Raw genomic sequence first — 454497 nt, 5'->3', positions numbered from 1 at the left:
CTGAATCCAATCGGTACCGATGTGGGTCTGGAAATCAAAAAGCTGACCGGCAAGCAGGGCGCAGACGTGATCATCGAAACCAGCGGGTTTGCGGATGCACTGCAGTCTGCGCTGCGCGGACTCGCCTATGGCGGAACCATCTCCTACGTGGCGTTCGCCAAGCCGTTTGCCGCGGGTTTCAACCTCGGCCGCGAAGCGCATTTCAACAACGCGAAGATTGTCTTCTCCCGCGCCTGCAGTGAACCCAACCCGGACTATCCGCGCTGGAGCCGCAAGCGTATCGAAGAGACCTGCTGGGAATTGCTGATGAACGGTTATCTGAATTGTGAAGATCTGATCGACCCGGTCGTGACCTTCGCCACCAGCCCGGAAAGCTATATGAAGTATGTCGATCAGCACCCGGAACTCAGTATCAAAATGGGCGTCACTTTTTAAGCTAAGGACAGCAAATCATGAAGATCGCAACACAAAACCAGGCCTTTTTCCCGTCCAGCATTATGGAAAAATTCGAGTACATCAAAGCAATGGGTTTTGATGGCTACGAAATTGACGGCCGCCTGCTGGTTGAAAACCTCGACGAAGTGAAAGCCGCTATCAAAGCCACTGGCCTGCCGGTGACGACAGCATGTGGCGGATACGATGGCTGGATCGGTGATTTCATCGAAGAACGCCGTCTGAACGGGTTACAGCAGATCGAACGCATTCTGGAAGCGCTGGCGGAAGTCGGCGGAAAGGGCATTATCGTGCCTGCTGCCTGGGGGATGTTTACCTTCCGTCTGCCGCCAATGACCTCCCCACGCAGCCTCGACGGTGACCGCAAAGCGGTTAGCGCCTCGCTGCGCTGGCTGGATGAGGTGGCGGCGCGCACCGGTACTACAGTCTATCTGGAACCGCTGAACCGCTATCAGGATCATATGATCAACACCCTGGCAGACGCGCGTCGTTACATCGAAGAGAACGGCCTGAAGCACGTGCAGATCATCGGCGACTTCTATCATATGAATATTGAAGAAGACTCGCTGACGGACGCGCTGCATCAGAACCGCGATCTGCTGGGTCATGTGCACATTGCAGATAATCATCGCTATCAGCCGGGCAGCGGCAGCCTTGATTTTGCCAGCCTGTTCGACCAGCTGCGTGCCGATAACTATCAGGGATACGTGGTATATGAATGCCGTGTTCGCGCCGAGGATCCGGCTAAGGCTTATCAGGACTCTCTCACTTATTTGCGTGAATGCTAAGGATGACGAGCGTGATGAGTGCTTCTACACCTTCGCCTCTGCGCGTCGCCATTATTGGCGCCGGGCAGGTCGCGGACAAAGTGCATGCCTCGTATTACGCCACGCGCAGTGATGTTCAAATGGTGGCTGTCATGGACAGCCGCCTTGAGCAGGCACAGGCGTTCGCGGAACGTTATGCTATTCCATCGGCATGGCAGGACGCTCACGAGATGTTGCAGGCAGTAAAACCGGATGTGGTGAGCGTCTGTTCCCCCAACCGGTTCCATTTTGAACACGTGATGGCGGCCCTTGCAGCGGGTTGCCACGTTATGTGTGAAAAGCCCCCGGCGATGACGCCGGAACAGGCCGACCAGATGCGCATCGCGGCGCGCAAGGCAGGAAAAGTCCTGGCGTACGATTTTCACCATCGCTTTGCCCTGGATACCCAACTGCTGCGTGATGCGGTAATGAACGGGACGCTCGGTGAAGTTTACTTCACCTCGGCGCAGGCACTGCGCCGCTGCGGCGTACCGGGATGGGGCGTTTTTACCAACAAATCGTTACAGGGTGGCGGACCGCTGATTGATATCGGCATTCATATGCTTGACGCCGCAATGTATGTTCTGGGTTTCCCGGCGGTAAAACGGGTGACCGCGCACAGCTTCCAGAGGCTGGGAAACCGTAAAAGCGCCGGTCAGTTTGGCGAGTGGGATCCTGCGCAATTTACCGTGGAAGATGCCCTGTTTGGCACGATTGAATTCTGCAACGGCGGCATTCTGCGTCTGGACACTTCCTTTGCGCTTAACATTCGCGATCAGTCCATCATGAACGTCTCTTTCTGCGGAGAAAAGGCGGGTGCAACGCTGTTCCCGGCGCACATCTACAACGACGAAGCCGGTGTTTTAGAAACCGTTACCCAGCGCGAAGAGGCGGACGATCAGCGCCATCTGCGCAGCATGGATGCCTTTGTGCGCCATGTGCAGGGAGAGCCCGTCATGATTGCCGATGCAGAACAGGGACTGGTTATTCAGCAGCTTGTCGCCGCGCTGTATGAATCAGCAGAAACAGGGGAAAGCGTGACATTATGCTGAACGTGTCTGTATTAACCGATCCGGGCTTTTGTCCTCACAGCCTGAATAAATATGCCTCTGTCATGGCCACCGGCAATGGCTACATGGGCATTCGCGCTGTGCACGAAGAAGATTACACCCAGCAGACCAGAGGCATGTATCTCGCGGGGCTGTATCACCGTGCGGGGCGCAATGAGACCACTGAGCTGGTCAATCTGCCGGATATCACCGGGATTGATGTTGAGCTGGATGGCATCAATTTCACCCTCCTTTCAGGGGAAATCTTTGAGTGGCAGCGCGAGCTGACCTTTGCGAACGGCGAGCTGCATCGTAACGTGGTCTGGCGTTCACCCAACGGGAAGCGCTATAGGCTGGAGAGCCGTCGTTTTGTGTCGCTGGACCAGTTGCCTTTAGTGGCTATGCAGCTCTCGATCACGCCTCTTGATGACGCCACGCAGGCGGTGCTGAAAACCGGCATCGACGCAACGCAAACGAACAGCGGCAGACAGCATCTGGATGAAGTCTCGGTCAGGGTTTTTGACCAGCACTACATGCAGGGCGTGTATGAAACGCAGGATCGGGCGTCAGAGGTTGTTGTTTCGGCGTTTTGTCAGCTATCAGCGAAGAGCGACAGCTGCTTCACCGCCAAAAATCGACGTCTCAGCGTTCACCATTCGCTGACGATTGCTCAGGGTGACACTGTCACGCTTGAGAAAATCGTCTGGCTGACGCATCGCAGTGATAAAGCGCTGTCGCAGGAGTCTTTCGCGCGCAACGCACTGGCCGATCTCAAAGTCTCTGCGGCAAGAGGTTACGACGCGTTGCTTGAAAGCTCAGCGTATGCCTGGAAAGACGTCTGGCGTGACGCTCGGGTGGAGGTGGCTTCTGCTGAACATCAGGATCAGATGGCGCTGGATTATGCTGTCTGGCATCTGACCACGATGACGCCTGCCCATGACGAGCGAAGCAGTATTGCTGCAAAAGGGCTGACGGGAGAGGGTTATAAAGGCCACGTTTTCTGGGATACCGAAATTTTCCTGCTGCCTTTCCATCTGTTTACCCGCCCGCAGATTGCCCGTAGCCTCCTGCGCTATCGTTGGCTTAATCTCTCAGGCGCCCGGGAAAAAGCCCGTCGTAACGGCTGGCCTGGCGCGCTGTTCCCATGGGAAAGCGCCGCAAGCGGAGAGGAAGAGACGCCAGAGTTCGCGGCGATTAACATCCGCACCGGGGTACGCCAGAAGGTGGCTTCCGCACTCGCTGAACATCACATCGTGGCAGATATCGCCTGGGCAGTAGTCGCTTACTGGCAGGCGACGCACGATGATGCCTTTATGCGTAACGAAGGCCTGACGCTGCTGATGGAAACGGCCTTGTTCTGGATGGGACGCGCCACTGAAATCAATGGTCGTCTGGAAATCCATGACGTGATCGGACCGGACGAATACACCGAGCACGTGAACAACAACGCCTACACCAACTATCTGGCCTGGCACAACGTGGCCTGCGCGCGCCAGTTTATGGCGATGTTTGAGCGTGAGGATGTGCGTTTCACGGAGAATGCCACGCAGTTCCTGGCGCGCTTATGGCTGCCAGAGGCCGATGCAGACGGTGTGATCCCGCAGGATGATACCTTCATGTCTAAACCTGCCATCGATCTGAGCCGCTACAAAGCCAAAGCGGGTAAACAGACGATTCTGCTCGATTATTCCCGCGCGGAAGTGAACGAGATGCAGATCCTTAAGCAGGCCGATGTGGTGATGCTTAACTACCTGTTGCCGGAGCGGTTTACGCCACAGCAATGCGCCACCAATCTGGCGTTTTATGAGCCACGCACGATCCATGACTCATCCCTGAGCAAGGCCATTCACGGGATTGTCCTCGCGCGCTGCGGTGACACTCAGGGGGCCTATGCCTTCTGGCGCGACGGCATCGCCATTGATTTGGGCGACGATCCGCACAGCAGCGATGAGGGCATTCATGCCGCGGCCACCGGTGCGATCTGGTCTGGCGCAATTCAGGGGTTTGCTGGCCTGCAAATCATTGAAGGGGAACTGCATCTCGCGCCGAAACTGCCTGCTCACTGGCAGAAACTTGCCTTCCCTCTGCGGTGGCGGAACGCAACCATGCACTTCACCTATGAAAACGAGGTGTTAACCATTGAAACCACGGCACCTGCCACGCTGACGCTGTGGGGCAAAACGCTGCACGTATCGGAGCGAAAAGTTTGCGTCTGTAAGGACTTTTCTGCATCCGCTGTTGGGACCGCTACCACGGAGGGGCACCATGACGCTTAAGGCTGTCGTATTCGATCTGGACGGTGTGATCACCGATACCGCACATCTCCACTTTCTGGCGTGGCGCGCCGTGGCGGAAGACATTGGCATCACCTTTGATGAAGTCTTTAACGAACAGCTGAAGGGGATAAGCCGCATGGATTCCCTCCAGCGCATTCTCAAGCATGGCGATAAAACGGGGATGTTTAGCGAGGAGCAGTGCCTGGCGCTTGCGACGAAAAAAAACGCGCTTTACGTCCAGTCGCTGGCATCACTAACGCAGGATTCTCTGCTGCCGGGGATCCGCGACGTGCTGGCGGAGATCCGTGCCGCGAAGGTCAAAATTGGGCTGGCATCCGTATCGCTCAATGCCCCAGGGATTTTGCACGCGCTGGGCATCGATGGGGCCTTCGATTTTTGCGCTGATGCTTCCCGCATTCCCCGCTCAAAGCCGGACCCGGAGATCTTTCTTGCAGCCTGTGCGGGGCTGAATGTGCGCCCTGAAGAGGCCATCGGCATTGAAGATGCCGCTGCGGGTATTGAAGCAATCAACGCCGCAGGAATGCTGTCGGTCGGGATTGGGCCTGGCCTTAACCATGCGGGATTACAACTTCATTCAACGCGGGAACTGACCTGGAAATGCCTGACAGATTTCTGGGCGTCCCGGGCGTATTGATAAGGAATAAATTATGGCTCAACTGTCTCTGAAACATATTCAGAAAATCTATGATAACCAGGTCCACGTGGTTAAGGATTTCAACCTCGAAATTGAAGACAAAGAGTTTATTGTTTTCGTCGGTCCGTCGGGATGCGGTAAATCTACCACACTGCGAATGATTGCCGGTCTTGAGGAGATCAGCGCGGGTGAACTGATTATCGACGGCGTTTGCATGAATGACGTGCCCGCCAAGTCTCGCGATATTGCGATGGTATTCCAGAACTACGCGCTTTATCCGCATATGACGGTCTACGACAACATGGCGTTTGGCCTGAAAATGCAAAAAATAGCGCCCGCGGTGATTGAAGAGCGCGTTAACTGGGCGGCGCAGATTTTGGGGTTACGTGAATATCTGAAGCGTAAACCCGGTGCTTTATCGGGTGGTCAGCGCCAGCGCGTGGCGCTGGGCAGGGCGATCGTGCGTGAAGCGGGCGTCTTCCTGATGGATGAGCCGTTATCCAACCTCGATGCCAAGCTTCGTGTGCAGATGCGTGCCGAAATCAGCAAGCTGCACCAGAAGCTTAACACCACCATGATCTATGTAACGCACGACCAGACGGAAGCCATGACGATGGCGACCCGCATCGTGATCCTAAAAGACGGCATCATTCAGCAGGTGGGTGCGCCGAAGCAGGTATACAACGAGCCGGCAAATATGTTTGTCGCAGGGTTCATTGGCTCTCCGGCGATGAACTTCATTCGTGGCGCTATCGACGATCGCTATTTCGTAACGGAAACGCTGCGTCTGGAGATCCCTCAGGACAAGCTGGCCGAGCTGAATGCGCAAGGTTACCAGCGTAAAGCGGTCGTCTTCGGGATCCGTCCGGAAGATATTCTCACCCTGCAGAGCAGCGGAGAAGATATCACGGCGAAAGTCAGCGTCGCCGAGCTTACCGGAGCCGAATTTATGCTTTATGCCACCGTGGGCGGCCATGAACTGGTTGTCCGTGCGGGCGCGGCCAATGACTACGTAGCCGGAGATACTATCGGCATTCAGTTCGATATGAATAAGTGCCATTTCTTCGACGCCGATACCGAAGCGGCTATTAGATAAGAAAGGTGTTTGCCGGAAATGCAAATTTCCGGTTTTTTTGTTTGTTAATTATAAAGGGAATATTTAATGAGTACTCTACTAAGAAGTGCTGCGCTCATTCTGTGCGCAGGGGTTAGCTGCGCGCAAGCAACAGAATCCGCAAAGCAGTGGGCGTTTAATATCGGTGCCATGTATGAAATTGAAAACGTCGAAGGTCAGGGCGACGATAAAGATGGATTATATGAACCTTCCGTGTGGTTTAATGCAACATGGGATGCCTGGACGATCTCTCTGGCAATGTATCAGGAAGGACCGGTTGATTATAGCAGCATGACGCGTGGTACCTATTTCGATCGCCCGGAATTTGAATTACGCTATCGCTTTATCGGCACCGATGATTTTACTTTCGGTCTGACCGGTGGCTTCCGCAATTATGGTTATCACTTTAAAGATGAGCACGGTGCCAAAGACGGCAGCGCTAATATGCAGCGCTACAAAGTTCAGCCTGACTGGGATATTAAATTAACCGAAGACTGGCGCTTTGGCGGCTGGTTTGCCATGTACCAGTTTGCCAACGATCTGGAAAAAACCGGTTATTCTGACAGCCGCGTCGAGACCGAAACGGGCTTTACCTGGACTATTAATGAAACCGTCTCCGCCAAGGTGAATTACTATTTAGAGCGCGGCTTCAATATGGACAGCTCGCGCAATAACGGCGAGTTTTCTACCCAGGAAATTCGTGCCTATCTGCCGCTCTCGTTAGGCCAGACGACGTTAACGCCTTATACCCGACTGGGTCTCGATCGCTGGTCAAACTGGGACTGGCAGGACGATCCAACGCGTGAAGGACATGATTTCAACCGTCTGGGTATGCTGTACGCCTATGATTTTAACAACGGCTTATCCATGACGCTGGAATATGCCTACGAATGGGAAAACCACGATGAAGGTGAGAGCGATCGCTTCCACTATGCGGGTGTCGGCGTGAACTACGCGTTCTGATAACCTATTACCAGGGGCGATTGCCCCTGGTTTTTAGCGCAAGGACGCTGCATCCGAAAAATGCGTTTCAACCAATACCTTATGCGGCGCAGGTTTACCCGCAATACGCTTAAATAACACGTTGCAGCTCTCTTCGCCGAGCTTTCTCGTCGGGATATCAAACCCACCGGGAGCAGGAGTTAATACGAGAGACAGCATCGGATCGCTGTATCCTGCCATGGCAACCTGCTCGGGAACCATCAGATTTAACTCATCCGCTGCCCGATAAAGACCCAGCAATTTCATGCTGTCTGTGGCAAAAACGGCATTGGGCGGGTTATCGGACGAGAGTAATTTGCAGGCTGCCTGAAGCGCGCTTTCATGGGTATATCCGCCATCAATGACCCAATCCGGGTTAATGGCGATACCCTGCTTCTCAAGGCTGGATTTATAGCCAGCAAGGCGATCGATAGAAACGTGATAATCGAGCGGGGCATGCAGACAGGCAATTTTTGTTCGTCCATGTTCAATAAACGAATCGACCAAAATAGCGCTGTCGTGGAAATTGTCCGTATCAACAGAATAAATATTCTGGAACTTACCTTCTACTTTCCCAATAACCACTACGGGCACACCGTATTCGTCCAGCGTGGTGAAAAAAGATTCGTTTGCCGGTGAACTCAGCATGATGATCCCTTTGATCATCTTCTGCTTTATTTTCCCTACGCACTTCTGCAGATCGTCCTCACTGCTTTTCGAGGTTTGTAAAATAACGTCAAACCCTTCTTCTTCCGCTTTTGCCGTAATGGCATGAAGAACGTCGGAGAAAAAAGGGTTACCGGCTGTGGTTTTGGTCGAGCGGGTCGAAATAACCATAATGGCATCGAAGCCAGAAGAGGTCAGGGCGCGGGCCAGTTTGTTGGGCTGATAATTTAATTCGTCTATCGCCTTCAGCACTTTGTCTCGCGCTTCAGGGGAAATATTCGTTTGTTTATTCAGAACTCGGGAAACGGTTGATTTCGATACGCCCGCAACCCGTGCGATATCATAGATGGTGGGTGACATACACCTTACTCACTCCGGACTGACAGCAATGTGGTTCATCTTACTGGAGAGAAAACGGCAATAGCAATAAATAAGAATTGATAATCAACGATCTGCCCCCATTTATTGTATTCTGAAGCCATACATTCCAGGCTTCCGGGCAATGAAGGATGGCGATGAAGCGATTTAAGAACGAATTCAACTCACTGGTGAACCGCGGCGTTGATCGACATCTGCGTCTGGCTGTCACCGGCCTGAGCCGCAGCGGTAAGACGGCGTTCATCACCGCGATGGTAAACCAGTTGCTGAACCTGCACGCCGGCGCGCGCCTGCCGTTGCTCAGCGCCGTGCGGGAAGAGCGTCTGCTGGGCGTTAAGCGCGTCCCTCAGCGTGATTTTGGCATACCGCGTTTTACCTACGACGAAGGGCTGGCGCAGCTTTACGGCGATCCGCCCGCGTGGCCGACGCCGACGCGAGGCGTCAGTGAAATTCGCCTTGCGCTGCGCTTTCGCTCTAATGAATCGCTGCTACGTCACTTTAAGGATACCTCCACCCTGTATCTGGAAATCGTCGATTATCCTGGCGAATGGCTGCTCGACCTGCCGATGCTGGGGCAGGACTACCTCAGCTGGTCTCGTCAGATGACAGGCTTGTTGCAGGGGCAACGCGCAGAGTGGTCGACGAAGTGGCGACAGCTGTGCGAAGGCCTGGATCCGCTGGCGCCTGCGGATGAAAACCGTCTGGCGACCATTGCTGAAGCCTGGACGGCCTATCTGCACCAGTGCAAACAGGAAGGGCTGCACTTTATCCAGCCGGGCCGTTTTGTCTTGCCGGGTGATTTAGCAGGCGCGCCCGCGCTGCAGTTCTTCCCGTGGCCGGACGTGGACGGCGCAGGCGAGTCGAAGCTGGCGCAGGCAGACAAACACACGAACGCCGGAATGCTGCGCGAGCGTTACAATTACTACTGTGAAAAGGTGGTCAAAGGTTTTTATAAAAACCACTTTTTACGTTTCGACCGCCAGATTGTGCTGGTGGATTGCCTGCAGCCGCTCAACAGCGGGCCGCAGGCATTTAACGATATGCGCCTCGCGCTGACGCAGCTGATGCAGAGTTTCCACTACGGGCAGCGGACGCTGTTCCGTCGTCTGTTCTCACCGGTGATCGACAAGCTGCTGTTTGCAGCCACAAAAGCCGATCACGTTACGGTCGATCAGCACGCCAACATGGTTTCTCTGCTGCAGCAGCTGGTGCAGGACGCCTGGCAAAACGCCGCGTTTGAAGGCATCAGTATGGATTGCCTCGGGCTCGCATCGGTGCAGGCGACGCAAAGCGGCCTGATTGACCTTAACGGCGAGAAAATACCGGCATTACGCGGGAATCGGCTCAGTGACGGCGAGCCGCTCACCGTCTATCCCGGCGAAGTCCCCGCGCGGCTGCCGGGCCAGGCCTTCTGGCAGAGCCAGGGCTTCCAGTTTGAAGCCTTCCGCCCTCAGACCATGAGCGTCGATCGGCCGTTACCGCACATCCGTCTGGATGCGGCGCTGGAGTTTTTGATTGGAGATAAATTGCGATGACGGAACCGTTAAAACCGCGCATAGACTTTACCGGAACGCTTGAACCTGAGCGTCAGGACGCCTTTAAAACGGCGCAGACGTTCAGCGGCGTGCAGGCGGAGAACTTTGCCCCGGCGCTGCCGGACGATCCCGCCGTTGAGGAAGGTCCGGCGGAGGCGGTCGTGGAAGCCGCTCTGCGTCCAAAACGCAGCCTGTGGCGCAAGATGGTCACCGCCGGTCTGGCGCTGTTTGGCGTCAGCGTGGTCGGGCAGGGCATGCAGTGGGCGATGAACGCCTGGCAAACCCAGGATTGGGTCGCGCTGGGCGGTTGTGCCGCGGGCGCGCTCATCGTGGGGGCAGGTATCGGGTCGGTTGCCACCGAGTGGCGCCGCCTCTGGCGTTTGCGACAGCGCGCGCACGAGCGTGATGAAGCGCGGGATCTTCTCCACAGCCACGGCACCGGCAAAGGCCGCGCCTTCTGCGAAAAACTGGCCAGCCAGGCCGGTATCGATCAGTCACATCCGGCGCTTCAGCGCTGGTATGCCGCCATCCATGAAACCCAGAATGACCGGGAGGTGGTCACGCTCTATTCCCATATGGTTCAGCCGGTACTGGATGCGCAGGCGCGACGCGAGATTAGCCGCTCGGCGGCGGAGTCTACGCTGATGATTGCCGTCAGCCCGCTGGCGCTGGTGGATATGGCCTTTATCGCCTGGCGTAACCTGCGCCTCATCAACCGTATAGCGAACCTTTACGGCATAGAGTTGGGTTACTACAGCCGGCTCAGGCTGTTCAAACTGGTCCTGCTCAATATCGCCTTTGCGGGCGCGAGCGAGCTGGTGCGCGAAGTGGGAATGGACTGGATGTCGCAGGATCTGGCGGCGCGTCTCTCCGCCCGTGCCGCTCAGGGCATTGGCGCGGGCTTACTGACGGCGCGTTTGGGTATCAAAGCGATGGAGGTGTGCCGACCGCTGCCGTGGATTGATGGCGATAAGCCGCGGCTGGGGGATTTCAGGCGAGAGCTGATCGGTCAGCTGAAAGATACGCTCAATAAAAAGCCGACTCCGTAAGGCGTTGTTCATTAATCGTGCTGGCTGTCAATATTTGTTGACAGCCATCTTCCGGTTCACCGTGTTCTGACATATCATTTTAAGGTTATTGGCTTAAAACGGTGAATTTCCCATGCGTCTTGAAGTCTTCTGTGAAGACCGTCTCGGTCTGACCCGCGAGTTACTCGATCTTCTTGTTTTACGTAGCATTGATTTACGTGGCATTGAGATCGATCCTGTCGGGCGAATTTACCTCAATTTTGCCGAAATTGAATTTAACACCTTCAGCAGCCTGATGGCGGAAATCCGCCGTATCGCTGGCGTTACGGATGTACGCACCATCCCCTGGATGCCCTCCGAACGTGAGCACCTCGCCCTGAGCGCGCTGCTTGAAGCGATGCCTGAGCCGTTCCTCTCTTTGGATCTGAAAAGTAAAGTCGAGCGCGTTAACCACGCGAGCTGCCAGCTTTTCGCGCAGAGCCAGGAGAAGCTCAGCAACCACCACGCCGCGCAGCTGATCCCCGGTTTTAACTTCCAGCGCTGGCTGGACAGCAATCCGCAGAATACGCATAGCGAGCACGTGGTGATAAACGGGCAGAATTTCCTGATGGAGATCACCCCGGTCTATCTGAAAGGGGAAGGAGACACCCGCGTATTGACCGGTTCGGTGATCATGCTGCGCTCGACGCTGCGCATGGGTCGCCAGCTGCAAAACCTCTCCAGCCAGGATGTCGGCGCGTTCAGCCAGATTATTGCCGTCAGCCCGAAAATGCGCCATGTGGTTGACCAGGCGCGCAAGCTTGCCAGCCTGACCGCGCCGCTGCTGATTACCGGCGATACCGGTACCGGGAAAGATCTGCTGGCGCACGCCGTGCACCTGGCAAGCCCGCGTGCGGCAAAACCGTATCTGGCACTTAACTGTGCCTCGATTCCGGAAGATGCTGTTGAAAGCGAGCTGTTTGGTCACGCGCCGGAAGGCAAGAAAGGGTTCTTCGAGCAGGCCAACGGCGGCTCCGTGCTGCTGGATGAAATCGGCGAAATGTCGCCGCGTATGCAGGCCAAACTGCTGCGCTTCCTGAACGACGGGACCTTCCGCCGCGTCGGAGAGGATCACGAAGTGCATGTGGACGTGCGCGTTATCTGCGCCACCCAGAAAAACCTGGTGGAGCTGGTGCAAAAGGGGATCTTCCGTGAGGATCTCTATTACCGCCTTAACGTCCTGACGCTGAACATTCCGCCGCTGCGCGACTGTCCGCAGGACATCATGCCGCTAACGGAGCTGTTTGTGGCCCGCTTTGCCGACGAGCAGGGGGTTCCGCGTCCGAAGCTGTCTGCCGATCTCGGCACGGTGCTCATGCGCTACGGCTGGCCGGGCAACATCCGTCAGCTTAAAAACGCCGTTTATCGCGCGCTCACTCAGCTGGAAGGCTATGAACTGCGCCCTCAGGATATCCTGTTGCCGGATTACGACGCCGGGACGGTGTCGGTAGGCGAAGAGGCGATGGAAGGCTCGCTGGATGATATCACCAGCCGCTTTGAGCGCTCCGTGCTTACGCAGCTGTACCGCAGCTATCCCAGCACCCGAAAGCTGGCAAAACGTCTTGGCGTCTCGCATACCGCGATTGCGAATAAGCTACGTGAGTATGGGTTAAATCACAAGAAAGGTGACGAATAACAAAAAGCCTCTGTAAAGAGGCTTTTTTGATGGTTATTCCTTTGCCAGCGGCGTGGTCACGATTTCTGTTTTTGTCTCTCCCTGAATCGACGCAATCCTGCTTTCGACATCTTTCACCTGCTGCGCGCTGTGTAGCAGGGTATAGGTCAGATCAAATTGAGCGCTGGCACCTGGCAGCAGCTGCTTAACCCGCTTCTGCTCGCGTTCAATGGTGACGGGGTAGGCGTAGCTGGTGCCCGGCTCAATCCCCGTGACATAGCCCTGTTTTGGCGTATCGGTATTTTTCCACAGGGTCAGCACCGGCAGCTGGCGGGTATCAAACTGAATCGACGCGCCTTTGTCACCGGCTTTATTCACCACCGCTGCGAGGGTTTCGTGGTTGCTGTCGGCGAGCGGTTTGATATTAAAGACCATCTCATCAAAGCCTTTTGTCGGCCCGGCGTAGGTTTGCCAGTCGTTAACGCCCGCTTTCGCGTAATCATTGAACGGGCTTACGCTTGCCGCGGGGGCAAGGAAGCGCGCGCCTTCTTCGAGGACTGGCGCCCCGAAGTTGCTGTGATAGATGATTTGGTAATCATGAGGGTAATCGGCATGGTTTGTCAGAACGTCATGCAGGCTGAACTGGTTGGTTCCTGGAACGTAACGCAGTTCGGTCATAGTTTGCAGATCCGCTTTTTTAAACGTGCTTTCTTTGATGAGACCGCGAATACGAATTTCATGCGGGGCAGCATCCGCAATTTCTACCTCCACCTGAGAGGCCGGGGTGTTGCCTGCCTTACCGTGCAGAGTGTAAATCTGGCCGTCAGCGGAGACCGGGTGCCCAGTCCATTCGTAGCCACAGCGGACCATCATCTCGTTGAAACCTTCCAGCCAGCCAAGCCCGTTTCGGCTTTCCAGATTAATATACGCCGGGTTAACGACCTCTTTAACGGGCGAGTTCCAGCCCAGTCTGGTGCCAAATCCTTCCACATGCAGAAGGTTCATCCCGCGCGTCGGGCTTAAGGTGATGGTCAGGCCATTTTTACTGCTGATGACGATAACTTTACTGCCTTCCTGCCTGCCGCCGTGCAACACTTTTTGCTCAATGCTGAACGTTCGATCGTTAATTTTCAGCTCATCGCTGGAAATCTTCCAGTTTCCTTTTTCCACGCTGCTTTCAGCGCTTGTCAGCACCCAGGTTTTAGCTGCGGAATGGCCCGAAACCAGTACCGAAAGGAGCGTTAAAGCCAGTTTTATTTTCATATTTATCCCTTTTTGCTGAAACGATTATTTAACATCGTAAGCAAATCTAATGTTTTGGCGATGAGGGAAATGTGATGTGCCTCACTGAGGGTAAATACAGGGATATTTAACGATTGATTTGCGGGTATGATCGCTTTATCGATGAATTCTTAATGCTATTTTGCATAAATATTGTGATCCAAATTGATTTATGCTTTAACGATTCAGCTGGCGATTAATAAAAAACCCCGCCATAGCGAGGTTTTGAAAAAGCGGTATAAAATGCTAAGTAATGATTATGCTTTCAGCTTGTCCAGCGCGGCGGTGTAATCCGGCTCGGTAGTGATTTCATTAACCAGTTCGCTGAAGACGACAGTGTCGTTTTCATCAAGAACCAGTACCGCGCGTGCTGCCAGACCTTTCAGAGGGCCTTCGGCGATGCTGACGCCGTAATTTTCGAGGAAATCCGGGCTGCGCAGGGTGGAGAGAGTGATAACGTTGCTCAGGCCTTCAGCGCCGCAGAAGCGAGACTGAGCGAACGGCAGGTCAGCAGAAATGCACAGCACAACGGTGTTGTCCATTTCAGTTGCCAGCTGGTTGAATTTACGCACGGAGGCGGCGCAAACCCCGGTATCAATGCTCGGGAAAATGTTCAGCACTTTGCGTTTACCCGCAAACTGAGCCAGTGTGACGTCAGACAGATCTTTAGCCACCAGAGTAAAAGCCTGCGCTTTGCTGCCAGCCTGCGGAATGGAACCTGCAACAGCAACCGGGTTGCCCTGGAAATGAACGAGTTGTGACATAGATATCTTCCTGTTTACATATAGTTAACGTCGGGGCTAGTGTATGCCATCCGCGGATAACACGGCAAACCAAATTTTTCGCCTTTTCGGGCCGCAAGGAGTCAGTGATGAGAAGCGTTAAGGTCTATGAAGAAGCCTGGCCATTGCATACCCCGTTTGTGATCTCTCGCGGCAGCCGTAGCGAAGCCAGCGTGGTGGTCGTTGAAATCGAAGAGGACGGTTTTAAAGGTGTAGGGGAGTGCACGCCTTACCCACGCTATGGAGAAAGCCTCGCGTCGGTGATGGCGCAGATCATGACGCTGGTGCCGGACCTGCAAACCGGGCTTACGCGCGAGGCATTACAGCAGCGTTTGCCCGCCGGTGCCGCACGCAACGCTATTGATAGCGCGCTCTGGAGCCTGGAGGCGGCGAAGCAGCAGCAACCGCTGACAGCATTGCTGGGCGTGGCGCTGCCGGAATCGGTGGCTACCGCGCAAACGGTGGTGATTGGCGATCCGGAACAGATGGCCGCCAGCGCAAAAGCGCTTTATGACGCCGGGGCCCGGCTGCTGAAGGTGAAGCTCGACGATCGTCTGATTAGCGAGCGAATGGTCGCCATTCGCGCGGCGGTACCCGCAGCCACGCTAATTGTTGATGCCAATGAATCATGGCATCCGGAAGGGCTGGCTGCCCGCTGTCAGCTGCTGGCCGACCTGGGGGTGGCCATGCTGGAGCAGCCTCTGCCAGCAAAAGAGGATGCGGCGCTGAAGAATTTTATCCATCCGTTACCCGTTTGTGCGGATGAAAGCTGCCACACCCGCGCGAGTTTGAGCGAGCTGCAGGGCCGCTACGAGATGGTCAATATTAAGCTCGACAAGACCGGCGGGCTGACGGAGGCACTGGCCCTGGCGGAAGACGCCCGGGCGCAGGGTTTTTCGCTGATGCTGGGCTGTATGCTCTGTACGTCCCGGGCGATCGGCGCGGCGCTACCGCTGGTCAATCAGGTCCGTTTCGCCGATCTGGACGGCCCGACGTGGCTGGCGGTTGACGTATCACCCGCGCTCCATTTTACCAGCGGCGTGCTTCATCTCTGAGGCTGCCAGCGCAAAAGCTCCACCATGGCTTTTAAGTATTTTTCGCTGGCTTCGTCGGACGAGATTGCCGGGAATTCAGCGGTAATACAGGGCAGGCTCAAATCGGCGCACCAGCTACCGAACGAGCCTGGCGTTTCATAGCCCACGCTGGTCACGAGCGGCAGGGCGAACGCGTCTGCCAGCCACGCGCCGAGCTCAGAGTGGCGCGGATCTTCAATGCAGGCCAGCGGATCGTGGAACGAGACCACCCACGCGGGGTGGATCTTATGGATAAGCTGGCACAGCGCCTGGGTTTCCGGCTCTGAGCCTGGCTTATCTCCCGTCAGCAGAACCACATCACGCTCCTCGGCGGAGCTGTTCCAGCGATACACCGTTTCCCCGGCGCGCCAGTTTGCTGCCGGAAAATTACGGTTTAAGTCAACGCCTCGCGCATTGGCGCGAAGCCCCAGCTGACAGCCGTCCGGATTTACCGCCAGAATCACATGATGACGTCGCAATGAAGGCGTCAGCGTCCGCAGCGCGCAGGAAAGCGTCACGATGGAGGAGTTCTCGTCCCCGTGTGTGCCGGCAAGAATCAAGCCGCTGTCGCGGTCTGCGTCAGGGGCGGGGAACCAGATCAGCGATGCGCCTAAAAACGAGCGGCCATATTGCTCAGCGCCCGGTGGAAAGGCGCCGCGTTCCGCTCTCGGTCGGGTGGTTGCCATACGAAATCCTGATAAAGAAAGCACTACTGGCAGTGTTGTGCAAAACACGCTGTTAATCAAATAGTTTCCGTAACGGCTGAGAATTGCCTTAAATCACTATTCAGGAGTAAGTTATTTGCATTTCTCTTTGTCGAAACAAATAATTACGCATCTGCTTATTACCTGAATTTATTAAAGGGGATCTTATGAAGCATCCTGTTTCGCGTCTTTTTGCCGCACTGTGCCTGTGCGGACTCTCTTCACTTACTTTTGCTGCTGATGTGCCGCAGGGCACTGCGCTGGCGCAAAAGCAGGAGCTGGTCAGGCATATTAAAGACGAACCGGCTTCGCTGGACCCGGCGAAAGCCGTGGGATTGCCAGAGATTCAGGTGATTCGCGATCTCTTCGAAGGTCTGGTTAACCAGAATGAGAAAGGGGAGCTGGTGCCGGGCGTGGCGACGCGCTGGCAGAGTAATGATAACCGCATCTGGACGTTTACCTTACGCGATGACGCGAAATGGTCCGACGGTTCCCCTGTCACCGCCCAGGATTTTGTCTACAGCTGGCAGCGTCTGGTTGATCCGAAAACCACCTCTCCGTTTGCCTGGTTTGCCGCGCTGGCGGGAATCAATAACGCGCAGGCCATTATTGACGGTAAAGCCGCGCCCGATACGCTGGGGGTGACGGCGGTGGATGCCAGGACGTTACGCGTCCAGCTGGACAAACCGCTGCCGTGGTTCAGCAACCTGACGGCGAACTTTGCCTTCTATCCAGTACAAAAAGCTAATGTCGAAAGCGGTAAAGAGTGGACGCGGCCGGGCGCGCTGGTAGGGAACGGTGCTTACGTTCTGAAGGACCGCGTGGTGAATGAAAAGCTGGTTGTGGTGCCCAATACGCACTACTGGGACAATGCCAAAACGGTACTGCAAAAGGTCACCTTCGTGCCGATTAATCAGGAATCGTCGGCCACCAAACGCTACCTGGCAGGGGATATTGATATTACCGAATCGTTCCCGAAAAACATGTATCAGAAGCTGCTGAAGGATATTCCGGGGCAGGTGTATACGCCGCCTCAGTTGGGCACGTATTACTATGCGTTTAACACGCAAAAGGGCCCAACGGCCGATGCCCGCGTCCGTCTTGCGCTGAGCATGACTATCGACCGTCGCATTATGGCGGAAAAGGTGTTAGGCACGGGAGAGAAACCCGCCTGGCACTTTACGCCTGACGTGACGGCAGGGTTTACCCCGGACGCCTCGCCGTTTGAGCAGATGTCGCAACAGGAGCTGAACGCCCAGGCCAAAACCTTGCTGCAGGCCGCAGGCTACGGTCCTCAGCGCCCCCTGAAGCTGAACCTGCTGTACAACACCTCGGAAAACCACCAGAAAATCGCCATTGCGGTGGCCTCCATGTGGAAGAAAAATCTCGGTGTGGATGTCAAGCTGCAAAACCAGGAGTGGAAAACGTACATCGACAGCCGTAATACCGGCAACTTTGACGTGATCCGCGCCTCATGGGTAGGCGATTACAACGAGCCATCAACCTTTTTGTCGCTGCTGACCTCAACCCACAGCGGCAATATCTCCCGTTTCAGTGACCCGGCCTACGATAAGATTATCCACCAGGCGACGCTGGAAACCACGGCGAAAGCGCGTAATGCCGACTACAACATGGCGGAGAAAATTCTTATGGAGAAGGCGCCCATCGCGCCAATTTACCAGTATACCAACGGCCGCCTGATTAAGCCCTGGGTGAAGGGTTACCCCATCAACAACCCGGAAGACGTGGCGTATAGCCGGACGATGTATATTGAAAAGCACTAATCAAGTACTGGCGCGGCTTGCGGCGCCAGTTCCTCCTTCTGACCATCACCCGTCACAGCTGAAAGCATCACTTTTCGGACGGTATTTTTGGCCTGTTCAGATGGTTTGCCCGCCCGACACTTCAATGCGCTGTGCGGTTACCCAACGGTTATCATCACGCAGCAGGCTGGCGACCATCGGCCCGATATCGTCGGAAACGCCGACCCGCCCGAGCGCGGTCATGGCGGCAAACTGCGCGTTGACATCTGCGTTGTCGCGAACCAGGCCGCCGCCAAAATCGGTTTCAATGGCGCCTGGCGCGATGGTATTGACGGTGATGCCGCGCGTGCCCAGCTCGCGTGCCAGATAAACGCTGAGCATTTCCACCGCCGCTTTTGCCGCCGCGTAAGCGGAGAACCCAGGGTACGATACCCGGGTCAGGCCGGACGAGAAGTTGATGATGCGCCCGCTGTCCGCCAGCAGGGGTAAAAGGGTCTGGATCAGGAAAAATACCCCTTTGACATGGACACTGAACAGCCCGTCGAACTGCGCTTCGGTGGTCTCGCCCACCCCGGCAAACTCGCCATGACCTGCGTTATTTATCAGGTGGTCGAAGGTGTCGCGCTGCCAGACCTCGGCGAGTTGTTGACGCAGAGTTTCGGCAAATGCCGGGAAAGTCGTCGTCTGCGCCACATCCAGTTGAATCGCAATCGCCTTACGACCAAGGGTGCGGATTTCCGTGACAACCGCTTCAGCCTGAGGGGTATTTCCTCTGTAAGCGACGATAATATCGCCCCCCTGACGCGCGACAGAGAGGGCGGTGTTACGGCCAAGACCACGATTGGCGCCGGTGATAAGTGCAATTTTACTCATGGTGTATCCTCTGTTTGGTGGAGCTTTTACAGTAGGAGAAGGCCACTCATCCACTTTGCCTGATTCTGGTTATCTTTTGCCTGTTTCTCTTTTCATGGTTTGTTCTGTTGAGAATGACCGCATACTATGGCTTAAAAACTTGCCTGAAAGAGTGTCTATGCGCGATCTCCTGTTCGATCTCTGCCGCCGGTATGCCGATGCTCACGTCGACCGTAGCGGGGTTGCCGTAACGCCGGTTCCAGGGTTGACGATTATCCGGGCTTTGCATCCGGGCGACCTGCAGGCGGCGATCAACAGACCGCTGATGGCGATGCTGTTGCAGGGTCGCAAACGCGTCGCTACGGGGACGGAAAGTTTTGAATATGGCCCCGGCGAGGCGATGGTGATTGCCGCCGATGTGCCGACCCTCAGTCAGATTACCCAGGCCAGCCTTCGCCATCCCTACTATTCCTTGGTGCTGGAACTGGATATCGCCATACTGCGCGAGTTGCAGGATGCTGTGCAAGCAGAGCAGAGGGACGCGCCTTGCGTTGGGGTTGAGCCAATGAATGCTGACGTGACGGATGCGGCTTACCGGCTGGCCAGGTTATTTGAACAACCGGAGGCGATGGCGGTTCTTGGGGATGGGCTACGGCGAGAGCTGCATTACTGGTTGCTTCGCAGTGTCCATGGTCCTGCTATTCGCGCCCTGGGCGCGGCGGATAGCCATTCCGGACGAATTAGCCGTGTGGTCGCAATGTTGCGTAAGGAGTTTACACGTACGATAAGCGTTGAGGAGCTTGCTGACGTGGCGGGCATGAGCGTGTCCGTATTCCATCAGCATTTTCGCGCGATAACCACGATTTCGCCCCTGCAATTTCAGAAACAGCTACGCCTTATCCATGCCCGCCGCCTGATGCTTGTCGATGGCGCAGGGATCGCACAGGCGGCGTATACGGTCGGTTATGCCAGTGTTTCGCAGTTTACCCGTGAATATGCCCGTATGTTTGGCGCGCCACCGGGGCGGGATAAACGCATGGCTACATAACGGTTTTAAGCCATGATTCAATATCTTGAGTCGGTATATTATTCTGTACATTCCAGGTGTTACTCATCGGCCACCACATGCCGTCTCCTCGGGCGAAGGCCGCGCGATAGCGGAGCATCTGGTCATCCGGATTTAAATGCAGTGCATCCAGCAGATCCGGGAGCGTTAATACGTTTTTGGCAAAGGCTTGTCTTGTCGTGCGTTCAACCGTTTCGGCCAGTTTTCCATAAGAAGTGGTTTCACCTGCGACAAATATCACTTCATTTACGATCCGCGGATGATGCAAATAAATTTCGGTGGTCAGCCGACCAATATCCGCGGGAGACGTGACCGTGACCTGCGTGTCCCATCCTCCGAGCGCATTAATGGTTTTTTCGGATAAATTCACCACATTAAATGCCGGTTCGAAGAGAAAGCTGGTAAACATACCGGTTGAAACAATCACCCATTCCGTCGCGTTCTGTTCCCGCAAGAGCGTCCTGACATCATACTGCTCGTCCCAGACGGGCTGGCCGCTCCCTTTGCCGACCACATCGTAATTCACGCCGAACTGCCAGGGGAAATAGCGGTTTACGCCGGCTTCCAGTACCGCGCGGGTAATTTTGAGCTGTGTACCCGCTCCGGCGACAAACCCCATGCAGTTGATCACGGTGTCAAAATCCACAAAACGGGTTTTTAACGTTTCAGTGGAGCTGACGGCGACATCGACCGCGATGAATTCTGCCCCTGCATCAGCCAGTTTTTGATGAATTTCGGACTGAAGTTTACCCCGGCTGTCCCAGGATCCGGGCGAAACGATAACGGTAACAGCGCCATCGCGCTGCGTGACTGCCGGAACCAGATGCTCCAGTACGGCAGCACCCAATTGTCCTGCACCAAGCACTAATACTTTTTCACCTGTCTTGATATCACGTTCTTTCATGTTGAGCCTCTCTTTGTTAAATCGCGTTTCTACTGCAACTTGAGCAAGGTTATGTCAGATAGCTGCATTCGATAAGACCACAGGCATAAGTTAGACTGTTCGTAATAATGGGATAATCGATCTTTTCAGGCGCGGTGGGAACATGGATAAACTGGAATCAATGCGGGTATATGTTTGCGTGGTCGACACCCATAGCTTCGCCAGGGCGGCAGAAGCGCTGGGGCTACCGCGTTCAACCGTATCGCGGGTCGTTAAGGAACTGGAGACATACCTGGGTATTCAACTTTTACAACGCACCACCCGGAAGCTCAGCGTGACCGCAGAGGGCCGGCGTTACTATGACGAGAGCAAACGGCTGCTGGCGGATATTGCGACAGTGGAGTCTTCCTTTCCCGCCAGATCCGCACAGCCCAGAGGCCGTTTAAAAGTCGGTATGCCGCAGTCTCTTGCCCGACACTGCATTCTTCCCTGTCTCCCGGAATTTCTGCGCCAGTATCCCGGGCTGGAGTTGGTACTCTGTTCGAGCGATAGCGTGGAGGACATCATTCAGGAAGGGTATGACTGCGTGATCCGCACCGGGAGGATCGAAGATTCAACGACGCTGGTCGCGCGCCCTCTGGCGAACTTCAGATGGGTTGTTCTGGCTTCTCCGGGCTATATAGACGCCTGTGGTAAGCCGGAAAATCTCGACCAACTGGAAAAGCATTGCGCCGTCGGCTACCTGAACCACCGTACCGGGCGCACCATCGACTGGTTTTTTACGCGTGATGACGGCGATTGTGCAATCCACATGAAAGAGTCGCTGATCGTCGATGATACCGACGCCTATATCCAGGCCGGAATTCAAGGGCTCGGATTAATTCGCGTGGCCAGCTATCTGGCTGAGCCGTATCTGAAGAGCGGGGCGTTGGTTCGCTGTATAGAGAACCTCACTTACGATTTACCACTTTCACTTGTCTATCCACAAAACCGCTATCTTCCGCCTTCGGTGCGCGCCTTTTATGACTGGAGCAGAGCGGTGCTGCAACAACATGGCGACTGACGGACAAGAATCGATGTTTTGCTTAATAGCCGGAAATAAAAAAAGCCCGTCAGAGAACGGGCGAAATAAGCAAATGATTTAGTGATTCGTTATCAACATTGTTGGAGGATAACGCCGCGTATCTTACGTGGCTAAGGGCAATGCAGATACCTGACAAATTCGGTAGGTGAAACAATAAATTAAACGTGCACTACAGTGCGTCAAAAGTGGGGTAGAGACTGTTTTCCAGATATTCAACGAAATACCAAATCTCGCCGCTGAAAATAAACCATAAGCCAAATATAATAAGCAAGAAAATAATTAAGGTGAGTATTAATTCTGTCTTTCCCATTGTCGCCACAACCCACCCGCCGTTAATTTACTTAAGCTGGGCATTGTAGCGGGGCTTTTCCCGATACTCCAGTTTCATGCCGCAAGGACTTTATTACGCCCATCGTTTTTGGCGCGATAGAGCGCATCGTCGACACGTTTAAACAGTGCGTCGATACTCTCTTCCGGGTCATGCCGCGCCACGCCAATGCTGACGGTAAACCGTGGTAAGCCTGGAAGGGTGATATGGGCGACCGTCGCACGGACGGATTCGGCAATCTTCAGAGCCGTTTCAAGAGACGTGCGCGGCAACAGGATGACAAACTCTTCACCGCCCCAGCGGAACACCAGGTCATCTTGTCTGCAGCAGGCTTCCAGCGTTCGGGATAGGGCGATAAGCACTTCATCACCTTTCAGGTGACCGAAAAGATCATTGATGTTTTTAAAATGATCGGTATCCACCAGCAGCAGGCTAAACTGCTGCTGTGCAGAAAGGTGGCTCAGGCTGGTTTGGTCGATAACATTGTAAAACTGTCGTCGGTTGAGTAACCCCGTCATCGAGTCACGTAATGCAGCATTTTCCAGCTCCTGCTCAAGCCTCTTTTGCTCCGTAATATCATGGATTATGCACAGCATCAGTTTGTCACCGTAGATCTCGATGGGTCCCGCATAGGTCTGGACATGGCGGGTGGTGCCATCGGCAAGGCGGTGAATAAAATTGAGCGGCTTATGTCCGCCGGGCAGTGCGGCGATCTCCGTCATGATGGGCATGACGCCTCTGCCAAGCGTGTTAATTTCCCAGGTATGCTTGCAGCACATCTCATCATGCGAATAACCGTAAAAGCTGAGCGCGGCCAGGTTTGCATCGACAATTTGCCCGTCACGGGCAGGATCGATGAGCAGCATCGGCGCGCTGTTGGTCAGGAAAAAGCGTGCGTAAAATCCCTGTTTCTTGCGCTGATAGGTTGCGGAACGGCTGGCTTTCAGGCCAGAGGGGGCGTGGGAAGAGATCCCTTCGAAAACGATAACATCACCATACGGCGTGGCGTGGGTGAGTGAGAGGCGACAGCTTAAGGGGGCGTCCTGCCCGCCCCGGCTAATTGTCCAGATCTCGACAATATCGTGATGATTTTTCAGTTCGGGAACGTACAACGACAGTACGGTTTGCGCACTGGCAGAACAGGAACCTTTGCGCAGGTCGTTCAGCGTTTTATTACCCGTCAGCTGTATTGCGGCCACATTTGCAAAAATAATCTGTTCCGAAACAGGAGAAATGAGCCACACGGGCGTTTTAATTGCATTAAGCGCATCAAAACTATTTTGCGACATAGTATTTTCCTGTTCATCGGCACGATATACCTGACAATCATGGCGGAATTGACTCGCATGTACTCCCTTGAAACATACTCTACTCAATCCCGTCAGGCATGATTTTTTTGTGAAATAAATGCGTTGTCCGTTTGAATTTTATTCATCGGTATAATTTGTTTATCTGAGTTTTTCTGTAGCAGTAGCCATGGAACCTGTTCAGCGGGCAGAGGGCGGGAGAAAAGGTAGCCCTGGAGATAATCACAGCCGAGGCTGGTCAGTATTGCCTGCTGTTCGTCCGTTTCAATTCCCTCGGCAACGACACGCATCTCCATGGTGCGGGCAATATTAATAATGGTTTCCACCAGCTTGCGGCTTTTTTCATTTTCCAGCATAGAGGCCACAAAGCTCTTGTCGATTTTTAGCTCTTTTGCCGGAAGAACGCTCAGCATCAGCAGGTTGGAATAGCCCGTACCAAAATCGTCAATAGAGACGGTGATCCCCGCATGGTTAAAGGCATTGAGCAACTCGATGCTGCGATCGAGATTTTTTAGCGCGGTACTCTCCGTTACCTCCAGGATCAGCCTTGAAGGCGACAGATTATATTTTTCCAGCATTGAGGACACGATGTGAAAGATATCCGGCTGTTCGAACTGAACGGGGGATAAGTTGAGCGACAAAGTCCACTGGCTGAAGCCTTGTTCAGTCCAGAAATGAAGCTGCCGACACGCGGCCTCAATGGCCCAGTTGCCAACCGGAATAATCAAACCCGTTTGTTCCAGCGTGGGCAAAAAAAGACCTGGCAGCAAAACGCCTTGCTCCGGATGCCGCCAGCGCAGAAGGGCCTCAAAACCGTGGATCGTCTTATCTTCAGCATGCCAGGTTGGCTGATACCAGAGTTCAAACCGATCGCGTTCCAGCGCCTGAGAAAGTTCCTGCAGAAAACCCGGCTGCGCCGGAACTGCCGTTGACATCTCAGGGCAGTAAATCGCCCAGCCGTTACGACCGCCTTGCTTAACGTGTTGTAAGGCGGCATCCGCCTTAAACTTCAGTTCATGCAGCGTTTCTCCGTCCTGAGGATAGAGGCTAACACCCGCGCTCAGTGTCGTACTCAGCGTATGTCCGCAAAGCGAAAACGGACGGCGCATATCCGCGAGCAGCGTCGTGAGCAGGGCAGTGAGCTTTTCTTCGTCACATTCGGGAACCAGCAGGATAAAGGCATCCCCACCCAGCCTGGCAAGCGTCATCTCGCGGGTAAGCCGGGACGTGATGCGTTGGGCAATGGTGATTAATAACTCATCGCCGACGCTGTGGCCCCAGGTATCATTCACGCGTCTGAAGCGATCGACATTCAGGAAGATCACGGCAAATTGTTTGTTACTCAACAAGGCGCTGTGCAGACAATCCTGCATTCGGATATCCATCTGGTGGCGGTTTGCGAGGCCGGTGAGAGCGTCAAAGCGGACCTGTAGCTCAAGCTGACGGTTGAGCTGGCGCAAGTTGTCCGTCAGCCGGCTGGTCCGCCAGTGCGAATCAATAAGCGAAATAATTAACATCATGCCGAGCAGGGAGAGCGTGGTGACGGAAACCCAGATGGATAATCCCAGCTCGCTGACCCCGCCGGGGAGCGTACGCGCCATCTCATGGAAATGTGCGGCACTCATGCCTGTATAGTGCATTGCACAAATGGCGGCACCCATGACTAACGCGGCGAGAATGCGAGTAACAAAGACCCCTTTGTGCTTATCCCTAAGGCGGAAAGCCAGCCATAACGCTACGCCGGAGGCGACAACGGCAATCACCACGGACAAACTCACAATGCGCCGATCCCAGAGGATGCTTCCTTCCAGCATCAGGGCGGCCATACCGATATAGTGCATGGAGACCACGCCAGCGCTGAGGATGACCGTGGCGAAGAACAGCCGAAAGAGCGAGAGGTGTTTGCCCGTAACGGCAATGTTAATTGCTATTGTGGAAGCAACAACCGCCACGCCGAGAGACGCCAGGGTTAGCCATAGGTCATAGCTCATCATCATCGGCATTTGCATGGACAGCATGCCGATGAAGTGCATTGACCAAATCCCGATACCCAGCATGACCCCGCCGGCAATCCGCCAGAACAAAGCCGTTTTTCGGCTGGAAAGGGGAATTTTCCCGGCGCTATCCAGGGCCACAAAGGAGGCGATAAACGCCACCAGACAGGAGACAGCGATCAACACAGGGTCCCACGATATATTGAGCATTATGCAATCCCACGCCTGAGAGGGTTACCGATTTCGCCTGCCGGCACGTCTTTATCTGGCAACGAACATGCGCATTCAAACCATATTAGTTATTTATCGTGAAAAATGACCAGTCATATAAATGCCAAACTTACTCGTAATATAAAATATATTCTTTTTTATTGAACATTAAGCACTGCTAAACATAGTCGAACAATTGTAGCAAAGCGTCTTAAATATGTGTGCAAATGGCCGATTTTACCGCAGGTGATGGTATCGCTTCAGGGGGCTCTGGACCAGCAACGCAGCATGCTGAACAGAACATTTCTGCTAAAACGCCTTTTTTGTCTGACTTAAGTTAAATACTGGGTGGGTAACGGCGAAACGAGAAGCCAGCGTATTTTGTGAGGACAAACGCAAAAGTGAATGCTATAAGTCTTAATGCCGACCAAAATATAAGTTGTGGGTAAAATCATGCTAAGAAATATTAGTGTCAGGACCTTCATTGCCTGGTTCCTGCTGTGCCTTTTTTTTGTGAATACAGGTATCGTTGTTCTATTTTCCAGCAATCTTTCTCTTTTCGTTTCGATTAATGTGGTCAATTTCGTTGCGTTATTTTTGCTCTGGAGTTATATGACGAAGTTTCTTGTGACGCCGATCAATACTGTGAAAAAAAGTATTGAAGAAGTGACCGCAGGCAACTTAGGCGTCTCTATCCCCGAGTTTGGCAATAACTGCGCGGGGCGGTTAATTCCCGGGATTAATAGTCTTTCCAGCAACATTGCTACGCTGGTGCGTGAGATCAGGGCTTCATCACAAAACGCCATGACCTTGTCGGATCAGCTCTCTTCACGCAGTGCTCAGCTCTCGGTGAAAACAGAGCAGCAGTCTGCATCTCTGGTGCAAACTGCGGCAAGTATGGAGCAGATGGCAGCAAGTACCCGAAACAATGCCGATAACACCAGGCTGGCGAGCGAGCAGGCGAATGCCGCGACGGTGCAGGCGCGCAAGGGAGGAGAGCTGATGGAACAGGTTGCCAGCAATATGCAATCCATTACCGAATGCGCGCAGCAGATGACGGAAATTATCTCGCTGATCGACGGCATTGCATTCCAGACGAATATTCTGGCGCTTAACGCGGCCGTCGAGGCTGCGCGGGCAGGCGATCATGGTAAAGGGTTCTCCGTTGTTGCAGAGGAAGTACGAAATTTGGCGCACCGCAGTGCGGAGGCGGCGAAAAATATCAAAACGCTGATTGACGTTACCAGCAGTAATGTCACCCAGGGCGCCAGCGTTGTGTCGGAAGCGGAGAAGAATATGCATGACATCGTGACCGGATCCGGCAACGTCAGCCGGTTAATGGACGAGATTTCTACCTCGACCGCAGAGCAGGAGAAGGGCATTTCCCAGATCACGCTGGCGCTGTCCGAACTGGAGCGGGTCACGCAGAGCAACGTTGCGATGGCGGAGGAGCTCAACGGTTCCTCTGATGTGCTGCGTAATCAGGTGATCGAACTGCAGACGCGGACACGAAATTTCAGGCTGGACCAGGGACACTCCCCGTCACCCGTGACCGATACTGTCTCGTTCCTTCAGCGCCCCGGGCACTCACTCTGACATCTTTCCGAAGCCTGGCATGCCGGGCTTTTCTATTCTCGAAATACAGTGTGTACAATTCCTGAGCGATTTCAGCGCGATGCGAGACATAGTTGTTGCTTAACCCCTGATGGAAGCTAGACTGACATCGAAAGAGCCAAACAGGGGAGGCACTGTGGAGAGCATTAAAGGATCTGAACTTAACGTTCCTGACGCAGTTTTTGCGTGGGTGCTGGACGGTCGCGGCGGTGCGCGACCGCTGGAAGATGATGATGTCATTGATAAAGAGCATCCCTGCTGGCTACATCTGAACTATACCCACCCGGACAGCGCTGACTGGCTGGCCTCGACTCCGCTGCTGCCTAACAACGTACGTGATGCGCTGGCGGGTGAAAGCCTGCGGCCCCGCGTAAGCAGGATGGGGGACGGAACGCTTATCACCCTGCGCTGTATAAACGGCAGCACGGATGAACGTCCCGATCAGCTGGTTGCGATGCGCGTCTATATGGACGACGGGCTGATTGTTTCCACCCGCCAGCGTAAAGTTCTGGCGCTGGACGACATTGTGAACGACCTCAAAGAGGGGACCGGACCGGTCGACTGCGGCAGCTGGCTGGTGGACGTCTGCGACGCTCTGACCGATCATGCGAGCGAATTTATTGAAGAGCTGCACGATAAAATCATCGACCTGGAAGATAATCTGCTCGATCAGCAGATCCCCCCGCGCGGCTTTCTGGCGCTATTGCGCAAGCAGCTGATCGTGATGCGTCGATATATGACGCCACAACGGGATGTGTATGCTCGTCTGGCCAGTGAAAGACTTGGCTGGATGAATGACGATCAGCGCCGCCGAATGCAGGACATTGCTGACAGGCTGGGACGCGGGCTGGATGAGATCGATTCCTGCATCGCCCGAACGGCGGTGATGGCGGATGAAATCGCCCAGGTGATGCAGGAGTCGCTGGCGAGAAGGACCTATACGATGTCCCTGATGGCGATGGTCTTTTTACCGAGCACATTTCTGACAGGGCTTTTTGGCGTCAATTTGGGCGGTATACCCGGCGGGGAATATCGGTACGGCTTCACCGCGTTTTGCGTCATGTTAGTTGTTTTGATTGGAGGTGTTGCATGGTGGTTGCATCGTAGTAAATGGCTGTAAATTTACGTTTTTTTCACCTTTTACGGGGATTAAAACGCTCTTTTAATTGAGCGAAGTCAATAAACATTTACCCCGTAAGGTGCAATATTACTCCCGCAGGTGAATGCAACGTCAAGCGATGGGCGTTGCGCTCCATATTGTCTTACTTCCTTTTTTGAATTACTGCATAGCACAATTGATTCGTACGACGCCGACTTTATAGTCGGCTTTTTTTTGCCTCCTGTTTCTCAGCGTCTACCCTAAAAGGGACGACAGCAAATCCTGGAGGGAAAGATGAGCATTTTACTCGCTCTGCTACTGCAACACTCGCGTCAGTCCGATCCTGTCCCCACCGATCCCGTGCCGATGCCCGATCCCATTCCGCGTCCGCAGCCGATGCCAGATCCGCCGCCGGACGAAGAACCGATTAAATTGTCGCATCGAACCCCGAGATCTGCGAGGATACGCGCCATCTGACCGTAAAGATGACCACGAGAGACTATTGTGACCGCTTTTTCTACCCTGAATGTTCTGCCTGCCGCCCAGCTCGACAACCTCAACGAGTTGGGATACCTCACGATGACGCCTGTTCAGGCGGCCGCGCTGCCTGCTATCCTCGAAGGCCGTGACGTGCGCGTACAGGCGAAAACGGGCAGTGGGAAAACGGCCGCTTTCGGTCTTGGCCTGCTGCAGCATATTGACGCGTCGCTGTTTCAGACCCAGTCACTGATCCTGTGCCCGACGCGAGAGCTGGCAGACCAGGTCGCGGGTGAACTGCGCCGCCTGGCACGCTTTATGCCCAATACCAAGATATTAACCCTCTGCGGTGGGCAGCCGTTCGGCGCGCAGCGCGATTCGCTCCAGCACGCGCCGCACATTATTGTCGCGACGCCAGGCCGCCTGCTGGATCACCTGCAAAAAGGCACCGTCTCGCTGGATGCCTTAAGCACACTGGTGATGGACGAGGCGGATAGAATGCTGGATATGGGCTTCAGCGATGCCATTGATGAGGTGATCCGCTTCGCACCAGCCGATCGTCAGACGCTGCTGTTCTCTGCGACCTGGCCGGATGCCATCGCCGCGATTAGCGGTCGCGTGCAGAAAAACCCGCTCACCATCGAGATTGACAGCGTCGATGCCCTGCCAGCCATCGAACAGCAGTTCTTTGAAACGTCGCAGCAGGGGAAAATCCCGCTCCTGCAAAAACTGCTGAGCCAGCACCAGCCTGCGTCATGCGTGGTGTTCTGTAATACCAAAAAAGACTGTCAGGCCGTCTGTGACGCCCTCAATGCGGCGGGGCAGAGCGCGCTGTCGCTGCATGGCGATCTGGAACAGCGCGATCGCGATCAGACGCTGGTGCGTTTCGCCAACGGTAGCGCCCGTGTTCTGGTGGCGACCGACGTGGCTGCGCGCGGCCTGGATATCAAATCCCTTGAGCTGGTAGTTAACTATGAGCTGGCATGGGATCCCGAAGTGCACGTCCACCGTATTGGCCGTACGGCACGCGCCGGGAACAGCGGCCTGGCCATTAGCTTCTGTGCCCCGGAAGAGGCGCAGCGTGCCAATATTCTTGCTGAAATGCTCCAGATCACGCTGAACTGGGTGAACGCGCCGGGCAGCGTCAGGCTCGTGCCGCTGGAGGCCGAAATGGCGACGCTGTGCATTGATGGCGGCAAAAAGGCCAAGATGCGTCCGGGAGATGTGTTAGGTGCGCTGACCGGCGATGTGGGTCTGGACGGGGCGGACATCGGGAAGATTGCGGTGCATCCGGCACATGTTTATGTGGCTGTTCGCCAGGCGGTGGCCCATAAGGCGTGGAAGCAGCTGCAAAACGGCAAGATTAAAGGTAAAACCTGCCGCGTGCGTCTGCTGAAATAAGGCATAAAGCGTCTCAGAAGACCTTTCTGAGACGCTAGTCGCTTATTTCACTTCAAGCACGTTCAGACGTAACTCTTCGAACTGATTGTCATCGTCTTCCGGCTGCCAGCCCGCAGGCTGCATGGGGATCTCTTCCCGGTCAAACGCCAGATCGCCGCCATTCACCACCTCCGATCCGTGGTTGATACCTTTGAAGTCGAACAGCTCTACATCCGCGAGGTGGGAAGGAACCACGTTCTGCATCGCGCTGAACATGGTTTCGATGCGCCCCGGATAACGCTTATCCCAGTCGCGCAGCATGTCGCCAATCACCTGACGCTGCAGGTTCGGCTGAGAGCCGCACAGGTTGCATGGAATGATCGGGAACCCTTTCGCCTGAGAAAAACGCTCAATGTCTTTTTCACGGCAGTAGGCAAGTGGGCGGATCACAATGTGCTTGCCGTCATCGCTCATCAACTTAGGCGGCATGCCTTTCATCTTGCCGCCGTAGAACATGTTCAGGAACAGCGTTTGCAGGATATCGTCGCGGTGATGGCCCAACGCGATTTTGGTCGCGCCCAGCTCCGTCGCGGTACGATAGAGAATGCCGCGGCGCAGACGGGAACAAAGCGAGCAGGTGGTTTTCCCTTCCGGGATCTTCTCTTTCACGATGCCGTAGGTATTTTCTTCGACGATTTTGTACTCAACGCCCAGCTGTTCCAGATATTCCGGCAGAATGTGCTCCGGGAAGCCCGGCTGTTTCTGGTCAAGGTTGACCGCCACCAGAGAAAAATTCACCGGCGCGCTTTGCTGAAGATTACGCAGGATCTCCAGCATGGTGTAGCTGTCTTTACCCCCTGACAGGCAAACCATGATGCGGTCGCCTTCTTCAATCATGTTGAAGTCTGCAATGGCTTCGCCCACGTTACGGCGCAGGCGCTTTTGCAGTTTGTTCAGGTTGTATTGCTCTTTCTTTGTATTTGATTGATTTTCTTGCATTTATTACTACCTTCGGAGCCAATAGGGGCATAATAGGGGCAAAAGTTTTTCAGCGTGCGAGCTTATCGTTAAGCATCAGCACCTGTTCGCCATTCATTTCTTCAATCCACGCACCGTAGACTTCATAGACCATTTGCGCGTTTTCATGCCCCATCTGGCTGGCTATGAAAGACGGGTTAGCGCCGGCAGATAAAAGCCAGCAGGCAAAAGTATGCCGCGTATGGTACGGATTCCGGCGGCGAATACCAGCACGTTTTACAGCTGCGTTGAATCTCGCACCTATGCTCGATAAAGAGTAGTAGGCTTTCTGTTCTCCCTTGCGCATCCGGGGTATGAAAACGAATCGCAGGTTTTGATATTCCATCGAACCATACTCACGGTGATGAAAAACAATCTCGGTTTTGGGCTGTAACGAAGACAGCGTACGCTGTGCCTTCAAGGCCTCTAGTGCTGGCTCTAATAGCGTGATAACTCGATCACCTGCATCGGTTTTTGGTGGGACGAACATTCCTAGCGCATTAAGGTTGCGCTGTATATGAGCCGTACCTTTTTCCCAGTCGATATCTTCCCAGGCAAGAGCTGCAAGCTCCCCATGACGGACACCAGTATAAACTGCGAACGTCCACATATTGAGGCTTTGGCCACGCTCGGATTCCGCAAGCAAACTAAACTCCTGCTTCGTTAAAGGATCCGGTTTTACCTTCCCTTTGTGTAGTTTCTTGATCCCTTCAAAGGGCTTGCCACTGATAAAGCCAGATTTGTGTGCAAACCGAAGCAGGGAGCACAGAAGCGATATATAGTTGTTCACGGTACGCACAGTGCGTCCCTGTTTGTTGCTTCTGGGATTTGTCAGGTAAAGTGTCTCACCGTTCAACAACTCCTTCCTGTATTTAAGAATGTCGCTGTGGCGTATAGTTGAAACAGGCGTATCTCCGTTAATGATGTGCATTAACGTACCGAGTTGTGAGCGCGTCTTACGCATCGTATTCGCGCTAATTTCGGTTTCTTTAATGCTCGTCCACAGTTCACACAGCTCTGAAAAGGTTTGAACTGAAACAGTGGTTACGGTTTTTTTTGCTCTTGATGATGAAGGAAAGCGCTGGTTGTAATCAAACTCTCCAAGGTTGATCTCGCTAACGATCACAGCCCGAAGATTTCCGGCTTTTTTGATGTTCGCCGGGGTGTTGATCCAACCTTTTAGAATTTCTCGGCAACGCTTTCCCCGGTACATAAACCAGATACCGTTATCAGGTTCTAGCGCCTGATTGGTTGTAACGTCGGCGTCGCTGGTGCTTTCTGATTTGAGAAGAGTTAGTTTTCCTCCTCTCCAGTCCTCGACTACCTGATTGCGGTCGCCGGCATCTGCTCTCGCCCAGTCAGCCATGAATGCAGCGATCACTTCAGCTTCGTGCGTTTCATCTGGCGCGCAGACCTGCTTAATAGCCTGAACCAGTTTCCACTCAGCGTTCAGGCTTAGTTCGGCAACTTCAGGGATGTCGTTCTTCGCCAGCAGCAGGTTTTGGAGATAGGTGTTGCCTTCATCCAGTGACATTTCGCTTGCAGCCAGCTGCTGCTCTTTAGTGATATGTGATTGGTATTTGTCGCTGGTCAGGTGGACGGCAAAACGGACCGCTGGAGTGCGGTTTTCAAGCGGGACATTGTCAACGGTAGTTTCGACTTTAACGGTCGTTCCCGGCAAGCCTGGTTAATCGCAGCCAGGAAGAGGTGAATGAGATCCGCCGCCAGTGGGTGCTGGCCTTCAAAGAAAACGGGATCACCACCTTGGAGCAGGTTGAAGCCGGCATGCGCATGGTGCGTCGCCAGGATCGCCCGTTCCTGCCTTCGCCAGGCCAGTTCATCAAGTGGTGCAGGGAAGGGCGCAGCGTACTGGGGATCACCACCGCTAACGTGATGGCTGAATACTGGAAGTGGCGCAAACTGGTGTTCCGGTATCCGAGTAGTGAGCAGTATCCGTGGCCAAAACCGGTTTTTTACCACATCTGCATTGAGCTGCGCCGCCGCGGAACTGATGGCCAACTGAGCCATAAAGAGCTTGAGCGTGAGGCCAGTGACATTCTCGATATGTGGGAGAAGCGGGTCCTGGCCGGGAAGCCGATTCCGCCCGTTCGACGGGCGTTGGGGGCGCCTGTATCGCCAAAGGGGCCGACACCAGTGGAGCTTTTGAAAGCAAAATATGAGCGCATGAAGGCTGGTGGAAGGGCAGAGGGATGAAATGGTCCGCTTTGAGCGAGAAGCAGACATTAAAATAATAAGTGAAAGCGCCCACTAAATAACTGTAATGGAGTCATTTCACAGGATGCAGGGCGCTTTACAGCGATTTATAGTCAAATGAAACGGGCTTTCTCAGCCCATTTCTCAGGGAATCCCTGCGCACATAGCACTGGTTCAATGCCCATTATTTCTGCATCGGCAATGTTATGTATGATGAAGGGGTCATCCTGAAGACAGTGTTGAATTTCACTTGTATTGTCTCCTTTAAAAAGTATGTAGCCGCCGGCATGATTGCTGAGGGGGCCTGCAAAAAGGATTTTGCCTTCTTCAAAACCCCTGACCAGCCATTGCTTATGTGCGTCAAGATGAGCAGAAATTGCATCGGGTTGTGTCAGGTAAGTCAGCGTTACGGCGTAAAGCATGGTTCATTCCTTAGCGGCAGAAATCGCATTAATGACTTGTGGAATTAAGGACAAAGCACGGGAAATTTCTCTCAGCTTTACGTCCTCACCTTTCGACACGCCTTCAGCACGGACAAATTCAACACACGAGATGCCCAGGAAGCCCAGAAACTTGCGCAAGAACTTCTCCTGAAAGTCCATATCTTCCAGCCCCGTACCGGCATAAAAACCGCCCCGCGCTGAGGCGATGATGACTTTTTTGCCCCCCGCAAGGCCCACGGGCCCCGTTGGGGTATAGCTGAAGGTTTTCCCTGGCTGAGCAATTCTGTCCATCCAGGCCTTCAACTGGCTGGACACAGAAAAGTTGTACATTGGCGCGCCGAGAACAATCATCTCGCTTTCCAGAAACTCCGAGACCAGAGCGTCTGATACTTGCTGCTCAGACGCCAGAAGGGCTGTAGCAATCGGCCGTCCCGAAACAGACCTGAATCCTGAAGCAATCTCCCCGGTCAGATGACTGATTTCGTCTTTCACAAGATCCCGATAAGTCAGTTGATGCTCCTGACCGGTTGCTACCAGTTGCCTCACTATTTCAGCCGACAACTGGCGGGTTACTGAAAACTCATGGTTGATGCTGGAATCAAGATGGAGAATTTTCATTGCCTATTTTCCTGGTATGTACGGATCAGTGGATGCTCTGCGCCGCCTTTACAATCAATGCGGCAACCTCTTCGGGATGAGAAATCATGGACATATGGTCTGAGTGAATCCGCGTGATGTGCGCCCCGGCCTCATGGGCAAAACCGGCCTGTACTGACGGATTCAGCGCGTTGTCGTTTCCTGTGAGGAGATACCAGGAAGGTTTCTTTCGCCAGGCGGCTTCCTTCACTTTTTCCTGAAAGGCGGTAGCGGCGATAGGCTGCTGCACAGCAGCGAGTCGCAGGCTCTTTTTGATGCTTATCTCATTGGCCATAACCTGGTGAAACAACTCTGGCTCATCAAGCCAGATAAGGCCGTTCTTATCGGCTTCCATCCCTGTCATGGGGGCATGAAATCGCGCCAGTGCGTCAGATACGGATTGATTGCTGTCAGGAACCAGAGCGGATAAATAGACCAGCCCCCTGACGTTGCTCGCATTGCCAGCCTGAGTGATCACGGCTCCTGCCCATGAATGCCCCACGAGCAGAACGTTACCCTTCTGACGCTCAAGCACACGCTCAGTTGCAGTTACATCGTCTCGTAATGACGTCAGAGGATTCTGAACAGCCGTAACGTGGAATCCCCTCTCCTGCAACAGGGAGATGACGGCTGACCAGCACGAGCCGTCAGCAAAGGCACCGTGAACCAGCACGATATTTTTTATCCCCCCTTCCTGTGCCATAAGCAACGGGCTATTCATGAATAAAAGACACAAGGCAAATGCTCCTTTTATCAGCGCGCGTGACATAACATTTCTCATCCACATGCCTGTATTGTTCCTGCGGTGTTCAATTTCAGGCAGTGTAATCACCCAGACAAAGGGTATGAAGTGTCATTAATGACAGGTAACATGCGAAATCAGACATTCTTCATGACGGGGTTAAACATGCGCGTTGCGTTACTTGCTCTTCCGGGCAGCATGCGTTCGGCGCTTGCGGGGCTGGCTGATATGTTCTGGCTGGCGAATCAGGTGGTCAGGATGAACCCTATGGTAAATCCTGAGATATCCAGAGATGTTCCTTTATTCGACGTCAGGACGATTACCGCTGATGGTCAGCCGGTCAGGGATGTTCAGGGACGCAGTATTGAAAGTGATGGCGCATTTAGTGAACCTGATACCTTTGAGGTGATTATTGCCAGCGGTATGCAGCTGGATGAGCATAGATTTCCCGCTGAAAGAGCCGCTGTATCAAATGCGGCCGAGTGGCTGAAAGTGAAGTATTCAGAGGGAAGCTGTATTGCCTCAGCCTGTGCAGGCGGTTTTGTACTGGGAGAAGCGGGTTTACTCAACGGACGGGTCTGTACCACAACGTGGTGGTTATATCCCACTTTCGCTGAACGCTATCCACTGGCAAAACCTGTATGGGGAAAAAACCTGGCCGAACAGGACAATGTGGTCACTGCAGGCGGACCACTCTCATGGGTCGATCTGGTCATATACCTCGTTCGCAAACATGCAGGTAATGAGCTGGCAAAGTTAACAGCTGACATGGCCGTTGCTGACAGCCAGCCTCTGTCACAGCAAATTTATGCGCCCGCAGGTTTTCTCAATTCAAGACATCCTCTTTTGACTAAAGCAGAAAACCTGCTTCGTTATCAGAATCCTGCCATGACGGTTGAGCAACTTGCTGCAGCTCTGAATATGACGACCCGGACACTGAACCGTAAAATGAAAATGCTCGTCCAGGAAAGCCCGAAAGACTTCATTACCCGGGTTCGTATTGAAACGGCATCCGTGCTACTGGAAAGCCCGGGGAAAACTATTTCTCAGATCGCAAGTGCATGCGGGTACGGCGATGAAACAGCGTTCAGGCGCGCCTTTAGCACCATAATGGGGATGTCCCCTGGAAGTTTCAGAAAGCGTCTTTCGATAAAACGCCCTTCACATTCGAGTTGCGAATGAACGCGCTGAACTTTCACCTCTGTTAACTTCAGGATGGTCGTCTGCTCATTTGCCAATCTTAACGGGTTTCATTTCTGGCTAGTATTCAGAGCAACATACCTTTACTTTGCGACTGTCCGCCACTGGCACTGAGCGTTCAAACACGCTTGCTTGTCGGGCGCTGGGGGGCGCCAGTATCGCCAAAGGGGCCGACACTAGTGGAGCTTTTGAAAGCAAGATATGAGCGCATGAAGGCTGGTGGAAGGGCACAGGGATGAAATGGTCCGCTTTGAGCGATAAGCGGATCACACTATCTAAAGGAAGGCATCACTGAAAATGTCGATACAGTCATGCTAAAAAAATGTATAAATTTTGTTTTTCATCGACGATAAAGAAGGGATTTCAATGGTTGAGGTTGAGGAATTAAAAATGAAGTATCCAGTTGCAGATGCCTGGCAAATGGGTGACAGCCCGGAACTCGCTAGCGAGCTTGCGGACCTGGTCAAAAAAGGGATCAAAACGGCCTCTTCCGGATCTTTTGCCTCTTTCCAGGAAGAGGATTCTCCCCTGAGGATTGGGAGTTATAACATTATTCTTGATGGCCAGAATGTTCCGGTCTGCGTGATCAGACTGGTTTCATTGCGACTGGTGCGTTTTTGTGATGTGACTGAGGCGTTCGCCCGCAAAGAAGGTGAAGGGGATTTAAGCCTTGAATACTGGCAGAAAGAGCATCAGAGATTTTTCACCCGCGAAGGTCATTTTTCTCAAGAGATGGAGTTGATCGCAGAAGAGTTTGAAGTGGTTGAGATCCTATAGGTCAAAGTAAACGGGCTGAAGTTAGCGTAAATGTTGAGGCTGATTAAATGAGAGATTATGTTGCTAGCTTGATCGACACCAGTACCATAGCTTTGGTAGGCACTACCTCGAGCAATCATAACACTACCCACTCTAGGGTTTTTATAGAGCAAGAAATTGCAGCGTGCTTTGTCAATGCATAAGATTTTAACTATTCAGAGGAGGATGAGTGGTACTCATAAAATTGGTACATATCCTAATGCGAAACTTTATTAATCATGTTTTGCATCATAAAACATAACGTCAAAATCAATTATATTTTAAAACGTATTCTTAAGTGTTTAATTTCAATGAGGCAAACATAAAGTGAAAATCTTAATGATGGTGGTAGCTGTCACTTTTCTGGCTGGTTGTACTAGTGATACCCGCTCGATGTGGCATAGTCGTTATGCTTTCAAAACAGTCGGTCAAGTAGCTGCAATGTGTGATGATGGGGACTATGACGCATGTTATGCAGCTCGCGATATGGGGGCTATGCAGGTTGGATTGAATCAAGCAAACCAAACAATACAACAACAACAAGCTCAGCAAGCTGCCATAGACGCAGCAAATCGCCCGGTTACCACTAACTGTACACCTACAATAAATGGTGGAATGAGCTGTACTACTTTTTAAATCTTAGAAGAAGTGTTGTTTTAAAATAGTGTGCTTTTAAGTTATATTCTTTTTTTTTACTCAGTACATTTTAATGAGTTTTTTCATTCAATCATTGAAGACCCATATGGCCTTAGCGCCAGCCAGTAAGTTATATACAAACTGACTGGCGCTAAATCTTGCAATGATTGTAAAGTAATACTGGTGAATGTTGATTTAAAGAGTTTAAGAGTGTTAATGTTATTTTTGATAGAATTACGCCATTTTAATTTTATTATATTTTTTCCATCCTCAATAGCGTTAATTTTCCCACTCTTTTTATATACAATCACAGTGTAAAGACCAGAGCTATAGGCAGTAGCGTCAGAGTTATCTTCATCCTTAGCCATTAAAACACCATCGAGATATGCAAAACCATCAGCTGAACGTTTGAAGTCAATTCCATTTTTATTTACATGTATTGGTTTTAATTTGCCAGGCTTATACGCCTCAACATTCTGAGGTGCAGCAATATCACTCAGTTGTGTTTTATGTTCTTTTTGCAACTGTCGTCGGTAGGCTTCAGATATAGCATGTGCTTGCGTGATGGTTGTCGTTAAGAGAAAAGTAACAATTAAAATCTTCTTCATTTATTAATAACCTCTTTGATGATGTTTATGTGTTGTATCGGTGTTTACAGCGGCACTTGCATTTTCGTAAGCCTGTTTCTGTGCCGCAGCATTCAAGGTAGCTTGACGATTTTGTTCTGCGGTGTAGCAAGCGTCACGGCTTATGCCCTGAGCTTCACATTCGTAAATTCTTTCTGTGGTGGATTTACATCCAACGACTGTAAGAGCAAATGTTGCTAGTGCAATTTTGGTTGCCGATTTCACTTATAATTCCTTAAATTTAATAAACTAAGTAGGCATTTCAATTTTAAGAGCTTAAATCACTATGTAATAGCTAAAGAATTTTTTAATGCGTCGCTGAATGCTAGTTGTGACTTCTATAGATATTAGGACTGTGATTTTTAAAATTGTGTTTATGGGGTCGCATATACACACGCCAGTGATGCTAAAAGAGCCATAAACATTAATGTAGTTACTACACATACTGCCACCTTGAGATAATTTTCAAGTTTATGATTCATTTTCGGGTCAATCGCAACATAAAGTTAAGACCGCAGCGGGAACGACTCTGAAGCATTTCGGTTCCTACAAAGTAGGTCATGATTCGGTGCGTTTTAATTTGACAGCTATGCAGATCCTCCAGAAGAGGTGATTTGCGGTGAACTGACGTGTTCCCTATTAATATATATTCATCGACTTCTGAGATTATATGATGTTCGTCTACACCCACAGTATTACCTCCTAAATCATGACGCTTAGGGTCATATAGATGGTCTACCCACGCACCAATTACAACCTTAGGTTTATATTTTGCCACGGCTAATGAAGCCTCACATTTTTCAACATGCGAGCCAAAAGCGAAACTTGAGCAATTTTCATTGGTATCGTTTAGGTTTTTACTATCAGTTCCAGGTATTCCAAGTGCTCCTGAAATTCCTCCGTTACCAGCGCAAATCTCTATAGCTGATCGTCCATCGATGATTTGTTCAAGTTCCGTTATCAACTCATTAGTAGGAAATAAGTATATGTTGTGGGTTTGTCCGAAGAGCATCTTTTCGGCATTTGAATATTCAAGCCAAAATGAAGCTGGGCGAGGTATCAACACATTATTGTTGTCGAACATTGCATCTGTATGCAGCATATTTTGCATGCCATAGGTAATACATGGGACACCAGGAAAAGGCTGAGCATCATTCATAATATACCCTTTAACTGTAAGTCAATGATAATTCTGAACAAGAAGAACCTGACTGATGTACATAAGTACCCCCCTTTAGAAAGGGGGGAGATATTCACGACTTATGGATACCATTAGATAATATAAGTTTGTCTCGGTTACCAACCATAAGCTACACCAGCACCTATTACAAAGTTATGCTGAGTATCGTTTGAAACGGCTGCCTTAATAACGGTTGATCGCGAAACTCGAGCAGAAAAACCAACTGCCAGTGCACTTTCATTGTCTGTGTTACCAACACCAGCGCCAAGGTTGAAACTCTGTGACTCTAAGACCTGCGGGATAGTTGCTATTGCTGCAACGCCAGCAATGCCTGCGGAGGCGCGTTTACGGTTGCTCTCGACTTGGTTTTTCAACTTACCGAAGTTAGTTTGATTCTTCGACTCGAGATCGCTAATTCGCGCTTCGTGGTCAGAGAGTTCAGCGGTATGGCTGGCAACTACTTTATCGGTTTTTTCCTGTGCTGCTTTCCGTTCCGCGATGCGTTGATCTACATCTGCAGCCCGTTGCTGGTATGTACCTGTATCGACTTTCTGGCTGATAGCTGTTTGCAGTGTCTTGAAGTGCGTATCTTCTAACAGAGCGTTACGATTTACGTCGTTTGAAACATTATCAATTTTTGCGGTGTTATTACTTATAGCTCCAGCGTTTAAAGATATGTTTGCTTCGTTAGCCGTTTCAGCCTTTGTTGCACGCTGAGATTCGGTAGAGAGGTCCTTGGCGTTAGTAGCTACTTTTGTCTCTATGGCAGATACGGTGGAAGTATCTGCTTTCTGAGCTATCGCTGCTCTGTTCACTGCAATGTCTTTTGTGTTTGCATCTGCTTTGCCTTCAACTGCCAAGTCGTAAGCATGAGATGTGATTGCAAGTTGATTAACTTGTGCTGCGTCAGCCTTAACATCAATTTCTTTCTGAAGTTGGACATCTGCATCAGCGCGAGTTTTTCCTTCATCTTGCAAATCAGAAGTGATTTGAGATTCAGCGTCGGTGCGATCTTGTTTTTCTTGAGTAAGTTGGTTACTCAACGTCAAAGTGTTTGTATAAGCATGTTCTGACTGCACTTTGAGTCCGTCGAGATCGTAAGTTACCCCATTTTGTCCTTCAACAATGAAGGTGCCGTTATTGCCTGTCACGCTAGCATCAACGATTACCGGGACTGCATATTTAGCGTGGCCTGAAGTGTTAGCCATGCGGTTAGTTGCAGCAACTTCATTCTGATATTTTGCCGCTACTTCATTATGAAACTTTGCTGGCGTTTCATTGTTATATTTCCAGTTATCCGTATGCGCATTAACTGAATCTACCGGCACCGCCTGTTCTGCAGGTTTAGAAGGTACCGCTGCAGGAGTCGCGATCGGCGCGCGGTTTGGTGTGACAGTAGCGGTCACAACTGGCGCGTTTGGAACTGCAGCCGGGATGGCCTGTGGTGCGGCAACCGGCACCGCCTGTTCTGCAGGTTTAGAAGGTACCGCTGCAGGAGTCACGATCGGCGCGCGGTTTGGTGTGACAGTAGCGGTCACAACTGGCGCGTTTGGAACTGCAGCCGGGATGGCCTGTGGTGCGGCAACCGGCACCGCCTGTTCTACAGGTTTAGAAGGTACCGCTGCAGGAGTCGCGATCGGCGCGCGGTTTGGTGTGACAGTAGCGGTCACAACTGGCGCGTTTGGAACTGCAGCCGGGATGGCCTGTGGTGCGGCAACCGGCACCGCCTGTTCTGCAGGTTTAGAAGGTACCGCTGCAGGAGTCGCGATCGGCGCGCGGTTTGGTGTGACAGTAGCGGTCACAACTGGCGCGTTTGGAACTGCAGCCGGGATGGCCTGAGGTGCGGCAACCGGCACCGCCTGTTCTGCAGGTTTAGAAGGTACCGCTGCAGGAGTCGCTAATGGCTTAATCTGAGATGGAATCTGTTCTTCTTCGACTTTCGACGGTATAGCTGCAGGTTTAGCTACAGCGGTGATTTCAGTCGGAGAAACCTGGTAAGCTCCTGCTGTGGGGATGGCTTGTGGAATTGCGTAAGGTGCGTAATTTGAGGGTGCGCCTGTATCAATTTTTACAACAGGTGCTGGCACTGCAACGGGCTTAGCATGTGGTGCACGTTGTGTTGGTACTGCGCTGGGCATCGGGGAAGGGGAAGCCGATGGAGAAATCTCTGGAGTAATTGAAGTAGGTGATTTCTGCTCAGGCGTCTGGCTAGTTATATTAATTTGTACTTTAGGAACAGAGGCTACAACGGTATTTGAAGGTGCTTTATGTTCAGGATTTTCATTCTGAAATTTAGCTGGAATTTCCCCTGCGTATTTCCAAGAATCATCATGAATAGATGCGGATTCCGATCCTGCCTGAGGATGCAGCCAATCTTTAATTGCAATCTTCTCAGCCATCACTGCCGTTTGTGCTGCTCTGGTGGCAGCATCAAGCTTAGATGCCGCATATGAACGTTCGCTTTCCGGCGCAGAATTATAGACATTCCGCCAGTGATTCATTTCTGCGATGGCTTTGTGTGAATTGCTCTGGGCATTGCTTACATTAACGGGTGTAGTGATGTAAGAGCCCGTGTCCGCATTAGTACTAGTTGCAATCGGTGCGATCACGCTTGCAATTACGAATGAAAGAATTGATTTTTTCATGATGATTGGTAGAATTCCAAACGCTGTAAACAGTTAGTTAAATGAGTTTGATCAAGCCTTTAGAAGGTTGCAGCCTTACTAAAAGCATGCTTTACATAGTCTTTATCGGGGTTGCAGCCTCGATAAAGACACTTAAAGTTGATAGACTTGGCTGAGACTTCCGCTTTACTTCTCTCCTTGCAGGGAGATCTAAAAGACTCAAGCAAGTATTCCATTACAATGTCGGCTTGGATATTAAATCCAATTGCCGAGTATTTCTATTTATTTTTTTTCATTGCAAATTAACTTCCGTTCTCTCTCTCATCCTCAGGATTTGATTAACATAAATATATTCTTGATATAAGGGAGTTTATTGCGATTTTATGTTAATTTTTGATATAAAATGTGAATTTTATGAGTTGATAGTTTAATTTAATTTGTTTGAATATTTAATGATTAAACATACTTATTACTGATGAGCTATAAATAGATAAAATAATGGGTGTTATTATTAGGAGTTAAATTAATTAATTTCATGACTCTTGTTGTCTATTGCAAGGCAATTCTTTCACTCGTAAGTGACATAAAAGTCAGTAATATTTGACAAGTGCCAGTATGCTTAATACGTAAGGCATGTCTTCGCCTTAAGTCTTTTTACAGATTTAAATAGTTACTCTTCGAAACTGTCACCCAGATCCTCCTTCCAAACTTAAGCTCCTTATTGATGACTCACTACCATCAGATGAATAAAAAACCAACTAGTTTGAATGATGTAATCTCTTAACCAAGCCCTTCCATCTTGCAAGGCGCTGTTTATATATACAGTATTTTGTTGTATGTTTAGACTCTACAACATAGACGAAGCTTCTTTTCGGCATTCTCATTTGCATTTTTTGGCATCAATATCTTGACGCTATATGAGGGTTTAACACTGCCGGAAGGTTGGTTTCACAGTGAACAAAGAAGGGAGGAGGTTGTGAACAAACTTCAAGAACAGGGCGACTGGTACGATATAGTAAGAAGATCGGATGGCATGCTTATTGGCTCAGTTCCACTCCAAAGTCGTTGTCTTCTTTATACTCGAAATGGAATTGTTTCTTGCCGACCGTTGTTGGAGGATGAAGGGATTTTCAATATATCCTCCGGAACCCGCTTTCTTCGCCGCCTTGGCTACCGAATCACGGAGCCCTCTGATATCATAAATCCGACGGACTGAACACCCGTTGACCTGATGCGCCACGGAGAGAACCATGGCGCTAGAATTACAACTTATCAAACACCACTCAGGAATACTGATCCCGGCTACGCCCGAGACCAGCGATATCCTGCAATCAAAAAACCGGCTCGGCGATGTTCTTGTTGCAGAGTTCAGGCGGGTACGAAACCCGGCATTTCACCGGCGCTTTTTCGCGCTTCTCAATCTCGGTTTTGAATACTGGGAACTAACCGGCGGGGCTATATCTAGCAACGAGCGGAAGCTGATCACCGGCTACGCCAAGTTCCTTGCTTCATATGGCGGGAATGAGGGTGCGCTGATCGATGCTGCTGAGCAGTATCTTGAGCAGGTTGCTTACCGGCGCGTCACGAATGGCATTAGCCTGTGCAAATCCTTCGATGCTTACCGCGCCTGGGTGATTATTCAGGCCGGGCATTACGACGCTATCAAACTTCCGGATGGCACACTTCAGAAGCACCCACGCAGTATTTCATTCGCCAACATGGACGAAATTGAGTTCCAGCAGCTGTACAAGGCCGCGCTTGATGTCCTCTGGCGCTGGATATTATCCAAAGCATTCAGGGACCAGCGCGAGGCGGAGAATGCCGCTGCGCAACTCATGAGCTTTGCGGGGTGACGGGAATGAAGAAGACCTGGTTCCACCACACCGATTGCAGCACCGAACAGGCCGACGATCTGGTTAAGCGTTACAAAGCGCGCGGCGTCCGTGTTGAGCGTAGCCTTAACCCGGATTACGTGACATGGACTGTCAGTGCATTCCTTCCGACCTCAAATACACCAGCGCGCCCTGACAGCCGCTGGCGAAACCGGATGTGGGGGTGAACGTGAAGACATATCAAATCACTTTGCCCTGGCCGCCGAGCAATAACCGGTATTACCGGCACAACCGCGGGCGCACTCACATTAGCGCTGATGGCGTAGCGTATCGCTATGCGGTCGCCAGTGTCATTCGAAGCGCCCGGCTTAATATTCGCACGGCCGCACCACTCAAAATCCGAATTGAATGTCACATGCCCGACCGCCGTCGCCGCGATCTGGATAATCTGCAGAAAGCTGCATTTGACGCTTTAACAAAGGCGGGATTCTGGCTGGATGACTGCCAGGTTGTCGACTATCGCGTTATGAAAATGCCTGTCATTAAGGGCGGGAAATTAGAACTCACCATCACCGAGCTGGAGACCGCATGAAACTTGAAAACACCCTCAAATATCACTTCGCCAAATCGACAATGATTAGCGACTCTCCGCGTGCTACTGCGTCAGACTCATTAACCGGAACGGATATCATGGCCGCTATGGGCATGACGCAGGAACGGGCAGCAATGGGATACAGCGCATTTCTCGGGAAGATGGGCATCAGTTACAACGATCGGGCGAGGGCGATCGAGCTGCTGGCACAGTATGCGCTGACTAAGTGCGATCGGGTGGCTGCACTGCGCAAACTGGATGCCGGGGTTAAGCCACTGGTGATGCATCAACTGGCCACCTTCGCGTTCGAGGACTATTCCCGCAGCGCCGCCAGCGTGAAGCAGTGCGATGGCTGCAATGGGGAAGGGTTTATTGACGCTGAGGTTTTCAGCATGAAGTCTCACACTCCGGCAAAAGAGAAGAAGTTCGTGAAGATGTCTTTGCACATGGGCGCGGAGGATATTCGACCTTCTGAGTATGAGGTGCGCAGGCAGGTCATGGAGGTAGCGCGCGTTCTATGCCCTCAGTGTAAGGGTAAGAAGGTTGTAAGTTGCGCCTGTAAAGATTGCCATGGACGTGGGAAATCCGTTAATCAGGTTCTTACTGAACAGCAGGGTGTGCCGGTTCTGGCTGATTGCAAGCGCTGCAGTGGGCGGGGGTTTGAGCGAATTCCATCAACTGAGGCTTACGCCGCGATGTGCCAGATAACGGATGCAATCACCCTCGATACCTGGAAGAAATCTGTTAAGCCATTCTACGACCAGCTCATCACCATGTTTGATATCGAAGAGGCGTGGGCTGATGCGCAGCTGAAGCAGATAACAAAATAGGGTGTGAATTTATCGTGAGCTATTTACTTTTCCCGAATGTGTGGTAATTTTGCTCTAACGATGGGTTATTGCCTTCGTTTAAAGCCCTGCGGTTAACCCCGTGGGGCTTTTTTTATACCTTCAAAACAACTCTGTACACCAGCTAGGAACTCATGAAACTATTTTTTAACTAAAATAGCTTTACCATCTTCAAGAGATTCAACCTTATATTTCCTTAAGTTTTTAATCGCCGTTAAGGATCCTGCGCCAGTTACAATTGCAATTGCTGCGGTAGTTGCTGGTAATCCAATGCTGGCAACAGCTGCCGGTGCAAACATTAATGATAAAGTTGAGCTAGTTCCCCCCGTCGCAGGCGTCATAACAAATGCAGCGTATGCGATGCTGATTGCGCCGATAGCAATTGCCCAGGAAACCGCGCCACTGGCCACGATTTTTACCGTTCCCTTGGTGATATCACCAGTGACTTCAATTTTGTTTGAATCACAGGCTATTGCTTTTGCAAGATCTTTGTAAGTAGATACTGTCTGCATAAAATTTCCCAGATTAAATGTTCATATCATTATCGGTAGAACACACTCTCAGCTTTAGTCATTACGGCTAATCATCTTCAAACATTCAACACCCGCAGCATCGCGAGGTGAGAGCATGTATCGCATGGACAAAATAACCACAGGTGCTGCATATGGCGCTTCAGCCGGTAGCATCCTAAACGGTATGCTGAATGCCTATAGCCCCGAGCAGTGGAACGCTATCGGCGTGCTGGTGGGTATCATCATTGCAGTGATGACGTACCTGACAAACCTCTATTTCAAAATCCGCGAAGACAACCGCCGCAGCAGGAGCCGAGATGAACCCGACACTCAGAAATAAGCTGGTGGGCGTCATTGTTGGTGGATCCAGCGCAATAACTATTGCAGCAGTCATGCTGGGTAATGCAGATGGTCTTGAAGGGCGTCGTTATTACGCTTATCAGGATGTCGTCGGTGTCTGGACTGTTTGCGATGGGCACACCGGCGCTGACATTCGCCGCGGTCACAGATACACCGATAAAGAATGTGACGCTTTGCTTCAATCCGACCTGCGCAAGGTAGCTGCAGCTATCGACCCGCTGATTAAAGTCCATATTCCCGAAACCACTCGGGCCGCGCTTTACTCCTTCACCTATAACGTGGGAACGGGAGCATTTAGCAGATCGACGCTGCTGAAAAAATTAAATTCCGGCGACGTTCCGGGTGCATGCAAAGAACTGCAGCGCTGGACGTATGCCGGTGGAAAGCAGTGGAAGGGACTGGTAACCCGCCGAGAGATTGAGCGTGAAGTTTGCGAGTGGGGCCAGAAATGAGCCGATTAACCCCAATCATTTGCGCTGTCGTAATTTGTCTGCTGGGTTCCATGGCTTGGTCAATTAACCACTACCGTGGCAACGCCATCATCTACAAAGACCAGCGCGATAAGGCGACGGTCCGTGCAGAAACATCGGAGGCGATCACCAGCAACGTGATCACCACGATGAACCTCATTCGTGACATCTCACAGGCTACCCAGAATGCAAAGAACGAACTGGCTCAAAAGGGCGAGACTCGCATTGTCTACATCAGGCAGGCGCTTGAAGGCGATCCGTGCGCTAACCAACTTGTTCCTTCTGCCGCTGCTGACAGCCTGCGGGAATACGCAGACAGTCTACGTCCCGGCTCCGGTAGTGCCGATAAGCGCTGACCTGACTGCAGATACTCCGATCCCAGGAATGGCCGTGCCATTCACTTGGCAGGCAAGTCTGGAGTTAAACGCTCAGCTCTATACGGCGCTGGGGCAGTGCAATCTGGATAAGGCGGCGATAAGACGTTTTGAGTTGCTACGCACTGAAAGAGTAACTAAATAATTTGTTTCAATAGACTGTGTAACCTAAATTTTTCTAATTTTGATCCGATACAAGTAGGATGACCGCAAAAGAGGGCTAGACATGTCATCCTTAGTAATCGTTTTGGATAAAGTCGTAAAAGAAGAGGTTGCTAGTAAGTCACTATCTCTTTACGAATCAATAAAAGTGATTTATGGCGCACTCACAAATGGGTGCACTGGTATGCAAAAGAGTGAATATTTCCTTGAGATATCGTACTCAGATACCGAAAAGGAAAGGGTTGTATATAAAACAACCAAAAAATATATGCCCTCAGGAGAAGAAAACTTACTTGAAGGAACAGAAGATTTGAGGGATGAGAAAATAATCATGCTTGCACATAAATTATCATCCAAGGGATATAAACTCGACGAGTCTCAGCTTGCCCTATTCATGAACGACAAAATTCATCGTTTCATTGCAAAGAAGTAAACTATTACCGCCTACGGGCGGTTTTTTATTGCCATCACAATGAATAGCCATGCTAGGCATGGCGATATTACTATTAGTAAATGACTACGTAAACTTCCAAAAAAATCATAAAAAAGGTAATGATACACAGTTTCTACTAAATTACCCTAACCATTCAAAAGGAATGAGCCTTCTACCACGAGCAGTTAGGATGTTTTAGTTTGTTATAATAAAATCCACGCAATTAAGTGGTTTTAATTGGAGGGTAAGGATGATGGGTTTTAATCCCATTTCTTAATAAATCTTCTAACAAAGGTAATGGCCATACAATACCAATTTGAGGGTCTTTTGAAGCAAAAGTTATTCTACCGGAGTATATCCCCATCAATCTGAAATATTTAAATTTTCTTATCTGTTTAATATAATCAGGTTCAATGCCTGAAATTTTTGTTATCGCTTCCTTGTCACCAGTTAGACTTTTTTTATATAAAGACTCATATTTTGGATTGTAAATATAACCATCACGATCTTCGCTTGCGAATACAGGAGAGCCAGACATGCCTGGGTTGGTGAATGTATCGATGTAAATTTTTTGAATTCCTTCAGAAATAAGCTGAGGCTCGCTTGCAATAGTACCCTTTTTCCATATTGGCAGATTTGGTGAGACACTTTGCCCCCACGGGTATCCGACAATGAATAAGTTTGATGTGACATCTACTGCAATGTCATCCACTAATTCAATATCTTTTTGAGTTGTGATGGCACACCGCTGACTCTCGCGAATATCTATTTTTAGGGCAACTAAGTCAATGCCTTTATTTCTATCCTTGTGTTCAATGAAAACAGAATCTTCATCGATGTTTATATGAATGTTGGCTGCAACCCCATGCTCTTGCCCATCAAAGTAAGGGATGTCAAAAGAAATGCGATCAGGTGAGTCTGGATAACCCTCTAGCAAGCACTCTGGATTTTTGGGCTCTCTACCTGTAAATACATGATAATTTGTAATAAGGAAGTAATCCTTCTCATGCTCATAGAAAAAACCTGTGCCTGATCCAATGACTATTCCATTTTTAGATAAGCATAAATTCAAAGAGAAAAGGGAGATTTTCGAAATTCCCATAACATCCTCATAATCTGTTAGCTGAGATATTTTTCGGCTCAGCAGTATACATTGTTGCAAGACTAACACTAAGCGGAACATGTTCATCAATAGGTTCTTACCATGGCAAAACCAGACTGGGGCGAGCTTCAGCAACGGTTCCTGTCCGAACATGCCGCAACCGGCGTATCACCAAAGGAATGGTGTGAAGCGCAGGGACTGAATTACGCTACCGCCCGTCGATATATCAAAAAACCGTCTGCGCAAACTGCGCAAAAACCTGCGCAGAAAAAAATGCGCACTGCGCAGAAAGATAAAAGCGCAAATGAGCTGGTGGATGATGATGGACTTACAGCTCAGCAGCGCTTATTTGTCGCGGAGTACCTGAAGGACAACAACGCCACCGCTGCCGCTGCACGTGCTGGTTATAGTGACCCAAACTACGGTCGTCAGCTTATAACGAATCCTAACGTTGCCCAGGCCATTGCGCGGCAGCAGAAAGCCTCCATTGCGCGCACGCTTGGCAGTGCCGATGAGGTCCTCGCGCAGATGTGGCAACTCGCCACCTTCGATGCAAATCAGCTTTCGCAGTATCGCCGCGGTGCGTGTCGTTACTGCTGGGGTTTCGGTCACCACTACCAGTGGCGTGATGCCGTGGAGTTCGAAGAGAAAAGACTCGAGGCTATTGAACGTGACAGACGTGAACCAGAGGATTCTGGTGGTTACGGTTACGACCACAACAAAGAGCCAAATCCTGAATGCCCGCGCTGCAACCGCGATGGCATTGGCCAGCCTTACTTCGCTGACACAAGGAAACTCCCGGCTGCTTCCAGACTCGCCTATTCAGGCGTAAAGGTCGGCAAGAACGGCGTCGAAATTACAGCCATCATTTCGCGCCGACGTACCCGCAGATCCGTGACATCTTCTACCCGACGATTGAAGAGGTGGCCTTCGACTGGGGGCTGAGCGTCAAAATCAACGAGGGTAATCGCTATGGAAGCCAAAAGAGTAAACGTGAGCGTGAGGGGAGACGCTGAGGAATCAAGGTAACCCCCTTGCGCAATCTTCGAATTGTCATAGCCGATTTACAGCTAAGAGTAGTGCCTTTCATTACAAATACAACGCGTTAATTTTCGGCAAGTAACTTGCTGATTGTGTATCACCACTTATATTTATTCATGCTTCCTTTCATTAAGCGCTTAATAACAAAAACCTCTATGTGATGTAGCAGAACGTTGAGAGGTTTTTAAGAAATTCAACATGATAGCCAAGAGCTTTGCCCTGCGAACGGTATTTCTCGCAGGGACGTTTTCCACGGCTGTCGGTCGGCATGATGTTAATACAATGCCTGGTGAAAACGCATAATTCATGAAATACAGGTAGATATGAACAGGTTAGTGCTCGCTCTATTATTATGTTTACTCTATTTTCCTGCTCATCCCGTTTTGGCTGCCGAACCCCGACAGGAACCGACTGAAAGTGAGCGGGCACGCACGCTATATATCTTCCATCAACCGATCGTCATGCTGCAGGCAAAGTTCGGTTTCACCACGCCAGAAGAGCGTGTATTACGGATTCGAAATACGTTACGTAATTTCTCGCAGGAAGATGTTAGCAAACCTCTGACAATTATCCCTGTCACCCGGTATAACCAGCAGGGAAGAATGTTCGTGATGAATGGTAAGCCGGTCATGCTGCTGACAGAATCAGATCTGGATGAAGGGGACGATCTTACCCTGGATCAGGCCGCTCAGCGCGTGCTGGCACGTCTGGAAGCGCAGCGTAACTCACTTCGCGATCAATATGATACCCGATGGCTGCTGCTTTCCACAGCAAAGACTGCGGCCGGTATTTTGATTTGGTTCCTGCTTGGCTATGGTGCGTTGCGCTCCTGGAAATGGGTAAGAGGGCACTATCGTCGAAAGGTCGCAGAGAAGCGGAGCTGGGTACCCCAACGCTGGCGCCGTTTCATCGGCCTCATCGAAGCGCGTCTGTACGGCCTGTTGATGTTGGTTGTGATGATTTTGGCTTTTTACGGCTGGCTTAGCTGGTCGTTCAGCCTGTTTCCCTGGACGCGAGTCTGGGCAACATCGTTGGGTGACTGGACGTTACATGTCATACGGCAGATTGCCTTAGCCGTTGCCTCAGCGCTGCCAGGACTGGCAATTGTTTTCATCATCTTCACGATCACTGCGGTAATCCTCAAAGTGTTAAAGGTGGTACTCAACCAGGTAGAAGTGGGGCGTTTACAGTTTCCAGGGCTGCACCCTGAAACCGTCGGGGCGACCAGAAAACTTCTCTCAGTTGTGGTGTGGTTGTTCGCGCTCTCCGCCGCATACCCGTTTCTTCCCGGGGCTAATTCGCTGGCCTTTAAGGGCATAAGCGTCTTCTTTGGTCTGATGCTGACGCTGGGTTCTGCTGGGGTGATGAATCATGCGATGAGCGGTCTCGTACTGATTTATTCGCGCGCGTTGCGCAAGGGCGACGTCATTCGGGTCGCTGATAACGAAGGGAAGGTGAGCGAAATTGGTATGCTCGCCACCAAAATTATCACCCGCGAAAACTATGTGGTCACCGTGCCCAACGCCGTCGTGGTGAGCGGCAAGATAACGAACCTCAGCGCCCAAAACAATGACGGCAGCGTCAACTTAACCGTAAGCGTCACCATTGGGTATGACACCCCCTGGCGGCAGGTGCATGCCATGCTTGAGCTGGCCGCCAGGCGGACAGCGTGCGTGGATCCTTCAACGCCGCCGCTGGTGCGTCAGCTGTCGCTAATGGACTGGTATATCGCCTATGAGCTTCAGGTCAGGCTGCTACCCGGGGAGCCTCTGGCCGTCGCGCGCAATGCGCTGTTCAGCAACATTCAGGATGTCTTTAACGAATATAACGTGCAAATCATGTCGCCCAACTTTGTCATGCAGCCTGAAGGAAGCGTCATGGTCGCCAAAGAAAACTGGTATTCCGCTCCTGCCGTCGCACCGAGCGGGACGCATAACGCTGACAGGTGAGGGTGTGAAGACGGCGCAGGATAATAGAGTTGCTGAATGGGTCTGTTTGACGAAAGATGGCCTCAGGCTGATACATGCGTAAGAAAGCGTATAATGCCTTTCGAAATCCGCATACCTGTCCAGTGGCTGTCACTATGACTTTGAATCGTTTTTGCTTTTTGCTCCTGCTCATCGCTGCAGCTGGCAGCGTTTTTACCGCGTATCCCTGCGCCATGTGGTTCTTGCTGATTAACGTTCTGACGATAGCGATTTACGGCGCCGATAAAACCGCTGCGCGGAAAGGGATGCGCAGGGTACCGGAGAGGACGTTACTGGTATTTGGCATTGTTGGCGGGTGGCCTGGCGCTATTGTGGGCCAACAGCTCTTTCGCCATAAAACGCAGAAGCAGCCATTCAAAACCTGGTTTTTACTGAGCGTCGTCGTAAGCGTCTCGGCTACGGCGGGGCTGTATTATTTTTATCCCTTCATCCCCAATTGAGCATCAGCAGGACCGCACAAATTCACCGTTGACCTCAAGTTAACTTGAGCTTTTAAGATGGCTTCGACACGTTAATAGAGGAGTAACATCTTAAAATGAAAGACATTGACGTAGGATTCACTCATGTTGCGTTTATGGTCCGGGATCTGGAGAAGAGCGTTGCTTTCTACCGCCGATATGCCGGGATGGAGGTCATCCACTCGCGTGAGCCCGATCTTCCCGATGTCCGCAAAGTGGCGTGGCTAACTGACCATACGCGTCCTTTTGCGCTGGTTCTGGTGCAGTCTGACAACGTGACCGATACGCCGCTGGGGCATTTTGGCCACCTTGGGATTGCCTGCGCCACGCGTGAAGAAATTGACAGAAAAACCGCGATGGCCATCGAAGAAGGAGCGTTACGGAAAGCACCGGAAGATCTGGGCGATCCCGTTGGGTATTATGTATTCTTTGCCGATCCCGATGGAAATACCTTAGAGCTCTCGTACGGCCAGCGCGTCGGGCTGACAGCGATTCAGTGAATACTGCCTGACGCTGCGTTTTTAAAAATCCTGCTACGCTTGTTTGTTGTATCAGGAGCATGAGTATGAAGAACAAAGACGAACAAACAGGATTAGTGGGGCTGGCGATTGGTGCCGCCGTTATTGGGCTGGTTTCCGCCCAGAGACCGATCGATCGCGACAGCATTGTTGAAGAGCTGGTCAGGCTCGGCAGGCAGAAAGGCGATGGTGTAGAAGATGAGGTTTTCGTTAAGGCCGCCGAGTTGGTGAGAAAAGGGGTCTAACCGATGACAGATATTCGTCATGCACAGTGCCATTGTGGCGCGGTGGCATTTACCGTCGAACTCACGGACGGTTTTAATACTGCGCGGCGCTGCAGTTGCTCTTTTTGCCGCATGCGGGGCGCAGTTGTGGTCTCTGCACCGTTGTCGGGTATTACCGTAACCAGAGGTGAGGATAAGCTGACGGAGTACCGTTTCAACACGGGGACTGCGCGGCATTTCTTCTGCTCGGTCTGCGGGATATACACGTTCCATCAGCGTCGCTCTAACCCAAATGAATACGGCGTCAATGTGGCCTGTTTTGAAAATGTGTCGCCGTTTGATTTCCCCGTAGTGACGGTGATGGACGGCGTGAACCATCCGAGCGATGGTGAAAGCGGCGTTTTTGGATACCTCTCGTTTCGCAAAAAAGAGAGCAATATAGGTTGATTACCGCCTGGCCAGGATCTGTTCACACTGGCTATAGTGGGAAGTGGGTAACTGAAACAGGAGACATTATGCTCTGTGTTGAAAAAGACGATCCGCGCGAGGCCCCCGAATCAGGGGATAAAAAACCTCAACCCGTGAAAAAGTAACGCTCGAAATGCGTATGACCGCCACCGGCAAAGCTGGTGGCTTTTTTCTGGGAATAACTGTTAATGGCGATCCAGATGGTTTAACAGCGTGCCGAGATGCCCGACAATATCGCGAAAATCAAAGATCAACGCCATCCATAAACACGCCAGAAGAGTCAGTATGGTAACGGATATGCGGCCAAACAACGCTATCATCCTTAGTGAAGAAGGGGATATGCGCGCAGTCTAACCCGTTTTCTTTCAACTTATCCTCAACAATACCGAAATAAAGCGCTCTTTTGAGACGAAAATCAAAAAAGAATGAGCCCGCATAACGCTGCGGGCTCTGACTATCAGAACTGGTAAACCAGGCCTAATGCAACGACATCGTCGGTGCTGATGCCGTTGTTTTTGTAGAAGCTGTCATCTTCATCCAGCAGGTTGATTTTATAATCAACATAGGTGGACATGTTTTTGTTGAAATAGTAGGTTGCGCCTACATCTGCATATTTCACCAGGTCCTGGTCGCCCTGACCTTTACCCAGGTCTTTACCTTTTGACTGCAGATAAGAAATTGCCGGACGCAGACCGAAATCGAACTGGTATTGCGCGGTCACTTCGACGTTCTGAGTTTTATTCGCCACGGCGTCGGTGTTATCACCATAAGGCGTCATGTTACGGGTTTCAGAATACATGGCGGCCAGATAGATATTATTGGCGTCATATTTCAGGCCAGCTGTCCAGGCATCTGCTTTGTCACCGCCCGCAGTGGTATGCGTAACCTGGTCGTTGGTACGGTCAGATGAGGCGTAGGCGGCACCGGCGCTGATCCCCATACCGAAATCATAGGTTGTAGAAATACCGAAGCCGTCGCCATTCTCATGACGCGTGTCGCGGCCGTTGTTGGTGCCTTCCTGATTGTTGCTGGCATCTTCATTGTTACCCTGATACTGCAGCGCGAAGTTCAGGCCCTGCACCAGACCATAGAAATCAGTGTTACGGTAGGTTGCCACGCCGTTAGCGCGGCCGGTCATAAAGTTATCGGCATAGGTGTAAGAGTCGCCGCCGAATTCAGGCAGCATATCGGTCCAGCCTTCCACGTCGTACAGTACGCCGTAGTTACGGCCATAATCGAAGGAACCGTAGTCACCCACTTTGACCCCCGCGAAGGCCAGACGCGTCCAGGACTGGTTATCAGACCCTTCGGTATTATTTGCCTGAATGTTATATTCCCACTGCGCGTAGCCGGTCATCATGTCGTTAATCTGCGTTTCACCTTTGAAACCCAGACGCATGTAGGTTTGATCGCCGTCTTTAGAGGCATCATCGGAGAAATAGTGCAGACCATCCACTTTTCCGTACAGATCCAGTTTGTTGCCGTCTTTATTATAAATTTCTGCCGCATGCGCGGCGCCAGCCATTAACAGAGCCGGAATCATCAGAGCCAGTACTTTTCTTTGCATAGTGATATTCCTTTGCAGTTGTTTTTATTTGATTACCTGTTGAACTTCCCGAATAAGAAAGTTGTCTCATGCTAGATCACTCCTGTGGAATAGTAATAAAATAGAATTGTTACGAATTAAGTAAAATCTAAACCAGATAAAACTGCGGAAATGGTCATTTGCTTGATGAATGAGTTAAAATAAACCATATTAAATAAAAATTATTAATTAGCGGTTAAATCAGGTAATCTCTGCCCCGTTATATGCCTTTAAGATTATTTATCCATAATTATCGTGAATGTCTTTTGGGAAACTAAAGAGAGATTCATTAATTATCTGGATTAGCCCGATGTGAAAACATCGGGCTTTTTTTATGGAAAAAAATGCCCGGACGAGCCGGGCATAGGGTTTAGTCGCTGGTGGATTTTTCAGCTTTTCCTGCCAGCTGCGCCAGGAAGTCATACCGTTTTTGCAGATCCGCGGCGGCGTCTTGCCAGAGCTGCTCTGCCACCTCAGGCTGCTGCGCATTCAGGCGGCGGAAGCGCTGCTCCTGCATTAGCGTCTCTGCCAGGGCATCGGACGGCGGACGTGAATCCAGCGCCAGCGGTAATTTACCCTCATCTGCACGACGCGGATCGAACCGGTAGAGCGGCCAGAAGCCGGTGGCCGTCAGTTGACGCATCTGATCGTGGCTGAGAGCCAGGTCGTAGCCATGCTCTTCGCACGGGCTGTAGGCAATGATCAGCGACGGACCCGGATACGCTTCCGCTTCCTGGATCGCTTTCACCGTCTGGTTAAGCTGCGCGCCCAGCGAGATTTGCGCGACGTAAACGTGGCCGTACATCATCATGCTCACGCCCAGATCCTTACGCGCCTTGCGTTTACCGTGCTCACCGAATTTCGTGACGGCGCCCAGCGGCGTGGCTTTCGACGCCTGACCACCGGTATTGGAATAACACTGCGTATCCAGGACCAGAATGTTGACGTTTTCGGTCAGGCTCAATACGTGATCCAGCCCGCCAAAGCCGATGTCGTAAGCCCAGCCGTCGCCGCCAATCAGCCAGATCGATTTTTCGACCAGGGCATCAGCGTCGGTCAGAAGCTGTTCAGCCCCGGCCACCCCCTGAAGGGCGTGACGCAGCTCGGCCACCTGCTCGCGGCGCACCTCGGGCGTGGCGTCAGCGTGTAGTGCGGCATTGAGCTCGGCAGGGATCAGCCCGGCAAACTGCTCCAGCAGGCGCATCACGCGCGCGCGGTGCTGGTCAACCGTCAGGCGGAAGCCCAGGCCAAACTCGGCGTTATCTTCGAACAGAGAGTTTGCCCATGCCGGACCGCGCCCATTCGCATCGGTGGTGTAAGGCGTGGACGGTAAATTACCGCCGTAGATCGATGAGCAGCCGGTGGCATTGGCAATCAACATCCGGTCGCCGTACAGCTGGGTAAGCAGCTTAATATACGGCGTTTCGCCGCAGCCGGAGCAGGCACCGGAGTACTCGAACAGCGGCGTAATCAGCTGCGACGTACGAATATCAATGCGCTCCAGCTTGCTGCGGTCGATTTCCGGCAGGTTCAGGAAGAAGTCATAGTTCACTTTTTCTTCTTCAACGTGCTCAAGACGCGACATCATATTGATGGCCTTGATGTCCGGGTTCTGCCTGTCTTTCGCCGGGCAGACCTCAACGCACAGGTTACACCCGGTGCAGTCCTCCGGTGCGACCTGCAGAACGTATTTCTGGCCGCGCATGTCGCGGGATTTTACATCCAGCGAGTGCAGGCTGGACGGGGCATCTTCCATCGCTTCCGGCGACACCACTTTGGCCCGAATGGCCGAGTGCGGGCAGGCCGCTACGCAGTGATTGCACTGGGTACAGAGCTCTTCTTTCCAGATGGGGATCGCTTCGGCGATGTTGCGTTTTTCCCAGCGCGTGGTGCCCATCGGCCAGGTTCCGTCCGGCGGCAGCGCAGAGACGGGCAGGGCGTCACCCAGCCCGGCCAGCATCGCGGCCGTCACGGTTTTCACGAAATCAGGTGCCGCATCCGAGACCACCGGAGGGCGATTCGGGCTGGCGTCATTTACCGGCTGCAGCGGCACCTCGAACAGTGACTCGCGCGCCAGCGCCAGAGCCTGCCAGTTACGCTCTACCAGCTCCTGGCCCTTGCTGCTGTAGCTTTTGGCGATGGCCCCCTGCAGTTCCACCAGCGCGCTGTCGCCCGGCAGGATATTGGTCAGATGGAAGAAGGCCATCTGCATCACGGTATTGATACGCGCGGCCAGGCCACATTCACGGGCAATTTTCGCCGCGTTGACGACATAGAAACGGGCTTTTTTCTGGTTCAGCACCGTCTGTACTTCCTGCGGCAGGCGCGCCCAGACCTCATCGGCGCTGTAAGGCGTGTTGAGCAGGAAGATACCGCCGGGCTTCAGGCGCTCAGCCATCTGGTACTTGTCGATAAACTGCAGCTGATGGCAGCCAACAAAGTCGGCCTGAGAAATAAGGTAGGCAGAGCGGATAGGCTGCTCGCTGACGCGCAGGTGAGAAACGGTCAGACCGCCGGCTTTCTTGGAGTCGTAGACGAAGTAACCCTGCGCGTACCACGGCGTTGAATTGCCGATGATCTTGATGTTGTTTTTGGTCGCCGAGACGCTGCCATCGCTGCCCAGACCGTAGAACAGCGCCTCAAGTTTAGCGGTCGAGGGCAGGGTATTTTCCGGTAAGGGCAGGGAAAGATTCGTCACGTCATCATAAATACCCACCGTAAAGCGCGGCTTGGGTTTTGCTTCCCTTAGCTCGTTAAACACGGCCAGCACGCAGTCCGGCCCGAACTCTTTGGAAGACAGGCCATAACGACCGCCGATAACGCGCGGTAGCGTTTCACGTTCGCCGTTATTAAAGGCTTCAGCGAGGGCGGTCATCACGTCCAGATAGAGCGGTTCCGCGTGTGCGCCCGGCTCTTTGGTTCGATCGAGCACCGCCACGGTACGCGCGCTTTCTGGCAGCGCAGCGAGCAGATGTTTAGCCGAGAACGGACGGTAGAGACGCACTTTAAGCACGCCGACCTTTTCGCCGCGGGCCAGCAGCTCGTCAACGACCTCTTCACAGGTGCCGATAGCAGAACCCATCAGCACAATCACGCGCTCGGCCTGCGGGTGGCCGTAGTATTCGAACGGTTTGTACTCGCGTCCGGTTGCGGCGGCAAAGTCGTTCATTGCCTGCTCGACATGGTCATAAACCGCGTTGTACCACGGGTTTGTGGCCTCACGGGACTGAAAATAAGTATCCGGATTTGCCGAAGTCCCGCGGATAACCGGGTGCTCCGGATTCAGGGCGCGGGCGCGATGCGCGTCGATTTCCGCCTGCGGCAGCAGATCCAGGATAGTCTCGTCCGCCAGCGGGACGATTTTGTTGATCTCGTGAGACGTACGGAAACCATCAAAGAAGTGAATAAACGGAACGCGGCTTTTAAGCGTGGCGATATGCGAAATTAAAGCAAAGTCCTGGGCTTCCTGAACGCTGCTGGCGCACAGCATCGCGCAGCCGGTCTGACGCACGGCCATCACGTCGGAGTGATCGCCAAAAATAGAGAGTGCGTGGGTGGCCACAGTACGCGCCGCGACGTGCAGGACGAAGGGGGTCAGTTGACCGGCGAGTTTGTACAGCGTTGGGATCATTAACAACAATCCCTGAGAGGAGGTAAACGACGTGGAGAGCGCGCCGGTTTGCAGTGCACCGTGGACCGTGGCAATTGCTCCCGCTTCGGACTGCATTTCAACCACTCTCGGGACATCGCCCCAGACGTTTTTTAACCCGTTCCCCGCCCAGGCATCCGCCTGCTCGGCCATGGTAGAGCTTGGCGTGATCGGATAGATGGCGATAACTTCACTGGTGCGAAACGCGACTGAGGCAACTGCACCATTACCGTCAATAGTTTGCATAGGACGACACCCTTACATTGCGCAAAAACAGAGAGGCTGTCATAAGGCGACCAGCCCTGAATATTATCTCTGTAGTCTAGCAAACAGGGGGTTTTACGATTTTCGCTTTTGTGTCCTCGGTATTCTCACCATCAATGGTTAGATCAAACTTAGGGCGAAAAAATTGCGAGAAATTGTTTCAGTAGCGCATAAATACGCACTTCCGCTCTCGACGACACGGGATGTGATGCCTATTATGCTTAGGTTTCGCACTATTTACGGGGAAAAGAGCATGCGTTCAGCATTTTGGGTAGGGTGTGCCGCGTTATTGTTGTCGGCATGCAGCAGTGAACCTGTTCAGCAGGCCACGGCGGCCCACGTGGCGCCGGGAATGAAAGCGGCAATGTCCAGTTCAGGCCAGGCCAACTGTGCCATGATTGGCGGCTCGCTGTCCGTTGCCCGCCAGCTTGACGGTTCGGCTATCGGGATGTGCGCCTTGCCAAACGGCAAACGCTGCAGTGAACAGTCGCTTGCCGTTGGAAGCTGCGGTAGCTACTGATTATTCCGCGCGCTTAAACATCAGCGTCTTATCGGCCGTCGCCAGCGTCAGCTGGTCTTCAGTCAGGTCGACCTGCGCCCCTTTGCGCAGCATGTCGCCGATGGCCTGATCCAGCTCGTTAAGCTGCGGTTCGGTACAAAGTTTGCGAGTCATCGCCAGCGTTTTAACTTTTAGCTCACCTTCGGACAGCTTTCCCTGCCCGTTGAAGCGGTTACACATCTGGCCGGAAACGCTAATGTTATCAACGAGGCTAATATCGGGAAGCGCGTTAAAAGCGATCTCAGGCTGCGCGGTCATCCCCTTCACGGCTTTGCCGTCCACGTTTTCCAGTACAAAACGGTGGCTCTTCAGCTGATCCGGCTGAACGGATGCTTTGCCAGGATTAACGCAGCCGCTAAGGACAAGGCTGATAACACTTAACGCGATGAGCTTTTTCATTTTTCTTCTCAAATTATAAATTCTGTGAATCTTTTACCAGTGTAACGATACTCTGCGGTGCGTTAATGGGGTTTATCTGAAAGTGCGGGGTGGTGCCGGGCAACGCAGGGCTGCCCGGAATGAAGTTTAATGAGATTTAAACCCGGCAGCCGTCATCAGCATACGGAAGAGCATACTGACCGCTGCCAGCGCCAGTACGCTGCCGCCCCAGATAATGGCCAGCCACAGCAATCTTTTCCAGACAGGTTGTTGCATCAGTGATAACCCTCCCCAGGCTGAACTTTGCCGCGAAAGACGTAGTAGCTCCAGAAGGTGTAGACCAGAATGACGGGAATGATCAACAGCGCGCCCACCAGCATAAAGCCCTGGCTTTGCGTCGGGGCGGCGGCCTGCCACAGGGTGATTGACGGCGGTATGATATGCGGCCAGATGCTGATCCCAAGCCCGCTAAAGCCGAGGAAAATCAGCCCCAGCGTCAGAATAAACGGACGAGTATGGCTATCAGGATTACTCAGGCAGCGCCACTGGTAGAGGCTAAACATGACGACCAGGGCAGGGACCGGCAGCAGATAAAACAGATTCGGCAGCGTAAACCAGCGCGCCGCGATGGCCGGGTGCGCCAGAGGCGTCCAGAGGCTGATCGCCGCGATAAACGCCAGCAGCACGATTAACAGCGTTTTCGACACCTCACGCATCCGCTGCTGCAGCGCGTTTTCGCTTTTCATCACCAGCCAGGTCGAGCCTAACAGCGCGTAGGCCACCACCAGACCCGCGCCGCAAAACAGGCTGAACGCGGTAAACCAGTCGAAGGGGCCGCCGGTATAGGCCCTGCCAGTCACGGTAAAGCCGTTAATGACGGCACCCACCGTCACGCCCTGGGTAAAGGTCGCCAGAACGGAACCGCCAATAAACGCCTTATCCCAGAAAGGACGGTGGGCCGGCGTGGCTTTAAAGCGAAACTCAAATGCCACACCGCGAAAAATAAGTCCGATCAGCATTAACGTCAGCGGAATAGTGAGGGCATCAACGATCACCGCATAGGCCAGCGGAAACGCGCCGAACAGGGCAGCACCGCCTAGCACCAGCCAGGTCTCATTGCCGTCCCAGACCGGCGCGACGCTGTTGACCATCACGTCGCGATCGTCGGCGTTTTGCGTTGCCGGGAACAGAATACCGATCCCCAGATCAAACCCGTCCATGACGATATACATCAGCGTGGCAAAGACGATGATGACAAACCAGATAATGGAAAGATCGATACCCATTATGGCTGCTCCTTCTGTTCAGTTGTGACGGCAGAAAGCGGGCGCGTCGGGCGTCCGTCGGCCTCGGTGGCGAATGATTCATACGGCTGTGGCCCTTTTCGGATGAGGCGCACCATATAGCTGTAGCCCACGCCGAATACCGAGGTGTAGACGACGAAGAAGGCCAGCAGGCTCACGCTCATATGCAGATCGCCATGGGCAGAAACCGCATCCTTCGTTCGCTGAAGCCCATAAACCACCCACGGCTGGCGGCCCACTTCGGTGGTGACCCATCCGGCCAGAATGGCAATCAGCCCGGATGGTCCCATCAGCAGCGCAAACCACAGGAACGGACGTGAAGAATAAACCCGCTTTTTATAACGCAGCCAGAGCGCCGCTACCCCAAGCAGCAGCATCAGCATCCCTAAGCCCGCCATAATGCGGAACGACCAGAAAACGATGGTGGAATTAGGACGATCCTCCTTTGGAAACTCTTTGAGCGCAGGGACCTGTTTATCCAGGCTGTGCGTCAGGATAAGACTACCCAGCGCCGGGATCGCCAGTCCAAAGCGAGTGCGCTCCTGCTCCATATCCGGCCAGCCAAACAGCAGCAGGGGGGTAGGCTCGCCCGGCGGGTTTTCCCAATGGCCTTCAATGGCGGCAATCTTGGCGGGCTGGTGCTTTAAGGTGTTCAACCCGTGCATATCGCCAACCAGGGCCTGGAGGGGGGCGACAACCAGCGTCATCCATAGCGCCATCGAAAACATCGCCCGGATGGCGGGGGTATTATTTCCGCGCAGCAGGTGCCATGCCGCAGATGCACCGACAAACAGGGCGCTACTCAGGAATGCCGCAATCGACATATGCAGCAGGCGGTAGGGGAAGGAGGGGTTAAATACCACAGCGAACCAGTCCACCGGCACGACCTGACCATTGACGATCTCGTAGCCCTGCGGGGTCTGCATCCAGCTGTTCGAGGAGAGGATCCAGAAGGTGGAGATAATGGTGCCCAGCGCCACCATGCAGGTGGAGAAGAAGTGCAGACCTGGCCCCACTTTATTCCAGCCGAACAGCATCACGCCGAGGAACCCGGCTTCGAGGAAGAAGGCAGTAAGCACTTCATAGGTCAGCAGCGGGCCGGTAATGCTGCCCGCAAACTGTGAAAAGCCGCTCCAGTTGGTGCCAAACTGGTAGGCCATCACCAGCCCGGAGACCACGCCCATGCCAAAGTTGACGGCGAAAATCTTCGACCAGAAATGGTACAGCGAGCGCCAGACCGGATTTTTTGTTTTCAGCCACAGCCCTTCGAGCACGGCAAGATAGCTTGCCAGGCCGATGGTGATGGCCGGGAAAATAATGTGAAAGGATACGGTGAAGGCAAACTGTATCCGTGCAAGGTGAAAAGCATCTAAACCAAACATGCAAAACTCCGCGATGTAATTATGTCGATGCCATTCTAAGCCGCGCCAGCGCTGGGTTGCAGAGACAGACCTGGGTTATTTATCTATAACAGTTTTCTTGCCTGCCTTTGCTTTATATTGCCGGGCGGCAATATTTCCGCCCAAGGGAGGTTCATTTTCGTAATGCCCAGAGGTAAATCAACATGGTATTGAGCAAAAATGAGAGGATGAAAAGCAACAGTGTATAGCTTTCACTCCATTCAAGTTCAGTCATAAAGCCAAAATGGCTGGTGAAGAGATGATAAAGTAATACATCAGGCATGAAGTAACATACAAGTGAGTAAATAACAAACAGCATCAATGTTTCAACAACCCAGGTCAGGGTATGCTTTTTTGCATTCATCAATATACCTGTATTGTTCCAAGTGCATCTAACCCAGCAGTAACTTTAAACGTGCCGGATGCCAGTAGACCATGCATCAGAATTCTGTAATGGGAGTGATTTGGCAACGTAATACATCCATTGCTAATCCCAGACTGTCCCGCCGGGTGTAACCGGAAAGAACCACGCTCAACATTATTGATAAAAGTTCTGTCGTCAATGTGAGTATCGTGGCGGTAAAGAGCAAACCAAAAGTCACGGTTTGATCCGCTTTCTAACCCTTTAATTGCGTCATGCCAGTGAGTACCAAAACCGCCTCGTGGACGTTTCACGATATAATAGAGTCCTGGGGGTAAGGGGCCCACCTCAGGAGTCGCAACGGCATTAGGATTATTTCTGTTATGCCCCGAATTTCCAGAATACGCGGGGAAAAAGCCTAAGCCGGGGCAACTCAAAGTGGAAAGCTGATAGCCATTCAAATGAAAAGTGCACCGAATCATCTGTCTTTCCACTCGTCAGAAAAAATAATATTACCGTCGCAGTGTTTCCATGTTATTTTTTCGTAACGCAGGGCGATACTTTCCAGATGGTTATGCTTCTCCGTTGCCGGGTTTTTAATGTCATGCATGAGTGGACATATAGAGACGACTTTGACATTTTCTAGCTGCATATTGAAGTATTCAACTTCCTGCCCGGAATCGTTGATCTTATACCATTTAAATTCAGCCCCTTTCAGCGTCTGACCTTTTGCAACGGCTTTGTAGAGATAGGGACTTGAACTGTCGAATTCCTTCTCAAAAACGAGAGCTGTATGAATACGGGTACCAGTAATTTTCCCCGTCATGTTATCTGTCGGTAGATGCAGTCCATGACCGAATCCCAACACCTCAATACTTCCTTCCCGATCTTGTACATCAACAGCGCCTTTGATATCTGCGCCGCCATCATCTTTCAGCCAAAGGTATGCTGGAATGGCCATATCAAACTCCTTTTTTCATTAACAATTCGTGTTTAACGAATGTTAATACTCCCTGTGAGTGAAGGTTATTAGGCAAAAAGTGTCATGTAAAATATTTATATTTCATTGATTTATAAGTGTTTTACTTGCGATTGACTGAACCTATAGTTAGTGCCAGCCTTAGTGTTTCTGAATAAAAACTGTATTTTTATGATTTTTACGCATAAAACCGCTTGCCTTGTCGTCTGCGCCGTGCGTTAATGGTCATCTGGTTTTGAGTCCAAATAAATATCTGACGTAGTTTTATAAAGCAGTTCTCATCACGTTGTGCCTCTCCGCAGCCTCTCTTGGGTCTTTATCTACATTCCGATTAGTTTTGTTTAAAACCATTATGCCCAATCGGCCCATTAGTAATTTACGTTTTTACGTTTCAGGAGAATCCTATGACTTCTTATATCCATTTTCGCTGCCCATGCTGCCATGGTTCGCAGTACCGTACCTCAGCCTTTGACGTGTCTGAGAAAAACCCGTTTGGCGCGAAATGCATTTTTTGCAAATCGCCGATGATTACGCTCGACCACCTGGCCGCCGCACGCTCTGCTCAGAGCCACGTGACCGAATACCGTAAGTAATTCATCTTCCAGACTATAACAGTTAGCAAAATCTTCTCTTTTTCTCCTGCTGATATACACTGTCGGCAATAAGGAGAATCTGATGAAAAAATACCAGCGTCTGGCGCAACAAATTATCTCGCAGATTGAGCTTGGCGTATGGCTGCCGGGCGATAAGCTGCCTTCCCTGCGAGAGCAGGTGGCAAGCAGCGGCATGAGCTTTATGACCGTTGGCCACGCGTATCAGATGCTGGAAAGCCAGGGGCGCATTGTCGCCAGGCCGCAGTCGGGCTATTACGTTGCCTCGCGCCCGACCGCACAACAGCCTGCGCCGCCTGCCCAGGTGATGCGTGATGAAGCGGTAGATATCAACACCTATATCTTCGAGGTCTTACAGGCCAGCCGCGATCCGTCCGTTGTTCCTTTCGCTTCCGCCTTTCCCGACCCCCGACTTTTCCCGCTTCAGCAGCTCAACCGCTCGCTGGCAAACGTCAGTAAAACCGCTACCGCAATGAGCGTGATTGAGAACCTGCCGCCCGGTAACGCTGAACTCCGTCACGCCATTGCGCGCCGCTACGCGCAACAGGGGATGAACATCTCGCCGGACGAAATTGTCATTACCGCAGGCGCCCTTGAAGCCCTGAACCTGAGTTTGCAGGCGGTGACAGAGCCAGGAGACTGGGTGATTGTCGAAAACCCCTGTTTCTACGGCGCGCTGCAGGCGCTGGAGCGCCTTAAGCTAAAAGCGTTGTCGGTCGCCACAGACGTGCGGGAGGGTATCGACCTGAATGCGCTGGAACAGGCGCTGAACGATTACCCGGTAAAAGCCTGCTGGCTCATGACTAACGGCCAAAACCCGCTTGGCTTTACGCTGAGCGCAGAGAAAAAAGCGCGTCTGGTCGCGCTCCTGACGAAGAACAACGTCACCCTGATCGAGGACGATGTCTACAGCGAGCTCTATTTTGGCCGGGAAAAACCCCTTCCGGCGAAAGCCTGGGACCGGGAGGAGATGACGCTGCACTGCTCGTCCTTTTCAAAATGCCTGGTGGCCGGTTTTCGCATCGGCTGGGTGGCGGCAGGAAAACACGCGCGACGCATTCAGCAGCTGCAGCTGATGAGCACCTTATCAACCAGTTCTCCCATGCAGCTGGCGCTGGTGGACTACCTGGCGACCAAGCGCTACGACGCCCATCTGCGCCGCCTGCGACGCACGCTCGCCGAGCGGAAACAGCAGGCCTGGCAGTCACTTCTGCGCCATATGCCTGCCGGCGTCAAAATTCACCACAACGACAGCGGCTACTTTTTATGGCTGGAACTTCCGGCGCAGCTGGACGCGGGCCTGCTCAGCGAAAAGGCCTTAACGCACCACATCAGCATTGCGCCTGGAAAGATGTTTTCCACCTCTGACGCGTGGACGCCGTTCTTCCGCTTTAATACGTCCTGGGCATGGGGCGAGCGGGAAGAGCAGGCGGTCATTCAGTTAGGTAAATTAATTAGCACGATGCTGGAATAATCCTTCCCTCGTTATTTAAATAATCATTTCTTATCCTGATGACGGCACGGCGAATATTTTTCGGTGCCATATCATATGAAATCTGCATACCGGCCTTCGCGTCTAACTCCTTGTCTATAATCCAGTTAACGGGGAATGCGTCCTCGGTCACACCTTGATGAAATTTCCTTAAGCCGAACGGTGCGGCGCATACGTGCGGTCTACGTTTAATAAGGGAGATATTTTTACGGCACGGCTGCCGCTAAATTTCATTGCGACAGGAGTAACCCTTATGAGCAAAAAATTTGCCCGCAGCAGCCTGTGCGCGCTCGGCATGACTATCATGACCGCGCAAGCCGCAGAACCACCAAAGGCCATCGGAGACGGGGAAGGTCGACTGGATATTATCGCCTGGCCGGGATACATCGAACGCGGACAGACGGATAAAAATTATGACTGGGTCACCCAGTTTGAAAAAGAGACCGGCTGCGCGGTCAACGTCAAAACGGCGGCCACGTCCGATGAAATGGTCAGCCTGATGGCAAAAGGCGGATATGACCTGGTCACCGCCTCAGGTGACGCCTCCCTGCGCCTGATCATGGGCAAACGCGTTCAGCCGATTAACCCCGAGCTTATCCCTAACTGGAAAACCCTCGACCCGCGCATCGTGAAGGGCGAGTGGTTTAACGTAGGCGGCAAGGTCTATGGCACGCCGTATCAGTGGGGGCCAAACCTGCTGATGTACAACACCAAAACCTTCCCGACGCCGCCGGACAGCTGGAGCGTAGTCTTTACCAAACAGGATCTGCCGGACGGTAAAACCAATCAGGGACGCGTGCAGGCGTACGACGGCCCGATTTATATCGCCGATGCCGCGCTGTTCGTTAAAGCCACGCAGCCGCAGCTGGGTATTAGCGACCCGTACCAGCTCACTGAACAACAGTATGCCGCCGTGCTCAAGGTGCTTCGCGACCAGCATGCGCTGATCCACCGCTACTGGCATGACACCACCGTCCAGATGAGCGACTTCAAAAACGAAGGCGTCGTAGCCTCCAGCGCCTGGCCGTATCAGGCGAATGCCCTGAAGGCTGAAAACCAGCCCGTTGCCACCGTCTTCCCGAAAGAAGGGGTAACCGGCTGGGCGGATACCACCATGCTGCACGCGCAGGCAAAACACCCGATGTGCGCCTACAAATGGATGAACTGGTCGCTCACGCCGAAAGTGCAGGGCGATCTGGCGGCATGGTTTGGCTCGCTGCCCGTCGTGGCTGAAGGATGTAAGGCCAGTACGCTGCTGGGCGACAAGGGCTGCGAAACCAATGGCTATAACTATTTTGACAAAATCATGTTCTGGAAAACCCCCATCGCGGAAGGCGGTAAATATGTACCTTACAGCCGCTGGACGCAGGATTACATCGCCATTATGGGCGGCCGTTAATCGTCCGGGAGCTGAACATGACGTACGCAGTAGAGTTTAACAATGTTTCACGGCTGTACGGCGACGTGCGGGCGGTGGATGGGGTCACCATTGCGATTCGTGACGGGGAATTTTTCTCCATGCTGGGGCCTTCGGGCTCCGGCAAAACCACCTGCCTGCGTCTGATTGCCGGTTTTGAACAGCTGTCCGGCGGCACGATTTCAATCTTCGGTAAAGAGGCGAGCGAACTGCCTCCCTGGGAGCGGGACGTGAACACCGTCTTTCAGGACTACGCGCTGTTCCCACATATGTCGATCCTCGATAACGTCGCCTACGGGCTGATGGTCAAAGGCATCGACAAGAAAAAACGCCATGCGCAGGCCCGTGCTGCGCTGGAAAAAGTGGGCCTGAGCTTTGCCGTCGCCCGCAAGCCTTCGCAGCTTTCCGGCGGCCAGCGCCAGCGTGTTGCCATTGCCCGGGCGCTGGTGAATGAACCGCGCGTCCTGCTACTCGACGAGCCGTTAGGCGCGCTCGATCTCAAGCTGCGGGAACAGATGCAGTTCGAGCTGAAGAAGCTTCAACAGGAACTCGGTATCACCTTTATTTTTGTCACCCACGATCAGGGCGAGGCCCTTTCCATGTCAGATAGGGTCGCGGTGTTCAATAACGGGCGCATCGAGCAGGTGGACACCCCGCGCGATCTCTACATGCGTCCGCGCACGCCGTTTGTCGCCGGTTTTGTCGGCACCGCTAACGTCTTCGATGCGGGTCTGGCGCAGAAAATATGCGGCATGGAAGGCAGCTATTCCCTGCGTCCGGAACATATTCGCCTTAATGAGGGCGGAGACGTTCAGGTTCAGGGCGTCGTGCAGGCCGTTCAGTATCAGGGGGCCGCCACGCGGCTGGAGCTGAAGCTCGCCGACGGTGCCAAACTGCTGGTAAGCCAGGCCAACCTCAGTGAAACCTCGCCGCTGAGCGGCATTGCGCCGGGGCAGGCGGTCACGGCGTCGTGGTCACGCGAGGCGATGGTTCGCCTGCACGAGGAGAGGTGAAATGGCTATGAGCGTTGCGCATCCTCCCGCCTCCTGCAGCCGCGTAAGCCGCGTGACGGCTCTGTTCTGGCGTAAACCGTCGCTCGGCCTGTTCCTGCTCCTGCTCGCGCCGCTAATGTGGTTTGGCATCGTCTATCTGGGATCGCTTCTTACCCTGCTGTGGCAGGGGTTTTACACCTTTGACGATTTCACCATGGCCGTCACGCCGGATCTGACCCTGGCGAACATTCAGGCGCTCTTCAACCCGGCAAACTACGACATTATCCTGCGCACGTTGACGATGGCGATTGCGGTGACGATTGCCAGCGCCATCCTGGCATTCCCGATGGCCTGGTACATGGCGCGATACACCCGCGGCAGGTGGAAAGCATTCTTCTATATCGCCGTGATGCTGCCTATGTGGGCAAGCTACATCGTCAAAGCCTACGCCTGGACGCTGCTGCTGGCGAAGGACGGGGTGGCGCAGTGGTTTCTTAATCATATGGGGCTGGAGCCGATCCTGACCTCGATCCTTACGCTACCCGCGATTGGCGGCAACACCTTGTCCACCTCCGGGCTGGGACGGTTTCTGGTCTTCGTCTATATCTGGCTGCCGTTTATGATCCTGCCGGTCCAGGCGGCGCTGGAACGTCTGCCTGCCTCGCTGCTGCAGGCCTCAGCTGACCTCGGCGCGCGCCCGCGCCAGACCTTTCGCTACGTCGTTCTGCCGCTGGCGATCCCGGGTATTGCGGCAGGCTCAATATTCACTTTTTCCCTGACGCTGGGGGATTTCATCGTTCCGCAGCTGGTAGGCCCGCCGGGCTATTTCATCGGTAACATGGTCTACTCGCAGCAGGGGGCCATTGGCAATATGCCCATGGCCGCCGCGTTCACGCTGGTGCCCATCGTGCTGATTTCACTCTATCTGGCGTTCGTGAAGCGTCTGGGAGCATTCGATGCACTCTGAACGCGCACCGCTGTTCCTGAAAGTGGCCGCCTGGGGAGGGGTTATCTTCCTGCACTTCCCGCTGCTGATTATCGCGACCTATGCCTTTAATACCGAAGACGCGGCCTTCAGCTTTCCGCCGCAGGGGCTGACGCTGAAGTGGTTTAGCGCGGCGGCGGGGCGCGGCGATATTATTGAATCCGTGACGTTGTCACTTCAGATTGCAGCGTTATCCACCGCGATAGCCCTCGTGCTTGGCACGCTTGCTGCAGCGGCGCTGTGGCGAAGCGAGTTTTTTGGTAAGAACGCGATATCGCTGTTGCTGCTGCTGCCGATTGCGTTACCGGGGATCATCACCGGCCTGGCGCTGCTGACGGCCTTCAAAACAATCAACCTGGAGCCGGGATTCTTTACCATCGTGGTTGGGCACGCCACCTTCTGCGTGGTGGTGGTGTTTAACAACGTGATTGCCCGGTTCAGACGCACCTCCTGGAGCCTGGTGGAAGCGTCGATGGATCTCGGGGCCGACGGATGGCAAACCTTCCGCTATGTGGTGCTGCCCAATCTGGGTTCCGCGCTGCTGGCCGGGGGAATGCTGGCGTTTGCCCTGTCGTTTGACGAGATAATCGTCACAACGTTTACGGCGGGACACGAGCGCACGTTACCGCTGTGGTTGCTCAATCAGCTCGGGCGTCCGCGCGACGTGCCGGTCACCAACGTCGTAGCACTGCTGGTGATGCTGGTGACAACTATCCCCATTCTGGGAGCCTGGTGGCTAACCCGCGACGGCGAGAACATCGCCTGCAGCGGGAAATAACAGTGATTTCAACAGGACAATGCTATGCAAACACAACTGCTGATAGAGGGAAAGCTGGTAACCGGAGAGGGAGAAAAACAGCCGGTGTATAACCCGGCCACCGGAGAGGTGCTGCTGGAGATTGCTGAAGCGTCAGCGGCACAGGTCGACGCGGCGGTTCAGGCGGCCGACCGTGCATTTGCGGCATGGGGGCAAACCACGCCGAAAACCCGCGCCGAGTGCCTGCTGAAGCTGGCGGATGCGATTGAAGCGCATGGGGAGGACTTTGCACGGCTCGAATCCCTCAACTGCGGCAAGCCGCTGCACTGCGTGCTGGGCGATGAAATTCCGGCAGTGGTCGACATTTTCCGTTTCTTTGCCGGGGCCGCCCGCTGTCTGAACGGGCTGGCAGCCGGAGAGTATCTTGACGGGCACACGTCTATGATCCGCCGCGATCCGGTGGGCGTGGTTGCCTCTATTGCCCCCTGGAACTACCCGCTGATGATGGCGGCCTGGAAGCTGGCCCCCGCGCTGGCGGCAGGGAACTGCGTGGTGATTAAGCCCTCAGAAATCACACCGCTGACTGCGCTGAAGCTGGGAGAGATGGCAAAAGATATCTTCCCGGCAGGCGTTCTGAACGTCCTGTTTGGTCGCGGTAAAACGGTGGGCGACCCGCTTACCGGCCATGAGAAAGTTCGTATGGTCTCACTGACCGGGTCAATTGCTACCGGGGAACATATCATCGGCCATACCGCGTCCTCCATTAAACGCACCCATATGGAGCTGGGTGGTAAAGCGCCGGTTATCGTGTTTGATGATGCCGACCTGGATGCGGTTGTCGAAGGGGTGCGGACGTTTGGGTTCTACAATGCCGGGCAGGACTGTACGGCGGCCTGTCGTATTTATGCTCAGAAGGGCATCTATGCCCAACTGGTGGAAAAGCTGGGCGCAGCGGTTGCCAGCCTTAAAATGGGTGTCCCGGACGATGCCTCTACCGAACTGGGACCGCTCAGCTCGGCTGCCCATCTTTCACGCGTCTGTCAGGCCGTCGATGAGGCGAAAGCGCTCGGCCATATTCGCGTCGTCACGGGCGGGAGCAAAAAAGAGGGGGCGGGCTACTACTTCCAGCCAACCCTGCTGGCGGGGGCAAAGCAGGACGACGCCATTGTTCAGCGAGAGGTGTTTGGCCCGGTAGTGAGCGTTACTGAATTTGACGACGAGGCGCAGGTGCTGGCCTGGGCGAACGATTCGCAGTACGGCCTGGCGTCATCGGTCTGGACCAAAGACGTGGGCCGTGCCCATCGCCTGAGCGCGCGCCTGCAGTACGGCTGCACCTGGGTGAATACCCACTTTATGCTGGTGAGCGAAATGCCGCACGGCGGCATGAAGTTATCCGGCTACGGCAAAGATATGTCGGTGTACGGGCTTGAGGATTATACGGTCGTGCGGCATGTCATGATCAAACATTAATTTATAACGGCGTGGCTGGGTTAATCGTTATATTTATTCCGGCCACGTTTGAAAAACCAGTCAATAATACGGAGGTTAATTTCCCTGGGCTTTATAGGTATATTTAAAAATATAATTTTACTCTCCTTGAAATCCAGAAATCTTCGGTAAAAATTAGATTGAATCATATCTCTTATCGGTGAAACCATGGATACATTAATATGTCCTGCAACGCCTGTTCAGACGTTCCCGCATTCTGTTGCACCTAATACATATAATCCTCGTTTACATATAAAAGTGAGTTTGCTTGCATTACTTATTTCCGCTTCTCTGACAAGCCACGTTCGGGCAGAGGACTATACGGATACCGTTATCAGCGACGATCCGGATATACCAAGAGTGTTCCTGAGCGGAGACACCATCACCGTGACGGACAGCGATGCGTCCGCGATTCGCGCCGAAAATGGAGGGGGCGTTTCGGTACCGGATGGTGGAGTCGCCATTACCGTGACTGGCACCGGTACGGCTGATGGATTAAATAATAATGTGATTATTATAAACAGTGGCTCGGACGTAAATCTTGGAACCGGAACCACCATCAGCGCTTCCGGTAAAGCTCTTGGGATCCTGCTAAATGGATCGACAGACGCGAATGACCCTCGCCCGCAGTTTAAGGCCAGAGATTTGTCCATAAATACAAGCGATATGGTTCTTGGGGGAATAGATAGCCCGGGTATTAGTGCTAACTGGCATAGCGATGTGGAATTAACGGGGGATTACCGGGTCACTAATGCCGGGGCTAACAGTGGTGCCCTGTTATCGGCTAACGCTGGCGCCCATATAACGATGGAAAATGCTGAACTGAATGCGGGTACGGGTGAAAACCCGGCATCGGGCACCTCCTTCGGTATTGTCTCGCAATTCAGCAGCAGCATTACGGGCAGCGGAACGACGAATTTAAATTACGACGGAAGCGGAAACTTTTTTGGCGTGGTAGCCGGTGCCAGTCTGTCGGGCGAGGATGCTGCCCGGGTACAATTAAACGATATGAATTTACAGATCCGCTCTGACGGTGGGGCGGCAAACGGTCTCTGGGCAACCCAATCCGGGACAATTAACATCACCGGGAATGCAAACCTGACTGCGCAGGCCCCTTCCGGCTATCTCGTCAGGGCCGACAGAAACGGGACGGTTACCCTTTCAGGGGCCTCAACTGGCACACTCACGGCAGATACTGCATGGGGTGTCTGGGGGGCGGGGCTTGGAAATCTGTCACTGAATCAAAGCCAGCTCGCGGTGGAGGGTACAGATGCCGCCGCCGTTATTCGCGCTGATAACAGCGCTGCCGCTGGAGAAAACCGCTTTTCCTTTGTCGATTCAGTCCTGAGCAGCAATAAAGATGGTGTGCTGGTTACCGCCGGGGATGCGACCATTACGCTGACAAACACCCGTCTTAGCGCTGATAATGGGGCAGTGATTAACGCCGCTGGCACGGGCACAACCCGCGTGGTGGCGGACAATAATTCACAGTTAACCGGGCGAGTGCAGACGGCAGAAGGCGGCACGACAAATCTGACGCTCGGCAGTGGCTCTTCCTGGAACGTCACGGAGGATTCCAGGCTCAGCAACCTGACGCTGGATAACGGTACCCTGCGCTATGCTGGCGCGGCGGCACTTACCGCGACCGATGGCATAACCCTGAGTGGCGGTGGTGGCACCATTGATACCAGCGGCAATGCAATCCTTATTTCATCTGTCCTGACGGGCGATGGCGGTTTAACAAAGACCGGCAGCGGAATACTCACCCTGACGGGTACCCATTCCTATACCGGTGGTACAGCGATCAGCGAAGGTACGTTGCAACTTGGCAATGGTGATAACCCGGGAACGATTGCCGGTAATATCATCAATAACGGTACGCTCACGCTGAATAATAACGCTGTCCAGCAGCTAAACAATGTCATTACTGGCACGGGGCAATTCCGCAATGAAGGCGCAGGCACTACCATCCTGACGGGTGATAACACCTGGACGGGGGGAACCCTGATTAACCATGGGACAGTGCAACTGGGTGATGGTGGAACGCAAGGGAGCATCAAAGGTGATGTGACGAACAACAGTGCGCTGGTGGTGAACCGTAGTGATGCTCTCACGCTAGATGGCGCGATCGGCGGTTCAGGAACGTTGAGAAAACAGGGAAGCGGGGAGCTGATACTTTCCGGCTTATACAGCCTGACGGGCGGAACCTATATTGATGCCGGGACGCTGACATTTTCGGGCAACACGGCAACGACCAATGTGACAGGCCAGAGTGGCTCGATACTGAACCTGAAGAACAATGCCACCCTCACGGGTTGGGTTGATCCACTGGATATGAATATTGAAAGCGGCTCGACCTGGAATGTCACCGGTACCGCGGGACAGAACGTTCTGGATACGCTGACGCTTGCCGGAAATATTAATTTCCCGGGTGCGACAGGTGGCACTTTCACACCTAACACCCTCACGGTAAAAAATCTCAATGGGCAGAACGGGACGGTCGGCCTGAATGCCGATCTCAGCAACGGAACAGCGGATCGCATTATTGTAAACGGTGGCGCTGCAACCGGGAGTACTAACCTGGCGGTTAATAATGTCAGCAATACGGGGGCACCAACGCAAGGGAACGGTATTCTGCTGGTGGAGACCACCAATAACGGAACGACTGCTGCCGATGCTTTCCGGCTGAGCAGCCCTGTTTATGGCGGGGCATATCGCTACTCCCTGCTGCGTGGCGCCAGTGATGGCAGTGCGGCTGATAACTGGTATCTCACCTCTGATCAACCCGGTTCGCCAAACCCGGATTCGCAAAACCCAGGTTCGCCAAATCCCGGTACGCCGGTATGGCGTCCGGGTGTCTCGGTGGCGGCAGCCACGCCGCTGATTGTCGCAGGGACTAATATGGCGATGATGAGCAACTTTTATGAACGTACCGGTTTTTATGGTCTGAACAACAGTGATGTAACACCGACAGCATCTATGCCCTGCGAGGAGGATCTTACGCTGTGGTGTGCCAGAGAATCACGGGCCTGGGGACGTTATATCAACGATAACATTACGCATAAAGGTGATGGGAAGGGTATCTACGGCGATGCCGGGGCAAAGTATGATCAACACATTAACGCCATTCAGTTCGGGAATGATATCTGGCGCAATGTTGATGATGCGGGTAACCGCAATTACGCCGGTCTGTATGCCACGATCGGCAACAGCAGAAGTCACGTGACAGATTATGACGATAGTGAGGCGGGGCTAAGCCGCCTGGATGCTTACACCCTCGGCTCCTATTTTACCCATGTTCATCATAATGATGCCTGGACGGATATGGTATTCCAGGGTTCATGGTTAAAAGCACGTAACCAGGCCGAAGACAATACCCGTTACGATACAGAAGGGTTCGCTCTTGCGACATCTCTTGAAGGTGGATTCCCGGTGTACCAGACAGGGAGCATAAAAGTAGAGCCGCATGCGAGAGTAACCTATCAGTATGAAAACCTGAATGATGCCAATGATGGCCTGACCGAGATCCGTTTCAATAATTTCCAGTCACTGCAGGGTTCCGCAGGGATCCGGGTCAGCAATATCGGATTGGTGAACAATCTCAAATATTCTGTCTGGCTGGATGCCGGTGCCGGCCAAGAATTTATGGGTAAATCGAAGACGGAGTTTGTGATGACGGAGAAAACCGAAACGATTACCACCCGGACGCGTGGCGGCTTTGCTGATGTGAAGGTCGGGGGCAGCCTCGATCTCAACAAAACGCTTGCTGTCTATACTTCTGCGAACTGGACGCCGCGCTTTGATAATACAGAGTACAGTCTGGGAGCCTCGATAGGCGTGAGAGGGACCTGGTAACCTGACTGCTGCCGCTCTCATTATTTTACGCATGCCCATGAACGATCCTCATGGGCATTTTCATAAGTTGTAGCGAAATATACTCAATTGTTATTAGCCATAATATTTAAGTGGTTATTCTGTAACGAAAAAACTTGATCTGTGTCAACATATGACGCATATTGCGTGCGGTTATTTTTTCGGCTCTGGTATACAGAATGACGTTGTATCAAAAGATGTTAGTTTTTTACGCAATCATGGCTTCCATCTGCGCATTAATTACCTGGTTCCTTTCTAAAGATCGCAAGCGCATTCGCCTGCTTAGCGCGTTTCTGGTAGGGTCGACCTGGCCGATGAGTTTCCCCGTTGCGCTGCTGGTCTCGCTTTTCTGAAGCATCCTTCCATTTTTAAACGATGAATATGGCATTCCGGTTATGATGACTGTATAAATAAACAGTGCATCGTAAAAGGAGTGCTTATGAACAGTTTTTACTCGCAGCATGCGGGTTGCACCGTGCGCTGGCATGATTTGCCCGGCTCTGGCGATCCCGTAGTCTTCATCCACGGATTGGGCTGCGCCTCTTCCTATGAATACCCCCGCGTCGTTTGTGACCCGCTGTTTGGCGCGCGCAGAGCGATTCTCATCGATTTGCCCGGCAGCGGTTACAGCGATAAACCTGACCATTACAGCTATAAAACCACCGACCAGGCACGCGTTGTGGCGGAACTGATTGACCATCTTCAGCTGGATGCCTTTTGGCTATATGGCCACAGCATGGGCGGCAGCATTGCTATCGAAACGGCAGGGCTGCTGGCAGCACGCATAAAGGGGTTGATGGTGTCAGAGCCCAATTTTCATGCGGGCGGGGGCATGTTCAGCCGATCTATTGCAGCGCAAACTGAACAACAGTTTCTGGAACAGGGCTATAACGCCATGCTCGGCGCAGAAACCACCGCGTGGGCAGGGTGCCTGAAGAGTAACGCGTCATATGCCGTCTGGCGGGGCGCATCGAGCCTGGTGGCGGGCGTTGAGCCGGACTGGGAAAATCAATTTTTGTCGCTGCCTTGCCCGGTGACGTTGATTTTCGGTGAACTCTCACTGCCGGATGATGATGTGGACAATCTGAAGCAGAAGGGCGTTGAGGTAAAAATTATCCCTGCGGCGGGGCATTCCATGTCGTGGGAAAACCCGTCCGCACTGGCGCAGACGTTAGCCGAGTGTATGGCGGCGTGATTATTGTGCAGTTTATTATCGTTGCGGAATGTTGGCCGGGTAAGCGCAGCGCCACCCGGCAAAAAAGGCGGTTACATGATTAAAGTCCGTAGTGCCCGACGTGCGTCAGGCTGAACATCATGCGGATGCTGATAATCAATGTTCTCTATTGCCCGGCTATAGAGTGCGACCAGCCAGTCGTAAACGTACGCGGTGGCCGCATGGACCGGCTGTTCCCCCAGGCGCGTCAGGCGCGGTGCGGCACTGCTGACGACGGGCGTAACAAAGATTGCCTGACCTTTGCGGATGCGGCTTGCGGGGCGCTCTGCTGCAGGTGACTGGTCGTAACCCAGCCAGCCAACGAAATTCCCCATCACGGCGTGCAGCTGCGCCGCGCTGCTTTTATCCGCTTCAACAATTCGCTGAAGCTGTTGCGGCAGATTAAGCCGATAGCTGGTTACCACCAGTACATCCGCGATTTGCTGCAGTACCGCAGGCTCCAGCCCAAGACGGGCGGCCGTAGCTTCATTGCGGCTCCACTGGCGCAGATGATTTATCCATACTTTGTGCGCCAGACGCGCGTTGTCTTTTGTCTGGAACCGTCCTGCGCTTTCCTGGGCGTTATCGGCGAACAGATCGATGGTGTCCGTAAACAGTCCGTTCACCTGCTCCTCGCGCGGCTGCTGAACGGCGAGCAGCGTTTCAAAGGCTTTCAGCGGCGGGAGCAGGCCCTCAAGCAGCTCGCCGTGACGGGCAGCGCTGCTTTGCAGCGTGCGCACCATGTTTTCGGCCTGAGCGCGTCGCGTACCCGGTTCCTCAACCAGCGGCGCCAGGTAGCTTTGCATCAGCGACGCGATCTCCTGCCGCAGCAGGTTTTTCAGCGTGCCGAGACGCTTCTGCCGCTGTGCGGATAGCGTCGCCTGAGACAACCACTCAATGACGCGCTGCATGCTGTGGCTGTCCAGCGCCTGCAGTGTTCCCCAGCGCAGGCCTGGCTTGCCAAGCAGATGCTGTACGGCTTCATCGAGATTCTGTCGGGTGGTGAAGCGAGCGTCATGCGGGGTGATCGCCCACACCAGACCCGGCAGGGCAGACTCCTCGGCAGGCTGGGTCTCTTTTACCCAGTTAGTTAACACTTTTGCTTTTTGGGCAGTCTGCTCGTGCTGCGCCGTCGCATTGCAGATCACCAACACATCCGGCTGGAGCTGCTGGCGGTAATGTTCAAGCAACCACTGGCATTTAGCCTGTACTAAAGGATCGGCACTGTGGTCTTCAAAGACCGGAATATCAATGATATCAACATTATCCAGCGCACCGTTCTCAACCGGCAAGGCCAGCTCGCGGGTCAGGAAAGCAAGCACGTCGACCGGGATGCTGATGGCGTTGAGCATTTCACCGTTGTTCAGCGGATGCAGCAGCGTCTCCTGAGACTCCTGCTGGGTTAAGGTGCCGTGCGTCAGGAAGCCTTCGCCGGGCAGGCCAAAGCTGTCCACCAGCAGGCTCAGCGGCGCAGCCAGCTCACCAACATGGCTGGTCTGATGCAGCACGTGGGCAAGCTTCAGCCACTGCTGGGTTAACTCCTGTTGCTCGCCCCACAGCAGCGACCAGACGCTGGCGCGGGTGCTGAGATCGAGCGATGGCACCAGTTGGGCAAATTCATGCCACAGGGCATCGTCAATTTGCTGTTTTGCGGCGGGTACGGTGCTTTGCCAGAAGCGGGCAATCGCACCCACTTCCTGAGCGGTGATGCCGGGCACGCCCTGCGGCTGGCGCAGGCCGCGCCATTTCTCCAGACGCGTCTCAATGACCGCTTTATCCACCGCGCGCATCTGCGGGTGCAGCGTCGTGCGGGCAATAAACAGCTGTACCAGTTCGGCCTCGGTGACGAGGCTCAGACGTAGCGGAAACGCCTCATCCGCTACCTCCGGGATGTCGCGGGTGAAGCGCACGGCCATGTTGGTCAGGGCATGTCCCGGATTGATATGCGAAAAATAGTCAAAGGTGCGCTGGCCCGGCGTCACGTTCAGGCGCCCGTTACCGCTGCCGCACAGCGACAGCAGCAGGTGTGCTTTGGCGCTCTGAGAATGACCGTAAAGCCCAATGCTGCTACGGCGGGTCAGGGCGCGTTCAATGGCCTGCTCCCGCGCCTGCGCCGCGTTGATGCGAGCAAGCAGGGCGTCAGCATCGTTATCCAGCACAGGGGCGTTCAGGCGCGTCTCGTTAATCCACCCAATTAAGGCCTGAGTGGTGGTCGTCGTCGCTGTCATTTCAGGTATACGCTCCCGCTGTCGATCCAATAGTGGCTGCCGCTGTGTCGGCGATCGGCCAGAGTATTCAGTTTGAAGGTTAACGCGTCAGGCGCTACCGGCGTGCCGTCCTGTAGCCAGGCATCGCTCAGCTCGAAGGCCTCCGGGCCCTCCTGCTTGCTGCCGCCGCAGAGCTTAAGCCGCACGTTCAACACGCCGTCGCCGGCAATCGCTTTTGCCAGCTCAGCCGAGTTGATGCTGAGCGTATAAAGCGGCGTAGCGGGCCAGCGCGCGTTTGCCAGCTGGCGGAAGCCGAGGGTGACGTTGCCGCGCAGCGGGAAGTGCAGACACGCGTCGAGCTTCGCGCCCGGCTTATCCAGGTCGATATCCTGATACCAGACGTTTTCCTCGCGCAGGGTATTGACGGTATTATCCAGCACGCCGAGATAACGAACGGTGGAATACGCGCCAATGTCAGCGGCTTTGAAGTTGAAGCGCGGCAGACGCAAATCGAGCGCCAGACTGCAGAGCATGGCCCCCACCGCGGCGGTCGATTTCGGGTTGCCTATGCGCCCCTGCTGGCTGAACGGATACCACTCGTGCACCTGGTATTTATCCAGCCAGACGATGCGATTAACCGGCACCGGCTGCAGGTGACGAATCAGCGCCTGAACGCCCGGCAGGCAGCCTGGACGCCCGGTGATCAGCAGAATATCGCAGCTGTAATGGGAAATCGCTTCACACACAGCGTGGAGCGGCGAGGTCAGCGTAAACTGACCGGCCAGCATTGCATCCTGCATTTCGCGGAAATTCACGTGCAGCGGCACAGCGAACAGGTCGAAGGCTTCTGAGCCCGCCGGCAGGGCATGATCGATCGCCTGCTGGAGATAATTCATCACGTTGCGGGTCGGCTTCTGCGGCAACAGATCGCCGAAGGTGGCATGCAGGCCCGCCAGCGGATCGTCAACGTCGCTGGCTTCCCACGCAGAAAGAATGGCGTGGCCAATTGGCATAAAGAGCTGAAGCGCCGTTTGCTGGCGCAATACCGCCTGGGTATCAATACGTCCGGAGTCGCCGAACAGCGACGCCATCAGCAGCGAGGCGTCCGCAATGCCGGATTTCTGCAGCTGCGTTTGCAGGGCGGGCAGGACATAGCGCTGAATCACGTCCAGCAGGGTATCGTCGCCCGCCACTTTAAACCCTTCGCGGAACAGCAGCTGCGGGGTAATTTTGACGTTATTACCGGAGCCGTCATCAAGCTGGTAGTGGGTGATCGCCATATCCGTGGTGCCCCCGCCGATGTCGATAGAGGCGACGCGTAAAGCGCGGCCCGGCTGCACCCCCGGCTCGGGTTCACGATCCGTGCGGGCGAGGGAGGCGAAAAAGGCTTCCGTCTGGCCGCCAAAACGGGAGATCGCTTCGTTATACAGCCAGACCAGCTGACCGCAGCTGGCTTCATCCCACTCCATCTGGATCTCAGGGACCGGCACCACGCTTTTTTCCTGCTGCTTGCGGGTGGCAAAATCTTCATCCTGCGGGTGCCAGCCCATCGCTTTCCAGACGATGGCAATGGCTTCAAACATGCGGCGACGGAAAATCTCGCGCTCCTGCTTCGGCATAGCCGAGGGCAGGGTCAGTACCAGCGTGCGCAGCTGGCGCGGCGAGGCCGGGAAGCCCAGCCGCAGGCGCGTGGCGACGCTGTTGATCTGACCCAGCGCCTGCGCCAGCAGCTCGCACAGCATGTGCGTCATCAGCGTGCTGCGGCTGTACTGCGGCGAAAAGACCGGCAGCCGTTCGTCCTGCGGTAGCGTAAACAGCGGTTCACCGTCATCGTTCATCAGGTTCATCAGCGGAAACGCCGTGGCGAGCGGTTCACGCTGGGTTTTGCCGTTCATCTGGCTAAAGCGCCAGTCCTGCACGACCGGTGTTTCATCCCACAGGTAGCGACGCGGGCTGGAGATGCCGCTGTTACCTTCGGTTCCCAGACGCTGCATCGCCAGCTTGCGGGCTTCATCACCCACGCGAACAATCGACGGCCAGACAAACGCATCTTCGCGACCGCTTTCCACCGAGAAGTGCTGTTTGCCAAAGCGCGCTTCGGAGAACTCAAGACGGCTGGTGAACAGGGGCTCGTTGAGGAACTGCGGCTCGCTTAACGAACGAACCTGCAGCTCGGCGGTCTGCCGAAGCCCATCGTTTGCATCACCGTGGTCTTCAATAATCACGCCGCAGGTATGGGTGTTGCCCACGTCGAGGATCAGGTCGACCGGAATGGCAGGCGTGCTGAGCGTATGGGTGACAAATTTCACTTCTGGCACGGTGAGCTGTTCACCGAGCATGGTCAGCAGGTTGAGCCAGTGGGCCTGATATTCAAAACTGCGCATTGCCTGATGCAGGTCTCGTTCAGAGCGGTTTTCAACGCCGTCGGCATACTGGGTAAACGCCTCGCGCAGCCAGCCGTCAATCCAGGTCTGGTCGAGGAAGCTTTCAACCTCATTATCCCGCCAGGCCAGCGCAAAGCGGGTTCCGTTCAGAATATCGTTTTCAACCGGGGAGAGGGCGGAGGTGGCATGTTCCGCGATCTGGCTGTCGAGCGCGAGGGTGACGCGGTGCGTGTTGCCTGCCGTGTCGGGTTTATCGAGCTTGCGCACCTGAACGCGCGCCCAGTTATCCGGTCCTTCCACAAAGGTCCGCGGCGGGTTAAAGCGCAGGAAGGGAACGGGAAGCCAGACGCCGTCAAGCACGGCAAGGGACTGATGCAGCGGGATCGTCGTTTCCGGCTTAACCACTTCAGGCTGCCCGCCGTTCGTCCCCGGCAGGGTATAGCGCCCGTTCACCAGGTCGAAATCGAGTCGCAAAAGGGGGCCGTTCGCGGTTTTACGTACGAAGCGTCCGTTGCTGGCGGTGTCCTGTGGCGTCAGACCGAAATCCAGGAACTGCACGCCGCTGTTGGCAATAAGCGTGACGCTTTGTTTATAGTCGCAAAGATTTACCAGCATAGGATCAGGCACCTGCTTTCTTGAACGTCAGTGGAACGACGGTGTTGGCATCATAACGCGCGCGACATTCTGCGATATCGCTGGCCCCGGCTTTACAGGCGACTTCCGGCATCGGGTAGCGGGAACCGTCGGTGCAGCGGGCGGTGCCGCGACTCTTAATCATCAGCTCTCCATTGCTGTGCAGCCCGGAGAAGATCTCCGCGCGGCAGACAACGTTGTCGCCGTGCACGATGCGGGCGAAACCTTTATTGTTCTGGATTTGATAGCGCATGGACGGCGGCTTGCCGGTGACCGGATCTTTCACGTCGAGAACCGCTCGCCAGGTACCGTTCAGGAAGCGCGTTGACCCGGCTTTCACCTGACTGGCTTCCATCACCATGGCATCTTTCGGGATTGGAACAATCACCACCGGCGCGGCTTCAGGCGCAGGAGCGGGTTCTTTTTCTTTACTTGCTACGACCTCAGCCTGATGCAGCGGTAAATTCATGGCCAGCGGCTCCACCGCTTTAATCGGCTGTGGTGCAATAGCCACGGGTTCTGGAGCCGGTGCAGGGACGGGCTCTGCCGAAGGGCCCTGTTTTGGCCACAGCAGCGGCGCGGCAACGGCTGCCACAATCACGGCGGCAACCGGCAGCGTCCACAAGGGGACGCGGCGCTTTTTCGTGACGGCAACAGGCGCAGGTTCCTGAGCAGGTTGCGCAACAACCGGCGCGGGCTCCGGCTCATACAGTTCTTCCGGCGTAATGCGCACGGAGGCGACAGGGGCTACCAGCGGCTCGTCTGCTTTTTCAAAGGTAATAACGGGTTGGGGCTCAGGCTCCGGCTCGGGATCTTCAATCACAACGGGCGCGGGCTCGGGGATCAGCGATTCGCGCAGGCAGTCGAGGACATCGTCGCGCGCATTTTCGTTCAGGTTTACAAACCCCCAGAAGCTGATGACCGGCTTTCCGTCTACCAGGAAGAGGAAGTTTTCACCCGGGAACTGAAACGCCTTCGACAGCAGAGAACCAAAAAGCTGCTGCGCGGTTTTAGGCGACTGTAGGCATTTCTTACTTAACGACTCCACGCTGGCGAGCGTATTTTCCAGATAGCGCAGGGCGCGATAGCGGTCATCTTCATCGGCCGCTTTCCAGCTGGTTACGCTCCCTTCAACAGGAGAATACCAGTCCACGCGGTCACCGCTGTCGTTGATCTGAGGAATAGCCAGACAGTCCACAATGGCCTGCTGTTTGCGCAACCGGAGCGCTTCCCGGATTTGTAACGCTGATTCAAAAACGGCCTGTCCGCCGCCGCCAACGGCCTGAAAATCATCCAGATTACCGCTGCGTAAAAGAGTTTTTGCCACGATTTGATCCCATATACTTCTTCACACCGTTACTTTAACGAAATGAGGAAGCAACCAAACGGAGGAAGAGACGCTAAAAGGGCCGATTTCTTGCGGCATAGAAAATGACGGTTGTGCTTGACGAATAATGGCCCTTAAGGCAAATCACGGTTTTGTGCGCTGACGGTTAAATCAGCAAAAAACGCGGCTTTAGAATAACCTGATAGTGTTTCGTTATTTGCCAGGTCATAACGGCTGTGCTGTTATTACTGACCTATATAATAAAACTGTCAGGGTTATAACCATGTCTACAGGGAAAACACTGCTCGCCCTTGCGCTGAGCGCTCTTTTACCAGCCGGTGCCGCATGGGCGGCAAACAACGACACCCTTATCTACTGCTCGGAAGCCTCCCCCGAGTCGTTCAACCCGCAAATCGCCAGCTCCGGCCCGTCTTTTGTCGCCAGCTCTCAGGTGCTGTACAACCGCCTGATCAATTTCGACCCGGTGAAAAATACCCCGGTCCCGTCTCTGGCGGAATCCTGGACGATTTCACCGGACGGCAAGACCTATACGTTTACCCTGCGCAAAGGGGTGAAGTTCAACAGCAACAAATACTTCAAGCCAACCCGCGACTTTAACGCCGATGACGTTATTTTCTCTGTGATGCGTCAGAAAGACCCTAAGCATCCGTACCACAATGTCTCGCAGGGCAACTACGAATACTTTAACGACGTTGGGCTCGATAAGCTGATTCAGGACGTTAAAAAGGTTGATGATTACCACGTCCAGTTCACCCTGAGTGAACCAAACGCCGCATTTCTGGCCGACTGGGGGATGGATTTCGCCTCGATTCTTTCCGCCGAATACGCCGATGCGATGCTGAAAAAAGGCACGCCGGAGAATGTGGACACCTGGCCAATTGGTACCGGGCCTTATGTGCTGCAGCAGTACAAGGTAGACTCGCTGATCCGCTACGTCGCTAACCCAAACTACTGGGATGGCGAGGTGCCGACCAAACATCTTATCTTCTCCATCACACCAAACGTGGAAACCCGCCTGGCGAAATTGCAGACCAACGAATGCCAGATTATTCCTGCGCCGTCTCCGGTCCAGTTTGACGTGATTAAAAAGAACAAAGACCTGACGCTGCACTCGGTCGATGCCCTGAACGTCGGCTATCTGGCGTTTAACACCGAGAAAAAGCCGTTCGATAACGTGCTGGTGCGCCAGGCGCTGAACTACGCGACCGACAAGAAGGCTATCGTTAATGCGGTCTTTATGGGATCTGGCACGGTGGCCAAATCGCCGATCCCGCCAAATATGCTGGGCTTTAATAAAGACCTGAAGGACTACGGCTACGATCCTGAAAAAGCGAAAGCGCTGCTGAAGCAGGCGGGTCTGGAGAAGGGGGCGGAAGTCACGCTGTGGTCAATGCCGGTTCAGCGTCCGTATAACCCTAACTCGCGTCGTATCGCGGAGATGATCCAGAGCGACTGGGCGAAAGTCGGCGTGAAGGCCAAAATTGTCTCTTACGAGTGGGGGGAATATCTCTCCGGCATGCGTAAAGGCGAACATGATTCCGCGCTGTTTGGCTGGATGTCCGATAACGGCGACCCGGACAACTTCGCCGACGTGCTGCTGGGCTGCAACAGCATTAAAACCGGATCAAACGCCGCGCGCTGGTGCGATAAGGGTTATGATGCTCTGGTGCAAAAAGCGAAGTTGACCAGCGATCCGGCCGAGCGTGCGAAACTGTACGGCCAGGCGCAGGAGATCTTCTACCAGCAGGCGCCGTGGATCGCGCTGGCAAACGGCAAAACGTTTTACGCGACCCGCAGCAACGTGACCGGATACAGCGTGAGCCTGATGGGCAGCGATTTCTCCAAAGCGAAGCTGAACTAGTTTGTTGCCCGGTGGCGCTGCGCTTACCGGGCCTACGGTTCCCCTGTAGGCCGGGTAAGGCGTAGCCGCCACCCGGCAATTAACAAGGAGTGACAATGTCACATTTAAATGAAGTTACCGCCCGTGTGGATGCCGCCATTGAAGAGAGCGTGATTACCCACATGAATGAACTGCTGATTGAACTGAGCGATGATGCCGATCTCAGCCGTGAAGATCGCTACACCCAGCAGCAGCGTCTGCGTACCGCGATTTCACACCACGGCAAGCAGCATAAGGAGGAGATGGACGCGCGTGAAGAACAGCTGACCAAAGGCGGCACCATACTGTAACGATCAAAACTGGCGTCGCGCCACCAGCCAGGCCCCCACGACCAGCATCACCGCGCCGCACGCCGGGCCGATCAGGGCGCGCAGCGGAACGCCGTGGCTCCTCAGTACGTCCAGAACCAGCCCGCCTATGAGCTGGCTTGCCACCAGCACGGCGATGGTCGTCGCCGCGCCCACGTTCTGGTAGCCGCTAATGCTGGCAAATACAAAAAACGACCCCAACAGCCCCGGGATCAGCGTCCACCAGCGAATCGTTGCGGCCAGCTCGCTGAATCCGGCGACGCCCTGCTTCAGCAGCAGAATACTGACAAACAGCACAATACCGACCAGGGAGTTCAGCAGCATCGCGATAAGAATGGTGGAGGAGGACTGGGTGATACGCACCATTAAGGTGTTTTGCACCACCAGACCGATCCCCGCCGCCACCAGAAACGCCAGCGTCAGTGACTGATTCATGGGATAGCGTCCGGATCGCTGCGCTCGTCCAGCTGAAGCTGCATAAAGGTTAAGTCCAGCCAGCGGCCAAACTTGGTGCCCACCTGAGGCATCTGCCCCGTGGTGACAAAACCGAGCGTTTCGTGGAGGTGAATTGAGGCCTTATTTTGCGCCTCAATGCCGGCCACCATCACGTGTTTGCCGATGATGCGAGCCTCCTTAATCAGCGCCTTCATCAGTGTGCGGCCAATCCCTTTGCCCTGATGGGCCGGGTGGACGTAGACCGAGTGCTCAACCGTATGACGGAAGCCGTCGAAGGCGCGCCAGTCGCCAAAAGAGGCGTAGCCGGTGATAACACCGTCTTCTTCACTGACCAGAACCGGGTAACCCGCAAGCGTGCGGGCCTCAAACCACGCGATTCGGTTATCGGTATCGACGGTTTTATCGTTCCAGATTGCGGCAGTATGCAGTACCGCGTGGTTGTAGATCTCTCCTATCGCGGCGCAATCTTCCTTGCAGGCATGACGAACGATCATGATTAACCCTCTGTGTGTTGTTCACTATAGTATTACGTTATAGATACGATATTACACAACTGCTTCCTAAGAGCGCTACGTCATAAAGCCTGTTTTTTTGTTATTAGAACCCCATTGAAATGCCGTCCATACACTATAGTATGACGTCATGAGCACAATAACAGACACAATGAATCAACGCATTAGCGCCAGAATTCGCCTTGAACGCGAGTCTCGCGGATGGTCTCTGAGCGAGCTGGCTGAGCGGGCAGGCGTTTCTCGCGCCATGATCCACAAAATAGAGCGTGGAGACAGTAGCCCGACGGCAACCCTTCTGGCACGCCTGTCCGGCGCGTTTGGGATCAGCATGTCAACGTTGATTGCCAGAGCCGAGATGCAGGAGGGAAAACTCCTGCGACTGGCAAACCAGCCCGTCTGGCGCGATCCCCAAACGCACTATCTTCGTCGCCACGTTTCCCCGCGTACCGATCTGCCTATCGACCTCGTCCAGATTGAACTGCCAGCGGGGAGCGACGTCCCGATGCCGGCGTCGTCCTACGCGCTGGCGCGTCAGCTGATCTGGCTGCAGTCCGGCGAGCTGGTATTCCAGGAGGGCGATACCCGCCACGAGATGAAGGCCGGAGACTGTCTGGAGCTGGGGCCGCCAAACGACTGCCGTTTCATCAACGAAACCAATGAAACCTGTATCTATCTTGTGGTCCGGCTTAACCAGTCTGCCTCGTAATGTTAAGGCGATAATGCCGATCGTGAGCCAGGCTGTAATGACATTTGTACCAGAAGGAGTTCCTGATGAATCAATCTGTTTCGCAAAATCGCCGCTGGGTGCTGGCCTCTCGTCCACAGGGTGCGCCGGTGGTGGAGAATTTTCGTCTGGAAGAGCAGCCTGTTCCTGCACCTCAGGCGGGGCAGCTGGTGCTTCGCACCGTCTGGCTTTCGCTGGATCCTTACATGCGGGGGCGCATGAGCGATGCGCCATCCTATTCTCCGCCGGTGGAGATTGGTGCGGTGATGGTGGGGGGAACGGTTAGCCGCGTTGAGCAGTCAAATCATCCCGACTTCAAAGCCGGGGAGTGGGTGCTGGGCTACAGCGGCTGGCAGGAGTACGAACTGTCAGACGGCAGCGGCCTGGTGAAGCTGGGCGAAAATCCGTCACATCCTTCCTGGGCGCTGGGCATTCTTGGGATGCCGGGTTTTACCGCCTATATGGGATTGCTGGATATCGGGCAGCCTAAAGCGGGCGAAACGCTGGTGGTGGCCGCGGCGACGGGCCCTGTGGGCGCGACCGTTGGGCAGATTGGCAAAATTAAAGGCTGCCGGGTGGTTGGCGTAGCCGGTGGGGCAGAAAAGTGCCGCCACGCCGTAGAGGTTCTCGGGTTTGACGAGTGTCTGGATCACCACGCGGCGGATTTCGCTGAGCAGCTGAAACGCGCCTGCCCGAAAGGCATTGATGTCTATTTTGAAAACGTCGGTGGGAAAGTGTTTGACGCCGTGCTGCCGCTGCTGAATACCTCCGCGCGCGTGCCGGTGTGTGGCCTGGTGAGCGGTTACAATGCAACGGGCCTGCCTGATGGGCCGGACCGTTTGCCGCTTCTGATGGGCACCATTCTGAAGAAACGCATTCGGATGCAGGGCTTTATCATCGCCCAGGACTACGGTCACCGCATTCATGAGTTTCAGGAAGCGATGGGGCGCTGGGTGCAGGAGGGCAAAATTCACTATCGTGAACAGGTGACGGACGGGCTGGAGAACGCGCCTGAGGCGCTGATTGGCCTGCTGGAAGGAAAAAACTTCGGCAAAGTCGTGATTCACGTCGCGGGTGACAATAAATAAACAGCACTATGGCGGGGTTTCCCGCCATATTTATTTGTGAAGATACGATATATTGTCTTTAATTAACGGACATGGCTTTTCGCGCCATCATCCCGGATGAGCCCGAAACCGATAAAAAAACACATTTTGCATTTTTGGCTGTTTTACGTACTTCCCACCACCAGGCATGACGATACAGGATATATCGGACCAGCGTCGTTTTATTAAAACAGACGTTTATAAATAGCATTAAGTTTTAGCTACAGGAATTGAACATGCTTGATTTGGATCACTTAGAAAAAGCCCAAAGGATCAGTCTTACCATGCAAGTTGAACTCAGTTTGAAAGGAGCGTTAATTACGGGCTCCCTTAAACCTGGTGCACGACTGATTACGAAAGAGATCGCCGATAAATTAGGAACCAGCATTACCCCAGTACGCGAGGCGCTGCTGCGTCTGGTGTCAGCAGGGGCATTACATGCCACGCCAGCACAGGCATTTCTGGTGCCGGAGGTCACGCTGGACCGTTATAACGAAATCAACGCTATTCGCAAGCAACTTGAGCCCATGGCGGTTGCCGCAGCCTGCCAGAATATGTCTGAACAAAAGCTGGAGACGTTGCGCAAATTGTCGGAAGCGTTTCATGAGGCCATGCGCAACGGAAACGTGCAGCAGGCACTGCATGCGAATCGCGTTTTCCGCTTTACGCTTTACCAGTACGCGGAAATGCCCACGCTTAATGCGTTAATTGAACAGCTTTGGGTGCGCATCGGGCCGTGCATTAACTATCTGCACCAGGAGCTTAATGACATTAAAGAAGCGACGTATCACTATGACGAGTTGCTTTCAGCCCTGGAACGCCGGGATGTCGACGCCAGCCAGAAGGCAATAGAAAAGTTGATTGATGAAGCGAATACGCTTTTACAGCGACAATATTTTAACTGAGAGATTATTTAACAGAGCGACTATATACGCTATCCAATTATTTATATGGTGAATAACTCCTGATGGCATATTGCCATCAGGAGCGTTATTTTCTTTATAAAATAAACTTTACTTATTTCTTACTCGAATCGATAAGAGACAGACAGCCCTACGCCGTAGTTGCGGCCCGGCGCGGGCTCGTAATACCGCCCGTTGGATTCATTAACAATAACTGAGCCGACGTACTCTTTGTCGAACAGGTTATCTACGCGGCCAAAGACGTCCATCCCCCAGTTACCATAATTGAATTTGTACCCGGTATTCAGCCCGACCACCGTGTACGACGGCGCTTTCGCCGTGTTCTCGTCGTCGGCCATGATATCGCTCATGTAGCGCACGTCCGAGCCCGCGTACCAGCCTTCTTCAGGCTGCCAGCCAAATGACGCGTAGCCCATATTGCGGGCAATGCCCGGCATGCGGTTGCCGTTACAGTCTGCGTCGCCGCAGACGTTGGTGCGGTAGGTGGCGTCCAGATAGGTCCACGCCATTTTCAGCTTCCAGTTTTCAGCAAACTGCTGATCGAGAGACACTTCGACTCCCTGACGACGGGTTTTCCCGGCATTTTTATAGCTTGTCCGGCCGCCAGCGCTGGCATCCACCACGATCTCGTCATCCGTATCGGTGCGGAACAGCGCTGCCGTCAGCAGGCCATTGCCGATGCGGGTTTTGCTGCCCACCTCATACGTGTTGTTGGTGGACGGCTTCAGGCCAATGTTCAGGCCGCCCTGGTTATCGGCGCGATAGGAGAGCTCGTTGATGGTTGGCGTTTCGAATCCACGTCCTGCGGCAGCGTAGAGGTTCCATGCGTCCGTCACCGCATACTTCACGGCGCCCGCCGGGAGCCACTTGTGATAGCTCGCATCACCGCTGTCGTCGCCGTTGCCCGGTGTAACGTAATGGTCGTTGGAATCAAACCAGACCGAGCTGTAACGCACGCCCGCATCGACGGAGAGTTTCTGCGTCAGCTGCCAGCGGGTCTGCAGGTAAGGGTCAACGTTCCACATCAGGTTACGTTCGTTCCGGCGTTTATCACCTTTCACGCCGTAGTCCGGCACCCCGTTGTTCATCACGAAGTTCTCGTACCCACGGCGGTCTTCACTCATGTTTTCATAGTTCAGACCGGTGGTGAAGGTGACCGGCACCAGCAGCTCGCCGCGGTGCGTCCAGCGGGTATCAACCCCCTGATAGTGACGCTGCATATCGATCACGCCGCCGGAGTGAGAAGGCCTCAGCTGCGGCTGGTAGGGAATCGACTGGTACTGCGTCATTTCACGCTCGCCGGCGTACATCATCACGCTGAGATCGTCCTGAGCACTAAGCTGTCGGTCATAGCGCAGCCCCGCCTGGGTCTGCTTGATGGTCTTGCGCGTGTTGTACTGATCGCCGCGCGGGGACTGACGCGGGTTATCCTGCCACTCCTGATAGCTCAGCCCGCCCGGATCGTTGGCCTTCATATCCACGCTGTTGAAAACCAGCGTCAGCTTGCTGGCGTCGTCAATGCGTACGCCCAGTTTGGCGTTAGCGAGATTCTTCCGCGCGCCGCTGTGGTCGCGGTAGCCTTTGGTGGTGAAGCGGGTGGTGGATACGGTGTAATCCACATCCCCCGCGTGGGTGCCGTCACCCATCGCGCCGGTGGCTTTCATGCCGTAGCGCCATGTCCCGTAACTGCCGTAATAGCTGCTGGCTTCAATGGTTGGCGGCTGCTGTCCGGTCTGGGTGTTGATGTTAATCACGCCGCCAGAGGCGTTGCCGTACAGGGCAGAGAAGGGGCCGCGCAGCACCTCAACGCTGTCAATGCTGGAGAGATCGATGTTGGAGGTCTGGCCCTGTCCGTCCGGCATGGTGGCAGGAATACCGTCGACATACATGCGGATGCCACGCACGCCAAACGTTGAGCGGGCGCCAAACCCGCGCATCGAAAGCTGGAGATCCTGAGCATAGTTCTGACGGTTCTGAATCTGTAGTCCCGGAACGCTGCCAAGCGATTCGGAGAGATTAATGCGTGGCGCGGCGTGGCGCATATCATCGCCATTCACGACGCTGACCGCCGCCGGGGTATCAAGCTCTGATACGGTTTGCGGCGCGGCGCTGACGATCATGGTCTGTTCCTCGGCGCTCATTGCACTCAGAGGTGCAAAAACAACGGGAACCAGCAGCAGCGGGAGAGATGCCTTACGGGCAGATATGATTTTCATGAGTAAAACCGGTTGTGATGTATAAACGAACCAAATGGAACATGTCCATACATGTTAAAGGTTTTGTAAATGTTTTGAAAACTATAACCGCACATTGCGTTAATGAAAGGCAATACGGAAAAGAAAAACTCCACATTCAGCTCATTAATGATTACTATTCTCATTATCAAAAGGCGATGCCATGACGTTGCCTGCCGGAAGTGATGTCAGCGGAAACCCCTCTTTTCAAAAAAGGAATTGTTATGTCTTTACGCCATCTGTGCTCGCCACGCCTGAGTACGTCTCTGCTGTCTGCCGCTTTACTGTTTGCCGGAACCTTCCAGGCGCATGCCGCCGAAGAGATGCTGCGTAAAGCGGTGGGTAAAGGTGCCTATGAAATGGCGGTCAGCCAGCAGGAGAACGCCCTGTGGGTTGCGACGTCGCAAAGCCGTAAACTCGACAAGGGTGGCGTTATCTACCGCCTCGATCCTGCCACGCTGGAGGTGACGCAGGCCATTCACAGCGATCTCAAACCGTTTGGCGCCACCCTCGACGGCGCGACGCAAACCCTGTGGCTGGGTAACACGATCAACGGCGCGGTGACGGCCATTGATGCGAAAACGGGCGACGTGAAAGGGCGTTTGGTGCTTGATAGCCGTCAGCGCAGTGAAACCGTCAAGCCGCTGCAGCCGCGCCAGTTGGTGGCAGATGATGCGAGCAACACGATTTACATCACCGGTGTCGGCAAAGAGAGCGTGATTTGGGTCGTGGATGGCGCAACGCTGAAGCTGAAAGAGACCATTGCCAATACCGGCACATACAGCACCGGTCTGGCGCTGGATGCTAAAGCGAAACGCCTGTATACCACCAATGCTGACGGCGAACTCGTCACCATTGATACCGCCACCAATAAAATCCTGAGCCGTAAAAAAGTGCAGGACGACGGTAAAGAGCACTTCTACCTGAACCTGAGCCTCGACACCGCCGGCCAGCGCGCGTTCCTGACCGATTCAAAACAACCGGAAGTGCTGGTGGTGAGCCTGAAAGACGGCAGTGTGATCGAGAAAATCGCCGCGCCGGAGTCCCTGGCGGTCCTGTTTAACCCGGCTCGCAATGAAGCCTACGTGACGCATCGTGAGGCCGGTAAGGTGAGCGTGATTGACGCGAAAACCTACAAAGTAACGAAAACGTTCGATACGCCGGTCTACCCGAACAGCCTGGCGCTATCGGCGGATGGCAAAACGCTCTACGTGACGGTGAAGCAGAAATCTACCCGTCAGCAGGAAGCGACCCAGCCTGACGACGTGGTGCGTATCGCGCTGTGATATAAAAAAGGGAAGGCAGATGCCTTCCCTTTTTAATGCTTAATTGGTGCTTAACGCGAGGTCTCTTCCACCAGCGGCGCGTCGTGTTTTTCATCATCTGGATGAACCGGCGCGGTGCTGTGAATTTCGTGAACGCGCTTACGCACGCCAAACCAGCCAGCGATCAGCAGCACGGCCAGCAGCGGGATGGTGGCGATGGTGTAGGTACCGTTCGGGTAGTCGAACGCCATCAGAACCAGCACGCTGAACAGGAAGAGCAGGGTGAGCCAGGAGGTCACCGGGGCGCCCGGCAGCTTAAAGCTGACGTCAGCGGCTTTGCCTTCTTTAATGGCTTTACGCAGACGCATCTGGCAGACCACGATGAAGCCCCAGGAGGCGATAATCCCGAGTGCGGCCACGTTCAGCACGATCTCGAAGACCTGAGACGGCACCAGGTAGTTCAGGAACACCCCGAAGACGTACACCACCAGCGTAGCCAGAATGCCGGCGTACGGTACGTGCTGCTTGCTCATTTTCGACATGAACTTCGGCGCGGAACCGCCCATGGACATGGAGCGCAGGATACGTCCTGTAGAGTAAAGGCCGGAGTTCAGGCTGGAGAGCGCCGCCGTCAGCACAACGATGTTCATGATGCTGCCCACGTAAGGCACGCCGAGCTTAGAGAAGAAGGTCACAAACGGGCTCTGACCGGCCTGATAGGCGTTCCACGGCAGCAGCAGAACCAGCAGCACCACGGAACCGACGTAGAACAGACCGATACGCCAGATCACGCTGTTAATGGCTTTTGGCACCATGGTTTGCGGGTCTTTACATTCACCCGCTGCGGTACCGACCAGCTCGATAGACGCAAAGGCAAACACCACGCCCTGAACCAGAACCAGCGCAGGCAGCAGGCCGTGCGGGAAGAATCCGCCGTTATCGGTTATCAGGTGGAAACCGGTGGCATTGCCATCCAGCGGCTTGCCGCTGCCGAGGAAGACCGTACCGACCACCAGGAAAATCACAATGGCGAGCACTTTTACCAGCGCAAACCAGAACTCCATCTCGGCGAACCACTTCACGCCGATCATGTTCATGGTGCCGACAATGGCCAGCGCGCCAAGGGCAAAGACCCACTGCGGCACGTCACCGAACGCGCCCCAGTAGTGCATATACAGCGCAACAGCGGTGATATCAACAATACCGGTCATCGCCCAGTTGACGAAGTACATCCAGCCGGCAACGTAGGCCGCTTTTTCACCGAGGAATTCTCGGGCGTAAGAGACGAAGCTTCCGCTGGAGGGGCGATGCAGTACCAGTTCACCCAGCGCGCGAAGAATGAAGAAGGAGAAGATCCCGCACACCAGATAAACCAGTGCGAGAGCCGGGCCCGCCATCTGCAGACGTGCGCCAGCACCTAAAAACAGACCCGTACCGATAGCGCCGCCGATGGCGATCATTTGAACCTGACGGTTGCCCATCGCTTTGTGGTAGCCCTCTTCGTGGGAGTTCAACCAGCGACGTTTCGCAGCATGATGATCGGCTGCGCTTTTATTGCTTGTTTTCATTGAGTTACCTGTTTGCCTGTCTGAACCATTATCGTGATAGTCCTGCCTGGCAGAAAGCAATACAAACGATTGCTTCTGCGCAAACACATGCCGCCTTCCCAGTCATTCTGCGTATGGATAAGGCGAAACATGGCGAGGCATCCTACCTGCAATTCATAAGCGACGCAAAATATAACCGTGCCGAAAGTGATGCACGTCGAAGGAAATCGTGTGGTCAGAGCAGACAAGGATTACAACGCGCTGAATCGTGGTGAGTTTTTAGACAAAACAAACAGTGAAGTGCTGCTTTAATCATCAGAAACCCTTAATAATTACGTTGAGGTAGAGCGCCAGGAGGTGGCGCTTCGCTGGCGTTTCATTAACAAAACTAAAACGATATGATGCGATCCCTTTTCTTCAGCACGATCGGGCGGAACGGTGAAAATCAATATTATCGGTACCAGCGGAAGTGGAAAAAGTACGCTTGCCAGACGCATCGCGACGGAGCTGTCGCTCCCGTATATTGAGATGGACAGGTTGTACTGGCGCCCTGACTGGCAGGGCACACCGGATGAAGTGCTGCTAAATACGCTGGCGGATACGCTCGCTGCCACGCCCGGCTGGGTGCTTGACGGCAACTACAATCGCACGCGCCCGGTGAAGTGGCGTGATGTAGATGTGGTCGTGTGGGTGGACATCGGGTTTACCCGTACGCTCTGGCAGGCGGTCACGCGCGCGTTCACACGCGCATGGCACCAGCAGGAGCTTTGGCCCGGCACCGGAAACCGTGAAAGCTTTCGCCGCTCATTTTTCAGCCGGGAGTCCATCATCATCTGGACAATTAAAACCTGGCGCAGCAACCGCGAACGCTACGAAGCCGACATGAAAAACCCGCAGTACAGCCATATCAAGTTTGTCCGAATCACCCGTCGTCAGGAGGCGGATGCGCTGATTTCATCGCTGAAATCACACCCTTAGCAGGGTCATGTATATCTGATTTCCGGCAAACCAAATGTAAATTAATTGTTTCTCTGTGGTGAAATACGCCTTTAATAATGTCGACATGTTAAGTCAAACGAGAACGCAACATGTCATGGCGAATCAGCATTCTTGACAAAAGCCCCATCGCTGAAAACGAAACGGCAGCCGATGCACTGGCGCGCACCCTGACGCTGGCGCAGCAGGCAGAAAGTCTGGGCTATCACCGCTTCTGGATTGCCGAGCATCACAACACGCCACACCTTGCCAGCCCCTCGCCGGAACTGCTGATTGCCTGGATCCTTGGGCAAACCACGCGCATCCGCGTCGGTTCCGGCGGCGTGATGCTCCAGCACTACAGCCCCTATAAGGTAGCCGAGAATTTCAACCTGCTGGCCGCGCTGGCGCCCGGTCGCGTGGATCTCGGCGTCGGAAAAGCCCCCGGCGGGCTACCGCTCTCGACCCGCGTGCTGCAGCAGGGTCTGCATCAACAGGAAAAAGGCAGCTTTGCCGAACAGCTGGCCCAGCTCGATCGCTGGATCCGTCCTGAACGTCAGTCTGCCGATGAAGCCGTTCGCGCCACGCCGCTGCCACCGGTTCCTGCTCAGGGCTTTTTGCTGGGCGCCAGCATCGAAAGCGCGCTGCTTGCCGCCTCGCTCAACTGGCACTTCGTCTTTGCCGCACATCTCAACGGTGACCCGGAACTGCTGCGCGACGTGGTAACGACCTGGCGTAAGAACAGCGCGCGGGAGGTGATTGTGGCGGTACAGGCGATTGTTGCGCCGACGCAGGCCGAGGCAGACGCGCTGGCGCAAAAGGTCGAAGTGTGGGGCGTTGAGCTGGAAAATGGCCAGCGTGTCACCGTGGCCAGCGAAGAGCAGGCCTACGCCTTTGCGCGTCAGGCGGGAAGCGAGCCGGTTCGCATTGCCCGTCGGGCCCAGTCGCTGCTGGCGGGCACGGCTGAGTCGGTGCTGGAGCAGCTCAACGCGCTGCACCAGCTGTGGGGCATTGACGAATTCATCATCGACACGCCTGTCGCGGAGGGAGCAACGCGCGTCGCGTCGCTGCGTCTGCTTGCCGAGGCGCGTCTTAACAGGGAGGTCACCGTATGAGCTTTAGCGAACAGCTGATAGCCTGGCGCCGCGAGCTGCACCAGAACCCTGAGCTGTCCGGTCAGGAAGTGGAAACCACGGCACGCCTGCGCCAGTGGCTGACGAATGCCGGGATTACCCCACAGCCTTACGACCTGTCGACCGGGCTGGTGGCAGAAATCGGCTCGGGCAACAAACTGATTGCGCTGCGGGCAGATATTGATGCTCTACCGATTGAGGAGCGCAGCGGCGTGCCGTTTAGCTCGCAGCGTGCAGGCGTGATGCACGCCTGCGGACACGATATCCATACCAGCGTGATCCTCGGCGCCGCGTTAAAGCTAAAAGAGCGTGAAGCCTCGCTCAACGGCCGGGTGCGTATCCTCTTCCAGCCTGCCGAAGAGAACTTTGGCGGGGCGAAGAGCATGGTGCGGGCCGGTGCCCTGCGTGACGTCAGCGCGATTTTCGGCATGCACAATGAGCCCGGCCTGCCGGTCGGTGAGTTCGCCACCCGCGGCGGACCGTTCTATGCCAACGTCGACCGCTTCGTGATCCGCATCACCGGCAAAGGCGCACACGCCGCGCGCCCGCACGAAGGCAACGACGCCATTGTGCTGGCGAGCCAGCTTGTAACGGCGCTACAAAGCGTCGCCAGCCGCAACGTCAATACGCTGGATTCAGTGGTGCTGAGCGTGACGCGCATTGCTGGCGGCAATACCTGGAACGTGCTGCCGGAAAGCGTCGAGCTTGAAGGCACGCTGCGCACCCACCGCACGGAGGTGCAGCAGAACGTGAAGGCCCGCGTGGGCGAAATCGCCGCCGGGTTTGCCAGCGCCTTCAGCGCACAGATTGATATTACCTGGTATGCCGGACCCACCGCGCTGGTGAACGACGAGCGCTGGGCCGATTTTGCCACCTCGGTTGCCCGCGAGGCGGGGTACGAAACCCGGCACGCGGAACTGCATATGGGCGGAGAAGATTTCGCGGTTTATCTGCAGTCTATTCCCGGGGCGTTTGTCAGCATCGGCAGTAATAGCCCGTTTGGTTTACACCATCCGGCATTTAATCCGGACGAAGCATTAATTGAGCCCGCTGCCCGCTATTTTGCACAGCTTGCGGAAAAAGCGCTGCAACACGTTTAATTCTGGAGAGGTAAATATGTCTGCACATCGTCAACTGCGGCTCGGGACCATTTTGCATGGTGCGTCCGGAAATATGTCTGCCTGGCGTCACCCTGAGGCCGTCGCCGATGCCAGTATTAATTTTAATTTCGTAAAAGAAACGGCATTAAAAGCGGAGGAGGGCAAACTCGATTTTTTGTTCGTTGCCGACGGCCTCTATATAAATGAGAAATCTATTCCGCACTTTTTAAACCGCTTTGAACCGTTAACGGTACTCTCCGCGCTGGCAAGCATCACTTCACGCCTGGGGCTGGTGGGAACCTTATCCACATCCTACAGCGAACCCTTTACCACGGCGCGCCAGTTCGCCAGCCTCGATCACCTGAGCAACGGCCGAGCGGGCTGGAACGTGGTGACTTCCCCGCTGGAAGGGTCAGCAAAGAACTTTTCCCGCGAAAAACACCCCGAGCATGCGCTGCGCTACCGCATTGCCGATGAGTATCTCGACGTGGTGAAAGGGCTGTGGGATTCCTGGGAGGGCGACGCCTTTGTGCGCAATAAAGAGAGCGGTCAATTCTTTGATTCGGCAAAATTGCATACCCTGGATCACCACGGGGATTTCTTCCAGGTCGCCGGGCCGCTGAATATTGGTCGTACGCCACAAGGGCGACCGATTGTCTTTCAGGCGGGCGCGTCGGACGACGGTAAAAAACTGGCGGCGAAACATGCTGACGCCATTTTTACCCATCACGAAACCTTCGAAGAAGCGAAAGCGTTTTATCGCGACGTGAAGCAGCAGCTGGAAACGAACGGCCGCCGCGCGTCAGATCTACATATTTTCCAGGGCGTCAGCGTCATAGTGGGGAAAGATGCCGATGACGTGGAAAACCAGTATCAAACCACGGCGGCGCTGGTATCGATTAACGATGCCCTCAACTACCTCGGACGCTATTTTGAACATCACGATTTCAGCCAGTATCCGCTCGACGAGCCGTTCCCGGATATCGGCGACTTAGGCAAAAACAGCTTCCGCAGCACTACCGATGAAATTAAGCGTAATGCCCGCGAGCGCAGCTTAACCCTGCGTCAGGTGGCGCTTGAAGCCGCTTCGCCGCGCCCGCGCTTTTCCGGCACGCCGGAGGAGGTGGCTGACGGTTTGCAGGCCTGGTTTGAAGGTTATGCCGCAGACGGCTTCATCATTCAGGGCGGTACGCCGGACACCTTCCCGCGCTTTGTTGACCAGGTTGTACCTGTTCTGCAGGCCCGTGGCCTGTTCCGCACCGACTATCCGGGCACCACGCTGCGCGAGAGCCTGGGCTTAGACCAACCAAAAAACCAGTTCACACAACAATAAAAGAGAACACCGCTATGCAGAAAACATCGCTTATTCTGGCGCTCGCGCTGGCCTTTACCCCTGCCGTCTGGGCAGAGAATGTGAATATTAACGGCACTGGCGTGAGCATCGAGGCCAACAAAACGCCGATCAACACCGCCAAAAACAGCGAGGCGGTGGCGCAACTCCCGAAAGATTATCGCTTTGCCGTGCCGGGGAAATTTACCGTGGCGGTGGCGGGCCTTAATCAACCGCCGCTGACGGTATTTTCCGACGACAACAAAACGCTGCTCGGCAGCGAGGTTGACGTCGCCCGTCTGGTGGCCGATAGCCTCGGGCTGGAGCTGAACGTGGTGCCGACCTCGTGGGAAGACTGGCCGCTGGGGGTGGCATCGGGGAAATACGATGCGGCCATCAGCAACATTACCGTCACCAAAGCGCGCAAAGAGAAGTTTGATTTTGCCACCTACCGTAAGGACTCCCTCGGTTTCTACGTGAAATCGACCAGCCCGATCAAATCGCTTCAGAAAGCGGAGGACATTGCCGGGCTGCGGATTATCGTCGGTTCCGGCACCAACCAGGAGGCCATCCTGCTGGCGTGGAATGCCGAAAACCTGAAGAAGGGACTGAAGCCCTTTACCCCGATCTACACCAAAGACGACGCGGCACAAACGCTGGCGCTGCAGTCCGGGCGCGCGGATGCCTACTTTGGCCCGAACGTGATTGGTGCCTGGAAAGCGGCACTGAACGGGAAAACCAAACTGGTGGGTAGCGTCGACGGCGGCTGGCCTAAGGCGGCGCACATCGCGGTGACGCTGAAAAAAGGCAGCGGGCTGGTTGAGCCGGTGCAAACCGCGCTGAACGGCGTCATCAAAAACGGCGATTACGACAAAGTGCTCAACCGCTGGGGGGAAGGCGTTGAGCGCATTCCTCAGTCAGAAGTCAACCCGGCTGGCCTGGGCGATTAAGGAGGCGCTATGAGTGAACGATTTCGTGACGTGTCGCCGGAAGATGCCGAGCTTCAGCCCATCATCGAGGGGCTGTTCGGTGAATATGCCGCCCGCTACGGGGACTACTTCTCTAAAGACGCGGAAGTGGAACTCACCGAGTGGTACTTAGCACCGCAGGGGGTGTTTATCGTCCTGGAGCGCGACGGGAAGATTATCGCCACCGGCGCGTACAAGCCCTTCGACGAACGCACCGCGGAAATCAAACGCATCTGGACGGACAAAACCCTGCGCCAGCAGGGGCTTGCCGGGCGCGTGGTGCAGGAGCTGGAGCGCAGGGCGGTGCTGGCAGGGTACAGCCAGATCTACCTGACAACCGGTTTTCGCCAGCCGGAAGCAGTCAGGCTTTATCTTAGCCAGGGCTATCAGCCGCAGTTCGATCTGAACCGGGATCCGGAAGAGTACAGCCAGCCGCCCTTTGACGGTCGGCTGCGCTTCACTAAAACGCTGGTACGCGAAGCGTTCAGTAAAACCGCATGAGGAACGACGATGAGCAACGTTGAAACCATTAAGGTGGTCCCGGCGCGTTATCCGCTGCGGGCCGTCGGCGCCGCGGTGGCGCTGTTTGTCCTGGCCGTCGTGATTCAGTCCGTGGCCTTTAACCCGCGCTGGGAGTGGGCGGTGTTCGCCCGCTGGTTCTTTGACCCGGTGATCCTCGAAGGCGTAGGGCAGACCCTGCTCCTGACGCTGATCGGCACCGCGCTGAGCGTGGTGATTGGCGGCATGCTGGCCCTGGCGAGACTGTCCTCGTCATGGCTGCTGAGCAGCCTGGCGTGGGCCTACATCTGGCTGTTTCGCTCGCTACCGCTGATCGTGGTGCTGATCATCCTGTACAACTTTTCCTATCTCTACGACACGCTCTCTCTCGGCGTGCCGTTCACCGGCATCACCTGGGGCAGCTTTGAGACCATTAACGTGCTGGGGCAGTTCTCCACCGCCGTGGTGGGGCTGACGCTGGTGCAGAGCGCCTATACCGCCGAGATCATTCGCGGGGGATTCCTCGGGGTCGATCACGGCCAGTATGAAGCCGCCGCCGCGCTGGGTCTCCCGGCCTGGCGCCGTACGGTGCGGATCATTTTGCCTCAGGCGCTGCGCACAATCCTGCCGTCAGGATTCAATGAAATCATCAGCCTCGCCAAGGGCACGGCGATGGTGTACGTCCTGGCGATGCCGGAGCTGTTCTATACCATCCAGATGATCTACAACCGCACGCAGGAGGTGATCCCGCTGCTGATGGTCGGGGCTGCCTGGTACCTGGTCATTACCACCGTCTTGTCCGCAATTCAGTATGTTGTTGAGCGCGGTCTGGCACGCAGCGAACGCCGCTCCGCCGTGAATCAGAACCGCGACACCCGCCGCGCCCGTTCCGTGACCACCACGCCAGCACAGGAGCCCGTCCATGCAAGCCTCTCCTGAAGGACATATCTCGATCACCGGCGTCAGCAAGTTTTTTGGCCGCCATAAGGCGCTCGACAACGTTTCGCTTGAGATCCCTCCCGGGTCAGTAACGGTGATCCTCGGGCCGTCCGGGTCGGGAAAATCGACGCTGCTGCGCACCATTAACCACCTGGAGCGCGTCGACGAAGGCTTTATCCAGATAGACGGGGATTACATCGGCTACCGTCGTCAGGGCGATAAGCTCTACGAGCTGAAGGAGAAGGAGATCCTCAGGCAGCGCGTCAACGTGGGCTACGTGTTCCAGAACTTCAATCTCTTCCCGCATCTTACGGTGCTGGAAAACCTGATAGAGGCGCCCATAGCGCATAAAAAGCTCGGCAAAAAAGAGGCGGTGGAAAGGGCGTACAGCCTGCTGGACGTGGTTGGGCTGCGGGATAAAGCCGATGCCTGGTCACGCCATCTTTCCGGCGGTCAGCAGCAGCGTATCGCCATTGCCCGCGCGCTGGCGCTGCGTCCCCGCGTGATGCTGTTTGACGAGCCCACCTCGGCGCTGGACCCGGAGCTGGTCGGCGAAGTGCTGGACGTGATCAAAAAGCTCGCCCGTTCCGGCACCACGCTGGTGGTGGTCACCCATGAGATCGGCTTTGCCCGTGAAGTGGCGGACCAGGTGGTGTTTATGGTTGACGGGAAAATCGTTGAGCAGGGGAGCAGCGACGAGGTGTTGAACCGCCCGTCGCACCCGCGAACGCGCCAGTTCCTCTCGAAAGTCTTATAAGGAGTGCCAATGAAATATGGGCTTCTGGCGGGGCTGATCTTCACAACGGCGAGCCACGCCAGCATTGATCTAAAAGCCAACGAGCAGCCGCTGCCGGTGACGGTGGATCCGCAGGCCGTGGCGAAGATCCCCGCCAATTACAAATTCGTTGAGCCGGGTACGCTGACGGTCGCCATCTCGATGCTGAATTCTCCGCCGCTGGCGCTGCTGGCCAGCGATAACCGTACGCGCATCGGTAGCGATCCGGATATGGCCCGCCTGCTGGCGGGTAGCCTGGGGCTAAAGCTGAAGCTGGTGCCGACGGCGTGGGAAGACTGGCCGCTGGGGATTGCCTCCGGGCGCTACGACGTGGCGCTGGTGAACATTGCGGTGACCGAGCAGCGTAAAGAGAAGTTTGATTTTGCGACCTACCGCGTCGATTCTCTGGCGTTTTCGGTGAAATCCACCAGCGAGATCCAGTCAATCAAAAGCGCGGAAGATCTGGCCGGGAAAAAGGTGATTGTCGGCTCCGGCACGAATCAGGAGCGCATTCTGCTGGGCTGGAACGAAGAGAACAAAAAGGCGGGGCGGACGCCCGCGCTGCCGGTTTATCTCCACGACGATGCCTCGGGCAATCTCTATATCCAGTCCGGCAGAGCGGATGTGTTCTTTGGCCCTCAGTCGGTTTCAGCTTACAAAGCAGCGCTTACGGGCAAAACCCGCGTGGTCGGTTTAGGGCCAAAAAAAGCCTATGTTGCGACCACCACCAAAAAAGGTAATGAGCTGGTGTACGCGCTGCAGGCCGCGCTTGACGGCGCGATTAAGCGGGGAGATTACCAGAAGGTGCTGGCGCGCTGGGGCGAACAGGGGGAAGCGGTGACGCAGTCGGAGGTCAACCCGCCTGGGATAACCTACTAATGGTGCTCTATACCCAAAATAATTCGAGTTGCAGGAAGGCGGCAAGGGAACGAATCCCCGGGAGCGTACATAAGTACGTGACTGGGGTGAGTGAGTGCAGCCAACGCACCTGCAACTTGAAGTATAACGGGTATACACTTAGGGTTTTCATCCCGCAGGGGGCAACATGATAAAACTCTATGGCGTACCCGGCTGGGGCTCGGCGATCGGTGAAGCGATGCTCACCCTGGCTGGTATCCCTTATCAGTTTGTGAACGTGGACGGGTTTGACCAGCCCGGCCCGCAGCGCGAGCTGCTGCAAAAGCTCAACCCGCTGTGTCAGGTGCCAACGCTGGCGCTGGAAAATGGCGCCATCATGACCGAAACTGCGGCAATTGCCCTGATGGTGCTCGACAGATGTCCCGATCTTGTTCCACCCGTGGGGCAGGCCGAACGTCAGCAGTTTCAGCGTCTGCTCATCTGGTTTGTGGCCAACGTCTATCCCACGTTTACGTATGCAGACTATCCCGAACGCTGGGTGCCGGATGCGCCGGAACAGCTGCAGAAAAACTGCATCGAATACCGGAAATCCCTCTACTTGTGGTTTGAAAGCCAGCTTAAGGCTACCCCGTTTGCGCTGGGGGAACGGCTGACGCTGCTGGACGTATATATTGCGGTGGCGCGCACCTGGGGGCCTCGGCATGACTGGTTTGCGGCAAACACACCCAGGTTTACGGCGATTGCGGATACGGTGTGTCAACTGCCGGAACTGCACAAGGTGTTAAAGGCCAACAACATAATCTGATAACGTGGAAGGCTCACACATAACAGGAAGCCTGCATATGCCACACGTAGATATCAAATGTTTTCCCCGCGATTTTAACGACGAGCAAAAAACCGCGCTGGCGGCAGATATCGCCGAGGTGATTATTCGCCATTTCAACAGCAAAGACAGTTCGGTATCGGTGGCGTTGAACCAGGTGAACCAGGAAGACTGGAAAGCCCAGGTCTGGGATACCGAAATAGGGCCGAAGCTGGACGAGTTAATTAAGAAGCCTGGGTATTCAATGTAATTTTTGGGGCCGGGTAGCGTCGTCTTACCCGGCTTCTCCTGACTCTCACACCCTCATTTCGCAAAAAACGATAAACGTGAGTTTTATCCGATCCGTTACACTTAACGTTTCTGACTGACATTTAATAAATCCTTAGGAAAGATCGACAACAGAATCAATTAAGGACAGCAACGTTAAAGGATAATTTTCTCATGACAAAATTACCCCGGTTTTCACCTGCCTTTTTCCACCCTCGATACTGGCTAAGCTGGACAGGCATCGCCGCGCTGTGGCTCATCATGCTGCTCCCTTATCCGCTACTGTTCAGAATCGGTCATGGCCTTGGTCGGCTGGCGATGCGCTTACTTCCTCGCCGCGTCGAGATTGCCCGCCGAAACCTGGAGCTTTGCTTTCCGCAGATGAAAGCAGAAGAGCGTGAATCTTTGCTGCAGCGTAATTTTGAATCCGTGGGGATGGGGGTAATCGAAACCGGCATGGCGTGGTTCTGGCCTGCATGGCGGGTGCGGAAATGCTTTACCGTGACGGGTTACGAGCACATGGAAAAAGCCAGGGCGCAGGGAAAGGGCGTGGTGCTGGTCGGGATGCATTTTCTGACGCTTGAGCTGGGCGCGCGGATATTTGGCATGCTCAACCCCGGTATTGGGGTGTATCGCCCTAACAATAATGCGCTCCTGGACTGGCTACAGACGCGCGGGCGTCTGCGCGCCAATAAAACCATGCTCGATCGCCATGATTTAAAGGGCATGATCCGCTCGCTGAAACAGAATGAGATTTTGTGGTACGCCCCGGATCATGACTATGGCAAAGCCAACAGCGTGTTTGCGCCGTTTTTTGCGGTTCCGGATGCCGCCACGACCGCTGGAAGCTATATGCTGGTCAAAAGCGCGAAACCTGCCGTGATTCCGTTCGTGCCGCGCCGCAGGGCGGACGGTACAGGATACGAGCTGATTATTCTGGAGGATATCAGCGAGGCGTTACAGGGCAGCGACAAAGTCGCCGTGGCGACGCAGATGAACAGGGCGATTGAGCGCGCCGTGCGGATGGCACCTGAACAATATATGTGGCTGCACCGTCGCTTCAAAACGCGTCCTGAAGGCGTACCTGACCGGTATGCCCGCCAGAAACAGACGGCAACACGGAGTGATCTTCTCTCCGCCAGCGATTTTTCTGACCGCTCGGGCGTTCAGCACTAAAAGCGTGCCGTTTGCGCAGAGCGCCACGCTGCTGAGGGTTTGGATTAGGTAACCTGACAGGGGAAGCAGGGGACACACCGCCCGGCTTACCCCTCTGTTGACGGCACAATCTGAACCTGGCTTCGCATGACCTCATGACCCTGCGCATTCACATAGCCAATGCGCACCGGTTCACCACTCGCTTTATCCACCAGCGTGATATGCGGTGCGGTGTGTAAAACATGCAGGTGTCCCCACTCCATCAGAGATAGCAGCACCGGGGCAAGAGCGCGGCTTTTGTCGGTAAGCTGGTATTCATACCGTTCCCGTGATCCTTCTTCCCGGTAAGGTCTTCGGGAAAGCAACCCCAGTTCCGTCATCAACTTTAAGCGCGTTGCTAACGTCTGCTTAGTGATGCCGGTATGGTTGCGCATGGTCTCGAAGCGAGTGATGCCGTAAAAAGCCTCCCTCAAAATCAGCAAAATCCATTGATCGCCAATGATTTTTGCCCCTTCTGCGAGCCCGCACAGTTCGGGTAAGAGGTAAGGCAATGATTTATCTTTTGACACAGGGTGTTTTCCTTTCTAATCTGAGTATGATTTTTAGACCTTGATTATAGGGAGAATACAATGCCATTTGTGAATGTACAAACGATTAAAGGGATCATGAACGCCGAGCAAAAAAGTGAATTGCTGCGCCGAATGACGGACTTAATGGTGGAAATCGAGGGGAAAGGGGATCCGGCATTCCGGAATTCGGTCTGGATCCGTATTGATGAACACGAGCCGGAGCAATGGAGCCTGGGGGGATTACAGCCTACTGCTGAAATGATTGCGAAGAAATTCGCGTCGACGCAGTCGTCCTGATACGTTCGGGAGGCACATATTCCTCCCGGCGATAAGAGGTTTAATGAGCACGTAAAAGGATGTCCATCAGCCCCGGAAAGCGGGCATCCAGATCCTCTCTTCGCAATGAAATCATATTTTCTCGTCCCTGCGGACGCTGCCAGATGACCCCGCTGTCGCGTAGAACGCGCCAGTGATGGGTCATCGTGGACTTCACCACGTCGCCCGGGCGCAGCGCGTTACAGCTGAGTTCACTGCCATCGGCCAGCCGGCGGATAATCGACAGCCGGAGCGGGTTGCCGAGGGCAAACAGCACATTTTCCAGCAGTATTTGTTCAGTTTCAGGGTGGTTTGGGATCATCGTTTTCCTGCGTTTGGCGTCAGATTGAGCTATATCAACAATAGGTCAACCGTTAAAAAATAGTTCGATAATACTCGTACAATAGGACTATTATAGCAAACGAACGAATGCACGACCATCCCGGTCGTCACAGACAAGTCATGAGACTTAAGGAAATATCATGCCCCGACCCATCCCTCTCGAACGTTATCGCAACATCGGTATCTCCGCGCATATCGATGCCGGTAAAACCACCACCACTGAGCGCATTCTGTTTTATACCGGGATGAGCCACAAGCTGGGTGAAGTACACGATGGCGCGGCAACCACTGACTGGATGGCGCAGGAGCAGGAGCGCGGGATCACGATTACCTCCGCGGCGGTCAGCTGCTTCTGGCCGGGTATGGACAGAGGGTTTGAACCGCACCGGATCAACATCATCGACACCCCGGGACACGTGGACTTCACCATTGAAGTGGAGCGTTCTATGCGCGTGCTCGACGGTGCCGTGATGGTGTATGACTCCGTGGGCGGCGTGCAGCCGCAGTCGGAAACCGTCTGGCGTCAGGCCAATAAATATCACGTTCCGCGACTGGCCTTCGTCAACAAAATGGACCGTCCGGGCGCCGATTTCTTCCGCGTGGTGCGGATGATGCAGGAACGCCTGAAGGCCAATCCGGTGCCGATTGTCATTCCGGTGGGTGCCGAAGACCATTTCACAGGCGTGGTGGACCTCATCAAGATGCGCACCATTCTGTGGGACGATGCGACGCAGGGCATGGTATTTACCTATGCGCCCGTGCCGGATGATTTAGTCAGCACCGCCAGAGAATGGCGGGAGAAAATGGTCTCTGCGGCGGCGGAAGCCAGCGACGATCTGATGGACAAATACCTGGAAACGGGCGATCTCGATGAAGCGGAAATCATCAGGGGACTGCGTATTCGCACCATCTCGGGCGAAATCCAGCCGATGCTGTGCGGCAGCGCATTCAAGAATAAAGGCGTACAGCGCATGCTCGATGCGGTGATTGAGCTGATGCCGTCGCCGCTGGACGTGCCGGCCATTGACGGCGTGGATGAAAAAGGGCAGCACGCGGAGCGTCACCCGAGCGATGATGAGCCGTTCTCGGCTCTGGCGTTCAAGCTGATGAGCGACCCGTACGTCGGGCAGCTGACCTTTATCCGCGTGTATTCTGGCGTGCTGCGCAAAGGCGACGCGGTGTATAACCCGGTGAAAGGGAAGAAAGAGCGCATCGGTCGTATCGTGCTGATGCATGCCAACGATCGGCATGAGGTGGACGAACTGCGCGCGGGCGATATCGCAGCATGCGTTGGGCTGAAGGACGTGACCACCGGAGATACGCTCACCGATCCGAACGCCGTCATCACGCTTGAGCGCATGGAGTTCCCGGACCCGGTTATCTCGCTGGCGATCGAGCCGAAAACCAAGGGCGATCAGGAGAAAATGGGGATCGCGCTCCAGCGTCTGGCGGCGGAAGATCCGTCGTTTCGCCTGCACACTGACGAAGAGTCCGGTCAGACGATTATCTCCGGGATGGGCGAGCTACACCTTGAGATCATCGTCGACCGCATGAAGCGTGAGTTTGGCGTCGAGGCGAATATTGGTCGTCCGCAGGTGACGTACCGCGAAACCCTGCGCAAGGCGGTGAAGGATATCGAAGGCAAATTTGTCCGGCAGTCCGGTGGTAAAGGGCAGTACGGCCATGTGGTCCTGAGCCTGGAGCCGCTGGAGCCCGGAAGTGGTTTTAAATTTGAAGATGCCACCAAGGGCGGTGTGGTGCCGCGCGAGTATATCCCGTCCGTTGAGAAGGGGCTGCGGGAGGCGATGAACAGCGGCGTGCTGGCGGGCTATCCGGTTGTCGACGTCAAAGCGACGCTGACGTTTGGCTCGTACCACGACGTCGACTCCTCGGAGATGGCGTTCCGCATGGCGGCGATCCTCGGCTTCAAGGAGGGCGCTCGGAAAGCGGATCCGGTTATTCTTGAGCCGATCATGCACGTGGAGGTGGAAACGCCGGAAGAGTACGCCGGGAACATCATGGGCGATCTCTCTTCCCGCCGTGGCATGGTGCAGGGGATGGCCGAGCAGTACGGAAGCCAGATTATTCGCGCTGACGTACCGCTGGCGGAGATGTTTGGATATGCCACGACATTGCGCTCGATGTCCCAGGGGCGCGCGACGTATACGATGGAGTTCCATCATTTTGCGGAAGCTCCGCGGAATGTTGCGGATGAGATTATTTCGCGGCGTGCGAAGAGTTAATTAATTGCACATGGTAGTCGTTTGGCTACCATGTGTTTTTTTCATTGTATAAAGTTTTTTAATATCAGCTTGTTACTTAATCAGCGTCGCCGAGCGAACTTTCCATTTCCCTTTTTCCTGAACGAGACAATCTGCTACCACGTGATCGTGTTTCTTTCCAAACGCGACATAGACGTTTGTACAAACGGCGTCAAAATCAGAGTGCAGGACGGTTATCTGATTCCAGTCCTCATCCCAATCCTGCGATTTGATGAACATATCCGCGTCGGGCATATCTTTTTCGTTACTGTCGCCTGAATACAATTCTTTTATTGCTGCAATTGTCCCTGAGGCAACGTATTCATTCATAATGTCTGGATTGAGTACGGGCGGTTTGTTCTGCTCTAACTGCGCGATATACCATTGATTGAATTTAAGCGCCGTCTGGCCCGGTGAAGAGATGCTATCTGCTATCGCGAATGGAGACAGGGTGAAAAGTAAAAAGAAGAGTGGCTTCATTAGTCATGCCTGAACAGTTCGTAATGAGGTTGTATGTTGCGGTAAGCCTGCCCTGGGTACATGGTGCGTTGAACAAAATCGCTGATCCACTGCTGACCATCGTATATGCAAACGTGACCGCTATCATGACCCACTATATTCTGAATAACCGCCACGTCCCCTGCATGAGGTTGATCGTATATCAGGCGGAAGCCAGCATTGACCAATGTGCGCCCCATGTCTTTTGCCAGACGCGTATTGGGGATTTTTAATCTTCCACCCGTTCTGATCGCTTCGGTGACGTAGTGAGCACAATACCCCGTGCTCTTCGGTTGGGCGTGTGATTTAGCATATAAGATTGCGCCATCTTTATTCCATGTCATTGATATTTCCTTAACGCGAGAGTGCTAATGCAGCAACTCTGGAAATATCCTCCGTTTTACAACGCAATAGTAAACATAAAATGCCATAGAAATTTACTATAATTCAGTAGGATATAATTTAGGAAATCAATCCAGCGCCTTCACCATTTTCCCGCTCGCCACAAACGTCCCCGCCCCAAGATGGTGCAGGGTATTCAGTTTATCCCCGTCAAACTGCCAGCGCCCGGCGACAAACGCGCGGTCATCGGCCGCCGCGGAAACCACTTCGCCAAACAGCGTATCGTATTTCTCTGCCGCGGAAGTGGCGGGTAATAACCGGCACTCCATCCACGCCAGACATTTTTCTTCAATGACCGGCAGGCCAAGTTCAGGACCGTTCACGACCGGGATCCCGTAGCAGTTGAATTTGTCCTCGTCGCGCCCGCTGACGCTACCGACCGCGTATGTCCAGTTGGCCGCCGCCACGCCGGGGATGACGATGCCAAACTTTCCGCTGCGCTCGATCAGCTCGCGTGACCAGGTGCTTTTATCCACAACGATCGCGATACGCGGCGGTTCAAACTCAACGGGCATTGACCATGCGGCGGCCATTACGTTGCGTCTGTCGAGGGTTTCATCCCGACTGGTGATAAGCACGGTGGGGCCGTGGTTGAGCAGGCGGCTGGCATGACGTAATTCAACAGGGCGAAAATGGCTCATAGGATCTCCTCATCTACACCGATGAGTATGGCGAAAAAGCACGTAAATCAAAGTGACTGTGTAAAATTAGTTTATAAACAGAACATCACAATCAAAGGAAACTGATGTATGTCCCCATTTCTAACCGCCTATTTCGACCGCATCGGCTGGGCGCAACCGACACGGGTGGATATCGATACCCTGCGCGCGCTGCAATTACACCACAACTGTGCGATCCCTTTTGAGAATATTGATGTTGTTCTGCCGCGCGAAATCCACCTTGAAGATCAATGCCTGGTGGATAAGCTGGTGACGGCGCGACGCGGGGGATATTGCTTTGAGCAAAACGGTCTTTTTGAGCGCGTCTTGCGTGAAGTCGGGTTTACCGTGCGCAGCGTGCTGGGTCGGGTCGTGCTGGCAAATCCGCCGCAAATGCCGCCGCGCACGCATCGCCTGCTGCTGGTCGAGCTGAACGGCGAGCGCTGGATTGCCGACGTGGGGTTTGGCGGACAGACGCTGACGGCGCCGATTCGTCTGCTTGCCAACGAGGAGCAAGAGACCCCGCACGGGCTGTACCGTCTGCTGAGCGAGGGCAACGACTGGGTGCTGCAGTTCCGCCACCACGAACACTGGCAGTCGATGTACCATTTTGACCTGACGACGCAATATTTCAGCGATTACGTGATGGGAAACTTCTGGTCGGCGCACTGGCCGCAGTCCCATTTCCGTCATCATCTGTTGATGTGTCGCCACCTGCCGGACGGCGGCAAGCTGACGCTGACCAACTTCAACTTCACCCACTGGCAGAACGGGCACGTGGAGGAGCAGATCCATTTACCGGATGCCGTGGCGCTGTATCAGCTGATGCAGGAGCGCTTCGGGCTGGGCGTTGACGATCCGAAGCACGGTTTTTCACTGGCGGAGTTAACGGCGGTGATGGCAGGGTTTGAAACGCATCCGCAGGCGGGGAAATAGCCCGGCGGCGGCATCGCCTTCCCGGGCCTACACTAGCTTGAACGCAGGTCGGGTAAGGCGAAGCCGCCACCCAACAAAATCAACGGCGCGATCTGACCACCTGATACCGCCGGGTAAAGTACTCAAACGGCGCGCTCCACACGTGCACCAGGCGGGTGAACGGGAAGATAAGGAAGATCGTCATTCCCAACACCAGATGAACGCGGAAGATCGGCGCAACGCCGCTCAGCATCTCTGACGAGCCCCCCTTAAACGTCACGATCCCCTGCGCCCAGCCGACCAGCTTCATCATCTCGCTTCCGTCAGGGTACTGGGCGGAGAAAGGAATGGTTGAAAGCCCGAGGATGCACTGGAACAGCAAAATACTCATGATAATGATATCCGGCGTGGTGGACGTGGCGCGCACCCGCTGGTTGAACAGGCGGCGGTAAAGCAGCATTGACCCGCCAATCAGCGTCAGCACGCCGCAAATTCCGCCCGCAATCATGGCTAGCTGCTGCTTAACCGCGACGGGTAAAAACCAGGCGTACATCCAGTGCGGGGTTAACATGCCGAACAGGTGCCCGAAGAAGATCCCCAGGATACCGATATGAAACAGGTTAGAGGCCCAGTTCATACCGCGCTTGCTGAGCATCTGGCTCGACGAGGCGCGCCAGGTGTACTGCCCGTAGTCGTAGCGCAGCCAGCTGCCGAGGAAAAACACGGTGGCGCAGATGTACGGATAAATGTCATAGAAAAACACGTTCAGGTAATGGATCATTTTGGGCCTCCGGCGCTGACGTCCACGTACTGCGGCGCGACGTCCTGGCTAAAGCGTCGTTGATATTGCTGCATCGGCGAGCTGTCGCACGATGTGGCGTTGTCTTCGATAAACTTCACCTGTTCCTCTTCCCACACGGCGTCCAGCGCCTGGTGGGTATCATCCCGTTTTTCACCGGATACCTGTTTCGCCACGCTGTCGCTGGAGAGCCGCGTGCCCGCCAGCGTCAGCAGGGCATCAAACAGCTGATAGTGCGCCACGCCGCGCTGCTTCAGGCGGCCGCCAATCAGCGCCAGGATCGGCGCGACGTTCTGCAATCCTTCGCGCGCCTCTTCATCTGTAACGATGCTGAGGAACTCCAGGTAGAGCGGCAGATAGTCCGGCAATTCGCGGCAGTCGAGCTGTAGCCCGGCTTTCTCATACTGGCCCATCAGGTCAACCATCGCCTGACCGCGATCGCGGGACTCGGCGTGAACGTGCTCGAACAGCAGCAGAGACGTTGCGCGCCCGCGTTCAAACACTTCGCACCATTCGGCCTGCTTATCCAGCAGCGGGGCATTCAGGTGCTGCTGCGCAAACGGCAGCAGCATGGGCGCGTCCTGCTCAACCAGGGAAAGCGCCTCAGCGCGGTTTTCCCACAGCAGCTCATCGGGATACTCAATCAGCAGCGCGATGATTTTAAGGATCTGCATTATTCTCCCTCCCCGTGTTCGCGCACCTCGGTGATGTTGATCGCGTCGATGCGGCTGCTGTTGAAGAGGTTGAATTTGGTGTCGGAGCCGTGGCAGCCGTCGCCAAAGGTGAAACCGCAGCCGTTTTTCTCCGGGAAGGCGTCGCGCGCCATTTCGCGGTGGCTGGTCGGGATCACGAAGCGGTCTTCGTAGTTGGCGATGGCCAGATAGCGGTACATCTCCTCAACCTGCGCTTCGGTCAGGCCGACCTCTTCGATGGCGCGGGTATCGGTTACGCCTTCCACGGTCTGGGAGCGTTTGTAGTGACGCATCGCCATCATGCGCTTCAGGGCGCGCAGCACCGGGCCGGTATCGCCCGCGCTGAGCATGTTTGCCAGGTACTGCACCGGAATACGCAGGCTTTCCACGGCAGGCAGGACGCCGTCGCTCTGCGGCAGGCCGCCGGCATCCGCGTAGGACTGAATCGGCGACAGCGGCGGCACGTACCAGACCATCGGCAGGGTGCGGTATTCCGGGTGCAGGGGCAGGGCGAGCTTCCAGTCCATCGCCATTTTGTAGACCGGCGAACGCTGGGCGGCGTCAATCACGTTCTGCGGAATACCCTGCTTCAGCGCTTCCTCAATCACCGCCGGATCGTTCGGGTTGAGAAACACGTCGCACTGGCGCTCGTACAGATCGGTTTCATGCTCGGTGCTTGCCGCCTCTTCAATGCGGTCCGCGTCGTACAGCAGCACGCCGAGATAGCGGATGCGCCCGACGCAGGTTTCCGAGCAGACGGTCGGCTGGCCGGACTCAATGCGCGGATAGCAGAAGATGCATTTTTCTGACTTGCCGCTCTTCCAGTTGAAGTAGATTTTCTTGTACGGACAGCCGCTGATGCACAGGCGCCAGCCGCGGCATTTGTCCTGGTCGATCAGCACGATGCCGTCCTCTTCGCGCTTGTAAATTGCGCCGCTCGGGCAGGTGGCAACGCAGCTCGGGTTCAGACAGTGCTCGCACAGGCGCGGCAGGTACATCATGAAGGTGTTTTCGAACTGGCCGTACATCTCCTTCTGGATCTTCTGGAAGTTGCGGTCGCGGGCGCGTTTTTCAAACTCGCCGCCCAGCAGCTCCTCCCAGTTGGGGCCCCAGACGATTTTGTCCATCCGCTTGCCGTCAATCAGCGAGCGCGGGCGAGCGGTAGGGAGGTGATCCCCTTCCGGCGCGCGGTGCAGATCCTGATAGTCAAAGGTGAAGGGCTCGTAATAATCGTCAATCTGCGGCAGGACGGGGTTGGCGAAAATTTTCGACAGCACGCCCATTTTGCCGCCGAGGCGCGGCGTCAGCTTGCCGTGTATGCCGCGGATCCAGCCCCCTTGCCACTCCTCCTGATCTTCCCAGTTTTTCGGGTAGCCGATGCCCGGTTTGGTTTCGACGTTGTTAAACCACGCATACTCCATCCCTTCGCGCCCGGTCCAGACGTTCTTGCAGGTGACCGAGCAGGTGTGGCAGCCAATGCATTTATCGAGATTCAGAACCATGCCAACCTGTGAGCGTATCTTCATTTTTTCGCCTCCTGTACCTGATCCCGACCTTCGCCGTCCAGCCAGTTAATGTTTTTCATTTTGCGGATCATGATGAACTCGTCGCGGTTGGAGCCGACGGTGCCGTAATAGTTAAAGCTGTACGCCAGCTGGGCATAGCCGCCGATCATGTGCGTCGGTTTCGGGCAGACGCGCGTCACCGAGTTGTGGATCCCGCCGCGCCGTCCGGTCACTTCTGACCCCGGAATGTTCAGGATGCGCTCCTGGGCGTGGTACATCATGGTCATACCCGGCGGCACGCGCTGGCTGACTACCGCGCGGGCGGTGAGGGCGCCGTTGGCGTTGAAGGCTTCGATCCAGTCGTTGTCCTCAATGCCCAGCTCGCGCGCGTCGGTTTCGCTGATCCAGACGATGGGGCCGCCGCGCGACAAGGTCTGCATCAGCAGGTTTTCGCTGTAGGTGGAGTGAATGCCCCATTTCTGGTGCGGCGTCAGGAAGTTGAGCGCTTTTTCCGGGAAGCCGTTCGGCGGGATCTCGCGCATATGGGTGACGCTGCGGGTGTCAATCGGTGGCCGATAGGCCACCAGACTTTCGCCGAAGGCGCGCATCCAGGGATGATCCTGATACAGCTGCTGGCGGCCGGATAGGGTACGCCACGGGATCAGTTCGTGAACGTTGGTATAGCCCGCGTTATACGACACGTGCTCGCTCTCCAGGCCGGACCAGGTCGGGCTGGAGATGATTTTACGCGGCTGCGCCTGGATATCGCGGAAGCGGATCTTCTCGTCTTCCTTATTCAGCGCCAGGTGGGTGTGATCGCGCCCGGTCAGTTCCCCGAGCGCTTCCCAGGCCTTCACCGCCACCTGGCCGTTGGTTTCCGGCGCGAGGGCGAGGATCACCTCGGAGGCATCAATGGCGGTTTCAATACGCGGTCGGCCTTTCGCCGGGCCGTCGAGCTTGACGTAGTTGAGCTTGCCGAGGAAATCCACCTCGTTCTGGGTGTTCCACGATATGCCTTTTCCGCCGTTGCCGAGCGTGTCCATCAGCGGGCCGAGGGAGGTGAAGCGCTCCCAGGTTTCCGGGTAGTTACGTTCGACCACGGCGATGTTCGGAGCCGTTTTACCGGGGATCAGATCGCATTCCCCTTTGCGCCAGTCCTGAATATCAAACGGCTGCGACAGTTCCGCCGGGGAGTCGTGCTGTAACGGCTGCAACACCACGTCAGTTTCAGTGCCCAGGTGGCCGACGCAGACCTCGGAGAAAACTTTGGCGATGCCTTTGTAGATCTCCCAGTCGCTGCGCGATTCCCACGCCGGGTCGACGGCGGCCGAGAGCGGGTGAATAAACGGGTGCATGTCCGAGGTATTCATATCGTCTTTTTCATACCAGGTGGCGGTCGGCAGAACGATATCCGAGAACAGGCAGGTGCTGGACATACGGAAGTCGAGCGTTACCAGCAGGTCCAGCTTGCCCTCGATGGCGGCGGTTTGCCACTCCACTTCCTCAGGCTTCACGTCGTCCGTTGAGCCTAAATCCTCGCCCTGAATGCCGCTCTCGGTGCCGAGCAGGTATTTCAGCATGTACTCGTGGCCTTTCCCGGACGAGCCGAGCAGGTTAGAGCGCCAGACGAACAGGTTGCGCGGATGGTTCTTACCGTTGTCCGGCTGCTCGCAGGCGAAGCGGATATCGCCCGATTTTAACGCCTGAACGGTGTACTCCTGCGGCGTCATGCCTGCCGCGTCTGCGCGGGCTTTTATGTGCAGCGGGTTGAGGCTGAGCTGCGGCGCCGACGGCAGCCAGCCCATGCGCTCGGCGCGGACGTTGAAGTCGATCAAGTGTCCGGTGAATTTCGACGTATCTGCCAGCGGGGAGAGCAGTTCCTGCGCGGTCAGCTTCTCATAGCGCCACTGGCTGGCGTGGTTGTAGAAGAAGGAGGTGCTGTTCATCTGGCGCGGCGGGCGGTTCCAGTCCAGCGCGAAGGCCAGCGGCAGCCAGCCGGTTTGCGGGCGCAGCTTCTCCTGGCCCACATAGTGGGACCAGCCGCCGCCGCTCTGCCCGACGCAGCCGCAGAAGACCAGCATGTTGATCATCCCGCGGTAGTTCATGTCCATGTGGTACCAGTGGTTCACCCCGGCACCGAGGATGATCATTGAGCGACCGTGCGTTTTGTGCGCCGTGTCGGCAAACTCGCGGGCGATTTTTTCAATCAGCCAGGCGGGCACGCCGGTGATCTGCTCGCCCCAGGCGGGGGTATAAGCTTTGATCTGGTCATAGCCTTCTGCGGCGTTACTGTCTTCCAGGCCGCGATCGAGACCGTAGTTAGCCAGCACCAGATCGTAAACGCTGACCACGCGTTTCTCGCTGCCGTCGGCGAGCGTCAGGGTTTTGCTCGGCACGCGGCGGGTCAGCACCGGCTCCTGCTTCACGCTGCGGAAGTGCGGGTTTTCGTTGCCGCCAAAGTAGGGGAAGGCAACGTCCGCAACGCTATCGTGGGTAATGAGCAGCGAAAGCGTCAGTTCGGTTTCCTGGCCTGCGGCAAGTGATTCCAGGTTCCATTTGCCTTTTTCTCCCCAGCGGAAACCGATAGATCCGTTTGGCACCACCAGATCCCCGGCAATATTGAAGGCGACGGTCTTCCACTCTGGGTTATTAGTTTCCCCCAGCCCGTCGACAAGGTCCGAGGCGCGCAGCATCCGGCCCGGCACCACGCGACCGTCTGACTGCTCATCCAGCAGGACCAGCATCGGCATGTCGGTATAGCGGCGGCAGTAGTTAAGGAAGTAATCGCTCGGGTTATCGAGGTGGAACTCTTTGAGGATCACGTGGCCCATCGCCATGGCGAGGGCGCTGTCGGTGCCCTGTTTGGGGGCCAGCCACTGGTCGCTGAGCTTGGCGACCTCCGAGAAGTCCGGCGTAATGGCGACGGTCTTGGTGCCTTTGTAGCGCACCTCGGTAAAGAAGTGGGCGTCCGGAGTACGCGTTTGCGGCACGTTCGAGCCCCAGGCAATGATATAGCTGGAGTTGTACCAGTCGGCGGACTCCGGCACGTCGGTCTGCTCGCCCCAGGTCATCGGCGACGCCGGCGGCAGGTCACAGTACCAGTCGTAGAAGCTCAGGCAGGTGCCGCCCAGCAGGGAGAGATAGCGCGTGCCGGCGGCGTAGGAGACCATCGACATCGCCGGAATAGGCGAGAAACCGGCCACGCGATCCGGGCCGTAGTGTTTGATGGTCCAGACGTTGGCGGCGGCAATCAGCTGGTTTAGCTCTTTCCAGTTCGAGCGGATAAACCCGCCTTTACCGCGCGCCTTCCTGTAGCTCTGCGCCTTTTGCGGATCGTTTTGAATGGCATCCCAGGCGAGCACCGGATCGGTATGCTGCGCCAGCGCCTCGCGCCAGAGTTCAATCAGCCGGCGGCGCACCAGCGGGTATTTGAGACGGTTGGCGCTGTAGAGATACCACGAGTAGCTTGCGCCACGCGGGCAGCCGCGCGGCTCGTGGTTGGGAAGGTCAGGGCGGGTGCGGGGGTAATCGGTCTGCTGGGTTTCCCAGGTCACCAGGCCGTTTTTGACGTAAATCTTCCAGCTGCAGGAGCCGGTACAGTTCACGCCGTGGGTAGAACGCACAATCTTGTCGAACTGCCAGCGCTGACGGTAGCTGTCCTCCCAGTCGCGGTTGGTGTGATACACCTGCCCGTGCCCATCGGCGAAACTGTCACCTTTTGTTTTGAAGTAACGGAAACGGTCCAGCAGTTTGCTCATGACATTTCTCCTGCTTCGATAGCATGGCCGGAGAGTGCTGCATCACGCTCCGGCGAAGATGTAGTTTTTATTTTTGTGAGGATTTGCGGCCGTACACCAGCCAGGTGACAAGCACGCAGACGATGTAAAACGCGAGGAAGACCTTCATGGCACCGACCGGTGACCCGGTCATCGCCAGCGAGGTGCCAAAGGCTTTGGGAATAAAGAACCCGCCAACGGCGCCGATGGCGGAGATAAAGCCCAGCGCGGCGGCGGTCTCCGTCACCGCTTCGTGCTGCGCCTGTTCGTCCGTGCCGCCCTGCTTTTTGACGCGGTCGAGGGTGATTTGGCGGAAGATAATCGCGATCATCTGGAAGGTCGAACCGCTGCCCAGCCCGGCGGTAAGGAACAGGCCCATAAACACCAGATAGAAGGCGACAAAGCTGCCGGAGCCAGAGCCGGGCAGGGTCAGGAAGATCAGGGCGCTAAAGAGGGCCATAAAGACGAAGTTAATCAGCGTGACCCGCACGCCGCCCAGTTTGTCAGAGATCATCCCGCCCGCTGAACGCGCCAGCGCGCCGATAAGTGGGCCAAAGAAGGCGAGGTGCAGGATGTTCACGTCCGGGAACTGGGTTTTTGACAGCATGGCAAAGCCCGCCGAGAAGCCGATAAAGGAGCCGAAGGTCGCCAGATAGAGCAGGCTCAGGAGCCAGAGGTGAAAGCGCTTCAGCACCGGCAGCTGGCTGGCGATGGAGGCTTTTGAACTGGCAATATCGTTCATGCCAAAAAACGCCGCAAGGGTTGCCAGCAGCAGCAGCGGCGCCCAGATCCAGGCCGCATTGGCCAGCCACATCGTCGAGCCGTCCTCCTGCGGCACGCCGTGCACGCCGAGGAAGGTAAACATCGGCAGAAATATCACCAGTGGCGCAACCAGCTGCATCACGCTGACGCCCAGGTTGCCCAGCCCGCCGTTGATGCCCAGCGCGCTGCCCTGTCTGGCTTTCGGGAAGAAGAAGCTGATGTTACCCATGCTGGATGCGAAGTTGGCTCCGGCAAAACCGCAGAGCAGCGCGATGATGATAAAAACCCAGTACGGGGTGGCCGTATTTTGAACGGCAATCCCCAGCCAGACGCAGGGAATAATCAGGATAACGGTACTCAATACCGTCCAGTAACGTCCGCCAAATATTGGCACCATAAACGAGTAGGGGACGCGTAATATCGCGCCGGAGAGCGAAGGTAATGCCGTTAGCATAAAAAGCTCATCGGTGGAGAAATTAAATCCGACTTTATTGAGGTTGACCGCAACGGCGCTAAATAGCATCCACACGCAAAACGCAAGGAGCAGACAAGCCACAGAAATCCATAGGTTTCTTCGTGCGATATGTTTTCCTTTATTCTCCCAAAATTGCGCGTTTTCAGGTTTCCAGTTACTCAATAGATGCTGATTACTCTTTTCACTTTGTTGCGACATATCGCCCTCTTGCTTACCTTGACGGAGAGAAAAATGAAGTAAAAACAAAAAGATGGGTGGTTATGTATTATTGGGTTTTTAGGATGTTTTGGGATACATCTGAAAGGATAGATAAAAAAGCGAACCCCCGAGATTAGAATGGAAATAAGGGTTCGCTTAATGTGTTACTAATTGTAACTAGTGCAAAAATTAATACTCCAGAAGGAGTATTAAAACAATTCCAGCGTGATAAGTTTGTCGAGATGCTTATTAAACGCCGCCTCGTCCATTTCTGGCATATTTAATACGGCGATCCCATCCAGGCCACAAACCAGCCCTATTAAACGCCAGGCGATATTTTCCGCCCGATCGCTAAGCGTGAACGCGCAGGCAGCCGCCCCGGCACGGATAATCGCCACGGTCTCCTGATGCCACATCTCCATGGTCAGGACATAAGCCGCTTTGATCTCGGGATCCCGGCTGGCGAGAATTTGGGCTTCCCGCCAGAGGCGAATGTAAGGTTCAAGGCCACCGTCGTCACTGCCGAGCATGCTGTGCAGCCGTTCCCGCCAGCTGGCGTTTTCGCCCACCACGTCGGCATCCAGCAGCTCGCGGATCACGCGCACAAACGCCAGCGATTTTAACTCGCCGCCGGAGGCAAAGTGGTGGTGGACCTGTCCGGTCGCGACGCCCGCTTCTGCGGCAATGCGCCGTACCGTCATAGCGGCCAGCCCCTCGCTCATGGCCACACGCATCGCGGCCTGGAGGATTGCTTCCCGTCTCTCTTCCTTGTTCAAATACCGCATTTTTTTTCTACCCTCAATAGGACCGAAACGAGTGTAACAAAAAGCTGGACATGCGTTCAACTTTACGTAGGATCGCATCCTGGACATGTGTCCATGTTTGAAATAAAAAGGAAATTTATGTTTCGTCAGTGGTTAGCGTTAGTGATTATCGTGCTGGTGTATATCCCGGTGGCGATTGACGCGACGGTGCTGCACGTGGCGGCACCGACATTGAGCATGACGCTGGGCGCCAGCGGCAATGAATTGCTGTGGATCATCGATATTTACTCGCTGGTGATGGCGGGAATGGTGCTGCCGATGGGCGCCCTGGGTGACCGCATCGGTTTTAAACGGCTATTGATGATCGGCAGCACGCTGTTTGGCCTGTCGTCGCTGGCGGCCGCGTTTGCCCCCTCAGCAGGGTGGCTGATAGCGGCGCGCGCCTCGCTGGCGATCGGTGCGGCAATGATCATCCCGGCTACGCTTGCGGGGATCCGCACGCTCTTTACCGACGCGAAAGATCGCGACATCGCGCTCGGCGTCTGGGCGGCGGTGGGTTCAGGCGGGGCGGCGTTTGGTCCGCTGATTGGCGGTATGCTGCTTGAGCACTTCTACTGGGGCTCGGTATTTTTGATCAACGTGCCGATCGTGCTTATCGTCGTTACCCTTGCCGCGCGCTTTGTCCCGCAGCAGGAAGGGCGCCCTGAGCAGCCGTTAAATATCAGCCATGCGATCATGCTGATTGTGGCCATTCTACTGCTGGTCTACAGCGCCAAAACCGCGTTAAAAGGCGTTCTGTCGCCGTGGCTTGTGGCGTGTACCTTGCTCACGGGGGCCGTGATGCTGTTTATTTTCGTGCGTATCCAGCTGCGCGCCCGGGTGCCGATGATCGACATGCGCCTGTTCTGTCACCGCATCATTTTAAGCGGCGTGGTAATGGCGATGACGGCGATGATCGCGCTGGTGGGCTTTGAACTGCTGATGGCGCAAGAGCTGCAGTTTGTCCACGGCTTTACGCCCTTCGAGGCGGGCATGTTCATGCTCCCGGTGATGGTGGCTAGCGGATTCAGCGGGCCGATCGCCGGTGTGCTGGTGGGCCGTCTGGGGCTGCGCATTGTCGCTGCGGGTGGTATGGGCCTCAGTGCGGTCAGCTTTATCGGTCTGTCGATGCTTGATTTCAGCACGCAGCAGTGGCAGGCGTGGGGCCTGATGGTGCTGCTGGGCTTTAGCGCCGCCAGCGCGCTTCTGGCCTCGACCTCGGCCATTATGGCGGCCGCGCCGAAAGAGAAAGCAGCCGCCGCAGGGGCCATTGAAACCATGTCCTATGAACTGGGCGCCGGGCTGGGGATCGCCATCTTTGGTCTGCTGTTGACCCGCAGCTTCTCCGCGTCAATTAATCTGCCGCAGGGGCTCAGTGCATCGCTCGTCGACCAGGCTTCGTCATCCATAGGTGAGGCAATGAAGGTAGCGCAGGATCTGACGCCAACGCTGGCGGAGCCGGTGATTGAGGCGGCGAAAAGCGCGTTTATCACCTCGCACAGCGTGGCGCTGGGCAGCGCAGGAGGAATGCTGTTGCTGCTGGCCGTCGGGATCTGGTTTAGCCTGGCGAAGGTGCCGAAGCCGTAAAATGTGCCAGGTTGAGCTTACCGGGCCTGCGGGAGCGTTTTTGCAGGCCCGGTAAGGCGGCTTATGTGTCCTGCGCGGCGGCAAGCACGCTGTGCAGCAGCACGTTTGCCCCTTTCTCTGCCCACTCCGGCAGGATCTTCTCGGCTTCGTTGTGGCTGATACCCTTCACGCAGGGAATGAAGATCATGCTGGCAGGCGCGACTTTGCTGACGTAGCAGGCGTCGTGTCCCGCGCCAGAGACCATGGATTTCGACGAATAGCCTAGTTCCGCTACTGCTTTCTCCGTGCGGGCCAGGCATACGGCATCAAACGCAATCGGCGCGTAGTCAAAAATCCGTTCCACATCAGCCGTTACGCCCCGCGCGCTCAGGCTTTGCGCCGCCAGATGCAGCGCTGTCTCCATCGCTTCCAGCGCCTCCCGGGCAGGATGTCTGAACTCCACGCTGCACACCACGCGAGACGGCACCACGTTGCGCGAGTTTGGCGTAACCTGCGCCATACCGATCGTCGCGCGTCCGTCCGGTGCATGCCGATAGCCAATCTCTTCCACCTTCAGCGCCAGATCGGCAAATGCGGTTAACGCATCGCGGCGGCTGTGCATCGGCGTGGTGCCTGCATGGGCGGCGAATCCATCCAGCGTGAGGGTAAACCAGCGCTGGCCCATAGCCGCACGGACTAACCCGATATCGACGGCTTCATCTTCCAGGATCGGGCCCTGTTCGATGTGCAGTTCGTAGCAGGCGTGAACCGGAAACGCGCGGGCAGGGGGTTCACCCCGGTAGCCGATGTTGTCCAGCGCTTCCCCCACGGTGATGCCTTCGTTATCCGCGCGGGAATGCGCGTACGCTTCGCTAAATTGTCCCGTCCAGACCCCTGAAGCGAGCATGGCCGGCGCAAAGCGCGCGCCTTCTTCGTTAGTCCAGTTCACCAGCACAACGTCACGTTCAGTATCAACGTGACGATCGTTTAGGGTACGCAGCAGTTCCAGCCCGGCCAGCACGCCGTACACCCCGTCGTAGTTACCGCCCAGCGGCTGGGTATCCACATGTGAACCTGTCATGACCGGAGCAAGCTGCGGGTTTTTCCCGGCGCGGCGGATAAACATAGTGCCCATGCTGTCGATGTCGCAGGTGAAACCCGCGTCCAGCGCCCAGTCGCGCAGCAGGTTACGCGCAATGCGATCTTCCTCGCTCAGTGCCAGACGGGTCACGCCACCGGCGGGCGTGCCGCCGATCTGCGCCATCATCTCAAGCGTTGACCACAGCCGTTCGGCGTTAATGCGGATCATGTCTTGTCCTTACTGCTGCGGTAGCGGAAATCACAGCACGAACCGCCCTGCATGATGGTGGTCGTGCGGGTCAGCTTTACGTCCGGCGCATAGCCAACGATGAATTTTTCATCGCGCGCGCAGGAGAGCAGATGACCAATCTCTCCCAGCCCCATTTCGTGATACATCTCCGCGTAGCGGCAGCGAGTCACGTTGTAGTTGTACTGCTGGTCGTCGGCGTCGATCACCTTCACGTCAAGCGCGTTATCTTTTTCCCACAGATACTGCAGAGCGATGAAACTCTTGACGTCCGCGCCGTTGGGTTCTTTGCTGGCAAACGCTTTGCCTGCGTCAATCGCGGCCTGCTCGATAGCCTCGCCAATGACCGCCTGGGCGCGAGCTTTTCCTATCTCGCGCACCAGGATTTCATAAATTGGCTTAATAATTTCTGCTTCAATTTTGCGGCGGGCGAGAATGCCCAGCTCGTTATTATCACTCATCACATTGCCCTCACTGCGTTACTTCGCTTTTGCCCCACCCAGCACGGTCTGCGGCTGCCATTTGCCATCGACAACTTTGTAAACGGTGAAAGACGGCGATTTCAGGTTGCCTTCTTTATCAAACGCGATCTGTCCGGTGACGCCGGCGTAGCTGATGGCGCGCAGGGCGGGCAGATAGTCGGACGGCTCAACGGAGTCTGCTTTTTCCATCGCCGCAACCAGCACGCGGGTGGCGTCATAGGCGAACGGGGCGTGCAGTTCGATATGGGTGTGGTAGCGTGACTGGTACGCCTGTTCGAACGCTTTACCGCCCGGCATCTGCTCAACCGGCAGGCCTGGTTCGAGGGCGACCACGCCTTCGCCTTCTTTCTGCGCCAGTTGCAGGAACGTCTGGCTGACAAATCCGCCTGCGCCCATCAGGGTGGCGTTCATGCCCAGTTGTTTGATACGACGCGCCAGCGGTGCGGCCTGGCTGTCGACGCCGCCGAAGAAGATCAGATCGGCGTTTTTACTCCGGATAGCGGTCAGCACGGCGCTGAAGTCCACCGTTTTGTCATCCACGTACTGACGATCGACAACCTTCACGCCCTGCGCTTCAAGCGATTTAATAAACTGGTCCGCCAGACCCTGACCAAATGCGGTACGGTCGTCGATCACCGCAATGCGTTTGGCTTTCAGCGCGTTGACCGCGTACTGGCCGGCTAGCTGACCGCCGTCGTCGTCGTGGCCCATCACGCGAAAGCTGGTGTCAAAACCCTGTTTGGTATAGGCGTGACCGGTCGCGACCGGTGCCACCTGGGCGATGCCCGCATCGTGATAAATGCGGGCCGCAGGAATGCTGGTGCCGGTGTTCCAGTGGCCGACCACGCCTGCCACGCCGCTGTCCACAAGGCGCTGCGCGACGGCTACGGCAGTGCGCGGGTCTGACTGATCGTCTTCGGATTGCAGTTTGAAGGTTACCGCTTTGCCGCCGATGGTCGGGTGCTGCTTGTTGATGTCATCGATAGCCAGCTGCGCGCCGTTTTCCAGATCTTTACCGATACGGGCAGACGGGCCGGTGAGCGGGCCTGCCAGACCGATAACTACGGTTTCCCCTTCGGCGGCCCAGGCACCGGTAGAGGCAAAACTACCGAGCAGAATAGCGGCGCTGAGCGCACTGATTTTTACTGTTTTCATTGTATTTCCCTGATGTTGGCTGGTGTTGTTAAACAGGCATTTCGCCCAAATAAATCTGTGCAATCTGGTCGTCATTGAGCAGCGCTTTCGATTCGCCATGATGAACAATGCTGCCGCTGTCCATCACCCACGCGCTGTCGGTGACTTCCAGCGCGAGACGGGCGTTTTGTTCGATGAGAAGCAGGGCAACGCCGCGCTCGCGCAGGTCGGCGATGATGGAAAAAATGTTTTCTACCATCTTCGGCGCAAGGCCCATCGAGGGTTCGTCGAGGATCAACAGCCGCGGGTGACTGAGCAGGGCACGGTTAAGGGCCAGCAGCTGTTGCTCACCGCCGGACAGCAGGCCGGCAAGCTGATGCTGGCGTTCGCCCAGACGCGGGAAGCGCTCGAAAATCTCGTTCATCTCGCGCTTAACGGTGACGGTGTCACGCCTGAGCCAGGCGCCCATCTGCAGATTTTCCAGTACCGTCATGCGGGAGAAGATCCCGCGTCCCTCCGGGACCATGACCAGCCCGTCGCGGAGCAGGGCTTCGGGGCTGTGTTTACGTACCGCTTTACCGCTGAATTCAATGCTGCCGCTAAAGCTTTCCAGCCCGGTAACGGCGCGCACGGTGGAGCTTTTCCCCGCGCCGTTAGCGCCGATCAGCGTAGCCTGTTCGCCCTCGTGAAGGGTAAAGGAGACATCGCGTACGGCCTGAATGCCGCCGTAATGCACGTCCAGACGTTCTACCTTCAGTAATTCAGACATGGCCGTTGCCTCCAAGCCAGGCGGCGATCACCGCCGGGTCGCGACGCACGCTTTCCGGCGTGCCGGTGGCGAGCGTTTTGCCGTAATCGAGCACCGTCAGACGGTCGCAGATGCCCATCACCAGCTTGACGTCATGCTCAATCATCAGCAGGGTTTTACCGTCATCCCGAATACGGGTAAGTAGTTCGCCAAGCGCCACTTTTTCCGCCGCGTTCATCCCGGCGGCGGGTTCGTCCAGCGCCAGCAGCAGCGGTTCCGTTGCCAGCGCGCGGGCAATTTCGAGACGGCGCTGGTGACCATAGGCCAGATCGCGGGCGCGGTAGTGGGCGAACTTCGCAATACCGGTGTACTCCAGCCAGTGCCAGGCCAGCTCCCGGGTCTGCCTCTCTTCCTCGCGTGCACGCCTGTGGCGGCTCAGCGTGGCCCACAGACCGTTACGGGTGCGCACGTGGCGGCCCACCATCACGTTTTCCAGCACCGACATGTCGCTAAAGAGGCGCACGTTCTGAAAGGTGCGCGCAATCCCGGCGGCGGTAACTTTCTCAATGTGCTTCGGGAAATAGGGCTTATCGGCAATAGAAAACTCACCGCTGTCCGCCGGATAAAGCCCGGTGATCAGGTTAAAGCAGGTGGTTTTTCCCGCCCCGTTAGGGCCGATGAGTCCGTAGATCTCACCCTTATTTACGCAGAGCGAAACGTCGTCCACGGCGGTAAGGCCGCCGAAGCGTTTTGACATATTACGCACGGTTAACAGACTCATGTATTCACCTCTTTGTGGCGTACTGGCCAGATCCCAGAGGGGCGCACCAGCATGACCAGTACCAGCGCCAGGCCGTAGAAAAGCTGACGCAACACTTCCGGATCAATCAGTACCGTGCCGAACAGCGCCTGCTGTACCGGGGCTGCCTGGCTGCGCAGCATTTCCGGCAGGGCGGTAAGCAGTACCGCGCCGAGGATCACGCCGGGAATGTGACCCATACCGCCCAGCACCACCATCGCCAGCACGGCAATGGATTCCTGTAACGTGAAGGATTCCGGGGAGACAAAGCCCTGAAACGCGCCGAACAGGGCGCCCGCCACGCCACCAAAAGAGGCGCCCATTGCAAAGGCCAGCAGCTTGTAGTTACGTACGTTGATGCCCATCGCGCGGGCCACATCCTCGTCTTCACGGATGGCGTGCCAGGCGCGGCCAATACGCGAGTGCTGCAGGCGCAGGCAGACAACAATAATCGCCACAATGACCAGCATCAGCAGGTAGTACCACAGCCACAGGGCAGGCACTTTGAAACCAAACCAGTGGTATACGCCGCTGAACTTCAGGCCGAACAGATTCAGCGTATCCACCCCGGTAATGCCCTTTGCACCATTGGTGATGTTCACCGGACGGTCGAGGTTACGCATCAGGATGCGGATAATTTCCCCAAATCCGAGGGTCACTATCGCCAGGTAGTCGCCACGCAGCTTCAGCGTGGGAGCACCCAGTAAAATGCCGCAGACTGCGGCAACAAGCGCAGCCAGCGGAATAATCAGCAGATATGATGTGTGCAGCCCGTCCGGGAACCAGACGCCGAGGAGAGGAAATACCTCCAGCAAATGTGGCGAGGCCATCAGCGCAGCGAGGTAAGCCCCGACCGCGTAAAAGGCGATAAACCCCATATCCAGCAGGCCGGTATAGCCCACCACAATATTGAGCCCCAGCGCCAGCATGATGTAGAGCAGGGCGAAGTCGATAACGCGCACCCAGTAGTTGCCGCCAAGCTGCGTGGCTACCATGGGGGCAACCAGCAGCGCGAGGCAGAACAGGCTCATGCCTGACCAGAATTTGCGCGTCGTTGCCGGGGTCTGGAGTTGAAGTGTTGTCATGGTATTCCTTACGCTCTGTGCGCCACGCGCTCGCCCAGCAGGCCAGCCGGACGGAAGACCAGCACCAGGATCAGCACCATAAAGGCAAAGACGTCCTGATAGTTGCTGCCAAATACGCCATCGGTCAGTTCGCCCAGGTAACCTGCGCCCAGCGCTTCGATAATGCCGAGCAGGATGCCGCCAACCATTGCGCCACGAATGTTGCCAATGCCCCCCAGTACGGCGGCGGTAAAGGCTTTAATCCCGGGCAAAAAGCCCATTGAGAAGCTGGCGTTGCCGTAGTTGCTCGCCATCATCACGCCTGCCAGCGCGGCAAATACGCCACCAATGGCAAACGTCAGGGTAATAATGGCGTTTGGGTTAACCCCCATCAGCGTGGCCACGCGTGGGTTTTCCGCAACGGCGCGCATGCCGCGCCCCAGGCGGGTGTATTCCACCAGCAGCCACAGCCCAGTCATTACCGCCAGCGCCAGGACAACGGTGACGATACCGGTGACGGTGATGATGGCGGGAGGATGCGCTTCGCTGCCGGATGTGACGGCGATAGGGTCCATCGGCAGGATCTGCGGGAACATCAGCGGGTTGCGCGTCCAGATAATCATCGCCAGGGTTTGCAGCAGGACGGAGACGCCGATACCCGAGATCAGCGGCGCCAGGCGCGGGGCGTTGCGCAGCCGGCGGTAGGCAAAGCGCTCAACGGCCATGGCCAGCAGGGCGCAGACGGCCATCGCAATCACAAGGGCAACACCAAGCTGCAACAGCAGCGGCATGTGCGGAAAGGTGGCGTTCAGGGCGTTAATGGCGGAAAGCGTGGTGAGCGCCCCGACCATCAGAATATCGCCGTGAGCGAAGTTAATAATGCGCAAGATGCCATACACCATGGTATAGCCCAGCGCGATCAGCGCGTAAATGCTTCCCAGCATCACGCCGTTGATCAGTTGTTGTATGAGTGTATCCAACGTTTGTACCCGCAAAGAGCTTCTTCTGCGGCTACCATCCGATAAATGAATTAAATTGTAAAATACACATATATTATTTCTTATGATAAACCGATATTGCTTTATCTTGATGATTTATATAAAGATAGTGTAAGCCTGTTTTTGGCGGATAAGCCTAAAGAAATCAATATATGAATAAAACAGAACAATTAGCGGATGCGTCTGCTTATGCAGACAGTCGCCTGGCAAACGATCCACCGCTTCGGGCCGTACGTGCCTTTGAGGCCATTGCCCGGCTGGGCAGCGTCACGCTGGCCGCGCAGGAACTTGAGATCTCACCGTCGGCTGTCAGCCATCAGCTCAAGGTGCTCGAAGGCTATCTGCAAATGCCACTGACGGAGCGTCAGGGGCGAAGGCTGGTGCTGAGCCAGCACGGACGTGAATACTACCGCTCGATCCGTGCGGCGTTTAACGTGCTGCGCCAGGCAACGGAACATCTGGCTGAGCAGGCGCAAACGCGTCAGGTCACCATCAGCCTGATCCCGCTCTTTGGCATGGGGTGGTTTATCCCGCGTCTGCCTGCTTTTATGCGCGCGAATCCGCAGACCGAGATCAACGTAGTGTATGCCAACCATCGTAACTATCTGAGCGATGCGTCGGATATGTCGATTCGTTTTGGTAACGGTCAGTGGGCGGGCTATCAAAGTGAAAAGCTAATTTCCGGACAGATGGTGCCGGTGTGCAGCCGCACGTTTTTGCGTATTCATGGCCATATCGACACGCCTGAGCAGCTGCTGCAAATGCCGCTGCTGCATGATGAAGAGCGCACCACGTGGGCGCAGTGGTTTCTGTTGCAGGGGGTAAAACGTCCTCTCCGGCGCAGCGGCCCTCTGTTTGAAGACGGGCTGTTGACGCTGGCAGGTGTGCAGGCCGGGCTGGGCTGCGCGTTAATGCGCGAGCCGCTGATCGCACCTTACCTGGAGAGCGGTGAGCTGGTGAAGATATTTGACCTACCCATCGATGACGGGCGCGACTATCACCTCTGCGTACGTACAGATTCAGAGATGACCGAGGACGGTAAGCTGCTGCAAAACTGGCTTCGCAGGGCTGCGGGCGGGGAGTCGTCTGCGGGGTAAAGAGAAGAAAAAAGCCAGCTTATTCAGCTGGCTTTTGTACAAACAAGGTTTAGAACTGGTAGGTCAGACCCAGCGCAACGATGTTGTCGGTACCGATACCTGCCTGGCGAGTGAACTGGTTATCGTCCAGCAGGTTGATTTTGTAATCCACGTAGGTGGACATGTTTTTGTTAAAATAGTAGGTCGTGCCAACATCGATGTATTTAACCAGATCCTGGTCGCCGAAGTTCTCGATGTCTTTACCTTTAGACTGCAGGTAAGCAATGGATGGACGCAGGCCAAAGTCGAACTGGTACTGAGCCACAACTTCGAAGTTTTGCGCCTTGTTTGCGAAACCGTAAATGTCGCTGCGGTTGCCGTTAGAGGTACCGAAGCGGGTCGCGTTGTAGGTCTGAGAGTACTGCGCGGCAAGGTAGATATTGTTCGCGTCGTACTTCACGCCGCCGCTGTACACTTCAGCGCGGTCGCCTTCACCGTATACGCCAGCCGCATTCTGGTCAGCGGTACGTTTGGAGGAGGACATTGCCCCCCCAACGCTGAAGCCTTCACCCAGATCGTAAGTCAGGGATGCGCCGTAGCCGTCGCCGTTCTGGTTCAGCAGGCTGCGGCCGTTGGTGTTTTCACCGCTTACGCTGCCGTTTTTACCCTGGTACTGCAGGGCAAAGTTCAGGCCGTCAACCAGACCGAAGAAGTCCTGGTTACGGTAAGTTGCTACGCCGTTTGCACGAGACTGCAGGAAGTTGTCTGCGCCGTAGGTGTCTCCGCCGAATTCTGGCAGAACGTCGGTCCAGGAGGTCACGTCGTAAACCACGCCGTAGTTACGACCGTAATCGAATGAACCGGCTTCAGCGAACTTCAGACCTGCGAAGGCCACACGGGTCCAGGACTGGTTGTCGCCTTCGTCTTTGTTACCCTGAATCTGGTATTCCCACTGGCCGTAACCGGACAGCTGGTCGTTAACCTGGGTTTCACCCTTGAAGCCGATACGCATGTAGGTTTTATCACCGTCTGCGCCAGCGTCATCAGAGAAATAGTGCAGACCTGTCACTTTACCGTACAGATCCAGCTTGTTACCGTCTTTGTTATAAATTTCAGCTGCGTTTACAACGCCTGCTGCCAACATGGAAGTGACTGCCACTGCAACTAATTTAAGTTTCATCTTAAATATTCCTTATAATTTTTTTTCAGTATTTCCTGAACCATTGCGAGCAATTTCTATACGAGGCTGTTCGACAACGGCGTGCTATTTTTAAAAATCTTGTCGCTGCCTTTCAATAATAAGTTTCAAAATATGAGTAATAATTTCATTTAGTGTGATCGAGATCGGGTTAATGACGCCATGATAATTTGAGGTGGCGAATATTTAATCGGCGTGGATTTATTTTTAAACGGTTCCGGAGGCGTGGACTATTGCATTTCTTACTATTAAGGACGGTAATATTCGCAGGGAAGTAGTTACGCGCAGGTGTCAGGTTATGTCAATTTAAGATGTGTGGAATTTACGAAAGGAAGATAATATAAACAGAACCTAAACGATCTCACTAATGTTCAGATTAATATTTTCTGGTGCGATCACATATTAAATTTATGTTAATTTTCTGCCGGGTTTAATCACACCCGGCAGAAATCCGGACGCTATTTCCGGGTGGCGTACCAGCAGAGCAATGACCCGGCGCAGACCATCAGCGCGCCCTGCCAGAACGAGAAAGAGAGGGGAGAGCTCAGCAGCACGGCAGCAAGCGCGGCAGAGAGAACGGGAGTAAAATAGGACACGGCAGCCAGCACCGTAACGTTACCGTGCAGAATGCCAATATTCCATGCGGCATAGCCAAACCCAAGCGCGATACCGCACATAACGAGCTTCACGATAACCGGAAAACTGAACACCATTTCCGGCTGATCGCTCAGAGAATATTTCACCCACAGGCTGAGCGCAGTTAACAAAACAAAGAGGGTAATACCGTTTTGGCCTCTGGCAAATTTAGCGGTTACCGTGCAGTAAGCGGCCCAGATAAATGCCCCCGCAAAGGCCAGTGTATAGCTGAGCGGGTTCGAGACGATATTGCGGATTATTTCATCAATATGTAGCCCTTGCTCACCGCCTAATACCCAACACACGCCGAGCAGCGCGATAGCTAACCCGGGAATGACCCACAGCGTTGATTTCTGTCCGTTGAATAAAATAGCAAAGACGATCGTCAGGCTCGGCCAGAGATAATTTACCATACCGACTTCAATGGCCTGCGCTCGCGTGGCGGCATAGCCTAACGACAGCGCCAGGCAAATTTCGTAACTGACAAACAGTACGCTGCCTGCAATAAGATACCCGGGAGAAAAACGTTTAATATCAGGAAATCCTACCGTCACCAGGCAAAGCAATCCGCTGAGGGTATATATCATCGCCGCGCCGCCGACCGGCCCAAGCCCTTCACTCACGCTGCGAATCAGGCCCACCATGGTGCTCCACAACAGTATTGCCGCCAGTCCCGTGAGCGTTGCTCTCTTTCTGTCCATTACGTCTTCATCGCTAAAAAAACAAAGGAAAAATGTATCGCATTAATCCTGACCCTGTCGCGAATTATTCTCTCAGGCGTTTAACCCTAAAGGATTATTCAAACGCGGCAGCGGTGACTATTAAGGGGGCGAAGTCAGGCGACCTTGATTTGACGCAAAAAAAACAGGGACTTTGCTGTTAGTTTGCGGCGCGAAGTCTTATCAGATAACGAGGACAACAATGGACGTCAGCCGCAGACAATTTTTCAAAATCTGCGCGGGCGGTATGGCCGGAACCACAGCCGCAATGCTGGGATTTGCTCCCAAAATGGCGCTGGCTCAGGCACGCAACTATAAGCTGCTGCGTGCGAAAGAGATCCGTAACACCTGCACATACTGCTCCGTGGGTTGTGGGCTATTGATGTATAGCCTGGGCGATGGCGCGAAGAACGCCAGAGAAGCGATTTACCATATTGAAGGGGATCCGGATCATCCGGTGAGCCGCGGGGCACTCTGCCCGAAAGGGGCGGGCCTGCTGGACTATGTCCACAGCGAAAACCGCCTGCGCTACCCGGAATACCGCGCGCCGGGCTCCGACAAATGGCAGCGTATCTCCTGGGATGAGGCTTTCTCCCGTATTGCAAAACTGATGAAAGCCGACCGTGACGCCAACTTTATTGAAAAGAACGAGCAGGGCGTAACGGTCAACCGCTGGCTCTCTACCGGGATGCTGTGCGCATCTGCGGCAAGCAATGAAACCGGCATGCTGACACAAAAATTTGTGCGCTCTCTCGGCATGCTGGCGGTAGACAACCAGGCGCGCGTCTGACACGGACCAACGGTAGCAAGTCTTGCTCCAACATTTGGTCGCGGTGCGATGACCAACCACTGGGTTGATATCAAAAACGCTAACGTCGTGGTGGTGATGGGCGGTAACGCCGCTGAAGCCCATCCGGTGGGGTTCCGCTGGGCGATGGAAGCGAAAAACAACAACGATGCGACGCTTATCGTCGTCGATCCGCGCTTTACGCGTACAGCATCTGTGGCCGATATCTATGCGCCGATTCGCTCCGGTACGGACATTACGTTCCTGTCCGGCGTGCTGCTGTACCTGATCGAAAACAACAAAATCAACGCGGAATACGTTAAGCACTACACCAACGCGAACCTGCTGGTGCGGGATGATTTTGCCTTTGATGACGGGCTGTTCAGCGGCTATGACGCTGAAAAACGCCAGTACGACAAGTCCTCGTGGAACTATCAGTTCGACGAAAACGGCTATGCGATGCGGGATGAAACCCTGACGCATCCGCGCTGCGTGTGGAACCTGCTGAAGCAGCACGTCTCCCGCTATACGCCGGACGTCGTGGAGAACATCTGCGGCACACCGAAAGCGGACTTCCTGAAGGTGTGTGAAGTGCTGGCCTCCACCAGCGCCGCCGACAGAACCACCACGTTCCTGTATGCGCTGGGCTGGACGCAGCACACCGTGGGCGCGCAGAACATCCGCACCATGGCGATGATCCAGCTGCTGCTCGGCAACATGGGGATGGCAGGCGGCGGCGTGAACGCGCTGCGCGGTCACTCCAATATTCAGGGCTTAACCGATCTCGGTCTGCTCTCCACCAGCCTGCCGGGCTACCTGACGCTGCCGTCTGAAAAGCAGGCCGATCTGCAAGCATATCTTGAGGCCAATACGCCAAAAGCGACGCTGCCGGATCAGGTGAACTACTGGAGCAACTATCCGAAGTTCTACGTCAGCCTGATGAAATCCTTCTACGGCGACGCAGCGCAGAAGGAGAACGACTGGGGCTTTGAGTGGTTGCCGAAGTGGGACCAGGCTTACGACGTCATCAAGTATTTCAACATGATGGATAAGGGCAACGTCACGGGCTATATCTGCCAGGGCTTCAACCCGGTGGCCTCCTTCCCGGACAAGAACAAAGTCGTTCGCAGCCTGAGCAAGCTGAAGTACATGGTGGTTATCGATCCGCTGGTGACCGAGACCTCCACCTTCTGGCAGAACCACGGGGAGTCAAACGATGTCGATCCGGCGTCGATTCAGACCGAAGTGTTCCGCCTGCCATCTACCTGCTTTGCGGAAGAGGACGGCTCTATTGCCAACTCCGGCCGATGGCTGCAGTGGCACTGGAAAGGGCAGGACGCGCCGGGCGAAGCGCGTAACGACGGCGAAATCCTGGCCGGCATTTACCATCGCCTGCGCGAAATGTACCGCACTGAAGGCGGCAAAGGCGCTGAGCCGCTGCTGAAGATGAGCTGGCACTACAAGCAGCCGGATCGTCCTGAGTCTGAGGAAGTCGCGAAAGAGAACAACGGCGTGGCGCTGGCGGATCTCTACGACGCCAACGGCAACCTGGTGGCGAAGAAAGGCCAGCTGCTGAACAGCTTCGCGCTGTTGCGTGACGACGGTACCACGGCATCATCCTGCTGGATCTACACCGGCAGCTGGACGGAGCAGGGTAACCAGATGGCGAACCGCGACAACGCTGACCCGTCAGGCCTGGGCAACACGCTGGGCTGGGCTTGGGCATGGCCACTGAACCGTCGCGTGCTGTACAACCGTGCGTCCACCGACGTGAACGGCAAGCCGTGGGATCCGAAACGGATGCTGATCCAGTGGAACGGGACGAAGTGGACGGGGAACGACATCCCGGACTACAACACCGCCGCGCCGGGCAGCAACACCGGGCCGTTTATCATGCAGCCGGAAGGGCTGGGACGCCTGTTCGCCCTCAACAAGCTGGCGGAAGGGCCGTTCCCGGAACACTACGAGCCGATGGAAACGCCGCTCGGTACTAACCCGCTGCACCCGAACGTGGTCTCCAGCCCGGTGGTGCGGATCTACGAAGAGGACGTGCTGCGCCTGGGCAAAAAGGACAAATTCCCGTATGTAGGAACGACCTATCGCCTGACCGAGCATTTCCATACCTGGACCAAGCACGCGCGGCTTAACGCCATCGCGCAGCCGGAACAGTTTGTGGAGATAAGCGAAACACTGGCGAAAGCGAAGGGCATTGCCAACGGCGACCGCGTGAAGGTGAGCAGCAAGCGCGGTTTTATTCGCGCGGTGGCGGTGGTCACCCGTCGTTTGCAAAGTCTGAACGTGCACGGCCAGCAGGTAGAAACTGTCGGTATCCCGCTGCACTGGGGCTTTGAGGGCGTGGCGCAAAAAGGTTACATCGCCAACACCCTGACGCCAAACGTCGGCGATTCCAACTCGCAAACGCCGGAGTACAAAGCGTTTCTGGTCAACATCGAGAAAGCGTAAGGAGCGATTAAATGGCGATGGAAACACAAGACATTATTAAACGCTCCGCGACCAACCCGATCACCCCCGCGCCCCGCGCGCGGGACTATAAGGCAGAAGTCGCCAAGCTTATCGATGTCTCCTCCTGCGTGGGCTGTAAAGCCTGCCAGGTGGCCTGTTCGGAGTGGAACGATATCCGCGACGAGGTGGGGCACTGCGTCGGGGTCTACGATAATCCGGCGGATCTGAGCGCCAAATCCTGGACGGTGATGCGCTTTAGCGAAACCGACCAGAACGGCAGGCTAGAGTGGCTCATCCGCAAAGACGGCTGCATGCATTGTGAAGATCCGGGCTGCCTGAAGGCTTGCCCGTCTGCCGGCGCGATTATTCAGTACGCCAACGGGATCGTCGACTTCCAGCAGGACAACTGCATCGGCTGCGGGTACTGCATCGCGGGCTGTCCGTTTAATGTCCCGCGCCTCAATAAAGAGGATAACCGGGTATATAAATGCACCCTGTGCGTGGACCGCGTCAGCGTCGGGCAGGAGCCTGCCTGCGTCAAGACTTGTCCCACTGGTGCTATCCACTTCGGCACCAAAAAAGAGATGCTGGACGTGGCGCAAGAGCGGGTGGACAAGCTGAAAGCGCGCGGCTACGACAAGGCGGGCATTTACAACCCGCAGGGCGTGGGCGGCACGCACGTAATGTACGTGCTCCACCATAACGATCAGCCGGAGCTGTATCATAATCTGCCGAAAGATCCGGCGATCGATACCTCCATCAACCTGTGGAAAGGGGCGCTTAAACCGCTCTCCGCGGCGGGCTTTATCGCCACCTTCGCGGGGCTGATTTATCACTACATCGGTATCGGGCCAAACAAAGAGGTGGATGACGACGAGGAGGAGCATCATGAGTAAGTCGAAAATGATTGTGCGCACGAAGTTTGTCGATCGCGCCTGTCACTGGACGGTAGTGATCTGCTTCTTCCTGGTGGCGGTCTCCGGGATTTCGTTCTTCTTCCCAACGCTACAGTGGCTGACCGAAACCTTCGGTACGCCGCAGATGGGGCGCATTCTGCACCCGTTCTTCGGCGTGCTGATTTTTGTGGTGCTGATGTTTATGTTCGTGCGTTTTGTCCACCATAACATCCCGGACAAGCAGGATATCCCGTGGGTGAAAGGGATCGTCGAAGTCCTGAAGGGCAACGAGCATAAAGTCGCGAAGGTGGGCAAATACAACGCCGGACAGAAGATGATGTTCTGGACCATCATGAGCATGATTTTTGTGCTGCTGGTGACCGGCGTAATTATCTGGCGTCCGTATTTTGCCCAGTATTTCCCCATTCAGGTAATTCGCTACGCGCTACTGATCCACGCCACGTCGGCCATCATTCTGATCCACGCCATCCTGATCCATATGTATATGGCGTTCTGGGTAAAAGGGTCGATTAAAGGCATGATTGAAGGGAAGGTGAGCCGCCGCTGGGCGCAGAAACACCATCCGCGCTGGTATCGTGACGTGGAACGCCTGGAAGCGAAACAGGAAAGTACGGAAGGGATCAAGTAAGACCTGCGCCGTCGGCTCTGCCCGGCGGCGCTGCGCTTGCACGGGCCTACCCCTGCTATATCAGAACCGCTCTTCCACATACCGGAACGGATATTTTGTGGGTTTAACTTTACCAATTTTACGTTTCGGTAAATCCACCTTGTCTACGTGTATTTCTTTATAGGGGATTTGCGTCAGCAGGTGCGAAATAATATTCAGGCGCACGCGTTTTTTATCTTCTGAACGGGCCACAAACCACGGTGCCCAGGCTGTATCGGTGGCTTCAAACATGGCGTCGCGGGCGAGGGTATACTCGTCCCACAGGTTAAAAGATTTAATGTCCATGGGGGACAGCTTCCAGATTTTGCGCCCATCGTTGATGCGGTCGCGCAGGCGGCGCTCCTGCTCTTTTGGCGTCACCTCCAGCCAGTATTTCAGCAGGATAATGCCGGCATCGACCATCGCTTTTTCCATGACCGGCGTGCCGTCCAGAAATTTCTCCACCTGTTCTTCGGTACAGAATCCCATCACGCGCTCGACGCCCGCGCGGTTATACCAGCTGCGGTCGAAGATGACGATTTCGCCCGCTGAGGGCAGATGCGGCACGTAACGCTGGAAGTAGAGCTGGCTTTTTTCTTTATCGGTAGGCGCGGGAAGCGCGACGACGCGAAAGACGCGCGGGCTGACGCGCTCGGTAATCGCTTTGATGGTGCCGCCTTTACCGGCGCCGTCGCGCCCCTCAAAAACGATACACACCTTCAGTCCTTTGGCGACAACCCACTGCTGGAGCTTGACCAGTTCAACGTGCAGGCGGCGCAGCTCTTTTTCATATTCTTTAGTCTTTAGCGGAGCACTCTTTACGACTTCAACAGCGACAGGGGCTTTCTTTTTACTTCCCATAATTGTCATCCTCTGGTTGTCCGGCACGGGAAAAACGAGGCCGCACGACAAAGTGTAATCCACCTGAATTAATGGATTAATGTGTCAGCCAGCTGATTTGAACTGGCTCACCATACAAGATTGTTCAATAATGCCCGTCGCGAGTTTTTAACCTGTGGTTGCGGTATGAAAAAGACAATTTTTTCGCTGGCGCTTGGCACGTTTGGCCTGGGAATGGCTGAATTTGGCATTATGGGCGTGCTAACCGAGCTGGCACATGACACCGGCATTTCGATTCCCTCCGCCGGGAATATGATCTCGTTTTATGCTTTCGGTGTGGTGGTTGGCGCCCCGATTGTGGCGCTGTTTTCAGGCAAGTTCTCCTTAAAAACCACGCTGCTGTTTCTGGTGGTGATGTGCGCTGTTGGCAATGCCCTGTTTACGTTTTCTACGTCGTATTTCTGGCTGGCGCTGGGGCGGCTGATTTCCGGTTTTCCGCACGGGGCCATTTTTGGCGTCGGGGCGATAATCCTCTCCAAAATTGCACCACCGGGTAAGGTGACGGTCGCGGTGGCCGGGATGATCGCCGGTATGACCGTAGCCAACCTGGTGGGCGTGCCGCTGGGGACCTGGCTGGGGCACGCCTTTAACTGGCGCTATACCTTTTTCCTGATTGCGGTGTTCGACGCGCTGGTGATCCTCTCAGTTCTGCTCTGGGTGCCGGATATCCGCGACACGTCAGAAATCAAATTGACCGAGCAGTTCAAATTTCTGAGGAAACCTGAACCCTGGCTGATTTTTGCCGCCACGATGTTTGGCAATGCCGGGGTGTTCGCGTGGTTTAGCTTCGTTAAGCCCTTTATGGTCAATGTTTCCGGCTTTTCGGAAGGGCTGATGACGGTCATCATGATGCTGATGGGGCTTGGCATGGTGTTAGGTAATCTGCTGAGCGGTAAGCTCTCTGGCAGGTTTAGCCCGCTGCGCATTGCGGCGGCTACCGACATGGTGATTGTCGCCTCACTGCTGCTGCTTTTTGCCTTTGGCGAACTGCAAGCGGCCTCGCTGGTCATGGGCTTTATCTGCTGTGCCGGGCTGTTTGCGCTCTCCGCGCCGCTGCAGATCCTGCTGCTGCAAAATGCGAAGGGCGGTGAGATGCTGGGGGCAGCAGGAGGGCAGATGGCGTTTAATCTCGGCAGTGCGATCGGTGCGTACTTCGGCGGGATGATGATTACCCTCGGCTTTAGCTGGCGCTACGTCACGCTGCCAGCGGCAATACTCTCTTTCTCGGCCATGAGCGCGCTGCTGATTTACGGTTACCTGCGGGCGAGACGGGCTCAGGCTAACGCTCGCGCGCTAGCCTGATGGGGTTCACGCAAGCCAGGGTTCACCCAGGGTCAGCATCAGCCGGTTGGCCCAGGCGAAGAACGCGGCGGACTGCACCAGGTCAAGCTGCGCCAGGGTATCCAGCCCCTCTTTTTCCAGCGCGGCGAGGTGTAGCGGCGTGGCGGCAGGCGGCGTGACAGACAGCGCCCCCGCAAAGTTAATTTCCGCCTGCCAGCGTGCAGACTGCCCCTCGCTGAGGGACTGCCCCGGCCGCACGGCCAGCAGGGCCTCTACCGCAGCGTCATCCTTTGACAGCTGGCTGGCTTTACGCGCATGGACAGATGCGCAGTAGATGCAGCCGTTAATTTTACTGGCGACCGTTGCGGCCAGCTCGCGCTCGGCGCGCGGCAATCCCCCCGATGTATAAAAAATTCCTTTATCCGTTAGCGTGCGCTGTTCAAGTACCGGCAGGTTGCGCCCCAGCAGGCGGAAGTAGTCGGAATCGGTATGGCCAAATTTCGCCAGGATGGCAACCTCATCGTCACGGAAGTCCGCCAGCGGTTTGGCCGCTATCCACGGTTCCCATCCCAGCTCCTGCTGGGTGAACGCGACAGGTGACGTCTTCCCGGTGACCGTGGTTGCGGTCGTGTGCCAGACGCCTGCCGCCACCGGCGTTTCGCTTGCCGCGACGGGCCTGTCGTTCAGCAGCCGCAGCCCGGCGACGAGTCGGCTCTGGAAGCTCACAAACGCGACGAGCTGCGCCAGGGTAACGATGCCTTCCTTGCTCCACCCGGCCTGGGTCAGCGCCGTTAACGCGGCCGGCGTGGCTTCGACGGGTGAAAATGTCAGCAGGCGCGCGAAATTCAGCGCCGGGGTCAGGCGGTCCGAGGTGGGGTCGGCCAGGCCAAACCCCGCATAGTGCGCGGCCAGCGCCTCCGCGCTGTGCCACCTGGCGACTTTGGCCGCCACGGCGAAGCGCTCGTCGAGTGCAAAATCATTATCCTGCTGGCTAAACAGAATTTCGTAGCTGCCCTGGGCGTGGCGTGTGGCGGCATCTCGCGTAGCGCGCGCCTCTGCCAGAGGGGAACCGGGTTTAATTTCCGCCAGCTCGGCGAGAATGTCCTGACTTAATGACATAGGTGTCTCCTCAAAGGATGTGGGGGGCAATCTGTTCTGCGATCAGCTCAACGGAGCGCAGCGTGTCGCGGTGCGTGGGTTCGACCGAATGGACCTGGAATGAGATATCCGTGGCGCGCCTGAGAACGGAGTCAGCATTCAGCGAATGCAGCACCGTATCGGGGGAACCGATATGCGCGTCAAACTGGCGGATATAATCGGTGACGGTGTCACCTTTAACTGCGTGCCCGGCAGCGCGATGCTGCCGGGCCTGTTTCGTGAGGCCCGGCGTTGCGACCCTGAGCGCATAGTCATCGCTGTCGGCGACGAACGCCGTACGGGAGGCCAGAATACGCGGTGCGATGCCCGCAGGCAGCGCTTCGAGGTAGGCATCCACAATCGGGTTCTGGATCGCGTCGAGCGTTAAATCCGGGCGGTCTGCCGGGCGAGGCTGCGTGCGGGAGAGCATTAAACCGTGTCCAGCCCGGGCGGCGCGAACGGCACCGTCAACGGAGAAGGTGGCAATCCAGATACGGTCGGCAAGCTGTGGCGCCGGCGGATAAAGGTGGTTATCCGGATGGGTCAGTGAATCCCCGCGCCAGGCGCTTTGAATCACATGCAAATGGTCCGCAAAGGCCGCGCTGCGCTCCTCAAACGTCAGGCCGAACGGCAGAAAGGAGGTCGGTGTGCCGCCCGATCCAAAACCGACTTCAAGACGGCCATCGGCGAGTAAATCGAGCACGGCGGCATCTTCCGCCACGCGCAGCGCGTTTTCCATCGGCAGGGTAATGATGGCCGTGCCCAGCCGGATGGTTTCGGTATGGGCGGCCACGTGCGCCAGAAACAGCAGCGGCGACGGCAGGCCGCCTTCACTTTCGTGGAAGTGGTGCTGCGCGATCCAGGCGCTGTCAAAGCCGTGGCGTTCGGCGTGGCGGATCTGTTCGGTTGCCAGACGATAGCGCTCCTTCGGCGTGGCGTCGTCAAGCAGGCGGGTGAAAAATCCCAGGCGTTTTCGCGTCATGCGAACTCCTCCGTAGCGGGTGAAAAATGGGGAATGGCGTCAATCAGCTCGCGGGGATAGTCGTTCTGCGGCGACGCGAATAAGGTTCCGACATCGCCCTGTTCGACCACCTGACCGCTGCGCAGCACCGTGACGCTGTGGGCGATCCGGCGGACGGTGGACAAATCATGCGTGATGAAGAGGTAGGTCAGTCCCAGCTGCTGCTGCAACTGCTGAAGCAGAGCCAGAATCTGCGCCTGCACGGTGACGTCCAGCGCGGAGGTGGCTTCGTCCAGCACCAGAATGGTCGGCTCCAGGATCAGCGCCCGGGCGATGGCAACGCGCTGACGCTGTCCGCCTGAAAGCTCCCGGGCGGTGCGGCTCAATATATCGACCGGCAGGGCAACCCGCTGTGCCACGGTCTCGACCCGGACTTTGCGCTCCGCCTTACCGAGGCGAGAAAAGTTCTTCAGGGGCTCTTCGATGATGTCAAACAGCGTCTGACGCGGGTCGAGAGAGGCAAACGGGTTCTGGTAAACAAACTGGATCTTCTGGCGCAGCTGGCGGCGGGCCTCGCGGCTGAGCGCGGTGGCATCAATATCGTCAATGATGACCTGCCCGCTGTCGGCCTGTTCAAAACCCAGCAAAATACGGGCGAGGGTGGTTTTCCCGGAGCCGGATTCCCCGACCAGCGCGTGCGTGCTGCCGCGCCTGACGTCAAACGTCACCCGATCCAGCGCCTGAAGCTGATGACCTTTGCCCAGGGAGAATTGTTTGCTGATGGCGCGGGCGCGAATGGCCGGAGACGCGAGCGGGCGGCCGGCCACCGGGGCGATGGTCAGGCGCTGGCCCTGGAGATCGCTCAACAGCTGGCGGGTGTAGGCGTGCTGAGGCGTGCGTACGATATCGGCGGTGTTGCCTTGCTCCTGAACCTCGCCATCGCGAAAAACCAGCAGCCTGTCCGCGCGCTGCGCGGCCAGCGCAAGATCGTGGGTGACAAACAGAACGGCGGTACCCGATTCCCGGCGCAGGATATCCAGCAGATCGAGAATACGCTTTTGCACCGTCACATCCAGCGCGCTGGTGGGCTCATCGGCAATGATGACGTCCGGGCGCAGGGCAATGGCGATGGCAATCAGCACGCGCTGTTTCATCCCGCCGGAGAGCTGATGGGGATACTGCGTCATGCGCTGTTCGGGGTGGCTCAGGCCGACCTTTGTCAGCAGGGCGAGCACCTGCTCGTCGCGCCGGGCGCGGGTCACTTTCTGGTGTAGCTGAATGATTTCTCCGACCTGCGCGCCGATGGTTTTCACCGGGTTGAGCGAATTACCCGGATCCTGCGGAACCAGGCTAATTCGCGCCCCGCGAAGGGTATCGAGACGCCTGGCGGACCATAGGCTAATCTCTTCGCCGTTGAGCGATATTTTTCCCGCATCGCGCCGGGCGTTGTCGGCCAGCAGACCAATGATCGCCTGTGCCGTGGTCGTTTTGCCGGATCCGGATTCACCGACAAACGCCAGCATTTCCCCTCGCCCGAGCGTGAAGCTGACGTTATGCACCACCTCTCGCCACTGGCGCGCGGTACGGTAGCTGATCGTCAAATTTTCCACTGAGAGAACGGTCATTAGCGACCTCCGCTGAACTGTTGGCTGATACGGTTGGTGGCCAGCACCACGGCGATGACGACGACGCCGGGGAAGGTGGTTAACCACCAGGCGGTAGAGAGATAGTTACGGCCTTCGGCAATCAATAAGCCCCATTCCGGCACGGGCGGCGGGGTGCCGTAGCCGAGAAAGCTCAGCGTGGAGAGTGCCAGGATGGCCTGACCAAACTGCAGCGTGGCAAAGGCCAGGACGGCGGTTAACGCGTTGGGCAGGATGTGTCGCCACAGCACGGCGAAAAACGTCCCGCCGCTGCCAAACGCCGCCTCGACGTAATCCGTGTGCCGGATGCGCACCACTTCACCGCGCGCGAGGCGGGCGAAGCTGGCAATGGAGGCAACGCCTACGGCAATCGCGGCGTTAACGGTGCCAAACCCGAGCAGAATAATGACCGTCAGTGAGAGCAGCAGAGACGGGATGGACAGCAGCACGTCGACAAAACGCATCAGGAAAGACTCGACGCGTCCGGCGAACGCCCCGGCAACCACCCCTAAGCCGGTACCCACCACCAGACCCATCGTCACGGCGGCCAGCGCTGCGCTCAGGGAGTGTGAGGCACCGTACACGATGCGCGTGTAAACATCGCGGCCAAGCTGATCGGTGCCGAGCCAGTGTCCCGCCTGCGGCGCCAGGCGTTGTGCCCCGGCGATGCCCTCAATCGGGCTGTAGTGGGTTAACAGGCCAGGCGCCACGGCGGCAAAAGCGGCGAGAATAATCACCCCCCATGCCAGCCACAGTCCCGGTTGCCATTCCACTTCCTGCCACGCTGGAACGCGCTTTCGCGCGGCGGCGGCGTAATCGACCAGGCTCATGAAGCACCTCCGGTAACGGTTTGCAGACGGGGATCCAGCAGCGGCATCAGCAGATCCACCAGCAGATTAATCAGGACAAAACCGAGGGCGGAAATCATCACTACCGCCTGAAGCACGGCGATATCCTGGTTATTCACCGCCTGCTGGGTCAGCTGGCCGAGCCCGCTGCGGCCAAAAACGGTTTCGGTGATCAGCGCCCCGGCAATCAGCTCGCCCAGCAGCAGCCCGGCAATGTTCAGGACCGGTAGCAGGGCGTTGCGGGTGACGTGACGCCACAGAACGGCGGTTTCACTCAGCCCTTTGGCCCGGGCAACGGCGACAAACGGCTGCGTTGCCACCTGGTCCAGGCTGCGCATCAGGATTTGCGCCAGCGGGGCGGAGATCGGGATCGCGACGGTAACGATTGGCAGGATCAACCCCTGCAGTGGCGTCGGGTTAATCACCGGGATCAGCCGCAGCTGAAATGAAAAGAGCTGGATGAGGGCAATCCCCAGCCAGAAAGTGGGTAAGGAGATAAACAGGACCGGCAGCGACTGGAGGGTATTGCTCAGCCAGCGCAGACCCGGCAGACGCGATGCAAAAGCCAGCGCAAACGCCAGCAGGACCGCGAGCACAAACGCGGGCAGGGCAAGACTCAGGGTATCCGGCAGATTGCTGGCAATCAGCTCGCTGACCGGCACCCCTGCCTGTAACGAATAGCCGAAATCCCCGCGCAGCATCGCCAGCAGCGTGTGGCCGTATTGCTGCCACAGCGGGCTGTCTGCGCCGTAGGCCACGCGCATCTCCTCGATTTGCGCCGGGCTTAGGCCCAGGTCCGGGTTCTGAAATTTAATCAGCACCGCGTCGCCCGGCAGCACCTGGAGCAACACGAACGAGAGGGTAAAGGCGGCCCACAGTACCAGCAGCCCGTGCCCAAAGCGTTGAAGAAGTGCGTGGCGCATCGTCAGCTCCTCAGTGTTTCTCAATCCACGCGCCGTAGAACGACGGGCGGCCTACCGCTTCAAAATTGACGCCTTTCAGCCACGGCGCACCGGCAAAGACCTGCGGCTCCTCGAAAATCGGGATAACGTAGGCGTTATCCAGCAGGTAGCGCTGGGCGTCGCCCGTCAGCTGCAGGCGTTTTTGCGGATCGACCTCAGCCGAAATGTTCACCAGCAGCTCATTCAGCTTGTCGTCACGGAAGTTTTTGACCTTGTCGCTGGATCCGCCTTTTTGCAGCAGCGCGTCGCGGTTAGCCGGGTAGAACATGCTTTTCACCACGTCAGGATCGGCGCGGCCTACTTCGGAGACGGTTAACGGGGTTTTCTGCGGGTCAAGGTTATCCAGCGTGCGGCTGCCTGCGTCACCGGCTTTGACGCTCAGCGCCACGCCCACCTGTCGCCACTGCTGGGCAACCAGCTGCAGCACCTCTTTGTTTTGCGGCTGCGGCAGGGATTCATACACCGTTAGCGCCAGTCGTTGGCCGTCTTTGGCGCGGACCCCGTCGCTGCCCGCTTTCCAGCCCGCGTCGTCCAGCAGCTTGTTGGCTTTTACCGGGTCAAAGGTCAATTTGTCGCTGAGATCGACAAAGCCTGCTGCGGAATCGGCAATCACCGACTTCGCCTGCGGATAGTTGGCCGAGAAGAGGGTCTCGACCACCTGTTTTGCGTTGGTGGCATGCAGCAGCGCCTGGCGTACGCGAATATCGGAGACCAGCGGGTTATCCGGACGGAAGCTGATGCTGTCGTTCACCCCACGCGTTGGGGCAGCGTAGATTTTATAGCCCTGGTCGGTCGCCTGCTTTTCGTCATACGCCTGCACCTGGCGAATAAAGTCGGCCTGGCCGGCCAGCAGGGCGCCGATGCGCACGCTGTCTTCCTGAGTGACGATAAACTTGATGCCGTCCAGATTGGCTGGCCCCTGCTGCGGCAGGTTTTTGGGCCCCCACTGGTAGTCTTTACGGGCTTCGAGCGTCACTTCACGCCCCAACTTCTCGTCCTTCACCACAAACGGCCCGGAGCCAATGATGTGGCGGGCGTCACCCAGTTCTTCAAAGTTGCGCTTCAGCGTGCTGAGCGAGACCAGACCCGAGCCAATGGTGGCGGTGCCCTGCAGGAACCCCGGCGACGGTTTTTTGAAGTAGAACTTCACGGTCAGCGGGTCGATGACTTCGCTACGATCATAGTTATTGATCACTTCTGACACCGGCAGGCGCTGCGCCTTGTTACCTAAGCCGTAGGTATCAAAGTTTTTCGCCACGGCGTTAGCATCCAGCGGCGTGCCGTCGGAGAAGGTAATACCGGGACGCAGTTTAAAGGTGTATTCGGTTTTATCGGCGTTGGTGGTCCAGCTTTCTGCCACCCAGGGTTCCACCTGCAGCGTCTTTGGGTTCTGCCACGTCAGTTTGTCGGTGATCTGGTTCAGAATGCCGCCGTTCGGGTAGAAGCCGCCGGCAGGCGGATAGAGGTTGGTGTGCGCCTGTTGCTCCAGATAAATCAGCGTGCCGCCTTTAACAGGCGCATCCGCGGACCAGGCTGCGGTGGTCGTCAGAATCAGCGCCGTCAGTAGCGGCAGACGAAATGGGGTTTGCATGGTGAATTCCTTTGTTATCTTCTTGTTAGCGTCGGATTCATCATCGGGCGCGCGGGAAAACAAGTGAACAAAGGAATTAAGATAAGGATTGCCGGAAAATGGCTATAAAAAAACCGCCCCGGTAAGGAGCGGTGATGTACGGTGGGTGATTACGAACGCAGGTCAATCACCATACGACCACGGATCTGGCCTTGTTCCATCTCTTTAAAGATGGCGTTGATGTCTTCGATCGGACGCATCGTCACTTTCGGCACCACTTTGCCCTCGGCCGCAAACTGGAAGGCTTCCTGCAGATCCTGACGGGTACCGACCAGCGAACCCACCACCTGAATGCCGTCCAGCACCAGACGCGGAATATCGAGGCTCATCGCTTCCGGCGGCAGGCCAACCGCCACCACGCGGCCACCGGCACGCACGGCATCAACGGCGGAGTTGAATGCCGCTTTGGCGACGGCAGTGACGACTGCGGCATGGGCACCGCCGGTTTTCTCCTGCACAATTTTCGCGGCATCTTCGCTGCGGGAGTTAATGGTTAAATCTGCACCCATGCTGGCCGCCAGCTTCAGCTGTTCGTCGTTAACGTCAAGGGCGATGACTTTGGCGTTAAAGACGTTTTTAGCGTACTGCAGAGCGAGGTTACCCAGCCCGCCGAGACCGTAAATGGCGATCCACTGGCCCGGTTTGATACCCGAGACCTTCACCGCTTTGTAGGTGGTAACGCCAGCGCAGGTGATACTGCTGGCTGCAGCGGATTCCAGACCGTCCGGCACTTTTACGGCGTAGTCAGCGGTGACGATGCACTCTTCCGCCATGCCGCCGTCAACGGAGTAACCGGCATTTTTAACATCGCGGCACAGGGTTTCGTTGCCGGTATTACAGTATTCGCAGTGGCCGCATCCTTCAAAGAACCAGGCCACGCTTGCGCGGTCGCCGACTTTCAGCGACTTCACGCCAGGGCCGACTTCTTTCACGATACCAATCCCTTCATGGCCCAGGATCACCCCGGTTTTATCGCCGAAATCACCGTTCTTCACGTGAAGGTCGGTATGGCATACGCCACAGCATTCCATCTTCAGCAGGGCTTCCCCGTGCTTTAGCGGGCGTAAGGTTTTTTCGGTGACGTTGACCTGATGATCCTGAGTAACAACAGCAGCCTTCATGTGTATCTCCTTGTTCATGATAAGTATCTGCATAGCAGGGTAATACCTCTTAAGGATTAATACATTAGCCTGGTAATGCAAGGCTGCAGCAACATAATGTCATCATTTAAGCCGATTTCAGATTAAGAATACGGCGTTCCTCTAATAATTAAGGGGGAAAATACTGGCCCGACGAGAGAGACTCGCCGGGGGCAGATTTACAGCAGTGCTTCTATCTCCTCAATCTCTTTACGCCATTGCGCCTGCAGCTGCGGCTTTTGATGCTTCGGCTTACGCGCCAGATCGTCTTCCAGCAGCGTTTCCAGCGCGACCAGCCGTTCAAGCAGATCGTCGTACGGGGAGGAGGGTTGAACCTCACCAGCGGCGATGACGGGCGCGGTGGATGTCACCAGCCCCGCGCTTTCACGCAGGCGCTCAAACACCGCTTCTGCATCGTGCCACTCGCTCAGCTTTCCCTCTTCAATCAGCCAGAAGCGGTTGCAGCTTTGGCTGATTAACTGTCGGTCATGGCTGACCAGCAGCACGCCCCCTTCGAACTGTTGCAGCGTTTCCGCCAGCGCCTCTTTGCCTTCCATGTCGAGATGGTTGGTGGGTTCATCCAGCATCAGCAGGCTATAGCGGGCAAGCGTCAGGCCGACAAACAGCAGACGAGAGCGCTCGCCACCGCTGAGCGTACTGACTTTTTGCCCGTGACGCGCCCATGGGAATCCCGCGCTTATCAGTGCCATTTTGCGGTTCTGCGGATCCGGCGCGAAAGGATCCAGCGCGTCGAGCAGCGTGGCGTCATCCGGCAACTGATTCAGCGTCTGGTCGTAATAGCCTGGCGACACGCGCGGATGGATTTTCAACCCGCTGTCTGCGGGCATATCGGCAAATTGTTGCCAGATAAGCCTCATCAGCGACGATTTACCGCAGCCGTTACGACCGACAATCGCCACGCGGTCGCCGCTTTTTAGCCGCGCAACGTCGATGTTAAACAGCGGCGGGAGCCCCGGAGCAGGCGGAACGTCGAGGTTTTCCATCTCCAGCAGACGGTCTGCCCGCAGCGCGTCACCGCGCAGGGTTAACGTCCACTGGCTGCCTGCCGTTACTTCCGTCTGGCTCTCCTTCAGCCGTTCGACCTGTTTTTCCATCTGTTTGGCTTTGCGGGCCAGGTCTTCGTTGTCGTAAACCTTGCCCCAGGTCGCCAGCCGCTTCGCGCTGGCGGTTACGCGGTCGATCTCCTTTTGCTCCGCCTTGTGGCGCTGCGCGTCGCTTTCATCTTTTGCTGCAAGCGCCCTGCGCGCGGCCGTGCAGGGAAGGGCGAAGTAGTGCAGCGTTTTATCGCGCAGGATCCAGCTGCCGTTGGTGACGGCATCCAGCAGCTGTCTGTCATGCGAAACCAGCACGAAGCTGCCTGACCAGTTCTGTAGGAAGTGTTCCAGCCAGAGCATGGTCGGCAGGTCCAGGTGGTTGCTGGGTTCATCAAGCAGGAGCAGATCCGGCTCGTGAATCAGCGCCCGCGCCAGCAGCAGGCGGGTGTGTTGCCCGCCGCTCAGCGTGGCGGATTGCAGCATCATATCCTGCGGCGTGAAGCCCATGCTGGTCAGCAGGGTTTCGGCTTTCCAGCGCAGGCTATCGCGCTCAGCTAAAGGCAGCTGTGCGAGTACCGCATCCAGCATGGTCAGCGGGAAAATGACGTCCGGGAGATGTTGCTCCACGCGTGCCATCAGGCAGTGCCCGGCCAGCGCGACCGTTCCGGCGGCAGGGGAATCTGTGCCGTCCAGCACCTTCAGCAACGTACTTTTGCCGCAGCCGTTGTCGCCCAGCAGGCCAATGCGGTCGCCTTTTTTCAGCGTAAAGGAGAGAGAGTCGAAGAGCGTGCCAAACGCCGTATCAACGCGTAAAGATTGTGCAGTGAGTAAAGTGCTCATTGTTGCTTACCCAAGAGTTACAGGCATGTTTATGCCTCGTCAAACATCGCTGACGATAACTCAGTAAGCCCGAGAGAAGGGATTTCAGGGGTTGGTGTCTTCGCTCAAGCAGAAGTTATCGCAGCACGATACCGATAACGCTTGAGCCGGTGCGATCACCAAATGTATGTGAAACATTGAAAATTTCACGATACAGCATAATTGGCCTCCTTATATGTTTTGAGTTTGCAGGTAGCTATCACTATATAACTTTTTTCAGGATAAACCTAGAAGAAGGGCAGCATTGCTGCCCAGGATTATCTTTTCCGTAAGAGCAAATAAAGAACCAGCGTGGACACTGACGCAATCAATATGGCAATACCTAAAAAAAGGTAAAGAACAAAATCCATGATCAATTCGTCGCCATATATTTCAAAATGCTCCGCAAAAGAGTACTGCGTTTCAGGTGGAACAAATTTATATAGTGTGAGTAGTGACAGAAACACGACCGTACACCATAGCAGTGCCAGGAGTACCATCTTCATTAATAAACCTGCACAACGCCATGAGCTATCATATAGTTTCCCAGTTGCTGCCCTCCCGTACGAAGTAAGGCGGATGCCAGGACCTTAAAATCACTCTGACTGTAAAGCGTGATACATCCCTTACTTAATCCCGATGGTCCGATAGGGTGCAGTCTGAACTCTCCTCGCCTTACACCATCCACAAAAGTCTCATCGTTCATCAATCCGTCATCGCGATACAAAGCAAACCACTCGCTGCGATTCGAACCCGTGAAAAATGCATTTAAACTGTCCTTTGTTTGAGTATACCAACCACCTAATCCACGTAATAGTATGTAATATCGACCCGGAGGGAGAGGGCCTATATCGGGTAGAGACGCGCTTTCGGGACGATTTGTTGCATTACCATTCCCAAAAAATGCAGGGAAAAAACCCACACCGGGCACAGACAATGTTGCATACTTACCGCCGTTAAGGTGGAAATAACACTGCAGGAGATTCATGAACGATCATTCCATGAATCAGCAAAGATGATGTTACCGTCACAATGCCGCCACGTGATTTTCTCATAACGTAGGGAAATATTTTCAAGATGGTTATGTTTTTCCATCGCTGGATTTTTAACGTCATGCATTACCGGGCATATTGAGACAACTTTTACGTTCTCCAGATACATGTTGAAGTACTCGACCTCCTGACCAGCATCATTGATCTTATACCACTTAAACTCGGCACTTTTCAGCGTTTGGCCTTTTGCCACAGCCTTGTATAAGTAAGGGCTAGAACTGTCAAACTCCTTTTCAAATACCAGGGCACTATGAACGCGCGTACCCGTTATTTTTCCTGTCATGTTATCTGTGGGCAGATGCAGTCCATGACCGAACCCTAATATCTCGATACTTCCCTCGCGATCTTGTACATCAACAGCCCCTTTGATATCTGCGCCACCGTCATCTTTAAGCCAAAGGTATGCCGGAATTGCCATTTCAAAACTCCTTTTTCAATTAATGAATTTAGTGATGCGGAACGTTACTAAACCTTTAAAAGAAACTGTTTATTAGGCAAAAAATGTTATGCTAAATATTTATATTTCAACGAGATATGCATTATTGTTGAAATATTGATTTTTTAAATAATGTTCAATGAAATGCTGTAGTAGAGGCAAAGAAAATAAAGGAAGGAGGGGATTCACGTTCCCTCTCCCTTTTGAGGAGAGGAAACGGTCGGAGCGGATTAAATCGAGGTCCGGCGATAGCTGCGGTATTCAGGCATCCAGAAGTTATCGTCAATAGCCTGCTGCAGCGCGTCGGCAGAGGTTTTCACCGCCACGCCCTGCTGCTGCGCCATTTTACCGACCGCAAACGCGATAGCGCGCGACACCTTGTGAATGTCTTTCAGCTCCGGCAGCACCAGCCCTTCACCGTTGTTGACCAGCGGCGAGTAGCCCGCAAGGGTTTCGCTCGCCGACATCAGCATCTCATCGGTAATGCGGGACGCGCCGGAGGCGATCACGCCCAGACCAATGCCCGGGAAGATATAGGAGTTGTTGCACTGGGCAATCGGATAGGTTTTATCCTTCCACACCACCGGATCGAACGGGCTGCCGGTGGCGACCAGCGCGTTACCTTCAGTCCACGCGATGATGTCCTGCGGCGTCGCCTCCACGCGGGAGGTCGGGTTGGAAAGCGGCATCACGATAGGGCGCTCGCAGTGCTTGTGCATCTCGCGAATAATCTCTTCGGTGAAGAGACCGGTTTGCCCGGAAACACCGATCAGAATATCCGGCTTCACGTTGCGCACCACGTCCAGCAGGGATAGGACTTCGTTGTCGGTATCCCAGTTTTTCAGGTTCTCACGCTTCTGCACCAGCTTGGTCTGGAACGGCAGCAGGTTCGGCATGCCGTCGGTCAGCAGGCCGAATCGGTCCACCATAAAGACGCGGGAGCGGGCCAGCTCCTCGCTTAAGCCTTCACGCTGCGTCTGGGCGATAATCTGCTCGGCGATACCGCAGCCCGCAGAGCCTGCGCCCAGGAAGACGATTTTCTGGTAGCTCAGCTGGCTGCCGGCCGCGCGGCTGGCGGCGATAAGCGTCCCCACGGTCACGGCTGCGGTGCCCTGGATGTCGTCGTTAAAGGAGCAGATCTCATCGCGGTAGCGGTTCAGCAGCGGCATCGCGTTTTTCTGCGCGAAGTCTTCAAACTGCAGCAGAACGTCCGGCCAGCGGTGCTTCACGGCCTGGATGAAGTCGTCGACAAACTGGTAGTACTCGTCGTCGGTAATGCGCGGATGGCGCCAGCCCATGTACAGCGGATCGTTAAGCAACTGCTGGTTGTTGGTGCCGACGTCCAGCACTACCGGCAGGGTATACGCCGGGCTGATGCCGCCGCAGGCGGTGTAGAGAGAGAGCTTACCGATTGGGATCCCCATCCCGCCAATGCCCTGGTCGCCGAGGCCGAGAATACGTTCCCCGTCGGTGACCACAATCACTTTAATATTGTGATTCGGCACGTTCTGAAGGATGTCGTCCATGTTGTGACGGTTCTGATAAGAGATAAAGACGCCGCGTGAGCGACGGTAGATCTCAGAGAAGCGTTCACACGCCGCACCCACCGTTGGGGTGTAGATCACCGGCATCATCTCTTCGAGATGGTTTTGCACCAGGCGATAGAAGAGGGTTTCGTTGGTGTCCTGGATGTTGCGCAGGTAAATGTGTTTGTCGATCTCGGTTTTGAAGCCCTGATACTGGATCCACGCACGCTCTGCCTGCTCTTCTATGGTTTCAACCACTTCCGGCAGCAGGCCCAGCAGGTTAAAGCTGCTGCGCTCTTCCATGCTGAAGGCACTACCTTTGTTGAGCAGGGGGAATTCGAGTAAAACCGGGCCGGCATAAGGGATATATAAGGAACGATGTTTTTTCAGTTTGTTGTCCATGTCACTCACTCTTTTTTTGAAGATCCGTCCCTGACACTGCTGTTTGTCATCTTTCTGGCCTGTGCTACGGGGTGCGGTCGGGCGGTATTATAAAGGAGCTAAATATTAATTACCGCAACACATAAACAAAAACACCATCGGTTTTGCCGATGGTGTTCTGGATCTCAGTCTGGAACTTACTTGCCCGCGTGGCGTTTTCTGCCGGTGGCGTGAGTGACCTGCGTTTCGTGGTCGCCTTCAATCACCACTTTACGCTGATTAGAAAGCTTGTAGTTCAGTCCCAGAATGTGGCGTGCCTGACGGTTCGATTTCATGTTAACTCCTCAATCCTGTTGATAGTTTTAAGGACCAGTTTGCTTTCGCAAACGAAATGTAACCCCTTAGGTTGCAGATCCAGCTTAGCAGGTTTTTACAAAGGTGCGTTTTGCCCGCTGACGACGTAGTTAATGGTCTGCTGGTAGATGTCACTGAGGATGTCATTATCCGTGGATTCCACCCATTTGGTCAGCTCCATCAAAATGTCATCTTCAGTCACAGCACCGTGCTCGGCGTGAAGACCCTGCGCAATCGCGTTAACGAGTTCAGGTTGTGCTGCTGCGGTATTAGCCGGGTAATAAGTAAACATGCTGCCTCCGTGTCGTTGTCTGTTTAATGGTACGGCTCGCAAAAAATTTAATTCACAAACAGAATGGCAAATATTTTCCCGGTTGTGGCTCAGATTCATCTTAGAAATAAAAACGACATAAGTGTATGCTTTTATGCGCTTTTAAAATGTGGGGATATATTGATGTGTAGCGGTGAGGATATTTTTGGAAGCTCCTGCCATCACGAAAATATAGCAGGAGCCGTTTTTAAATTACCACTTCATTTCGCCAGTATTCACTTTGGCGCTTAATTCCAGAGAGCTCTCTTCAGCCAGGCCCGGATACTGTTTTTTCAGGGTACCGATGACGCTCGCAGAGTCTTTATGTGCCGATAACGCCTGTTCAAAATGCTGCAAATAGCCACGGGTAAAATCAATCGCCCCGGTTCCTGCAGGCGGAGTACCCAGATAGTGGCCCGGGATCACGCGTTCCGGTTTGTGCGCGGCCATATTGTCCAGGGTTTGCTGCCACTCCTGACGGCGAACCGGCGTCTGGGTGTCTGCCGTCCAGACGTGAATGCCCCAGGCTACCCCGGTGCCGCCGAGGATCGTTTTTGCCGACGGGATCCACACATAGGCCGCATAGCTGTCCGGCTGCTCGATATCGATCTTTTCACCGTCAATCATGAACGTGGTGGAGGCGAGCACCTGCGGCACCACCAGCTTAGTCGGCGCGCCGTCCTTCATCTGCGGGCCCCAGAAGGCAAGCTTGGCGTCTTTGGTGGCCTTAATATGGTCAACCACCTGCTGCGTGGCCACCACTTTGGCATTCGGGAAGGCTTTCACCAGCGGCTGCAGGCCAAAGTAGAAATCCGGATCGCCGGAGGTGATCACAATCTTATTCAGGGTCTTACCGCTGCGGCGAATTTTCTCTACCAGCGCTTCGCCATCCTTCACGCTGAACTGCGCGTCAAACAGCACTGCCTCTTTCGGGCCGGACACCAGCGTGGAGGAGACCGCGAAAATGCCTTTTTCCTGCGGGTTATAGGTATCAATGGTCAACGGTGCGGCAAAAGCAGCCGGAGCGAAAAGGGTGGAAAGCAGGGCAATATGAGTGAGTTTCATGCTGTTGTCTCAGTTGTTCAGGAATATCGCTATTGTACGGATATTCTCATTTGCCAGAATTCCTGAAACAAGACATGCTTAGTTTCATAAATCGAGCAGATGGAGCTTTTATGGATCGCGTTATTGCCGCTCAGGTCTACAACCGGATATGCGAGCTGGGAAGTTTGAGCGCGGCGGCGCGCGCGCTGGGCATTTCCCGGCCGATGGTGAGCCGCTACCTGGAACAAATGGAGAAGTGGGCGGGTACGCGGCTGGTAAACCGCTCCACGCGCAAGCTAACGCTGACCGCGGCGGGGGAAAAGGTGCTGCAAAAAACGCGGACGCTCTCGCAGATCTCGCAGGAAATCGAAGGTCAGTCGGTAAAAGATTTGCCGTCCGGCACGCTGCGGGTGGCCTGCGCGCACTTTACCGCGATGCACCTGATTGCGCCCGTGCTGCCCGGGCTGCTCTCACGCTACCCGCAACTGCGCATCGAGCTGGACGTGAACAATCACCCGGTCAGCCTGGTGGGAGAGCGCATAGACGTCGCCGTGCGCATTACGGATAACCCCGAACCCGGCATGATTGCCCGCCGGCTGGGGGAGTGTCGCTCCGTACTCTGCGCCTCGCCGGCGTATCTGGCGCAGCACGGAACACCCGCCAGCCCCGAAGAATTAGCGCAGCACAACTGCCTGCACTACAGCTTTTTCGCCGGGCAGTCCTGGCACTTCCTGACGCCGGAAGGCGAAAGCCTGAGCGTGGCCGTCAGCGGCAACCTGAGCGCCAGCATCTCTTCGCTGCTGATGGACGCGGCGATCGAGCACTGCGGTATTGCCATGCTGCCGGAGCGCGAAGCGCGTGCCGCGCTGGAGAAGGGATTGCTGGTGCCGGTGCTGGAGGCGCTTAAGCCGAAACCGCTTGCCATCCATGGTATTTATCAGTCCCGGGAGTATCAGCCTGCCGCGCTGCGCGTGTTTCTCGACGAACTTTCGCGCTACCTGGCATAAGAAGGATTACTTCGCCTTTAGCCAGGGAGACGACGTACTCCAGAAAATAATATCGGCCCCGAGATAGCTTTCGCCGAAGCGGACAAATTCCGCTTTGGTGAACGGTTTTCCGGTCTGAGGATTCTTATAGGTCAGGGTCGGTTCCTGAACCGCCATGGCGATGAGCGGCAGCGTCTGTTTATTTTTATGGAAGAAGGGATAGGCATTCTTCATGTGTGCCTTGCGGTTGGGAACAATGTCCGGCCCGCCCAGGCCGATATTGTTGGCGCTGGCATACGCAAAAAGACGCCCCATGTAGTTGTGGTCATTGTCCCACTCGCACGGCCAGAAGTTCACGTATTGCACCACGTGTGATTTCTGAAAAGCCTTGCGCGCAAAGGCCAGGTTTTCCATTTCACCCGCGAAATAGCTGTCGCAGGTAAACCCGGCGGGCGGATTTTTTTCGTCGATATCAATGGCGGTTTCAGGCAGGTTTACGCCATACACCTCGCCATCAAAGCGTTTTGCGAGCGCTGCCAGCAGTGCCTGGTAGCGCTGGCGCACCGTGGGGTCCCACTGACGCGCTACCCATCCCGCGCCGACAGGCTTGCCTTCGCCGGGGTTATCGAACTGCGGCGCAATCCCGCCGTTGTATTGCTTATCGTGCATCAGATAGTCCGGCACGTAGCGGGCGTCCGGCTCAAAAAAACGATCCTGGATCTGAATAAAGAGTTTTTTCCGGGCGGACTTAAGACGCGCCAGATCCTGCTCAATTCGCGTGAAGTCATAGCTGTCCTTCTCGGGTTCAAGCAGGCGCCAGTTGTACACGATCTGCACGCCGCCGATGTCGCTACGCGCAACAAGCGGGAGCGCCGCGTCGAGGTCGCCCGAACTGGTATAGATAAAGTTCTCCGGCGTTTTGGCCAGTGAAGACAATGAGAGAGCCAGCGTGGTTACCGCGACGGCCATCCTGATTTTTAGCGTCATATCGTTATCCTTGTTGTCGGTACAGCAGGTGAAAGTCCCAGAATCGTCTGTGTTCCTGGGCGTGTCAGATGCGTAGTCTATACTTAACCCTTTGTAAGCCAAAAGGAGAGCAAGAATGACGATTCATAAGCACGGTTCGGCACACTGGTCTGGCGACATTAAGCGCGGAAAAGGAACGGTTTCCACCGAGAGCGGCGTTCTCAATCAACAGCCTTACGGCTTTAACACCCGCTTTGAGGGTGAAAAGGGGACCAACCCGGAAGAGCTGATTGGCGCGGCACATGCGGCCTGCTTCTCAATGGCGCTGTCGCTGATGCTCGGAGAAGCGGGCTATACCGCTGATTCGATTGATACGACCGCGGACGTCTCTCTGGATAAAACCGACGGCGGCTTTGCCATCACCAAGGTTGCACTGCAAAGCAAGGTAACCGTTCCGGGCATTGCGCCACAGCAGTTTGACGGCATTATTCAGAAAGCCAAAGCGGGCTGTCCGGTGTCGCAGCTCCTGAAAGCCGAGATCACGCTGGACTATAAACTCAACTAAGCATGAGCCGGGTTAAGACCCGGCTATTTTTTTATGTAGCGAAAAAACCCTTAATCAATTCCCTTCTGAAATCCTTCTTCAGCTGCAGCGACGTGATCCTGAAAAATACAGCCGGGTAAAACAGCTGTAACAAGAAGTAATTAACCCAGATTACGCCAGCAGCGAACGTTACGGCCCTCGCGTGAGGGCTGTAACGGCTGGGGACGTTCACACCCCTGCGCTGCCATCGGGCAGCGGTCGCGGAAAAAACAGCCTTCGGGCAGATGACGGTTGCCGGGAAGCTCCGTTTTGCGTAACGCCAGCGTTTCATCCAGCGGTTCACCGGTGCGGGGAACCGAGTCGAGCAGCAGGCGGGTATAGGGATGGCGCGGCTCGCCAAGCACCTGCGCGGCGCTGCCCAGCTCAACAATCTGCCCAAGATACATCACCGCCACGCGATCACTCATGTGTCTTACCACCGAGACGTTATGCGAGATCAACACGTAGGTCAGATTACGCTGCTGCTGCAGGGTCACCAGCAGGTTAAGGATTTGCGCCTGCACGGAGATATCCAGCGCGCTGGTGGGTTCATCAAGCACGATAATATCAGGGTCGGACGAGAGCGCCCGGGCGATGGCGATGCGCTGGCGCTGCCCGCCGGAGAAGGCGTGCGGAAGTCTGTCGAGATATTCCGGGCGAATGCCCACCTGCAGCGCCAGATCCTCCGCCAGCTGACGGCGCTCGCGCTCGCTGCTGCGTTTTTGCACCCACACCGGCTCGGTGATGATGCGCCAGACCGGCAACCTCGGGTCGAGCGAGGAGAGCGGATCCTGAAACACCATCTGCATGCCGCCCGCGTGGTGCGCCCGCAGGCACGCGCCGGTGCTGGGCTTCAGCATGCCCATCAGCAGCTGGGCCAGCGTGCTTTTCCCGCAGCCGGATTCCCCGACGATGCCGAGCGTTTCACCCCGACGGATCTCAAGGTCCAGCCCGTTAAGCGCATGGACATGTTCCGTCACGCGGCCCAGCCAGTTTTTACGCGCCGCAAAGTTCACGTGCACGCTATCCAGTTCCAGCAGTACATCAGACATGGTGTTTCTCCCGTTGTGGATACCAGCAGGCAGCCTGTTGGCCTTCTGCGCCAGTGGGCACTAAGCGCGGGGTTTCGCTGCATTTCGCCCCGGCGGCAAAGCAGCGCTCGCGGAACGCGCAACCCTGCGGAAGCTCGCTGAGGTTGGGCACCGTGCCGGGGATGGCGGGAAGCGGGGCGCGCGGCTGGCCGTGTTCCGGCGCGCACTGCAGCAGCCCAATGGAATAGGGATGCACAGGGCGGTGGATCAGCGTTTGCGTGGCGCCGCTCTCGATCACGCTGCCGGCATACATCACGTACATTCTGTCGCAGAGCTGCGACACCACGGCCATATCATGGCTGATGAACAGCACCGAGGTGCCGCTGGCCCGCGCCTTATGCTTAAGCAACCGCAGCACCTGGAGCTGGACGGTAACGTCCAGCGCGGTGGTTGGCTCGTCGGCGATGATCAGCTCCGGCTCGCAGGAGAAGGCAAGGGCAATCATCACCCGCTGGCGCATGCCGCCGGAGAGTTCAAACGGATAACGATCCATGACCTGTTTCGCGTCCGGGATTTGCATCTCTTCCAGCAGGGCGATCGCCTTCTGCTGCGCCTCGCGCCGGGAAAGCGGCTGATGCTGGCGGATCACCTCCACCATCTGTTTGCCAATCCGCCGCGTCGGGTTGAGAGCGGTCATCGGCTCCTGAAAAATCATCGCCACTTTAGCGCCGCGCCACTGACGGAGCTGTTTCTCGGACGCCGTCAGGACGTTTTCACCGAGTAATCTCACCTGACCGTGATGAATACGGTAGCTGCCCTCCGGCAGCAGGCGCATGGCGAGCATGGCGGTAACGGATTTGCCCGACCCTGATTCGCCCACCACACCGACAATTTCGCCCCTGCCGATCTCCAGCGAGACGTGGTTCAGCGCATGAACCTCACCGCGAAAAATCGGGAAGCTCAGGTGCAGGTCTTCAATATTGAGTACCGATTCGGTCATCACTGTTTTCCTCCCGATTTCGGGTCCAGCAGATCGCGGATGCCGTCACCAAACAGGTTAAAGCCCACGGCAGTAATCAAAATCGCCGCACCGGGAAACGCGCAGTACCACCACTGGTCCAGGACGTAGTTACGGCCCACGGCCACCATCGCGCCCCATTCGGCAGTGGGCTGCTGCGCGCCCAGGCCAATAAACCCCAGCGTGGCGGCCATCAAAATGGCGCTGCCGATATCCAGCGAAGCCTGCACAATCAGTGGCGGCAGGGCGTTGCGCAGGATATGCCAGCGGATCAAATGCCAGCGGGAAGCGCCAAAGGTGCGTGCGGCCTGCACGTAGGTAAACTGGCGCACCACCAGGGTTTGCCCGCGTGCCAGGCGGACGTAAAACGGGATGCGGACAATCGCAATCGCCAGCATGGCGTTGAACAGGCTCGGACCGAGCGCGGCGGCCAGCGCCATGGTCAGTACCAGAGAGGGAATGGAGAGCATAATGTCCATCACCCGCATGATGATGGCGTCACCGCGCCCGCCCAGTACACCGGACAAACAGCCCAGCAGTGAGCCAATGCCGCCCGCAATCACCACGACCGCCAGCCCGGCGGTAATCGACTGCTGGCTTCCCGTCAGCACGCGGCTGAACAGATCGCGTCCTACCTCATCGGTACCAAACCAGTGCTGCGCAGACGGCGCCTGCAGGCGGGCGGTCAGATCCAGTGCGTTCGGGTCATGCGGCACAATCCACGGTGAGGCCACCATCAGAAAGAGCATCGCAATCATAATGACGCCGCCAACGATCGTGAGCGGGCTTTGACGCAGCATCCAGAACAGCTTTGCCCAGTTGACGCGTTGTCTGGCGGTTATCACCGGAACGGGTGTTTCCTGCGTTAACATCATTCGGCACCTCCGCGCCCGATTCGCGGGTCAATCCACAGGTAAAGCAGATCGACCACCAGATTAACCAGCACGTAGGCCAGCGAAACGACGACCGCAAAGCCCATCACTGCCGGGAAATCGAGCGCCTGAATGGACGTCACCACCCAGGCGCCCATGCCCGGCCAGGCAAAGACGGTCTCGGTCAGTACGGCACCGTAAAGCAGATCGCCCAGCGCCAGCCCGAGCACGGTAATGGACGGGATCATGGCATTGGGCAGGGCGTAGCGCAGGACGATGTACCAGCCGGGCAGGCCGCTGGCGCGCGCGGTGCGGATGTAGTCCTCGCTGAGCTGCTCCAGCATCGCCGAGCGCACCTGGCGCGCGACAATCCCCAGGTGAACAAACGCCAGCGTCAGCGAGGGTAAAATCAGGTGCTGCAGCACGTTAAAGAACACCTCACCGTTGCCCTCCAGCAGGGCGTCCAGAAGATAAAACCCGGTGACGTGGGTCGGCGGGTCAAGCCAGTCATCCAGCCTGCCGCCGCCGGGCAGAAGCTGCAGGTGCCCGTAGAACAGCACAATGACGCCCAGCCCAAGCCAGAAGGCCGGGGTGGAGATCCCGGTCATCGCCATTAAACGCACCAGGTGATCCAGCCAGCGGTTGCGGTAGACCGCCGACAAAATCCCCAGCGGCACGCCGATCACCAGCGCCAGCAGCAGAGAACAAAAGGCCAACTCCAGCGTGGCGGGGAAAAAGGCCTTCAGGTCTTCCGCAACCGGGCGTCCGGTACGGATGGATGTGCCTAAATCACCGTGGGCCAGGGCGTCCAAGTAGCGGCCAAACTGAACATACAGGGGCTGGTCCAGCCCTAACTGCTGGCGGATGTTCTGCACGATTTCGTCGCTGGCGCGGTCGCCTGCCAGCAGACGGGCCGGATCGCCGGGGATCAGGTGTGAAATAATAAAGGTAATAATACAGACACCGGCCACCACCAGGAGTAACCCCCAGCAGCGCTGGCGCACTATGCTCCAGAACGTCATACGCTTTCTCCCAGCGAGAACCGTTATTTACTCATGGTGGCGATGTTGAATACCTGCTCCAGCATCGGATTAAAGGTGAAGCCCTTGACCTCTTTGTTCATCGCCAGCTGGTAGTTTTTCTGGAACAGATAGACGTAGGCCGCTTCGTCGATGACCACCTTTTGTGCCTGCTGGTAATCTTTGGTGCGTTCCGCCTGGTCAGTCGTTTTCAGCGCGGCCTGCAGCAGCGAATCCACCTCTTTGTTCTCATAGAACGAGCGGTTGCCCGGCAGCCCTTTTTTGTCCGATTCGAACCAGTAGTTCATAAACATGTACGGGTCGGCAAAGTCCGGGCTCCAGTTGCCGATGGCGATGTCGTAATCGCCTTTGCCGACGCGATCGCGCATGGTGGCATTGGCCAGTTTCTCCAGCTTGACGTTAATGCCGATCTTGCCGAGGCTGGCCTGAGTGGAGAGGGCGATTGGCTCCCAGTTTGGATCGTTGTCCGAGTAGAGGAAGGTCAGGCTGGCGGGTTTGTCTTTGACCTTCTCCAGCGCCGCTTTGGCTTTGGCCTCGTCGAAGCTGTACTGCATTGCCGCGGCGTCAAAGCCCCACATACCTTCCGGGATCGGGCCGCGCATCTGCTTGCCGTTGCCGCTCAGAATGCCTTTTACCATCCCCTGGTAATCCGTCGCCCAGGAGATAGCCCGGCGTAAATCCACCTGATTGAGCGGCGCTTTGCTGTTGTTGAGGTAGAGATAGGTCACGCGCAGGGACGGGTATTCGGCGACGGCGACTTTGCCTTCCTGCTTCAGGGCCGCGAGCTGATCGACCGGCAGGGAGTCGGCAATGTCCAGATCGCCGCGGGAAAGCTGCAGTCGGCGCGAGGCGCTCTCGCCGATAATTTTCACCGAGACGCGCTTAAAGTGCGGCTTGTCGCCCGGCCAGTGGGGGTTAGGCACCAGGATCAGCTGCTGGCCTTTCTGCCAGCTTTTGAGCATAAACGGCCCGGAGCCGGCGGTGTTTTGCGCCAGAAAACCGCGCGCATCGTCAGCGGCATTGGCCTTCAGCACCGCCGGGTTAATGATAGACGCCCCGTCGTTTGCGAGCGTGTAGAGGAAAGGCGCGAACGGCTGGCTGAGGGTGAATTTCACCGTGTGGTCATCCACGGCATCAATTTTTAGATCTTTCGGGAAGGCTTCAGACGGCCCCTGGCCGAGCTTCAGCAGGCGCTCAAAGGAGAGCTTGACCGCCTCGGCGGTGACCGGCGTACCGTCGGAGAATTTGGCGTTATCCGCCAGGGTAAAGGTCCACTCTTTCTGGTCGTCGGATGCCTTCCAGCCCGTCGACAGATCGCCCTCCACCTCGGTAGAGCCGGGCTTGTACTTGACCAGACGCTGGTAGGACGGATAGGTGACGGTCCAGTCGTTGTTATCAATGGTGATGGCAGGATCGAGCGTTTGCGGATCGGCGGCTTTACCGATTGCCAGCATGTCTTTCGGAACGGCAGCCAGCGCCAGCGGGGTGCTTAAAACCAGCGTGGCGGCAATCAGGGTTGTGAGAAGCGTTGTTTTCATGGCAGAGCTCCAGGTTAAAGAGAGGTGTGCGTCAGGGGAAAACAGGCAAAACGGTCTTCCAGCAGCGGGTAGCTGGCAGCGTTCGGCAGTTCGAAGTGCCACCATTCGCTGCTAATCCCCACAAAACCGCCGCCGAACATGATGGCGTTCAGCAGCAGACGGTTGCGCTGGGCATGCGGGGGTACGGAAGGGTGATAGGGATGCGATCGGTCATGCATTTCGTCAAAGCCGGCGCCCATATCCAGCACGCGGTTATGTTCGTCCATCAGGGTGACGTCGATGGCCGTCCCGCGGCTGTGATTAGAGCCAATCGCCACGTCGACCACGTATTCCGGGTTCGGGCAGGCGTCCCACAGCTGGGCCTGCGCCTGCTGCGGGCGATAGGCGTCGTAGACCACCAGCTTCAGCCCGGCCAGCGCGGCAATGCTGATGGCTTTTGCCAGCGCGGTGGCCGCGTCGGTATGCAGCAGGCACAGCGCCTCCTGATAGATCGGGCGGCCGGTGATGTTGTCGGCGGTGGCGTACTTCAGATCGATGTGCAGCGTGGGAAACGTCTTCGCCACATCAATCAGTTCACTCTCTTCGGGCATAGCTCCGCTCCTTTAGCGTTCGAATTGACCAAACTCTTGTTGTAATTGTCGGTTTACCGCCAGGCGCGCCGGGAGTGCATCACCCAGCGCTTCCACCACGCCCGACAGCAGCAGGTTGAACAGACAGCTCACGGGGGCAAGTGAATCCCAGAAATGACCGGTATCGGTTTTCACCTGCAGTAAATCCATCGGGTAATCCCGCGCCCACGGGCACCAGATGTCGGTGATCAAGGCCAGCGGAATGCCTTTCTCGCTGGCGACGCGGCAGTACTGGCGGGCCATCGCCGAGTAGGTGCGCGTGTCGGTCAGCACAACATAAGGGTGCGAAAAACCCGAGTTCAGGGATTCAACCCAGCTGCCGGAAGCCCCCTCCGAATAGCTCACGCGCGGACGGAGATATTCGAGGTGGCTGAAGAAGGCGTTGGCAATCCCGCGCGTGGACTGGATCCCCAGCACAAACACCGCGTCGGCGTGGGCGAGGTTGTTCACCACCTGCCGGAAGGCGTCCGTTTGTGCCAGCTGGTACACCTGCGTGATGGCGTCCACCTCCAGCGCCAGGGCGTGCTGAAGGCGGTTGGGCAGGGGGGGCTGCTGCTGCCAGGAGTCCAGCCGCTCGTTCATACCCCAGGGCTGATACGGATCGCGCAGGCTTTTTTTGGCATCTTCCAGGTTGCGATACCCCAGCTTGCGCAGGAAGCGTCCGACGGTAATTCCGCTGGTTCCGCTCGCCTGGCCGACGCTCTCTGCCGTTTCAAACGGGATTTGCGCGGCGTGCGCCAGCAGCCAGCTTCCCACCCGCTTTTCGCTGGGCGTAAGCTGGCTGAACGTCGCTTCGATACGGCTCAACATCTCTGGTTTCGTCGTCATACCGCCTCGCTGTTAACTGGCTGTCAAAAGCTGGATGAGTGTTATCCGGTTAACAATGCACGACGCGTGCCATGTTCACAGGGCGGTCAAAGCCCGCTGCGCTGTAAATTTCATGCAATATTTAGTTAACCGATGATCAACATTTGTGCAGCGTAGTTCACTTTTGGTGCAGTGGCTGACGCGGCAGGTATGAATTTGGTGAATACGTCAGCCCGTTCACATTTTTGATAAGATAGATGTACTGTGAATTTTAAAGGGATCCCGGCATGGCGAATTTGCCCTGGCGAATCAGCATGCGCCTGGTGGCGCTTGCAAAGAAAACAGGGATGGTCGTGGGGATCGTCCTGGTCGTCCTGCTGGCGGTGCGGGTTTATCTCTCGCAGCAGGGGCTGGAACTGCACCTATGGCACACCTGGCGGGCAGATGAGATGTCCGTACGTGAAATGGATAACGCCGACTTTGCCGGTTATGTCGCCCGGGAAAACGCCATTTTCGCCGATCTCGATAACGCCGTGACGGCGAAAACGGGGCGCGAGGAACAAACGCCGCTAAACCGTTATTATCGCCAGAGCCTGGTATGGCCGGGGCAGTTTACGCCCGATGCCAACCGCTCCTTTGTGCTGATGCCTGCCGGGAAGCCGCGCGGCGCGGTGGTGTTGCTGCACGGGCTGACGGATTCGCCTTACAGCGTCAGGCACCTCGCCGAGAACTATCAGCAGCGCGGCTTTGTGGCCGTGGTTCCGCGCCTGCCCGGACACGGCACCGCGCCCGGTGCGCTGACGGACGTTGACTGGGAGATGTGGCTCGCCGCAACGCGTCTTGCGGTGCGGGAAGCCACGCGCCTGACGGGGGAGAACGTGCCTCTGCATCTGGTGGGCTACTCCAACGGCGGGGCGCTGGCGATGAAATATGCCCTCGATGCGCTGGAATCGCCTGCGCTTCGTCGACCGCAGCAGGTGGTACTGCTTTCACCGATGATCGGTGTGACGGCCTTTGCGCGCTTTGCCGGTTTCGCCGGATTACCGGCGCTGCTGCCGGCGTTTGCCAAAGCGGCGTGGTTGAATATCTCCCCGGAATATAACCCGTATAAATACAACTCGTTCCCGGTGAACGCCGCCCGCCAGTCCTGGCTGTTGACGAAGGCCCTGCAGGAGCAGACAGGCCGCGAGGCGCGGGAGAACAGGCTGGCGAATTTGCCGCCGGTGCTGGCGTTCCAGTCGGTCATGGATTCCACGGTCAGCACCCGCGCGGTGGTGACCGGCCTGTTTGACCAGCTTCCGGCAAACGGCAGCGAACTGGTGGTGTTTGATATCAACCAGGCGGCCAGCTTCCGTCCGCTGTTCAAGCCGTCGTCGTGGACAGCAACCTCGGCGCTTCTGCCGGTTGCGCAGAGACGTTACAGTGTCACGATTATCACCAATGCCAGCGAGCACAGTTTCTCGACGGTGGCGAAAACCACCCCGGCAGGCAGCATGCGGGAGACGGTTGTGCCGCTTGCGCAGGCCTGGCCGCAGGATGTCTATTCCCTGTCGCACGTTGCGGTGCCGTTCCCGCCGGATGACGATCTCTATGGTCGCGAACCTGGGGTGAAAAACCGCTATGGCATCAGCCTGGGGACGATTGCGCTGTGGGGAGAAACGTCCGTGCTGAGCGTCGGAAAAGAGGCGCTGATGCGGGTCACCTCAAACCCGTTTTATGGCTATATGCAGGAGAGGATTAACAGCCGGATTGGCGACGAGAAAAAGTAGCGTTCTATACGTGGTGTGAATGTGTTAGGTCACATTGTTAAAGTATGTTAAACAGTAGCTTTAAGGCACCTTTCATTCATCGGAACACCTTTTTGTGCTGACCACGCTGATTTACCGAAGCCAGTTAAAATTATCCTGTCAGTCCTCCGTGCTGAGGGAGCTGGTGGAGCACGCCCGGATCCGCAATGCCAATCTGAATATCACCGGGGTTTTGCTCGCAAAGGGCAGTGACGTGCTGCAAATACTCGAAGGTTCTGAGGAGAGCGTGGTTAAGCTGTTCCATAAAATCCGCGATGACAAGCGGCACAGTGGGGTGGTTGAACTGATGCGGGATTATGGCCCGCGCAGGCGTTTTGAAAATGTCGGTATGCTGCTGTTCGATCTGCAGACGCAGTCACCGAAAGAGGTGCTGCAGTCGGTTCTGAATTACAGCAGGCTGGACAGCTATCTGACATCCGATGACCGGGTGTTCAAATTTATTCAGACCTTTATTATGGGCAAACGTCCGGCCCCGTCGGGGGAACGCTACGATCCGGCAAAGTGGACGCTCTCAACGGAAAACTTGCCTCTGGGTGAGAGCCTGGATCTGATTGCCAGCCAGCGTTGCCAGTTTGCGCTTCAGCCCATTGTTGAGCCCTCGGAAGGCAAGATCAGCTCCTTTGAAGCCCTTATCCGCGGCAATGACGGCGGCAGCCCGGAGCATTTCTTCAGCTCTCTGGACCCGGCCAAAGTTTATGAAGTCGATCTACAGACGAAAGCGTATGCCTTCGCGCTGGCCGAAAAGCTGGGGATTGGCAGCCATAAGATTGCGGTCAATCTGCTGCCGATGTCGCTGGTGAATGTTCCTGGCGCAGTGGCGTTTCTGGTTGATCAGATTAAACAGCATGGGCTTCAGCCGGAGCAGGTGGTTATTGAAATCACAGAAAACGAGATGATCTCCGGACTTAACCAGTTCAACAGCGCCATTAAGCAGCTTCGCGGCGAGGGCGTTGGGCTGGCAATTGATGATTTTGGTTCCGGCTATGCCGGTCTTTCGCTGCTGACCCGGTTCCAGCCGGATAAAATTAAGATTGACCGGGAGATAGTTAGCGATATCCACCTCAGCGGCCCGAAGCAGGCGATTGTGCGCTCCATCATCAGCTGCTGCTCCGATCTTGAAATTACCCTGGTGGCCGAAGGGATCGAGAAGTTAGAGGAGTGGTGCTGGCTCGAATCTGCCGGGATCCGCCGCTTCCAGGGCTTTCTTTTTGCTCGTCCGCAGCTTAACGGCGTCGGCGATATCCGCTGGCCGCATCTGAAACGTTAGGCAATTTTCCTCCCGCGTTATTTCCCCTTTGGCCTGCCTGTGCTTAAATAGCTAAAACGGTTTAATATAGTTTAGCTTCGAGGGTCACATGGAAAAAATTTGGGTACTTGGTGATGCGGTAGTGGATTTATTGCCCGATGGTGAAGGGAAATTACTGCAGTGCCCCGGCGGCGCACCGGCAAACGTCGCGGTGGGCATTGCCCGTCTGGGCGGTCAGAGCGCGTTTATCGGCAGGGTTGGCGACGATCCTTTCGGGCGCTTTATGGCGAAAACTCTTGCTAACGAGCGGGTCGACGTGAAGTACATGCGCCTTGACCCGACGCACCGCACCTCTACGGTAGTGGTCGATCTGGACGACCACGGCGAACGTTCGTTTACCTTCATGGTGCGCCCGAGCGCCGATCTGTTTCTTGAACCCGCTGAGCTGCCGACGTTCAGCGCGGGCGAGTGGCTGCACGTCTGTTCCATCGCGTTAAGCGCAGAGCCGAGCCGTTCTGCGACCTTTCAGGCGATGGACGCCATCCGGAAAGCGGGCGGTTATGTAAGCTTTGACCCCAATATTCGCCCTGATCTCTGGCCGGATGAAAACGCGCTGCGTCGCTGCCTGCAACAGGCCCTGCAGAGCGCCGACGTGGTGAAACTTTCCGTTGAGGAACTGACGTTTTTAACCGGCGATACGGATGTACAAGACGGTTTGAACGCGCTGATGCAGCGCTGTCCGGCGCGTCTGGTGCTGGTGACGCAGGGTAAAGAGGGCGTTATCGCCTGGCATCAAGGCGAGGTGAAACACTATCCGGCTAACCCTGTGCAATGCGTTGATACCACCGGCGCGGGCGATGCCTTCGTCGCCGGGCTGCTCTACGGGCTGGCCGCCGGTCAGGAGCTGGTCCCGGTAATCGCCTTAGCCCAGCGCTGCGGCGCGTTAGCCACTACGGCAAAGGGGGCGATGACCGCGTTGCCCTGGCAGCACGACCTGTAATCCTTCCTTCACGGGCCGCCGACCGGCGGCCTGAATTGTCGCCTCGATCACACTTACTAAAACGGTTTAGCAAAAAAGATTGCCGATCCAAAATTCCGGGGTTTAGTATCAGCAACCTAAACCGGTTTAGCAATTTAGCACGTTCGATTAATACTTTTAGGGATGCGACAAAATGTATAAAAAACGCAGACTTGCCGTGATGATAGGCATGCTGGCCGGCAGTACCTCTGTTTTTGCTCAGACGGATATGACAAGTATCGAAGCGCGCCTTGCCGCAATGGAGCAGCGCCTTCAGGCTGCTGAAGCGCGTGCGCAGGTCGCTGAAAAACGGGCCACCGAAGCCGAACAAAAAACGCAGCAGCTGGTAGCCGCCCAGCAGCAGACGCAAACCACGGCCCAGGCGGTGGCGCAGCGCACCACCGCGCTGGAGAAAAAAGCGGACCAGAGCAGTGGGTTTGAGTTTCACGGCTACGCCCGTTCCGGCCTGCTGATGAACGATGCGGCCTCCAGCAGCAAAAGCGGTCCATACCTGACCCCGGCCGGGGAAACCGGCGGTGCGGTAGGGCGTCTGGGTAACGAAGCCGACACCTACGTCGAGCTGAACCTGGAGCACAAGCAAACTCTGGATAACGGGGCGACCACGCGCTTCAAGGCGATGCTGGCCGACGGTCAGCGAACCTATAACGACTGGTCAGCCGATACCAGCGATCTCAACATTCGCCAGGCTTTTGCGGAGCTGGGCAACCTGCCTGATTTTACCGGCGCGCTGAAGGGCAGTACCTTCTGGGCGGGTAAACGCTTCGACCGCGACAACTTTGATATTCACTGGCTGGATTCCGACGTGGTGTTTCTGGCCGGTACCGGCGGCGGCGTCTACGACGTGAAGTGGAACGATTCGCTGCGCAGCAACTTCTCGATCTACGGCCGCAACTTCGGCAGCGTGGAGCAGACGGACAACAACGTTCAGAACTACATCCTCAGCATGAACCACTTCGCCGGGCCTTTGCAGGTGATGGTGAGCGGTCTGCGGGCGAAGGATAACGACGACCGGAAAGACGCTAACGGCGATCTCATCAAAACCGACGCGGCAAATAACGGCGTTCATGCCCTGGTGGGGCTGCACAACGAGAGCTTCTACGGCCTGCGTGAAGGAAGTGCCAAAACGGCGCTGCTGTACGGCCACGGCCTGGGTGCGGAAGTAAAAAGCATCGGATCCGACGGCGCGCTGCTGTCTGATGCTGATACCTGGCGCTTCGCAAGTTACGGTGTCACGCCAATCGGCGGTGGCTGGAGCGTTGCGCCTGCCGTGCTGGCGCAGAGCAGTAAAGATCGCTACGTCAAGGGCGACAGCTATGAGTGGGTGACGCTCAACACCCGCCTGATTAAAGAGGTAACCCAGAACTTCGCGCTGGCGTTTGAGGGAAGCTATCAGTACATGGACTTAAATCCGGAAGGCTATAAGGACCGCAACGCCGTCAACGGCAGTTTCTACAAGCTGACCTTTGCGCCAACGTTAAAAGCGAGCAAAATCGGCGATTTCTTCAGCCGTCCGGAGCTGCGCCTGTTTGCCACCTGGATGGACTGGAGCAGCAAGCTCGATAATTACGCCAGCGATGATGCCTTTGGCAGCAGCGGCTTCAACGCCGGCGGGGAATGGAACTTTGGGGTCCAGATGGAAACCTGGTTTTAACCCATCACGCTCCCGCCCGGCGGGGGCGTTTCGCACATCATAAAAAGAAGTCAGGCAGAGGTATCTATGGATGTTAATCAAATCGCCCGCGAGCTTATTCCGCTGCTCGGTGGTAAGGAAAATATCGCCAGCGCGGCGCACTGCGCTACGCGTCTTCGTCTGGTGCTGGTCGATGACGCGCTTGCCGATCAGCAGGCGATCGGTAAGGTCGACGGCGTAAAAGGCTGTTTTCGTAACGCCGGGCAGATGCAGGTGATTTTCGGCACGGGCGTGGTGAATAAAGTCTACGCCGCGTTTATCCAGGCGGCGGGGATTAGCGAGTCCAGCAAGTCTGAAGCGGCGGATATCGCGGCGCGCAAGCTGAACCCGTTCCAGCGCATTGCGCGTTTGCTTTCCAATATCTTCGTTCCGATCATTCCGGCGATTGTGGCGTCCGGCCTGCTGATGGGCCTGCTCGGCATGGTGAAAACCTACGGCTGGGTTAACGCGGATAATGCCCTCTACATCATGCTGGACATGTGCAGTTCGGCGGCGTTTATCATTCTGCCAATCCTGATCGGCTTTACCGCGGCGCGGGAATTCGGCGGGAACCCGTATCTGGGGGCGACGCTCGGCGGCATTCTGACCCACCCGGCGCTGACCAACGCCTGGGGCGTGGCCTCCGGCTTCCACACTATGAACTTCTTCGGCCTTGAGATCGCGATGATTGGCTATCAGGGCACGGTATTCCCGGTGCTGCTGGCCGTCTGGTTTATGAGCATCGTCGAGAAAAACCTGCGCCGCGCGATCCCGGACGCGCTGGATCTGATTTTGACGCCGTTCCTCACCGTCGTTATCTCCGGCTTTATCGCCTTGCTGATTATCGGCCCGGCGGGGCGCGCGCTGGGCGACGGCATCTCCTTTATCCTGAGCACGCTGATTGAACACGCGGGCTGGTTGGCCGGGCTACTGTTCGGCGGGCTTTACTCGGTGATTGTGATCACCGGTATTCACCACAGCTTCCACGCGATTGAAGCCGGGCTGCTGGGTAACCCGTCGATTGGCGTAAACTTCCTGCTACCGATCTGGGCCATGGCGAACGTGGCGCAGGGCGGCGCCTGTCTGGCGGTGTGGTTCAAAACCAAAGATGTCAAAATCAAAGCCATTACCTTACCGTCGGCGTTCTCTGCCATGCTGGGCATCACCGAAGCGGCCATTTTTGGTATCAACCTGCGCTTCGTGAAGCCGTTTATCGCTGCGCTGATCGGCGGCGCGGCGGGCGGGGCCTGGGTGGTGTCAGTGCATGTCTACATGACCGCCGTCGGGCTGACCGCTATTCCGGGCATGGCTATCGTGCAGGCCAGCTCGCTCCTTAACTATATTATCGGCATGGTGATTGCCTTCGGCGTGGCGTTTACCGTCTCGCTGCTGCTGAAATATAAAACGGACTCTGAATAATGACGTTACCTTCCCGCTGGCCTGCGATCCTGCAGGCCGTTATGAAAGGGCAGCCCCGCGCGCAGGCGGATAGCCACTACCCGCAGTGGCACCCCGCACCGGTGACGGGGCTGATGAACGACCCGAACGGGTTTATCTGGTTTGCTGGCCGTTACCATCTGTTCTATCAGTGGAACCCGCTGGACTGCGAGCATCGCTTTAAGTGCTGGGGACACTGGAGCTCTGCGGATCTGGTGCACTGGCGGCACGAGCCACTGGCGCTGATGCCCGACGAAGCGTATGACCGCAACGGCTGCTACTCCGGTAGCGCCGTGGACAACCAGGGCGTCCTCACGCTGTGCTACACCGGCAACGTTAAGTTTGATGACGGCAGCCGCACCGCCTGGCAGTGCCTGGCGGAGGAACAAGCGGACGGAACCTTTAAGAAGCTGGGGCCGGTGCTGGCGCTGCCGGAAGGCTACACCGGACACGTGCGCGACCCGAAGGTATGGCAGCACGACGGGGAGTGGTACATGGTGCTCGGCGCGCAGGATGTGCAAAAGCGTGGCAAGGTACTGCTGTTTAAATCAGCCGATTTGCACGCCTGGACGTCCTGCGGGGAGATCGCCGGTCACGGGGTCAACGGCCTGACGGACGCAGGGTACATGTGGGAGTGCCCGGACCTGTTCGCCCTCGACGGGACGCACGTGCTGATCTGCTGCCCACAGGGGCTGGCGCGCGAGCCGCATCGCTACCTCAACACCTATCCGGCCAGCTGGATGAGCGGGGCGTTTGACTATACTAACGCCGCATTCGATCACGGCGAGCTGCACGAGCTGGACGCGGGCTTTGAGTTTTACGCCCCGCAAACCACGCTGGCGGAGGACGGACGCCGCATTCTAATCGGCTGGATGGGCGTACCGGACGGGGAAGAGATGCTTCAGCCCACGCGGGCGCACGGCTGGATGCACCAGATGACCTGCCCGCGAGAATTGCGCTTTAGCGACGGCAGGCTCTGGCAGACCCCGGCGCGCGAGCTGGCGGCGCTGCGTGAAGATGAGCAGCGCTGGCAGGGGCGCGCCAGCGAGGCGCCGGAACTGGACGCGACGCGCCTGGAGTTTGAGCTGGGCGCATCGCAGGTGAATATCGATTTTGCCGGCGCGCTGCGCCTCACGGTCGACGAGCAGGGTTTACGCCTTGAACGCGCGAGCCTGAAAACCGGTGAAACATTGACCCGCTACTGGCAGGGTGAGGTTCGTCATTTACGCGTTCTGTGCGACTGCTCCAGCGTTGAAATTTTCATCAATCACGGTGAAGGGGTGATGAGCAGCCGCTATTTTCCTGACCATCCGGTGCGGGTGCGATTCGAAGGTGCGTCCGACATCACATTACGCTACTGGTCGCTGCGCGCCTGCATGATAGAATGAGGGTTTTGGCAGCCGGATCTAAGTCGTTGTGAGAAAAACAAAACGCGTCACCATCAAAGACATCGCGGAGCTGGCGGGGGTGTCAAAAGCCACCGCCAGCCTGGTCCTGAACGGGCGCAGCAAAGAGCTTCGCGTGGCGGAAGAGACGCGCGAGCGTGTGCTGGCGATTGCAAAAGAGCACCACTATCAGCCCAGCATTCACGCCCGGTCGCTGCGCGATAACCGCAGCCACACCATTGGTCTTGTCGTTCCGGAGATCACCAACTACGGTTTTGCCGTGTTTTCTCACGAGCTGGAGACGCTGTGCCGCGAGGCCGGCGTTCAGCTGCTGATCTCATGCAGCGATGAAAACCCAGGGCAGGAGACAGTGGTGGTGAACAACATGGTGGCGCGTCAGGTGGACGGGCTGATTGTGGCCTCCAGCATGCTGAACGATGCGGACTACCTGAAGCTCAGCGAGCAGCTGCCCGTGGTGCTTTTTGACCGCCACATGAACGACAGCGCGCTGCCGCTGGTGATCACCGACTCCATTACCCCGACGACGGCACTGGTAGCGGACATTGCGCGTCAGCATCCGGATGAGTTCTACTTCCTCGGCGGACAGCCGCGCCTGTCTCCGACACGCGACCGCCTGGAAGGGTTTAAGCAAGGTCTGCGAGAGGCCGGTGTGGCGCTGCGCCCCGAGTGGATCGTTCACGGCAACTATCACCCGAGCTCCGGGTACGAGATGTTTGCCGAACTCTGCGCCCGCCTTGGGCGTCCGCCAAAAGCGTTATTCACCGCCGCCTGCGGGCTGCTGGAGGGGGTTCTGCGCTATATGGGCCAGCATAATCTGCTGCAAAGCGATATCAGGTTAGCCAGCTTCGACGATCACTATCTCTACGATTCGCTGACGATCCCGGTGGATACCATTCGACAGGACAACCGCCAGCTGGCGTGGCACTGCTTTGATCTGATAGGCAAATTGATCGAAGGGGAGACGCCGCAACCATTGCAGCGCAAGCTGGATGCCACTCTGCAGCGGCGCTATAAGCCAGCGGTATAGCCCCGCGCGATACATCAATAACTTTAATTAATTTAAGTTTTGGAAGCGCCGATAACCATAAGGAATAATTCTCCTTGAGGTATTGGTTTATGTCGTTGAAAAAGTCGTCCCTGATTGTCCTGTTCTCGCTGCTTTTGTTCTTTATCGTCAGCACCGTGACGAGCGTTGGCCTCATCATTAAAAGTAATAACTCCCTGGATAACGTGAACAAAGAGATCCAGGTGGTGCTGTCGATTATTGACCCCATCAACCACAGCCGTACGCTGCGCGTGCGGGTGATGGAGTACGTGAAGATGGTGGAAGCGGGCAACTCGACAGACGAGTCTGCAAAGCTTGCCGCAGTGAAAGAGGCGCTGACCAAAGCCGACAATGCCTTTGCGGCCTTTATGGCTTCGCCGCGTCTGACGGATGAAGCGCCGCTAGTGAGTGCCTATCAGGACGCCTGGCAAAACTATCGCAACCAGGGGCTTGCGCCGCTGATCGATGCCGCGGCGGCGCACGATGTTGCTAAATTTAACGCTCTGATCCCGGAAGTTTCCCGCCTCGACCGTCAGTACGAAATCGTTCTCGACCAGGTGCTTTCGGTCCACCAGAAATACGCCAAAAGCCTGAACGAGGATGCGCGCAGTAATTTTGTCTCCGGCCTGGCGATCATTGCCGTCATTGCCTGCCTGTTTGTGGCGGTGATTGTCGCGGTCAGCCTCTTTATGAAGCGCTTCGTCTTTGCCCCGGTTAACCTGGCGCGCGAGCACTGCAGCCAGATTGCGGCGGGCAAGCTGGACACTCCGGTGCCGGTGAAGGGGAGTTCACATAACGAAATCGACCACCTGATGGGCTCGATGGAGCAGATGCGTCAGGCACTGCTCGCGACCATCGCCCAGGTGCGCGATGCGAGCCATACCGTGACGCACGCGGCCCAGGAGATTGCCTCCGGGAATATCGACCTGGCGTCACGCACCGAGGAGCAGGCTTCCGCCTTAACCCAGACGGCGGCCAGCATGGAAGAGCTGAGCGCGACGGTGGCGAACAATACCGACAACGTCTATCAGGCCGGTAAACTGGTGCAGGACGCGGTGAAAAATGCCCACACCGGTGAAGCGGTGACCCGCGAAGTGATCGACACGATGAACACCATCGCGGCGAATTCGAAGCGCATCGAAGACATTACCAGCGTGATTAACAGCATCGCTTTCCAGACCAATATTCTGGCGCTGAACGCGGCGGTTGAAGCGGCGCGCGCCGGTACGCAAGGTCGCGGCTTTGCGGTCGTGGCCAGCGAAGTGCGCACCCTGGCGCAGAAAAGCGCGGTGGCAGCCAAGGATATCGAGAGCCTGATTACGCAGTCGGTCTCCAGCGTGAAAAACGGTGCGGAGTTGGTCAGCCGCTCGGGCGAGGTGATTGACTCGATCATTTCGTCGGTGAACAAAGTGAATACGCTGATGGAGCAAATTTCCGTCGCCTCCGAAGAGCAGAGCCGCGGGATCAGCCAGGTCGGGCAGGCGGTGACCGAGATGGATGGCGTCACCCAGCAGAACGCCGCGCTGGTGCAGCAGTCCGCTGCGGCAGCGGCATCGCTGGAAGAGCAGGCGCAGCAGCTTTCACGGAGTATTTCGAGTTTTAGGTTGCCGGTGCGGGCTTGATTGATAGTGTAAGGCCCCTCTGGGGGCTTTTTTGTGGCGGGTATAAAAGAAAAGGCATGCTACGCAACTCTTTTATTCTACTCTTTTTGTAGGTTTTATTCATAAGTCACGACGGCGCTTAGATAGCATTAAAATATCCACTTTCACACGCAATTTTTTATCTAAGAAGCATTAGATATTGAGATTATATTCTGTTTCGTTGGCGCGTCACAGAGTCATACAGGTGTGAGTTATTTTTTAGTAAATTAGAATGGATTTTATAAATCATTAAATATAAGTATCATAGGATCGTTAGGTGTAATGAAAAATAACTGTGGGTGTTATTTAGTAAAATATTCATTAAGTATTATTGTCGTCGATAGTTTATATGGTTCTGGCTTATCTTACGTCATGCTTGTTTTTGTATGTATAACCAAACTTGATGTTCGTCAGCAAAATGGAATTAGGAGGAAATATATGCAAAAATCATTAATGGCGTAGGGTTTTATAATTGGCTGTGGCTATGAAAGAACTTAAAACAATGCCTGAGGGGGCTCAGGCATTGTTGTTTAAAATAACCTAGTGCCATTATAGAGTTGCTTTGCAATCATCTCGGTCCTTTGTTTTATTTCCTGCTCTCCCCATAAAGGGCTCATTATATAAGTTTGAGTTAATGGATATCCGCTTTTGTTTAATATGCTATACTTTTCAGCGATAACGGAATTTTTTAATATATTATTATTTGTTACCTCATCGATTAGCAATAGGTTACCAATGCTTCCAATTATATCGCCTGGAACTCCGGATTTAATATTTGACTCTGGAATATAATGTTCAATGGTCAAAAGATGATGGTTTATGTTAAGACAGGATATAGCATCACCCAACTGCTTCGATAGTATGTATTTAATTATATTTTTGTTTCTTGTTTTATTTGAAAGATAATTTAATTCAGCAAAGTTAACATAAAATTCATCAAAGCTAGGTAATTTAGAATCTAGGGATTTAAATAATGAATTTAGAATAGACTGTATTTGATCATGTGAACTCGTTGCGGTTAGGTTGATAGCATGTTCTGAATAAGTTGTGGCGATCACTCCAGATGAACGCTGTGATGTTATTGCATTGAATACAAAATGAAAATACTCTATTTTTTCAAGGGACGATTTAAGAACTTTTAGAGTTATCTTATTCTCTCTCCATGCGCGAGTAAGAGCAAGTGTCATTGATGATTGTTGTTTGACTTTGAATAAATTGAGGTTCTCAAATATCGTTTTTATTTTTAACTCTTGTTTACTCCATTCAACACTATTAGGATAAGTTATTTGTTTGTAATAATCGGCTGTTTTTATTATTGTATTCAAAAGGTTTTCGGCTTTCTGATTATCATCTCCTAACGTTGATTTTATCTCCGGGAAGAGCTTCTTATCAGTGATGTATTTATGCTCCGACAACCAATAATGAAGAAGGTAATTATCTAACGTTTGCTCACCTGAATCATTATCGAATTTAGATACAAGATTATTCCATGATATTTTTGCAGCATCAAATCGCGAATTGTTTGATCTTAATTTTTTAAGGAAAAGGTTTTTCACTAGATCTGATGTTTTTAAATCACGACCACGGGCATTTAGAGTTTCAAATATTAAATAGGCATCATCTTCATTATCAAGTTGAATAAACACCAACTTAAGTGCAAGTATTTTATCTCTGATGTCTTTTAGTTTTTGAATAGGACTATCTTTAACATCATTGAAAAGTTCTATTTGTTTATTATCATAAGATGTTATCTGTGGAATTAATGAGGTTAATTTGTTTTTTATCAAGTTGTATGCATTTTGGAGATTGCTTTCTTCTACCCCAATTTCATCTTTGATAATGTTCTTTTTGTATGATTGAATAACTCCTTGTAGAAAAGGGAATGATGTTTCGGAATTTAAAATAAACTCATCTTCATTATCGACGTTTGCTTTTTCTATGTATTTATGTATGCCTCTTGCGAGGTTGTCTTGCTTTAATGTAAGAAATGCATCTCTAATTACAGATAAAATTATTGTTATGGTAGTTAAACGTTGTTGCCCATCAACAATGCCAAAATAAGGCTTTACGGATTGAAATACAACCATGGAACCAATGAAATAATTTTCATCATTATTTTTAGTTATATCTTCCCAGAAATTTTCTACTTCATCCTTCTCCCAGGAGTAGGGCCTTTGGAATCTGGGGATTTTGAAATATCCTGATGAAAAGATATCTTGTATCTCTTTATCATTAGCTTCAATTTTCATTGGTTTTCCTTTTCAATTTTATGAGGTTGTATACTAAAATATATCTCTTAATGGAGGTAATATCAATAACTTACGTCCCGTTATTGAGCGAAATTCCAGCGAGACTCTATGGCGGTTGTTGAAACTCTAGTAACAAAAATCCAACGTTAGTTAGGCTAACAAACTATTCATTCAGGATCCTTGATGTTTATGTCAGACTAATACCACCTGTTAAAAATAATATAGACCACTGAAACAGCCACCATCCAGATGGAGCTCAGGATTGCGGCGTAATCCGGAACATAGCGTACAAACAGATATATACCCGCAACAATTATTGCCGCGGGAATGAGATAAAAGAACGACTTAAAGAACCAAACAAGAATCCGTTTCATATGAACTCTCCATCATTGGATGTATCACTTAGCGTAGTTATAAACCTTTAAAGTATCAAGGAATTGCAGCCATTGCTTAAGAACGCTACCGGTCGTGAGCAAACAATTTATATTCACCCCAGCAATATTTTCCTTCCTCATCCGTCTACCTCATCACAAGCCATAATCAGTTACTGTAAACGAGGTAAACACCATGAGAGATTTTGATATGCACGGCAGAGGTCACGGGCGTGGATTCGGTCGCCACCGTATGGGCAAGGGTTTAATCATCGGCGCGGTAATTTTCATCGTGCTCGGCCTGCTGGTGATGTCCCTGTGGAACGCCTTGCTCCCGGCGATCCTAGGCGTGAAGGCCATCGGGTTTTGGCAGGCGCTGGGCATTCTGGTGCTGAGCCGCATTCTGTTTGGCGGGTTAGGTTTCCGTCCCGGGATGTTTGGCGCGCACCGCCGGATGCACGAGCGCTGGATGAACATGACGCGCGAGCAGCGCGAGGCGTTTATTCAGCAGCGTCGCGAAGGCTTTGGCCGCCACGGCCGCGGTCACTGCGGCTGGCACGGCCATCGTGACGATAAGCGCGATGACGCCGCGCCAAAAGCGCCGGAAACAGAGTGAGCGAAATGAAAGCCGGGGAGGCGGGCGGATCCATGCTGATGTCGGCGCTCAGTGCCTGCCGCGCCCGGCTGAAAGCTTTTATTCGCGGACGGACGTCCGTTCGCGATGATGCCGACGACATTTTGCAGGAAGTCACCTATCAGCTGATGAAAGTGGAGCAGCCGGTCGAAAACGTCGCGGCCTGGCTGTTCCGCGCGGCGCGTAACGAGATGACCGACCGGGCGCGTAAAAAGCGCGAGGTGTCGCTCTCCGGCTATTTTACGGGGGATGACGACGAGGGTTTCCCCGAAGACGAGCTGGCTGAAACCCTGTTCGGCGTACCGCAAACGCCAGAGGAGGAGTATCTCAAAACGCTGCTGTGGGAAGAGCTGGGGCAGGCGCTGTCTGAACTGCCGCCGCCGCAGCGCGAGGTGTTTGAAAAGACCGAGCTGCACGGCTACAGCATTAAAATGCTGGCAGAGGAGACGGGGGCCACAGAGCAGGCGCTGTTATCCCGCAAGCACAAGGCGGTGCTGTTTCTGCGTACGCGTCTGCGGGATATCTACGACGCGCTGACGGGTGAATAGCGGCGACAGACAAAACCTTACACTCCGGGCACTTGTAGATTCATCACTATCGTTTATGATCGGGGCGTCCTGTTACTCTGGAATATTATGCGCAACCGTCAGCTCCTCGGAAAATGGCTTTTGATTATCACCTGTCTCGCGATGGCGCTTTGCCTCGTGCAGCGTGCGGTGATGCTCAACCATTTTTTACAGGGACTGGATCCGCAGATTTCACTGAGTGCAGATGCCCCAACGCAAAGCAGCACCGAGCAGTCCGGGCCATCGCCCTGCCAGTTAGGTGCCCAGTCGCTTCTTTGTGCCCAGCCGCTGTTCTTCGACGGGGCGCTGCCGGCCATCATTATCTTCTTCGCGCTGCTGCAGCTGCTGACGCAAGGGCGGGCATTCGCTCCCGCGGAACAGCCCGTTCAGGCACCGCCTCCCCGAATACACCTTAAAAACTGCGTTTTCCGTGAATGAAAATCATCGTCACCACACGATAATTTTTCACTGTTCACGGAGTAATACATGGTTAACCTCTTCAGGGGATTCGTCTTCCTGTGGCTGTCCTGCATCGGCATTGCCCATGCGGCAGACACCGGCTGGCTGGTCTCCCCACAAAACGATCACGCCCGCATCCGCTTTCAGGCGGAGAGGGAACAAACGCACGTAAAAGGCCTGCTCACCGTTGAGCTAAAGCCCGGCTGGAAAACCTACTGGCGATCGCCGGGAGAGGGCGGCGTCGCGCCAAAAATCAGCTGGCCGGAAGGCGTAACGGACAGCTGGTCCTGGCCGGTTCCATCGCGCTTCGATATCTCCGGCATGACGACGCAGGGGTATCACGATAAGGTCACGATTCCGATCGTTCTCGACGGGGTGAAGAGCGATGCGCTCAATGGAACGCTCACACTCTCGACGTGCAGTAACGTCTGCCTGCTGACGGACTACCCGCTGCATCTCGATTTTACCCAGCCGGTGGATGAGGGATTCCAGGCCGCCTTCGAGCAAGCGATGCGCATCGTTCCGGGCACGTCTGGCGTATCCGCAGATCTTTCCGCCTGGCTCTCTGGCGACAAGCTGGTGATTACCGGCACCACGGATGGGAAGTGGGACAATCCGGGGATCTATTTTGACCCGCTGGAGGGAGACATTCTTCCCGGCGAGCCGGTTATTAAGCACGACGGCAATACGCTTCGGGTGACGGTACCCGTGACCGACGAATGGGGCGATAAACCCGCCTCGCTGGAAGGCAAGAGGCTGTCGTTTGTGCTGACCAATGGCGGTAACGCGCAGCAGACCACCATGAACGTTGGGGCAACCCCCGCAGAGCCTTCCACTCCAGGCGGAACGGGTAAAATGGTGCTTTTTGCCCTGCTGGGCGGGCTGATCCTGAACCTGATGCCCTGCGTGCTGCCGGTCATGGGCATGAAGCTTAACAGCATCCTGCAGGCAGGGTCGGACAGGCGCGCCATCAGGCTGCGCTTCCTGGCCACCAGCGCCGGGATCCTCACCTCCTTTATGCTGCTGGCTGCGATGGTGACCGCGCTGAAGCTGGCCGGGGCATCGCTGGGGTGGGGCATTCAGTTCCAGAACCCGTGGTTTATCGGCCTGATGGTCGCCGTCACCTTCCTGTTTGCGCTGAACCTGTTTGGGGCGTTTGAAATGCTGCTGCCTTCCTCTGCGGCAGGACGGCTGGCGACGGCAGGGGGAGCGGGGATCGGCGGCAGCTTCTGCGAAGGGATGTTCGCCACGCTGCTGGCGACGCCGTGCTCCGCACCGTTTCTCGGTACGGCGGTTGCCTTTGCCCTTGGCGCGCCGCTGCACTCCCTGTGGCTCATCTTCCTGATGCTCGGCGTGGGCATGAGCCTGCCGTGGCTGTTTGTCGCCCTGGTGCCGAAAACGGCCATGCTGCTGCCAAAACCCGGCCGCTGGATGAACACGCTCAAAGCGATCCTGGGCCTGATGATGCTGGCTTCCAGCCTCTGGCTGGTCACGCTGCTGAGCCTGCATCTGGGCGAGGCGGTCAGCCAGATCGTGATGCTGGTGCTGATCGCTATCGCGCTGGCGCCGTTCGCGAAGAAGGGGCAAACCTCTTCGCCGTTGTTCTGGGTCGTGGTTATCGCGCTGTCGGTGTTCGGCGGGTATCAGCTGCGCGGGTTGCTTAACTCACCGTCTGACGCCATGGCGCGGAATGACGCTCAGACTATCCCGTGGCAGCCGCTCAGCGAGGAGGCCATCCAGCTGGCACTGGCGCAGGGGAAACGGGTGTTTGTGGATATCTCCGCGGACTGGTGCGTGACCTGCAAAGTTAACGAGCATCGGGTACTGACCCAGCCGGACGTTATTGCCGCGCTGAGCCAGCCGGACGTGGTGGCCCTGCGCGGAGACTGGAGCCAGCCCTCCGCGCTAATCGCGGATTTTCTGGCGAAGCGAAACCGCTACGCCATTCCCTTTAATGAGGTGTATGGCCCCGGCACGCCTGAGGGGGAGATCCTCTCCCCGCTGCTGGATAAGCGCACCCTGGTCACCACCCTGAACAACGCAAAAGGCTAACTGTGTCATGAAAAAATTCCTTATAACGCTTCTGCTCCTGCTGGCCCCGCTTCAGGTGTTCGCTGCCCAGCCGCTGACGCCGGACCAGGAACAGCGCGCGCAGAAAATGATCGCTGATTTCCTGTTTAACGATCCGAACTCACCGCGTATCGGCGCGAAAAATCCAAAGCTCACCCTGGTGGTGTTTACCGACTACAACTGCCCGTACTGTAAGAAATTCGATCCGTACCTGGAGAAGATCGTCGAAAAACACCCGGATGTTGCGGTGGTCTTTAAGTTTTTACCTTTCCGCTCGGAAAGTTCATTGACCGCCGCACGTGACGCGTTAACCGTCTGGCGCGCACATCCCGAGCAGTTTATGAAATTTAACCATACCCTGATGGCAAAAAAGGGATACCACGATGACGCCAGCATTCAGGAGGCGCAAAAACGGGCCGGGGTGAGCGTCACCGCGCCGGATGATGAGAGTATGGTGTCGATCAAACGCAGCCTGATCGTCGCAGAAAAAATGGGAATTCAGGGCACGCCCGCCACGCTTATCGGCGAAGGGCTGCTGCCCGGCTGGGTTCCGTTTGAACAGTTCGACGAAATGGTCAGTGACGCTCTGAAAAACCGCTAACCTGAACGGGGCGGAATGCCCCCGACAAACCGGAGAGGGAAATGAAAAGATTATTGTTACTTTCGGCGCTGGCGACCTCAGGGTTGGCCCAGGCCGCTGATGCCATACCGGATGTGGTGAAGCAGTTCAGCGAACAGCAGCAGATTAAAATCATTAAGAAACTTGATGCTCCCGGCGGCGCACCGGCCTGGCTGGGGCAATATCAGGACATGGGCGTGACGATCTTTTTAACGCCGGACGGCAAGCACGTCATTTCGGGCTATCTATACGATGACAAAGGAAAAAACCTCAGCGAGGGCTATTTCCAGAAAGAGATCTACGCTCCGATGGGGCGCGAGATGTGGAAGAACCTGAACGCGGCGCATCCCCTGAAGGAAGGGGCGGAAAACGCCCCGCGTAAGGTCTTCGTCTTCGCCGATCCATTCTGCCCGTACTGCAAGCAGTTCTGGGCCGAAGCGCAGCCGTGGGTGAAGGCGGGCAAGGTTCAGCTCAACACGCTGCTGGTGGCGTTTCTCAACCCTAACAGCGGGCGCAATGCCTCTGCGATCCTGAATGCGAAAGATCCGGTCTCCGCCTGGCGCGAATACGAGCTTTCCGGTGGGAAAAAATTGCCCAGGTCAGAAGGGGACGCTTCCCGTGAAACGGTAGAGATCCTGCAGAAGCACCAGACGCTGATGGACAGCCTGGGCGCTAACGCCACGCCGGCCATTTACTATCTGAATGCAGACAATGAGCTACAGCAGGTGGTCGGAATGCCGGACGCGCAGCAGCTTGAGGCGATGTTCGGGCCGAAGCCGTAAAAAAATCAGGCAGAAACGCCCCGTTTCTGCCTGATGGTTACTTAGCTTCCCCAGCGCCCTTTCAGGTAGTTCACCGCCTGCTGCGTCTGCGGCTGGTTCAGGTAATCTTCCCGGAACAGGATGGTGCCGTTGACGTTGGGCAGCGAATCGTTGAGATCGAGCTGCTTTTTCAGCTCCGGCACGCCGCCCTGAACCGTCCAGTCCGGCTCATTTTTCGAGGGCTCGCCCACCTTGTAGAACGCAATGCCGATATACAGGCGCGTGTGGGTCGGCTTCACCACGTCGGCCCACCATTTGGTCAGGACGTCGTAGCGCGCGGCGTCCCGGGAGAAGGGCCAGTAAATCTGCGGCGCGATGTAGTCGAGCAAGCCCTGTTGAACCCACTGCCGCGTATCTGCGTAGGATTCATCATAAGCCGCGGCGCCGCGGGTGTCCGAGCCTGCCGGGTCAAAGGAGCGGTTACGCCACACACCCGCCGGGCTGACGCCAAACTCAACGTCGGGCTTCGTCTGTTTAATCGCGCGGGACACCTGCACGATCAGCTGCTGCGTGTTGTGTCTTCGCCAGTCGGCCTTTGAGGCAAATCCCTGGCCGTACTGTCGCCAGGTCTGCGCGTCGTTGAGCGCGGATCCCGGCGATTCGGCATAGAAATAATCATCAAACTGCACGCCGTCTACCGGGTAGTTCGCCACCACTTCGGTCACCACTTTGGTTATCCAGTCGCGCACTTCGGGAATGCCTGGGTCGAGAACAAAACGATCGCCGGAGACGCGCACCCATTCCGGGTGCTGCACATAGACGCTGGACGGAGAGAGAGATGAGGTTCGGTTCAGCGCGGCGATGGTTGACGGCTTCGTGTTGGTCGACACGCGGTATGGGTTAAACCAGGCATGGACCTTCATGCCGCGCTTGTGCGCTTCATCCAGCATAAACTGCAGCGGGTCGTATCCCGGGTACTCGCCGATGTTGCCCGTCAGCATATCCGACCACGGTAAAATTTTTGATGACCAGAGCGCGGTGCTGTCCGGCTTCACCTGGAAAAATACCGTGTTAATCCCGAGGTGCTTAAGATTGTCGAGCTTGCTGGTGAGCGCCTGCTTTTGCATGGCGATGCGCTGGTCGTCGCTGCGGCCATTCACCGAGGCCACCGGTGGCCAGTCGAGACGCGAGACGGTCGCCAGCCAGATCCCGCGCATCGGCGCGTTGGCCTGCGGTGTCGGTTTGCGCGCGGTGGGAAGAGGGGTAACCAGTGATTTGGGTGGTTTTGAGGAGCAGCTTACAAGTAAAAGTGCGCAGGCAGCCAGCGCACCGATCCGTTTTACGTGTCGCGTCATTTGCGTATTAGCTCTTGATAATCCGACTGTTAGCCCAGGGATTAAAGGCGGGCACCGCCTGTTCTGCACTTTCCTCGTCGTTGAGGGAGTCCAGATACAGGGCTTCAACTTCCGCCCGCGCCCATGGGGTGCGGCGCAGAAATTTCAGGCTCGATTTAACGCTGGGATCCTTTCTGAAACAGTTAATTTTGATGCGGTCACCCAACTCGCTCCAGCCATATTTCGCCACCAGGGCGTTGACCATCATCTCCAGCGTTACGCCATGTAAAGGATCTTTGGAAATGTGTGCAGTCATAGGTGTCGAAGGTCTCAGTTTTAGTGGGGGTGGGTTTACCGGTGAAAGGGTACAAGAAAGCAGGGGAAGCGGCAATTTTAGCGTGAGATTCTTCACCCCTGAGGGGTGAAGAAAAGAGAAATGTCCGTTTACTTTTTGTCTTTAAACAGCTCCGGCGCCCACGGACGCGGATCCACCTCCATAAACGGTGCGCGCTCGAAGCGGTCCTTCAGCGCCCACGGCACCGTGCAGTCGAAGATGGTCTTGCAGGAGATGCCGTTTCCGCGAATCGAGGTGCTGTACTCCGGCGACTGGGATGGATCCAGCTGGTGGCCGCGGATCCCCGGAATGTTGGTGATGCTGACATCGCCCTGCATGCGGGTGGTCATCGCCCACAGGATGTCGTCGCTGTCGAAAATATCCACGTCTTCGTCGACAAGGATAATATTCTTCAATTCCGAATAGGTGGCTAAGGCGATAAGCGCCGCCTGGCCCTGACGTCCTTCGTCCGACGGCTGGCGTTTTTTTACCTGCAGTATGCCGAGGAACTTGCCGCCGCCTGCGGTGTGCGCATAGACGTTTTGCAGGAAGCCTGGAATCGCCTCCTCAACGGCATTGCGGATGCTGGCCTCCGTCGGCAAACCGGCCAGCGTGGTATGTTCCTCCCCCGGGCCCACCAGCGTTTGCAGGATCGCGTGGTTTCGCATGGTCACCGCTTTCACTTTGATCACGGGCAGGGAGGGGTTCGCCTCGCCGCAGTAGCCCGGGAACTCCGGCATCGCGTGGCCGGTGTTGGTGTGCTGATCTTCTCTAACGCGCACGCCCGGGAGCAGTTCACCCTCGATGATAATCTCCGCCCGCGCTATCGCTTTCTCTTTTACCGCCACGCCCTGTACCAACTCGACCGGCTGCTGGCGCAGCGCCCCGGCGACGCCCAGCTCGTTGTAGCCAAACGGGGTGGTAGGGGCCTCAAAGCACGCGCCGATATAGATGGCCGGGTCGAGCCCCATGTTGATGGTCACCGGCAGCGGTTTTCCAGCCTCTTCCGCCTTTTTGCGGAAGACTTCGATATGGCGGCCGGCGGCAAGGAACATAGAAAGCTCGTCGCGTTCCTGGACGCAGAGGCGGTGAATGGTGACATCCGTCAGCGAGCTATCTTCAGGATCGCTTGCCAGCACCAGCCCCAGGCAGAAGAACGGGCCTGCATCAATCGGCGTATTGGTCGGTGCCGGAAGGAGCTTACGCAGATCGAAGTCAGGATCGTCAGCGTAGAAAACCTGCTCCTGACACGGCGCCTGCGAGGCGGGGACGACAACGGGGGCGATCGGCTTTTTCACCGCCTGGCCGACGCGTTTTGCCAGCTCAGAGGGCTCGCAGCCCAAGAGCAGCGCCGCGCGCTCGCGGCTGGCGTGCATGCCCACCAGAATGCGGGAGCCCGGATAGCCCTTCACGCTGTTGAACATCATGGCCGGGCCAATGCGCGTCGGACGTTTTACCGTACCGCCCGCGCCGATATGACGGTACACACCCGCCAGCTCCGCGTTGGGATCGACCGGATAATCGGTTTCAAGATAGTGCCCTTCGTGGCGCTGAAGCAGGGCGATGGCGCTGCGGAGATCGTTGATCGGGTTTTCCATATTTTCCTCCCTCGTTTGAATACCTCCATTTTTATGGCAATGACCAATAGCATCAATTGCATCATTACTGTTAAATTGATAAGTGAATTCATATCAAAATAAGGAGGCGTTCCGTGCAGTTTCGTCAGATGCGCCATTTCATCGTCGTTGCCGAAGAGCTCCACATGCATCGGGCCGCCGAGCGTCTGAACATGGCGCAGCCGGCGTTAAGCCAGCAGATAAAGGCGCTGGAAGAACGTTTAGGCGTTACGCTCTTTAGCCGGGCGAACCGCCGTTTAACCCTGACGCCTGCGGGCGAAGCGTTTCTGGTGAAAGCCAGGCTCGCCATCTCCCTGACCGAACAGGCGGTGCTGGACGCCAGACAAACGGCACGAGGTGAGCAGGGGGTGTTAAACCTGGGGTGCGTATCGAGCGCGATGTTTGACGGCAGGTTGCCCACTGCGCTGCGCCAGATGCACACGCGCTGGCCGGCCATTACTATGTCGCTGGTGACGGGAAACGTGCAGACGCTCTACGCTGCTGTGCAGAGTAACCAGCTGGATGTTGCCATTATCCGGGCACCGCTGCCGTCGCTGCCTGACGATCTGCAAAGCCGCCCGTTCGCGTCAGAGAAAACGGTCCTGGCGCTTTATCGTCAGCATCCGCTGGCGGGATCGTCCGCGCTGACGCTTTCGTCGGTGAAAGATGAAAAATGGATCTCCCTGCGCGACCCGGAGGGAATGGGGCTGGAACAGTATTTTTTTGACGCCTGTAGCGGCGCGGGCTTTCAGCCGGACGTGGTACAAAACGCGACTGACGTGCCCACGGTGATAAGCCTTGTCTCGGCCGGATTTGGCCTGGCGCTGTTGCCGGCGTCGGCAAAGGCGGTGAGCGTCGAGAATGTGGTTTACGTGGACATCCTGGACCGGCTCCGGGAAAGCGAGCTGACGCTGGTTTGCCACCGGATTATTCGCTCAGAAGTGCTTAAAAAGTTTCTGGTTACCCTCGATCACACCTGACGCCCGGCCGCCTCCAGCAGCTGCTCACGCAGCCAGACGCTCGCCGGATCCCGGCTGTTTTTCGGGTGCCAGTACATGTAAATGGTAATCGGCTGGAGCGGCAGCGGCGGGGGAAAAATATCCAGCGTGCTGGCGAACTGTCGCAGCATCCGTTCCGGTAAGGTGCAAACGAGATCGGTACCGGCGACAAGCGCAGGCGCCATGGCGTAGCTCTGGGTGGACATCGCGACGTGCCGCTGATGGCCCAGCCCGGCCAGGGTTTGATCGACAAAGCCGGTAAACGGATCCCCGGCTGACGACACTACCAGATGGGAAAGCGCGCAGTAGATTTCCAGGTCTAACGTACCGGTCCCGCGCGGATGGCCTTTGCGCTGGGCGGTGGCAAACGCGTCGTCGAGCAATTTGCGCCTTACCCAGCCGTCATGGGCACCCGCGCTCACGCCGATATAGATATCGACATCACCGTTTTCCAGCTGCTGCGGCAGGGCAGCCATCTCCGGCAGGGCGAAGCGCAGGCGGATGCCGGGAGCATCGGCCATCACCTGATTAAGCAGCCCGGTGCCCAGCATCAGCGCCGGGTTTTCATGCAGCGCGATGACAAAGGTCCGGGTGCTGGTCTTCCCATCAAACGCGGCGGGGGCAAACATCGCGCTAATGCCGCGCAAAACGCTCTCTACCTGCGGCTTCAGCGCTTCCGCTCTCGGCGTGGGTAACACCCCGCGTCCATGTGGAGAAGGAATAAATAGCGGTTCGCCAAAGAGCGCGCGCAGACGCGCCAGGCGAGCGGACAGCGCGGGCTGGCTGATGCCCAGCCGCGCGGCCGCGTGGGTGATGTTCCTGTCCTGAAGCAGAGCGTCCAGCGTCAGGAGCAGGTCTATGTCCATCTCAGAAACGGGCGCCATCTTATTTCGCGCTGCTGGCGTCCCGGTTGGTATAGGTGACAGGTACCCAGGCATAGCCGCCTTTCTCTCCTTTCGTCACATACCCGATGCCCGGGAAAGGCAGATGGGGTGCGGCAACCAGGTCTCTGTTTTTCACAAACTCTGCGAACGCATGCTCGCGCACGCGTGCTGCGCCGTCCTGATCCTGATCGTAGGCGATAGTAACCTCAGGCTGCGGGAACTGGACCGCCGCAACGTGAATAACGTCACCGATGAAGGTGATCTTCTCGCCTTTACTTTCAAGCGTGTAGAAGGCCGAACCCGGCGTGTGTCCGGGGTGAACCGTGCCGGTAAGCCCCGGAAGAATCTCAGAGGTTCCGCTAAACGGCACCACTTTGCCGGCGTCAAGATAGGGCTTTAAGGTTTTCTGCGCGACGTCAAAGTAGTTCTGGTCGTAGCCGGTTTTTTTCTGATTGTCTTCGTTAAAGAAAAAGTCGACGTCCGGTTTGCCGACGTAAACGCGCGCGTTGCTGAACACCACCTTGCCGTCTTTCACCAGGCCGCCCGCATGGTCGGAATGGGCGTGGGTCAGCAGGACTTCAGTGATGTCCCCGGGTTTGATTCCCCTGGTGGCGAGGCTCTCAATCAGACGTCCGCCGTTACCGGGGCCAAAGAGCTGGCCGGAGCCGGTATCGACCAGGATTTTGTGTCCGGGCATCGCAATCAGAAAGGCATTGATGGACACTTCCGCCGGGTTGGTCTGGAAATTTTTCGCGAGCAGTGCGTCAGTTTTTTGCTCTGTGGTCCGGCGCAGCAGCTTGTGCAGATCCTGCGCGACGGTCCCGTCGGTAAACGAGGTCACCACAACGTCGCCGACCTGCACGCTGTAACCGCCTGCCGATTGTTTAACGACGTGCTGCGGCGTCTCCGCCGAGGCCTGCAGCGCAGGGTAAAAAAGCATTGAACTTGAAATCAGCGTGGAAAGAGCAAGTTTTTTCACGGTAAGCATACGAGTCTCCTTTGAAAGTGCTCATCTTACTGCTCCGTAAAAGTATAAGAACCTGCCCGGAAATGATAGGACCTATAAACGAGATAAATAGCTCAGCGCAAAAGCCGGGTGACAGTGAAGCCTTTCCCGGCTCGTAAAACGTTATTTTTTCAGCGACGCGTTCCAGCCGTCCGGCGTGGCTTTCGACCAGGAGCCATAAGCGGCATTAGGCAGCACAATCCAGTCGTTACCGAAGTGTTCCGCGCTGGCCTCAACCAACTCGCGCTGCTGCTCGCTCGGCTTTTTGTTTTTAAACTGCACGGCGAAATCCGGCAGGCTGTCGCCAAACAGCATCACGATCTGCTGCTTTTTGAGGATGCTCTGGCGACGCTCTTCCTTGCTGACCGTATCCAGAAGCACGCTTTCATCGGACACCTGCGGAAGTCCCAGGGCTGTTAACGTTCTGAGCGTATCGGCTTTATTTTCCTGCATGCGGTCCGAGACGTAATAGATACGGACCTTGCTTTGATTAACGTGGTCAAGAAATGCCTTCGCTCCCGGAATTAAGCCGGGTTTTCCCTGCTTCTCCCAGTCGCTCCAGGTATCCCATTTTGTATAGTCGTGACACTGCTCCATGTCGCGCACCAGCAGGGGGGTGTTATCCAGTACCGTTTCATCCAGGTCCATCACTACGGCGTAATTTTCAGGCGTTTTCAGATCCTTTAACTTCTCGTTAAAACGCTCGGTGGCAAACCGATACGTCTGCAGCTGAAGGGCCATAATCTCTGCCGATTTCTGCTGATAGCGCAGCGCCATTTCGTACGCTTTGGGTTCACACAACTCGCGCCCGGCGGCCGTCGCCGCTGCACTCATAACAGGTAACACCAGCAGTAATGCCTTAGCCATTGAATTCACACTTCTTTCCTCAACACCGTGGTTAAAATCCCGAAAGCGTAATGAAGTTCAATGACAGAAATATGAAGGCTGCATCGCTACACCAGCATGTAATACCAGAACAGGGCGACTTCGTCTTTTTCCGGCAAGGCGTTGTAGAGATAACGATCGTATCCGCCCAGGGTAAACCCGTAGTGACGGTAAAACAGACAGGCAGAGACGTTCACATTTTGTGTTTCAAGCCGTAATCCCGGCGCGTTTACGCTCCGGGCCCAGACGTGCGCGGCGGCCATCAGCTTTTGCGCGGCGCCGGTTCGGCGTTTCGTGCGCTCCACGGCGATGTAATCCACTGAGATAAATTTATTCCAGCCGATCGAAGCGGTAATAAATCCGGCTATTTCACCGTCATCCGTTTCAGCAACAAGAAAGATGGCATCCGGATTAACGCAGTGGTTTTCAAGGGTTTGGATGTCGAGCTCGTAGGTTTTTATCCAGGGCTCGGCAACGGCTTCGATATGCAAATCACCGTGGATAAAAGGCTCTCTGGCGATGCGGCTAATGGTGAAAGAAAAGTCACAGCATTCAAGGCGTGGGAGATCGGTATTTAATCCTTTTCGAATCTGCATAGTATTCCCGGTAGTGAGTTATTTCATAAAGAATAGACGAAGCGGTTAAATCCGCTGAGCTAACGGACTTTTAATCCTGAACTAAGCTTGTACTTCGTTCCGCGTAAAATGTGGGTCATTCGAGGACAATGAATGGAATTCAGGACATTTCAAAAGCAGTGGGGTGCTGAGTTTATTTCCGATGACGTTGTACGTTTTCGCGTCTGGGCAGAAGGACAGAAAGAACTTACGCTACGTCTGGCCGCCATCGACGTGCCGATGACGGCGGTGGGGCACGGCTGGTTCCAGGCAGACGTTCATGGCGTCACGCACGGTGCAGAGTATCAGTTTGTACTGCAGGACGGCATGGCGGTACCCGACCCGGCGTCGCGCGCGCAAAAGGGCGACGTTAGCGGCCCCTCCGTCGTTATCGATCCCCGACGCTATCAGCCGGTTAACCGGGACTGGGCAGGGCGGCCCTGGGAAGAGACGGTTATCTACGAGCTGCACATCGGCACCTTTACCCCGGAGGGCACCTTCTGGGCGGCCATCGACAAGCTGCCTTATCTGGCAGAGCTGGGTATCACCCAGCTTGAAGTTATGCCCGTCTCCCAGTTTGGCGGATCCCGCGGCTGGGGCTACGACGGCGTGCTGCTGTATGCCCCGCACGCTGCCTACGGCACGCCGGAGGATTTCCACGCGTTTATCGATGCCGCGCACGGGCTGGGGCTTTCCGTGGTGCTGGATATCGTGCTCAACCACTTCGGCCCTGAGGGGAACTATCTGCCACTGCTGTCGCCCGCGTTTTTCGATACGGAGCGTATGACGCCGTGGGGCAACGGCATCGCTTACGAGCGCGAGCCGGTGAGGCAGTACATTACCGATGCGCCGCTCTACTGGCTGACGGAATACCGTATGGACGGCCTGCGCTTTGATGCCATCGACCAGATTAAAGACAGCGCGGAGACGCACATTCTTGAGGAGATTGCCGCGAAGATCCGCGAGGCGCTCCCGCACCGTTACGTTCACCTGACCACGGAAGACAGCCGCAACGTGATTTTCCTGCATCCGCGCGATGAACAGGGCAACACGCCGCTGTTCACCGCCGAGTGGAATGATGACTTCCACAACGCTGCCCACGTGTTTGCTACCGGCGAAACGCACGCCTACTACCAGGATTTTGCCTTTGAGCCGGAGAAAAAGTTCGCTCGTGCGCTGGCGGAAGGGTTTGTCTACCAGGGTGAGATTTCGCTGCAAACCGGTGAATCTCGCGGGGTGGAGTGCAGCACGCAGCCGCCGCAGTTCTTCGTCGATTTTATTCAGAACCACGATCAGACCGGGAATCGCGCCCAGGGCGAGCGGCTTATCACCCTCGCGGGGGCCGATAAGACGCGGGTGCTGCTTGCCGCGCTGCTGCTTTCTCCCCATATCCCGCTGCTGTTTATGGGCGAAGAGTTCGGTGAAACGCACCCGTTCCTGTTCTTCACCGATTTTCACGGCGAACTGGCAAAAGCGGTGCGTGAAGGGCGCGCGAAAGAGTTCACCGGCCACGCCGGGCACGATGAAACCGTCCCGGATCCGAACGACGTGAACACCTTCGTTCGATCAAAGCTCGACTGGCATAAGATTGCCACCGACGAAGGTAAAACGTGGCTGCGCTTCACGCGCCACCTGCTGACGCTGCGCCATCGCCATATCGTTCCGCTTCTGCGTCATGGCGGCACCGTTCAGGGCAAGGTAATCAAGACCGTGCCCGGCATGGTGGTGGTGAGCTGGCACTTCCCGTCCGGGACGCTCTATCTGGCGCTTAATATCGGCAGTAAGCCTGTCGCTCTGCCTGTGCTTTCAGGGGAGACGCGCTTTGCCTGGCCGGAGGTAACGGACGTTTTGCCGCCGAACAGTATTGTCGTTCGCTTTGCTGATGGAGACGCATCGTTATGATCCCTTCCGCCACGTACCGTATCCAGTTCCGCAACGGCATGACGTTTGACCGCGCTGTCGAACTGGTGCCGTATCTGAAAGACCTCGGCATCAGCCACCTCTACGCCTCGCCCGTATTTACCGCCACAACGGGTTCCACTCACGGCTATGACGTGACCAACCCGAATGAAATTGACCCCGCGATCGGTGGTCGGGAAGGCTTTGACCGCATGGCCGCGGCGCTCAGGCAGGCCGGCATGGGGCTGATTCTTGATATTGTCCCAAACCATATGTCCACCTCGCTGGAGAACGCCTGGTGGCGGGACGTGATTGAATACGGCCAGCAGAGCCGCTATTTCCGCTATTTCGATATCGACGCGTCGCGACCACTGACGCTGCCGTTTCTCGGCGACACCTTTGAGGCGGAGCTGGAGAAGGGGGCTATCACGCTAAAACGTGACACTGTCACTAACAAAGCTTCTCTGGTCTATTACGACACCGCGTACCCGCTCAACCCGGGCACCTACAGCGAGGAGAAAAGCATTGCCGAACTGCACGACGCGCAAAGCTGGCGGCTGATGTCCTGGCGGGAAGCGCCGAAGCAGCTCTCGTGGCGGCGCTTCTTCGAGATCACCGGTCTGGTGGGCGTTCGGGTTGAAGACGAGGCGGTCTTCGACGATACGCACCGGCTGATCCTTGAGCTGGTTCACGCGGGCGTCGTAGACGGCCTGCGCATTGACCATATTGACGGCCTGGCCGATCCGCTGGGTTATCTGCAGCGCCTGCGGCAGAAAACCGGACCCGACTGTTACATTACGGTCGAGAAAATTCTCGCGAAGGGAGAGCAGCTGCCCACCGACTGGCCGGTTTCCGGTACCACCGGGTACGAGTTTATCGCCTCGCTGGCGGAGGTGCTGGTCGATGACGATAACCTGTCGCGTCTGGAGACCATCCACGACGAGACGCTGGGAATGACGGTCGATCGCCATGCGGAACTGCGCGATGCCAAGGGCCTGATGACCGATCGTAATTTTGAGGGCGAGTTCACCACGCTGCTAAACCTTGCTGACGATCTGGCCCGCCGTAATGAGGTTGCGCTGCCGCGCGAGGAAATCCGTCACGCGCTGCGCGAGCTGCTTATTGCGTTTCCGGTGTACCGCACCTATGGCACCCGGGAGGGGTTAACCCCGCCGGACGTGGCGCTGCTTAGCCGCGTGGTCGCCGGCGTAAATACGTCCGAGGCGGCCCTGAGTCTGATTGTGTGCATTCTTACCGGCGACCTGCCGGAAGATTGCCGCGAGTCCGCCGCGCTTTTCAGAACACGCTTCCAGCAGCTGACCGGGCCGCTGATGGCGAAGTCGGTGGAAGACACGCTGTTTTTCCGCCTTAACCTTGAGCTTGCGCTCAATGAAGTGGGCGCTGACCCGACGCCGCGCGCGTTTTCACTATCCCGCTTTCACCAGGAGATGCGCATTCGTCTGGCCCGTCAGCCGGACGCGCTGCTGGGCACCTCCACGCACGATACCAAGCGCGGAGAAGACGCCCGGGCGCGTCTCTACACCCTGACGGAGGCGCCGGAACGCTGGGGAGAAAATCTCGCCCGCTGGCGGCAGATTAACCAGACCCGGGTGCGTTTTCTTAATGACGGCACCGCGCCGAACGCCGCAGATACCTGGATGATCTACCAGGCGCTGGCGGGCGTCTGGCCTGCCACGCTGTCACCGGACGACGCTGAAGGGCTTGCATCACTGGAGACGCGCTTCCTCGGCTTCCTTGAGAAAGCGCTTCGCGAGGCGAAGCAGCGCACCGACTGGATCGACAGCAACGAGAGCTACGAGAGTGTGGTGTTGAGCTACGCGCGGCACCTGTTGTCCCCGGATAACAGCCTGTTCCTGCACGATTTCAGCGAGGCGATGCAGCCCTTTATCCGCGCCGGGCTGATGAACAGCCTCAGCCAGACGCTGATCAAGCTGACAGCTCCCGGCGTGCCGGATATCTATCAGGGCAGCGAGGCGCTCAACTTTAGCCTCGTCGACCCGGATAACCGACGGGAGCCGGACTTCCCGGCCCTGGTGCAAAACCTCAGCGCGGCGGATGCCACGGTGTTTGACAACCCGGCCTGCTGGCGTGACGGGCGCGTTAAACAGTTCGTTACCGCCACGCTGTTACGACTTCGACCGCATTACGACGCGCTTTTCCGCTACGGCGACTGGCTGCCGCTCAAGGTTTCCGGCGAGCGGGAGGAAAACCTGATTGTCTATGCACGGGTTAAGGACGACGAGGCGCTGATCGTTGCCGTGCCGCGTCTGGTTTTTGGCGTCAACGATAATCATCAGCTGTGGGTCAATACCACGGTAGCGATACCCGACGAACTGGCCGGGAAGCGCTATCGGGATCTGTTCAGCGGTGAAAGCCGCATTCTGCAAGAGACGCTGGATTTAACGTCAGAAAAGGGATGTGTACTGGTTCTGCTTACCTGCGAATAATCGTGGAGAACGAAAATGGCAAAGGATACTACGTTTGAAATTCGGGCCGGTCATGGCCAACAGCTGGGGGCGAATTATGACGGGAAGGGCGTTAACTTCGCGCTGTTCTCCGCGCACGCTGAGCGGGTGGAGCTCTGTCTGTTTGACCCGTCCGGGAAAACGGAAATCGCCCGGCTGGAGCTGCCGGAATATACCCATGAGGTCTGGCACGGCTATGTGCCCGATCTGAAGCCCGGCGCGCTGTATGGCTATCGCGTCTACGGACCTTACGACCCTGAAAACGGTCACCGTTTTAACCCGCATAAGCTGCTTATCGACCCGTATGCCCGTGAACTGGTGGGCGATATCGACTGGAACGACGCCCATTTCGGCTATGAGCTGGGGCATGACGAGTTAGATTTAAGCTTTGATTCGCGGGACAGCGCGCCGTTCACGCCGAAATGCAAGGTTATCGACCCGAACGCTTTCGACTGGCAGGATAACAACCGGCCAAACGTGCCCTGGCCGCATACCGTTGTCTATGAGAGCCACGTCAAGGGCTTTACCCAGATGAACCCGGCCATCCCGCCCGAGCTGCGCGGAACGTTTGAGGGGATGGGACATAAAGCCTCGGTCGACTACATCAAAAGCCTGGGCATTACCTCGGTGGAGCTGCTGCCGGTTCATTGGTTCCCGGACGACCAGCATCTCCTCGACCGTGGCCTGAAAAACTTCTGGGGCTATAACACGCTGGGCTTTTTTGCCCCCGCGTCGCGCTACTACGGCCCGGCGGGGATCCAGGGCTTTCGCGACATGGTGCGCGCCTATCATGACGCGGGCATTGAGGTGATTCTGGACGTGGTCTATAACCACACGGCGGAAGGTAACGAGCTGGGGCCTACGCTCTCGTTTAAGGGGATCGATAACTACAGCTATTATCGTACGCTCCCGGATCAGCACCGGTACTACATCAACGACACCGGGACGGGAAATACGGTCAACACCTCGCACCCGCGCGTGTTACAGATGGTGATGGACTCCCTGCGCTACTGGGCGGAATCGATGCATATTGACGGTTTTCGTTTCGATCTGGGGACGATACTGGGCCGCGAGCCCGAAGGGTTTGACCCGCGCGGCGGTTTCTTCGACGCCATGACTCAGGATCCGGTGTTATCGAGACTCAAGCTGATTGGCGAACCCTGGGATATTGGCCCCGGCGGGTATCAGGTCGGCGGTTTCCCGCCGGGCTGGGGGGAGTGGAATGATAAGTATCGTGATACCGTTCGCGAGTACTGGAAGGGGGATAACGTCTCCACCGACTTTGCCGCGCGTCTGCTGGGCTCCGGGGATCTGTACGATCTGCGCGGGCGTCGTCCGTGGGCCAGCGTCAACTTCATCACCGCTCACGACGGCTTTACGCTGAATGATCTGGTGTCGTACAACGAGAAGCATAACGCCGATAACGGAGAGGACAATAACGACGGGCATAACGATAACCGCTCGTACAACTATGGGGAAGAAGGACCGACGGAGAACCCGGATATTATTGCTACCCGCGGACGGCAGAAGCGCAATTTCCTGACCACGCTGCTGTTCTCCCACGGCACGCCGATGCTGCTGGCGGGGGACGAGTTTGGCCGCACGCAGAAGGGCAACAACAACGGCTACTGCCAGGACAGCGAGATCTCGTGGATCGACTGGAAGGGGCTCTCCGAAAACGACGCTGCGTTGCGCGAGTTTACCCGTCGTCTCATTGCCCTTCGCGCGCAACAGCCGCTGCTGCGTCGTGAAAGCTGGCGCGACGGGCTGGAGATCCGCTGGTTTAATGCCGGGGGCGGTCCGCAGCAGGCCGAGCAGTGGGATGAAGGTTCGACGCTCGGGGTCTCCATCAGCAGACCGGATCTCAGGCAGGAGGACGGCATCTGGCACGACGTGCTGATGCTGTTTAACCCGTTCGAAGGCACCGTGCCGTTCCAGATCCCGCAGTTTGGCGAAGGGGGATGGGTTCTTGAACTGTCTACGGCGGATGACGCTGCCGCCGGAACAGCGATCACCGACACCGTAGAGTACGAGCTGGCCGGACGCAGCATTACCCTGTTCAGACGTCCGTAGTTCAGAGCGATGCCGCCGCGCGGGCGGCGGTGTCATACAGGGAGGAGATCGCGCGTAACAGCTGCGCGGTTTCGCCGATCGCTTTCCCGGAAATGCCGCTCTCCGCGTGGATGGCAATTAGACACGCTTCCCGCACGTCCCGATACTTCATGCACAACGCTTTCCCTTCCTCCGTGGTGGAGAAAAAGAGCTCTTTACCCGCTTTCTCACTCGTCACGTAGCCCGCTTTGACCAGCTTCTTCAGGGCATAGGTCACCACGTGGGTATCTTCCACGTTAAGCACGAAACAGATGTCGGCCAGCTTTTTCTTGCGGTCGCGGTGGTTCACGTGATGCAGCAGCGAAACGTCAAAGGCGCCCATATCCGGTTCGCCGGCTGCGGTCATGCAGCGCACCATCCATTTGTTGAACGCGTTGCCGGTCATGATCAGCGCGTACTCCAGCTCTGACAGTTCTGCGCAGCGCTCGGAAACCAGATGGCGGGAAGAGACGATCCGGCCATCGTTGATATCGTCGCGATCGGGTGAAGCACTCTTTTTCGAGGTCATAACGTTCCTTAGCCAGAAATGTAAACTCGTCGATAAAATAAGAACATTTTATTGATAATTTGTTTACATGTTTTTGAGGTTCAGATATAGCTTTTTAGCGCAGGTTTTGTGAAGCCTGACGTAAAACACAACATCGCTCGCCGCAAATTAAAAAAATAGCCGTCGGCGCGCAACGCTCACTTTCGATAGGGTAAACGTTATGGACGGTACTACGCTGTTGCCGCTGATCGGGATACCGATCGTGGTTATTGGTTTTGCACTGCGCTTCAACCCGCTGCTGGTAGTCGTGGTGGCGGGGCTGGCGACGGGCCTGCTGGTCGGGATGGATTTCGGGATGCTGCTGGAAACCTTCGGCGAGAAGTTCGTCAACAGCCGATCGCTGGCGACCTTCATCCTGATCCTGCCGGTGATTGGTCTGCTGGAATACTACGGGCTTAAAGAGCGCGCCCAGGCCTGGGTCGCGAAGATCGCCAGCGCCACCTCGGCGCGTATCCTGATGCTCTACTTCGTGGCGCGTGAAGGCACCGCCGCGCTGGGGCTGATGTCGCTGGGCGGTCATGCCCAGACTGTACGTCCGCTGCTGGCGCCGATGGCTGAAGGGGCCGCCCTGAACGAATATGGCGAGCTGCCGCAGCACATTCGCGACAAAATCAAGGCCCATGCTGCGGCGTGCGACAACATTGCGGTCTTCTTTGGAGAAGACATCTTTATCGCCTTTGGTGCGGTGCTGCTGATCGACGCGTTCCTGAAAGAGAACGGTATTCAGGGCATCGAACCGCTGCATATCGGCCTGTGGGCTATCCCAACCGCGATTGCGGCATTGATTATTCATATGACGCGCCTGCTGCGCCTGGATGCCAGCATCCGTCGCGACGTGATGGCCTGGCGTGCAGAGCAGGGAACGCAGGGGGCCGCGCAATGATGACGCTTATCACCATTAACCGTGTGTATTACCTGATCGGCTTTGTCGTGATGCTGCTGGTCGTTATGACCCTGCGCGATCGCGCCAATCCGAAGCGTTTTACCACCGCGCTGTTCTGGTTTTTATTCGGCGGGATCTTCCTGTTCGGTGACCTGATGGTGCAGGAGCTGGGTAAATCGCTGGCGTACCGGATCGTTGGCGGGTGCGTCATCGCTATCGCGCTGCTGGCGGGTTTTGGCCTGGTCGGGAAAGGGCACTACAAAATGGCCTCCGAGGAGGAGCGCGTTGCCTCGTCAAAGCGCCTTAAAAACTGGCTGTTCCTGCCCGCGCTGATGATCCCGGTGGTAACGGTTATCGGGACGCTGTTCCTGAAAGGGGTGTCGGTTGGCGGCGTGTTCCTGCTCGACCAGAAACAGCTCACCCTGGCGGCGCTGTGCGTGGCCTGCGTCGCGGCGATCCTCACCGGCTGGTGGCTGACGAAGGGGACGCCGCTGCATGCCATTCGGCAGTCTCGTCGTCTTGTCGACACTATCGGCTGGGCGGTGATCCTGCCGCAGATGCTGGCGATGCTCGGCGGCGTGTTCGTCGCGGCCAATACCGGGGATTCGGTGCAGAAGGTGGTCAGCCTGTTCGTGAACCCGGACAGTCGCTTCATGCTGGTGGTGATTTATTGCGTGGGGATGGCGCTGTTTACCATGATCATGGGTAACGCCTTTGCCGCTTTCCCGGTATTAAGTGCCGGTATCGCCTTACCGTTCCTGATCAACGTGCATCACGGCAACCCGGCGCCGCTGCTGGCGATTGGCATGTACGCGGGCTACTGCGGCACGCTGATGACGCCGATGGCCGCGAACTTCAATATTGTTCCCGCCGCCTTGCTGGAGCTGAAAGACAAATATCAGGTGATCAAGATCCAGATCCCGACCGCGTTAACCCTGCTGGTGGTGAACGTGTTCCTCATGTATTTCCTCGTGTTTCGCTAAGGAGTTGTTATGGAATTGACGCAACATCAGGCTGACGCGTTTGCCCGCATGCCTTTAACCTATTTGCGCCAGGAATACCCGAACCACATCATGCACCTGCTGAATGATGATGGTGACGTTCTGCCGCCGCGCGAGTTGCACCCGATTTTCTACGGCTGTTTCGACTGGCACTCGGCGGTGCACGGCTACTGGCTGCTGCTGCGCTGCGTGCGCCTCTATCCGGAGCTGCCGAGCCGGGACTCGATCGTCGCGCTTTTCGACGAGCACCTGACGGAAAAGAACGTGGCGAAAGAGCTGGCCTATTTCACCGCGCCGTTCCGCGCCTCGTTTGAGCGACCGTACGGCTACGGCTGGCTGCTGGCGCTGGCCCAGGAGCTGAAACAGTCGTCGCTGCCGCAGGCCGCAGGCTGGTATCAAACGCTTGAGCCGCTAACGCAGGATATTCGCCACAGGCTGGTGGATTACCTCAGCAAGCTCACCTATCCAATCCGCGTCGGGACGCATTACAACACGGCGTTTGCCCTCGCGCTGGCGCTCGATTACGCGCGAGGCGTGGAGGATAGCGCGCTTGAGCAGGCGATTGTCACGGCGGCGGAGCGGTTTTATCGCGCCGACACGCGCTATCCGGCCCACTACGAACCCGGCGGGGATGAGTACATTTCCGGCGCGCTGACGGAAGCGCTGCTGATGAGCAAGGTGTTAGAAGACTTCCCGGCCTGGTTTGACGCGTTTTTGCCGGATCTCGGCTCCGTTGCGGCGCTGATGAACCCGGCGGAGGTGAGCGACCGTACCGATCCGAAAATTGCCCATCTCGACGGGTTAAACCTCAGCCGTGCGTGGTGCATGAAGCATATTGCCAAAGCGCTTCCCGCAAACCATCCGGCGCAGCAGGCGCTGCGTGATGCCGTGGCGAAACACCTGACGGCAAGCGTCGAGCACGTGGTGGGCAGCCACTACAGCGGCGGGCACTGGCTGGCGAGCTTCGCGCTGCTGGCGCTGGAGTAAACGAGCGAGTCGTCTTTTTTGCCGGGTGACGCTGCGCTTACCCGGCCTACATTGTGCAAGCGTAGCGCCGCCGGGCGAATCAGGCTGATGCCCGAACCGCAGGGCGCAGCCGACTCACGCTAAACAACACTGACCCCGTCGAGGCGATGACGGCGATCCACAGCGCAAAATGCACGGCCCGGTCATGGTCTGATTCGGTCGTAGCAAGCAGCACGCCAACCGCGGCGGCACCAAGACACTGGCCAAATGTCCTCACAATCGACAACACGCCGGAGGCATAGCTGGCATATTCCCGCGCCACGTTAGCGAGCATCTCCCGGTTATTGGGGCTCTGGAAGCAGCCAAACCCAATCCCGCACACCAGACTGCGCAGGCAGATATTCCATGCGGAAGGGCTATCCGGCAACGTCGCCAGCAGAACCAGCCCACCGACAAAAATCATCAGCCCGACAGTCGAGATCAGCGGCGCGGAAAGGGTATCCGCCCAGCGCCCCGCGTGCGGCGCGATCAGCACGATGCCAACCGGCCACGGGGTGAACAGCAGCGCCGAAACCACCGGGCTGTAGCCATACACGCTCTGAAACAGGAACGGCAGCGCGACAAAGGTAATGCCCTGGCTGACAAACGAGGCCAGCGAGGTCAGGGCTGCAAGCGTAAAGCGCCCATTTTTGAAAATAACGGGCGGCAGTATGGGACTTTGCGCGCGCCGAATACGCCAGATAAAGGCGAGGGTGCTGACCAGCGTGAGGAACCCCCAGCCTGTGGCCGCCGGGTTGATACCTTGCGTTATGTGCTGAAGGCTGTCGGCAAGCATGATTGCAGAACCTAACAGCACGGCGGAGAGCGCGGCGCCCGGCGTATCAAAGGGGGACCGATCAACGTCTGGCTGGCGCGGTAACGCCCGCCACGCCAGCAGCAGGGCAACGCTGCCCGGAATAATGTTAATGGCGAACAGCCACTGCCAGCTCAGCATGTCCAGTATGGTTCCGCCCAGGACAGGGGCAATCGCCGTGCTGGAGGCGATAAGCAGGGCGTGCAGCCCCAGAATTCGGCCAAGCAGTCGACCCGGAAATACGGATCGCAGGATCGCCGGGGCGATACTCAGGGTGGCCGCCCCGCCGATGCCCTGCAGAATGCGCATGCCGATCAGCATTTCTGACGTGGTCGCCAGCGCGCAGCCGAGCGAGGTGAGCGTAAAGGTGGCAAGCCCGGCAAGAAACACCGGGCGATAGCCCACCCGCGCCGCCAGCGCCGCGAAGATGGCCAGTGTCATGGCCGCTGACAGCAGATAGCCGTTGGCAAACCACACCGCAACGTTCGCGGGCACCTGCATTGCCTTTGCCATGGAGGGCAGCGCGATGTTGATCATGATGCCGTCAAAGACGCCCATCAGCGTGGTGGTCATGACGGCGGCCATCACCCTGGCGCGTTCATGACCGGGTAATCCTTCATCGCCGGGCAGGTTTGAAAATAGCGTCATCGTCGTTACTCCGGATAAGAATAGTGATGACGAAACTATAATCATGGGGTATACAGGGCGGAAGACGCAGCGTTTGCACTTTATCGTTGCATAGAACGCCTTATCTGAGGAGCCATCGTGTCCGATCCTGACTTTAACCTTCTGGTTGCGCTCGACGTTCTGCTGGCCGAGGCCAGCGTGGCGGGCGCGGCGAGGCGCTTAAATCTGAGCACCTCCGCCATGAGCCGTACCCTGAGCAGGCTGCGGGAGGCAACCGGCGATGCTATTCTGGTGAGGGCCGGGCGCCATATGGTGCTGACCCCCTGGGCTGAAGCCACGCGGGACCGCGCCAGAAGCGCCGTGCATGAGGCGAGGGCGGTGCTGCAGCCCTCCACCGACACGCTGAAGGTGGAAAGTCTCGAGCGGCTGTTCACCATCCGGGCCAACGACGGTTTTGTGGTGGCATTTGGGCCACTGCTCATAGCCGCCGTGGCGAGCGTTGCGCCCGGAGTGTGCATCCGCTTCGCTCCCAAACCCGAGAAAACGTCGCGCTATTTGCGGGAGGGGCTTGTCGACCTGGAGATCGGCGTGCAGAACAATATGGGGCCTGAAATACGGCTGCAGCGGCTTTTTCAGGATCGGTTTGTTGGCGCGGTGCGCAAGGGGCATCCGCTGTCGTCACAGCCTGATGTCAGCCTTGACGATTATGTCGCGTGGGGCCATGTGGTGGCGTCGCCTGATGGGGCATTACACGGGTCTGTTGACGATGCGCTGGCGGAACGAGGGATGAAACGAAAGATCGCCAGTGTGGTGCCTGGATTCCCGACGGCGTTATCCGTGGCGCTGGCCTCCGATCTTATTGCCATGGTGCCGGCGCTGTACCTGCTCAATCAGGCGATGACCGAGCGCGTGCACGTCTTTGAACTGCCCTTTAAGACCCGCACCATTACGGTGTCACAGATGTGGCATCCTCGCATGGAGCGGGACCCGGCGCATCGCTGGCTCAGGGAAAAGGTCCTTGAGGTGTGCCGCGCTGTTTGCTGACGCTCAGAACACTTTTCCGGGTACTGTGAGGATGAAGCGCGTCGACACCGCATCCGATTCCACGCGGACTTTGCCGTGGTGCGCCGTGACGATGGACTTCACGATGGCAAGCCCAATTCCGCTGCCTTCACCTTTGCGCTGTCTGGACGGATCGACGCGATAAAAACGGTCAAACAGCTTTGGCAGATGCGCCTGCGGGATCGGCGTGCCGGGGTTTTCTGTCACCAGCTCAACGTCGTTATCCCGTTTTCTGATGGAGACCGTTACCGTTTTCCCTTCCGGCGTATAGCGCAGGGCGTTGGAGAGCAGATTATTGATTGCTCTTCTGAACATCTGCGGATCGCCTTCTATCAGGCAGGGCATCCCGTTAAATTTCAGTGAGATGTGGCGTTCTTCCGCCCAGGCTTCGAAGAAATCGAACACTTTCATGACCTCGGCGCTTAAATCAAACATCACCCGGTCAGGGATCAGCTGGTTATTATCCGCCTGCGCCAGAAATAGCATATCGCTGACCATGCGGGTCATCCGGTTGTACTCTTCCAGGCTGGAGTAGAGGACATCTTCCAGCTCTTTCTGGGAGCGGTTCTGGCTCAACGCAATTTCCGTTTGCGTCACCAGGTTGGTGATGGGGGTTCTGATTTCGTGGGCGATATCGGCGGAAAAATTCGCCTGCCGGGTAAAGACATCTTCAATTTTCCCAATCATATGGTTGAAGGAGATCACCAGCTGTTCCAGCTCAACGGGCACGCGGGACGGCTCCAGCCGCGCATCCAGATTTTCGGAGGTGATATTTTTAATGGCGGTGCTGACGTTACGCAGGGGCAAGTGTCCCTGGCGCACCGCGATACGAATAACCAGCACAATCAGCAGGCTGATCGCTGCGGCTATGGCAAAAAGATTCTTCTTCAGCGCCTCAAGGTAGTGGAGATGAAAATTTATCGAGAGCCCGATCAGCATGACGTAGTTCTGGGTTTTGCCCTGCAGCGTCGCCGTGCCTGAAGAGGCGATAATCCGGTAGGTTTGCATCTTCATGTCGGACCCGGCGTGCAGGGGGGCGGCAGGGTCTTCAACCGTCCAGAGAAACACATCCTGTGCACGACGGTGTGCGCTAAAGTTCGCCGTATTCATCGCCGGGCGCAGTGCCGCGCCCTGCGCCGAGCTGAACAGGGTATTGCCCTGCGGATCCAGAAGCAGGACGGCCACGTTGCGGTAGCTGGCGACCGACTCTTTGAGCTTGCTGATTTTCTTTTGGTCGGGATCGGCCGGAGACTGGAGGATGCGATGCATCGCGCTGCTGATCTGCTGTAAGTCGCTGATGTCCTGCTCGGCGAAATGCTTTTCAACGGAATGGAGCATAAACCAGGTAAAGGCGAAAAAGGCCAGTATCGTGGAGAGGCTGATAAAAAAGGTCAGCCGCAAGGCAAGAGAAAAAGGGCGCCTGGGAAGCTTAACGTGCATCCGGTACCTCCAGCATATAACCCACGCCGCGCACCGTCTGGATCAGCTTCGGTTCAAAATCGTTATCGATCTTTGCGCGCAGCCGCTTTACTGCCACGTCAATTGCGTTCGTGTCGCTGTCAAAGTTCATGTCCCACACCTGGGAGGCAATCAGGGAGCGGGGAAGCACCTCTCCCTGATGACGCAGGAAAAACTCCAGCAGGCTGAACTCTTTGCTGGTGAGCAGGATGCGATTGCCCGCCCGGCTGACCTTTCGCGATACGAGGTCAACCGTCAGGTCAGCCGCATGGAGCTGGCTTTCCGCGATCACCGTATTCCCGCGTCTTAACAGCGTCCTTACCCTGGCGAGCAGCTCAGCGAAGGCGAACGGCTTAATGAGATAATCATCCGCGCCCAGCTCAAGCCCTTTAACCCGGTGCTCAATCGTTCCGAGAGCCGTGAGTAACAGGATGGGCATCCCTTTACCGGCCGAGCGAAGCATGCGGACAATATCCCAGCCGTTCACATCGGGCAGCATGATATCCAGAATCAGCAGATCGTATTCAGCGGTCATGGCGAGGTGGTAGCCGTTCAGGCCGTTATCCGCGTGGTCCACGACAAACCCCGCTTCCGTCAGCCCCTTGCTGAGGTACTCACCGGTTTTCATTTCATCTTCGACGATCAGTATTTTCATCGTGCTCCCCCTGGCTGGCTGCTGGAGACATTCTAGTGAGCCTGCGACCGTTAACAATGACTTACGCTAAAAATGACAACATTGTCATTATCCTGTCACCCGTCAAACAGGATGCGTTCCGTAGAGTAACCCTAAATCTACTCTGGACTTCATTTAAACCGTTATGTTCCTGTTAAAACGACTAAGCATCAGTACGGTATTTATTCTGGCAGGCTGCGTCTCGCTGGCGCCTGAATACCAGCGGCCGGAAGCACCGGTACCCCAGCAGTTTTCGCTTTCCCGTAACGGCCTGACGCCCGCGGCGGCGGGGTACCAGGACACCGGCTGGCGACGCTTTTTTGTCGATCCTCAGGTTGCGGGGCTGATTACGGAAGCCCTGAAGAACAACCGGGATATAAAAATGGCCGCCCTGAAGGTTGAGGAAGCCCGGGCCCAGTTAAACGTGACGGATGCGGATCGTTATCCTCAACTGAATGCCTCCTCGGGCATCACGTACAGCGGCGGGCTGAAAAGTGACAAACCCACTTCACAACAGTATGACGCGGGGCTGGCGCTTAGCTACGAGCTCGACTTTTTCGGCAAGCTGAAAAACATGAGCGAGGCCGATCGACAAAACTATTTCGCCAGCGAAGAGGCCCGTCGCGCGGTGCATATCCTGCTCGTCTCTAACGTGTCGCAGAGCTATTTCAACCAGCAGCTGGCGTATAAACAGCTGCGTATTGCGCGGGATACGCTGGCGAATTACCAGCACTCCTATGCGTTCGTTGAGCAGCAGCTGGTGACGGGCAGCACGAACGTCCTGGCGCTGGAACAGGCCCGGGGACAGATCGAAAGTACGCAGGCAGAGATTGCCAAAAGAGAGGGGGAGCTGGCGCAGGCCAATAATGCCCTGCAGCTGCTCCTCGGCACGTATCGCGCGCTGCCGGGCGACGGCGGCATGAATGCCAGCGACGTTGCGCCGGTAAAACTGCCTCCCCATCTTTCCTCCGCGATACTGCTGCAACGCCCGGATATTATGGAGGCGGAGTATCAGCTTAAAGCGGCCGATGCCAATATCGGCGCGGCACGTGCTGCTTTTTTCCCGTCCATTTCGCTGACCAGCGGGCTTTCAACCGGCAGCACGGAGTTGTCCAGCATGTTCACCGCCGGCAGTGGGATGTGGAATTTTATTCCTAAAATCGACATTCCCATTTTTAATGCGGGCAGGAATAAGGCCAACCTGAAGCTGGCCGAAATTCGCCAGCAGCAGTCGGTTGTGAATTACGAACAAAAAATTCAGTCCGCCTTCAAACAGGTTGCCGACGCGCTCGCGCTGCGGGACAGCATTAACCAGCAAGTTGAAGCGCAGCAGCGTTATCTTGATTCGTTGCAAATTACCCTGCAGCGGGCCAGAGGATTATATTCCAGCGGTGTGGTCAGCTATATCGAGGTGCTCGACGCGGAACGTTCTCTTTTCTCCACGCAGCAAACCATTCTCGACCTTATTTACGCCCGTCAGGTGAATGAGATTAATCTCTTCACCGCGCTCGGCGGCGGTTGGGTTGAATAACTTCATTAAAGAGGAAAATAAAAATGCGTAATTCACTTAAAGCCGTTGTATTCGGTGCGGTCTCTATTGTGTTTTCTGCCAGCCTCCAGGCTGAGGTTCATCAGCACGAGATGGTCAGTGCTGCCAGTGAAGGGACCTCAGAGCAGCTCATCACCGGGACCGGTATCGTGAAGGGCATTGATCTCACGAATAAAAAAGTGACGATTTCTCATGAAGCCATTCCGGCGATTGGCTGGCCCGCGATGACCATGCGTTTCACCTTTATTCAGGCTGATGAGAGTATCAATGCCTTAAAAGTCGGCAGTCACGTTGATTTTTCGTTTATTCAGCAGGGCAATATCTCTTTACTGAAGAGCATTAAATAGCGAGAAACAGCATGGCCTCATTAAAAATAAAATATGCTGCCATGATAGTCAGCAGCCTAATTGCGGGAGGGCTGATATCGGTGACGGCCTGGCAGGCTATTCATTCCTTTGAAAAAACAGAAAATAGCGCACCAGAAAGAAAGGTGCTTTTCTGGTATGACCCGATGAAGCCCGACGTGAAATTCGATAAGCCCGGTAAATCGCCGTTTATGGATATGGATCTGGTGCCGAAATATGCGGATGAAAACGACAATAAAAGCAGTGTCGGTATCCGTATTGACCCAACACAGGTTCAGAACCTCGGATTAAAAACGCAAAAGGTGACGCGCGGAACGCTGAATTATGCTCAGACCATCCCGGCTAACGTTAGCTATAACGACTATCAGTTCGTCATTGTGCAGGCGCGCGCGGAAGGCTTCGTGGAGAAAGTGTACCCGCTGACGACGGGCGATAAGGTGAAGAAAGGCACGCCACTTATTGATATTACCATTCCTGACTGGGTAGAGGCGCAGAGCGAGTTTCTGCTGTTATCCGGCACCGGCGGAACGCCGACGCAAATAAAAGGCGTTCTGGAACGTCTTCGCCTGGCGGGTATGCCGGATGAGGATATTCAGAGGCTGCGTGCCACCCGAACGATCCAGACCCGCTTTACCATCAAGGCGCCGATCGACGGAGTGATCACGGCTTTTGACCTGCGTACCGGCATGAATATTTCCAAAGATAAGGTAGTGGCGCAAATTCAGGGGATGGATCCGGTCTGGATCGGCGCGGCAGTGCCTGAATCCATTGCTTATCTGCTGAAAGACACCTCGCAGTTTGCTGTTTCGGTACCGGCTTATCCGGATAAAACCTTCCCGGTTGAAAAATGGAATATCCTGCCGAGCGTGGACCAGACCACCCGCACGCTGCAGGTTCGCCTGCAGGTCGCTAACAAGGATGAGCTGCTGAAACCGGGCATGAACGCCTACCTGAAGCTGAATACCCAAAGTCAGGAGATGCTGTTGATCCCCTCCCAGGCCGTTATCGATACCGGTAAAGAACAGCGCGTTATTACGGTAGATGCGGACGGGAATTTTGTCCCGAAAAGGATCCACGTTCTGCATGAATCTCAGCAGCAGTCCGGCATTGGTAGCGGACTGGAAGAGGGGGATTCAGTCGTGGTCAGCGGTCTGTTCCTGATTGACTCGGAGGCCAATATTACCGGCGCGCTGGAGCGCATGCGTCAGGCTGAAACCTCGGACCACGCGCATTCCGGCCATTAAGGAGACGATGATGATTGAATGGATTATCCGGCGGTCAGTCGCCAACCGTTTCCTGGTCATGATGGGGGCGCTGTTCCTCAGCGTCTGGGGGACATGGACCATTATCAACACCCCGGTCGATGCCTTGCCCGATCTCTCTGACGTTCAGGTGATTATCAAAACCAGCTATCCCGGCCAGGCACCGCAGATTGTTGAAAACCAGGTGACCTATCCACTGACTACCACCATGCTCTCGGTTCCCGGCGCAAAGACCGTGCGCGGTTTTTCGCAGTTTGGCGATTCGTACGTGTATGTCATTTTTGAAGATGGCACCGATCTGTACTGGGCCCGTTCGCGCGTGCTGGAGTATCTGAACCAGGTTCAGGGCAAACTGCCTGCCGGCGTGAGCTCTGAAATCGGTCCTGATGCCACAGGCGTGGGCTGGATATTTGAGTATGCGCTGGTGGATCGCAGCGGAAAACACGATCTCGCAGAGTTGCGCTCGCTGCAGGACTGGTTCCTGAAATTTGAACTGAAAACAATCCCGAACGTGGCTGAAGTGGCGTCGGTGGGCGGCGTAGTTAAGCAGTATCAGATTCAGGTCAATCCGTTAAAACTGGCTCAGTACGGCGTTAGCCTGCCTGAGGTTAAGCAGGCCCTTGAGTCGTCTAACCAGGAGGCGGGAGGATCGTCAGTTGAAATGGCGGAAGCGGAGTATATGGTCCGGGCCAGCGGCTATCTGCAGACGATGGACGATTTCAATAACATCGTCCTGAAAACCGGAGAAAACGGGGTACCGATTTACCTTCGTGATGTTGCCCGCGTACACGCGGGACCGGAAATGCGGCGCGGTATTGCGGAGCTGAACGGGCAGGGGGAAGTCGCTGGTGGTGTGGTGATCCTGCGTTCGGGCAAAAACGCGCGTGAAGTCATTACGGCGGTAAAAGATAAGCTGGAGACGCTGAAGGCCAGCCTGCCGCAAGGCGTTGAGATTGTGACCACCTACGATCGCAGCCAACTGATCGACCGGGCAATCGACAACCTGAGTTCCAGGCTGCTCGAAGAGTTTATCGTGGTGGCCATTGTCTGCGCGCTGTTCCTGTGGCACGTTCGCTCTGCGCTGGTCGCGATTGTCTCTCTGCCGCTGGGCCTGTGTATTGCCTTTATCGTCATGCATTTCCAGGGGCTGAACGCCAATATTATGTCCCTGGGAGGCATTGCCATTGCGGTCGGCGCGATGGTGGATGCCGCTATCGTCATGATTGAAAACGCGCACAAGCGGTTAGAAGAGTGGGATCACCAGCATCCGGGAGAGCAGATTGATAACGCCACGCGCTGGAAGGTGATTACCAACGCCTCTGTCGAAGTTGGCCCCGCGCTGTTTATCAGCCTGCTGATCATCACCCTGTCATTCATTCCCATTTTCACCCTGGAGGGACAGGAAGGGCGGCTGTTTGGTCCGCTGGCCTTCACCAAAACGTACTCCATGGCGGGCGCGGCTGCGCTTGCCATCATTGTTATTCCTATTTTGATGGGGTTCTGGATCAGGGGTAAGATTCCCGCTGAGACCAGTAACCCATTGAACAGGCTGCTGATTAAAGCCTATCACCCGTTGCTTATCAGGGTTCTTCACTGGCCAAAAACAACGCTGTTAGTCGCAGCCTTATCGATCCTCACGGTGATCTGGCCGCTCAGCCAGGTGGGCGGCGAGTTTTTACCGAAGATCAACGAAGGCGATCTGCTGTATATGCCCTCAACATTGCCGGGCGTTTCTCCGGCAGAAGCGGCCGCACTGTTACAGACCACGGACAAGTTAATTAAAACCGTGCCTGAAGTGGCCTCAGTTTTCGGCAAGACGGGTAAAGCCGAAACGGCTACGGATTCCGCGCCGCTCGAAATGGTGGAAACCACCATTCAGCTCAAGCCTGAGAATGAGTGGCGGTCCGGCATGACGATTGACAAGATTATTGACGAGCTCGACAAGACCGTTCGGTTGCCCGGTCTGGCGAATCTCTGGGTTCCGCCGATCCGCAATCGGATAGACATGCTTTCCACCGGGATCAAAAGCCCGATTGGTATCAAGGTGTCAGGTACCGTTCTGTCGGATATCGACGCGACGGCGCAAAGCATCGAGGCGGTAGCGAAAACCGTGCCGGGCGTGGTGTCTGCCCTGGCTGAACGTCTGGAGGGCGGGCGCTACATTGATGTCGATATCAACCGGGAAAAAGCCTCCCGCTACGGAATGACGGTGGGTGACGTGCAGCTGTTTGTCTCCTCGGCCATCGGCGGGGCGACGGTGGGTGAAACTGTGGAGGGCGTTGCCCGGTACCCGATTAATATTCGCTATCCTCAGGATTACCGGAACAGCCCGAACGCGTTGAAGCAGATGCCGATCCTGACGCCGATGAAACAGCAGATCACGCTGGGCGATGTGGCTGATATTAAGGTCGTATCTGGCCCGACCATGCTGAAAACGGAGAATGCGCGTCCTGCCAGCTGGATTTACATCGATGCCCGTGGCAGGGATATGGTGTCGGTGGTGAACGACATGAAGACGGCCATTAGCCAGAACGTGAAGCTGAAGCCGGGAACCAGCGTGTCATTCTCCGGCCAGTTTGAGCTCCTCGAACATGCCAACAAGAAGCTGAAGCTGATGGTGCCGATGACGGTGATGATCATCTTTATTCTGCTGTATCTGGCGTTCCGTCGCGTGGAAGAAGCGTTGCTAATCCTGATGAGTCTGCCGTTCGCCCTGGTCGGAGGCATTTGGTTCCTGTACTGGCAGGGCTTCCACATGTCTGTCGCAACCGGCACCGGGTTTATCGCTCTGGCGGGGGTCGCGGCAGAGTTTGGGGTGGTCATGCTGATGTATTTACGTCATGCCATTGAGGAGAATCCGGCGTTGTCCCATCGGGACACGTTCACCGAGCAGGAGCTTGATGACGCGCTTTATCATGGCGCCGTGCTGCGCGTGCGGCCGAAGGCGATGACCGTGGCGGTGATTATTGCCGGTCTGCTGCCCATTCTCTGGGGAACCGGTGCCGGGTCAGAGGTCATGAGCAGGATAGCGGCGCCTATGATTGGCGGGATGATCACGGCGCCGCTGCTGTCGCTGTTTATTATTCCTGCGGCGTATAAGTTAATTTGGTTGCGCAGGCAGAGAAAGGCATAAAAAATCCCGCCGATAACGGCGGGAATGTTATGGGATGTTTGCTTGGCGCGTCTGGCTGATAAGCTTGCGCCAGGCGCGATTATGCAAAGTAAACAACAGCATCTTATAGAAAGCGGTGGAAAGGATACAGCTGCCGCTAAGCCCCAGCATGACGAGGCTTACCAGCGCCGCGGCCAGACTGACGCCCGGAGAAGCGCTACCGCTCAGCGCGGCCAGCAGATAGGCGGCAGTCAATATCAGGCTTATCACAGCCAGCGTAAGATGTAACCGTACGGCGCGCATGTTGCCGTTGCCAATCATAAACATCGTCACGCCGTTGATGCCGGCGAACAGAAGGGCTAGATGTAATTTGTGGTCGTGATGTGGAAGGGCTTATGGAGCGGGCGTTGATATATCTTTTTAACACCCCAGGTGATTTAATTATTCTGGGTTTGAGGAATATACATAATTAATCTCAGCACCAGTAACAGCATAACAAACTGTTTTAAATGTATATTTATCAAATGCTAATTCAAATTCACAGTTATGAACTCAAATTTGGTTCATAACTGTGTTAAACGCTGTCCAGAAATCACTCGATGTTACGTCTGTTAGTTCATGAACTGTTCGTTCTAATTTTATGATGTACGTCAGGTTTTCGTGTTAAGTAATATTACCTTTTACTCGATGAGCGATTGCTTAATACCTCTCCGACAACAGGAGCAGCGGTAAATGCGTTTGGCCAGCCAGCGTAAAACGCGGCTTGGGTAACGATCTCCCCAGCTTCCTCAGCAGAAAGTCCATTATCCATCGCTCTGTTGAGGTGATAGCCAATCTGCGCGCTCTGTCCAGATGCGATTAACGCGCTGACCGTAATCAGGCTTCTGTCGCGGGGTTTCAGCGCGGGTCTTTGCCAGAGATCCAGGAACAGTGGGTCAGCAGTAAATTTAACCAGACCAGGTGATATCGGTCCCACGTTTTTTTCCACTGTCTCTGAACGCTGCTTTTCTGCTTCCTGATTGAGAGGAAGCAGGTCCGGAGAAGCGTCAGGAAGTGCATCTGCCGTGACGCCACGAGATTCAAATACTGCTTTGGTCACGCTGACTGCTGACATGGCATTTGGCCAACCTGAGTAGAACGCCAGATGGGTAATGATTTCTGACAATTCCGCTGGCGAAACGCCATTATCAAGGGCAATGTCTACATAGTGCTTAAGGTCGCCAGGCTGGTTTCTGGCAATTAGCATGGCGACGGTCACCATACTACGATCCCTGGGCGAGAGGGCATCGCGTGTCCACAGATCTTCAGTAATAGCTTCTCGACCAAAGCGGGCAAGAGCCGGTGAGACAGAACGAATATCAGCTTCAGGAATCGCTGAAGGTTCAATTTTCATCATAGCTTTACCTCTTGTTTCCTCAGCATTAGCAAAATCAGAAATAACAAGCGACATGGCCGCCGCTGCAATTACGCTTTTCATGTTAATCCTCACTGGTCAACGGTGCGGATCCTGTTTGATTCCGCCTTTGTTACGAAGAAATACCGGTTTTACCGGGATAGCGTCCTTACTGGCGCTCATATGCGCCGTTTGCCTGAGATAGTCCCGGAAGTGTGGCGTTTGTCGGTGCAGTTGATACGCTTCCTCACTGGCGTAAACCTCATAGAAATACCAGCGGTTTGGCGTCTGTGAGTCTGTAGCGGCATACATGGCTAACACGCCTTTCTCAACGTTGAGCGACTCAGCCATTTCAGGCAGAACGATGTTTTTAAATTCGGTCTGAAATTCAGGCTTTACCTCAACGATCACCAGATTATTAATGGTTCGCTCATTCGGTAGGATGTATTTGTCCCCCAGAAATTGGGGCTCCAGAGTGATTTTATTTTTCCGATCGATAATGTCAGGTGCCCGGGCAGCGAATGCCTTGTACGGTTCAGCATTCAGATGTTTGCGGTAAGCACTCTCGTTTTCATAGAGTTCGACCACGAATACCTGACGTGGATTGTCGCTTCGTTGCAGGGCGTACATCGCCAGCGTACCTGCTTCATGATCAACCGAAGCGGAAATCGTCTGCCTGGCCACGTCTGCAAAAACTTTGTCCCGATCGGGTCTGACGCCAAACTCGAAGATATTCATCACGGGCTTATTCTGCGTGTCCGGTTTTGTTGCAAAGACAGGGATGCTTATTAGCATACTAATTAAAAACATAAGGGGCTTTTTCACGTTGATCCTTTTACTGAAATTACTGTTTGCTACCGCGTCCAGACCTGCTTAACGTCTTTCGTTTGCGGCGTGTTTTGCGCCATGATCCCCGTCAGAACATGCGGCTGGTAGGTTTCTTCCAGAAACCGGATTTCCTCCGGGCTCAGTTGAAGATTTACGGCGTTTACCGCGCCATCAACGTGATCTTTTTTTGTGGCCCCTACGACAGGTGACGTGACTTTTGTCAGCAGCCAGGCGAGTGAGATTTCCGTCATGGACACCTGATATCGTTCAGCAAGCTCGGCGACGCGCTCGATAATGATCCGATCCTGTTCAGCCGTGCTGTCATATTTTCCGCGGGCATAGGCATCCTCGGTGGCTCGCCGCGTGTGGCCTTCTTTCCGGGAGAGACGACCGCTGGCCAGCGCGCTATAGGGGGTCATGGCGATATCATCTTCAGCGCACAGACCGAAGAGCTCTCGTTCATCTTCACGCATAATCAGGTTGTAGTGGCTTTGCACGGAAACAAAGGGCGTCAGCCCTTCGCGTTCGGCAAGGGCGTTCGCTTTCGCCAGCTGCCAGGCATAGCAATTGGAAATACCAATAGCGCGCACTTTGCCCGCAGTAACGGCGGCATGAAGCGCTTCAAGCACCTCAATAACGGGCGTGTTGTAATCCCAGATGTGGTAGATGTAGAGGTCGATGTAGTCCATCCCCAGATTTTGCAGGCTCTGGTCGAGCGATCGGGCTATTGCCTCTTTTCCGCCGATCCCCGCGGCAATTTGCGCGGCGGTTCGCGGCAGAAACTTGGTGGCCAGCACCACATCCTCGCGTTTTGCCATCTCCCGCAGCGCCCGGCCAACGTATCGCTCACTGGAGCCGTTCTGATAGGCGATGGCGGTATCGTAAAAATTGATACCCTTTTCGAGACCGTAGCGGATGATGTCCCGGCTTGCTGTTTCGTCCAGCGTCCAGCGATGCTGGCCCGTTAACGGGTCGCCAAACCCCATACATCCCATACAGATGCGGGAGACCAGTAAGTCACTTTTACCGAGCCGGGTATACTGCATCGTTATTCTCCCTCTGGATTATTCACGACGGAATTGAGCAGATCGACAAGCCTTGAAGCATGTTCCCGGGCAAGCGTTTTATGCTGCGCGATTTTGTCGGCATCCCGGTCGGCATAGCTGATACCGCAGGTATAAACCGGCGCCAGCAGCTCAAGATTGCACAGTTTTGCCGTGGTCTCGAACGGAATAAGATACTCTTCAATGGCATGGCCAAAGAAACCGTCAGCGGTATAGAGCGCCTGTGGCGCCCCTGTAGTGAAGGAGAGGATCAGCTTTTTACCGCCCAGTTTCGCCGTTGAGCCATGAGCGAAGCCGTGGACAAAGACCTCGTCCAGCCATTGTTTCATTAACCCGGGCAGCCCATACCAGGAAAAAGGAAACTGCCAGACAATCACATCGGCCCTGAGCAGGCTTTCCTGCTCCGCAGCGATATTGAATTTGCCGTTCGGATAGAGCCAGTCCAGACGACGAATTTCAGCATCGGGAAGGGCGGTTGCCACTTCATCAAGGATAGTGGCGTTGGCGACGGAATGGTTCAGCTCAGGATGACCTGAAATAACAAGGATATTTTTCATTTCAATACGTTAAAGAGGCTGGTGGATTTTTAACCCAGTATAGAGTGACACCATTATTTTTTTTAGAGCAGTAAAGGCTCATTCACTTTTAGACAAAAACTAATAATGGTCGACGGATTTCATTGTGCCCGGTCATCATGAACCCGTGAACTACGCCGTGATGCCCAGTAAACGTTCTGCATTGCGAAACGCGATGGCCTCTTTTTCCGCCTTGTTGACGGGCAGACTGTCGATAAATGTTTTTACACCGTCCAGGGTCTGATAGGGGTAATCAACGGAGAACAGGATCCTGTCTGCCCCCATTAACGCGTAGATAAACTGGAAGTGCGGCAGTGTCAGCATACCTGACGGGGTAACGTAAACGTGTTCCTGGAAGGTTCTCGTTAGCGTGCGTGACAGACCCGTTGCAGCCAGCGGAAGGCTGTCATCAAGACGCTGCAGCCAGAAGGGCAGCATCTCCCCCCAGTGGCCACTGATTACCTGCAGGTGGGGATATTTATCAAATGCGCCCGATAACATCAGCCGTAACAAATGGATCCCGGCTTCGTGATGCCAGCCCCAGCCAAACATAGAGAGCCGGGCGTTGACCTCTGCGCTGAAGCCCGTGAAGTAGGCCTGTTGCACGCTTTTAACCGGTAATCCGGGATGAAGATAGAGTGGCACATTCAGTTTATGAAAGCGGGAAAGCAGGGAGTCATAGTCAGGATGATCGAGAAAGCATGAAGAGGGTCGGCCATTCAGAAGTGCCCCCTTAAACCCCAGTTTTTCAACTGCGCGGACAAGCTCTTTTTCAGCCTCTTCCGGCTGTGCCCAGGGAAGTGTGGCAAATGCCGCGAAGCGATCCGGGTGATTTCTTACCGCCCCGGCAAGGCGGTCGTTTGCCGCCGTATTTAATGTTACCGCTTTATCACCGGGAGCCAGCTGGGGGAATCCGCCCACAGAGAGGATCTGCAGGGTAATTCCAGCCTCATCCATATCCCTGAGGCGGCGGCTTCCCAAATCAGCGCCTTTCGCGTTTATCAGCGCATTCTTTTCTATCTGCGGCCGGCTTCGGTCAGGATTATGACCATCAGCGACGGTTTTCCCCCAGTCGCCAAGGAAAGGTGCCTGCTCAAGCGCAACAGGCATACACGCTCGCCCTAACTCGCTGTCGAGATAATGTTCTTCGAGGCAAATGATTTTCATATTCTCACCCTTCATACAAAGCAGTAAAAGTGATGCAGATTAGGATCGCCCGGAACAGCCCGTTCGTGAGTGTCATTCATGGCAGTCTGTCCCGGACAGGGTTTACACCATCGGTTTTTCCCAGGCGCCTCGTGTATCCACTCTGGTCTTTGTGGCGAGTTGTTCCAGCAGGATGATTTCCTCATCGCGTAACTGGATGTCTGAAGCGCAGGCGGCGTCCAGAACGTGATGGACTTTAGTCGCACCAACGAGGGGAAGGGTACCTTTTGCAATAGCCCATGCGATGGCTATCTGTGCCACGCTGGCATTCCTTTCGGTTCCCATTTTTTTCATGGCGGCGGTTAATCTTTCTATCTGCGGCAGTACTGCGTTATAACTTTCGGCCCGGCCACTCCCGGCAGGCATGGGATGATTTGAATCATAACGACCACTGAGCGCGCCTTGCTCCAGGACCATGTAAGCAAAGAACGTGATGTTATTTTGTCGACAGTAATCAAGGATCCCGGCCTCTTCAGAGGCGCGATAGAGCAGGCTGTAATGATTCTGTACTGCACTGAGGGAATAACCGGAAGCGTTAAGGATTTCGTTGGCGCGTCTGATTTGTGCCAGATTGTGGTTGGAAACCCCGACGCGTTTGACCTTACCGCTTTGTAAAAGTGGGATCAGTCCTGGCGTCCATTTCTCAACGTCGAGGGGATTGTGGATCCAGTAGATATCAATCGCGTCCACACCCAGACGTCCGAGGCTGGCCTCAAGCATATCGCTGACAGGCTGTGCTGACTGTTCGTTCGCAATCTGCGGCGTGAATTTGGTGGATAAAATCATATCCTCGCGGGGGAACTGACGGACTAATGCTCCCAGCGCTGCCTCGGAACTCCCCATGCCATATACTGCTGCGGTATCCCAGAGATTGAGACCCTTACTCATGGCCGTGGTGAACACGTCTGCCATCTGAGTATCAGAAAGATGATTGCCGAAGACGGTGTCGCCACCGGCAAAGCCTGTGCCCCAGGACCATGTGCCGAGCGCGACTGAAGGAAGAGATTTCATATTCAGCTCCTGAAAAAAGGCCGGAACGTTGCTGACGTAAACCGGCCAAAGAGGGTGAGTAACGGTGAAAGACAGATGAATGAATTAAGTTGGCTGGCGGAGGGCATTTAACAGCGCCACACCCACACCGTGCGCTGAAGCGGGATTCTGCCCCGTGATAAGGCGTCCGTCGGTAACCACGTTTTCAGACCAGTTCGGGGCCTCATGATGAAGCGCGCCATGCTCGCGGAGTGCAGTCTCAAGCAGGAAGGGAACCACATCTGTGGTGTGAACTTCTTCCTCTTCCTTGTTGGTAAAGGCCGCCACGTTTTTGCCTTTCACCAGGTATTCGCCGCTGCTGAGCTTTGCGTCAACCAGTGCCGCAGGTCCGTGGCAGACGGCTGAGACAATCCCATCACTTTCATACACTTCGCGGATAATACGCTGGGCATCCTGGCTGTCGCGGAAATCCCACATGGTTCCATGCCCGCCCGCAAAGAAAACGGCGCTGTAATCGGTACCGTTCAGCTCGGATAACGAAGGCGTTGTGGCCAGGCGCTGCTGAAAATCGGTTTCGTTCCAGAACCAGGCGTTGACAGAGTCACTGAGGTCAAATCCATCCACCGGCGGCTGTCCCCCGCGAATGCTGGCTATCGTCGTTTTTAGTCCGGCATCTTCCAGTACTTTCAGCGGATGCGTCAGCTCAGCCAGGAAAAAACCGGTTGGTACACCGGATGCGCCTTTAATCGGATGGCTGGAAACGACACACAGCACGGGTTTATCTGCAGGTTTCATATCGGGCCTCACTCTTTATTTTTAAATTCAGCGGCAAAGAGATTTTCCCAGTTAATAAAGGAGCCAAGCGGAATGCACTCAAAGCTTAATAAGCCTGCTTTTGCCAGCGGGAATTCGGCCATTACGTTCATCGCTTCATCGACAGAGTCACATTCAAGAAAAATAGCGACGCCAGGTCTGTCCTGACGGAAGTAAATGTCGCGGATGAAGCCGGATTTATACAATCCCCAGGCGTGCAGCGCTTCAGCGTTAAGGTGTGGAGCATATTTTTCCAGCGATGCTCCAGGTGCGGGGATATCCAGACATAAAATTCGCATCATAGTCTCCTGAACTCAGGTTGTTGTAGAAAGAGATAAAAGTATAAGAGGCGAATTTCACGAAGATTAGAGGGGCATTGACTTAAGCATCTTTAGGCTGTACTTAATAATTAAGCAGTGATTGCTTAAGGAACACATTATGAATAACGCCCTGTATAACCAGATACGCATCTTTCAGAGCATTGCACGTGAGGGCAATATTTCGGCAGCCGCAAGAAAACTGGAAATTACGCCTCCCTCCGTCAGCAATGCGCTTAAATTGCTGGAAGAGCATATTGGCCATCCGCTTTTTGTGCGTACGACCCGCCGTATTGAGCTGACAGAAACCGGGCAGCTGTTGCTGGAACAGACCGCCGCGGCGGTGGAGTCGCTGGAAAATTCGCTTGAAAGCATTCGCGACCAGAATCAGGAGCCCTCTGGTGTGGTGAGAATTACGCTCTCGCGTTTTGCCTATCTGTTAATTCTCAAGCCTGCAATGGCGGAATTCTGTCAGCAATACCCGGGTATACAGTTGGAAATATCGGTTTACGACGGTACCGTGAATATCATCGAAGAGCGTTTTGACCTTGGGATCCGTTTTGGCGATATTCTCGAAGGTGGGGTGGTGGCGCGGCCGTTAATGAAACCCTTTCGTGAAGGGTTATATGCATCCTCAGCTTATATTCGCGAGTATGGAATGCCCGAGGTGCCGGCTGACCTCAGTCAACACAAGCTGATTGGCTACCGTTTTATCACTAACAACCGCATCCTTCCGTTGATTCTTAACGACCGCGGAGAGCAGTTGACGGTTGAGATGCCCGGGCAGTTAATCAGTAACGATATCGACGTTATGGCTGACGGGATCCGTAACGGGCTGGGAATTGGACGCCTGTTTGAACCCATCTGGCAGTTACAGCCCGACAGGGAGCACTTTATCCCCGTGATGGAGAGTTACTGGAAAACCTACCCGCCAGTCTATCTCTATTACCCTAAAAATGCGGGTAAAACGAAAAGAGTGAAGGCCCTGATTGATTTTCTGATATTCGCTACGGGGCGATAAAGACGATAACGCATCGTCCCGTATGGAAGCGCTATTTCACAACTCCAGCGGCCTGGCCTCCTGTATGAACTCAATCAGAAGGCGAAGCCCGGTCGGCAGTTGCCGGCGGCTTGAATAATAGATATAAAAACCTTCCTCCAGCGGGGACCATTCCGTAAGCACCAGGCGGAGCCGTCCATCCTTCACACAGGGTGCAACAAGAGGCTCCGGAAAATACATCAGGCCGGCTCCACCTAATACGGCCACAAGACCCGTTTCAGCCTGGTTGACCGTCACTGAGCCAGGCACAGTGATTTGGTACGTTTCGCCATCTCGCTCAAGTTCCCAGCGATAAATCCGATCGTCGCCGAGGCGATTGCTAATACAGCGATGGTGCAATAAATCATCAGGATGTTCAGGCGTTCCGTAGCGTTCAAGGTAGTCGGGGGATGCTGCGATAACCCAGCGAATATCGGCAGATAAACGCCGGGCAACCATGTCTTCCGGGACGGTGCCACCATAGCGGATACCGGCATCGAAGCCCGCATCAGTGACGTCCACCATACGGTTGCTGGCCACAATATCGATTTCAATATCGGGATAGCGATCCATAAACGCGGGCATAACCGGTGCAAGCAAAAGATTGGCCGCTTCAACGGCTGCATTGATACGGATACGTCCGGTAGGCGTATTACGATACCGGTTAAGCGATTCAAGCGCGCCTTCTATCTTGTCGAAAGGCTGAAGGACAGACTGAACCAGTTCTTCACCTGCAGCCGTAGGGGTAACGCTCTTGGTCGTGCGATTAAGCAGGCGAACACCGAGCCTTGTTTCCAGTCCCTTCAGGGCATGACTAAGCGCTGATGCACTGACACCTAATTCAATCGCCGCACGGCTGAAACTGCGATGACGTGCAATAGCCATGAAATAAATGAGATCGGCGACATCAGCTCTGCTTATTTGCATACAGAATCGTTTTCCTTGTGCGTTAAGGCCCGAATGCGTTGATACGGAAATGATATACACCATAGACCGATTAGCGCTAATCCGTTGCTGAATTTATTTCACAAGTCCATCCACTCATCGCCTCTCACTGAACACGTTGTGCTTCGTTATTCTTGAAAATTATGCGCTCTGGCCGTCGGTCAGGGCGGAATATTCACCTAACGGAGCCGTGTATGAACTATACGCATCTTGGCCGCACCGGCCTGAAAGTCAGCCGCCTTTGTCTCGGAACCATGAATTTTGGTGACGTCACCGACGAGAAAACCAGCGCCCGCATTCTGGATGAAGCGCTTGAGGCGGGTATCAATTTCATTGATACAGCAGACGTGTATGGCACCGAGCAATCACCCGATATCCAGCAAGGTTCGGGGCTGTCCGAAGAGATTATTGGTCGCTGGCTCCAGCAGGGTGGCCGCCGTGACCGTATCGTTCTGGCGACGAAAGCCTATCAGCCTATGGGACCAGGTCCGAACGATCGCCGTCTTTCTGCTTACCATATTCGCAAGGCCTGCGAGGACAGTTTGCGACGGCTTAAGACCGACCATATTGACGTCTATCAGATGCATCACATCGATCGTTATACACCATGGGAAGAGGTCTGGCAGGCCATGGAGCTCCTTGTTCAGCAGGGAAAAGTGCTTTATATCGGTAGCAGCAATTTCGCAGGCTGGGACATTGCGACTGCGCAGTCAGTTGCCACGGCCCGTCATTCCCTGGGCCTGGTTGCTGAGCAAAGTCTCTACAATCTGACTGCCCGAACTGTTGAGCTGGAGGTCATTCCCGCATGCCGTCATTTTGGCCTGGGACTGATTCCCTGGAGTCCACTTGCCGGAGGGTTGCTTGGCGGCGTACTGAAAAAGATGGCCAGCGGGCGCCGTGCGAGGCCCGCGTTTGCCCGTCTAATCGAACAGTATCGTCCGCAGCTGGAAGCCTACGAAGGATTATGTGAGGACCTCGGCGAAACCCCTTCCGATGTGGCGCTTGCGTGGCTCCTGCAGAATCCTGTCGTTACTGCTCCACTTATCGGGCCTCGTACGGCGGAACAACTCCGGGAGGCGCTTCACGCAACAACAATCACGCTATCAGACGACACCATGAGCTGTCTCGACGAAATCTGGCCCGGCCCCGGGGGAGAAGCGCCCCAGGCTTATGCCTGGTAATGCCCAAATTAATGAATCCTTTCTTCGCTATAGGGAGTTCCAGTTTATGAGCAAGATGATGCATGACCAGCATTCTGCTTCCGTACCCGCTTCCCGGGATCGTCGCAATTTTCTGATCGCCGGCGCCGGTCTGGCGTTGGCCGCTACCACCCTTGGCAGGAGCGGAGCCGTGATGGCTAAACCGGCTGGTCAGGACACGTCGAGCGCCCCTTCGGATGCTGTTCCCGTCCAGAAGGAGACCTTAACCACGCGTAAACTCGGCTCGCTGGAGGTTTCCAGCATGGGACTCGGGTGTCTGCCTATGGTGGGGTATTACGGCGGTGGTCCGCGCGATCGTAAAGCCATGGTTTCGCTCATCCGGGCCGCCTTCGAACAAGGCATCACGTTCTTTGATACTGCCGAGGTGTATGGCCCCCATCTCAGTGAAGAATTTGTCGGGGAAGCACTGGCCCCCGTTCGCGATCGTGTGGTGATTGCCACTAAGTTCGGTTTCGGCGTGGAGGAGGGGAAGCCAACCTCACTCAACAGCCATCCTGACCATATTCGCCGTGCCGTAGAGGGCTCGCTAAAGCGTCTGAAAACGGACCACATCGATCTTCTTTATCAGCATCGCCCCGATCCGAATGTGCCGATTGAGGATGTGGCGGAAACCGTGAAGGCGTTGATCCAGGAGGGTAAAGTGAAACACTGGGGATTGTCGGAAGCGAGTGCCAGGACAATCCGCCGCGCACATGCGGTACTCCCTGTGACTGCAGTACAGAGTGAGTATGCCATGTGGTGGCGTGAACCGGAGACGCGGATATTTCCAACGCTCGAAGAGCTGGGTATCGGCTTTGTACCTTACTGCCCGACCGCCCGGAGTTTCCTTGCCGGGGCAGTCAATCCAAGCCAGCGGTTCGACAGCACAGATAGGCGGCATAACCTGCCACGCTTCCAGCCCGATGCCCTGGCCAAAAACATGGTACTGCTTGAATTCGCGCAGTCGTGGGCCCGTCGCAAAAACACCACTCCGGTTCAGTTCGCGCTGGCGTGGGTTATGGCACAGCGGCCATGGATTGTCCCTATCCCGGGTACGACGCAATATCCGCACCTGATAGAAAATCGCGGTGCACCGCAAGTCCGGTTGACGGACAGCGAGTTACGCGAAATCGATGCAGCGCTTGCCAGGATCCCATTGCAGGGCGGTCGCGCAGATCCGTTTACCGAAAGTCAGTTTGATAAAAGTTAAACGGTGATGGCCACCTTTTTTCACATCAGTGGCCAGGGAGACCCGGCAACGCCGGGCCAGGGTAGGGCATTAACAGTCCTGTATTGCTGAAGGCGGCGTGAGTGAAGGTGGCGTATCCGGAAGCGGGGGAATGATCCCGTCGACGGGGTGCGGCAGATAGTGTGCCTCGAGTTCCATGATTTCGGCATCGCTAAGTGAAAAGTCCAGCGCGCTGATAGCCGTAGAAAGATGTTCTGGTTTCGTCGCGCCTACGATCGGTGCTGTGATGACCGTTTTTGATAGCAACCAGGCAATTGCAACATGGGCTCTTGGCACATCGTGCTTTTCGGCAATTCTGGCAACGACATCAATAACGGGCTTATCCAGAAGGGCTGCGTTCTCATACATTTTTAACGCAAAGGCATCGTTTTGCGTTCGTCGGGACGTGACACTCCAGTCGCGCGTGAGCCTGCCGCGTGCCATCGGACTCCAGGGGATCACACCAACGCCCTGGTCTTCACACAGGGGCAACATCTCGCGCTCTTCTTCCCGGTAAAGCAGGTTGTATTGCGGTTGCATCGTAATAAATCGGGTCCAGCCGTTACGCTCTGCAGTATGCTGCATTTTTGCAAAGCGCCAGGCTTCCATAGATGATGCGCCGATGTAACGTACTTTTCCTGATTTAACGAGGTCATGCAGAGCCTCCATGGTCTCTTCAACAGGCGTGGAGTGGTCAAAGCGGTGAATCTGAAAGAGATCCACATAATCCATACCTAAGCGCATCAGGCTATCGTCAATAGACTGAAAAATGGCCTTGCGGGAAAGAAACCCGGTATTGGGTGAGTTGCGCCACGGAAAGAAGGTCTTTGTCGCCACAACGATCTCATCGCGTCTGGCCATTTCTCTCAGCGCTTTTCCAGTGATCTCTTCAGAACTTCCGCCCGAGTAGATATTCGCGGTATCAAAAAAATTAATGCCCGCTTCAAGCGCCTGACGAATGAGCGGACGTGACGCCTTTTCATCCAGGGACCAGGGTTGAGGCAAACGTTCAGGTTCACCATAGCTCATACAACCGAGACAAAGACGGGAGACTTGCAAACCGCTACGACCCAGATTCACATACTTCATTCTGTGTTCCTTCTTTTATTGCCAGCAATTCTGTATGTGACAGGGTATTGCACAGACATGAAGGGAAACAGCATGCGCCATCGAATGGTGTTTTGAGTTTTTTTCACAAATCGTCGTAATCGACAGTGAAAGACGAGAAGCGAGAGGGAGGTCAGAATTAGTAACAGATTGATGTATCGGCCCGTGATTAACTATCAGATTGCATTTAACATAATATACATTATGCGCATTAAGATGAAGGCAGGGAAAATCTGCCTTTCTACGGTCGTGATTGCCCTGGTTATAGAAAGCCTGTGAGCTGCCAACTTCTACGTTTATACAAGGTTAAAAAACGTTTGATATACTCAAGCCTTTGACCACCGCTCCCGCAGACTTATGGAAATTGAACTCGATAAAAGCTTTAAAGAAAGGATTTTCCACGCTGTCATTTTTGAAGTGACGGCCAACGTCATTATCGCACTGTCTCTTGCATGGTTGATGAACGTTTCGGTACTCCAGTCCGGTTCGTTGTCCGTGATATCCGCACTTACCGCAACGGCCTGGAATTTTGTCTTCAATAAGCTCTTTGACTCCCTGCAGAAAAAACATCAGTTTCAACGAACATTCCTCGTTCGCGCCATCCATGCGGTTGGTTTTGAAACGGGCCTTATCGTCTCCTTAATTCCTGTAGCCATGTTCATGCTGGATTTAACGATCGCTGAGGCATTTTTTGTTGAGATTGGCCTTGTTCTGTTTTTCCTGCCATACACGATGCTCTTTAACTGGCTTTATGATTACCTGCGTTGGACATTCGTTGGGCGGAAACGGTCTGCTGTGTAGCGAATCTTGATATCGGTCACATTCACAACCCCTTGATCGCATTGGACTCCACTCTCTTTCTATACTTCCCATTTCGTTATCACTTTTTGAGGAGTCCATAATGTTTGATCATGTGAAATTCGGCGTCAGCGAGTATGAGAAAAGTAAAGCCTTCTTCCTCATGGCGCTTCAACCGCTCGGTGTCGAACTCGTCGATGAAGGCTCTCCCAACTATGGCGTCGAAATGAGTTCCGGCGACGTTTCTCTTTGCCTTTTTCAGTCGAATGATAAACCCGCTCCGCTTCATCTGGCCTTTGTGGCCACGACACGCCAGCAGGTTAATGACTTTTACCATGCCGCGTTGCGCGCAGGCGGACGCGATAATGGCGCACCGGGATTGCGCTCCTACGGCAAAAATTACTATGCAGCATTTGTCATTGCGCCTGACGGTCATAATATCGAAGCGGTATGCCATGCCCCGAGGAGGAATAATTTAACTTCGTAAATATGCATGATAATGCTTGATATTGCACGATAATGCCGATTATTATCCCCGTAATGTGACACGCAAACCTGCAACATCATGCAAAAACACTTAACGAGGTGAATATGACGCAACAGCTGATTTTGATTGCCGGCCCCTATCGCAGCGGAACCGAAGGCGTTCAGGCACGCATTGATGAAAATCTTGCCCGTCTTGAACGTGCTGCATTAGCCGTTTACCAGCTCGGCCACGTTCCGGTGATTGGTGAATGGCTGGCGCTTCCACTGGCGAAGGCCGCGGGCTCGAAGTCTGTAGCCGATGAGGTCGCAGAATCGATGCTGTATCCCGTTGCGCACCGGCTCATCGCGAAATGCGATGCGATTTATCGTATTGCCGGCGCGTCTCAGGGCGCGGATATGGACATAGAGGTTGCCCGTAAACACGGCCTCACGATTTATACCGCACTTGAAAGCATTCCTCAGGCTTAACGCTGCCCGCGCCAGCCAGTTTTCTGGCTGGCTCACGCGGTAGCCAGCACGATCGATACCCCTTTTTCCGATACCGCATTCACCCAGCCACGATCGGTATTGCCTTCGACGACAATCGTATTTGCCAGGGACACATCGCCTATTACAAATGATGACGCCGTGTTTATTTTTTCCGGCGACGCAAGGACAACCGTTTCGGCGGCTCTGCCGGAAAATGCACGTTTGATGCACGCCTCTTCGAAATCACCGGTCGTCAGCCCTGCTTCCGGATGGATGCCGGTCACGCCCATAAAGAACAGATCCGCATGAATGTTTTCAATGCCTTCAATAGCCGCCGCGCCGACGGCCACAATCGAGTGCTTATACAAACGGCCACCGATCAGAATCACTTCGATGGAAGGATGATTAACAAGCCCCAGAGCAATGCTCGGACTGTGCGTCACCACGGTAATACGCAGGTCATGCGGTAAGAAGGCGATCAGCTCTGAGGTGGTCGTTCCTCCGTCAACGATCACCACCTGGCCCGAAGAGATCAGCTGCGCTCCCTTCTGCGCCACCTTTCTTTTGGCATCCATTTTCACGGACTGTCGTTCCGCGAAAGGCACAATAGCGGAAGACGACGGCAGCGCGCCGCCGTGAACTCGCTGTAAACGCCCTTCTGCCGCCAGCTCGCGTAAATCGCGTCGGATGGTGTCTTCAGAGACGTCGAAGAGAACGCTTAGCGCTTTTGACTGAACCTGACCTTCGGTGCCGAGCTTTTCGAGGATCAATTGTTTTCGCTGACTGGTGAGCATCATGGATTCCTGATGTTGCATGTTTAATCTTGAAACTGCACGCTAATGCTGTTATTGATAGTTACTCTACGTAAGGAGGATGAAACGTGCAATCAAAACGTGCAGATGTGCGCATCATTGACAGTGAAACGCTGTCCGATAACTGGTACTTACTTAAAAAATATACGTTTGACCTGCAAAGACGCGATGGCGAATGGCAGCGGCAAACGCGTGAAGTTTATGACCGGGGAAATGGCGCCACGATCCTGCTCTACAACCGTGACAAAAAAACGGTGATTCTGACCCGCCAGTTCCGCTTCCCGGTCTTTATTAATGGCCATGAGGACGATCTGATTGAGGCGGCGGCCGGCCTGCTCGATAACATGGATCCGGAAAGCCGCATTAAAGCAGAGGCGGAAGAAGAGACCGGGTTTAACGTGTCGAGCGTGCAGAAAATCTTTGAAGCCTATATGAGCCCTGGCTCCGTCACGGAGAAACTCTACTTCTATCTTGCCGAGTATCAGCCGAAGGACAAAACCAGCGCAGGCGGCGGTATCAAAGCGGAGGGAGAAGATATCGACGTACTGGAAATGCCCTTTGAAGAGGCATTGCGGGCAATTGATACGGGCAAGATCGTCGACGGAAAAACCATCATGCTGCTCTATCATATTGCGCTAAAAGGCATTCTGTAACCTGCCGCTCTCGACGCCTGCCCCGGTGCAGGTGTCGGCCTGTGCTATCCTTGCTGAAACACGCAAAACGGAGATCTGAAGATGGCCGACTGGAACCCTTCGCTTTACCTGCAATATGGCGCCGAACGAACGCGCCCCGCCGCTGAGCTGCTTGCCAGAATTCCCCTCGATGACGTCGCCACCATCGCCGATCTGGGCTGCGGGCCGGGCAACAGCACGGCGCTGCTGCACCATCGCTGGCCGAAAGCTCAGATCGTCGGCGTCGATAACTCACCTGCCATGCTGGAAGAGGCGCGTAGTGCACTGCCCGGCTGCCAGTTCGTTAAGGCCGATATCCGCCAGTACAAGCCTGGCCAGCCGCTGAGTCTGATTTATGCCAATGCTTCGCTGCAATGGGTTCCTGACCATTACGATCTTCTGCCTCATCTTGTCTCTCTGCTCGCGCTAAATGGCGTTCTGGCGATCCAGATGCCGGATAACTGGCTCGAACCCACGCACGTGGCGATGCGCGAAGTGGCGCTGGAGCAGGACTATCCTGACCGCGGCCGCGAACCGCTGCCAGGCGTGCATGCCTATTACGATATCTTGTCGGAGGCCGGCTGCGATGTGGATATCTGGCGGACAACCTATTTCCATAAAATGAGCTCGCACCAGGCCATTATTGACTGGGTCAGCGCCACCGGTTTGCGGCCGTGGCTCCAGGATCTGAACGAGAGCGAGCAGAAACGTTTCCTGAAACGCTATCACGAGCTGCTGGAAGAGCAGTATCCGCTCCAGGAAAACGGGCAGATACTGCTGGCTTTTCCTCGGCTGTTTATCGTTGCCCAGCGTCAGCCCTGAACGGGGCTATGAACGGGCCTCTTTGAGCAGCTGCTGGATAACCTTTTCCTGCTGCTCATAGTTCCCTTCGCCAAACGAGGTATAGCGCAGCTGGCCTTTTGCATCGAAATAGTAGTGTGCGGGCCAGTACTGGTTGCCGAAAGCGTTCCAGATTTGATAGTTGTTGTCCGTTACAACCCGGTACGGGAGTTGCCATTTATTTACCGCGTTTTTCACCGAGGCGATCGGTTTCTCCCAGGGATATTCAGGCGTGTGTACTCCTATGACGACCAGGCCCTGAGACTGGTATTTTGTTGCCCAGTCGCGCACGTGCGGAAGCGTATGCTGGCAGTTAATGCAGTCCCAGGTCCAGAAATCGATCAGAACCACTTTCCCGCGTAATGATTCAGACGTGACAGGGTCACCGTTCACCCACCCTGTCCCACCGCTTAATGAAGGCAGCTGGCTGCTGGGCTCGGTCATCACTACCGGCTGAAGCTTCGGCGGCTGCGTGGCAGGTTTGGCCAGATTCAGCAGCGCGGTTTCTAGGCGATCCGCGACGCCGTTTGCGCCCTGCAGAAAAGACGTCATCCCCGTTGCGTTAAAGACGACGGCCGCTAACATTACCACGCCTGCCCCCTGACGTAGCTTTTCCATCAGCGCCGATTTGGCTCTCAGCGGCGCCATCAGCGTGCGGCCTCCGAGAACGAGTAAACCCAGCATCAGCGCGCAGCCGCTACCATAGGCGGCCAGCAAAGCGCCTGTGGCAATGGCCGAATGTCCGGCAATATTGATGCTGAAAATGGCGCCCAGGATCGGTCCCGCGCAGGGAGACCAGAGCAGCCCGACCGCAAGCCCGGCCAGAAATGCCGATGCCATACCGCGCGTTTGCCCGCTTCGGGCGTTGAGGACATTTCCTGCGCTGACAGCCGGCCCGGCAATACGCTGGGCAAAAGCAGGAAAAATTAAGGCCAGCGCGGCCGCGGCCAGAATGACGAGGGCGATCCAGCGCCCGACGATGGTTGCCTCGGCGATCCACTCGCTGGCAACGGTGACGACCATCGCCACCAGGGTGAACATGACGATCATCCCCGCGAGCAGCGCCAGAATGTGCCGCCGCTGCCCCTGAAAACCGGCGAACAGGAGTGGAATAACCGGGAGCGTACATGGACTGAGCAGGCTTATCATCCCGCCCAGAAAAGCAATTATCAGAAACATAAACACCTCACAATACAAGTCCTGCGACGCTGCAGTGAGGTTATTTCATCGTGCGGATGTGTTCCGGATATGTGTAAAAGCGTGGTTTTTGTCTGGCTCTGTATCACCCTTTCCGGCAGATACAAAGCCGTACAATTAACGGCGCGGGAGTGTAATCGAGACGTCCAGCCCGCCTTCTGCGCGGTTTGCCAGCTTCAGCTTTCCGTCCAGCTGTGCGGTGAGCTGCGCAGCGATCGCCAGGCCAAGGCCTGTCCCGCCGGTATCGCGGTTGCGTGATGTTTCCACCCGATAAAACGGCTGTAATACTGCCTCCAGTTCGGCATCCGGTATACCCGGCCCGCCGTCCATGATGTGAATGGTCACCTCTCCGGTAGTCGAGTCATCAATGCTAATGGTGGCGTACTCGCCAAATTTCAGGGCGTTATCCAGCAGATTGGTCATCACCCGGCGAAGCGCCTGAGGACGCGTGACGATGGGCAAACGGGTTTCACCTGCCTGAAACTGCACGTTTTTACCGATGTCCTGATAATCGCAGGCGATGCTGTTTATCCAGGCATTCAGCTCCAGCTTCAGCGAGGTTTCTTCCAGTGATTCTGATGACCGGGCATACGCAATGCCCTCCCGCACCAGACGCGTCATATTATCAAGGTCGTTTAAAAGCTTGTCGCGCAGTTCAGGCTGTTCGGCCATCTCAACACGAAGCTTCATGCGGGTAATGGGCGTCTGGAGATCGTGCGAAATGGACGCCAGGATCTGCGCCCGCTCCCTGAGATAGGACTGAATTCGCGCCTGCATCGCGTTGAAGGCATGCGCTGCACGCTGCACCTCAACCGGACCCTTTTCCGTCATTGGCGTGTTGGCGGCCGGGTCCAGGGAATCTACCGCGCGGGTAAATTGCGAAAAAGGCCGTACCACCTGCCGCACGGCGATCCAGGAGCAGGCAGCCAGCACGAGCAGCTGCAGAATCAGAACCACGGGCAGCCAGCTGGCGACCGGCGGCATCCGCGGGATCAGATCGATGGTCAGCGGCGCGCCATCGCGTAACGTGAGATGCGCCTGGATGTGTGAAATGGCGCCGGGAACGGCAGTGAAGCTGAGCGGGTACTGTGCCGCAAGCGTCGCTTTTAAGGTTCGGATTGCGTCCCGCGAACGCTTATCCGTCGGCGCGTTGCCGGGTTCTCCCGGCCCCAGAATATAGCGGTAGTTACCGCGTTCGAGTCGCGGCAGCCAGGCCGCGCGTTCATTGGCGGGTAAGCGGTCTAAAATAGCCACGCTGGTCGCGACATCGTATTCCAGATTACCGAGCATCACCGTTCGGGCGCTGTGCATTCGCTCAATCATGACCAGCGTCAGGCTCAGGGCGTTGGCCAGCAACAGTCCGGGCAGCACGACGATCAGCAAGCGGGCCAGCAGCGAGCGGGGCCAGAGCGTCATTCGTTAGCCTCTTTGATGGTGACCGGCATGGTAAAAACGTAGCCCTCGCTGCGCACGGTTTTGATATACGCGGGCGTGCGGGCATCTTCATTCAGACGCTGGCGAACCCGGCTAACCAGTAGATCGATTGAGCGTTCAAACAGTTCGGCGTCACGCCCCTGCGTCAGGTTGAGCAGCTGATCGCGGGTCAGCACCCGCTGCGGGTGGTCAAGGAAAACGCGCAGAAGGCGATATTCTGCCCCGCTGAGCGCCACGATCACCCCTTCCGGGTCAATCAGGTGGCGGGCAACGGTATCGAGCTGCCATTCACCGAACGTCACCAGCCGCCCTGCTTCCGTGACCTGTAAATTGGGCGGCATCGTGCGAAAACGACGTAAAATCGCTTTGATACGCGCCAGCAATTCTCGTGCGACGAAAGGCTTTACGACGTAATCGTCTGCTCCCATTTCCAGGCCCAGGATCCTGTCCGTCTCCTCATTGCGCGCCGTCAGCATCAGGATGGGCAGATCTTTATATTTCCCGACGCGTAATTGCCGACACAGCGTAAGCCCGTCGTCGCCGGGCATCATAACGTCCAGCACCACCAGATCGATATGCTGCTTATCCAGCACGACGCGCATCTCTTTGCCGTTTGCCGCGCCAGTGGCGCGATAACCGGACTTAACGAGATAGTCGATAATCAGTTCACGAATATCCCTGTCGTCATCGACGACAAGGATATGATCAATATGCTCCACCGAAATCTCCAGACCGAAGGATAACGTATTGAAAATAACACATTTCAGAGTTTGTCAGCGTCAACAACTGCCTTGACGAAATCCTGCGGATCTTCCTGAGGGGGATTGTGCCCCACGGTTGCGCCGAAGGTACGGTGTTCATATTTACCGGTAAATTTACCCGCGTAGGCCTGCGGTGCCGGATGCGGCGCCCCGTTGTTTCCGCCTTCGATGGTGATCGTTGGAACGGTGATATTCGGCAGCGTGGCCAGCTTTTGCTCGTAGCTGTCGTATTTGCGCTCGCCTTTTTCCAGCCCTAAGCGCCAGCGATAATTGCTAAGCGTCACCGCAACGTGATCCGGGTTATCAAGGGATTTGGCGCTGGCGTTGAAGGTTGCATCGCTAAATTTCCAGTCAGGCGAGGCCTGAGACCAGATCAGACGGGCGAAGTCATGGGTGTTTTTGGCATAGCCTTCAGCACCGCGCTCGGTGGCGAAATAGAACTGATACCACCACTGCTGCTCCGCTTTTGGCGGCAACGGCTGTTTGCCAATCTGCTGGCTGCTGATGAGATAACCGCTCACCGAAACGAGCGACTTAACGCGTTCTGGCCACAGCGCCGCAACGATATCCGCCGTACGGGCGCCCCAGTCATATCCTGCAAATACCGCCTGCTTGATATTCAGGGCGTACATCAGGTTCACGATATCTTTCGCCATTGCGGAAGGCTGGCCGTTGCGCGGTGTTTTTGCAGACAGGAAGCGCGTGGTGCCGTAGCCGCGCAGGGAAGGTACAATCACGCGGTAGCCTTTTGCCGCCAGCGCAGGCGCGACTTCAGCGTAGCTGTGAATATCGTAGGGCCAGCCGTGTAATAAAATAACCGGTTGGCCGTCTTTAGGACCAATGTCGACATACCCGACGTTAAGATCGCCTGCGTTAATTTGCTGTGGACGATCGAAAGCCGCCGCGAAGTTAGTGCCGGTGACTTCGGCCTGACATGACATGACGGTGCCAAGGGAAACGGTGAGAGCAAGCGTTGAATAAGCGAGTTTGCTGAACATGTTGGTATCTCCGGTTGAGTACAATTCACGGGGATATAACAACACTGCAATGTATAGCGGATATGTGCGAAAGCGGGTTTATTGCAAGCCTGCGTATGTATCCGGTATGCAGATACAGTGTGATACAAACACAGGCGCTGTTGCCTTACAAAGAGATTCGATAGCGGACGTAATCGTCAGCGTCACCGTATCGATCGTAGAGTTTACGTGCCGGATTGTTCTCCCTGGTGACCCAGTAAAGTTTTGACCACCCTTCACGCGTGCCTTCCGCTATCAGGGCATCAATAAGCGCCTTACCCGCTCCCGCACCGCGTTCGTCGGCATCAACAAACAGATCTTCCAGATAGCAAATGGGCGCGGTTGACCAGGTTCCTTCGTGCAGAACACACATTGCGAAACCGATAACCTTTTCGTCTTTCTCTACCACGCGGCAGAATATCGGAGAATGCGCTGAGAGCGCCCTTTCCCACGTCGATGCGGTGACGGGCTCGTCAAGGTAGCAATCATAAAAATGGGTATAGCCATCCCACAGCGGTCGCCACTGGGAATAGTCGTCTTCGCGAAGAGGTCTTACCGTAACTGCCATGCGTTCCTCACATTACAAGTCGATTGCCATTTCAAAACAGCGTAAATCAGCCCCCGCCATACGCGAGTGATGATAGTTTTCGCGCAGCGTCACAAACCCCAGCTTCTGATAAAAGGATTGGGCGTTAGGCGTTGCATCCAGCCTCAGGCGGGTTATTCCCCGACTGCGCGCCTCGTTTGTAAGCGCCTTGATAATCCGGGTCGCCATGCCTCTCCCGGTGGCTGAGGGCAAGGTGAATATGGCCTCCAGGCAATGGGTATCAAGATCCAGGTAGCCGGTTGCCGCAATGACGCCCTTCTCGTCTTCCACCACGTAAAAAGGGTATTGAATGATCGTTTGACGGTAATGCTCGGGCATCAGATCCGGCGTCCAGCGTGCAATCACGTCAGCTTCGTAGCTGGTTTTGCAGCCGTGACGAATCGCCTGATTGCGTATATTCCAGAGTATTTCGGCTTCCTGCGGATGAGCAGTTCGTAACGTCATATCACCTCATTAATGGCTTTTTAGCCGCATTTCGCGTGCCAGTCTGGCAAGACGCTGAGTGCGACAATAGAGCGTAAACAGCACAAAGCCTCTGCTGTTCATCACCATCCGACAAAGTAGCAGAGCGAAAAATGCGATGACCAGTGGCCAAAGACTTCCGTCATGAGAAAGCAGTATATGGAGCGCCTGAACGAGGGTCGCTATCAGCAGAATGATGAACAAGGCCATAAACCCCAACAATCCAGACATCTTCCCACGGGACAGAAGTACACTTATTGCAATGAGCACGCCTGTCATTGTTAATGATGGTATGAAAAAACTCAGTGCATGATGTAATGGCGATAAGCCCGGCAATGCGTGAAGAAAAGGCAAAAGGTTTAACGCAAATGCCACTAAAAACAGAGGTAACAGCGCCGCTACCGGATAAGGATTTTGACGCGGAAGCTCGCTGAGCGGCCGGGAAAAATACCGTTCCAGCTCGGGAGTGGAATGGTTTAAAAGGCGGCTATCACGACGAGCAACAGCCTCTTCTATCTCTTTGCCATGCAGCAGGAGATCCTGGAATACGCGCCCGGTTAAAAAACTCAGAAAGCTCATCAGAATACCGCCAGCGACTGAATGGTACCGATAATGTATTTACCCGTCCGTGGTATGTTACCGGGTGACGCAACCAATACCACTTTGACCATTAGGATGACGTTGACCAGAACGAACCAGGTATCGTTGAGCTCCATCAGCATAAATGATCCCGGCTTGTGTGAATTCGCGATTACAGTCCATTGCGGAACCCAATGCTTTGAAATCGAAATCCGCAGCTCCAAAACCTGCCACGCGAGCATAATCATATCCGGGTAGATTTTTCTCAGGATTCATTCCAGGCAAAACCATACATTACTCCTTATGTTTGTGGGTAGGTTAACCCAACTAATCTGACGGTAATCGAGAGATCTGCAGAGCAAAATTTTGGTAGTAAATAAGTTACAACGCAACTAAACAGAATGTGATAGAAGTGAAAATACCAGAACGCAAACAAAAACATAACGCTTAAATATGGAGATCCGCAGATGACGATACCGACACTTACGACAGAACGTCTCCTGCTGAAACCGCTGGTTGCCGAAGATGCGGTTCAGATTCAAAAGCTGTATCCGCGTTGGGAGATTGTCCGCTATATGGTCTCTACAGTGCCCTGGCCCTACCCGGATAACGGCGCGGAAAATTATGTCAACAACGTCGCGCTGCCGGATATGGCAAAAGGGATTGCCTGGTTCTGGAGCATCCGCCGTAGCGAGGTGCCGGATGAGTTGATGGGGATTATCTGCCTGTACGACGTTGACGATAATAACCGCGGATTCTGGCTGGCTCCGGAGTTTCAGGGACAGGGGTATATGCGTGAGGCCAGCATTGCGGCGACGGATTACTGGTTTAATACGCTGAACAAACCCGTTTTGCGGGCGCCGAAGGCCGCCGCGAACAGCCGCTCCCGTCGTATTTCAGACAGCAGCGGCATGCGGCTTATCAGAACGGAAAAGAAAGCCTACGTCAGCGGGATGCTGGACTCTGAACTGTGGGAGATCACCCGCGACGAGTGGAACGACCGTCAGGTCAACTGATAGTGCTTATCCGGCATCAGCCTTTCCGGAATGTTCTCTTCATCGTTCATCTGCAGCAGATCGCGTTCCATCATGTTGCAGATGGCGTCCAGCGGCAGGTCGTTATCTTCTGTGCCAAACGGGTCTTCCAGCTCTTCCGCCAGGGTATCCAGCGAGATAAAGGTGTAGGAGATCAGCGCCGAGACAAACGGCGTCATGTAGTGCAAGTCCACAACCAGCGCGAACGGCAGCATGATGCAGAAGAGATACACCGTGCGGTGCAAAATCAGCGTATAGGCAAACGGCACTGGCGTTGTCGCAATGCGCTCGCACCCGGAAAGGACGATGGACATATCGTTCAGACGGTTGTTCAGGCTGTGAAACAGGATGTCTGAGAGTTGCCCGTTACGCCGCCGTACGGCCAGCCACTCCCCCATGATCAGTAAAATACGGTTCGCCGGCGAGTTGGAGCCCATTACCTGACGTAAAGCGTCCGGAGCAAGATAGCGAGAGAGCTGCTCAGCATCCATATCCCGGCGCAGGGTCATGCGCAGGCAGTTGGCAAAGGCGATCTGCAGGCGGACAAACTCCCCCAGGTGCTTATCGTCAGGCAAGGTGTTTTTTACCTCGCGAAACAGCGAGCGTGCCGCTATCATCAGTTGCCCCCAGAGCAGGCGAGCCTCAACGTAGCGCGAATAACAGGCGTTGTTTCTGAAACCCAGAAAAATAGCAATTGCCACGCCGAGAATGCTAAACGGTGCCACGGTAAATTTAATGCCGAGTGAGGTATACCACGGCAGCATCAGAATAACGGCGATAGAAAGCAGGAAGTTGAGCAGCAGTCGGGTATAGATTTTAGGAAGTACCGAACCATGCCAGACAAAAATCAGTTGTAGCCAGTGCTGTTTAGGACGAACGATCATAGTGAGTTTCAGGCAAGAAAAGAGCGTGGCTATTAAACGTGATCCCCGTCACGGTTGCAAGCATGTTAACGGAACATTGCATTTTCTCATCTGAAGAACGTAAACCGCACGGTGCTGCATGTTTTTTTTAAGTAATGGCAAATAGTATGTTGTAACTAAAGTAATGCCTGTTTAAACCCGGCCGAAGCCGGGTCACGTGATTAGCAAAGCGGCTTCACCGCCGCGCGCATACCCTTCAGCAGAATGGCATCAAGATCGAGCGTTATCTGGTCGACGAGACCATCCAACTTCGTCAGGTCCTGCTCCCAGTGCGCTTCCTCGCTCAGCACGGCGTGCACCAGTTCACGGGTAGCTATTTGATTATCGCGATGCTGCGCCCATAGCTGTTGATACCGTTCCAGCCAGAACGCATCATCCTGCACCGGGTAGCTCTCCCCGTTACGCTCCGCGCGATAAAATGCGATCAGTGCCGCCAGGGCAAACGTCAAACGTGCGGGTAATTTTCCCACTGCCTTCTGCCCTGCCAGCAGCTGCGGAAGAATACGCGTGCGATACTTGGTCATGCCATTGAGCGCAATGGAAAGCAGCTGGTGTCTGATGTAGGGGTTCCGGAAGCGCCCTGTCACCGCGCTGGCGAAAGATTCCAGCTCGTCACGGGGCAGATCGAGGACCGGGACTATCTCGTGATAAATCGCTTTTTCGACAAATGCGCAGATCGCTGCATCGTTCATCGCCTCGCCCACGGTATCCAGCCCGGACAGGAATGCCACCGGCACCAGCGCCGTGTGCGCACCGTTCAGGATGGCGACTTTGCGCTCTTTGTAGGGCTTGATGTCGTCCACGATTAGCACGTTTAGCGGATACTGATCCAGGCGCAGCTCGCGGGCAAGAGATTCAGGCCCCTGAATAACAAACAGATAGAAGTGTTCAGCCGTATCCAGGAACCCGTCGTGATACCCCAACTCAGCCTCCAGCGTGGCCGCTTCGTCGCGCGGATAACCGGTCACGATGCGGTCAACCAGCGTTGAGCAGAAGCTGTTCGCCTCGTTTAGCCACTGGATAAAGGCGGCAGGCAGCGTCCACTCCTGCGCATAGCGCAACACGAGTTCACGCAATGCGTCACCGTTGTAGTCAATCAGTTCACACGGAATGATGATCCAGCCTTTGTCAGGAGCGCCGTTGAAGTGGCTAAAGCGCTCAAACAGTAGCCGCGTCAGCTTCGCCGGATAGCTCACCGCAGGGGCATCGTCGAACTTATCCCCCGCGTGGTAGCTGATGCCGGCTTCGGTGGTGTTCGAGAAAACAAAGCGCATATCCGGGTTGTGGGCCAGCTTCAGAAATGCGTCGTAATCGTCGTAGACGCTGATTTCACGGTTAACGGAGCGGATAAGTCGAGCGTCGCTCACCTCTTCGCCCTGCTCATTCAGGCCACGAATGATGGTGGTGTACAACCCATCCTGTGTGCTTAACGAGGGCGGGAAGTCGCTCTGAATAGGACGAACGATAACCACACCGGCGTTGAGATCGGTATGTTCATTCAAGAGGTCAATTTGCCAGTCGACAAACGCACGCAGGAAATTGCCTTCACCAAACTGAATGATGCGTTCGGGGTACTGCGCACCGGGAAAATCACGACGGTTGAGCGTGTTCACAAGGGGGTTCCTTTTATGATTAGTCATACAGCCTGATAAGATTGGTACAATAACTTATCAAAACTTTACGACCAGAAACCCTGTTTCGATCAATCCCGGGCGTGGTTGTGAAATAATTACAGGAATTTATAGAACACCGACGTGGCCGTCATGGCGCCGTCCGGCATCAGGGCGTAGCGTGGGATCTCACCGACCTTTTGCCAGCCGGCACGCTGGTAGAAGGTTTCCGCGCCGCTGCCGGTGGAGGTATCGAGCACCAGAACCGAAATGTCTCTTGACCGGGCCTCAGCCTCCAGCGCTTCCATCAGTGCCATTGCGGCTCCTTTACGCCGAGCCTTTTCATGAACCAGCAGCTTTGCCACATCCGCACGGTGTGGCTGGTTTTCCGGCTGGTCGGTAATCAATTGCACCGTGCCGATAACGCCCTCCTGCGGATCGATACTGGCCAGCACAACGCGCTCGTTGCGCCCTACGCTGTCAGCTATTCTGAGCCAGAATGAACGGGCCTTTTCTGGGCTAAAAGGCAGCATGAAGCTGACGGATGCGCCGCCGTTAACGCAGTTTTCGAGGATTTCGGACAGCGCATCAAGATGGGTGAGAATATCGTCCCGGGTGAGGATTTTAATTTGCAGTGGGGTATTCATTGTTGAGTCCTTACGTTGAATACCCTCACTTTGCATTTAACATTTTATTAACGCAAACGAAACGGCCATACGGTTTTGTTATGTTACCTGGCCCGCTGCCGCTGCTGCTTCATGGCATACATTTTTTCATCGGCATCTTTGAGCCACTGCTGCAGGTCGTTGCTGTTATGATCGAATTCGCTGAGCCCCCAGGAGAACATAAGCGACCACGGATGTAGCTTGCGCGCATTGTAGTTTTCGACCTGCTCGGCGAGATACTGCATGGCAATCCACGCGCCCTTCTCATCCGTATCGGCAAACAGCACGGCAAACTCATCGCCGCCGAAACGAACCAGCAGATCCGCTTCGCGGAAAGAGGCGCGCATCAACTGCGCCATGGTTTTTAAAGCCTTATCCCCCTCTTCGTGCCCGTAGCGATCGTTAATTTCCTTAAACCGATCCAGATCCAGCCAGCCGAGCGTTAACGGCTCAGCCCGGCGTCGGGCTATGGAGAGCGTGAAGCGCACCAGCTGGTTAAAGCCCCGTCGGTTGAATAATCCGGTCAATTCATCGGTTGTCGCCGCGCTGATTGCCGCAAACTCGTCTTCAGCAAGCGCGCCCAAATCCCCCAGCACGGCGAGATCGGCCGCTGAGAACTCCCGCGGTGCGTAGTCAATCAGGCAAAGCGAGCCAACGCTTGCGCCGTTGCGCAGGCGCAGCGGAAAGCCTGCGTAAAACCGCACGCGAGGTTCGCCGGCCACCAGCGGGTTATCTGCAAAACGATCGTCCTGAAGCATATCCCCCACAATTAGCGGTGCTTCGGTGAGGATAGTATGACCACAAAATGAGATATTACGCGGAACGGAACCGGGTGCCTGCCCATCAGCCGACTTAACGATCAGCGTATGCTCATCAATAAGGTTGACCATTGCCAGCGGTACCTGGAAAAAGCGTTTTGCCAGACGCGTTAAGCGGTCAAACGCCGGGGAACTGTCAATCTCAAGCAGACCCGATTCGCGCAGCGCGTTAAGTCTGTCCATTTCATTTTCAGGTGTTGCAGGTGCTTTCATAATGTCTCCTGACGTAAAGCGTTACTCAAAGCGTAGCTTAAACAGAGACATTGTCAGTGTTCGACATCCTGTTAAGCCGCTATCCATTTTTACGTCAATGCCTTATGACGATTTGCTCGTCCGCCAGCCGGGCGCGAGGCTGGAATGCCCGATGGCGTTAAGAGCAGAACGCATTAATTATCATTTTTGGGCGTTCATCTGTATCACCAGCCAGTGGTGGATAACGCTGACGATATAGTGCTGCTGCTGCGCGCTCAGCTGCACGCCCTGGGGAATGCTATGCCATTTTGCCAGACAACCCCGACAGCAGGTCGCGGTGGCATGCTGGGCGATAAACACCGGATGGCCGCGCATGGGCGTCTGCTTACCGTCGTTTGCGGGCTGCGCCGGTGCAAGGCGTTTAGCGACAAAATCGGCGGCATGCTGGTCAATGGTTTCGGAGCCTTTGTCCCAGCAGTACTGCCGTTCCTTATTGCCCAGGCGAAAGCGCGAGCGAAACGTCGATCGCGCCAGACGGGAAAAGAGAGGATCCAGGTCAGACATCAGTATACGGAACGTCCAAGACGTTGGGTCAGCTTCTCCAGAACTGCCACGCCGGCAAGTGAATTTCCCGTTTCGTCCAGCTCCGGGCTCCAGACGGCAATCGCCATTTCATGCGGCACAATCGCCACCACTCCGCCACCAACACCCGATTTGGCCGGAAGGCCAACCCGCCAGGCAAACTCGCCGGCGTTCTGATACATGCCGCTGGTTGCCATCAGAGCATTGACCTGACGCGCCTGAAGCGGGGAAACAACCTCCTGATCGAGATGCGGCGCGTGCCCCTGGTGCGCAAGGAACAGAAACGTCTGGGCCAGCTCAACGCAGCTCATCTTCAGGGCGCAGTAATGGAAGTAGTTTTGCAGCACGGTCGCCACATCGTTGTGGAAATTGCCGAAGGATTTCATCAGCCAGGCAATAGCCGCGTTGCGGGCGGAGTGTTCAAACTCCGAGCGCGCCACCACCGAATCGTAGGCAATGTCGTCCACGCCCGAGAGCTGACGCACGATCTCAAGCATTCGCTGACGCGGTGCGCTGAGGCGGCTTTGCAGCATATCGCAGACCACCAGCGCCCCGGCATTGATAAAGGGGTTGCGCGGTTTACCCTGCTCGATTTCGAGCTGAAGCAGTGAGTTAAAAGGCTGGCCGGACGGATCTTTCCCCACGCGCTGCCAGATCTCCTCTTCCTCGTACTGGCGCATCGCCGCGACCAGACTCAGCACTTTAGAAATGGACTGAATGGAGAAACGTTCAGTCGCATCGCCGGCCTGGTATCGCTGTCCGTCTATGGTACAGATAGCGATGCCCAGCTTATTCCCGCTCACCGAGGCAAGGGCCGGTATATAGTCGGCAACCTTACCCTTTCCCAATAACGGACGAACCTGCGCCAGAATCTCGTCCAGCATCTCATTATGGATGACCGCAGCCACTCTTATTGCTCCTTGCCCTCAGGCTAAAACGGGCTGCGAGTATAACAGAGGCTAATGTATTGCGTCAGGCGCTAAGACGAAAACGCGAAACGGCCTGCAATAAAAGATCGGACTGCTTTTGCAGGCGTTCTGAGGCTTCCGAGGCGTCAGAAACCAGCAAATCCGTCTGGCGGGAGACCTGATTCAGCGCCTGAAGCTGGCGCGTCATCTGGTGAATACTCTCTCCCTGGCTGAGCGTGGCGGTTGAGATCTCATTCAGCAAACTGCTTAAATTCCCCACAAGCCCAGTGACCTGCTGCAGATTCTCTTCCATCAGGTTAACGGCACGAGAACCGTCTTCAATGCCCTGCAGCGAGCGGTTAATAAGCTCCTGAATGGTCTGCGTCGAATGGCTGCTTTTTCTGGCCAAAAGCCCGACTTCCCGCGCGACAACGGCAAACCCTCGCCCCTGGTTTCCGGCATGGGCGGCCTCAATGGCGGCGTTCAGCGCCAGAATGTTAGTCTGAAACGCCACGCTGTCGATCATCGCCACGATCCCGCGCATCTCTGAAGATCGCTCGACGATCGCCTGCATGGACGCATTCACGGTCGACATCATCTGGTCGCCGCCCACCGCGGCCTGACGCGCTTCATCCGCACGCGAGCTGGCGAGCCGGGCATAGCCGGTATTGCCTTCCACGTGGGTTTCCAGCGCCGCGATATGTGTTGTCACCTCCTCCAGCTCTTTTGCCTGACGCGCCGACTGCTGATACAGCTTCTGGTTTCCCTCTGCGAGGGAGCCAATGTTCTCCACCATCGTGGCTGTGGCGTGGCTGACCTGGGTCACCAGCTGCTGAAGGCCGCGCTGCATGGTGGCAACGCTGTCGCTGAGCTGCCCGGTCTCCCGGTTAAAACGCATAACATCGGGCGGCGTGCCGGAGAGATCCCCGGCCGCCATTCGGTTAATATGCGCAATCAGGCGACGCAGCGGCGTAATCACCCAACGGGACATGCCGAACCAGACCGCTACGGCGATGGCGAGCAGCAGAACAGGCGCTAGCAGGAACAGCGTTTGCAGACCGGAGAGCTGCGCCATCAGGGCCTGACGCCCCTGCATGGCCTGCTTCTCGCTGGCCTGCTGATAGCGCGCGTAGTTGTCGTTAAAGTCGGTCTGAAACGCCTGCGCCGGCACGGCAAAGAAGGCATCAATGGAGTTGGTTCTGACAAGCGCTTCCGATTGCTCTTTAATGGCATCGTAGAAAAGCTGGTAACTGTTAATCAACGCCTCATCTTTTGGCGGGCTGAGCGCCAGCCAGGCCTTCCATGCCTGCTGAGAAACCGCCAGCGACTTTTGTGCGTCGTCCATCAGGCTGTGCCAGCTTCCTTCCGAGCCTGTCTCTTTATCCTGCATAAACCAGACGCCGGAGCGGTTGAGCAGATCGCTCGCCGCCAGCAGTGAGACGCGCGCCAGATCCAGCTTGCTCTGCTGCTGATACGCCAGCAGGTTTTGCCGTTCATTGCGCTGAGCTTCCTTCAGGGAGGCGTTAAGCAGAAAGGATGAGGAGAGCTGCAGCGCGGAGAAAAGGCCAATGATGCAGAAGATACCCGTCAGCAGGCCAAACTGGCGAGGGATAAGACGCTGCGCAATACGACGAAAAATTTGCGTTAGGTTCATAATTTTCTTCAGTAACAAGACGTTAGACGCGTGCGAGTCTACGAAACGAAAATGACAGAACCATTTCAGAAAAATGACAGGCGACGCCGTCTTGCCTGAGGTGCAAGCGCGGCGCCGCCGGGCGATAAATTACACTCTGTTCTTCCACACCGTCTGCACATTACAGAATTCATGCAGCCCGAAATGAGAAAGCTCGCGGCCAAAACCGCTCTTCTTCACGCCACCAAAGGCCACGCGCGCGTCGCTGGCGCTGTAACCGTTGATAAACACCCCGCCGCACTCCAGCTCGCGAGAGAATTTATCCGCAAGCGCTGCGTCAGCGGTAAAGACCGTCGCAGACAAACCGAAGTCGCTGTCGTTGGCAAGCGTGAGGGCGTGATCCGCATCTTTCGCGACCGTAATGGCCGCAACCGGACCAAACAGCTCCTGGCGGAAGGCTGTCATCGACGGAGTGACGTTCGCCAGCACGGTAGGCGCGTAATAATTCCCGTCGCCGCTGATTTTCTCTCCGCCCAGCAGCAGCGTTGCCCCTTCTGCCAGGCTCGCCTGCACCTGCTGATGCAGTTCATCGCGCAGGTCATAGCGCGCCATCGGGCCAAGGTAATTCTCTTCTTCTTCCGGCGCGCCCATCTTTAACGCGGCGACGGCGTCAACGAAGCGTCGGGTAAAGGTATCCGCAATACCCGCTTCCACAATGAAGCGTTTGGCCGCCGCACACACCTGCCCGGTATTCTGGTAGCGCCCTGCTACCGCCGCCTTCACGGCAAGGTCCAGATCGGCATCGTTGAGTACGATGAACGGGTCGGAGCCACCCAGCTCAAGTACGCATTTTTTCAGCGCAGCGCCCGCCTGCGCGCCAATGGCGGCCCCGGCGCGCACGCTGCCGGTGACAGTCACCGCCGCAATGCGGCGATCGTTAATCGCCTGGCTTACGCCGTCATTGGTGGCATTCACCCAGCCGAACACCCCTTCAGGAAAACCGGCATCTGCAAAAATCTGCGCGATAAGTTCCGCCGAGCCGAGCACGTTCGGCGCATGTTTGAGCAGATAGCTATTACCTGCCAGCAGGATCGGCACCGCGCCGCGCAGAACCTGCCAGAGCGGGAAGTTCCAGGGCATTACCGCCAGAATCGGCCCCAGCGGACGGTATTCAATGACCGCGTTGTGGTTTTCCACAAGCGTAGGTTCCGCATGCAGCATCGCCGGGCCATGATCGGCATACCAGTCGCACAGACCCGCTGATTTCGCCACTTCCGCCCGCGCCTGCTGAATGGGTTTTCCCATCTCGCGGGACATCATCCGGGCCATCTCTTCCGCACGGCCGCGCAGCGCGGCGCCGAGATCGCGCAGCTTCTGCGCCCGGTGGGCAACGCTTTCGCACCGCCACTGACGAAAGCCCGCATCAGCCAGCGCGATGGCACGTTCAACCTCTTCCTGCGTCGCCCACGGACAGGCGGCGAGCGTTTCGCCCGTAGCCGGGTTAACTGACAGGGCATGTGTAGCAGATGAATATTTCATGATGTTCTCCACGCATTACGGTTGATTAAGTGTGGCTCACTCTGCTATTTCTTAAAAATGAATAATACTGACCACCTTATTCACGAAACGAGAATGCTATGGATTTAACCCAGCTTGAAATGTTTAACGCCGTCGCGCAGACGGGCAGCATCACCCAGGCGGCACAGAAGGTGCATCGCGTTCCCTCGAACCTGACGACCCGCATCCGCCAGCTGGAGGCCGATCTTGGCGTTGAGCTGTTTATTCGTGAGAACCAGCGTTTGCGCTTATCTCCCGCCGGGCATAACTTCCTGCGCTACAGCAGGCAGATTCTGGCGCTTGTGGATGAAGCGCGCATGGTCGTCGCGGGCGATGAGCCGCAGGGGCTGTTTGCCCTCGGCGCGCTGGAGAGCACCGCCGCCGTGCGCATCCCCGAGACGCTGGCGCAGTTTAACCAGCGCTATCCGCGCATCCAGTTTGCCCTTTCTACCGGGCCATCCGGGACGATGATTGACGGCGTACTGGAGGGAACCCTGAGCGCCGCTTTTGTCGACGGACCGCTGTCGCACCCGGAGCTGGAGGGGATGCCGGTCTACAGGGAAGAGATGATGCTGGTCACACCTGCCGGGCAGGCGGAGGTCACGCGCGCCGCGCAGGTGAGCGGCAGCGACGTTTATGCCTTTCGCGCGAACTGCTCGTATCGTCGACACCTTGAAAGCTGGTTTCATGCGGACAGAGCCACGCCCGGTCGCATTCATGAGATGGAGTCCTACCACGGCATGCTCGCCTGCGTCATTGCGGGTGCAGGCATTGCCCTGATGCCGCGCTCAATGCTGGAAAGTATGCCGGGCCATCATCAGGTTGAAGCCTGGCCACTGGCGGAAAACTGGCGCTGGCTCACCACCTGGCTGGTGTGGCGTCGCGGGGCGATGACCCGCCAGCTGGAGGCGTTTATAGCGCTGCTAAACGAACGTCTTCAACCAGCGCCTTCTCCATAAACAGGCTGAGCGGGTCGTCAACGTAGGGGGCAAAGGCCGGACGCAGTTCGTATCCGCACTGTTCATAGAGACGAACCGCAGCGCGTTGCTTAATGCCCGTTTCCAGCCGCACCGTGTGGCAATGACGGCTCAGGGCCTCGTCTTCCAGGGCGGCCAGCAGCGTCTCACCGAGATGCTGGCCCCGATGGGCCGGATCGATATAGACCCGCTTCATCTCTCCCGTTCCGCCCCCGTTGAGCACGATGGCGCCGCAGCCGACGGCCTGAAGCTGCTGGTCGCGGACGATCATCAGGATCAGCGACGTTTCCGGCAGCGCAGCCAGATCGAGCAGATGATTACTTTCGGCGGGATAGAGTTCGCTTTGATAGCGGTCAAGCGCCGCGATCAGTCTGGTAATGTCCGGATGGCGGGCAGATTCAGAGGTAATGGAATACATGGCAGGCTCCTTGTTGTTTTTATTTCAACATAGCGCAGGCCTGCCTGGGTGCATCATAGTATTAACTTATACGCCGTCCGGCTAGCGCAAAAAGACACGCCCTTTCAGATACAGCGTTGCCTGGCCGCCAATCAGCACGCGGTCGCCCTTCAGTTCACAGCGAAGATCCCCGCCGCGGTACGACACCTGGCGGGCGTTCAGCGACGTCTTACCCAGCCTTTCGCTCCAGTAAGGGATCAGCATGCTGTGCGTGGACCCGGTAACCGGATCTTCCGGTACCCCTTCGCCCGGGCAGAAGAAGCGGCTGACGAAGTCATATTCACCCTCGCCAGGCGCGGTCACGCAGACCATTTTATCCAGCGGTACCATCGCGCCAATATCAGGCGTTAACGCCTCCACCTGCTGCTGGCTCTCCAGCACCACCATATAATCTCGCCCGACGCGCACCTCTTTCGCCGCCGGGATGCCCAGCGCGCTAAACAGCGCCGGCGGCGGGTTATCGACGGCTTCCGTCGACCACGCGGGGAAGTTCAGCGTCAGCCAGTCGCCGCTGCGTTTGACCGTCAACTCGCCCACGAAGCGCGTGGTAAAGTGAATTTCCGTATGTGGGTAGTCCAGATACTCAAAAATGACGTGTGATGCCGCGAGGGTCGCATGGCCGCAGAGGTTAATTTCATGCAGCGTGGTAAACCAGCGCAGTTCAAACCCACCGTCTGTTCGCACAAAAAAGGCGGTCTCAGACTGGTTATGCTGCTGCGCCATCTTGAGAAGCGTCTCGTCGGGCAGCCACTCTTCCAGAGGACATACCGCCGCGGCGTTGCCGCCAAAGGTTTTGTCGCTGAAGGCATCCACCAGATAAAAATCAATTTCCCGCATTGTCTCTTCCTCTCTTGTTATCAGTTTTAGCGCAGATACACAGTGCCTTTCAGGTAGCATGACGCCTGACCGCTCATCATTACGCGCTCCCCTCGCAGCTCGCAGCGTACATCCCCGCCGCGCGCCGAGACCTGACGGGCAAACATCGCCGTTTTCCCCAGCTTTTCGCTCCAGTAGGGGATCAGCATCGTGTGCGCGGATCCGGTGACCGGATCTTCCGGAACGGAAACGCCCGGCGAGAAGAAGCGGCTGACAAAGTCATACTCCCCTTCGCCCGGTGCCGTCACGCTCACCTTATGCTCGCCCGGCGTCATCGCCGAAAAGCGCGGCTCAAGCGCTTCAACCTGCTGGCGGTTTTCCAGCACAATCACCCAGGCGCGGCCCTTACGGGCTTCAACGTAATCGCGGATACCTAGCGCCGCAAGCATCTCCGGCGGCGGCGTCTCTTCACAGGTCGGACACGCCGGGAAGTCCAGCGTCATCCACTCTCCCTCCCGGCTGACCGTCAGGCGACCGGACGCAGTGTCAAAGTGGATCCGTGAGTCGGGGTAATTCAGTTCATTAAACAGAACGTACGCGGCAGCAAGGGTAGCATGACCGCAAAGATTGACTTCGGCGAGCGTGGTAAACCAGCGTAGCTCAATGCCGCCTTTAGTGCAGACGAAAAATGCGGTTTCCGACTGATTATGCTGCTGCGCCATTTTCAGTAGCGTCTCATCGGGTAACCACGCTTTCAGCGGGCAAACCGCCGCCGGGTTGCCGCCAAAAGCGCTCTTGCTGAACGCATCTACCAGATAAAAATCAATCTCCTGCATTGTCTTACCGCCTGTTTTTGTTGTGTTGTACTTTTATATTCAATGAAAACAGTGCCTCCGGCTACCGCTTTCATAAAGTAAATATTGAGATCTGCGTCACATAATGGTTGAGTTTTCGCCGTTCAACGTTTTAAGATCGTCTCCTCTTCTTTCCAGCAACGTATCTCCACATCCCTATGACAACGAACACAGTTTCCCGCAGAGTTGCGTGGCTACGCGTGGTCACGCTGGCCATTGCCGCGTTTATTTTTAACACCACAGAATTTGTTCCGGTTGGGCTGTTGTCTGACATAGCCGAAAGCTTCCAGATGGAAACGGCGCAGGTGGGCATTATGTTGACCATCTACGCCTGGGTCGTGGCGCTGATGTCGCTGCCGTTTATGCTGCTGACCAGCCAGATGGAGCGGCGCAGGCTGTTGATCGGTCTGTTTACTTTGTTCATTGCCAGTCACGTCCTGTCGTTTATGGCGTGGAATTTTACGGTGCTGGTCATTAGCCGCATCGGCATCGCTTTTGCCCACGCGGTGTTCTGGTCGATTACCGCGTCGCTGGCTATTCGACTCGCGCCGGCGGGTAAACGCGCCCAGGCCTTGAGCCTGATTGCCACCGGTACCGCGCTGGCAATGGTGCTGGGGCTGCCCATTGGCCGCATCGTGGGACAATACTTCGGCTGGCGTACCACCTTCTTCGCCATCGGCATGGGCGCGCTGGTGACGCTGGTGTGTCTGATTAAGCTGCTGCCCGCGCTGCCGAGCGAACATTCCGGTTCGCTGAAAAGCCTGCCGCTGTTGATGCGTCGCCCGGCGCTGCTGAGTATCTACCTGCTCACCGTTATCGTGGTCACCGCGCATTACACGGCGTACAGCTACATTGAGCCGTTTGTGCAGATGGTCGCGGGCTTTAGCGCTAACTTTGCCACCCTCTTACTGCTCATCCTCGGCGGCGCGGGCATTATTGGCAGCGTGCTGTTTGGCAAACTGGGTAACCAGCATGCCTCCCTGCTTGTGAGCAGTGCCATCGGCCTGCTGCTGGCGTGCCTGGTGCTGCTGCTGCCTGCGTCAGGCAGCGAAAGCCATCTGGCGATCCTGAGCCTGTTCTGGGGCGTAGCGATTATGATTATTGGTCTCGGCATGCAGGTGAAAGTCCTGGCCCTGGCGCCGGATGCCACGGACGTGGCGATGTCGCTGTTCTCGGGGATATTCAATCTGGGGATTGGCGCGGGGGCGCTGGTGGGAAATCAGATTAGCCTGCACGTGTCGATGTCGGCGATTGGCTATCTGGGAGCCATTCCGGCCCTGGTGGCGCTGATCTGGTCGGTACTCATCTTCCGCAAGTGGCCGGTGGCGCTGGAGGAACAGGGGCAGCACGGGTGAGGTTTGTTTATGCCGGGTGGCGATTTCGCCTTACCCGGCAATAAACTCAATGGTAGGTCTTAATAATCTCCAGCACGCCGTTAATAATAAACTGCACGCCCATACAAACCAGCAAGAAGCCCATCAGCCGCGAAATGGCTTCAATCCCGCCCTTGCCTACCCAGCGCATAATGGCGCCAGAGCTGCGCAGCGACGCCCAGACGATAAGCCCGATAATCGCAAAAATCAGCGGCGGCGCAACCGTCAGCACCCAGTCCGGGAAGGTTGCGCTGTCGCGCACCGTCGACGCGGAGCTGATGATCATCGCGATAGTACCCGGCCCCGCCGTGCTCGGCATGGCAATCGGTACAAAGGCGATATTGGCACTCGGTTCGGTTTCCAGCTCTTCGGATTTACTGGCCGCCTCGGGCGACTCGTGCGCCTTTTGCGCCGGGAACAGCATGCGGAAGCCGATAAAGGCCACGATCAGCCCCCCGGCGATACGCAAGCCAGGGATGGAAATCCCGAAGGTATTCATCACCAGCTGCCCGGCGTAATAGGCCACCATCATGATGGCAAAGACATACACGGCAGCCATCATCGACTGATGATTGCGCTCGGCGCTGTTCATATTCCCTGCCAGCCCGAGGAAAAGCGCCACCGTCGTTAACGGGTTAGCCAACGGCAGCAGTACCACCAGCCCAAGCCCAATTGCTTTAATCAAATCCAACATAGTGCGTCGTTGTCCTTATCCACATTTAACATCGCAATTATAGGGTGAAAGTGTGACGCTCAGCCATCAGCGCAACGTAACGATTATTTTCTTAAGGTAATGATAACCAGCAGTTATCTATATGATTTACAAGCTTTCAAATAAAGTTCATGAAACGTTTTAGCAATTCGTGGCATCGGCCGATTCATTCAGTTGACTTATACTTGCCTGAGCAATAATATCTGCCGTGACTAAACTACTTGCCAGGGCAACCATTGTGAAAAACACCAGTGATATCTTCAACGACGTTGTTCCACTGGGTCGTCTTATTCATATGGTTAACCAGAAAAAAGATCGCCTGCTCAATGACTATCTGTCACCGCTGGATATCACCGCAACACAGTTCAAAGTGCTGTGCTCCATTCGCTGCGAAGGGTGTATCACGCCGGTTGAGCTGAAAAAGGTGCTCTCTGTCGATCTGGGTGCGTTAACGCGCATGCTCGATCGTCTCGTCTGCAAAGGATGGGTAGAACGAAGCCCTAACCCAAATGACAAACGCGGCGTACTGGTCAGGCTCACCAGCGATGGCGCGGCTATGTGCGAGCAATGTCATCAATTAGTAGGACAAACACTGCATCAGGAACTAACAAAAAACTTAACGGCAGATGAAGTGGCAACCCTTGAGCTTTTGCTGAAGAAAATACTGCCGTAAACAGAAAAAGAGGTATGACGATGTCCAGACGCAATACTGACGCTATCACTATTCATAGCATTTTGGACTGGATCGAAGATAACCTGGAATCGCCGCTCTCCCTTGAAAAAGTGTCTGAGCGTTCAGGTTACTCCAAATGGCACCTGCAACGGATGTTCAAAAAAGAGACCGGTCATTCATTAGGTCAATATATTCGCAGCCGCAAACTGACGGAAATTGCCCAGAAACTGAAAGAAAGCAATGAGCCGATCCTTTATCTGGCGGAGCGTTACGGATTTGAATCACAGCAAACCCTGACGCGTACGTTCAAGAACTACTTTGACGTGCCGCCTCATAAGTACCGAATCACCAGCGTACCGGGTGAATCCCGTTATCTGTATCCGTTAAAACACTGTAGTTAAACATCGCCTGTAACAGACGTAACCGAGGAAAAAATGAACGTTACCGCCTCCGCCGCCCTCGCCTTGCTGGTGCTGTTTTCCAGCCAGACCTTCGCGGAGCAAACCCCAGGTGCAACGCAGCAAAATAATCGTGACACGATGATTTTGCCGTCAGCACATGACCAGTCACCTTTTGATTTCAACCATATGGGTGCTGGTAGCGACAAATCCGACGAATTAGGCGTGCCTTATTATAATCGGCGCGGCCTCTGATTCGTTTTTGCCCCGCATACGCGGGGCTTTTTTTATGCCTTTCCACTCACCCGCGCCGCCCGACGTACACGCAGACCAAACACGTTGATGTACAGACCGGCCATGATCAGCACGGCGCCGAGCAGCTGCAGCACGCTTAACGTTTCATCCAGCAGTATCGCCGCACTGGCAAGCCCAACCACCGGAACCAGCAAAGACAGCGGCGCGACGCGCCAGGTCTCATAGCGCCCCAGCAGCGAGCCCCAGATCCCGTAGCCCACGATGGTGGCGACAAACGCCAGATAGATAAGAGAAAGGATCGTGGTCAGATCGATGTCGACCAGGCTGTTCAGCATCACCTCCGGGCCATCCAGAATAAACGACGCCGCCAGAAACGGGATTATCGGGATCAACGCGCTCCAGACCACCAGGGACATCACCTGAGGCCTCGCCTCGTGCTGCATAATCAGCTTGTTGAAGATATTGCCGCAGGCCCAGCTCAGCCCCGCCGCCAGCGTGAGCATAAACCCGAGCAGCGCCACGTTCTGACCGTTCAGGCTGGCTTCAATCAGCACCAGCACGCCAAACACCGCGAGCGCGATCCCCGCCAGCTGTTTGCCCTGTAAACGTTCGCCAAACACGAAGGCGCCGAGAATAATGGTAAAGAACGCCTGCGCCTGTAACACCAGCGAGGCAAGACCGGCCGGCATCCCGAACTTAATGGCGCAGAAGAGAAACGCGAACTGGCCAAAGCTGATGGTCAGGCCATAGCCCAAAAGCAGTTTTAACGGAATCTTTGGACGGGCGACGAAAAAGAGCGCCGGGAACGCCACCAGCATAAAACGCAAACCGGCCAGCATCAGCGGGGGCATGTTGTGCAGCCCCAGCTTGATGACCACGAAATTCAGCCCCCACACCACGACCACCAGCAACGCCAGCAGCCCGTCTTTACGCGTCATACCCTGCCCCTGAATTATTAATAATTTGTTAACACTTCAAGGTAACAGAAAAAAGTGTGTCGCGAGAAGATCATTATTTCTGGCAGGGAGCTGAAGCACTTAGGGATAAATCGGGAGCTATACAAGCCCCTTATGTCGTGATACTCCTTTTAGGACACAACATAAAAAGCATAAGCAATTGTCGGGCAGGAATATGAAACCATCTCTCAGGCGCTCAACCGCAGCGCTGCTGGCATCGTCATTGTTATTAACCATCGGTCGGGGGGCAACGCTGCCGTTCATGACCATTTATCTCACGCGCGTGTTTAATATGAACGTCGAGAATATTGGTTATGCCCTGACGATTGCGCTCACCGTTGGCGTAGTATTCAGCCTGGGATTTGGCATTCTGGCCGATAAGTTTGATAAAAAGCGCTACATGCTGATCGCGATCGTGGCCTTTATCGCCGGTTTTGTCGCGATCCCGCTGGTGGATAACGTCACGCTGGTGGTGCTGTTCTTTTCCCTGATCAACTGCGCCTATTCCGTCTTTTCGACGGTGCTGAAGGCCTGGTTCTCCGACGTGCTCACCGCAAGCCAGAAAGCGCGCGTCTTCTCGCTGAACTACAGCTTCCTGAACATTGGCTGGACGATCGGGCCGCCCATTGGCACCCTGCTGGTAATGTACAGCCTGCAGCTGCCGTTCTGGCTGGCTGCCTTCTGCGCCGCGCTGCCGCTCGGGTTTATTCATTTCTTCGTGCAGAAAAGCGTCGCGCTGGATACCGCCGAGGAGAAGATGCCCTGGCAGCCGTCGGTGCTGCTGAAAGACCGCGCCCTGTTCTGGTTCACCCTCTCCGGCCTGCTCGCGTCTTACGTGGGCGGATCGTTCGCCAGCTGCATTTCGCAGTATGTTCTGGCCGCCAATGCCGACAGCGATTTTGCCCAGAAGGTGGTCGCCGTGGTGCTGCCCGTTAACGCCGCCGTGGTGGTGACGCTGCAGTATGCGCTGGGGCGCAAGATCTCCGCCAGCAATATTCGGCCTTTAATGACTGCCGCAACGCTGTTTTTTATCCTGGGGCTGGGGGGCTTTATGCTCTCCGGGGAGAACCTGATTTACTGGGGCATCGCCGCCGCCGTCTTTACGCTGGGTGAGATTATCTACGCACCGGGTGAATACATGCTGATCGACAACATCGCCCCGCCGGGGATGAAGGCGAGCTATTTCTCAGCCCAGGCGCTGGGCTGGCTCGGCGCGGCGGCAAACCCGATGATCACCGGTATTATCCTGACCAACCTGCCGCACTGGTCGCTGTTTGTGATTATGATGGCCGCGATTATTGTGGCGTGGCTGATGATTTTGCGCGGGATGAGCGTGAAAAGTGAAGATAGCGTGTCGGGTGGCGCTGCGCTTACCCGACCTACAAAAGGTATGAACCGGAAACATGGGTAACACTTTAGACCGGATACATGGGTAACAGTTATAACTGGCATAGAAGAGGAGACTCGCTATGCCCTGGACTGAGACCCGACCTATGCAACGCCTTGATTTTATCCGTGCCTGCCATGCAGGTACGGACTCATTCTCCGCTCTTTGCCGCCTTTTTGGCATCAGCCGTAAAACCGGCTATAAATGGCTTCAGCGTTTTGACCCCTCTGACCTGTCATCTCTCTCTGACCGATCGCGTGCACCACACTCCCACTCCCGGACGGTTCCTGATGATATTGCCGGACACCTGACTGCCCTGCGTCAAAAACACCCTGACTGGGGCCCTAAAAAACTGCGGATGTGGCTGCTCAATCATCACGTCGATTTTACCGTACCTGCTGCCAGCACTATCGGCGATATCCTCAAGCGTGAAGGCCTGGTTCCGGATAAAAAGCGAAAACGCAGAACACCGGGTAATCGGCAGCCTCTGACCATCATCAGTGAGAACAATCAGGTCTGGAGTGCTGATTTTAAAGGCAAGTTCAGGCTGCTGAGCCGGGAATACTGCCATCCCTTCACCCTGACCGACAATCACAGCCGGTATCTTCTGAGCTGCCGGGGAACGGACCGGGAGAGCGAGCCCTTCGTCAGGCAGTGCCTGACGGATGCGTTCCTGGAGTACGGTCTGCCGGAAGTCCTGAGAACGGATAATGGTCAGCCGTTCGCGGGAACAGGTATCGCCGGGTTAAGTCGCCTTGCAGTCTGGCTGATAAAGCTGGGCATCAGACCGGAACGTATCAGAAAGGGGCATCCGGAAGAAAACGGCCGTCATGAGCGAATGCACCGCTCGCTGAAAAGTGCAGTGAAACAGGGCAACACCTTCATGACGATGGAAGAACAACAGCGGTGGTTCAGTGACTACCGGGAAGAGTTTAACTACGAAAGGCCGCATGAAGCCCTGGCGGGTGCAACGCCCGGAACGGTGTGGAAGCCTTCAGGCCGTCACTGGGATGGCAGGGTTCCTGAATATGCTTATCCGGAAGGAGGTACGGTCTACAGGGTGAAATCGAGGGGGACACTCTATATGGGGAAAAAGGGGACGGTGTTCCTGAGTGAAGCGCTGACTGATGAGTACATCATGCTGGAAGAACAAGATGATGGCCTTGAGGCCATCATCTTTAACGGAATAACGCTTGCGTACTATGACCGAAAAACCCAGAGTGTGCTCCGGATAGACTAAAAAGTGTTACCTATGTTCCCGGTCTGATCTGTCACCTTTGTATCCGGTCATACCAAACCCTAATCGTGTGCCGGGTATGGCGAAGCCACCACCCGGCAAAAGCAACAGCCTAGTGGTGCAGCATCTCCTCCACCACCTGCTCTTTGTACATCTCGTTTGGATAATAGGTCGGCCAGTTATCCATCTCTTTCAGCAGCGCCTCGTGGGAGGTGTTGCCCATGAAAATATGGAAGTGCGAAGAGGCCTTCGGTCCGATGGTGTGGTCGCTGAACTGCACGAATTTAGGCGCCTTGCTGTCGGCATCTTTACACTCAAACAGATAGCGAACGCCTTTCTTACCTGACGCATAGGTCAGAATTTTGTAGCCGCTGTAAGCATACTGACAGCGGCTGACCGCTTTGCCTTTATGAAATTCCATCACGTTATTTTCGATGCCGATGGCATCCACGTCCGTCGCATATCCCTTACGGTAGTACGCTTTCACCTCGTCAAAGGTTTTGCTTTTTTCCTTCTGCGCTTTCTGCCTGAAGACCGGATCCAGCGAGCCGTCCAGCAGGAACGGATAAACCGACTGCCAGGTCCCGTCCCAGTCTGACAGTGCTCTGTCCTTCACGTCCTTATCCTCAAACACGCCGTTTGCCGCCTTCTGTTCCGCTTCGGTCATCTGATGACCGTGCGAGTGAGCAAACAGCTGGCCGCTGACCAGCAGCGCCCCCAGAGTCATGGCAAATTTTCCAATATGTGCAGCCAAAGTAACGCCCTCGTTCCGTTTTATAAGAACGAGAATGTTATATTATAACATTTCAGATCGCAACCAGCCCGCGAACGCCCTCCTGCTCCATATTTTCACCCCGCCCGCGCTGAATAATGGTGCCACGGGACATCAGCAGATAGCTGTCGGCCAGCTCTGCGGCAAAGTCGTAAAACTGCTCAACGAGCAGGATCGCCATGTCGCCTCTGTTTGCCAGGGTGCGGATCACATGGCCAATCTCTTTGATGACGGATGGCTGTATGCCTTCGGTGGGTTCATCCAGGATCAGCAGCTGCGGACGGCTCGCCAGCGCGCGTCCAATCGCCAGCTGCTGCTGTTGCCCACCCGAGAGATCGCCCCCGCGACGATGCTTCATCTCTTTAAGTACCGGGAACAGCTGCCAGATTTCGTCAGGCACCTGCTTCGCCTCGCGGGCGGGAAATCGCGACAGCCCCAGCAGAAGGTTCTCTTCCACAGTTAAGCGCGGAAAAATCTCGCGCCCCTGCGGGACATACGCCACGCCAGACTGCACCCGCTGGTGCGGCCTGCTGTGGGTGATCGTTTTACCCTGCCAGATGACCTCCCCGGTTTTCGCCGGGATCAGCCCCATAAGACACTTCAGCAGCGTGGTTTTCCCGACGCCGTTGCGCCCCAGCAGGCAGGTGACTTCGCCGGTGACGGCTTCAAAGCTCACGCCGCGCAGGATATGGCTGCCGCCGTAATACTGATTCAGTTCGTTAACCTGTAACATCATCGCTCCTTAGCGCCCCAGATAGACCTCAATCACCTGCTCGTTGGCCTGCACCTCGCGAAGCGAGCCCTCCGCCAGCACCCGCCCCTGATGCAGCACCGTGACGTGGTCGGCAATCGTTTCAACAAAGCCCATATCGTGCTCCACCACCATCAGGGAGTGCTTGCCCGCCAGGGTTTTGAACAGCTCGGCGGTGTATTCCGTTTCTGCGTCAGTCATCCCGGCGGCGGGTTCATCCAGCAGCAGCAGGTGCGGGTCCTGCACCAGCAGCATGCCGATCTCCAGGAACTGTTTCTGCCCGTGCGAAAGCAGCCCGGCGCGGCGATCGCGCTCGCTGCTAAGGCGCAGCAACACCAGCATTTCGTCGATCCGGTCGCGCTGCTCGCCGTTGAGTTTTGCCCGCAGGCTCGCCCAGACGGATTTGTCGGTTTTCATGGCGATCTCGAGGTTTTCCCACACCGTCAGCGCTTCAAAGACCGTGGGCTTCTGGAATTTTCGACCAATCCCCTGACGGGCAATGGCCGCAGGCTCAAGCGTGGTCAGGTCGATGGACTGATCGTAAATCGCCCTGCCGCTCTTTGGCCGCGTTTTGCCGGTAATGACGTCCATCAGCGTGGTTTTACCGGCCCCGTTGGGGCCAATCACGCAGCGCAGCTCGCCCACGCCGATATTCAGCGAGAGATCGGTCAGGGCCTGAAAGCCGTCAAAACTGACGTTAATGGCCTCAAGCTGAAGCACCGGGTCAGTCTGCTCCCGGTAGCGATCGCCGGGCAACTGGCGGGTAAATAATCCTTCCGTTGGCTGCATTATTTCTCTCCCTTACGCAACAGACCGTAGACGCCGCGCGGCAGGAACAGCGTGACGGCAATAAAAATCAGTCCCAGAAAAAGCTGCCAGTACTCTGGCATGGCGACGGTGAAAAAGCTCTTCGCTCCGTTGACCAGCGCCGCGCCAATCACCGGCCCCACCAGCGTGCCGCGCCCGCCCAGCGCCACCCAGATGGCGGCTTCTATCGAGTTGGTCGGCGACATCTCTCCGGGGTTGATAATGCCCACCTGCGGGACGTACAGCGCCCCCGCCAGGCCGCACAGCACGGCAGAGAGCGTCCATACCAGCAGCTTGAACCCGCGCGGGTCGTAGCCGCAAAACGTCAGGCGGTTTTCGGCGTCGCGAACGGCGGTCAGGATGCGGCCAAACTTGCTCTTCGCCAGCGCAAATCCGGTACCCAACGCCAGGAGCAGCAGCAGCACGGTTGCCAGGAACAGCGCGATGCGGGTGGCCGTTTCCGTCACCGAAAACCCGAGCAGCGTAGTGAAGCCGGTAAAGCCGTTATTGCCGCCAAATCCGGTTTCGTTGCGAAAGAACAGCAGCATGCCCGCGTAGGTCAGCGCCTGGGTCATAATCGAGAAGTAGACACCTTTGATCTTTGAGCGGAAGGCAAACCAGCCAAACACCAGCGCCAGCAGGCCCGGCACCATCACAATCAGCACCAGCGCCCAGGCAAAGTGCTGGGTGCCCCACCAGAACCACGGCAGCTCGCTCCAGGAGAGAAACGACATAAACGCGGGCAGGCCGTCGCCTGACGCCTGACGCATCAGGTACATCCCCATCGCATAGCCGCCCAGGGCGAAGAAGATGCCGTGCCCAAGAGAGAGCATGCCGGCATAGCCCCACACCAGATCCAGCGCCACCGCAACGATGGCATAGCAGAGGATCTTGCCGATGAGCGTCAGCATCCAGGTCGACAGCGCCAGCGGATGCGTCGCAGGCAGCAAGGCGAAAAACGGTAATATCAGCAGACATGCCACCAGGAGGCTGCCTGCAATCTGCGTGACGCGCGGCGCTTTACGCGCCAGCGTTAAGGTTAGCGGCTGGCTCATCAGTCAATCACCCTCCCTTTCAGCGCAAACAGCCCCTGAGGACGCTTCTGAATAAACAGCACGATCGCTACCAGAATCACAATCTTGCCCAGTACGGCCCCCATCTGGGGCTCAAGAATTTTATTGAAAATGCCCAGCCCAAATGCGGCGGCTACGCTGCCTGCCAGCTGGCCCACGCCACCGAGAACGACCACGAGGAACGAGTCGATGATGTAACCCTGACCGAGCTCCGGCCCGACGTTCCCAAGCTGGGATAACGCCACGCCGCCTAGCCCGGCGATCCCTGAGCCCAGCCCAAACGCCAGCATATCGACGCGCCCGGTCGGTACCCCGCAGCAGGCGGCCATGCTGCGGTTCTGCGTTACCGCCCGCACGTTGAGCCCCAGACGGGTTTTATTCAGAATGAGCCAGGTAAAGAACAGCACCATCAGCACAAAGCCCAGCACCACGATGCGGTTCCACGGCAGCGTCAGGTTGGCAAAAACCTGCACCCCGCCGGACAGCCATGCCGGGTTGGCGACCTCCAGGTTCTGGGCGCCAAACATCATGCGCACCAGCTGGATAATCATCAGGCTGATCCCCCACGTTGCCAGCAGCGTTTCCAGCGGGCGACCATACAGGTGACGGATCACGGTGCGCTCCAGCACCATCCCGATGCCCGCCGTCAGGCAGAACGCCACCGGCAGCGCGATAACGGGATAGAGCGCCAGCCACTGGGGCGCAAGCCCGGCCATCGCCTGCTGCACCATCCACGTGGCGTACGCGCCCAGCATCAGCATCTCGCCGTGCGCCATATTAATGACGCCCAGCAGGCCGTAGGTAATGGCAAGCCCCAGCGCGGCCAGCAGCAGCACCGATCCCAGGGACAGCCCCATAAACGCCTGGCCCAGCAGGTCGCCCCACATCAGTCGATGCTGGATCTGGCTAAGACTCTCCTGCGCGGCCGCGCGCACGCTGGCGTCCGGCTCGGTCTGCACCTGAGTGAACGGGGTGAGTCTGGACTGAACGTCTGGATCGTCTGACTGGCCTAATAATTCGACAGCCTTGTGGCGCACCTCTGCCTGCGGGCTGGCCAGTTGGAGATTCGCCACCGCCAGTAAAAGCGCCTGGCGTGCGACAGCGTCCGTTTCATCGTTTACCCGCTTTTCGAGAAAAGCGAGCATCCCCGACTGGGCATCCCGCTGAAGCTGACGCGCCGCCGCTCGTCTTTCTGTGACACTGTCACTCACCAGCTGATGTGTAGCGATGGCCGTAGCGGCCAGCACGCGCAGCCGGTTGGTCAGACGAACGGCTTTGGTTTGCCCTTCGGCCACACGGGCTTCACCGAGCGAAACCATTTGACCATTGCGCTGCGCAAAGGCGTGCTTTTGGCTGTCGGTATACAGGTTTTCCTTTTGCAGAGACTGAAGCAGCGGCAGCCGTGCGGCATCCGGCGCGGCGGCCCACTGCGTGAGTAAATCCGCCTGCTGGCTGCGGCTGGCGGCAACAAAACGATCGGCATCCGATGCCTGCGCCATCCCTGGCAGCAGTCCGGAAAGCCATACAAGAGCGATGAACATGCGCATGGCGTTCATGACGTTTCTCCCTGCGGTGATGGCTTAGTTGCTGGCAGTTTTCATCGGCTGGTCGGGCTTTTTGTCATTCCCGTCGATGAACGGGCTCCACGGCTGGGCACGTACCGGCTGCTCCGTCTGCCAGACCACGTTGAACTGGCCGTTGCCTTCGATTTCACCGATCATGACCGGCTTATGCAGATGATGGTTGGTGGCATCCATGGTGAGCGTAAAGCCTGAAGGCGCCTTAAACGACTGACCGGCCATCGCCGCACGCACCTTATCCACGTCGGTGGTGCCTGCTTTTTCCACCGCCTGCGCCCACATATGAATCCCCACGTAAGTAGCTTCCATCGGGTCGTTGGTCACCACGGTATCGGCGTTCGGCAGCTTGTGCGCCTTCGCATAGGCTTTGTAATCCGCGACGAAGGCCTGGTTGGTCGGGTTATCCACGGATTCAAAGTAGTTCCACGCCGCGAGGTTGCCGACCAGCGGTTTGGTGTCGATCCCGCGCAGCTCTTCTTCACCTACGGAGAACGCCACCACCGGGACGTCGGTCGCCTTCAGTCCCTGGTTAGCCAGCTCTTTGTAGAACGGAACGTTGGAATCGCCGTTGATGGTCGAGACCACGGCGGTTTTGCCGCCTGCGGAGAATTTCTTGATGTTGGCGACGATGGTCTGGTAGTCGCTATGACCAAACGGGGTGTAAACCTCTTCGATGTCCTTATCCGCCACCCCTTTCGAATGCAGGAACGCGCGCAGGATCTTGTTGGTGGTGCGCGGGTAAACGTAGTCGGTGCCCAGCAGGAAGAAGCGTTTCGCCCCGCCGCCGTCCTCACTCATCAGGTATTCCACCGCCGGAATGGCCTGCTGGTTCGGCGCCGCGCCGGTATAGAAGACGTTTGGCGACATCTCTTCGCCCTCATACTGCACCGGATAGAACAGCAGGCCGTTCAGCTCTTCGAAGACCGGCAGCACCGATTTACGCGAAACCGACGTCCAGCAGCCGAACACCACCGCCACTTTATCCTGACTCAACAGCTGACGCGCCTTCTCGGCAAACAGCGGCCAGTTTGAGGCCGGATCCACCACCACCGGCTCCAGTTTCTTACCCAGCACGCCGCCTTTGGCGTTGATCTCATCGATGGTCATCAGCGCGACGTCTTTCAGCGGGGTTTCGGAGATGGCCATCGTGCCGGACAGAGAATGCATGATCCCCACTTTGATGGTATCGGCGGCCTGCACGCCAAAACTCATTCCCATCGCCGCGACGGACGCGGATAACGCAAAGGCTTTTAATAAGGTACGACGCTGCATATTTTCACTCCTGAAAAAGAACGCTGTGCGAAAACGTCCGTTACGGCATGGACGCGGAAATAAAGGTGTCAGCGAAGCAGGAGCAAAAAGGATGCCAGAATGAAAAATGCGCTATTGCAGGAAACAGAGTGCAGGATGTAAAGAGAACGACTCAGAATGGCACAGCACTGCACTTTTATAATGCAGCGCTGTGCCGGAAGGTTTACCAGACTTCGCTGGCAATCTGCGTGACCAGACGGACTTTATCCCACTGCTGGGTTTCGCTCAGGCTGTTGCCCTCTTCTGTCGAGGCAAAACCGCACTGCGGGCTGAGGCAAATCTGATCTTTCGCCACGTACTTCGCTGCCTCTTCCAGACGCGCCTTGACGCCTTCCGGGTTCTCCAGCTCACCGTTTTTGGTGGTGATCAGCCCCAGCACCACCTGCTGCTTGCCCGGACGAACGAAGCGCAGCGGCGCGAAATCCCCGCTGCGGTCGTTATCGTATTCGAGGAAAAAGGCGTCAACGTTAACCGTTCCGAACAGCACTTCCGCCACCGGCTCGTAGCCGCCTTCGGAAATCCAGGTGGAACGGAAGTTGCCGCGGCAGACGTGCAGCCCGATGGTCAGATCCTCCGGCTTGCCTTCCAGCGCCTTGTTCAGCACGCGGGCATAGATTTGCGCCAGCTCATCGGCATCATCGCCGCGCTCGCGGATCTGACGGCGCTGATCGTCCGAACAGAGATAAGCCCAGACGGTGTCGTCCAGCTGCAGGTAACGGCAGCCCGCGTCGTAGAATGCGCGGATGGCGTCGCGCCAGGTGGTCGCCAGGTCCTCGAAATAGTCGTTCAGATCCGGGTAAACCGTCGCGTCGATGTCTTTGCGCCCGCCGCGGAAATGGAGCACGCTTGGGCTGGGAATGGTCATCTTCGGCTGGGCATTGCCGCTGATGCTTTTCAGATAGCGGAAATCTTCCAGCATCGGGTGGTCGCCAAAGCCCAGCTTGCCGGTCACGCGAACGCCGTGGGCCTTGGTTTGTACTCCGTTGAACTGAATGCCCTGCTGCGAATCGTAACGCTCAACGCCCTGCAGACCGTCAAAGAAGTCGAAGTGCCACCAGGCACGGCGAAATTCACCGTCGGTCACTACATGCAGGCCGCACGCACACTGCTGCTCGACGACGTGGCGAATGGCCTCGTCCTCCACCGCACGAAGCTGTCCGGCATCAATTTCGCCGCTGGCGAACTTCAGGCGCGCCTGTTTAACGGCATCCGGACGTAAAAAGCTGCCGACTACGTCGGCGCGGTAAGGGGCGTGCTGTCGTTGCATGGAAATCTCCTCAGTCTGCCGGCGATAATTGCCGGCAGTGATAATTCATCATTTGGATATTTAGACTTCTGGATGTCTAAATATCCAAAAAAGATGTCATACCTCACCGCTTCCGGCAAACGAGAAAATTTCACGGGTGTTGAAAAAAATTCATATTCACAGCGCGGCGACGGACGCCAGGCTGGCAAACGCGTAGCGCTCATCTTCCCAGCCGGTAATGCCGCCAAGCATGATTTTGACCGGCAGCCCGAGACGCGCCAGCTTCAGCGCGGCTCGGTCAGCCCCGTTACAGTGGGGCCCCGCGCAGTAGACGACAAACAGCGTCCCTTCCGGCCATTGGGACATCCGCTCAGCGGTAATCTGGCTCCAGGGCATATGCAGTGCCCCCGGCACATGGCGACGGGCAAACTGTTCCGGGCTCCCCACCACGTGCAGCAGCACAAAGTCCTGCTCATTATTGGCGATGGCATGATGCACGTCGGCGCAGTCGGTTTCGACGCTCAGGCGACGCAGAAAATGGGTAACGGCTTCCTGCGGCTCGGCAGCCGGAAATTCAGTAACATAGCTCATGATCCTTCCTCATCTTTGGCGTTTGTGTTAACACTACTCTATCCACAAATTCAGCTCATGAATGCGCTTGCTTATGCCAGAAAACAGCAAAAAGATGACAAACTTAAGACAAATTTCCCGCCCGCAGGTGGTGGTGCTGGCTTATGACGGACTGTGTACCTTCGAGTTTGGCGTCGCGGTGGAGATTTTTGGCCTGCCGCGTCCGGAACTGGGCGACGACTGGTATCGTTTTGCGGTGGCGAGCGTGGATAGCGGAGAACTGCGGGCGACCGGCGGGATCCGCATGGTTACTGATGGCGATTTGAGCCTGCTTGCGTCGGCAGATCTGATCGTGGTTCCCGGCTGGCGCGGGCTGGATGCACCGGTTCCGGACGCACTCAGCGAGGCATTGCGCCAGGCCAGCGCGCGCGGGTGCCAGCTGCTGTCCATCTGTTCGGGCGTGTTCGTGCTGGCCGCTACGGGGCTACTGAACGGCCGCAAGGCCACAACGCACTGGCGCTATATTGACGGGCTTAAGGCCCGCTACCCTGAAATCGAAGTGGTTGAGGACGTGCTCTACCAGGACGAGGGAGACATCCTGACCTCTGCGGGCAGCGCGGCAGGGATCGATCTCTGTCTGCACGTCGTCCGGCGGGATTACGGTATGGAAACCGCCAACAGCGTGGCGCGGCGGCTGGTGATCCCCCCTCACCGTGACGGTTCGCAGCCGCAGCAGCTGAGCCGCCCGGTGGCACAGCTGCGTGAGAGCCAGCGCCTGGGCCAGCTGTTTGACTATCTCCACCAGCATCTTATCGAGCCGCACAGCCTCGACTCGCTGGCGCGTCGGGTCGGTATGAGCCAGCGCACCTTCCTGCGCCGCTTCGAGGCGGCGACGGGGATGACGCCCGCACGCTGGCTGATCAATGAACGCCTGCTGAGAGCGAAAGATTATCTGGAAAGCAGTCGGTTGAGCATCGACAGCATTGCTGAACAGACCGGGTTCGGTCAGGCATCGACGCTGCGCCATCATTTTCGCCAGCAGTATGCGCTTTCGCCTGCCCAGTATCGTAAACAGTTTTCGCCCCCTGATGCTGGCCGCTAAACGGTCAGTCTTTTCGATTACGTTTGAATACGGAGCTCCTGATGGTCACCACACACGTTTTTATCGCTGTCAGTCTTGATGGCTACATCGCCAGAGAAAATGACGATATCGACTGGCTGCTGCAGCGCGATGACCCGACAGAAGATCATGGCTATGACGCATTCATCGCCGATAAAGAGTGGATCGTGATGGGCCGGGGTAGCTACGAAAAGGTGCTGACCTTTGACGCATGGCCTTATGACCGGCCCGTGCTGGTGCTCTCCCGACAGCTGGCCGGGACGCCCGTGCCCGAGGCGCTGAAGGGCAAAGTGCAGTTCTCACGCAACACGCCAAAAGAGGTTCTCGGCGATCTGGCGGCACAAAACGTAAATCGCGTCTATATCGATGGCGGGCAGGTGATACAGTCCTTCCTGCGCGAAGGGCTGGTCGCCGATATTGTTATCACTACCGTACCCGTGCTGCTCGGCTCAGGAAAACCGCTTTTTGGCACGCTGTCCCGGGATATTGATTTAACCCTGGTATCAAGCCGCAGCTTCCCTTCGGGACTGGTACAGTCACACTATCAGGTGAGATCATAGGGGCATGGCACAAGCGAGTTGGCAAAAAAAACCGCCATTTTCTGGCGGTAAATGCTTGCATGGATAGATTTGTATTTTGGTCTCTACGTCCCCGACACTCCATGGTCGGGCAGCGGATCTCGAACAAACTAACACCGGCTTCCTCAACGAAAGCTCAACAGCCTTATTAAGGATTAACTCGACCTGGTGTTGATTTGCAAATAGCGCATCAGACCCTGCTCAGCGCTCTGTTTTGCATCATCGTTAAGGGCTTCGAGATAAAACGATCGCGAGACACCATAGGGTGCTTTTTCAGAGGGATACACCGCGAACTGGAATGTTTTTCCCCCAGCCTGATGCGTGCAGTCTAATTCCCAGCGTTGTTCATTTACTTTTTTGCTATTACAGGCTACGCGTCCGTAGTCGCTGGTTAAATAGGAACCAACGCGGGTTTCTGCGGACTGAATATATTCTGGTTCGCCATTCTCGATATAGCGCAACCCTGCGGTAGCCCCTACGGCCGCCACAAGGAGCGCAAGCGCGATTATTTTTTTCATTAATTAAGACCCATTCCTTAGCCAGAGAACCTCTATTATATAGGATTATCCTTAAAGTAAACGTCTCTTTCAGTACCAGAACAGGTAGTTTACAACGCCACAATCATATTTAGGAAATTTCCTAAGACGAATTCCGATCCAACAGTATTTGACATTTTCTTTGCCGTACTTTGAATAAAAGAATAATAACACGAAGAAACGATCGGCATGCTTATTCCGCAATGTTATTCAGCGGTGAACACCATGCTAAAAAAAGGGTTATCTGTCGTCCTGCTTATTTGTGCTCTGTTTTCAGGCCAGCTTATGGCCGGGCACAAAGGCCATGAATACGTATGGGTAAAAAATGTTGAACATCAGCTGCGGCATGAGGCCGACAGCGACGAGTTACGCAGTGCGGCAGAAGAGTCGGCGGAGGGTTTGCGCGAACACCACCAGTGGCAGAAATCGCGCAAACCGGACACGCACGTAAGGTAGTTAACTGCCTTTACGCTTCGGCAGGGTTTTCATCAGATCGTCAGGGCTGACGGACGCGACGATGCTGCCCGGCGGCGGCATTTTGAAGATGTGGTTTTTCATCTTACCAATAACGTGCATTTCGCACGGACGGCAGTCAAACTTCAGGGTCAGAACTTCGTCGCCGTTAACCAGCTGCATGGGGGTCGCCTTCCAGCTCTTGATATTCCCTTTCGCCTGCTTAGGACACAAGTTAAAAGCAAAGCGGAGGCAGTGCTTGGTGATCATCACCGGCACATCGCCCTTCTCTTCGTGCGCTTCATAGGCCGCGTCGATCAACTGCACGCCGTGACGATGATAGAATTCACGCGCTTTGTGGTTGTAAACGTTCGCGAGGAAGGATAGATGGGTGTCCGGATACACGGGCGCAGGAACAGATTCGGCCTTACGGCTGCCGCGCGGATACTGGGCCAGACGCGCTGCATCCAGCATCTCTGCCGTTTCACGGCGGAACTGGTTAAGCAGGCTGTTCGGTACGAACAGCGCGTCCGGCAGATTAACCTCTATCGCGCGCGCGTAGTAAATTGTCTGGCCCAGCTTCGCCACGCCATCCTTCAGGCTGTTAAGCGCTTTTTCCGCGTTGTTTGCCACCTCGAACAGGCCGTCGAGCGTATGCGTCACGCTGATGCCGTCTTCACAGGTCATGGTCAGAATCAGCTGCTCTTCCCAGCCGCCCAGCTCAATATCCACCGCGATGCGACGCTCGCTGGAGGTTTTAAGCAGCGCCTGCTGCCAGTTATGATCCAGGTTACGGTTAAGCGCCGCGTTCGGCCTTGCCTTGTAGAGATCGGCGGGCATTTCATTCGGCCATACGCGGTAGCGGTTCTCCCCGGTTTTTTCGACCGTGTTGGCGCGGAAGCCCACGACCTCACGCTTAATCATCACGTTAAGGCCATCGCCGTTCGCCAGCGGTTCCGTCACTTCGACATCAAGGTGATCTTTCGCCACTTTCAGCACTTCACCAACCGGTAAGCCGATAAACTTCGGTGAGTCAAACGCGCCGATATCCCCTTTACGGGCATTCACGAAATAGTCCGTGCTGCCGCGGTGGAAGGTTTTGTCCGTCGACGGAACAAAGAAATGCTCGGTACGCCCGGCTGACGCGCGCGCCAGGTCGCCGCGATCTTCAATTATGGCGTCGAGCATCTGGCGATAGTGCGCGGTGATGTTCTTTACGTAGCTCATATCTTTGTAGCGCCCTTCAATCTTGAAGGAACGCACGCCCGCGTCGATCAGCGCGCCCAGGTTAGCCGTCTGATCGTTATCCTTCATGGAGAGCAGGTGTTTTTCGAACGCCACGACGCGGCCCTGATCGTCTTTCAGGGTATACGGCAGACGGCAGGCCTGAGAGCAGTCGCCGCGGTTGGCGCTGCGGCCGGTCTGGGCGTGGGAAATGTTGCACTGGCCGGAATAGGCCACGCACAGCGCCCCGTGGATAAAGAATTCAATCGTCGCGTCCGTCGCCTGGTGAATATCGCGGATCTGATTAAGGTTCAGCTCGCGCGCCAGAACAATCTGCGAAAAGCCGACGTCGGAGAGAAACTTCGCCTTTTCTACCGTACGGATATCGCACTGGGTACTGGCGTGCAGCTCAATGGGCGGAATATCCAGCTCCAGAACGCCCATGTCCTGAACGATCAGGGCATCAACGCCGGTCTGGTAGAGATCGGTAATCAGACGCTGCGCGGGCTCCAGCTCATCATCATGAAGAATGGTGTTCAGGGTCACGAACACTTTCGCCCCGAAACGGTGGGCGAACGGCACCAGCTCGGCGATATCGCTCAGGCTGTTGCTGGCGTTATGGCGGGCACCGAAGCCAGGGCCGCCGATGTAGACGGCGTCAGCGCCGTGAAGGATTGCTTCACGGGCAATGGCGGCGTCGCGGGCCGGGCTTAAAAGTTCAAGATGATGGGATTGCAGGCGCATACTTCGTCGTTATCCGTTATGGTCAAAATGGCGGCTATTGTAGTCAGAAGTATGCGACAGCGAAACAGTTTTGCGTAGCCTCAGCGGGGATAATGGATCAGAGAGTGAAAATGCACCGGCCGGTCGGTGCTGTTGCGGTAGGCGTGTGCTTTATCGCCGGCAAAACGAACGCCAGAATCGGCATAAACCGTCTGCCACTCGCCGCCGATGTTCATCTCCAGCTCGCCGTCGATCACCACCACGTGTTCGATCACCCCCGCCTCGTGCGGCGTGGACTCGCTCAGGGCGCCCGGTGCCAGCGTGATGGAGAAATGATCGAACCTGAGCGTCTCATCCCAGGGAAAGAGCGGTTTAATCATCATCGCCTGCTGCTGCGAATCAAACACCGCCGGCCTGTCCGCCTCGGGCGTGATGAACGCGGAAAACGGGACGTTCAGCCCGGTGGCAATTTTCCACAGCGTCGACACCGTCGGGCTGGACTCATTGCGCTCGATTTGCCCGAGCATCGCTTTCGACACGCCGGTTTCGTCCGCCAGCTTCGACAAACTCCAGCCGCGGGCCTGGCGCAGCGTTTTCAGCGTTGCTGCAAGATGTTGTGTAATGTCCATGCTCCCTCCTGATGGCGATGAGCATACCACTTGTACGCTATAACGCACAGTGTTACCTTATCGCGGACGTTATAACGCACAACGGAGTTCCCATGCGCCCTTCCTCTCATCTCGTACCAGCCGCACTGGCTGGATTTGTCGCGGTCCTGGTCGGTTACGCCAGTTCTGCAGCCATTATCTGGCAGGCCGCGGCAGCGGCGGGCGCCAGCGCGCAGCAGATCGCGGGCTGGACGACCGCGCTGGGGACAGGAATGGGCGTCAGCACCCTGGCGCTTTCCTGGTGGTATAAAGCCCCGGTGCTGACCGCCTGGTCTACGCCCGGCGCGGCGCTGCTCGCCACAAGCCTGCACGGCGTAACGCTGGCTGAGACGATCGGCGTGTTCATCTTCGCCAACGCGCTCATTTTACTCTGCGGCGTTACCGGGCTTTTTGCCCGTCTGATGAAGCTAATCCCCCATTCGCTTGCGGCCGCCATGCTGGCGGGCGTACTCCTGCAGTTTGGGCTGCATGCGTTTGCCCATCTGGACGGGCACTTTCTGCTGTGCGGAAGCATGATTGCGGCGTGGCTGGTAGCGAAAGCGCTGGCACCGCGGTATGCCATCGTCGTTACGCTGCTGGTGGGCGGGATCGTGGCGTGGGCCGGAGGTGACGTTGTCACCGATAAAATCACCCTCTCCCCCGTGATGCCTGAGTTTATTGCCCCCGCCTTTACCTTCACCAGTCTGGTAAGTATCGGTTTGCCTTTCTTTCTGGTGACCATGGCCTCGCAAAATGCGCCCGGTTTCGCGACGATGAAAGCGTCCGGCTATCCGCTGGCGGTCTCACCGATCATTATTTTTACGGGCGGGCTCGCGCTGCTGCTGTCCCCCTTCGGCGTCTTTTCCATCTGCATAGCCGCCATTACCGCCGCTATCTGTCAAAGCCCGGATGCCCACCCGGATGCCGCTAAACGCTGGCTGGCGGCCATCGCGGCTGGCGGGTTTTATCTGCTGGCGGGGGTGTTCGGCGGATCTATCACCGCGATAATGGCAGCACTGCCGCTCAGCTGGATCCAGACCCTTGCCGGTCTGGCGCTGCTGGGTACCATTAGCGGAAGTTTATATCAGGCGCTGAATCATGAAGCGGAGCGCGACGCGGCCATCGTCACGTTTTTGATGACCGCGAGCGGCGTTACGATCCTCGGCATCGGTTCGGCATTCTGGGGGCTGGTGCTGGGTGGGGTGTGCTACGCCCTGTTCTCACGCGCTCGCCGCGCGTAGCTGAGACGGCGTGATGCCCATGACGCTACGGAAACGGTTACTGAAGTGGCTGGCGGAGTTAAACCCGCAGGCCAGCGCGATATCGGTGAGCGGCGTCGAGGTATGCTGTACCAGGTTTTTCGCTTTTTCCATGCGCCTTTGCATGACGTACTGATGCGGCGCCAGCCCCGTCGACTGGCGGAACATGCGGGCAAAATGGTATTCGCTGAGGGCAGCCTGCGCCGCGAGCTCAGCCAGCGTCAGGGGCTGCCCGAGGTTTTCTTCAATGAAAGCCAGCACGTTGCGCAGAACAAACGGCGATAACCCGCCGGTAACGACCGGCAGCTTCCACTGAACGTTAGCGTAGTTTTGCAGCAGGTGGGTCAATAGCAGCGTGGAGGCCGTACTCAGGGTGAGCTGATTGGCCTGCTGCTGCCAGTCGCAGCCGAGAAGAAACTGGCGGTACAGCGCGGTGATCTTCGGGTCGCTGCCAAAAATGCGCTCGTCCAGCGTCAGCGACAGCGGCCGCTTGTCCCAGATTTTTTCGCCCACATCGCGCAGGTGTTCGTCGGTGCAGTAGAGATGGACAAAAGACAGGTCGTCGCGGATATCCCACGTCGATTCACTCTCTTTCGGCATTAAACAGAAACGATCCGGTCCCCCGCCGTTCTTCCAGCCGCCCGGCGTCTTTTGATAGCTCTCGTAACCGTCGGCGACGTACAGACTGAGGGTGTGATGGTTGCTCTTAACCGTTATCGTATCGCGCTTGTTGTACCACGCCGCCAGCTGAATGCCGGAATTCAGAGAAACGGTTTCCCGCAGGACCGCATTCTGCTGGCGTAGCGTTTCAAAGGTATCGTAAGCGTGAGACATAACCGTTAGCGCGTTATTGAGTGAACTGTCAGTCTAAGAACTGTTGTCCCCCGTTGCCAGCCCCCGGAAAAGAAAAAAGCGCAAGATTTTGCAAGTCTACCGCAAGCCGGTGAAAGTCCCCTGTCGCTCTCCGCGCCATACTGCGGGCTTCCGTGGTTTGAGAAGAGAAAAAATATGAACGCATTATTATACGGACTGGTGGTGATCATCTGGGGAACCACCTGGATTGCCATTTTCCTGCAGCAGGGTCCCGTGGCAGCCCCGGTGTCAATTTTCTGGCGCTTCGCGGTGGCCAGCGCCACGATGATGGTGGTGTTACTTGCCCTGCGCCGCCTGCGCAAGCTGGCCCTGCGGGATCACCTGTTCTGCATGCTTCAGGGATGCTGCGTCTTCTGCTTTAACTTCTGGTGCTTCTATACCGCGGCCGCGCACATCAACACCGGGCTGGAATCGGTGATCTTCTCCATGGCGGTGCTCTACAACGCCATTAACTGTTTTATTTTCTTCGGACAGCGCCCGCCCGCGCGTTTCTGGACGGCGGCGGCGCTGGGTCTTGTGGGGATCGTGACCCTTTTCTGGGATGACCTGCTGGCCAGCGGCTGGAGCGTATCGCTTCTGACGGGCATTGGTCTTTCCGCCCTCGGCACGTATGGGTTCTCGCTGGGCAATATGATCAGCATGCGCCATCAGCGCAGAGGTCTGGAAACCATGACCACCAACACCTGGGCGATGCTTTACGGCACGCTGGTGATGGGCGGCATTGCGCTTTGCAGAGGCGACAGTTTTACCCCGGAATGGACGGTCACCTACATGGGCGCGCTGCTCTATCTGGCCCTGTTCGGCTCGGTGATAGCCTTTGGCGCCTACTTCACGCTGGTGGGACGTATCGGCCCCGGGAAAGCGGCTTACAGTACGCTGCTCTTCCCGCTGGTGGCGCTCTCCATCTCAACGGTGTATGAAGGCTACGTCTGGCACATTAACGGTATCGTCGGGTTACTGCTGATTCTGGGCGGGAATATGGTGATGTTCACAAAACCAGAGACCTGGTTCAGGCGCTTGCGGACAGCATAAAAAAACGGCCTGCAAACTGCAGGCCGCTTACTGTTATTTCGCTGTTTTATGCACGTCGAACATGGTGGCATCCGTCGCCATGTCATCAACAACCTGCTTCAGCGTGGCAAAGGTCATTGGCGTACTTTCGTTGGTCAGCTCTTTACCTTCGCCTTTACGAACCACCTTCATCACCGGTTTGTTGGTGGCCGCATCGATCAGCTCACCTTCAAAGAAGAGATGCGTATCCATGGTGCGATGGCCGGTTGCCATCTGCGTCCCCGCAACCACCAGCGCGACCGGCACCACTTCATAGAACTGCAGACCCTCTTTCTGCGAACTCACCCCGGTGATTGCACCGCGGAAAATCAGGCTGTGTTTACCCGGCGTGCTCACAATCGGCTTACGGGTACCAATCGCCGTTTTCATTTTGTTATTGGTGTAATTCAACAGCTCATCAAGCGTTCTTTTACCAATCTGCGTGGTTGGCTTAGGCGCAGGATAATAGGTAATCGGCGTCCAGATAATACTGTCGTAATTGGCTTCGTTGTAGGAAGGATCGACCCAACGCAGCGTGGGTTTACCCGTCGCAGAGGTCGTCTGCTGCAGGCCGGAGTAATCTTTTAAAAAGCCTGAATATTGTTCTGGCGCGGCGACTTTTGAAGAACAGCCCGCCAGTGCCAACAGACCCGTAAGCACTGCAACTTTAAAAAAAGTTTGAGGACGCATGATAGTTTTCCATGTTATCTGCAAGTATGCATTTGAAGTTATAGCAAAAGTCTGGTGGGATTGTTGTGACAAAAAATGATGCGGACAGCACAAATTGCGAAAAGAGTGCCCGGCAGCGTACCGGGCAGTGAAAAATTACTGATTAATATCCACCTGCCAGAATAAATGCTTGCCAAACGGATCGATTTCGTAGCCTGTCACCTCTTTGCGCACCGGTTCGAAGATCGTTGAATGCGCAATCATGACCGCCGGCATCTGGTCATGCATGATTTGCTGCGCCTCTTTGTACAGCGCCACGCGTTTATCGCGATCGGTTATCGATTTTGCCTCGGCGATGATCTTATCAAACGGCTTGTAGCACCACTTCGCCGAATTCGAACCGCCGTTTGCCGAGGTGCAGGTAAAGAGCGGACCAAAGAAGTTATCCGGGTCGCCCGTTGCGGTCGTCCAGCCCATCAGCGCGGCCTGATGTTCACCGCCCTTCACGCGCTTGAGATATTCGCCCCATTCGTAGGTGACAATTTTGGTCTGCACCCCCACCTTCGCCCAGTCGGCCTGAATCATCTCCGCCATCCGTCTGGCGTTCGGGTTATAGGGCCGCTGGACGGGCATCGCCCACAGGTCGATACTCATGCCGCTGGCCAGGCCGGCCTCTTTCAGCAACGCTTTCGCTTTTTCAGGATCGTAATCGTAATCCTTCAGTTCGCTGTCAGCGCTCCAGACGCCCGGCGGCAGCAGGTTTTTCGCGGCGGTTCCGGTGCCGTGGAACACCGCGTCGATAATGGCCGGTTTATTGATCGCCATCGCCAGCGCCTGGCGAACCTTCACGTTATCCAGCGGCGGCTTTTGGGTGTTAAACGCCAGAAAACCGGTGTTCAGCCCGGCCTTGCTCATCAGGTTGATATCTTTGTTCGCCTTCATGCGCGGCAGGTCCGCCGGGTTCGGGAACGGCATCACCTGACATTCGTTTTTCTCAATTTTGGCAAAACGCACGGAGGGATCCGGGGTGATGGTGAAGACCAGCCTGTCCAGCTTCGATTTTCCCTGCCAGTAGTCGGCAAATGCCGTGAACAGAATGCGGGAATCCTTCTGATACTGCGCCAGCTTAAACGGCCCGGTGCCGATCGGCTGCATATCCACCTTCTCCGGCGTGCCCGCTTTCAGCATCGCATCGGCATATTCCGCGGAGAGGATCGAGGCAAAATACCATGCCAGGTCGGCGACAAACGGCGCTTCCGGGTGTGCCAGGGTAAAGCGCACGGTATGGTCATCAACTTTGTCAATGGCGGTAATCAGACTACCAAACTCCAGGCTTTCGAAGTTGGAATAGCTGCCGTTAGAGACATTGTGATACGGATGATTCACGTCCTTCTGGCGCATAAACGAGAAGATCACGTCATCGGCGTTAAAGTCACGGGTCGGCGTGAAGAATTTATTGCTCTGGAACTTCACGCCCTGACGCAGATGGAAGGTGTAAACCTTTCCGTCGTCGCTCACCTCCCAGCGCTCAGCCAGGCTCGGCACCAGCTCCGTGGTGCCGGGTTTGAAATCGACCAGCCGGTTATAGACCGGCACGGCGCTGGCGTCCACGCTGGTGCCCGAGGTGTATAACTGAGGATTAAAGTTTTCCGGTGACCCTTCGGAGCAATACACCAGCGTTTTCGCGGCTACGGTAGAACTGACCGTGAGCGCAGCGAGTGCCAGCGTTAACATTGTGCGTTTGCTTGTCATCATTTATTCCTGTCTTTTTAATTCGACGGCTAATTAATTCTTTTGCCATTTCATAAATAACATTAAAGTGAAGTGGCAAACACCTGAAAAATAAATAAGGAAGAAAACACTATGGGCTCGCCGCTTTCCAGACAATTAACGCACCGTTTTTTCCGCTATCTTGCGATTACCAGCCAGAGCGATCCGAAAGTAAAAACTCTGCCCTCAACCCCGGGCCAGCACGACATGGCGCGAGAACTGGCGCAGGAGCTGGCGCAGCTGGGTTTAGACGACATCGTGATTGACGAGTTCGCTACCGTGACGGCGGTAAAAAAAGGCAACGTGCCCGGCGCGCCGCGCATTGGCTTTATTACCCATATTGATACCGTGGACGTGGGATTATCACCGAATATTCATCCGCAAATATTAACCTTTACCGGTGAAGATCTCTGTCTGAATAAAGAAAAAGAGATCTGGCTGCGGGTGAACGAGCACCCGGAAATTCTGGCTTACCCGAATGAGGAGATTATTTTCAGCGACGGTACCAGCGTATTGGGCGCAGATAATAAAGCGGCGGTAACCGTGGTGATGACCGTACTGGAAAACCTCACCGCTGAGCATCAGCATGGCGACATTGTGGTCGCGTTTGTGCCTGATGAAGAGATTGGCCTGAACGGTGCAAAGGCGCTGGATCTTAAGCGCTTCGACGTCGACTTTGCCTGGACCATCGACTGCTGCGAGCTGGGGGAAATTGTCTACGAGAACTTTAATGCGGCAGCCGCTGAGATCCGCTTCACCGGCGTGACGGCGCATCCGATGTCCGCCAAAGGGGTACTGGTGAACCCATTATTGATGGCGACCGATTTCATCAGCCATTTCGACCGCCAGCAAACGCCAGAGTGCACCGAGGGTCGCGAGGGCTACATCTGGTTTAACGGCATTCAGGCCGGACAGAACGACGCCGTGCTAAAGGCCAACATTCGTGATTTTGATAAAGCCGGCTTTGCCGCCCGCAAGCAGCAGATTGCGGACGTCGCCGCGCTGATTGCCGCCCAGCACCCGACGGCGAAGGTCGACTTTAGCATTGAAGATACCTACAGCAACATCAGCAATGCGATTGGCGAAGACCGGCGCGCCATCGACCTGATGTTTGAGGCGATGGAATCGCTCGGCATCACCCCAAAACCGATCCCTATGCGCGGCGGCACCGACGGCGCGGCACTCTCGGCAAAAGGGTTACTCACCCCGAACTTCTTCACCGGCGCGCATAACTTCCACTCGAAGTTTGAATTTCTGCCACTGTCGTCGTTCGAGGCGTCTTATAACACTGCCCTGCAGATCTGCCTGCTGGCCGCCCGTTAGGCGGGCTTGCGCGCCAGCATGGTGGCAAAGCGCAGCTTGATGCGGTTGCCGTTTTCATCGGTGCGGTGCAGCTCGCCAACCTCTTCGTTGTATTTGAGCAACTTCCAGCCTTCATAGTAGTTGCTCAGCTCACCGCTTTTGAACGCAAACGGGAAGCCGACGGTGCACGGATAATCTGCCGTGTCCATCGCGGCAACGATCAGGTTGTAGCCGCCAGGTTTGGTGCAACGCTGCATGTTGGCGATAAGGCCCGGGATGGTTTTCGCCTCCAGGAACATCAGCACCACGGTGGAAAGAATAAAGTCGTACTCGCCGTCAAAGCTCAGGCTGTTAAGATCTTTGACGGCGGTATGAAGATTCTCAATCCCTTCTGCCGCCTTGATGCGCTCGATGTTATCAACGCTCATCGGGTTTTTATCCCAGGCGGTCACCTCGTGGCCGTTGGCCGCCAGGTAAAGGCTGTTGCGGCCATTACCGCAGCCCAGATCCAGCGTCTTACCGGGCTTTACAATCCCCGCGCTGTACAGCACTTCTGAATGCGTGCGGGTGAGTCCATATTTCTCTGTGAAGTAATTCTCATCGACGGTCATTGTTTTTCCTGCGTTCTCATAAATTGAAAGTGCATTTTACATGCCATTTTAAGGCGTTTACCGTCTGGTTGCCAGCCGTTCGAAAATCGAAAAATTTGCTACGTTTAGTGAAGATGCTTATCAGAGACTTGAAGATGAACAAATACCGCCTTAGCGACGAGACCCGCCTCTGGCAATGGAAAAACGGCGAAACACCCCACTCAACGACGCTGCGGCAGGTTATCGCCACGGTAGATTTTAGCGACGTGACGGCCGGCACGAAAGGCGGTTGGGTTGACGATGAGCGTGCCCTGTCCCAGGAGGGAGACTGCTGGATCTACGATGAAAACAGCGTGGTGTTTGCCGGTGCAACCGTGTCCGGCAACGCGCGCCTGACCCTGCCGTGTACCGTCAGCCACGACGCGCATATCGGCGGTAACTGCTGGCTGGACGCAGCAGAGGTCAGCCACGGGGCGCGAATAAGTGACAACGTCACCGTTCAGCACTCCTGCGTGCGTGGCGAATGCCATCTCTTCGGCGACGCGCGCGTCCTGCACAACAGCGTCATCATAGGTGCCAAAGGCCTCACGCCGGACCACGACCAGATCCTGCAAATATACGACAGGGCGACGGTAAGCCGGTCGCGCATTGTGCATCAGGCACAAATTTACGGCGAGGCGATGGTGAATAACGCGTTTGTTGAGCACCGCGCCGAAGTGTTCGACTGCGCGATCCTCGAAGGTAACGAACTCAACAACGTCTGGGTGTGCGACTGCGCCAAAGTGTACGGCAACGCCCGGGTAATTGCCGGCTTTGATGACGATGCCATCCCGACGGTGCGCTACAGCTCGCAGATTGCGGAGAACGCCGTGGTGGAAGGAAACTGTGTCATCAAGCACCACGTCCTGATCGGCGGCCAGGCCTGGCTGCGCGGCGGGCCAATCATGCTGGATGATAAAGTGGTGATTCAGGGACGCGCGCGGATCAGCGGCGACGTGCTGATTGAGCATCGGGTTGAAATTACCGACGATGCGGTGATTGAAGCCTTTGCTGGTGAGAGCATTCATCTGCGCGGTGAAAAGGTGATCAACGGCGACCAGCGCATCACCCGTACGCCGCTGCTGGGGGCGCTATAGGGTATAAATTTTGCCGTAGATGTTCACATCGTCATAGGCGCCATTCAGGTATTCCGCTTCCCGCAGGCACCCTTCCAGCGTAAAACCGTTGCGCAGGGCCACGCTGTTGCTCTGCTGATTCGCCACCCGACACTTGATCACAAAACGGCGGATCTCACCGCGCTCAGCGTAGTAGCGCATAAACGCCTGCAGCGACTGCGAGAGGATCCCCTGCCCCTGATGTGCTTCATCCAGCCAGTAGCCGATGTACCCGGCTTTGTTGGCTGGCTCAATCGCATTGAACGACAGTACGCCGACCAGCGCATCCTCCCTGAAGATCAAAAACATTTTGGCGTAGCCGCGCTGGTGCAGCATCTGGTTACTCTGCACGTTGCGTCGGGTATCGTCCTCGCTGCCCACGTGCTGCGCCCAGTCAAAAGCGGTTTGCAGAAAGGCTCTGTTTTTGACGACGAGGTTATGCAGTTCGGCGGTATAGCGCTCTTCGACGGCGCGAAGCTCGAGAGCGTCAGATACGGGAATAGTTTCGGATTGTGTTGCGGTCATTGCCCCTCACCCTAACCCTCTCCCGGAGGGAGAGGGAATCGATCGTTAACGCATTACCCGGTCATCAACGTAATGACGTTTATCCGGCGCTGGCGGGAAATACTGATACAGCCAGGTTTCGCTGATGGCATCGCCCTGGCAGCGCAGGAACAGGCGCATATCCACCGGTTCGGTAGAGTCAGAGGTTGGGTACCAGTCAAACAGAATGCGATAGCCGTCAAACGGTTCAACGTAAAGGATTTCAACCTGCTTTGCTTCACCACTGGAGAGCGTAATCACCGGCTCGATGCCCTTCGGTGCGGCGGCCTTCAGGTCGCCGCCGACGAAGTCGATAGCAAAGCGACGGGCCCACACTTTCGGGTAATTTTCGCCCGGCGCCCAACCTTCCGGGAAACCGCCCATGCCGGTGCGGGTCGCGTAGACGTTCGCCAGCGGGGAGCGCACCGGCGGCTGTGCGCTCCAGTACAGACGATATTTGAAGTCCAGCTCGGCGCCCGCTTTCACCGGTTTTTCCGGCTGCCAGAAGCAGACCACATTATCCAGCGTTTCACCGGTGGTCGGGATCTCCATCAGCGCGATGGATCCTTTACCCCAGTCGTTGCGCGGTTCAACCCACAGGCTCGGGCGCTTGTTATACCAGCCCATCACGTCCTGATAGTGCGAGAAATCGCGATCGAGCTGCAGCAGCCCGAACCCTTTCGGGTTTTTGTCGAGGTAGGCATTGAACTGCAGCTTCTGCGGGTTATTCAGCGGACGGCAGATCCACTCCCCGTTGCCGCGCCACATGGCCAGGCGGTCAGAGTCGTGGATTTGCGGGTGAATGGTGTCGCACATGCGGCGTTCGTTATTGCCGCAGCTGAACATGCTGGTCATTGGCGCGATGCCGAGCTGCTTGATGTCCTTACGCGCGTAGAGATGGTTTTCCACCTCCATGATCACCTGGCTTTTTTCGCAGTGGATCACGAATTTATAGGCACCGGTGATGCTCGGGCTGTCCAGCAGCGTGTAGACGGTAAAGGTAGTGTCGCCCGGCTTAACGGTTTCAAACCAGAAAGAGGTAAAGTCCGGGAACTCTTCCGGCGTGTCGGTAAAGGTATCTACCGCAAGACCGCGAGCGGAAAGGCCGTACTGGTAGGTGTCATCCACCGCGCGGAAATAGCTCGCGCCCAGGAAAGAGACGATATCGCGACGCGCCAGCTCTGGCGCTTTAAAGGCGCGGAAGCCCGCAAAGCCGAGATCGCTTTGCCCTTCCAGCTGTTTGGTATCCACCCCCGTTTCGCCGTAGCTGAACAGCTCAGGACGGAAGTGGATCTCGCGCGCCATCGAGGTCGACTGGTCCAGCGAGAACATCCGCACGCGGCGGCGGAACCCCATTCCCATATGGAAGAACTGCACGTCCAGCTGACGCCCTTCAATGTTGTTCCACAGTGACTGCTTTTCATCGTAGCGGATGGCGTTGTACGCCTGCGGCGTCATGGTCGCCAGCGTCTCCGGCAGCGGACGCGGCGCGCCCCCCCACGGGGTTTTCGCCAGGTCATGCGCCATGGATTGCAGTACGGAGAAGTCAAAACGACGGCTCTGGCCGTCAGCAATGTCAGAGTCGGCCGCGTATGCCGCTTTGGAAAACAGGGAAGCAAGGCCAGAGGTACCGCTCAGGGCTGCCACTGCCAGCGAGCCTTTTAGAAAACGTCTGCGATTCATGCCTGGAAAAACGTCCTTATGGTCGTGTGAATGTGTTTCGCGCTCGGCGAAATGACGGCAAGAAAGAACGCACAGCCTAAACAAAAATGGTTAAGAATCCAATTGTTGGCCGGTGATTATCTGAACAAAGTGAGAAATATTTTCTGTCGACCAGAACGGCCCGAAAGTGGTGTAAAGAAAGCCTGGAAAATGTGTATAAAAATGCCCCGTCAGGACATCAGCTGACGGGGCAAATGAGGCGGTTATTTTACGCTGACATCGATACCCGGGAAGTACTTATCAGCGAGTTTAGCGATCGTGCCGTCGGCACGTACTTTATCAATCGCGGCATCAAGCTGCTTTTTGGTGGCCTCGTCCCCTTTACGCAGCCCAAAACCGATCCCACTGCCGAGGATAGTGTCGTCAGACACCGGTTTGCCGATGAAGCCAAACCCTTTCCCCTGCGGCTTGCTGAGGAAACCTGCCTGCCCGGCCGCGGACATGACCAGCGAGGCGTCGATACGGCCATTCAGCAGATCGCCCCAGGCCATATTCTGATCTTTATAAGACACCACGGTGACACCCTGCTTTTCCCAGTGCTCTTTGGCATAGGTTTCCTGAATGGAGCCCTGCAGCACGCCGATGGTTTTCCCCTTCAGCCCTTCAGACGTCGCCTCAACCGCCGTCCCGGCCTTGCCGACCAGCTGAGACGGAATACGGTAGATCGGCTGGGTGAAATCAATGCTCTTGCGGCGCTGTTCGGTGATATTCATCGCCGAGTTGATGGCGTCAAACTTCTTCGCCACCAGCCCCGGGATCAGCGCGTCAAACGAGGTTTCCACCCAACTGCACTTCAGCGCAGCCGCTTTGCAGATGGCGTTACCCAGCTCAACGTCAAACCCTTCCAGCTCGCCTGAGGCATTGCGGCTCTCAAACGGCGGGTACTCCGCTTCCAGACCGTATCGCAACTCGGTGGCAGCGAAGGACGAAAAGGTACACAGCAATCCCATGCCGACAACTAACGCGCGTAATTTCATTTCAAACTCCTCAGAGCCTATCCCAGTAGGCGTAATTGTTGAAGACAGTTTGGTACCGGACAGCGCACAGAAACCGGAACGTACATGTAGTACGTGAGGATTTCGAGCACTGCCCGGTGCCAAAATGGCGAATAAAATAGCCTAATGGGATAGGCTCAGCGTGGTTTAACCCGACACAGGGCTTGAGCACCTGCCCGTAACGTCGCCTCATCTTTCGCAAAAGAGAGACGAATCAATTTATTATCCGTGCCGTCCGCATAAAACGCCGACAGCGGAATGGTGGCAACACCGTACTCAACGATCAGCCGTTTCACCAGCTCGCTGTCCCGCTCGTCGCTGAACCGGCTGTAGTCCGCCAGCATAAAGAACGATCCGGCGCTCGGCAGTAGGGTAAACGGCGAATCGGCCAGCAGACCGTGCAGCAGATCGCGCTTGCGCTGGTAAAACGCCGACAGCGACAGCCAGGTTTGCGGATCGGTCATGTGTTCTGCAAACGCGTGCTGCATTGGCGTATCGGCAGAGAACATCAAAAATTGATGGACTTTACATATCTCGTCCATCAGTTCTGCGGGTGCCACACAATAACCCACGCGCCAGCCGGTGACGTGATAGGTTTTTCCGAAAGAAGAAATAATCACGCTGCGCTCCGCCAGTTGCGGGTGCGTGGCCATCCCGTGGTGCGGCTCCCCATCGAACACGACGTGTTCGTACACTTCGTCAGACAAAATAATGATGTCGGTATTGCGCGTCAGCGCCGCCAGCTGCTGCAGGTCATTGGCCGTGAAGACCTGGCCGCTCGGGTTGTGCGGCGTATTGATGATGATCATACGCGTGCGCGGGGTGATGGCGGCACGGACCTCGTCCCAGTTGACGGCAAAATCCGGGACCGTAAGCTTGATGGCGACAGGCGTTGCCCCCTGCAGGCGAACAATGGGCGCATAGCTGTCAAACGACGGCTCAAAGTAGATCACTTCATCGCCCGGGTGCACCAGCCCGCTTATCGCTGAATAGAGCCCTTCGCTGGCACTGGCGGTCACCAGCACCTCGCTGGCAGGGTCATACTGCGTGCCGTAGAGGGCGGCAATTTTATCAACAATACGTTCCTTGAGCGGCTGCAGGCCGGTCATTGCCGCATACTGGTTATGCCCTGCCTCCATCGCGCGGGTGACGCCGGCGATAAGCTTCGGGTCGCAGGAAAAATTCGGCGCGCCCTGAGAAAGGTTAATGGCATTATGCTGGGCCGAAAGCTGGCCGATAACGGTAAAAATGGTGGTTCCCACATCTGGCAGCTTGGAGCGCGTTTGCACCGGCGTTCGTAAAGTCATCCTCTTTCCCTTCTCATGGACATTGCATAACTATTCAAACAACAAGTGCGTTGCCGGGACAATCGAATTGTTGTCATAATAGCCATGAGAAAAATGCATAGCTGAGGTGTTTTCATGTCGCGCCGTTCGCTCCCGCTCACTGCCATCGACGCATTTTTAGTTACCGCGCGTCATCTGAATCTGACCCACGCCGCCGCAGAGTTGTGTCTGACGCAGGGGGCCGTGAGCCGCAAGATTTCCTCTCTTGAGACGTGGTTTGGTTTTCCGCTCTTTGAGCGCCACGCGCGCGGGTTGCGCCTCTCGCCCCAGGGCAGCGCCCTGCTGCCTGAGCTGCAGTCCGCTTTCGGGCAGCTGCTGACCGTAGCCGACCAGGCTCGCAGCCTGCACACGGTGATCCGGCTTAAGGCGCCTACCTGCGCCATGCGCTGGCTGGTGCCGCGTCTGCTGGAGGTGGAGCGCGAGCAGCCGGACCTGCAGATCGCGCTCACCACCACCACCGATCATAACGTCAATTTCAAAACCGAATCTTACGACGCGGCCATCGTCTTCGGCACGCACATGAGCGCAGGCGATCTGCTGTTCGAAGAGGCGCTAACCCCGGTATTCAGCCCCGTCAGGGCGGGTGCCGCACTGGGTTCGCTGACGTTTCTTCACCCGACAAGGGATAAGACAGACTGGTCACTGTGGCTGGCGAATCAGGAAGGTCCGGGCTTTGCTATGCACAAAAATCAACACTTCGATACGATGGATCTCGCCATCACCGCCGCCATTCAGGGGCTTGGTGTTGCCATCGCCGACGAAACGCTGGTGGCAGAAGATGTCCGCGCCGGAAGGCTGATGCGCCCCTATGAAGCAAGTGTAAAAACCGGCGCGAGCTACCGGCTGGTACTGCGCGAAACGCCTTGTCAGGAAAATGGTCTGTCGGCGTTTCGCGCCTGTTTGCTTAATCGAGGCTGACGTGGTGCTTCATCACTCGCTTAAAAAGGCTCATGCGGGCGCGCATAAAGCGGTTTTCAAGCCTGAAACCTGCATGTTTATTCACGCCAATACGTAACAGCACGTCCCGCCCTTTGCGGCAGGCTGGCCAGCGCGTCGGCCCGTGAAGGCAGTCATGTGTTCCGGCATCGCGCGCAAAGCTTACCCAGTAATCAGCCACCTGGGCGGCAAACTGTAGATCCCGCTCATTGACATACTGACGTGAAGGCTCCACCTGGCCGAGGGTATCGAAGACATAGGGAACTTCGTTGCCGTGCCAGGCGCCGTTAATATACGTGCCATGTTCCGCTTCGGCCACATAGTCAAACCAGTAACGCCAGCAAAGCCCGCCGACGCGCTGCTGGGCCTGCATCACCACGTAGCCCATGGTGGTGAAGGCCATGTCGCGGCATACCTGCCTGCCGAGCTCCTCATCGCCCTTCACGCCCGGATAAAGCAGCTTGATGAGCCCCAGACCGAAGCGGCGCTCCCGGCGAAGCTTCTGGATTTGCCCTGCGAGGTCGACCCCAAACACCGCCATCACGCTGGCTTCATCGCTGTTGGAGCCAATCATCACCGGCACGGGATGCTGGCGGGCGGCGAAAAAGACGTCCAGCATCGCCTCCGGCAGAACGCAATCCCCGACGATGGGCGCCGGGGCGACGTTCAGCGGCGCGGTCAACGGCCAGAACGCCTCGGGCGGAATGGCGCGCAGCTGCTCTGCCGTCGCGTTCTCCAGACCAAAATGGGCGGCCAGCGCTTCCCCTTTTTGCAGGGCCTGCTCGCGCGGCGTGTCCGGCAAGGTGTATCCGCTTTGCACTATCGCCTTATGGAACAATCCTGCTGCCAGCGGCGAGGCCAGCAGAGAAAGCACGCTGCGCGCGCCGGCGGATTCGCCAAACAGGGTGACGTTATTGGGGTCGCCGCCAAACGCGGCGATATTCTCCCTCACCCATTCGAGCGCGGCGATCTGGTCCAGCAGGGCAAAATTATGCACCACCCGCTCTTCTTCCCCCTCCAGCGCGGGATGGGCGAAAAAGCCGAGATGGCCGAGACGGTAGTTAATCGTGACAACAACCACCCCGCGTGATGCCAGGGCTTTGCCGTTGTACGGCGGCAGGCCACCGGCGCCGATCGTAAACCCGCCCCCGTGCAGCCAGACCATGACCGGCAGCGGCCCGGTACGGTCAACGGGGGACCAGACGTTAAGATAAAGGCAGTCTTCAGAAAACTGTCCGGGATCGCCCCCGCCCAGCTCCTGACAATATTCACTGCTTTGCCAGCTTGAGGGCGAAAAGGCGGTGGCTTCACGCACGCCTTCCCAGCGTTCCGGAGGCCGCGGCGAGCGCCAGCGCCACTCGCCAACGGGCGGCGCGGCATAGGGAATACCGCACCAGCGGTGAACGTTTTCATCGGTTAAACCAGACAGTGCGCCCTGGCGCGTTTCAACCACAGGGGCGGAAGGATTTTGCATAACAACCTTATTTTTTCCATCACACCCCTGAAGAGTAACGATTTCAGAGCAAACCGCAACGCTGTTTGCTGCGCGTTTCCGCCTCCTCGTAGAGCGTAAACTCGTCATACACCGGGCAGCCGAGCGCGGCTTCAAACGCATTGCGGCTGGCATTACCGTGGCTGCGGGCCTGGGTTTCGTTCCCGAGATTGGACTGGAAAATCCCCGCCGCGCTGACCGGGAGGAAATCCTCGTAGGTGATCGGCTGAGCAACCACCCACCCGCGCTCGATCAGCGGTTGCGGATCGTCTCCCGGACGAAACGCGTGGCGATGGGCTTCTCCCGCCGGGGTCAGGCGATAGCGAAAATAGGCCAGCTCCTGACGGCGCAGGAACATTTCGCTGTCCGGGAAGGCGCTGAAAGTCTCCTGCAAATGCAGCTGGTGCGTGAGGTTATCTTTACCGGTTCCGGCCTGAGCCAGCAGGCTATCGTACAGTTCCCGGCCTTTCGGGGTCAGCGCCACGCCGCGCTGTTCAATTTCACCGAAGCGCGCGGTGTGGGTGCCTTTGTGTTCACCGGCGAAAAGCACCGGCTCTTCCAGCGCCTTGAAGCTGGTCTGACGCAGCAGGATCGGCACTTCACGACGCGGCGGCCCTTCGATCAGAATTTTTGGCTCAATGCCATACTTCGGCATCAGCTCCTGCACACGGTCAATGTCCAGCGTGCGCGGCGTGAGGTGGTTGATATGGCACCCGGGGAAGCAGACCACGTCGGCAATCAGACGGTGCTCGTGACTCAACGCCAGGTAGGTCTCCTGGTCGACCGTTGCATGACGGTGCCAGCGGAAGGTTTCTAACGCTTCCTGTACAAACTCGTGCGCCTGCGCTTCGGTAAAGCCCCCTTCCAACTCGTGGAGATCAATAAGTTCCAGACAGCGTGGCGTAAAGATGTTTCGGTGAGAGAGAATCTCTGCCGCCCGCTCGCGTAACGCCAGGTTTTCAATCAGCTCAAGGCGCAGCAGAGAGGTAAAGATACGAAACGGATTGCGGCACAGCGCCGCATCATCAACCGGACGAAACGCCGTAGAGTGGACCGGTACCCCCGCCTGGGAGAGATCGTAATAGCTGACCGGATACATGCCCATAATGGCAAACATACGGCGCAGAGTGGAAAGCTCTTGTGCCGTCCCGACGCGGATCGCCCCGTGACGCTCCACGTTAAGGCGCGCCAGCTCGTCGGCATTCGCCAGTTGTTCATGTAAGAGTGGGTTATTTTCCAGAACCGCCAGGTTTACGTCCGCAACCAGTTCAAGCAACGTGCCGTACTGCGGAACTTCCTGCTGGTACATCGCCGACATAGCCTGCGAAAAATGTTCCCGAATATCATCAGCCGTGATGGTGTTCGCCATGATGTCATGCCTCCAGTGAATATTACCTGGAGTGTAGAGAAACCCGTTCCTTCCGGGGGGAAGAATTTCTGATTTGTGATCTTAAGACGACAGTGGTCAAACCGTGTGCTACCGGTCGCTGACGCGCCCTGCCGAAACGCGCTTTTCGCCTCGTCATCTTTTTCCAGGATTTTCCTTATAATTATTTATGGCTCTGTTTTCTAGCTATAAAGTATTAATTTTTCGCACGGCGCTGCTTGCAAAATAATCAGTCATGGCACGCCCTTTATTTTATCTTCACCTTTCAACTTTTTAGTCGAAACTTAGGACTAATCTTAGCTAGCGTTTACAAGTCCCTCCCAATTCTCAATATTTTCCCGTCAGACGAAGCGCAAAGCGTTCAATATTCAAAAATAACGCAACCGCAAATAGCAAGACGCATTTGACGAATGCACCACAGCGACTAAAGTTATTAATCGAACGACGAGTGATACGGAATATTTTCGTATCGTACTGACATAACCAATATATGAATATGAGGTTTAATATGGCAGAGCATCGTGGTGGTTCCGGTAATTTCGCTGAAGACCGTGAAAAAGCATCAGAAGCTGGACGTAAAGGTGGCCAGCACAGCGGTGGTAATTTTAAAAACGATCCGCAACGCGCATCTGAAGCGGGTAAGAAAGGGGGACAGAACAGTCACGGCGGAGGCCGTAAATCTGATAACTCCTGATCTTATTTAGTACTCTTTTAATAAAACCAGAGAGCATGCTGCGGGCTGAAAAGCTCGCAGTACCCTCTCCTTATTTTACCGGAGCGTAATAATTATGAATATGAAAAGTGTTGAGGATGTATTTATTCATCTTCTCTCAGATACCTACAGTGCGGAAAAACAGCTTACCCGCGCGCTGAGTAAGCTTGCCCGTGCCGCTTCCAGCGAGAAACTGAGCGCGGCCTTTACTGCACACCTTGAAGAGACGCAGGGCCAGATCGAGCGTATCGACCAGATCGTCGAACAAGAAGACGGTATCAAACTCAAGCGCATGAAATGCGTGGCGATGGAAGGCTTAATTGAAGAAGCCAACGAAGTCATCGAAAGCACGGAAAAAAATGAAGTCCGTGATGCTGCCCTAATTGCCGCTGCGCAAAAAGTAGAGCATTACGAAATTGCCAGTTACGGTACTCTAGCAACGCTTGCAGAACAACTTGGCTATAAAAAAGCCGTTAAGCTTCTTGCCGAAACGCTGGAAGAAGAAAAAGAGACCGACCTTAAACTCACCGATCTGGCCGTTGGAAATATTAACCAAAAAGCGCAGAAATGACGCAATAATACAGGTTAAATAAAATGAGCATCAGTCCCAGGACAATTAAACGGTGCCATTTAACGGCAGCTATAATATGGTTCATTCTCGCTATCCCTTCCGTAATATGGTGGAAGAACAGCGTGCTATGGGTCATTATCATCAGCATTTACGCCAATATTGTCGGCCATTTATCTGGCTACAGTGCCGCGCGTGCCGATCAGGCTGCTGAGAGTGAGACCAAATAAGCGAACCCCTAATGAGGATACAATGATGAATCACGTAGAACACTACCATGACTGGCTACGCGATGCCCATGCGATGGAAAAGCAAGCCGAGTCAATGCTGGAATCCATGGCCAGCCGCATCGATAATTATCCCGATGTTCGCGCCAGAATTGAACAGCATATTAATGAGACAAAACGGCAAATTACATTGCTGGAGGAAATCCTCGACCGTAATGATATTTCTCGTTCGGTTTTAAAAGACTCGATGAGCAAAATGGCGGCGCTGGGTCAGTCCATCGGCGGCATGTTCCCGTCTGATGAAATCGTTAAGGGCTCAATCAGCGGCTATGTTTTCGAACAGTTCGAAATCGCCTGCTACACCTCCCTGCTCGCCGCCGCAAAAAAAGCGGGCGATACCGCCTCCGTGCCCGCCATTGAGACGATCCTGGCGGAAGAGCGCGAGATGGCCGACTGGCTGATTCGCCACATCCCGCAGACGACGGAACAGTTCCTGCTGCGTTCAGACGCATCGGGTGTCGAAGCGAAAAAATAACTCAGGAGAGTCTATATGTTTCGACACGTTAAACAGCTGCAATACACGGTTCGCGTTGCTGAACCGAACCCGGGTCTCGCCAATCTACTCCTGGAACAGTTTGGCGGGCCGCAGGGCGAACTGGCGGCCGCCTGCCGCTACTTTACGCAAGGGTTGAGCGATGACGATCCTGGCCGTAAGGATATGCTGATGGACATTGCAACCGAGGAGTTAAGCCACCTCGAAATCATCGGTACGTTGGTCGGCATGCTGAATAAAGGTGCCAAAGGCGCGCTGGCGGAAGGGGTTGAAAATGAGGCTGAGCTCTATCGGTCCATGACCGAAAACGGGAACGACAGCCACATCACTTCCCTGCTCTACGGCGGCGGCACACCGCTCACTAACTCGGCGGGCGTGCCCTGGACGGCGGCCTACGTCGATACCATCGGTGAGCCGACGGCGGATCTGCGCTCTAACGTGGCGGCAGAGGCCAGGGCGAAGATCATCTACGAACGGCTGATAAACGTCACTGACGATCCCGGAGTAAAAGATGCGCTGGCGTTTTTGATGACGCGTGAGGCGGCGCATCAGCTCTCCTTTGAAAAAGCGTTGCAGTCCATTCGTAATAATTTCCCGCCGGGGAAACTGCCGCCAATCGAGGAATTCACCAACAAGTACTACAATATGTCAGAAGGTGGAGAGGTTCGCGGAAGCTGGAACAGCGATAAGCACTTTGATTACGTTGAGTCCCCCCAGCCTGCGGTGGATGGCGGTGACGGCAGCGCCAGCGTGACGCTCACAACCGAACAGGCAACCCTGGTTAAGGCGATGTCTGCCCGCACGAAGTCCGATCCACATTCCGACCCGCTGACCGGTGCCGAGCTGGGCGCCGGAAAGACTAAACCTTAATCGGTTTTGCCGGTAGCCCTGCGCTACCGGTAATTCTCGTGCCCCATCGCTTCAGAGGTACGGACAATGTTCGAACTTGATGCATTCCATCTCGCCAGAATTCAGTTCGCTTTTACCGTCTCGTTTCACATTCTTTTCCCGGCGATTACCATTGGTCTTGCCAGCTATCTTGTCGTGCTGGAGGGCATGTGGCTGCGCACCAAAAACGACGTCTGGCGTTCGCTTTACCACTTCTGGCTCAAGATATTTGCCGTTAACTTCGGGATGGGGGTGGTTTCCGGGCTGGTCATGGCGTATCAGTTCGGTACCAACTGGAGCGGGTTCTCCCAGTTCGCGGGCAGCATTACCGGCCCCCTGCTGACTTACGAGGTGTTAACCGCCTTCTTCCTGGAAGCCGGCTTTCTTGGCGTTATGATGTTCGGCTGGAACAAGGTCGGCCCCGGGCTGCACTTCTTTTCAACCTGCATGGTGGCGCTCGGCACGCTGATGTCGACCTTCTGGATCCTCGCCTCCAACAGCTGGATGCACACCCCGCAGGGTTTTACGATTGAAAACGGACAGGTCATTCCGCAGGACTGGCTGGCGATTATCTTTACCCCCTCCTTCCCTTACCGCCTTATTCATATGGCCATCGCCGCGTTTCTGAGCAGCGCGCTGTTCGTCGGCGCGTCGGGCGCATGGCACCTGCTGCGCGGAAATGATACCCCTGCCATACGCACCATGTTCTCCATGGCGATGTGGATGGCGCTGCTGGTCGCCCCCATCCAGGCCGTGGTGGGCGACATGCATGGCCTGAACACGCTTGAGCATCAGCCTGCCAAAATTGCCGCCATTGAGGGGCACTGGGAAAATCCGCCCGGTGAGGCCACGCCGCTGCTGCTGTTTGGCCTGCCGGATATGGACGAGGAGCGCACCAAATACGGTCTGGAGATCCCCGCCCTCGGCAGCCTTATCCTGACGCACAGCCTGGATAAGCAGGTGCCGGCGCTGAAAGACTTCCCGAAAGAGGATCGCCCAAACTCAACCATCGTCTTCTGGTCGTTCCGCATCATGGTCGGGATGGGCCTGCTGATGATTACCCTCGGCCTGGTCAGCCTCTGGCTACGCTATCGCCACAGGCTCTATCACTCGCGCCCGTTCCAGTGGTTTGCCCTCTGCATGGGGCCCGCGGGTCTGGTGGCGCTGCTCGCCGGCTGGGTAACCACCGAAGTGGGCCGCCAGCCGTGGGTCGTCTACGGTTATCTGCGCACAATTGATGCGGTCTCCCTGCACAGCACCCTGCAGATGAGCATCAGCCTGCTGGCGTTCTTCGTTGTCTACTCGTCGGTGTTTGGCGTGGGCTATGTTTACCTCATCCGGCTGATTAAGAAAGGCCCGCAGCCTGTCGATACGCTGACCTCAAACACGTCGGGCACCCCCGCCCGTCCGCTGTCTGCCGCGGAGTCTGTTCCGGAACAGGAGAGAAACTGATGGGCGTCGATATCTCTGTTATCTGGTTTGCCATCATCGTCTTTGCCACGCTGATGTACATCATTATGGATGGCTTTGATTTGGGCATCGGCCTGCTGTTTAACTTCGTGGGCGATGCGAAAGAGCGGGATGTGATGGTCAACAGCGTCGCACCCGTGTGGGACGGCAACGAGACCTGGCTGGTGCTCGGCGGCGCCGGGCTGTTCGGCGCGTTCCCGCTGGCTTATGCGGTCATTATTGATGCGCTCACCATCCCCCTTACTGCGATGCTGATCGGCCTCATCTTTCGTGGGGTAGCCTTTGAGTTTCGCTTTAAAGCGACGCCTTCGCACCGCAAATTCTGGGACTACTCTTTCGCCGGTGGCTCCCTGCTCGCCACCTTCAGCCAGGGGATCGTCGTGGGGGCGGTGATCAACGGCTTTGAGGTTGAGGGCAGACGATTTGTGGGCTCGCCGCTTGACTGGCTGACGCCCTTTAACCTTTTCTGCGGTATCGGGCTGGTCGTCGCCTACACGCTGCTGGGCACCACCTGGCTTATCATGAAAAGTGAAGGCGCATTGCAGCACCGCATGCGCGAGCTGACCCGCCGCGTGCTGCTGGCCCTGGTGGTGGTCATCGCGGTCGTCAGCGTCTGGACGCCGCTCGGCTGGCAGTACGTAGCCGACCGCTGGTTTACCCTGCCCAACTTCTTCTGGTTCCTGTCAGTTCCGCTGCTGGTCGGGCTTTTCAGCGTGCTGATCTGGCGCCTGACCCACAACCCGAGCAGCCACTCGCGTCCCTTCCTGCTGACGCTGGGGCTGATTTTCCTCGGCTTTAGCGGCCTGGGTATCAGCCTGTGGCCGAACATTATTCCACCGCGCATCACTCTGTGGGAAGCCGCAGCGCCCCCCGCCAGCCAGCTGTTTATGCTGGTCGGGACCCTGCTGATTATTCCGGTGATTCTGGTGTACACCGCCTGGAGCTACTACGTCTTCCGGGGCAAAGTGTCGGATACTGAAGGCTATCACTGAGGAACGCTATGACGGACTGGCATACACGAGCCATTATCTACCAGATTGATACCGCGCTTTTTTACGATATGAACGGCGATGGCTGCGGGGATATCCCCGGGATAGCGGCCAAGCTGCGCTATATTCGCCGCATGGGGGCGACGGTTATCTGGATCACCCCGTTTTACCTCACGCCCTTTCTGGATGAAGGCTACGACGTCAGCGACCATCTGCAGGTGGATCCCCGCTTCGGAAAACTGGCCGATATCATCGCCTTTATCGAACAGGCCCGGGAGCTGGGCATGCAGGTCATTATTGAGCTGCTGATCCAGCACACCTCCGACGCCCATCCCTGGTTCCAGCAGGCTCGCCGCAGCCCCACCTCGCCGTATCGCGACTACTATATCTGGTCGGATAGCGACGACGACGACACGCCACCCATGTTCCCCGGCGTGGAAAAGAGCATCTGGAGCTGGGATGACGAGGCGGGACAGTATTACCGGCATATGTTTTATCGTCACGAGCCGGATCTGAACCTGACCTCGCCCGCCGTGCTTAAGGAAATTGAGAATATTATTCTCTTCTGGCTCAAGCTGGGGGTGTCCGGGTTTCGCCTCGATGCCGCGTCCCACCTCACCACGCAGGCGGGCAACGGTGACGAAAAGAAGGGCCTGTGGATCCTGGAGCATATGCGCCGTCTTATCGAGCAGCGCAATCCGGACGCCATCCTGCTCGGTGAAGTGGACGTGGACGTTGAGACCTATAAAGACTACTTCGGCAATAACGACCGCCTGCATCTGGTGCTTAATTTCTGGCTCAACAAGTATTTCTACGTCAGCCTGGCCAGGAAAAGCGCCCGCCCACTGCGCAACGCGGTGAAGAAAATGATCGTCCCGCCCGATTCATGCTGCTTTGCCAACTGGCTACGCAACCATGACGAGCTGGATCTAGAAGGGATTAGTCAGAAAGATAAACAGTTTGTCCTCGACACCTTCGCCCCTGACGAGGAGATGAACGTCTATCAGCGCGGGATCCGCAGACGCCTGGCGCCGATGCTGAATGGCGATCAAAAGCGGCTGGCATTCTGCCACGCGGTGCTCTTCTCCCTGCCGGGCGTGCCGGTGATGCGCTACGGAGATGAGATCGGCATGGGTGATGACCTGGAGCTGGAGGAACGCTACGCCGTTCGCACCCCGATGCAGTGGGCAGGTTCGCAGGGCGGCGGTTTTTCGGCGGCCGATCCTGAAAAATTTATTGCGCCGATAATCGACCACGGACCCTATCGCTATCAGAAAATCAACGTCGCCGATTCGCTGCTTCACCGCAACTCGCTCCTGCACCGGATAATCGATATTGCCAATACCCGCTCGGAGTTCCCTGAAATTGCCGTGGCGCCCTTTCGCCTCATCACCCTCGATCATGACGCGGTGCTGGGGATCTATTACGAGACCGACGAGCGCAGCATCCTGACCTTCGTTAACTTCAGCGACCAGCCCGTTCAGTTCACCGCAAAAGGGATCCGCCACGCCACCTGGACCGCCTGCCTTGAGGACAAACGCTACGACGACGCGCTGGTTTGCGGCAAAACCGTCGAGCTCAGTATTAGCGGCTACGGCTACCGATGGTTCTGGACGCACCGCAGCGCGCTGCGCTGATTAGCGTTTCCGCCGGGCGATCAGACGGGTCAGCATAATCCCCGCCACCGCGAGCGCCCCCAGCGCCACCTTACCCGGCATACCGGAGGTGACGGACGGGGCGCGGTCTTTTGCTTCGTCCGTAAAACGCCCATGGATTTTGTGCAGGTCGTTAACCGGCTGGTCGAGATAGTCCCGGCGATCCGCTGCGTTCAGATCGTCGGTCATCTGGCCTTCCCAGGCCTTTTTCACCATCAGCCGGTCAAGATAGCCCGGGAAGAGAAATTGCCCGACGATGGACTGGATGGTGCTGCTGCCCACCCACAGCTCGCGCACCGGTTTCTGTGCAACTTTAAAGATGGCCCTGGCGGCGACTTCAGGCTCAAAGACCGGCGGCACCGGGCGCATAGCCCAGGCAAACTTATTCCTCGCCCATTCGAACTGCGGCGTATTGAGGCCCGGCATTTGAACCATCGAAAGCTGTACCCGGCTGTTCTCGTGCATTAGCTCAGTTCGCACCGCATCGGTGAACCCGCGGATCGCCGCTTTGGCTCCGCAGTAGGCCGACTGCAAAGGGATGGAACGGTAGGCCAGCGCGGAACCCACCTGAATAATCACGCCCCTGTCGCGGGGCACCATCAGCTCCAGCGCGGCGCGGGTGCCGTTGACAAACCCGAGGTAGGTGACATCCGTCACGCGACGAAACTCATCTGGCGTCAGGGTACGAAACGGTGCCAGCACGGCCCCCATCGCATTGTTGACCCAGACATCAATCGCCCCGAGGCGATACTCGATCTCGTTAGCCGCATCCACCACCGCCTGGCTGTCGGCGACGTCCGCCTGCACCGCATGGGCATTAACACCAAAGCGGCGCAGCTCTTCCTGGGTTGAGTGCAGGCTGGCTTCATCGCGGGCGATAATCCCCACATTGTAACCTGCCTTTGCAAAGTGCAGCGCCGTGGCTTTTCCCACGCCCGCCGTCCCGCCGGTAATCACTATGACCGCCATAGAACCTCCGCGTGAATTTAGCCGTTATTGCCGTCCGACAGTTTTGTTACCAGTTCCGCGAGCGAGTAGTGCACCGCTTTCTCCACCACATCCTCACAGTCGCCGGAGAAAAGGACGGTGCGGGTTTCCGTCTCGCCACGCACATTCCAGGCAAAGCAGACCGTACCCGCCGCGGTGCCGTCATCGCCCCCTTCCGGGCCCGCATAGCCGCTGATAGCGATGCTGATATCCGCCCTGGCAATGTCGCGGATGCTGGCGGCCATCTCGGTGACCGTCTGTTCACTGACGGCGGTGTAGCGCGCCAGCGTCTCAGGACGCACGCCGAGGATCCGCGATTTGGCTTCATCGCTGAACACAACCAGCCCGACATCATAAAAATCGGCCGTGTTTTCCTCTGCACACAGCGCCACCGAGAGCTTTCCTCCCGTGCAGGATTCCGCCGTGGTTAAGCGCAGCCCGGCATCGGTTAATTTACTCGCCAGCTTTTTGGTGAGTTCACTCACGGTAAAATGACTGTCGTGTAAAAGATTGCTCATCTTGCCGCCTCTTATTTCTCAAAAGGAATGATTGAAATATGACCATTGCGCTCAAGTATGGCATATTTAATTCCACTCATTTCTGTAATGCCATTATTCTGTCGCGCTGACACCAGAATATCATCACAGGACACGTCGACTTTTTTTAGCTTATCCGCTAGCGGCACGCCGTTTTCAACCAGAATTACCGGCGTACCATCCAGAATATTCTCCACCGGTGAAAAATACTTCTTCATAAGCCCAAATATAATGTCAACTACCACCAGCGTGGTAATGGTAATCATCGCGCCGGTGACGGAGAAATCCTGACCCAGAAGCGCCTGTTGCGTCGCCTCACTAATAATCAAGAGGAGGATGAGATCAAAGCTGGTCATCTGCAGCAGCGCGCGACGCCCCGCCACTTTAAATACCACCACGAGAAACAGATAAATCGCCAGCGCGCGAAAGACCATATCCATATCAGCCTCCTACGGATAAATAAATTGCCAGATATTTATCTCTGACTCGTTGTTGACGCGGATGACGGTGTTCCATTTACCGGCTCTGGAAGGTGTCGTGAAGTATAAAACAGAAAAATTGTCTGATTTTTGCAGGTCGTCATAGACCAAATAGAGGGTTTTTCCATGGCTATACATTTTGTCCGGCTGCGGCCAGACGCTGCCGGGCTCGTACACGTCGCTGCTGTCGCTGGTCAGGCTTAGGGTATAGCTGCCCTCCGTTTTCACCGGGAACGTGAACTGCATTCTTGACTCCGTCTCCCGCCTGCCAAAACGTTCATAGTTTATGCTCAATGAGTTAGCGGAATTGGTTTTGGCCGTCTCGCTCACCATTCCGCTGGAAAAAAGACCGGCAACCGCTGCGATGATAATAACCAGGAGGACCACAAAACCCACCTGTCGAAATGTATATTCGAACCTCAGCAAGCGATAACTCTCATCTATCCCGGGTAACTTTTCATTTTCACGCTTCATGGCCGTCGTCACCGTTTCGTTTATTTAATGATAGTTTTGATTTCAAAAGAGAATGTTTTTAAGACTTATCACATTTGCCACATAAAGGAATAGCAACAATACTTAATATGTCAAGACACTCAAAAATGAAGGATATCAGATGAAATTATCACTTATTTCCGCTTTTTTGATATTTCTGGTTCCAGCCGCATGGGCTGATAATAACGGCGGGTTACAAAAAGGTGAAGCACCGCCGCCACCCCACGCGCTGGACAGCGGATATCGTGGAACCGACGACGCGCGTATTATGACCATCGAACAGGCAACACAAATGCACGATGGTGCGACAATTTCATTGCGCGGTAATCTTATTGACGGTAGCGGCGATAAGTTTGTATTCCAGGATAAAACCGGAAAAATCGACGTTATTATTCCCCAAGCAGTCTTCGACGGCAGAACGGTAAAACCCGATCAGATGATCAGTATCAACGGTTCGCTTGATAAAAAATCATCTCCTGCCGTCGTTCGTGTTGATCGTTTGCAGAAATAATTCAGCGAAGCGTTAACGCTGCAGCTATCCATCAAATCTCACCCCTTGGCTTAAGGAGTCAGCTATGAGTGATACAACACAACGTACGAACGCTTACCCGCAGCCCCCGTTCCCGGAACAGCCGCAAACGCCGCCGGGACTGGCATCCGAAATGCAGCCGGTACCCGACCACGGGGAAACAAGCTACAAAGGACATGGCCGCCTTGCCGGCAAAAAAGCGCTGATTACCGGTGGTGACTCCGGTATCGGTCGCGCGGTCGCTATCGCCTATGCGCGTGAAGGCGCTGACGTTGCGATCAACTATCTGCCTGAAGAAGAGAAAGATGCCGCCGAGGTCATCGATCTGATCAAAGCTGAGGGTCGCAAGGCCATCGCGCTGCCCGGAGACGTCCGGGACGAAACCTTCTGTCAGAATCTGGTCGAAGAAGCCGTGTCGAAACTGGGCGGGCTGGATATTCTGATCAACAACGCAGGCCGTCAGCAGTACCGGGAATCCCTTGAAGAGCTGACCACCGAAGATTTTGACGCGACGTTTAAAACCAACGTTTACGCCCCCTTCTGGATCACCAAGGCGGCTCTGCGCCACCTGAAAGCGTCGTCCGTGATCATTAACACCTCCTCCGTTCAGGCGGTGAAGCCCAGCCCCGTGCTGCTGGACTATGCTCAGACGAAGGCCTGCCTGGCGGTGTTTACCAAATCCTTAGCCAAACAGCTGGGTCCGAAAGGAATTCGCGTTAACGCGGTTGCCCCCGGCCCGTACTGGACGGTATTGCAGTCCAGCGGCGGGCAGCCGATGGAAAAAGTGAAGGAGTTCGGCGGTGATACCCCGCTGGGTCGTCCGGGGCAGCCCGTCGAGATTGCTCCGCTGTACGTTACGCTGGCCTCCGATGAATGTTCCTTTACCTCCGGTCAGGTGTGGTGTTCTGACGGCGGGGACGGCGTGATTTAAAAATGCGTTACCCTTTTCTCCCTTCCTCGCAGTGAGCAATAAATGAACAAGGACGTTCATCACCCGCCTTGCCTGAAAAACATGTTGTAACTCAAACAGATCAAATGTTAAAAATATTTTGCTATCAGGTTATCAAAATTAAACAACTTAACTTGTCACCCGCATCGCTCTGTTTTTAACATCGCCTATGGAAAAAAATGGTCTGTTCAGTCAGCGCATACGCTTGCGCCATTTGCATACATTTGTGGCCGTCGCTCAACAGGGAACGCTGGGGCGTGCGGCTGAAACTCTTAACCTGAGCCAGCCTGCGCTCTCGAAAACCCTCAACGAGCTGGAACAGCTGACCGGCGCCCGGCTATTTGATCGCGGTCGGCTTGGGGCACAGCTGACTCTGGTAGGCGAACAGTTCCTGACGCACGCCGTAAAGGTGCTGGATGCGCTCAACACCGCCGGCCAGTCCCTGCACCGAAAAGAAGAGCTCTCCAGCGAGGTGGTTCGCGTCGGCGCCTTGCCAACCGCGGCGCTGGGGATTCTGCCGCCTGTTATTGGTCAGTTCCACAAGCAGCAGCGCAATACCACTATTCAGGTTGCTACCATGAATAACACCATGCTGCTCGCGGGGCTTAAATCCGGTGAACTGGATCTTGGTATCGGTCGAATGTCCGACCCTGAACTGATGGGCGGCCTCAATTATGAACTGCTGTTTCTGGAATCCCTGAAGCTGGTGGTTCGTCCCGATCACCCCCTGCTTCAGGACACCGTGACGTTAAGCCGGGTGATGGAGTGGCCGGTAGTGGTTTGCCCAAAAGGGACCGTTCCGCGCCAGGCCGCTGAAACTTTGCTGCAGATGCAGGGGTGTACGCTGTCTTCAGGGTGTATCGAAACGCTTTCGGCCTCCCTTTCGCGTCAGCTCACCCTGGATTATGACTACGTCTGGTTCGTGCCTTCCGGTGCGGTAAAAGACGATTTGCGACAGGGGACGCTGACCGCCCTGCCGATCACCTCCCCCGGTGCGGGCGAACCCATCGGCATTCTGACCCGGGTGGATACCCCACTTTCCACGGGCGCACAAACGCTGCTGAGCGCCATTCGCAAATCCATGCCTGTTTGACCTCTTACCCCTCACCCTCTCCCCTTAGGGGAGAGGGAACTGGCCTGTGTGTTAATCAAATAATGCGGAATGATTCATTAACAATTGCGCAAAACAATTTAACAGTTTTATCATAGCCACGAATTCACCAAATGGTTCGCATATCATTTTATAAATACGAATTCACTCGTGTTAATCATTGTGTTCCCCGCATTTTTTATCCAAATGGTACACATCCGGCACGGCGGGGGATTTAAAGGAGACAGAAATGGCATTTGGCAGCGCGCCGCGCGGGGTACCTCGTATTCTGCAGTGGCTTCTTGTCGGACTGATGATGCTCATCGGTCTGGCGGTCGGCGGGTTGGGCTTTAAGCTCGCCACCGTAGGCGGAAGTATTTACTTCCTGATAATGGGCGTGGTGATGGTCGTTGCCGCGCTCCTGATTTTCCTCAATCGCAGCAGCGGGATCCTGCTTTACGGCATCGCGTTTATTGCCTCGCTGTTCTGGGCAGTAAGCGATGCGGGCTGGGATTTCTGGCCGCTCTTCTCTCGCCTGTTCACCTTTGCCGTACTGGCCTTCCTCTGCGCCATCGTCTGGCCTTTCCTGCGTGCTGCGAACCACAGCGCCGCGAACAAGGCGCCCGCTTTTGGCGTCGCGGCCGTGCTCGCGCTGGCGATGCTGGTGAGCCTCGGCTGGATGTTTAAGCCACAAACCCTCGTGGCCGCGAACGAGCCCGTTCCGGTTAAACCCGTCGCACCCGGCGAGCAGCAAAAGAACTGGGAGCACTGGGGCAATACCACCCACGGCGACCGTTTCGCCGCGCTGGACCAGATCAACAAGCAAAACGTCAGCGATCTAAAAGTTGCCTGGGTTGCGCACACCGGCGATATTCCGCAAAGCAACGGCTCCGGCGCGGAAGATCAGAACACGCCGCTGCAGGTTGGCGACACGCTGTATGTCTGTACCCCGTACAGTAAAGTACTGGCGCTGGACGTGGATTCCGGTAAAGAGAAATGGCGTTATGATTCCAAAGCCACCGCCCCTAACTGGCAGCGCTGCCGTGGCCTGGGCTATTTTGAAGATCGCGCAAGCGTGACAACGTCACAAACAGACACATCGCCTGCGGCATGCCCTCGGCGTCTGTTCCTGCCGACCACCGATGCCCGCCTGATTGCCATCAATGCGGATACCGGCAAGGTCTGCGAAGACTTCGGCGACCATGGTACCGTTGATCTGAGCGTCGGCATGGGCGAGATCAAGCCCGGGTATTATCAGCAGACCTCCACGCCGCTTGTGGCCGGCAATGTCGTTGTCGTCGGCGGCCGCGTCGCGGATAACTTCTCCACCGGCGAACCGCCGGGCGTGGTGCGCGCCTACGACGTTCACACTGGTAAACTGGCGTGGGCGTGGGATCCGGGTAATCCGAACCTGACCGGCCTGCCGCCGGAAGGCCAGACCTACACGCGTGGCACGCCGAACGTCTGGTCAGCGATGTCTTACGACGCTAAGCTAAACCTGATCTATCTGCCAACCGGCAACGCCACTCCGGACTTCTGGGCGGGTGAGCGCACCGCGCTGGACGATAAATACAGCTCTTCCATCGTCGCCGTTGACGCCGCCACCGGACAGGTCCGCTGGCATTTCCAGACCACCCACCACGATCTGTGGGACTTTGACCTGCCTTCCCAGCCCCTGCTGTACGACCTGCCGGACGGCAAAGGCGGCACCACACCTGTGCTCGTCCAGACCAGCAAGCAGGGCATGATCTTCATGCTTAACCGCGAAACCGGCAAGCCGGTGGCGAAGGTAGAGGAACGTCCCGTTCCGGCGGGTAACGTTGAAGGTGAACGCTACTCACCGACCCAGCCGTATTCCGTGGGCATGCCGATGATTGGCAACCAGACGCTGACCGAGTCCGACATGTGGGGGGCGACGCCTGTTGACCTGCTGCTGTGCCGCATTCAGTTTAAAGAGATGCGTCATCAGGGCGTCTTCACCCCGCCGGGTCTCGACCGTTCCCTGCAGTTCCCCGGCTCGCTCGGCGGAATGAACTGGGGCAGCGTCTCCGTTGACCCGAACAACAGCCTGATGTTCGTCAACGATATGCGCCTGGGCCTGGCAAACTACATGGTGCCGCGCGCGAACGTGGCGAAAAACGCCAGCGGCATTGAGATGGGGATTGTCCCGATGGACGGTACGCCGTTCGGCGCGATGCGCGAACGTTTTCTGTCGCCGCTGGGCATTCCGTGCCAGAAGCCGCCGTTCGGCACCATGTCGGCCGTTGACCTGAAAACCGGCAAGCTGGTGTGGCAGGTCCCTGTCGGCACGGTGGAAGATACCGGCCCTCTGGGCATTCGCATGCACATGCCAATCCCGATCGGTATGCCGACGCTGGGCGCGTCACTGTCAACCCAGTCCGGTCTGCTGTTCTTCGCCGGCACCCAGGATTTCTACCTGCGCGCGTTTGATACCGCCACCGGGAAAGAGATCTGGAAGGACCGTCTGCCGGTCGGCAGCCAGTCCGGCCCGATGACCTACGTCTCGCCGAAAACCGGTAAGCAGTACATCGTGATTAACGCCGGGGGCGCCCGCCAGTCGCCGGATCGCGGTGATTACGTTATCGCGTACGCGTTACCCGATAAGCAGTAACAAATGAAAAAGGGACCGAAAGGTCCCTTTTTTTTCCCGGTGGCGCTACGCTTACACGGGCCGACAAATACAAGTAAGTCGGGTAAGGCGAAGCCGCCACCCGACAAAACACACGACTCAGAACGTCTCCCAGTTATCCCCCGAAACCGTCGCCGCCGGGCGCAACGGCGCGCTCGTCGCCACTGGCGCTGACGCCACCGCGCGGTTCGGCTTCGCACCGCTCAGACGAAACGCCCCGACCGCCTCGGTCAGACGCGCCCCCTGTTCTTCCAGCGACGCCGCCGCCGCGGAGGCTTCTTCCACCAGCGAGGCGTTCTGCTGGGTCACTTTATCCATCTCCGAAATGGCCTGGCTTACCTGCACGATACCGCGGCTCTGCTCGTCAGATGCGGCGGCAATTTCCAGCATGATGTCGGTCACGCGCTTAACCGCTTCGACGATCTCATTCATGGTGTTGCCTGCGGCAACGACCTCACCGGAACCCTGGTCAATCAGCGACACCGATTCGTTGATCAGGCTTTCGATCTCTTTTGCGGCGTTGGCGCTGCGGCTGGCCAGAGTTCGGACTTCGCTGGCCACCACGGCGAACCCGCGCCCCTGCTCGCCCGCGCGCGCCGCTTCTACCGCCGCGTTAAGCGCCAGGATATTGGTCTGGAAGGCAATACTGTTGATCACCGCGGTAATCTCAGAGATTTTCTTCGAACTGGTCGAAATATTGCCCATGGTTTTCACCACGCCGGAGACCATCTGGCCGCCGCGGCTGGCTTTTCCGGAGGCATCCTCCGCCAGCTTGCTGGCATGATGCGCGTTATCGGCGTTCTGCTTCACCGTCGCGGTCAGTTGCTCCATGCTCGCGGCTGTCTGCTCAATGGCCGCGGCCTGCTGCTCGGTGCGCGAAGAGAGATCGGTGTTACCGGCTGAAATCTCGCTGGTACCCCGGTAGATCTCCTCCGCCCCCTGACGGACGGTGCCGACCGTTGTTTCAAGGGAGTGCTGCATGGTTTGCAGATCGCGCGTCAGGCGGCCAATTTCGCTGCGTCCGGCCACGTCGTCCGGCATCGTCAGGTCGCCTTTGGCGATATTCTCGATACGTTTCGCTGCACGCTGCAGCGGATTAATGACGGTGCGGCGCAGCACAACGAAGGTCATGGCGGTCAGCACCAGCGCCAGCGCAAACGCCCCCACCATAAACATCAGGCCCAGCTGCGTGCGGCTGTGCGCCTGTGCCGTCAGCGCATTGGCGCGGTCGGTACGGATCTTAATCGCCTTCAGCAGAACGGCGTTATAAGCGTCATCCAGCGGGCGGGCGGTTTCATTTTCGTGGTTGATGATCGCCTCGAACATGCCGTTTTTGGCAAATTTGACCATCGGCTGCAGGCCCGCGATATAGGCGTCGTAGCGTGCCTTCAGGTCCGCATCCAGCGCTTCGTCCGCCGGGCTACGCACGGAACGATTCATATAGGCGGTAAAGCTATCCTGGGACTGCTTAATTCGCGTTTCCGCCTCGCGGATGTTCTGCTTCATCGCTTCCATCTCCGCGATACGGCTTGCCGCCCCGGCGTGGATCATATTGATACGCGCGGTTCGCAGATGGTTTGAGCTGTTCGACAGCCCCATACGCACCTGAATTTCAGATGTAACGTCCTGCTGATCGTTATCGGCCTGCAGCAGGAAATACCCCGCCAGCCCTGAGCTCAAGGCAAACAGCAGAATAATGCCACCGAGAATGGAGGAAAACAGCGGAACCAGCCTGATGTGATGCAGGAAGCCCAGCTTGCGCTGCGCCTGCATCGAAGTAGTGTTGTCCATGACCGTCGACTCTCTTGTAGGGAAGATGCGTAAAAACATGCGTGTTAAATAGTCATCGGCACGGTGGGGATTTAGATTACGGCTAAAAACGCCGCACTGGTCACACTTTAGAGAAGATTATTAAAGAAATGCCAGCGGCTAAAAACCGCTGGCAGAAGAGTTACTTGTCGCCGAAATGAATGACGGTGCGGATGGATTTTCCTTCGTGCATCAGATCGAACGCGTCGTTGATCTGCTCCAGCGGCAAACGGTGGGTAATGAACGGGTCGAGCTGAATTTTACCGACCATCGCATCCTCCACCATGCCAGGAAGCTGGGTACGCCCCTTCACGCCGCCAAAGGCGGAGCCGCGCCAGACGCGTCCGGTGACCAGCTGGAATGGACGGGTTTTGATCTCCTGGCCCGCCCCGGCCACGCCGATGATGATGCTCTCGCCCCAGCCTTTATGGCAGCACTCCAGCGCGGAACGCATCACGTTCACGTTGCCGATACACTCGAAGCTGAAGTCAACGCCGCCGTCGGTCATCTCTACGATGACCTCCTGAATCGGTTTCTCGTGATCTTTCGGGTTCACAAAATCGGTCGCGCCCATTTCGCCCGCCAGCTTGAATTTTTCCGGGTTGGTATCGACCGCGATGATACGACCGGCCTTCGCCTGGACTGCGCCCTGAATCACCGCCAGACCAATGCCGCCAAGACCAAACACCGCCACGGTGTCGCCCTCTTTGACTTTTGCCGTGTTATGCACCGCGCCAATGCCAGTGGTTACGCCGCAGCCCAGCAGGCAGACTTTATCCAGCGGCGCCTGAGGGTTCACCTTCGCCAGGGAGATCTCCGCGCAAACGGTGTATTCGCTGAAGGTACTGGTACCCATGTAGTGATAGATTGGCTCACCGTTGTAGGAGAAACGGGTGGTGCCGTCCGGCATCAGCCCTTTCCCCTGGGTGGCGCGAACGGCCTGGCAGAGGTTAGTTTTGCCGGATTTACAAAACTTACACTCGCCGCATTCCGCGGTATACAGCGGGATAACGTGATCGCCAGGCTTCAGGCTGGTCACGCCCTCGCCCACTTCCACCACAATCCCGCCGCCTTCATGACCCAGCACCGCCGGGAAGACGCCTTCCGGGTCGTCACCGGACAGGGTAAATGCATCGGTATGGCACACGCCGGTATGGGTGATTTTGATCAGCACTTCGCCTTTTTTCGGCGGTGCTACGTCGATTTCGACGATTTTCAGCGGCTGGCCGGGGCCAAATGCGACAGCAGCGCGAGATTTCATAATGACGTCCCTTATTGTGAGGTGTGTGGGTTTATTTTAGATAAGAGCGCAGCAAATGGCCGACTTCCGCCATGCGTACGGCTCGCTGATCCGGCGTTGTGTCTCCCGTCACCAGCTCGTCTTTGAGATGAATTTCAACCATTTCGCCCATCAGACCATTGGCAGCGCCGCGCACGGCGGCAATTTGCTGCAGAATGGCCAGACAGGGGTCGCCCGACTCCAGCGCGCGTTCAAGGGCATCAACCTGGCCCCGAATGCGACGGACGCGAGTAAGAATACGTTTTTTATCTTCGGGTGAGTGCGGCATACGCCCTCCTGATACTATAGGGGGGTATTGTATCTTTTAAAGCAACTTTATGTAAACATTAAGTTTTATATGGTTATTAGCCGGTTTCTTAACATGTTAAAAGTTTCGGTACTCAACTCTTATTCTCCCTGCCCTATTCGTGATATTAGATAAAAAGCGAAGAGGTATCTGAAAATGATTTTCTGCTGCCTGAATTAAATACCCGGCGACAGTCAGGGAAAATGAGGATGTGTCAAGATCTGAATACTATTCAGAAAAACGCAAACCATAAACTAGCTAAGCAGGACGTTTTTGTGTTAAATGGTGACATCAATCAGCAGGTGGTCATCGTGAAATTTTTTTGGCTAATTTTAAAACTCATAACAGCATCACTTTATGTGTTCCTGGTAGTTTTTAGTTCTGGATTTGTAGGTTCGAGTACAGCCAATGCAATTAATCTTGAAACACTTAACCTAAACTATGAATTAATTGCAAAGGATTCGGCGGCATACGCAATCTGCGCAACTGGTGCGACATTAGTTGTGCCACCTGTCTTATATTTAATTCAGCATTATGTCTGGCCTGTATTGAAGTTTATCGGCCTGAAGATTCGCTACTTCTTTCATGGATACTAAAACTTCGCAGGTTTTTAAACGAAGGCAATAACCCATCGCTAGACGCTCGATGAGCAGGATTAACTGACTGTAGGTTAGGCATTCAATACGCCTGATAATGTAGTAAAATAAAAAGCGTAAAGTCTCATCCTGATGAGCCGATAAAAACAGGGTCTTTTTTATTATAGGGAAATTACATGCGTAAACTCATCTCCTCCATTGGGCTCATAGCGGGTATGGCTGCAGCCTCACCCGCAGTTCACGCCAGCACGTTGACACAAAGTTTGACCCGTTGCGACTCAACCTTTTTCAGCGAGATTTATCATCAGCGAGCCAAACTCAGCCGCTTAGCCCCCTTAACGCTTAACAAGCATTCGCAGGCCTGGTTCAAAGCCCCTGAAGACGGCAATCGCAACGTCTGGTTTACCCAACCACTGCATGAATTAAATCTGACGGTATCGGGATATTATATACAAACCAGCAATCTCGATGAAATCAATTACGGTAAGTACTATTACTGGGGACTAATTTTCAAAGAGTCACCGGAAGAAGTAATGTCCAAACTCGATCGTTTATCCTGGAAAAAGGCGGGAGACGATTATGTTTCTCAGACGATGATTAAAATCAACCCAAACAGTGACTGGGAAGACAACGCGCAGGCGGTGTCAGGTATTGCTCCGGCAAAAGAAAGTACCGAAAAGCTGTTAATGCTCAGCAAAGGTAAAGACGGGACATTATTGCTCTGTACCGTTCAGGGGAATGTAACGCCTGACATGCTGACGACATTACGACCTGATTTATCCGCAGGGGGTGCGAAATGAAAAAGCTAACATGGCTGGTATTACTTATGCTGACAGGTTGTACCGGGATAGGTAAACCCCTGCTGCAGTCTACGCCCAAGCCACCGGCTGGCGTCATAAAAATTCTTGAAGATCAAAAAGTCACTTCATATATCGATCTTCGGGTGATTTCAACTTATCAGGGTAACGACCACTTGCGCCGCTTTTATTTCATCAATAACTACGCCGAGCAGGAACTCATCATAAAAAATCCTCCCGTCTACGTAGCGAGTTCCCGGGCAATCGACGTGATTAATTGCGACAAAAACGAGCGTGCCATTATGGCGCGAACCTATTTTTCCAAACCGTTCGCGGAAGGCGATGTCATACATGTGTCACAGGATGTGGGGCAATGGGAAAGTTTCCCGAAAGGCTCTCTTTTTGGGATAATAGCTGAAAGCATGTGCAGTATTCCCGTTGAAAAACTCAAGCCAGAGCCGGCGAAAGAAAGTCGCAAACCGTTACTGGATTGATAGAACCTTCACGACCTAAGCTTCTATGGACAAACTAACAACACTCTACATTAAAGCGCGCGCTGGGCTGTCCCCCTACGAAAAAACGCCCGAATCCTTATTGATAAAAATGGCAAAGCAATGTGGTCGCAATGAGATAGCCGCTATCCATATCAGGCTCAAACAGTTCCGCTCAGAGCTTGCGATGGCTGAAGAATGGGACGGTGATGAGCAGGACATGATATGGGAAGCAATTGACGAGCACTGTAAGTTGTTAGGGCTGATCGCTGACAAATAGTCCACCTTTTTCGGAGGACAAATTTAACTTCATCCCTCAGTCCATTCAGCGTTGATAGCGCCGAAAATATTGTAATGCCAGGGGATCAACCTGGCATTCGTGTCCCAGATTCCTTCCCCGCACCTGCGTAATGACGCGGGTTAAAGCCAGAACAATATGGCCCTCACAGGAAAAAACTTTGTCAACGATGAAACTAGTCAGCAAGATCGGTCAGGATTATGTCCATTCGGTGAGGCAAAGTGGGTCATCAGGAGGATGCAATGAACGATGCAATCAAAACGGCCTACCGCGAGCGCTTCACGATGGTGTGCGACTATATCGCCAACCATCTCGATGAACCGCTTACGCTGGAGAAGCTCAGCGCGTTAGCCTGCTGTTCGCCTTATCATTTTCACCGACAGTTTCTGGCATTTAGCGGTCAGCCTCTGTATCGCTATATCCAGTGGCTGCGTCTGCGTCATGCTTCCTGGCGACTGGCGTTTAATCCTCAGGATAAGGTGATTGATATTGCGCTCGATGCCGGGTTCCAGAGCCCTGAATCGTTCAGTCGCGCCTTCAGAAACGCGTTTGGAAAAAGCCCGCGTCAGTTTCGGCAGCAGCCGGACTGGCTGAACTGGCACCAGCGCGTACCGAAAATGACCTTTCAGGAGCAAAAAACGATGGAAGTTAAGATTGTCGATTTCCCACAGACCCAGGTGGCAATGCTGCAGCACCGTGGCAGCCCGGATCGGGTTAATGACAGCGCGGCGAAATTTATTGCCTGGCGTAAAAGCACGGGCCTATCGCCAGTACACGAAAGCAGCACGTTTGGCATTGCCTGGGATGACCCGGCAACCACACCCGCAGACGCCTTTCGTTTCGATATCTGCGGCAGTATCTCGGAACCGATACCAGAGAATGAATTTGGCGTTTCCAGTGGTGAAATTGACGGCGGACGTTACGCTGTTGGCCGTCACACCGGTTCGCTGGATACCATTTCCGCCACGGTGTGGGCAATGTTTCGCGACTGGCTACCGGCCAGCGGCGAAACGCTGCGCGATGCCCCGGTGTTTTTCCATTACCTCAATTTTATTCACGAGGTGCCAGAACATGCGCTGCAAACGGATATCTACCTGCCGTTAAAGTGACTATCCCTTATTGACCGCCATTTCTGCCGGGCGGCACAGCGCTTGCCCGGCCTACAGTCCCCTGCCAGCCTGCGCCAGCGTTTGCAGCTCCTCCTTAAGCCATCGGGTCGCGCCCCGCTGGCCGCTGCGTTTATGCGAGTATATTTTCACTTCAAACGTGTGTATCGAAAACGGTAAAGGAAAAATCCTCAGGTCCGCTGCCGTCGTCAGCTTCTCAGCGGCAAAACGAGGGATCGCCATCAGCAGGTCGCTTTCCGCAACGATAAACGGTGCGCTCAGCATCGACGGCGTTTTGATCGCAATGTGCCGCGTATAGCCCAGTTGCTCAAGCCGTAAATCCAGAACGCCCTGCTTCTCGTTCCACGGCGTCACCACCAGGTGTCGGGCAGCGAGATAATCCTCCAGCGTCAGCCGCGTCCGGCGCGCGTTGCTGATGACCACATACTCATCTTCAAACCAGCCGATCTCCTCCAGTTCCGGATGGCGGATATCATCCGGCGTGCTGAAACCGAGTGCCAGATCCACTTCACCCGCCAGCAGTTCCGTCAGCGCCGGGCTGTGCGGCAGATAGCGCAATTCGAAACGCAGCCCCGGGGCAGCAAGCTGCAGCTTGTGCATCAGGGCGGGAAAAATGCACAGCGCGGTAAAGTCCGTAATCCCAATTTGTACGCTTTCGGTACTGCTGGCCGCGTCAAACTCCGGCTGCGGGGTCAGCTCCTGATTAAGAAATGACAATGCGGAAGCAATGGAAGGCGCGAGCTGAGAAGCATACACGCTGGGGGACATACGATGCCCTTCCCGAAAAAAGAGCGGATCGTTAAGGGTCATGCGCAGACGCGACAGCGCATGGCTTAGCGCCGAGGTGCTCATCGCCAGCTCGTCGGCTGCGAGGCGAACGGAACGGTGGCGGTAAATGGCGTCAAAAATGGGCAGCAGGTTTAAATCAAGACGTCTCAGAGCCGGATGCATAATATTCATCATTTGTTGATTTCATTGCACTTAATTCTTCGGACAATACTCCGTATGCTTAACGCCATCAATCGCGAACCATGCAAAAAAACAGGAAAAACAATGAGCATAACCCTTCGTCAGGCCCGTCCCGAAGATGCCGCGGCCATTTACGCCATGATCTATGAGCTGGCGGTATATGAAAAAGCGCCCGAAGAGGTCGTAACCACGCCGGACGAGATCCGGGAAACCCTCTTTGGTGCGGGCAGTAAAACCGAGGCGTTGATCGCTGAGTTTGACGGCAGGATCGCCGGCTATGCCGTGTTCTTCACCAGCTATTCGACCTGGCTTGGACGCAACGGTATTTATATGGAAGACCTCTATATTTCCCCGGACTATCGCGGTAAAGGCGCGGGCAGAGCGCTGCTGAAACATATCGCGCAGCTCGCGGTAAAACGGCAGTGTGGCCGCCTTGAATGGAGCGTGCTGGACTGGAACCAGCCCGCCATCGATTTTTATCTGAGCATTGGCGCGCTGCCGCAGTCCGAATGGGTGCGCTACCGTCTTGACGGCGAAGCGCTGCTCAAATTTGCCGAATAATGACCACCTGAGCCGTATGTTCCCCTCACCCTAACCCTCTCCCCAGAGGGGCGAGGGGATTGTTCGCTGCTTGCGTTTATTTATGAGGATCCCTCAGCTCATCAGTACAGTCTGAATAGATTAATAACGTGTGCTACAATTCCATAAATTTCATTAACATATTGTAGAGCAACATGAGTACGACTCCTTTCGTCCGCCCGCAACTCACCCTGCCCAACGGCGCTGATAAACTTCTGCTGCACTCCTGCTGCGCCCCCTGCTCCGGTGAAGTAATGGAAGCCATTCAGGCCTCGGGTATTGATTACACCATTTTCTTCTATAACCCCAATATCCATCCGCAAAAGGAATACCTCATCCGCAAGGAGGAGAATATCCGTTTTGCGGAAAAACACGGCGTGCCGTTTGTCGATGCCGATTACGACACCGATAACTGGTTTGAACGCGCGAAAGGCATGGAGTGGGAACCCGAGCGCGGCGTTCGCTGCACCATGTGCTTCGATATGCGTTTCGAGCGCACAGCGCTTTATGCGGCAGAAAATGGTTTTAGCGTTATCAGCAGTTCGCTGGGGATTTCCCGCTGGAAAAATATGCAGCAGATAAACGACTGCGGCCAACGTGCGGCAGCGCGCTATCCGGGGATGGTCTACTGGGACTACAACTGGCGCAAACAGGGCGGCTCATCACGCATGATTGAGATCAGCAAGCGGGAACAGTTTTACCAGCAGGAATATTGCGGCTGCGTGTATTCCCTTCGGGACAGCAACCTGCACCGCAAGTCTCAGGGCCGCCCGCTTATCCGGATTGGAAAACTGTATTACGGCCAGGATGAGAACGAAAAATAACGCTCTCATCTCGTGTAGATATATCCGAAAACAGGTCAATCCCCTCCGAAATTTAGCGTTACGCCTCTCATCTTTTCAAAGAGAGGCTATCCTTTAACTATCAACAAAAGGAGGCAAAAATGTCTGATTTCGGTACTGATAAAAACACCCAGTTTGCTGAAGACAAAGCAAAAAATAAATTTGATGAGCTTGCAGGTTCAGCCCAGCAGCAGTTCGGTGAATTTGTTGATTCACCAAAACACCAGGTAAAAGGCGCTGCGAAAAAATATGCGGCGCAGGCCAGCGATGCCGTCTCTGACGTCACTGAAGCGGTCAGAAATAATCCGCTGACCGGTCTCATCGCAGCGGGTGCCGTCGGTATTGTGCTTGGCTTGTTGCTGGGACGTAAATAATCAAGGCCCTTCGGGGCTTTATTTTTTAGCTGAACAATCTCACCATACGGTCTAACTCCTCCTCTTTCACGGCGCGCGAAAGATAATATCCCTGAAAGTTTTTCACACCCAGCTCAACTAATTTTTCAAATTTCTCTTCACTGTCAACGCCCTCTGCAATGCAAGCCGTTCCGGTCATGTCGCTGTAAATCTGTATCGCTTTAATCAGATTATAATCGTTATCGTTCGCCACAAAATGATCGACGATGTCCCGGTCCAGTTTCAGCCCATCAAAATGCACCTGCCTGACGGGGAACATGGCGTGATGGCTTGAGAAGCAGTCGTCAAGAAACAGTCTGCACCCCGTATTACGCAGATGGCGCATGGTTTCAGGGATATTTTTGTCTTTCGTCACATCAATATCTTCCGCGAATTCAAAGACCAGCTTTTCCGCCCACTGGGGGTTGAGCAGCATGCCGATGGCTTTCCTGGCCATCTCTGGCAGTGCATTCCCGGACGCCAGGCGAGGCGGTATATTCACTGAAAAATAGAACTTACCATTATATTTATTAATCCCGGAAACGGCGGCATGAATCACCAATGCCGTAATTTTTAGCCATACTTCATAATTATCGATATCATTCAAAAAACGGGCGGGCTTGACTATTTTTCCGTTTTTATTCCAGCGAATGAGTATCTCAAACCCCACTCCTTTTTTGTCACAATCGGTAATAATTTGATAAGCGGGGAATATTTCCCTTTTTACCAGCGCATTAAAAACCTCCGCTTCTTTATCCGTGAAGTCCACTCTTTGACTTTGGCTTTTAATCCGCTTTTCCACTTTGAATGTGTGCGGTTCATTCAACCATCGTTTAATATAATGTAATTTCTGCAAACCTTCTTTACGATGGGTATAAACCGTTTTATTAGAAAGCCTCAGTCTGTCGCACATATCTTTTATGGACATGCCGCGATAGAAATTTAATAAAACATCAACCTCTCTTCTTGTCAGCCATTTAAGGTTTTCACGCGACGAGCAATCCAGATAGTAATCGCGTAATAAGCGCGAGCGGTCTCTAAACCCATTATTGTGGGTGTGGAAGCAGGTTATTACATCAGAAACGCTGGCTATACGAATCAGTGATAATTGATAGCTGTTATTTAAAAGGCTACCCAGAGTTCGATAGAGCCAGCTGTCGGGTATATCACCATACAGGGTTACACAACGAATAACAGGAAGTGCATTGAGTACGGAAGCCAGTCGCGTCAGGCTCTCCAGCAGAGTTACCGTACCTTTTCCCAGGAACACTACGATGTGAGCATTCTGATGAATAAGGATATTTTCCTTGTCCAGTTGAGATAGCTCATCTCCATCAAAATGAATATGCGCAGCCTCTATTCCGTACTTTTTGAGCAGCAGGCGATACCCCTGAAACGTAAAACCGCAGGTTGAAATGACAAATCTTTGCTCATTGCTCGCGACATTACTGAGTGAAATTTTATGGGTCATAACCTGCTCCTGGGCACGAAAGCGCCATTATTATTATGAATATGTAAACCAACAGCGGTGTGTATAATAATTTTACAATACACCTCCAGGTTAAGATACTGTTATCAACGCCACGCACCGGAACATCTTTGCGTTAATCACCCTTTTCCACGCACCGATATAAATATATGTTTCTTTTAAAATAACGACCGCAAGCCACTTTTTCTCAGGTATAATGAAAATTCCGAAAAAGAAGGCTGGATACTTCATCTATCGGCTTATCAAATACGAGAAAAATGCTATGGATAATCACATCTCATCCAGGGCCTTGCTACATCGAAGGGATGTTATAAAGAGCAACCCGCGATTTAGTGAGGCAATATTAGAGCACTACACAATCAATGACGCCATCTACAAAAAACAACCTTTGTTCTATAAGACAATGCTTCAGGAATCACGGTTTAACATTATCCTCTCCATGTGTTGTTTTATATTTGGCAATCAGGCCGAATCTGTATCAGAGATTAAAGAGTTATGTTCCCGCTATAAAATAGCCAGCCCCAACAGCGTAATTGCGATCATTACAATACTTCGAACCACGGGGCGCATCAGGACCTGGCGCTGTACGGAAGATCGGCGTAAAACAAGAATTGCCCCAACAGAAAAAGGATTGAATGAACTCAAGCGCTATATGTCCGGTGCATTTTTGCCCGTCAGCACTCTTTACCCGACGTTTAATATTGATGTAAACCTGCTCGATAATGACACGTTGAGAAATAATTTCTTCCGCCGCGCGGCGGAATATCTCTTTCGTGGATTAACGTTCAGAAAAGTTTTACCGGAGGTAGGGTTATTTATAGATAAGGACGGAGGCCGCATGATTATGCTGTATCTTTACCTGCAGGCCATAAAAAACAAATCTGCCCATGGCGCGGTTATTGACTATTCCGCCAGCACGCTCGCGAAAGAATTCTTTGTCTCCCGGATCCACGTCAACCGAATTATCAAATCGGCGCAAGAGGCAGGCTATCTGAAAGATCGCGGTGACGGTCGCCTGTCGGTGTATCCGGCGTTTTTCGAACTGGTCGAAAACTATGCCGGATTATATTTCGCCTACGTCACACATTACATTAACGTGGTGCCGAAGGAGCGACGCCACCCAAACATCGTAACGTCAACGGTATAATGCAGATGGCGTTCGGTATCCCGAACGCCAACCCTTATCTCTCGCGCAGCGCCTCTTTTGCCTTGTTCAGCGGTTTCAGCAGATAATCCAGGATAGTTTTGCTGCCGGTTTTGATATCAACGGTAGCAATCATGCCCGGAAAGACCGGAAAGGCTTTGCCCTGCTTATTGGTCAGATGGTTACTGTCGGTACGGATGTAGACGCGGTAGTAGTAGACATCTCTTTTCACCTCGTCCTGCAACGTGTCCGGTGAAATCATGGTCACCTCGCCCTCCAGCCCGCCGTAAATGGAGTAGTCATAGGCCGTAATTTTCACCAGCGCTTTCTGGCCGGGGTGGATAAACGCAACATCACGCGGCGAGATTTTCGCCTCAACCACCATCTGGTCGTCCAGCGGCACCAGGCTCATCAGCTTGCCGTTCGGAGGGATAACGCCGCCCACGGTCGTAACGTCAATATCCTTCACGATCCCGCGCACCGGCGCGTTGAAGGTCAGCCGGGTCAGGGAGTCCTCACGCCCTTTCATCACCGAACGCTGGGCTTCAATCTCCGCGTTGGCTTTCGCCAGCTCTTCGCGGGCGCGGACGTAATACTGGTTTTTCATCTCGGTAATTTTGTTCTCAAGCTCATTTTTTTGACGCTCAAGACGTAACACCTCAACCTTGCTGGCCGCCCCCTGGGTGACCAGCGGACGGGTCAGCGACAGCTCGCGCTGGACCAGTTCGGCGCCCTGACGTAAGCCGGCCAGCCCTTTTTCAAGGCTCTCGCGACGGGACTGATAAAGCGCCGTTTCCTGTTTAACCAGCTCAACATCATCGTCCAGCTCCTCGGGAAACGCGAGCTCCGTGTCGTTGACTTCGGCCTTCAGACGCGCAGCCGTTGCCAGCGCCGCGTTCAGACGAGACTCGCTCTCCAGCACGCTGGACTCGGTTTTGGTCCGGTCAAGCTGTGCCAGCTGCTGACCGCGTTCCACAATGTCACCTTCGCGCACCATCAGGCTGTGAATAATCCCCCCTTCCAGGGACTGAATCACCTGCTCGTGGGAAGACGGTATCACCTTGCCGCTGCCGGTCGTGACTTCATCCAGCTGGAACAAGCTCGCCCAGGCGATAAACACCGCCATCAGGGCGAACAGCGACCATGCCACCAGTGACGATCGCGGCAGGCGAGGCTCTTTCAGACGGCTGTTAAAACGGGAGAAATCGTTCATGCCACGCCCTCCGTTTTCATGGTAACAGTACGCTGCGCTGCTTTCTGCGGCGCCAGCCCGTGCTGATGCAGGATCGCGTCGCGCGGGCCGTCCATCACCACTTTGCCGTTTTCCAGCACGATGATGCGGTCGACCAGGTCCAGAATCGGCAGGCGATGGGTTGCCACCACCAGCGTCCGGCGCTTGCCCAGCCATTTGTGAAGATGCTGAATAAACTGCTTCTCGCTCATCTCATCCAGCCAGGCGGTAGGCTCATCCAGCAGCAGGATATTAGGGGAAGTGATCAGCGCGCGCGCCAGCAGCAGCGCCTGACGCTGGCCGCCCGACAGGCCAGCCCCGCCTTCGTTGATGATATAGTTCAGCCCCATTTTCTGCTTGCGCACAAACTCCAGCGCGCCGCTGTTGACCAGCGCCTGATGAATTTCATCGTCGGTGGCGAGCGGATTCCCCATCAGGATGTTGTCCCGCACGGAGCCAAAGAACAGCCGGGCCTGCTGGCTAAGCAGCTGCATGTCGCGACGCAGGTCGGCCGGGTCCAGGTGATTGAGAGCAATATCGTCCAGCAGAATGCTCCCCTGCTGCGGCTCCTGCATGCCAGCAAGAAGCTGCAGCAGCGTGCTTTTGCCGGAGCCGTTACGCCCGAGCACCGCCACGCGCTCCCCGGCGCGGATCTGCAGCTTGCTGATGTTGAGCACGGTAAGTTTCTCTTCCTCGTCGTAATAGAACCCGACGTCTTCAAGCGCATAGTCGCCTCGCAGGTGCGCTTTGTGCACCTTCTTGCCGTGTTGCGGATCGTCAATCGGGCGTTGCATCAGGTCGTCCAGCCCCTTGCGGGCCACTTTTGCCGACTGCCAGCGCGAGAGCACGCCTGAAATCTGCGACAGCGGCGCGATGGTGCGCGACGCCAGAATCGAGGTCCCGACCAGCGCGCCGGTGGTCATGTCGCCGCTGATGACCAGGTAGCAGCCCACCAGCAGCACCACCGCATAGACGATGGACTGCACCTCCTGCGTCCAGGTGAGCAGCAGGCCCGTCAGCCAGCGCTGCTTCATGCCGACGCTGGCGGCCACGTCGTTGGTGTTGTTCCACTGGTTCTGGAAACGCTGCTCGGCGCGCATTAGCTTGATGTCTTCAATGCCCTGCACCGCCTCCACCAGCGTGGCGTTACGGATGGCGGATTCGCGCATCCCTTCGCTGGAGAGCTTCCCCAGCGGGCGCTGCACCAGCAGGCCGGGGATGAGCAACAGCGGCACGGCGAGCAGAACCACCAGCACCAGCGGACCGCCAATCATCCACAGAATAAAGACGAACAGCAGGAAAAACGGCAGATCGGAAATCGCCGCAATGGTGGTCGAGGTGATCAGCTCGCGCACCGACTCCAGCTCGCGGATCTGGGCGATAAAGGATCCGGTTGATTTCGAGCGCGCGCCGTTTTTAATCCGCAGCGCGTGGGCAAAAACGCGTTCAGAGATGCGCAGGTCGGCGCGCTTCCCCACCACGTCAGAAATATGCACCCGCAGCATGCGCATGATGAATTCGAACACGATGGCAATCATCACGCCGCCAAACAGCACCCACAACGTGGCTTCCGACTGGGACGGTACCACCCTGTCATAGACCTGCATGGAGAAGACCATGCCGGAGAGCGCCAGCACGTTAGCCACCAGCGCCACCAGCATAATGTCGCTGTAGCGTCGCCAGTCCTTCAGCGCCAGCTGCCAGAACCAGTTTTTCTCATACGGTTTGATGTAGTCGTCCACGCGGGCATCCGGCGTGGATTCGAGGGGGCGCAACACCATCAGCCCCTTTAACCGTGCCCCGAGTTCGTCACGCGTCAGCGTCGTCTCCAGCCCACCGTCGCCGCTGAACTGCAGGCTGACGTTGCCATCGTTGTCCATGCGGTTAATGACCGCGATTTGTCCGCCAGTGAATTCCGCGAGAAGCGGCAGGCGCCATGGATCGAGAGAGACCGCCTCGGCCGCCACCACACGCATCCCCAGCCCAAGCTGGCGCGCCATTTCCTCCAGCACCAGCTGGCGCGGAGACTGGCTTTCATGGTTAATCGTGACCCGAACATGCTCCGCGGAAAAGTCCAGCCGGTAGTGCTTCGCGATGATGAGCATGCCCTGCAGCCAGGGTTCGTACTGTGGATGTGTCTTCATAATGCTACGTCCTGTCCAGGGCGATAATTTCGCCCTGAAATGATACCTTTACGGGGTGATTAAAATTCGAACACTCTTTAAACGAGCCCGCAAAATAATCTTGTGAAATATAGGGTTATGGCTATTCATGTAAAGAAACGCAAAAGACCGCGAGGATCGCTCCCCGCGGCGTTGTTTTACGCAATTAACAGCTGATGGTTCGCCAGCAGCGTTGCCAGATCCGTCTGCACGCCGTTCAGGGTCACCAGGGTGGTTGGCGAGAACTGACCGCCGGTACCGTCCAGGTCAACCTGGATCTCGGTATTGCTGCCGTTTTGCACCACGCGGATGTAATCGCTGATATTGCCCGCGCTGCTGTCCAGCGTGGCCACGCCGTTCACGTAGCTCGCCGAGCCCGTGCCGGTATAGCCGCTGCCGGAGAGCAGATCGCGCAGGTCGATGCGATCCGTGTCCTCGGTCCCTTCCCAGGTGCCGACCGTAAAGCCGTTCACCACGTCGTGACCGTTACCGCCCGTCGCATCCGAGGCGTTGATCAGCTTGTAGAGCAACGTATCGTGACCGCCGCTGCCGATGTTGAAGGTGTCGTTCCCGCCTCGGCCTTCGAACTGGTTATCACCGCTGTTGCCGGTAATGACGTCGTCGAAGTTCGAGCCGTTGATCCCCTCAATGTTGAGCAGTCGTGACGTACCGAACCCGGTGTCCTGCGCGGTTGAAAGGCGCAGGTCAACGGTCACGCCGGAGGTCGCATTGCGGTAATCCACCACGTCCATCCCACCGGTGTTGCTCCAGGTGTCGTAGTCGGAATGGGTATTCCAGCCGCCGGAGCCGTTGTAGGTATAGGTGCCATCCTCTGCAATAAAGGTGTCGTTATACCCGGTTCCGGTAATGGTCCCGCTGCGGCCCCCGGTGGCGGCTTCGGCCGTCAGGACATAGCCCTCTTTGCCGTTGCCCGCCTCCAGGCCGCTCCATGTGACGTTATCCGATACGCCGTTGGTGATCTTCAGGATCTCGGCCGAATAGGTTTCATTCGGATCCAGCCCGTAGAAGCTCACCAGCGCAGAGGTATCGTTTGAACCGATACCGGACTGGGCGTTGATGATCTGCGAGGCCACCAGCACGCCCGCGGCGTTGTACAGATTGACCGTGTTGCCGTAGTAGGCGTTGATGCCCTCGCTGTCGACAATGTGCAGGTGCATCGCGGTACCGTCAGCAATTTTGGCGCTGTTTTGCACCAGCACCACCTTGCCGTTCTGCTGCGACACCAGCAGATCCTTCGCGCCGTCCCAGTTGTAGTCCACTGCCGCCACACCGGTGGCGTAGGCAATACCGGACGCCAGCTGGCTTGAGGTCCAGGTAGAACCGTAACCGTTGTTAGTGAACAGCGTCGCCGTCTGTGAACCGCCGTAGGTGCTGAGCTTGATGATGTCCATCTGCCCGTCCCCGTTCCAGTCCACCGCCACCGACAAATACCCCGCCGTGGCGTTAGAGGCTTCCACCGCGCTCTTGGTGGCAGAGAGCTTCCCGGTACCGTCGTTGTAGTAAATCACCCCGCCATTGTTGTTGTAGCTGCTGCCCAGGTACAGATCCATGTAGCCATCGCCGTTGAAGTCCGCCCACGTCATCGACGCCGCCGTGGTGGTATTCGAGGCGTTCCCTACAAACACGTTGGTCAGGTTCTGGCCGATGGAGAGCGTGCCGTTGCCGTTGTTGTTGATCACGGTTAACGAGTATGCGCCGCTGCGGTTGGTGTGCTGAACCACATCCACGGTGCCGTCATTGTTAATATCGACGCCGGAGATTTCACGCATGGTGGTGAACTGTCCCCAGAATCCCGCGCCGCCGTAGGTGCCGTCAGGCGAGAGAACCCCGTTGTTGTTGATCAGATAGGTAATGGAGTCCGCGCCGGAGTCACCGTACGCCAGATCCAGATAGCCATCACCGGTTTTGTCGTAAGCAATCACGCCGCCGTACCAGATGGTGGTGCCCATTGCCAACTGGCTGGCGTTATAGGTGCTGCCATCATAGGTCCACATCACCTGCGTAGAGCCCGAGTAGGTGGTCTCCGTCGCGAAGATATCCTGCGTGCCGTTACGGTCAAAGTCGGCGGCGGTCTGGCTCACCACGTAGTAGTTACGGGTATTGGTCAGCGTATTGCCGGCATAGGTCGAGCTATCGCTGCTGGAGTAAGACTGGCCGTTAGCGATGATATTCCACAGACCGCTGCTGTTGATGCCGAAGGTCATGGTCGAGTTGTTGCTGTTCCCCGCCGTGGTCGCCCAGTCGGTATTCACCGAGGTGGTATCAATCACCAGGCTGCCCGTCGCCGTACCGGTGGTATTGCCGTTACCCGCGCTGCTCTTCACCTGCGCCGTCACGCTGTAGCTCGCCACGCTCAGGGCGTCGCCGTCCGGGATCTGCAGATACCAGGTGTTATGATCCGGGTCGACCACCACCGCGCCGCCGGTCTGGGAGGTGTAGGTTTTTCCGTTCACCGTTACCACCAGGTATTCACCGTTCACCAGGTCAGCGGAGACGGTACCGCTGACGATCGGCGTGGTGTCCGACGTAGTCTGCGCGGTAATCGCCGCTGTGGTAGTCGGGATGCTGGTATCCACGTTCAGCACGAAGCCATCGGATTCCGTGTAGTTACCGGCCCTGTCGGTGACGCGCACAATGTAGATGTGGTTGCCATCGCTCAGGCCGTTGTCCTGGAAGGACCAGCTTGCGCTGCCATTCATGGTCACCTGGCCGAGCAGAACGCCGTCACGGTAGAGCTGAACAATTTCACCGTCATCCGGGGCGCGGTTAAGCGTCCCGTTGATCAGCGGCGCGTTATCGTCCGTTGCCACCGCACTGCCAAAGGTGCCCTGACGCTCGCCTTCGCCGTCGGTATAGCTCACTACGCTGCCGACCGTGGTAGGCGGCGTGGTGTCCACCGTTACCACCTGCGACGCGGTGGAGCCGACGTTGCCCGCCTGGTCGATAATCCGCACCTGGTAGGTGTAGTCCCCGTCAGGCAGATCGCGGGTATCGGTGTAGCTCCAGCGCTGGTTGGTGACCGTGGCGTCTGACCAGGTATTCCCGCCGTCCAGGCTGATCTGTACGCGCTCGTCGTTTGCCAGCGCGCTGCCCAGCGAACCGTTGATGGTCAGCGTGGTGTCCATGGTGATGAAATCACTGCTGGACTGTCCGGTATCTTCGCTGATGCTGTCGATGGTGATGCCGTACTGCGGCGCCTGGGTATCCACCGTCACCGCCTGCGAAGTGGTTGCCCCAACGTTGCCCGCCTGGTCAACGACCCGCACCTGATAGTTATGGCTACCGTCGGTCAGGGTACGGGTGTCGCTGTAGCTCCACTGCGTACCGCTTACGGTGGCGTACACCCAGGTGCTGCCGCCGTCCACGCTCACCTGCACGAATTCACCCGCGCCGAGTTCTGCGCCGAGCGTTCCGTGCAGGGTGTACGAGGTCGAACTGGTCAGGAAGTCGTTATTGTCGAAGCCGGTATCCACGGTGATGTTATCCACGGTCACCGTAATCGCTGCATCCGGGGCGACCGTATCGACGGTCACCTGCTGATGGGCGCTGGCGCCCACGTTGCCCGCCGCATCCACAACGCGAACGTAGTAGTCATAGGTCTGGTTACCCAGCGTGCGACCGTCCACGTAATACCAGCTGTTGCCGGTGACAATCACGTTCTGCCAGGTAACGCCACCGTCGATGCTGATCTGGGCATACTCACCGTCCGCCAGCGTCGCGCCGAGCGAGCCGTGCAGGGTCAGGGACGTATCGTTAGTGATAAAGTCGCTGCCGCTCAGACCGGTATCGTCGCTGATGCTGTCGATGGCGATAGTTTTACTGGCGTCCGGTGCAACCGTATCAATGGTCACCACCTGGCTGGCGGTGGCGCTGATATTGCCCGCGTCGTCAATCACGCGCAGCTGGTAGTTGTAATCCCCGTCGGCCAGCGTGCGGCCATCAACGTACGTCCAGCTCAGGCCGCTGACGCTGACGTCGATCCAGGTAACGCCGCCGTCCAGACTGATCTGCGCGTGGTCGCCGCTGCCCAGCGCCGCGCCGAGCGTCCCTTTCAGGCTGATCTGGTTGTCGCTGGTGATAAAGTCGCTGCCGGACAGGCCGGTATCCTGGGTGATGGAATCGACCGTAATCGTCGTTGCCACAGGCTTCGTCAGGTCAATCACCACGTCCTGGCTGTCCGTCGCACCCACGTTGCCCGCGTTATCGATAACGCGCACCTGGTACTGGTACGTACCGTCCGTCAGGGTGCGACCATCGGTGTAGCGCCAGCTGGTGCCGGTCACGGTCAGGTCAATCCAGGTGGTGCCGCCGTCAAGGCTGATCTGCGCCTTTTCGTTATTGCCGAGCTGCGAGGTCAGCGAGCCGTTGACCACCACCTGAGCGTCGTTGGTGATGAAATCACTCGCGCTCAGGCCGGTGTCGTTTTGCAGCGAATCAATGCTAATCCCCATCGACGGCGCGGTGAGATCCACCGTGACGGTGTGGTTATCGCTGGCGCTGTTGCCGATGGCGTTGCTGACCTGCGCGTTGATCACGTAGGAACCGCCGTCCGCCAGCGCGGCCACGTCTGCGCTGCCCAGCGTGTAGCTCCAGGAGCCGTCATTCTGCACGGTCGCCGTATAGGTTTTACCGTTCAGGGTGATGGTCACCGTCTGGCCCGCCGGGGCGTCGGTGGTGCCGCTGACAATCAGCGGCGTTCCGTGCTCGGCGGCATTGACGATATCGTCCTGCGCAAAGGTGTTAATGGTGATGGTTGGGACATCGCCGTTCAGCGTCACGTCGTGCGTTGCGCTGCCCGGGTTGCCCGCCCTGTCGCTTACTGAAGCGGTGATGGTGTAATCCCCGTCGCTCAGGCCGAGGAAATCGCGGCCCGGCACGAAGACCGACCACGATCCGTCCACCCCGACGGTCGCCTGATAGCTGTGCCCGTTGAAGGAGACGGTCACCGTCTGGCCCTGTTCCGCCGTGGTGGTACCACGGATCGTCTGGCCCGCCAGCTGCTCCGCGTTGTTGACGATATCGTCATCCGCGACAGTGCTGATGGTCACGGTTGGCGCGACGGTGTCTACCGTTAAGGTATGCGTGGTCTGGCCGCCGTTGCCGGCTTTGTCGTTGACCGATGCGGTGACCGTCAGCGCGCCCTGGCTCAGGGCGGCCAGATCTGCCACCGGCACGTCGAGCGTCCAGGTGCCGTCGTTTGCCACGGTGGCGGTGTAGGTCTTACCGCCCAGGGAAACGGTGACGCTCTGGCCCGCCTCCGCGCTGGAGGAGCCGTGCACGGTCAGCGGCTGCTGCGTTTCAAGCGCGTTCAGCATGTCGTCACCCGACAGCGTCGCAATGCTCACGACCGGCGCGGTGGTATCCACGCTGATGCCGTGCGTCGCCGACGCGCTGTTGCCCGCGCTGTCCTGCGCCGACACAGACACCTGATAGCTCGCGCCATCGGCCAGGGCGCCCACGTCTGCGGCCGGAACGGTGGTCGTCCAGCTGCCGTCGCTCTGGATGGTGGCCGTATAGCTCTTGCCGTTCAGGGTCACGGTGACCTGGGTTCCGCTGGCGAACTGCGCGCTGGAGCCGTTAATCACCAGTGAGCTGCCCGCTTCTGCCGCGTTAATGACGTCATCGCCGCTGATGGTGTTAACCGTCAGCCCGACCGATGCAGTATTGACCTCCACATCGTGGGTGCGGGTGCTGCTGTTGCCCGCGCTGTCGGTAATCGTCGCGCTGAGGGTCACGGTGCCGTCGGTCAGCGCGGAAATCACGCTGGCCGGCACGCCCACGCTCCAGTTACCGCTGGCGTCAACGGTGGTGGTGTACTGGTTCGAACCGATGGTGATGACCAGCTTATCGCCGACGCTCGCGCCGGTTGCCGTACCGCTGACAATCTGCGCCTGCCCGTGCTCCACGCTGTTGATGACGTTATCGCCCGCGACAGCGTTAAAGCTGACGGTCGGCGGCGTGGTATCAAGCGTTATCGTCTTGCCCGCGCTGCCCGGGTTACCCGCGGCGTCGCTCACGCTGGCCTGCACGGTGTAGCCGTTATCCGCCAGTGCGGACAGGTCTGTGCCCGGCACGTTCACGCTCCAGATGCCGCCCTGCTGCACCTGCGCGGTATAGCTCTTACCGCCCAGCGTCACGGTGACCGTCTGCCCGGCTTCCGCCGTGGTGGTACCGGAGACGGTCACGCCCGCAGCCGCTTCGCTGGCGTTAATCACGTTATCACCGGCCACCGTATCAATGGTCACGGCAGGCGCGGTCGTATCCACGCTGTACTCGCGGCCCGCCGAGGCGCTGTTGCCGTGCGCGTTGGTGACGCTCACCTGCACGCTGGCATCGCCCTCTTTCAGGCCCGCGAGATCCGCAGACGGTACGGTTGCCGTCCAGTTACCATCGGCGTCCACTTTCGCGGTGTACGTCTTGCCGCCGAAGGTAACGGTAACGGTCTGGTTTTCCTCCACGTTCGAGGTGCTGCCCGAGAGCACCAGATCCGCGCCCTTCTCCGCCGCGTTAATCACGTCGTCGGTGGCAATCGCATCGATACTGATAGCCACCGCCGCCAGATCGACGGTCACGTCATGGCTGATGGTCACCGGGTTACCCGCCGCGCTCTGGCCTGCAACGGTCACGGTGACCGTACCTGCTGCGAAGGCCGCAACGTCTGCCGCCGGGATCGCCGCGTTCCAGGAGCCGTCTGCCAGCACGGAGGCCGCATAGGTTTTGCCATTGACGGTCACGGTGAGCGTTGTGCCTGCCGCCAGCCCGTCGCTGGTGCCGGAGACGATCAGGTTTTGAGTATGTTCGATGCTGTTGATCACATCGTCGCCCGCCACGGTATCAATGCGCAGACCCGGCAGGCTGGCGTCTATAACGATTTCGCGCTCGCCCGCGCCAGTGTTGCCGTGGCCGTTGGTGACGGTCGCCGATACGGTCAAATTGCCGTTGCCAAGGGCTGTCAGGACGGACTCCGGCACGTTAACGGACCAGGTCAGATCGCTCTGCACCGTTGCGGTGTAGCTGTTGCCGCCGATATTCACGGTTACCGTGTTGCCCGCTTCCGCGTTCGCTACCTTACCGCTGATGGTCTGGCCTGCCGCCACTTCCGCCGCGTTGATGACGTTATCGCCCGCCACGGTGTTGATGGTGACGGTTGGCAGCGCGGTGTCCACCAGAAGGGTCGCCGTATTGCTGATGCTGTTGCCCACGCCGTTGGTGGCGGCGACGCTCAGGGTGTAGTTCGCTTCGCCCAGCCCCGCCAGATCCGCTGCCGGAACGGTCAGGCTCCAGGTGCCGTCTGCCGCCGTCGTGGCCGCGTAGTTTTTACCGTTCAGGGTCACGGTCACCACAGTGCCTTCCGCCAGGTTGGCGCTGGTGCCGCTGACGCTCAGGTCCTGGCCTTTCTCCACCGCGTTCAGCACGTTGTCGCCGCTGATGGCGTTGAATGCCACGGACGGCAGGCCAGTATCGACGGTCACGTTATGCGTGCCGGTGCCGGTGTTGCCCGCCGCGTCGGTGACTGACGCAGTGACGGTTACGGTGCCGTCGCTGAGGCCGGAAATGACGCTGGCCGGTACGCCGACGCTCCAGTTGCCCGCCGCGTCCAGCACGGTGGTGTAGGTCTGGCCGCCGATGGTGACGGTGACCTTATCGCCCGCCGCCGCGCCGGTGGCGGTGCCGCTGACGATCTGCGCCTGAGCGTGCTCAGCGATGTTAATCACGTCGTCTCCCGCCACGGTGTTGATGGTCACCGCAGGCACGGTCACGTCCACCGTCAGAGTGTGATCAACCGACGCCGGGTTGCCCGCCTTGTCGCTGACGCTCGCCGTCACGGTGACGCTGCCGTCGCCGAGCGATGCCAGATCCGTCGCCGGAACGTTCAGCGTCCAGCTGCCGTCCGCGCCTGCGGTTGTGGTGTAGTCTTTGCCGTTCAGCGTCACGGTCACGGTCTGGCCCGCTTCGGCGGTGGTGGTGCCGGAAATGGTCAGATCGGACTGCGCTTCTGCGGCATTCAGAATATCGTCGGATGCCAGGGTATTGATGGTCACGGACGGCGCGGTGGCATCCACGCTGTACTCGCGGCCCGCCGAGGCGCTGTTGCCGTTCACGTTAGTGACGCTCACCTGCACACTGGCGTCGCCATCCTTGAGGTGTACCAGATCCGCAGACGGCACGGTCCAGGTCCAGTTACCGCTGTCGTCTACTGTCGCGCTATAGATTTTGCCGTTCAGGCTGATGGTCACGGTCTGCCCGGCTTCCACGTTGGTGGTCGCACCGGACAGCACCAGATCCGCGCCCTTCTCCGCCGCGTTAATCACGTCGTCGGTAGCGATGGAATTGATGCTGATGGCAACGGTCGCCAGATCCACCGTCACGTCGTGGCTGATGGTAATCGGGTTGCCCGCCGCGCTGTCGCCGGTAACGCTGATTTTGACGGTGCCTTCCGGCCACGCGCTCACGTCGGTGGACGGGATCGCCGCACTCCAGGTACCGTCCGCCAGCACTGTAGCCGCATAGTCTTTACCGTTGACGGTGACGGTCAGCGCCGTGCCCGCCGCCATCCCGTCGCTGGAACCGGTGACGATCAGGTTCTGCGCGTGCTCGATGGTGTTGACGACATTGTCGCCCGCCACGGTATTGACGCGCAGGCCCGGCAGGTTAGCGTCAATGGCAATGTCGCGCTCGCCGGAACCGATGTTGCCGTGGCCGTTGGTGACGGTCGCCGTCACGCTCAGGCTGCCGTTGCCCAGGGCTGCCAGCACGTCAGACGGCACGTTCACGGACCAGGTCAGATCGTCCTGCACCGTTGCGGTGTACGTGTTTCCGCCGAGGGTGACGGTCACGGTATTACCCGCTTCGGCATTCGCCACGGTGCCGCTCAGAGTCTGGCCCGCTGCCACTTCCGCCGCGTTAATGACGTTATCGCCCGCCACGGTGTTGATGGTGACGGTCGGCAGCGCGGTGTCCACCAGCAGGTTCGCGGTGTTGCTCACGCTGTTGCCCACGCCGTTGGTGGCGGTCGCGTTCAGGGTGTAGTTAGCCTGGCCGAGGCCGGCCAGATCGGCGGCCGGAACCGTCAGGCTCCAGGTGCCGTCTGCCGCCGTTGTCGCCGTGTAGTTTTTACCGTTCAGGGTTACGGTCACCACGGTGCCTTCCGCAAGGTTGGCGCTGGTGCCGCTGACGTTCAGATCCTGACCTTTTTCTGCCGCGTTCAGAACGTTATCGTCGCTGATGGCGTTGAAGGCCACCGATGGCAGCCCGGTATCGACAGTCACGTCATGGCTGCCGGTGCCGGTGTTGCCCGCCGCGTCGGTGACTGACGCCGTGATGGTCACGGTGCCGTCGCTGAGGCCGGAAATCACGTTCGCCGGTACGCCCACGCTCCAGTTACCCGCCGCGTCCAGCACGGTGGTGTAGCTCTGGCCGCCAATCGTGACGGTGACCTTATCACCCGCTGCCGCGCCGGTGGCGGTACCGCTGATGATTTGCGCCTGGCCGTGTTCTGCGATGTTAATGACATCATCGCCCGCCACGGTGTTGATGGTCACCGCAGGTGCGGTGATATCTACCGCCAGGTTGTGATCCACGGACGCCGGGTTACCCGCTTTATCGCTTACCGATGCGGTGACGGTCACGCTGCCGTCGGTTAATCCTGCCAGGTCCGCCGCCGGAACGTTCAGCGTCCAGCTGCCGTCTGCGCTGACGGTTGTGGTGTAGTCTTTGCCGTTCAGCGTCACGGTCACGGTCTGGCCCGCTTCGGCGGTGCTGGTGCCTGACACTGTCAGATCGGCTTTCGCCTCCGTCGCGTTCAGAATGTCGTCCGTCGCCAGGGTGTTAATGGTCACGGACGGCGCGGTCGCATCCACACTGTACTCGCGGCCCGCCGAGGCGCTGTTGCCGTTGACGTTGGTGACGCTCACCTGCACGCTGGCGTCGCCGTCTTTCAGGCCCGCCAGATCGGCTGATGGCACCGTGGTCGTCCACTTGCCGTCGGCGCCTACGTTCACGGTATAGCTCTTGCCACCGAAGATGATGGTGACGGTCTGGTTTTCTTCCACATTGCTTGTGGTGCCGGAGAGCAGCAGATCCGCGCCCTTCTCGGCCGCGTTAATCACATCATCGGTGGCGATGGCGTCAATGCTGATGGCGACGCTTGCCAGATCCACCGTCACATCGTGGCTGATGGAAACCGGGTTACCCGCGCTGCTCTGGCCCGTGACGGTCACGGTGACTGTGCCTGCGTTCAGCGCGCTGACGTCTGCCGCCGGAATAGCCGCGCTCCAGGTGCCGTCGGCCAGCACGGTCGCCGGATAGGTTTTGCCGTTTACGGCCACGGTCAGCGTCGCGCCCGCTGCAAGGCCGTCGCTGGAGCCGGTGATAATCAGGTTTTGAGTACGTTCGATGCTGTTGATCACGTCGTCACCCGCCACGGTATCCACGCGCAGGCCCGGCAGGTTAGCGTCTATCACGATTTCGCGCTCGCCCGTTCCGCTATTGCCCACGTCGTTGGTAACGCTGGCTGACACGGTCAGATCGCCGTTACCCAGCGCGGTCAGCACGTCGGACGGCACGTTCACGGACCAGGTGAGATCGCTCTGCACCGTTGCGGTGTAGCTGTTGCCGCCAATCGTCACAGTCACGGTGTTGCCCGCCTCAGCGTTCACCACCTTACCGCTGATGGTCTGGCCGGCTGCCAGCTCCGCCGCGTTAATAACGTCATCACCCGCGACGGTGTTGATGATAATCCCCGGCAGAACGGACTCGACGATCACGGCGTGCGACGCGCTGGTGCTGTTGCCAACGCTGTCCGTCGCCGACGCGGTGACGGTGTAAAGCGCCTCGCCCAGTTGACCTACCTCGCTAGCCGGAACGGTGGTGGTCCATTTTCCGTTGCTGTCTACCTGCGCGCTGTACGCTTTGCCGTTCAGCATCACGGTCACTACCGCGCCCGTCGCCAGGCCGGAGGCCGTACCGGAGATCGTCAGTTCCTGGGTTTTCTCGGTATTGTTGATCACATCGTCACCGGAAACGGTGTCAATGGTCAGCACCGGCGCGGTCAGGTTCACCTCCACGCCGTGCGTGGCGCTGTTGCTGTTGCCCGCCTTATCGGTCAGCGCCGCGGTAATGGTGTAATCCCCGGCGGTGAGAGCGGTAACGTCTGCTGCAGGTACGCCCACGCTCCAGTTGCCGGAGGCGTCCAGGGTGGCGGTGTACGATTTGTTATTGAGGGTAACGGTGACCACGTCGCCCGCAGCCGCACCGGTCACGGAACCGGTGACAATCAGGGCCTGCGCGTGCTCGACGCTGTTGATCACGTCGTCGTCGGAAACGGTGTTAATGGTCAGCTGCGGGACGGTGGTATCGACCAGCACGTCGCGATCCGCAGAGGCCGGGTTGCCCGCCTTATCAGACACGGCGGCGCTGATGGTGTAGCTACCGTCGCTAATGCCGCTCAGATCCGCGGACGGCACGGTCACGCTCCAGCTGCCGTTTGCCTGCACGGTGGTGCTGTAGTCCACGCCGTTCAGCGTCACGGTAACGGTCTGGCCCGCTTCGGCGTTGGTTACACCATTAACGACCAGATCCTGCTGCGCCTCGGCCGCATTGATGATGTTATTGTCGCTGACGATCTCGATAGACACCGTCGGCGCGGTGGCGTCCACGCTGTACTCGCGGCCTGCCGACGCGCTGTTGCCGTTCACGTTGGTTACGCTCACCTGCACGCTGGCATCGCCGTCCTTCAGGCTGCCCAAATCGGCAGACGGTACGGTCGCCGTCCAGTTGCCGCTGGCATCCACGGTCGCGGTGTACGACTTGCCGCCGAAGGTGATGGTGACGGTCTGGTTTTCTTCCACGTTGGTGGTCAAGCCGGACAGCACCAGGTCCGCGCCTTTCTCCGCCGCGTTAATCACGTCGTCGGTGGCAATCGCGTCAATGCTGATGGCGACCGCCGCCAGATCCACCTTCACGTCATGGCTGATGGAGACCGGGTTGCCCGCCGCGCTATTCCCCTCGACCTTCACGGTGACCGTGCCTGCGCCGAGCGCGCTGACGTCTGCAGCCGGAATGGCCGCCGTCCAGGTGCCGTCCGCCAGCACGGTTGCGGCGTAGGTTTTGCCGTTGACGGTGACTGTTAACGCCGCGCCCGCTGCCAGGCCGTCGCTGGAGCCGGTGATAATCAGGTTCTGAGCGTGCTCAATGCTGTTGATGACATCGTCGCCCGCCACGGTATCGACGCGCAGGCCCGGCAGGTTGGCGTCAATGGTGATGTCGCGCTCGCCGGAGCCGGTGTTGCCGTGGCCGTTGGTGACGCTGGCTGACACCGTCAGATCGCCGTTACCGATGGCGGTTAAGACCGTGGACGGCACGTTGACCGACCAGCTCAGATCGTCCTGAACGGTGGCAGTATACGTATTGCCGCCGATTGAAATAGTGACAGTGTCACCGCTCGCCGCACCGCTCACTTTGCCGCTCAGGGTCTGCCCGCTAGCCACTTCCGCTGCGTTAATGACATCGTCCGTGGCAACAGGGTTGATGGACACCTGCGGCAGCGCGCTGTCGACCAGCACGTCATGGCTGGCGCTTGCGCTGTTGCCCGCCGCGTCGGTCACTGCTGCCGTCACGGCATAGTTCGCTTCGCCCAGCGCAGCAACGTTTGCCGCCGGAACGGTGACGCTCCAGCTGCCGCTGGCGTCGGTAGTAGCGGTGTAATTGATGCCGTTCAGGGTCACCGTAATGGTGGTACCCTCAGGCTGGTTGCTGGTACCGGACACCTGCAGATCCTGACCTTTCTCGACGGCGTTAATCACGTCGTCACCCGCCAGGGTATTGATGGCAATGACCGGCGCGGTCAGGGAGACGTCAAACTCGTGCGTCGCGGTGGTGCTGTTACCGGCATTATCGGTGAGGGTCGCGGAAATCGTCTGGTCGCCGTTTGTCAGCGCACCCACGTCCGTCGCCGGAACGCCCACGCTCCAGCTTCCGGACGCGTCCAGCATGGCGGTGTAGTCTTTGCCGTTCAGGGTGACGGTAATCACGTCGCCCGCCTGCGCGCCCGTCACCTTACCGGAGACGATCAGCGCCTGGCCGTGCTCGGCAATATTCACGATGTCGTCGCCCGCAACGATGTTAAAGCTAATCTGCGGTACGGTGGTATCCACCAGCACGGAAGCATCCGCGCTGGCCGGGTTGCCGGCTTTATCGGAAACGGAAGCGGTGACCGTGGCGCTGCCGTCGGAAATACCCACCAGATCGGCTGCCGGCACGTCCAGCGTCCAGCTGCCGTCCGCCTGAACCTGCGCGCTGTACTGCTTGCCGTTGAAGTTCACGGTGACCGTCTGGCCCACCTCGGCAGTAGAGGTCCCGCTCAGGGTCAGATCCTGCGCCGCCTCTGCCGCGTTCAGCATGTTATCGCCGCTGATGGTGTTAATCGTGACCGTCGGCGCGGCGGTATCGACGCTGAATTCCTGCGCAGACGAAGCCGCGTTGCCGTTGACGTTAGTGACGCTCACCTGCACGCTGGCGTCGCCGTCTTTCAGTCCACTCAGATCGGCTGCCGGAACGGTGTACGTCCAGTCGCCGTTGGCATCCACCGTCGTGGTATAGGTTTTACCGGCGAAGGTGATGGTTACGGTCTGACCCGCTTCAACGTTGGACGTGGAGCCGGAAAGTACCAGGTCCTGGCCTTTTTCCGCCGCGTTGAGCACGTTATCGTCGGTCACGCTGCTGATGGTGATGGCGACAGGCGCGAGATCGACGTCCACGACGGTGCCGATGGTCACCGGGTTGCCGGAGGCATCTTTTGCGCTGGCGCTGATGGTGAGCGAACCGTCCGCCCACTGTGACACATCGGCCGCTGGTACCGCGGCCTTCCAGGTGCCGTCCGCCAGCACGGTGGCGGAATAGGCGTTGCCGTTAATGGTCACCGTGACGGTGCTGCCCACTGCCAGATCGGTGCTTGAGCCGGACACAATCAGGTTCTGCGCGTGTTCGATGACGTTAATGACGTCATCGCCCGCCACGGTATCAATACGCAGGCCCGGCAGCTGGGCGTCGATGGTGAAGTCCAGCGAAGACGAACCGGTATTGCCGTGCGCGTTGGTAACGCTGGCGGATACGGTCAAATCGCCGTTGCCGAGCGCGGTTAGCTGGCTCTGGGTTAACGGCAGGCTCCAGGAGAGATCGTCCTGCACGGTTGCAGTGTATGTCTGGCCACCAAGAGCGATCGTGACAGTGTCACCTGGCGCCGCATTCGTCACCTTGCCGGTCAGGGTTTGCCCTGCAGCCACTTCCGCCGCGTTAACGACATTGTCGCCCGCCAGCGCGTCGATCGTTACAACCGGCAGCGAGCTGTCCACCAGCACGTCGTGTGAGGTTGAGGCGCTGTTGCCCACGCTATCGGTGACGTTCGCCGTCACGGTGTAATTCGCTTCGCCCAGCGCGCTGACCGCGGCCGCAGGCACGGTCACGCTCCAGTTGCCGCTGGCGTCAGCGGTGGCCGTATAGTGGATACCGTTCAGGGTCACGGTAATGGTCGTGCCTTCCGGCTGGTTGCTGGAGCCGGAGATCTGCAGATCTTCGCCTTTCTCCTTCGCATTGATCACATCGTCCGCCGCCAGCGTGTTAATGCCGATAGCTGGCGTCACGGTATTCACCACCACGTCCAGTGAGCTGCTGCCGGTATTTCCGGACTGGTCGGTCACGGAGACGTTAATGGTCCAGGTGCCGTCCGCCAGCCCCTGCACGACGGACGCGGGCAGGCCGAGGCTCCAGTTGCCCGCCGCGTCCACCACGGTGGTGTAATCCACGCTGTTAATGGTGACAGTCACAAGATCGCCCGCTGCCGCGCCGGTGACGGAGCCGCTCAGGATCTGCGCCTGTGAATGGGCGAGCTGATTAACGGTGTTGGTGGCGGTGACAAACTCGTTAATGGTTACCTGCGGTACGGTTGCGTCCACCAGACCCACGCGATCGGCGCTGCTGGTGTTGCCCGCCACGTCGCTGACGGTTGCCTTCACGGTAACAATGCCGTCTGCCAGCGCGCCCACGTCGGCCGCGGGCACGCTCAGTTGCCAGGTTCCGTCCGCCTGGACGGTGGTCTGATAGTTTTTGCCGTTCAGCGTCACGGTGACCGTCTGGCCAGGTTCCGCCGTGCTGCTGCCGCTTAACGCTAAATCCTGCTGCGCTTCCGCCGCGTTGATAATGTTGTCGTCGGTCAGGTTATCGAGCGTAATCGCCGGAGGCTGCGTATCCACCGTGACCACGCGCGCGGCGTCCGCGCTGTTGCCGCTGATGTTAGTGACGCTGACGCTCACCTGCGCGCGCCCGTCAATCAGCGTTTCCATGGCGCTGGCGGGCACGGTCAGGCTCCAGGAGCCATCCTGCTGCACCTGCGCGGTAAAGGTCTGGTCGGCAAATTTCACCACCACGGTTTGCCCCGCCTCCACGCCCTGCGTCTGGCCGGAAAGGGTTAAATCACTGCCTTTTTCAGCCGCATTCAGCAGGTCATCGCCAGAGACGGTATCAATGGTGACCGCCACGGCGTTGAGATCGAGTTCAATCGGGTGTTCAGCCGCAACGGTATTGCCCCAGGCATCTTTTGCGCTGACGCTAACCGTCACCTCTCCCGCCGTCCAGGCCTGCAGGTCCGCAGCAGGAACACCAATGCTCCAGCCGCCGCTGGCAGTAACCACGGCGTTATATTCGACGTTGTTAATGGTGACGACGATCGTCGTGCCCGCGGCCAGGTGGGTGCTGGCGCCGGTGACGGTCAGGTCCTGCTGCTGCTCGATGGCGTTGATAACGTCATCGCCGGAAATGGTGTTTACGCGCAGCCCCGGCAGTTCCGCGTTGATATTGATATCGCGCTCGCCGGTGCCGGTATTACCGTGCGAATTGGTCACCGATGCGGTGAAGGTTAAATCACCGTCGCCAAACGCCTGAAGATCCGCTGACGGGATTTTCACGCTCCAGGTCAGATCGCTGCCCACCGTGGCGCTGTAGCTCTTGCCGCCCACGGTAACAGACACCGTATCGCCCGCCGCCGCGCCGGTAACGCGGCCGCTGAGGGTTTGGTCCACGCCCGCTTCGGCGTTATTGACCAGGTTGTCGCCCGCAAAGGTGTTGATAATAACCTGCGGAAGCACGGTATCCACCAGCAGCGTCGCCCCGGCAGAGCCGCTGTTGCCCACGCTGTCGGTGCCGCTGACGCTGACGGTGTAAAGGGTGTTCGCCAGATTCAGGACGTCGGACACCGGCACCTGGACCGCCCAGATACCGTTTTCGACGGTAGCGTGATAGTTGACGTTGTTCAGCGTCACGGTGACGGCGCTGCCGTCCGGCAGGTTGCTGGTTCCGGTCAGGCTCAGCGGCTGCATCGCCTCCCGGGCATTCAGCACGTTGTCCTGGCTGATGGCGTCAATCGTGAATTCCGGCGGGTTGCCGCTCAGCGAAATGCCGTGCGTGGCGCTACCGGTATTCCCCGCCGCATCAGTGACGGAGACGGCAATGGTGTGGTTGCCCTCACCCAGCGCGCCGATGACGGAGGCAGGAACGCCCACGCTCCAGCTGCCGTCTGCCTGTACTACGCCGGTGAAGATCTGGCCGCCAACGGTCACGGTGACGACATCCCCTGCCGCCGCGCCGCTCGCCTGCCCGGAAATAATCTGCGCCTGGCCCTGCTCGCCGGTGTTCAGAATGTCGTCACCCGCGACAGTATTGATGGTGACGACCGGCGCGGTGGTATCCACCGTGAAATCTGCAGTCACGGACGAGCCGTTGCCCGCTTTGTCACTGACGTTCACCGTCAGGGTATGGTTTCCCTCATTAAGGGCCTGCACCTCGCTGGCCGCCAGCGTGACGGACCAGGTGCCGTCGCTGCCCACCGTGGTGTTATAATTTTTGCCGTTTAGCGTCACCGTCACAATCTGCCCGGCTTCCGCGTTGGTTTTACCACTCAGCGTCAGCGGCTGGTTGTGCTCGGCGGCATTAATGATGTTGTCCTGCGCGAGCGTATCGACGGAGAGGGTTGGCGCGGCAGTATCCACGCCAATCGTCTGGCTTCCGCTCACGGTATTCCCCGCCGCGTCTTTGCCGCTGACGTTGACCGTCCAGGTGCCGTCGCCGAGCGCCTGCGCGTCTGCCGCAGGCACGTTAACGCCCCACGCGCCGTCTGCCCCCACCTGAGCGGTGTAGGTTTTACCGTTCAGCGTCACGGAAACGTCGGTTCCCTCAGCCAGATGCTGGCTGCTGCCGGAGAGCGTAAAGCCTGCGGACTGTTCGCTGGCGTTAATCACGTTGTCCCCCGCCGTTGTCGCCAGCGCAAGCGTGGCCTCAGCCGTGGAAACGGTCACGGTGATGCTGCCCGCAGAGGTGGTTTTACTGCCGTCGATCTGCACCACTGACCAGGTGTGCTCTCCGTCGGCCTGGGTCGGAAGTTTTACCGTCCAGGTACCGTCTTTACTGACCATCGCGCTGGCGATGGTGCTGCCGCTGCCGTCTTTAATCTGGATGGTCGCGCCCGGCTGACCGGTACCGCTAAAGGTCGGCGCGTTGTCGTCCGTGATCGCGTTTGCGCTCAGTACTCCCTGCTTGTCGCCCACCTTGTCCGACAGCAAAAAGGTCGGCGTGGCGCTTTCTACTTCCTTCGTATTATCAATAACTTTGGTTTTTGTTTCGCCATCTCCGCCGTGGGCCAGCAGGGCGCCAATAGCACCACCGCCTAATGCCGCCCCTGCAATCCAGCCCCACGGCGCATCGCTCAGGACGCTTCCCTGCTCCAGGAAGGGTTCAATGCTGCTAATGGGTGTGGCCTGCGCGGATAATTCAGTGACGGCAACGCCTGACGCTTCACCGGTATCGGCAAAAGAGATATGAGTCAGCTCCTGCCCGTCGTTGAACACCAGCTCTGACTGATGTTGGGTGTCAGGATCTTCGACAAAATAGTTATTGCAGCGAATAACACTGCCGTCCTTCATATAAATGAGAAGGTCTTTACCCTGGCGGACATAACGCACCACGTCCTGAGCAGAACCCTGAATTTCAATCACGCTCGGCGATGAAATTGACACCGACAGATTTCCTTCGCCGGTTAATTTCGTTTTCTCCGCCGTTTTACGAATGATGACATCAACAACCTTTACGTTACTCATATTCTTCTCCTTGCAGGTGTACGAATTCCTGTGGATATGTCCACCAGACGGATGTAGCTATCCCTGGGAAAAAACACCCATTATTTTCAGACTTATTTCGCGCAGCTATGCGTGGCTTTTGTTAACTCAAATCGGGTAATTTTGCGGCAGCGTTTTTCTCTATTCCAATAAGCGGCATTAAATTATCAACCGCGGAAGCATAATTAATTGCCGAACTCCAGCCATCATACTCGGCGATTATTTTCGCCGACGTGGCCTGCCAGACATCCTGCTCAACGCTGAGCAAATCATTAATGCTCCGCTTGCTCAGGGTGTATTCATTTTTATAAACCTCGCGGGCCCGCAGCGCGTTTTCCAGCTGCCGCTTCCCGGCCTCCATTCTTCCCCGTGCGCCGGTCCAGTCAGCCTGTGCGACGGATGCCTTTTGCAGCACGTCGAAACGCGCCTGATCGACCTGAGAGGACGCCATCGCCCGTGCGCCTTCAGCCTGCCGCACGCGTGCGGATACCGCGCCGCCCTGATAAAGCGGTGCATCGATATTGAGCTGGATCTGGTCGTCCCAGTAGGAACGGTTGTCCGATTCGTAACGCGTGCGTCCCCCTTTCAGGCTCAGGGTTGGCCAGTGCTGGGACTTCGCCGTTTCAACGCCATACTGGGCAGAACGTTCCATGTTTTGCGCAGCCATTACCGCCGGTATCAACGAATAATCAATGCGGTTGAGCGAATCCGGCTCAACCGCAAGGTTTGCAGGTACCGGCGAATAGTTATCCGCCTGCATCCCGGTTAATACCGCGAGCCGCGCGCGGGCGCTGTTCAACGCGGCGTTATACTGCGCCACCGTCGCCTGCATGCCGGCAATCCGCGTGCGGGTCTGGAGCTCATCGGAGGTGGAACTCACGCCCGCATCGGCGCGCAGTTTGGCCAGCTGCTCCACGTTTTTCAGCGCCTGAACGTTATCTTTTGCCGCCTGTAACAGGTCGGAATAGCGTTTAACCTCCACGTAGCCGAGCGCCGTTTTTTCCGCCACATCAGAAAGTGTGCTCATGAGCTGATAGCGGTAGCTATCGCGCCGGGCGGAAGACTGGCTGATGCTGTTGTTGGTCTTGCCAAAATCGTATATCAGCTGGGTAAGGCTCAGCCCCCAGGCCGCAGAATTCTTCAGCGAACCGCTGGAATCGGTGGTCTGGCTGTGCCCCGTGCTCCCGTTTAAGGCTATTTGCGGCATCCAGCCGCTGCGCGCCTCATCTATTTGTGCCTGACCAATACCTAACTGCGCGGCCTGCTGGCTAACAGAGGGGTCGCGGTCGATAGCAAAAAGGATACTTTCTTTTAAGGTTGTCGTTGCCACCGGGGCAATACCCACCTGGCGACTATTGGCGTAAGCCGTATTAATGGCTAGTGAAATTAATGCCAGCGCAGCTATAAATTGGCGTGACACAGGCTTGTGCAATATCGTCATTTTTATCTCCCTGACTCTGAGTGATACTCAAAACAATTACCCAAAAAGAGGTATAGATAATTAGACAAATATCTTTTTCGCTCCCTCACTGAATTTCAGGTAAAACGTCCCATACCCATTTCCATTGGAGATGAGAAGCGCCTTTGTCTTATTAAAAATAAGAATTTACTTATTTCTTAAGTTGATTTGCAGCATAACAAAATGTGGTATAGGCCACTACACCCGTAATGTTAATGCGGTGTTACAAATAAGAAAAAACATGGGGTTTCTGGACAAAACTCCGAAAATGGCCTTTCAGATGAAACATCAAAACCCTCTGTTATTTAAGGAAAATTCTTAATCTCCTCTGCGTACATTTTTGCGTTAATTTCTCGGCGGGTCAGACACAAAGATTTTCAAAGAAGTGTCAATTTAAGTAACCAACACACTTATGTTGACATGAAATTCCATTGAAAAACTAATGTAAGAAATTAAATGCTATCAATATTGTTTTTATCAGAATATTAATTCTATTAAGGGTTGCGCACTGGTTACATAATCCAAATCATTAATAAAAACAAAACAGTAACACTCTCGTTAACATTCAGAACGGCTTAATGATATCTGTTTAATATAATTTCAATAATCACCTATCTGAACGATTTCTCTCGTCGTCATTGCAATTCCATTCTCACCCTTCCCTCTGCTTTAAAATGCTGTATTATGCAAACTATTGCGACATTTTGCAGGATTACTGCCATGCACAAAACCGCACGTCAGCGCTATGTCCTTGATATTCTCAGTGAACAAGGTCAGGCCAGCATCACCGAACTGGCAGAAAAGCTGCAGGTTTCAGCGGATACTATTCGTCGGGATCTAACCGATCTGGAAAATCAGGGCCTTGCCCAGAAGAATCACGGCGGGGCAATTGCACTCAATCTTTCGGCCATGAATCGTCAGGGCCGCAATACCCTGCTGCCGGAAACCAAGCAGCGCCTCGGGAAACGGGTTGCGCAGGCGGTTCCGCCGGGTTCCACCCTGTTTCTGGATGCCGGCAGCACGGTGATGGCCGTGGCCACTTTTCTACAGGGGCCTCACACCGTGATCACTACCTCGCTGGATATCGCCCAGCATTTTAGTGACCGGGAGGACATAGAGCTTGTTCTGCTCGGCGGAAACTGGGACCGGAAGCAGCGCCTGTTTGCCGGAAGCGCCACCTTGTCCCTGCTGTCCCGCTATCGGGCAGATATCGCCATTCTTGGGGCGTGCGCCCTTCATGCCGAACTCGGTTTGAGCGCCGGTAAAGAAGCAGATGCCGAGGTAAAACGCGCGATGCTCGCCGCCAGCCATGCTGGCTGGATTGTCGCCGATCACCTGAAGGTTAACCGCTGCGAACCGTATCTGGTCTCCGGGTTAACCGACATTCATCAACTCTTTTTAGATCGTCCCTGGCCTGAACTTGGGGACCCAGGCGCATTGCAGGTCACGGTGTGCGTGAATTAACGTGGAGAAGGTCATGAGTAAAGTTCAAACAATCAACATTGCGCTGATCGGGTATGGATTTGTGGGGAAAACGTTCCATGCCCCGCTGATCCAGTCCGTGGACGGGCTTAAGCTGGCGGTGGTCTCTTCCCGTGATGAAGAGAAGGTTAAACGCGATCTGCCGGACGTACAGGTGGTGGCAACCCCGGAAGAGGCCATTCAGCATCCCGATATCGACCTGGTGGTGATTGCCTCCCCTAACGCCACCCACGCGCCGCTGGCGACGCTGGCCCTGAACTCGGGTAAACACGTGGTCGTGGATAAGCCTTTCACCCTCGATATGCAGGAAGCCCGGGACCTGATTGCCCTGGCGGATGAAAAGCAGCTTCTGCTCTCCGTTTTCCACAACCGTCGCTGGGACAGCGATTTCCTCGGCATTAAGCAAATTATCGAGCAGGGTACGCTCGGCAAGGTTAAGCATCTGGAGTCGCATATTGACCGCTTCCGCCCGGAAGTGCGCGTGCGCTGGCGCGAGCAGAACGTGCCCGGCAGCGGCCTATGGTTTGATCTGGGGCCGCACCTGATCGACCAGACGCTTCAGCTGTTTGACCTGCCAGATTCTGTGCAGGGAAATATCGCAACGCTGCGCGACGGCGCAGAGATTAACGACTGGGCGCACGTGGTCTTAAATTACCCGGAACATAAGGTGGTTCTGCACGCCAGCATGCTGGTGGCTGGCGGTACGGCGCGCTTTACCGTCCATGGCGACAAAGGCAGCGTGGTGAAAGCCAGAATCGACCAGCAGGAAGCGCAGCTGCTTGCTGGCGTGATCCCCGGCAGCGACGCCTGGGGCGAAGACGACGACAGCATGGTGTTCTTTGGGGCTGACGGCGAACCGCAGACGATCCCGACCCCGAAAGGCGATCAGCGCCAGTATTACGTCAACGTACGTGATGCACTACTCGGGAAAATCACCAATCCTGTCCATCCTGTCGAGGCGTTAGCGGTCATGGCTGTTCTGGAAGCGGCGGTGATATCGTCAGAGACGGGGTCAACGCAGACGCTGGCGTTAACTGATGAAGAGCGTGCGCTGCTGGGTTAAAAAACACGCCGGGTGACGCGTAGCGATCCCGGCCTACGATTCAGAGCCGTTTGTAGGCCCGTGCAAGCGGAGCGCCGCCGGGCAAGAAAGGCGGCGACAATGTATCAGCACTACTGACGCTTTTTCGGCATCATGCGCAGAAGAGTATTATCTTTCCAGAAATAGTGATGCATCAGCGCCGCCGCCGCGTGCAGACCAATCACGAAATAGCCCAGGTTTGCCAGCGTCTCATGCCACTCCTTCAGCACATCCACCAGGTCAAAATTACCCTCCGTCGCGTGCGGCATCGCCAGACCGAAGGCGAACCAGTCGTTTCCGCGGTTATACATCATCACAATGCCAATCAGCGGCAGCGCAATAAACAGCAGATAGACAATCAGATGCCCAAGGTGAGACATACCGGTGATCATCGCTTTGGGTTTCGGCTGAATGGGCGGTGCGGGAAACTTGAGGCGGATCAGCAATCGCGCCACCATCAGCACCAGAACCGAGATCCCGCAGGAGACGTGGATCATGTTTATAAGCGGACGGTCAGTACGCGGGAAAAAGCCTCTGAATTCCATCGCGCTGTATGCGACGACGATTAACAAAAACACCAGCCAGTGAATCGTGATTTGCAGGCTTGTATATTTAGTGCGCATGGGATTTCCTGAAAAAAAACAGTCACCGCGCCAACATAATCTCCTTTCCTTAAAAATTCATTAACTTTTCTGTATGGTTTTTCAAATACTTCCCGTCGTATGAAGTATCTTCAATTGCCGCCCTGCCCGTGATGGTCTAAGCCTGGATGAGTTCAAACTGTCGTATCGACACGTTCACAGGAGAACATCATGAGTAAAATTGGCATTAACGGATTTGGACGCATTGGACGCCTTGTGCTGCGCCGCCTTCTTGAAACCCAGGACAGCAATACCGTCGTCGCCATCAACGACCTTACCTCCCCGAAAGTCCTGGCCTACCTGCTCAGGCATGATTCCAACTACGGTGGCTTCCCGTGGAGCGTGGACTTCACCGAGGATGCGCTGATCGTCGACGGTAAAACCATCGCGGTGTACGCCGAAAAAGAGGCAAAGCACATTCCGTGGAAAGCCGCGGGCGTGGATATCGTCGTGGAGTGCACCGGCTTTTATACCTCAGAAGAGAAATCGCGGGCGCACCTGGACGCCGGAGCGAAGAAAGTGCTGATCTCGGCACCTGCGGGTGAGATGAAAACCATCGTCTACAGCGTGAATGACGACACCATTGACGCCAGCGATACCATTATTTCCGTCGCGTCCTGCACCACCAACTGCCTCGCTCCGCTGGCAAAAGCCCTGAACGACGCGTTTGAAATTAAAGTGGGCACTATGACCACCATTCATGCCTACACCGGCACCCAGGCGCTGGTGGATGGGCCGCGCGGGAAAGATCTTCGCGCCTCGCGGGCGGCGGCAGAAAATATTATTCCGCATACCACCGGTGCGGCGAAAGCCATCGGTCTGGTGATCCCCGCGCTCAGCGGCAAACTGAAAGGCCACGCCCAGCGCGTGCCGGTGAAAACCGGCTCCGTTACCGAGCTGGTAGCGATTCTGGGTAAAAAGGTGACGGTCGAGGAGATCAACGCCGCGCTGAAAAAGGCGACCCAGGGGAATAAATCGTTTGGGTATACGGATGAGGAGATTGTCTCGTCCGATGTGGTTGGCTCGCACTATGGTTCGGTCTTCGACGCCACGCAGACGGAAGTGTCAGAAGCGGGAGATCTGCAGCTGGTGAAAGCCGTGGCCTGGTATGACAACGAATATGGTTTTGTGACCCAGCTGGTGCGCACGCTGGATAAGTTTGCGGCGCTGTGATTTTCCAACCCTACCCCTCATCCTAACCCTCTCCCCAAAGGGGCGAGGGGATTGTTCCGTGCTCAGATTATTTTACGTGCGCCCTTCAGGACCGGGTCCTGTTGTAACCGTCTCCATGCGGCGGTGACGACCTCTGGGAACTCAACGTGAGCGATATAATCACGCCCGGCCGGGCCATAGCCGTTAACGTCATCATACAGCCGCGGCAGTTCACCCAGAATCAGTGAAAGATAGCGATCAACGGGCCACAGCCCGGCGGTGTCCTCGCTAAATTCCACGCCCTCTTTTCCGTTTTGCAGCATCGGCGTAAATCCGGGATGGCCTATCCACTGCGGTGGCGCGGGCTCATCGCGGCACACGCGGTCAAAGGTTGCCATCGTGCGGCGCTGCATCGTCGGGTCCTGCACCACCAGCACCCGCCCGCTTGTCCGCTGGCGTTGCTTCAGCATGTTCCAGCTAAAACGCGCGTTCTCACCGCAGTTAGTGGAGCGATCTTCAATCCACACGCGCTCATCGGGGATCTGCCAGAACTCCCGCGCAACGTCGGCAAGAATGCTTGCTTCCGCCCGCCCCGCGACCGATAGAGTGTGATAACGCGGGTGTTTGCGGATCGCTTCATATAAAAACGTGGTCGAATGGCCGATGCCGCCGCTGATCAGAAGCGGCACGTTTTTCTGAGAGGCAATACGGCAGGCCGCGTCAATGGTCGGGATCACCGCGTTGCCAGCCAGAATCACCACATCGACCGCCGGGGGCTGACGGGTCTCGCTCAGGTCGTCCTGCGCCAGCCATGCGCCGACAGTATTGATGGCCGCCAGCGTGGCATCCGCCAGAATGGGAAAATGGGGCTGAACCATGGTCAACTCCTCATGTTGTTGAATCGCCGAATTTATCGTTTTTCTGAAATAACCAGAAACATCCAAATATCATCAGGTTGCACCTGCCTATTATGCTTTTGATTTCCAGCCTTACAAAACATTGTATTGTACAGACGTCATGGAAAAGCACCCAACGCTGCTTATTTCGCCGTGATCTGACCAGTTTCCACCCCCCTGCTCTTGCCAAATACAACATCCAACCCTAAGTTGCTTAACAATTTGACAACCTTTTTCATCATCACGGGTTGCACCTGAAGCGCGCCAGGTGACACCTCATACATCATCAACGTGGCGGGGTTTCAGGTCATGACAGAACATGAAAGTACGACGACGGTATTACGAAAAAATAAGAAGGTGTTAATCGCCAGCCTTACCGGGAGCGCCATTGAATGGTTTGACTATTTTCTCTACGGTACGGCGGCCGCGCTGGTCTTTAATAAGATCTTTTTCCCGATGGTCGATCCGGTGATCGGGCTCATTCTCTCGTATCTCTCTTTCTCATTAACCTTTTTTATCCGTCCGATTGGCGGGGTACTTTTCGCCCATATCGGCGACCGCATTGGCCGTAAAAAAACCCTTGTACTTACCCTCTCTTTGATGGGAGGTGCAACCGTCATGATCGGACTGCTCCCAACGTATGACATGATTGGCCTGTGGGCGCCCGCACTGCTGATCCTGATGCGTATTATTCAGGGGATGGGCATAGGCGGTGAATGGGGCGGCGCGCTGTTGCTGGCCTACGAATACGCGCCCGAAAAACGTAAAGGCTTCTTCGGCAGCATTCCACAGGCAGGCGTGACCATCGGCATGCTGATGGCGACCTTTATTGTTTCGCTGATGACGCTTTTCAGTGAGGAAGATTTCCTCTCCTGGGGCTGGCGCATCCCGTTCCTGCTGAGTTCGGTTCTGGTGTTGCTTGGCCTGTGGATCCGCAAAGATATCGATGAAACGCCTGATTTTAAGAAAGTCAAAGCGTCCGGTCAGGTGGCTAAGGCTCCCCTGCGCGATACGCTGAAGCACCACTGGCGTGAAGTGCTGATTGCCGCCGGTCTCAAAGTCGTGGAAACCGCGCCGTTCTATATTTTCTCTACGTTTGTGGTGAGCTACGCCACCAGCACGCTGACCTATCAAAAATCGCAGGCGCTGGAGGCCGTGACGCTGGGAGCCCTGGTGGCCACGATAATGATTCCGTTAATGGGGCTGCTCTCGGATAAAATTGGCCGTCAGCGTATGTATGCCACAAGCGTCTTTATCCTCGGTTTGTTTATCGTGCCGTGGTTTATGTTGCTCAATACCGGTACAACCTGGGGCATCGTGCTCGCAACGGTCATCGCCTTTGGCGTGCTGTGGGCACCGGTAACGGCGGTACTCGGCACGCTGTGCTCTGAAATCTTTAGCGCAAACGTACGCTACACCGGCATTACCCTCGGTTATCAGCTCGGTGCCGCGCTGGCTGGCGGTACTGCCCCGCTGATTGCCACCGGCCTGCTGGCAAAATATGACGGCGACTGGGTTCCGGTGGCCTGGTATCTTGCCGTCACGGTGGTCATCTCCTTAATCGCGATCTTCTGCGCCAGCCGCGTTAAGCGTGCAACACTCATCCAGGCGCAGCCCGAACGTCTCTGACCTTTCCCGGCCCGTCCCGCGGGCCGCTCTTTTTACTTAAATTTTTCTTCTACATTTGATTAACATGCGTAAATCATATTCACTTGAATTATCATTTGCGGCAGACGTAGAATCGCCAGCCCGCTAATTATTCAATTATTTCTAAGGTAATGACGTTATGCGCCTGCCCGAACGCGACCCTTATGCTCCTCGCGAGTGGCAGCCACATGAGAAACCCGCCCTGCTGGGTTCACCTTCCACCCCGGAGCACAATACGCCAAAACGCGTCGCCTACGGCGTCGTTGGCCTGCTGGTATGTCTGACGGGGGCGCTGGGAAATGCGGTGGTGACCGCCAACCTGCAAAACCTGCAGGGAACCTTCGGGGCCTGGTCGACCGAAATCGCCTGGCTACCCGCGGTCTATGTGATGACCAACATCTCCATCAACCTGCTGCTGGTCAAATTCCGCCAGCAGTACGGCCTGCGCGCCTTTACGGAAGGTTTTCTGGTGCTGTACGTACTGGTCACCTTTTTCCACCTGTTCGTTAACGATCTCAGCTCGGCGCTGATGGTGCGTGCCGCGCACGGGATGGTGGCCGCGGCGCTCAGCTCGCTGGGGATTTATTATCAAATACAGGCCTGGCCTGCGAAGCACCGCCTGAAGGCGCTCACCATCGGCATCACCGGATCGTCGCTCGCTATTCCGCTGGCGCGTCTCTTTTCCACCGAACTGCTGCAACTGGACGAGTGGCGCGGGCTCTATTTCTTCGAGCTCGGGCTGGCGCTGATCTCCCTTGCCTGCGTGATAGCCTTAAAGCTGCCGCCGGGGGATCGGCGCAAGGTCTTTGAGAAGAAAGACTTCATCACCTTCTTTTTACTGGCTCCTGGTATGGCCCTGCTCTGCGCCGTGCTCTCGTTAGGCCGCCTTGAATGGTGGTTCGAGGCGCCGTGGATCGGCTGGTCGCTGGCGCTATCGCTGGTGCTCATTGTTTCCGCCATCGTGTTTGAACATAACCGCAGCAACCCGCTACTGAACACCCGCTGGCTGTCGAGCGGCAGCATCGTCCGTCTGGGGCTCATTATGCTGCTGATCCGCATCGTGCTGGCGGAGCAAAATACCGGCGTCATCGGCTGGCTGCAGTACGTGGGATTACAGAACGAGCAGATGACCCACCTGGCGTGGTCCATTTTCGCCGGGATCGTCTGCGGGATCGTCACCAGCTGTCTCACCATCAAGCCTACAAAGCTGGCGTGGCCGATCGTCACCTCGCTGGCGCTGATGATTGTTGCCTCGCTGCTGGACAGCCAGTCCAACAACCTGACCCGCCCGGATCAGCTGATGGTCAGCCAGTTCCTGCTTGGCTTCGGCAGCGCCTTCTTCCTGGCACCCGCCATGCTGGCCGCCATTGGCGGGGTGATCGCCGACCCGCGTAACCTGGTCAGCTTCTCGGTCATGTTCGGTATGAGCCAGAACCTCGGCGGCCTGCTGGGGTCGGCGATTCTCGGCACCTTCCAGACCTGGCGCGAGAAGTACCACTCCAGCCTGCTGGCGGATCAGCTCACCACGCTCAACCCGCTGGTCAACGAGCGGATACAGCTATATACCCAGATGTATAAAAGCCTGATTGGCGACAGCTCGCTGCTGGGAACGCAGGCCATTACTCAGCTACAGGCGGTGACCACCCTTGAGGCAAACATTCTGGCTTACAACGATACTTATCTTCTGACGGCGAGCATTGCCGCCGCCACGCTGGTCTGGATTTTATGGCGCTTGCTGCGCCTGCGCATCACTGCCCGTATGGCGCTGAAGAACGCCACCGGCAACAAATAATTGAATTATTTCTGGAGAATTTATGAGTCAGCAGGATGCCGCCAAAGAGCAGGCCAACACCCGCAAAAATGTGCGCATTGTGTCCGTTTTTACCGCTGCCGCCATCGGTATTGTCGGCGTACTGGTGATCCTTTATGCATGGCAGCTGCCGCCGTTTACCCGCCACGCGCAGTTTACCGACAACGCCTACGTGCGCGGCCAGACGACGTTCATCAGCCCCCAGGTTAACGGCTATATCACCGAGGTGAAGGTTCAGGACTTTGTGCAGGTCAAAAAAGGTGACCTGCTGTTGCAGATCGACGACCGGATCTATCGTCAGCGCGTCCATCAGGCCGAGGCACAGCTGGCGATGAAAATTGCCGCCCTGAATAACAACCTGCAGCAGCGTAAAAGCGCCGAAGCGACCATCGCCAAAAATGACGCCGCGCTGAAAAATGCCCGCGCCCAGAGCCTGAAAACCCAGGCGGATCTAAAGCGCGTGAAGGATCTGACGGCAGACGGATCGCTTTCCATTCGCGAACGTGATGCCGCGCTGGCCAGCGCCGCCCAGGGCAGCGCCGACATCGACCAGGCGAAAGCCACGCTTGAGATGTCGCGTCAGGATCTGCAGACGGTGATTGTGAACCGCGGCGCGCTGGAGGCGGATGTTGAAAACGCCAAAGCGGCGCTGGAGCTGGCGCAGATTGACCTGCAAAACACCCGCATTATCGCCCCGCGCGACGGCCAGCTCGGTCAGATTGCCGTGCGTCTCGGGGCGTATGTAACCGCCGGAACGCACCTCACTACCCTTGTGCCGCCTCAGCACTGGGTGATCGCCAACATCAAAGAGACCCAGCTGGCGGAGCTGCGCGTCGGCCAGCCAGTGAAATTCACCGTCGATGCCTTAAACAACAAGGCGTATCAGGGCCGCGTGGAGAGCATCTCCCCGGCGACCGGGGTTGAATTCAGCGCCATCACGCCGGACAACGCTACCGGCAACTTTGTCAAAATCGCCCAGCGTATTCCGGTGCGTATTGAGGTGCTGGGTGAAGAAGACGCGTACAAACTGCTGCGTCCGGGTATGTCGGTACAGGTGACGATTGATACGCGGGAGGCGAAGCAATGACTCTTCGCCCGATAGCCGGTCTGGTGCTGGCGGTCATGCTGGCCGGATGCCAGTCCGTCGATGTCAAACCGGCGCAGCCGACGCTGCAAATTCCTGCACAGTGGCGTGCTGACGCCGGTCCTGCCAGCCCGACGGAGCAGCTCTGGTGGCGTAATTTTCATGACAACAACCTCAACCGCTACGTGGATCAGGCGCTTAAGAACAACAGCGACGTGCTGATCGCCCGCGAACGAATTAACGAGTATCAGGCGCGGGTCTTTGCTGCCGACGGCAGCCTGTTTCCGTCCCTTGACGCGGGCGTAACGGGGACGCGCGCCCGTTCGCAATCCGCCGCGACCGGGCTGCCGGTCTACGGCACACTGTACAGAGGCAGCCTGACGGCGAGCTATGACGTTGATATTTGGGGCGTCAACCGCAGCACAGCCAATGCCGCCGAAGCCTCGCTGGCAGCGCAAAAAGCCGCCGCTGCCGCCGCGGATCTCACCGTCGCGTCGTCCGTTGCCTCCGGGTACGTCACCCTGCTCTCGCTTGACGAACAGCTGCGCGTGACCGAATCCACGCTGAAATCGCGCGAGGAGGCGTTTAAGCTCGCCAAACGCCAGCTTGAGACGGGCTACAGCTCTCGCCTGGAGCTGATGCAGTCGGATTCCGAGCTTCGCTCAACGCGGGCGCAGGTGCCCGTGCTGCGGCATCAGATAGCGCAACAGGAGAATGCCCTGAGCCTGCTGCTGGGAAGCAATCCCGGCGCGGTGGCTCGCAGCGAAAGCTTTGCGGCGCTGACGCCGCTCACGCTGCCGTCGCAGCTGCCTTCTACGCTGCTGAATCGCAGGCCGGATATCGTTCAGGCCGAGCGACAGCTGGTTGCGGCTGACGCCTCGCTTGCCGCGTCACGCGCCAGCCTGCTGCCATCGATCAACCTGACCGCAACCGGATCGATTCAGGATCGTACGCTTTCCGGCCTGCTGGACAACCCGCTTCAGCTCTGGAGCGCAGGCGGCAGTATTCTCGCCCCGCTCCTTAACCGCCAGGCGCTGAACGCGCAGGTGGATATTTCCCAGTCCCAGCGTAACCAGGCGCTGTACGCCTATGAAAAAACCGTGCGTAACGCGTTTGCCGAGGTGAACAACAGCCTTGATGCCATTACGCGCTATCAGGAACAGCTGACGGAGCTGCTTGCCCAGCAGGACGTGGCCCAGGAGACGCTGCGCATAGCCCAGAATCGCTATCGCAACGGCTACTCCTCTTATCTGGACGTGCTGGACGCGCAGCGCACGCTGTACTCGGTCCAGACCAGCGTGGTGCAGGTGAAAAATAACCTGCTGCTGGCGCAGATCGATTTGTACAGGGCGCTGGGCGGCGGCTGGAAGAACGCATGAACCGCCTTGCGCGCTGATGCCCTCACCCCGACCCTCTCCCACGGGGAGAGGGAGAAAAATCCAAGGAGTCAATCTATGCAACAACAATGGTCTGCAGTAGATAATTACATGATTTCTTCGCTTATCCCTGACGATGACGTACTTCATCAGGTACTGGAAAACAACAAACGCGCCGGGCTACCCGAACACGACGTAGCGGCCAATCAGGGGCAGCTGCTGGCGCTGTTCGTACGCATGACGCAGGCGCGGCGGATACTTGAGATCGGTACGCTGGGTGCCTATAGCTCAATCTGGATGGCGCGCGCCCTGCCGCCGGATGGAAAGCTGATTACGCTTGAGGCTGACCCGACGCATGCCAATGTTGCCCGCCAGAATATTCACCTCGCGGGGCTAAACGATCGCATTGAACTGATTGAAGGCCCGGCGCTGAACTCGCTGGAGAATTTCGGTGACGTTTCCCCGTTCGATTTAATTTTTATCGATGCCGATAAGCCCAACAATCCCGGCTATCTGGAGTGGGCGCTGCACTATTCCCGTCCCGGCACGATAATCATTGGCGATAACGTGGTGCGCGACGGCGAAGTCATTAACGGGGAAAGCGACGACGCGCGCGTGCAGGGCGTGCGGCGTTTTATCGAGATGATTGGGGATAACCCGCGCGTAACCGCCACCGCGCTGCAGACGGTGGGGGTTAAAGGATGGGATGGGTTTACGCTGGCGATGGTGAACGGGTGAAAAAATGTGCGGGATGATGCCCTCACCCCGCCCCTCTCCCACAGGGAGAGGGAGAAAACCGGGGCTTAAGCGGAAATCTGCTCCATCGCCTGCAGAATACGCTTATCCGAAATCGGATACGGCGTACCGAGCTGCTGGGCAAAGAAGCTGACGCGCAGCTCCTCGATCATCCAGCGGATCGCCTGCACGTCTTCATCGTCGCGGCGCGTCGGCGGCAGCTTGTTTAGCCACTGCTGCCACGCCTGCTGCACGCTTTCGACCTTCAGCATCTGCGCGCGATCGCGGTGCGGATCGATGGCCATTTTCTCCAGACGTTTTTCAATCGCCTGGAGATAACGAAGGGTGTCGCCCAGGCGTGCGAAGCCATTCCCGGTGACAAAGCCGCGGTACACCAGCCCCGCCATCTGCGCCTTCACGTCCGAGAGCCCCAGCGCCATGGTCATATCCACGCGCCCCTTCAGGCGCTTGTTGATATTGAACACAGCGGTAAGGATCTGCTCGACCTGTTTGGCAATCTCCACTACGGTGTCGTTCAGCTCGGCGCGCACCTTCTCATGAAGCTGTGCAAAGCCCTCTTCCGTCCAGACCGGACCGCCTGCCTCGTGGATCAGCTTGTCCACGCCGCAGGAGATGCAGTCGTCAATCAGATCCAGCACCTTGCCGTACGGGTTAAAGTAGAGCCCCAGCTTGGCCTTGTTCGGCAGCTTCTCGTGCAGATACTTGATCGGCGACGGGATGTTCAGCAGCAGCAGGCGGCGCAGCCCGCGCCACATCATCTGCTGCTGTTCCTGCGGATTATCAAAGAGTTTGATCGCCACGCTGTCGCGCTCGTCCACCAGCGCAGGCCAGGCCTTGACCTTATAGTTCCCGCGCTTCTGCTCGTAGCTTTCCGGAAGCTGGCCAAAGCTCCAGATGTGCAGCCCACTTTGCTCGATACCATCGTCCGCCACCGCAGAAAGCGTCTCCTGAACTTTCCCCTTCAGCGCCTCTTTCAGCTCGCTCAGCGAACGCCCTTCCAGCAGCTTTTTGTTTTTATCGTCCACTACGCGGAAGCTGATTTTCAGGTGATCGGGCACCTGATCCCAGTTCCAGTCTTCGCGGTCGATGGTGGTACCGGTCATGCGGCGGAACTCGCGCTCCAGCGCGTCCAGCAGCGGCAGCTCCAGCGGCGTGACGCGGCCTAAAAACGCTTCCGCATAGTTTGGCGCAGGTACAAAGTTACGGCGCACCGGTTTCGGCAGGGATTTGATCAGCGCAATCACCAGCTCGCGGCGCAGGCCGGGGATTTGCCACTCAAAGCCGCCCTCATCGACCTGATTTAACAGCGGCAGCGGAATATGAACGGTCACGCCATCCGCGTCGGCACCCGGTTCAAACTGATAGGTCAGCCGCAGCTTAAGGTTTCCCTGATGCCAGAAGTTCGGGTAGTCGAGCTTGCTGACCGACTCCGCCCCCTCTTTAATAAGCATGCTCTTTTCGAAGTTGAGCAGGTCCGGCGTCTCTTTGCTGGCCTTTTTCCACCAGCTGTCGAAGTGGCGGGCGGAGATAACATCGTGGCTGATGCGCTGGTCGTAAAACTCAAACAGCGCCTCATCGTCCACCAGAATATCGCGACGGCGGGACTTGTGCTCAAGCTCCTCCACCTCGGCACGCAGCTTCAGGTTTTCACGGAAGAAGGCGTGACGCGTCTGCCAGTCCCCCTCCACCAGCGCGTGGCGGATAAACAGCTCGCGGCTGAGTGCCGGATCGATCTGGCTGTAGTTAACCTTACGCGCGGCGACCACCGGCAGGCCGTAAACGGTCACCTTTTCGGTCGCCATTACCGCGCCCTGCGCGCGCTCCCAGTGCGGTTCACTGTACGAGCGTTTCAGCAGGTGCTGCGCCACCGGCTCAACCCATTCCGGATCGATACGCGCGGCAATGCGCCCCCACAGGCGGCTGGTTTCCACCAGCTCGGCGACCATGGTCCATTTCGGCGGCTTTTTGAACAGGCCGGAACCGGGGAAGATGGAGAAGCGAGCGTTGCGCGCGCCGGTGTACTCCTGCTTGTCCGCATCTTTCATCCCGATATGCGACAACAGGCCGGTCAGCAGCGCGATATGAATTTCGCGGTACTCCGCCGGCTCGCTGTTAACCGGAATACCCAGCTCTTTCACCACCTGGCGCAACTGGGTGTAGATATCCTGCCACTCGCGAACGCGCAGGTAGTTGAGGAAATCCACGCGGCACTGACGGCGGAACTGGTTCGAGGAGAGCGCTTTCTGCTGCTCGCCGAGATAGTTCCACAGGTTCACGAAGGCGAGGAAGTCGGACTCTTTGTCGTGGAAGCGACGATGCTTTTCGTCAGACGCCTGCTGTTTGTCCATCGGACGCTCGCGCGGGTCCTGGATGGAGAGCGCCGAGGTAATGATCATCGCCTCGCGCACGCAGCCGTGCTTTTGCGCTTCCAGCACCATACGGGCCAGACGCGGATCCACCGGCAGCTGGCTGAGCTGGCGGCCCAGCGGCGTCAGCTTATAGATGCTCGCCTGTTCGTCGGTGGTAATGGCGCCAAGCTCTTCCAGCAGACGTACGCCGTCCTGAATGTTGCGCTTGTCCGGCGCTTCGACGAACGGGAACGCCGCGATGTCGCCCAGCCCCAGCGCGGTCATCTGCAGGATAACGGACGCCAGGTTGGTGCGCAGAATTTCCGGGTCGGTAAATTCCGGACGTGACAGGAAATCATCTTCGGAATAGAGACGAATACAGATCCCTTCCGACACGCGGCCGCAGCGGCCTTTACGCTGGTTAGCAGAAGCCTGAGAGACCGGCTCAATCGGCAGCCGCTGAACCTTCGTGCGGTAGCTGTAGCGGCTGATGCGCGCCGTGCCCGGGTCGATCACGTATTTAATCCCCGGCACGGTGAGCGAGGTTTCCGCCACGTTGGTCGCCAGAACGATACGGCGTCCGCTGTGCGGCTGGAAGACGCGGTTCTGTTCGCTGTTGGACAGGCGGGCATACAGCGGCAGGATTTCCGTGTGGCGCAGGTCGCGCTTGCTGAGCGCATCGGCGGTATCGCGGATCTCGCGCTCGCCGCTCATGAAGATCAGAATGTCGCCCGCGCTTTCGTTGCCCAGCTCGTCAACGGCGTCGAAGATGGCCTGCAGCTGGTCGCGCTCGGTATCATCCGCCTCTTCAACAATCGGGCGATAGCGCACTTCAACCGGATACGTGCGGCCTGACACCTCAATAATCGGCGCATTGTTGAAATGCTTCGAGAAGCGTTCCGGGTCGATGGTCGCGGAGGTGATGATGATTTTGAGATCCGGGCGACGCGGCAGCAGCTCTTTCAGGTAGCCGAGCAGGAAGTCGATGTTCAGGCTGCGCTCGTGCGCTTCGTCAATGATGATGGTGTCGTACTGCATCAGCAGGCGATCCTGCTGGATTTCCGCCAGCAGAATACCGTCGGTCATCAGCTTGACCATGGTGTTATCACTAACGTGGTCGCTGAATCGCACCTTATAACCAATGCAGCCGCCCGGCTCCGTCTGCAACTCTTCGGCAATACGGTTCGCCACGGTACGCGCCGCCAGACGACGCGGCTGGGTGTGGCCAATCAGCCCTTTTAGCCCTCGCCCAAGCTCCATACAGATTTTCGGCAGCTGGGTGGTTTTTCCCGAACCGGTTTCACCCGCGACAATCACTACCTGGTGGTCGCGAACGGCCTCAAGGATGTCCTGTTTTTTCTGGCTGACGGGGAGGTTTTCCGGGTAGGTAATCGCCGGACGTGCGGCTTCGCGCAGCACAACCTTCCCTGCCGCCTGTTCAATCTCTTTCGCCATCTCCTGGTAAATGGCCTGTTGTGCATCAGGATTTTTAACCTTCTTCACGCCGTGCAGCCGGCGTGAAAACCGCTGTTTATCGCGCAGCATCAGGGAATCAAGCTGTTGCAGGAGCATCGGGAAGGTGATTTTTTGTTGTTCTGTCATAGCATTAATGGGCAGTGCTCTGCCGGGTAAAATCTCTTTTTAATGATTGCTATAGAGTACCACATCGACGCTTTCAGCGCCTTATTCAAAAAATTCGAACATAGGCTTCGATATATTGCGCTATCCCTGCGACAGGATTGTGAATAGAGTGTCAACAAGCAACGGGGCAACCCCCTTCAATCAAATGCAAAAACAGGAATCACCCATGAGCAAAGTATTAGTTTTGAAATCCAGCATTCTGGCAGGGTACTCTCAGTCTGGTCAGCTGTCTGATTACTTCGTTGAACAGTGGCGTGAACAGCATTCCGCAGATCAAATCACCGTGCGTGACCTGGCTGCAAACCCAATTCCTGTGCTGGACGGCGAGTTGGTTGGCGCGCTGCGCCCAAGCGATGCACCGCTGTCTCCACGTCAGCAGGAAGCGCTGGCCCTGTCCGACGAGCTGATTGCTGAGCTGCAGGCGCACGACGTTATCGTTATCAACGCCCCAATGTACAACTTCAACATCCCTACCCAGCTGAAGAACTACTTCGACCTGGTGGCGCGCGCTGGCGTAACCTTCCGCTACACCGAGAACGGCCCTGAAGGTCTGGTGAAAGGTAAACGTGCGATCGTCCTGACCAGCCGTGGCGGCATCCATAAAGATACCCCAACCGACCTGGTTGCGCCGTACCTGAGCCTGTTCCTGGGCTTCATCGGCATCACCGACGTGAACTTCGTGTTCGCTGAAGGTATCGCTTACGGTCCGGAAGTGGCGACCAAAGCGCAGACCGATGCGAAAGCCGCCATCGACAGCCTGGTAGCAGCGTAAGATTTTGCCCTCTCACCGCCCGGTGGGAGGGTTTTTCTTTTTCCCCGCATTTCGTTATCATCCGCACCTACTCTCCAGCCGGGCGGCCTGATGTCTGCGATTATCGATTCTTTTATAGCCCCACCGTGTCACGACGACATCAATATCCTCTGGCAGGATGAACATCTGCTGCTGATCGATAAGCCTTCCGGCCTGCTCAGCCTCTCGGGCAAAAATCCGCAAAACCTCGATTCTGTCCATTATCGTCTGGTCCAGACGTTCCCCGGCTGCACGCTGGTACACCGTCTGGATTTCGGCACGTCCGGGCTGATGGTGGTTGCGCGCAATAAGGCCATCAACGCGGCGCTGTGCCAGCAGTTCAGCCAGCGCAGCGTGGAGAAAGTCTACAGCGCTCTGCTTTGCGGACATCTGGAAAACGATGAGGGAGTCATAGACGCACCGATTGCCAAAGACCCGGCGCTGTTTCCGCTGATGTCGATCTGCGCCATCAACGGTAAACCCGCCCGCTCCCGCTATCGGGTGGTGGAACGGTTTTATCAGGGTACGGGACTGCCGTTAACGCGGGTTGAACTCACGCCGGAAACCGGGCGAACCCACCAGCTGCGCATCCACTGCCAGCGGCTGGGGCACCCGATTCTGGGCTGCGATCTGTATGGCGGTCTTGACGCGCCGGGGGCTGAGGGAACGCCCCGGCTGATGCTGCATGCAAGCGTTCTGAATTTTATTCATCCCGTGAGCGGAGAGCCGGTTAACGCCCGTCACGCCGCCCCGTTCTGAATGCGGTTTACCACATCAAATCGTCAGGGATTTTGAAGTCCGCGTACGGATCGTCTTCGTCCTGTTCTTCCTGGCTCAGCGCGCTGTTAAGCACGATGCTGTCGGCATCGCGCTGGGCGATTTTATCGGCCACTACCGCCGGAATAATCGCGTATTCGCAGTCGCCGCTGGCGTTAATCACCAGACGGGCAATCGCCAGACGACCGTTGATCAGCTGAGTTTGCGTCTGCTTGTCGACCTCGATTTTTTTGATGAGAGTACCGTCGGTGAAGTTAAAGGTGATGTTGCCTTTCGCCACGGTGATGCGGTTCATCTCGATCAGCTGCTTCACCTGCGCTTTAAACTCTTTCGCGAGTACGGCCTGCTTCTGCTGCTCGCTCAGCAGCTTGTCACGCTCGATCTGCGCCTTCTTGTTCTCTTCTACCGCTTCCCGAGCCTCACGCGCCTGAACGCGTGATTTCTTTGCCGTGCGCTGCACTTTCGCCGCTTTTTTGCTGCTGACCAGGCCCGCTTTCAGCATCTGCTCTTGTAAGGTGAGTTTTGTCATGATCGTTTCTAAACCGGTTGGAAATTTTGGGGATTATAGCGTCATTAAGCGCGTGCCGAAACATAAGTAAAACATAGGACGACTCAACTTAACCGTCTGATAATTTGACGTCTGAAAAATAAAGCTCAATGGAATCCTCCAATGATAACGATTAAAAAAGCCGACCTGCACACTTCTGAATCCCTGCGTCTGATTGAAAAATTGTCATCAGAACTGGCGAATATCACCGGGGATGGCGGCAGGCGTCATTTTAACGTCGACTCGATGATGGCCGAACGCGCCCTGTGGGTTGTCGCCAGGAATGAAAAAGATAAAGCCGTTGGATGTGCGGCTTTGCGCCCCCTCTCCGAACAGGTTGCGGAGCTGAAACGCATGTATTCCGACAGGAGCGAGCCGGGGATTGGTAAGGCTTTACTGGCTTTTCTTGAAGCGTCGGCACTACGTCCAGGCTATAGCGAAATCTGGCTAGAAACCCGACACGTTAATGCACGTGCGGTGAAATTTTATGAGCGAAATGGCTACCGTGTAATTGATAACTATGGCCCCTACATCGGCAGGCAAGAAGCCGTCTGTTTCGCAAAAAAACTGACGCTGCACGAGAGTCGAGGGAATTTGTGATCAACATCATGAACTTCGCTCATGTTGCATTGAAATTAAGTCACTTCCCCTGCGCCGCGGGCTCAGGCATAAATTATGCATCGGTAACTTCTTAGCAACATGAACTTAGGATGCATAACCACAATGAGCAAAGCTTTCACATATACCCTTAAGCGCAGTTGCTTCGATGAGAATTACAACCCGTCTGAAAATACGCGTACGACCACCAACTTTGCCAACCTGGCGCGCGGAGAAAAACGTCAGGAAAACCTGCGCAATACGCTGGTGATGATCAACAACCGCTTTAACGCCCTGGCGCACTGGGATAACCCAAATGCCGATCGCTACGCGGTTGAGCTTGAAATTATCTCAGTTGACCTGAACATTGGCGCGGAAAAGCCGTTCCCGGCCATTGAGGTATTACAAACGTATATTGTCGACAAGAAAAATAACCAGCGCATCCCTGGCATTGTCGGGAATAATTTCTCTTCTTACGTGCGGGATTATGATTTCAGCGTGCGGCTGCTGGAACACAATAAGAATCAGCAGCACTTTAGCATTCCGGATAAATTTGGCGAACTGCACGGCAATATTTTCCGCCATTTTATAAATTCCCCGGAATATAAAGAGAGCTTCAAAAAGGGCCCGGTAATCTGCCTGAGCGTTTCCAGCAAAGACACTTACCGCCGCACCGGCAACCAGCATCCTGTGCTGGGCATTGAGTATCATCCCGATGGCGAGTCGCTAACGGAACTGTACTTCGCCAAAATGGGCCTGAAGGTGCGCTACTTCATGCCGGAGAATAGCGTGGCGCCTTTCGCGTTCTTCTTTACCGGGGATTTACTGAGTGATTATACCGATCTGGAACTGATTGCCACCATCAGCACGATGGAGACGTTCCAGAAAATCTATCGCCCGGAAATTTATAACGCAAACTCGGCGGCGGGACTGTTTTATCGCCCTGATCTGAACCAACAGGACCATTCATTAACCAAAATTGTTTATGACCGCGAAGAGCGAAGCCGCCTGGCGATTGAACAGGGTCGATTTACTGAAGAATATTTCATTAAGCCTTATAAACACATTCTTGAGCAGTGGTCTGATAACTACGCGCTTTAATTTATCAAAAAAGGTCTTTTATTATGAAAACATTGCTCCCGACGTCTACAGCTGGCAGCCTGCCTAAGCCGACCTGGCTTGCGCAACCTGAAACGCTCTGGTCTCCGTGGAAGTTGCAGGATCAGGAACTGCTGGCGGGTAAACAGGATGCGCTGCGCCTGTCTCTGGATGAGCAGATCCGTGCGGGAATCGATATTGTCAGCGACGGGGAACAGACCCGCCAGCACTTCGTCACCACCTTTATTGAACACCTGAGCGGCGTCGATTTTGAGAACCGCCAGACGGTGCGCATTCGTAACCGCTATGACGCCAGCGTGCCGACCGTGGTTTCTGCTGTTGCGCGTCAGAAGCCGGTATTCGTGGACGATGCGAAGTACCTGCGCCAGCTTACCGATAAGCCGATCAAATGGGCCCTGCCCGGGCCGATGACTATGATCGACACCCTTTACGACGCGCATTATAAAAGCCGCGAAAAGCTGGCCTGGGAATTCGCCAAAATTCTCAATCAGGAAGCGCGTGAGTTAGAGGCCGCAGGCGTGGATATTATCCAGTTTGATGAACCGGCATTTAACGTCTTTTTTGACGAGGTCAACGACTGGGGCATCGCCGCGCTGGAGCGCGCAATCGAAGGGCTGAAGTGCGAAACCGCGGTACACATCTGCTACGGCTATGGCATCAAGGCCAATACCGACTGGAAAAAGACGCTCGGATCCGAGTGGCGCCAGTACGAAGAGGCCTTCCCTAAGCTGCAGACCTCTAACATCGACATCATCTCCCTGGAGTGCCACAACTCCCGCGTACCGATGGATCTGCTGGAGCTGATCCGTGGTAAGAAAGTGATGGTCGGCGCGATTGACGTAGCAACCAACGCCGTTGAAACGCCGGAGGAAGTGGCCGATACGCTGCGTAAAGCGCTGCAGTTCGTCGATGCGGACAAGCTTTACCCGTCAACCAACTGCGGCATGGCTCCGCTTTCTCGCCAGGTGGCTAACGGCAAGCTGAAAGCACTCAGCGCCGGCGCAGAGATCATCCGCAAGGAGCTCGGCGCGTAATTGCCTTACGCTTGCCAGTAGAGCGGCGAGCCGAAAAACGCTACGTAATAATCAATCACCGCCCTGACGTTCAGGGGCGGATGACGTGCGTTAGGGTAAATTGCCGCAATATTCAGTTGCTCCGTGTTGATGGCGCAGGCCATTTCCGGCATAAGGGCGACCAGCTCCCCCCGCTGCAGCCTGTCGCCAATCAGCCAGTCCGGAAACAGGACGATCCCCATCCCACCCAGCGCGGCAACGAGCAGCGACTCCGCACTATTGGACGTCATCAGCGGCGCGACAGGATAGTGCACCCAATTCTCCCCCTTGCGCCGCACCAGCCAGCGGTTAGGCCCGGACGAACCGCGATAGACCAGGCATTTATGCTGGCTCAGCTCGGCCGGATCGACCGGTACGCCGTGTTGACGCAGGTATGCGGGCGACGCGGCAAGGTGGTAGCGCTGCTGCCCGAAAACACGGGCGTGGAATGTCGAATCCGTCAGCGTGCCGATGCGGAAGATGAGATCGGCGGCATCCCGGTGCGGGTCGATAAAGTCATCAGTCAGCGTCAGCTCTATGGTTAACCGTGGATAACGCTCGGCCAGGCCTGCCAGGCCGGGTGCAACGTGCCTCTGTCCAAAAAATACCGGCCCGTTAATGCGGACCGTGCCGGAAGGTTCGGTCGAACGCTCATCCAGCTCCCGCCGCGCCTCTTCGAAGTTATCGACCATCGCCCGGGCATAGCGGATAAACAGATGCCCGCTTTCCGTGGGGATCACCGCCCGGGTATTGCGATAGAAGAGCTGCTGGCCGAGCGCGTCCTCAAGCTGATGAACAATGCGCGACACCTGCGATGCAGAAATCCCCTCCCGCCGCGCAACGACGGAAAAGTTTTGCGTTTCATAGACGGCAATAAACAGCAGCAGCGATCGAAGGTTCATGCTTCCGGCATCTGGCATTAATGCATTTCCTGCAAAGGTGTTTCCTGCATTATGGCATTTTTCTCACGGGTCTACCGACGTAATCTTCTTCGCCTGAAAACGGAGGAAGCTTAATGCAGTTTGTTATGATTTTACTGGTAATTGCCGGCGGGATGGGCCTTTCCGTCGAGGCTGGGCTGCTGGGGCCATTAGGGGGAGAAGTGGGCGATTTATGGGCGACGTTCAGTATTTTTGGCGTCGGCGCCGCGCTGACGTTTCTGCTGATGCTGTTTTTCAGCCCGCGCAGCAGCCCGTCGTTTTTCGCCCAGCCCGGCTGGCAGCTGCTCGGCGGCGTTCTGGGTCCTGTTTACGTTGTCATTCTGACTATCGCCACGCCCGCCATCGGCATCGCCCTGACGATGATCGGTATTCTGGCGGGCCAGATTTTTAAAAGCCTGATCATTGATCACTTTGGTCTGCTCGGCACGCAGGCGCGCAAGATCGATGCCAAACGGTTTATCGCCCTGGGATTCATCATTGCGGCACTGGTTCTGGTCGCGCAGGGGTAATGCTATGACGCTGATAATGATTCTTCTGGCCGTCTGCGGCGGCGCCACACTGAGCGTCCAGGCGGCGATTAACGGGCAGCTCGGCAGTAGCGTGGGCGTTTTCAAAAGCGCGTTTCTGACGTTTTCCGTCGGCGCGCTGGTCACCGCCCTGCTGATTTTCTTCTTTGAACCTAAGCAGGCCGTCAGCCTGCTGGACGTGCCGAAATGGCAGCTCCTCGGGGCGATGTTTGGCGTGCCCTATATCGTAATCATGGTGCTCGCCGTTCAGCGCATCGGCACCGCCGTCGCCACGGTCGCGGTGATCTTCGGCCAGCTCGCCATGAGCATGCTGATTGATAACTTTGGCTGGCTGAACAATCCCGCTATTCCGTTTTCACCGAGCCGTCTGGGCGCGGTGGTTTGCCTGGGGATTGCCCTGTACTTCATTTACTCCAGCAGCAAAACCGGCAATGTTCGCGACTAAGCTTACGTCTTCCGGGTGAAGAACAGCGTCACCGTGGCGACGGTGACGCCAAATTTCTTCATCTCGGTTTTATTAAACAGATGCGTTTCATCCTGCAGGTACATCCAGTCGTCAAAGTTCAGCAGCCAGGTTTTGCCGTTGGCCTTCACGTTCATGCTGTAATGCCAGTTAAAGGCGTTGCCTGCGGCCTGCCCCGTGGCAACCCCTTCAATATCCCCTGCCGTTCCCTCGTAGCGGTCGTTCCCCACGCGGCGAATATGCCAGACCCGCTGCTGCTTCTCGCCATCGTCGTAAACGAACTGCTCGTTCAGCGTCAGCGTATCGCCAATAACGTCCCCGGCAATCTCAACGTGAAAGCGACGTATCTGCTTGCCGCTGCGATCCTGCACCATGCCCCACGCTTCGGTTTTGCCCTGAAAGTAGTTAAAAATATCAAGCCGCGGCTGCTGCTGGCGATACTCGGACACGTCGGTGCTACAGCCGGCCAGCAGCATCGTGAATGCCAGCGCCAGCCTCAGGATTCGTTTCATTTTTGGCCTCCGATTAACTGCTGACGCAGCTCAGGATATTGCGTGCGGGGATCGAGCCAGATGGCCAGAAAACGGGTGCTGAACGCTTCTGACTGTCGCGGCCCGAGCGGAATAAAGGATGTTTGCGCCGCTGACGCGCGATACCAGAACTGCCCTTGCCCGTCGTCGAGCACAAACGCCAGCTGTGCGCCTGGCCGGACATCCGGCCACAGCGAGCGGAGCATCTGTAACCAGGCTTCACTCCGGGGTTCCCGTTTCAGGATCCCCTGCGCCTGCCACTGATCGCGGGTCGCCTCGACCAGCTCATCGCGATCGATATCGCGCGCATAGGTAATAATCAGCGCCTGATCCTGGTTCTCCCGACCGTAACGCCCGTCCGGAGTACGCAGCTGGGAGGTATAAACGGTGAACGGCCCCCAGGTCAGCGTGGCGTCGCCCACCTTACGCCAGGCCAGCCAGTCGGCGGCCTGGGCCCCGGGAACAACCAGCATCAGCCAAAGCAGCAGAATCGCAGCTCTCATTTTTGTCTCCCCATCAGCAGGTGGAAAAACAGCATCAACACCAGCCAGCCCGGCACCATCCAGCTGACGACGATAAAGGTCGGCTCCAGAAACGTGATGGCGCCCAGCCGCTCGCCAAACAGGTAGGCCACAGGCCCCCCCACGGCGGCCAGCAGGGTCAGCAGCCAGCCGGGTAACGTGGTGGTGCGCGTTAGCTGCGTCCAGACGGTGGCGAACATCAGCCACAATGCCACCATCCAGAGCGGCATCAGGGAGTCGCCCGTGAAGGCAATCAGCCCCGTCAACGCCCAGAGCGCATCCAGCAGGCTGCCCGCCGCGGCCAGCCCAATGGCGTATAGACGGTAAGCTGACGGCAATAACATACACGCCAGGACCGCCAGCCCGAGCCAGATAATCAGGCCCTGTTCGCGAAAAAGCACCACCAGCGCCCAGTAGACATCGAACGCCACGGCCAGCAGAAAGACCTGAAGGTAACGTCTCATACGCGCTCGGCGGTCAGCTGCACCACGCTGATGGTGCGAGCGTTAAACCCGGCTTCGCAGTAGCCGAAGTAGTACAGCCACATGCGGCGAAACCGTTCATCGAAGCCGAGCTTTTCTATCTCCTGCCAGGCGTGGACAAAGCGCTGCCGCCAGTGGGCCAGCGTGCGGGCGTAGTCGGGGCCCATGTCGAAGAGATTGCGCACCACGAAATCGGTGTGGCGCGTCATCAGCTCGTTCATCGCGGTAATGCTCGGCAGGAAGCCGCCGGGAAAAATGTAGCGCTGGATAAAATCGACGCTTTTGCTGTAGTCGCGATAGCGCTGGTCCTGAATAGTGATGGCCTGAATTGCCATCCGTCCTCCGGGGCGCAGGCGCGCCTGGCAGGTACGGAAGAACGTCGGCAGATAGCGTTGCCCCACGGCCTCAATCATCTCTATCGAGACCAGCTTGTCGTACTGTCCGGTGAGGTCGCGATAGTCGCAGAGCAGTACCTCAACGCGATTCTGCAACCCGGCGCGGGCGATCCGCTCGGTCGCCCAGATATATTGCTCCTGCGACAGCGTGGTGGTCGTTACCCGACAGCCATAATGACGAGCGGCGTACTCCGCCATCGCCCCCCAGCCGGTGCCAATTTCCAGCAGGTGGTCACCCGGACTTAGCGCCAGCTGGTCGCACAGGCGCGCCATTTTGGCCTGCTGAGCCGCCGTCAGATCCTGCTCGTCAGAGTTAAACAGCGCGCTGGAGTAAAGCAGCTCCTTATCCAGAAAATGGGCATAGAAGGTGTTGCCCAGGTCGTAATGGGCGGCAATATTTTCGCGGGCCTGAGCGCGAGAGTTACGCCGCGTCCAGTGGCGTAGACGCTCCAGCGGCCTGCCGAGCAGCCGGAACCCTTTCTCCAGACGACCAAGCACCTCGCCGTTGAGGGCCAGGATTTGCAGAAGCGGCGTAAGCTGCGCGGTTTCCCATTCGCCGTCCATCCATGCTTCTGCCGCAGCAAGGCTCCCGCCCGTTAAGACGCGCCAGTAGACGCCGGGCGTGAGGATCTGCACGTCCGCGTGCAGCGCGGAGGATGTCTCGCCAAAATGGAAGGTCTGCGCCCCTTCACGCAGGGTGAGCGAGCCGTCGCGAATGCCGCTTAACAGACGAAACAGCAGCCAGCGCGCAATGCGAGCGTTGCGCGGGAAATCGGGTTCTAGCGCAAAAACGGGATCGGTCATGAGCGTTCACTCCTGCTGACGGGATGGTTATACAGCGGCACGCGCTTGAGCCACAGCCTCAGCGCCTGCCAGTAAATGGCGAAAACGGTTTTCAGGGTCATCAGCGGGATGCGCAGCAGCAGCGAGCGCAACGTCGGGCGGGTCAGAGGTTCCCGGCGCAGCGCCAGGGTGGCGTCAAAGACCTTCGCCTCCTGATGATTTTCAATGTGCATATGCAGCGTGTTGTCCGGGTTGTTGAAGCGCCAGTGGTAGATCATGTCCATCGGGTTGAAGGGGGAAACGTGAAACGCCTTTTCCGTGGGCCGGGCATTTTGCCCGTCGACCGCGTAATAATGACGCTCGTTCCACGGCGTGTTGCGCACCTCGGCCAGCACCCATCGCAGCGTGTTTTCCTGGTCATAGCAGTAGTAAAAGTTGACCGGATTGAAATGGAACCCGAAGTAGCGCAGCTGTGTCAGAAGCATGACCCGCCCGTCCGGACGTTCTCCGGTCAGGCTCTCCAGCCTGTTGAGCACGTTGTCTTTAAGCGGCGAGCCGAGCGGATAGTCCGCGTCGTGGAACGAGGCGGCGGCAAAGCGGTTGCGCCGCACGCCGACGGAGGCCAGCAGCGGCAGCTCATCAAGATCCAGCCAGGCCATAAAGACGCCGTAGCTGAATTCGTGGGTTTTCGGCTGAAGGCGGCGGTGGCGCAGTACGCCGTGATAGAGGCAGCTATTCATCTCAGTTCCCCTCCCCGGCGGCTATTTCATTGACCACGTCCAGCGCGCTGCGCACACCGTCTTCATGAAAACCGTTGTACCAGTAAGCTCCGCAGAACCAACTTCGGTTATGACCGTTGATCTCGCCGCGACGCGCCTGCGCCCGCCAGCTTTTCGGGTTAAACAGCGGATGCTCATAGACAAAGCGTCGCAGGACGAAGCGTTCATCCACCGGCGCGTCCGGGTTCAGGGTGACGCAGAACAGCGGACTGCCCGCAGGCAGCCCCTGCAGAATGTTCATGTTGTAGGTCACGCAGGCGCTGGCCTGCTCCTGCGCGCTCAGGCGGTAGTTCCAGCTGGCCCACGCGCGCTGCCGCACCGGCAGCCAGCGCGGATCGCTGTGCAATACCACCTCGTTGCGCTGCCAGCCGATATCGCCCAGCACCTCGCGCTCGGCGGGCGTCGGGTCCTCAAGCATTGCTAGCGCGCTGGCGGAGTGGCAGGCAAAAATCACCCGATCGAAGGTATGGCTGCCGTTTTCGAGCTGAAGCGTGACCCCATGCTCGTGGCGGCTCACGCGCTGCACCGGTGAATTAAGATGCAGATTCAGACGGTCGCCCAGCTTGTCGAGCATGGCGCGGATATACTCCCGCGAGCCGCCCGGCACCACGTACCACTGCGGGCGTTGGATGATATCCAGCAGGCCGTGGTGGTGGAAGAAGCGCAAAAAGAGCGGCAGCGGGAAACGCTTCATCTCCTGCAGCGACGATGACCAGATAGCGGCCCCCATCGGCAGAATGTAGTGGCGCGCGAAAAACGGCGTGAAGCCGTGCTGATCCAGAAACGTCTGCAGCGTGGCGTTCGGGTTCACTTCTCCGTCCAGCGCCTGTTTCGCCAGACGATTGAAGCGGACGATCTCCCCAAGCAGCCGCCAGAATGCCGGATTCACGAGGTTTCGGCGCTGGGCAAACAGCGACGTCAGGGTGTGGCCGTTGTACTCCAGCCCCGTCTCGGGGTTGTGCACCGAAAAGCTCATCTGCGTTTTTTGCCCACTGATGCCGAGCTCGCTGAGCAGACCCATAAAGCGCGGATAGGTGCGGTCGTTGTAGACGATAAACCCGGTGTCGATCGCGTATGTGCCCTGTGGCGTTGAGACGTCAACCGTCGCGGTATGGCCGCCGGGCGTGGCGCCCGCTTCAAACAGGGTTACCTGATGGTGCCCGGCCAGACGCCAGGCGCAGGTCAGCCCGGCGATGCCGCTGCCGATAATCGCAATGTTCATGAGCGCACCATCCTGCGCAGCAGCGCGCGCTGCAACAACGCGGGCAGCCCGGAGAGCAGCCGCAAAATGAAGCCGAACCCGGCGGGAAACGCGATATGCATTTTGCCTTTCGCCAGCCCGGTACGGATCGCCTTGACCGCCTCGTCGACGCTCACCCTGCCCGGCATGGCAAAATCGTTTTTGCGCGTCAGCGGGGTATCGACAAAGCCCGGAGAGACGACCGTCACGTCAATCCCCTTTGGCTCCCAGTCCAGCCGCAGGCTCTCGGCAAACCAGCTCAGCGCCGCTTTGGACGCGCCGTAGGCCTCTGCCCGCGGGAAGGGAAGCCAGTGGGCCATCGAGCTCACCAGCACCACGCGGTTGCCGGCGGCCAGCTGCGGCTGCAGCGCGGCCAGGCAGTTCACCGGACCGAGGAAATTGGTGGATATGACCCGCTCCACCAGCGCCGCATCCACCACGCCACCGTCGAGGTATTCGCAGGTTCCGGCGCAGAGAATAACCAGATCGGCGTAAACGCCGCTAAGCGCCTGGCGACAGGCGTCCCTGTCTGTCATATCGAACAGGCGAACGGTGAGATTGGGGCAGGTCTGATGCAGCGCTTCAAGCCGCGCCGGATCGCGCCCGCAGGCAATCACGTGGAAGCCGTCAGCGGCAAAGGACTTCGCCAGCCCCGCGCCGATGCCCGAGCTTGCGCCGGTAATCAGCACCGTCTTCATGATTTGACCCTCCGCTTCACGCCGCGTACCGCCCAGCCCAGCAGAGGGAGGTGTTCGTAGATCATCTCTCCCGCATCGTAGTAGTCCCGCTGATGCGTGATGAGATCGTTTTCCGTCTCCACCACTGAACACCCAGGCAGTTCAAGCGGCTCGCCCCCGGCGATCCGCGGGTGCGACCAGTGCATTATCCAGGTGACAACAAACCGGTTACCGCTGCACAGCGGCGTGTCGATGGTAAAACGGCACTTCTCGACATTGGCCAGCAGATGGGTGAAATAGCGCTGAAGCGCGAAAATCCCGTCGTGCTCGCCGAATGGATCGATAAGCGTGGCATTCGAATGGTAAAGCCCCACCAGCGCGGAAGGCGGCTGGCTATCCAGTGCGGCGTAGTACTCAACAAACCGACTCACGACAGAGGGCAAAGTGCTCATGGGTCACATCCTGGCTGTAAACAACGTGGCGTAATCGCATAATTAAAACTTACACAATTAACGTTATTTGTCCAAGTTTGTGACTATCTATTTTTTATTACATATACATATCAATAAGTTATTGACGTTCAAATAAGTGACTTTTGTAGTCAGGGTAAGGCGTAGCCGCCACCCGGCTTTCACTTTCAGGATATCCTTAAGGCAAATTCGCCAGTCATCTTCCAGGCTTATTCTTTTTAATTCATAAGGATGCCTGACATGAAACGCTTCTTTCTCTCGCTTTTCTCCAGCCCCGAATCTTTGCTCCAGGTGATGAGCCGGCAGGAAATTATTGAAGCCGTCGAAGATGGCGATCGCATCATTATCGACCAGGACGGGAACGCCTCGGTGAACTACAAAAGCAACGAGGTGCGGCAGGATTTTCTGCGTCACGTCAACGCGCTGAAGAGGGCCTGAAATGGGAACGGCGATATTTATGGTGCTGATGGTATGCGGGTACTGGTACACCAGCCGGGATCTGTCGACGCGCTTTAAAATCAAGCGTTCCTTCGGCTGGGACGTCTATTTTCTCGTTGCGCTTTATGGCTGTATTTTCGTTCTGCAGGGCGTGATTGCCACCGGTCTGCTCTGGCTATTCTTGCTCGCCCTCTCCGCCGCCGACAACACGTTTCACTTTACGTCGCAGCAGTATGCCGACTGGCAAGTCGACTTTATGAACTGGAGTTTTTTGGGCATTCAGGCACCGGTGGTCGTGATGCTGGCGTTTGCCATCCTGTTTTGCCTCTACCGCTCTAACTGGGCGGGCAGCGCCAGGCTGGACGGTGAAAGCCGTAAAAAGCTCTACAAACGTCTGGCCCAGTCGAGCGGTATCGAACAACTGCTGTACCAGTGTATGGAGCAAGGCGAACTGGCGCAGGTCACGCTCCGGTCGAGGCGGATTTACGTCGGCATGATCCACACCGCGACGCTGGAATATGAAAAAACGGCCAATATCGTGTTGATCCCGATGCTAAGCGGGTACAGGGACGCGAAGACGATGAACTTTCGCATCGAGAATAATTACAGCAGGTGGTATGCTGAGCATGACATCACGCTCGACTCTGAACCCCAAAGCGCCATGTCGTTCCGGAAGGTGATTTTACTCAATCAGATTGAGAGCATCTCGCTGTTCGACCCCGCCAGCGCCAGCGCGCTGTCGCTGGCACAGCATGACACGCTTTCTAAAGAGGCATCCTCATAATCCTGAGAATGCTCTGCTGCGAGGGGTCATGGGCGCTCTCCGTGCTAATAACCCGCGTTAACGAACGGCGAATGACAACAATTTAAGGTGTCATTCGCCGTTGGGAATGTTGAGAGCACTTCCATCGGCTGCCTGGCTCGCGTAATCCTCACGTTTTTCTGCCCATTTCAGCATGGCATCCAGCGCCGGGCACAGTGCCTGCCCCCAATCGGTGAGGCGATATTCCACTTTCGGTGGTACCTGAGGGTAGACCATCCGCGAAACAATACCGTCGGACTCAAGCTGTCGAAGCTGCTGCGCCAGCATCTTCTGAGAAATACCGGGGATCAGCTTTTCGAAATCAGAGTAGCGCTGCACTTTTCCGTCGAAAAGATGAAAAAGAATAATTAATTTCCAGCGCCCTTCCAGCAGCCGTAATACTTGCTCCACGCCGCTTGCGGCAGATTCCGGACTATATAACTTACTCATAATTTAGTAACTCACTTTTTCGTGCGTACTTGTCAATTTCTCAGTCTATGTTGAATATGCCTGTACTGTAAATAACGGGAGTTATTGGTCATGTCATTAGATATTAATTTCACCGGTAAGCGCGTGCTTGTTACCGCTGGCACGAAAGGGCTGGGAAAAGCAGTTGTCGGGCTTTTAAAACAGCTCGGCGCAACGGTATTCACCACTGCGCGCCACGAGCCAGACGTAAATATCGCTGATACGTTCGTAACCGCTGACCTTACTACGGTCTCCGGATGTGCCGCTGTCGCATCTGCGGTGCAGGAACAGATGGGAGGGGTCGACGTGATTATCCATGTTGCAGGCGGTTCAACCTCCCCCGGTGGCGGTTTTGCTGCGCTTGACGAAGAAGCGTGGCAGCAGGAACTCAATCTTAATTTGTTACCTGCGGTACGCTTAGACCGCGCCCTGCTTCCCGGAATGCTCGCGCAGGGAAATGGGGTGATTATTCACGTGACGTCTATTCAGCGCGACCTGCCGTTACCGGAATCAACCACGGGCTATGCGGCGGCTAAAGCAGCCCTCTCAACCTACAGCAAGAGCCTGTCAAAGGAAGTCTCGCCGAAGGGCGTTCGGGTAGTGCGCGTTGCACCCGGCTGGATCGAAACTGAAGCGGCGGTGGCACTCGCGGAGAGACTGGCTAAGCAGGCAGGAACAGACTACGAAGGTGGCAAGCAGATCATTATGAAGGCGTTAGGTGGAATACCGCTCGGACGCCCCGCCAGACCGATTGAGGTGGCTAACCTCATCGTCTTCCTCGCCTCATCACATGCTGCGAGTATTACCGGTACTGAATTTGTCATTGATGGCGGCACCATCCCGACGGTATGACGCGGGGGCTTAATCGGCCCGGGATAAGGGCCGATTAAGCACGGGGAAATATCACTGACCCGTCAGTTTTTCTAAGCCCGTTTTTAACGCGTTTATTACCGCTTCGGTATCCATTCCCATTTGGGCATGAATAATAGCCCCGTCAATAAGCATCATAATGTCATTACTGATCTTTTCATCCGTTATACCGGCGAGCGTTTCGATTTTTTTCTTTGTTTCTGCTTTATGGTCGCGGCATATCTCTTTTATTTCATTTTCAATCTCTTCGGACTTTGCCTCTGCGCTGGCGTTAATAAACGCGCAGCCGTGGAATTCGGACGAATTAAACCATTCGCAAAGCGTTGCAGATATCGCGTCAGAAAGTACCTGACCTTCGGCGAGGTTACGGCGCAGAGAGGCTTCAAACCAGTTCATCCATATTTCATGCCGATAGTGCAAATAGGCGAGAATAAGCAAGTTCTTACTCGGGAAATGGCGATAAAAAGTCACCTTGGTCACTTTTGACGCTTTAATCAGCGTATCCACCCCCGTCGCCCTGAAGCCCGTGGAATAAAACAGATCGTGCGCCGTCAATAATATCTTATCCCTGACGCTGATTTTTGTATCGTTGCTTGCGGATTGTGTTTTCATTTTTTCGGCGGCCTCAAAAAGGATATTGACAGCGTTATTTCACAGGCATAGATTACATCAGGTAGACAGACCTGTCTACTTAATCTAATGCTGAGGTTACCGCAATGAACACACGTCCTCCTTTACCGCCCTTCACGCGTGAAAGCGCCATCGAAAAAGTCAGACTGGCAGAAGATGGCTGGAACAGCCGCGACCCGGCGAAAGTCGCGCTGGCCTATACGCTGGATACCCAGTGGCGCAACCGCGCAGAGTTCGCCACTAACAGGGAGGAAGCCCAGGCGTTTCTGGAGCGGAAATGGAAAAAAGAGCTGGACTATCGTCTGATTAAAGAGCTCTGGGCATTTACGGATAACCGGATCGCGGTGCGCTATGCCTATGAATGGCATGATGATTCCGGCAACTGGTTCCGCTCGTATGGCAATGAAAACTGGGAATTTGAGCCTGATGGACTGATGAAGCGCCGCTTTGCCTGCGTAAACGATATGCCGATAAAAGAATCCGAGCGCCTGTTCCACTGGCCGCTGGGCAGACGCCCGGACGATCACCCTTCGCTGAGCGATCTTGGCTTATAGGATTATCGCATCAACCGGGCCGTATTGTTCTTGATGTACCAGTTAGCCACAATCTTTCCATCATCGATCTCATAAATATCCGTATGCATTTGTGGACGCGAGGAAGGTGTTGGATTTTGTAAAGGAACAGATGCCTGAACTGGCTGTCTGAAATATAAGGCCGCATCGGTTTTGCGGCCTCTTCTTACTTGTCGATTAAAACGTATCGATACAAGGCTGGCCGACTTTGTTAATGGCGTTTATTATCCTGGCTCTGAGCTCAATTAACGCCGCTTCTTTCTCTTCAAGCTGCTGCAACTTGCGCTGTAAAGAATCGCGTTTTTGCTCAGCGGTAAATTTGTCGTCAACCCAGACAGCTAAAACCTCTGAAATTTAGGATAAGGTAAAACCCAGCATTTTGGCATGCTTGATCATGTTTAAACGCTGTAAATCGACGGCGGAATAAACTTTGTAGTTATTGCTGCGATTGGGCTGCGGGATATTCTCTAATAGCCCCTGCCGCTCATAGTAACGCACCGTCTCTTTCGACAATCCCGTTTTCGCACACAGTTCACCAATTCGCATCGCGTCGCCCTCACCTCAAAAAAAACACTTTTCGAATGCGCTGTGGGGAGAGTATCGCTCAAAGGGCATCCGCGTGCTGGCGCTTTGCCCCGGCGCAACGGATACGGCCTTTTTTGATGTGGTGAATGCTGAGGAAGCCTCGGTAGGTAAAAGAATGCCCACTGACAAAGTGGTCACCCTGGCGCTGAAGGCCGTGGAGAGTAACCGTAGCTACCTGATTACCGGATGCGGTAACTGGCTTCTGGGGCAGCTACACCGCTTCGTGACGCGCAGGCGTCTGGTGCTCATCGTTGAAAAAATATTGCGTCCACGCTCGGCTTAAGCAAAAACGGCTTTGTTCAGTGCAAGGGAGTTGCACTGAAATCCTTGCTTATCGCAGACAGATAGATGCCATAATGCGCGAAAAACAGTGATACACTCACCCCACCTGGTTGATCGTCCCGTCTGAACGGCGCATGATGAATGACGGTAACCAAAGTACAAAATGGTCACTCGTTGTTAATCGTAGCCTGTCACGCTAAGCTTAAATAATGACTAAAAATATGAATCCCCCATCAGCACGTGGTCCCCTTGACCACGCTGTCAGAGAACAAATCGTCGAAGCGGCCTTTGAGCACTTCGGTCACTACGGCTATGAAAAAACCACCGTCGCCGAGCTGGCGAAATCTATTGGTTTTTCAAAATCCTACATTTATAAGTTCTTCGATTCCAAACAGGCCATCGGCGAGGTGATCTGCGCTAACCGCCTGGAGCTGATTATGGCGGCGGTGCTTTCCGCCATCGAGGATGCACCGTCAGCAAGCGAAAAATTACGCCGTCTTTTCAAGGCGCTCACCGAAGCGGGGAGCGAGCTGTTTTTCCACGACCGTAAGCTTTACGACATCGCCGCCGTCGCCGCGCAGGAGCAGTGGCCTTCAACCGAAAAGTATTGTGAAAGCCTGATGAAGCTGATTGAGAGCATCATTATCGAAGGCAGACATTCCGGCGAGTTCGAAAGGAAGACGCCGCTGGATGAGGTAACCTGTGCCGTCTACATGGTGATGTGCCCTTACATTAACCCCGTCCAGCTTCAGTACAACCTTGAAACCGCCCCAACGGCAGCGGTACTTCTCTCCTCATTGATCTTAAGAAGCCTGGCCCCCTGATTAGTGACCATTGACTTTATTGGTCACTAATCACAGAATGCGGAAACTATCCTGTTACCTCAATAAGGGTTTCCCATGCTCAGGCTCACTTCAGCCCACGTTGCCGTTTGTCTCCTGCCGTTTGCCCTCGCGGCATGCGGCGATATTTCCGCGAGTGACGATCCGCGCACAAAGCCACCGCTTGTCCGATCCGTCTCCGTCGAGCTTGCGAACAATACCGCCCGCGCCTTCACGGGCGTGGTGGTTGCCAGAACGCAGAGCGATTTAGGCTTCAGGGTTCAGGGGAAAATCCTTGAACGCCTGGTTGATACGGGTCAGACCGTCAAACAGGGCCAGCCCTTGCTGCGCCTGGATCCAATTGACCTGAAATTTCAGGCCCAGGCGCAGCAGCGCGCGGTGGACGCAGCCCAGGCGCGCGCGCGAAAAGCCTCCAGCGATGAGGCGCGCTATCGTGGTCTGGTGGCCACCGGCGCGGTGTCCGCCTCCGAGTATGACCAAATCAAAGCGGCGGCGGATACCGCCAGAGCAGAACTCAGCGCGGCACGGGCGCAGGCCAGCGTGGCGCACAACGCCACGGGCTATGCCGTCCTGCTGGCGGATTCTGACGGCGTGGTCATGGAGACGCTCGCCGAGCCGGGTCAGGTCGTCAGTGCCGGACAGGTGGCGATCAGGCTCGCCAGAGCGGGACAGCGTGAAGCGCTCGTGCAGCTTCCGGAAACGCTGCGCCCTGCCGTCGGCAGCGAAGCGCAGGCCACGCTGTATGGCAATGAAGAACACCCGGTCACCGCAACGCTGCGCCTGCTGTCTGACTCGGCCGATGCCACAACCCGCACCTACGAAGCTCGTTACGTGCTGGACGGGCCGCTGGCGAACGCGCCGCTGGGGGCGACCGTCACGATTAACATTCAGCACAATAAAGCGGAAGGTCAGGTCATGCAGGTCCCGCTGGCCTCGCTCTACGATGCGGGCAACGGCCCCGGCGTCTGGCGCATTTCTGCTCCGCCTGCAAAGGTCGCCTGGACGCCCGTCAGGGTGCTGAGCGTGGGTGAAGATGCGGTGCAGATTGCGGGCGGCGTGAAGCCCGGCGAGAAGATTGTGGCGTTAGGCGCACACCTTTTACATGAAGGTGAAATTGTCAGGCTTGCCGCGCAACGCAATGCCACACTTGCGGAGAGCGCGCCATGAGCGGAAGCCGCTTCAACCTGTCAGCGCTGGCCGTGCGTGAGCGTTCCGTCACGCTGTTTCTGATCGTTCTCGTTACCATCGCCGGAATTTACGCCTTCTTTGGGCTCGGGCGCGCGGAAGACCCGCCCTTCACGGTGAAGCAAATGACGGTGATAACCGTCTGGCCGGGGGCGACCGCGCAGGAGATCCAGGATCAGGTCGCCGAGCCGCTGGAAAAGCGGCTGCAGGAACTTAAATGGTATGACCGGACGGAAACTTATACCCGTCCCGGCATGGCGTTTATCACCTTGTCGTTGCAGGACAAAACCCCGCCTGCCGAGGTGCAGGAGGAGTTCTATCAGGCGCGGAAGAAGCTTGGAGATGAATCGCAGCGTCTTCCGACGGGCGTCATCGGCCCGATGATCAACGACGAATTCTCGGATGTCACCTTTGCCCTTTTTGCCCTGAAAGCAAAAAGCGAACCGCAGCGGCAGCTGGTACGTGATGCCGAAGGCCTGCGCCAGCAGCTTCTGCACGTTCCCGGCGTCAAGAAAGTGAACATTATTGGCGAACAGGCCGAGCGGATTTATATCGCCTTCTCCCATGACCGTCTGGCGACGATGGGCCTCGCCCCTGAGGACATTTTTAACGCACTTAACGGCCAGAACGCATTGACCGCGGCGGGCTCCATCGAGACCCGAGGCGCACAAATCTTTATCCGCCTCGACGGCGCGTTCGACGAACTGCAGAAGATCCGCGATACGCCCGTTGTGGCCCGGGGCAAAACGCTCAGGCTGTCCGACATCGCCACGGTTGAACGCGGCTACGAAGATCCCCCGACGATGCTGATACGTAACCAGCATGAGCCCGCCCTGCTGCTCGGCATCGTGATGCGCGAGGGCTGGAACGGCCTGACGCTGGGTAAAGCGCTGGATGCGGAAACGGCGAAAATTAATGAGAGTCTGCCGCTTGGCATGACCCTGACCAAGGTCACCGACCAGTCCGTGAATATTCGCTCGTCGGTTGACGAGTTCATGATTAAATTCTTCGTCGCCCTGCTGGTTGTCATGGTGGTGTGTTTTGTCAGCATGGGCTGGCGCGTGGGGGTGGTGGTTGCGGCGGCGGTGCCGCTGACGCTGGCGGTGGTCTTCGTGGTGATGGAGGCGGCGGGGATAAACTTTGACCGCGTCACGTTGGGCTCCCTGATCCTCGCCCTCGGCCTGCTGGTTGATGATGCCATTATCGCCATTGAAATGATGGTGGTGAAAATGGAGGAAGGTTACGACAGAATCAAAGCCTCGGCCTACGCCTGGAGCCACACCGCCGCGCCGATGCTGGCCGGTACCCTGGTGACGGCCATTGGCTTTATGCCGAATGGTTTTGCCCAGTCGACCGCCGGAGAATACACCAGCAACATGTTCTGGGTAGTTGGCCTCGCTCTCATTGCCTCGTGGTTCGTCGCCGTGGTGTTCACGCCCTATCTGGGGGTGAAGATCCTGCCATCGATCCCTAAAGTAGAAGGAGGCCATGCCGCCATCTATAACACGCCTCGCTATAACCGTTTTCGCCAGCTGCTTGCCCGCGTTATCGCCAGAAAATGGCGAGTGGCCGGGTCGGTGGTCGCCATTTTCATCCTGGCCGTGCTCGGCATGGGTCTGGTAAAAAAACAATTTTTCCCGACCTCCGATCGCCCGGAAGTGCTGGTTGAGGTGCAGATGCCCTACGGCACCTCGATTGAGCAAACCAGCGCCGCAGCGGCAAAAATCGAAGCGTGGCTGGGCCAGCAGCCTGAAGCCAACATTGTCACTGCCTATATTGGTCAGGGTTCGCCCCGCTTTTATCTGGCGATGGCGCCTGAACTGCCCGACCCGTCTTTTGCGAAAATTGTGATCCTGACGGACAGCGAGACGTCACGCGAGGCGCTCAAGCTCCGGCTGAGAGACGCTGTCGCCAACGGCCTTGCGCCCGAAGCGCGCGTACGGGTGACGCAGCTGGTGTTTGGCCCGTACTCGCCCTTCCCGGTCGCCTGGCGTGTATCAGGCCCGGACGTGAGCAAGGTGCGCGACATTGCTGATAAGGTGAAAGCCGTGCTTCAGGCAAGCCCGATGATGCGGACCGTCAACACCGACTGGGGGTCGCGCGTTCCGGTATTGCATTTCACTCTCGATCAAAGCCGCCTGCAGGCGACCGGCTTAACCTCCAGCGCCGTTGCCGAGCAGCTTCAGTTCCTGCTATCAGGCGTGCCGATAACCTCCGTACGGGAAGATATTCGTTCGGTAGAGGTCATTGGACGCGCGGCGGGTGATATCCGTCTCGATCCGGCGAAAATTGAGGGCTTCACCCTGGTCGGCAATGCGGGACAGCGCCTTCCGCTGTCTCAAATCGGCAAGATTGAGATCGGTATGGAAGATCCGATTCTGCGCCGTCGCGATCGTACCCCCACAATCACCGTGCGCGGTGATATCGCCGACGGCCTTCAGCCACCGGACGTGTCGGTCGCCATCATGAAGCAGCTCCAGCCGATTGTTGAGTCGCTGCCGGCCGGGTACCGTATTGACATGGCGGGTTCGATTGAGGAATCGGGAAAAGCCACGCAGGCAATGATTCCATTGTTCCCGATTATGATTGCCCTGACGCTGCTGATCATCATTTTGCAGGTGCGCTCAATCTCGGCGATGGTGATGGTGTTCTTAACCGCCCCGCTGGGGCTGATTGGCGTGGTGCCGACCCTGCTGATTTTCAATCAGCCGTTTGGCATCAACGCGCTGGTCGGCCTGATCGCCCTTTCCGGGATTCTTATGCGCAATACGCTGATCCTGATTGGCCAAATCAATCATAACCAGAACGAGGGTCTCGATCCGTTCCGGGCGGTGGTCGAGGCAACGGTCCAGCGAGCCAGGCCCGTCTTGCTGACGGCACTGGCCGCCGTGCTGGCGTTCATCCCCCTGACGCATTCGGTGTTCTGGGGCACGCTGGCTTACACGCTAATCGGCGGAACGCTGGGCGGGACGATTGTCACACTCGTCTTCCTGCCCGCGATGTATGCGATCTGGTTCCGGATCCGCCCTGCGGAACAACGGGTGCAGCACCCCGCAGAAAACGTGTAAACTACCATGAGTAGATAACAGTTCAGAGGAAAGCATGGTTGTTAAGCGCTTGAGAAAAGTGGACCGCCGCGTGCAGCTGCTGGAGGTTGCGCGCGGAATCATTCGTCAGCAAGGCACGGAGGCGCTGACCCTTGGCTACCTGGCGGAGCGAGCCAACGTGACCAAGCCTATCCCCTACGACCACTTCGGCGATCGTGAAGGGCTGCTGATGGCGCTGTACCAGGACTATAGCGATCGGCAGTTGGCGAAATTCCGTGAGACGCTGGCGGTCGACAGCAAAACGCTGGAAAAGACGATCCGCTTTTTCAGCGCCGCTTATATCGACTGCGCCATTTCCGCCGGGCCTGAAACCGGGCCAATCGCAGCGGCGCTATCCGGCTCCCGCGCGTTGCAGACGTTTCGGGAGGCATGCGTGGCCGAATGTGCCGACTGCCTGCGTACCGCGCTTTCCCCGTTCGTCGTACTGAAAGGCGTTCAGGGAGAAGCAGCTCTGACGGCCATTATCGGTGCGGCAGACGCGCTCAGCACGGCCGCGGGTAACGGCGTGCTCGCCCGGAACGTGGCGGAAGATACGCTCAGCGGCGCGATGATCGGGGTGCTGGAGACCTACGTGAATAGCACAAAATGATCGCCTGGGGCGGATTGACACATAAGTTACCAATAGTAATATAGACATCAGTTCTCACCCATTGCGAGGTCGCTATGTCTGCAACACACGCCATCAATAACGCGCTGATCGTGACGGCTCACCCTGTCGACACGTCCTTATCCCATACGCTGGCTACCCGCATTGCCGGGAAATTACGCGAGCAAGGTACACAGGTTGAGATCGCCGATCTGCATGCTGAAGGGTTTAATCCGGCGATGACCCGCGCCGATCTCGATTTCTATCACGGCGATCCGAGCGCGCTTCCCGACGATATTTTGCGCGAGCAGCAGCGCGTCGAGCGGGCGGAAATGCTGGTGTTTGTCTTCCCGGTGTACTGGTGGTCGGTCCCCGCGCTGTTGAAAGGCTGGTTCGATCGCGTTTTAACCCTGAACTGGGCGTATAAGGTGGCCGACGACGGACGGATTGTGGGCAACCTACGGGACGTTCCCGTCCGCCTGATTGCCACCGGCGGCAGCGATCTCGCCGGATTCGACAAACATGGCTATTCGACGGCGATTCAGACGCAGATTATCGAAGGTGTATTTGGCTTCTGCGGGTTGAAGAACGTTAAGCTCGATATCCTTTACCAGGCAGACACGGCTACGCCTGAGCAGGTTGAGGATTTTCTGGAGGGGCTTGGGAGTATTAAATAATCCCGGCTATCCAGTCAGCAAAAGCGCGCACGACAGGAGAAAGATAACGCTGGTGGGGATAAAGCAGCGTGACGGGCACCGACGGCGGCTGCCAGTCCGCCAGCACCTCCACCAGCCTTCCCTCGCGCAGATGCTCTGCGACAATATTCCCGGCAACCTGCACCAGCCCAAAACCCTTAAGACACATCTGGATATAAAGCTCCGTATCATTGACGGCGGCAGCACCGCTCACTGGAACAGACCGCATTTCATTGCCCTGAACGAAGCGCAATTCGTTCGCGCGTCGTCTCTGCCCGGAAAAATAGTGAACCGCCCGGTGCCCGCTCAGCGCATCGGGCGACTGGGGAATACCGTATTCCCGGAGATAGTCCGGCGAGGCGCAGGTGACCCAGCGAAAACGGCCCAGAGGACGGGCTACCAGCGTGGAGTTATTCAGTTCCCCTGTTCGAATTACACAGTCGACGCCCTCCTGCACCAGGTCAACCTGGCGATCGCTGACGCCGATCGTCAGGTAGATATCCGGATAAAGACGGCAGAACTCGTCCAGATGTGGCATCACGATGTGATGAGCAATCCCGGCAGGCATATCTACCCGCAGGCGTCCCTGTGGCCGACTGCCGGAATCGCTCAGGCTGGACTCCGCCTGCTCGATTAATGAGAGAATTTCCCGACAGTGCGTCAGGTACTGTAAACCTTCCGGCGTCACGCTCACCCGCCGTGTCGTCCTGTTCAGCAGGCGCACCTGCAGGTATTTTTCCAGATTTTTAATCGTGCTGGTGACCGTTGATGAAGGCAGGAAGAGTGTTTCAGCCGCGCGAACGAAGCTGCCGGACTCCGCCACCCGCACAAAGATTTGCATTGCCTGGATACGATCCATTTGTCCCAAAGCCTTTATAAATTTAATTATTCGCTAATTATGAATAATGAAAACGCATTGCGCATCTTTTTCGCGTTAATTAAGTGGCGTAGCGTTTCGGTACTAATGACAGAAAGAGACTGAAAATGACCGGCTACGCAAGAAATATTGTGAATAATCAAAACACCACTTCCCCGGCGACGCTCATCCGTGGCGCTACGATCCTCAGCATGGATGAGAGCGTGGGCAGTATTGAACGCGGCGAGATCCTGATCGCCGGGCCCACCATTGTGGCTGTCGGCGAAAACCTGGAGGCAAAGGGAGCGAGGGTTATTGATGCTACAAACATGATTGCTATGCCGGGGATGGTGGACACCCATCGCCACGCCTGGGAGGGGCAATTGCGTCGCATCAACCCCAACGCGGAATCGCTGGAAGACTACTGCAACGCCACGCATTTCTCATTTGCGAAATACTACCGCCCTGCCGATATGTACGTTGGCAACCTCCTCTCCGCGCTGGGCTGTATTGACGCCGGGATCACCACCGTCATTGATAATTCCCACAACAGCCGCAGCGCAGCCCATTCGGATGCCGCCGTCGAGGCGCTTCTGGATGCGGGGATCCGCGCCATTCACGCTTCAGGCGCACCGGTTTCCGGGGAATGGGATACCGCACACTGGCCAGGAAACTGGCAACGCCTGCAGGAAAAGTATTTCCGGGACAACCCGGACGGACTTGTGTCGCTGGCGGTGATGGCGCAGCTGGAGCCGGAGATGTGGGCTGAGGCGCGCAGGCTCGGGCTACCGATCGTCACTGAATTTTTCGGCGGTGAGATGGCCTCACGGCTTGCGGTATTGCGGCAGGAGGGACTGCTGGGCGCGGATAATATCTTTAATCACTGCACGGCGCTGCCTGACGAAGGCTGGGCGATCCTGAGAGATGCTGGCGTGAGGGTAAACGTCTGCCCTCGCTCCGACGCACACTACGGCATTGAGGACGGGATGTTTGCCATTCAGTCAGCGATGCGCCACGGCATTCACCCTGGCCTAAGCGTGGATAATGAAACGTCCTACAGCGGTGACATGTTTATGGAGATGCGCGTAGCGTTTTACCTGCAGCGCGTTATGGGTATGCATCAACAACACGGCTGTCGCAGCGCACATTCCCCGAAAACGCTTCAGGCAGCCCAGCTTCTGAAGGCCGCCACTCTCGATGGCGCGGCGTGCGCCGGTCTGCAGGAGAAAGTCGGCAGCCTGACGCCGGGCAAGAAGGCCGATCTGATCCTGATTAACGCGGGGGATCTGAACCTTTACCCCTCCGGAAATGCCTTTGGCACGGTCGTGCATGCAGCAGAGCGCAGCAATATTGACACCGTGATGATTGGCGGACGCATCGTTAAGCAAGGCGGCAACGTGCTGGGCGTGGACAGAGCACGTCTCCGTGCAGCGATTGATGAATCACGTCAGCATCTTTATACCGCTGCAGGCTATGAGCCTGACATGTTTGCAGACGCCTTCCTGCCGCTGCATCAGGCCCCTACTCAAGTTGGTGTATTGAAGGAATGAGTTAAGCAACGTTATAACTAACGCGATAATTCCGTATACAGCGGAATGTATTAACAAAGGCCATGTTATGTATCAGTCAGTTCAGCCAACAACCACCCTCACCACCACCGGAACCTTCGGCGGTGCGAGCGTATCTGTAGCGAACGACTGACAAACAGAACCTCAATCCCCGCCGGCCAGGACGGGGAAATCTCTCTCCGTTCACCACCCTCTGAATGGAGAAAGAAAATGGTTTCATCTGACAATGCTCTCTTAATCATCGACATGCAGCAGGGCCTCTTCCGGGGCCCAGTTTCCCCCAGTTCCGCCGATGCCGTTCTGGCAAATATCCGTTTATTAATAGCCAACGCGCGGCATGCGCAGGTACCCGTCTTTTTTGCCCGCCATATTGGACCAGACGACTCCCCGCACTCAGAGAAGGGTCCCTTAACACAGCTGATACCCGAGCTGGACGTGAAGGAGCAGGATGTTGTTTTCACCAAGCGCTATCCCAGCTGTTTCCGGGAAACCGATTTGCAGCGTGAACTTAATCAGCGAGGCATCAAACAGCTGGTCATTGCCGGGATGAAAACAGATTTTTGTGTCGACACCACCTGCCGGGCCGCGCCGGAGCTGGGTTTCAGGACGGTATTGATTTCAGATGCACATACAACAATGGATAATGCACATTTATCCGCCAATGACATCATCGCGCATCACAACAGCACGCTGGCCGGTCCGTTCGTGACGCTGTCGACTGCCGGAGACTGGCATTTTAATACGGTCGGTTGAGTTGGCGGGATCGTCTCTCTTTCCCGGCGCGGCTTTCCGCGCGCCGGGCAAATAAGAGAAAAATTACAGGGTAAAACCCCCGTCACCCACCTGCACCTGAGCGTACCATTTCATCAGCGCCGCGGTACCGGGCGCATTCTCCGCCGGTGACCAGGGGGCGGTATCCTGCTCAGGAACAGGCTGGTAGCCGCCGTGCTTAACCTCAAAAATAACGCCGCCTTTATCCAGCGACAGCACGGCATGCCAGGTGCCGGCATCCATCTCCAGCACTTTGCACTCTTCGCCTAACACCACGCGCCGGGTCACGTTCCCGCTGTCATCGAAGTTCAATACCAGAAAGCGACCGCTCAGCGCCGTCAGCAGCTCAAACGTATGCGGGTGGCGATGGGGGCGAACATAGGTGCCGGGCTCCATGGCGATAGCCAGGCGCTGCACCGGGTCGCTCAGCTCAGGATGTAAATTACGGTGCGCCCGTAAGCGAGGAGAATTTGCGGCCTGCTCGCTTTGCTGCTGCAGGTCACTGAAGGTAATTTGTTTCATATAAGCCTTTGTGAATGTGGGCAGTCTACGGCAACCCGATAGCCGCACGACGTTATACCATCCTGAAAGGTCGATGAGCGATGGCATTTATGAAACAAAACGCTGCATGGGGTTCGCATGTTCTGTTACAACGTGCTCAAAGCAGAGAGAGGAACTCATCCAGCCAGCCGGGCAGATGTTCTCTGTACCAGGTAAGATAGAGATTAAGGTCGCTCTTTTTCCTTTCGTGCAGGAGTAACACGACTTCAGTAACAATCCATGCCTTGGCGAGAGCGATTTCTCTGGCTAACCTGTCTGCGTCCAGATGCGTGGCAAAAACACAGTAGCGCTCGGCAAGTTGTAAAATGCTTTGTTTTGAGCCCATCCCCTTAACCAGCGGAGCAAGGTCGATAGCCGGGCTGCCGGTGCCGAATCTTTCCCAGTCGAAAAGTATCGTATCGCCGTTTTCTCTTCTGCCCCAGTTACCCGCATTGGTATCGCCTGAAATTAAACATTTCTGACGAAACAAAACGCTGCCCGCTTGTTGAAAACGTCGCATCTGCCGCTCAGCGCGGGCGGGCAATTCCAGAAGAGACAGAGATTTTTCAAGCGCTGACGCAGACCAGGTGTGGGTGTGATACATCCATTCGGCGTCGGCAGGATAATTGTGAAGGCGTGAAAGTTGCCTCAATATCTCGTTCCCTGCAACCTCATCCTGGGAGATCTTATGAGGAACGTATTCGAGCGTCAGGCTGCGTCGGCGTGGGTCGGCGTGAAGCAACCGCGGGGATTCAACAACGCCGCTGAGTGGTTCCGCCGCACGCGTATAAAAGCCATATTCAACATCGCTAACAGGGCATTTTTCTATTACCTGATTGCCATGGTGATCCACAATTAGATGGACTTTTGCTGCGCCCATTCTGGATAAGTTCTCGCCAGACATACCACCCTCATGTCACTGGTTCGGGGCATAAGTATAGTGGATCATTATGCAATGCTATGAAAATACCCCTCTGAACTTACTAATCTTTTAGTTTACAATTACCCCTTTAAACGGGAACTGCTAAACACCTGCTATACACAAGCGCCCCCATTTTCATTAACGCAGTGGATTAAAAAATGACAAAGTCTGGATTTAAAATTACTTCATTTATTTCGCCTACAATACAATTCATATTAGCGTTCGCAACTTTTATACTTAGTGTAACCTTCAGCCTTGAGCAAAATAGAATATCAAAACTCCAATACTCACCACTTTTTATTTTAAGCATCAACCAACTTTTCGGAAAAGATTACACACCAACACAATCAGAAAAATTTGATATATTCAACGAAGGTTATTCCATAAACAATTATAACTATAAACTCCATTCAATCATGAATGTTGCATATACCCTTAACAACAAATCATATGAAAAAAAATTCTACGTTGATTACTTCTCTGTACAATCAAAGAAGTCCGGCGGAAAAGATCGCATGTCAGGGGGCATAGGTGAGTACAACATCTTATTATTCAGCAACCTAAAAAAACAAATCATAAAAAATTTTAACGATAAAGGTATCAATCTAATAAACATTGAACTTCATCATTATTCTGAAATAAGTTACTCCGATACAGAACTCAAGGGGAATTACGTCTACTTCGCAGATTCCGAGCGTGTAACAAAAGATATTTATGACAATTATTTAGCTGGGATTGATGGTTACTATACAATATCACTCTACAGCCCAAATATAGATGAAATCATATCAAGAACCTTACGAGGCAATTAGTTAAATATTGAATATATGCAACTCTAATATTGCGAGTTGCATATGAATTATTTGAATTGCTCCACAGGGTCTGGTTCTCATAATCCACCCACGCCACTGAGAGCGGGCTTTCGGTTCGGATTTTAGCGGCAAAGGTTAAGTCCCAGCCGCAGAACTTTGCACGGGCCAGTGTCTTCAGTGTCTGCAACGGTGCGCAGAACTACCTGGAGACAGGAGTGACCTCGCGGCGTACCAGGGAATAGTCATGTAAATCAGGGCCGTGTTTGGGTATGCTGAGTTCCAGCCATAGTCGTTACTCCTGTTAACGATTTGGTTAGACGCCTCGGCAGTGTTCCACCACTTCAGGGCGTTGCTTTTTGTGGTATTCGCATATAAAGTGGTTCATACTATTCAAATTAACGCTAACACAGTGGCATGAACCAATGTAAGAGAAGAATGCCAAAAACAAAACTGATCGTTCAAATAGCACAAGAAAGATCATCCGCCTCGAAGATGAATTACTTAATCAAATAGACATTTTGGCTGGTGAAGGCAATTTTAGCTCATGGGTAAAAAAAGAGTGCAGAGAAAAAATTCGCAAAAGTGGAATAGATCCTAAAGGTTAATGGGATTTTTAAAAAATATCAACAGCGCGTAATTAAACCGACAAGATATTGATTTAAGGAGATTGTATGAATAAAACAACAATATATTTTTTCATAGATGAATCTGGTGACAAAGGTTATTCAAACTCAAGACCCTTCCACGAAATAGGAGTAATGGCAGGATTCCTTATTAATGACTGGAATGTCCCAATCCTACAAGAAAAGATAGAGAGTGGATTAAGCAAACTCAACCTCGATCCCATAAAAAAACTTCACATGTCAGAGTTAGATAAAACTCAGCAAGCCAAAGTCATTGATTTAATCAAAGAGTTATTTAAAAAATTTAATCTAAAGTTTTTTTATTCTGTAATATATACCTCATCATATGCATCTTTTGTTGGACTCAACCCGGAACAACAAAAAGAGTCCATGCACTCTCAGTTACTACAAAACATCTTAATTACAGCTCTATCACTCTGTACCCGTATAATTGAAAAGTTCAACACCGATGTGAAATTACAAATTGTAAGTGATAACATAGATTACGGCGTATTAAAAACAATGAAAAAAGATTTTTCCCGAATAGTTAATTTTTTAAATGGGGCAAGGAATAGAACATACATAACCAAAACCGAATATGTCGAATCAGAAATAACCAATTTATCACATGATCCGAGACCCAAAAATGGGAAGTTCGAAGTTGATATTCGCGTTGAAAACTCAGCAATCACGTTTATTTCCGATGTATTATCTTACACAACATTTCAACATTTAATTAAGTTTATGCAAGATAATCCTACGATGGATCTTAATACATCAAAGGCTAGCTTCGGTCATCCCTTAGAAGAGTTTTTAATGCTGCAATTCACCCCTGACCTTGAAGAGATGAATTTAATCGGAAAAATATTTGGACCAGGTAGAAAAAATTAAAATAAGTACAGTCTCTTTGCTCTTTGCGCTTTTCACTGGCATAGATATCACACCAGTAATCGATAGCGTTCTACACAGTTACTGGAGTGAACAGTTTCTCTTTGGTGAGTTTGTTCTCTTTCCGTGGATCGAGTCCCGGAGAAAACCATGCCCGGCACTCGTCCCTTTTCTCTCTGGCCTGTTTAAGTGTCATATCTGGATACTTGCCTAACGTCATCCAGACGGGGGCGCTTTGTCGGCCGGAATGTCTGAAGAAATAAACAAAGCTCACAGCGCCACTCATACTGACTCTGGCGGACAGTTCCCGTCCATCGGCCAACATCTTTTGACGCGGCAGCGGTTTACCATGTAGGCTTTTAACACCTTGTCGCTTAACTTGTTCTCGCCCGCCATAACACCTCATTCTGCAATACACACTCAACTGCAACGCCGAAAAACAGTATAAAAGCGATGCAAACAACATTTCTTTTTTCTTCATAATTAACAATGAGTTAATGAATGAATCCGGTTTTTCATGCGTACCCATGAGGTAGTGTGAAGGATAGTAGATCATCATCCCATGTTGAGTAAAACTCACATTGACTGCCACTATTTATCGTTTTTCAAACCTATCCGCGTTGAAATACCATCCCTTCACCCTGGTATATTGCTGGCCAGAAATTGATAGCAAAATTCAAATAATAATATATGTATATGGAGCACCTATGACACTCGATGTTTTATTTCATCTAATTAAATTGATCTCACCTGAAAAAAACACCGCCGGTGAAAATATACATGCGCTCATCACGTTACTTTCGTCAGATAGCGATCGCGCTGAAGCGCTTTCGCCATTTATCCATCGACTGCATCTCCTGTCTTTCGCTCAACGCAATCCGGGTAACGCCGAAGCGTTGCTCTCGGCACACGTTCCAAAAGACGATGCAGCCCTTACCCTCCCTGACTTCGCTGACTGGCCTCGGGTGCGTTACGCAGTGTCCGGGGAAGTCCAGACGCCGGAATCAGAAGAGTATTTCAGCAAAATGACCTCGGCTGCCAATGTGATACGCGCGGCACTGATCGACGCCGAGCGCGCAAAAGGAACGCCTGCGCTTTATATTCTGGACAAATTACTCGATCTGAACAGTGCCCTGCCGGAAAGATATAAGAAAATGGCAAATATTCCCTACGCCTGAATACATTTAACAGGCAGGATATTCCGCGAGAAATATCCTGCTTTTTATTTCATACACGCTTTTCATTGTAATCAAGACAGACGATATCCAACGAAGGAACAACCGGCGCGTTAAGGTTAAGCCACGCCAGCAACCGTTCAATACTTTGTCCTCTAAGCGAATGTTTCGGCCAGACAAGATAGTAGCCGTCACCGGTTGCGATGGCTTCCCTGAAGGGCAATGCGAGCAGCCCGCTTTTCAGGGCGTCGAGCGTGAGGCGGAGATCGGCCATCGCCACGCCGTGACCGTGCATGGCGGCCAGGCTTCCCTGCTCTAACGTGTCGAACACAATCCCGCCGCTCATGTCGAGACCGGGAAATAACCCCGTCGTTTTAAGCCAGCGCTTCCAGTCCCGCCTGTCCGGTGAGGGATGGATAAGATCGCACTGTTCAAGCCGATGCCGGGCATTTTCGAGCAGCGACGGGGGACAAACCGGAATAAGCCATTCGCTGAAAAGCAGGCTGCTCTCCGTTGACTCGCCGAAATAACCATTACCGAGGAGGATCGCACAATCGTATGGCTCACGGCTGAAGTCAACGGTGTCGAAGTCCATCCAGACGCTGGCAATTTCGATTTTCGGCTTCGCATGGTTCTCGCGAAAAGATTTCAGGACACTAAGAAGCCATCGCATCGTCAGGGTACTGGGGGCCTTGAGGCGCAGAAGGTGATTTTCACTCCTGAACGCGCGGCAGGCCCACTCAATATTCGAGAAACTTTCGCTAAGCTGCCCGGCAAGAATACGCCCGGCGTCACTGACCTCCACTCTCGGCCCCTGCCGCTTAAACAGCTCGCAGTCGAACCACTGTTCAAGGGTCCGGACATGCCTGCTGACCGCCCCCGGAGTGATATTCAATGCTTCAGCGGCTTTGCTGAAGGAGTTCAGCCGCGCGGCAACTTCAAACGCGCGCAGCGCATACAGTGGCGGTAAAGACATACGTTCCCTTTTAATGAGGTTTGATCGTGGCGTTTTTTATCGCCCCCGTAACTTATCACCTGGTTGATTAGACGGAAACGTCAGCAGTCATTGCTCGGTTGCCTGAATGGCGCGGCTGCCCTCATTTCGAGGCTTTACTGAATCCATGGCTACAGAATGCTCACACATGAAGTCGGGACAGCGCATGCTAAAACCCGTATAACGTTTCTTATCATCGACAGTTTTAAAGGGTTCTTAATGGTTACGGTTGAGGAAATTAGAGTGAAATATCCAGGCGCAGAGGCCTGGCAAATGGGTGACAGTCCGGAGCTGGCCAGCGAGCTTGCGGATCTGATTAAAAAAGGGATTAAAACGGCCTCGTGCGGATCTTTTGCCTCTTACCAGCAGGAACAATCTGCTCCCAGGATCGGGAGCTATAACATTATCCTCGATGGTCAGAATGTCCCTGTTTGCGTAACCAGGCTCGTTTCAATGCGGCTGGTGCGTTTTTGTGATGTTACTGAGGCGTTTGCCCGTAAAGAAGGTGAAGGTGATTTAAGCCTTGAATACTGGCAGAAAGAGCATCAGCGATTTTTCACCAGCGAAGGTCATTTTTCTGAAGATATGGAGTTGATTGCAGAAGAATTTGAAGTGACTGAGGTGCTGTAGGATAGAGAAACGGGCCGGCATTTATAGCAATGTCGCTCGTTACAAAAGTGAACATCAGCATTTCGGACGTTATCGACGCCAGGCAAGTTCCAACACCTACAACGCCTGGCTTCCCAGTGCGGCGACAATCGCCCCCTCCATTTTCTCGGGCGTAGTCATCGGTGCAAAACGCTTGAGTGGTTTACCGTCGCGTCCAATCAGAAACTTAGTAAAGTTCCACTTGATCCGCCCCCCCAGCACGCCGGGCAATTCATTTTTCAGATAACGAAACAGCGGATGCGCTGCGTTACCGTTGACCTCGACTTTCTCAAACATCGGGAAACGCACGCCGTAGTTGATGTAACAGGTTTTCGAGATTTCGTCGGTGCCGCCGGGTTCCTGTTTGCCGAACTGGTTGCAGGGGAAGCCCAGCACCACTAACCCTCGTTCGGCATATTTTTTGTATAGCGCTTCAAGACCCGCATATTGCGGCGTAAAGCCACAGTGGCTGGCAGTATTCACGACCAGAACCACCTTCCCCGCATAGTCGGCCATAGAGATAAGCTGCCCATCCAGACGGGCGGCGGTAAGCTGATGAAAATGAGTCATGTTAATGATGATCTCTTAGAAAAACGGTTAGCACATCCTTTGGAGGGGTTATACCCGTTTCAGAAAGCATCCAGCCCACAGCGCCGCGATGATAGATACTGTGAAACAGCACATGATTAAGCATATCCACCGCTTTCATTTCACCGTGTCCGCCATCGACGAAGCGGAATTTGATGATTTCAGAAAGTCCGGGAATGTCCATTGAACCTGCGTGCTTAATATACCAGTCAGTGCATTCAGTCATGTTATTCAGAAGCTCGTCTGCAGACGGCGTTTCTGGCGTATTCAACGCGGTGTATTGATGCGTTTGACCAGTAATATTTGCTCTGAAAATCATATCCACGACATAAACATGATTCATAAGTCTGAGCATCAGATGGTGCTTTTCAGGATTGGCTGAGGCATCAACCCTCTGTATTGCTTGTAAGGTTTCCGTGTCTGCCCAGCGTTTGAATTTGAATAACGTGACAATCGTGCTTGTGTCCATTTTCCCCTCCTGATTAACAATAAATTATCATATCAGCAACATTGTCAGGTGGATATCGCTTCCGTTCCCGGCACAAAATTGACGGTAATTGGGTCACCCGAAAAATTCCCTCATGGCAGGCTAAGTGTGGTACATTCCTGGCGCGTCAATGATCACCACACTCGCTATCAGGTATGCAGAACATAACAAAAAAAATTCACTGGCTTCTGCTTACTCTCCCACTCCTCAGTGGTTGCGGCACGCTCTCACAAATGTCCTCCCCGGAAGGTACACAGGAACTTCTCACCCATGAGTCGCTGGATGGCGACGTTGACAGCGTGGTGCGTCACTACATGGCGCAAAAGTCCGTTCCCGGGATGACGGTCGCGGTGATCCATAATCACGGCTCACCGCAGTTTTATACCTGGGGAGTAACCGATGCGGTCAATCGCTATCCGGTCAGGCCCGACACCCTGTTTGCGCTCGGCTCGCTCAGCAAAGGGATCACGGCGGAAGTGGTGGCCTGTCTGGTGAGTGAGGGGCAACTGAACTGGAACGACAGCCTTGCGACATTGCTACCGGCGGGAACGCCGCTAAGCAAGGATGCACAAAAAATCACTCTTCTGGAGCTGGTAACCCACACCTCCGGCCTGCCGCGCCAGAATATGGATGTTCCGATGCTCGGAAAATTCATCCGCTACTTAAGCACGGGTGATAACTTCTACGGTGAGCTGGACAGCGATAACGTGCTGAATTATCTCGCCAACTGGCGAGCGCCGAAGGATAAAACGCCGCAATACTCCAATACCGGCTACGCCCTGATCGGCTATATCCTGAAGCACAAAACCGGGGAAGATATTCAGAGTTTAGCCTCGCGCTATATTTTCCGTCCGCTGCACATGGCTAACAGCAGCTTTACGCCCCAGAAGCTCAAAGGCTACCCGCAGCGGGCGCTCGGCCACGCGGGCGATCAGCCAAAATTTATCCCGCGCGGGCAGCTCACCCCGGACTGGCATTTTTCCAACAACATGGCGGCGGCAGCGAGCTTGTACAGCAACGCCGAAGATCTGGCGGCCTATGCCCGCTATCACGTCTCAACGACCCACAGTCCCTTGCTGGACAGCGTTTTTGACGAAGTCAGAAATACCGATATTCAACGCCCCGACGGAGTGCAGGGTATTGCCTGGACCACCGACTTTATCGGCCTGGAAAAAATCACCTATCAGGTCGGCTATATCGGCGGCTACTCCAGCTTTATCGGTTATGACAAAGAAAAAGGCAATGCGGTGGTGGTGCTGCAAAATACCTTTAACTGGAGTAATTACATTGGCATTGCGCTATTGATGGATATGGCGAAAAAAGACGACCTTACCCCTGGTTCGCCGACTTCGGCCTTAAATTCTCGTCAAACGTCAGCCGTTTCCGGTCAGGCTCTACCTCGCGCAGCGGTTCAACCTGGTGCATAGTCAGCTTGCAGCGCTCCACCAGCACCTGATACTCCCGCGTGCCCTGCCGCTTCCACGCCAGCTCCTGCTCGCTTAGCTCACGAATCGCTTTGGCCGGGCTGCCGATAATCAAATGGTTGGCGGGCATCTCCGCTTTCGCCTTCACGAACGCCGCCGCGCCGACGATGCTGTTTTCACCGATGACCGCGCCATCCATGACTACCGCGTTCATGCCCACCAGCGCGTTACGGCGGATCACGCAGCCGTGGAGAATGGCGCTGTGGCCGATATGCCCGTCCTCCTCCACCACCGTGTCCTGCTCCGGGAAGCCGTGCATCACACAGTTATCCTGAATGTTCGCACCGTCTTTCACGACGATACGGCCAAAATCACCACGCAGGCTGGCGTTAGGGCCAACATAAACGCCTTTACCCAGGATCACGTCGCCAATCAGCACCGCCGTCGGGTGAACATAGCTCTCGTCAGGCACGACCGGGGTCAGACCGTCAATTTGATAAACTGGCATCTTCACTCCTTATGCGCTTGTAAGACCACCAAAGCGTTGATAGTAGAGCGTGCCGGGCACGGGCAGTTCGCCCACGGAGGTTTCGCCCTTCTCGCTGACAAACGCCAGCGCCCCCGGCGCGACACGCTGATAGATATTAATGCAGAGCTGTCGGGCGCTTTGCCCCGCCCAGTGCGCGGGCAGCAACTCTTCCGGCAGCAGCGGATCTTTCAGCACCACGCGACGATAAAAGTGAATCAGCAGCAGCTGGATCTGGAAGCAGCGTTCCGGCGTCAGCTCCTCCGGCGCGGCCTCTTTTAACAGCGGCAGCAGCGGACGGAACGAGTTGATAAACGACTCGTACATCGCGTTTTGTTCAGTGAGCTGCCAGCACTCCTCCACCCGCGAACGCAGCGCGGCGCGGGAGAGCGCCAGCGGCGAGTGGGCTTCAAAGAAAATCACGTTTTCCGCCACCCCGGCATCGTGAAGCAGGGACTGCACGTCCGCCAGATGCTGCGACGGCGAGGCCATCAGGCTCGGCGCCAGCGTGCCGAAACCCTGCCAGATCAGCTGTTTTTTGACGTCGGCAAGGGTGGTTTTATCCAGCCCCTCGGAGAGCAGCAACAGCCATTTGCCGTCCCAGGCGGGCAGTTCCGCGCGGTAAATCTTATTCTCCGCGCGGCGCGTCAGGCGAAGCCCCTTATCGCTCAGGCGGTAAAAGCTGCGACGCCCGATGCGGGAAACATCCAGCCAGCCCTCTTTGTTGAGGCGAAACAGCGCGGTGCGCACGAAACGCTCGCCGAATCCCATGCCTTCCAGCAAGGCGGCCAGGCTGCCGAGCCAAATCTCACCGCCGCGGTGGGAAAGCGCGTCACCGTATAGCGAGGAGATAAGCGATGTCCCACTGACGGGAACGGAGCTGACCGCGTGCTGGATAAAGGCGTCGAGTTTATTCATGTGATTCATTCTGTTGTTATTTTTATCCTGGATGAATCATAGCATAGGATTCTGGGGTTTCCCCCTCACCCTGGCCCTCTCCCCTGAGGGGAGAGGGGAAAAGGCCGCACCGAGCAGTTCCTTATCCCCTTTCTGGGGAGGGAAAAGACCGCACCGTACAGTCCCTTCTCCCCTTTGGGGAGAAGGTTAGGATGAGGGGGAGTTGTTTAACCGTTGGCCGCAACTTTACGTAAGTCAAACACCCGGCAGGCTTTCCCCTCTGAGCGCGGAATGCTGCCGCAGTTAACAATCATTACGTCGGTGGAGATCCCCACCATCGACTTAATGCGGTGGCGCAGCTGGTGGCACACCTGGCAACGCTGCTCGTGCGTCAGCGTGAGGCTACTCTCTTTCAGCTCCACCTTCACGGAAAGTGAATCAAGATGCCCGCGACGGTTCACCTCCAGCTGGTAGTGCGGAGAAAGATGCTCGAACTTCACAATCTCCTCTTCCAGCTGCGACGGGAAGACGTTGACGCCGCGAATGATCAGCATATCGTCACTGCGGCCGCTGATCCGGTCCATGCGGCGCATGCTGCGCGCGGTGGCCGGGAGCAGACGCGTCAGGTCGCGGGTGCGGTAGCGGATCACCGGCAGCGCCTCTTTGGTCAGCGTGGTGAACAGCAGTTCGCCCTGCTGACCGTCATCCAGCGGCGTGCCGTCGTTCGGGTTGACGATCTCCGGGTAGAAGTGATCTTCCCAGATGGTCGGGCCATCGGCGGTTTCGATACACTCCATCGCCACGCCCGGCCCCATCACCTCGGAGAGGCCGTAAATGTCCAGCGCCGTAATCCCTAAGCGTTTTTCAATTTCGCGACGCATGGCCTGCGTCCACGGCTCGGCGCCAAAGACGCCCACGCGCAGGGAACAGCCGCTGGCATCGCCGCCCATCTGGCGCTCCAGCTCCTCAATCAGGTTGAGGCAGTAGGATGGCGTCACCATGATCATGTCCGGCTGGAAATCACGGATCAGCTGCGCCTGTTTCTCCGTCTGGCCGCCGGACATGGGGATCACCGTCGCCCCTAAACGCTCGGCGCCGTAGTGCGCGCCCAGCCCACCGGTAAACAGGCCATAGCCATACGCCACGTGAATTTTGTCCTTCGCGCTGCCGCCCGCCGCGCGCAGTGAACGTGCCACCAGGTTGGCCCAGTTGTCGATGTCGCCCTGCGTGTAGCCGACAACGGTCGGTTTGCCGGTAGTGCCGGATGACGCGTGAATACGCACCACCTGCTCCATCGGCACGGCAAAGGTATCGAACGGATAGTTATCACGCAGATCCTGCTTGGTGGTGCACGGGAATTTGCGGATATCCGCCAGCTCGTTGAAATCGTCAGGGTGAACGCCCGCGGCGTCAAACTTGCGTTTATACATCGGGACGTTGCTATAGGCGTGGTGCAGCGTCCATTTCAGACGCGCGGTCTGCAGCGCCTGCAGTTCATCAAGGGAGGCCGTTTCAATCGGATCAAGCTTTGTTGTATTTGTCATCGCAGGGTACTCACATTGTTTTTATGCTCAAACACGCTCAAGGATCATGGCAATGCCCTGACCCACACCGATGCACATCGTACACAGCGCGTAGCGCCCGCCGCGTCGGTGCAGTTCATTACTCGCGGCCAGCGCCAGCCTGGCGCCGCTCATTCCCAGCGGGTGACCCAGCGCAATCGCGCCACCGTTCGGGTTGACGTGCGCGGCATTATCCGGCAGGCCCAGCTGACGCAGAACGCCCAGCGCCTGCGAGGCGAAAGCTTCGTTAAGCTCGATCACGTCCATATCGTTAATGCTGAGTCCGGCGCGCTCCAGCACCTTGCGGGTGGCCGGTACCGGGCCGAGGCCCATCAGACGTGGCTCCACGCCTGCCGTCGCCATCGCCACGATCCGGGTGCGCGGGACTAATCCCTGCGCCAGCGCTATCTTCTCGCTGGCGACGATCAGCGCCGCCGCGCCGTCGTTGACGCCGGAGGCATTTCCCGCCGTGACCACCCCGTTCTTACGAAACGGCGTTTTCAGACCAGCAAGCTGCTCAAGCGTAGTGTCCGCCCGCGGATGTTCATCCACGCTGAATTCCGTGACTGCCCCTTTTTTACCTGGGATCGAAACCGGTACAATCTCCTGCGCCAGGATGCCGTTCTGCTGCGCCTGCGCGGTACGCTGCTGGCTGCGCAGCGCGAACGCGTCCTGATCGGTACGGCTGATATTTAACAATTCAGCTACATTCTCTGCCGTTTCCGGCATACTGTCAGTTCCGAATTGCTGATGCATGAGCGGATTCACAAATCGCCAGCCGATGGTGGTATCAAAGATCTCCGCCTGACGCTGAAACGCGGCGGTGGCTTTACCCATCACAAACGGCGCGCGGGACATCGACTCCACGCCGCCCGCGATCAGCAGGTCACCATCGCCCGCCTTAATGGCGCGCGCCGCAAAACCAATCGCGTCCAGCCCCGACCCGCACAGGCGGTTAATGGTGGTCCCGGACACCGTCTGCGGCAGCCCGGCCAGCAGGGACGACATGCGCGCTACGTTGCGGTTATCTTCCCCCGCCTGGTTAGCGCAGCCGAAAATCACGTCGTCAATCCGCTCCAGGTCGAGCTGCGGGTAGCGGGCCAGCAGCGCGCGCAGCGGCATGGCACCAAGATCGTCAGTTCGGACTGCGGAAAGCGCGCCACCGTAGCGCCCCACCGGAGTTCGAACGCCATCACATATAAATGCGTCACGCATCAGGCCTCTCCTGTCACATTGCCGCCGATGCGGTGAGATTTTCCGCGAAAAAGGGCGACGGTTTTCTGTTGCTGATTCTGGATTTCAATGTCATACACACCGGTCAGCTTGCCCTGATGCATCACCCGCGCGGTGGCGGTGAGCGTGTCCCCGGCAAAGCCCGGACGCAGAAAATCAATTGAGCAGCCGGAGGCTACCGCCGCCAGCCCCTGGCTGTTGCAGGCGTAGGCAAAGGCGGTATCTGCCAGCGAAAATAGCTGTCCGCCGTGGCAGGTTTTGTGGCCATTAAGCATCTGCTGGGTGATGGTCATGGTCACCACCGCGTAGCCCTCGTCCATCTCGACAATGTCCATCCCCATCGCCTGCGCGCAGGCGTCCCGTTCGTACATGGCGCGGGCGTTATGCCAGGCGTTATGACTCATAGCTACTCTCCAGAAGCGCGCGCTGGCGCAGCAGGGAACAGGGGCGATAGCGTTCTTCGCCGTAATGACGCTGCAGGTTTTCCAGAAGCGTTAGCAGCCGTTGCCAGCCCAGACGCTCGCCCCAGGCAATCGGCCCGCTCGGGTAGTTGACGCCCAGGCGCATGGCGGTGTCGATGTCCTTCTCGCTGGCGACCCCTTTTTGCAGGGCGTCCAGCGCTTCGTTGGCAATCATCGCCACCGTGCGCCAGACCAGCAGGCCGGGATAATCGGCAATTTGCACTACCCGGTTACCCTGCTGCTGCAGATAGCGGATGGCTTTTTGCGTTGCGGTATGCGGGTTGCTGGCAGCGGCGGCGATCACCGCTACGTCGCGCTCGATGCGGTCCACCACCACCACCGGGCCGTTGAGCCGCAGTGCCAGCGCCTGGGCGGTTTCTCCTTGCGTTTCAATCAGATATACATCATCAATTTCGGTGACACCGTCACGTCTCTTTTCCACGCGCATCGGGCTGTAGCTGTCGTTCACGGCATCAGCCCAGCGCGCCTCGGGCCTGTCGCCCTGCCAGTCGTAGACGCCCTTCCCGCTCTTTTTGCCAAGCCTTCCCGCCAGCACCAGCTCCTGCTGCACCAGCGAAGGCAGAAAACGACGCTCCTGCCAGAAGGCGTTAAATACCGAGCAGGTCACCGCGAAGTTCACGTCCTGACCAATCATGTCGGTCAGCTCCAGCGGCCCCATCGGGAAACCGCCGCCTTCGCGCAGGGCGGCATCAATCACCTCCGGCGGCGCGACCTGCTCTTCCAGCGCGCGCCAGGCTTCGGAATAGAACGGACGGGCGACGCGGTTGACGATGAACCCCGGCGTTGACTGGCAGCGAACGGGCTGTTTGCCCCAGTTCAGCGCCAGCTCGCACAGCGCGTCTGCCACTTCCGGGGAGGTCGCCAGCCCGCTGACCACCTCAACCAGCTTCATCACCGGCGCCGGGTTAAAGAAATGCAGCCCTGCGACCCGCTCCGGGTGGTGGATATCCGCGGCAATCGCCGTGACGGAGATGGACGAGGTATTGCTGGTCAGCACCGTCTGCGGCGGGCAGATGTCAGCCAGCTGCGCAAACAGCGCCTTTTTCACCTCCAGCCGCTCGGATGCCGCTTCAATCACCAGTTCGGCTGTGGAGAGCGCAGTGATATCCGTGACCGGAACCAGCCGGGCAAGGATCTGGCTCCCGGCATCGGCGGAGAGTTTTCCGCGCGTCACCCGGGAGGCCAGACGCTGGCGGATCCCGTCGATAGCGCGGGATACCGCATCGCTGGAGATGTCGTAGAGCAGCACCTGATGCCCATGGCTGGCCGCCACTTCGGCAATCCCGGCGCCCATCGTGCCGCTGCCAATCACGGCGACAGTCCGTACGTTCAGCATCTTATTTCCCCGTAAAGTTCGGCGTGCGCTTCGCCAGGAAGGCGCTGACGCCCTCGCGGTAGTCGTCGCTGCGCCCGGCCAGCCGCTGATAGTCACGCTCCAGATCGAGCTGGGCGTCCAGGGTGTTGGTTTCCGCGGCATTGATGGCCTGCTTGATCAGCCCCAGCCCGAAGGTCGGCTGCGAGGCAAAGTGCAGCGCCATCTGCTGCGCCGTAGCGGAGAGCTGTTCGTCATCCACCACCTGCCAGATCATCCCCCACGCCTGCGCCTGTTCGGCGCTGAGCTTGTCGCCGAGCAGCGCCAGCCCCATGGCGCGGGCGCGTCCGGCCACGCGCGGCAGCAGCCAGGTGCCGCCGCAGTCCGGCACCAGGCCGAGCTTGCTGAAAGCCATCACGAAGTTGGCGGAGCGGGCGGCAATCACCATGTCGCACCCGAGCGCCAGCGTGGCCCCTGCGCCCGCCGCCACGCCGTTAACGGCACAGATGACCGGCTTCGGCAGCTTTGCAAGGCGGCGCACCAGCGGGTTGTAGAAGGTTTCAACGGACATGCCCAGATCCGGCGCCGGGCCGTTGGGGTCGACGTTGCGGTCGTTCAGATCCTGACCGGCACAGAAGCCGCGTCCTGCCCCGGTGATCAGCAGGCAGCGCACGGTGTCATCACGCTCGGCCTGTTTCAGGCACTCGGCCAGCTGCTGGTGCATCACGTCGTTGAAGCTGTTCAGACGCTCCGGACGGTTCAGCGTAATGGTCATCACGCCCTGTTCTACATGACTGAGAATAAATTCCACAATTAGCGTCCTTTAAAGTCGGGGGTGCGTTTTTGTAAGAAGGCGTCGATGCCCTCCCGGCGGTCTTCGGTGGCAGAAAGCAGCGTAAACAGCTGACGCTCCTGCGCGAGCCCGGCCTGGAGCGGCACCTCCTGAGACTGGCGCAGCGCCTGCTTCGCCGCCTGCAGCGCCAGCGGCGAGTGGCGCGCCATCAGCGCCGCCTGCTTCAAGGCATACTCCAGCGTCAGCGCGGCCGGGAAAACATCGCTGACCAGCCCGGCGCTCAGCGCCTGCTGCGCGGAAATACTCTCGCCGGTCAGCACCATTTTGCTGGCAAGGGATTTACCGACGCTGCGGATAAGACGCTGGGTGCCGCCCGCACCGGGCATAATGCCCAGCGTGATTTCCGGCAGGCCAAAGCGGGCGTTATCGCCAGCAATCACCACGTCGCACAGCAGCGCCAGCTCGCAGCCTGCCCCCAGCGCGAAGCCGTTTACGGCGGCGATCAGCGGTTTGCTGAACGCATTAATGCGCGCCCACAGCTGCGGGCGGATATCGTTCAGGGTGGCGGGCAAGTCTTTCTCCGCCATTTCGTTGAGATCGGCCCCGGCGGCAAAGCAGCGCTCGCTGCCGTAAATCACGCAGACGGCGATGTCGGCATCCACGGCGGCAGCCTCAAGCTGCTCAGCAAGTTCGGTTAACAGCGCGTTGTTGAGGGCGTTGCGCGCCGCCGGACGGTTGAGCGTCAGCTGCAGCACGCGGCCATGACGGGTAACAATCAGTTCGCTCATGCCATCCCCTTCGCGTCGAAGTCGACAATCACGTCGGCGGTTAACGGCAGCGACTGGCAGCTCAGCACATACCCGGCGGCCAGCTCGTCCGGCTCCAGGCTGTAGTTGGTCGCCATGTCCACCTTCCCGCGCAGCACTTTGCATTTACAGGTGGCGCACACGCCGCCCTTGCAGGCGTACGGCAGATCCGCCCCCTGACGCAGGGCGGCGTCGAGGATGCTTTCGTCGTCCGCCGTCAGGGTGATTTCACGGTCACGCCCGTCCTGGCGAACGGTCACTTTCTGACCTTCCGCCTGTACGTGCGCCGCGCGTTTAACGGTAGTGCCCGGTGTGTTAAAGCGCTCAAGGTGAATGGCTTTGTCCGGCATCCCCAGCGCCTTCAGCGTGGCTTCGGCATCATCCATCATCGCCGACGGGCCGCAGATAAACGCCTCGTCGTACTGACGGAAGTTAATCAGGGTTTTCGCCAGCGCCTGCAGCTTTTCTCCGTCGATGCGGCCAAAGAGCAGATCGCTGTCCAGCCGCTCCTGGCTGAAGATAGAGACCAGCTGCAGCCGCTGCGGATATTTGTCCTTCAGGTCCGCCAGCGCCTGGCGGAACATCATGCTCTGGCTGCTGCGGTTGCCGTAGATCAGGGTGAAATGGCTGTTGGGTTCGGTCGCAAGCGTAGCGGAGATAATCGCCAGCATCGGGGTGATCCCGGAGCCTGCCGCAATCGCCAGATAGTGGCCTTCACGTTCAGCCCGCGGCTGGTAGCCAAACTGCCCCTGAGGCACCATCACCTCCAGAGCCATACCCGCTTTGATCTCATCCCGGGCGTAGCGGGAAAAGCGCCCGCCGTCGATGGCTTTGACCGCCACGCTGATCTCGCCCGGGGCGTTACTCCGGCAGATGGAGTAGCAGCGGCGTAGATCGTCTCCGTCAAGCTTCGTTTTTAACGTCAGGTGCTGGCCGGGGCGGAAGCGGTAGGCGTCCTGCAGCGCCTGCGGCACCGCGAAGGTAATCGTCACCGCGTCGCGGGTTTCGGGTTCCACTTTTGCCACTGTTAATGAATAAAACGTTGTCATGGCAGCCTCAAATACATTTGAAATAGTCGAAGGGCTCGCGGCAGGTGTTGCAGCGGTAGAGCGCTTTGCAGGCCGTCGAGCCAAATTCACTGATAAGCGAGGTGTCAGTGCTGGCGCAGCGCGGGCAGCTCACCTCCAAAGGCGCGTGCGCGTGACAGCTATGCCCCACGGGCGGGCTAATGCCGTACGCCCGCAGGCGCTCGCGCGCGTCGGCGGTCATCCAGTCGGTGGTCCAGGCGGGTTCAAGCTGGAGCACAATGTGTACAGGGGTAAAGCCGTGCGCGGTCATCGCGTCGCGGATCGCCCCCAGCAGGTGTTCCGTTGCCGGACAGCCTGAGTAGGTTGGCGTGAAGCCAATGACCCAGCCTTCCCCTTGCGCCTTCACGCTGCGCACCATGCCTAAATCGGTGATGGTTAATACCGGCACTTCCGGATCGGGGATCTGGCTTAACAGCGACCAGATCTGCGGAATTTGCGCGGGCGCGATGTCGACGAGGCGTTGCATGGCGTTCTCCTTTACCACTGCTGACCGGGATACGCGCGCTGGAGATACTGCATCTCCGCCAGCATCGGGCCCAGATGTTCGGTATGCAGCCCCCTCTTGCCCCCGGTGCGGTATGCCACCTCTGCGGGCACCTGCAGGCAGGCTTCATTCAGACCGGCAAAGACTTCGCTTTCCCACGGCTGGCGCAGGACGCGCGGGTCAACCGCCACGCCGGCGTCAATCAGCGCCAGCTCGACGTCATCGGCTTCAAACAGCTCCGCCGTAAAACGCCACAGATTGTCGATAGCCTGCTGCATTTTTTGCGCGGATGTTTCGGTCCCGTCGCCCAGACGCACCAGCCAGCCGCGGCTGAAGCGCAGGTGGTAGCGCGCCTCTTTAATCGCTTTGGCGGCAATGGCGGCAAGCTGGCTATCGCTGCTTTGGGTCAGCCGCTCGTACAGCGCCACATTCCAGGCATCCATCAGGTACTGGCGGGCAATGGTGTCGGCGAAGTTGCCGTTCGGCTGCTCCACCAGCAGGACGTTACGGAACTGACGCTCGTCGCGGCCAAACGCCAGCGTGTCTTCATCGCCCTGACCTTCCCGCTCCGCGGCATAGGTCAGGAAATTGCGCGCCTGGCCCAGTAGGTCGAGACCGATATTGGCGAGCGCGAGATCAATTTCCAGCTCCGGCGCGTGGCCGCACCAGGCGCCGAGACGCTGGGAGAGCACCAGACCGTTGTCGCCCAGACGCAGGGCATAGGCAGTCACTGAATTCATTCTTTGCCTCACATATGCTCGATGCCGTCGGGGATGGTGTAGAACGTCGGATGGCGGTAAACCTTGCTTTCTGCCGGGTCGAAGAACTCACCGCTCTCTTCCGGCTGGGAGGCGACAATCTCGCTCGCCTTTACTACCCAGATAGAGCACCCTTCGCTGCGGCGAGTGTAGGCATCACGCGCATTTTCCAGCGCCATGCGATCGTCGGCGGCATGCAGGCTGCCCACGTGACGGTGGGATAACCCTTGTTTGCTGCGTACGAACACTTCGTACAGCGGCCAGTAGACATTGCTCATTGTTACTTCCTCTTATGCGGCCTGACGGGCGCGCTGTTTTTCCGCGTGCGCCAGTGCGGCTTCGCGCACCCACGCCCCCTCTTCCCAGGCTTTACGTTTCGCGGCCAGGCGCTCGTGGTTGCAGATGCCGCGCCCGTTAATGACCTCGTCAAACTCCTGCCAGTCGATCTCGCCGAAGCGGTAGTGGCCGCTTTCTTCGTCAAAGCGCAGGTCGGGATCCGGCACCGTCATGCCCAGCATCTCCACCTGCGGCACCGTGTTGTCAACAAAGCGCTGGCGCAGCTCGTCATTGCCGAAGCGTTTGATTTTCCAGGCCAGGCTGCGGGCGCTGTTCGGCGAGTTGTCATCGTTCGGCCCGAACATCATCAGCGCTGGCCACCAGAAGCGGTTGATGGCGTCCTGCAGCATCTGGCGCTGGGCCTCACTGCCCTGCGCCAGCGCCATGCAGGCTTCAAAGCCCTGACGCTGGTGGAAGCTCTCTTCTTTACAGATTTTCACCATCGCCCTGGCATACGGACCGTAGGAGGTCCGGCACAGCGCCACCTGGTTGACGATGGCGGCGCCGTCCACCAGCCAGCCGATCACGCCGATATCGGCCCAGCTCAGGGTCGGATAGTTGAAAATGGAGGAGTATTTCATCCTGCCGTCGAGCATCTTCTGGTAGATGTCTTCCCGCGCGCAGCCCAGCGTTTCCGCCGCGCTGTAGAGGTAGAGCCCGTGTCCGGCTTCGTCCTGCACCTTCGCCAGCAGAATGGCTTTACGGCGCAGCGTCGGCGCGCGGGCGATCCAGTTTCCTTCCGGCAACATGCCGACAATTTCGGAGTGCGCGTGCTGACCAATCTGGCGGATCAGCGTTTTACGGTAGGCTTCCGGCATCCAGTCCTGAGGCTCAATCGCCGTCTCCTGCGCTATGCGCTGCTCAAACCGTTGTTCTTGCGTCACGTCTTCACCTTTATGATTCGTTAGTTTGCAAATTAAAGCGAAATGTTGAATCACTTTGTTTTTAAAAGTTACACAAAGGTTAAATATAACCCCAAGAATTGTTTCCCGGTTTTGTGATGCTGCTCGCAAGGCTTTTACTACAGGCCTTGCAGAAAGCGCCTTTACGCGATGCGATTCGTCCAGCCAGATCACAACGTTAACAATTCATTAAAAACACAGCTTGATTTTTATGATTCGCGATCAAACTATTAATAGTGAAATAACGAAACACTTGGAGATAAGCGATGCAGCAGTTAGCCAGCTTCGTGTCCGGTACCTGGCAGTCTGGCCGGGGCCGCGAACGCGCGATACATCACGCCATCAGCGGCGAAGCACTCTGGGAAGTGACCAGCGAAGGGCTGGACATGGCGGCCGCCCGTCGCTATGCCATTGAGCAGGGGGGCGAGGCATTACGCGCCATGACCTTTATCGAACGTGCCGCCATGCTGAAGGCGGTGGCAAAGCACCTGCTCAGCGAGAAAGAGACGTTTTATGCCCTGTCAGCCCAGACCGGGGCAACGAAGGCGGACAGCTGGGTAGATATTGAAGGCGGGATCGGCACCCTCTTCACCTATGCAAGCCTGGGCAGCCGCGAGCTGCCGGACGACACGCTGTGGCCGGAAGATGAGTTAATCCCCCTGTCGAAAGAAGGCGGCTTTGCGGCGCGCCACGTCCTGACCTCCAAATCCGGCGTGGCGGTGCATATCAACGCCTTTAACTTCCCCTGCTGGGGAATGCTGGAAAAGCTGGCGCCGACCTGGCTTGCCGGGATGCCCGCCATTATTAAACCCGCTACCGCTACCGCGCAGGTGACGCAGGCGATGGTGAAATCCATCGTCGACAGCGGGCTGGTGCCGGACGGTGCCATCAGCCTGATCTGCGGCAGCGCGGGCGATCTGCTCGACCAGCTCGACGGCCAGGACGTGGTCACTTTTACCGGCTCTGCCAGCACCGGGCAAAGCCTGCGCGTGCACCCGAATATTGTGGCGAATTCGATACCGTTCACCATGGAAGCCGACTCCCTGAACTGCTGCGTGCTGGGGGAAGACGTCACGCCGGAGCAGCCGGAGTTTGCGCTGTTCATCCGCGAAGTGGCCCGCGAGATGACCGCTAAGGCCGGGCAAAAATGCACGGCCATTCGCCGCATTATCGTTCCGCAAAACCAGATTGACACCGTGAGTCAGGCGCTGATTGCCCGCCTGGAAAAGGTGGTGGTGGGCGACCCGGCGCAGGAAGGGGTGAAGATGGGGGCGCTGGTCAACGCCGAGCAGCGCGCGGACGTGCAGGAGAAAGTGGATCGGCTGGTCGCCGCAGGCTGCCAGATCCGTCTGGGCGGCAAAGCGGACCTGCAGGCCGCGGGGGCGTTCTTCCCGCCGACCCTGCTGTTCTGTGCGCAGCCGGACGAAACGCCCGCCGTGCACGATACCGAAGCCTTCGGCCCGGTCGCCACGCTGATGCCGTATCGCAGCGCAGACCACGCGATGCAGCTTGCCCGCGCGGGCGGCGGCAGCCTGGCGGGCACGCTGGTAACCGCAAATGCGGCGATTGCCCGCCAGTTTATTGCCGGTGCGGCGCGCGCCCACGGGCGTATTCAGATCCTTAACGAGGAATCATCAAAAGAGTCCACCGGCCACGGCTCCCCGCTGCCTCAGCTGGTGCACGGCGGTCCGGGCCGCGCGGGCGGCGGCGAAGAGCTGGGCGGCCTGCGCGCGGTGAAGCACTACCTGCAGCGCACCGCGATTCAGGGCAGCCCGTCGATGCTGGCCGCGATTGGCAAACAGTGGGTACGCGGCGCAGCGGTGCAGGAGGATCGCGTACATCCGTTCCGCAAATACTTCGAGGAGCTGCAGCCGGGCGACAGCCTGCTGACGCCGCGCCGCACCCTCACGGAAGCGGACATTGTGAACTTTGCCTGCCTGAGCGGCGACCACTTCTATGCCCATATGGACAAGATCGGCGCGGCAGAGTCGATCTTTGGCGAGCGCGTGGTGCACGGCTACTTCCTGATCTCCGCCGCGGCGGGACTGTTCGTTGATGCGGGCGTCGGGCCGGTGATTGCCAACTACGGCATGGAAAACCTGCGCTTTATCGAGCCGGTCAAGCCGGGCGATACCATCCAGGTGCGTTTGACCTGCAAACGCAAAACGCTTAAGAAACAGCGTACCGCCGAGGAAAGACCGACCGGCGTGGTGGAATGGGCGGTTGAGATCTTCAACCAGCACCAGCAAGCCGTGGCGCTCTATTCCATTCTGACGCTGGTGGCGCGCCAGCAGGGTGATTTCAGGTAACGTCGCCCCTCACCCTGACCCTCTCCCCGAAGGGGAGAGGGGAATGTTCTGCACGACCCTGTGATTTACCCCCCGCTCTTTTTTTAACCTGGCAAGACCAACAAATAACCTGGCAGATGCAGGCAAACGCTTTTCTCAGGCGCCTGTCAGGATAAGGCTGTCACAACACAATAAACACAACAAGATGAGGTCTACGATGGGAAGCATTTCTTCTTTTTCTGCCCGTAGAACGGCGCTGGCCATGGCCGTTGCGCTGTGTTGCGCCTGGCAATCCCCTGTTTTCGCCCACGGCAGCGAGGCGCATATGGTCCCGATGGACAAAACCCTGCAGGACTTTGGCGCGGACGTGCAGTGGGATGATTACGCACAGATGTTCACCATTGCGAAGGACGGCGCCTTTGTGAAGGTCAAACCAGGCGCTAAGACGGCCATCGTTAACGGTCAACCCCTCAAGCTTGAGGTGCCGGTAGTGATGAAGGGCCAAAAAGCCTTTATCTCAGAGACCTTCATCAACGATGTTTTCCAGTCTGGTCTTGACCAGACCTTCCAGGTTGAAAAACGCCCTCACCCGCTAAACGCGCTGACGGCGGACGAAATTAAGCAGGCCGTCGAGATTGTTAAAGCCTCTGCGGATTTTAAACCGAATACCCGCTTTACCCAGATTGCCCTTGCGGAACCAGAGAAGGCCAAAGTGTGGGACTTTGTCCTCAACGGTACGGCAGTGGATGCCCCTCGCCAGGCGAAAATCGTCATGCTCGACGGCAAGCACGTCATCGAAAGCGTGGTGGATCTGAAGGATAAAAAAATCCTGCATTGGGAACCGGTGAAAGACGCGCACGGCATGGTGCTGCTGGATGATTTCACCGCGGTTCAGCAGATCATCAACGAAAGTACAGAGTTCGCCGAGGTGCTTAAAAAACACGGCATCACCGACCCGAAAAAAGTGATTACCACGCCGCTGACCGTCGGCTATTTCGACGGAAAAGACGGCCTGAAGCAGGAAGACCGCCTGCTGAAGGTGGTGAGCTATCTGGACGTCGGCGACGGCAACTATTGGGCGCACCCGATTGAGAACCTCGTGGCAGTGGTCGATCTTGAGCAGAAAAAGATCCAGAAAATTGAAGAAGGCGCCGTTGTGCCGGTTCCGATGACTCCGCGCCCCTATGACGGCCGCGACCGTGTCGAGACGCCGAAAAAACCGCTCCACATCATTGAGCCGGAAGGCAAGAACTACACCATCACCGGCGATATGGTGCACTGGCAGAACTGGGATTTCCACCTGAGCCTCGACTCCCGCGTCGGCCCGATGATTTCAACCGTCACGTATAACGACAACGGCAAAAAGCGTCAGGTAATGTATCAGGGATCGCTCGGCGGCATGATCGTCCCTTACGGCGATCCGGACGTGGGCTGGTACTTTAAAGCCTATCTCGACTCCGGTGACTACGGCATGGGCACCCTGACCTCGCCGCTGGTGCGCGGTAAGGACGTGCCGTCCAACGCCGTGATGCTCAATGAAACCATCCCGGACTACACCGGTACGCCGATGGAGATCCCGCGCGCGATCGCCATTTTCGAACGCTACGCGGGCCCGGAATATAAGCATCAGGAGATGGGTAAGCCCAACGTCAGCGCCGAGCGCCGCGAGTTGGTGGTGCGCTGGGTCAGCACAGTGGGCAACTATGATTACATCTTCGACTGGGTGTTCCATGAAAACGGCACCATCGGCATTGATGCCGGCGCGACGGGTATCGAGGCGGTGAAAGGCGTTCAGGCGAAAACCATGCACGATGCCACCGCTAAAGATGACACCCGATACGGCACGCTGATCGACCATAACATCGTGGGCACTACTCACCAGCACATCTATAACTTCCGGCTTGATATGGACGTGGACGGCATCAACAACAAGCTGGTGGCGATGGATCCGGAAGTGAAGCCGAATACCGCCGGCGGCCCGCGCACCAGCACCATGCAGGTCAATCAGTACGATATTGATACCGAACAGCAGGCGGCGCAGAAGTTCGACCCTGGCACCATCCGCCTGCTGAGCAACACCAGCAAGGAGAACCGCATGGGCAACCCGGTCTCGTACCAGATCATCCCTTACGCGGGCGGTACCCATCCGGTGGCGACCGGCGCGAAATTTGCCCCGGACGAGTGGATCTACCATCGCCTGAGCTTTATGGACAAACAGCTTTGGGTAACCCGCTACCACCCGGATGAGCTCTACCCGGAAGGGAAATTCCCCAACCGTTCCATCCACGACACGGGCCTCGGTCAGTACAGCAAGGATAACGAGTCGCTCAACGGCCAGGATGACGTAGTCTGGATGACCACCGGTACAACCCACGTGGCGCGAGCGGAAGAGTGGCCGATCATGCCGACGGAATGGGTGCACACCCTGCTTAAACCGTGGAACTTCTTCGACGAGACGCCAACGCTTGGTAAGAAAAAAGACGAAAAATAACCACCTGCCGGGCAATAGCCCGGTTTTTTTTGCCCCAGCGTTTGAGGATCGTCCGGGCTTGCTTATAGTTACTGATATCTCACCTGAATGATTTATCCCCCGGACGGGAAAGGATTTTATGGAAAAAAGAAAAAAACCGACACTTGAACGGGCAACCTGGCCGACGCGCCATGCCATGGTCATGCACGGGCTGGCGATGAACCTGCCCTGGCTGGCCTTCGTCAACGTTAGCTTCGCCGTGATGATCCTGCTGCGCCACGTCCTGCTTAAGGCCAGCGATCCTCTTTATCCCCACTCGCCGCCGCTAACGAAAATGGTCGATGCCTCCATGCTCGGCATCATCATCCTCTCGGCTGCGCTGATCCTGATGGCCTGGCGCCGCATCGCCGGCATCAGCGTGGTGCTGTTTATCTGCAGCGCCATCTGGTCGGTCTCCTGCTTTTGGTTTATCACCCAGCTTCTGCTACCGCACGTCTGGCCGCTGTGCGTCATTTTATTGCTCGCCGGCTTAACGGCGCTCTATTTTTACCCCGAGGGGCTGCTCGCCTTCGTGCTCCCGCTCTGGATCACCCTGCCGATAGCGAGTTGGGTACTTAATGATGGCCTTAATCTTCATTTCGTTATCATCTGGAGCGTTTTTTCGCTGATCCTGATCTGCGGGCGTTTCATCCTGCTGAGCTGGTTTGACGAGGCCTGGCGACGTAACCAGCAAAACCAGCTGCTGATCTCACGACTGGATGCGCTGGCGCATCAGGATCCGTTAACCACAACCGCCAATCGCCGGAGGATGGAAGTGGTGCTGGAGAACGCGGTTGAGCAGAAGAAACCATTCTCACTGATTATGCTGGATATCGACTATTTCAAGCGCTACAACGACACCTACGGGCATCAGGCGGGTGACGACTGTCTGACGCGCGTGGCGCGGGTGCTGAAGCAGTCGGTGCGGACGCCTGACGATGTTGTGTCACGCTACGGCGGCGAGGAGTTCGTGGTGATCCTGTTTAACTGCCCGGAAAACATCGCTGAAAAAGTGGCCTTACGCATTCAGGACGGCCTTCGCGCGGAGTCCATACCGCACAGCGCTTCGACCGTTAGCGAGCATGTCACCGTGAGCATGGGGATTGCGGGCATGGTGGAGGGCTTAGCCGGCACCGAGATCATTGCTCGCGCCGATGCGGCGCTGTACCGGGCGAAGGAGGCCGGGCGGGATCGGTGGTCGCTTTGAATAACGCCGGGTGCGGCCTGATGCCCTCACCCTGACCCTCTCCCACGGGAGAGGGAACAAACACTAAAAAGGCAACCTCCCGGTTGCCTTTTGCTTTTACTAGTAGCGCACGCACACCGACTTGGTTTCACACCAGCCGTCCAGCCAGTCCGGGCCAAAATCACGTCCTGTACCGGACTGCTTCATGCCGCCGAACGGCAGGTTAGCGTCGATCAGCGTATGGCTGTTCACCCAGACGGTGCCCGCCTGCAGCCTGTCGGTATACGCCAGCGCCTTGCTGATATTCTGCGTCCAGACGCTGGCGGTCAGGCCATATTCGGTGTCGTTTGCCAGCTGGAGCGCCTCTTCTCCGTCGGTTACCCGCACCAGGTTGACCACCGGACCAAACACCTCTTCTCGGGTTAACCGCAGCGCGGCATCCGGGTTCACCACCAGCGTCGGCGACACGTAATAGCCTTTGCCCTCCGGGCCCCGGTTGCCGACGATCAGCTCCGCGTTGCGCGACGTCGCTTCATCGAGGAAGGTCTGCACCTTATCGCAGTGCGCGCGTGATACCAGCGGGTTGATAAAGGCCTCCGGCGACATGCCCGGCCCGACGCTCAGGGATTTCACCGCCTGCTCAAACCCGCTGACCAGCGTGTCGAACAGCGGCGCTTCAATATAGATGCGCGAGCTCGCCGCGCATACCTGCCCCTGGTTCAGGAAGCTGCCGGTCATTAACCCTTCTATCACCCACGCCGGATCCGCATCCTTCAGCACGATGGCCGGGTTTTTCCCACCCAGCTCCAGGGTTACTCCGGTTAGCGTGTCCGCCGCCGCGCGGGCGATTTGCTTACCCGTCGCCGTTGAGCCGGTAAAGCTCACCTTTGCAATATGCGGATGCGAGGTCAGCGCTGCGCCGCACACCGCGCCGCTCCCGGTTACCACGTTGAAGACCCCGTCCGGGATACCCGCTTCGCTTGCCAGCTCGGCCACGCGCAGCAGTGTCAGCGGCGTGGTTTCCGACGGCTTGATGACAATAGAGCAGCCCGCGGCCAGCGCAGGCATCACTTTCCACATTCCGATCATCAGCGGGAAGTTCCAGGGCACAATCCCGGCCACCACGCCAACCGGCTCCTTACGCGTCCACGCCTGATAGCGCGCCCCCTGCGGCAGCGGGATGGAGAGATCGAGGGTTTTGCCCGCAATTTTGGTGGTCAGCCCGGCGGTATAGCGCATCCAGTTGAGGGTGCAGCCGACTTCAAAGGCCCGGGAGATGTTAATCGATTTGCCCTGCTCCAGCGTTTCAAGCTGGGCCAGCTCCTCGCCGTGCTGTTCGACGAGATCAGCGAAATGAAGCAGGATCCGCTCGCGCTCCGCCGGTAACTTTCCGGCCCAGGAGCGGGCGACAAACGCGCGCCAGCCGGACATGACGGCCCGGTCAACGTCATCGACGCTGGCATCGGCGGTCGAGGCAATCACCTCGCCCGTGGCCGGGTTGTAGACGTTCAGCCGCTTTTCGCTGTCCGACGCGGCCTGACGCCCTTCAATCCACAGGCCGTGGTGTCGGTCTAAAAACTGCTGCACGGCAGGCAGAATGGCCACCAGTGATTCAGACATAGGATACTCCTTCGTTGTTATTCTCAGTGTGTTCATCCAGTCTACGTGCGGTTTTGCATTCTCGCTTTTGTCTCTGTGACATTCGCTTTGCCACCTGTGACAGGTGCCGCAATTCGCGATAATCGTCGCTTATATCGCTGTTACCGGTGAGTGTTCTTTCCTATAGTCAGCCTCATAGCTCTGACAAAATGCAACACAAATGCAACAATGCGAAAACGTTGACGGTGCGGCGAGAGAAACGATGGCGTGTGCAAGTGAGCAGGAACAGTATCAGCAGTGGCTGGCGCAAATTAACCAGGTTTGCGGCCGTTTTAACGCGCAGCCCACCGAAGGCAAATTCTTCGGTGAGCTGGAGACCAGCTACGCGCGTAGCCTGAAGCTCAGTACCGTTACCGCAGGCGGCGTTAACCTGTTCCGCTCCCGTCAGGAGATTACACAGAGTAACGATGCCTGGTTCTATACCGTGTTCCAGCTCGAAGGCAGCGCGGAAATTGAGCAGGATGAGCGTCGCGCGGTGCTCAGAACCGGCGATATTACGCTGATTGACGCCGCTCGCCCCTGCTCGATCAACTGGCAGGAAAAGTCCCGCCAGATTTCGCTGCTGGTTCCCCGTCAGATTATTGAGCAGCAGTGCCGCTTTCAGGAGATAAGCTGCGCGCTCGCCCTTTCCCGCTCGTTGCCCACGGTACAGCTGAGCCATCGCCTGCTGATGGAAAGCATGAGCAACCCCGACCTGAGTGACCGGGAGAGTGAAGCGGCGCTCGAGGCGATGGTCTGCCTGCTGCGCCCCGCTTTCCAGCAGCGCGAAATCATTCAGCCGCGCAAGGAGCGCCAGTTCCAGCACGTGGTGGCGCTGATTGACGACCATATTCAGTCTGAATCGCTGCGCCCGGAATGGATTGCCGCCGAGAGCGGAATGTCCGTGCGCAGCCTGTACCGCATGTTTGCCGAAAAGGGGCTGGTGGTGGCGCAGTACATTAAAAACCGTCGTCTGGATCTCTGCGCGCAGGCGTTGCAGTCAACCGGCGATGACGAAAAGCTGGCGGGCATTGGCTTCAGCTGGGGATTCACCGACCATAGCCACTTTTCAACGGCGTTTAAGCAGCGTTTTGGCGTCTCGCCGGGGGAATACCGCAAGCGCTACCGCTAGCTATTTTTTCAGCCACTTACCGTTAATACCCTTCACGTACTCGCCCGGCTGCGCGCGGGCTACCAGCTTTTGCCCCGCCATTTTCGCCACTTCATCAACCGGTAAATTGTTGCTGTCGGCGAGCTTCTGATAGCTCTCCGTGCGCGCCGCGTTAATGCGATTTACCAGTTCCAGCGTTTCGGCATCCTGCTGGATCGGAGCAAGATAACCGCTCAGGGTTTCCCCCACGCGCCCCTGCGAGCGGGCATCGTTTAAGGTCAGCGCAGCCGCCTGCACGTTCATCCCCAGTGCCAGTAAAATCAGAGCTACTCGTTTCATGGCGTCCTCAGAACAGATCGCTGCGCGATTTCAGCAGGGTTTCAACGTCTTTATCGACCTTAATATGGATCTCGTGTTCGATTTTGACATTCATGTTGATGGTAATCGGCTCCTTTGGCGCAGCGACTTCAATGCGCGGCGTACAGCCGGTCAGTAGCGCGGCAACGGCAACGGTAAGCGCACCAGCCATCTTTTTCATTGTTGTTCCTCACTTTCCTTGCCGGTCGAACTGCGGGGAGCAGGTATCACCGCATGTTGCTCAAACCAGGTTTGCAGGTTGTCTCCAAAACGCAGGCTGCGCCAGAGGGTAAAAACATTCTCGTCATGGGTATAGTTCAGATTGACGGAGCTGCTTTTGCCGTCCACCCGGCTGGTCCCTTTGATGGTCGCCTGCATGGTTAATTCACCCAGGTTATCTAAATTGATTCTCGTCCACGAACGCGAAATTTCCATATATCGGAGCCAGTTAATCGCCGCGCCCGCCACCATATTATCTTTCACGATGGCGTCGGCCGTATCTTTGTCGATGCGTAGCGTCATTGGCCCAGGGTTGGTCAGCCAGCCATCTTTAATAATCCATTTTTCATTGTCCAGCCAGAACGGCAGCGCCCCGCTCACCGGACCCGACAGGGTAAACTGCTTCGGGTTGACAGCGCTAATGAGCTCGCTTGAGGAGATATTGTCCACGCGCAGCAGGGCCGGATCGTGCTGCGGCATCCGCAGCTGCTGCATGGTCATTTTCCCGCCGAGCATTTCCACCTTGACGTTGGTGAGCAGCAGCGGGTTGGCCTCCGTCCAGGGATAATCCCCCTGTAGATCGGCGGTTATGTTGCGCGCGGTCACCAGGTTTTCCACTTCGCCAATGCGCAACGTGACCGGGCCGCGGGTACCCAGGGACCAGGTTCCCTCGCTGAAGCGGAACGGCAGCACAAAATCGACGCCGTTGATCTGGTTATCCGGCATCCAGGCGCTACCGGATTTCAGCACGCCGTGCCCGCCCGCCTCAAAGCCCTGATCGGGGGCCGCAGAGAAGGCAACCTGCGCATAAAGTTCCCCGTCACGCAGCGTCATTTTCCAGTCCGGCGGGACCAGCGGCTGGAAGACGGTGAGCGACTGTTTCGGCCACCAGGCCTGTCCGCGAAGGCGCTCCCCATCCCAACGACCGTTCACCTGCACCGGGCCGATGGCGTCCGCATGCAGGTTACCCTTAAACTGAAAAATGGTTGGGTCGGTGCCGTCGACGCTGAAGGTCAGGACCGACGGCGGCAAAACGCTGCCGCCGGAGAAACGGGTTTGCCCGGCATTGAGCGACAGCGCGCCGCTGAAGGTAGGCTTTTCGGGATCGCGGACCCAGCGCACCGGTTGCTCCAGCGCCAGGCGCGGCTTGCTGACGTCCATCGTGCCGTACTGGAGCTTGTCAAAACCGGTGGAAAGCGCCGTCAGCTCAATGAGGTTGTCGCGCCACTCGCCTTTCCCGGCGACATCCCAGCGGGCATTCATTGGCGTAAAATGCCCTTTGCCCCAGTAGCGCCACTGCCACAGGCCGTTGTCAGGGAGAAAATCGTTGGCCTGGCCGTCCAGGTGGAGTTCAAAATCACCCATCTCGTTTTCATGGGCGCGCAGAATAGCCTGCAGACGACCGTCGACACCCTTCTGCGTGAGCTTCACGCCCGCCAGCGGCCAGCGGATTTCATCGATATCTAGCGAGTCAATGATGCGCCCGCGCGAGCGAAGCAGCGCGCCCGGCGCAAAGGCCAGCTGCGGTTCATACAGGCTGCCGGTCAGTTTTGCCGGCAATCTGGCGTAAAGAATGAGATCGTTTTGCTTCGCCTCGCCGCTGAGATGCAGTGGCATGTCGCTGTTTTCCATGCTGAGCCTGCCGGGCCCAATATTCAGTACCGCGTTGCCTTTCCCCGCGTCGCCGTGGGTAAGCACATTCAGACGTCCGGTCAGGGTGGCTTTCTCCAGCCCCTGCTGCCAGTTGTAGGCGCGAAGGGAAACCCGGCCGCTCGCTGGCATACCGGAGAGATCCCAGTTCCAGCGCCCGTCGCTGATGTTCAGCTGTTCCGCGGTGATCTGCCACGGCAGATCGAGCAGCGGCTCGGGGTTGTCTCGCGCCATGACCACCAGCTGCCCCTGATTGTCTTCCCAGTCCAGATCGGCATCGACCAGAGACGTTAGCTGAGGCACGTTAAAGGTCGCCACCGCGTGGCCTTTCACCGGCACGCCATCCGGTACCAGCGGCAAGGTAAACTCGCCCACCAGCTTAATCGGCTGCGGCTGGTCCGGGAGCTGAACATTAAACTGGCTGACCGATAGCGTCTGGCCGCGAAGCGTGCCTTTAATGCTGACCTGCTCGCCTTTATAGGCGATCTCCTGAATGGACGGAGTCAGCGACGCATGCAGCTCGCCCTGCCACTGTTGCCAGGGCGAGAGCGTCAGACGGTGAATGGTGAGCCAGGTATTCGGTAACACCGCCTGCCACTGGGCCAGCGTTTTTGGTGCTACCGTGGACGGGGCTGACTGAGGAATCTTGCTCAGACAGACGGCGTTAAGATCCAGCGAGCCGACATCCAGTTTCCAGCGGCTCGGATGTGACAGCGTCACGTTATCGATACGGGCAATTTCGCAGTCTTCAACCAGATAGCGAAGATCGGGGATCACCAGCGCATGGCGGGTAAGTTTTGGACTCTCTTCAAAAGCGATGCGCGTTCCGACGGGAAGCCAGATCCCGGCGAGCGTCGGCACCCACTGGGCGAGCGTCATCAGCAGCGTCAGCGGCACCAAAATTAACAGCAGTAAAACCGCAATGGCGGCTTTGTATTTACCCTTCATGGGCAGTTAATATCCTGATTTTTCGAAAGAATTAAGCCGGCAATGCCGAATATTGTCGCATGTTTAGCGGGTCAGTTGAAGCCAAAGCCAGATTTAAGGATAGATGTTGTAACGTTAAGTTGCGAAACTAGGGCCTGTTCCGAGGCATCGCCAGAAGGTAAAGCATGGCGAATATCAACGACCCCCAAAACACCGAGTCGTAACGCCAGGGATCAAAATCAATATGTAAGAAACCGCTAACAAACTCATAGCCGTTGGCAAAAACGTTAATTTGAATGGCAGCAATGGCTATCACAAAAAGCGTATAGGCAATGAGCAGAGGATATTTACGCAGCCTGTTGACCTTGAGTTTCCCCATCAACAGTAAGAATAAAACCGCAATAGATACAACAAAATAGTACAAAGCGGGCAGCATCGGCGGAGATAAGGACAACTCCAATTGTTGCGACATGCATCATTCTCCATATTTGTCAGAAACTCACCCGGTTCCTAATATCTTTCCATCGCATCCGGAGGCATTGCAGTTTTCACACCCTCTTGCCATTCTTTAACGTAATCCAGACAGGCGTTTCTCGCATCCTCTACCCACTCCATTTTCCGCTACATGCCCTGCTCAGATTCGCGCCGAAGATTTCTCGTAGTAAGAATATCATGGAGTTAGGGTGTACATATGCTCTAGAATAATTGATAGAACTTATTGAATTCAATAATATTTTATAAATTGTAAGATAATTTTAATCATGCTAACGTGAATGCAAAATCACTGGAGAAAGTCTTATGAAACTCGCGGTATATAGCACAAAGCAGTACGACAAAAAGTATCTGCAACATGTTAACGAGGCTTACGGGTTTGAGCTTGAATTTTTCGACTTTCTGCTGTCCGAAAAAACCGCCAAAACGGCGCACGGCTGTGAAGGCGTCTGCATTTTTGTTAACGACGACGGCAGTCGTCCGGTGCTGGAAGAGTTGAAAAAACAGGGGGTGAAGTACATCGCCCTGCGCTGCGCGGGCTTTAATAACGTGGACCTCGACGCGGCGAAAGAGCTGGGTCTGAGAGTGGTGCGCGTTCCTGCATACTCCCCGGAAGCCGTCGCGGAACACGCTATTGGCATGATGATGTCGCTCAACCGTCGTATTCATCGCGCTTATCAGCGCACCCGTGACGCCAACTTCTCTCTGGAAGGGCTGACCGGCTTTACCATGTACGGCAAAACCGCGGGCGTGATCGGCACCGGAAAAATCGGCGTCGCCGCTCTACGCATTCTGAAAGGCTTCGGCATGCGTCTGCTGGCATTCGATCCGTACCCAAGCGCCGCGGCGCTGGAGCTGGGCGTGGAGTACGTTGACCTGGCGACCCTGTTCTCGCAGTCAGACGTGATCTCCCTGCACTGCCCGCTGACGCCGGAAAACTACCACCTGCTTAACCAGGCGGCGTTTGACCAGATGAAAGACGGCGTGATGATCATCAACACCAGCCGCGGCGGTCTGGTTGACTCTCAGGCCGCTATCGAAGCGCTGAAAACCCAGAAAATTGGCGCGCTGGGGATGGACGTCTATGAGAACGAGCGCGATCTGTTCTTTGAAGATAAGTCCAACGATGTGATCCAGGACGACGTGTTCCGCCGCCTGTCTGCCTGTCATAACGTCCTGTTTACAGGCCACCAGGCGTTTCTGACTGCCGAAGCGCTGATCAGCATTTCAGAAACCACGCTGGGCAACCTGCAGCAGCTGGAAAAGGGCGAAACCTGCCCTAACGAACTGGTTTAACGTGACCCCGGGTGGCGCTATGCCCCACCCGGCATGCTGTCTGTTTCCCAGGTCCGGTGCGCAAAGCACCACCAGAGCAGGACGGCCACCAGCGCAATCGCGCTCAGCACGCTGAACGCCGCCGCAAAGGAGTAGTGACCGGCAATCGTGCCGGTTAACGCCGGGCTCATGGATGCGCCAACGCCCTGCATCAGCATCACCACGCTCTGTCCGGCATTGACATGCCCGCTCCCGCGCAACAGCACCACGATAAACGACGGAACCACAACCCCCAGGATCCCTGCGGCCAGCCCGTCGAGAATTTGTACCGGGATCATCATTAACGGCGCGTCCGTACTTGCTGCCAGCGCCGCGCGCACCGGCATAACCAGCAGCGCCAGCATAATTAAGCGCCAGTAGCCGTAGCGGTCTATTCGGTGGGCGACCCAGATGGCAACGGGGATCATCACCGCCTGAGAGATGATGACGGTGCCCGCCGCGTACAGGCCGGGGTTGATCGAGGCGGGTGCCGCGGCCACCCTCATGCTCAGCATCGGCAGCAGCGCGGCGTTCGCCAGGTGGAACAGCAGCAGCGTCAGCCCGGTCACAAACAGCGCCCGGTTTTTAATCAGCACCGCGAAGCCGGGGACAGGCACGCTTCCTGAGGATGAAAGCCCCCGCGCCGCGTCGTTATCAATGTCCTCGTTGCGGATGGCAAGTAGCGCACAGAGCGTTAACAGCGTGGTACAGGTCATCAGCAGGAAAATCCCGCCGACGCCCCAGTACCAGGCAATGCCGCCTGCAATCAGCGCGGTAACAAAGTTGCCGCCGTGATTGAACGCCTCATTCTTGCCCATCTGTGCGCTGAACCCGCTTTGGCCGGTCAGCCCCAGCGTAATCCCGGCGACGAGCGGCCCGACAAACGCCGCACAGATGCCGGTGACCATTTGTGAGACGGCGACAACGCTGGTCTGCTGGCTAAACCAGAGCAGCAGCGTGCTCAGGGTGATCAACATGCAGAGCAGCGCCAGCAAGGCACGTTTGTTCCGGGAGGTGTCGGTGATAACCCCCGCCGGCAACGTGGCCAGTAATCCCGCCAGCCCACCTGCCGTCATCAGAAAGCCGATATCATCGGGGGTCCAGTGACGCTCAGTGAGGAAAATACCGAGAAAAGGGCCGAGGCCATCGCGGACGTCGGCAATGAAAAAACTTGTGAGGCATAACGCCCGCAGCGAACGAAGGGACATACTTCCTGCCTTTGCATATTGTCGCCTGAAAAGAACAAAACGTAGTATACCGGGTATTTTGAAGACCAGAGGAACGCTGAAAAACAATTTTCCCGATCTTAAACAAATCCTCACGGACCCTTCTTTTTCGCTTTACTCATTAATACGTCTGATTATACTGACGATAAATTCATACAGGAGCTCTTCGTTGGACAGCCATTTTATATACGATACGAAGGTAAGCTAACGCGATTTTCTCGCTGCTTACCTTAACGGTGGGCAGCAATCTCTTCCAGACGATTGCCTCCCGATACATTTACAAAGACTAAAATTGTTGGTAATCGCGATGGTCATGTTTAAACATTCCCTTTTCCCGCCGCCTTCGCCTGAAATGCTTTGCGTTTAAACGGCGTTATCGCGCGCTTTGTGAAGCGCTGACGCTTATTATTTAATACGTTAACAGGCGACAGGCTGATGTTCCCTTATATCTCTCATCTGCTCGCAGCAATGCTGCTGGGCGCAATTATTGGCGCGGAAAGACAGTGGCGCCAGCGCATGGCCGGACTTCGTACCAATGCACTGGTTGCCACGGGTGCGGCCGTGTTTATTTTAAGTTCCATATCTACGTCTTCTGATAGCCCTGGGCGCATCGCAGCGCAGATCGTCTCCGGAATAGGCTTTCTTGGCGCAGGCGTCATTATGCGTGAAGGCATGAACATTCGCGGTTTGAATACCGCCGCAACGCTGTGGTGCTCGGCCGGAATAGGCGTACTGTGCGGCTTAGGTCAATTCTGGAATGCCGCCACGGCAAGCTTAATTATTCTCAGCGCCAACATATTGCTTCGTGAAGCCGCGCAGCGAATCAATCAGCTGCCCGCGCTCCACGAAGACGAAAAATGCTATGTCCTGACTATCACCTGCAATGATGAGCATGAAGATGCAGTGCGGAATAGCATCGTAAATATGGCCAAAGAGTTGACGTTAAGTCTGAAAGCGATTTATTCCGCTACGGCGCACGCCGAGGGAAAAACCGAAATTCGGGCTGAGGTGATGACCCGTGAGGAATACCGAAAATTACTCGATCTGATTATGGGGAATATGGGCGGAAATAAAATTATCGCGTCCGTCAGCTGTCACGCAGTATAAATACTAAACCGGGCATTACACCCGGTTCTGTTTTAGCATAATTTTACGCTACTCTGCTCGCTGCCCATAAAAAGGGACATGCGCCGATCAAGGCTGAGCGCCAGCTCGCCCATAAAGCGAGAATGTACATAGTCACGACGAAATGCCAGGCAAGTTTGACTACACAAATACTACAGAACAGAAATTTGTACCCGTTATGACACCTCGCTCTCTGTTTTCCTGAAATTAACAGCCTAACCTGAACTGTGTAAAAAACACTCAGGAGGGACATATGTACAACTCTATTTTGGTTCCGATTGACATTTCCGAGGATAGCCTGACCCACATGGTTATCCCGTTCGTTCAGGCACATACAGCACTCAACACGGCCAAAGTCCATTTTCTAACTGTTATTCCCTCGCTACCCTACTATTCATCTTTAGGGTTGGCATACTCAGTGGAAATGCCGAAGATAAAAGAGTTCCAGCATGTGGCCTTAGCAAAACTGGATGAAATTGTTAAGCAGTTCAAAATTCCTCCAGACAAGATACAGACTCACGCCGTGACGGGATCCCCTAAAGATCAGATTCTAAAGCTCGCTGACACGATCGGCGCTGACCTGATTATCATCGCATCCCACAAGCCTGACATATCAACGTATCTGTTAGGCTCAAATGCTGCAGCAGTGGTGCGGCATGCGAAATGTCCGGTACTGGTCGTAAGATAGAAAACCGGGCGAGAAGCCCGGTTTTTTTTCGTTGATGCTTCCCTGAGTCAGGGCTGAAAAAACGCGTTTAAACACTCAGTACGTTCGCGTTTAAATTGAGATCGGCAATGGCAGCCGGTTTTCCAAGCAGGTAGCCCTGAACCTCATCGCACTTATTTTTTTTCAGGAACGACAGCTGTTCGATGGTTTCCACCCCTTCTGCGGTTATCTCCATCGAATAGGCTTTACCCAGATCGATAATTTTCTCGACGACCGACTGGTTCTGCGGTGAATCGCCTAAAGCAAAAATAAAGCTTTTGTCGAGCTTGAGGCCGTCAAACTGAAACTTCCGAAGATAGCTCAGAGACGCATAGCCCGTACCGAAATCATCAATCAGAATGCGCACGCCCATTTTTTTAAGGGCCTTCATGGTCAGCAGCGTTTGTTCAGGATCGGAAAGCGTGACGTTTTCAGTCACTTCAATTTCCAGACGGTTGGGCTCAAGCCCTGTTTCATGGAGGATCTCTTTTATCCGTTCAGCGAGATCGCTTGCCTGGAATTCAATAGCAGAGATGTTTACGGATACCGATAGTCCTGGTAATTTACCTTTTGTTTCTACACACGCTTTACGAATAACCCAGTTGCTGAGGCTAATAATTAATCCTGTTTCTTCAGCCAGCGGAATGAACCGATCGGGCATTATGGTTCCTCTAACCGGGTGCTGCCAGCGCACAAGCGCTTCCACGGCATCTATTCGGGAATATCTGAGGTTATAACGCGGCTGGTAGAGCAGGCAGAGCTGGTCTTCACGAATTGCCGTCTTCAGTTCTAATTCCAGCTTCCTGCGCTCGGTCAACTTTTCTGACATATCCGGACGATAATAGACCCATCTGTTTCTGCCGGATTGTTTAGCCTGATAAAGCGCAATATCCGCATAGCGTAGAAGCTCGTTTGCGCTGCTGCTATCGCGCGGAGCCAATGCAATTCCCATGCTGACGCCTATTGTCACCTCATTACCTTCAATGGAGAAAGGACGGTTAAGTTCCTGCACGATGCGTTGACACACCTCTTCAATACGATCTATTTGGCTGGTGTTGCCGAGGAGCAGCATAAATTCATCTCCTCCCTGCCGTGCAACAAAATCACCGTCACGAATACAGCCCTTAAGTCGTGACGCGACTTCACCAAGCAGGGCGTCGCCCGTGGAATGCCCAAATATATCGTTGACGGGCTTAAACTTGTCTAAATCGAGGCAAATCATTGCAAAGGGGCTCGCGTTGACGCCTTCTTGAGCTAACTGGCCCGCCAGAAACTCCTTGATGTGGTACCGGTTCGGGAGCCCCGTTAATTCATCATGGCGGGAGAGAAACTCCACGCGTTTTATTGCCTCTACTTCCAGAGAGACATCCGTTGCCGCCCCGCGTAAAACTACCGTTCCATCAGCCTGAGCAGAAAATTTTGCCAAAAGCGTGCAATAAGAGGTGGAGTGCTGATTATTGATATAAGGACAGTTCCTGAATTCAAAGCGTCCTGTTAATTCCCGATGGCTGACACAATCACGAAGCAGGTCTCCTGTTGAAGGAAAGAGTTCATCCAGCCTGCGACCTATCCATTTGCTGTTTTCATATCCCGTAACAGTGGAAAATCGGCCTGATAGCCACGTTATAGTTAACGATAAATCTGTTTCCCAGAACCAGTCGCTGGTTGTTTCGCTGACATCCCTGAATCGTTTTTCACTGGTGATAAGATTCAACCGTGCCTGCTCAAGGAGAAAGGCATTTTCGTCATGAATTTTCGCCTTGTGCATAATATGACGCATAAGAATTACCGTCATCGTTATTGTAAGCAGTACGGAAAGAATAAGTAACGGCAGAAAATAGACGATCAACGCCTGGCCGGGATTTTCGCTGTCCCAGATAATCTGCACATCACCCTTCTGGGTGCTTAATGTTAATTCCGTCCGATCGTTTATTTTAGAAACCAACGCGTTGGGTAAAATACGAACATTTTTAATGGCGGCATCATGCCCCATCGTGAGAAGTTTTTTAGCCGTTAATTTATCTACAAACACCATTGCCGAAGGCCGGCCCGGTAAGGGGTGTACACTGGTATCATCGCCCGTTGTTATCCATTCAGCAGATACAATGGCAGGCATGGAATCAATTAGCGTTAGTACAGAAACCGGCAATCCCTTATTTTTGCTCAGTTCGCTGAGTAAACGGTCTTTTGTCGATGTACCTAACCAGCGCTCCAGTTCTTCCTGTTTCAGTTTCCCGTCAATCACGCTGTAGCGCGTGGTGCCTTCCGGGGAGAGGACAAACGCGCCTTCATAGCCAAAGTTTTCATACAGCGACTTGCCCAGATTCTGCTTGTCCCATGCCCAGTGCGTATCCATTTTCTGATGGAGGTGTTTGTAGGCATCGCCCCACTCTGCATAGTCTTTCAGATGACTGCGGATGCTCTCCTGGCGGGCCTCTAACGCTTTTCTTAATAAAAATTCGTCATGCTTGTCGCTGATTTCATTAACATTATTTTTTATTACCAGCAAAGACACTATTGCTGCCGCAAAAATACCGACCAGCAACGTTACAACATAGGTAAAGGTTTTATTTATCAGCCTTTTAGATTGCTCGACATCCGTAAAGCCAGAGGTGGTCAGAGGTAGGGTCATCATTCGCCTTCTTAACTGCTATAACGTCAATTTTTTCTCATCTTCATTTATCGGCATAAAAAGGGAAAAATTTACAGTGAAAAACACACCTTTAATCAGCGTTTATTTTTATAACCCGGACAACTTTAATAAAAGGCGCTATTCGCGATAAAAATAATTGCACCGCGTATATTCTGGGAAATATTACTGATATTTATTGAAATAGCTGAAGGAGAAGAGAAAGGAGATAAAAACCGGGCTTCGGGCCCGGTTCTGTTTTCACCCAAACATGACGCTATTCGCTCAATCCGCGATTCTCCAGCATCGGTTCAATCTTCGGATCGTGCCCGCGCCAGTTTCGATACAGTTCGGCTAAATCAGCGCTGTTGCCACGAGACAAAATCGCCTCACGGAACGTTTGCCCGTTCTCGCGGGTTAAGCCCCCCTGCTCCACGAACCACTGATAGCCATCGTCCGCCAGCATTTGCGTCCACAGGTAGGCGTAATACCCCGCAGCGTAGCCGCCGCCAAAAATATGGGCAAAGTAGCTGCTGCGATAACGCGGCGGTACGGCGGGCAGATCCAGCCCCTCTTTTTTCAACGCCGCGGCTTCAAATTCTTCAACGCTCGACACGGCCTCGCTGATGCCGTGCCAGTTCATGTCCAGCAGCGCCGCGCTCAGCAGCTCCGTCATGTCATAACCCTTGTTGAAATGGGTCGCGTTGAGCATGCTTTCCCGCAGCGCGTCCGGCATGGGTTCACCGGTTTCGTAGTGACGGGCATAGTGGCTAAACACCTGAGGATGGCTGGCCCAGTGCTCATTGATTTGCGACGGGAATTCAACGAAATCACGCGGCGTATTGGTACCGGACAGCGTAGCGAAGCGCTGGCTGGCAAACAGACCGTGCAGAGTATGGCCAAACTCGTGGAACAGGGTTATCACGTCATCCCAGGAGAGAAGCGCGACGCCGCCGTTACCCGGCTTTTGGTAGTTGCAGACGTTGTAGATCACCGGACGGGCAGCAAACTCGAAGGATTGCTCGATAAAATTCCCCATCCAGGCTCCGCCCTGCTTGGAATCGCGGGCAAAGAAGTCGCCGTAAAACAGCGCCATGCCCTCACCGGTGTGGTCGAAAATTTCCCAGACCCGGACGTCCGGGTGATAAACCGGAATATCGAAACGCTCCACAAAACGAATACCAAACAGCTGGCTGGCCGCCCAGAATACGCCATCCTGCAATACGGTATTGAGCGCAAAATAGGGTCGAATCTGCGATTCATCAAGGGCGTATTTCGCCTGGCGCACGCGCTCGGCATAAAAGGCCCAGTCCCAGGCCTGCGCGGTGAAACCGCCCTGCTCGTCATCAATGACCTTCTGAATATCGGCCTGCTCGCGCTCTGCACGGGCACGCGCCGCGGGCACAATCCCGCGCATAAAGGCCAGCGCGGCGTCTGGAGTTTTCGCCATCTGGTCGGCGATGCTCCAGCTGGCGTAATCTTCAAAGCCGAGCAGACGGGCCTGGCGCGCGCGCAGCGCCGTAAGACGCAGGATCAATGCGCGGGTGTCGTTTTCATCCCCTTTCTGGGTGCGCGTCCAACCCGCGTTGAACAGGTTTTCGCGCGTCTGGCGATTGCGCAGCGCGGCTAGCGCAGGCTGCTGTGTCGTATTCAGGAGCGGGATCAGCCAGCGGTCGTTAAGCCCTTTTTCCGCGGCGGCCTGCGCCGCGGCAGCAATCTCTTCTGCGCTGAGGCCTTCAAGCTGGTGCGCGTAATCAGCCACCAGCCCGCCCGCGTTGTTGGCGGCCAGCAGGCGCTGGTTAAACTGGCTGGTCAGGGATGCGGCCTCAGTATTCAGCGCCTTCAGCTCGGCTTTTTCTGTCTCATTCAGGCGCGCGCCAGCCAGAATAAAGCGCTGATACGTCTCTTCGACCAGCCGACGGGATTCGGCGTCCAGCGCGGCGCGGTCCTGCCAGACGCTCTCGACGCGGGCAAAAAGGATATCGTTCAGCCAGATGTCGTTCGCCAGCGCGGCAAGTTCGGTGGAGAACTGCTCTTCCAGTTCCTGCAGATACGCATTGGTGTGCGCGGAGGTCATGGCGAAGAAAACGCTGCTGACGCGCGCGAGCATGAGGCCGCTTTTCTCCAGCGCCAGCACGGTGTTAGTGAAGTCTGGCGCAGCGGTTTGAGAGACGATCGCGTCTATGTCCGCCCGCTTCTGACGAAGCGCTTCATCGAAGGCCGGACGATAGTGCTCGTCTTTGATGGTATCAAAATGGGGTGCCTGATAGGGCAACAGGCTGATGTCAAAAAAGGGATTCGTGGCCGTCATCTTTCACTCCTGAGTACGGGTATCCTCCCAGAGTAGGCCAGGCCGCCATCGCCTGCAACGCCGTCATACAAATGTTGCCTTAACGCATCCTCTGCGACCGTGCTATGTTAGTACAACACAAAAAGCGTTGAGGAACAGTGAGATGATTATTTTAGTTACCGGGGCAACGGCGGGTTTTGGTGAAAGCATCACGCGTCGCTTCGTCGCCAACGGACACAAGGTTATTGCAACCGGCCGTCGTCAGGAGCGCCTGCAGGAGCTGAAGGACGAATTAGGTGACAGAATCCTGACCGCACAGCTGGACGTGCGTAACCGCGCGGCCATTGAAGAGATGATTGCTAACCTGCCGGCAGAGTGGCGCACCATCGACGTGCTGGTCAACAATGCCGGTCTGGCGCTGGGCATGGAGCCTGCCCACAAAGCCAGCGTTGAGGACTGGGAAAACATGATCGACACCAACAACAAAGGGCTGGTGTACATGACCCGCGCGGTGCTGCCGGGCATGGTGGAGCGCAACCGCGGCCACATTATCAACATCGGTTCTACCGCCGGGAGCTGGCCTTACGCGGGCGGTAACGTCTACGGCGCAACTAAAGCCTTTGTTCGCCAGTTCAGCCTGAACCTGCGTACCGATCTGCACGGCACCGCCATTCGCGTCACCGATATCGAACCGGGCCTGGTGGGCGGCACCGAATTCTCTAACGTTCGCTTCAAGGGCGATGACGCGAAAGCGGATAAAACCTACGAAAACGCCAACGCGTTGACGCCGGAAGATGTGACCGAAACGGTCTGGTGGGTGGCAACGCTGCCAAAACACGTCAACATCAATACCGTAGAGATGATGCCGGTCAGCCAGAGTTTTGCCGGACTTAGCGTCCATCGTGGTTAAATATGCCCTTCCCGGCCTGCGGGCCGGGTCTGTTTCGGGTTGTAAAAGAATGGTAGTATGTTCAGGCTAACTCTCTGAGAACTGACAACTCATGGCCGCTGAATCGCAACTCAATCCCACCCAGCCCGTAAACCAGCAAATCTATCGCATTTTGCGACGTGATATTGTCCATTGCCTGATCCCGCCGGGTACGCCGCTTTCTGAAAAAGAGGTCTCCGTGCGTTTTGACGTGTCCCGCCAGCCGGTGCGTGAAGCGTTTATTAAGCTTGCTGAGAACGGACTGATTCAGATCCGCCCGCAGCGCGGCAGCTACGTGAACAAAATTTCACTCTCTCAGGTGCGCAACGGCTGTTTCGTCCGCCAGGCGATTGAATGCGCGGTGGTGCGCCGTGCTGCAACGCTTATTAATGACAACCAGTGTTACCTGCTGGAGCAAAACCTGCATCAGCAGCGCATTGCGATTGACCGTAAGCAGCTCAACGATTTCTTCCAGCTTGATGACGAGTTTCACCAGAAGCTGGCGCAAATTGCGGACTGCCAGCTGGCCTGGGATACCATCGAGAACATCAAGGCCACCATTGACCGGGTGCGCTATATGAGCCTCGATCACGTCTCCCCGCCGGAAATGCTGCTCCGACAGCATCACGATATTTTCAGCGCGCTGGAAAAACGCGACCCGGACGGCGTGGAAAAAGCGATGACGCTGCATCTGCAGGAGATCGGCGAATCCGTGCAGCTTATTCGTCAGGAAAATAGCGAGTGGTTTAGCGAAGAGTGATATTTGCCGCCCCATTCGCGGGCGGCGTTGTGATTAGCGAACGACTAACACCGGGATGGTGGCGTAGCGCAGAATAGATTCTGCATTTGATCCCAGCAGATGGGTAGTGATGCCCGGATTTTTCGACCCGATGACAATCACGTCATATTCCCCCTCTTTGCTCAGTCTGATAATTTCATCGCGGACGTTACCAAAACGAACCAGAGAGTGAATATTCTCCGCAGAGATATCGAACAGTCTTTTTAACGCGTTCATTTTCTTCGCGGATTCCGCGGTCATATACTCTTCAAACTTTTTAATATCGGCGTTGAATCCTCGCAGCAGAGACCGGCTGCTGGCTGGCAGAATATTGACCAGGGTAATCGACGCGCCCTCAGCCTTCGCGAGGTTAGCCGCGTGGCGAACCGCTTTGTCGCTCAGATCCATTTCAAACACGTCAACAGGCATCAAAATCTTCTTATACATAAGCCTGACTCCTCATTCCGATGAAGGGTTATTTCCTGTACCCAGAATGGCATCGGGAATATAAACCAATCCTCAACACTTCCTCTTCGAAACTATAAACAAATGAAAATAACGGTCTGCTTTGTAAATTGCCGTCGTTAACCGTCAGCACCCCACGGAATAAAGAAAAAAGTGTGAGTTTGATCAAAAACAAAAACATGGCTGGCAGACAGGCGTATTTATAGTGCCCCGTGAACGGCAAAAGCTGTAATAGCGCCGTAACGGATAGTTTAGAGAGGAGAAAATACCATGTTGACATACGACCGTAACCGCAATGCAATCACCACCGGCAGCCGCGTCATGATTAGCGGCACCGGCAAAACCGGCGTGATTAAGGCAATCCACAGCGACGGGCTCGATTCCGCGCAGGTGCGCCGTGGCAAAACGGTGGAAGTGGAAGGATGTGAAGGTAAGTTCGAACCAATTGAACTGATTCGTCTGGGTATGCACTAAATTGTGCGCCAACATGCCGCCGCGAACGGCGGCATGTGTTGAATTACAGATGTGACACGCACTCCGCAACCGTGTTCTTTGCCCCCTTCTGCAGCAGCGTCAGATATGCGCTCATCACGGCGTCTGTGAAGGCTTTTTCTCGCGGCAGCTCTTTCCCAAAAATGGACTCAATGCCGAGCAGCGCGTTAACCCGGTTTTCCCCTTCGGCACTCCCTTTCACCGCCGCCTGAATCACCGCCAGCTGCGGGTCACTCACATCGATGGCATTACCCTGCTCGTCAACGCCGCCGACATAGCGCATCCACCCTGCCACGCCCAGCGCCAGGAGTGGGAAAGGCGTCTGGTGCACCAGGTGCCAGCGTACGGAGTCCAGCATACGCTGCGGAAGCTTCTGGCTGCCGTCCATCGCAATTTGCCAGGTGCGGTGACGCAGGGCCGGGTTGCTGTAACGGGCAATCAGCAGGTCGGCGTAGCGTTCTAAATCGACGCTCTTCACTTTCAGGGTCGGCGCCTGCTCGTTGAGCATCAGCGCGTGCGCGGCGACGCGGTAGCTCTCATCTTCCATACAGTCGTTGATATGCTGGTATCCGGCCAGATAGCCCAGGTACGCCAGGAACGAGTGGCTGCCATTGAGCATGCGCAGCTTCATCTCTTCAAACGGGATCACGTCTGAAACCAGCTCGGCGCCCGCTTTTTCCCACTCGGGGCGCCCTGCCACAAAGTTATCTTCGATCACCCACTGGCGGAACGGTTCACAGGCCACCGCCGCCGGATCGCGCACGCCGGTCAGCTTTTCGATTTTATCCAGCGTATCGGGAGTAACCGCCGGCACGATACGATCCACCATGGTTGACGGGAAGGTGACGTTAGCCTCGATCCAGTCCGCCAGCTCGCCGTCTACCGCCCGGGCGTACGCGCAGGTCACGTTGCGCATCACGTGGCCGTTCTCCGGCATGTTGTCGCAGGACATCACGCTAAACGCAGGCAGACCCGCCGCTTTGCGACGCGCCAGCGCTTCCACCACCACCCCGGGCGCGGATTTCGGCTGGTGCGGGTTTTGCAGGTCGGCGACGATAAACGGGTGATCGAGCATCAGTTGCCCCGTCGCCGGCGAGTGGCAGTACCCCTTCTCGGTGATGGTCAGCGAAACAATCGCCACCTGAGGTTCACACATCGCTGCCAGCACGCTCTCCAGGCCGTCAACCTGCGCGTGCAGTGCCTTTTTGACTACGCCAACCACGCGGGAGGTCCAGGCATCGGCAGACATTTCCGCCACGGTGTAGAGATTATCCTGCGCGTTCAGATCGGCAATCTGCTGCTCGCCACCAATCAGGTTAACCTCACAGTAGCCCCAGTCGCTGCTGTGTTCAGCCGCGAGGATATCGGCATACACCGCCTGATGCGCGCGGTGAAATGCGCCGAAGCCTAAATGTACAATGCGTGCTTTAAGACTGTCGCGATCGTACTGTGGCAGCGTCGCGTTGGCCTGTAATAAGGTGTTTTCCATGATTAAGACTCGCTAATTAGAAAGCTGTGGATCGCTGCCGCTCCTTCTGAAGCGGCAGCGCCTGCTGACTACACCAACTAGAATGGCAGTTGGGGTAAAAATAACTGCCATCAACCATACTGATACTGCCGTTTGAGATTTTGATTTATATTAACTTTTGCTCATGTGGTGTGACATAAATAAAAAGTTGTGTGATAAGTCACGCAAGATATAAACCACTAGCGTCGCGTGGAGATCGCACCGTAGCCCACGCTCGCTTTTGGCGCGGCCTCCGCTGCATCTTCCGCCGCGCTCAAATCGCGGTCGCGTACTTCCGGCATCAGGAACGCCGAGACGAGGCCGATTGCGGAATAGGCCACCAGCATGGCAACGATCGGCCACCAGGAGCCGGTCATGTTGCAGAAGATCCCCGCCAGTACCGGACCAAAGCCCACCGCTACCAGCCCGCCCGCTTCTTTAGAGATAGCCATGCGGGTAAAGCGATTCCGCGAGCCAAACATCTCCGCCATGGTGATATTTTCCAGCGCAAACAGCCCCAGCACGGCGAAATTATGGATAACGATGATCGAGAGCATGATTGTCCCCGGCGCATAGCTTTTATCGACGATAATCGACAGCATCGGGTAGGCCAGAATAATGGCGGAGATATTGAGGATAATGTACGGCAGCCTGCGCCCCACTTTATCGGAAAGCCAGCCCAGCAGCGGGATGGAGATAAACCCGAGAATGGAGCTTATCATCAGCGCATCGGTGGGAATCGCTTTATCGAACAGCAGCGTCTGGACCAGATAACCCGCGAGGAATGTCTGGATCAGCCCCGAGTTGCCCGCCTGACCGAAACGCAGGCCGGTCGCCAGCCAGAAGGATTTACTTTTCACCATTGAACCCAGAGAGGTGTCCGGCTGCACGGTTTCTGCATCGTTTACTTTCTCAAAGACCGGGCTCTCCTTGAGGTTCATTCGCAGCCAGATGGCAAAGACCATCACCACGACGCTGGCGAGGAACGGCACGCGCCAGCCCCAGGCGAGCAGCTGTTCACGGTCAAGGGCAAAGAACATGATGGCCCAGATCGCCGTTGCGCTCAGCGTTCCGCAGTTTGTACCCATCGCCACCAGCGAGGAGATGATGCCGCGCTTCCCCTTTGGCGCATACTCCGCCAGCATGGTCCCTGCCCCGGAGATCTCTGCCCCGGCGCCCAGCCCCTGAATAATACGCAGCGTCACCAGCAGAACGGGCGCAAAAATGCCGATTTGCGCGTAGGTCGGTAGCACGCCAATCAGCGTGGTGCAGATCCCCATCATGGTGATGGTAATGAACAGCACCTTCTTACGACCAATGCTGTCGCCCATTCTGCCAAAGATAAAAGCCCCGACGATGCGCGCAATATAGCCAGCGCCGTAGGTGCCCATCGCGAGGATCAGCGCCATCGCGGCGGACTGTTCCGGGAAGAAGATCTCATGGAAGACCAGTGCGGCGCCCAGCGAGTAGAGCTGGAAATCCATAAACTCCAGGGCGGTGCCCAGCCAGCCGGAGACGGCGGCTTTTACCAGATCGGAGGTGGTTCTTTGAGGTTGTGCTTGCGTCATAATGGCTATCTCTAAAAGGTAAGATGCGTACCACCAGAGCCTGTCTTCGCAGGCTCTTAACCGCGTATAGGATTATTGTCCGAACGTGAGCAAGACTTTGCAGCACTGCCGCTGGTCTTTTTCAAACAGTTCGATGGCGTCTGTTACATGGTGATAGTCAAAGGTATGGGTGATCAGTTTGTCCGGGTCGATCAGCCCTTTTTGCAGCCAGTCGATGACGACCGGGAATTTGTTAGCATTCAGGCGCGAAGAGAAGATCGCCAGCTCTTTACCGGTGATGCCCTGCTGGACTATCTGGCTCGGCTCGCTGGAGAACCCCATCAGCACGATGCGCGCCGCCGGAGAGGCCAGAGTGACCGCTTCGTGCAAAATCGCCGGGTGACAGGCGGCATCAATGATTAACGTCGGCTTGATGCCTTTTTCGTCCAGCGCGGCCTGCAGCGACTGTTCGCTGTTATTTAAGACCCAGTCCGCGCCGCTGCGCCGGGCCATCGCCAGGCGCTCGTCTATGCGGTCAACAACGATAACCTCCTTCACCTTATAGACACCCTTCAGCGCCTGCACGGTGACCAGCCCCATTGGCCCTGCGCCGTAGATCAGCGCAATGTCCAGTTCGGTGGGATTAGCCTGCCCCGTCACGTTGGCGGCGATGGTGAAGGGCTCAACCATGACGGCGTGCTTATCAGGAATGCCGTCCGGAACAGGCCAGGCATTTTTAGCGGGCACTACCGCATATTCGCTGAAGCCGCCGTCACGGTGTACGCCCAGCACCACCAGCGAGGTGCAGACGTTCGGTTTTCGGACAGAGCACGGATAGCAGTGTCCGCAGCTGATCACCGGATCAACCGAGACGCGCTGGCCCAGGCGCGCGCTGTCTACGCCCTCTCCCACGGCGTCAATCACGCCAAAGAACTCGTGGCCGATCGTGCGTGGATACTTCGCAAACGGATTATGGCCGCGATAGATGTGGCTGTCCGAACCGCAGATCCCCGCCAGCATGATTTTGACGCGGACTTCGCCTGCGCCGGGCTCCGGTCGTGGCCGCTCTTCAATCACCAGTTCGTTCGGCTGTTGAATCACTACGCTTTTCATCGTTCGTTCCTCGCTTACCAGTTCCACAGCGTGCCGTCTTCAAGACGGGCCACCGGCAGATAGGCCGGATCGTAGGGGTATTTCGCCGCCAGCTTTTCGTCAAACTCGATACCCAGGCCCGGCTTGTCGCCCGGGTGCATATAGCCGTTTTCAAAGCGCCAGCTGTGCGGGAAGACTTCCAGCATCTGTTCGGAGTAGCCCATATATTCCTGGACGCCAAAGTTTGGCACCCACAGGTCAAAATGCAGCGCGGCCGCGTGGCATACGGGCGAGAGATCCGACGGGCCGTGCGAGCCGGTGCGCACCTGGTAGAGCGACGCGAAGTCCGCGATGCGGCGCATCCCGGTGATCCCGCCAGCATGAGTGATGGTGGTGCGGATATAGTCGATAAGCTGCTCTTCGATGAGCTGCTTGCAGTCCCAGATACTGTTAAACACTTCCCCCACCGCAATTGGCGTGACGGTGTGCTGGCGGATCAGGCGGAAGCATTCCTGGTTTTCAGCGGGCGTTGGGTCTTCCATCCAGAACATGCGGAATGCTTCAATGCTCTTGCCGAAGCGCGCCGCTTCGATGGGCGTCAGGCGGTGGTGCATGTCGTGCAGAAGATGTTCATTGAAGCCAAATTTGCTGCGTACCGCGTCAAACAGCTTTGGCGTGAAATCGAGGTATTTCTCGGTGGACCAGAGCTGCTCTTCCGGCCAGTCGCCTTTAGTGGCGGGCTCGTAGGCCAGCCCCTTCCCTTTGGCCATGCCGTAGGTGGTTTTCATGCCCGGCACGCCGCACTGCACGCGGATGGCCTTAAAGCCCATCTCCTTATGGCGGGCGTAATCTTCCAGCACGTCGTCAATGGTGTGCCCGGTGGTGTGGCAGTAGACCATTACGCCCTCACGGGATGCGCCGCCCAGCAGCTGGTAAAGAGGCATGTTGGCCGCTTTGGCTTTGATGTCCCACAGCGCCATATCCACGGCGGAGATGGCCGACATGGTGACCGGGCCGCGACGCCAGTAGGCGCCCTTATAGAAAAACTGCCAGATGTCTTCGATACGGTGCGCGTCGCGGCCAATCAGCTGCGGGCAGAGATGATCCTTCAGGTAGGAGGCAACGGAGAGCTCACGCCCGTTCAGCGTGGCGTCACCGAGGCCCACAATCCCCTCATCGGTGGTGATTTTAAGGGTGACAAAGTTCCGCCCCGGGCAGGTAACAAACACGTCAGCCGCGACAATCTTCATAATTCCTTTCCTTACATCGTTCGTTATGATGCTGGAAATTTACCCACCAACCCTACTACCATACAAGTATAATGATCATAAAATCCGCCAACGATCACAAAACCAGGGGCTCAGGCCCGCCCCCATCCCGCCACAATGATCAGCATACCGCACAGAGCAACCAGCGCGCCGGCCCAGTCGTAGGCGCTAAGTTTGACGCCGTCCACCACGCGCAGCCACAGCAGCGCAGTACAGACATAGACACCACCGTATGCGGCGTAGACGCGGCCACTGGCAGCCGGATGCAGCGTTAACAGCCAGACAAAGAGAGCCAGCGCGACGCTTGCCGGGATGAGCAGCAATACCGACCCTCCCTTCTTCAGCCAAAGCCACGGTAGGAAGCAGCCGATGATTTCGCATAGCGCGGTAGCAAAAAAAAGCAGCGTCGTTTTGAGCATAGTTAACGTCAGGTGAGGATCTATTTAGACATCATACCCGATAATGTCCTTTACTTTTCCATACCCGCTCCGCGGGTATGCCGTTATTGCTCTTTGGTGTAGAATCTGAACGGGGAAACTTGCTCATCTGCACCCATTTTAAAGGAAACGCTATGACTACATTAAGCAAACGCCTTTGTCTGACAGCCCTGCTGGCGCTGTCATCGTTCGCCTTTGCCGCCTCTGCGACAGCGGAAACCAGCAAGCTCGTTATTGAGTCTGGTGACAGCGCGCAAAGCCGCCAGAACGCCGCGATGGACAAAGAACAATGGAATGACACCCGCAGCCTTCGTCAGAAGGTCAACAAACGTGCTGAGAAAGAGTGGGACAAAGAAGATGTCGCCTTCGACGCACGCGATAAGTGTCAGCAAAGTGCGAACGTCAATGCCTACTGGGAGCCGAACACCCTGCGCTGCCTGGATCGCCGCACTGGTCGTACGGTTGCCCCATAATGTCGGCGCCCTGTGACGTAAAACTCCGGCCGCTGGAGCGTGAAGATCTGCGCTTTGTCCACCAGCTCGACAATAACGCCAGCGTAATGCGCTACTGGTTCGAAGAGCCGTACGAGGCCTTTGTCGAGCTGTCCGATCTCTACGATAAGCACATTCACGATCAGAGCGAGCGTCGTTTTGTGGTGGAGTGTGAGGGTGAAAAAGCGGGGCTTGTGGAGCTGGTTGAGATCAACCACGTTCACCGTCGGGCGGAGTTCCAGATCATTATTTCGCCTGAGCACCAGGGGAAAGGCCTGGCCTCACGGGCGGCTAAGCTGGCGATGGATTACGGATTTAACGTCCTGAACCTCTACAAGCTTTACCTGATCGTGGATAAAGAGAACGAGAAAGCGATCCATATCTACCGTAAGCTGGGCTTTATGGTAGAAGGCGAGCTGATTCACGAGTTCTTTATCAACGGCGAATACCGCAACACCATCCGCATGTGCATCTTCCAGCATCAGCACCTGGCGGGACACAAGCCGTCAGGCGCCAGCCTGCTGAAACCAACCGCGCAGTAACCTGCGCGGTTTTATTCTCAGTAGTACTCAATCGTATTCTTGATGGTGTACTTGCGCTCAACGGCAGGCTTAACGCTGTCGTCAGTGATGGTGAGATCGCAGCTGACCGGGTTGTTGTGTCGATCGTAGTCGCAGCTCTGCGTCACGTTGCCGAGCGGCTTGTCGTTTAACAGGCTCACGGCCGAGTAATCCATTCTTTTGCGCAGATCCTTTGACGGTGTCGACTGCACCGATAAATGCTGATCCCCGGAGACAGTGGTTTTGCCCAGCGGATAGCCATCCGCATCGTATCGATACTTCACTTCCATCTCTTTGCCGTGCGCGGCCACCACAAAGCCGTTGTCGTCGGTATCCCACGTCACCCCGGCTGACGGCAGTTCGGCCAGTTGGCATTTGCCCTGCAGCTTCACCTTACGCTGCTGGGTTTCTGCATCAATGTAGTAGTTGGCATCCAGCACCAGCGCTACGCCCGTGTTAGCCTCCAGGTCGTGCAGTTCCAGCGTATCGAAACACCCTTCCGCCGACACGGTGCCGGTAACCCGTTTGGACACTTCGCCCTTCTCGTTGAACAGCGTCTGGGTAAAGTCTTTGACCGGGCCGCGCAGAGGGTCAAAATCAAACTCGTTTGAAAAACTCGCCATCTCCGGCGTAAACGACAGCGGCGCGGAGTTGTTGTCACACCCTGCGAGAGCGGCTGCCAGGAGCGTTATCGCTGCATATTTCTTCACATTCTTTACCAATACAGAGAGATTATTCCCAATCATATTAGCAAATACAGTTGTTTACACGAAGCATGCTAAAATTAATCTATACACAGAGAAAAGGAGCTACAGATGAAACGGTTACCCTGGATTACCGCCCTGCTGTTAATGAGTGCTTCAACCGCCGCGCTGGCGGCACCCGACTCCTGCGAGCGCGTGAAAAGCGACATTCAGCAGAAGATTATCAACAACGGCGTGCCGGAGTCAGGTTTTACGCTGAGCATTGTGCCGAATGATCAAGCTGACCAGCCGGACGCGCAGGTGGTGGGCCACTGCGCCAACGACACCTTTAAAATTTTGTACACCCGTACAGGCAATGGGGCTGCGGAATCTCAGTAATTTACCTTCAATCCCCTTTGATTTGATGAGGATTAAGATCTAATACCTCCAAATAAGTAACACTCACCCCATCATTAGCCCGGTTGTAATCACGGGTAAAAATAATACGTAATCTCAATCTTGGGGTGAGCCATGTCTGAGGTCGATCATCACGGCGGTATTAGCCGCCGAACTCTCGTGAAATCTACCGCAATAGGTTCTCTGGCGCTTGCCGCTGGCGGGATCTCGCTTCCTTTTGGTCTAAAAAGCGCAGCCGCTGCGGTGCAAAATGCCGTCCAGCCTGCGGAAGATAAAGTGGTCTGGGGTGCCTGCTCGGTCAACTGCGGCAGCCGCTGCGCGCTGCGCCTGCACGTCCGCGACAATGAAGTGTACTGGGTCGAAACGGATAACACCGGTGAGGATATCTATGGTAATCACCAGGTCCGAGCCTGCCTGCGCGGGCGCTCTATTCGCCGCCGCATCAACCACCCTGACCGCCTGAACTACCCGATGAAACGCGTGGGCAAACGCGGTGAGGGCAAATTTGAGCGCATCACTTGGGATGAAGCGCTGGACGCTATCACCGCCAGCCTGAAAGACGTGGTCGACAAATACGGCAACGAAGCGGTGTATATTAACTACTCCTCCGGCATTGTCGGCGGCAATATCACCCGTTCCTCTCCTTACGCTTCGCTGGTGGCGCGCCTGATGAACTGCTACGGCGGTTTTCTGAGCCACTACGGCACCTACAGCACGGCGCAAATCGCCTGCGCCATGCCCTATACCTACGGCAGCAATGACGGGAACAGCACCTCGGATATTGAAAACACCAAACTGGTGGTGATGTTCGGCAATAATCCGGCGGAAACGCGCATGAGCGGCGGCGGGATTACGTATTATCTGGAGCAGGCTCGCGAGCGGTCCAACGCGCGCATGATCGTTATCGACCCACGCTATACCGATACGGCAGCCGGACGCGAAGATGAATGGATCCCGATCCGTCCAGGTACTGATGCCGCACTGGTGGCAGGTATTGCCTGGGTATTGATCGACGAAAACCTGGTCGACCAGCCGTTCCTGGACAAATACTGCGTTGGCTATGACGAAAAAACGCTGCCGGAAGGCGCCCCCGCGAATGGTCACTATAAAGCGTATATTCTCGGCCAGGGGGATGACAACACGGCGAAAACGCCTGAATGGGCCTCGCACATCACCGGCATTCCGGTAGATCGTATCGTCAAGCTGGCCCGCGAAATCGGCTCCGCGAAGCCGGCCTACATCTGCCAGGGCTGGGGACCACAGCGCCAGGCGAACGGCGAGCTGACCTCCCGCGCCATCGCGATGCTGCCGATCCTCACAGGTAATGTGGGGATCAACGGTGGCAACAGCGGCGCGCGCGAATCCAGCTACACCATCACTATCGAACGTATGCCGCTGCCGGAAAATCCGGTTAAAACGCAAATATCCTGCTTTAGCTGGACGGATGCCATCGTCCGTGGCCCGGAAATGACCGCCCTGCGCGACGGGGTGCGCGGTAAGGATAAGCTGGACGTGCCGATTAAGTTCATCTGGAACTACGCGGGCAACACCATTATTAACCAGCACTCCGATATCAATAAAACTCACGAGATCCTGCAGGACGAAAGTAAATGCGAAACGATCGTCGTCATTGATAACTTCATGACCTCGTCAGCGAAGTACGCCGATATCGTGTTGCCGGACCTAATGACCGTCGAACAGGAAGACATCATTCCTAACGATTATGCAGGCAACATGGGCTACCTGATTTTCCTCCAGCCCGTGACTGCACCGAAGTTTGAGCGTAAGCCCATCTACTGGATCATGAGCGAAGTGGCGAAACGCCTCGGGCCGGATATTCATCAGAAATTTACCGAAGGGCGCACGCAGGAAGAGTGGCTGCAGTATCTGTATGCCAAAATGCTCGCAAAAGATCCCGCACTACCGTCCTATGACGAGCTGAAAAAAATGGGCATTTATAAGCGCAAAGATCCGAACGGACACTTTGTGGCCTATAAAAAATTCCGCGAGAACCCGGAAGCCAATCCGCTGAAAACGCCCTCAGGCAAGATTGAAATTTACTCCAGCAAGCTGGCGAAGATTGCGGCGACCTGGGAGTTGGCAAAAGACGAGACCATTAGCCCACTGCCCGTGTACGCATCAACCTTTGACGGATGGGATGCGCCCGAGCGCGCGCAGTTCCCGCTGCAGCTGTTCGGTTTCCACTTTAAAGCCCGAACCCACTCGAGCTATGGCAACGTCGACGTGCTGAAAGCGGCCTGCCGCCAGGAGGTCTGGCTTAATCCTGTCGATGCCGAAAAACGCGGCATCAGGAACGGCGATACGGTGCGCGTCTTTAATAGTCGCGGTGAGGTGCGAACTGAAGCAAAAGTGACGCCACGCATCATGCCCGGCGTGAGCGCCATGGGCCAGGGTGCCTGGCACGATGCCAATATGAGTGGCGATCGTATCGACCACGGCTCATGCATCAACACGCTGACGACCCATCGACCTTCTCCGCTGGCAAAAGGCAACCCGCAGCACACCAATCTGGTGCAGATTGAGAAGGTGTAAAAGGTGAAACGCGAGACCATAGTTTAATCTATGGTCAGTATTATCGGTTATCACAGTCGCGCGGGCGTCGTCCGCGCAAGCAAGGAAAGTTTTATGGAAGACGTCTCACATCGTGAATCGTTCGCGTTCAGTGCCAGGGTACTGGGCGCGCTGTTTTATTTCGCTCCCGACAGCGAGCAGGCCGCGCCGCTGGTGAGCGCTCTCACCGCTGGCGAATGGGTTCAGGACTGGCCCCTGCCGCCGGAAGCGCTGCAGCCCGTTGCCGATACGTTTGCCTCATCTTCCGATGAACCGCTGACCGACGCCTGGCAACGGCTGTTTATTGGTCCTTATGCCCTGCCCGCTCCGCCGTGGGGTTCCGTCTGGCTGGACCGTGAATCCGTGCTGTTTGGCGATTCGACCCTCGCGCTGCGACAGTGGATGCGGGAGAACAATATCGCGTTTGAGATGCAGCAACAGGAACCGGAAGATCACTTTGGCACGTTGCTAATGCTCGCGGCGTGGCTGGCCGAGAATGGCCGCGAAGCGGAGTGCGCTCAGCTTCTGGCGTGGCACCTCCTGCCGTGGAGCACCCGCTTCCTGTCATTGTTTGTCGATAACGCCGGGCATCCGTTTTATACCGCGCTGGGCAGGCTTGCGCAGCTGACGCTGGCGGACTGGCGATCCGGACTGCTTATTCCGGTTGCGGAAAAGACGCTGTATCGCTAGAGGTGTGGCTTGCTCGCCGGTGGCGGGCAAGCCTTTAACTTATACCTCGCCACCTGATTCACTCGCACTCTCTTTACTCTGAATGAACCGAAGTGCCAGATAGAGGTCTGGCGCCAGAATCATGTCATCATCATTCATCGTTGGCCGACTCTCTTTAAACCAGCGCGTTAATTCCGTTTTTCTGCCCGCCAGGATTAACGTAATCTTTCGCCCCTTCAGGTCACGCTTTAACTCATTAATGGTTGCCAGGACGCTGATGTCTGAATAGGTGAAGCAAGCAACGGCATCAATGACCACCCATTTAGGTTGTAATGCAGTACCATCAACCAGGTTCAATACCCGACGTTTAAAATAAGCCACATTAAAATAGGTCAACGGTGAGTTAAATCGATACATCAGCACGCCCGGGACCATTTTAATATCGGTTGTATTACCTAATGAGTGAATCATTCCATCTTCGTCAGTGCCCAACAAGTGCTCAGAGGGACGAAACACTGTACGAAGGAACTGTAACAGGCCAAGCAACACCGCAAGGCCGATCCCCTGGATAACGCCGATAATTAAAACACAGCCAAAAGTGAAGAAGGCCAGGCGGAATGCCTGTTTATTTCTGCGCCTCAGGTTCCAGAGCCCACGTAAATCAATTAATGACCACGAGGCATACATTAGAACAATACCTAATGCAGATACCGGAATAAATTGTAATGGCTGGGTGAAAAATACCACAACGATACCGATGAGTAAGGCCGCGACTATGGAAACCAGCTGACTTTTCCCACCCACTGAATCATTAACCGCGGTCCGGGAATCAGCACCACTGATAGCAAAACCCTGGGATAACCCAGACATAATGTTCGCAATACCCAGCGCTCTGAACTCAGCATCAGCATTGATTTCATAACCATTTTTCGCGGCAAAACTGCGGGCGGTCAGCATCAGACTCACAAAACTGACCAAAGCCAGGTTCAGCGCCGGGATCACCAAATCACGCATCGGACCAGGCTGGAATTCCCTCCAGTTAACGACGGGTAAGCCAGACTGGAAGCCATCTCCCCCAATCGTGGCGATACCATACTGTTGCGCAGCTGTTCCCCACACCAGAACCGTTGTCAGTACAATGGCAATCAACGGTGCTGGCCAGTGGCTACGATACGTTTTAATAACCATTAAAATAATTAACGTTAAAAGTGATATCCCTATGGTTAATAAATGGCTGTCTGACAATCGGCCTGGCAAGGCTATTATTTTCTCAATAACCTGTGCTTCATCTAGCTTGATCCCTAAAACCTTGCCTAATTGCCCGACAATAATCGTCACGGCTACGCCATTTAGCAAACCCGTAAGAATGGGATGAGAAAGCAGATCGGCAAGTGCGCCCAGACGAAACTTACTGGCAAGCAGGCACCACCCGCCCATCATCAATGTCATGATAATCGTCAGTTGCCAGTGCAGTTCGGGATTACCTGCAGAAAGCGGAAAGACGACGGCCGCAATCACCGCGCAGGTTGTGGCATCAGGGCCAACAATAAGCTGACGTGAAGAACCAAACAGTGCATACGCTATCATCGGTAAAACGCACGAATAAAGCCCCACTATTGCCCCAACCCCTGCCAGCTCAGCATAAGCAATAGCTACGGGTAGCGCTACAGCCGCAACGGATAACCCGGCTTTAACATCCTGCTTTAACCAGCTTTTATCGTAGGCTAACAAATTTTGTAGCCCTGGCATGTAGTTTAATAAAACTCTTCCGAACACGTTATTCTCCGGATATAGATATCACCCACGTAATATTGGCACACTTCTTTACGAGGTTCTGGCTTTCAAATGCTCCGGATAAAGGATCGCGTTGCATCGATCCGTTGTACTCACAGCCAAAAGCGGACGTTATGCTAATCAATGACGAGAAGATCGGGTTGGTTCTTACGTTTAGCCAGTTTCTTTTGCAAAATGATAACGATGATTGGGAACCCTAATGCGGAAATGGCGCTTACCGTTAGTAACGTGTTCATTTTTTGTTGTGACATGTCATGCCCAGGTAATAAAAAAGAAGACAAAAAAAATGCGATCGTTGTAATCAAATACATCATTGATGTTTGTAATGACATGAATCCTGCGCGTTGCCTGTTATCAGGAAACTGAATCGTAACCGCCGAAGATGAAACCAGACGACTATAAGATGCACCGAGAAATAAAGTAATAAATAGCGCCGGATGCGGAAGCCCCAGGATGGGTATGAGCAAACTCAGAATAAAAACGATAGTTGAAGCTGTCGCCAGAACCACAGCAGAAAAACGTGTCGTTAACACGCCTGTCATTTTTGTCGACAGGTACCCTGCCATCCCCCCGCCGAAGAATAGCCAGGACAACATGTCCGGAGAAGCGCCAGGCTGCTGTAACAATAATGGTACCAGAACAGGAACGACCAGCATTGGGCTAAACTGTACAAGCGCATTAGCGGAAGCAAACAGTAAAATATCCACATTGAGAGGCTGCGAATGGGGTGTCTCGAAAGAAACGCGATCTTGTGGAATGACGGTGATAATCAGTGGCAACGCCAACAAACACAGCGTACTGATGAACCACAAAGCGATATGCCAGCCATAATGAGTACATAAAAATAATATTGTGGGCATTCCCGCAATGCTTACTATCGAAAATGACGCAATCACCGCCGCTAACATTTTTCCACGCAAGTGAGTCGGTGCGTGGTTTATCAATATACTGATACCCACCCCCATTGTGGTACCGCCCAACAATCCTGCACAGAATCGTAATGTAAGCAAAAGGCTAAAACTGGAAGTCAATGTCGTTAAAAAGGTCAGCAGCCCCAGGAGAGCCATATTGGCGATGAGAAAGCGTTTCTTATTAAAACGACCGATCCAGTAAAAAGCGATAATGCCCGACAGAACGGCACCTGTTGTGTACAGGCCGGAAACGTAGCCTGAGAAGGATACGGGAACAGCAAAATCAGCCGCCATAAAAGCAAAAATAGGGTTGAACATCATATATTCCAGCGCATTCGTGAACTGGATAAAAGCAATTACAGCAGCGATTCGTATGAGTGTTTTATGATTTAACGTTTTTGTGACCAGTGGCATAGCAGGCGACCTGTGGATGAAAGATATCCGAGTTTAACCGCTATCAAATCTGTTCATTAGATGGTAAAAATGGCACTTATTGTTATCATTTATGGGATAATCAATGCGGTCGCCTCTGGATTTTAATACCCTGAAAGTGTTCATTGCTGTCGTTGAAAAAGAGAGTTTTGTTGGGGCTTCCAGGGCGCTGGAAATGCCGACATCAAATGTGAGTCGTTGTATTTCTCAGTTAGAAGACAAACTCAATCTTCAGCTTATAGAGCGCAGTACCCGCCATATGAAACTCACCCAGGCGGGCCACCTGCTCTATAACCGAGCGAAGCCAATACTGGAGGCACTTGAGCAAACTGAAACAGAATTAACGTTGCGGCAAATGCAGCTTAAGGGCCCGTTACGTATCTGTATTCCTAATGAAATAGGCCCGGTCTTGCTGGGATCTATAGTTGCCGATTTCGCCTGTCAGCACCCGGATCTGGAAATTAGCTGCGTCACAAATTTGTCTGGCTTTGAATCCGTTCGTGACGATCTGGATTTAGCGATCATTGTCACCCGTGGCCAGATGGATGACAGTGACTACATCGCTCGCCATCTGGTGACTATCCCTTGTACCATCGTTGCTGCACCTTCTGTCATTCAACGTTATGGCACCCCTTCTCATATACAGCATTTTGAAGAATTACCCTGTATTACAACCGTAAGCGCACTTAAAGGTGCTCCCTGGCAGTTTGTTAATAAAAAGGGGGGATTCGAGACGATAAAGGTTAAAGGCCATTACCGGGTAAACAGCGGAGAGATGGCAGGACGAGCGGCTGTAGCAGGTGTCGGTTTTGCCATTCTATCGAAACAAGCCTGCCAACCCTACATCAACGATGGACGGCTAATCGAGCTTAACTTTGAACAATCCCCTGCTCCACTGCAATTGTTCGCACTTTATTCAGATCGGCGCTACTTGCCTGCTAAAACACGAGCGCTCATAGATTTCATGCATCAGAAATTGAGTAATATATCTTGCGTAACATAAGGCTCCCGATCGTGTGCAACAGGTCATCTTAAGGTTCACAGGCATAAGCACCCAGCAGACAGATTAGACTTTAAGTTATTAATTATGCTCAATTAATAAGCCGCAGCTGAGGATAACGTTCTAACCACCGCTTCTCTTCAACGCGCCGCCTGAAGACGTCATATTTTTCCCGCTCAAACGCAGGCGTTGGTCTTAAACTCAGCTCAAACAGGTCATTAAGACCATAGGGTGCAATGACCTCAATAACATCGTTAGCGCCCAGCCTGACGCCTACAGCCGTCGCAGTTTCGGGCCAGTACAACAGCGCATTTTCTGTTGAGTGATAGGGATTATCACCATTACGCAGATGCATCCTGGCTTGATTCTTTACGGACCAGTCAAAAGCGGGCATCCGTTGCTTAAGTTTTTCTTCCAGATGACGTTCATCGTCTGGCGTACACCATTCGGGATCGAACCAGACCACATCCACATCGCCAGAAAAGGACTTTTTCCAATAGGCATGCAAGTGATCCCATACGGCATCCCTGACAAAACCCGCGCCAATCCAGCAATCAGGAAGTTGCAAATCACGAACCGCGTAAAGCGCCTGCATTCGTGAAGGATCAAGTGACAATATTCTCTGCAATGAATTTAGATAATCCATCATTATTCCCGTCATCAAAAGCACCGCCCCGTCATCTTAACCGGAGCGGCTCAAATTCGTCTCTATTGCGCGCTCAAACTCATAAGCAACCGCCATCAAAAACTGTACGTCACCTTCAAACTCCCCGTGGGGGACGTTTTACGTTGTACGATCGGGCTGTCACCCGCATCCCCCGTCAGTTGCGTAACCCCCGCAGCGGCAAGCACGCTCCAGCGCGAGGTGAGCTTGTGGGTCCAGTCAAGATTCATAGACCAGGCATAAATCCCGGCCCCGGCGTCATGTCGGGCAAACCCCGATGCGCTCGACTGAGCGTCACTGACGCCATAGTACGTCTGCATATACTTGCCGGATCCCCAACTGCCGGTCAGCGCCAGCGTCACCTCATTTTTTGATGAGGTATAGAGCGGGCTGGAAATACCGAAATGCACCGCCTCTCCGTTGTCTCTCTCAGAAACCGGCACCTCAGCCTGCAGCTGCAGGTTAAGCCAGTCGGTCACCTTGTACCCCAGCCCGGGCACAACGATTGCCGAGCCTTTTATCTCGCCCATTCCACGCAGCTCGTCGCTGCCGGAGGCGATCGAATCGCTGCTGACGTCTTTATCTTTACGGCCTGCGCGATAGCTCAGGGCAGCGCTGTAATCGAAATTACCGATGTTATTGCCGTAACCGATACCCCGCGTGGTGCTGATAAAGAAGCCATTCGCCATCGAGTAATCCACCACCTGAGCCGCGCTGACGCGGCTTTTATCCGAACCCGAGTAGCGTGGCGCGACGTCCGCGCCGCCCCCCAGAGTTAAGACATTGCCTTTCTGCTCTGCCGCCATTACCGGGGTGGCCAGTAACGCCAGAACAACGCCCGGCACTATGCTTTTTAGTCTGAAGCCCGAAAGTGAATGGAGGAACGTATGACGCAGTTCGATGTTTCTCATTAAAGAAGCCCTTATGGATTCAAATGGTTGCGATGCAAGCGGTTAAACGCCAGGACGCCCATTTTGAATACCGACCCTAAGGTTCTTATGAGCCGAAAATGAAGAAACGCTGAAGCACGAGCCGGTGCTGTAAACCGGACGGATTTCCTGCTACCGTTTTTTTCTTAAGTTGTTCTTCATCCACGGTTGTTACAGTTATCAATGTGAAAATTTTACTAATCGAAGACGACCTGGATCTCGGCAATGGCGTGCGTATCGCCCTTTCAGATCAAGGATTTGATGTCATATGGGTTCGCCGTAAAGAGGATGCGCTGCATCAGCTTGACGTCTGTGCGCCGGAACTTGTTTTGCTCGACCTGGGGCTGCCCGACGGCGACGGCATGAGCCTGATGACGCGTTTGCGCCAGCAGCTGAAGGGGATCCCCGTCATCATCCTGACGGCGCGAGGTACGCTGCAGGATCGCCTGTGCGGGCTGGATGCCGGTGCAGACGACTATCTTGTCAAACCCTTCGTTCTCGCCGAACTGCTGGCGCGAGTCAGGGCTCTTGCCCGACGCAGCTACGGTTTTGAAAATGAGGCAATAGAGATCCGGGGCTTATCGCTTCATGTACCGACCCGTCGCGTGACGGTGAGCGCGCGTCACGTTGAATTGACGGCCAGTGAATATGCGCTTCTTGAAACGTTGATGCTGCGCGCTGACCGGGTGGTTACCCGACGTTTTCTGGAAGAAAGGATATTCGGCAACAAAGAAAATCTCAGTAATGCGCTCGACGTCCATATGGGGAATTTGCGGCGGAAAATTGGTGAAGGCTATGTGCGAACGGTGCGGGGCGTCGGGTACGTCATTGATACCGTTGCTGTTCAGAAAGTGACGGGTTAATGCGAAACGTCTGGTACCTCCTGAAGCGTCCCACGCTGGTACGGCGAATTATCATCGCCCAGATGGCGCTGCTCACCCTGCTGTGGTGTATTTTTTTGACCTTCATATTGTTGGAGGACCTGCGTAGCCCTCCGATACTCACGGGCAGTAAGACCTACGAAACCATTTTTACTCTGGTTGATCATATTGGCGAGCGCCCGCAGGACCGTAACGAGGTGCTGGAAGCGTTCAGTAAGGCGTTGCGGGAAGGCTATGGCGGCGGCGAAGATCCCGCATTATCAATCAACCTCATCGTTCGTAAGAATAACGCAATCATTTTTTCATCGGATGGCGCTCCGACGGGGGTAATGAACACCAGGCAGGGGGAAATGCAGCGTGTTCAGAGTGACGGTCGTACCTGGACCAGCCGTACCCTTAAGTCCCCTCGTTCCGACGTGGAAGTTACGCTTTTCACCCCGGCCGGCAGCTGGAACTTCTTTATCTATCTGAACTCACGCGGCTACTACATTATGCCGCTGCTGGTCTGTATTCCTTTTCTTCTGTTTCCCGCGTGGCTGTCGATCCGCATTGCGATGCGTCCCTGGAGCAAGGTGGTGAATGAAATTTCATTACGCAGGCCAGACGATCTCTCTCCCTTAAAAGCCGGCCCCAGGCACAGGGAGCTTCGCAAAATGGTGGACGCGATAAACGATTTTCTTGCCAGAGTGCGGGAAAGCGCTGAACGGGAACGGGTTTTCATTGCGGATGCTGCACACGAGCTGCGTACGCCCCTGGCAGCGATGCGCATCAACGTGGAGGCGCTGCAGTCCTGGGCGAGCAGCGAGAGCCAGCGGCAGCTGCTTGCAGGGATTGTGCGCAGCAACAGCCGGGCGGCTCGGCTCGTCAACCAGCTGCTGCTGATGATGCACAGTGAAGCGCGTATTGACACCGCGATGGAGCCCGTGCCGCTGACGTCACTCATACAAGAGCGAATGGCTGCGCTGGAGCCGCTGGCGTCCGGGCGCAGGATTGAGCTGGAATTCTTCGCTGAGGATGAAATCTGGATCGCTGGCGTCCGGGAACGTCTGATGTCGCTGATAGACAATCTTATTGAAAATGCCGTGAAGTACAGTCCTGAGGGCGGACGGATTCAGGTAGAGGTACGCTCAGCAGATAAATCAGCCCAAATACGCGTCTCCGATGAGGGGCCGGGCATTCCGGTTGAATTGCGCGAGCGCGTCTTCGACCGGTTTTTCCGCGATCCCAATCAGGTGCAGAGCGGAAGCGGACTGGGGCTTGCCATCGTCAAAGCGGTTGCACTGCAACATAACAGCAGTGTAAACCTGAGTACCTCAGCGGAAGGTGGCCTCCTGGTGACGGTTGACTTCCCGGACCGCACGTTTAGCTAAACCGGAACAGGGTGTTCGATCGCAAATGCCGCAGATTGCTTCAAAAAAATTACCGTATTTGTTATATTGTTGTTTATTGCTTATTCACCTCTGCGGTGCCAAAAAGAACAAGATTCACCGCTACCCAGGAAAGAGAAATGTTAGATTACCGCTTCCCGACAGCTTTGCAGATGGTTCTCAGCGTAGCGATGGCGGAGCAACTAGGTGAACGTTCGACAAGTGCAATTCTGGCCTACGGCCTGGAAGCCAATCCGAGCTTTATCCGCAAATTGATGGTTCCACTCACGCGCGACGGCATTATCGTCTCAACGCTTGGCCGCAACGGCTCTATTCATCTTGGTCGTCCACCGGAAGAGATCACCCTGCGCGATATCTACCTTTCGGTCACCGAAGATAAAAAACTCTGGGCGTCGCGCCCTGACGTGCCGGCCCGCTGCGTGGTCAGCGCGAACGCCTGCTGGTACTTTAAATCGATTTCCGAAGAAGCGGAGCAGGCATCGCTCGCGGTATTAGCGCGCCACACCGTGGCAAGCGCGCTGGACGAGGTTAAAAAAGCCGATACCAGCGGGTGCGATCCTTTACCTGAACTTATTGCCCAGTACAAAAAAGCCCATTAATTTTCGCGAAAAAAAACCGCCTTTACGATAAAGGCGGTTTTTTTGTTATCTGCGATATCCCTACGCGGGCAGAACCTCTCTTTCCACTTTGCCGCGCGTCACAAACTTACGCAGCGTCACGTAGAATACCGGTGTCAGGAACAGGCCAAACAGCGTTACGCCGAGCATCCCGGAGAAGACCGTGATCCCGGTGACGCCACGCACTTCTGCGCCCGCGCCGTGGCCGAGGATCAGCGGAATGGTCCCGGCGATAAAGGCGATGGAGGTCATCACAATCGGACGCAAACGCAGGCGGCACGCTTCAAGCGCAGCTTCCATGATGCCTTTGCCCTGAATTTCCAGCTCGCGGGCAAACTCCACGATAAGAATCGCGTTTTTACACGCCAGCCCCATCAGCACCACCAGCCCCACCTGCACGAAGACGTTGTTATCGCCACCGGTCAGCCAGACGCCAAACAGTGCGGAGAGCATCGTCATCGGCACGATGAGGATCACCGCCAGCGGCAGCGTCCAGCTTTCATACAGCGCCGCCAGCACCAGGAACGCCAGCAGCACCGCGACCGGGAAGACGATCAGTGCCGTATTACCCTGGGTGGCCTGCTGGAAGCTCAGGTCCGTCCATTCTATGTTCATCCCGTTCGGCAGGATTTGCTTAGACATCGCGTCCAGCTGCGTCATCGCCTGAGCGGACGAGAGCACGCGCGGGTCGGCATCGCCGATCAGATCTGCCGCCGGGTAGCCATTGTAGCGGATCACCGGGTCCGGCCCGTAGGTGGTCGTGATTTTTACCATGCTGCCAATTGGCACCATTTCGCCCTGGCTATTCCGGGTGCGTAAATTCGCAATATCCTCCACGCTGTCGCGGAACTGCCCGTCGGCCTGCGCCATCACGCGCCAGGTACGCCCGAACTGGTTGAAGTCGTTCACGTACGACGAGCCCAGATAGGTTTGCAGCGTACCGAACAGATCGGTCAGCGACACGCCCTGCGCTTTTGCCTTATCGCGGTCAACCTGCACGTCCAGCTGCGGAACGTTAGCCTGGTAAGTGGAGATTGGGAAATGCATTCCCGGCGTCTGCATAATCGCACCGGACATGGTGTTCACCGCGTTTTGCAGCGCGCCATAGCCCAGGCCCGCGCGATCCTGAATGTACAGCGAGTAGCCTGACCCCTGACCCAGGCCCAGAATCGGCGGCGGCAGGATGGAGAAACCAAAGCCCTGCTGGATTTGCGCGATTTTGGCGTTGATCTCCGCGTTAATTTCCGCCGCTGAGTGCTTGCGCTGGTCGAACGGCTTCAGGCCAAAGAAGACCGTCCCGGTATTCGGCGTGTTGGTGAACTGCAGCGCGTTCAGCCCTGGAAACGCGACCGCGTAATCCACGCCTTCGGTGTTCATGCCAATTTCGCTCATTTTGCGGATCACCGCGTCGGTGCGGGCCAGCGACGAGCCTTCCGGCATCTTCACGCCGCCAATCAGGTACAGCTTGTCCTGGGTCGGAATAAACCCGCCGGGCACCGCTTTAAACATGACGCCCGCGGCACACAGCAGCAGAAGATAAACCACAAACACCGCGCCGCGTCGGCCAAGCGTTTTGCCCACCAGCCCCTGATAGCCGTTCGAGCTACGATGGAAAAAGCGGTTAAACGGACGGAAAATCCAGCCGAACAGGCGATCAATAAGCCGGGTCGGGAAGTCTTTTGGCGCGCCGTGCGGTTTTAACAGCAGCGCGGCCAGCGCCGGAGAGAGCGTCAGCGAGTTGATGGCGGAGATCACCGTGGAAATCGCGATCGTCACCGCAAACTGCTTGTAGAACTGACCGGTAACGCCGGAGAGGAACGCCATCGGCACGAACACCGCGCACAGCACCAGCGCAATCGCGATAATCGGCCCGGAGACCTCACGCATCGCCTGATGCGCTGCCGCAAGCGGCTCAAGCCCCTCTTCGATATTTCGCTCGACGTTTTCCACCACCACGATGGCGTCGTCCACCACGATGCCGATGGCCAGCACCAGCCCGAACAGGCTGAGGGTGTTAAGCGAAAAGCCCAGCAGATAGAGAATGCTGAACGTCCCCACCACCGACACCGGCACCGCGATCAACGGAATGATCGACGCGCGCCAGGTTTGCAGGAACAGGATCACCACCAGTACAACCAGTACCACCGCTTCCAGCAGGGTTTGCACCACCGCACGGATGGAGTCGCGCACGAAAACCGTCGGATCGTAAGGTGCCGCCCATTTCATATCTTCCGGGAAACGGGTGGACAGTTCCTCCATTTTCGCGCGCACCGCGTTAGACAAATCGATGGCGTTTGCTCCCGGTGACTGGAAGATACCAATCCCGACCGCGTCTTTATTGTTAAGCTGGGAACGCAGCGCATAGCTGCCGGAACCCATCTCGATACGCGCCACATCGCGCAGGCGGACGACCGAACCGTCCTCCGACGTTTTCAGGACAATGTTGCCAAACTCTTCTTCGGTATGCAGACGGCCCTGAGCGTTAATGGAGATCAGGAAATCGCTCTCTTTCGGCAGCGGCTCGGCGCCAAGCTGCCCGGCGGACACCTGCACGTTCTGCTCCTGCATTGCCGTGACCACATCCGAGGCGGTCAGCCCGCGGGCCGCAACCTTGTTCGGGTCCAGCCAGATGCGCATGGCGTATTCACCGGAGCCAAAAATCTGGATCTGCCCGACGCCGGGCAGACGCGCCAGCTCGTCCTTCACCTTCAGCGTGGCGTAGTTGCGCATGTACAGTGAATCGTACTTACCGTTGGGCGAGAACAGATGCACCACCAGCGTAAGCGTTGGCGACTGCTTCTGCGTCGTGATGCCCAGGCGCCGCACGTCTTCCGGCAGACGCGCCTCGGCCTGCGCTACGCGGTTTTGCACCTGTACCTGCGCCTGATCCGGATCGGTACCTGGACGGAACGTGACGGTTGTGACCAGCACGCCGTCCGAGCCGGCGACGGATTTCATGTACATCATGTTCTCGACGCCGTTGATCGCCTCTTCCAGCGGCGTCGCCACGGTCTCGGCAATCACTTTCGGGTTGGCGCCCGGATACTCCGCGCGCACCTGCACGCTTGGCGGTACGACGTCAGGATACTCGCTCACCGGCAGCAGCGGGATGGCGATTAATCCTGTGATAAAAATCAGAATCGACAGTACGGCAGCGAAAATGGGCCTGTCGATGAAAAAGCGGGAAAAGTCCATGGGAAGGATTCTCAGGTCAAGTGATCAGTTGAGGGCGGCGCTGGCGGTCATGGCGACGGTTTTCGCGTTCACCGGCATACCCGGCATAAACACTTTTTGTAAACCGTCGACGATGACTTTATCGCCAGGTTTCAGCCCCTGCTGCACGATGCGTAAACCGTCGGCCAGACGCCCCGGCGTAATATCGCGACGCTGCGCTTTGCCCTCTTTATCCACGATATAGACATACTTGCGATCCTGGTCAGTCAGCACCGCTTTGTCGTCGATAAGCATCGCCTGGAATTCTGCGCTGCCCGGCAGGCGAACGCGGGCAAAAAGTCCCGGCGTGAACTGGCGCTGCGCGTTATCCAGCAACGCGCGCATGCGGATCGTACCGGTACTCGGCGTGAGCTGATTATCCAGGAAGTCCACTTTACCCTGATGGGGGTAGCCCTCCTCGCCGGCAAGGCCGATCTCAACCGGTAGCGCCGTATGATGGCTGGACGCCCCCTGCCCGCTGCGCGCCAGATTTTGATAGTGAAGATAGGTTGACTCATCCACGTCAAAGTAGACGTAAACCGTCTTTTGCGAGACAAGCGTGGTGAGTACACTGGCGCTGTCGCCCGCGGAGACCAGATTGCCGCTGGTGATTAACGCCCGGCTGGCGCGGCCATCAATAGGTGCCGTCACTTTGGTAAAGTCGAGATTCAGCTGCGCGGCGTCGACCGCAGCCTGGGCTGCGCGAATATCGGCCTGTGCCTGGATGGCGGCCGAACGGCGCTGCTCCCACTCTTCACGGGATACCAGGTTGGTATTGATTAATTTATCGGTACGGTTAGCCTCGCTTCGCGCCAGGCTGGCCTGCGTTTTGGCCCTTTCCAGCGTCGCCTGCGCCTGCTCCAGCGCGGCGCGATAGGTTCGGTCATCAATCGTGAATAGCACCTCGCCCTTTTTCACTTCCTGGCCGTCGGTGAAATTCACTTTGTCGATGTAGCCAGAGACGCGGGGGCGAAGCTGCACGCTTTCCACAGCTTCAATTCGGCCGTTAAAGCTATCCCACTGGCTAATGGATTTCACAACCACGTCAGCAGCATTGACGGCAGGCGCGGGCGGCGCGGCGTTTTGCGCGACGCTGTCATCACATCCGACAAGCAGCACGGAGAGCAGCATCGCTCCCAGCGCATTCAGATGATAGTTTCCCCAGGTTTTTTGCAGGCTCATTATTTTTATTCCGGTAATTGTAGCCGCCGGGCAAGACGCAGCGGGAGGCGCCGCGCCACTTCCTTTGTCCGGGCTGGCTTAAGGCCATTTGTGTCGTTCATCGCCACAAAACTGTAACAGTTTCGAATACACTATCGCGGCGATTGTAGGAATGCGCCTAACTAAGTGCAAGAATAATTGTTGCACTTTATGTGCTATTTGCGTCGACGATAAAAGGCCCGTTTCGGGCAAGGATTTAAATGCAACAATAAAACTTGCAATTACCGTAAAACCAGGCCACCTTAAAGTGCAACAGACAAAGATACTTTTCTATCGCTGCGTGGGGGAAACCTGATGAAGACTGGCGCATTTATGCATGATTTACTCGACTGGATCGATAACAACCTCGACAGTCGCCTGGACATTGAGACCGTCTCCAGACGCTCCGGCTATTCGAAATGGCACCTCCAGCGCCTGTTCAAAGAGCACACGGGCTACCCCCTCGCCGGATATATTCGCGCGCAAAAGCTGCAAAAATCGGTTGAACGCTTAGCCCACAGCGATGAGCCTATTCTGAACGTGGCAATCGCGCTCGGTTTTGACTCTCAGCAGTCCTTCAACCGCAGCTTTAAGCGTCAATACGGCCAGGCTCCGGGCGCATGGCGACGCAGTATCGGCAGCCGTGAAACCCAGCCGATGCACCAGTAGTTCACTTTTTACTGCAACATCATCCCGGATCTGTTATACTGTATATAAATACAGTATGAGAGGTGCGTGATGGCTGTTGAAATAAAATATGTTGTCGTAAGAAAAGGTGAAGAGAAAATGACATTTGCCAGTAAGAAAGAGGCTGACGCTCACGACAAGCTGCTCGATATGGCAGACGCGTTCACCGACTGGCTGTTGCAAAGCGGAATGCAGATGGATGAAAACCAGGCTGAAGATCTTGGTCTGTATCTCGCCGAGCAGAAAGAGACCGTGCAGCATATTCTGCGCACCAGCAAGCTCCCTGCTCCCGATGCCCCAACGGCTGACGATAAAGCCGAGCCAGCTGAAGCTGACAGTAAAAAAATCAGAGCGGTAAAAGCTGCCTGATCGCCTCATCGTCACCGAGCCTTACGCCGTATGCAGCATGCTGCTTGCGGCTTTTTTTTATTAACGTCAGCGCCTGGCGCATCACGCGCCGGATTGCGCCGAGTGGCGCGGCAAGGCATCGATCATCGCCTGTAGCTCATTGTACAGTCTTGCCACATGGAAACCATCGCACACGGAATGATGAACCTGAACGGCGAGGGGCAATAATACTTTGCCATCTTGTTCGTAGTATTTTCCAAGCGTAAACATAGGGGCAAAAAAGTTCTTCATGTGTGCAACGTTGACGTTAAAGCTGGTAAAACTTACCCAGGGAATACCTGATATGAAAAAGATATTCTCCCGGGATTCTTCTTTAGGCCAATAAGCAAGATTATTACCGTAGCGTGCAATGTCTTCAGTATAGGTGTTCTGGAAGTGCTGAATATTGCCATCGTAATGGCTCCATAATGATGAAAAGGTCTCTGTTTCATTATGGAAAATGGTATAGTTTGGATGGACTTCGTTCCATATAATAAGCTCATTGTCCTTCATAGCCATACGGAACTCCGGATGACTGTTGACGATTTTCGAAATGAGAAAAATAATAGTCGGGTAAAATTTCCAGCCCACCGCTTTGATATGTTTTAACAGCGCAGTAATATCAATTAAAACCGTCTGATTAAATGTCGATTGAGCAAAGCCCTGAAATATCTCAAAATGTTCTTTCCTTGCCCAACGAGATAAGTCAACGGACGTATATTCAGGGGTTATTTTTTCCATTTCTAAGCCTTTAATGAGCAAGCATATCTCTGATGTTAGCCTAAATTTTTTCCCTGCATTAAGCAAGCAGGCGCCTCTGGAGAAAACGGCGCGGAATAACCCACATTACGCACCCTGAAGACGTAACGTTTCCGCTTAAAACGCGCAGACCTGCCCGTACAGAGCACTCCTCACTCAATATTACCCCTCCCTCTTCGCGCAAAGGGTGTATTGTTTTTAAGTGATTAATCCCCCTGAAGAGAAGCGGCGTCATGATTAACATCCTCGGTAAAACCACCTCCATCAACGTTCGTAAAGTGCTCTGGACCTGTGAAGAAGCGGGCATCCCTTATCTGCAGGAAGACTACGGCAGCGGTTTTGCCTCAACAGAAACGGATGACTTCCGCGCGCTGAACCCCAACGCCATGGTGCCGGTGCTGATGGATGACGATTTCGTGCTGTGGGAGTCCAACGCCATCTGCCGCTATCTGGTGCGCAAGGCCGGACGTCACGATCTGCTGCCTGCAGAGCCGCAGGCCTGCGCCAACGTTGAGCGCTGGATGGACTGGCAGGCAACTGAATTCAATAACGCCTGGCGCTATGTCTTCCCGGCGCTGGGACGAAAAAACCCGGACTTTAACGACCCTGCGCGCATTGCGGCGGGAATAAAAGAGTGGAACCACTGCATCACCATTCTGGAAAACCAGCTGCAGCGCACCGGGGCCTTTGCGGCGGGAGAGACGTTTACCCTTGCGGACGTGGTGCTTGGGCTGTCGGTGAATCGCTGGAAGATGACGCCGTTTGACAAGCCCGACGTGCCGGCGATTGAGGCCTGGTTTGAACGTCTTAACCAGCGCCCGGCGTTTTTGCGTCACGGCAATAACGGCATGATATAAAGTATTTACGCCCCCACCTTGAGCAAGGATATTTTATTTAATTACTAAACCCTGATTGGCGTCAGAGGGAATAATAATTAAGCCATATCCTGGACAGCCCGTTGCACCGCTTTGCTAGCCTGACTATTCAGGCAAAGCTCAACCCGGAGGTATTCTTGCTGATTAGACTCAAGAAAGAACGAACGCATAAGGAGGATCGCCGGCTTGCTCTCTGGCTGGCGACCTCGGCAGGTTTACTGAACGCCATCGCCCTTGGGGCGTTTGGCTTCTTCCCCTCTCACATGACCGGCAACACCTCACAGTTATCCAGCGAAGTCTCCTCCACCGATCTGAGCGATATCATTTTCTTTGGCTCGATCATTCTCTCCTTTGTTGCAGGCGCAATCCTTGCGCGTCTCATTGTGTTATGGGGGATTATCCATAATATCCGGCTGGTTTTTTGCCAAATCCTTTTCGTCGAGGGGATATTATTGACCGGCGTATCTCTCTACGAAATGTATTTCCACGCCCTCACGAGCAACCGCGAGATTATTATTTTCCTGTGCGGCCTGATGGGCATTCATAATTCGACCTCGACGCAGCTCTCCGGAGGGCGGGTAAGATCGACGCACATTACCGGCACCCTGACGGATGCGGGAATATCACTGGCCTCCGTGCTGGTGGCGATGCTTCGCAGGGATTACTCGAAGGATACCGCAGCGCAAAAAAGTCAGCTCAAGACCCACTTAACCACCCTTTTCTCGTTTATTACGGGCGGTATCGCGGGGCTGCTGCTGTTCAGGTGGATTGGGTTTAACGCCATGCTGGCGCTGGGGCTGATGCTCGCGATTGTAGCCATTTTTTCTATCATTAGCATCTCGGTTCGCGTTCGCCGGGTTCGTGCCCCCCTCTGTAAATAACGATGACATCGGCGTAAGGGCCCTGTATTTTGTGACACTGTCACTTGTGCAAATTCGCTTTAGGACTATTCTGCCTGACACGCAACCAGCCCTTACGCCGTAAGGCTTTAATTAAGGTTGTCACTAATTTCATAGGGTTACTGATTTTCCCCCTTCGCTGGAACCCTTCCCAAACGCTTGCTATAGCTCAATTACCCCTGCCGAAACATGGCATAACAACAGGCAACCGGTGGTTGCTATAACGCATGCGCACAGGGAGACACACCGCAATGCACCCATTACTCAAACGTTCACTGCTGTTTGTCGGCGCCATTATCGTGGTCCTCGCCCTCCTCGTCTGGGGTATTGGGCTTGAGACAATCAAGGCGCGACAGGTTGACCTGATTTACCTCGGGCAACAGCACATGATTCTGGTTTTCTCCTCGATGTTTTTTGCCCTGCTGGTGGGCATTCCGGCCGGGATTCTGCTGAGCCGACCGGCCGCGCGAGGCGTCGCCGAATATGTGATGCAAATCTTCAACGTCGGCAACACCCTGCCCCCGCTGGCGGTGCTGGCGCTGGCGATGGTGGTGATTGGCATCGGCGATACGCCTGCCATCATCGCCCTGTTCCTCGCCTCGCTGCTGCCGATAGTGCGCAATACCTACGCCGGGCTGTGCTCGGTCCCTGCGTCGCTGCTGGAAGCGGCAAACGGGATTGGGATGACCAAATGGCAGCGCCTGCGCCAGGTTGAACTGCCCAACGCATGGCCGGTCATGCTCTCGGGGATCCGCATCGCCACGGCCATTAACGTCGGTACCGCTCCGCTGGCCTTCCTGATTGGCGCCAGCAGCTACGGCGAGCTGATTTTCCCGGGCATTTACCTGAACGATTTCCCGACCCTGATCCTCGGCGCGGCGGCCACCGCTCTGTTCGCCCTGATCCTCGACACCCTGCTGGCCGCGCTGGGTCGCGTGATGAGCCCCCATCTCGCTCGATAACAATAACAAGGAGCTTCTATGAGACTGTTTTCCAGCCTGACGGCGCTGTGTGCCGCGGCGCTGTTCACCGGCCAGGCGATGGCAGCCCCGCTGATTCTGGCGACCAAGAGCTTTACCGAGCAGCACATTCTCTCGGCGATGACCGTGCAGTACCTGCAAAAAAAAGGCTTCCAGGTTCAGCCAAAAACCAATATCGCCACGGTGATCTCCCGCAACGCGATGATCAACAAGCAGATTGATATGACGTGGGAGTACACCGGTACGTCGCTGATCATCTTCAACCACATCAATAAGCGCATGTCGCCTCAGGAATCTTACGAGACGGTGAAGCGCCTCGACGCGAAGCACGGTCTGGTCTGGCTCAACCCCGCCGACATGAACAACACCTATGCCTTCGCCATGCAGCGCAAGCGCGCCGAGGCGGAACATATCAACACCATGTCGGAGATGGTGGCGAAGATTGAGCAGATCCGTAAAACCAACCCGGACAAAAATTGGCTGCTGGGCTTAGACCTGGAGTTTGCCGGGCGCAGCGACGGCATGAAGCCCCTACAGGAGGCCTATAAGCTGGATCTGGACCGCCCGCAAATCCGCCAGATGGACCCCGGTCTGGTCTATAACGCGGTGCGCGACGGCTTCGTTGACGCCGGCCTGGTATACACCACCGACGGGCGCGTGAAAGGATTCGACCTGAAGGTGCTTGAGGATGATAAAGGCTTCTTCCCGAGCTACGCGGTCACCCCGGTGGTGCGTAAGGACACGCTGGAGGCCAATCCCGGTCTGGAAGAGGCGCTCAATACCCTCTCTGCCCAGCTCAACAACGACGTTATTACCGAGCTGAACAAAAAGGTGGATATCGACCATCAGTCACCGCAGCAGGTCGCCCGCGATTTCCTGCGTAGCAAACAGCTGCTGTAGGAGGCGCTATGGATACCGTTCACTACATTCTGGACAACTGGGACTATCTGTTAACCCTGACGCTGCAGCATCTGTGGCTGGTGGCGCTGGCCGTGGGCTTAGCGATTCTCATCGGCGTCCCGCTGGGCATTCTGATTGTCCGCCACAGGTGGCTGGCGACGCCGGTGCTGGGGATAGCCACCATCGTGCTGACCATTCCGTCTATCGCGCTGTTTGGCCTGATGATCCCGCTGTTTTCGCTGATCGGTCAGGGGATTGGCGCCCTGCCCGCCATTACGGCGGTGTTTCTTTACTCGCTGCTGCCGATTGTGCGTAACACCCACACGGCGCTCGACAGCCTGCCGCCGGGCCTGCGCGAAGCCGGACGCGGCATTGGCATGACGTTCTGGCAGCGTCTGCGCTGGGTGGAAATTCCGATGGCGCTGCCGGTGATTTTCGGCGGGATTCGCACCGCCGTGGTGATGAACATCGGCGTGATGGCAATCGCCGCCGTGATTGGCGCGGGTGGGCTGGGCCTTCTGCTGCTTAACGGCATCGGCGGAAGCGATATTCGCATGCTGATTGCAGGCGCGTTGATGATTTGTCTTTTAGCGATTGTACTCGACTGGCTGCTGCACCGTCTGCAGGTGGTTCTGACTCCGAAGGGGATTCGATAATGATAAAACTGGAAAACCTCACCAAACAATTTTCACAGAAGCGAGGCCAGACCTTTAAGGCCGTCGATAACGTCAACCTGAACGTGCCTGAAGGGGAAATGTGCGTCCTGCTCGGCCCGTCCGGCTGCGGGAAAACCACCACCCTGAAGATGATTAACCGCCTCATCACCCCAAGCAGCGGGAACATCCTGATTAACGGCGAGGACACCAGCGGGATGGACACCGTGACCCTGCGCCGCAACATCGGCTACGTGATCCAGCAGATTGGCCTGTTCCCGAACATGACCATTGAAGAGAACATCACCGTCGTGCCGCGCATGCTGGGCTGGGATAAAGCGCGCTGCAAAACCCGCGCCGAAGAGCTGATGGACATGGTGGCGATGGATCCGCACAAGTTCCTTCACCGCTATCCGCGCGAGATGTCCGGCGGCCAGCAGCAGCGTATCGGCGTCATCCGTGCCCTGGCGGCGGATCCTCCGGTACTGCTGATGGATGAACCGTTCGGCGCGGTGGACCCGATCAACCGCGAGGTGATCCAGAACCAGTTTCTGGAAATGCAGCGCAAGCTGAAAAAAACCGTCATGCTGGTGAGCCACGATATCGACGAAGCTCTGAAGCTCGGCGACCGTATTGCGGTGTTCCGTCAGGGGAAAATCGTGCAGTGCGCCAGCCCGGATGAACTGCTGGCGAAACCGGCGAATGAGTTTGTCGGCTCGTTTGTCGGTCAGGACCGCACGCTGAAGCGCCTGCTGCTGGTCTCCGCGGGAGACGTCACCGACCAGCAGCCGACCATTACGGTGCGGGGCTCTACTCCGCTTCCCGAAGCTTTTGCGACCATGGATGATAATGATATTCGTGCCGTTACGGTGGTCGACGAGCACGGCAAACCGCTGGGCTTTGTGAAGCGTCGCGAAGCGCGTAACGCCAGCGGCACCTGTGCCGACATCCTGCATCCGTTCCGCATGACCGGCAAGGCCGAGGACAACCTGCGCGTGGTGCTTTCCCGTCTGTATGAGAGTAATACCAGCTGGATGCCGATCGTGGATGAGGACGGGCGCTATAACGGCGAGATTTCGCAGGACTATATTGCCGAGTACCTGAGCTCCGGGCGTACGCGTCGGGCGCTGAATATTCATAGCGACAGCTAACCTTTCTGGCCGGGCATCGCCCGGCTTTTTCGCACGCAGACCTTTTGCTAACCCCGCGTTTTCCCGCCACAATATCGTATCGTTCCCGTTAAAACGCGACCCATGCAACGTCTTCATACCTACCACGACATCCGCGCGATGTTTCGCCGACTGCTGATTGCCACCGTAACTGGCGTGCTGGCCGCGCTGGCCGTTGCGGCGTTCCGCCACAGCATGTACCTGCTGGAGTGGCTGCTTCTGAGCAACGACAGCGGCAGCCTGGTGAATGCCGCCGCGTCGCTCTCACCCTGGCGACGCGCGCTAACGCCTGCGCTTGGAGGGCTGGCTGCCGGACTGCTGCTCTGGGGATGGCAGCGCCTGACCGCCCAGCGTCCCCACGCCCCGACCGATTATATGGAAGCGCTGGAGACCGGCGACGGTCAGTTTGACTACGGCGCCAGCCTCGTTAAATCCCTTGCTTCGCTGCTGGTCGTTGCCAGCG

422 protein-coding genes and 3 pseudogenes (2 of these 425 only partly in view) are annotated in these 454497 nt (G+C 55.9%); 208 read left to right on the top strand and 217 right to left on the bottom strand.

The genetic code is table 11. The annotated features are described in order from the left end of the window. The 7 genes from ycjQ to AC4ICF_RS12745 form a co-directional block, all read left to right on the top strand. Positions 1–435, top strand: the end of a protein-coding gene (gene ycjQ, locus AC4ICF_RS12775; protein WP_116339535.1) for a D-guloside 3-dehydrogenase. The gene continues 618 nt to the left of window position 1, outside the view; 435 of the gene's 1053 nt are visible here — the last part of the coding sequence; its start codon lies beyond the left edge, outside the window; it ends in the stop codon at positions 433–435. A gap of 17 nt (positions 436–452) precedes the next feature. Next, a complete protein-coding gene (ycjR, locus tag AC4ICF_RS12770) occupies positions 453–1241 on the top strand; it encodes a 3-dehydro-D-guloside 4-epimerase (protein WP_166711400.1) in 789 nt (262 codons plus the stop codon). A gap of 11 nt (positions 1242–1252) precedes the next feature. Then, the gene (gene ycjS / locus AC4ICF_RS12765) at positions 1253–2311 is read left to right on the top strand and encodes a D-glucoside 3-dehydrogenase (RefSeq protein WP_316379276.1); all 1059 of its coding nucleotides are present in this window, start codon (positions 1253–1255) and stop codon (positions 2309–2311) included. Then, complete coding sequence (locus AC4ICF_RS12760) at positions 2305–4584, top strand: glycoside hydrolase family 65 protein (RefSeq protein ID WP_316379275.1); 2280 nt, start codon at positions 2305–2307, stop codon at positions 4582–4584. The genes ycjS and AC4ICF_RS12760 overlap by 7 nt, the downstream gene beginning before the upstream one ends. Next, positions 4574–5239, top strand: coding sequence for a beta-phosphoglucomutase (pgmB, locus tag AC4ICF_RS12755; RefSeq protein WP_316379274.1), 666 nt, complete (start codon positions 4574–4576; stop codon positions 5237–5239). The genes AC4ICF_RS12760 and pgmB overlap by 11 nt, the downstream gene beginning before the upstream one ends. 13 nt (positions 5240–5252) lie before the next feature. Continuing rightward, positions 5253–6335 (top strand): ABC transporter ATP-binding protein, encoded by a 1083-nt coding sequence (locus AC4ICF_RS12750; protein WP_316379273.1) that lies wholly within the window; start codon positions 5253–5255, stop codon positions 6333–6335. A gap of 66 nt (positions 6336–6401) precedes the next feature. Beyond that, positions 6402–7316 carry an OmpG family monomeric porin gene (locus AC4ICF_RS12745; protein ID WP_316379272.1) on the top strand — a complete coding sequence of 305 codons (915 nt, stop codon included), beginning with the start codon at positions 6402–6404 and terminating at the stop codon, positions 7314–7316. A gap of 33 nt (positions 7317–7349) precedes the next feature. On the opposite strand, the gene AC4ICF_RS12740 is transcribed toward AC4ICF_RS12745, so the two are convergent. After that, positions 7350–8360: a LacI family DNA-binding transcriptional regulator gene (locus AC4ICF_RS12740; protein ID WP_316379271.1), complete on the bottom strand. Its 1011-nt coding sequence runs from the start codon at positions 8358–8360 to the stop codon at positions 7350–7352. Between the two features lie 155 nt (positions 8361–8515). Between AC4ICF_RS12740 and AC4ICF_RS12735 the strand changes: the two genes are divergently transcribed. The 3 genes from AC4ICF_RS12735 to tyrR all read left to right on the top strand — a co-directional run bounded on the left by AC4ICF_RS12735 (position 8516) and on the right by tyrR (position 12616). Continuing rightward, positions 8516–9913 carry a YcjX family GTP-binding protein gene (locus AC4ICF_RS12735; protein ID WP_192984231.1) on the top strand — a complete coding sequence of 466 codons (1398 nt, stop codon included), beginning with the start codon at positions 8516–8518 and terminating at the stop codon, positions 9911–9913. Further along, a complete protein-coding gene (locus tag AC4ICF_RS12730; protein ID WP_316379270.1) occupies positions 9910–10962 on the top strand; it encodes a YcjF family protein in 1053 nt (350 codons plus the stop codon). The genes AC4ICF_RS12735 and AC4ICF_RS12730 overlap by 4 nt, the downstream gene beginning before the upstream one ends. A gap of 112 nt (positions 10963–11074) precedes the next feature. Further along, positions 11075–12616, top strand: coding sequence for a transcriptional regulator TyrR (gene tyrR, locus AC4ICF_RS12725; protein ID WP_163330870.1), 1542 nt, complete (start codon positions 11075–11077; stop codon positions 12614–12616). A 33-nt stretch (positions 12617–12649) separates the two neighbouring features. Here tyrR and AC4ICF_RS12720 read toward each other — a convergent pair whose 3' ends face one another. Both AC4ICF_RS12720 and tpx read right to left on the bottom strand, forming a co-directional pair. Further along, positions 12650–13858, bottom strand: coding sequence for an aldose 1-epimerase family protein (locus AC4ICF_RS12720; protein WP_316379269.1), 1209 nt, complete (start codon positions 13856–13858; stop codon positions 12650–12652). Between the two features lie 275 nt (positions 13859–14133). Next, on the bottom strand, positions 14134–14640 hold the full coding sequence (gene tpx, locus AC4ICF_RS12715; protein ID WP_116339558.1) for a thiol peroxidase: 507 nt from the start codon (positions 14638–14640) through the stop codon (positions 14134–14136). A 107-nt stretch (positions 14641–14747) separates the two neighbouring features. Between tpx and ycjG the strand changes: the two genes are divergently transcribed. Next, positions 14748–15713 (top strand): L-Ala-D/L-Glu epimerase, encoded by a 966-nt coding sequence (ycjG, locus tag AC4ICF_RS12710; protein ID WP_316379268.1) that lies wholly within the window; start codon positions 14748–14750, stop codon positions 15711–15713. On the opposite strand, the gene mpaA is transcribed toward ycjG, so the two are convergent. Continuing rightward, positions 15704–16417: a murein tripeptide amidase MpaA gene (gene mpaA / locus AC4ICF_RS12705; RefSeq protein WP_116339562.1), complete on the bottom strand. Its 714-nt coding sequence runs from the start codon at positions 16415–16417 to the stop codon at positions 15704–15706. The genes ycjG and mpaA overlap by 10 nt on opposite strands. A 185-nt stretch (positions 16418–16602) precedes the next feature. On the opposite strand from mpaA, the gene AC4ICF_RS12700 reads away from it, so the two are divergent. Continuing rightward, positions 16603–18219 (top strand): peptide ABC transporter substrate-binding protein, encoded by a 1617-nt coding sequence (locus AC4ICF_RS12700; protein ID WP_166711384.1) that lies wholly within the window; start codon positions 16603–16605, stop codon positions 18217–18219. Between the two features lie 96 nt (positions 18220–18315). On the opposite strand, the gene AC4ICF_RS12695 is transcribed toward AC4ICF_RS12700, so the two are convergent. Then, positions 18316–19071, bottom strand: coding sequence for an SDR family NAD(P)-dependent oxidoreductase (locus AC4ICF_RS12695; RefSeq protein WP_316379267.1), 756 nt, complete (start codon positions 19069–19071; stop codon positions 18316–18318). A gap of 157 nt (positions 19072–19228) precedes the next feature. Between AC4ICF_RS12695 and AC4ICF_RS12690 the strand changes: the two genes are divergently transcribed. Continuing rightward, entirely contained in the window at positions 19229–20098 is an 870-nt protein-coding gene (locus tag AC4ICF_RS12690; protein WP_116339568.1) for an AraC family transcriptional regulator, read from the top strand. On the opposite strand, the gene AC4ICF_RS12685 is transcribed toward AC4ICF_RS12690, so the two are convergent. Next, on the bottom strand, positions 20091–21020 hold the full coding sequence (locus AC4ICF_RS12685) for an aromatic alcohol reductase (protein ID WP_163330876.1): 930 nt from the start codon (positions 21018–21020) through the stop codon (positions 20091–20093). The two genes, AC4ICF_RS12690 and AC4ICF_RS12685, sit on opposite strands and share 8 nt — an antisense overlap. Positions 21021–21162: 142 nt before the next feature. Here AC4ICF_RS12685 and AC4ICF_RS12680 point away from each other — a divergent pair, with 142 nt between their 5' ends. Further along, a complete protein-coding gene (locus AC4ICF_RS12680; protein WP_316379266.1) occupies positions 21163–22062 on the top strand; it encodes a LysR family transcriptional regulator in 900 nt (299 codons plus the stop codon). 190 nt (positions 22063–22252) lie between these two features. Here the strand turns inward: AC4ICF_RS12680 and AC4ICF_RS12675 are convergent, their stop codons facing one another. From AC4ICF_RS12675 to AC4ICF_RS12665, 3 genes are all read right to left on the bottom strand, one after another. Further along, complete coding sequence (locus AC4ICF_RS12675) at positions 22253–22393, bottom strand: Ecr family regulatory small membrane protein (RefSeq protein ID WP_162874963.1); 141 nt, start codon at positions 22391–22393, stop codon at positions 22253–22255. A gap of 74 nt (positions 22394–22467) precedes the next feature. Further along, the gene (locus tag AC4ICF_RS12670; protein WP_316379265.1) at positions 22468–23700 is read right to left on the bottom strand and encodes a sensor domain-containing diguanylate cyclase; all 1233 of its coding nucleotides are present in this window, start codon (positions 23698–23700) and stop codon (positions 22468–22470) included. A gap of 92 nt (positions 23701–23792) precedes the next feature. Then, entirely contained in the window at positions 23793–25922 is a 2130-nt protein-coding gene (locus tag AC4ICF_RS12665; protein ID WP_316379264.1) for an EAL domain-containing protein, read from the bottom strand. Between the two features lie 453 nt (positions 25923–26375). Between AC4ICF_RS12665 and AC4ICF_RS12660 the strand changes: the two genes are divergently transcribed. The 4 genes from AC4ICF_RS12660 (at position 26376) to dbpA (ending at position 30513) form a co-directional block, all read left to right on the top strand. Continuing rightward, complete coding sequence (locus AC4ICF_RS12660; RefSeq protein WP_316379263.1) at positions 26376–27518, top strand: methyl-accepting chemotaxis protein; 1143 nt, start codon at positions 26376–26378, stop codon at positions 27516–27518. A 154-nt stretch (positions 27519–27672) separates the two neighbouring features. Then, positions 27673–28656, top strand: coding sequence for a zinc transporter ZntB (gene zntB / locus AC4ICF_RS12655; RefSeq protein WP_116339581.1), 984 nt, complete (start codon positions 27673–27675; stop codon positions 28654–28656). 273 nt (positions 28657–28929) lie between these two features. Beyond that, positions 28930–29112, top strand: coding sequence for a proline-rich small protein YnaL (ynaL, locus tag AC4ICF_RS12650; RefSeq protein WP_071888254.1), 183 nt, complete (start codon positions 28930–28932; stop codon positions 29110–29112). Positions 29113–29139: 27 nt separating this feature from the next. Further along, positions 29140–30513, top strand: a complete 1374-nt coding sequence (dbpA, locus tag AC4ICF_RS12645) for an ATP-dependent RNA helicase DbpA (protein ID WP_316379262.1) — start codon at positions 29140–29142, stop codon at positions 30511–30513. A 42-nt stretch (positions 30514–30555) separates the two neighbouring features. Here the strand turns inward: dbpA and ttcA are convergent, their stop codons facing one another. From ttcA to AC4ICF_RS12630, 3 genes and pseudogenes are all read right to left on the bottom strand, one after another. Continuing rightward, positions 30556–31491 carry a tRNA 2-thiocytidine(32) synthetase TtcA gene (gene ttcA, locus AC4ICF_RS12640; RefSeq protein ID WP_045260636.1) on the bottom strand — a complete coding sequence of 312 codons (936 nt, stop codon included), beginning with the start codon at positions 31489–31491 and terminating at the stop codon, positions 30556–30558. Positions 31492–31540: 49 nt separating this feature from the next. Continuing rightward, positions 31541–32722, bottom strand: coding sequence for a tyrosine-type recombinase/integrase (locus tag AC4ICF_RS12635; protein WP_439209815.1), 1182 nt, complete (start codon positions 32720–32722; stop codon positions 31541–31543). Positions 32723–33016: 294 nt separating this feature from the next. After that, positions 33017–33190, bottom strand: a pseudogene (locus AC4ICF_RS12630) (RecE family exodeoxyribonuclease); the annotation flags it as partial. Between AC4ICF_RS12630 and AC4ICF_RS12625 the strand changes: the two are divergent. Then, positions 33178–33723 (top strand): annotated as a pseudogene (locus AC4ICF_RS12625) (replication protein P); the annotation flags it as partial. The pseudogenes AC4ICF_RS12630 and AC4ICF_RS12625 overlap by 13 nt on opposite strands. A 113-nt stretch (positions 33724–33836) precedes the next feature. On the opposite strand, the gene AC4ICF_RS12620 reads toward AC4ICF_RS12625, so the two are convergent. The 3 genes from AC4ICF_RS12620 to AC4ICF_RS12610 are packed head-to-tail and all read right to left on the bottom strand — an operon-like array spanning position 33837 to position 35589. Then, on the bottom strand, positions 33837–34145 hold the full coding sequence (locus AC4ICF_RS12620) for a YciI family protein (protein WP_214597745.1): 309 nt from the start codon (positions 34143–34145) through the stop codon (positions 33837–33839). Between the two features lie 3 nt (positions 34146–34148). Then, a complete protein-coding gene (locus AC4ICF_RS12615; RefSeq protein WP_214597746.1) occupies positions 34149–34784 on the bottom strand; it encodes an FMN-dependent NADH-azoreductase in 636 nt (211 codons plus the stop codon). A 25-nt stretch (positions 34785–34809) separates the two neighbouring features. Continuing rightward, positions 34810–35589, bottom strand: coding sequence for an alpha/beta hydrolase (locus AC4ICF_RS12610; RefSeq protein WP_214597747.1), 780 nt, complete (start codon positions 35587–35589; stop codon positions 34810–34812). A gap of 72 nt (positions 35590–35661) precedes the next feature. Between AC4ICF_RS12610 and AC4ICF_RS12605 the strand changes: the two genes are divergently transcribed. From AC4ICF_RS12605 to AC4ICF_RS12595, 3 genes are all read left to right on the top strand, one after another. Next, positions 35662–36726, top strand: a complete 1065-nt coding sequence (locus tag AC4ICF_RS12605; RefSeq protein ID WP_316379311.1) for a GlxA family transcriptional regulator — start codon at positions 35662–35664, stop codon at positions 36724–36726. Between the two features lie 384 nt (positions 36727–37110). Then, the gene (locus AC4ICF_RS12600) at positions 37111–37521 is read left to right on the top strand and encodes an ASCH domain-containing protein (protein ID WP_316379260.1); all 411 of its coding nucleotides are present in this window, start codon (positions 37111–37113) and stop codon (positions 37519–37521) included. Between the two features lie 357 nt (positions 37522–37878). Beyond that, positions 37879–38175 carry a hypothetical protein gene (locus AC4ICF_RS12595; RefSeq protein ID WP_316379259.1) on the top strand — a complete coding sequence of 99 codons (297 nt, stop codon included), beginning with the start codon at positions 37879–37881 and terminating at the stop codon, positions 38173–38175. A gap of 83 nt (positions 38176–38258) precedes the next feature. On the opposite strand, the gene AC4ICF_RS12590 is transcribed toward AC4ICF_RS12595, so the two are convergent. The 4 genes from AC4ICF_RS12590 to AC4ICF_RS12575 form a co-directional block, all read right to left on the bottom strand. After that, a complete protein-coding gene (locus AC4ICF_RS12590; RefSeq protein ID WP_491466090.1) occupies positions 38259–38783 on the bottom strand; it encodes a hypothetical protein in 525 nt (174 codons plus the stop codon). A 3-nt stretch (positions 38784–38786) separates the two neighbouring features. Further along, the gene (locus AC4ICF_RS12585) at positions 38787–39026 is read right to left on the bottom strand and encodes a hypothetical protein (protein WP_237766822.1); all 240 of its coding nucleotides are present in this window, start codon (positions 39024–39026) and stop codon (positions 38787–38789) included. A 253-nt stretch (positions 39027–39279) separates the two neighbouring features. Then, a complete protein-coding gene (locus tag AC4ICF_RS12580) occupies positions 39280–39960 on the bottom strand; it encodes a hypothetical protein (RefSeq protein ID WP_316379257.1) in 681 nt (226 codons plus the stop codon). A gap of 137 nt (positions 39961–40097) precedes the next feature. After that, on the bottom strand, positions 40098–42626 hold the full coding sequence (locus AC4ICF_RS12575; protein ID WP_491466089.1) for a YadA-like family protein: 2529 nt from the start codon (positions 42624–42626) through the stop codon (positions 40098–40100). 1229 nt (positions 42627–43855) lie between these two features. Between AC4ICF_RS12575 and AC4ICF_RS12570 the strand changes: the two genes are divergently transcribed. The 4 genes from AC4ICF_RS12570 to AC4ICF_RS12555 are packed head-to-tail and all read left to right on the top strand — an operon-like array spanning position 43856 to position 45859. After that, on the top strand, positions 43856–44458 hold the full coding sequence (locus AC4ICF_RS12570; RefSeq protein ID WP_316379255.1) for a DUF1367 family protein: 603 nt from the start codon (positions 43856–43858) through the stop codon (positions 44456–44458). A 5-nt stretch (positions 44459–44463) separates the two neighbouring features. After that, on the top strand, positions 44464–44664 hold the full coding sequence (locus tag AC4ICF_RS12565; RefSeq protein ID WP_316379254.1) for a hypothetical protein: 201 nt from the start codon (positions 44464–44466) through the stop codon (positions 44662–44664). A 2-nt stretch (positions 44665–44666) separates the two neighbouring features. After that, complete coding sequence (gene rusA, locus AC4ICF_RS12560) at positions 44667–45029, top strand: crossover junction endodeoxyribonuclease RusA (protein ID WP_248039431.1); 363 nt, start codon at positions 44667–44669, stop codon at positions 45027–45029. After that, complete coding sequence (locus AC4ICF_RS12555) at positions 45026–45859, top strand: antitermination protein Q (protein ID WP_316379253.1); 834 nt, start codon at positions 45026–45028, stop codon at positions 45857–45859. Before rusA ends, AC4ICF_RS12555 begins: the two co-directional genes overlap by 4 nt. Positions 45860–46017: 158 nt before the next feature. On the opposite strand, the gene AC4ICF_RS12550 is transcribed toward AC4ICF_RS12555, so the two are convergent. Beyond that, positions 46018–46389: a hypothetical protein gene (locus AC4ICF_RS12550; protein WP_196352171.1), complete on the bottom strand. Its 372-nt coding sequence runs from the start codon at positions 46387–46389 to the stop codon at positions 46018–46020. Positions 46390–46504: 115 nt separating this feature from the next. Here AC4ICF_RS12550 and AC4ICF_RS12545 point away from each other — a divergent pair, with 115 nt between their 5' ends. The 5 genes from AC4ICF_RS12545 to AC4ICF_RS12525 all read left to right on the top strand — a co-directional run bounded on the left by AC4ICF_RS12545 (position 46505) and on the right by AC4ICF_RS12525 (position 48188). After that, entirely contained in the window at positions 46505–46729 is a 225-nt protein-coding gene (locus tag AC4ICF_RS12545; protein ID WP_248229714.1) for a class II holin family protein, read from the top strand. Continuing rightward, positions 46707–47201 carry a lysozyme gene (locus tag AC4ICF_RS12540; protein ID WP_316379251.1) on the top strand — a complete coding sequence of 165 codons (495 nt, stop codon included), beginning with the start codon at positions 46707–46709 and terminating at the stop codon, positions 47199–47201. Before AC4ICF_RS12545 ends, AC4ICF_RS12540 begins: the two co-directional genes overlap by 23 nt. Further along, the gene (locus tag AC4ICF_RS12535; RefSeq protein WP_316379250.1) at positions 47198–47575 is read left to right on the top strand and encodes a DUF2570 family protein; all 378 of its coding nucleotides are present in this window, start codon (positions 47198–47200) and stop codon (positions 47573–47575) included. Before AC4ICF_RS12540 ends, AC4ICF_RS12535 begins: the two co-directional genes overlap by 4 nt. Continuing rightward, the gene (lysC, locus tag AC4ICF_RS12530) at positions 47559–47738 is read left to right on the top strand and encodes an Rz1-like lysis system protein LysC (protein ID WP_420291326.1); all 180 of its coding nucleotides are present in this window, start codon (positions 47559–47561) and stop codon (positions 47736–47738) included. Before AC4ICF_RS12535 ends, lysC begins: the two co-directional genes overlap by 17 nt. Before the next feature lie 81 nt (positions 47739–47819). Next, a complete protein-coding gene (locus AC4ICF_RS12525; protein ID WP_316379249.1) occupies positions 47820–48188 on the top strand; it encodes a hypothetical protein in 369 nt (122 codons plus the stop codon). A gap of 223 nt (positions 48189–48411) precedes the next feature. Here the strand turns inward: AC4ICF_RS12525 and AC4ICF_RS12520 are convergent, their stop codons facing one another. Then, positions 48412–49377, bottom strand: coding sequence for a S1 family peptidase (locus tag AC4ICF_RS12520; RefSeq protein WP_316379248.1), 966 nt, complete (start codon positions 49375–49377; stop codon positions 48412–48414). A 15-nt stretch (positions 49378–49392) separates the two neighbouring features. Here AC4ICF_RS12520 and AC4ICF_RS12515 point away from each other — a divergent pair, with 15 nt between their 5' ends. From AC4ICF_RS12515 to AC4ICF_RS12485, 7 genes are all read left to right on the top strand, one after another. Then, a complete protein-coding gene (locus tag AC4ICF_RS12515; protein WP_316379247.1) occupies positions 49393–50235 on the top strand; it encodes a terminase small subunit in 843 nt (280 codons plus the stop codon). A 419-nt stretch (positions 50236–50654) separates the two neighbouring features. Beyond that, the gene (locus AC4ICF_RS12510; protein WP_316379246.1) at positions 50655–52280 is read left to right on the top strand and encodes a mechanosensitive ion channel domain-containing protein; all 1626 of its coding nucleotides are present in this window, start codon (positions 50655–50657) and stop codon (positions 52278–52280) included. A gap of 134 nt (positions 52281–52414) precedes the next feature. Continuing rightward, positions 52415–52759 carry a DUF1294 domain-containing protein gene (locus AC4ICF_RS12505; protein WP_316379310.1) on the top strand — a complete coding sequence of 115 codons (345 nt, stop codon included), beginning with the start codon at positions 52415–52417 and terminating at the stop codon, positions 52757–52759. Positions 52760–52854: 95 nt separating this feature from the next. Beyond that, positions 52855–53277, top strand: coding sequence for a VOC family protein (locus AC4ICF_RS12500; RefSeq protein WP_116339591.1), 423 nt, complete (start codon positions 52855–52857; stop codon positions 53275–53277). Positions 53278–53342: 65 nt separating this feature from the next. Then, positions 53343–53540 carry a hypothetical protein gene (locus AC4ICF_RS12495; RefSeq protein ID WP_116339592.1) on the top strand — a complete coding sequence of 66 codons (198 nt, stop codon included), beginning with the start codon at positions 53343–53345 and terminating at the stop codon, positions 53538–53540. A gap of 3 nt (positions 53541–53543) precedes the next feature. After that, a complete protein-coding gene (locus tag AC4ICF_RS12490) occupies positions 53544–53966 on the top strand; it encodes a GFA family protein (protein ID WP_316379245.1) in 423 nt (140 codons plus the stop codon). Between the two features lie 68 nt (positions 53967–54034). Continuing rightward, a complete protein-coding gene (locus tag AC4ICF_RS12485; protein WP_223239581.1) occupies positions 54035–54112 on the top strand; it encodes a hypothetical protein in 78 nt (25 codons plus the stop codon). A 332-nt stretch (positions 54113–54444) separates the two neighbouring features. On the opposite strand, the gene ompC is transcribed toward AC4ICF_RS12485, so the two are convergent. Both ompC and nifJ read right to left on the bottom strand, forming a co-directional pair. Next, a complete protein-coding gene (gene ompC, locus AC4ICF_RS12480; protein WP_116339596.1) occupies positions 54445–55554 on the bottom strand; it encodes a porin OmpC in 1110 nt (369 codons plus the stop codon). A gap of 388 nt (positions 55555–55942) precedes the next feature. Next, positions 55943–59467: a pyruvate:ferredoxin (flavodoxin) oxidoreductase gene (gene nifJ, locus AC4ICF_RS12475; protein WP_316379244.1), complete on the bottom strand. Its 3525-nt coding sequence runs from the start codon at positions 59465–59467 to the stop codon at positions 55943–55945. Positions 59468–59738: 271 nt separating this feature from the next. Here nifJ and AC4ICF_RS12470 point away from each other — a divergent pair, with 271 nt between their 5' ends. Further along, positions 59739–60005 (top strand): putative hemolysin, encoded by a 267-nt coding sequence (locus AC4ICF_RS12470; RefSeq protein WP_028013313.1) that lies wholly within the window; start codon positions 59739–59741, stop codon positions 60003–60005. On the opposite strand, the gene hslJ is transcribed toward AC4ICF_RS12470, so the two are convergent. From hslJ to AC4ICF_RS12435, 7 genes are all read right to left on the bottom strand, one after another. Further along, positions 60006–60443, bottom strand: coding sequence for a heat shock protein HslJ (gene hslJ, locus AC4ICF_RS12465; protein ID WP_116339600.1), 438 nt, complete (start codon positions 60441–60443; stop codon positions 60006–60008). It abuts the gene before it with no gap. 126 nt (positions 60444–60569) lie between these two features. After that, complete coding sequence (locus AC4ICF_RS12460) at positions 60570–60698, bottom strand: DUF2474 domain-containing protein (protein ID WP_008501283.1); 129 nt, start codon at positions 60696–60698, stop codon at positions 60570–60572. Further along, positions 60698–61708 carry a cytochrome d ubiquinol oxidase subunit II gene (gene cydB, locus AC4ICF_RS12455; protein WP_116339602.1) on the bottom strand — a complete coding sequence of 337 codons (1011 nt, stop codon included), beginning with the start codon at positions 61706–61708 and terminating at the stop codon, positions 60698–60700. Before cydB (AC4ICF_RS12455) ends, AC4ICF_RS12460 begins: the two co-directional genes overlap by 1 nt. Then, positions 61708–63108: a cytochrome ubiquinol oxidase subunit I gene (locus AC4ICF_RS12450; protein ID WP_116339604.1), complete on the bottom strand. Its 1401-nt coding sequence runs from the start codon at positions 63106–63108 to the stop codon at positions 61708–61710. Before AC4ICF_RS12450 ends, cydB (AC4ICF_RS12455) begins: the two co-directional genes overlap by 1 nt. A 151-nt stretch (positions 63109–63259) precedes the next feature. Next, a complete protein-coding gene (locus tag AC4ICF_RS12445) occupies positions 63260–63490 on the bottom strand; it encodes a hypothetical protein (RefSeq protein ID WP_316379243.1) in 231 nt (76 codons plus the stop codon). Next, a complete protein-coding gene (locus AC4ICF_RS12440; RefSeq protein ID WP_316379242.1) occupies positions 63490–63969 on the bottom strand; it encodes a DUF2778 domain-containing protein in 480 nt (159 codons plus the stop codon). The genes AC4ICF_RS12445 and AC4ICF_RS12440 overlap by 1 nt, the downstream gene beginning before the upstream one ends. Beyond that, on the bottom strand, positions 63966–64448 hold the full coding sequence (locus AC4ICF_RS12435; protein WP_316379241.1) for an Hcp family type VI secretion system effector: 483 nt from the start codon (positions 64446–64448) through the stop codon (positions 63966–63968). The genes AC4ICF_RS12440 and AC4ICF_RS12435 overlap by 4 nt, the downstream gene beginning before the upstream one ends. A gap of 422 nt (positions 64449–64870) precedes the next feature. Here AC4ICF_RS12435 and ymcF point away from each other — a divergent pair, with 422 nt between their 5' ends. The 10 genes from ymcF to AC4ICF_RS12385 all read left to right on the top strand — a co-directional run bounded on the left by ymcF (position 64871) and on the right by AC4ICF_RS12385 (position 77276). Next, the gene (gene ymcF / locus AC4ICF_RS12430; RefSeq protein ID WP_058654517.1) at positions 64871–65059 is read left to right on the top strand and encodes a cold shock small protein YmcF; all 189 of its coding nucleotides are present in this window, start codon (positions 64871–64873) and stop codon (positions 65057–65059) included. A gap of 82 nt (positions 65060–65141) precedes the next feature. Further along, positions 65142–66551 (top strand): aminotransferase-like domain-containing protein, encoded by a 1410-nt coding sequence (locus AC4ICF_RS12425; protein ID WP_316379240.1) that lies wholly within the window; start codon positions 65142–65144, stop codon positions 66549–66551. 271 nt (positions 66552–66822) lie between these two features. Beyond that, on the top strand, positions 66823–67968 hold the full coding sequence (gene ydcS, locus AC4ICF_RS12420) for a putative ABC transporter substrate-binding protein YdcS (RefSeq protein ID WP_163329587.1): 1146 nt from the start codon (positions 66823–66825) through the stop codon (positions 67966–67968). A 17-nt stretch (positions 67969–67985) separates the two neighbouring features. Next, a complete protein-coding gene (locus AC4ICF_RS12415) occupies positions 67986–68999 on the top strand; it encodes an ABC transporter ATP-binding protein (RefSeq protein WP_316379239.1) in 1014 nt (337 codons plus the stop codon). 7 nt (positions 69000–69006) lie between these two features. Further along, positions 69007–69945 carry an ABC transporter permease gene (locus AC4ICF_RS12410; RefSeq protein WP_438532429.1) on the top strand — a complete coding sequence of 313 codons (939 nt, stop codon included), beginning with the start codon at positions 69007–69009 and terminating at the stop codon, positions 69943–69945. Then, on the top strand, positions 69935–70741 hold the full coding sequence (locus AC4ICF_RS12405) for an ABC transporter permease (protein WP_316379238.1): 807 nt from the start codon (positions 69935–69937) through the stop codon (positions 70739–70741). Before AC4ICF_RS12410 ends, AC4ICF_RS12405 begins: the two co-directional genes overlap by 11 nt. Before the next feature lie 24 nt (positions 70742–70765). Next, complete coding sequence (gene patD, locus AC4ICF_RS12400) at positions 70766–72190, top strand: aminobutyraldehyde dehydrogenase (protein WP_316379236.1); 1425 nt, start codon at positions 70766–70768, stop codon at positions 72188–72190. 186 nt (positions 72191–72376) lie between these two features. Then, positions 72377–76063 carry an autotransporter domain-containing protein gene (locus AC4ICF_RS12395; protein ID WP_316379235.1) on the top strand — a complete coding sequence of 1229 codons (3687 nt, stop codon included), beginning with the start codon at positions 72377–72379 and terminating at the stop codon, positions 76061–76063. A gap of 197 nt (positions 76064–76260) precedes the next feature. Then, the gene (locus AC4ICF_RS12390; RefSeq protein ID WP_013096478.1) at positions 76261–76434 is read left to right on the top strand and encodes a GhoT/OrtT family toxin; all 174 of its coding nucleotides are present in this window, start codon (positions 76261–76263) and stop codon (positions 76432–76434) included. Between the two features lie 86 nt (positions 76435–76520). Then, complete coding sequence (locus tag AC4ICF_RS12385) at positions 76521–77276, top strand: alpha/beta fold hydrolase (RefSeq protein WP_316379234.1); 756 nt, start codon at positions 76521–76523, stop codon at positions 77274–77276. A gap of 71 nt (positions 77277–77347) precedes the next feature. Here the strand turns inward: AC4ICF_RS12385 and AC4ICF_RS12380 are convergent, their stop codons facing one another. The 3 genes from AC4ICF_RS12380 to AC4ICF_RS12370 are packed head-to-tail and all read right to left on the bottom strand — an operon-like array spanning position 77348 to position 83845. Beyond that, a complete protein-coding gene (locus AC4ICF_RS12380; RefSeq protein ID WP_316379233.1) occupies positions 77348–79522 on the bottom strand; it encodes a virulence factor SrfC family protein in 2175 nt (724 codons plus the stop codon). Beyond that, positions 79519–82500 (bottom strand): virulence factor SrfB, encoded by a 2982-nt coding sequence (locus AC4ICF_RS12375; protein ID WP_439209808.1) that lies wholly within the window; start codon positions 82498–82500, stop codon positions 79519–79521. The genes AC4ICF_RS12380 and AC4ICF_RS12375 overlap by 4 nt, the downstream gene beginning before the upstream one ends. A 4-nt stretch (positions 82501–82504) precedes the next feature. Further along, positions 82505–83845, bottom strand: a complete 1341-nt coding sequence (locus tag AC4ICF_RS12370; RefSeq protein WP_316379231.1) for an SrfA family protein — start codon at positions 83843–83845, stop codon at positions 82505–82507. A 283-nt stretch (positions 83846–84128) separates the two neighbouring features. Here AC4ICF_RS12370 and AC4ICF_RS12365 point away from each other — a divergent pair, with 283 nt between their 5' ends. After that, a complete protein-coding gene (locus AC4ICF_RS12365; RefSeq protein WP_316379230.1) occupies positions 84129–85727 on the top strand; it encodes an ABC transporter substrate-binding protein in 1599 nt (532 codons plus the stop codon). Between the two features lie 95 nt (positions 85728–85822). Then, complete coding sequence (locus AC4ICF_RS12360) at positions 85823–86056, top strand: YdcY family protein (RefSeq protein ID WP_116339629.1); 234 nt, start codon at positions 85823–85825, stop codon at positions 86054–86056. 3 nt (positions 86057–86059) lie between these two features. On the opposite strand, the gene AC4ICF_RS12355 is transcribed toward AC4ICF_RS12360, so the two are convergent. Together AC4ICF_RS12355 and AC4ICF_RS12350 are read right to left on the bottom strand one after the other, a co-directional pair. Next, positions 86060–86509 carry a DMT family transporter gene (locus AC4ICF_RS12355; RefSeq protein WP_192982093.1) on the bottom strand — a complete coding sequence of 150 codons (450 nt, stop codon included), beginning with the start codon at positions 86507–86509 and terminating at the stop codon, positions 86060–86062. Beyond that, a complete protein-coding gene (locus tag AC4ICF_RS12350; RefSeq protein ID WP_316379229.1) occupies positions 86506–87024 on the bottom strand; it encodes a GNAT family N-acetyltransferase in 519 nt (172 codons plus the stop codon). Before AC4ICF_RS12350 ends, AC4ICF_RS12355 begins: the two co-directional genes overlap by 4 nt. A 148-nt stretch (positions 87025–87172) precedes the next feature. Between AC4ICF_RS12350 and AC4ICF_RS12345 the strand changes: the two genes are divergently transcribed. The 3 genes from AC4ICF_RS12345 (at position 87173) to AC4ICF_RS12335 (ending at position 89777) form a co-directional block, all read left to right on the top strand. Beyond that, positions 87173–87748, top strand: coding sequence for a helix-turn-helix domain-containing protein (locus AC4ICF_RS12345; protein ID WP_116339635.1), 576 nt, complete (start codon positions 87173–87175; stop codon positions 87746–87748). Positions 87749–87813: 65 nt separating this feature from the next. Next, positions 87814–88854 (top strand): NADPH-dependent curcumin/dihydrocurcumin reductase, encoded by a 1041-nt coding sequence (gene curA, locus AC4ICF_RS12340; RefSeq protein ID WP_163329576.1) that lies wholly within the window; start codon positions 87814–87816, stop codon positions 88852–88854. A gap of 254 nt (positions 88855–89108) precedes the next feature. Next, on the top strand, positions 89109–89777 hold the full coding sequence (locus AC4ICF_RS12335; RefSeq protein WP_116339639.1) for a GntR family transcriptional regulator: 669 nt from the start codon (positions 89109–89111) through the stop codon (positions 89775–89777). Positions 89778–89896: 119 nt separating this feature from the next. On the opposite strand, the gene pqqU is transcribed toward AC4ICF_RS12335, so the two are convergent. Next, positions 89897–92011: a TonB-dependent receptor PqqU gene (gene pqqU / locus AC4ICF_RS12330; RefSeq protein WP_316379227.1), complete on the bottom strand. Its 2115-nt coding sequence runs from the start codon at positions 92009–92011 to the stop codon at positions 89897–89899. Positions 92012–92253: 242 nt separating this feature from the next. Here pqqU and yncE point away from each other — a divergent pair, with 242 nt between their 5' ends. Beyond that, the gene (gene yncE, locus AC4ICF_RS12325; RefSeq protein WP_163329574.1) at positions 92254–93315 is read left to right on the top strand and encodes a 7-bladed beta-propeller protein YncE; all 1062 of its coding nucleotides are present in this window, start codon (positions 92254–92256) and stop codon (positions 93313–93315) included. A gap of 50 nt (positions 93316–93365) precedes the next feature. Here yncE and ansP read toward each other — a convergent pair whose 3' ends face one another. Beyond that, a complete protein-coding gene (gene ansP, locus AC4ICF_RS12320) occupies positions 93366–94862 on the bottom strand; it encodes an L-asparagine permease (RefSeq protein ID WP_032640809.1) in 1497 nt (498 codons plus the stop codon). Positions 94863–95279: 417 nt separating this feature from the next. Here ansP and AC4ICF_RS12315 point away from each other — a divergent pair, with 417 nt between their 5' ends. The 11 genes and pseudogenes from AC4ICF_RS12315 to AC4ICF_RS12265 all read left to right on the top strand — a co-directional run bounded on the left by AC4ICF_RS12315 (position 95280) and on the right by AC4ICF_RS12265 (position 105683). Beyond that, positions 95280–95819, top strand: coding sequence for an AAA family ATPase (locus AC4ICF_RS12315; RefSeq protein ID WP_116339645.1), 540 nt, complete (start codon positions 95280–95282; stop codon positions 95817–95819). Positions 95820–95929: 110 nt separating this feature from the next. Next, positions 95930–96931 carry an LLM class flavin-dependent oxidoreductase gene (locus AC4ICF_RS12310; protein WP_192982109.1) on the top strand — a complete coding sequence of 334 codons (1002 nt, stop codon included), beginning with the start codon at positions 95930–95932 and terminating at the stop codon, positions 96929–96931. Next, complete coding sequence (locus tag AC4ICF_RS12305; RefSeq protein WP_116339649.1) at positions 96928–98049, top strand: amidohydrolase; 1122 nt, start codon at positions 96928–96930, stop codon at positions 98047–98049. The genes AC4ICF_RS12310 and AC4ICF_RS12305 overlap by 4 nt, the downstream gene beginning before the upstream one ends. Before the next feature lie 16 nt (positions 98050–98065). Then, positions 98066–100329, top strand: a pseudogene (locus tag AC4ICF_RS12300) (NtaA/DmoA family FMN-dependent monooxygenase). A gap of 9 nt (positions 100330–100338) precedes the next feature. Further along, positions 100339–100848 (top strand): GNAT family N-acetyltransferase, encoded by a 510-nt coding sequence (locus AC4ICF_RS12295; RefSeq protein WP_439209807.1) that lies wholly within the window; start codon positions 100339–100341, stop codon positions 100846–100848. Positions 100849–100857: 9 nt separating this feature from the next. Then, positions 100858–101784: an amino acid ABC transporter permease gene (locus tag AC4ICF_RS12290; protein ID WP_116339655.1), complete on the top strand. Its 927-nt coding sequence runs from the start codon at positions 100858–100860 to the stop codon at positions 101782–101784. Further along, positions 101768–102541: an amino acid ABC transporter ATP-binding protein gene (locus AC4ICF_RS12285; protein ID WP_163329568.1), complete on the top strand. Its 774-nt coding sequence runs from the start codon at positions 101768–101770 to the stop codon at positions 102539–102541. The genes AC4ICF_RS12290 and AC4ICF_RS12285 overlap by 17 nt, the downstream gene beginning before the upstream one ends. Positions 102542–102550: 9 nt before the next feature. Then, positions 102551–103438, top strand: a complete 888-nt coding sequence (locus AC4ICF_RS12280) for an ABC transporter substrate-binding protein (RefSeq protein WP_116339659.1) — start codon at positions 102551–102553, stop codon at positions 103436–103438. 166 nt (positions 103439–103604) lie between these two features. Further along, complete coding sequence (locus AC4ICF_RS12275) at positions 103605–104222, top strand: glutathione S-transferase family protein (protein WP_316379224.1); 618 nt, start codon at positions 103605–103607, stop codon at positions 104220–104222. A 37-nt stretch (positions 104223–104259) separates the two neighbouring features. After that, complete coding sequence (pptA, locus tag AC4ICF_RS12270) at positions 104260–104490, top strand: tautomerase PptA (RefSeq protein WP_316379223.1); 231 nt, start codon at positions 104260–104262, stop codon at positions 104488–104490. 191 nt (positions 104491–104681) lie between these two features. After that, positions 104682–105683: a Kdo(2)-lipid IV(A) acyltransferase gene (locus tag AC4ICF_RS12265; protein ID WP_116339663.1), complete on the top strand. Its 1002-nt coding sequence runs from the start codon at positions 104682–104684 to the stop codon at positions 105681–105683. Between the two features lie 86 nt (positions 105684–105769). Here AC4ICF_RS12265 and AC4ICF_RS12260 read toward each other — a convergent pair whose 3' ends face one another. Further along, entirely contained in the window at positions 105770–106231 is a 462-nt protein-coding gene (locus AC4ICF_RS12260) for a winged helix-turn-helix transcriptional regulator (RefSeq protein WP_316379221.1), read from the bottom strand. A gap of 60 nt (positions 106232–106291) precedes the next feature. On the opposite strand from AC4ICF_RS12260, the gene AC4ICF_RS12255 reads away from it, so the two are divergent. Then, positions 106292–106528: a tautomerase family protein gene (locus AC4ICF_RS12255; protein WP_316379220.1), complete on the top strand. Its 237-nt coding sequence runs from the start codon at positions 106292–106294 to the stop codon at positions 106526–106528. Between the two features lie 40 nt (positions 106529–106568). Here AC4ICF_RS12255 and AC4ICF_RS12250 read toward each other — a convergent pair whose 3' ends face one another. Further along, entirely contained in the window at positions 106569–106868 is a 300-nt protein-coding gene (locus AC4ICF_RS12250; protein WP_316379219.1) for an ArsR/SmtB family transcription factor, read from the bottom strand. A gap of 160 nt (positions 106869–107028) precedes the next feature. Here AC4ICF_RS12250 and fusA point away from each other — a divergent pair, with 160 nt between their 5' ends. Continuing rightward, positions 107029–109131 carry an elongation factor G gene (fusA, locus tag AC4ICF_RS12245; RefSeq protein ID WP_316379218.1) on the top strand — a complete coding sequence of 701 codons (2103 nt, stop codon included), beginning with the start codon at positions 107029–107031 and terminating at the stop codon, positions 109129–109131. Between the two features lie 72 nt (positions 109132–109203). On the opposite strand, the gene AC4ICF_RS12240 is transcribed toward fusA, so the two are convergent. The 3 genes from AC4ICF_RS12240 to AC4ICF_RS12230 form a co-directional block, all read right to left on the bottom strand. After that, positions 109204–109629, bottom strand: a complete 426-nt coding sequence (locus AC4ICF_RS12240) for a DUF3828 domain-containing protein (protein WP_316379217.1) — start codon at positions 109627–109629, stop codon at positions 109204–109206. After that, complete coding sequence (locus AC4ICF_RS12235; RefSeq protein ID WP_316379216.1) at positions 109629–109991, bottom strand: CHAP domain-containing protein; 363 nt, start codon at positions 109989–109991, stop codon at positions 109629–109631. Before AC4ICF_RS12235 ends, AC4ICF_RS12240 begins: the two co-directional genes overlap by 1 nt. A gap of 126 nt (positions 109992–110117) precedes the next feature. Next, on the bottom strand, positions 110118–110690 hold the full coding sequence (locus AC4ICF_RS12230) for a flavin reductase family protein (RefSeq protein WP_316379215.1): 573 nt from the start codon (positions 110688–110690) through the stop codon (positions 110118–110120). Positions 110691–110798: 108 nt separating this feature from the next. Here AC4ICF_RS12230 and nhoA point away from each other — a divergent pair, with 108 nt between their 5' ends. Continuing rightward, the gene (gene nhoA, locus AC4ICF_RS12225; RefSeq protein WP_316379214.1) at positions 110799–111644 is read left to right on the top strand and encodes an N-hydroxyarylamine O-acetyltransferase; all 846 of its coding nucleotides are present in this window, start codon (positions 110799–110801) and stop codon (positions 111642–111644) included. Between the two features lie 79 nt (positions 111645–111723). On the opposite strand, the gene narI is transcribed toward nhoA, so the two are convergent. The 6 genes from narI to AC4ICF_RS12195 all read right to left on the bottom strand — a co-directional run bounded on the left by narI (position 111724) and on the right by AC4ICF_RS12195 (position 120615). Then, on the bottom strand, positions 111724–112404 hold the full coding sequence (narI, locus tag AC4ICF_RS12220; RefSeq protein ID WP_233003347.1) for a respiratory nitrate reductase subunit gamma: 681 nt from the start codon (positions 112402–112404) through the stop codon (positions 111724–111726). Then, positions 112401–113096 carry a nitrate reductase molybdenum cofactor assembly chaperone gene (gene narW, locus AC4ICF_RS12215; protein ID WP_316379213.1) on the bottom strand — a complete coding sequence of 232 codons (696 nt, stop codon included), beginning with the start codon at positions 113094–113096 and terminating at the stop codon, positions 112401–112403. The genes narI and narW overlap by 4 nt, the downstream gene beginning before the upstream one ends. Beyond that, a complete protein-coding gene (narH, locus tag AC4ICF_RS12210) occupies positions 113096–114640 on the bottom strand; it encodes a nitrate reductase subunit beta (protein WP_008501747.1) in 1545 nt (514 codons plus the stop codon). Before narH ends, narW begins: the two co-directional genes overlap by 1 nt. Next, the gene (locus AC4ICF_RS12205) at positions 114637–118377 is read right to left on the bottom strand and encodes a nitrate reductase subunit alpha (protein WP_316379212.1); all 3741 of its coding nucleotides are present in this window, start codon (positions 118375–118377) and stop codon (positions 114637–114639) included. The genes narH and AC4ICF_RS12205 overlap by 4 nt, the downstream gene beginning before the upstream one ends. A gap of 67 nt (positions 118378–118444) precedes the next feature. Next, positions 118445–119830, bottom strand: a complete 1386-nt coding sequence (locus AC4ICF_RS12200; protein ID WP_316379211.1) for a NarK family nitrate/nitrite MFS transporter — start codon at positions 119828–119830, stop codon at positions 118445–118447. A gap of 209 nt (positions 119831–120039) precedes the next feature. Continuing rightward, a complete protein-coding gene (locus AC4ICF_RS12195; protein ID WP_316379210.1) occupies positions 120040–120615 on the bottom strand; it encodes a TetR family transcriptional regulator in 576 nt (191 codons plus the stop codon). 117 nt (positions 120616–120732) lie between these two features. Between AC4ICF_RS12195 and AC4ICF_RS12190 the strand changes: the two genes are divergently transcribed. Next, positions 120733–122220 (top strand): MFS transporter, encoded by a 1488-nt coding sequence (locus AC4ICF_RS12190; RefSeq protein ID WP_316379208.1) that lies wholly within the window; start codon positions 120733–120735, stop codon positions 122218–122220. Positions 122221–122281: 61 nt separating this feature from the next. Here AC4ICF_RS12190 and AC4ICF_RS12185 read toward each other — a convergent pair whose 3' ends face one another. The 7 genes from AC4ICF_RS12185 to AC4ICF_RS12155 are packed head-to-tail and all read right to left on the bottom strand — an operon-like array spanning position 122282 to position 128733. Then, the gene (locus AC4ICF_RS12185) at positions 122282–123508 is read right to left on the bottom strand and encodes a Zn-dependent hydrolase (protein WP_316379207.1); all 1227 of its coding nucleotides are present in this window, start codon (positions 123506–123508) and stop codon (positions 122282–122284) included. Then, positions 123505–123987: an L-2-amino-thiazoline-4-carboxylic acid hydrolase gene (locus tag AC4ICF_RS12180; RefSeq protein WP_116339718.1), complete on the bottom strand. Its 483-nt coding sequence runs from the start codon at positions 123985–123987 to the stop codon at positions 123505–123507. Before AC4ICF_RS12180 ends, AC4ICF_RS12185 begins: the two co-directional genes overlap by 4 nt. Before the next feature lie 18 nt (positions 123988–124005). Beyond that, complete coding sequence (locus AC4ICF_RS12175) at positions 124006–125163, bottom strand: branched-chain amino acid ABC transporter substrate-binding protein (protein ID WP_316379206.1); 1158 nt, start codon at positions 125161–125163, stop codon at positions 124006–124008. A gap of 28 nt (positions 125164–125191) precedes the next feature. Continuing rightward, the gene (locus tag AC4ICF_RS12170; protein ID WP_316379205.1) at positions 125192–125911 is read right to left on the bottom strand and encodes an ABC transporter ATP-binding protein; all 720 of its coding nucleotides are present in this window, start codon (positions 125909–125911) and stop codon (positions 125192–125194) included. After that, positions 125904–126671 carry an ABC transporter ATP-binding protein gene (locus AC4ICF_RS12165; protein ID WP_316379204.1) on the bottom strand — a complete coding sequence of 256 codons (768 nt, stop codon included), beginning with the start codon at positions 126669–126671 and terminating at the stop codon, positions 125904–125906. Before AC4ICF_RS12165 ends, AC4ICF_RS12170 begins: the two co-directional genes overlap by 8 nt. Beyond that, positions 126668–127774: a branched-chain amino acid ABC transporter permease gene (locus AC4ICF_RS12160; RefSeq protein WP_316379202.1), complete on the bottom strand. Its 1107-nt coding sequence runs from the start codon at positions 127772–127774 to the stop codon at positions 126668–126670. Before AC4ICF_RS12160 ends, AC4ICF_RS12165 begins: the two co-directional genes overlap by 4 nt. Before the next feature lie 8 nt (positions 127775–127782). Further along, positions 127783–128733 (bottom strand): branched-chain amino acid ABC transporter permease, encoded by a 951-nt coding sequence (locus tag AC4ICF_RS12155; protein WP_233003341.1) that lies wholly within the window; start codon positions 128731–128733, stop codon positions 127783–127785. A gap of 170 nt (positions 128734–128903) precedes the next feature. Between AC4ICF_RS12155 and AC4ICF_RS12150 the strand changes: the two genes are divergently transcribed. Beyond that, positions 128904–129848, top strand: a complete 945-nt coding sequence (locus tag AC4ICF_RS12150) for a LysR substrate-binding domain-containing protein (RefSeq protein ID WP_116339731.1) — start codon at positions 128904–128906, stop codon at positions 129846–129848. A gap of 49 nt (positions 129849–129897) precedes the next feature. Here AC4ICF_RS12150 and AC4ICF_RS12145 read toward each other — a convergent pair whose 3' ends face one another. After that, the gene (locus AC4ICF_RS12145) at positions 129898–131007 is read right to left on the bottom strand and encodes a porin OmpC (RefSeq protein ID WP_320720544.1); all 1110 of its coding nucleotides are present in this window, start codon (positions 131005–131007) and stop codon (positions 129898–129900) included. Positions 131008–131483: 476 nt separating this feature from the next. Continuing rightward, entirely contained in the window at positions 131484–132362 is an 879-nt protein-coding gene (gene yddG / locus AC4ICF_RS12140) for an aromatic amino acid DMT transporter YddG (protein WP_316379200.1), read from the bottom strand. A gap of 220 nt (positions 132363–132582) precedes the next feature. Here yddG and fdnG point away from each other — a divergent pair, with 220 nt between their 5' ends. Genes fdnG through fdnI form a run of 3 tightly spaced genes read left to right on the top strand, consistent with a single transcriptional unit; the run spans position 132583 to position 137175 of the window. Beyond that, positions 132583–135630, top strand: coding sequence for a formate dehydrogenase-N subunit alpha (gene fdnG, locus AC4ICF_RS12135; RefSeq protein ID WP_316379199.1), 3048 nt, complete (start codon positions 132583–132585; stop codon positions 135628–135630). 11 nt (positions 135631–135641) lie between these two features. Beyond that, entirely contained in the window at positions 135642–136526 is an 885-nt protein-coding gene (gene fdxH, locus AC4ICF_RS12130; RefSeq protein WP_166711265.1) for a formate dehydrogenase subunit beta, read from the top strand. Then, positions 136519–137175: a formate dehydrogenase-N subunit gamma gene (fdnI, locus tag AC4ICF_RS12125; RefSeq protein ID WP_316379198.1), complete on the top strand. Its 657-nt coding sequence runs from the start codon at positions 136519–136521 to the stop codon at positions 137173–137175. Before fdxH ends, fdnI begins: the two co-directional genes overlap by 8 nt. A 60-nt stretch (positions 137176–137235) precedes the next feature. On the opposite strand, the gene ppk2 is transcribed toward fdnI, so the two are convergent. Further along, positions 137236–138054, bottom strand: a complete 819-nt coding sequence (ppk2, locus tag AC4ICF_RS12120; protein WP_080329185.1) for a polyphosphate kinase 2 — start codon at positions 138052–138054, stop codon at positions 137236–137238. 165 nt (positions 138055–138219) lie between these two features. Here ppk2 and araJ point away from each other — a divergent pair, with 165 nt between their 5' ends. After that, positions 138220–139395, top strand: coding sequence for an MFS transporter AraJ (gene araJ / locus AC4ICF_RS12115; RefSeq protein ID WP_166711261.1), 1176 nt, complete (start codon positions 138220–138222; stop codon positions 139393–139395). 6 nt (positions 139396–139401) lie between these two features. Here araJ and AC4ICF_RS12110 read toward each other — a convergent pair whose 3' ends face one another. The 14 genes from AC4ICF_RS12110 to AC4ICF_RS12045 all read right to left on the bottom strand — a co-directional run bounded on the left by AC4ICF_RS12110 (position 139402) and on the right by AC4ICF_RS12045 (position 154731). Further along, on the bottom strand, positions 139402–140493 hold the full coding sequence (locus AC4ICF_RS12110; RefSeq protein ID WP_316379197.1) for an alkylhydroperoxidase domain protein: 1092 nt from the start codon (positions 140491–140493) through the stop codon (positions 139402–139404). Between the two features lie 10 nt (positions 140494–140503). Continuing rightward, complete coding sequence (locus AC4ICF_RS12105) at positions 140504–141493, bottom strand: putative FMN-dependent luciferase-like monooxygenase (protein ID WP_316379196.1); 990 nt, start codon at positions 141491–141493, stop codon at positions 140504–140506. Further along, a complete protein-coding gene (locus AC4ICF_RS12100) occupies positions 141490–143097 on the bottom strand; it encodes a dipeptide ABC transporter ATP-binding protein (protein ID WP_316379195.1) in 1608 nt (535 codons plus the stop codon). The genes AC4ICF_RS12105 and AC4ICF_RS12100 overlap by 4 nt, the downstream gene beginning before the upstream one ends. Continuing rightward, positions 143097–143945: an ABC transporter permease gene (locus tag AC4ICF_RS12095; RefSeq protein ID WP_163329503.1), complete on the bottom strand. Its 849-nt coding sequence runs from the start codon at positions 143943–143945 to the stop codon at positions 143097–143099. The genes AC4ICF_RS12100 and AC4ICF_RS12095 overlap by 1 nt, the downstream gene beginning before the upstream one ends. After that, complete coding sequence (locus AC4ICF_RS12090; protein WP_116339748.1) at positions 143942–144886, bottom strand: ABC transporter permease; 945 nt, start codon at positions 144884–144886, stop codon at positions 143942–143944. The genes AC4ICF_RS12095 and AC4ICF_RS12090 overlap by 4 nt, the downstream gene beginning before the upstream one ends. A 10-nt stretch (positions 144887–144896) precedes the next feature. Further along, positions 144897–146516, bottom strand: coding sequence for a TIGR04028 family ABC transporter substrate-binding protein (locus AC4ICF_RS12085; RefSeq protein WP_316379194.1), 1620 nt, complete (start codon positions 146514–146516; stop codon positions 144897–144899). A gap of 149 nt (positions 146517–146665) precedes the next feature. Further along, entirely contained in the window at positions 146666–147676 is a 1011-nt protein-coding gene (adhP, locus tag AC4ICF_RS12080) for an alcohol dehydrogenase AdhP (protein WP_023311899.1), read from the bottom strand. A 197-nt stretch (positions 147677–147873) separates the two neighbouring features. Next, positions 147874–149589, bottom strand: a complete 1716-nt coding sequence (locus AC4ICF_RS12075) for an ABC-F family ATP-binding cassette domain-containing protein (RefSeq protein WP_316379193.1) — start codon at positions 149587–149589, stop codon at positions 147874–147876. 523 nt (positions 149590–150112) lie between these two features. Then, a complete protein-coding gene (locus AC4ICF_RS12070) occupies positions 150113–150595 on the bottom strand; it encodes a DUF2778 domain-containing protein (RefSeq protein ID WP_316379192.1) in 483 nt (160 codons plus the stop codon). Beyond that, the gene (locus AC4ICF_RS12065; RefSeq protein WP_182945432.1) at positions 150592–151077 is read right to left on the bottom strand and encodes an Hcp family type VI secretion system effector; all 486 of its coding nucleotides are present in this window, start codon (positions 151075–151077) and stop codon (positions 150592–150594) included. Before AC4ICF_RS12065 ends, AC4ICF_RS12070 begins: the two co-directional genes overlap by 4 nt. A gap of 248 nt (positions 151078–151325) precedes the next feature. Then, entirely contained in the window at positions 151326–153023 is a 1698-nt protein-coding gene (locus AC4ICF_RS12060) for an NAD-dependent malic enzyme (RefSeq protein ID WP_028013235.1), read from the bottom strand. A gap of 176 nt (positions 153024–153199) precedes the next feature. After that, on the bottom strand, positions 153200–153337 hold the full coding sequence (gene sra / locus AC4ICF_RS12055; protein ID WP_008501714.1) for a stationary-phase-induced ribosome-associated protein: 138 nt from the start codon (positions 153335–153337) through the stop codon (positions 153200–153202). Positions 153338–153432: 95 nt separating this feature from the next. After that, positions 153433–153648: a biofilm-dependent modulation protein gene (bdm, locus tag AC4ICF_RS12050; protein WP_013096534.1), complete on the bottom strand. Its 216-nt coding sequence runs from the start codon at positions 153646–153648 to the stop codon at positions 153433–153435. A gap of 231 nt (positions 153649–153879) precedes the next feature. Continuing rightward, on the bottom strand, positions 153880–154731 hold the full coding sequence (locus tag AC4ICF_RS12045) for a Vmh family MBL fold metallo-hydrolase (protein WP_316379190.1): 852 nt from the start codon (positions 154729–154731) through the stop codon (positions 153880–153882). 110 nt (positions 154732–154841) lie between these two features. Here AC4ICF_RS12045 and AC4ICF_RS12040 point away from each other — a divergent pair, with 110 nt between their 5' ends. Next, on the top strand, positions 154842–155717 hold the full coding sequence (locus AC4ICF_RS12040) for a LysR family transcriptional regulator (RefSeq protein WP_116339760.1): 876 nt from the start codon (positions 154842–154844) through the stop codon (positions 155715–155717). A 6-nt stretch (positions 155718–155723) separates the two neighbouring features. Here the strand turns inward: AC4ICF_RS12040 and AC4ICF_RS12035 are convergent, their stop codons facing one another. Continuing rightward, positions 155724–156683, bottom strand: coding sequence for a hypothetical protein (locus tag AC4ICF_RS12035; RefSeq protein WP_316379189.1), 960 nt, complete (start codon positions 156681–156683; stop codon positions 155724–155726). A 115-nt stretch (positions 156684–156798) separates the two neighbouring features. Here AC4ICF_RS12035 and AC4ICF_RS12030 point away from each other — a divergent pair, with 115 nt between their 5' ends. Continuing rightward, entirely contained in the window at positions 156799–157227 is a 429-nt protein-coding gene (locus AC4ICF_RS12030) for an OsmC family protein (RefSeq protein WP_028013230.1), read from the top strand. A 140-nt stretch (positions 157228–157367) separates the two neighbouring features. Here the strand turns inward: AC4ICF_RS12030 and AC4ICF_RS12025 are convergent, their stop codons facing one another. From AC4ICF_RS12025 to AC4ICF_RS11995, 7 genes are read right to left on the bottom strand one after another with little or no spacing between them, the layout of a single operon-like run. After that, positions 157368–158297, bottom strand: a complete 930-nt coding sequence (locus tag AC4ICF_RS12025) for an ABC transporter ATP-binding protein (RefSeq protein WP_163329499.1) — start codon at positions 158295–158297, stop codon at positions 157368–157370. Further along, a complete protein-coding gene (locus tag AC4ICF_RS12020; protein WP_316379188.1) occupies positions 158290–159276 on the bottom strand; it encodes an ABC transporter ATP-binding protein in 987 nt (328 codons plus the stop codon). Before AC4ICF_RS12020 ends, AC4ICF_RS12025 begins: the two co-directional genes overlap by 8 nt. Further along, a complete protein-coding gene (gene ddpC / locus AC4ICF_RS12015; protein WP_316379187.1) occupies positions 159276–160169 on the bottom strand; it encodes a D,D-dipeptide ABC transporter permease in 894 nt (297 codons plus the stop codon). Before ddpC ends, AC4ICF_RS12020 begins: the two co-directional genes overlap by 1 nt. Further along, on the bottom strand, positions 160166–161188 hold the full coding sequence (locus tag AC4ICF_RS12010; RefSeq protein ID WP_316379185.1) for an ABC transporter permease: 1023 nt from the start codon (positions 161186–161188) through the stop codon (positions 160166–160168). The genes ddpC and AC4ICF_RS12010 overlap by 4 nt, the downstream gene beginning before the upstream one ends. Before the next feature lie 23 nt (positions 161189–161211). Next, positions 161212–162744 carry an ABC transporter substrate-binding protein gene (locus tag AC4ICF_RS12005; protein ID WP_302218321.1) on the bottom strand — a complete coding sequence of 511 codons (1533 nt, stop codon included), beginning with the start codon at positions 162742–162744 and terminating at the stop codon, positions 161212–161214. Between the two features lie 14 nt (positions 162745–162758). Then, a complete protein-coding gene (gene ddpX / locus AC4ICF_RS12000; RefSeq protein ID WP_316379184.1) occupies positions 162759–163334 on the bottom strand; it encodes a D-alanyl-D-alanine dipeptidase in 576 nt (191 codons plus the stop codon). A gap of 12 nt (positions 163335–163346) precedes the next feature. Then, positions 163347–164201, bottom strand: a complete 855-nt coding sequence (locus AC4ICF_RS11995) for a MurR/RpiR family transcriptional regulator (RefSeq protein WP_316379183.1) — start codon at positions 164199–164201, stop codon at positions 163347–163349. Between the two features lie 266 nt (positions 164202–164467). On the opposite strand from AC4ICF_RS11995, the gene AC4ICF_RS11990 reads away from it, so the two are divergent. The 8 genes from AC4ICF_RS11990 to AC4ICF_RS11955 all read left to right on the top strand — a co-directional run bounded on the left by AC4ICF_RS11990 (position 164468) and on the right by AC4ICF_RS11955 (position 175452). Then, on the top strand, positions 164468–165949 hold the full coding sequence (locus tag AC4ICF_RS11990; protein ID WP_316379182.1) for an alpha/beta hydrolase: 1482 nt from the start codon (positions 164468–164470) through the stop codon (positions 165947–165949). Between the two features lie 94 nt (positions 165950–166043). After that, on the top strand, positions 166044–167255 hold the full coding sequence (locus tag AC4ICF_RS11985; RefSeq protein ID WP_316379181.1) for a diguanylate phosphodiesterase: 1212 nt from the start codon (positions 166044–166046) through the stop codon (positions 167253–167255). Between the two features lie 88 nt (positions 167256–167343). Then, positions 167344–168234 carry a fructokinase gene (gene cscK / locus AC4ICF_RS11980; protein WP_316379180.1) on the top strand — a complete coding sequence of 297 codons (891 nt, stop codon included), beginning with the start codon at positions 167344–167346 and terminating at the stop codon, positions 168232–168234. Between the two features lie 172 nt (positions 168235–168406). Beyond that, entirely contained in the window at positions 168407–169924 is a 1518-nt protein-coding gene (locus tag AC4ICF_RS11975) for a carbohydrate porin (RefSeq protein WP_116339786.1), read from the top strand. Positions 169925–169990: 66 nt separating this feature from the next. Further along, positions 169991–171361 (top strand): sucrose-specific PTS transporter subunit IIBC, encoded by a 1371-nt coding sequence (locus tag AC4ICF_RS11970; RefSeq protein ID WP_439209806.1) that lies wholly within the window; start codon positions 169991–169993, stop codon positions 171359–171361. Continuing rightward, a complete protein-coding gene (locus AC4ICF_RS11965) occupies positions 171361–172767 on the top strand; it encodes a sucrose-6-phosphate hydrolase (protein WP_316379178.1) in 1407 nt (468 codons plus the stop codon). Before AC4ICF_RS11970 ends, AC4ICF_RS11965 begins: the two co-directional genes overlap by 1 nt. A 28-nt stretch (positions 172768–172795) precedes the next feature. Continuing rightward, positions 172796–173812 carry a LacI family DNA-binding transcriptional regulator gene (locus AC4ICF_RS11960; protein ID WP_116339792.1) on the top strand — a complete coding sequence of 339 codons (1017 nt, stop codon included), beginning with the start codon at positions 172796–172798 and terminating at the stop codon, positions 173810–173812. Positions 173813–173901: 89 nt separating this feature from the next. Next, a complete protein-coding gene (locus AC4ICF_RS11955) occupies positions 173902–175452 on the top strand; it encodes a methyl-accepting chemotaxis protein (RefSeq protein WP_316379177.1) in 1551 nt (516 codons plus the stop codon). A 548-nt stretch (positions 175453–176000) separates the two neighbouring features. On the opposite strand, the gene AC4ICF_RS11950 is transcribed toward AC4ICF_RS11955, so the two are convergent. Next, a complete protein-coding gene (locus tag AC4ICF_RS11950) occupies positions 176001–177719 on the bottom strand; it encodes a DUF262 domain-containing protein (protein ID WP_316379176.1) in 1719 nt (572 codons plus the stop codon). 567 nt (positions 177720–178286) lie between these two features. On the opposite strand from AC4ICF_RS11950, the gene AC4ICF_RS11945 reads away from it, so the two are divergent. The 6 genes from AC4ICF_RS11945 (at position 178287) to dsbG (ending at position 183220) form a co-directional block, all read left to right on the top strand. Further along, positions 178287–178706: a hypothetical protein gene (locus tag AC4ICF_RS11945; protein ID WP_316379175.1), complete on the top strand. Its 420-nt coding sequence runs from the start codon at positions 178287–178289 to the stop codon at positions 178704–178706. Positions 178707–178711: 5 nt separating this feature from the next. After that, a complete protein-coding gene (locus AC4ICF_RS11940) occupies positions 178712–179272 on the top strand; it encodes an RNA polymerase sigma factor (protein ID WP_316379309.1) in 561 nt (186 codons plus the stop codon). An 87-nt stretch (positions 179273–179359) separates the two neighbouring features. Beyond that, positions 179360–179728 (top strand): hypothetical protein, encoded by a 369-nt coding sequence (locus tag AC4ICF_RS11935; RefSeq protein ID WP_059354588.1) that lies wholly within the window; start codon positions 179360–179362, stop codon positions 179726–179728. Positions 179729–179776: 48 nt separating this feature from the next. Beyond that, complete coding sequence (locus AC4ICF_RS11930; RefSeq protein WP_316379174.1) at positions 179777–181801, top strand: protein-disulfide reductase DsbD family protein; 2025 nt, start codon at positions 179777–179779, stop codon at positions 181799–181801. A gap of 7 nt (positions 181802–181808) precedes the next feature. Next, the gene (locus AC4ICF_RS11925) at positions 181809–182420 is read left to right on the top strand and encodes a DsbA family protein (RefSeq protein ID WP_192982242.1); all 612 of its coding nucleotides are present in this window, start codon (positions 181809–181811) and stop codon (positions 182418–182420) included. Positions 182421–182461: 41 nt separating this feature from the next. After that, positions 182462–183220, top strand: a complete 759-nt coding sequence (gene dsbG / locus AC4ICF_RS11920; protein WP_316379173.1) for a thiol:disulfide interchange protein DsbG — start codon at positions 182462–182464, stop codon at positions 183218–183220. A 41-nt stretch (positions 183221–183261) separates the two neighbouring features. Here the strand turns inward: dsbG and AC4ICF_RS11915 are convergent, their stop codons facing one another. The 3 genes from AC4ICF_RS11915 to AC4ICF_RS11905 form a co-directional block, all read right to left on the bottom strand. Beyond that, positions 183262–184554: a glycoside hydrolase family 10-like protein gene (locus AC4ICF_RS11915; protein ID WP_316379172.1), complete on the bottom strand. Its 1293-nt coding sequence runs from the start codon at positions 184552–184554 to the stop codon at positions 183262–183264. 7 nt (positions 184555–184561) lie between these two features. Further along, entirely contained in the window at positions 184562–184849 is a 288-nt protein-coding gene (locus AC4ICF_RS11910; protein WP_116339812.1) for a VF530 family protein, read from the bottom strand. A 128-nt stretch (positions 184850–184977) separates the two neighbouring features. Beyond that, on the bottom strand, positions 184978–186465 hold the full coding sequence (locus tag AC4ICF_RS11905; RefSeq protein ID WP_491466088.1) for a UbiD family decarboxylase: 1488 nt from the start codon (positions 186463–186465) through the stop codon (positions 184978–184980). 113 nt (positions 186466–186578) lie between these two features. Between AC4ICF_RS11905 and AC4ICF_RS11900 the strand changes: the two genes are divergently transcribed. Continuing rightward, positions 186579–187463 carry a LysR substrate-binding domain-containing protein gene (locus AC4ICF_RS11900; RefSeq protein WP_316379171.1) on the top strand — a complete coding sequence of 295 codons (885 nt, stop codon included), beginning with the start codon at positions 186579–186581 and terminating at the stop codon, positions 187461–187463. Here the strand turns inward: AC4ICF_RS11900 and AC4ICF_RS11895 are convergent. The 4 genes from AC4ICF_RS11895 to AC4ICF_RS11880 form a co-directional block, all read right to left on the bottom strand. Further along, complete coding sequence (locus AC4ICF_RS11895; protein ID WP_316379170.1) at positions 187454–188365, bottom strand: LysR family transcriptional regulator; 912 nt, start codon at positions 188363–188365, stop codon at positions 187454–187456. The genes AC4ICF_RS11900 and AC4ICF_RS11895 overlap by 10 nt on opposite strands. Before the next feature lies 1 nt (position 188366). Next, positions 188367–189353, bottom strand: coding sequence for an MBL fold metallo-hydrolase (locus AC4ICF_RS11890; RefSeq protein WP_316379169.1), 987 nt, complete (start codon positions 189351–189353; stop codon positions 188367–188369). A gap of 141 nt (positions 189354–189494) precedes the next feature. Then, positions 189495–190247, bottom strand: coding sequence for a 5'-nucleotidase, lipoprotein e(P4) family (locus tag AC4ICF_RS11885; protein WP_316379168.1), 753 nt, complete (start codon positions 190245–190247; stop codon positions 189495–189497). Between the two features lie 77 nt (positions 190248–190324). After that, a complete protein-coding gene (locus tag AC4ICF_RS11880) occupies positions 190325–190852 on the bottom strand; it encodes a GNAT family N-acetyltransferase (RefSeq protein ID WP_080329141.1) in 528 nt (175 codons plus the stop codon). A gap of 132 nt (positions 190853–190984) precedes the next feature. Here AC4ICF_RS11880 and treZ point away from each other — a divergent pair, with 132 nt between their 5' ends. From treZ to glgX, 3 genes are read left to right on the top strand one after another with little or no spacing between them, the layout of a single operon-like run. Continuing rightward, positions 190985–192772, top strand: a complete 1788-nt coding sequence (gene treZ, locus AC4ICF_RS11875; protein ID WP_316379167.1) for a malto-oligosyltrehalose trehalohydrolase — start codon at positions 190985–190987, stop codon at positions 192770–192772. Beyond that, on the top strand, positions 192769–195237 hold the full coding sequence (gene treY / locus AC4ICF_RS11870; protein WP_316379166.1) for a malto-oligosyltrehalose synthase: 2469 nt from the start codon (positions 192769–192771) through the stop codon (positions 195235–195237). Before treZ ends, treY begins: the two co-directional genes overlap by 4 nt. 15 nt (positions 195238–195252) lie before the next feature. Beyond that, positions 195253–197328 (top strand): glycogen debranching protein GlgX, encoded by a 2076-nt coding sequence (gene glgX, locus AC4ICF_RS11865; RefSeq protein ID WP_316379165.1) that lies wholly within the window; start codon positions 195253–195255, stop codon positions 197326–197328. 1 nt (position 197329) lies between these two features. Here the strand turns inward: glgX and AC4ICF_RS11860 are convergent, their stop codons facing one another. Then, entirely contained in the window at positions 197330–197875 is a 546-nt protein-coding gene (locus AC4ICF_RS11860; protein ID WP_116339832.1) for a winged helix DNA-binding protein, read from the bottom strand. A gap of 199 nt (positions 197876–198074) precedes the next feature. Here AC4ICF_RS11860 and AC4ICF_RS11855 point away from each other — a divergent pair, with 199 nt between their 5' ends. From AC4ICF_RS11855 to AC4ICF_RS11845, 3 genes are read left to right on the top strand one after another with little or no spacing between them, the layout of a single operon-like run. Beyond that, positions 198075–198797: a DUF969 domain-containing protein gene (locus AC4ICF_RS11855; protein ID WP_192982276.1), complete on the top strand. Its 723-nt coding sequence runs from the start codon at positions 198075–198077 to the stop codon at positions 198795–198797. Next, a complete protein-coding gene (locus AC4ICF_RS11850; protein WP_166711207.1) occupies positions 198794–199780 on the top strand; it encodes a DUF979 domain-containing protein in 987 nt (328 codons plus the stop codon). Before AC4ICF_RS11855 ends, AC4ICF_RS11850 begins: the two co-directional genes overlap by 4 nt. A 9-nt stretch (positions 199781–199789) precedes the next feature. Further along, on the top strand, positions 199790–200785 hold the full coding sequence (locus AC4ICF_RS11845; RefSeq protein ID WP_316379164.1) for a DUF2891 domain-containing protein: 996 nt from the start codon (positions 199790–199792) through the stop codon (positions 200783–200785). Positions 200786–200864: 79 nt separating this feature from the next. Here AC4ICF_RS11845 and AC4ICF_RS11840 read toward each other — a convergent pair whose 3' ends face one another. Continuing rightward, positions 200865–202265 carry an MFS transporter gene (locus AC4ICF_RS11840; RefSeq protein WP_316379163.1) on the bottom strand — a complete coding sequence of 467 codons (1401 nt, stop codon included), beginning with the start codon at positions 202263–202265 and terminating at the stop codon, positions 200865–200867. Between the two features lie 117 nt (positions 202266–202382). Between AC4ICF_RS11840 and AC4ICF_RS11835 the strand changes: the two genes are divergently transcribed. After that, complete coding sequence (locus AC4ICF_RS11835; RefSeq protein ID WP_320719529.1) at positions 202383–203288, top strand: LysR family transcriptional regulator; 906 nt, start codon at positions 202383–202385, stop codon at positions 203286–203288. A gap of 3 nt (positions 203289–203291) precedes the next feature. Here AC4ICF_RS11835 and AC4ICF_RS11830 read toward each other — a convergent pair whose 3' ends face one another. Together AC4ICF_RS11830 and AC4ICF_RS11825 are read right to left on the bottom strand one after the other, a co-directional pair. After that, complete coding sequence (locus tag AC4ICF_RS11830) at positions 203292–204746, bottom strand: Cu(+)/Ag(+) sensor histidine kinase (RefSeq protein WP_316379161.1); 1455 nt, start codon at positions 204744–204746, stop codon at positions 203292–203294. Next, entirely contained in the window at positions 204736–205419 is a 684-nt protein-coding gene (locus AC4ICF_RS11825) for a copper/silver response regulator transcription factor (protein ID WP_316379160.1), read from the bottom strand. Before AC4ICF_RS11825 ends, AC4ICF_RS11830 begins: the two co-directional genes overlap by 11 nt. A 163-nt stretch (positions 205420–205582) precedes the next feature. On the opposite strand from AC4ICF_RS11825, the gene AC4ICF_RS11820 reads away from it, so the two are divergent. The 4 genes from AC4ICF_RS11820 to silA are packed head-to-tail and all read left to right on the top strand — an operon-like array spanning position 205583 to position 211746. Continuing rightward, entirely contained in the window at positions 205583–206968 is a 1386-nt protein-coding gene (locus AC4ICF_RS11820) for an efflux transporter outer membrane subunit (protein ID WP_316379159.1), read from the top strand. 23 nt (positions 206969–206991) lie between these two features. Next, positions 206992–207333 carry a cation efflux system protein CusF gene (gene cusF, locus AC4ICF_RS11815; protein ID WP_316379158.1) on the top strand — a complete coding sequence of 114 codons (342 nt, stop codon included), beginning with the start codon at positions 206992–206994 and terminating at the stop codon, positions 207331–207333. An 11-nt stretch (positions 207334–207344) separates the two neighbouring features. Then, a complete protein-coding gene (locus AC4ICF_RS11810; protein ID WP_316379157.1) occupies positions 207345–208595 on the top strand; it encodes an efflux RND transporter periplasmic adaptor subunit in 1251 nt (416 codons plus the stop codon). Between the two features lie 10 nt (positions 208596–208605). Then, entirely contained in the window at positions 208606–211746 is a 3141-nt protein-coding gene (silA, locus tag AC4ICF_RS11805) for a Cu(+)/Ag(+) efflux RND transporter permease subunit SilA (protein ID WP_439209814.1), read from the top strand. 27 nt (positions 211747–211773) lie between these two features. Here silA and AC4ICF_RS11800 read toward each other — a convergent pair whose 3' ends face one another. From AC4ICF_RS11800 to AC4ICF_RS11760, 9 genes are all read right to left on the bottom strand, one after another. Next, complete coding sequence (locus AC4ICF_RS11800) at positions 211774–212052, bottom strand: hypothetical protein (RefSeq protein ID WP_316379156.1); 279 nt, start codon at positions 212050–212052, stop codon at positions 211774–211776. A gap of 346 nt (positions 212053–212398) precedes the next feature. Further along, complete coding sequence (locus AC4ICF_RS11795; RefSeq protein WP_316379155.1) at positions 212399–213202, bottom strand: carboxymuconolactone decarboxylase family protein; 804 nt, start codon at positions 213200–213202, stop codon at positions 212399–212401. A 15-nt stretch (positions 213203–213217) separates the two neighbouring features. After that, a complete protein-coding gene (locus tag AC4ICF_RS11790) occupies positions 213218–213913 on the bottom strand; it encodes a putative quinol monooxygenase (protein WP_316379307.1) in 696 nt (231 codons plus the stop codon). 59 nt (positions 213914–213972) lie between these two features. Next, on the bottom strand, positions 213973–214992 hold the full coding sequence (locus tag AC4ICF_RS11785; RefSeq protein WP_316379154.1) for an aldo/keto reductase: 1020 nt from the start codon (positions 214990–214992) through the stop codon (positions 213973–213975). Positions 214993–214994: 2 nt separating this feature from the next. Further along, a complete protein-coding gene (locus AC4ICF_RS11780; RefSeq protein ID WP_316379153.1) occupies positions 214995–215567 on the bottom strand; it encodes an NAD(P)H-dependent oxidoreductase in 573 nt (190 codons plus the stop codon). A 150-nt stretch (positions 215568–215717) separates the two neighbouring features. Continuing rightward, complete coding sequence (locus AC4ICF_RS11775) at positions 215718–216752, bottom strand: amidohydrolase family protein (protein WP_316379152.1); 1035 nt, start codon at positions 216750–216752, stop codon at positions 215718–215720. Between the two features lie 102 nt (positions 216753–216854). After that, entirely contained in the window at positions 216855–217802 is a 948-nt protein-coding gene (locus AC4ICF_RS11770; RefSeq protein ID WP_316379151.1) for an aldo/keto reductase, read from the bottom strand. A gap of 84 nt (positions 217803–217886) precedes the next feature. Beyond that, entirely contained in the window at positions 217887–218576 is a 690-nt protein-coding gene (locus tag AC4ICF_RS11765) for a type 1 glutamine amidotransferase domain-containing protein (protein ID WP_116339868.1), read from the bottom strand. 8 nt (positions 218577–218584) lie between these two features. Further along, positions 218585–218893 (bottom strand): hypothetical protein, encoded by a 309-nt coding sequence (locus tag AC4ICF_RS11760; protein WP_014831950.1) that lies wholly within the window; start codon positions 218891–218893, stop codon positions 218585–218587. Between the two features lie 139 nt (positions 218894–219032). On the opposite strand from AC4ICF_RS11760, the gene AC4ICF_RS11755 reads away from it, so the two are divergent. Beyond that, entirely contained in the window at positions 219033–219932 is a 900-nt protein-coding gene (locus AC4ICF_RS11755) for a LysR family transcriptional regulator (RefSeq protein WP_316379150.1), read from the top strand. 36 nt (positions 219933–219968) lie between these two features. On the opposite strand, the gene AC4ICF_RS11750 is transcribed toward AC4ICF_RS11755, so the two are convergent. Continuing rightward, positions 219969–220877 (bottom strand): LysR family transcriptional regulator, encoded by a 909-nt coding sequence (locus AC4ICF_RS11750; RefSeq protein WP_320719535.1) that lies wholly within the window; start codon positions 220875–220877, stop codon positions 219969–219971. A 212-nt stretch (positions 220878–221089) separates the two neighbouring features. Between AC4ICF_RS11750 and AC4ICF_RS11745 the strand changes: the two genes are divergently transcribed. Beyond that, positions 221090–222076 carry an aldo/keto reductase gene (locus AC4ICF_RS11745; RefSeq protein WP_096927994.1) on the top strand — a complete coding sequence of 329 codons (987 nt, stop codon included), beginning with the start codon at positions 221090–221092 and terminating at the stop codon, positions 222074–222076. A 280-nt stretch (positions 222077–222356) separates the two neighbouring features. Further along, positions 222357–223304, top strand: coding sequence for an aldo/keto reductase (locus tag AC4ICF_RS11740; RefSeq protein WP_242637242.1), 948 nt, complete (start codon positions 222357–222359; stop codon positions 223302–223304). A 69-nt stretch (positions 223305–223373) separates the two neighbouring features. Here AC4ICF_RS11740 and AC4ICF_RS11735 read toward each other — a convergent pair whose 3' ends face one another. Further along, positions 223374–224411: an aldo/keto reductase gene (locus tag AC4ICF_RS11735; RefSeq protein ID WP_116339876.1), complete on the bottom strand. Its 1038-nt coding sequence runs from the start codon at positions 224409–224411 to the stop codon at positions 223374–223376. Positions 224412–224786: 375 nt separating this feature from the next. On the opposite strand from AC4ICF_RS11735, the gene AC4ICF_RS11730 reads away from it, so the two are divergent. From AC4ICF_RS11730 to AC4ICF_RS11720, 3 genes are all read left to right on the top strand, one after another. Then, positions 224787–225230 carry a PACE efflux transporter gene (locus AC4ICF_RS11730; RefSeq protein ID WP_080327072.1) on the top strand — a complete coding sequence of 148 codons (444 nt, stop codon included), beginning with the start codon at positions 224787–224789 and terminating at the stop codon, positions 225228–225230. A 100-nt stretch (positions 225231–225330) separates the two neighbouring features. Further along, positions 225331–225714 (top strand): VOC family protein, encoded by a 384-nt coding sequence (locus AC4ICF_RS11725; RefSeq protein ID WP_316379146.1) that lies wholly within the window; start codon positions 225331–225333, stop codon positions 225712–225714. Between the two features lie 104 nt (positions 225715–225818). Next, positions 225819–226181 carry a DUF4406 domain-containing protein gene (locus tag AC4ICF_RS11720; protein WP_316379145.1) on the top strand — a complete coding sequence of 121 codons (363 nt, stop codon included), beginning with the start codon at positions 225819–225821 and terminating at the stop codon, positions 226179–226181. Between the two features lie 32 nt (positions 226182–226213). Here the strand turns inward: AC4ICF_RS11720 and AC4ICF_RS11715 are convergent, their stop codons facing one another. Next, positions 226214–226975, bottom strand: coding sequence for a DeoR/GlpR family DNA-binding transcription regulator (locus tag AC4ICF_RS11715; RefSeq protein ID WP_316379305.1), 762 nt, complete (start codon positions 226973–226975; stop codon positions 226214–226216). 86 nt (positions 226976–227061) lie between these two features. On the opposite strand from AC4ICF_RS11715, the gene AC4ICF_RS11710 reads away from it, so the two are divergent. Then, positions 227062–227646: an NUDIX hydrolase gene (locus AC4ICF_RS11710; protein ID WP_192982316.1), complete on the top strand. Its 585-nt coding sequence runs from the start codon at positions 227062–227064 to the stop codon at positions 227644–227646. An 81-nt stretch (positions 227647–227727) separates the two neighbouring features. Further along, complete coding sequence (gene tam / locus AC4ICF_RS11705) at positions 227728–228486, top strand: trans-aconitate 2-methyltransferase (RefSeq protein ID WP_316379143.1); 759 nt, start codon at positions 227728–227730, stop codon at positions 228484–228486. Between the two features lie 6 nt (positions 228487–228492). Here the strand turns inward: tam and AC4ICF_RS11700 are convergent, their stop codons facing one another. The 8 genes from AC4ICF_RS11700 to AC4ICF_RS11665 form a co-directional block, all read right to left on the bottom strand. After that, positions 228493–229683 (bottom strand): cytochrome c biogenesis protein/redoxin, encoded by a 1191-nt coding sequence (locus AC4ICF_RS11700; RefSeq protein ID WP_316379142.1) that lies wholly within the window; start codon positions 229681–229683, stop codon positions 228493–228495. Between the two features lie 135 nt (positions 229684–229818). Beyond that, positions 229819–231117, bottom strand: a complete 1299-nt coding sequence (locus AC4ICF_RS11695) for an ATP-binding protein (protein ID WP_302218420.1) — start codon at positions 231115–231117, stop codon at positions 229819–229821. Further along, a complete protein-coding gene (locus tag AC4ICF_RS11690) occupies positions 231114–231854 on the bottom strand; it encodes a response regulator (RefSeq protein ID WP_116339892.1) in 741 nt (246 codons plus the stop codon). The genes AC4ICF_RS11695 and AC4ICF_RS11690 overlap by 4 nt, the downstream gene beginning before the upstream one ends. A 44-nt stretch (positions 231855–231898) precedes the next feature. After that, positions 231899–232894 (bottom strand): alpha/beta fold hydrolase, encoded by a 996-nt coding sequence (locus AC4ICF_RS11685; protein WP_439209802.1) that lies wholly within the window; start codon positions 232892–232894, stop codon positions 231899–231901. A 145-nt stretch (positions 232895–233039) separates the two neighbouring features. Continuing rightward, positions 233040–233480 carry a GNAT family N-acetyltransferase gene (locus tag AC4ICF_RS11680; protein ID WP_316379140.1) on the bottom strand — a complete coding sequence of 147 codons (441 nt, stop codon included), beginning with the start codon at positions 233478–233480 and terminating at the stop codon, positions 233040–233042. 12 nt (positions 233481–233492) lie between these two features. Continuing rightward, positions 233493–233963, bottom strand: a complete 471-nt coding sequence (locus tag AC4ICF_RS11675; protein WP_316379139.1) for a GNAT family N-acetyltransferase — start codon at positions 233961–233963, stop codon at positions 233493–233495. Positions 233964–233972: 9 nt separating this feature from the next. Beyond that, complete coding sequence (locus AC4ICF_RS11670) at positions 233973–234560, bottom strand: hypothetical protein (protein ID WP_316379138.1); 588 nt, start codon at positions 234558–234560, stop codon at positions 233973–233975. Beyond that, on the bottom strand, positions 234560–234703 hold the full coding sequence (locus AC4ICF_RS11665) for a hypothetical protein (RefSeq protein WP_162874948.1): 144 nt from the start codon (positions 234701–234703) through the stop codon (positions 234560–234562). Before AC4ICF_RS11665 ends, AC4ICF_RS11670 begins: the two co-directional genes overlap by 1 nt. A 324-nt stretch (positions 234704–235027) precedes the next feature. Here AC4ICF_RS11665 and AC4ICF_RS11660 point away from each other — a divergent pair, with 324 nt between their 5' ends. Then, positions 235028–235576, top strand: a complete 549-nt coding sequence (locus AC4ICF_RS11660; RefSeq protein ID WP_192982334.1) for a GNAT family N-acetyltransferase — start codon at positions 235028–235030, stop codon at positions 235574–235576. Here AC4ICF_RS11660 and AC4ICF_RS11655 read toward each other — a convergent pair. The 8 genes from AC4ICF_RS11655 to sad form a co-directional block, all read right to left on the bottom strand. Next, positions 235564–236478, bottom strand: a complete 915-nt coding sequence (locus AC4ICF_RS11655) for a bestrophin family protein (RefSeq protein WP_316379137.1) — start codon at positions 236476–236478, stop codon at positions 235564–235566. The genes AC4ICF_RS11660 and AC4ICF_RS11655 overlap by 13 nt on opposite strands. A gap of 200 nt (positions 236479–236678) precedes the next feature. Continuing rightward, positions 236679–238130, bottom strand: a complete 1452-nt coding sequence (locus tag AC4ICF_RS11650; protein WP_439209801.1) for a tagaturonate reductase — start codon at positions 238128–238130, stop codon at positions 236679–236681. 116 nt (positions 238131–238246) lie between these two features. Further along, positions 238247–238774: a GNAT family N-acetyltransferase gene (locus tag AC4ICF_RS11645; protein ID WP_166711154.1), complete on the bottom strand. Its 528-nt coding sequence runs from the start codon at positions 238772–238774 to the stop codon at positions 238247–238249. Between the two features lie 83 nt (positions 238775–238857). Then, positions 238858–239823 (bottom strand): sensor domain-containing diguanylate cyclase, encoded by a 966-nt coding sequence (locus tag AC4ICF_RS11640; protein ID WP_116339911.1) that lies wholly within the window; start codon positions 239821–239823, stop codon positions 238858–238860. A 180-nt stretch (positions 239824–240003) separates the two neighbouring features. After that, positions 240004–240366 (bottom strand): DUF4186 domain-containing protein, encoded by a 363-nt coding sequence (locus AC4ICF_RS11635; protein WP_316379135.1) that lies wholly within the window; start codon positions 240364–240366, stop codon positions 240004–240006. Next, the gene (glsB, locus tag AC4ICF_RS11630) at positions 240366–241268 is read right to left on the bottom strand and encodes a glutaminase B (protein WP_208327233.1); all 903 of its coding nucleotides are present in this window, start codon (positions 241266–241268) and stop codon (positions 240366–240368) included. Before glsB ends, AC4ICF_RS11635 begins: the two co-directional genes overlap by 1 nt. An 88-nt stretch (positions 241269–241356) precedes the next feature. Then, complete coding sequence (locus tag AC4ICF_RS11625) at positions 241357–242946, bottom strand: methyl-accepting chemotaxis protein (protein ID WP_316379134.1); 1590 nt, start codon at positions 242944–242946, stop codon at positions 241357–241359. A gap of 129 nt (positions 242947–243075) precedes the next feature. Beyond that, positions 243076–244464, bottom strand: a complete 1389-nt coding sequence (sad, locus tag AC4ICF_RS11620) for a succinate-semialdehyde dehydrogenase (RefSeq protein WP_316379132.1) — start codon at positions 244462–244464, stop codon at positions 243076–243078. A gap of 98 nt (positions 244465–244562) precedes the next feature. On the opposite strand from sad, the gene ptrR reads away from it, so the two are divergent. Further along, a complete protein-coding gene (gene ptrR, locus AC4ICF_RS11615) occupies positions 244563–245441 on the top strand; it encodes a putrescine utilization regulator PtrR (RefSeq protein ID WP_116339922.1) in 879 nt (292 codons plus the stop codon). Here the strand turns inward: ptrR and AC4ICF_RS11610 are convergent. From AC4ICF_RS11610 to AC4ICF_RS11600, 3 genes are all read right to left on the bottom strand, one after another. Continuing rightward, the gene (locus tag AC4ICF_RS11610; RefSeq protein ID WP_316379131.1) at positions 245395–245877 is read right to left on the bottom strand and encodes a GNAT family N-acetyltransferase; all 483 of its coding nucleotides are present in this window, start codon (positions 245875–245877) and stop codon (positions 245395–245397) included. The genes ptrR and AC4ICF_RS11610 overlap by 47 nt on opposite strands. An 81-nt stretch (positions 245878–245958) precedes the next feature. Then, on the bottom strand, positions 245959–246753 hold the full coding sequence (locus AC4ICF_RS11605; protein WP_116339925.1) for a PhzF family phenazine biosynthesis protein: 795 nt from the start codon (positions 246751–246753) through the stop codon (positions 245959–245961). 26 nt (positions 246754–246779) lie between these two features. Continuing rightward, positions 246780–247568 carry a PhzF family phenazine biosynthesis protein gene (locus tag AC4ICF_RS11600; protein ID WP_316379130.1) on the bottom strand — a complete coding sequence of 263 codons (789 nt, stop codon included), beginning with the start codon at positions 247566–247568 and terminating at the stop codon, positions 246780–246782. 176 nt (positions 247569–247744) lie between these two features. Between AC4ICF_RS11600 and AC4ICF_RS11595 the strand changes: the two genes are divergently transcribed. Further along, positions 247745–248941: a sugar transporter gene (locus tag AC4ICF_RS11595; RefSeq protein ID WP_116339929.1), complete on the top strand. Its 1197-nt coding sequence runs from the start codon at positions 247745–247747 to the stop codon at positions 248939–248941. Positions 248942–248987: 46 nt separating this feature from the next. Here the strand turns inward: AC4ICF_RS11595 and AC4ICF_RS11590 are convergent, their stop codons facing one another. Further along, positions 248988–249653: a MarC family NAAT transporter gene (locus AC4ICF_RS11590; RefSeq protein WP_302218442.1), complete on the bottom strand. Its 666-nt coding sequence runs from the start codon at positions 249651–249653 to the stop codon at positions 248988–248990. Between the two features lie 256 nt (positions 249654–249909). Here AC4ICF_RS11590 and marR point away from each other — a divergent pair, with 256 nt between their 5' ends. The 3 genes from marR to marB are packed head-to-tail and all read left to right on the top strand — an operon-like array spanning position 249910 to position 250997. Further along, positions 249910–250344, top strand: a complete 435-nt coding sequence (gene marR, locus AC4ICF_RS11585) for a multiple antibiotic resistance transcriptional regulator MarR (protein ID WP_116339933.1) — start codon at positions 249910–249912, stop codon at positions 250342–250344. 20 nt (positions 250345–250364) lie between these two features. Continuing rightward, the gene (marA, locus tag AC4ICF_RS11580) at positions 250365–250745 is read left to right on the top strand and encodes an MDR efflux pump AcrAB transcriptional activator MarA (protein WP_008502237.1); all 381 of its coding nucleotides are present in this window, start codon (positions 250365–250367) and stop codon (positions 250743–250745) included. 33 nt (positions 250746–250778) lie between these two features. Continuing rightward, the gene (marB, locus tag AC4ICF_RS11575; RefSeq protein WP_316379129.1) at positions 250779–250997 is read left to right on the top strand and encodes a multiple antibiotic resistance protein MarB; all 219 of its coding nucleotides are present in this window, start codon (positions 250779–250781) and stop codon (positions 250995–250997) included. Between the two features lie 32 nt (positions 250998–251029). Here marB and eamA read toward each other — a convergent pair whose 3' ends face one another. After that, positions 251030–251935 carry an O-acetylserine/cysteine exporter gene (gene eamA, locus AC4ICF_RS11570; RefSeq protein WP_316379128.1) on the bottom strand — a complete coding sequence of 302 codons (906 nt, stop codon included), beginning with the start codon at positions 251933–251935 and terminating at the stop codon, positions 251030–251032. Between the two features lie 193 nt (positions 251936–252128). Between eamA and ydeE the strand changes: the two genes are divergently transcribed. Together ydeE and AC4ICF_RS11560 are read left to right on the top strand one after the other, a co-directional pair. Then, positions 252129–253364, top strand: coding sequence for an efflux MFS transporter YdeE (ydeE, locus tag AC4ICF_RS11565; RefSeq protein WP_491466210.1), 1236 nt, complete (start codon positions 252129–252131; stop codon positions 253362–253364). A 58-nt stretch (positions 253365–253422) separates the two neighbouring features. Then, the gene (locus tag AC4ICF_RS11560) at positions 253423–254580 is read left to right on the top strand and encodes a DDE-type integrase/transposase/recombinase (RefSeq protein WP_316380356.1); all 1158 of its coding nucleotides are present in this window, start codon (positions 253423–253425) and stop codon (positions 254578–254580) included. Positions 254581–254689: 109 nt separating this feature from the next. Here the strand turns inward: AC4ICF_RS11560 and zinT are convergent, their stop codons facing one another. The 8 genes from zinT to AC4ICF_RS11520 form a co-directional block, all read right to left on the bottom strand. Next, a complete protein-coding gene (gene zinT, locus AC4ICF_RS11555) occupies positions 254690–255331 on the bottom strand; it encodes a metal-binding protein ZinT (protein ID WP_233003500.1) in 642 nt (213 codons plus the stop codon). Positions 255332–255383: 52 nt separating this feature from the next. Then, complete coding sequence (urtE, locus tag AC4ICF_RS11550) at positions 255384–256082, bottom strand: urea ABC transporter ATP-binding subunit UrtE (RefSeq protein WP_163329615.1); 699 nt, start codon at positions 256080–256082, stop codon at positions 255384–255386. Between the two features lie 9 nt (positions 256083–256091). Beyond that, complete coding sequence (gene urtD / locus AC4ICF_RS11545; RefSeq protein ID WP_316379126.1) at positions 256092–256889, bottom strand: urea ABC transporter ATP-binding protein UrtD; 798 nt, start codon at positions 256887–256889, stop codon at positions 256092–256094. Continuing rightward, a complete protein-coding gene (gene urtC, locus AC4ICF_RS11540) occupies positions 256889–257962 on the bottom strand; it encodes an urea ABC transporter permease subunit UrtC (protein ID WP_116339947.1) in 1074 nt (357 codons plus the stop codon). The genes urtD and urtC overlap by 1 nt, the downstream gene beginning before the upstream one ends. Continuing rightward, a complete protein-coding gene (gene urtB / locus AC4ICF_RS11535) occupies positions 257962–259536 on the bottom strand; it encodes an urea ABC transporter permease subunit UrtB (protein WP_439209799.1) in 1575 nt (524 codons plus the stop codon). Before urtB ends, urtC begins: the two co-directional genes overlap by 1 nt. A 24-nt stretch (positions 259537–259560) precedes the next feature. Beyond that, positions 259561–260832: an urea ABC transporter substrate-binding protein gene (gene urtA / locus AC4ICF_RS11530; RefSeq protein WP_116339951.1), complete on the bottom strand. Its 1272-nt coding sequence runs from the start codon at positions 260830–260832 to the stop codon at positions 259561–259563. A 202-nt stretch (positions 260833–261034) separates the two neighbouring features. After that, positions 261035–262138, bottom strand: a complete 1104-nt coding sequence (locus AC4ICF_RS11525; protein ID WP_192982362.1) for a cobalamin-independent methionine synthase II family protein — start codon at positions 262136–262138, stop codon at positions 261035–261037. A 156-nt stretch (positions 262139–262294) separates the two neighbouring features. Next, positions 262295–262708, bottom strand: a complete 414-nt coding sequence (locus AC4ICF_RS11520; RefSeq protein WP_116339954.1) for a rhodanese-like domain-containing protein — start codon at positions 262706–262708, stop codon at positions 262295–262297. 73 nt (positions 262709–262781) lie between these two features. Between AC4ICF_RS11520 and ftrA the strand changes: the two genes are divergently transcribed. Continuing rightward, a complete protein-coding gene (gene ftrA / locus AC4ICF_RS11515; RefSeq protein WP_316379123.1) occupies positions 262782–263789 on the top strand; it encodes a transcriptional regulator FtrA in 1008 nt (335 codons plus the stop codon). Between the two features lie 41 nt (positions 263790–263830). After that, the gene (locus tag AC4ICF_RS11510) at positions 263831–264367 is read left to right on the top strand and encodes a dihydrofolate reductase family protein (RefSeq protein ID WP_316379122.1); all 537 of its coding nucleotides are present in this window, start codon (positions 263831–263833) and stop codon (positions 264365–264367) included. 173 nt (positions 264368–264540) lie between these two features. Here the strand turns inward: AC4ICF_RS11510 and AC4ICF_RS11505 are convergent, their stop codons facing one another. Then, positions 264541–264903, bottom strand: coding sequence for a hypothetical protein (locus AC4ICF_RS11505; RefSeq protein WP_166711126.1), 363 nt, complete (start codon positions 264901–264903; stop codon positions 264541–264543). Positions 264904–265146: 243 nt separating this feature from the next. On the opposite strand from AC4ICF_RS11505, the gene AC4ICF_RS11500 reads away from it, so the two are divergent. Beyond that, a complete protein-coding gene (locus tag AC4ICF_RS11500) occupies positions 265147–265377 on the top strand; it encodes a DUF2554 family protein (RefSeq protein ID WP_116341124.1) in 231 nt (76 codons plus the stop codon). Here AC4ICF_RS11500 and AC4ICF_RS11495 read toward each other — a convergent pair whose 3' ends face one another. Both AC4ICF_RS11495 and AC4ICF_RS11490 read right to left on the bottom strand, forming a co-directional pair. Then, complete coding sequence (locus tag AC4ICF_RS11495; RefSeq protein ID WP_116339960.1) at positions 265378–267342, bottom strand: peptidase U32 family protein; 1965 nt, start codon at positions 267340–267342, stop codon at positions 265378–265380. It abuts the gene before it with no gap. A gap of 80 nt (positions 267343–267422) precedes the next feature. After that, the gene (locus AC4ICF_RS11490; protein ID WP_316379121.1) at positions 267423–267950 is read right to left on the bottom strand and encodes a helix-turn-helix domain-containing protein; all 528 of its coding nucleotides are present in this window, start codon (positions 267948–267950) and stop codon (positions 267423–267425) included. Between the two features lie 92 nt (positions 267951–268042). Between AC4ICF_RS11490 and AC4ICF_RS11485 the strand changes: the two genes are divergently transcribed. Next, positions 268043–269209: a benzoate/H(+) symporter BenE family transporter gene (locus AC4ICF_RS11485; protein ID WP_316379120.1), complete on the top strand. Its 1167-nt coding sequence runs from the start codon at positions 268043–268045 to the stop codon at positions 269207–269209. Here AC4ICF_RS11485 and AC4ICF_RS11480 read toward each other — a convergent pair. After that, positions 269189–270061 (bottom strand): helix-turn-helix transcriptional regulator, encoded by an 873-nt coding sequence (locus AC4ICF_RS11480; protein WP_116339966.1) that lies wholly within the window; start codon positions 270059–270061, stop codon positions 269189–269191. The genes AC4ICF_RS11485 and AC4ICF_RS11480 overlap by 21 nt on opposite strands. A gap of 174 nt (positions 270062–270235) precedes the next feature. Here AC4ICF_RS11480 and AC4ICF_RS11475 point away from each other — a divergent pair, with 174 nt between their 5' ends. Beyond that, a complete protein-coding gene (locus tag AC4ICF_RS11475; protein ID WP_316379118.1) occupies positions 270236–271132 on the top strand; it encodes a DMT family transporter in 897 nt (298 codons plus the stop codon). Between the two features lie 33 nt (positions 271133–271165). Here AC4ICF_RS11475 and AC4ICF_RS11470 read toward each other — a convergent pair whose 3' ends face one another. Both AC4ICF_RS11470 and AC4ICF_RS11465 read right to left on the bottom strand, forming a co-directional pair. Next, positions 271166–271840, bottom strand: coding sequence for a DUF3313 domain-containing protein (locus AC4ICF_RS11470; protein ID WP_302218459.1), 675 nt, complete (start codon positions 271838–271840; stop codon positions 271166–271168). A 135-nt stretch (positions 271841–271975) separates the two neighbouring features. After that, positions 271976–273571, bottom strand: a complete 1596-nt coding sequence (locus AC4ICF_RS11465; protein WP_233003558.1) for an ABC transporter substrate-binding protein — start codon at positions 273569–273571, stop codon at positions 271976–271978. 111 nt (positions 273572–273682) lie between these two features. On the opposite strand from AC4ICF_RS11465, the gene pepT reads away from it, so the two are divergent. Further along, on the top strand, positions 273683–274912 hold the full coding sequence (pepT, locus tag AC4ICF_RS11460; RefSeq protein WP_316379117.1) for a peptidase T: 1230 nt from the start codon (positions 273683–273685) through the stop codon (positions 274910–274912). Here the strand turns inward: pepT and tehB are convergent. Continuing rightward, on the bottom strand, positions 274909–275502 hold the full coding sequence (gene tehB, locus AC4ICF_RS11455) for a tellurite resistance methyltransferase TehB (RefSeq protein ID WP_316379116.1): 594 nt from the start codon (positions 275500–275502) through the stop codon (positions 274909–274911). The genes pepT and tehB overlap by 4 nt on opposite strands. A 134-nt stretch (positions 275503–275636) precedes the next feature. Between tehB and ydcK the strand changes: the two genes are divergently transcribed. After that, on the top strand, positions 275637–276617 hold the full coding sequence (gene ydcK / locus AC4ICF_RS11450) for a YdcK family protein (protein WP_116339979.1): 981 nt from the start codon (positions 275637–275639) through the stop codon (positions 276615–276617). Here the strand turns inward: ydcK and rimL are convergent. The 4 genes from rimL to AC4ICF_RS11430 form a co-directional block, all read right to left on the bottom strand. Further along, the gene (gene rimL / locus AC4ICF_RS11445) at positions 276612–277160 is read right to left on the bottom strand and encodes a 50S ribosomal protein L7/L12-serine acetyltransferase (protein ID WP_316379115.1); all 549 of its coding nucleotides are present in this window, start codon (positions 277158–277160) and stop codon (positions 276612–276614) included. The genes ydcK and rimL overlap by 6 nt on opposite strands. A 45-nt stretch (positions 277161–277205) precedes the next feature. Then, positions 277206–278861: a glucan biosynthesis protein D gene (locus AC4ICF_RS11440; RefSeq protein WP_116339984.1), complete on the bottom strand. Its 1656-nt coding sequence runs from the start codon at positions 278859–278861 to the stop codon at positions 277206–277208. Between the two features lie 242 nt (positions 278862–279103). Further along, positions 279104–279877: a transporter substrate-binding domain-containing protein gene (locus AC4ICF_RS11435; RefSeq protein ID WP_316379114.1), complete on the bottom strand. Its 774-nt coding sequence runs from the start codon at positions 279875–279877 to the stop codon at positions 279104–279106. A 155-nt stretch (positions 279878–280032) separates the two neighbouring features. Beyond that, positions 280033–281202: a pyridoxal phosphate-dependent aminotransferase gene (locus AC4ICF_RS11430; protein WP_163329325.1), complete on the bottom strand. Its 1170-nt coding sequence runs from the start codon at positions 281200–281202 to the stop codon at positions 280033–280035. A gap of 114 nt (positions 281203–281316) precedes the next feature. Between AC4ICF_RS11430 and AC4ICF_RS11425 the strand changes: the two genes are divergently transcribed. Then, positions 281317–282159: a LysR family transcriptional regulator gene (locus tag AC4ICF_RS11425; protein ID WP_316379113.1), complete on the top strand. Its 843-nt coding sequence runs from the start codon at positions 281317–281319 to the stop codon at positions 282157–282159. Here AC4ICF_RS11425 and AC4ICF_RS11420 read toward each other — a convergent pair. Beyond that, on the bottom strand, positions 282146–283651 hold the full coding sequence (locus AC4ICF_RS11420; protein WP_439209798.1) for a carboxylesterase/lipase family protein: 1506 nt from the start codon (positions 283649–283651) through the stop codon (positions 282146–282148). The two genes, AC4ICF_RS11425 and AC4ICF_RS11420, sit on opposite strands and share 14 nt — an antisense overlap. A gap of 43 nt (positions 283652–283694) precedes the next feature. After that, positions 283695–285038: a 2-oxoadipate dioxygenase/decarboxylase HglS gene (gene hglS, locus AC4ICF_RS11415; protein WP_316379111.1), complete on the bottom strand. Its 1344-nt coding sequence runs from the start codon at positions 285036–285038 to the stop codon at positions 283695–283697. A 526-nt stretch (positions 285039–285564) separates the two neighbouring features. Between hglS and AC4ICF_RS11410 the strand changes: the two genes are divergently transcribed. From AC4ICF_RS11410 to AC4ICF_RS11375, 8 genes are all read left to right on the top strand, one after another. Beyond that, positions 285565–285750 carry a con-10 family general stress protein gene (locus AC4ICF_RS11410; RefSeq protein ID WP_004150795.1) on the top strand — a complete coding sequence of 62 codons (186 nt, stop codon included), beginning with the start codon at positions 285565–285567 and terminating at the stop codon, positions 285748–285750. Positions 285751–285844: 94 nt separating this feature from the next. After that, complete coding sequence (locus AC4ICF_RS11405; RefSeq protein WP_008502272.1) at positions 285845–286339, top strand: YciE/YciF ferroxidase family protein; 495 nt, start codon at positions 285845–285847, stop codon at positions 286337–286339. 23 nt (positions 286340–286362) lie between these two features. After that, positions 286363–286566 carry a hypothetical protein gene (locus AC4ICF_RS11400; protein WP_013096662.1) on the top strand — a complete coding sequence of 68 codons (204 nt, stop codon included), beginning with the start codon at positions 286363–286365 and terminating at the stop codon, positions 286564–286566. A 25-nt stretch (positions 286567–286591) separates the two neighbouring features. Continuing rightward, positions 286592–287098, top strand: coding sequence for a ferritin-like domain-containing protein (locus tag AC4ICF_RS11395; RefSeq protein ID WP_014831871.1), 507 nt, complete (start codon positions 286592–286594; stop codon positions 287096–287098). A gap of 15 nt (positions 287099–287113) precedes the next feature. Continuing rightward, a complete protein-coding gene (locus AC4ICF_RS11390; protein ID WP_008502274.1) occupies positions 287114–287986 on the top strand; it encodes a manganese catalase family protein in 873 nt (290 codons plus the stop codon). 66 nt (positions 287987–288052) lie between these two features. Continuing rightward, entirely contained in the window at positions 288053–289456 is a 1404-nt protein-coding gene (locus AC4ICF_RS11385) for a cytochrome ubiquinol oxidase subunit I (protein ID WP_316379110.1), read from the top strand. After that, entirely contained in the window at positions 289456–290466 is a 1011-nt protein-coding gene (cydB, locus tag AC4ICF_RS11380; protein WP_316379109.1) for a cytochrome d ubiquinol oxidase subunit II, read from the top strand. Before AC4ICF_RS11385 ends, cydB (AC4ICF_RS11380) begins: the two co-directional genes overlap by 1 nt. 8 nt (positions 290467–290474) lie before the next feature. Continuing rightward, positions 290475–292100 carry an alpha-amylase family protein gene (locus AC4ICF_RS11375; RefSeq protein ID WP_316379108.1) on the top strand — a complete coding sequence of 542 codons (1626 nt, stop codon included), beginning with the start codon at positions 290475–290477 and terminating at the stop codon, positions 292098–292100. On the opposite strand, the gene AC4ICF_RS11370 is transcribed toward AC4ICF_RS11375, so the two are convergent. The 4 genes from AC4ICF_RS11370 to AC4ICF_RS11355 are packed head-to-tail and all read right to left on the bottom strand — an operon-like array spanning position 292101 to position 294594. Further along, positions 292101–293087, bottom strand: coding sequence for an SDR family oxidoreductase (locus AC4ICF_RS11370; protein WP_163329313.1), 987 nt, complete (start codon positions 293085–293087; stop codon positions 292101–292103). It abuts the gene before it with no gap. Positions 293088–293104: 17 nt separating this feature from the next. Beyond that, complete coding sequence (locus AC4ICF_RS11365) at positions 293105–293623, bottom strand: 2-oxo-tetronate isomerase (RefSeq protein ID WP_116340004.1); 519 nt, start codon at positions 293621–293623, stop codon at positions 293105–293107. A gap of 11 nt (positions 293624–293634) precedes the next feature. Then, on the bottom strand, positions 293635–294081 hold the full coding sequence (locus AC4ICF_RS11360) for a DUF421 domain-containing protein (RefSeq protein ID WP_116340006.1): 447 nt from the start codon (positions 294079–294081) through the stop codon (positions 293635–293637). A gap of 9 nt (positions 294082–294090) precedes the next feature. Continuing rightward, complete coding sequence (locus AC4ICF_RS11355; protein WP_316379107.1) at positions 294091–294594, bottom strand: hypothetical protein; 504 nt, start codon at positions 294592–294594, stop codon at positions 294091–294093. Positions 294595–294733: 139 nt separating this feature from the next. On the opposite strand from AC4ICF_RS11355, the gene AC4ICF_RS11350 reads away from it, so the two are divergent. The 4 genes from AC4ICF_RS11350 to AC4ICF_RS11335 all read left to right on the top strand — a co-directional run bounded on the left by AC4ICF_RS11350 (position 294734) and on the right by AC4ICF_RS11335 (position 299812). Then, positions 294734–295123, top strand: a complete 390-nt coding sequence (locus AC4ICF_RS11350; protein ID WP_316379106.1) for a YdeI family stress tolerance OB fold protein — start codon at positions 294734–294736, stop codon at positions 295121–295123. A gap of 64 nt (positions 295124–295187) precedes the next feature. Continuing rightward, positions 295188–296072: an SDR family oxidoreductase gene (locus AC4ICF_RS11345; protein WP_061098262.1), complete on the top strand. Its 885-nt coding sequence runs from the start codon at positions 295188–295190 to the stop codon at positions 296070–296072. A gap of 187 nt (positions 296073–296259) precedes the next feature. After that, positions 296260–297183 (top strand): LysR substrate-binding domain-containing protein, encoded by a 924-nt coding sequence (locus tag AC4ICF_RS11340; protein ID WP_316379105.1) that lies wholly within the window; start codon positions 296260–296262, stop codon positions 297181–297183. Between the two features lie 247 nt (positions 297184–297430). Further along, positions 297431–299812, top strand: coding sequence for a glucose/quinate/shikimate family membrane-bound PQQ-dependent dehydrogenase (locus AC4ICF_RS11335; protein ID WP_316379103.1), 2382 nt, complete (start codon positions 297431–297433; stop codon positions 299810–299812). A 117-nt stretch (positions 299813–299929) separates the two neighbouring features. Here AC4ICF_RS11335 and AC4ICF_RS11330 read toward each other — a convergent pair whose 3' ends face one another. From AC4ICF_RS11330 to AC4ICF_RS11320, 3 genes are all read right to left on the bottom strand, one after another. After that, positions 299930–301621, bottom strand: coding sequence for a methyl-accepting chemotaxis protein (locus AC4ICF_RS11330; protein WP_116340016.1), 1692 nt, complete (start codon positions 301619–301621; stop codon positions 299930–299932). A gap of 160 nt (positions 301622–301781) precedes the next feature. After that, the gene (locus AC4ICF_RS11325) at positions 301782–302900 is read right to left on the bottom strand and encodes an S-(hydroxymethyl)glutathione dehydrogenase/class III alcohol dehydrogenase (protein ID WP_166711085.1); all 1119 of its coding nucleotides are present in this window, start codon (positions 302898–302900) and stop codon (positions 301782–301784) included. Positions 302901–302931: 31 nt separating this feature from the next. Continuing rightward, positions 302932–303207: a metal/formaldehyde-sensitive transcriptional repressor gene (locus tag AC4ICF_RS11320; RefSeq protein ID WP_028013093.1), complete on the bottom strand. Its 276-nt coding sequence runs from the start codon at positions 303205–303207 to the stop codon at positions 302932–302934. 227 nt (positions 303208–303434) lie between these two features. Between AC4ICF_RS11320 and AC4ICF_RS11315 the strand changes: the two genes are divergently transcribed. The 5 genes from AC4ICF_RS11315 to AC4ICF_RS11295 all read left to right on the top strand — a co-directional run bounded on the left by AC4ICF_RS11315 (position 303435) and on the right by AC4ICF_RS11295 (position 306516). Then, on the top strand, positions 303435–303821 hold the full coding sequence (locus AC4ICF_RS11315) for a hypothetical protein (protein WP_116340020.1): 387 nt from the start codon (positions 303435–303437) through the stop codon (positions 303819–303821). A gap of 176 nt (positions 303822–303997) precedes the next feature. Next, on the top strand, positions 303998–304621 hold the full coding sequence (locus AC4ICF_RS11310) for a hypothetical protein (protein ID WP_116340022.1): 624 nt from the start codon (positions 303998–304000) through the stop codon (positions 304619–304621). Further along, positions 304618–305112: a surface-adhesin E family protein gene (locus AC4ICF_RS11305; RefSeq protein WP_233003519.1), complete on the top strand. Its 495-nt coding sequence runs from the start codon at positions 304618–304620 to the stop codon at positions 305110–305112. Before AC4ICF_RS11310 ends, AC4ICF_RS11305 begins: the two co-directional genes overlap by 4 nt. A gap of 25 nt (positions 305113–305137) precedes the next feature. After that, complete coding sequence (locus AC4ICF_RS11300; protein WP_116340023.1) at positions 305138–305389, top strand: hypothetical protein; 252 nt, start codon at positions 305138–305140, stop codon at positions 305387–305389. A gap of 260 nt (positions 305390–305649) precedes the next feature. Beyond that, entirely contained in the window at positions 305650–306516 is an 867-nt protein-coding gene (locus AC4ICF_RS11295; protein ID WP_166711083.1) for an AraC family transcriptional regulator, read from the top strand. A gap of 51 nt (positions 306517–306567) precedes the next feature. Here AC4ICF_RS11295 and AC4ICF_RS11290 read toward each other — a convergent pair whose 3' ends face one another. After that, the gene (locus AC4ICF_RS11290) at positions 306568–307497 is read right to left on the bottom strand and encodes a LysR family transcriptional regulator (protein WP_316379102.1); all 930 of its coding nucleotides are present in this window, start codon (positions 307495–307497) and stop codon (positions 306568–306570) included. A gap of 90 nt (positions 307498–307587) precedes the next feature. Between AC4ICF_RS11290 and AC4ICF_RS11285 the strand changes: the two genes are divergently transcribed. The 3 genes from AC4ICF_RS11285 to AC4ICF_RS11275 all read left to right on the top strand — a co-directional run bounded on the left by AC4ICF_RS11285 (position 307588) and on the right by AC4ICF_RS11275 (position 309298). Continuing rightward, on the top strand, positions 307588–308064 hold the full coding sequence (locus AC4ICF_RS11285; protein WP_045260478.1) for a GNAT family N-acetyltransferase: 477 nt from the start codon (positions 307588–307590) through the stop codon (positions 308062–308064). Positions 308065–308237: 173 nt separating this feature from the next. Further along, positions 308238–308906 (top strand): epoxyqueuosine reductase QueH, encoded by a 669-nt coding sequence (locus AC4ICF_RS11280; protein WP_163329285.1) that lies wholly within the window; start codon positions 308238–308240, stop codon positions 308904–308906. A 119-nt stretch (positions 308907–309025) separates the two neighbouring features. Beyond that, positions 309026–309298 (top strand): ElaB/YgaM/YqjD family protein, encoded by a 273-nt coding sequence (locus AC4ICF_RS11275; protein WP_047651242.1) that lies wholly within the window; start codon positions 309026–309028, stop codon positions 309296–309298. A gap of 25 nt (positions 309299–309323) precedes the next feature. On the opposite strand, the gene AC4ICF_RS11270 is transcribed toward AC4ICF_RS11275, so the two are convergent. Next, the gene (locus AC4ICF_RS11270; RefSeq protein WP_192982419.1) at positions 309324–310787 is read right to left on the bottom strand and encodes an EAL domain-containing protein; all 1464 of its coding nucleotides are present in this window, start codon (positions 310785–310787) and stop codon (positions 309324–309326) included. Between the two features lie 280 nt (positions 310788–311067). Here AC4ICF_RS11270 and AC4ICF_RS11265 point away from each other — a divergent pair, with 280 nt between their 5' ends. Further along, complete coding sequence (locus tag AC4ICF_RS11265; protein ID WP_116341127.1) at positions 311068–311952, top strand: helix-turn-helix domain-containing protein; 885 nt, start codon at positions 311068–311070, stop codon at positions 311950–311952. A gap of 34 nt (positions 311953–311986) precedes the next feature. Here the strand turns inward: AC4ICF_RS11265 and AC4ICF_RS11260 are convergent, their stop codons facing one another. From AC4ICF_RS11260 to AC4ICF_RS11245, 4 genes are all read right to left on the bottom strand, one after another. Then, positions 311987–313162 (bottom strand): HlyD family type I secretion periplasmic adaptor subunit, encoded by a 1176-nt coding sequence (locus tag AC4ICF_RS11260; RefSeq protein WP_316379101.1) that lies wholly within the window; start codon positions 313160–313162, stop codon positions 311987–311989. Further along, positions 313159–315324 carry a type I secretion system permease/ATPase gene (locus tag AC4ICF_RS11255; protein WP_316379100.1) on the bottom strand — a complete coding sequence of 722 codons (2166 nt, stop codon included), beginning with the start codon at positions 315322–315324 and terminating at the stop codon, positions 313159–313161. Before AC4ICF_RS11255 ends, AC4ICF_RS11260 begins: the two co-directional genes overlap by 4 nt. Positions 315325–315500: 176 nt before the next feature. Then, entirely contained in the window at positions 315501–333506 is an 18006-nt protein-coding gene (locus AC4ICF_RS11250; protein ID WP_316379099.1) for an Ig-like domain-containing protein, read from the bottom strand. Between the two features lie 121 nt (positions 333507–333627). After that, positions 333628–334965 (bottom strand): TolC family outer membrane protein, encoded by a 1338-nt coding sequence (locus AC4ICF_RS11245; protein ID WP_163329275.1) that lies wholly within the window; start codon positions 334963–334965, stop codon positions 333628–333630. A gap of 738 nt (positions 334966–335703) precedes the next feature. Between AC4ICF_RS11245 and AC4ICF_RS11240 the strand changes: the two genes are divergently transcribed. Both AC4ICF_RS11240 and AC4ICF_RS11235 read left to right on the top strand, forming a co-directional pair. Further along, positions 335704–336447: a DeoR/GlpR family DNA-binding transcription regulator gene (locus AC4ICF_RS11240; RefSeq protein WP_316379097.1), complete on the top strand. Its 744-nt coding sequence runs from the start codon at positions 335704–335706 to the stop codon at positions 336445–336447. Between the two features lie 13 nt (positions 336448–336460). After that, positions 336461–337528, top strand: a complete 1068-nt coding sequence (locus tag AC4ICF_RS11235) for an oxidoreductase (RefSeq protein WP_316379096.1) — start codon at positions 336461–336463, stop codon at positions 337526–337528. A 110-nt stretch (positions 337529–337638) separates the two neighbouring features. On the opposite strand, the gene cybB is transcribed toward AC4ICF_RS11235, so the two are convergent. Continuing rightward, positions 337639–338169 (bottom strand): cytochrome b561, encoded by a 531-nt coding sequence (gene cybB / locus AC4ICF_RS11230; RefSeq protein ID WP_316379095.1) that lies wholly within the window; start codon positions 338167–338169, stop codon positions 337639–337641. 189 nt (positions 338170–338358) lie between these two features. On the opposite strand from cybB, the gene gap reads away from it, so the two are divergent. Continuing rightward, positions 338359–339360 carry a type I glyceraldehyde-3-phosphate dehydrogenase gene (gene gap, locus AC4ICF_RS11225; protein ID WP_166711064.1) on the top strand — a complete coding sequence of 334 codons (1002 nt, stop codon included), beginning with the start codon at positions 338359–338361 and terminating at the stop codon, positions 339358–339360. Between the two features lie 62 nt (positions 339361–339422). Here the strand turns inward: gap and AC4ICF_RS11220 are convergent, their stop codons facing one another. Beyond that, positions 339423–340217 (bottom strand): YdcF family protein, encoded by a 795-nt coding sequence (locus AC4ICF_RS11220; protein ID WP_316379094.1) that lies wholly within the window; start codon positions 340215–340217, stop codon positions 339423–339425. A gap of 327 nt (positions 340218–340544) precedes the next feature. Here AC4ICF_RS11220 and AC4ICF_RS11215 point away from each other — a divergent pair, with 327 nt between their 5' ends. The 5 genes from AC4ICF_RS11215 (at position 340545) to AC4ICF_RS11195 (ending at position 346890) form a co-directional block, all read left to right on the top strand. After that, the gene (locus AC4ICF_RS11215; protein WP_116341129.1) at positions 340545–341864 is read left to right on the top strand and encodes an MFS transporter; all 1320 of its coding nucleotides are present in this window, start codon (positions 340545–340547) and stop codon (positions 341862–341864) included. 157 nt (positions 341865–342021) lie between these two features. Then, a complete protein-coding gene (locus tag AC4ICF_RS11210) occupies positions 342022–343674 on the top strand; it encodes an MFS transporter (RefSeq protein WP_316379093.1) in 1653 nt (550 codons plus the stop codon). A gap of 22 nt (positions 343675–343696) precedes the next feature. Next, the gene (locus AC4ICF_RS11205; RefSeq protein WP_116340055.1) at positions 343697–344779 is read left to right on the top strand and encodes an HlyD family secretion protein; all 1083 of its coding nucleotides are present in this window, start codon (positions 343697–343699) and stop codon (positions 344777–344779) included. Further along, complete coding sequence (locus AC4ICF_RS11200; RefSeq protein ID WP_163329267.1) at positions 344776–346155, top strand: efflux transporter outer membrane subunit; 1380 nt, start codon at positions 344776–344778, stop codon at positions 346153–346155. Before AC4ICF_RS11205 ends, AC4ICF_RS11200 begins: the two co-directional genes overlap by 4 nt. Positions 346156–346230: 75 nt before the next feature. Beyond that, positions 346231–346890, top strand: coding sequence for an O-methyltransferase (locus AC4ICF_RS11195; RefSeq protein ID WP_316379092.1), 660 nt, complete (start codon positions 346231–346233; stop codon positions 346888–346890). A gap of 65 nt (positions 346891–346955) precedes the next feature. On the opposite strand, the gene hrpA is transcribed toward AC4ICF_RS11195, so the two are convergent. Then, positions 346956–350858 carry an ATP-dependent RNA helicase HrpA gene (gene hrpA, locus AC4ICF_RS11190; RefSeq protein WP_316379091.1) on the bottom strand — a complete coding sequence of 1301 codons (3903 nt, stop codon included), beginning with the start codon at positions 350856–350858 and terminating at the stop codon, positions 346956–346958. Between the two features lie 205 nt (positions 350859–351063). Between hrpA and azoR the strand changes: the two genes are divergently transcribed. Together azoR and AC4ICF_RS11180 are read left to right on the top strand one after the other, a co-directional pair. Next, a complete protein-coding gene (gene azoR, locus AC4ICF_RS11185; protein WP_116340063.1) occupies positions 351064–351669 on the top strand; it encodes an FMN-dependent NADH-azoreductase in 606 nt (201 codons plus the stop codon). 90 nt (positions 351670–351759) lie between these two features. Beyond that, the gene (locus tag AC4ICF_RS11180; RefSeq protein ID WP_163329261.1) at positions 351760–352446 is read left to right on the top strand and encodes an RluA family pseudouridine synthase; all 687 of its coding nucleotides are present in this window, start codon (positions 351760–351762) and stop codon (positions 352444–352446) included. A 7-nt stretch (positions 352447–352453) separates the two neighbouring features. Here the strand turns inward: AC4ICF_RS11180 and AC4ICF_RS11175 are convergent, their stop codons facing one another. Continuing rightward, the gene (locus tag AC4ICF_RS11175) at positions 352454–352993 is read right to left on the bottom strand and encodes a DUF2058 domain-containing protein (RefSeq protein ID WP_229225830.1); all 540 of its coding nucleotides are present in this window, start codon (positions 352991–352993) and stop codon (positions 352454–352456) included. 141 nt (positions 352994–353134) lie between these two features. On the opposite strand from AC4ICF_RS11175, the gene AC4ICF_RS11170 reads away from it, so the two are divergent. The 3 genes from AC4ICF_RS11170 to AC4ICF_RS11160 all read left to right on the top strand — a co-directional run bounded on the left by AC4ICF_RS11170 (position 353135) and on the right by AC4ICF_RS11160 (position 355761). Then, positions 353135–353611 (top strand): GNAT family N-acetyltransferase, encoded by a 477-nt coding sequence (locus AC4ICF_RS11170; RefSeq protein ID WP_316379090.1) that lies wholly within the window; start codon positions 353135–353137, stop codon positions 353609–353611. Between the two features lie 123 nt (positions 353612–353734). Continuing rightward, complete coding sequence (locus tag AC4ICF_RS11165; protein WP_316379089.1) at positions 353735–354709, top strand: DUF1852 domain-containing protein; 975 nt, start codon at positions 353735–353737, stop codon at positions 354707–354709. A gap of 23 nt (positions 354710–354732) precedes the next feature. Beyond that, a complete protein-coding gene (locus AC4ICF_RS11160; RefSeq protein ID WP_023311627.1) occupies positions 354733–355761 on the top strand; it encodes a methionine synthase in 1029 nt (342 codons plus the stop codon). 5 nt (positions 355762–355766) lie between these two features. Here the strand turns inward: AC4ICF_RS11160 and AC4ICF_RS11155 are convergent, their stop codons facing one another. After that, entirely contained in the window at positions 355767–356699 is a 933-nt protein-coding gene (locus AC4ICF_RS11155; protein ID WP_192982440.1) for a LysR family transcriptional regulator, read from the bottom strand. Positions 356700–356794: 95 nt separating this feature from the next. Here AC4ICF_RS11155 and AC4ICF_RS11150 point away from each other — a divergent pair, with 95 nt between their 5' ends. Continuing rightward, positions 356795–357229: a DMT family transporter gene (locus AC4ICF_RS11150; RefSeq protein ID WP_316379088.1), complete on the top strand. Its 435-nt coding sequence runs from the start codon at positions 356795–356797 to the stop codon at positions 357227–357229. 4 nt (positions 357230–357233) lie between these two features. Next, positions 357234–357692 (top strand): DMT family transporter, encoded by a 459-nt coding sequence (locus AC4ICF_RS11145; RefSeq protein ID WP_316379087.1) that lies wholly within the window; start codon positions 357234–357236, stop codon positions 357690–357692. 2 nt (positions 357693–357694) lie between these two features. On the opposite strand, the gene AC4ICF_RS11140 is transcribed toward AC4ICF_RS11145, so the two are convergent. Genes AC4ICF_RS11140 through AC4ICF_RS11105 form a run of 8 tightly spaced genes read right to left on the bottom strand, consistent with a single transcriptional unit; the run spans position 357695 to position 363569 of the window. Next, positions 357695–358222, bottom strand: a complete 528-nt coding sequence (locus AC4ICF_RS11140; protein ID WP_316379086.1) for a DUF3833 domain-containing protein — start codon at positions 358220–358222, stop codon at positions 357695–357697. Next, positions 358219–358743, bottom strand: a complete 525-nt coding sequence (locus AC4ICF_RS11135; RefSeq protein WP_163329245.1) for a chalcone isomerase family protein — start codon at positions 358741–358743, stop codon at positions 358219–358221. Before AC4ICF_RS11135 ends, AC4ICF_RS11140 begins: the two co-directional genes overlap by 4 nt. After that, positions 358740–359225, bottom strand: a complete 486-nt coding sequence (locus AC4ICF_RS11130) for a DUF2878 domain-containing protein (protein WP_166711038.1) — start codon at positions 359223–359225, stop codon at positions 358740–358742. The genes AC4ICF_RS11135 and AC4ICF_RS11130 overlap by 4 nt, the downstream gene beginning before the upstream one ends. Then, a complete protein-coding gene (locus AC4ICF_RS11125; RefSeq protein WP_316379085.1) occupies positions 359222–360442 on the bottom strand; it encodes a cyclopropane-fatty-acyl-phospholipid synthase family protein in 1221 nt (406 codons plus the stop codon). The genes AC4ICF_RS11130 and AC4ICF_RS11125 overlap by 4 nt, the downstream gene beginning before the upstream one ends. Further along, complete coding sequence (locus AC4ICF_RS11120; RefSeq protein WP_316379084.1) at positions 360439–361161, bottom strand: DUF1365 domain-containing protein; 723 nt, start codon at positions 361159–361161, stop codon at positions 360439–360441. The genes AC4ICF_RS11125 and AC4ICF_RS11120 overlap by 4 nt, the downstream gene beginning before the upstream one ends. 1 nt (position 361162) lies before the next feature. Next, on the bottom strand, positions 361163–362422 hold the full coding sequence (locus AC4ICF_RS11115) for an NAD(P)/FAD-dependent oxidoreductase (RefSeq protein WP_316379083.1): 1260 nt from the start codon (positions 362420–362422) through the stop codon (positions 361163–361165). Next, positions 362419–363138: an SDR family NAD(P)-dependent oxidoreductase gene (locus AC4ICF_RS11110; RefSeq protein ID WP_316379082.1), complete on the bottom strand. Its 720-nt coding sequence runs from the start codon at positions 363136–363138 to the stop codon at positions 362419–362421. The genes AC4ICF_RS11115 and AC4ICF_RS11110 overlap by 4 nt, the downstream gene beginning before the upstream one ends. Then, positions 363135–363569 carry a nuclear transport factor 2 family protein gene (locus AC4ICF_RS11105; protein ID WP_116340094.1) on the bottom strand — a complete coding sequence of 145 codons (435 nt, stop codon included), beginning with the start codon at positions 363567–363569 and terminating at the stop codon, positions 363135–363137. Before AC4ICF_RS11105 ends, AC4ICF_RS11110 begins: the two co-directional genes overlap by 4 nt. 258 nt (positions 363570–363827) lie before the next feature. On the opposite strand from AC4ICF_RS11105, the gene AC4ICF_RS11100 reads away from it, so the two are divergent. Together AC4ICF_RS11100 and AC4ICF_RS11095 are read left to right on the top strand one after the other, a co-directional pair. Beyond that, complete coding sequence (locus tag AC4ICF_RS11100; protein ID WP_316379081.1) at positions 363828–364025, top strand: hypothetical protein; 198 nt, start codon at positions 363828–363830, stop codon at positions 364023–364025. Between the two features lies 1 nt (position 364026). Then, positions 364027–364809 (top strand): hypothetical protein, encoded by a 783-nt coding sequence (locus AC4ICF_RS11095; protein ID WP_116340096.1) that lies wholly within the window; start codon positions 364027–364029, stop codon positions 364807–364809. A gap of 90 nt (positions 364810–364899) precedes the next feature. Here the strand turns inward: AC4ICF_RS11095 and AC4ICF_RS11090 are convergent, their stop codons facing one another. Beyond that, positions 364900–365277: a winged helix-turn-helix transcriptional regulator gene (locus AC4ICF_RS11090; RefSeq protein WP_316379080.1), complete on the bottom strand. Its 378-nt coding sequence runs from the start codon at positions 365275–365277 to the stop codon at positions 364900–364902. 90 nt (positions 365278–365367) lie between these two features. On the opposite strand from AC4ICF_RS11090, the gene AC4ICF_RS11085 reads away from it, so the two are divergent. Next, a complete protein-coding gene (locus tag AC4ICF_RS11085; protein ID WP_316379079.1) occupies positions 365368–366147 on the top strand; it encodes an SDR family oxidoreductase in 780 nt (259 codons plus the stop codon). Positions 366148–366198: 51 nt separating this feature from the next. Here AC4ICF_RS11085 and AC4ICF_RS11080 read toward each other — a convergent pair whose 3' ends face one another. Beyond that, the gene (locus tag AC4ICF_RS11080; protein ID WP_316379078.1) at positions 366199–366777 is read right to left on the bottom strand and encodes a TetR/AcrR family transcriptional regulator; all 579 of its coding nucleotides are present in this window, start codon (positions 366775–366777) and stop codon (positions 366199–366201) included. A 104-nt stretch (positions 366778–366881) separates the two neighbouring features. Between AC4ICF_RS11080 and AC4ICF_RS11075 the strand changes: the two genes are divergently transcribed. After that, positions 366882–367349 (top strand): nuclear transport factor 2 family protein, encoded by a 468-nt coding sequence (locus AC4ICF_RS11075; protein ID WP_059354822.1) that lies wholly within the window; start codon positions 366882–366884, stop codon positions 367347–367349. Positions 367350–367721: 372 nt separating this feature from the next. On the opposite strand, the gene AC4ICF_RS11070 is transcribed toward AC4ICF_RS11075, so the two are convergent. Next, positions 367722–367913 carry a MerR family transcriptional regulator gene (locus tag AC4ICF_RS11070; RefSeq protein WP_316379077.1) on the bottom strand — a complete coding sequence of 64 codons (192 nt, stop codon included), beginning with the start codon at positions 367911–367913 and terminating at the stop codon, positions 367722–367724. Between the two features lie 73 nt (positions 367914–367986). Between AC4ICF_RS11070 and AC4ICF_RS11065 the strand changes: the two genes are divergently transcribed. From AC4ICF_RS11065 to AC4ICF_RS11040, 6 genes are all read left to right on the top strand, one after another. Continuing rightward, the gene (locus tag AC4ICF_RS11065) at positions 367987–368235 is read left to right on the top strand and encodes an SDR family oxidoreductase (protein ID WP_316379076.1); all 249 of its coding nucleotides are present in this window, start codon (positions 367987–367989) and stop codon (positions 368233–368235) included. A 208-nt stretch (positions 368236–368443) separates the two neighbouring features. Further along, positions 368444–369058 (top strand): TetR family transcriptional regulator, encoded by a 615-nt coding sequence (locus AC4ICF_RS11060; protein WP_316379075.1) that lies wholly within the window; start codon positions 368444–368446, stop codon positions 369056–369058. Positions 369059–369133: 75 nt separating this feature from the next. Further along, the gene (locus AC4ICF_RS11055) at positions 369134–370243 is read left to right on the top strand and encodes an efflux RND transporter periplasmic adaptor subunit (protein ID WP_316379074.1); all 1110 of its coding nucleotides are present in this window, start codon (positions 369134–369136) and stop codon (positions 370241–370243) included. Next, positions 370240–373329, top strand: a complete 3090-nt coding sequence (locus AC4ICF_RS11050) for an efflux RND transporter permease subunit (protein WP_316379073.1) — start codon at positions 370240–370242, stop codon at positions 373327–373329. The genes AC4ICF_RS11055 and AC4ICF_RS11050 overlap by 4 nt, the downstream gene beginning before the upstream one ends. A gap of 34 nt (positions 373330–373363) precedes the next feature. Next, complete coding sequence (locus AC4ICF_RS11045) at positions 373364–373957, top strand: TetR/AcrR family transcriptional regulator (RefSeq protein WP_316379072.1); 594 nt, start codon at positions 373364–373366, stop codon at positions 373955–373957. Positions 373958–374031: 74 nt separating this feature from the next. Continuing rightward, complete coding sequence (locus tag AC4ICF_RS11040; protein WP_116340115.1) at positions 374032–374631, top strand: NAD(P)H-dependent oxidoreductase; 600 nt, start codon at positions 374032–374034, stop codon at positions 374629–374631. On the opposite strand, the gene AC4ICF_RS11035 is transcribed toward AC4ICF_RS11040, so the two are convergent. Beyond that, positions 374624–375508, bottom strand: a complete 885-nt coding sequence (locus tag AC4ICF_RS11035) for a LysR family transcriptional regulator (protein ID WP_116340117.1) — start codon at positions 375506–375508, stop codon at positions 374624–374626. The genes AC4ICF_RS11040 and AC4ICF_RS11035 overlap by 8 nt on opposite strands. A 125-nt stretch (positions 375509–375633) precedes the next feature. On the opposite strand from AC4ICF_RS11035, the gene AC4ICF_RS11030 reads away from it, so the two are divergent. Then, positions 375634–377055, top strand: coding sequence for an amidohydrolase family protein (locus AC4ICF_RS11030; RefSeq protein WP_316379071.1), 1422 nt, complete (start codon positions 375634–375636; stop codon positions 377053–377055). A 228-nt stretch (positions 377056–377283) separates the two neighbouring features. Beyond that, positions 377284–377826, top strand: a complete 543-nt coding sequence (locus tag AC4ICF_RS11025) for a cysteine hydrolase family protein (RefSeq protein ID WP_316379070.1) — start codon at positions 377284–377286, stop codon at positions 377824–377826. Positions 377827–377889: 63 nt separating this feature from the next. Here AC4ICF_RS11025 and AC4ICF_RS11020 read toward each other — a convergent pair whose 3' ends face one another. Continuing rightward, positions 377890–378366, bottom strand: a complete 477-nt coding sequence (locus AC4ICF_RS11020; protein ID WP_316379069.1) for a WbuC family cupin fold metalloprotein — start codon at positions 378364–378366, stop codon at positions 377890–377892. Between the two features lie 136 nt (positions 378367–378502). Beyond that, positions 378503–379288: a phosphotransferase family protein gene (locus tag AC4ICF_RS11015; RefSeq protein ID WP_316379068.1), complete on the bottom strand. Its 786-nt coding sequence runs from the start codon at positions 379286–379288 to the stop codon at positions 378503–378505. Between the two features lie 176 nt (positions 379289–379464). Here AC4ICF_RS11015 and AC4ICF_RS11010 point away from each other — a divergent pair, with 176 nt between their 5' ends. Continuing rightward, complete coding sequence (locus AC4ICF_RS11010) at positions 379465–380118, top strand: hypothetical protein (protein WP_316379067.1); 654 nt, start codon at positions 379465–379467, stop codon at positions 380116–380118. Positions 380119–380789: 671 nt separating this feature from the next. Further along, complete coding sequence (locus AC4ICF_RS11005) at positions 380790–381632, top strand: DUF3800 domain-containing protein (RefSeq protein ID WP_316379066.1); 843 nt, start codon at positions 380790–380792, stop codon at positions 381630–381632. A gap of 70 nt (positions 381633–381702) precedes the next feature. Here AC4ICF_RS11005 and AC4ICF_RS11000 read toward each other — a convergent pair whose 3' ends face one another. Further along, positions 381703–382221, bottom strand: a complete 519-nt coding sequence (locus AC4ICF_RS11000; protein ID WP_316379065.1) for an Arm DNA-binding domain-containing protein — start codon at positions 382219–382221, stop codon at positions 381703–381705. A gap of 115 nt (positions 382222–382336) precedes the next feature. Between AC4ICF_RS11000 and AC4ICF_RS10995 the strand changes: the two genes are divergently transcribed. Further along, positions 382337–382807: a hypothetical protein gene (locus tag AC4ICF_RS10995; RefSeq protein WP_316379064.1), complete on the top strand. Its 471-nt coding sequence runs from the start codon at positions 382337–382339 to the stop codon at positions 382805–382807. 49 nt (positions 382808–382856) lie between these two features. Here AC4ICF_RS10995 and AC4ICF_RS10990 read toward each other — a convergent pair whose 3' ends face one another. Then, positions 382857–383780, bottom strand: a complete 924-nt coding sequence (locus AC4ICF_RS10990; RefSeq protein ID WP_192981335.1) for a LysR substrate-binding domain-containing protein — start codon at positions 383778–383780, stop codon at positions 382857–382859. A gap of 237 nt (positions 383781–384017) precedes the next feature. Here AC4ICF_RS10990 and AC4ICF_RS10985 point away from each other — a divergent pair, with 237 nt between their 5' ends. Then, the gene (locus AC4ICF_RS10985) at positions 384018–384428 is read left to right on the top strand and encodes an ASCH domain-containing protein (protein ID WP_302218829.1); all 411 of its coding nucleotides are present in this window, start codon (positions 384018–384020) and stop codon (positions 384426–384428) included. Between the two features lie 96 nt (positions 384429–384524). Here AC4ICF_RS10985 and AC4ICF_RS10980 read toward each other — a convergent pair whose 3' ends face one another. Both AC4ICF_RS10980 and AC4ICF_RS10975 read right to left on the bottom strand, forming a co-directional pair. Next, positions 384525–385016, bottom strand: a complete 492-nt coding sequence (locus AC4ICF_RS10980) for a glutathione peroxidase (RefSeq protein ID WP_316379063.1) — start codon at positions 385014–385016, stop codon at positions 384525–384527. A 1-nt stretch (position 385017) separates the two neighbouring features. After that, the gene (locus AC4ICF_RS10975) at positions 385018–385503 is read right to left on the bottom strand and encodes a DinB family protein (RefSeq protein ID WP_316379061.1); all 486 of its coding nucleotides are present in this window, start codon (positions 385501–385503) and stop codon (positions 385018–385020) included. A 173-nt stretch (positions 385504–385676) separates the two neighbouring features. Between AC4ICF_RS10975 and AC4ICF_RS10970 the strand changes: the two genes are divergently transcribed. Further along, a complete protein-coding gene (locus tag AC4ICF_RS10970) occupies positions 385677–386948 on the top strand; it encodes a serine hydrolase domain-containing protein (RefSeq protein WP_316379060.1) in 1272 nt (423 codons plus the stop codon). On the opposite strand, the gene paaY is transcribed toward AC4ICF_RS10970, so the two are convergent. From paaY to paaA, 13 genes are all read right to left on the bottom strand, one after another. Then, complete coding sequence (paaY, locus tag AC4ICF_RS10965) at positions 386851–387453, bottom strand: phenylacetic acid degradation protein PaaY (RefSeq protein WP_023327376.1); 603 nt, start codon at positions 387451–387453, stop codon at positions 386851–386853. The genes AC4ICF_RS10970 and paaY overlap by 98 nt on opposite strands. A 9-nt stretch (positions 387454–387462) precedes the next feature. Continuing rightward, the gene (paaX, locus tag AC4ICF_RS10960) at positions 387463–388398 is read right to left on the bottom strand and encodes a phenylacetic acid degradation operon negative regulatory protein PaaX (protein WP_021241337.1); all 936 of its coding nucleotides are present in this window, start codon (positions 388396–388398) and stop codon (positions 387463–387465) included. A gap of 197 nt (positions 388399–388595) precedes the next feature. Next, the gene (paaK, locus tag AC4ICF_RS10955) at positions 388596–389912 is read right to left on the bottom strand and encodes a phenylacetate--CoA ligase PaaK (protein WP_116340143.1); all 1317 of its coding nucleotides are present in this window, start codon (positions 389910–389912) and stop codon (positions 388596–388598) included. Positions 389913–389939: 27 nt separating this feature from the next. Then, positions 389940–391145, bottom strand: a complete 1206-nt coding sequence (gene pcaF, locus AC4ICF_RS10950) for a 3-oxoadipyl-CoA thiolase (RefSeq protein ID WP_316379059.1) — start codon at positions 391143–391145, stop codon at positions 389940–389942. Continuing rightward, positions 391145–391567, bottom strand: coding sequence for a hydroxyphenylacetyl-CoA thioesterase PaaI (paaI, locus tag AC4ICF_RS10945; RefSeq protein WP_316379058.1), 423 nt, complete (start codon positions 391565–391567; stop codon positions 391145–391147). The genes pcaF and paaI overlap by 1 nt, the downstream gene beginning before the upstream one ends. Further along, entirely contained in the window at positions 391557–392981 is a 1425-nt protein-coding gene (gene paaH, locus AC4ICF_RS10940; protein ID WP_316379057.1) for a 3-hydroxyacyl-CoA dehydrogenase PaaH, read from the bottom strand. Before paaH ends, paaI begins: the two co-directional genes overlap by 11 nt. Position 392982: 1 nt before the next feature. Further along, positions 392983–393771, bottom strand: coding sequence for a 2-(1,2-epoxy-1,2-dihydrophenyl)acetyl-CoA isomerase PaaG (gene paaG / locus AC4ICF_RS10935; protein WP_116340151.1), 789 nt, complete (start codon positions 393769–393771; stop codon positions 392983–392985). Continuing rightward, a complete protein-coding gene (gene paaF, locus AC4ICF_RS10930; RefSeq protein ID WP_316379056.1) occupies positions 393771–394538 on the bottom strand; it encodes a 2,3-dehydroadipyl-CoA hydratase PaaF in 768 nt (255 codons plus the stop codon). The genes paaG and paaF overlap by 1 nt, the downstream gene beginning before the upstream one ends. Then, positions 394535–395605, bottom strand: a complete 1071-nt coding sequence (paaE, locus tag AC4ICF_RS10925) for a 1,2-phenylacetyl-CoA epoxidase subunit PaaE (RefSeq protein WP_316379055.1) — start codon at positions 395603–395605, stop codon at positions 394535–394537. The genes paaF and paaE overlap by 4 nt, the downstream gene beginning before the upstream one ends. A 7-nt stretch (positions 395606–395612) precedes the next feature. Next, on the bottom strand, positions 395613–396110 hold the full coding sequence (gene paaD / locus AC4ICF_RS10920; protein WP_166711004.1) for a 1,2-phenylacetyl-CoA epoxidase subunit PaaD: 498 nt from the start codon (positions 396108–396110) through the stop codon (positions 395613–395615). Positions 396111–396121: 11 nt separating this feature from the next. After that, the gene (gene paaC, locus AC4ICF_RS10915) at positions 396122–396868 is read right to left on the bottom strand and encodes a 1,2-phenylacetyl-CoA epoxidase subunit PaaC (RefSeq protein ID WP_316379054.1); all 747 of its coding nucleotides are present in this window, start codon (positions 396866–396868) and stop codon (positions 396122–396124) included. A gap of 8 nt (positions 396869–396876) precedes the next feature. Further along, a complete protein-coding gene (gene paaB, locus AC4ICF_RS10910; RefSeq protein ID WP_003857353.1) occupies positions 396877–397164 on the bottom strand; it encodes a 1,2-phenylacetyl-CoA epoxidase subunit PaaB in 288 nt (95 codons plus the stop codon). Positions 397165–397176: 12 nt separating this feature from the next. Further along, on the bottom strand, positions 397177–398106 hold the full coding sequence (gene paaA, locus AC4ICF_RS10905) for a 1,2-phenylacetyl-CoA epoxidase subunit PaaA (protein WP_316379053.1): 930 nt from the start codon (positions 398104–398106) through the stop codon (positions 397177–397179). A 284-nt stretch (positions 398107–398390) separates the two neighbouring features. Here paaA and paaZ point away from each other — a divergent pair, with 284 nt between their 5' ends. The 3 genes from paaZ to AC4ICF_RS10890 all read left to right on the top strand — a co-directional run bounded on the left by paaZ (position 398391) and on the right by AC4ICF_RS10890 (position 404128). Then, the gene (paaZ, locus tag AC4ICF_RS10900; protein WP_316379051.1) at positions 398391–400433 is read left to right on the top strand and encodes a phenylacetic acid degradation bifunctional protein PaaZ; all 2043 of its coding nucleotides are present in this window, start codon (positions 398391–398393) and stop codon (positions 400431–400433) included. A 196-nt stretch (positions 400434–400629) separates the two neighbouring features. Then, positions 400630–402903, top strand: a complete 2274-nt coding sequence (tynA, locus tag AC4ICF_RS10895) for a primary-amine oxidase (RefSeq protein ID WP_316379050.1) — start codon at positions 400630–400632, stop codon at positions 402901–402903. 118 nt (positions 402904–403021) lie between these two features. Continuing rightward, positions 403022–404128: a GGDEF domain-containing protein gene (locus tag AC4ICF_RS10890; RefSeq protein ID WP_320719613.1), complete on the top strand. Its 1107-nt coding sequence runs from the start codon at positions 403022–403024 to the stop codon at positions 404126–404128. 99 nt (positions 404129–404227) lie between these two features. Here the strand turns inward: AC4ICF_RS10890 and AC4ICF_RS10885 are convergent, their stop codons facing one another. Continuing rightward, on the bottom strand, positions 404228–405727 hold the full coding sequence (locus tag AC4ICF_RS10885) for an aldehyde dehydrogenase family protein (RefSeq protein WP_316379048.1): 1500 nt from the start codon (positions 405725–405727) through the stop codon (positions 404228–404230). A 241-nt stretch (positions 405728–405968) separates the two neighbouring features. Between AC4ICF_RS10885 and feaR the strand changes: the two genes are divergently transcribed. Beyond that, positions 405969–406877 carry a transcriptional regulator FeaR gene (gene feaR, locus AC4ICF_RS10880; protein WP_116341135.1) on the top strand — a complete coding sequence of 303 codons (909 nt, stop codon included), beginning with the start codon at positions 405969–405971 and terminating at the stop codon, positions 406875–406877. Here the strand turns inward: feaR and AC4ICF_RS10875 are convergent, their stop codons facing one another. The 4 genes from AC4ICF_RS10875 to AC4ICF_RS10860 form a co-directional block, all read right to left on the bottom strand. Continuing rightward, on the bottom strand, positions 406878–407195 hold the full coding sequence (locus tag AC4ICF_RS10875; protein ID WP_316379047.1) for a YdbL family probable chaperone protein: 318 nt from the start codon (positions 407193–407195) through the stop codon (positions 406878–406880). 7 nt (positions 407196–407202) lie between these two features. Then, on the bottom strand, positions 407203–407394 hold the full coding sequence (locus AC4ICF_RS10870; RefSeq protein WP_045354815.1) for a YnbE family lipoprotein: 192 nt from the start codon (positions 407392–407394) through the stop codon (positions 407203–407205). Next, on the bottom strand, positions 407391–410030 hold the full coding sequence (locus AC4ICF_RS10865; protein ID WP_316379046.1) for a YdbH family protein: 2640 nt from the start codon (positions 410028–410030) through the stop codon (positions 407391–407393). The genes AC4ICF_RS10870 and AC4ICF_RS10865 overlap by 4 nt, the downstream gene beginning before the upstream one ends. A gap of 127 nt (positions 410031–410157) precedes the next feature. Then, positions 410158–410481, bottom strand: coding sequence for a hypothetical protein (locus tag AC4ICF_RS10860; protein ID WP_316379045.1), 324 nt, complete (start codon positions 410479–410481; stop codon positions 410158–410160). Between the two features lie 326 nt (positions 410482–410807). Between AC4ICF_RS10860 and AC4ICF_RS10855 the strand changes: the two genes are divergently transcribed. Beyond that, the gene (locus AC4ICF_RS10855) at positions 410808–411797 is read left to right on the top strand and encodes a 2-hydroxyacid dehydrogenase (protein WP_116340177.1); all 990 of its coding nucleotides are present in this window, start codon (positions 410808–410810) and stop codon (positions 411795–411797) included. 17 nt (positions 411798–411814) lie between these two features. Here the strand turns inward: AC4ICF_RS10855 and AC4ICF_RS10850 are convergent, their stop codons facing one another. After that, positions 411815–413023 carry an MFS transporter gene (locus AC4ICF_RS10850; RefSeq protein WP_316379043.1) on the bottom strand — a complete coding sequence of 403 codons (1209 nt, stop codon included), beginning with the start codon at positions 413021–413023 and terminating at the stop codon, positions 411815–411817. A 453-nt stretch (positions 413024–413476) separates the two neighbouring features. Between AC4ICF_RS10850 and AC4ICF_RS10845 the strand changes: the two genes are divergently transcribed. Together AC4ICF_RS10845 and uspF are read left to right on the top strand one after the other, a co-directional pair. Further along, complete coding sequence (locus tag AC4ICF_RS10845; RefSeq protein WP_116340180.1) at positions 413477–414148, top strand: MgtC family protein; 672 nt, start codon at positions 413477–413479, stop codon at positions 414146–414148. 271 nt (positions 414149–414419) lie between these two features. Beyond that, positions 414420–414854: a universal stress protein UspF gene (gene uspF, locus AC4ICF_RS10840; protein ID WP_316379041.1), complete on the top strand. Its 435-nt coding sequence runs from the start codon at positions 414420–414422 to the stop codon at positions 414852–414854. 67 nt (positions 414855–414921) lie between these two features. On the opposite strand, the gene AC4ICF_RS10835 is transcribed toward uspF, so the two are convergent. Both AC4ICF_RS10835 and dcp read right to left on the bottom strand, forming a co-directional pair. After that, entirely contained in the window at positions 414922–417504 is a 2583-nt protein-coding gene (locus AC4ICF_RS10835; protein ID WP_439209813.1) for a bifunctional diguanylate cyclase/phosphodiesterase, read from the bottom strand. A gap of 274 nt (positions 417505–417778) precedes the next feature. Next, positions 417779–419812, bottom strand: a complete 2034-nt coding sequence (gene dcp, locus AC4ICF_RS10830; RefSeq protein WP_316379039.1) for a peptidyl-dipeptidase Dcp — start codon at positions 419810–419812, stop codon at positions 417779–417781. A gap of 142 nt (positions 419813–419954) precedes the next feature. Here dcp and ydfG point away from each other — a divergent pair, with 142 nt between their 5' ends. Together ydfG and AC4ICF_RS10820 are read left to right on the top strand one after the other, a co-directional pair. Further along, positions 419955–420701, top strand: coding sequence for a bifunctional NADP-dependent 3-hydroxy acid dehydrogenase/3-hydroxypropionate dehydrogenase YdfG (ydfG, locus tag AC4ICF_RS10825; RefSeq protein WP_316379038.1), 747 nt, complete (start codon positions 419955–419957; stop codon positions 420699–420701). A gap of 91 nt (positions 420702–420792) precedes the next feature. After that, positions 420793–421479, top strand: a complete 687-nt coding sequence (locus AC4ICF_RS10820; RefSeq protein WP_028013010.1) for a GntR family transcriptional regulator — start codon at positions 420793–420795, stop codon at positions 421477–421479. A gap of 33 nt (positions 421480–421512) precedes the next feature. On the opposite strand, the gene AC4ICF_RS10815 is transcribed toward AC4ICF_RS10820, so the two are convergent. Next, positions 421513–421944: a universal stress protein gene (locus AC4ICF_RS10815; RefSeq protein ID WP_116340191.1), complete on the bottom strand. Its 432-nt coding sequence runs from the start codon at positions 421942–421944 to the stop codon at positions 421513–421515. Between the two features lie 288 nt (positions 421945–422232). On the opposite strand from AC4ICF_RS10815, the gene ydfZ reads away from it, so the two are divergent. Continuing rightward, on the top strand, positions 422233–422436 hold the full coding sequence (gene ydfZ, locus AC4ICF_RS10810) for a putative selenium delivery protein YdfZ (RefSeq protein ID WP_316379037.1): 204 nt from the start codon (positions 422233–422235) through the stop codon (positions 422434–422436). Between the two features lie 43 nt (positions 422437–422479). Here ydfZ and AC4ICF_RS10805 read toward each other — a convergent pair whose 3' ends face one another. The 5 genes from AC4ICF_RS10805 to AC4ICF_RS10785 form a co-directional block, all read right to left on the bottom strand. Continuing rightward, positions 422480–423943, bottom strand: a complete 1464-nt coding sequence (locus AC4ICF_RS10805) for a mannitol dehydrogenase family protein (protein WP_316379036.1) — start codon at positions 423941–423943, stop codon at positions 422480–422482. Positions 423944–424161: 218 nt separating this feature from the next. Then, complete coding sequence (locus tag AC4ICF_RS10800) at positions 424162–425529, bottom strand: MFS transporter (RefSeq protein ID WP_163329153.1); 1368 nt, start codon at positions 425527–425529, stop codon at positions 424162–424164. Positions 425530–425601: 72 nt separating this feature from the next. Further along, positions 425602–426621 (bottom strand): Zn-dependent oxidoreductase, encoded by a 1020-nt coding sequence (locus tag AC4ICF_RS10795; protein WP_316379035.1) that lies wholly within the window; start codon positions 426619–426621, stop codon positions 425602–425604. 14 nt (positions 426622–426635) lie between these two features. After that, entirely contained in the window at positions 426636–427850 is a 1215-nt protein-coding gene (gene manD / locus AC4ICF_RS10790) for a D-mannonate dehydratase ManD (RefSeq protein ID WP_316379034.1), read from the bottom strand. 110 nt (positions 427851–427960) lie between these two features. Beyond that, entirely contained in the window at positions 427961–428287 is a 327-nt protein-coding gene (locus AC4ICF_RS10785; RefSeq protein WP_032657499.1) for a YnfA family protein, read from the bottom strand. Positions 428288–428439: 152 nt separating this feature from the next. On the opposite strand from AC4ICF_RS10785, the gene AC4ICF_RS10780 reads away from it, so the two are divergent. Both AC4ICF_RS10780 and speG read left to right on the top strand, forming a co-directional pair. After that, complete coding sequence (locus tag AC4ICF_RS10780) at positions 428440–428778, top strand: DUF1283 family protein (RefSeq protein WP_063145673.1); 339 nt, start codon at positions 428440–428442, stop codon at positions 428776–428778. Further along, positions 428778–429338: a spermidine N1-acetyltransferase gene (speG, locus tag AC4ICF_RS10775; RefSeq protein ID WP_023311549.1), complete on the top strand. Its 561-nt coding sequence runs from the start codon at positions 428778–428780 to the stop codon at positions 429336–429338. Before AC4ICF_RS10780 ends, speG begins: the two co-directional genes overlap by 1 nt. 17 nt (positions 429339–429355) lie before the next feature. Here speG and AC4ICF_RS10770 read toward each other — a convergent pair whose 3' ends face one another. Then, positions 429356–430102, bottom strand: coding sequence for a YnfC family lipoprotein (locus tag AC4ICF_RS10770; RefSeq protein ID WP_395312775.1), 747 nt, complete (start codon positions 430100–430102; stop codon positions 429356–429358). 69 nt (positions 430103–430171) lie between these two features. Here AC4ICF_RS10770 and AC4ICF_RS10765 point away from each other — a divergent pair, with 69 nt between their 5' ends. From AC4ICF_RS10765 to dmsD, 3 genes are all read left to right on the top strand, one after another. Continuing rightward, positions 430172–430438, top strand: coding sequence for a DUF1161 domain-containing protein (locus AC4ICF_RS10765; RefSeq protein ID WP_316379033.1), 267 nt, complete (start codon positions 430172–430174; stop codon positions 430436–430438). Between the two features lie 132 nt (positions 430439–430570). Further along, positions 430571–433009 (top strand): selenate/tellurate reductase subunit YnfE, encoded by a 2439-nt coding sequence (gene ynfE, locus AC4ICF_RS10760; protein ID WP_316379032.1) that lies wholly within the window; start codon positions 430571–430573, stop codon positions 433007–433009. Between the two features lie 93 nt (positions 433010–433102). After that, positions 433103–433717: a Tat proofreading chaperone DmsD gene (dmsD, locus tag AC4ICF_RS10755; RefSeq protein ID WP_316379031.1), complete on the top strand. Its 615-nt coding sequence runs from the start codon at positions 433103–433105 to the stop codon at positions 433715–433717. A gap of 39 nt (positions 433718–433756) precedes the next feature. Here dmsD and AC4ICF_RS10750 read toward each other — a convergent pair whose 3' ends face one another. Then, positions 433757–435472 carry a SulP family inorganic anion transporter gene (locus AC4ICF_RS10750; protein WP_316379030.1) on the bottom strand — a complete coding sequence of 572 codons (1716 nt, stop codon included), beginning with the start codon at positions 435470–435472 and terminating at the stop codon, positions 433757–433759. Positions 435473–435606: 134 nt separating this feature from the next. Beyond that, positions 435607–436815 carry an MFS transporter gene (locus tag AC4ICF_RS10745; RefSeq protein ID WP_316379029.1) on the bottom strand — a complete coding sequence of 403 codons (1209 nt, stop codon included), beginning with the start codon at positions 436813–436815 and terminating at the stop codon, positions 435607–435609. Between the two features lie 103 nt (positions 436816–436918). Between AC4ICF_RS10745 and AC4ICF_RS10740 the strand changes: the two genes are divergently transcribed. Beyond that, complete coding sequence (locus AC4ICF_RS10740; RefSeq protein ID WP_233002452.1) at positions 436919–437836, top strand: LysR family transcriptional regulator; 918 nt, start codon at positions 436919–436921, stop codon at positions 437834–437836. Between the two features lie 88 nt (positions 437837–437924). On the opposite strand, the gene AC4ICF_RS10735 is transcribed toward AC4ICF_RS10740, so the two are convergent. Together AC4ICF_RS10735 and AC4ICF_RS10730 are read right to left on the bottom strand one after the other, a co-directional pair. Then, positions 437925–438479, bottom strand: coding sequence for a nucleotidyltransferase family protein (locus AC4ICF_RS10735; protein ID WP_316379304.1), 555 nt, complete (start codon positions 438477–438479; stop codon positions 437925–437927). Between the two features lie 95 nt (positions 438480–438574). Further along, entirely contained in the window at positions 438575–439408 is an 834-nt protein-coding gene (locus AC4ICF_RS10730; protein WP_316379028.1) for a MipA/OmpV family protein, read from the bottom strand. A 203-nt stretch (positions 439409–439611) separates the two neighbouring features. Between AC4ICF_RS10730 and AC4ICF_RS10725 the strand changes: the two genes are divergently transcribed. From AC4ICF_RS10725 to oqxR, 3 genes are all read left to right on the top strand, one after another. Beyond that, a complete protein-coding gene (locus AC4ICF_RS10725; RefSeq protein WP_233002450.1) occupies positions 439612–440289 on the top strand; it encodes a response regulator in 678 nt (225 codons plus the stop codon). Next, positions 440289–441677, top strand: a complete 1389-nt coding sequence (locus AC4ICF_RS10720; protein WP_316379027.1) for a sensor histidine kinase — start codon at positions 440289–440291, stop codon at positions 441675–441677. The genes AC4ICF_RS10725 and AC4ICF_RS10720 overlap by 1 nt, the downstream gene beginning before the upstream one ends. A gap of 137 nt (positions 441678–441814) precedes the next feature. Further along, positions 441815–442294 carry an efflux pump transcriptional repressor OqxR gene (gene oqxR, locus AC4ICF_RS10715; protein ID WP_116340223.1) on the top strand — a complete coding sequence of 160 codons (480 nt, stop codon included), beginning with the start codon at positions 441815–441817 and terminating at the stop codon, positions 442292–442294. Positions 442295–442354: 60 nt separating this feature from the next. On the opposite strand, the gene oqxB is transcribed toward oqxR, so the two are convergent. Both oqxB and oqxA read right to left on the bottom strand, forming a co-directional pair. Next, the gene (gene oqxB, locus AC4ICF_RS10710) at positions 442355–445507 is read right to left on the bottom strand and encodes a multidrug efflux RND transporter permease subunit OqxB (protein WP_439209793.1); all 3153 of its coding nucleotides are present in this window, start codon (positions 445505–445507) and stop codon (positions 442355–442357) included. Between the two features lie 24 nt (positions 445508–445531). Then, positions 445532–446707, bottom strand: coding sequence for a multidrug efflux RND transporter periplasmic adaptor subunit OqxA (oqxA, locus tag AC4ICF_RS10705; protein WP_163329133.1), 1176 nt, complete (start codon positions 446705–446707; stop codon positions 445532–445534). Between the two features lie 333 nt (positions 446708–447040). On the opposite strand from oqxA, the gene AC4ICF_RS10700 reads away from it, so the two are divergent. Beyond that, entirely contained in the window at positions 447041–447394 is a 354-nt protein-coding gene (locus AC4ICF_RS10700) for a helix-turn-helix domain-containing protein (protein ID WP_316379025.1), read from the top strand. A gap of 69 nt (positions 447395–447463) precedes the next feature. Next, positions 447464–447781: a YebG family protein gene (locus AC4ICF_RS10695; RefSeq protein ID WP_116340232.1), complete on the top strand. Its 318-nt coding sequence runs from the start codon at positions 447464–447466 to the stop codon at positions 447779–447781. Positions 447782–447862: 81 nt separating this feature from the next. Here AC4ICF_RS10695 and catA read toward each other — a convergent pair whose 3' ends face one another. Further along, positions 447863–448540, bottom strand: a complete 678-nt coding sequence (gene catA, locus AC4ICF_RS10690) for a type A chloramphenicol O-acetyltransferase (RefSeq protein ID WP_116340234.1) — start codon at positions 448538–448540, stop codon at positions 447863–447865. Positions 448541–448791: 251 nt separating this feature from the next. Here catA and AC4ICF_RS10685 point away from each other — a divergent pair, with 251 nt between their 5' ends. From AC4ICF_RS10685 to clcB, 7 genes are all read left to right on the top strand, one after another. Next, complete coding sequence (locus AC4ICF_RS10685; protein WP_116340236.1) at positions 448792–449415, top strand: glutathione S-transferase family protein; 624 nt, start codon at positions 448792–448794, stop codon at positions 449413–449415. Positions 449416–449570: 155 nt separating this feature from the next. Continuing rightward, positions 449571–450314, top strand: a complete 744-nt coding sequence (locus AC4ICF_RS10680; protein WP_316379024.1) for a YoaK family protein — start codon at positions 449571–449573, stop codon at positions 450312–450314. 269 nt (positions 450315–450583) lie between these two features. After that, entirely contained in the window at positions 450584–451294 is a 711-nt protein-coding gene (gene osmY, locus AC4ICF_RS10675; RefSeq protein ID WP_116340238.1) for an osmoprotectant ABC transporter permease OsmY, read from the top strand. A gap of 18 nt (positions 451295–451312) precedes the next feature. Then, positions 451313–452212 carry an osmoprotectant ABC transporter substrate-binding protein OsmX gene (osmX, locus tag AC4ICF_RS10670; RefSeq protein WP_116340240.1) on the top strand — a complete coding sequence of 300 codons (900 nt, stop codon included), beginning with the start codon at positions 451313–451315 and terminating at the stop codon, positions 452210–452212. Between the two features lie 8 nt (positions 452213–452220). Then, on the top strand, positions 452221–452868 hold the full coding sequence (gene osmW, locus AC4ICF_RS10665) for an osmoprotectant ABC transporter permease OsmW (RefSeq protein WP_316379023.1): 648 nt from the start codon (positions 452221–452223) through the stop codon (positions 452866–452868). Continuing rightward, the gene (gene osmV / locus AC4ICF_RS10660) at positions 452868–454016 is read left to right on the top strand and encodes an osmoprotectant ABC transporter ATP-binding protein OsmV (RefSeq protein WP_316379021.1); all 1149 of its coding nucleotides are present in this window, start codon (positions 452868–452870) and stop codon (positions 454014–454016) included. The genes osmW and osmV overlap by 1 nt, the downstream gene beginning before the upstream one ends. Positions 454017–454118: 102 nt before the next feature. Next, positions 454119–454497, top strand: partial view of a voltage-gated ClC-type chloride channel ClcB gene (clcB, locus tag AC4ICF_RS10655; RefSeq protein WP_316379020.1) — the 5' end (the start) only. The gene runs 932 nt beyond the window's last position; only the first 379 of its 1311 coding nucleotides appear in the window; the start codon lies at positions 454119–454121; the stop codon falls past the right edge of the window.

It is taken from the genome of Enterobacter sp. ECC_219_Taxon_10 (genome assembly GCF_058354905.1).
Note: the sequence above shows the minus strand (reverse complement) of the source record. Positions and strands in the feature narration are given on the sequence as shown.

Bases quoted from the DNA above. Each gene is read 5' to 3' on its own strand.
- ycjR (WP_166711400.1), top strand. From the start codon at position 453: ATGAAGATCGCAACACAAAACCAGGCCTTTTTCCCGTCCAGCATTATG.
- AC4ICF_RS12760 (WP_316379275.1), top strand. From the start codon at position 2,305: ATGCTGAACGTGTCTGTATTAACCGATCCGGGCTTTTGTCCTCACAGC.
- pgmB (WP_316379274.1), top strand. From the start codon at position 4,574: ATGACGCTTAAGGCTGTCGTATTCGATCTGGACGGTGTGATCACCGAT.
- AC4ICF_RS12750 (WP_316379273.1), top strand. From the start codon at position 5,253: ATGGCTCAACTGTCTCTGAAACATATTCAGAAAATCTATGATAACCAG.
- AC4ICF_RS12745 (WP_316379272.1), top strand. From the start codon at position 6,402: ATGAGTACTCTACTAAGAAGTGCTGCGCTCATTCTGTGCGCAGGGGTT.
- AC4ICF_RS12740 (WP_316379271.1), bottom strand. From the start codon at position 8,360: ATGTCACCCACCATCTATGATATCGCACGGGTTGCGGGCGTATCGAAA.
- AC4ICF_RS12735 (WP_192984231.1), top strand. From the start codon at position 8,516: ATGAAGCGATTTAAGAACGAATTCAACTCACTGGTGAACCGCGGCGTT.
- AC4ICF_RS12730 (WP_316379270.1), top strand. From the start codon at position 9,910: ATGACGGAACCGTTAAAACCGCGCATAGACTTTACCGGAACGCTTGAA.
- tyrR (WP_163330870.1), top strand. From the start codon at position 11,075: ATGCGTCTTGAAGTCTTCTGTGAAGACCGTCTCGGTCTGACCCGCGAG.
- AC4ICF_RS12720 (WP_316379269.1), bottom strand. From the start codon at position 13,858: ATGAAAATAAAACTGGCTTTAACGCTCCTTTCGGTACTGGTTTCGGGC.
- tpx (WP_116339558.1), bottom strand. From the start codon at position 14,640: ATGTCACAACTCGTTCATTTCCAGGGCAACCCGGTTGCTGTTGCAGGT.
- ycjG (WP_316379268.1), top strand. From the start codon at position 14,748: ATGAGAAGCGTTAAGGTCTATGAAGAAGCCTGGCCATTGCATACCCCG.
- mpaA (WP_116339562.1), bottom strand. From the start codon at position 16,417: ATGGCAACCACCCGACCGAGAGCGGAACGCGGCGCCTTTCCACCGGGC.
- AC4ICF_RS12700 (WP_166711384.1), top strand. From the start codon at position 16,603: ATGAAGCATCCTGTTTCGCGTCTTTTTGCCGCACTGTGCCTGTGCGGA.
- AC4ICF_RS12695 (WP_316379267.1), bottom strand. From the start codon at position 19,071: ATGAGTAAAATTGCACTTATCACCGGCGCCAATCGTGGTCTTGGCCGT.
- AC4ICF_RS12690 (WP_116339568.1), top strand. From the start codon at position 19,229: ATGCGCGATCTCCTGTTCGATCTCTGCCGCCGGTATGCCGATGCTCAC.
- AC4ICF_RS12685 (WP_163330876.1), bottom strand. From the start codon at position 21,020: ATGAAAGAACGTGATATCAAGACAGGTGAAAAAGTATTAGTGCTTGGT.
- AC4ICF_RS12680 (WP_316379266.1), top strand. From the start codon at position 21,163: ATGGATAAACTGGAATCAATGCGGGTATATGTTTGCGTGGTCGACACC.
- AC4ICF_RS12675 (WP_162874963.1), bottom strand. From the start codon at position 22,393: ATGGGAAAGACAGAATTAATACTCACCTTAATTATTTTCTTGCTTATT.
- AC4ICF_RS12670 (WP_316379265.1), bottom strand. From the start codon at position 23,700: ATGTCGCAAAATAGTTTTGATGCGCTTAATGCAATTAAAACGCCCGTG.
- AC4ICF_RS12665 (WP_316379264.1), bottom strand. From the start codon at position 25,922: ATGCTCAATATATCGTGGGACCCTGTGTTGATCGCTGTCTCCTGTCTG.
- AC4ICF_RS12660 (WP_316379263.1), top strand. From the start codon at position 26,376: ATGCTAAGAAATATTAGTGTCAGGACCTTCATTGCCTGGTTCCTGCTG.
- ynaL (WP_071888254.1), top strand. From the start codon at position 28,930: ATGAGCATTTTACTCGCTCTGCTACTGCAACACTCGCGTCAGTCCGAT.
- ttcA (WP_045260636.1), bottom strand. From the start codon at position 31,491: ATGCAAGAAAATCAATCAAATACAAAGAAAGAGCAATACAACCTGAAC.
- AC4ICF_RS12635 (WP_439209815.1), bottom strand. From the start codon at position 32,722: ATGTACCGGGGAAAGCGTTGCCGAGAAATTCTAAAAGGTTGGATCAAC.
- AC4ICF_RS12620 (WP_214597745.1), bottom strand. From the start codon at position 34,145: ATGCTTTACGCCGTAACGCTGACTTACCTGACACAACCCGATGCAATT.
- AC4ICF_RS12615 (WP_214597746.1), bottom strand. From the start codon at position 34,784: ATGAAAATTCTCCATCTTGATTCCAGCATCAACCATGAGTTTTCAGTA.
- AC4ICF_RS12610 (WP_214597747.1), bottom strand. From the start codon at position 35,589: ATGTGGATGAGAAATGTTATGTCACGCGCGCTGATAAAAGGAGCATTT.
- AC4ICF_RS12605 (WP_316379311.1), top strand. From the start codon at position 35,662: ATGACAGGTAACATGCGAAATCAGACATTCTTCATGACGGGGTTAAAC.
- AC4ICF_RS12600 (WP_316379260.1), top strand. From the start codon at position 37,111: ATGGTTGAGGTTGAGGAATTAAAAATGAAGTATCCAGTTGCAGATGCC.
- AC4ICF_RS12595 (WP_316379259.1), top strand. From the start codon at position 37,879: ATGATGGTGGTAGCTGTCACTTTTCTGGCTGGTTGTACTAGTGATACC.
- AC4ICF_RS12590 (WP_491466090.1), bottom strand. From the start codon at position 38,783: ATGAAGAAGATTTTAATTGTTACTTTTCTCTTAACGACAACCATCACG.
- AC4ICF_RS12580 (WP_316379257.1), bottom strand. From the start codon at position 39,960: ATGAATGATGCTCAGCCTTTTCCTGGTGTCCCATGTATTACCTATGGC.
- AC4ICF_RS12575 (WP_491466089.1), bottom strand. From the start codon at position 42,626: ATGAAAAAATCAATTCTTTCATTCGTAATTGCAAGCGTGATCGCACCG.
- AC4ICF_RS12570 (WP_316379255.1), top strand. From the start codon at position 43,856: ATGGCGCTAGAATTACAACTTATCAAACACCACTCAGGAATACTGATC.
- AC4ICF_RS12565 (WP_316379254.1), top strand. From the start codon at position 44,464: ATGAAGAAGACCTGGTTCCACCACACCGATTGCAGCACCGAACAGGCC.
- AC4ICF_RS12555 (WP_316379253.1), top strand. From the start codon at position 45,026: ATGAAACTTGAAAACACCCTCAAATATCACTTCGCCAAATCGACAATG.
- AC4ICF_RS12550 (WP_196352171.1), bottom strand. From the start codon at position 46,389: ATGCAGACAGTATCTACTTACAAAGATCTTGCAAAAGCAATAGCCTGT.
- AC4ICF_RS12545 (WP_248229714.1), top strand. From the start codon at position 46,505: ATGTATCGCATGGACAAAATAACCACAGGTGCTGCATATGGCGCTTCA.
- AC4ICF_RS12540 (WP_316379251.1), top strand. From the start codon at position 46,707: ATGAACCCGACACTCAGAAATAAGCTGGTGGGCGTCATTGTTGGTGGA.
- AC4ICF_RS12535 (WP_316379250.1), top strand. From the start codon at position 47,198: ATGAGCCGATTAACCCCAATCATTTGCGCTGTCGTAATTTGTCTGCTG.
- AC4ICF_RS12525 (WP_316379249.1), top strand. From the start codon at position 47,820: ATGTCATCCTTAGTAATCGTTTTGGATAAAGTCGTAAAAGAAGAGGTT.
- AC4ICF_RS12520 (WP_316379248.1), bottom strand. From the start codon at position 49,377: ATGAACATGTTCCGCTTAGTGTTAGTCTTGCAACAATGTATACTGCTG.
- AC4ICF_RS12515 (WP_316379247.1), top strand. From the start codon at position 49,393: ATGGCAAAACCAGACTGGGGCGAGCTTCAGCAACGGTTCCTGTCCGAA.
- AC4ICF_RS12510 (WP_316379246.1), top strand. From the start codon at position 50,655: ATGAACAGGTTAGTGCTCGCTCTATTATTATGTTTACTCTATTTTCCT.
- AC4ICF_RS12505 (WP_316379310.1), top strand. From the start codon at position 52,415: ATGACTTTGAATCGTTTTTGCTTTTTGCTCCTGCTCATCGCTGCAGCT.
- AC4ICF_RS12500 (WP_116339591.1), top strand. From the start codon at position 52,855: ATGAAAGACATTGACGTAGGATTCACTCATGTTGCGTTTATGGTCCGG.
- AC4ICF_RS12495 (WP_116339592.1), top strand. From the start codon at position 53,343: ATGAAGAACAAAGACGAACAAACAGGATTAGTGGGGCTGGCGATTGGT.
- AC4ICF_RS12490 (WP_316379245.1), top strand. From the start codon at position 53,544: ATGACAGATATTCGTCATGCACAGTGCCATTGTGGCGCGGTGGCATTT.
- AC4ICF_RS12485 (WP_223239581.1), top strand. From the start codon at position 54,035: ATGCTCTGTGTTGAAAAAGACGATCCGCGCGAGGCCCCCGAATCAGGG.
- ompC (WP_116339596.1), bottom strand. From the start codon at position 55,554: ATGCAAAGAAAAGTACTGGCTCTGATGATTCCGGCTCTGTTAATGGCT.
- nifJ (WP_316379244.1), bottom strand. From the start codon at position 59,467: ATGCAAACTATTGACGGTAATGGTGCAGTTGCCTCAGTCGCGTTTCGC.
- AC4ICF_RS12470 (WP_028013313.1), top strand. From the start codon at position 59,739: ATGCGTTCAGCATTTTGGGTAGGGTGTGCCGCGTTATTGTTGTCGGCA.
- hslJ (WP_116339600.1), bottom strand. From the start codon at position 60,443: ATGAAAAAGCTCATCGCGTTAAGTGTTATCAGCCTTGTCCTTAGCGGC.
- AC4ICF_RS12460 (WP_008501283.1), bottom strand. From the start codon at position 60,698: ATGCAACAACCTGTCTGGAAAAGATTGCTGTGGCTGGCCATTATCTGG.
- cydB (WP_116339602.1), bottom strand. From the start codon at position 61,708: ATGGGTATCGATCTTTCCATTATCTGGTTTGTCATCATCGTCTTTGCC.
- AC4ICF_RS12450 (WP_116339604.1), bottom strand. From the start codon at position 63,108: ATGTTTGGTTTAGATGCTTTTCACCTTGCACGGATACAGTTTGCCTTC.
- AC4ICF_RS12445 (WP_316379243.1), bottom strand. From the start codon at position 63,490: ATGAATGCAAAAAAGCATACCCTGACCTGGGTTGTTGAAACATTGATG.
- AC4ICF_RS12440 (WP_316379242.1), bottom strand. From the start codon at position 63,969: ATGATTCGGTGCACTTTTCATTTGAATGGCTATCAGCTTTCCACTTTG.
- AC4ICF_RS12435 (WP_316379241.1), bottom strand. From the start codon at position 64,448: ATGGCCATTCCAGCATACCTTTGGCTGAAAGATGATGGCGGCGCAGAT.
- ymcF (WP_058654517.1), top strand. From the start codon at position 64,871: ATGACTTCTTATATCCATTTTCGCTGCCCATGCTGCCATGGTTCGCAG.
- AC4ICF_RS12425 (WP_316379240.1), top strand. From the start codon at position 65,142: ATGAAAAAATACCAGCGTCTGGCGCAACAAATTATCTCGCAGATTGAG.
- ydcS (WP_163329587.1), top strand. From the start codon at position 66,823: ATGAGCAAAAAATTTGCCCGCAGCAGCCTGTGCGCGCTCGGCATGACT.
- AC4ICF_RS12415 (WP_316379239.1), top strand. From the start codon at position 67,986: ATGACGTACGCAGTAGAGTTTAACAATGTTTCACGGCTGTACGGCGAC.
- AC4ICF_RS12410 (WP_438532429.1), top strand. From the start codon at position 69,007: ATGAGCGTTGCGCATCCTCCCGCCTCCTGCAGCCGCGTAAGCCGCGTG.
- AC4ICF_RS12405 (WP_316379238.1), top strand. From the start codon at position 69,935: ATGCACTCTGAACGCGCACCGCTGTTCCTGAAAGTGGCCGCCTGGGGA.
- patD (WP_316379236.1), top strand. From the start codon at position 70,766: ATGCAAACACAACTGCTGATAGAGGGAAAGCTGGTAACCGGAGAGGGA.
- AC4ICF_RS12395 (WP_316379235.1), top strand. From the start codon at position 72,377: ATGGATACATTAATATGTCCTGCAACGCCTGTTCAGACGTTCCCGCAT.
- AC4ICF_RS12390 (WP_013096478.1), top strand. From the start codon at position 76,261: ATGACGTTGTATCAAAAGATGTTAGTTTTTTACGCAATCATGGCTTCC.
- AC4ICF_RS12385 (WP_316379234.1), top strand. From the start codon at position 76,521: ATGAACAGTTTTTACTCGCAGCATGCGGGTTGCACCGTGCGCTGGCAT.
- AC4ICF_RS12380 (WP_316379233.1), bottom strand. From the start codon at position 79,522: ATGACAGCGACGACGACCACCACTCAGGCCTTAATTGGGTGGATTAAC.
- AC4ICF_RS12375 (WP_439209808.1), bottom strand. From the start codon at position 82,500: ATGCTGGTAAATCTTTGCGACTATAAACAAAGCGTCACGCTTATTGCC.
- AC4ICF_RS12365 (WP_316379230.1), top strand. From the start codon at position 84,129: ATGTCTACAGGGAAAACACTGCTCGCCCTTGCGCTGAGCGCTCTTTTA.
- AC4ICF_RS12360 (WP_116339629.1), top strand. From the start codon at position 85,823: ATGTCACATTTAAATGAAGTTACCGCCCGTGTGGATGCCGCCATTGAA.
- AC4ICF_RS12355 (WP_192982093.1), bottom strand. From the start codon at position 86,509: ATGAATCAGTCACTGACGCTGGCGTTTCTGGTGGCGGCGGGGATCGGT.
- AC4ICF_RS12350 (WP_316379229.1), bottom strand. From the start codon at position 87,024: ATGATCGTTCGTCATGCCTGCAAGGAAGATTGCGCCGCGATAGGAGAG.
- AC4ICF_RS12345 (WP_116339635.1), top strand. From the start codon at position 87,173: ATGAGCACAATAACAGACACAATGAATCAACGCATTAGCGCCAGAATT.
- curA (WP_163329576.1), top strand. From the start codon at position 87,814: ATGAATCAATCTGTTTCGCAAAATCGCCGCTGGGTGCTGGCCTCTCGT.
- AC4ICF_RS12335 (WP_116339639.1), top strand. From the start codon at position 89,109: ATGCTTGATTTGGATCACTTAGAAAAAGCCCAAAGGATCAGTCTTACC.
- pqqU (WP_316379227.1), bottom strand. From the start codon at position 92,011: ATGAAAATCATATCTGCCCGTAAGGCATCTCTCCCGCTGCTGCTGGTT.
- yncE (WP_163329574.1), top strand. From the start codon at position 92,254: ATGTCTTTACGCCATCTGTGCTCGCCACGCCTGAGTACGTCTCTGCTG.
- ansP (WP_032640809.1), bottom strand. From the start codon at position 94,862: ATGAAAACAAGCAATAAAAGCGCAGCCGATCATCATGCTGCGAAACGT.
- AC4ICF_RS12310 (WP_192982109.1), top strand. From the start codon at position 95,930: ATGTCATGGCGAATCAGCATTCTTGACAAAAGCCCCATCGCTGAAAAC.
- AC4ICF_RS12305 (WP_116339649.1), top strand. From the start codon at position 96,928: ATGAGCTTTAGCGAACAGCTGATAGCCTGGCGCCGCGAGCTGCACCAG.
- AC4ICF_RS12295 (WP_439209807.1), top strand. From the start codon at position 100,339: ATGAGTGAACGATTTCGTGACGTGTCGCCGGAAGATGCCGAGCTTCAG.
- AC4ICF_RS12290 (WP_116339655.1), top strand. From the start codon at position 100,858: ATGAGCAACGTTGAAACCATTAAGGTGGTCCCGGCGCGTTATCCGCTG.
- AC4ICF_RS12285 (WP_163329568.1), top strand. From the start codon at position 101,768: ATGCAAGCCTCTCCTGAAGGACATATCTCGATCACCGGCGTCAGCAAG.
- AC4ICF_RS12280 (WP_116339659.1), top strand. From the start codon at position 102,551: ATGAAATATGGGCTTCTGGCGGGGCTGATCTTCACAACGGCGAGCCAC.
- AC4ICF_RS12275 (WP_316379224.1), top strand. From the start codon at position 103,605: ATGATAAAACTCTATGGCGTACCCGGCTGGGGCTCGGCGATCGGTGAA.
- pptA (WP_316379223.1), top strand. From the start codon at position 104,260: ATGCCACACGTAGATATCAAATGTTTTCCCCGCGATTTTAACGACGAG.
- AC4ICF_RS12265 (WP_116339663.1), top strand. From the start codon at position 104,682: ATGACAAAATTACCCCGGTTTTCACCTGCCTTTTTCCACCCTCGATAC.
- AC4ICF_RS12255 (WP_316379220.1), top strand. From the start codon at position 106,292: ATGCCATTTGTGAATGTACAAACGATTAAAGGGATCATGAACGCCGAG.
- AC4ICF_RS12250 (WP_316379219.1), bottom strand. From the start codon at position 106,868: ATGATCCCAAACCACCCTGAAACTGAACAAATACTGCTGGAAAATGTG.
- fusA (WP_316379218.1), top strand. From the start codon at position 107,029: ATGCCCCGACCCATCCCTCTCGAACGTTATCGCAACATCGGTATCTCC.
- AC4ICF_RS12240 (WP_316379217.1), bottom strand. From the start codon at position 109,629: ATGAAGCCACTCTTCTTTTTACTTTTCACCCTGTCTCCATTCGCGATA.
- AC4ICF_RS12235 (WP_316379216.1), bottom strand. From the start codon at position 109,991: ATGACATGGAATAAAGATGGCGCAATCTTATATGCTAAATCACACGCC.
- AC4ICF_RS12230 (WP_316379215.1), bottom strand. From the start codon at position 110,690: ATGAGCCATTTTCGCCCTGTTGAATTACGTCATGCCAGCCGCCTGCTC.
- nhoA (WP_316379214.1), top strand. From the start codon at position 110,799: ATGTCCCCATTTCTAACCGCCTATTTCGACCGCATCGGCTGGGCGCAA.
- narI (WP_233003347.1), bottom strand. From the start codon at position 112,404: ATGATCCATTACCTGAACGTGTTTTTCTATGACATTTATCCGTACATC.
- narW (WP_316379213.1), bottom strand. From the start codon at position 113,096: ATGCAGATCCTTAAAATCATCGCGCTGCTGATTGAGTATCCCGATGAG.
- narH (WP_008501747.1), bottom strand. From the start codon at position 114,640: ATGAAGATACGCTCACAGGTTGGCATGGTTCTGAATCTCGATAAATGC.
- AC4ICF_RS12205 (WP_316379212.1), bottom strand. From the start codon at position 118,377: ATGAGCAAACTGCTGGACCGTTTCCGTTACTTCAAAACAAAAGGTGAC.
- AC4ICF_RS12200 (WP_316379211.1), bottom strand. From the start codon at position 119,830: ATGTCGCAACAAAGTGAAAAGAGTAATCAGCATCTATTGAGTAACTGG.
- AC4ICF_RS12195 (WP_316379210.1), bottom strand. From the start codon at position 120,615: ATGCGGTATTTGAACAAGGAAGAGAGACGGGAAGCAATCCTCCAGGCC.
- AC4ICF_RS12190 (WP_316379208.1), top strand. From the start codon at position 120,733: ATGTTTCGTCAGTGGTTAGCGTTAGTGATTATCGTGCTGGTGTATATC.
- AC4ICF_RS12185 (WP_316379207.1), bottom strand. From the start codon at position 123,508: ATGATCCGCATTAACGCCGAACGGCTGTGGTCAACGCTTGAGATGATG.
- AC4ICF_RS12180 (WP_116339718.1), bottom strand. From the start codon at position 123,987: ATGAGTGATAATAACGAGCTGGGCATTCTCGCCCGCCGCAAAATTGAA.
- AC4ICF_RS12175 (WP_316379206.1), bottom strand. From the start codon at position 125,163: ATGAAAACAGTAAAAATCAGTGCGCTCAGCGCCGCTATTCTGCTCGGT.
- AC4ICF_RS12170 (WP_316379205.1), bottom strand. From the start codon at position 125,911: ATGTCTGAATTACTGAAGGTAGAACGTCTGGACGTGCATTACGGCGGC.
- AC4ICF_RS12165 (WP_316379204.1), bottom strand. From the start codon at position 126,671: ATGAGTCTGTTAACCGTGCGTAATATGTCAAAACGCTTCGGCGGCCTT.
- AC4ICF_RS12160 (WP_316379202.1), bottom strand. From the start codon at position 127,774: ATGACAACACTTCAACTCCAGACCCCGGCAACGACGCGCAAATTCTGG.
- AC4ICF_RS12150 (WP_116339731.1), top strand. From the start codon at position 128,904: ATGAATAAAACAGAACAATTAGCGGATGCGTCTGCTTATGCAGACAGT.
- AC4ICF_RS12145 (WP_320720544.1), bottom strand. From the start codon at position 131,007: ATGAAACTTAAATTAGTTGCAGTGGCAGTCACTTCCATGTTGGCAGCA.
- yddG (WP_316379200.1), bottom strand. From the start codon at position 132,362: ATGGACAGAAAGAGAGCAACGCTCACGGGACTGGCGGCAATACTGTTG.
- fdxH (WP_166711265.1), top strand. From the start codon at position 135,642: ATGGCGATGGAAACACAAGACATTATTAAACGCTCCGCGACCAACCCG.
- fdnI (WP_316379198.1), top strand. From the start codon at position 136,519: ATGAGTAAGTCGAAAATGATTGTGCGCACGAAGTTTGTCGATCGCGCC.
- ppk2 (WP_080329185.1), bottom strand. From the start codon at position 138,054: ATGGGAAGTAAAAAGAAAGCCCCTGTCGCTGTTGAAGTCGTAAAGAGT.
- araJ (WP_166711261.1), top strand. From the start codon at position 138,220: ATGAAAAAGACAATTTTTTCGCTGGCGCTTGGCACGTTTGGCCTGGGA.
- AC4ICF_RS12110 (WP_316379197.1), bottom strand. From the start codon at position 140,493: ATGTCATTAAGTCAGGACATTCTCGCCGAGCTGGCGGAAATTAAACCC.
- AC4ICF_RS12105 (WP_316379196.1), bottom strand. From the start codon at position 141,493: ATGACGCGAAAACGCCTGGGATTTTTCACCCGCCTGCTTGACGACGCC.
- AC4ICF_RS12100 (WP_316379195.1), bottom strand. From the start codon at position 143,097: ATGACCGTTCTCTCAGTGGAAAATTTGACGATCAGCTACCGTACCGCG.
- AC4ICF_RS12095 (WP_163329503.1), bottom strand. From the start codon at position 143,945: ATGAGCCTGGTCGATTACGCCGCCGCCGCGCGAAAGCGCGTTCCAGCG.
- AC4ICF_RS12090 (WP_116339748.1), bottom strand. From the start codon at position 144,886: ATGCGCCACGCACTTCTTCAACGCTTTGGGCACGGGCTGCTGGTACTG.
- AC4ICF_RS12085 (WP_316379194.1), bottom strand. From the start codon at position 146,516: ATGCAAACCCCATTTCGTCTGCCGCTACTGACGGCGCTGATTCTGACG.
- adhP (WP_023311899.1), bottom strand. From the start codon at position 147,676: ATGAAGGCTGCTGTTGTTACTCAGGATCATCAGGTCAACGTCACCGAA.
- AC4ICF_RS12075 (WP_316379193.1), bottom strand. From the start codon at position 149,589: ATGAGCACTTTACTCACTGCACAATCTTTACGCGTTGATACGGCGTTT.
- AC4ICF_RS12070 (WP_316379192.1), bottom strand. From the start codon at position 150,595: ATGAATCTCCTGCAGTGTTATTTCCACCTTAACGGCGGTAAGTATGCA.
- AC4ICF_RS12065 (WP_182945432.1), bottom strand. From the start codon at position 151,077: ATGGCAATTCCGGCATACCTTTGGCTTAAAGATGACGGTGGCGCAGAT.
- AC4ICF_RS12060 (WP_028013235.1), bottom strand. From the start codon at position 153,023: ATGGACAACAAACTGAAAAAACATCGTTCCTTATATATCCCTTATGCC.
- sra (WP_008501714.1), bottom strand. From the start codon at position 153,337: ATGAAATCGAACCGTCAGGCACGCCACATTCTGGGACTGAACTACAAG.
- bdm (WP_013096534.1), bottom strand. From the start codon at position 153,648: ATGTTTACTTATTACCCGGCTAATACCGCAGCAGCACAACCTGAACTC.
- AC4ICF_RS12045 (WP_316379190.1), bottom strand. From the start codon at position 154,731: ATGAAACTCACTCATATTGCCCTGCTTTCCACCCTTTTCGCTCCGGCT.
- AC4ICF_RS12040 (WP_116339760.1), top strand. From the start codon at position 154,842: ATGGATCGCGTTATTGCCGCTCAGGTCTACAACCGGATATGCGAGCTG.
- AC4ICF_RS12035 (WP_316379189.1), bottom strand. From the start codon at position 156,683: ATGACGCTAAAAATCAGGATGGCCGTCGCGGTAACCACGCTGGCTCTC.
- AC4ICF_RS12030 (WP_028013230.1), top strand. From the start codon at position 156,799: ATGACGATTCATAAGCACGGTTCGGCACACTGGTCTGGCGACATTAAG.
- AC4ICF_RS12025 (WP_163329499.1), bottom strand. From the start codon at position 158,297: ATGTCTGATGTACTGCTGGAACTGGATAGCGTGCACGTGAACTTTGCG.
- AC4ICF_RS12020 (WP_316379188.1), bottom strand. From the start codon at position 159,276: ATGACCGAATCGGTACTCAATATTGAAGACCTGCACCTGAGCTTCCCG.
- ddpC (WP_316379187.1), bottom strand. From the start codon at position 160,169: ATGATGTTAACGCAGGAAACACCCGTTCCGGTGATAACCGCCAGACAA.
- AC4ICF_RS12010 (WP_316379185.1), bottom strand. From the start codon at position 161,188: ATGACGTTCTGGAGCATAGTGCGCCAGCGCTGCTGGGGGTTACTCCTG.
- AC4ICF_RS12005 (WP_302218321.1), bottom strand. From the start codon at position 162,744: ATGAAAACAACGCTTCTCACAACCCTGATTGCCGCCACGCTGGTTTTA.
- ddpX (WP_316379184.1), bottom strand. From the start codon at position 163,334: ATGCCCGAAGAGAGTGAACTGATTGATGTGGCGAAGACGTTTCCCACG.
- AC4ICF_RS11995 (WP_316379183.1), bottom strand. From the start codon at position 164,201: ATGACGACGAAACCAGAGATGTTGAGCCGTATCGAAGCGACGTTCAGC.
- AC4ICF_RS11990 (WP_316379182.1), top strand. From the start codon at position 164,468: ATGGCGAATTTGCCCTGGCGAATCAGCATGCGCCTGGTGGCGCTTGCA.
- cscK (WP_316379180.1), top strand. From the start codon at position 167,344: ATGGAAAAAATTTGGGTACTTGGTGATGCGGTAGTGGATTTATTGCCC.
- AC4ICF_RS11975 (WP_116339786.1), top strand. From the start codon at position 168,407: ATGTATAAAAAACGCAGACTTGCCGTGATGATAGGCATGCTGGCCGGC.
- AC4ICF_RS11970 (WP_439209806.1), top strand. From the start codon at position 169,991: ATGGATGTTAATCAAATCGCCCGCGAGCTTATTCCGCTGCTCGGTGGT.
- AC4ICF_RS11965 (WP_316379178.1), top strand. From the start codon at position 171,361: ATGACGTTACCTTCCCGCTGGCCTGCGATCCTGCAGGCCGTTATGAAA.
- AC4ICF_RS11955 (WP_316379177.1), top strand. From the start codon at position 173,902: ATGTCGTTGAAAAAGTCGTCCCTGATTGTCCTGTTCTCGCTGCTTTTG.
- AC4ICF_RS11950 (WP_316379176.1), bottom strand. From the start codon at position 177,719: ATGAAAATTGAAGCTAATGATAAAGAGATACAAGATATCTTTTCATCA.
- AC4ICF_RS11945 (WP_316379175.1), top strand. From the start codon at position 178,287: ATGAGAGATTTTGATATGCACGGCAGAGGTCACGGGCGTGGATTCGGT.
- AC4ICF_RS11940 (WP_316379309.1), top strand. From the start codon at position 178,712: ATGAAAGCCGGGGAGGCGGGCGGATCCATGCTGATGTCGGCGCTCAGT.
- AC4ICF_RS11935 (WP_059354588.1), top strand. From the start codon at position 179,360: ATGCGCAACCGTCAGCTCCTCGGAAAATGGCTTTTGATTATCACCTGT.
- AC4ICF_RS11930 (WP_316379174.1), top strand. From the start codon at position 179,777: ATGGTTAACCTCTTCAGGGGATTCGTCTTCCTGTGGCTGTCCTGCATC.
- AC4ICF_RS11925 (WP_192982242.1), top strand. From the start codon at position 181,809: ATGAAAAAATTCCTTATAACGCTTCTGCTCCTGCTGGCCCCGCTTCAG.
- dsbG (WP_316379173.1), top strand. From the start codon at position 182,462: ATGAAAAGATTATTGTTACTTTCGGCGCTGGCGACCTCAGGGTTGGCC.
- AC4ICF_RS11915 (WP_316379172.1), bottom strand. From the start codon at position 184,554: ATGACGCGACACGTAAAACGGATCGGTGCGCTGGCTGCCTGCGCACTT.
- AC4ICF_RS11910 (WP_116339812.1), bottom strand. From the start codon at position 184,849: ATGACTGCACACATTTCCAAAGATCCTTTACATGGCGTAACGCTGGAG.
- AC4ICF_RS11905 (WP_491466088.1), bottom strand. From the start codon at position 186,465: ATGGAAAACCCGATCAACGATCTCCGCAGCGCCATCGCCCTGCTTCAG.
- AC4ICF_RS11895 (WP_316379170.1), bottom strand. From the start codon at position 188,365: ATGGCGCCCGTTTCTGAGATGGACATAGACCTGCTCCTGACGCTGGAC.
- AC4ICF_RS11890 (WP_316379169.1), bottom strand. From the start codon at position 189,353: ATGCTTACCGTGAAAAAACTTGCTCTTTCCACGCTGATTTCAAGTTCA.
- AC4ICF_RS11880 (WP_080329141.1), bottom strand. From the start codon at position 190,852: ATGCAGATTCGAAAAGGATTAAATACCGATCTCCCACGCCTTGAATGC.
- treZ (WP_316379167.1), top strand. From the start codon at position 190,985: ATGGAATTCAGGACATTTCAAAAGCAGTGGGGTGCTGAGTTTATTTCC.
- treY (WP_316379166.1), top strand. From the start codon at position 192,769: ATGATCCCTTCCGCCACGTACCGTATCCAGTTCCGCAACGGCATGACG.
- glgX (WP_316379165.1), top strand. From the start codon at position 195,253: ATGGCAAAGGATACTACGTTTGAAATTCGGGCCGGTCATGGCCAACAG.
- AC4ICF_RS11860 (WP_116339832.1), bottom strand. From the start codon at position 197,875: ATGACCTCGAAAAAGAGTGCTTCACCCGATCGCGACGATATCAACGAT.
- AC4ICF_RS11855 (WP_192982276.1), top strand. From the start codon at position 198,075: ATGGACGGTACTACGCTGTTGCCGCTGATCGGGATACCGATCGTGGTT.
- AC4ICF_RS11850 (WP_166711207.1), top strand. From the start codon at position 198,794: ATGATGACGCTTATCACCATTAACCGTGTGTATTACCTGATCGGCTTT.
- AC4ICF_RS11845 (WP_316379164.1), top strand. From the start codon at position 199,790: ATGGAATTGACGCAACATCAGGCTGACGCGTTTGCCCGCATGCCTTTA.
- AC4ICF_RS11840 (WP_316379163.1), bottom strand. From the start codon at position 202,265: ATGACGCTATTTTCAAACCTGCCCGGCGATGAAGGATTACCCGGTCAT.
- AC4ICF_RS11830 (WP_316379161.1), bottom strand. From the start codon at position 204,746: ATGCACGTTAAGCTTCCCAGGCGCCCTTTTTCTCTTGCCTTGCGGCTG.
- AC4ICF_RS11825 (WP_316379160.1), bottom strand. From the start codon at position 205,419: ATGAAAATACTGATCGTCGAAGATGAAATGAAAACCGGTGAGTACCTC.
- AC4ICF_RS11820 (WP_316379159.1), top strand. From the start codon at position 205,583: ATGTTCCTGTTAAAACGACTAAGCATCAGTACGGTATTTATTCTGGCA.
- cusF (WP_316379158.1), top strand. From the start codon at position 206,992: ATGCGTAATTCACTTAAAGCCGTTGTATTCGGTGCGGTCTCTATTGTG.
- AC4ICF_RS11810 (WP_316379157.1), top strand. From the start codon at position 207,345: ATGGCCTCATTAAAAATAAAATATGCTGCCATGATAGTCAGCAGCCTA.
- silA (WP_439209814.1), top strand. From the start codon at position 208,606: ATGATTGAATGGATTATCCGGCGGTCAGTCGCCAACCGTTTCCTGGTC.
- AC4ICF_RS11800 (WP_316379156.1), bottom strand. From the start codon at position 212,052: ATGTTTATGATTGGCAACGGCAACATGCGCGCCGTACGGTTACATCTT.
- AC4ICF_RS11795 (WP_316379155.1), bottom strand. From the start codon at position 213,202: ATGAAAAGCGTAATTGCAGCGGCGGCCATGTCGCTTGTTATTTCTGAT.
- AC4ICF_RS11790 (WP_316379307.1), bottom strand. From the start codon at position 213,913: ATGCTAATAAGCATCCCTGTCTTTGCAACAAAACCGGACACGCAGAAT.
- AC4ICF_RS11785 (WP_316379154.1), bottom strand. From the start codon at position 214,992: ATGCAGTATACCCGGCTCGGTAAAAGTGACTTACTGGTCTCCCGCATC.
- AC4ICF_RS11780 (WP_316379153.1), bottom strand. From the start codon at position 215,567: ATGAAAAATATCCTTGTTATTTCAGGTCATCCTGAGCTGAACCATTCC.
- AC4ICF_RS11775 (WP_316379152.1), bottom strand. From the start codon at position 216,752: ATGAAAATCATTTGCCTCGAAGAACATTATCTCGACAGCGAGTTAGGG.
- AC4ICF_RS11770 (WP_316379151.1), bottom strand. From the start codon at position 217,802: ATGAAATCTCTTCCTTCAGTCGCGCTCGGCACATGGTCCTGGGGCACA.
- AC4ICF_RS11765 (WP_116339868.1), bottom strand. From the start codon at position 218,576: ATGAAACCTGCAGATAAACCCGTGCTGTGTGTCGTTTCCAGCCATCCG.
- AC4ICF_RS11760 (WP_014831950.1), bottom strand. From the start codon at position 218,893: ATGCGAATTTTATGTCTGGATATCCCCGCACCTGGAGCATCGCTGGAA.
- AC4ICF_RS11755 (WP_316379150.1), top strand. From the start codon at position 219,033: ATGAATAACGCCCTGTATAACCAGATACGCATCTTTCAGAGCATTGCA.
- AC4ICF_RS11750 (WP_320719535.1), bottom strand. From the start codon at position 220,877: ATGCAAATAAGCAGAGCTGATGTCGCCGATCTCATTTATTTCATGGCT.
- AC4ICF_RS11745 (WP_096927994.1), top strand. From the start codon at position 221,090: ATGAACTATACGCATCTTGGCCGCACCGGCCTGAAAGTCAGCCGCCTT.
- AC4ICF_RS11740 (WP_242637242.1), top strand. From the start codon at position 222,357: ATGGGACTCGGGTGTCTGCCTATGGTGGGGTATTACGGCGGTGGTCCG.
- AC4ICF_RS11735 (WP_116339876.1), bottom strand. From the start codon at position 224,411: ATGAAGTATGTGAATCTGGGTCGTAGCGGTTTGCAAGTCTCCCGTCTT.
- AC4ICF_RS11730 (WP_080327072.1), top strand. From the start codon at position 224,787: ATGGAAATTGAACTCGATAAAAGCTTTAAAGAAAGGATTTTCCACGCT.
- AC4ICF_RS11725 (WP_316379146.1), top strand. From the start codon at position 225,331: ATGTTTGATCATGTGAAATTCGGCGTCAGCGAGTATGAGAAAAGTAAA.
- AC4ICF_RS11720 (WP_316379145.1), top strand. From the start codon at position 225,819: ATGACGCAACAGCTGATTTTGATTGCCGGCCCCTATCGCAGCGGAACC.
- AC4ICF_RS11715 (WP_316379305.1), bottom strand. From the start codon at position 226,975: ATGCTCACCAGTCAGCGAAAACAATTGATCCTCGAAAAGCTCGGCACC.
- tam (WP_316379143.1), top strand. From the start codon at position 227,728: ATGGCCGACTGGAACCCTTCGCTTTACCTGCAATATGGCGCCGAACGA.
- AC4ICF_RS11700 (WP_316379142.1), bottom strand. From the start codon at position 229,683: ATGTTTCTGATAATTGCTTTTCTGGGCGGGATGATAAGCCTGCTCAGT.
- AC4ICF_RS11695 (WP_302218420.1), bottom strand. From the start codon at position 231,117: ATGACGCTCTGGCCCCGCTCGCTGCTGGCCCGCTTGCTGATCGTCGTG.
- AC4ICF_RS11685 (WP_439209802.1), bottom strand. From the start codon at position 232,894: ATGTTCAGCAAACTCGCTTATTCAACGCTTGCTCTCACCGTTTCCCTT.
- AC4ICF_RS11680 (WP_316379140.1), bottom strand. From the start codon at position 233,480: ATGGCAGTTACGGTAAGACCTCTTCGCGAAGACGACTATTCCCAGTGG.
- AC4ICF_RS11675 (WP_316379139.1), bottom strand. From the start codon at position 233,963: ATGACGTTACGAACTGCTCATCCGCAGGAAGCCGAAATACTCTGGAAT.
- AC4ICF_RS11670 (WP_316379138.1), bottom strand. From the start codon at position 234,560: ATGAGCTTTCTGAGTTTTTTAACCGGGCGCGTATTCCAGGATCTCCTG.
- AC4ICF_RS11665 (WP_162874948.1), bottom strand. From the start codon at position 234,703: ATGCTGATGGAGCTCAACGATACCTGGTTCGTTCTGGTCAACGTCATC.
- AC4ICF_RS11660 (WP_192982334.1), top strand. From the start codon at position 235,028: ATGACGATACCGACACTTACGACAGAACGTCTCCTGCTGAAACCGCTG.
- AC4ICF_RS11655 (WP_316379137.1), bottom strand. From the start codon at position 236,478: ATGATCGTTCGTCCTAAACAGCACTGGCTACAACTGATTTTTGTCTGG.
- AC4ICF_RS11645 (WP_166711154.1), bottom strand. From the start codon at position 238,774: ATGAATACCCCACTGCAAATTAAAATCCTCACCCGGGACGATATTCTC.
- AC4ICF_RS11640 (WP_116339911.1), bottom strand. From the start codon at position 239,823: ATGAAAGCACCTGCAACACCTGAAAATGAAATGGACAGACTTAACGCG.
- AC4ICF_RS11635 (WP_316379135.1), bottom strand. From the start codon at position 240,366: ATGTCTGACCTGGATCCTCTCTTTTCCCGTCTGGCGCGATCGACGTTT.
- glsB (WP_208327233.1), bottom strand. From the start codon at position 241,268: ATGCTGGACGAGATTCTGGCGCAGGTTCGTCCGTTATTGGGAAAGGGT.
- AC4ICF_RS11625 (WP_316379134.1), bottom strand. From the start codon at position 242,946: ATGAACCTAACGCAAATTTTTCGTCGTATTGCGCAGCGTCTTATCCCT.
- sad (WP_316379132.1), bottom strand. From the start codon at position 244,464: ATGAAATATTCATCTGCTACACATGCCCTGTCAGTTAACCCGGCTACG.
- ptrR (WP_116339922.1), top strand. From the start codon at position 244,563: ATGGATTTAACCCAGCTTGAAATGTTTAACGCCGTCGCGCAGACGGGC.
- AC4ICF_RS11610 (WP_316379131.1), bottom strand. From the start codon at position 245,877: ATGTATTCCATTACCTCTGAATCTGCCCGCCATCCGGACATTACCAGA.
- AC4ICF_RS11605 (WP_116339925.1), bottom strand. From the start codon at position 246,753: ATGCGGGAAATTGATTTTTATCTGGTGGATGCCTTCAGCGACAAAACC.
- AC4ICF_RS11600 (WP_316379130.1), bottom strand. From the start codon at position 247,568: ATGCAGGAGATTGATTTTTATCTGGTAGATGCGTTCAGCAAGAGCGCT.
- AC4ICF_RS11595 (WP_116339929.1), top strand. From the start codon at position 247,745: ATGACAACGAACACAGTTTCCCGCAGAGTTGCGTGGCTACGCGTGGTC.
- AC4ICF_RS11590 (WP_302218442.1), bottom strand. From the start codon at position 249,653: ATGTTGGATTTGATTAAAGCAATTGGGCTTGGGCTGGTGGTACTGCTG.
- marA (WP_008502237.1), top strand. From the start codon at position 250,365: ATGTCCAGACGCAATACTGACGCTATCACTATTCATAGCATTTTGGAC.
- marB (WP_316379129.1), top strand. From the start codon at position 250,779: ATGAACGTTACCGCCTCCGCCGCCCTCGCCTTGCTGGTGCTGTTTTCC.
- eamA (WP_316379128.1), bottom strand. From the start codon at position 251,935: ATGACGCGTAAAGACGGGCTGCTGGCGTTGCTGGTGGTCGTGGTGTGG.
- ydeE (WP_491466210.1), top strand. From the start codon at position 252,129: ATGAAACCATCTCTCAGGCGCTCAACCGCAGCGCTGCTGGCATCGTCA.
- AC4ICF_RS11560 (WP_316380356.1), top strand. From the start codon at position 253,423: ATGCCCTGGACTGAGACCCGACCTATGCAACGCCTTGATTTTATCCGT.
- urtE (WP_163329615.1), bottom strand. From the start codon at position 256,082: ATGTTACAGGTTAACGAACTGAATCAGTATTACGGCGGCAGCCATATC.
- urtD (WP_316379126.1), bottom strand. From the start codon at position 256,889: ATGCAGCCAACGGAAGGATTATTTACCCGCCAGTTGCCCGGCGATCGC.
- urtC (WP_116339947.1), bottom strand. From the start codon at position 257,962: ATGAGCCAGCCGCTAACCTTAACGCTGGCGCGTAAAGCGCCGCGCGTC.
- urtB (WP_439209799.1), bottom strand. From the start codon at position 259,536: ATGAACGCCATGCGCATGTTCATCGCTCTTGTATGGCTTTCCGGACTG.
- urtA (WP_116339951.1), bottom strand. From the start codon at position 260,832: ATGCAGCGTCGTACCTTATTAAAAGCCTTTGCGTTATCCGCGTCCGTC.
- AC4ICF_RS11525 (WP_192982362.1), bottom strand. From the start codon at position 262,138: ATGCAACGACAGCACGCCCCTTACCGCGCCGACGTAGTCGGCAGCTTT.
- AC4ICF_RS11520 (WP_116339954.1), bottom strand. From the start codon at position 262,708: ATGAGCTATGTTACTGAATTTCCGGCTGCCGAGCCGCAGGAAGCCGTT.
- ftrA (WP_316379123.1), top strand. From the start codon at position 262,782: ATGCCAGAAAACAGCAAAAAGATGACAAACTTAAGACAAATTTCCCGC.
- AC4ICF_RS11510 (WP_316379122.1), top strand. From the start codon at position 263,831: ATGGTCACCACACACGTTTTTATCGCTGTCAGTCTTGATGGCTACATC.
- AC4ICF_RS11505 (WP_166711126.1), bottom strand. From the start codon at position 264,903: ATGAAAAAAATAATCGCGCTTGCGCTCCTTGTGGCGGCCGTAGGGGCT.
- AC4ICF_RS11500 (WP_116341124.1), top strand. From the start codon at position 265,147: ATGCTAAAAAAAGGGTTATCTGTCGTCCTGCTTATTTGTGCTCTGTTT.
- AC4ICF_RS11495 (WP_116339960.1), bottom strand. From the start codon at position 267,342: ATGCGCCTGCAATCCCATCATCTTGAACTTTTAAGCCCGGCCCGCGAC.
- AC4ICF_RS11490 (WP_316379121.1), bottom strand. From the start codon at position 267,950: ATGGACATTACACAACATCTTGCAGCAACGCTGAAAACGCTGCGCCAG.
- AC4ICF_RS11485 (WP_316379120.1), top strand. From the start codon at position 268,043: ATGCGCCCTTCCTCTCATCTCGTACCAGCCGCACTGGCTGGATTTGTC.
- AC4ICF_RS11480 (WP_116339966.1), bottom strand. From the start codon at position 270,061: ATGTCTCACGCTTACGATACCTTTGAAACGCTACGCCAGCAGAATGCG.
- AC4ICF_RS11475 (WP_316379118.1), top strand. From the start codon at position 270,236: ATGAACGCATTATTATACGGACTGGTGGTGATCATCTGGGGAACCACC.
- AC4ICF_RS11470 (WP_302218459.1), bottom strand. From the start codon at position 271,840: ATGCGTCCTCAAACTTTTTTTAAAGTTGCAGTGCTTACGGGTCTGTTG.
- AC4ICF_RS11465 (WP_233003558.1), bottom strand. From the start codon at position 273,571: ATGACAAGCAAACGCACAATGTTAACGCTGGCACTCGCTGCGCTCACG.
- pepT (WP_316379117.1), top strand. From the start codon at position 273,683: ATGGGCTCGCCGCTTTCCAGACAATTAACGCACCGTTTTTTCCGCTAT.
- tehB (WP_316379116.1), bottom strand. From the start codon at position 275,502: ATGACCGTCGATGAGAATTACTTCACAGAGAAATATGGACTCACCCGC.
- ydcK (WP_116339979.1), top strand. From the start codon at position 275,637: ATGAACAAATACCGCCTTAGCGACGAGACCCGCCTCTGGCAATGGAAA.
- rimL (WP_316379115.1), bottom strand. From the start codon at position 277,160: ATGACCGCAACACAATCCGAAACTATTCCCGTATCTGACGCTCTCGAG.
- AC4ICF_RS11440 (WP_116339984.1), bottom strand. From the start codon at position 278,861: ATGAATCGCAGACGTTTTCTAAAAGGCTCGCTGGCAGTGGCAGCCCTG.
- AC4ICF_RS11435 (WP_316379114.1), bottom strand. From the start codon at position 279,877: ATGAAATTACGCGCGTTAGTTGTCGGCATGGGATTGCTGTGTACCTTT.
- AC4ICF_RS11430 (WP_163329325.1), bottom strand. From the start codon at position 281,202: ATGACTTTACGAACGCCGGTGCAAACGCGCTCCAAGCTGCCAGATGTG.
- AC4ICF_RS11425 (WP_316379113.1), top strand. From the start codon at position 281,317: ATGTCGCGCCGTTCGCTCCCGCTCACTGCCATCGACGCATTTTTAGTT.
- AC4ICF_RS11420 (WP_439209798.1), bottom strand. From the start codon at position 283,651: ATGCAAAATCCTTCCGCCCCTGTGGTTGAAACGCGCCAGGGCGCACTG.
- hglS (WP_316379111.1), bottom strand. From the start codon at position 285,038: ATGGCGAACACCATCACGGCTGATGATATTCGGGAACATTTTTCGCAG.
- AC4ICF_RS11410 (WP_004150795.1), top strand. From the start codon at position 285,565: ATGGCAGAGCATCGTGGTGGTTCCGGTAATTTCGCTGAAGACCGTGAA.
- AC4ICF_RS11405 (WP_008502272.1), top strand. From the start codon at position 285,845: ATGAATATGAAAAGTGTTGAGGATGTATTTATTCATCTTCTCTCAGAT.
- AC4ICF_RS11400 (WP_013096662.1), top strand. From the start codon at position 286,363: ATGAGCATCAGTCCCAGGACAATTAAACGGTGCCATTTAACGGCAGCT.
- AC4ICF_RS11395 (WP_014831871.1), top strand. From the start codon at position 286,592: ATGAATCACGTAGAACACTACCATGACTGGCTACGCGATGCCCATGCG.
- AC4ICF_RS11390 (WP_008502274.1), top strand. From the start codon at position 287,114: ATGTTTCGACACGTTAAACAGCTGCAATACACGGTTCGCGTTGCTGAA.
- AC4ICF_RS11385 (WP_316379110.1), top strand. From the start codon at position 288,053: ATGTTCGAACTTGATGCATTCCATCTCGCCAGAATTCAGTTCGCTTTT.
- cydB (WP_316379109.1), top strand. From the start codon at position 289,456: ATGGGCGTCGATATCTCTGTTATCTGGTTTGCCATCATCGTCTTTGCC.
- AC4ICF_RS11375 (WP_316379108.1), top strand. From the start codon at position 290,475: ATGACGGACTGGCATACACGAGCCATTATCTACCAGATTGATACCGCG.
- AC4ICF_RS11370 (WP_163329313.1), bottom strand. From the start codon at position 293,087: ATGGCGGTCATAGTGATTACCGGCGGGACGGCGGGCGTGGGAAAAGCC.
- AC4ICF_RS11365 (WP_116340004.1), bottom strand. From the start codon at position 293,623: ATGAGCAATCTTTTACACGACAGTCATTTTACCGTGAGTGAACTCACC.
- AC4ICF_RS11360 (WP_116340006.1), bottom strand. From the start codon at position 294,081: ATGGATATGGTCTTTCGCGCGCTGGCGATTTATCTGTTTCTCGTGGTG.
- AC4ICF_RS11355 (WP_316379107.1), bottom strand. From the start codon at position 294,594: ATGAAGCGTGAAAATGAAAAGTTACCCGGGATAGATGAGAGTTATCGC.
- AC4ICF_RS11350 (WP_316379106.1), top strand. From the start codon at position 294,734: ATGAAATTATCACTTATTTCCGCTTTTTTGATATTTCTGGTTCCAGCC.
- AC4ICF_RS11345 (WP_061098262.1), top strand. From the start codon at position 295,188: ATGAGTGATACAACACAACGTACGAACGCTTACCCGCAGCCCCCGTTC.
- AC4ICF_RS11340 (WP_316379105.1), top strand. From the start codon at position 296,260: ATGGAAAAAAATGGTCTGTTCAGTCAGCGCATACGCTTGCGCCATTTG.
- AC4ICF_RS11335 (WP_316379103.1), top strand. From the start codon at position 297,431: ATGGCATTTGGCAGCGCGCCGCGCGGGGTACCTCGTATTCTGCAGTGG.
- AC4ICF_RS11330 (WP_116340016.1), bottom strand. From the start codon at position 301,621: ATGGACAACACTACTTCGATGCAGGCGCAGCGCAAGCTGGGCTTCCTG.
- AC4ICF_RS11325 (WP_166711085.1), bottom strand. From the start codon at position 302,900: ATGAAATCTCGCGCTGCTGTCGCATTTGGCCCCGGCCAGCCGCTGAAA.
- AC4ICF_RS11320 (WP_028013093.1), bottom strand. From the start codon at position 303,207: ATGCCGCACTCACCCGAAGATAAAAAACGTATTCTTACTCGCGTCCGT.
- AC4ICF_RS11315 (WP_116340020.1), top strand. From the start codon at position 303,435: ATGTGTCAAGATCTGAATACTATTCAGAAAAACGCAAACCATAAACTA.
- AC4ICF_RS11310 (WP_116340022.1), top strand. From the start codon at position 303,998: ATGCGTAAACTCATCTCCTCCATTGGGCTCATAGCGGGTATGGCTGCA.
- AC4ICF_RS11305 (WP_233003519.1), top strand. From the start codon at position 304,618: ATGAAAAAGCTAACATGGCTGGTATTACTTATGCTGACAGGTTGTACC.
- AC4ICF_RS11300 (WP_116340023.1), top strand. From the start codon at position 305,138: ATGGACAAACTAACAACACTCTACATTAAAGCGCGCGCTGGGCTGTCC.
- AC4ICF_RS11295 (WP_166711083.1), top strand. From the start codon at position 305,650: ATGAACGATGCAATCAAAACGGCCTACCGCGAGCGCTTCACGATGGTG.
- AC4ICF_RS11290 (WP_316379102.1), bottom strand. From the start codon at position 307,497: ATGATGAATATTATGCATCCGGCTCTGAGACGTCTTGATTTAAACCTG.
- AC4ICF_RS11285 (WP_045260478.1), top strand. From the start codon at position 307,588: ATGAGCATAACCCTTCGTCAGGCCCGTCCCGAAGATGCCGCGGCCATT.
- AC4ICF_RS11280 (WP_163329285.1), top strand. From the start codon at position 308,238: ATGAGTACGACTCCTTTCGTCCGCCCGCAACTCACCCTGCCCAACGGC.
- AC4ICF_RS11275 (WP_047651242.1), top strand. From the start codon at position 309,026: ATGTCTGATTTCGGTACTGATAAAAACACCCAGTTTGCTGAAGACAAA.
- AC4ICF_RS11270 (WP_192982419.1), bottom strand. From the start codon at position 310,787: ATGACCCATAAAATTTCACTCAGTAATGTCGCGAGCAATGAGCAAAGA.
- AC4ICF_RS11265 (WP_116341127.1), top strand. From the start codon at position 311,068: ATGGATAATCACATCTCATCCAGGGCCTTGCTACATCGAAGGGATGTT.
- AC4ICF_RS11260 (WP_316379101.1), bottom strand. From the start codon at position 313,162: ATGAACGATTTCTCCCGTTTTAACAGCCGTCTGAAAGAGCCTCGCCTG.
- AC4ICF_RS11255 (WP_316379100.1), bottom strand. From the start codon at position 315,324: ATGAAGACACATCCACAGTACGAACCCTGGCTGCAGGGCATGCTCATC.
- AC4ICF_RS11250 (WP_316379099.1), bottom strand. From the start codon at position 333,506: ATGAGTAACGTAAAGGTTGTTGATGTCATCATTCGTAAAACGGCGGAG.
- AC4ICF_RS11245 (WP_163329275.1), bottom strand. From the start codon at position 334,965: ATGACGATATTGCACAAGCCTGTGTCACGCCAATTTATAGCTGCGCTG.
- AC4ICF_RS11240 (WP_316379097.1), top strand. From the start codon at position 335,704: ATGCACAAAACCGCACGTCAGCGCTATGTCCTTGATATTCTCAGTGAA.
- AC4ICF_RS11235 (WP_316379096.1), top strand. From the start codon at position 336,461: ATGAGTAAAGTTCAAACAATCAACATTGCGCTGATCGGGTATGGATTT.
- cybB (WP_316379095.1), bottom strand. From the start codon at position 338,169: ATGCGCACTAAATATACAAGCCTGCAAATCACGATTCACTGGCTGGTG.
- gap (WP_166711064.1), top strand. From the start codon at position 338,359: ATGAGTAAAATTGGCATTAACGGATTTGGACGCATTGGACGCCTTGTG.
- AC4ICF_RS11220 (WP_316379094.1), bottom strand. From the start codon at position 340,217: ATGGTTCAGCCCCATTTTCCCATTCTGGCGGATGCCACGCTGGCGGCC.
- AC4ICF_RS11215 (WP_116341129.1), top strand. From the start codon at position 340,545: ATGACAGAACATGAAAGTACGACGACGGTATTACGAAAAAATAAGAAG.
- AC4ICF_RS11210 (WP_316379093.1), top strand. From the start codon at position 342,022: ATGCGCCTGCCCGAACGCGACCCTTATGCTCCTCGCGAGTGGCAGCCA.
- AC4ICF_RS11205 (WP_116340055.1), top strand. From the start codon at position 343,697: ATGAGTCAGCAGGATGCCGCCAAAGAGCAGGCCAACACCCGCAAAAAT.
- AC4ICF_RS11200 (WP_163329267.1), top strand. From the start codon at position 344,776: ATGACTCTTCGCCCGATAGCCGGTCTGGTGCTGGCGGTCATGCTGGCC.
- AC4ICF_RS11195 (WP_316379092.1), top strand. From the start codon at position 346,231: ATGCAACAACAATGGTCTGCAGTAGATAATTACATGATTTCTTCGCTT.
- hrpA (WP_316379091.1), bottom strand. From the start codon at position 350,858: ATGACAGAACAACAAAAAATCACCTTCCCGATGCTCCTGCAACAGCTT.
- azoR (WP_116340063.1), top strand. From the start codon at position 351,064: ATGAGCAAAGTATTAGTTTTGAAATCCAGCATTCTGGCAGGGTACTCT.
- AC4ICF_RS11180 (WP_163329261.1), top strand. From the start codon at position 351,760: ATGTCTGCGATTATCGATTCTTTTATAGCCCCACCGTGTCACGACGAC.
- AC4ICF_RS11175 (WP_229225830.1), bottom strand. From the start codon at position 352,993: ATGACAAAACTCACCTTACAAGAGCAGATGCTGAAAGCGGGCCTGGTC.
- AC4ICF_RS11170 (WP_316379090.1), top strand. From the start codon at position 353,135: ATGATAACGATTAAAAAAGCCGACCTGCACACTTCTGAATCCCTGCGT.
- AC4ICF_RS11165 (WP_316379089.1), top strand. From the start codon at position 353,735: ATGAGCAAAGCTTTCACATATACCCTTAAGCGCAGTTGCTTCGATGAG.
- AC4ICF_RS11160 (WP_023311627.1), top strand. From the start codon at position 354,733: ATGAAAACATTGCTCCCGACGTCTACAGCTGGCAGCCTGCCTAAGCCG.
- AC4ICF_RS11155 (WP_192982440.1), bottom strand. From the start codon at position 356,699: ATGCCAGATGCCGGAAGCATGAACCTTCGATCGCTGCTGCTGTTTATT.
- AC4ICF_RS11150 (WP_316379088.1), top strand. From the start codon at position 356,795: ATGCAGTTTGTTATGATTTTACTGGTAATTGCCGGCGGGATGGGCCTT.
- AC4ICF_RS11145 (WP_316379087.1), top strand. From the start codon at position 357,234: ATGACGCTGATAATGATTCTTCTGGCCGTCTGCGGCGGCGCCACACTG.
- AC4ICF_RS11140 (WP_316379086.1), bottom strand. From the start codon at position 358,222: ATGAAACGAATCCTGAGGCTGGCGCTGGCATTCACGATGCTGCTGGCC.
- AC4ICF_RS11135 (WP_163329245.1), bottom strand. From the start codon at position 358,743: ATGAGAGCTGCGATTCTGCTGCTTTGGCTGATGCTGGTTGTTCCCGGG.
- AC4ICF_RS11130 (WP_166711038.1), bottom strand. From the start codon at position 359,225: ATGAGACGTTACCTTCAGGTCTTTCTGCTGGCCGTGGCGTTCGATGTC.
- AC4ICF_RS11125 (WP_316379085.1), bottom strand. From the start codon at position 360,442: ATGACCGATCCCGTTTTTGCGCTAGAACCCGATTTCCCGCGCAACGCT.
- AC4ICF_RS11120 (WP_316379084.1), bottom strand. From the start codon at position 361,161: ATGAATAGCTGCCTCTATCACGGCGTACTGCGCCACCGCCGCCTTCAG.
- AC4ICF_RS11115 (WP_316379083.1), bottom strand. From the start codon at position 362,422: ATGAACATTGCGATTATCGGCAGCGGCATCGCCGGGCTGACCTGCGCC.
- AC4ICF_RS11110 (WP_316379082.1), bottom strand. From the start codon at position 363,138: ATGAAGACGGTGCTGATTACCGGCGCAAGCTCGGGCATCGGCGCGGGG.
- AC4ICF_RS11105 (WP_116340094.1), bottom strand. From the start codon at position 363,569: ATGAGCACTTTGCCCTCTGTCGTGAGTCGGTTTGTTGAGTACTACGCC.
- AC4ICF_RS11100 (WP_316379081.1), top strand. From the start codon at position 363,828: ATGAAACGCTTCTTTCTCTCGCTTTTCTCCAGCCCCGAATCTTTGCTC.
- AC4ICF_RS11095 (WP_116340096.1), top strand. From the start codon at position 364,027: ATGGGAACGGCGATATTTATGGTGCTGATGGTATGCGGGTACTGGTAC.
- AC4ICF_RS11090 (WP_316379080.1), bottom strand. From the start codon at position 365,277: ATGAGTAAGTTATATAGTCCGGAATCTGCCGCAAGCGGCGTGGAGCAA.
- AC4ICF_RS11085 (WP_316379079.1), top strand. From the start codon at position 365,368: ATGTCATTAGATATTAATTTCACCGGTAAGCGCGTGCTTGTTACCGCT.
- AC4ICF_RS11080 (WP_316379078.1), bottom strand. From the start codon at position 366,777: ATGAAAACACAATCCGCAAGCAACGATACAAAAATCAGCGTCAGGGAT.
- AC4ICF_RS11075 (WP_059354822.1), top strand. From the start codon at position 366,882: ATGAACACACGTCCTCCTTTACCGCCCTTCACGCGTGAAAGCGCCATC.
- AC4ICF_RS11070 (WP_316379077.1), bottom strand. From the start codon at position 367,913: ATGCGAATTGGTGAACTGTGTGCGAAAACGGGATTGTCGAAAGAGACG.
- AC4ICF_RS11060 (WP_316379075.1), top strand. From the start codon at position 368,444: ATGACTAAAAATATGAATCCCCCATCAGCACGTGGTCCCCTTGACCAC.
- AC4ICF_RS11055 (WP_316379074.1), top strand. From the start codon at position 369,134: ATGCTCAGGCTCACTTCAGCCCACGTTGCCGTTTGTCTCCTGCCGTTT.
- AC4ICF_RS11050 (WP_316379073.1), top strand. From the start codon at position 370,240: ATGAGCGGAAGCCGCTTCAACCTGTCAGCGCTGGCCGTGCGTGAGCGT.
- AC4ICF_RS11045 (WP_316379072.1), top strand. From the start codon at position 373,364: ATGGTTGTTAAGCGCTTGAGAAAAGTGGACCGCCGCGTGCAGCTGCTG.
- AC4ICF_RS11040 (WP_116340115.1), top strand. From the start codon at position 374,032: ATGTCTGCAACACACGCCATCAATAACGCGCTGATCGTGACGGCTCAC.
- AC4ICF_RS11035 (WP_116340117.1), bottom strand. From the start codon at position 375,508: ATGGATCGTATCCAGGCAATGCAAATCTTTGTGCGGGTGGCGGAGTCC.
- AC4ICF_RS11030 (WP_316379071.1), top strand. From the start codon at position 375,634: ATGACCGGCTACGCAAGAAATATTGTGAATAATCAAAACACCACTTCC.
- AC4ICF_RS11025 (WP_316379070.1), top strand. From the start codon at position 377,284: ATGGTTTCATCTGACAATGCTCTCTTAATCATCGACATGCAGCAGGGC.
- AC4ICF_RS11020 (WP_316379069.1), bottom strand. From the start codon at position 378,366: ATGAAACAAATTACCTTCAGTGACCTGCAGCAGCAAAGCGAGCAGGCC.
- AC4ICF_RS11015 (WP_316379068.1), bottom strand. From the start codon at position 379,288: ATGTCTGGCGAGAACTTATCCAGAATGGGCGCAGCAAAAGTCCATCTA.
- AC4ICF_RS11010 (WP_316379067.1), top strand. From the start codon at position 379,465: ATGACAAAGTCTGGATTTAAAATTACTTCATTTATTTCGCCTACAATA.
- AC4ICF_RS11005 (WP_316379066.1), top strand. From the start codon at position 380,790: ATGAATAAAACAACAATATATTTTTTCATAGATGAATCTGGTGACAAA.
- AC4ICF_RS10995 (WP_316379064.1), top strand. From the start codon at position 382,337: ATGACACTCGATGTTTTATTTCATCTAATTAAATTGATCTCACCTGAA.
- AC4ICF_RS10990 (WP_192981335.1), bottom strand. From the start codon at position 383,780: ATGTCTTTACCGCCACTGTATGCGCTGCGCGCGTTTGAAGTTGCCGCG.
- AC4ICF_RS10985 (WP_302218829.1), top strand. From the start codon at position 384,018: ATGGTTACGGTTGAGGAAATTAGAGTGAAATATCCAGGCGCAGAGGCC.
- AC4ICF_RS10980 (WP_316379063.1), bottom strand. From the start codon at position 385,016: ATGACTCATTTTCATCAGCTTACCGCCGCCCGTCTGGATGGGCAGCTT.
- AC4ICF_RS10975 (WP_316379061.1), bottom strand. From the start codon at position 385,503: ATGGACACAAGCACGATTGTCACGTTATTCAAATTCAAACGCTGGGCA.
- AC4ICF_RS10970 (WP_316379060.1), top strand. From the start codon at position 385,677: ATGCAGAACATAACAAAAAAAATTCACTGGCTTCTGCTTACTCTCCCA.
- paaY (WP_023327376.1), bottom strand. From the start codon at position 387,453: ATGCCAGTTTATCAAATTGACGGTCTGACCCCGGTCGTGCCTGACGAG.
- paaX (WP_021241337.1), bottom strand. From the start codon at position 388,398: ATGAATCACATGAATAAACTCGACGCCTTTATCCAGCACGCGGTCAGC.
- paaK (WP_116340143.1), bottom strand. From the start codon at position 389,912: ATGACAAATACAACAAAGCTTGATCCGATTGAAACGGCCTCCCTTGAT.
- pcaF (WP_316379059.1), bottom strand. From the start codon at position 391,145: ATGCGTGACGCATTTATATGTGATGGCGTTCGAACTCCGGTGGGGCGC.
- paaI (WP_316379058.1), bottom strand. From the start codon at position 391,567: ATGAGTCATAACGCCTGGCATAACGCCCGCGCCATGTACGAACGGGAC.
- paaH (WP_316379057.1), bottom strand. From the start codon at position 392,981: ATGCTGAACGTACGGACTGTCGCCGTGATTGGCAGCGGCACGATGGGC.
- paaF (WP_316379056.1), bottom strand. From the start codon at position 394,538: ATGAGCGAACTGATTGTTACCCGTCATGGCCGCGTGCTGCAGCTGACG.
- paaE (WP_316379055.1), bottom strand. From the start codon at position 395,605: ATGACAACGTTTTATTCATTAACAGTGGCAAAAGTGGAACCCGAAACC.
- paaD (WP_166711004.1), bottom strand. From the start codon at position 396,110: ATGCAACGCCTCGTCGACATCGCGCCCGCGCAAATTCCGCAGATCTGG.
- paaC (WP_316379054.1), bottom strand. From the start codon at position 396,868: ATGAATTCAGTGACTGCCTATGCCCTGCGTCTGGGCGACAACGGTCTG.
- paaB (WP_003857353.1), bottom strand. From the start codon at position 397,164: ATGAGCAATGTCTACTGGCCGCTGTACGAAGTGTTCGTACGCAGCAAA.
- paaZ (WP_316379051.1), top strand. From the start codon at position 398,391: ATGCAGCAGTTAGCCAGCTTCGTGTCCGGTACCTGGCAGTCTGGCCGG.
- tynA (WP_316379050.1), top strand. From the start codon at position 400,630: ATGGGAAGCATTTCTTCTTTTTCTGCCCGTAGAACGGCGCTGGCCATG.
- AC4ICF_RS10890 (WP_320719613.1), top strand. From the start codon at position 403,022: ATGGAAAAAAGAAAAAAACCGACACTTGAACGGGCAACCTGGCCGACG.
- AC4ICF_RS10885 (WP_316379048.1), bottom strand. From the start codon at position 405,727: ATGTCTGAATCACTGGTGGCCATTCTGCCTGCCGTGCAGCAGTTTTTA.
- feaR (WP_116341135.1), top strand. From the start codon at position 405,969: ATGGCGTGTGCAAGTGAGCAGGAACAGTATCAGCAGTGGCTGGCGCAA.
- AC4ICF_RS10875 (WP_316379047.1), bottom strand. From the start codon at position 407,195: ATGAAACGAGTAGCTCTGATTTTACTGGCACTGGGGATGAACGTGCAG.
- AC4ICF_RS10870 (WP_045354815.1), bottom strand. From the start codon at position 407,394: ATGAAAAAGATGGCTGGTGCGCTTACCGTTGCCGTTGCCGCGCTACTG.
- AC4ICF_RS10865 (WP_316379046.1), bottom strand. From the start codon at position 410,030: ATGAAGGGTAAATACAAAGCCGCCATTGCGGTTTTACTGCTGTTAATT.
- AC4ICF_RS10860 (WP_316379045.1), bottom strand. From the start codon at position 410,481: ATGTCGCAACAATTGGAGTTGTCCTTATCTCCGCCGATGCTGCCCGCT.
- AC4ICF_RS10855 (WP_116340177.1), top strand. From the start codon at position 410,808: ATGAAACTCGCGGTATATAGCACAAAGCAGTACGACAAAAAGTATCTG.
- AC4ICF_RS10850 (WP_316379043.1), bottom strand. From the start codon at position 413,023: ATGTCCCTTCGTTCGCTGCGGGCGTTATGCCTCACAAGTTTTTTCATT.
- AC4ICF_RS10845 (WP_116340180.1), top strand. From the start codon at position 413,477: ATGTTCCCTTATATCTCTCATCTGCTCGCAGCAATGCTGCTGGGCGCA.
- uspF (WP_316379041.1), top strand. From the start codon at position 414,420: ATGTACAACTCTATTTTGGTTCCGATTGACATTTCCGAGGATAGCCTG.
- AC4ICF_RS10835 (WP_439209813.1), bottom strand. From the start codon at position 417,504: ATGACCCTACCTCTGACCACCTCTGGCTTTACGGATGTCGAGCAATCT.
- dcp (WP_316379039.1), bottom strand. From the start codon at position 419,812: ATGACGGCCACGAATCCCTTTTTTGACATCAGCCTGTTGCCCTATCAG.
- ydfG (WP_316379038.1), top strand. From the start codon at position 419,955: ATGATTATTTTAGTTACCGGGGCAACGGCGGGTTTTGGTGAAAGCATC.
- AC4ICF_RS10820 (WP_028013010.1), top strand. From the start codon at position 420,793: ATGGCCGCTGAATCGCAACTCAATCCCACCCAGCCCGTAAACCAGCAA.
- AC4ICF_RS10815 (WP_116340191.1), bottom strand. From the start codon at position 421,944: ATGTATAAGAAGATTTTGATGCCTGTTGACGTGTTTGAAATGGATCTG.
- ydfZ (WP_316379037.1), top strand. From the start codon at position 422,233: ATGTTGACATACGACCGTAACCGCAATGCAATCACCACCGGCAGCCGC.
- AC4ICF_RS10805 (WP_316379036.1), bottom strand. From the start codon at position 423,943: ATGGAAAACACCTTATTACAGGCCAACGCGACGCTGCCACAGTACGAT.
- AC4ICF_RS10800 (WP_163329153.1), bottom strand. From the start codon at position 425,529: ATGACGCAAGCACAACCTCAAAGAACCACCTCCGATCTGGTAAAAGCC.
- AC4ICF_RS10795 (WP_316379035.1), bottom strand. From the start codon at position 426,621: ATGAAAAGCGTAGTGATTCAACAGCCGAACGAACTGGTGATTGAAGAG.
- manD (WP_316379034.1), bottom strand. From the start codon at position 427,850: ATGAAGATTGTCGCGGCTGACGTGTTTGTTACCTGCCCGGGGCGGAAC.
- AC4ICF_RS10785 (WP_032657499.1), bottom strand. From the start codon at position 428,287: ATGCTCAAAACGACGCTGCTTTTTTTTGCTACCGCGCTATGCGAAATC.
- AC4ICF_RS10780 (WP_063145673.1), top strand. From the start codon at position 428,440: ATGACTACATTAAGCAAACGCCTTTGTCTGACAGCCCTGCTGGCGCTG.
- speG (WP_023311549.1), top strand. From the start codon at position 428,778: ATGTCGGCGCCCTGTGACGTAAAACTCCGGCCGCTGGAGCGTGAAGAT.
- AC4ICF_RS10770 (WP_395312775.1), bottom strand. From the start codon at position 430,102: ATGATTGGGAATAATCTCTCTGTATTGGTAAAGAATGTGAAGAAATAT.
- AC4ICF_RS10765 (WP_316379033.1), top strand. From the start codon at position 430,172: ATGAAACGGTTACCCTGGATTACCGCCCTGCTGTTAATGAGTGCTTCA.
- ynfE (WP_316379032.1), top strand. From the start codon at position 430,571: ATGTCTGAGGTCGATCATCACGGCGGTATTAGCCGCCGAACTCTCGTG.
- dmsD (WP_316379031.1), top strand. From the start codon at position 433,103: ATGGAAGACGTCTCACATCGTGAATCGTTCGCGTTCAGTGCCAGGGTA.
- AC4ICF_RS10745 (WP_316379029.1), bottom strand. From the start codon at position 436,815: ATGCCACTGGTCACAAAAACGTTAAATCATAAAACACTCATACGAATC.
- AC4ICF_RS10740 (WP_233002452.1), top strand. From the start codon at position 436,919: ATGCGGTCGCCTCTGGATTTTAATACCCTGAAAGTGTTCATTGCTGTC.
- AC4ICF_RS10735 (WP_316379304.1), bottom strand. From the start codon at position 438,479: ATGGATTATCTAAATTCATTGCAGAGAATATTGTCACTTGATCCTTCA.
- AC4ICF_RS10730 (WP_316379028.1), bottom strand. From the start codon at position 439,408: ATGAGAAACATCGAACTGCGTCATACGTTCCTCCATTCACTTTCGGGC.
- AC4ICF_RS10720 (WP_316379027.1), top strand. From the start codon at position 440,289: ATGCGAAACGTCTGGTACCTCCTGAAGCGTCCCACGCTGGTACGGCGA.
- oqxR (WP_116340223.1), top strand. From the start codon at position 441,815: ATGTTAGATTACCGCTTCCCGACAGCTTTGCAGATGGTTCTCAGCGTA.
- oqxB (WP_439209793.1), bottom strand. From the start codon at position 445,507: ATGGACTTTTCCCGCTTTTTCATCGACAGGCCCATTTTCGCTGCCGTA.
- oqxA (WP_163329133.1), bottom strand. From the start codon at position 446,707: ATGAGCCTGCAAAAAACCTGGGGAAACTATCATCTGAATGCGCTGGGA.
- AC4ICF_RS10700 (WP_316379025.1), top strand. From the start codon at position 447,041: ATGAAGACTGGCGCATTTATGCATGATTTACTCGACTGGATCGATAAC.
- AC4ICF_RS10695 (WP_116340232.1), top strand. From the start codon at position 447,464: ATGGCTGTTGAAATAAAATATGTTGTCGTAAGAAAAGGTGAAGAGAAA.
- catA (WP_116340234.1), bottom strand. From the start codon at position 448,540: ATGGAAAAAATAACCCCTGAATATACGTCCGTTGACTTATCTCGTTGG.
- AC4ICF_RS10685 (WP_116340236.1), top strand. From the start codon at position 448,792: ATGATTAACATCCTCGGTAAAACCACCTCCATCAACGTTCGTAAAGTG.
- osmY (WP_116340238.1), top strand. From the start codon at position 450,584: ATGCACCCATTACTCAAACGTTCACTGCTGTTTGTCGGCGCCATTATC.
- osmX (WP_116340240.1), top strand. From the start codon at position 451,313: ATGAGACTGTTTTCCAGCCTGACGGCGCTGTGTGCCGCGGCGCTGTTC.
- osmW (WP_316379023.1), top strand. From the start codon at position 452,221: ATGGATACCGTTCACTACATTCTGGACAACTGGGACTATCTGTTAACC.
- osmV (WP_316379021.1), top strand. From the start codon at position 452,868: ATGATAAAACTGGAAAACCTCACCAAACAATTTTCACAGAAGCGAGGC.